Below are 461,373 nucleotides of genomic sequence, written 5' to 3' on the forward strand. Positions count from 1 at the left end.
CCATGACGGCACCATCGGCCTGGCGCGCGACGCGGCCCGTTTCCATGACGAGCGGGCGGCCGCCCCATTCGATTTCTTCGCGGTGGATCGTAAACATATTCGTCCTTTCGTGACGTTCGTCCCGGACGGATCGCCGCGCTGCCCCCTTTGGGCGTTTCGCCGGCAAACTTGCCATCCGGAATCAGGTTCGGTGCCCGCAACGCCCCACCGCCTTGCGACGGGGCCGGACACCGGGATCATTCGACGAACCACGGGCAAGACGGCGAGACTGTCTCAAACCGCGCCAGATGCGCTGCAAGACATGTCCGGCGATCCTGCCTCATGGCTCCCCATGCGGTCGTTCACGCAGCGGCGGCACTGACGGTGCGCGGCACCGAACCACCCCTTCTTACTTGCGGTGTCCGGCGGGGAACCGCGCCCCGCTGGAACCGCATGTGGCGCAACGGAAATGGTCCCGGTGCGCGCTGTCTTCAAGCCGCGGTAAAATTAGCGGCGCAGGCCAAGGCGCTTGATCAGGTCCTGATAGCGCGTGTTGTCGGTGGCCTTGAGGTAGTCGAGCAGCCGGCGGCGCTGGCTGACGAGCTTGAGCAAACCACGCCGGGAGTGGTTGTCCTTGGTGTGGGTCTTGAAGTGCTCGGTCAGGTTGGTGATACGCTCCGAAAGGATCGCGACCTGAACCTCGGGGGAACCGGTATCGCCTTCCTTGGTGGCGTATTCGGAAACAAGCGCCTGCTTGCGCTCGGCAGTAATCGACATCGTCAATCCTCTTCTTTTTCTGCGCCGTCGGCCAGTTCATGATTTTGACCGGTCGGCAGATTAAACACGCGCCTGGGAAGGAGTTCACCGCGTTCATAGTCGGCCAGAGCCACTATCTGGCCGGCCTCGGTGACATAAACTGTCCCATGAAACACGGGTGCATCCCGTCCAAGCACCAAAACGCCCTGCCCCTTTCGGAGCCTGGCGGCATCCGCTCGGTTTACGGCCAGCGCCGGGATGTCGGCCAGCGCGGTCTCTACCGGACGGAGAACGGAGGCGAGCCTTGGCTCGCCGGCGGCACTATGGCTCAAAGCCTGTAGCTTTTCCAGCGAAATCATATCGTCTTCGCCGAACGGTCCGACCGCGGTGCGGCGCAGATCGGTGACATGGCCGCGGGTGCCGAGCCGGCGGCCGATATCGCGGGCGAGCGCCCGCACATAGGTGCCCTTGCCGCACTCGGCCTCAAAGATCGCGTGATCGTCGTCCGGGCAGCGGACGAGGGTGAGGCGGTGCACGGCGATCGGGCGGGCGGCGAGTTCGAAGTCTTCGCCGTCGCGAGCGAGATCATAGGCGCGCTCGCCATCGACCTTGATGGCGGAAAAGGCCGGCGGCACCTGCATGATGGTTCCGGTGAACTCGCCGAGCACGGCGCCGATCGCATCCGGCGTCGGGCGCACATCGCTCGTCGCGACGACCTCGCCCTCGAGATCGTCGGTCGCGGTCTCGATGCCCCATCCGACGGTGAAGCGGTAGACCTTGTGGCCATCCATGACGAAGGGCACGGTCTTGGTCGCCTCGCCGAAGGCAAGCGGCAACAGGCCGGTCGCCAGCGGATCGAGGGTGCCCGCGTGGCCGGCCTTGGCCGGCCGGTACAGCCGCTTGACCCGGCCGAGCGCCTCGGTCGACGACAGGCCCTTCGGCTTGTCGAGGATCAGCCAGCCGTGAATGTCGTTACGGTTTTTCTTCGAACGCGCCATGGAGCCGGGAAATAATCGAGGGTGTGGGCGAAGGGATCTAAAGCGGGTTGCGTCTTATTTGAAGCAGCAACGCGTATCAGTCCTTTGTTTTTGCGCGTTTTCTTGTCCAAAAAGTCTGTCAACTTTTTGGGAAAGCGCGTCAGTCGTCGCGATCGAGATCGCGGGCGACGTCTGGCGAATGCAGCAGCGTGTCGATGCGACTGTCATCGTCGAAGCGGGTGTCGAGGAAGAAGCGCAGATCGGGCGTGAACTTCTGCGTCATGCGCTTGCCGACAAGACCGCGCAGGAAGCGCGCGTGCTTGTTGAGCGCGGCCGCCACCGCCTCCGCGTCCGTACCGCCGAGCGGCTCGACGTAGCAGCTCGCGTGCTTCAGGTCGGGAGACATGCGCACTTCGGTGACGGTGATCACGTGGCGCTCGATGACGGGATCGATGATCTCGCCGCGCATGAGGATTTCGGCCAGTGCGTGGCGAACCAGTTCACCGACGCGAAGCTGACGCTGGCTCGGACCGTTCGGTGCCTGAGCCCCATGATGGTTTTTCATGGTCGTTCCGTTTCAAATCTGGGGCAAAAATGCCCGCGCAACAGCGGCGCGGCGGGAAAGCCCCGCGCCTGCGCCCGTTCCGTCGCTACTCGTATTACGGCGCACATGCATGGAGCATTTTGGCATTATCGAGTCACCCAAAATGCTCCATGCGTTTATTTTCACGCGATTTCTTATCCGAAAAGTCTGTCAACTTTTCGGGAAAGCGCCCTACAGCGTGCGCTCGATTTCCTCGACGCGATAGCATTCGATCACGTCACCGGCACGCATGTCCTGATAGTTTTCGAAGGCCATACCGCATTCCTGGCCGGAAACGACGCTCTTCACCTCGTCCTTGAAGCGCTTCAGCGTCGACAGCTTGCCTTCGTGGACCACGACGTTGTCGCGGATCAGGCGGACATTGGCGCCACGCTCCACGCTGCCGTCGGTGACGCGGCAACCCGCGACCTTGCCGATCTTGGAGATGTTGAACACCTCGAGGATTTCGGCGTTGCCGAGCATGGTTTCGCGCAGTTCCGGCGACAGCATGCCGGACATCGCCGCCTTCACGTCGTCGACGAGATCATAGATGACGTTGTAGTAGCGGATTTCGACGCCATCGCGCTCGGCAGCCTCGCGCGCCTGCTTGTTGGCGCGGACGTTGAAGCCGATGATGGCCGCGTTCGAGGCCGAGGCCAGCGTGACGTCGGACTCGGTGATGCCGCCGACGGTGCCGAGCAGCACGCGGGCAGCGACTTCGTCGTTGCCGAGCTTTTCGAGCGCGCCGATGATGGCTTCGATCGAACCCTGCACGTCGCCCTTGATGACGAGCGGGAATTCCTTCAGGCCGGACGTCTGAAGCTGCGTCATCATATGCTGCAGCGAGCCGCGCGCGGTCTGCGCCTGGCTGCGCTCGCGGCGCTTGCGCTGGCGGTAGTCGGAAATCTCGCGGGCGCGGGCCTCGTTTTCGACGACGGCGAACTGATCGCCGGCTTCCGGCGTACCCTGCAGGCCGAGGATCTCGACCGGCATCGACGGGCCGGCATCCTTGAGCTGCTCGCCGCGGTCGTTGACGAGGGCGCGCACGCGGCCCCATTCGGCACCGATGACGATGATGTCGCCGACGCGGAGCGTGCCGCGCTGAACCAGCACGGTCGCAACCGGGCCACGGCCCTTGTCGAGCTGCGCCTCGACCACGACGCCATCGGCCTCGCGTTCCGGGTTGGCGGTCAGTTCGAGCACTTCCGACTGCAGCAGGATCGCTTCGAGCAGGCCGTCGAGATTGGTCTGAGCCTTGGCCGAGACCTCGACGTCGAGCACATCGCCGCCCATCGATTCCACGACCACCTCGTGCTGCAGCAGTTCGGTGCGCACGCGGTTCGGATCGGCGGCCGGTTTGTCGATCTTGTTGATCGCCACGATCATCGGCACACCGGCGGCCTTGGCGTGATGGATCGCCTCGATGGTCTGCGGCATGACGCCATCATCGGCGGCAACCACGAGAATGACGAGGTCGGTCACCTGGGCGCCGCGGGCGCGCATGGCGGTGAACGCGGCGTGGCCCGGCGTATCGATGAAGGTGATCTTCTGACCGCCCTGCTCGACCTGATAGGCGCCGATATGCTGGGTGATGCCGCCGGCTTCGCCGGACACCACATTGGCGTGGCGGATGGCATCGAGCAGCGAGGTCTTGCCGTGATCGACGTGACCCATGATGGTCACGACCGGCGGCCGGCCCTTCTTCGTCTCGGGCGCGTCGTCGTCGGTGAACAGGCCTTCCTCGACGTCCGAATCGGCGACGCGCTTGACCGTGTGGCCGAGCTCTTCGGTGATGAGCTGCGCGGTGTCGGCATCGATGATGTCGTTGATCTTCAGCATCTGGCCCTGCTTCATCAGCAGCTTGATGACGTCAACCGAGCGCTCCGCCATACGGTTCGCCAGTTCCTGAATGCTGATGGTTTCCGGGATGATCACCTCGCGCATGACCTTCTCGCGCGGTCCGCTCTGGCGGGCGCGGGCCTTCTCGCGCTCGCGGCGGCGGCGCATGGCGGCAAGGCTGCGGCCGCGCTCGCTGTCTTCCTCGAACGCGGTGGTGATGGTCAGCTTGGTGCGCCGGCGATCGTCGCCGCCACGCTTGGCCGGCTTGGGCTGCTCGGGTACGGCGCGCGGGCGCTTGACTTCCTTGAGCTCGCCAATCGAGGTGGCATCGCCATCGCGGCCCTTGTCCTTGACCTGCTTGCGGACATCGCCGCCCTTGGCCGGTACCGGCTCGCCGGCAACAGGCGGCTGTTCGGCAACAGGCGCGGTCTTGGCGGCTTCCTTGGCTTCGGCCTCTTCGCGGGCGGCGCGCTCGGCCTCTTCGGCGGCGTGGCGGGCGGCTTCCTCGGCTTCGGCCTTCAGACGTTCTTCTTCGCGCGCGGCACGCTCGGCGGCTTCGGCGGCGCGGCGCTTTTCTTCTTCCTCGCGGCGCTTGGCGTCCTCGACCTCGCGCTGGCGGGCCTCGGCGAGCGCGACAGCGCGGGCGCGCGACTCTTCGTCGGTCAGGCTGCGCAGCACGACGCCGGCGCGCGGCTTGGCGGCGGGCTTTTCACGCTGCGGTTCGCGCGGCTTGGGAGCCTCGGCCTTTGCCGGTGCGGGCGCTGCCGGACGTACTTCCGCCTGCTCGCCGGGGGGCGAGATGCGGCGCTTCTTCTTCTCCACGACCACAGCCTTGGATCGGCCGTGCGAGAAGCTCTGCCGAACAGTGCCCTGTTCGGTCCGCTTCAGGCTCAGCGTCTTCTTGCGGTCCACGCTGATCGTCTTGTCGCCGGAGTTGTTCGTGTCGTTCATACTGTTTTCATTTCCCGCGGAGCCGCCGTGCCCCGCCCGTTGTCGTCATTTCGGCCGACGCCTGCCCGGTAACGCCTCAAAAACCGGTCACGCGTCACAAATCCATCGCTCGCACCGCCCGCGAGCAGTGCAGCATGTATCACATTTGCCCGACCAATTGCCAAATCCAATTGCTCGGAACGGTAATTGCGGCTCACGGGAACCGCGTCCGGCTGTCCGAAACGGCGCATCAGCGCCGCCGTCAGCTTTCTCACGCCATCCTCGGACCCGTCCGAGGCATGAATGACGCCGGCAATCGCAGCCGATCCGATCGCCGCTTCGACCTTGCCGAAGCCGGTCAGCACGAGGCCAGCCTTGCGGGCCATCGAAAGGGCGGCGAGCGCATCCTGCTCAAGCAGGGCCTCGACCCTTTCGGCCAGTCCCGGCGCCACCGTCACCTGGGCCTTGAAGCCACGGGCAAACAGGCGCTTCAGCTCAGCCGTCTCGACCGCCTCGCGCGTTGCGGTCACCCACACACCGCGCCCCGGCAGCCGCCGCCTGATATCGGCGACGACGGTCTCGTCGGGCGCGATGACGAACCTGATGAGGTCGTCCACCGGTAGCGTCTCACGGGTGACGATACAGGTTCGCTCACTCGGCTCGGTCTTGCGCGCCATGGCCACTCCCGCCGGACGCAGTCTTAAACCTGCGCCGGCATTTCTTCAAACCGCCGCCTTCAGGCGCCGGCCGAGGTATCCGGCAGAACCGTGTGGATGACGGCGTTGGCGGTGGCATCTTCCTCCGCCGCGTCCTCCTCGGCCTCGACCTCTTCCGCGGGGGCGAGGTCTTCCTCGGTGATCCAGCCGGCGGCAAGACGCGCCGACATGATGATCGCCTCGGCATCGGCGCGCGACAGATCGAGCTCGCTCAGCGCGCCCGGATGACGGATCACGTCGCCGTCCTTCTTTTCGGTCCAGCCGACCAGATCGTCGGTGGCACAGCCGGCGAGATCGTCGACGGTCTTGATCTCGTCCTTGCCGAGCGCGACCATCATCGCGGTGGTCAGGCCCGGGATCTCGCGCAGCGCATCCTCGACACCGAGCGCCTTACGCTCCTCATCGAGCGCGCGTTCGACCTCTTCGAGGTGCTCGCGGGCGCGCTCCTGGATCTCTTCCGCCGTTTCCTCGTCGAAGCCTTCGATGACGGCGACTTCTTCCGGGTCCACATAGGCGACTTCCTCGACCGAGGTGAAGCCTTCGGAAGCGAGAAGCTGGCCGACGACTTCGTCGACATTGAGGGCATCCATGAACAGGTTGCTGCGCTCGGTGAATTCCTTCTGCCGGCGCTCGGATTCTTCCTGCTCGGTCAGGATGTCGATGTCCCAGCCGGTGAGCTGGGAAGCGAGGCGCACATTCTGGCCGCGGCGGCCGATGGCCAGCGACAGCTGCTCGTCGGGCACAACCACCTCGATGCGCTCGGCGTCCTCGTCGAGCACGACCTTGGCGACCTCGGCCGGCTGCAGCGCGTTGACGATGAAGGTCGCCGGATCTTCCGACCACGGAATGATGTCGATCTTCTCGCCCTGCAGCTCGTTGACGACGGCCTGGACGCGGCTGCCGCGCATGCCGACGCAGGCGCCGACCGGGTCGATCGAGGAATCGCGCGAGATCACCGCGATCTTGGCGCGCGAGCCCGGATCGCGGGCGACCGACTTCACCTCGATGATGTTGTCGTAGATTTCCGGCACTTCCTGGGCGAACAGCTTGGCCATGAACTGCGGATGGGTGCGCGACAGGAAGACCTGCGGGCCGCGCTGCTCACGGCGCACGTCGTAAACGTAGGCGCGCACGCGGTCGCCGTTGCGGAAGGCTTCGCGCGGGATCGTCTCGTCGCGGCGGATGATCGCCTCGCCACGACCGAGGTCGACGATGACGTTGCCGTATTCGGTGCGCTTGACGACGCCGTTGACGATCTCGCCGATGCGGTCCTTGAACTCGTCGAACTGGCGGTCGCGCTCGGCCTCGCGGACCTTCTGCACGATGACCTGCTTGGCCGACTGCGCGGCAATGCGGCCGAAATCGAGCGGCGGCAGCGGTTCGGCGATGAAGTCGCCGACCTGGGCGGCCGGGTTGCGCGCCACCGCTTCCTCGATCGCGATCTCGGTGGCCGTATTCTCGACCGTCTCGACGGCCTGCAACAGGCGCTGCAGACGCAGCTCGCCGGTGCGGGTGTTGATCTCGGCGCGGACCTCGGTTTCCGAACCGAAGCGCGAGCGCGCCGCCTTCTGGATGGCATCCTCCATGGCGCCGATCACGATGGAACGGTCGATCGCCTTTTCGCGGGCAACCGCATCCGCGATCTGCAACAGCTCGAGCCGATTTGCGCTGATGGCCATTTTCGCATCTCCCTCAGGGGCCAGGCCGGGCGGGCTTTGCGCCCGGCCGGTTGCGGAATGCCGGCCATTTCTTGCGGCCGCTTCCGTCGATTGTCGTGACGCGCCCGCAAGGGACGCGCGAAATTCCGTTGTCTATCGCCGGCCTACTTGCCGTCGGATTCCAGTTCCTCGGCGCCGCTCTCTTCGGCGAGCGCGGCCTTGCCGGCCTTCAGCGCGGCGCGAATGAGCGAATCGGTCAGCACCAGGCGGGCGTCGTCCAGCTCGTCGAGCGGCAGCCAGATGATGTCCGGCTCGCCTTTCGGCACGTCCTGTAGCTTCAGCCCGAAGCGTCCGTCCTCGACGCCGAGCAGGGTGCCGCGGAAGCGCTTGCGGCCGTCCTGCATCACCGCCATCTCGATCTTCGCCAGATGGCCGGACCAGCGCTCGAAGTCCGACGCGCGGACCAGTAGCCGGTCGATGCCGGGCGAGGAAATCTCGAGGTGATAGGCAGTCTTGATCGGGTCGTCGACGTCGAGCGCCGGCGACAGCTCGCGGCTGATCGCCTCGCAATCCTCGACCGTCATGGTGCCGTCCGGGCGCTCGGCCATCACCTGCAGGGTGCAGCCGTTCATCGCCGAGACCTTGATGCGCACCAGCCGGTAGCCGAGATCCTCGATGACGGGTTCGGCAATTGCCGCGACCCGCGCTTCGAGCCCGGATTCGGTGACCAGACGTGGTTCGTTCCGTGACACGGAATGGATCGTCCTTATCTCGCAGGCACCCGACAAACCGGCGCCGTTTCAAATCTTTGTTTGCGCGTTTTCTTGTCCAAAAAGTCTGTCAACTTTTTGGACAAGAAAACGCGCCTGGTAAAGGCCCACAATGCTTGCGCGGTGGCCCTTTGAACACATGGGGACTTCCCGCATGGGCGGAGAAATTCCCCTAGAGCATTTCCCGTGAATGCTGAGTCACCGAAAATGCTCTATCTCTTCTTTTGCCGCGCATTCTTCTCCGAAAAGTCTATCAACTTTTCGGGAATGCGCTCCAGATCATCGTGGCCAAAACGATGACCGCGATATGACGCGCGCCCTCAAAACGGTCGCGCAGGTAATAAAAAAGAGCGGGTCCCGGCGGGCCCACCCTCATCGTCTCCTTGTCAGGAGCAGACTGAGATTTGAGTTCAAGCGCAATATACGCCGATTTGCGCGGATTTCAAGGTGGGGGGAAACACAACAACATCGACCAGCTTCCTTCACCGGGAACGGGCCACACGATTGCTTGTTCTGGATTCGGCCCGGCCTTTTCTTCCGTGACCCGCGCTTCTACGTGGATCGGACGGGCCCGCAGGCCCACCACGACCACCTCCCCTCACGGGTGATACCACATGGCGAACTCGGCGAACCGCGATGCCGTCCACCAGCCGCTCGTGCCGGTGCCATAGTTGAAATTCTTCGAGCCCGCCTGGCTTTGCAGCGGTGACGAGACCTCGCCACCAGGCATTCGCTTTGCCGTCCAAGTCGCGGTTTCGGGAACCACCATGGCGACATGACCGGAGCGGCCCTCCTGTTTGCGCCGGGCGATGATCAGGCAGACCGCGCCGAGATTTGCCCGGTTCTGCAGCTCGGTTGACGAGGTTGCCCGCAGCCAGCCATGAGGCCCGCCATAATCGCGGAGCCACCGGAACAGGTCGTTCGCCCGCATTTCGCGGATCGTATCGCCATAGAGCGGTTTCGGCTGGTCGCCGGCGGCGATCTTCAAGAGCGCCTTGTCGGTCCACCACACGCGCGGCAGATAGACACCGGCCAACGCGCAGAAATCGTGCGCGTAGATGTTGCAGAAGGTAAGTCCCGAATGCGGCCGGTAGCGTTTATGGGCGCCTTTTGCCGGATCGAGATAGGTAATGATGGTGGCCAGTTCGGCGCGCAGTTCGTCGGGCGTGCCGGAGCTACGGCCCGGCATGTTCGCCTCGTTGAGAGAATGCGCGTTGGCGTTTTCCGTGCGTTTCGTGATCGTGCCCTGTTTGCGCGGCATCCAGACCGCTGGAATGGCCTTTTCCTTTGATGCGGCGAGCGACGCCGAGACGACGACTTCAGGCGCGGCATCGACCGGCACCAGATAGTCGAGCGAGCTGAAGCCGCGGAAGACGGTTCCATCGATCACGGTCTCGATCTCGATGAAACCGTTGACCGCTTCGCCGGTGAAAGCGCGCACGGGCCAGCCATCCGGCATTTCGGCGATAACGTTTCTGGTCAGCGGGCTGCTGATCTCGGGCTCGCTGCGCAATCGCAGCGAGGTCGTCAGCGTTTCGACCCGGAAGAACGGCCCGGTGGCGGACAGCACGAGTGGTTCGGCCGGCTGTGCCTCGACCTCACCCGGCGCGGGGATACCGCGCGCGATCGCGAGATAGTCGTTGATATGTTCGCCGTAATATTTCGAACCGTCGAAATGGCCCTGCTTGAGCCCCTTGTTCGGCTTGAAACCGCCGGTGTTGTAAGTGATCGCGACCGTGCAGAACTCGAAATCGGAAATCGACGGCTTGTGGTCGAGATCGCGTTTCTTCAGGGCTGAAGTCAGTTCGCGAAGCGCCCGCCCGAGCGTTTCTTCAAAGCGCTCGTAACGCCGTTCGAGAAAATAGTCGGGATCGCTTTTGAAGAACTGCAGATCGTACTGGAACACGCCGAAGCCGTGGCAGAACTTGTCCGGCCGGTTCTTGGCGAAGCCGTAGCCAGGCACGTGCTCGGCCATCGCCAACAGCGCGGCACGGGCGATGTCGAACATTTCCTGACCGCGCGGATGGGCGACGAGCATATCGGGATCGAAGACCGTTCCGTCGAGCGCGGCTTCGAGTTCGTTCCAGAATGTTTCCTTGAACCAGCGAATATCCTCTTTCTTCGGCATGACTCCCTCCCTTGTCGTGCCTGACGGGTGCGTTTACTCCAGCTATTTCTTCGGTGATGGCGCCAGCAGACCGGCCAGCGCGCCGACCGCCGCCGACCCGAGCGCGACGATGGAATCCGGCAGCGTTACACTCGGATCCCGGACGTAGATCGCGATGACGAGGCCCCGATGACAGTGATGATCGCGAGGATCCCGAGCACGGACACTACCCAGCGATAGATCCACAGGTCGTATTCGATCGGCGAACGAATTTCTTCGACGGAACTGGCAATCATTCCGCGGACATCTTCGGGAAGATCTCCCCTTGCGGTGAGTGCCGACAGATTCTTCGCTATTTCCTTCATATCGGCGGACATTTTGGCGCTCCTTTACATGAACTCGACCTGGACGACATACGTCGAGGTGTCTCCGATTGGCGAAATCACACTGCGAAACCCGTCAAGAATGCGAAATTGGATTTCGCGACATCGAAGCCGGTCCGTGGCGGCGCGGGTCCGCCAGGTGAAATAGCCGTCGCGCTGAAACTCGAAGCGCAGACCGTCACGCTGGGTCCACCACATGTTTGCGTTGATGCCGATCGAGATTTTCCGTTCCCGCAGAACGCCGTCGCAGGAGAGTTCCACATCGACGTCGAGCCGCTTCTTGCTTTCAAGGAAGGCGAGCGCTTTCGGGCCGCCCAGAACGGTGAAGGAGATCCACAATTCCCTCGGCCGGCGCATGCGCCAGACGGCGCCGGCTTCGCCGACGCGCTCGGCGAGGCGGGTCGGCGCATAGCCCGGGGCACCGGACGTTCCCGCCGAAACGACCGGCTCGGAAATGTTGAAGAGATCCGCCGATGCGGCGCCCGGCACAAGCGCGGCAAACAGCGCGATCGAAGTGAATGCGGCTTTGGTCAGCATGCGTCGGGTCCGTCGATGATGTGCTGAATTCGTGCGCGTTTAACGAGTTCTCATATTATTTACTAAATTACAGATTGTATTTCTGTTCGTGTCAACCATGGATACGTCGTCGCGTCCGCTTGATGCCGCTATCGACGCACCGAGCACTCCTGACGGGCTTCGAACCTGTCGAAGCAGAGGCCCGCTCGATCGCCGTGCTGAACGAAGCGATCGTCATCACACGATTCGGAATGCGGGATTTTGGTCTGGGGTGCTAAAGGCATGGGGGACGGCGCGTCGGCGCGTTAGCTCACATTCGATTTTGACGCGTATTCTCATCCAAAACCGGTGCTCCCTTTGTGGGAATACGCTTGAGGTGCCCGCATGTCCCGATCCCCTGAGCCCTCTCGCCAATCCCGGACTTCGCCGCGCGTGGCGAAAAAGCCCAACGTCACGATGACCGGCTTCGAGTGGTCGCTGCTGATCGGCCTGTCGCTTTTGTGGGGCGGGTCGTTCTTTTTCGTCGGCGTCGCGGTGTCGGGCCTGCCGCCGTTTTCCATCGTCTTTCTGCGCGTCGCGATCGCCGCGCTCATCCTGCATGTGGTGGTGCGCGCCTTCGGGCCGGGCATGCCGAAGGGCGGCGCGGTGTGGCTCGCCTTTTTCGGCATGGGCTTCCTCAACAACGCGATCCCGTTCTCGCTCCTGGTGTGGGGCCAGACGCAGATCGCCAGCGGGCTCGCCTCGATCCTCAATGCCACGACGCCGCTCTTTGGCGTGGTCGTCGCGCATTTTCTCACCGACGACGAGCCGATGCGGGCAAACCGGGTCGCCGGCGTTGTCATCGGCTTTGCCGGCGTCGCGGTGATGCTTGCGCCGGAACTGACAGGGGAAATGGCAGGCGAAGTGAGTGGCGCCCTGCTTGCCCAGCTCGCCTGCCTCGGCGCGGCGCTGTCCTATGCCTTCGCCAGCGTTTTCGGGCGGCGCTTCAAGCGCATGGGCGTCTCGCCGATTGCCACCGCAACCGGCCAGGTCACCGCCTCGTCGATCCTGCTCCTGCCGCTGGCGCTGTTGGTTGACCGGCCGTGGGAGCTGGGGATGCCGTCGATGTCCGTCTGGCTGTCTGTGCTGGCGCTTGCGTCGGTCTCGACGGCGCTCGCCTATATTGCCTATTTCCTGCTCTTGGAGACGGCGGGCGCTGTCAACCTGTTGCTGGTGACGCTGCTCGTTCCCGTCGGCGCGATCCTGCTCGGCTGGCTGCTCCTTGCCGAGCGCCTTTCGCCAGAGCACGGCATCGGCATGGCGCTGATCGCGCTCGGCCTTGCGGCGATCGACGGACGGCCGACGCGCTGGCTGAAAGGCCGGCTCTTTCGCAGCGAAAAAGCCGGCTAAAGCGCTTTAGCCGTTTGTTTTGACGCGTATTCTTGCCCGAAAACCGGTTCCCACTTTTCGGGAATACGCTCTAGACGCGCTTGAACGTGAGATAGGTCGGCGTGCGGCCTTCGCGGATCGCCTTTGCCTCATAGCGGGTGCCGGGCCAGCCGTCATAGGGCTCGCGCCAGTCGTCGGCCTTTCGTGCCGTCCATTCGAAGGCCGGATGGTCGCGCAGATGGGCGAGCGTCCAGGCGATGTAATGCGGGATGTCGCTGGCGACGCGGAACTCGGCGCCCGGTTTCAGCGCGCGGGCGACGCGGTCGAGCATTTCGGCGGAGATGAAGCGCCGCTTCCAGTGGCGCCGCTTCGGCCAGGGATCGGGATAGAGCAGATACATCCGCGAAAGCGAGGCCTCGGGCAGCCAGTCGAGCACGTCGGTGGCGTCGCCATTGTAGAGGCGGATATTTTCGAGGCCCGTCAGGTCGATGGCGGAAACCGCCTTCGCCATGCCGTTGATGAACGGTTCGCAGCCGATGATGCCGACATCGTCGTGCGTCTCGGCCTGATGGATCATGTGCTCGCCGCCGCCGAAGCCGGCCTCAAGCCAGATTTCGTCGACGGGGACGGGAAACAGGTCGGCGACGCGCGCGGGTGCCGGCGCCGTCGGGTCGACGGCAAGCTGCGGCAGCAGCGTGTCCATCAGACCCTGCTGCCGGGCTTTCAGCTTGTGGCCCTTGTTGCGGCCGTAAAGCGTCGGCGCGCGCTGCTTTTCGATCATGGCCGCAGGGTCGCCTGCTCACATCACCTGATGATTAGAACGCGCCCTTGAGAGCGTCGACCAGGTCGGTGCGCTCCCAGGAAAAGCCGCCGTCGGCATCCGGGTCGCGGCCGAAATGGCCATATGCGGCAGTGCGCTCGTAGATCGGCCGGCTGAGCGAGAGGTGCTCGCGGATACCGCGCGGGCTCAGGTCCATGACCTTCATCAGCACTTCCTCGAGCTTGCCCTCGTCGACATTCGAGGTGCCGTGCCCGTCGACATAGAGCGACAGCGGCTTCGACACGCCGATCGCATAGGCGAGCTGGATGGTGCAGCGCTCGGCGAGACCGGCGGCGACCACGTTCTTGGCCAGGTAGCGCGCGGCATAGGCGGCCGAGCGGTCAACCTTGGTCGGGTCCTTGCCGGAGAAGGCACCGCCGCCGTGCGGGGCTGCGCCGCCATAGGTGTCGACGATGATCTTGCGGCCGGTCAGGCCGGCATCGCCGTCGGGACCGCCGATGACGAACTTGCCGGTCGGATTGACCCACCATTCGGTGGCGTCCGAAATCCAGCCTTCGGGCAGGGTCTCGCGGATATAGGGCTCGACGATCGCCCGCACGTCGTCGGAGGTGAGATCCGGGTCGAGGTGCTGGGTCGACAGCACGATCGAGGTGGCGCCGACCGGCTGGCCGTTTACGTAGCGCACCGAGACCTGGCTCTTGGCGTCGGGGCCGAGCTTCGGCTCGGTGCCGTTGTGGCGGACCTCGGCGAGGCGCTCGAGAATCTTGTGCGAATAGTAGATCGGGGCAGGCATCAGCGCCGGGGTTTCGCGGCAGGCATAGCCGAACATGATGCCCTGGTCGCCAGCGCCCTCGTCCTTGTTGCCGCTGGCATCGACGCCCTGGGCAATGTCGGATGACTGACCGTGCACGAACGAGGTGACGTTGGCGTTCTTCCAGTGGAAGCCGTCCTGCTCGTAGCCGATGTCGCGGATTACCCGGCGGGCGACCTCTTCCATCGCAGCACCGTCGATTTCGGCGGGGCCGCGCACTTCACCGGCGAGCACGACCTGATTGGTCGTCACCAACGTCTCCACAGCGACGCGCGATCCGGCGTCTGCAGCAAGGAAGGTGTCGAGGATCGCATCGGAAATCCGATCGCAGACCTTGTCGGGATGCCCCTCGGAGACGGATTCGCTGGTGAAGAGGTAAGTGTTTCGTGACATCAATCCAACGCTTCGTTCTGGCGCGGCCGAAACGGCCGGTCGCCGCAGCAAGCCGGCTCCATGGGTGGCATGGGGGAGCGGGTTGGCGGCGGATAAATTTTCGGCGGGATCACGCGATCCCGCCGTTGCGTGTCTGTTTCTGACAACCTTTGGGAAGGGGGTCAAGTGACATTTGGTGGCAGGGCGGGTGCTTTTCGGGCGGTTTATGGCGGGTCGTACCATCGCCGGCGCCGAGCGGGACCGCAGTCAGGCGCGCGGTCGAATAAGATTTTTTCCCCAAAAAAGAACCGCCCCCGGGCATACAACCCGGGGGCGGCTTCATTGCTCGATGCCTGCCGCCGGTCGGCGGCAGTGCGGATGCGACTATTCGCTGTCGTCGGCCAGTGCCTTGACCAGCTCGACGATGCGCTTGCGCACCTTGGCGTCCTTGATCTGGACAAAGGCCTTGTTGAGCGAGAGGCCTTCCGAGCTCGACAGGAAATCGACCACATAACCGGCCGGCTTGCCTTCGGCGAAGCCCTTGGCGGCTTCGTCCGGCGTTCCCGGCGCATCTTCGAAGAAGAAGGAGATCGGCACCTTGAGAACCGTAGCGATGTGCTGCAGACGGCTGGCGCCGACGCGGTTGGTGCCCTTCTCGTATTTCTGAATCTGCTGGAACGTGATGCCGAGATGCTCGCCGAGCTTCTCCTGACTCATTCCAAGCATCATGCGTCGCAAGCGGACGCGACTGCCGACATGAATGTCGATTGGATTCGGTGATTTCTTACTGGGCATGGGCCTTCTACTCTTTATCGTTCGGACCTCGTTGGATCCGAAGGTTTGTGGCCGGCCCGTCCCTCTCGCCCTGCGGCGCAGAAACATCCCCACGGACGTCCGGAAGTTAAACAGCGGCAGCGCAACAGGATGTGCTGCGCCGCCAAAATGACTATGCAATCCCAATTGTTAATGGTCAATTATGATGGTTGACAAAAGCTTTTTTGTTGTTAACGCGAATTGTGATTGCCGCCAAGAACAATCCCAGGATGATAACCATTAACGGAAGGTTGCCATAGTTTTTGTATGGCGTCGCGGGGATCGCACGCGGCAGTTCCGAATCAATTACGCCCGATATTTCAAGCGCCAATCGCGCTTTCACCCGTCCAAGCGGATCGATAATAGCAGAAATGCCGGTATTGGCGGCACGCACGACGGGGACCCCCTGCTCGACGGCGCGCACGCGCGCCTGATGCAAGTGCTGGTAGGGCCCGGGCGTGTTGCCGTACCAGGCATCGTTGGTCACATTCAGCATCCATTGCGGGTCGCCATCACCGAGCGCGACTTCAGATGGGAAAATTATCTCGTAGCAGATCAACGGGTCGGCGGGCGGCGCGCCGGGGATCTTCAAGGCGCTGCGTTCGGTACCCGCCTCAAAGCCGCCGCGCCTGCGGGTGAGCTGCTGCAACCCGATCGACTCCAGGGTCTGCTGGAACGGCAGATACTCGCCGAAGGGCACAAGGTGGACCTTGTCGTAGGCGTCGAGGATGGTGCCGTCGTGCCCGACCACATAGATGCTGTTGTAGTAGCGGCGGCGTTTCTCGCCGGGCAGCGCGGGGTCGGCGCGGGTGGCGCCGGTGACCAGCGTCGTACCCGGCGGCAAAAGCGCGGCGATGGCGGCAAGCGCCTGCGGCGTCTCGCGCAGCAGGAACGGCAAGGCGGCTTCCGGCCAGATGATGTGGGTGACGCTGACGACGCCGAGCCGATCGGGCGAGGTCGCACGGTCGGACAGTTCCAGATAGGTCTGGAGAATGCGCTCGCGGTTCTCGGGGCGCCATTTCTCCTTTTGCGGAATCGACGGCTGAACGATGCGCAGGCGGACCGTGTCATTGACGCCGGGCTCGATGGTCGCAAGGCGAATGCCGCCATAGAGCAACAGGCCCGCATACAGCAGGACGACAGCGGCAAGCAGGATGCGGGCGAGGCGCTGACGGTTCCCGCCGACCAGCATGGCGGGGGCGGCGAAAACCAGCACGGCAATTACGGCGAGCCCCTCGACGCCGATCAGGCTCGCCGCCTGCATTTGCAGGGTGTTGGCGGCAAAGGCATAGCCGAGCCCGTTCCAGGGAAAGCCTGTGAGGATGTGTCCGCGCAGCCATTCGGCAGCACCGAACGCGGCGGCAAGCACCAGGATCCGGCTCGCGTCATCCGACCAGAACAGCCGCGCGAAGCCCGTCGCCAGCCCGTAGAACAACGCCAGGCCGGCCGGCAGCAGAACGATCGCGAAGGGCAGCATCCAGCCGAAATCCTCGGCTTCGACGAGGAAGGCGCCGCCGATCCACCACAGACCGGCAAGGAAATAGCCGAAGCCGAACCACCAGCCGATCGCGAAGCCGGGCCGCACACGGCGCAGCCGTCCGCTGGCGTTGGCGACGGTCGCCCCGTCGATCAGCCAGACGAGGAGGGGAAAGGTCAGCCAGAGCAGCGGGAAGGCATGGAACGGCGCCTGCGCCAGAGCCGAGACGGCACCGGCGAAAAACGCGGTGGCGAAGCGGCGCCAGCCCCACAAAAGAACAATGCGATCAGCGACGGCAGTCAGCATGGGGCCCGCAACTCATCCCGCGAATCGATGGATCGGACGACCCTGAATCGTTCCGCCTGCTTTGTCCAGAAATTGCACGCGCGGAGTGCGCCAGGTGTGTCGCGTCGGCGACACGGATGTACGGAACCGGAAAGCCTTCCGGCTTTCTCGGGTTCAGGACCGGATTTTCAGGAAAAGCGTTCAGCGCTTGCGGCGCAGGCGCACGACCACTTCGACACTGGTGATTTCCATGCCTTCGGGCGGCTCAGGCAGCGCCTCGATGTGCATGCAGTCGTCCGGCACGTCGAGCACCTCGTTCTCGCCTTCGACGAAGAAATGGTGATGCTCGGTGGTGTTGGTGTCGTAAAAGGCCCGGCTGTTGTCGACGGCAAGCTCGCGCAGCAGCCCGGCCTGGGTGAACTGGTTAAGAGTATTGTAGACGGTGGCGAGCGACACCGGAATGTCGGCGGCAACCGCATCGGCATGAAGTTGTTCGGCCGACAGATGGCGGTTGCCATTGCCGTAGAGCAGCAGCGTCAGCGCGATCCTCTGACGCGTCGGGCGCAGACCGGCGGCGCGCAAAAGCGTCGTCGCACCGACTTCGTCGGTCGATGATTTCAGCGGATGCATGTCCGTCGGCGCGCCGTAATATGCCATCGTATTCCAATACTTCCAGCGGTTTCGGCAGACCAATAATCTGTCCCAAAACCTCAACATTCCGCGCGGTCAAAGCCAAATTTCGCGGAAAACAGCCATGCCTCTATCATAAGAACTCCACGCCATCGATGCAATATCGGCGTTTTGCTGAGCCGGCTCGGGATTTTTATCACGCCGGCGGACACAACGAATTGTTGATTTCACGGGCGTCAATTCGCCCGCCAAGATGGCCGAACGGGCCTTCCTTCGTCGCGGGAACGTGTGATAGGAAGGCCGTGATTAATGAAGTTGGGCCCTGAGTGCGGCCACGCCGCGCAATAAAAACGATACGGAATTGACGATGCAAGAACGCCGCTCGAGCTATGGCTACGAGGAACTGCTCGCCTGCGGACGGGGAGAATTATTTGGTCCCGGCAATGCGCAGCTGCCGCTGCCGCCGATGCTGATGTTCGACCGGATCACCGCGATCTCGGAAGAAGGCGGCGAGTACGGCAAGGGCCATATCCGCGCCGAACTGGATATCAAGCCGGATCTCTGGTTCTTCCCCTGCCACTTCCAGGGCGATCCGGTGATGCCGGGCTGTCTCGGCCTTGACGCCATGTGGCAGATGCTCGGCTTCTTCCTTGGCTGGTCCGGCTCGCCGGGCCGCGGCCGCGCGCTGTCGTCGGGCGAAGTGAAGTTCTCCGGCATGGTGGTGCCGAGCGTGAAGAAGGTCGAATACGGCGTCGACCTGAAGCGCGTCATGCGCTCCAAGCTGGTGCTCGGCATCGGCGACGGGTGGCTAAAGGCGGACGGCGAGACCATATTCAAGGCCAAGGACCTCAGGGTCGGTCTTTTCACCACCTGAGCAAACCGGCTGCTGCAGGCCATATTTCGGATGGCGCCGCGCCAGCGGGGGGCGGCGAACGGGAATGCCTGACGGAGATCGGCCCGGCGGAAATCGACCCGGGCGGCGCGTCACGCTGCAACGAAAAACGAAACAGGGAAGTACAATGAGACGTGTGGTCGTGACAGGAATGGGCATTGTCTCGCCGATCGGCAACAACGCCCAGGAAGTGATGGCTTCGCTGCGCGAGGGCCGTTCCGGCATCGTCAAGGCGGACGACTACGCCGAGCTCGGCTTCCGCTGCCAGGTGCATGGCGCGCCCGACCTCGATCCGTTCGAGGTTCTCGACCGGCGCACCACCCGCTTCATGGGTGCCGGTGCTGCCTGGAACTACATCGCCATGCAGGAGGCGATCGCCGATGCGGGCCTCGAGGACAGCGACGTCAGCAACGAGCGCACCGGCCTGATCATGGGCTCGGGCGGCCCGTCGACGAAGGCGATCGTGGCCGCTGCCGACATCACCCGTGAAAAGGGCCCAAAGCGGATCGGCCCGACCGCGGTACCGAAAGCCATGTCGTCGACCAATTCGGCCACGCTGGCGACCCCGTTCAAGATTCACGGCGTCAACTATTCGATCTCGGCCGCCTGCGCGACCACCAATATCTGCATCGGCAACGCGGCCGAGCTGATCCAGTGGGGCAAGCAGGACATCATGCTCGCCGGCGGCGGCGAGGAACTCGACTGGACGCTGTCGAACCTGTTCGACGCCATGGGCGCCATGTCGTCCAACTTCAACGACACCCCGTCGACCGCCTCGCGGCCCTACGCCAAGAACCGCGACGGTTTCGTCATCGCCGGCGGTGCCGGCGTGCTGGTGCTCGAGGAGCTGGAACACGCCAAGGCGCGCGGCGCCAAGATCTACGGCGAGATTGTCGGCTATGGCGCGACCTCGGACGGCTACGACATGGTGCAGCCATCGGGCGAGGGTGCGGAACGCTGCATGAAGCTCGCGCTGTCGACGGTCAAAGACAAGATCGACTACATCAACCCGCACGCCACCTCGACGCCGATCGGCGACAGCCGTGAGGTTCAGGCGATCCGCGCCGTGTTCGGCGACAGCATTCCGCCGATCTCGGCGACCAAGGCGCTGTCGGGCCATTCGCTGGGCGCGGCCGGCGTGCACGAAGCCGTCTATTCGCTGTTGATGATGCAGGGCGACTTCATTGCCGCCTCTGCCCATATCGACGAGATCGACGAGGAATTCGCCGATCTGCCGATCGTGCGCGAACGGATCGACAATGCGGGCCTCAACTGCGTCCTGTCGAACGGCTTCGGCTTCGGTGGCACCAATGCCACCGTCGTGTTCAAGCGATACGGCGCGTGAGCGCCACACAAACGCAATTACTGAGGGGACCGGCTCATGGCTGAGCTGATGAAGGGGAAGCGTGGCCTCATCATGGGGGTCGCCAACAATCACTCGATCGCCTGGGGCATCGCCAAGAAGCTCGCCGACGAGGGTGCGGAGCTTGCCTTCACCTATCAGGGCGAAGCCTTCGGCAAGCGCGTCAAGCCGCTGGCGGAGTCGGTCGGGTCGAACCACCTGATCCCGTGCGAAGTCGAAGACATCGCCTCGATCGACACCGTCTTCGAGACGCTGAAGAAGGACTGGGGGAAGATCGACTTCCTCGTTCATGCCATCGCCTTTTCCGACAAGAACGAGCTGAAGGGCCGCTTCGCCGATACGACGCGGGAAAATTTCTCGCGCACCATGCTGATCTCGTGCTTCTCCTTCGTCGAGGTGGCCAAGCGTGCCGCCGCGCTGATGACCGACGGCGGCTCGATGGTGACGCTGACCTATGGCGGCTCGACCCGGGTGATGCCGAACTACAACGTGATGGGCGTCGCCAAGGCCGCGCTTGAATCCTCGGTGCGCTATCTCGCCATGGATTACGGCCTCGACAATATTCGCGTGAACGCGATTTCGGCGGGCCCGGTACGTACGCTGGCGGGTGCCGGCATCACCGATGCGCGGCTGATGTTCTCCTACCAGAACACCAATTCGCCGCTGGGGCGCACCGTTACCATCGACGAGATCGGCGGCACCGGCCTCTATCTGCTGTCGGACCTGTCGTCGGGCGTCACCGGCGAGGTGCATTTCGTCGATTCCGGCTACAACATCGTCTCGATGCCGCGCCTCGACGAGCTGAAGGCCGCCGACCGGCGCCATGCCGAGGAAGAACAGGGCCGCTCCGACGCCGCGCAGTAGGGGCGTTTGGTTCAGGCGCAGAGCCCGTTCTTGCGTCATCCTCCGGCTTGACCGGAGGATCGGCCAGCGACGAGCGTAGCGTCAGCTGATTCCGCCTCGGCAGATCAGGCTTGGCTCATCTCCCCAATTCCAATTCCTTTCACGTTGCGAACGATCCTCCGGTCAAGCCGGAGGATGACGTGCGTTGATGGGGCAGGCGTCCATCGCACTCGCTTCCGGCATACCGTTGCGAGAAGGGCAATAGACCCCGGATCAAGTCCGGGGTTACGGGGAGAGTGTGAGGCGAAAGTGGTGCTTGCTTCAGGCGCACCCGGCCCGCAGGGCCGCAAGGCCGACCGGCCGTCGCTCGGCGGCAAGTCGGGTGTTCCCGACTTGCGCATGTCACAGAGTCAACACGGGAGCAACCGTGTTGAGGGCGCGCCGTCGCAGGCCAGTGAGCGGTGAGCGGTGAGCGAACGCTCGGCCGTGAGACCGATCAACGTCCGGGGTGACGGGGAGTGTTTGGAACTCAAGCCAAGCTCCCGAACCTTTCCCTGTCAGCCATCCCCCGATCCATCGTCATGCCGGACTTGATCCGGCATCCAATGGCAGCTGCGCAAATTGCAGGCGGCTGCTCCTTTGCTCTCTGTCGTCATCCTCCGGCTTGACCGGAGGATCGGCCAACAAAGAGCGTAGCGCGGGCGGGTCCTGTCGATGATGCGGGTGGTCGGTGTGCGATGCTCCCCCTGAAATGCCGTTTTCCTGCGCTATCATTCCACTGTGATGGAAAGTGATTCTTCGCGGAGGCCCTGATGTCCGACCTCATTTCGCGCCTGCCGAAGGCCGAGCTTCATCTGCATATCGAAGGCACCTTCGAGCCGGATCTGATGTTCGCGATCGCGGCACGCAATGGCATCGCCCTGCCCTATGCAAGCGTCGACGAGCTGCGCGCCGCCTACGCCTTCTCTAATCTGCAGGAGTTCCTCGATCTCTATTATCAGGGCATGAACGTGCTGCGGAGCGAAGAGGACTATTACGACCTGACGAGCGCCTATCTCGACCGTATCGCCGCCGACAATGTGGTTCACACGGAGATCTTCTTCGACCCGCAGGGGCACACGGCGCGCGGCGTTCCGTTCAAGGTGGTGCTCGACGGCATCACCGCGGCGCTGAAGGACGGCGAGGAACGGCACGGGATTTCCAGCCGGCTCATTCTCTCCTTCCTGCGCCATCTGTCCGAAGAGGACGGCTTTACGACCCTGAAGGACGCCGAGCCCTATCTCGACCGCTTCGTCGCGGTCGGTCTCGACAGTTCAGAACTCGGCCATCCGCCGTCGAAATTCGCCCGGCTGTTCGCGCGCTGCCGCGAGATGGGGCTGAAGCTCGTCTGCCATGCCGGCGAGGAGGGTCCGCCGGCCTATGTGCGCGAGGCACTGTTCGACCTCGGCGTCGACCGCATCGACCACGGCAACCGCTCGATGGAGGATCCCGAGCTGGTCGCCGAGATCGTCGCCCGCCAAGTTCCGCTGACCAATTGCCCGCTGTCGAACCTTGCGCTCTGCGTCATCGACGACATGACCAAGAGCCCGGTAAAGGCGCAACTCGACGCCGGCATGCTGGTGACGGTGAATTCCGACGACCCGGCCTATTTCGGTGGCTACATCAACGACAATTTCCGCGCCGTTGCCGAGGCCTTCTCGCTTTCCGACGCCGAGCTGAAGACGCTGGCCCGGAACAGCTTCAGCGCCTCGTTCCTCTCCGACGCCGACAAGACCCGCCACTTCGCGGCGGTCGAGGCGGCTTAGGCGAGCATTTTTGAACTCACCTCATTGACTACCGAGCGTCATTCTATCCAGCATTGAATGCCACTATAAATCTATAAGTAAGATTGTATCGCTTTCGGTGATGAGATGGCATTTGGAATTGAACCCTACTTAGAGCGTGCTCGAAAACACATTGAAAGCAATGATGAATTTCAGTTGCGATATGCATGTTTGGAACTTCGGCTTGGCCTCGAGAGGATCGCCTACCAAAAACTGCAGCTGCGATTGGGCCTCATATCGCCTGAGCAACTTCGCGGCTGGCAACCGCGAAAAGTCATTGAGACGTTGATTGATCTAGTCGACGAGCACCTGGCAGAAGACGTCACGGCTCGCATCTCCTTGAATGATGGAAACGGCTCTTCTTCGGAGAAAGCCGCGCTTGTCTGTAAAATGAAAGGCTTCTCACCCAAAAAACTCGGAAAATACTGGCAAAAAATAAGCTCTCATCTGCACGTTCCCATGCCAGAAAAGAAAGGTGATCTGCCACCCAAAATCGACACACATGCTCTAGCTACATTCCTCACTAAAGTAATTCAATTCATCGAAGAAATTTCAATCGAAGCTTCCGATTTTTTCGTTGCTGAGCGTGTTGAATTTACCTGTGACGAATGCAAAGAACAAATTTTTAGAAATGCATTAAATCTGAATGACAATGATATAGTCGAATGCCGAAATCCCCAGTGCCATGCCTCCTATCTTATTAAATTGGAGCCAGGGAAATTCGGTTATCGAAGAAATTTTCAATACCTTCCATGCCAAAATGATGCCTGTTCTGGGCATATGAGTATTGATGAAAATATCATTAAGCATTTAGGATACAAAGAATCCCTTTTTCGTGAATGCTCTGAATGCAATACTCAATACAAAATAAGTTGGGGACTTTACTGGGAAACGGGTCCCGAGGACGAGCAATGCATTTAGTCCCACCCAACTCCGGCAACCGCGGCGATTGAGTCCTTCATGTGACGGTTCGTTGCAGCGCCCCCGCTCTGGACACGGGCGGCGCGGCGTGGCACTTCACGCCTCGGTTTTCCTGGACGGGTTTTCTTGCACGGGCGGGCGATGGGCTTTCTCATCAAAATCTGCGGGCTGAGCGACGAAGCCTCGATCGATACGGCGATCGGGGCCGGCGCCGATATGATCGGCCTCGTCATCTTTCCGCCGAGCCCGCGCAACGTGTCGCTGGAAGTTGCGAGGCGGCTTGCCGATCACGCGCGCGGGCGCACCGAGATCGTCGCGCTCACCGTCAACGCGGACGATGCTCTGATGGACGCGGTCGTTGAGGCGATCCGGCCCGATTGCCTGCAGCTGCACGGCAAGGAAAGCCCGCAACACACCGCGGAGCTCGGCCGCCGCTACGGCCTGCCGACCATGAAGGCACTCGGCATTTCGAACGCCGAAGACGTCGCCCGCGCCGGCCTCTATGCGGGCTCCTGCACGCGCCTGTTGTTCGATGCCAAGCCGCCGAAGGACGCGACGCGGCCGGGCGGGCTCGGTGCCACCTTCGACTGGCGGCTGCTCGACGCGCTTGACCCGGCGGTCGGCTTCATGCTTTCCGGTGGGCTGGATACTAACAATGTCGCCGACGCCATCGCCGCCACGCGGGCCGAAGGGGTCGACGTTTCCTCGGGCGTCGAAAGCGCGCCGGGGATCAAGGATCCGGACAAGATCCGGGAATTCGTTGCCGCGGCGCGCGCTGCCGCGGTGCAAAGGAGTGCACAGTGACCAGTCAGCCCAATACCCTTCGTTCGGGTCCCGACGATCGCGGGTTCTTCGGTATTTTCGGCGGCCGCTTCGTCGCCGAGACGCTGATGCCGCTGATCCTCGAACTGGAAAAGGCGTGGGAAGAGGCGAAAGTCGATCCGGCCTTCGGCGAGGAACTGGCCCAGCTTTCGACCCATTATGCCGGCCGGCCGAGCCCGCTCTATTTCGCCGAGCGGCTGACCGAGCATCTTCGTGAGGTTTCTGCGGCCTCCGGCCGCGGGGGCGGCGCCAAGGTGTACTTCAAGCGCGACGAGCTGAACCACACCGGATCGCACAAGATCAACAACACGATCGGCCAGATTCTGCTTGCCCGCCGGATGGGCAAGACGCGGATCATCGCCGAGACCGGCGCAGGCCAGCATGGCGTCGCGACGGCGACCGTGTGCGCCCGTTTCGGCCTGCCCTGCGTGGTCTATATGGGCGCGACCGACGTTGAGCGGCAGAAGCCGAACGTGTTCCGCATGAAGCTTCTCGGCGCCGAGATCGTGCCGGTGACCGCCGGCGCGGGTACGCTGAAGGACGCCATGAACGAGGCGTTGCGCGACTGGGTCACCAATGTGGAATCGACCTACTACCTGATCGGCACCGCCGCCGGTCCGCACCCCTATCCGGAGATGGTCCGCGACTTCCAGGCGGTGATCGGCACCGAAGCGCGCGAACAGATCCAGCAGGCAGAGGGCAAGCTGCCGGATGCGGTGGTTGCCTGCGTCGGCGGCGGCTCGAACGCCATCGGCCTGTTCCATCCCTTCCTCGACGACGGCGACGTGGCGATCTACGGCGTCGAAGCCGGTGGACGCGGCCTCGATGGCGAAGAACATTGCGCCTCGCTCAATGCCGGCCGCCCGGGCGTGTTGCACGGCAACCGCACCTATCTCTTGCAGGACGACGACGGCCAGATCCTCGAGGGTCATTCGATCTCGGCCGGCCTCGACTATCCCGGCATCGGGCCGGAGCATTCCTGGCTGAAGGAAACCGGCCGCGTGACCTACGTGCCGGCGACCGACGACGAGGCGCTCGAAGCCTTCCAGCTGTGCACCAAGCTCGAGGGCATCATCCCCGCGCTCGAACCCTCGCACGCGCTTGCCTATGTGATGAAGCTTGCGCCGACGATGTCGAAGGACCAGATCATCGTGATGAACATGTGCGGCCGCGGCGACAAGGACGTGTTTACCGTCGCCGGCCACCTCGGCGTGGAGATGTGACCATGAAAGAGACCCGCATCGACCGCCGCTTCAAGGCCCTGGCCGAAGAAGGCCGCCCCGCCCTCGTGACCTTCGTCATGTCGGGCGATCCCGACTACGACACCGGGCTTGAGATCGTGAAGGCGCTGCCCGGCGCCGGCGCCGACGTGATTGAACTCGGCATGCCGTTTTCCGACCCGATGGCCGACGGCCCGGCAATCCAGCTTGCCGGCCAGCGCGCGCTCGCCGGCGGCCAGACACTGAAGAAGACGCTGCAGATGGTTGCCGCCTTCCGCGAGGGCGACGACGCGACGCCGATCGTGCTGATGGGCTACTACAATCCGATCTATTCCTATGGCGGCGACAAGTTCCTCGCCGATGCGGCCAAGGCCGGCGTCGACGGGCTGATCATCGTCGACCTGCCGCCGGAAGCCGATGACGAACTCTGTGTGCCGGCGATCGATGCCGGCATCAACTTCATCCGGCTGGCGACGCCGACGACCGATGACGCGCGGCTGCCGGCCGTGCTCGCCAACACCTCCGGTTTCGTCTATTACGTATCCATTCTCGGCATCACCGGAACCGCCGCACCGGATACCGGCAAGGTCGCCGAGGCGGTCGTACGCATCAAGAAGCAGACGACGCTTCCCGTCGCGGTCGGCTTCGGCGTCAAGACGGCCGCGCAAGCCGAGGCGATCGGTGGTGCATCGGACGGCGTGGTGGTCGGTTCGGCGCTCGTTGAAGCGGTGCGCACCAGCCTCGACGACGACGGCAAGGCAACCGCCGGTACGGTCAAGGCGGTGGCCGATCTGGTCGCCGATCTGGCCGGCGGCGTGCGTGCGGCAGGCCAGCGCGCGGCCGAATAACAGGCCTTATGCCCGCCACGTTTTGATGGCGGAATTCCTGGCGGCAGGGACCGCCACAAACCGAACGGACGCAAGCTCGTGAACTGGATCAACACCGTTGTTCGCCCGAAAATCCGCAATCTTCTCGCCAAGCGGGAAGTGCCGGAGAATCTCTGGATCAAGTGCCCCGAAACCGGGGAGATGGTGTTCCACCGCGATCTCGAGGCCAACAACTGGGTGGTGCCGGCGTCGGGCCATCACATGCGAATGCCGGCGGCCAAGCGTCTCGACATGGTGTTCGGCGACGAGGCGTGGGAGACCATCCCGACCCCGGAAGTGCCGGTCGATCCGCTGAAGTTCCGTGACGAGCGGCGCTACACAGACCGGCTGAAGGACGCCAAGACCAAGACCGGCAAGGAAGATGCCGTGCTGATTGCGCGCGGCGCCATCGACGGCGTCGACGTGATCGCCTCGGTGCAGGACTTCTCCTTCATGGGCGGCTCGCTCGGCATGGCCGCCGGCGAAGCGCTGATCACCGGCATGACGCTGGCGCGCAAGGAGAAGAAGCCGTTCGTGCTGTTTGTCTCCTCGGGCGGCGCGCGCATGCAGGAAGGCATTCTCTCCCTGATGCAGATGCCGCGCACCACGGTTGCGGTCGACGCGCTGAAGGATGCGGGCCTGCCTTATATCGTCGTGCTGACCAACCCGACGACCGGCGGCGTGACCGCGTCCTACGCGATGCTCGGTGACGTGCATATCGCCGAACCCGGCGCGCTGATCGGCTTTGCCGGCCCGCGTGTCATCGAGCAGACGATCCGCGAGAAGCTGCCCGAAGGCTTCCAGCGCTCGGAATATCTGCTCGAGCACGGCATGGTCGACATGGTGGTGTCGCGCAACGACCTGAAAGACACGCTCGCCCGGCTGTGCCGGCTGTTGATGCGCGTGCCGGCCGCCGGCAAGACCGAAGCACCGACCAAGCCCGCACCGGTTGAAGCCGCCGCGCCTGCAGAGCCGAAAGCCGAGGCCGAAACCGAAGCGGCAAAGGCCGAGAGCGAAGACGCCACGCCCGCCGCCGCGCAATAGCCCCATCTCCACCCCCGCATCCGGGCGACTCACGGCCGGGTGCGTCTCTTCGCCGGGAGCCCGGTTTCTCGCATGACCGAAGCCAGCACGATCCTGGAGCGTCTCGCGGCGCTGCACCCGAAGAAGATCGACCTGTCGCTCGATCGCATGTATCGCGTGCTCGCGGCACTCGATCATCCAGAGCGCCGGCTGCCGCCGGTGATCCATCTGGCCGGCACCAACGGCAAGGGCTCGACGACGGCGAACCTGCGCGCGATCCTGGAAGCGGCGGGCCGCTCGGTGCACGTCTACACCTCGCCGCATCTGGTGCGTTTCAACGAGCGTATCCGGCTCGGCGCGCCCGATGGCGGGCGCTTCGTCAGCGACGAGGCGCTGAGCGCGGCCCTCGCCCATGTCGAAAAGGTCAATGCGGGCGTGCCCGTGACGATCTTCGAGATCACAACGGCGGCGGCGTTCCATCTGTTCGCGGAAAACCCCGCCGACGTACTGCTGCTGGAGACCGGGCTTGGCGGCCGGCTCGATGCGACCAATGTGGTCGACACGCCGCTTGCCAGCGTGATTACCTCGATCTCGCTCGACCACGAGATGTATCTCGGCACCACGCTTGCGGAAATCGCGGGCGAGAAGGCTGGCATCATCAAGAAGGGCGTGCCGGTCATCACGGCGCCGCAGCACGGCGTCGTCGCCGACGTTCTGGATGCGGCCGCGGCCCGGCTCGATGCGCCGATATTTGCCGGCGGCGAAGCCTGGAGCGTGCACGAGGAACACGGGCGGCTGGTCTACCAGGACGAAGACGGGTTGCTCGATCTGCCGGCGCCACGCCTGCTCGGCGGCCATCAATACATCAATACGGGCCTTGCGGTCGCGGTGCTCAGGGCAACCGGGCTCGCGCCTGATGCCACCATCATCGAAGAGGGCCTCAACGACGTCGACTGGCCGGCACGGCTGCAGCGACTGACCAGCGGCACGCTGTTCGAGCTGGCTCCGAAAGGGGCGGATCTCTGGCTCGACGGCGGCCACAACCCGGCGGCGGGACAGGCGGTCGCGACCGTGATGGCGGATCTGGAAGACCGCTCTCCGCGACCGCTGGTGCTGATCGCCGGCATGCTGACGACCAAGGACAATGCGGGCTTTCTGAAGCCCTTCGCCGGCCTCGCACGCCAGGTCATGACGGTGCCGATCAGCGGTGTCGAGGCAAGCCTTGGCGCCGAGGAACTGGCCGAGGCCGCCCGCTCGGCGGGCCTGCCGGCGGAAGCCTTCGCCAGCGTCGAGGACGCGCTGATGACGCTGTCGTCGGAGCCCTTCGACAAGCCGCCGCGCATTCTCATCTGCGGCTCGCTCTACCTGGCCGGCACGGTGCTCGCCGATAACGAGACCCCGCCGGAATAATCTCCCCCAAACAGGCCTATCGGGGATGGTCGGGCGTCAGGACTGCGTCTCGAGCGCGTCGACGATGTGAAGCCGCGTGGCATTGCCGCGATCGCTGCAGCCGGCATCGCTGTCAGGTGCGGGCCGCATCCCGCCATCGCGGCAGCGGGTTCGGCTTTCCGCCTCCCGGATGAGCAGGGCGGCCATTCCACCCGCCGGCAGCATGTAGATCTTCTGCATCGTTTTCCCCTTGTTACGCGGGACGCCCAGGGCGTGGCACGGCACCGGTTGCTTTGTCCCGGAAAACACCTTGGTGCGGCACCCTGACCGCTTGCGCCGGTCTCGCTATTCTGGTATTGCGAATGACTTGCAATAGCAATTACGGTCCTTTACGGACCCAAGATGAGGAGAGGCAACGATGTTCGACCATGATGCTCTTGCCATTGTTCGGCTGTTCGGCGCATGGAGCGATGCCTATTGGGCACTCGTCGATCCGGCATCTCAAATCGAAGCGGCGCAGACAGGCGGTGACCGCGCTTTCGCCCCGCCCGCCGATCGGGGTCGTCTTGACGGCGGCAGATAGGTTTGCCCCACTACCTGTTTGCGCTAACTCCCGAGCGCCGATTTCAGCGACCCCAACTCAAGGACCTGCCATGAAGCTTGACGCCAATATCGAAAAAGCCCTCAACGACCAGATCAACAGCGAACTGCACGCCTCCTACATGTACCTCGCCATGGCGGCCTATTTCGATGCCGAGAGCCTGCCGGGCTTTGCCGCCTGGTTCCGTGCCCAGTCGCAGGAAGAAAACGGTCACGCGATGAAGATCTACGACTTCGTCTACAAGCGTGACGGGCGCGTCGTGCTCGAAGGTCTGGAAAAGCCGCAAGCCTCGTTCGACTCGCCGGAAGCGGCCATCGCCTATGCGTTCGAAATGGAAGAAAAGGTCACGCAGCAGATCCATGCGCTGTTCGAGCAGTCGCAGCAGGCCAGGGAATTCGGTACGCAGGCGATGCTCAACTGGTTCCTCGACGAGCAGATCGCCGAAGAAGACCAGTTCCGCCGCATCCTCGATCAGGTCCACGCCGCCGGCGACAGCCGTTGGCACCTTCTGATCCTCGACGGCCAGCTTTCGGCGCGCGACCGTGGCGGCGAAGCCGAGCAATAACATCATTGACGGGCGGATGACCCGCCGTCATCCGTCCGCTCGCATTCACGGAGGCTTCGCGGAAGCCATGACTGCCCGCTTCGATACGTCCGACACGGAAAAAAGCCCCTTCAGGAAACTTGCTGTGGCCTCTGTCGCCGTCGCAGGACTGACGCTCTGTTCCGCCGGCGCGTTCGCCGCCGATGCCGACGGCGCAATTCCCGGCCTCCCCGCCGCGCCCTACACGACGGTGGAAACACTCGGCTCGGCGCTGTTCTTCGACCTCAACCTGTCGAAGAACCGCAGCCAGTCCTGCGCCACCTGCCACGACCCAGAAATCGCCTTCGTCGATCCCCGGGGCGATGCGGTTTCTCTCGGCGACGACGGCACCTCGCTCGGCGATCGCAACGCGCCGACCGCCGCCTATTCGTCGTTCAGCCCGGCCTTTCACAAGACCAAGGCCGGCATCTTTGCCGGCGGTCAGTTCCATGACGGCCGCGAGCCGGACCTCGCCGGTCAGGCGGGCGGGCCACCGCTCAACCCGATCGAGATGGGCATGCCGGACAAGGCGAGCGTGGTCGCGCGGCTCATGGAAAACGCCGACTACGTCACGGCATTCAAGGCGCTCTATGGCGACGACATCTTCACCGAAGCCGACACCGCCTACGCGGCGATGACAAAAAGCATCGCGGCGTTCGAGATGACGCCGGCCTTCGCGCCGTTCGATTCCAAATACGACCGCTATCTGCGCGGCGAGGTGAAACTGACGGCAGAGGAGGAGCTTGGGCAGGTTCTGTTCTTCTCGGCGCAGTTCACCAACTGCAATCTGTGCCACCAGCTGCGCAAGACGCCGGGTGCGGCGAAGGAGACCTTTTCCAACTACGAGTTCCACAATATCGGCGTGCCGGAGAACCGCGCGGTCCGCGCGATCAACGGCGTCGCAAAGGGCTTCAAGGATCGCGGACTGCTGGAGAACCCGGCGATCGACGATCAGTCGCAAGCCGGCAAGATCAAGGTGCCAACCCTGCGCAATGTCGCCGTCACCGGGCCGTACATGCACAATGGCGTGTTCGAGGATCTGCGCACGGTGATCCTGTTCTACGACAAGTACAACAGCAAGGACCCGAAGCGGGCGATCAACCCGGAGACCGGCCAGCCCTGGGCGCCGCCGGAAATCGACGGCACGCTGTCGATGAAGGAACTGGAGACCGGGCCGGCCCTCGACGACAAGCGTGTCGACGCGCTCGTCGCCTTCCTCAAGACGCTGACCGACAGGCGCTACGAGCGCCTGCTCGACCAGTGAGGGCGGAGAACGCCGCCGGTCGCGCTTTTATTCGCCGGTGATGACCAGATCGTGCTGGACGCACGGGTCGATGGCGGCAATCGCCAGGCTGACCGCGGTCTTGAAGGCTTCGCGGTCGCCGATCTTCGCGCCCATCAGCGCTTCGGCGAGCGGGCCCTCGCGGTGGAAGTTCCACTCGGTCGGGGCAAGGATACGATAGAAGGCGGTGCGCTCGTTCTCGAGGCGGACCGCGTGGAGCAGCCGGCCGCGCGCGGTCTCAACCGCCACCACGCCCTTGCCCTCGCCCCCGGCGAGTACGGTGACGGCAGCCGCTTCCGGCAGACCGGTTTCGTCCGGCGACGGCGTACCGCACAGGCGGATTTCATCGATCATCGCCTCGATGGCGACGAGCTTGGAGGCAAGCCGCGGCAACAGGCCCGGCCCGTGATCGACCAAGAGCGCTGAAATCAGCGGATGACCGCGGAAGCGGGCGAAGGTGCCGGTCTCGTAGACCGTGCCATCGAGATCGGGGCGGGCGACGAAGCTGCGGTCGTCATCGGACAGGAGACGCGCTGCAAGCGCGTCGCCGTCGGCATCGCGCAGCGCCGGCGAGAAGGCCTGACCGAAGCCCGATAGATGATGATCGGCGATATAGCGGAACACCTTGGCGACCGGCGTTTCGGCGCGGGCGATCCACTCGGCGAAGCGGTCGGCATCGCCGAGTACGCCTGCCGCCCGCAGGCCCTCGCCAAAGACGCCGAAGCCCATGATGTCTTCGAGGACGCCGGCCAGTTCGCTGATCTTGGGCGTACGCGGCGCAACGCCGGCGCCACCGAGTGTCAGCCAGTCGGAGCGCGGATAGACGAGTTTCGGCAGCCGCTTCAGCCGGGCGCGGGTGTCGCGCAGCGCCTGAAACGCCGTTTCCGCCTCGATCACCTGCGGCAGGTCGAGGAACAGGCGCCAGAGCAACTGGCCGAGCGCCTCGCCGGCGACGATGACGCGGCGCGCGGCGCGCACCTCATCGGACGGCGTGATGCCGAGCGCGGCCTCGCTGGCGGCGAGGCCGGCGGCGGCATGCGCCGTTCCGCAAATGCTGTAGAGCAGCGGCAGGGCGCGGATCGCATCCATCGCCGATTTGCCTTCGAGCACGGCACTGGCGCCGAGCGGGCGCGTCGATTCGATATCGACGGCGGTGACCTCGCCATCCTTCGCCGTCAGGCGGACGACCACCCGGCCTTCGATTGCGGTATCGCGATGTCCCAGATCATCCAGACGCGTCATGCTCTTCCCCGTCAGGCCGCAAGGCCCGTTCTGTTGTCGTTGCCGCCACGCGGATCAGCCGGCGCGGTGGTTTCTTTTTCCTGTTTACATCAAACGAGCGCAGTTGCTGTCACATCCGCTCGCTGTCTCCCGGCGTTTTTCGAATGCACCATGCTTGAACAGCACGAAATAGGGCGGGGCGGGCTCGACGGAAATCCCCCGGCATCAGCCGGTGCGTCGCAAAACACGGCTTTTTCGACCAATGGTCGAGCAAACGCCCCCTGTTCATCGCCTTTAAGATCGATTAAACGGTGTTGCACTACCATTTCCTGTCAGGGGGATTTACCGACATGACGACTGCTGCAAACGTTCCGACGCTCGCTTCCGCTCTGTGGCCCGCCACGCGCGGCCATTCCGCCCTGCGCGCCGTTGCGCTTGTCATCGCCGGTACCGCCCTGCTCACGCTGAGCGCCAAGATCCAGGTTCCGTTCTGGCCGGTGCCGATGACCATGCAGACCTTCGTGGTCCTCATGCTCGGTGCGGTCTACGGCCCGCGCCTCGGCGTCGCCACCGTGCTGGCCTATCTGGCCGAAGGCGCAATCGGCCTGCCGGTCTTTGCCGGCGGCGGCGGTCTTGCCTATATGGCCGGCCCGACGGGCGGTTACCTCGCCGGCTTCATTGCCTCGGCGGCTCTCGTCGGCATGCTGGCACAGCGCGGCTTCGACCGTCGTCCGCTGACCACACTGGTCGCCTTCTCGGCCGGCACCACCGTTCTCTACGGCCTCGGCCTCGCCTGGCTTTCGATGCTGTTCGGCATCGAGAACGCCTTCGCGCTCGGCGTCGTTCCGTTCGTTCCGGCGGAAGCCGCCAAGATCGCTCTTGCGGTCGCGACGCTGCCGCTCGCCTGGCGCCTGTTCGGCCGCCGCTAATTCGATCAGCCAACTGCGGGCAGGCTACTCGACAGCCGCCGAAAGTTGCTGCAGGGTCAACCGCCGGATGCGACACCGCGTCCGGCGGTTTTCTTTTGCGGGTACGGCACCGGCAGACCGGCCCGCGCGAGGAGGGTTTGCCGATGAAGCTGTTCTATTCCGTCACCTCACCCTATGTGCGCAAGGTCCTCGTGCTCGCCCACGAAGCCGGCATCGTCGACAGACTGGAGATCGTGGCCGCGACCGCGAGCCCGATCGAACGCAACGAGGCGATCTTCGCAAAAAACCCGCTCGGCAAGATCCCGGCGCTGGTGCTCGACGACGGCCGCGTGCTGTTCGACAGCCGCGTCATTGTCGCCTATCTCGACACGCTGCATGACGGCACGCCGTTCATCCCGGCGGACGGGCCGGCGCATTTCGACGCGCTGACCATGCAGGCGCTTGCAGACGGCATTCTCGATGCCGCCCTTCTGTGCCGCTACGAGATCACCCGCCCCGCCGAGAAGGTGTGGGAAGCGTGGTACGACGGGCAGATGGAGAAGATCGTCTCGGCGCTCGACATGCTGGAAGCCTCCGCCGTCGAATCGCTTTCCGGTGCCGTGACGATTTCGCCGATCGCGGTTGCCTCGGCGCTCGGCTATCTCGATCTCAGGTTCAAGGACAATATCGCCGGTGCCGACTGGCGGACGGGACGGCCGAAGCTCGCGGCGTGGTACGAGGGGTTTTCGGCACGGCCGTCGATGGTCGCGACGCAGCCGAATTGATCGGCCGAAACGAGGGCAACGCAATGGCAGGGACGGTTCATCCCTATGGCGCGGCGGCAATCGATCCGACAGCCTTGGTCGACAGCCACTGGGAGGCCGTCACCCCGCCGCTTGCCTTCGAGACGCCGCCGCTCGAGGAGGACGCCGCCTGCGACGTCGCAATCATCGGCGGCGGCTATACGGGGCTTTGGGCGGCAAAGCAGCTTGCCGACGCGCACGGACTTTCGGTGCGGGTTCTGGAAGCCGCCCGGCCGGGCTGGGGCGCGTCGGGGCGCAATGGCGGCTTTGCCTGTGTCGGCTCCTCGGCGCTGTCGCCGGATCAACTCATCGCCCGCTATAGCCTCGACGAGGCGCGCGCCTTCTACCGGCTGCAACGCGACGCCATCGAGCATGTCCGCGCGCTGCTTGCGACAAGCGACCGGGACGGCGGCCTCTCGCCCGACGGCGAGGTGGAGCTGGCGCACAAGGCGAACCGCGTCGCCGCCTTCCACGGCTTCGCCAAGACCTATCAGGAGCAGTTCGGCTACAAGCTCACCGTGCTGGAAAAGGGCGACCTTGCCGAGCGCGGCCTCGACGGGCCGGGCTTCTTTGGCGGTCTGGTCAATCCGCACGGCTTTGCGCTCAATCCGCTTTCCTACGTGCGCGCGCTCGCCGAAGCCGCGAACGAGGCCGGCGTGCTGATCCACGGCGACAGCCTCGTCACCGACTGGGCGAGCGACAACGGCCAGCACGTGCTGAAAACCGCGCGCGGTTCGCTGATCGCTCGGCGCGTGATCGTCGCGACCAACGGCTACAGCCGCGAGACGCTGGTGCCGTGGCTGTCCGGACGGCCGCTGCCGGCGATTTCCGCGGTGATGGTGACCCGGTCGATCAGCGAGGACGACTATCAGGCGCAGGGCTTCTTCAGCCGCACCATGAGCTTCGACAGCCGTACGCTGCTGCATTATTTCCGCCGCCTGCCCGACGACCGGCTGCTGTTCGGCGGGCGCGGCAGTCTGGACGCGTCGCCGGCCGGACTTGCATCCGCGCGGCAGCGGTTGCGGGCGGATTTTGAAGAGATGTTCCCGGCCTGGCGCTCCGTCGAGACCGAGCGGGTGTGGAGCGGCTTTGTCTGCCTGACGCGCGATCTGGTGCCCTATATAGGCCCGATCCCGGACCGGCCGGGCGCTTTCGCGGCGCTTGGCTATCACGGCAACGGCGTCGCCTTTTCGAGCGTCGCAGGGCGTCTCGTCGCCGATCTGGCGGTCGGTGCAAAGGGTGCGGACAACGCCCTACCGGCGGTGGTGCGCGGGCCGATGCGGCGTTTCATGCTGCCAGCGGCGCGCCGGCTTTTCCTGCGCGCCGCCTATGCCGGATTCGGAATGGTCGACCGCTGGGTCTAAATCACAGCGCCTCGACGGCCAGCGCGATGCCCTGACCGCCGCCGATGCACATGGTGATCAGGCCGTAGCGGCCACCGGTGCGTTTCAGCTCATAGAGCGTCTTGACGGTGATGATCGCGCCCGTGGCGCCGACCGGGTGGCCAAGTGCGATGGCGCCGCCGTTCGGATTGGTCTTTTCGGCCGGGAAGGCGAGGTCGCGGGCGACCGCGCAGGCCTGTGCGGCAAAGGCCTCGTTCGATTCGATGACATCGAAATCGGCGACCGAGAGCCCGGTGCGCTCGAGCAGATTGCGCACGGCGGGGATCGGCCCGAGCCCCATGACGCGCGGCTCGACGCCGGCATGGGCATAACCGACGATGCGCGCCATCGGCTTGGCATCCCGCTTTTCGGCCTCGGCCTCGCTCATCAGCACCATGGCGGCGGCGCCGTCATTGATGCCCGACGCGTTGCCCGCCGTCACCGTTCCGTCCTTCTTGAACACCGTGCGCAGTTTCTGCATGTCCTCGATGCTCGCATCCATACGGACGTGCTCATCGGCGGTGAATTCGACGGTCTCGCGGCGCAGCTTGATCTCGACCGGCACGATCTGCTCGGCAAAACGGCCGTCGCGGATGGCGGCGGCGGCACGGCGGTGGCTCTCAAGCGCAAAAGCGTCCTGCTCGTCACGGTCGAGGCCATATTCCTCGGCGACGTTTTCCGCCGTGATGCCCATATGGCCGTTGCCGAAGGGATCATTGAGCGCGCCGAGCATCATGTCGGTGAGGCCGGTGTCGCCCATCTTCACGCCCCAGCGGGCGCCAAGCGAGGCCATCGGCGCGCGGCTCATGGATTCCGCGCCGCCGGCCAGCGCCACATCGGCATCGCCGAGCATGATCGATTGGGCGGCGGAGACGATCGCCTGCACGCCGGAGCCGCACAGCCGGTTGAGCGTCATGGCCGGGGTGCCGACCGGGATGCCGGCGTCAATCGCCGCGACGCGGGAGAGATACATGTCGCGCGGCTCGGTGTGGATGACGTTACCGAACACCACGTGCTGGATGACGTCGGCCTCGATGCCTGCGCGCTTGATCGCTTCGCTCGCAACCGTCGCGCCGAGTTTCGTCGGCGGCACATCCTTCAGCGACCCGCCGAACGTGCCGATCGCGGTGCGCGCACCTGCAACGATAACCACTCCCTGGCCTTGGACACCCATTTCCGTCTCCCATTCTCCGTGCGGACCGGCATACAGCTTTCGCGGTCCACATCCTTCATTCTGCCGGCGCGATTGTGCAACGCATCACGCGCCTGGCGGACGGTAGCCGCCCGGGCGCGAAAACGCGACAGGAGAATTGCCAAAGATCGGCAAGAGACGGGATCAGTTGGCGAATTTGAAGAAGTGGTCGCCCGGGCGTTCCTTGACCATGCGCGAAAAGACGGCGGCCGCTTCCTGCTTGCTCAACGGCTTGGCCGGCCTTGCACCGATCAAGCCGGTAATCAGGCTGCCGTCACCCTTTACGCCGGGCACCCCACCACCCTTGGCGGGGGGAACGGCGGCCGAGCCCGGGGTCAGGTCCGAGCCCGGCCGCACCGACGGCACAGGTACGCCGCCGATCTGAGAATCATGTGTGGCAATCGATCCGGTCACCTCGCCTGTCGTGCCCGCATCGGCGACACGTTCGAGATCCGGCATGCTGGTGCCGAGGAATTTCGCGGCAACGCGCTTGCTGTTTTTGGTGGCGTCATAGACCGCCGTACCAAGACCGAGGGTTTCGGCGCGCAGCCGGCCGACGGAGGCAATCAGCGTGTATTCCGTAATGCGGCGTTCGTAGCGCGCATTCTCGAGCGACACGCGCGCCGAGACGATTTCCTGTTCCGCATTCAGCTCATCGAGCACCGAGCGATCGCCGATCTCGCGCTCCTTGCGCACGCCCTTGGCGGCGGCGCGGGCGGCGGCGACCTGCCGTTCGATCAGGGCAACGCGGCGCTTGGCGGATTCGTGCTGTTCCCAGGCGGTCTGCGCGGCCGCTGTAACGCCATATTGCGCATCGCGCGCCTCGTAGCGGCGCTGCATTTCGACCGCCTTGGCGGCGCGCACACGGGAATGCTCGATCCCCTTTGTGAAGATCGGCACGTTCAGTTTCAACATCACATTGGTCGTTTCCTGCTCCGAGGTGGAATAGGAGACGTCGTGCTCATGCAGATAGTCGACATGCAGGTCGAGCGTCGGCATGAATTCGCCGACTGCGGCCTTGCGGTCGAAGTGGGCGGCGTTTTCAAGGTGCAGGGCGGCCGCGAGCCGCGGATTGGCCTCACGCGCCAGCGCAACCGTATCGGTCAGCGACAACGGCAGCAGATGGGCGACGGGTGTGGGATCGCTCAGCTTGCCCGGCGCTTGTCCGACCAGCTGGGCGTAGCTTGCCTTGCTCACCTCGAAATCGGCGAGCGCCTTGTCGAGATCGGCGCGGGCGGCGTTGTAGCGCGCCTCGGCCTGGCTGACGTCAGTTCGGGTGTTGACGCCGCTCTTGAACTGCGCGCGCGAGGTGCGCAGGATTTTCGACACGATCTGCAGCGACCGGCGGCGGTGGGCGACGATGCGCTGGTCGCGCAGGACGCCGAGATAGGCGCCGGCGACATTGAGCATCACGTTCTGCTCGGTATCGACGAGCTGAGCGTGGCCGGCGGCGATGTTGGCTTTGGCGCTGCGCGTCTCGTTGACGGTCCTGAACCCGCGGAAGATCGGTTGCTGCAGCGACACGCCGTAGCTGTAGGGATTGACGTTGTAGGAATCGAAGCCCGGCCGGCGGACGAGCTGGTTCGGCACCGACTTGTCGACATTGTTGGAATAGCCGTACTGCGCGCTGGCGCTGACGCTCGGCAGCCAGTTGCTGCGCGCCTGCGGCAGCTTCTCATCGGTGGCAAGCTGGCGGGCGCGGTCGGCCTGCAGGGTCGGATTGGCGACATAGGCCCTGCCGAACGCCTCGTTGAGGTTTTCGGCGCGGGCATTGCCGGATAGCGCCGTCAGGACACACAGCAGAGCTGCCGTGCCTGTCAACATGGTCCGCCAATGACGATGGCGCGCTGGCCAATCGCAGCGCTGACAACGCAAACTTCCGTCCATCGTACCCTCACTCAAGGACCTGAACGCTGGTCCCGATACTGCCGTTACTCCGGCTAAATACGATCATGGTCTGTTAAGGTTAAATTCTCGTAACCGACGAGAAACGCAGTTCTTTTTTTCCGAGTTTGGGAGAAGGCAAGCAAATGCGAGGCGCCGGGCAGTAATCCGGTGACACCTCGGCGTCACCAGTCGTGGCGGCCGGACATGCTGGAAAGGACGCTCAGCGTTCCGAGAAAGCGACGTTGAGCGAGCGATAGATCGGCTTCAGCAGATACTGCATCACCGACTTCGATCCGGTGATGATATCGGCCTGTACGACCATGCCGGGCAGCAGCGGATAGTCGACCCCGCCGCGGCCAACCGACATGCGGTCGAGCGCAACGGTCGCCTTGTAATAGACCTCGCCTTGCTGGGTCTCGAAGGTGGTCGGCGAAATACCGCTCACCTTGCCGGAGACGGCGCCGTAGAGTTCGGAGTCGAAGGCGGTGACCTTGACCTCGACCGGGTGGCCGATCTGGACGTGGCCGATATGATCCGGGGTGAGCTTCACCTCGGCAACCATTTGCTGCTTCTGGGGAACGATCTTGGCGACGACGTCGCCGGAGCGGATCACCTCGCCGGGGGCGATCGGTACGATTTCCTGCACCAGACCGACGCTCGGCGAACGGATGAAAAGGCGGTCGACGCGGTCATCGAGCCGCGTCAGGGTCGCCTCGGTCTCCGCCAGTTCAGCGCTCACAGTGGCGACCTGCTCGCTCCATTCGCGGGTCTTCTTGGCGTTGTATTCCGACAGAAGGTTCCTCGCTTCGGCGAGCGCATCGGCGGCCGCGAGCGCACGCTGCGTGGCCTGCGCCAGCTTCGAGCGCGTCTGCACCACGGTCGACTTGGCGTTGAGATAATTGACCTTCGACGAATACCCCTGTTCGAACAGCGACGCCCTGAGCGCGAATTGTTCGTTTTCGATGGCGAGTTGCTCGGTGAGCGCACTCTTTTCCTCGCTCAGGCTCGCCAGTTCGGCGCTGCGCTGGGCGATACGGGACGCGAGTGTCGTACGTTCGCGTTCGACCAACTCCACTTCGGAGCGATAGAACGCGGCTTGCTGGCGGCCGTGCCTGAAGGGCGTGTCGAGATCGAATTCCGGCGCCGTATCGGAAAGCAGGGCGGCGAGACGACGGCGCTGCTGTTCAAGATTGATCCTGCGGCTGGTCAACTGCTCGCGCTCGCTCGACGCCTGCACCGGAGCAAGCCGGATGAGCGGCTGATCCTTGGCGACGAGATCGCCGGGATGGACCAGAACCTCGGCGACGATGCCGCCCTCCAGGTGCTGAACCTGTTGAACGAAGCCCTCGGGAATGATCTCGCCCTGCGCGATGGCGACCTCATGAACCGGCGCAAGCGCGGCAAGCGCGACGATGAAGATGACGAAGGCGCTGACCCATTTCAGGATGCCGCCGAAAAACGGCAAGGCACGCCCGCCCTCGAGGTCGAGGGGCGCAGCAAGGGGCCCGTGGGAAGAAGCTCCCGAAGCCGGGTTTTGCGTTCGTGGCGCCATAGCCGTTCTAAACTTTTACTCTCAGGCAAACGGGTTGCCGGTACACACGGCGGAAACGTTAGGAGATCATCGTTAAAAAAGTGAAAAGCCCGAAAAACGAAATGTCGTAAGGGAAGGCATGAATCACCTTGCCCGAACGCCTATCCAGCGGCCTTCTTCTGACCCTGATTGAGGATCGCGGGCACGATCTTTGCCGGCACGTCGTCAGCGACCACCATGCCCTCGCGCAGATAGATGACGCGGTCGCAGGCGTTCATGTGGCTCGGCCGGTTGGTGACGATGATGACGGTCGCCTTGCCGCGCAGATCGTTGAGCTTCTCGATCAGCGCCTTGTCGCCTTCCTGGTCGAGATAGGTGCCGGGCTCGTCGAACAGGTAGATTGCCGCCGATTTGGTCAGCGCGCGGGCGATCGACAGCCGCTGCTTGAAGCCTTCCGGCAGGGCCTCGCGGTTGCCGAGGCGAAGATGGGTGTCGAGCCCATCGGTCAGCGCGCCGTCATTTTCCGGAATGCCGGCCTCGCGCAGCGCACGCTCGATATCCTCGCGGGTCGCGGTCGGCTCGGCGAGCAGCATGTTCTGGGACACCGTGCCGTAGAAGAAGAAGTTCTGCTGCGGCACGTAGGCGATGGCGTTGCGCAGCTCGCCCGTGTCGATCTGCCGCACGTTGAGGTCGTCGATGCTGATCACGCCGGCCTGCGGCTGGTAGAGGTTGAGCAACAGCTTCAACAGCGTCGACTTGCCGGCACCGCTCGGCCCGGCGATGGCGACGAGCTGGCCGGCCGGAATCTTGAAGGTCGCACCCTTCACCACCGGCTCGGCGTTCGGCGCGTAGCGGAAGCCGACGCCGGCAAAGGTGATCTCGCCTTCGAAGCTGCGCAGCACGGAGGGGATCTGGCCCGGCTGACGTTCGGTGCGGATGCGCATCAACTGGTTGATCTGGCGGATCGTGTCGGCGAACTGGCTGATCCGGTTGATGCTGAGGAAGGCAATCTGGATCGGCGACAGGATGCGCCAGATGAACACCATCGAGGCGATCAGACCGCCGACCGACAGCGCTTCGTTGATGACGAGCAGCGCGCCGACGCCGAGCGTCGTGACACCGGCCAGGGTCACAAGGCTCTGCGAGATGGTGTGCAGCGACATGTTGAAGAACTGGGCGTCGAATTTCAGCGCCATCGCGTGCCGCGACAGTTCCTCATAGCGCTGGCGCCAGATCGCTTCGGCGCCGATCTCGCGGATATTGCGGCGCTTCTGCAGGATCTCGATCTGCAGCGTCTGCAGCTTGGTGCGGTTGCGGCCGGTTTCGGCGACGTGCCGCTTGACCTTCGGCAGCGAGGCGAAGGCCAGAACCGCGAACACGACGACCAGCGCCAACGGCACGAAAACCAGCGGGCCGGCGATCAGCGTAATGGCAACAAAGAAGATGATCGTGAACGGCAGGTCCATCACCGCGTTGACGATGTTGCCGCTGAAGAACTCGCGGAAGCTCTCGAACTGGCGGAAACGCGAGATCTGCGCGCCGATCGAAGCGCTTTCGGTCATGGCGATCGGCATGGTGACGATCTGCCGGAACGCCTGGATGACAAGTTCGGAATCGAAACGAGTGCCGACATAGGCGACCAGCTTGCTGCGCCGGCGGCGCAACAGCCACTCGGAGGCGATGACGGCGGCAACCGCGACGAAGAAATACGCCAGCGTCTCCAGCGACCGGGCGCCGATCACGCGGTTGTAGACGTTCATCACGTAGATCGGCGTCAACAGCGCCAGCAGATTGGCGAACAGGGTGAAGACGGCGATCGTCGCGATCGGGCGCTTCAGCTTGCCGAGCGATTCCCAGAACCAGTTCTGCCGGCGCAGCGCTGCCGGATCGAGCTCTTCGGAGCCGCGCTCGACGAAGAACAGGGTCTGACGGCAGGTCTGGGGCTTTTCGAGACGGAAGGTGCCAAGCGCGCCACGGAAGACCAGAAGCCGGTCGTCGTCCTGCCGCTCGACGATCACCAGAGGTTCGCCGTCCTCGTCGAGGCCGATGCAGGGAAACTGTTCCGATTTCAGCGCCGAGGTGCAGGTGTGGCGCTCCTTGGTGACATAGCCGACGCGGTGCAATACCGCGCGCAGGCCTTCGACACCGCGGATCGGATCGAAATGCGGCAGCGCTTCGAGAAGATGGCGTTCCTCACCGCCCCAGTTGAGCACGGTGAGCAACGGCCGCAGGCAGGCGGCGGCCGGCGTTTCCGCTTCCTCGCGGTCGATCCGCGGGCTGAACCTTGTGCTCCCCGATGCGGCCTGACCGGTGCCGGCCGTGCTGTCCGCATCGGCGGCCGCGGCACGGTCGTCTTCGGTCTCAGCCGCAGCGGACACATCGGCGTAGGTCGGGAATCCGGTGAACGCCTCGTTCACCCGCGACTGGCGCGCGCGCGCATCGTCGCCCGCCATGGCCTCGCGATCGGCGCGCAGGGCTTTCAGCGTTTCCATCCAGGACGGCTGCCAGTCGGCCGGCGGCGGTGTCTGCTGGACGACCCGCTTGCCCTCGCGCGGGGTGCCTCTGTCGGTCATGCCTGCGCCTCCCGCTTTTCGGGGGCTTCGAACTCGCGGCCACCGACCAGAGTCGGAATACCGTCATGGATCTCGAACAACCGGTCGGCCAGATTGAAATAGGACGGCCGGTTGGAGCTCATGACGATCGAGGTCTTGCCGCGCAAGGTCTCGAGATAGCGGATCACGTCCTGATCGGCCTCACGATCGAGGAACGCCTGCGGCTCGTCCATGACCAGGATCGCCGGCTTGCGGGCGATGGCGCGGGCGATCGCGATACGCTGCAGGAATCCGCCGGGCAGCGCTTCGACGAGGCTGTCGCCGAGCGGTGTGTCGTAGCCGGCCGGCAGCCGGTGGACGATCGCCTCAACGCCGGTCTCGCGGCAGGCTTCGCGCGCTTCGTCGACGAGCGGGCCGTAGCCGAACAGCGTCAGGTTGTCGAGAATCGTGCCCTTGAACATAACCGGCTTCTGACCGACGAAGCCGACCAGATGGCGAATGTCACGGTGCTGCAGATAGGGGTCCAGATCGCCGATGCGGATCGTGCCGGTATCCGGCTGACGCTCGCCCCAGACGAGATCGAGCAGGGCCGACTTGGCGCCGTTGCTGGCGCCCTTGAGGGCGATGAATTCGCCGGACTCCACAGTGAGATGAACGTCGTTCAGCAGAGGCTTGCCATGTTCGCTCAGGGCCACGCCCTGCAGCAGCACGACCGGCGGCGCGCCGTCGGCATCGAGCGCCAACGCGGGTGCAAGTGGCGACGGCCGCGGCAGTTCAAACAGGCTCTGCGCTTCCTTCAGGGCCAGATTGATGGTCTGCAGCTCACTCCACACGCTGATCGCGCGCAGCAGCGGCTGGATCATGCGGGTGGTCAGCATGGTGCAGGCGGCGAGCGTGCCGACCGTCATGTGGCCGTAGACGGCGAGAACGGCACCGATGGTCACCATGAGAACGGTGGTGACGTTGGCCAGCGACAGGCCGATGGTCTGCGCCATGCCGTTCAGATTGATCATCTGGTAGTGGATGCGCGCCGTGGTCTCCTGCAGCCGCTCGAAGCGGCGCAGCAGGAACGGCTCCATGCCCAGGCTCTTGGCGGTCTGGATGCCGGACAGGCACTCCATCAGGAAGTCATAGCGGCGGTCGTTGTGCTGATGCTGCTCTTCGAGCGTGCCGCGCAGGCGGCGAGCGCGCTGCGAGGTTTCATAGCCGACGGCAACGGCGACCGAGATCGGAATGACCGCAAGCGGGCCGCCGATCAGGATCAGCATGGCGAAGAAGATAAGCATGAATGGCAGGTCGAGCAGTGCGAGCCGCGACTGGCCGCCATAGAAATCGGCCAGCGTGCTGATCGCGGTCAGACGGTCGTTGAGCGCGCTCGGCGGTGTGTCCGCCAGGCGGTGGTCAGGGGCATTCAACACCCGGTCGATGGCATCGAGCGAGGCGACATGGGCAAACCCGGTCGCCTTCCAGCCGATCACATACGACCGGGACAGGCGCAGAAGCGCCTCGATGATGACAACAACGACCAGACCGAGGATCATCATCGCCAGCGTCATGTAGGCGGTGTTGGGAATGATCCGGTCGTAGACCTGGAGGATCACCAGCGGCAGGGCAAGGCCGAGCATGTTGATGATCACGGAAGCGACGATGACCGAACGGGACACTTCCGAATAGCTGGTCCATTCGGGCCCGAGCGCCGACAGGCTCGGCAAGCCGGCCTTCCACGGCGACCCGCACCCGGCACCGGCTTCATCACCATCCGGTATTCTGCCCGCGGCACGCGCATCATCGCCCGTCGCAGCTTGCCTGCTGCTACGGGAAAGGATGCGTTTCGCGAAACGTTTTGCGGTGTGGCCCGTCATGCCGCTCAAGGATCGTTACAAAAACTCGCAATGCCGCAGTTCGGCATTTGGGCATGACGGTAGGCCACGACTGCTTAGCGAGCGGTTAACCATACGGCGGGAATTGCCCAAAAACCGCGGAAAACAGTCCTATCCTGCAACTTTTATGCGAAACTCGTACTGACGGAACGACCGTAGGGCGATCAAAACGAAAAACCGCCCGCTGGAGATCCGGCGGGCGGCTGAAAGCAAACTCGGGCGTGCGGGGATGCGCTCAGAGCATCGCCGGCAGGACGCGATCCGGCGGCCGGTGGCCGTCCATGTAGGTCTTGATGTTGATAATGACCTTCTCGCCCATGTCGATACGGCCCTCGACGGTCGCCGAGCCCATATGCGGCAGAAGCACGACCTTCTCCGATTTGGCGAGCTTGGGATTGACCGCCGGCTCGTGCTCGAACACGTCGAGGCCGGCGCCGGCGATGTCGCCGGAATCGACCATGCGGGCGAGCGCGTTCTCGTCGATCACCTCGCCGCGCGCGGTGTTGACGATGTAGCTGCCCTTCTTCATCAGCTTCAGCCGGCGGGCCGACAGGAGATGGAAGGTCGCGGGCGTATGCGGGCAATGCACCGAGACCACGTCCATGCGGGCGAGCATCTGGTCGAGGCTTTCCCAATAGGTTGCCTCGAGCTCTTCCTCGATGCCGGCCGGAACACGGCGGCGGTTGTGATAATGGATCGACATGCCGAAGGCCTTGGCGCGGCGCGCAACCGCGGTGCCGATACGGCCCATGCCGATGATGCCGAGGCGGCGGCCCCAGATCCGGTGGCCGAGCATCCAGGTCGGCGACCAGCCGGACCATTCGTCGCGCTCCATCACCTTGATGCCCTCGGCCAGACGGCGCGGCACGGCAAGGATCAGCGCCATGGTCATGTCGGCGGTATCTTCGGTGAGAACCCCCGGCGTGTTGGTCACGGTGATGCCGCGCGTATTGGCGGTTTCCACGTCGATGTTGTCGACGCCGTTACCGAAATTGGCAACCAGGCGCAGATTCGGCCCCGCCTGCGACAATATCGCCGCATCGATGCGGTCGGTCACGGTCGGTACCAGGACGTCGGCGGTCTTCACCGCCTCGACCAGCTCGGCCTGGGTCATGGGCCTGTCCGAATCGTTCAGACGCGTATCGAACAGCTCGCGCATGCGCGTTTCGATAACGTCAGGCAGGCGGCGGGTTACGACAACCAGGGGCTTTTTCTTCGGCATGCTCCTCGCCTCAGCTCGTTGAGAGCTCCTTAACCGTGATCGTGCCACAGTTTCGACGACAAAAGAATGCGGACTGGCACTGCCCGTCCACGGCGTCTTCTGTAGCAGAAAGGTTTGCAATAACAAACCTGCTACCTCACTTATCCGGAAGACAGCCAAAAAGCGACGCGAGAACCGCGCCGCTGTCGCGTCAGGAGGACCGTTCGTTGTCGATGCCGGAATCCGGAGACACCGATACCATCACGCTTCGCGCAAAGGCGCCAGTGGGCCGGCTGGCAGTGCGCTGGCTTGCCGCGCTCATGCTCGCCTGCTTCGCGCTGGCCAGCACGGGCATCGCCGATACCGCAAGCGCACAAACGGTCAAGACCGGGCCGAGCGGCCTGCCGCTGCCCCGCTTCGTCAGCCTGAAATCCGACCGTATCAATGTGCGCCGCGGACCGGGCCGCGACCATGAGGTGGTGTGGATCTTCGTGCGCGCCGGGCTGCCGGTCGAGGTGGTTCAGGAATTCGAGAACTGGCGCCGGATCCGCGATGCGGACGGCGAGGAAGGCTGGGTTTTCCACAGCTTGTTGTCAGGCCGGCGCACCGCGCTCGTCGCACCCTGGGAAAAGGATGGTGAGCCCGAGAGCGTCCATGGCGAACCCGAATCGCAATCCCCAGTGAGCGCGTTCGTGAAGCCGGGCGTGCTCGCCAATGTGCACGAATGCACCGGCACCTGGTGCCGGATCGGCGGCGAGGGCTGGGCAGGCTGGATCGATCAGACCCGGCTGTGGGGCGTCTATCCGCAGGAAACCGTCGAGTAGCCGAGCGGTTCGCCCAGGTGCCGGAACAGGCCAGGCGCGACATGCCGGTGTCCGGTTTCTGCCCGCCAGAAAAGCAATATCTTCCGTTACGTCATCCGAATAGCCACTTAGGGCACAGCATCGAAGAATTGTCTTAGCGCAATGAATTTCTTCCGTTTTTAGCGTCCGGCTTTACCAAATCTAAGAACCCTGTGTCGTAGTGTGGGTATGACCAGGGGGGATTTGTCTGTGTCGCAGCCATTCGCGGCGCCGTTCCCCGAAACGACCAGGGGCGTCTGACGTGAGCGTGCAGACAAAGAAGAAATTTCCCGTCGAACTGGCGAGTATCGCCGGTCTGATGAGTGTCTTCGTTTTCATCGAAATCAAATTCGGCGTGTTCGCGGCGCTTGCCGCCAGCATGTCCGAGGCGCTGCCGGTAGCGCATGAGCACGGCCTGACCGTGACGGCGGCTCTGTGGATCGGCCTTGCGGTGTACAGTGCTCGGCGACGCTATGACCTGTCGCGGGAAATCCGTGCCCGCCAGTCGCTCGAGATCGACGTCGAGCTGGCACGCATCATCGACGAGCCGACCGGACTGCCGAACAAGCTCGGCTTCGACAGCGTCGTCACCGAGGCGGTTCACAAACACGGCCGCGACAATCTCTCCATCGCCGGCTTCGAGATCGCCAACTTCGAGGCGTTGAAAACCTCCTATGGCGGCAAGCTGTGCAGCGGCGTCGAGTTCTGCAACAAACTTTCCGCGCTCGTGGCCGACCGGCTGGTGGAAGTGGCGGGCATGCTCGATTTCATCGCGCGGGGGGAAGGCGCGACCTTCTACGTGGCGCTGCTCGGCGAAGATGTCGACCGCAGGCGGGCGCGTTTCGAAGCATTCCATGTGGCTTTCGAAGCGCTGTGCGCGGATACCACGACGATCGACAACATTCCGATCCGGATGATGCCGGCTTCCGCGCTCGTATCGCCCGATATGGTTCCCGAAGAGAACCCCTACATGGTCGACAATTGCCTGCGCCGGCTGCATTTCGCTTTGCGCCGCGCGCGCAATCTGCCGGGGCATCTGGCGCATTTCAGCGAAGAGATGGAGGAGCAGCTTCGCCATCGCGCCTTCGTCGAAGCCAATCTGGAGGCCGGCATCTGCAACGGCGAGATCGTGCCCTACTTCCAGCCCTTCATCGACCTGAAGCAGAACAAGATCGTCGGCTTCGAAGTGCTCGCCCGCTGGCGCCATCCGACGGCCGGCCTGCTGATGCCCGCCCTGTTCATCCCGATTGCCGAAGACATGGGCCTGCTTGGAACGGCAACCCTGTCGATCCTCGACAATGCCTGCCGCACGGCGCGCGACTGGATCGGCGACATGCGGCTCGCGATCAATATCTCGCCGACGGATCTGTGCGACACCACTCTGATGCGGCGCTTCGTCAATCTGCTCGACCAGAATTCCATCCCGCCGGGCAACATCGAGATCGAAATCACGGAAAACGCCTTCATCGAAGAGGCGACGGCGATCTCGGCCGCGCTGATGGAGCTCAAAAACGCCGGCATCAAGATCTCGATCGACGATTTCGGCACCGGCTATTCGAGCCTGCATCATCTGCGCATCCTGCCATTCGACAAGATCAAGATCGACCAGTCGTTCATCAAGGACATGCTGACCAACTCGGAAAGCCGCTCGATCGTCGAGGCGATCATCGCGCTGGCCGCCAGCCTCGGCCTGCCGACGACGGCGGAAGGGATCGAGTCCGACGAATATCGCGAGGCGCTCTACGATCTCGGCTGCACCATCGGCCAGGGTTACCTGTTCGCCAAGCCGATCCCGCCCGAGGACGTCGCGGAGTTCCTGGCGAACTTCGAGGCCGCCGCCGCAGAGGTTTCGGCCGCCGCCTAAACGGTCAGGCCAGCCCTGGCGATTTCAAACCCCGCGCGACACCGCTCGTGCGGGGTTTTGTTTGTTTGGGGTGAGCGGCGTGTAGTGGCGTTCGCGAACGCTGCGGGAGTTGGCCTGCGCTCACGGCTGAGCGCGGACTGTCGTCCGCTAGCCTCCGCGGGGGCGGGCTGCCGCCTCAAGTCGGGTGTTCCCGACTTGTCAGTCTATATAGAGCAGAACACGGGAACACCCGTGTTCTGCGGCGCAGTCGGCCTTGCGAACCCTGCCGAGTAAGTTTGCGCTCACGGCTGAGCGCGGACTATCGTCCGCTAGCCTCCGCGGGGGCGCCCTCTCGGGCGGCGGCCGGTCGGCCTTGCGAACCCTCCGGGTTCGGTGAGTGCAATACGGCCAACGTTTATGAGCACAACGCCAGCCGAACACACGCCCCGTCGCCCCAGACTTGATCCGGGGTCTATTGCCCCCCTCGGACCGGTATGCCGGCGGTGAGTTTGCCCTGTGCCCCCTACCCGGTCATCCTCCGGCTCGACCGGAGGATCGGCCAGCAACAGACACCCACTTTGCAGATTAGAGCGCATGGGGTGCTTCGTTCACTGCCATACCTCACCACTCCGCCGAGCGCCTGGAGAACGATCCTCCGGTCAAGCCGGAGGATGACGCCTGAGAGGGTGGAATGACGCGGTGGGGGAAGGAACGATAGCCCGCATGACGGCGACGGCGACCAACGGGTCACCAACAAACGCCTCCGCAAACAAAAAACCGGCCCGGGTTATCCCGAGCCGGTTTGTCTCATTTTCATATGGCTGCTTTGCCGCCGCACCTGGCGGCAGGCCGTGTGTCGAAGGGATCAATAGGCGATGCGCATCTTCTGAAGATCCTTGGCGATTTCCTCGAACTTCGCCTCGAGCTGGCTGGTGGTTTCCACCGTGTAGGCCATTTCCTTACTGCTCGCGCAGTGCTCGAGAAGCTGCAGAGCCTTCTTGTCCTCGATATTGAAGGCGATGGTGATCACCTTGATACCTGCGTTCTTGGCGTTGGTGCAGACCGACTTTGTGCGGGCGTTCATCTGGTTGATGATCACCTGCGTATTGCTGCTCGGCGCGCCGAGCCGGCCGTACTTGGTGTAGTTGTACGGGCTGTACATCGACATCTCGTCGACCGGCATGCCGTTATGATGGTTGGCACCGTCCGACATCAGCACAAGGATCTTGGCGTTGTCGTCGGTCTCGTATGACACCCCTTCGGTGAACGGTTCGCTCGGTGAAAGCACGCGCCAGCCCCAGGCGACGCCTTGGTGCATGTTGGTGCCGCCATAGGCACGCATCTTGGAAATCGACGCCGTCAGGGTCGATTTGACGTTGGTCAGCGGGGTGAGCGGCTGCGCATCGCACAGGAAGCCCGGGCCACTGGTGGTGCCGCCGGCATCGAAGAAACTGACGTAGGAATTCAGGTATTTCGAGAGTTCACTATCGATGCCGTCATCATCGTCGCGGCGCATCCACCAAGGGATGAATTTCGAATCCGAGACGTAGCTGTTCTGATAGTAGCGCGTGCTGTCGGGCTCATCGGGGGCAAAAGTCGGCACCCACAGCGCATCCGCATCCACGCCCGCTGCAAACGGATCCTTGTTCTTGACCGAATAGGGCGCCACGTCGTTGACGTCATAGGGATGTTTGCGGGCTTCAACGCAGCCGGTCCAGCTCGCGTTCTTCAGCATGTCATAGAGGTCCCAACGATTGGTCCCTTTCGGGAAGCCTTCGTCGTGCAGCGGGTTCTCGGCTTTCATGTCGAGCCAGCGCGCACCCTTGTTGTTGGGGCCGACATTGACCATCGAGGTGAACGGCACGATGCCGATCTTGATGTTGCTGCTGGTCGAGGCGCCGAGAAACAGCCGGTTGACGAAATCGTTGGCGGCTTCCTTCAGGGAATCGATACGGGCACCGGACATCGAACCGGAATTGTCGAGGACCAGCGCGATTTCCAGTGTCGAGGAGTCGATGACGGCCTCGGAAAAGACACCGACATCGATGGTGTCGATGTGGGCGAGCTGCAGGAAGCTGGTGGGGTGGTCGATCTGGGCCGTGATCTCGATCTTGGCGGGATCGCGCGTCACGTTGAACGCGGTAATCGTGTAGCCCTGCCCGGCGGGCAGGTTGGCAGTCATGATCTTCTTGGCGAGCGCAAGCAGGGCGTCGTCGTCGAGCGTGCCGATCTCCTTGACGACCGCGAGTGACGCGGTGTCGGCGGCGTCCTGAATATGGGTGCGCTTTCCATAGGCCATCGACAGGTCGACGGCGATGCCGATGAACAGCATGATCGGCAACAGCAACAACGCCGCAATGATGGCAATGCCGCCGCCGGTGTCCTTTCCAAAACGCAGAACCTGACGCCGGGCCGCCACCCGCCGTGTATTCTTTTGTGAGCGTTCGTTCGACTGAAATTTCATGTCGCGTATGCCCTAGCAAGACCTCTAATTGGCCAAGCCCTACCCCGACACCTGTAAACATCAATATAATTTCGCCGTAAAAGATCAAAACGGTAAAGAATTTCTCCCTGTTTTATTAGGTTTTTATTATGGTTTACAGAGAATTAACACGCAATCCGGCGGAAATACATCAAACCGGTCGGCAACCGGCAAAGACGATGACGACCCGGGGCGCCGCGATCGCCGTTGCAACGAGCCATGGCGACCGGCCGGCGGGAGACGATCCCGGGCTTTTCGAAAAATCGGCAGAGACGCTTGTCTTTCGCCGGCTTCGCCCGTATAAACCGCGGGTTCCGCATCGCCCGGCCAGATCCAAGGGCATGCCGTGGCGGTGCACCAGCTCACAAGATATCGTCCGAGAGACCAGGCCGACGGGTCGTCCGTCAACTTGTCTCATCGGCACAAAAGGAGACGAGCAAATGCCCAAGATGAAGACCAAATCGGGCGCGAAAAAGCGCTTCAAGCTGACCGCGAGCGGCAAGGTGAAGGTCGCTCAGGCCGGCAAACGCCATGGCATGATCAAGCGCACCACGAAGTTCATTCGCAAGGCGCGGGGCACGACGGTGCTGTCCGATCAGGACGCACGTATCGTCAAGAAGTTCCTCCCCTACGGTTGATCCGGTTTCTCTGAATTTCTGAAGGAGACAAGTCATGGCGCGCATCAAGCGGGGCGTTACGTCCCATGCCAAGCACAAGAAGATTCTGAAGCGTGCGAAGGGCTATTACGGCCGTCGCAAAAACACCATCCGGGTCGCCAAGCAGGCGGTGGACAAGGCCGGTCAGTACGCCTATCGCGACCGCAAGGTCCGCAAGCGGAACTTCCGCGCCCTGTGGATCCAGCGCATCAACGCGGCCGTGCGTGAGCACGGCATGACCTATGGACGCTTCATCGACGGCCTGAACAAGTCGGGTGTCGAAGTCGACCGCAAGGTTCTCTCCGATCTGGCGATCAGCCAGCCGGAAGCTTTCAAGGCACTGGTGGACAAGGCGCAGTCGGCGCTCGCCTGAGCCTCTTGAAGCTCGTATTCGGCGGCGAGGTCCCGACTGATTGGTTCGGGATCTCGCCGTTTTGCGTTCAGCGCCCCTTTGCGGCGCCGGACCATTCGAAAATGCAGGATGTCAGAACGGGAATGGTTCCGCGGTTCGGCGTCCTGTATTCGCATATTGTTTGACCCAAACCGGTTTCCCCTTTTGGGCGACATGCGTTAAAACCGCCTCGCCAAACCCCGAGCGAGAAGTCATGCAAGATCTCGAAACTCTCGAACAGACCATCCTTGCCGCCATCGACGCGGCGAACAGCGAAGCCGCCCTTGAGGACGCGCGCGTCGGCGCCCTCGGCAAGAAGGGCTCGCTGTCGGAACGGATGAAGACGCTGGGCGCGATGAGCCCGGACGAACGCAAGGTGATGGGACCGGCGCTGAACGGGCTGAAGGCCCGGGTCGGCGACGCGATCACCGCGCGGCGCGGCGTGTTGCGCGATGCGGCGCTTACCGAGCGGCTGGCCAGCGAGACCGTCGACGTCACCCTGCCGGTGCGGCCGGGTCCGGCGGAAAGCGGGCGCATCCACCCGATCACCCAGGTCATCGACGAGCTGACGGCGATCTATGCCGATATGGGCTTTTCGATCGCCGAGGGGCCGGACATCGAGACCGACTACTACAATTTCACGGCGCTGAACTTCCCCGAAGGCCATCCGGCGCGCGAGATGCACGACACCTTCTTTTTCAACGAGAAGGAGGACGGCGAACGGCTGTTGCTGCGCACGCATACCTCGCCGGTGCAGATCCATACGATGGAAAAGGTCCAGCCGCCGATCCGCATCGTCATTCCTGGTCGCACCTATCGCTGCGATTCCGACCAGACCCACACGCCGATGTTCCATCAGGTCGAGGGTCTCGTCATCGACAAGGCCAGCAATATCGGCCACATGAAGTGGGTGCATGAAGAGTTCTGTCGTGCCTTCTTCGAGGTCGAGAACGTCAACATGCGGTTCCGCCCGTCCTTCTTCCCGTTCACGGAACCCTCGATCGAGGTCGACATCCAATGCGACCGCTCGAACCCGGGCGAAGTGCGCTTCGGCGAGGGCAATGACTGGATGGAGATCCTCGGCTGCGGGATGGTGCATCCGAACGTGCTGCGCAATTGCGGCCTCGATCCGGACGAGTATCAGGGCTTTGCCTGGGGCATGGGGATCGACCGCATCGCGATGTTGAAATACGGCATGCCGGATCTGCGCGCCTTCTTCGACGCCGATGTGCGCTGGCTCGACCATTATGGTTTCCGCCCGCTCGACCTGCCGACCCTGTTCGGTGGCCTGACGGCTTAGGCGAGGAGACCGCGCGATGATGGCGCCAGACAGCAATCCGTTCGTTGGTCTCGACATGGCAAGCGAGGCCGACCGCATGGCCGCCACCAATCCGGCGGCATGGATGTACGAACGGCTGGCGCTGTCGATCCGCGACTTCGAGGCGCGACTCGACGCCGAGCATGAAATCGGCGCACGGCTTGCCGCCTCCGCGCCGGGCGAGACGGTTCATATCGAGGACATGGGCTATTGGGGCCCGGACCTCATCATCATTCACGGCCACACCGAAGACGGTCAGCCGTTCCGCATGATGCAGCACATTTCCCAGGTCAATGTTGTGCTCGTCGCGGTCAAGAAGTTGAAGGAAAAGCCGAACCGCATCGGCTTCGTCCTTTTGGAAAAGGTCAAGGAAGGCAAGGCCACGTCATGAAGTTCACCCTGTCCTGGCTGAAAGAACATCTGGAAACGACCGCCTCTCTGGACGAGATCGTCGAGACGCTGACGATGATCGGCCTCGAGGTCGAGGAGGTCGAGAACAAGGCCGATGCGCTGAAGCCGTTCGTGGTCGCCCATGTGATCTCCGCCGAACAACATCCGAACGCCGACCGGCTTCGCCTGTGCATGGTCGATACCGGCAGCGGCGACCCGGTTCAGGTCGTGTGCGGCGCGCCGAACGCGCGCACCGGCATGAAGGGCGTGTTCGCGCCGGCCGGCAGCTTCATTCCCGGCACCGGCATGGAACTGAAGCCGGGCGTCATCCGTGGCGTGGAATCGAACGGCATGCTGTGCTCCGCGCGCGAGCTCATGTTGTCGGACGCCCATGACGGCATCATCGATCTTGCCGAAGACGCCGCCGTGGGCACGGCTTACGCGGCCTATGCCGGGCTCGACGACCCGGTGATCGAGATCGCGATCACGCCAAACCGGCCCGACTGCCTTGGCGTTTCCGGCATCGCGCGCGATCTGGCGGCCGCCGGCATCGGCGAGGTCAAGCAGGGACGCCATCCGGCGATCAAAGGCGAGTTCCCCTGCCCGGTCGACGTCAAGCTGGAGCTCGGCGACGAACCGAACCTTTGCCCGGCATTTGCGCTGCGCCTCGTCAAGGGCGTCAAGAACGACCCATCGCCGGCCTGGATGCAGAAGCAGCTGCGCGCCATCGGCCTTCGCCCGATCAACGCGCTGGTCGATATCACCAACTTCATGACCTACGCCTATGGTCGGCCGCTGCACGTATTCGACATGGCCAAGGTCCATGGCGACATCGTCGTGCGGCGCGGCCGCAGCGGCGAGAAGCTGCTGGCGCTCGACGGCAAGGAATACGCCATCGACGAGGAGATGGTGGTGATCGCCGATGATCGCGCGGTCGAATCGATGGCCGGCATCATGGGCGGCGAGGAATCGGGCTGCGACGAAAACACCGTCGATGTGCTGATTGAATCAGCGCTGTGGGACGAACTCAACGTCGCCCAGACCGGCCGCCGGCTCGGCCTGCAGTCGGACGCGCGCTACCGCTTCGAGCGCGGCATCGATCCGGCCTTCACGGTGCCTGGCCTCGATATCGCCACCGAACTGGTGCTGGAACTTTGCGGCGGCAAGCCGAGCGAAATGCTGGTGGCCGGCGAGATCCCGACCACCGACCGGATCATCGAATTCCCGTTTGCCGAGGTCGAACGCCTGTCGGGCCTCAACGTCGAGATCCGTGAGATCAAGGCGATCCTGCACCGGCTCGGCTTCTGGGTCTCAGGCTCGGGCGATATCGTCAAGGTGGCGCCGCCGTCGTGGCGTCCGGACGTGTTCGGCAAGGCCGATCTCGTTGAAGAAGTGATCCGCATCGCCGGCCTCAACCGCATCGCCGCAACGCCGCTGCCGCGCGGCGGCCACGTCACCGGCCGCATCCTGACGCCATCGCAGAGCCGTACAAGGCGCGCCAAGCGCGCGCTTGCCATGCGCGGCATGGTCGAGGCGGTCACCTGGTCGTTCATCGCCAAGGGCGAAGCGGAAGCCTTCGGCGGCGGTCAGCCGGAACTGGCGCTCGCCAACCCGATTTCCGCCGACCTCTCCGACATGCGGCCGAGCCTCATTCCGGGCCTTGCCACCGCCTCGCAGCGCAATGCGGACCGCGGCTTCGCCGATGTCGCGCTGTTCGAGGTCGGCCATATCTATCTCGGCGACCAGCCGGACGACCAGAAGACGGCCGCTGCCGGCCTGCGCCGCGGGTCTGCCCATATCGTCGGCACCGGCCGGCACTGGACGTCGGCTGCTCTGCCGGTCGACGCATTCGACGCCAAGGCCGACGCGCTTGCCGTGCTTGAAGCCGCCGGCGCGCCGGTCGCCAAGCTGCAGGTCGCGCGCAATGCTCCCGAATGGTTTCATCCGGGCCGCTCGGGCACGCTGCAGCTCGGGCCGCAGAACGTGCTCGCCGTGTTCGGCGAACTGCATCCGAAGGTGCTTGAGACGCTCGACGTCGATGGCCCGATCGTCGCCTTCGAGGTGATGCTCGACAAGATCCCGCAGGCCAAGGCCAAGGCAACCAAGACGCGGCCGGTGCTCGATACCTCCGACCTGATGCCGGTGCGGCGCGACTTCGCTTTCGTCGTCGACGAGGCGGTCGAGGCGGCGGCGATTATCCGCGCCGCGCAGGGTGCCGAGAAGGCGCTCGTCACCGAGGTTTCGGTGTTCGACGTTTATCGCGGCAAGGGCATCGACGAGGGCAAGAAGTCGGTGGCGCTCGAAGTCACGCTGCAGCCGAAGGAAAAGACCATGACCGAAGCGGAGATCGAGGCGGTCGCCGCCAAGATCGTCGCCCAGGTCGGCAAGGCCACCGGCGGCACGCTGCGCGGTTAGAGCGTATTCCCGAAAATTGGGAACCGGTTTTTGGACAAGAATACGCGTCAAAACAAATGGATAGAGCGTTTTCAGTGATTCAATATTCACAGGAAACGTTCTAGTTTTCTGCCATTTAAAAAAGAACGGCCGTGCCCTGACCGGGCGCGGCCGTTTTTCTTTGGGGTATCGGTCGCTCTATAGACGCAGCTCGCTCGCTGCGTCGAACAGCGATATGCCGCTCAGATCCATCTGCACGTCGAGCGTTTCGCCGGGCACGGCGATCGTACGCGGTGACAGGCGTGCCTCGATATCCTTGCCGCAGAAATTGAAGGTTACGTGCTGATCGAAGCCGTTGGTTTCGACGAGCAACGGCGTCACCGTCAGCGGCCAGATGTGCTCGCCATCGGTGTCGACGCGGTCGGAAATATACTCCGGGCGAATACCGAACAGCACTTCCTGCCCGTCCTGCGGCGGCTGGATGAAGGCGTAGTCGGTGACCGGCAGGCGTACGGTGTCGTCTTTTTCCGCCGCGAACAGCCAACCGTCACCCGCCTTTTCCAGCGTGCCGGCGAGGAAATTCATCGCCGGCGAGCCGATGAAGGAGGCGACGAAGACCGAATTCGGCGTGTTGTAGAGCGTCTTCGGCGGGCCGATCTGGGCGATGCGGCCGGCATTGAGCACGGCGACATGGGTCGCGAGGCTCATCGCCTCGATCTGGTCGTGGGTGACGTAGACGATGGTCGCCTCAAGCCGCTTGTGCAGGCGCTTGATCTCGGCGCGCATCTCGACGCGCAGCTTGGCGTCGAGGTTGGAGAGCGGTTCGTCGAACAGGAAGATGTCCGGCTCGCGCACCAGCGCCCGGCCCATGGCGACGCGCTGGCGCTGGCCGCCGGAAAGCTGCGAGGGCTTGCGATCCAAAAGATGGTCGATCTGCAATTGCGTCGCGACCCGGTTCAGCGCCGCGTCGCGCTCGGCCTTGGGCACGCCGCGCACGCGCATGCCGTAGGTGATGTTCTTCGCCACCGTCATGGTCGGATAGAGCGCGTAGGACTGGAACACCATGGCGATGTTGCGGTCCTTCGGCGAGAGATCGTTGACGACGCGGCCATTGATCTCGATCTCGCCAGCGGTGACGGATTCGAGCCCCGCGATCATGTTCAACAGCGTGGACTTACCGCAGCCGGACGGGCCGACCAGCACCAGGAAGTCGCCCTTTTCCACCGTCAGGTCGATGTCGGTCAGCACCTCGGTGGTGCCGAAGACCTTGCGGAGATCGCGGATTTCGAGAACTGCCATAACCTGTTCCGTGACCAGTACGTCGAACACCAAATCGTCGGTGTTCTCATGTTCTTTTTGCGCATCGGATCTGCCCGAAAACCGGTTCCCACTTTTCGGTCCGATGCGTCAGCCCTTCACCGACCCGGCCGTGAGGCCGCGCACGAAGTATTTTCCCGCCACCACATAGACGATCAGCGTCGGCAGCGCGGCGATGATGGCCGCGGCCATGTCGACGTTGTAGGCCTTCACGCCCGTGGTCGCGTTAACGATGTTGTTGAGCGCCACCGTCACCGGCTGCGAATCGGCGGCGGAGAACGACACGCCGAACAGGAAGTCGTTCCAGATCTGGGTGAACTGCCAGATCACGGTGACGACGAAGACCGGTGGCGACAGCGGCAGGAAGATCGAGAAGAAGATGCGGAAGAAGCCGGCGCCGTCGACCTTCGCCGCCTTCACCAGCTCGTCCGGCACGGTGATGTAGTAGTTGCGGAAGAACAGCGTCGTGAAACCGATACCGTAGATGACGTGGACGAGCACGAGGCCCCAGATCGAGCCGGCGAGGCCGAGGATGCCGAGCGTGCGGGCCATCGGTAGCAACACCACCTGGAACGGGATGAAGCAGCCGAACAGCAACAGACCGAAGATGATGTTGGCGCCGGGGAAGCGCCATTTCGACAGCGTGTAGCCGTTGACCGCGCCAAGCAGCGTCGACAAGAGCACCGCCGGAATCACCATCATCACCGAGTTCATGAAATAGGGCTTCAGCCCGTAGCATTCGACGCCGGTGCAGGCGCTCGACCAGGCCTCCCGCCAGGGCGCGAAGGTGACCTCCTTCGGCAGGGCGACGAGCGAGCCGAGGCGGATTTCCTCCAGCGACTTCAGGCTCGTCACAACCATGACGAAGAGCGGCAGGAGGTAGTAGAGGACGAACAGGCCGAGGATCGCGAACAACAGCCCGCGCAGGAAGGCATCCCGCCAGTATCCCGGCCGCCGCGCGGCCCGCCGTGCCGTGCCCTCAGCCATGCTTCTGCCTCAGCTCGGAATAGAGATAGGGAACGATCACCGCACAGACGGTGGTCAGCATGACGACGGCGCTGGCGGCCGCCTGACCGAGCTGGCCGCGGTTGAACGCCATCGCATACATGAAGGTCGCCGGCATGTCGGTAGCATAGCCCGGTCCGCCGGCGGTCAGGGCGATCACCAGATCGAAGCTCTTGATGGCCAGATGCGAGAGCACGATGATCGCGGAAATAAACACCGGGCGCAGCGACGGGATGATGATGCCGGTGTAGATGCGCGTCGTCGGGATGCCGTCGACCATCGCCGCCTTGACGATCTCGGGATTGACCGAGCGCAGGCCGGCGAGGAACAACGCCATGACGAAGCCCGACGCCTGCCAGACGCCGGCGATCACCACCGTATAGATCGCCATATCGGCGTTGATCAGCCAGTCGAAGCGGAAGCTCTCCCAGCCGAGCGAGCGCATCATGTGCTCGAGCCCGAGACCGGGGTTGAGCATCCATTTCCACGCCGTGCCGGTGACGATGAAGGAGAGCGCCATCGGGTAGAGATAGGCGGTGCGGATGGCCCCCTCGATGCGGATGTGCTGGTCGAGCAGGATCGCCAGAACGAGCCCGATGACGATGCACAGCGCGACGAAGAGCGTCGTGTAGATGAACAGGTTTTCGAGCGCGACGTACCAACGCGGCGTCGCGAACAGCTTCTGATACTGGGTGATGCCGTCGAAGACGTAGCGCGGCAGGATGCGCGACTTTGTCAGCGAAATGACCGCGGTCCAGGCGATGAAGCCATAGACGAAGACCAGCACCGCCGCGAAGGACGGGGCGATGACCAGCTTCGGGATATGGCGGTCGAGAAATCGCATGGCGCGATCACCCCGCTGACCGGATGTCGGGCGAAAAGGCCGCGGCGCTAGAGCATTTTGCTTTCATCTGAAATCGCCAAAATGCTCTAGCCCTTTGTTTGGCCGCATCTTTGTCGACGCCAATTGTTCCAATTGGCTGCACGATGCTCATGACACGCCACGGCCACGAGATTATCTACTGGCTGAGCTTGACCGCTTCGACCAGCGCCTTGACCGCATCTTCCGACGACATGTCGGAATTGAAGTGCTTGGTCACGACGTCGGTGATGGCACCGGCCTGCGCACCGCGCAGCGCCATGCCATGCGCATAGGACGGCTGCAGCGTGCCGTTGCCGTCCGCCACCGCCAGGTCATAAGCCGAGCGCTGGGCGCAATAGTCGAACTTCTCCAGCGAGACATCGGTGCGGACCGGGATCGAGCCCTTGTTGAGGTTGAACACCTCCTGGAACTTCGGCCCCATGATCAGCTTGGCGAGCAGCTTTTCGCCGGCGATGTTGTCCTCGCCCTTGACGTCGAACATGGCGAAGCTGTCGACGTTGTAGAGGAAGCCGGAACCCGGCGTCGGGGCGCACATGAAGTCCTTGCCGGGCTTCTTGCCGGCGGCGATGAACTCGCCCTTGGCCCAGTCGCCCATGATCTGGAAGCCGGCTTCGCCTTTCATCACCATGGCGGTGGCGAGGTTCCAGTCGCGGCCCGAGAAATTGTCATCGACGTAGCCGCGCAGGATGCGCATCTGGTCGAAGGACGCCTTCATGGTGTCGCTCGAAAGCGCTGCCTCGTCGAGATCGACGAACGCCTTCTGGAAGAACTCCGCGCCGCCGATGCCGAGCACCACGGTCTCGAACACGGTGGCGTCCTGCCAGCTCTGGCCGCCATGGGCGAGCGGTGTGATACCGGCCGCTTTCAGCTTGTCGGCGACCGCGTTGAACTCGGCCCAGGTATGCGGCATGGCCGCGCCGACCTTGGCGAGCACCTGCGGGTTGGCCCAGACCCAGTTGACGCGGTGGATGTTGACCGGGGCGGCGCAGTACTTGCCGTCGCACTTCATGTGCGCGGCGATGCGGGCGGGAAGTGCTGCATCCCAGCCGTTTTCCTGCGCCACGTCATCGATATTGGCGAGCACGCCTTCCTCGAACCATTCCTGGATGCTCGGGCCCTTCATCTGGAACGCAGTCGGCGGGTTGCCGGCCAGCACGCGCGCCTTCAGCGCGGTGATCGCCGCGTCGCCACCGCCGCCGGCGACGGCCATGTCGGTCCAGGTGCCGCCATTGGCGGCGAATTCTTCCTTCAGCACCTTGGCCGCGGCCGCTTCGCCGCCGCTGGTCCACCAGTGCATCACCTCGGCCTTCGGTTCGGCGAAGGCGGGCTGGGCGGCAAGCGCGACAACGCCGGCTGCCGCCAAAGACATCAATACTTTGCGGATCATATCGGTTTCTCCCTAAACGTCGCCACCGGCCGGGCTTTTCGCCTCTTGAGAAGATGCCTGTGTCGAATGGCCCGGCTGAACAGCGGGCGGTGGTTGGGATACGTGCCGCCGAGGGTCGCGAAACCGGCCGATCCGGCCGCACAATCACCACGGGCGCAATTGTAGACCCTTCGCGGCTCCTCCGAAAGTCGTAACGGGTGAAATCCGGCGACGGCGTAAATGCCGGCGAATACGAAAACGCCCGGAATCCGAGACCGGACTCCGGGCGTTTCGTTGGTTTGTGGATCGCCGAGGAGAGTTAGATCCCGAGCGCGCGTTCCATGTATTTGATGCCGATGATGCCGCCGATCACGATGCCGGCGAAGGCCAACATGGAACCGAGCGACAGGGTCGAAAAGCCGGTGATCGCCTGACCGATGGTGCAGCCGAGCGCGACCACACCACCGACGCCCATCAGCACCGCACCGACCAGATTGCGCAGCGTGTCGGGCACGTCGGCGAAGGTGGTGACGCGGAAGCGGCGGAAGGCGATCGCGGCCAGGAACGAACCGAGGATCGTGCCGCCGACGGTGGCGATGCCGAAATTGATCGTCGAACCGGAGAAGGTCATCAGATATTGCAACGCGTTGCCGGTCGGGGCGACGAAGGTCAGCGAGGCGAGCGGGGTGGGGTCGAAATCATCGGCGCCGAGCACACCGGTCGCCCACCAGCCGGCGATGACGCACAGGCCGACGCCGAGGCCGGAGATAATATGCACCGGCGACGAACGGAAGGCCTTGTCCTTGAACGCGAAGGCGAGCAGCGCCAGCACGATGACGGCAAGCACGATCATGTGCGCGGTGGCGACCTCGAGCCCGATCAGACCGGCGATGATGGCGCCGAGACCCTGGCTTTCGATGCCGGCATTGGCGAGATCGGTGACAACCAGCGCCTCGACCTCGACACGGCCGATGGCGATCAGGCCGCGCAGCGTCATGTAGGCGACGACGCCGACGATGACGAGCACGAAGAAAGAGCGGATGTCACCGCTGCCGACGCGGGCGAGGTTACGGCCGGCGCAGCCGCCGGCTAGCACCATGCCGAAGCCGAACATCAGACCGCCGACGATGTTGCCGACCCAGTTGAAGCTCGAGGTCAGGTAAATCGACTCGGTGAAGTCGACCATGCCGGCATATTGCATGGCCTGGGCGCCGACGATCGCGGTGGCGGCAGCGAGCAGCCAGGCGCGGAAACGACGCCAGTCGCCAAAGGACATCATGTCCGAGATAGCGCCCATGGTGCAGAAATTGGTGCGGATGACGATGGCGCCGAATACCAGGCCGATGATGAAGCCGGCGATGGCAACCGTCGTTGTCACGGAAAGATCTTCCATGGTGATGAATTCCCCCTCATGGTCTTATTGGTTCGTTTTTTAGCTTTTTAGAATGTGGAGATATACGCGCGCAACTGCAAAGGCGGCCGGGGACCGGAAATCATCCGCGAGCGGCAAGAGAATCGCGGACAAGAAAGCCCCGCCCGAAAGCCGGACGGGGCGTTCAACATCGAAACCCGGTGTTCTATTCGACCGCTTGCCGTCAGATCAGGAAATCATCGGCGTCGAGTGCCGCCTTGCTGACACCACCGAGCGTAATTTCGTCGGTACCGAGGTCGATGACCGCGTTGCCGTTTCTTTCAACGATGGTCAGGTCGCTGAATTTCGTCAGGCCGGAATAGGGCCTGAGATCGATGACGTCCTGGCCCGGCTTGAAACCGACGATCTTGTCCTTGCCGAAGCCGTCGTCGAAAATGAAGCGATCATTTCCGGCCTGGCCAAAGAGGATGTCGTTGCCCGTGTCGCCGCGCAATACGTCGTTGGCCGCGCCGCCCTTGAGCGTATCGCTACCGGCACCGCCGAACAGCTTGTCGCGGCCATTGCCGCCCCAGATGATGTCGTTACCGTTGCCGCCCTTGACGACGTCGTTGCCATCGCCGGCGAAAAGCCGGTCATTACCGCCACGCAGATCGAAGATGTCGTTGCCGCGCGGGTTGAACTTGTAGCCGTCGCCGACCCTCGTGCTCGCCGTTGCAATGTCGTTCGCATTGGTGCCGATATAGTTCCAGTCCTTGTTGAGGAAGAACTTCTCGATCGCCGTTGCGTTGCCGTTGTTCTCAGCATCGACCGCGCTTTTCAGGGCGCCCGCCTTGATGTTGATATTGCTGATGGTACCGAGCGTGCTGCCGCCCGATTTCACGACGATGGACTGGAAGGTGCCGGATTTCACGCCGAGGCTGTCGGGATCGTTGGCGTAGGTGAAACCGCTGCCGGACACGACCGAAACAATCTTGCCGCTGGCGTCATTGTAGACCGTGGTGAATTTGGTCGCGCTCTTCGACGTGATGTTCGCATCGAAAATGAGCGAATCCAGATAGTCGACGAAATCGGAAAACGTGAAGGATGCGCCCGCCTTCGGCGTGACCTTGATCCGTCCCATGCCTGATACCCCCTCAGCTTGCTGGCGCCGGTGTTATAGCGAACCACCCGTCCGTGGTTTCGCGGTTCGGCTTCATCAGGGCGCATAGTTGCCCAGCCCGGCAATATGCTCAAGCGCGCCCCGGTTTTATTCAAAATTCCCGATGTATCGGCGTGGCTGTGTTTTTCGTCACTCGTCGCCCATCGCCAACAGGCTGGCATTACCGCCGGCCGAAGCGGTGTTGATCGAGATCGCCTGTTCGCTCGCGAAGCGCAGCAGGTAGACCGGCCCGCCGGCCTTCGGGCCGGTGCCGGACAGGCCGGTGCCACCGAAAGGCTGGGTGCCGGCCGCGTCGCGGACGATGTCGCGGTTGACGTAGATGTTGCCGGTCGGCATGCGCTCGATGATGTTCTCGATCTTGCTGTCGATGCGGCTCTGGATGCCGAGCGTGAGGCCGTAGCCGGTCGCCGCGATCTTCTCCAGCACCTGTTCGAGTTCCTCGGCGCGGAAGCGCACGACGTGCAGGATCGGGCCGAACACCTCGCTCTCGAGCCGTTCCGCACCGTCGAGGGCGATCACGTGCGGCGTGACGAAGGCACCGCCGTCCGGCGCACCGTCCGAGATCGACCCGGCAAACAGGATTTGCTGACCGGCAGCCTGCATCGCCTCGATATGGCCAAGAAGGGCATCGCGCGCAGCCGTGTCGATGACCGGACCGATGTCGGTCGCCAGTTTGCGCGGATCGCCAAGGCGCAGTTCCGCCGCAGCTCCGATGACCATTTCCAGAATGTGGTCGGCGACGTCGTCCTGCACGAAGAGAAGCCGCAGCGCCGACGAGCGCTGGCCGGCGGAGCGGAAGGCCGATGCGACGACATCGTCGGCGACCTGTTCGGGCAACGCGGTCGCATCGACGATCATGGCGTTGATGCCGCCGCTCTCGGCGATCAGCGGCACGATGGCACCGTTCCTGGCAGCCAGGGTCCGGTTGATGCTGTGCGCGACCTCGGTCGAGCCGGTGAAGGCAACGCCGGCGATCCGTTCATCGGCGACGATGGCTTCGCCAAGCGCGCCGTCGCCCGGCAGGAACTGAAGGATTTCGGCGGGAATGCCGGCCTGGTGCAGCAGTTTCACGGCTTCGAAAGCGGTCAGCGATGCCTGTTCGGCGGGCTTCGCCACAACCGCGTTGCCCGACACCAGCGCCGCCGCGACCTGACCGAGGAAAACCGACAGCGGCCGGTTCCACGGCGAAATGCAGGCAAAGACGCCACGTCCGCGATAACGGTAGCGGTTTTCCTCGCCGGTCGGTCCCGGCATCAGTCGGGTCTCGCCAAACAACCGCTCGGCCTCGACGGCATAGTAACGGCAGAAATCAACCGCCTCGCGCAGTTCGGCGAGGCCGTCCGCGAGAGTCTTGCCGGTCTCGAGCGCCATCAGCGCGATCAGCCGGTCGCGGTTCGCTTCGAGAAGATCGGCCATACGGGTGAGCGCGGCGGCTCGCTCGGCGACCGGCCGGGCCGACCAGGCACGGAACCCGGTGCGTGCGGCGGCAATGGCCTCGCCAGCCAGCTCCGCGCTCGCGTCGACGACGGAGCCGATGACTGTCGCGCGATCGACCGGGCTGACGATCTGACGTGCCGCGCCGCTTGCCGCCGCGCCGGAGACAAGCGGAGTCGCCGCGATCGTCGCTTTCGAGTGGCTGGCGATCGCGTCGGCGAAAGGTGCGCGCGACGAGGTGTGGCCAAACTCAAGGCCGGCGGAATTGCGCCGCTCGGGCCCGTAGAGGTCGAGCGGGCGGCGAATGCGGGAATGGCGCGCCTTGTCGTTGGCGAGCAGCGTTGCCGGGCGTTCGATAATGCGCTGGATCGGTACGTTGCCGTCGCCAACGGCAGCCACGAAGGACGAGTTGGCGCCGTTTTCGAGCAGGCGACGGACGAGATAGGCGAGCAGGTCACGATGACCGCCAACCGGCGCGTAGACGCGGCAGGCGAAGCCGCGGTCCTCGGCGAATTCCTTGAACAGGGAATCGCCCATGCCGAGCAGCTTCTGGAACTCGAAGCCGGACTTGTCGCCGGCCATGGCGGCGATCTGCGTCGCGGTCAGCGCGTTGTGGGTGGCGAATTGCGGGAACAGGCGGGGGCGCGCCAGCAACAGCCGGCGCGCGCAGGCGAGATAGGTCAGGTCGGTCGCGGCCTTGCGGGTGTAGACCGGGAAGTCAGCGAGACCGCGGCGCTGGGCGCGACTGATCTCTGTGTCCCAGTAGGCGCCCTTGACGAGGCGCACCATGAAGCGGCGGTCGAGCGCCTTGGCCAGCCGGCTGACCCAGTCGATCACTTCGGGCGCGCGCTTCTGGTAGGCCTGCACGGCAAGACCGAACCCGTCCCAGCCGGTGAGCGAGGGATCGGCGGCAACCACGCCGATGAGATCGAGCGAGATCTCGAGCCGGTCGGCTTCTTCGGCATCGACGGTCAGGTTGAGATTGTGCGCCCTGGCCTTTTGCGCGAGCTGCAGGAGGCGCGGAGCGAGCTCCTCGATAACGGCCAGTTCGTTGACCGCCTCGTAACGCGGATGCAGCGCCGACAGCTTGATCGAGATACCGCCACGATCGGGCAGCGGCTCGTCGCCGGCGACCTTGCCGATCGCCTCGATGGCGTGGATATAGGCCTGATAGTAGCGCTCGGCATCGGCCCGGGTGCGGGCCGCCTCGCCGAGCATGTCGAAGGAATGGCGATAACCGCGCTTCTCCGCCGCCTTTGCACGATCGAGCGCACTTTCAATCGTCTCGCCGAGCACGAAGTGATGGCCGAGCACGTGCATCGCCTTGCGGGTCGCGGTGCGGATCGCGGGCACGCCGAGCCGCTTGACCATGCCGGAGATGATGCCTTCGGGGGTGTCGGTCGGGCTGACGATGCGCGAGGTGACGCCGAGCGCCCAGGTCGAGGCATTGATCAGAAACGAATCGTGGCGGATCTCGTGCTCGTCGAAATGGGTGATCGAGAGCTTGTCCTCGATCAGCCGGTCAGTGGTCGCGGCATCCGGCACGCGAAGCAGTGCCTCCGCGAGCACCATCATGGTGAGACCTTCACGGGTGGAGAAGGAGTATTCCTTCAAAAACTCCTCGACCCCGCCGATGCCGCTCGAATTGTAGCGAATGTTGCGGATCGACTCGGTCGCATCCCTGTCGATCTGTTCCTCGACTTCCGGTTCGAGCCGGGTTTCACGCAGCAGATTGTGCACCAGAATGTCGTCGTCGGGCGCATAAGGCGTGCGGAACGGGGCGATCGGAAGGGCTGCGAGCAGAGGATGCGCGGCGGGGGCTTCGAAGGTCACGGGAAAGCTCCAGAAAGACGGATTGGCGCGAAAATACCGAAAGTTTCAAACCGTTTCTATCGCCGCAGGCGCCAAATTCGGGCGAAAACCCGCCTGATCCGTAGGCCTTTGGTCGAAGATGGGCCCGGTGCATGCTTCGTCCCGTGGTTGACGATGGGTCGGAGCGCTTTCGGCCAGCCCGCCAGGGAATGCCTTATAGTCGCCGGAGAAGCCGATTATCCGATCGAGCGATCCGCGAACTCCGCTCCTGTGATGTCAGCAATGAGGTCAAGACGCGCATGCCCGGCTTTTTCGAAAGAGCGACGGCTCGAGTCACCCACATGATCGCCGCCGCGCTGCTCGTTGCGGCAGCTGCACCAGCGCTTGCCGAGGCGCCGCGCTTCGATCTTCCGATTGCCTGTACGCTCGGGGTCGACTGCTTCGTGCAGAACCACGTCGATGCCGATCCGGGGCCGCGCGCGGCGGATTTCGGATGCCTGCAACGCACTTACGATGGCCACAAGGGGATCGACATCCGCATCCCCGACGATGCCGCGATGCGGCATGGCGTGGCCGTTCTCGCGGCGGCGGACGGCACGGTGCTGCGCCTGCGTGACGGGATGGACGATTCTTCGGTGCGCAATGGCGGGAAGCCGGACATCGAGGGCCGGGAATGCGGCAACGGCCTCGTCATCGACCATGGCGAGGGCTGGACGACGCAATATTGCCATCTGAAAAAGGACAGCATCGTCGTCGAGCCGGGCGACAAGGTCGCGCGCGGCGCGAAGCTCGGCGAGGTCGGTCTCTCCGGGCGCACCGCGTTTCCGCATGTGCATCTCGGGATTCGCAAGGACGATGCAATCATCGATCCGATGACCGGCGCGGCCACGGCGTCCGGCTCGCGCTGCGGCGTGGAGCGCCATCCGTTGTGGTCGCCTGCCGTCGACAGCGCGATCGCCCGGCAGGACGTGTCGCTGCTCAACGCCGGTTTTGCGGCGGGCGCGGTCAGCATGAAGGCGATCGACGAGGGCAGCGCCGCGATTTCGGCCGGCTCGACGGATATGCCGGCGCTGGTGTTCTACGCCCGCGTGACATGGCTGCGCGCCGGCGACGTGATGGCGCTGACCCTCGACGGCCCGGACGGGCGCGAGATCGTTGCCGACGTCGCCGAACGGGTTTCCCGACTGAAAGCGCAGATGATGCGCTTCGCCGGCAAGCGCCGTCCGGCGCAGGGCTGGGAACCCGGACGCTATACGGCTCGCCTGCGCGTTTTGCGCGGCGCCGACACGGTGCTCGAAACCGAACACGGCATCGAATTGCGCTAGGGAAACGGGTCAATGACGCGGAGTTATGTTTGCCGCCCTACTACCCCGTATGGCGTGAAATGATCACTTTGTGCATGCTAAGAAAACAACGGCATCGAGCATATCTGAAGGGCTCGACCGCATGTTTTCAATCAACAGGCGAGCGAACGCTTCACGATGGCGTTTTCGCGTTCCGACATTTTCTTGCGGAAAAAGGCCCCGGCGACATTTCGACCGGCGCGCTGACAGGAAAGGATCATCAAAATGAGGCTCCTTCTGACCCTTGCTCTTTGCACTTCGGCGCTTTGCGCTCCGGCATTTGCCGCGGAACCGGTTACGCTCGACAATCTCGTCCGCGCCGAAACCGACCACATGATCCGGCTCAATCTGGCCGGCTACAAGATCGACATCGGAGAACTGATCCACCTGCGCGAGCCGGTCTCCGCCGAAAAACCGCAGTCGATCATCCGTTCCAACCAGGACACGCTCTATTCCGGACTCATCCTCGACCTGTCCAAACCGGTCACGATCACCCTGCCGGAGCTCGGCGGGCGGTTTCAGTCGATGCTGGTGATCAACCAGGACCACTACAACTATGTCGAGGCGGAGCCCGGAAGCTATGAGCTGACCGAAGAGAAGGTCGGCACGCGCTTCGCCTACATCCTGTTCCGCACCTTCCTAGACGTCAACGATCCCGAGGACGTCAAGGCGGCGCACGCCGCGCAGGACGGCATCAAAGTCAGCGGCGGCGGCAAGGGGCCGTTCGAGGCGCCGGACTGGGATCAGGAAACCCTCACAAAGGCACGCAAGGCGCTGAACGATCTGGCGAGCGCGGTCGGCTTCAATGCGGCCCGCGGCTTCGGTTTGAAGGACGAGGTCGACCCGATCGACCACATGGTCGGTGCCATGGCCGGCTGGGCCGGTCAGCCGGCGACGACGGCAAGTGCGGTGCTCGGCAGCGTCGAGGGGAATGACGGCAAGACGCCTTACACTGTTACCGTCAAGGATGTGCCTGTCGACGCGTTCTGGTAGATCACCGTCTACAACGCCGACGGCTATCTCGAGCCGAACGAGCTGAAGCGCAACAGCTATAACGACGTCACCGCCAAGGCGAACGAGGATGGTTCCTACACGATCAATTTCGGCGGCTGCGACGACGGGCGAGTGAACTGCATTCCGATCACGCCGGAATGGAACTACACCGTGCGCCTCTACATGCCGCGCCAGGAGATCCTCGACGGAAGCTGGACCTTCCCGGTTCCCGAACCGGCGAAGTAAGGCCGAGATATAACGAGCAACCTGCCACGCATCTGCGGGTGCAGGCGGAGTGATTTTGCGGGCGGCGGATCAATCGATTTGCCGCCCGTTTCACGTCCTCACCGGGGCGTGTCTTGACCGTGATGCCGCGCGCGGTCCACGGTCCGTTCCCCGCTGTCCTTCATCCGCTGGCCAAGCGCCGGGTGGAACGGTAGAACAGTCCAAAATCGTTGGGGAACACCAAGGACCGTATCCGCATGTTGCACCGTCTCCTGTCGACGCTCACCCTTTGCCTTGCCACCTTCTCCTATGCGCTCGCGCCGCAGAGCGCGGCGGCCGCAGATCCCGATCCGGCGAACTGGGATGCCGTGCTCTCGGACGCGCGCGGCAAGATGATCTACTGGCACGCCTGGGGCGGCGAGCCGCGCATCAACGCCTATATCGCCTGGGTCAGCCGCTCGGTCGAAGTCCTGTACGGCGTGCGCATCACCCAGGTGAAGGTCGAGGATACGGCGAGCGTGGTGTCGCAGGTGCTGGCGGAAAAGACCGCCGGCAAGACCGAGGGCGGCAGTGTCGATCTGGTGTGGGTCAATGGCGAGAACTTCGCCGCGATGAAGCGGCAAGGCCTGTTGATGGACAAGGGCTGGGCCGACAAGCTGCCGAACTTCGCTTTCGTCGACGTTACCGGCAAGCCGACCGTGATCAGCGATTTCACCGTGCCGACCGACGGGCTCGAAGCGCCGTGGGGCATGGCGCAGCTCGTCTTTTACCACGACACGGCCCGCACGGCGGAGCCGCCGCGCTCGGTGGCCGCCCTGCTTGAATGGGCAAAGGCCAATCCGGGCCGCTTCAGCTATCCGCAGCCGCCCGATTTCACCGGCTCGACCTTCCTGAAGCAGGCGCTCGCCGAACTCGTCGCCGATCCGGCCGTTTTGCAGAAGCCGGTTGACGAGGCCGATTTCGACGCGGTCACCGCGCCGCTGTTTGCCTGGCTCGACGAGCTGCACCCGCATCTGTGGCGCGCCGGACGGGCGTTCCCGCAAAACGCCGCCGCGCTGCGCCGCCTGCTCGCCGACGGCGAAACGGAGATCGCCTTTTCCTTCACCCAGTCAGAAGCCAGCTCGGCGATCGCGCGCGGCGAGCTGCCTGATACGGTGCGCTCCTTCGTCTTCGACAAGGGCACCATCGGCAACAGCCATTTCGTCGCCATTCCCTTCAACGCCAACTCCAAGGCGGCGGCGATGGTGGTCGCCAACTTCCTGATGTCGCCGAAGGCGCAGATCGAAAAGCAGAAGCCGGATGTGTGGGGCGATTTCACCGTGCTCGATCCGTCGAAGCTGTCGGACGACGACCGCGCCGCGCTGGACGCCATCGATCTCGGGCCCGCAACGCTGTCGCCGGCCGAACTCGGAGCGGCGATTCCCGAGCCGCATCCCTCGTGGATGACGCGGCTCGAAGAGGCCTGGACCGCGCGCTACGGCGCCAAGTAAGGCGCGCGCAATGCTGTTGCGGCTGGTTCCGGTGGTGGCGGTCGGGATCCTTGTCGGTCCCGTCATTGCCGGGTTGGCGGGGATCGTTTTCCCCGCCTTTGGCTATCTGCCTGCCCTCGGCGCCAACGGTTTCTCGCTCGATCCCTGGCGGGCGGTCTTCGCGACCCCCGGTATCGGCACGTCGATCCTGCTCAGCCTGGCGACCGGGCTCATCACCACGGCAGTTTCGCTCGGCGCCGTGCTTTTGTTCGTTGCCGGCTGGCAGGGCACGCGGCTCTTTCGCGTGCTGACCCATCTTCTCTCGCCTCTTCTGTCGCTGCCCCATGCGGCGGCGGCTTTCGGCCTTGCCTTCCTGATCGCTCCGTCCGGCTGGATCGTGCGCGCATTGTCGCCCTGGGCTACCGGCTTCACCGCGCCGCCCGACTGGCTCATCCTCAACGATCCGCTCGGGCTTTCGATGATGGCCGGGCTCGTCATCAAGGAAATCCCGTTCCTCTTTCTCGTCACCCTCGCCGCCCTGCCGCAGACTGATGCGCGGCGGTTGACGCAGGTGACGACGAGTTTCGGGTATGGCCGTATCGCTGGCTGGACCATCGCGGTACTTCCCCGCCTCTACCGACAGATCCGCCTGCCGATCCTTGCCGTCATCGCCTATGCGTCGTCGGTCATCGACGTGGCGCTGATCCTCGGACCGACCCTGCCGCCGCCACTCAGCGTTCAGCTTGTGCGCTGGATGAACGATCCGGAGCTGACCATGCGGCTGACGGCCTCGGCGGGGGCGCTTCTGCAGCTTGGCGTGACACTCGCAGCCCTGGCGCTGTGGCGGTTCGGCGAGATCGGCGTGGTGCGGCTTGCCCGCGCTCGCCTCATCGACGGCTATCGCCGGCCGCATGACGGGCTGTTGCGCGGGCTCGGCGCCAGCGGCATGGCGATCGTCGTCGGCTCGGTCGCGCTCGGGCTCGCGGGACTGGCGCTATGGTCGGTCGCCAGCTTCTGGCGGTTTCCCGATGCGCTGCCGGTCTCCATCAGCTTCAGGATTTGGGCAAGCGAGGCGCCGATGCTCGCGGATGTGATCGGCCCGACGGTGCTGATCGGGCTTGCGGCAACGGGGGTTGCGCTCGCGCTCGTGCTCGGCGCGCTCGAAAACGAAAACCGGCAGCGGATCACGACCGGATCGCGCTCGCTGCTTCTCCTGTACATTCCGCTCATCGTGCCGCAAATCGCCTTCCTTTTCGGGCTCAAGATCCTGTTTCTATGGATCGGGCTCGATGCGACGCTCGGCGCCGTCGTGTTTGTGCATCTGATCTTCGTCATGCCCTATGTGTTCCTGTCGCTGGCCGACCCCTGGCGCGCCTTCGACCGCCGCTATGGCGTTGCGGCCGCCGGGCTCGGTGCCGGGGAAAACCGGGTGTTCTGGCGTATCCGCCTGCCGATGCTGGCCGCCGCGGTCGCGACGGCGGCAGCCGTCGGTTTTGCCGTCAGCATCGGCCAGTACCTGCCGACCCTGATCGTCGGCGCCGGGCGCTGGCCAACGGTGACAACGGAAGCGGTCGCGCTTGCCGCCGGCGGCGACCGGCGCGTCATTGGCGTCTATGCGCTCATTCAGGTGGTGCTGCCGTTCGTCGCCTTCGCGCTTGCCACCATCGGGCCGGCACTCGCCTTCCGTAACCGGCGCGGGCTAAGGATAGGCGCATGATTACACCCGTCGACACCTCCGCGGACCACGCCGGCCTCGTTCTTGACGACGTTGCCGTCGACCTGCGCGGGCGGGAACTGCTGCGGGTCAGCCTCAAGGTGCGCCCGGGTGAGATCGCCACGGTGATGGGGCCGTCGGGCTCGGGCAAATCGACCCTGCTTGCCGCCATCGGCGGATTTCTCGAGCCGACATTTTCGATGAGCGGTCGGGTCACGCTGCGTGGCGCCGATGTCACGGCGCTTGCCCCGCATGCGCGCCATATCGGCATCCTGTTTCAGGACGATCTGCTGTTTCCGCATCTCTCGGTCGGCGACAATGTGGCCTTTGCGCTGCCCGCCGACATTCGCGGGACGGCGGCGCGGCGCCAGCGCGCAGCGGCAGCACTTGCCGAAGTCGGGCTCGACGGCATGGGGTCCCGCGATCCGGCAACGCTTTCGGGGGGGCAGCGGGCACGGGTCGCGCTCGTCCGGGTGCTGGTTTCCGAACCGAACGCGCTGTTGCTCGACGAACCCTTTTCCAAGCTCGACACGGATTTGCGTGAACAGATCCGTTTGCTGGTTTTTGCCGAGGCGCAGCGGCTTGGACTGCCGACGCTGCTCGTCACCCACGATGCCGACGATGCGCGGGCGGCGGCGGGATCGATCGTCCGCCTGTAGACACCAGACCGGCGCGCGGTGCCGGGTCGCCACCGGGATTTGAAAAAGTGGTATCGATTGCGCTGGCATTCATGGCGGGATCACCCTACCTTAGACCATGCTGCAACGCGGAAGATAAGCCATGCCTGCAAAGAAGAGCGAACCTCGGAAAACGATCATCCTGACCGGCGCCAGCCGGGGGATCGGTCACGCGACGGTGAAGCGGTTTTCCGCCGCAGGCTGGCGGGTCATCACCTGTTCGCGCCATCCGTTTTCGGACAAATGCCCGTGGCCGATGGGGCCGGAGGATCACATTCAGCTCGACCTCTCGGATCCGGACAATCTCGGCGTTGCGGTCGCCGAGATGCGCAATCGGCTTGAAGAGAACGGCGGACGTCTCGACGCGCTCGTCAACAACGCGGCCATCAGCCCGAAAAACCAGGATGGCGGTCGCCTCGATTCGATCGCCACGCCGATGCATCTGTGGCGCACGGTGTTCCAGGTCAATTTCTTCGCACCGATCATGCTGGCGCGCGGGCTCTTCAAGGAGATGAAGACCGCCGGCGGCTCCATCGTCAACGTCACTTCGATCGTCGGCAGCCGGGTGCACCCGTTCGCCGGCACGGCTTACGCGACCTCGAAGGCCGCGCTCAATTCGCTCACCCGCGAGATGGCCGCCGACTTCGGGCCGCACGGCATCCGCGTCAACGCGATCGCGCCGGGCGAGATCGACACCGCGATCCTGTCGCCGGGCACGGAAAAGATGATCGAGGACATTCCGCTGCGCCGCCTTGGCCGGCCGGAAGAAGTCGCCGACACGATCTTCTTCCTGTGCACCCCGCCGAGTTCCTACGTGACCGGCGCCGAAATCCACATCAATGGCGGCCAGCACGTCTGAGTGCTTTCCTGTTCGCGGCCGTAAGACGGGTTCCCTGAGTTCTCAAGTCGCTGCGCTTTTGGCGCGCGCATAGCAACAGGCGACGACGAAACTCCAGCCTTTCACCGGCGGCCAAGAGCGGCCCCGCTCCTGACCCGGCTCCCGTTTGCCAGGGGTTCCTTTTCACCTGAGTCACCCTCTTTTTTCGGCTTCATCCTCCGGCTCGTCCGGAGGATCGGCCCCATGCGCGCACGCGATTTGGCTTGGCTTGCCGCGAGAGACCAACAAGGCCCGCGTCGTCTCCTTTTCAGACACCGCCCGCGGGGAGAACGATCCTCCGGTCGAGCCGGAGGATGACGGGAGAGGGGGTGGGGGATTCCCAAGGCGCGGAAGGGAGATCAGGGCTGGAGGATGGCAAGGCCCAATCGGCGGAGATGGCCGCGTGCCGGCATGGTTGTCTGGAGCGCCCGGGTGATGGCGGCATAAGACCATCGGACGGCGTTCCACTACGACCGCACAAGAGCGCCGCGTGTTGCCACTGCCGAGCGAGCCGTGGTCCAGAATGGGATTGGCACCTCGGGCTGGCTCACCCCTCGATGCCGAAGAAGCTCTTCAGCGACTCGTAGGTCGTGGGGTGCATGGCGTAGCGGCCCCAGCCGTCGTCATATTCCGTCCAGTCGTCCCAGCTCATCAGGAAGGCGGTCGGGTTGCCGGTTATGGTGCGCGTGCGGATGGTGATGCGCGACTGGAAGTGCGGCACGTTGTCGATGCCGACCTTGCGCAGTGCGCCGGCGCCGATGATCGGCCCCTGTTCGGCAAAGACCCGCAGGCCCTTCTGGTATTTCTCCGAGACGTTCTCCATCAGGAGCGCGAGTTCGTCGGCGCCGAGTGCGACGACATCGGCCATCTCGAAATCGGCGAACGCTTCGCCGAGGTCTTCCAAATTGGCATCGGGACCATCGCCCGCAGCGATCATCAGGAGCTCGATGATTTCAGCGCGGGCCGACGGGCTGAGCGCAGCAAGGTCTTCCGGGGAAAGTATCAGCTTCATCGCGAGGCCTTTCCATTGAATTGGCCATCTTGACTCCAAAACATTCTGTTTTGGATACGTGATTCAGATTACGCCTATCAAGTTAAATCGTCAACGATGAGGTTTTTCGCGATATTTTGCGATTCTAAATATCGATTTCAGATATTAAAAACTCCATGATGGATATTCATGGATGGAAAATGCATCCAAAATAAAATTTAATCTGCTCGCATTCGCAATCACGGTCAGGGTGACAAGGGTGAAATTTCAAGGCCACAAGGTATTTTTGGCTTACTTTTCCGCTCAGCGCCCACCTGATGCTGTTAAATAATACCTCGGCATAGCGAGAAATTGAACTGCAGTATTTCTCTAAGCTGCTGTTTTTCCACATTTTATTTGACTTCCCTCGGCGCATTGGACGACAGCCTCAAACGCCCGATTCCGACAGCAGAGCCGTGGTTCCCGCGGATGAGCGCGGGAGCGTTAGGAATGCGAGGCTCTTGCGCCGTCAAGCGGGCCCGGCTCGTCGCAATTCGGGTGAGAAGCCGGTCGCGGCCGCGAAAAAAGGCGGGCCCGAAGACCCGCCTTTTCCGATTTCTCTGGCAGCCGCGCGATCCGCGTCGCGGAGCGTTACGGCCGTTTGCGGTCACCGATCCGGCGAACGGCCAACGCACCGCTGGCGGGGTCGCCGGTTCGGCGAAACAGTTCAGCCGGCAGCGGCGACCGCGCGCTTGGCCATCACCGTCACCAGATTGGCGCGGTACTCGGCCGAGCCGTGCATGTCGCCGATCATGTCGTCGGCGGACACCGTCTGGTCCGCCACCGCGTCGACCGACCAGTTGGCGGCGAGCGCGGCTTCCATGCCTTCGTGACGGAAGACGCCGTTGTTGCCGGCGCCGGTGACGGCGACCCGAACCGAGCCATCGGCCATCTGGGCGACGAAGACACCGCACATCGCATAGCGCGAAGCCGGGTTCGGGAACTTGGCGTAGCCCGCCTTGGCCGGCACCGGGAACGAAACCCTGGTGATGATCTCGTCATCGTCGAGCGCGGTTTCGAACAGACCCTGGAAGTAGTCGTCCGCCGCGATCGTGCGCTTGGTCGTGGTGACGGTTGCGCCGAGCGCCAGCACGGCGGCCGGATAGTCCGCCGCCGGGTCGTTGTTGGCGATCGAGCCGCCGATCGTGCCCATGTGGCGGACATGCGGATCGCAGATCAGGCCGGCGAGGGTCGCAAGCGCCGGAATGGCGCCGTTGACCGCGTCGGAATTGGCGACGTCGGCATGTGCCGTTCCAGCCCCGATGGTGACCGTGCCGCCAGCGACCTCGATGCCCTTCAGCTCGTCGAGCCGGCGGATATCGATCAGGTCGGACGGTGCGGCGAGGCGCTGTTTCATGGTCGGGATCAGTGTCTGGCCGCCGGCCAGGATCTTCGCTTCTTCGGCGCCGGCGAGCTTGGCGGCTGCATCCGCAACGCTACCGGCGCGATGGTAAGTGGTCTCGTACATATCTCTTGCCCTCCTCGAACCGTGCCCGCCTTGCGGGCGCCCCGGCCGGCGGTGCCGACCGGGTCCAGTTCGTGCCGGTTCCTGTTTAAGCCGAACGAAGTGCCTTCCAGACCGCAAGCGGCGTGGCGGGCATGTTCAGGTTGTTGTTGCCGATGGCGTCCGTGATCGCGTTGATGACGGCGGGCGGCGACCCAATGGCGCCGGCCTCACCGCAGCCCTTCATGCCGAGCGGGTTGCCCGGGCAGATGGTCTCGGTGGTCATCACGCGGAACGACGGCAGATCGTCGGCACGCGGCATGGTGTAGTCCATGTAGGACGCGGTCAGGATCTGGCCGGACTCCGCATCATATGCGCAGCCTTCCAGCATGGCCTGGCCGATGCCTTGCGCGATACCGCCATGGACCTGACCCTCAACGATCATCGGATTGATGATGGTGCCGAAGTCGTCGGCCGCAACGAACTGAACGATCTCGGTCTTGCCCGTGTCGGGATCGACCTCGACCTCGCAGACATAGGAGCCGGCGGGGAAGGTAAAGTTGGACGGGTCGTAGAACGCGCCCTCCTTCAGACCCGGCTCCATGCCCTCGGGCAGGTTGTGCGCGGTGTAGGCGGCGAGGCAGACCTCGTGCCACAACAGCTTCTTGTCGGTGCCGGCAACCTTCACCTCTCCGCCCTCGATGACGATGTCGCCCTCGGAGGCTTCCATCAAATGGGCGGCGATCTTCTTCGCCTTGGCCTCGACCTTGTCGAGCGCCTTGACGATGGCCGACATGCCGACCGCGCCGGAACGCGAGCCGTAGGTGCCCATGCCGAACTGCACCTTGTCGGTGTCGCCATGGACGATCTGGACGTTTTCGACCGGCAGGCCGAAGCGTTCGTTGACCAGCTGGGCGAAGGTCGTCTCGTGACCCTGGCCGTGGCTGTGCGAGCCAGTGAGGACCTCGACCGTGCCGACCGGGTTGACCCGGACTTCAGCCGATTCCCACAGGCCGACGCCGGCGCCGAGAGAGCCGACCGCCTGGCTCGGCGCGATGCCGCAGGCCTCGATGTAGCAGGACAGGCCCATGCCACGCAGCTTGCCGCGCGCCTTGGCTTCCGCCCGCCGGGCTTCGAAACCGTCCGCGTCGGCTGCGGCAAGGGCCGCATCGAGCGAGGCGTCGTAGTCGCCGGCGTCATAGGCCATGATGACCGGCGTCTGGTAGGGGAAGGTGCGGATGAAGTTGGTGCGCCGCAGATCCGCCGGGGTGACGTCGAGTTCACGCGCGGCGGTCTCGACGATGCGCTCCAGAACGTAGGTCGCTTCCGGCCGGCCCGCGCCGCGATAGGCGTCGACCGGGACGGTGTTGGTGTAGATCGCCCGCACATTGCAGTGGATCGCCGGGATGGCGTACTGGCCCGACAAGAGCGTGGCGTAGAGATAGGTCGGCACGGCGCTTGAGAACAGCGACATGTAGGCGCCGAAATTGGCCACCGTGTCGACCTTCAGCGCCGTCATCTTGTTGTCGGCGTCGAAGGCCATTTCCACGTGGGTGACGTGGTCGCGGCCATGGGCGTCGGTCATGAAGCTTTCGGTGCGGTCGGCGACCCACTTGACCGGCACGCCGGTGCGCTTGGAGGCCCACAGGCAGACGATCTCTTCGGGGTAGATGTAGATCTTGGAGCCGAAACCGCCACCGACATCGGGCGCGATGACCCGCAGCTTGTGCTCGGGCGCGACCTGATAGAAGGCGCTCATGACGAGCCGCGCCACATGCGGGTTCTGGCTCGTGGTGTAGCAGGTGTAGTGCTCTTCGGCCGCGTCATAGACGCCAAGTGCGGCGCGCGGTTCCATCGCGTTCGGCACCAGGCGGTTGTTGACGATCTCCATTTTGGTGACGTGGGCGGCGCTCGAAATGGCCGCGTCGACGGCAGAGCTGTCGCCGATCTCCCAGTCGTAGATCATGTTGCCGGGGGCTTCGGGATGAAGCTGCGGCGCGCCATCGGCCATCGCGGCGACCGCGTCGACCACGGCGTCGAGCTCTTCATATTCGACGACGACGGCTTCGGCCGCATCGCGCGCTTCGGCGCGGGTCTCGGCGACGACGACGGCGATTGCCTGACCGACATGGCGGACCCGGTCGGTGGCGAGCGCCGGCCAGGCGCCCATGTTCATCGGCGAGCCGTCCTTGGAATGGATCATCCAGCCGCAGATCAGATTGCCGATGCCGTCGCCCTGAAGCTGCGTGCCGTTGAGGACGCCGATGACGCCCGGCATGGTTTCAGCAGCCGACGTGTCGATCGACAGGATTTTAGCGTGCGCGTGCGGGCTGCGCACGAAGGCGGCATGGCACATGCCCGGCACGACCATATCGTCGGTATACCGGCCGCGGCCGGTGATGAAGCGCTTGTCTTCCTTGCGGGTGACGCGCGCACCAATCCCTTCAACACCCATGGTGTTCCCTCCTAAAGGCTTTATTCGGCAGCGGCGGCGGGAGCCATGGCATCGGCCGCCGCTTTGATCGCCTTGACGATGTTGTGGTAGCCGGTGCAGCGACAGATGTTGCCGTCCAGCTCGTGGCGGATGGTCGCCTCGTCGAGGTTGCCTCCATGACGGTTGATCATGTCGATTGCCGAAATGATCATGCCCGGGGTGCAGAAGCCGCACTGCAGGCCGTGGTGTTCGCGGAACGCCGCCTGCACCGGGTGCAGTTCATCACCCGAGGCGACGCCTTCGACCGTGATCACCTCGGAACCGTCGGCAGACGCCGCCAGCATGGTGCACGACTTCACCGCCCGGCCGTCCACCAGAACGAGGCATGCACCGCATTGCGACGTGTCGCAGCCCACATGGGTGCCGGTCAGGCCGACATTGCCGCGGATGAAATCCACCAGCAGCGTGCGGTCCTCCACGTCGCGTTTAACCGTCCGTCCATTTACCGTCATGGTCACTGAAGCCATGGACATCTCCTCCCTTGCAAAGCGATACGGGGCGGTTTTCCGCCCTTTTGTTTTTCAGGTGCCGATGTCCGGCACCTTTGTCGTGCGCTCGCCAGCAGAGCTCTGCGGCCCCGCCGGTGAGCAACATCCGATTGTCCGCTACTGGCGGAGCTCGAGCAGCATCATGACGATGATGATGAAGCCGAGCAGCCACAGTGCCCAGGCGACAGGACCGCCGAGGAAGCCGCGGGCAGCGGCCTTTTCGAGCTTTTCTTCCGCCTCGTGTTCGACCCGCTTGGCCGCGTCGACCACCTTGCCGGCGACCTCTTCGGCCTCGTGCACGGCGTGTTCGAAGCCGACCTCGCGCAGTGTCGCGTCCGGTTCGGCCGAGGCTGCCGCCTCGCTTTCGCCGCCGACGATCTCGCTGAACTTGGAGAAGAACTCGTCGGCCATCTTCTTGGCGGTGGAATCGATCAGCCGCGAACCGAGCTGGGCGAGCTTGCCGCCGACCTGGGCCTTGGCGGTGTAGGTGAGGATCGTGCCCTCGCCATCCTCGGCGAGGTGCACATCGGCACCGCCCTTGGCGAAGCCGGCGACGCCGCCCTTGCCCTCGCCGGAGATCGTGTAGCTCTCCGGCGGCACGATATCGCCGAGCGTGACGTGGCCCTTGAAGGTCGCCTTCACCGGGCCGACCTTGGCGACCACCGTCGCCGTCATTTCATTGTCCGCAACCTGTTCCAGTTCCTTGCAGCCGGGTATCGACGCGGCCAGGATTTCGGGGTCGTTCAGTGCCTTCCAGACCGTCTCGCGGGGTGCGGCGATCCGATATTCGCCCGTCATTTCCATGAGGCTGCTGGCCTCCCATTCCTTGAAACGCCCGCCGAGGGGCCGCCAATTCGACCGGGGCGAACGCTCATTGTTACGCAGCTATTCCGGGTATTCTCGACGAAAATGGCCGAATTCCGGTTTCTTCGTTTTGCGTGTTCGGACAACAGATTGCCCTTTCCCGAGGCCTGCGGCAACAGGGCGCATCAGGATTTTTTCGCACGACTTTCGGCGAAGGTGCGAAAGGGCGCGATTGACCCGCTCGGCACCGCCGGACTACTCGTAGGTTCGAAATTTGCCGATCAGGAGATCCGTGGTGAAGAAAGCCACCACCAACAGCACGCAACCCCAGGAAAAGACTGCCGGCGACGCCACCCCGCGCACGGCTCCGGCGAAGGGGCCGGCCGAAGGCCACTGGCCGGTGATGCTGACCACCGAGGGCTGGGACGACTACCGCCTTCTCGACATGGGGCACGGCGAGAAGCTCGAGCGCTACGGTCACCTGACCATCGTGCGGCCGGAACCGCAGGCGCTTGGCGCGCGCCGCCTGCCGGACGCGGTGTGGGACCGTGCGGACGCGACCTTTACCGGCGATGTCGAGGAAGAGGGTCCGGGCCGCTGGCGCTACCGCGGCTCGCTCGACGAGACCTGGCCGATGCATTGCGGGCCGGTGCGGTTCCATGGCCGCTTCACCTCGTTCCGCCATGTCGGCCTGTTTCCCGAGCAGGTCGCGCACTGGATGTGGATGCGCGAGCGCATCAAGCAGGCAGACCGGCCGGTGCGGATCCTCAACCTGTTCGGCTATACCGGCGTCGCCTCGCTGATGGCGGCGGAAGCCGGCGCCCATGTCACCCATGTGGATGCTTCCAAGAAGGCGATCGGCTGGGCGCGCGAAAATCAGGAACTGTCCGGCCTCGAGGACAAGCCGATCCGCTGGATCTGCGACGACGCGGTGAAGTTCGTCGCGCGCGAGGGCCGGCGCGGCAATGTCTATGACGGCATCCTGCTCGACCCGCCGAAATACGGCCGCGGCCCGAAGGGCGAGATCTGGCAGCTGTTCGACAATCTGCCGGAAATGGTCGCGATGTGCCGCGACATCCTTTCGCCCGAAGCTCTGTTCCTGACGCTTACGGCCTATTCGATCCGCGCCTCGTTCCTGTCGATGCACGAGCTGATGGTCGAAACCATGAACGGCTATGGCGGGCGGGTCGATTCCGGCGAGCTGGTGCTGATGGAAAAAAGCACGGGCGACCAGACGGGCCGGGCGCTGTCGACCTCGCTTTTCGCACGCTGGAGCGACAAATGAGCGACGCAAAGACCTCCCCTGTTCGGCCGGGCGTGGTGAAAACGGTCACCAGCCTTGCCAATCCCACCGTCAAGGACATCCGCTCGCTGCAGCAGCGCAAATTTCGCCAGCAGACCGGCCGCTTCGTCGCCGAGGGGCTGAAGCTCGTCACCGATGCGGTCGAGGCCGGCTGGCCGATCGAGATCTTCGTGCACGCGGAAAAGATCGGCACGCAGGACGCGGTGGCGCAGACGGCGGCGAAGGTGAAGGCGCGCGGCGGGCTCATCCTGCAGGTGTCGGAAGCCGTGCTTTCCAAGATGACGCATCGCGACAATCCGCAGATGGTGATCGGCGTGTTCCGTCAGCGGCTCAAGAAGCTCGCCGATATCGACGCGTCGGGCGCGACCGTGTGGGTGGCGCTCGAAAACATCAAGGATCCGGGCAATCTCGGCACCGTCATCCGCACCGTCGATTCCGTCGGCGCGTCCGGCGTCATTTTGATCGGCGACACAGTCGATCCGTTCTCGATCGAAACGGTGCGCGCCACCATGGGCTCGATCTTTGCCGTGCCGGTGGTGAAGGCAAGCGTCGAGGAGTTCCTTGCCTGGAAGGACACGTTCCCCGGTCCGGTGATCGGCACGCATCTGGCCGGCGCCGTTGACTATCGCACCATCGACTATCCCGAGCCGATGATCCTGTTGATGGGCAACGAGCAGTCGGGCCTGCCGCAACGGATCGCGGATTCTTGCGACCGGCTGGTGAAGATCCCGATGGCGGGACGCGCCGATTCGCTCAATCTCGCGGTTTCGACCGGCATCATGCTCTATGAGGCGCGCCGCTCGCGGCTCGTTCTTTGACCATCTGCCGCGGTTTGCGGCAGGTTGCGGCCAATCGCTGTTGCGGTTCGGTAACGATTACGCTTTTTCAACGCATCGACGAGAAAGTGAATTGCGCGACCACGATTGTAATGCGTAACCATGTGACGCGCGTCACCGCTCGGCGCCGCTTTCCGGACTAGGGTCCGGGGAGCTCGGCAAGCCGTCGGGCGCTTTTTTGGTTTCAGCATCGCGGAGCATGGGCGTGCGCGGGATTTCTTCACTGTTTTCAACCAGCGGCAAGCGGACTTTCTCCGCGCCCTCCTTCGTGCGCGGCGTCGCCGCTGCTGTCGTGATCGGCGGTCTTGCCGCCGGTTGCCAGACCTCGGGCCTCAGCCCCTACTCGATCAGCCTGTCGAGCCATGGCGACATGTACGCCTCGGTGGAAGACGGCGATTACAAGCTGCCGCCGATCAATCTGAAGCGGGTCAACAAGCGCTTCCTGCGCCAGATGGTCGACTACAAGACCGAGGAAAAGCCGGGCACGCTCGTCGTCGACACCAAACAGCGCTACGTCTATCTGGTGCTGCGCAACGGCAAGGCGCTGCGCTACGGCGTCGCCATCGGCAAGGCGGGCTTCGCCTGGTCGGGCCGGGCCTATATCGGCTGGAAGCAGGAATGGCCGAAATGGTTCCCGCCGAAGGAGATGATCGCGCGGCGTCCGGACCTCAAGCCGTACAAGGACGGCATGGACCCGGGCCTGAAGAACCCGCTCGGCGCGCGCGCCCTCTACATCTATCAGGACGGTCGCGACACGCTGTACCGCCTGCACGGCACCAACCAGCCGTCGTCGATCGGTCGCGCCGCATCGTCGGGCTGCGTGCGGTTCTTCAATCAGGACATCATCGACCTGTACAGCCGCGTGCCGGAGAAGACCCCGATCGTGGTGCTCTAGGCCGGATCGAAAGTCCGCGTTCGCGTCACACACTCCCCGTCATCCCGGACAAGCCGCCGAGCGGCGCGATCCGGGATCCAATGGCGGGTGCGCCGAGTGAGGGCGTTCGAGAGTGGGCCTGGTATATGTCAAGACCGCACCGGCATACCGTTTCGACAAGGGCAATGGACCCCGCATCAAGCGCGGGGTGACGGGGAGCGTGTGGCGCGAAAGCCGTACTAACAAACGGTAGCTGTAGAATACTCATCGAACCCATCGGGTTCGCAAGGCCGACCGGCCGCCGCCCGATAAGGGCGCCCTCGCGGAGGCTAGCGGACGATGGTCCGCGCTCAGCCGTGAGCGGGAAATCAAATCCCATCGTGTTCGCAAGGCCGACCGTAAACAAAAACGCCCGCGAGATGCTCGCGGGCGTTTTCTTTTTGCGGCGGAAAGCCGGGATCAATTGGTCGGGTTTTCGACCATGCCGTAGAACAGCTGCTCGCCGTTGATCTTGTAGCCGTTGATCGCCGCCTGACCCTCGCGCGACAGCATCCAGTCGGCGAATTTCTGGCCGAGATCGGCCTTCACATGCGGGAACTTGTCCTTCGACACGACGATGGCGCCGTATTCGTTGCGAAGGCGGGTGTCGCCCGACACGAGCAGTTCCAGATCGCCGCGATTGGCGAAGCTCAGCCAGGTGCCGCGGTCGGTGAGCGCGTAGGCATCGGAGCCGGCGGCGACATTGAGCGTCGCGCCCATGCCAGAGCCGGTCTCACGGTACCATTTGCCCGACGAGGCGACCGGATCGATGCCGGCGGCCTTCCACAATTCGCGCTCGCGCTTGTGGGTGCCGCTGTCGTCGCCGCGCGAGGCAAACATCGACCCGCTGTCGGCAATCCTGTTGAGGGCGGCGGCGACGTCGGCCTCACCCTTGACGCCAGCCGGATCCGATTTCGGACCGACGATGACGAAGTCGTTGAACATTAGCGGGTAGCGCTTCACGCCGAAGCCATCGGCGACGAACTGCTCCTCCGACTTCTTGTGGTGCACCAGCAGCACGTCGGCATCGCCCGAGCGGGCAAGGCGGATGGCAGCCCCGGTGCCGACCGCAACGACGCGGACCTCGATACCGGTCTTTTTCTGGAAGACCGGCAGGATCGAATCGAACAGACCCGAATTCGCCGTCGACGTCGTCGATGCGACGGTGATGAAGCTGTCAGCCGCCAGTGCCGGAGCCGCCGCGGATGCGGCCAGACCCAGCGCGGCAATTGCCCCGACGATATGCCTAGCAAGTGTTTTCATGATTTCCGTCCTCTCCAGTGTAAATCGATTGGCGCCGCCACCACAGAAGGTCGCCTTTCAGGAAGGCGGCGGCGAGATCGTTCTGCGGCGCTTCGAAGAAGCTTGCCGCCGGCGCTCGTTCTTTGATCCTGCCGCGGTGTAGGAACAGGACCTCGTCGGCAAGGCGACGGGCCTGGTTGAGATCGTGACTGGTCATGATGATGCGCACCCCGATCTGAGCCGCTTCCTCGACCAGTTCCTCGACGAGCCCGGTCGTTGCCGGATCGAGGCTCGCGGTCGGTTCGTCGAGGAAGAGAACGCGCGGGCGCACGGCAAGCGCGCGGGCAATCGCCAGCCGCTGCTGCTCACCAAATGACAGCGCGCGCGCCGGCATCGTCGCCAGCCGCCCGAGGCCGGCGCGTTTCAACGCGGCGTGCGCGCGCTCGCAGCGCTCTGCCTTCGGCACCTTACGGACCTTCAGCGCGAACAGAAGATTGTCGAGCGCGGTGCGGCGCAGCAGCACCGGGCGCTGGAACACCATCGCCTGGCCGTCGCGCACGGCCTGTGGATCGGGTGCGTTCGGCCAGCGCACGGCGCCGGTTTCCGGCTTGAGAAGCCCGTGGGCGACGCGCAGAAGCAGGCTCTTGCCGGCGCCGTTCGGACCGATGATCAACGTCTTCTTGTGGCGGTTGTCGAAGACGCACTCGATCTCCTTCAGCACGGTCTTGCCGCCGCGCCTGAGCGAGACCTTGTCGATGACGATCGGCAGCATGTCGGTCACTTCCCTCATGCCGCCCCCTTGGCTTCGCCATAGAGGCGCACGCCGTAGACCGCGATATTGATGGCGAGCGACAGGGCAATCAGGATGATGCCAAGACCGAGCGCCAGCGCGAGGTTGCCCTTGCTCGATTCAAGCGCAATCGCCGTCGTCATCACCCGGGTGACGTGGTCGATATTGCCGCCAACGATCATCACCGCGCCGACCTCCGCCGTCGCCCGTCCGAAGCCGGCAAGAAGGGCGGTTACCAGCAGGAAACGGCCATCCCACAACAGCGCGCCAAGTGCCTGATGGCGGCGGGTGCCGAGCGAGGCAAAGGTCTCGCCATATTCCTGCGACAGCGGGCCGATGGTCTCGCGGGTCAGCGAAACGATGATCGGGGTGACCAGAATGACCTGTGCGATGATCATGGCGGTCGGGGAGAACAACAGGCCAAGCACACCGAGCGGGCCGCTGCGCGACAACATGAGATAGACGATGAGGCCAACGACGACCGGCGGCAGGCCCATCAGCACGTTGAAGAGGACGGCGATACCCTGTCGGCCGGGAAACCGCGTGAGCGCCAGGATGGCGCCAAGCGGCATGCCGATCAGCGCGGCGAGCGCGACGGCGGACAGGCTGACGCGCAGCGACAGGACGATGATCTCGGCGAGTCGCCGGTCCATCTGCCCGATCATGGTGACCGCGGTCGCGAATTCGTCGGCAAAGCCGGTCATGGTGCTCCGTCTCGTTGACCCGCCACCTTGGAGCGGGACCGCATTTCGCTACGGTCGGGCCTCAGCTCTTTTCCGCCTCGTCGTCGCGCTCGCGCAGATAGTCATCCGTGGTGCGCGGCGCGGGGCGCGGCCGGGAGGCGAAGGGATCGCTGACATTTTCCGCCATGTCGACCACGCGACAGTCGGAACACATCTGCAGCCGCTTCAGCGCATCCGGGTTGCTGAACATGGCGTGGCCCGACATGCGCGCGACGATGGTATCGATGGTCGAACGCGTTGCAAACGGCTTGCCACAGCGCACGCATTCGAACGGCTGATCTTCCTTGATGATGCGCAGATTGCGCGCTTCGCCGGTAAAGGTCAGGCGCGGCTCGAGCACGATCGCCTTTTCCGGACAGGTGCGGGCACAAAGACCGCACTGGACGCAGGCTTCTTCGAGAAAGCTGAGGCGCGGGAAGTCCGGATTGTCCTTCAGCGCATTGGCCGGGCAGGCGCCGACACAGGCGAGACACAGCGTGCAGGCGCCGGTATCGACCTGAAGCGTGCCGAAGGGCGACCCTTGCGGCATGGCGAGCACGTCGACCGGCACCGGAGCGACCTTGTGCAGGGCCGACAGCGCCAGATGCATGAGATCCCGCTTGCCGCCGGTCGGGGTGAAGGCGGCCGGCAATGCCGTCACGGTGGCGGCTTCGCCCGCATGCGCCCAAAGGGCGGCGGCGACCTTGTCGGGATCGATTTCAGCGATAATCGCGGTCGCGCCGTCGACATAGCCGAGGCCGTCGAGGATATGGCTACCAAGGCGGACGGCGTCGTCGATGCCGCCGGTTTCGTCAGCGGCCGAGGGCGGCACCAGCAGCAGCGTCTTCGCGGCACCGAAGGCGCGCGCGGCAAGCACCGCGTCGAGGCCCCATTGGGTGACCGCGTTGACGGCAAAGGGAATGACATTGGCCGGCAGGCCATCGCCATGGTCGGCAAGCGCGTCGATCATCGCCTCGCCGTGCTCACCGTCATGAACGAGCAGCACCGGCGCCGAACCACCGGCCTTGCGATAGGTGCCGAGCACGGTGCGCAGGCGGGTCAGCAGCGCGACGCCGCCCGGCATGGTGTAGCGGGCCGCACCGGTCGGACAGACACTGGCGCAATTGCCGCAACCGGCGCAGATGCCGGCGTCGATCGACACCACATTGCCGGACGGTGTGATGGCGGCGGTCGGGCAATTGTCGATGCAGCGCTGGCAGCCGACGATCTCGGAGCGCGCATGGGCGCAGAGCGACGGCTGATAGTCGACATAGCGCGGCTTTTCGAAGGTGCCGACCATGTCGGCGATCTCGAACAGCGCCCGCTCGACCGCGATCGGATCGCGCGGATCTGGATTGAAATAGCCGCTTCGCTTGTCGGGCGTAGTGAACAGCGGCGCTGCGCCGCGCAAATCGAGGATGATGTCGCAGTTCGATGTGCCGGGCTCCGCCGACGGCATGTCGAAGGCAAGCGCGCCGCGTGCGGAGGGTCTGGCGGCGGCGAAATCCTCGATCGAAACTGAAAAGCCGCCGAAGGAGCCCTTGGCCGAGACCGCGCCGCCATGGAAGACGGGCACATCGGCGATGCGCGGCGCGAAAGGCCTCTCGCTGCCGGTGAGGACGAGGGTGACGTCGAGGCGTTCGCCGAGCCGCATGGCGGCGTCCATGGCAACATCGCCCGGCCCGATCACAAGCACGATGCCGGCGCTGACGATACCCATCATCTGCGGGCCGTCGACATTGAGCGCGGCTTCGGCGATCAGCGCGGCCATCTTGGCGCCCGCCTTGGTGCCTTCCTTCGACCAGCCGGCCTTTTCGCGCAGATTGACGAAGCGAAGGTCGGCGGCAAAGGCGATATCCTCGGCGATTTCGAGGAACAGGGGCGCTTCCTGGGTGCAGCCGACAACAAGGGTCTCATTGCCGTCGGCGAGGTCGCGGAATCGCTCGATCTGACGGCGGCAGAGCTGCGTCGCGGGCGCTTCGAGCGCTTCGCCGAGGCCGGCCTCGATCGTTTCGCGGTCGAGGGTCATCGAGCCGTCGCAGGAACAGGTGATAATTGCCAAACCGTTGTTTCCCCTGGATTTCTTCGTTTGTTTTTGTTCTTGTTGGACCCGCTCGACAGGGTGTTCGAAAACTCTCGTCACGACCATATTGCGTTGAAGTGTCGCAGTTGTGCAAGATGGGTCGGGCAAGGAAACGCGACGAAGGAGCGGCCATGACGGCTGACGCGACAATGCCGGTCGGCATCGTCATCGAACGACGGGCGAGCGATCATCCCTGGCAGGATGCGACATGGGCGCCGGTTGCGGTGATCCCCCATGCGGGGCCGGTCGACGCGCCACGGCTGTTGGTTGAAGATGGCACACGAACACAGTTTCACGTCGCGACGCTGCCGCTCGAACTGTTCCGCGGCGAGACGGAAGGCTACTCGCTTAACCTGTCGCAGGCCGAGCCGGTCGTCTACGTGGTGCTGCGGCCCGACGACGAGGCCGACAGCGGGCTGAAGGCGTTCCTCGCCACCGTCTGCCCATTCGAGGCGTCGAGCTATGTGGAGAGCGGCGACGAGATCACCCAAGGGGTGGCGATGCCGGACGAGGTCAACGCCTGGCTGAGCCAATTCGTCGACACCCACCACAAGGAAGAGCCGTTCAAGAAGCGCAAAAACACCAAACAGCGCTCGGAACAGAGCTGGACGCGCCCGCGCGGCCGGTTCGGGCAAGTGGGTGGCGAATGATGGCGGGTGGCGCGTGATGGCGGACGATCGGGACGGCGGCATGGAAGGCGCGCTGTCGCGCTGGTCGCAGCGCAAGGCGGAGGCGCGCAAGATGCGCCGTGGCAGCGCGGCACCGCGGATCGCTGCGGCGGAGCCGACGTCACCAGAGCTCGCGGAAACGGCTGCGGAGATACCGGCAGCCGCGGAAGACGCCGCACAGGTTCTGAAAAGCGATCCAGACGCACCCGGTACGCTGCCGCCGCTTGGCTCCGACCCGGCCGAACCGCTCAGCGAAGAAGATGCGCGCGCGCTGACCGAGGAGCTCGGCCTGCCGGCACTCGACGAGCTCAACCGCGAATCCGATTACACCGGGTTTCTGGCAAAGGGCGTTCCGGCCGCGCTGAAAAACGCGGCGCTGCGCAAGCTGTGGGTCAGTGACCCGGTGCTTGCCAATATCGACAAGCTCAACGACTATGATGAAGACTATCGCGCGGCGCAGGCGCTCGGCGAGGCGGTGAAGACCGCATACCGCGTCGGCAAGGGTTTTCTCGATGACGACGAGATTGCGCCGCCATCGCCCGCCAACGCCGAGGCGGCGACCGACGGCGAACAGATCGCCGACACCGCAGCTAAGGAAAGCGTGGCCGAGTCAGGCGAAGCGGACGCATTCGAGGTGACTCACGAGGCAATCGACGCCGGCGGGAGCGATCCCGTGGAATGCGGTGAAGCAGCTACCAATAACGCCGCGCGGGACACCGCCGACGCTTCGGACAGTCGCGAAACAGACGAAATCCGGTCTCCGCAGAAACCCGGATGAGCAATATTAGCGTGCGCTAATTTAGTAGGTATTTGTTGAATACTTCGTATCGGATTAATTCCGCGAGTATTGCTGCGGTGCAGCAAGGCCGGAATCCCTTTATTTCTCCCATATTGCTTTCCTGAATTCTCCGAACTACGCAGAATCCACATGCGGAATGCGGCGAGTTGACGCAATATACTATTGTCAGGGTCCCATTCGCCGGGATATAAAACCGGTAGGAGGAAGACCGGATGGAAGAAGAGCGGCACATCGCCGAAGAAGATCGCCTTCGCGCCCATCTCTATGCCTTGATCGCGCGTGCGCTCGCCGCAGCGCCGGATCAGGATTTCCTCGATATTCTCAGCCGTTTGCATCGCGACGAAACCCCGCTTGGCCAGGCCTTCGGCGCCCTTGCCGCAGCGGCACGCGACCTCACCGCAGCGGATGCGGAAGAGGAATATACGCGGCTGTTTTACGGCATGGGTCAGGGCGGCGAAGTGCTGCCCTACGCCTCGTATTATCTGACCGGCAATCTCAACGACCGCCCGCTCGTGCGTCTGCGCGCCGACATGGAACGCCTCGGCGTCGTCCATTCGGGGCAGAACGGCGAGCCGGAGGACCATATCGCCTATCTCATGGAGATGATGCACGGGCTCATCCTCGGCACACTGACCGATGAGCCGCTCGATCTGGACACCCAGCTCGCGTTCTTCACCGCGCATATCGCTCCTTGGGCGGGCGAATTCTTCAACGACCTGAAAGCGGCGAATTCGGCCCGGCTCTATGCGGCCGTCGCCGAACTCGGCAAGGCGTTTCTGGCGATCGAGGGCGATGCCTTCACGATGGCGGCCTGAGCGGCACCCGCCGTACCGCAATCCTGGGCATTCTCTGCGACGCTGGACGACAACGAAGGAAAAGCCATGACGGAAAAGAATAAACCGCACGATATGAGCCGCCGGGACTTCTTCCGGCAATCGGGCATGGCGGTCGGCGCAGCCGGCGGCGCAGCGGTTGCGCTGGCGACGGGAGCCGAAGCGGCGGAGCCGGAGACGCGCGGCAAGAATTCGGTCGGCTATCGCGAGACCGATCACATCCGGACCTACTACGAACTGGCGAAGTTCTGATGATCTGACCGGCCGGAGATTTCCGGGCGGGGGAAACCGACGCGCGCCTGTGGCCGGCAATCTTTTGCGGGCGACAGCCTTAGAGGTTGCGAAGCGGCGTGTGAACGAGACGGCGAGAGGCAAGTCCGCCCGAATGGCGGCAACAAGCCGAAATGGGAGAAAAACCATGCTGACCAAGACATCCAGCGGCACGGCGCAGCGATCCCGGTTGAAACAGGTGCTCGGCGCAGTCAACGGAACCGGCATCGACCGGCGAACCTTTCTGGCGCGCTCGGGCCTGACGGCCGGCGGCGCAGCGCTCGCATCCGCACTGCCGCTCGGCATGGTCAAGAAGGCCGATGCGCAGGAAGCCGCCAAGGCCTATGGCGCCGAGGTGAAGCAGATCAAGTCGGTCTGCACCCACTGTTCCGTCGGCTGCACGGTGATGGCCGAAGTGGAACGCGGCGTGTGGACGGGCCAGGAGCCCGGCTTCGAGAGCCCGATCAATCTCGGCGCCCATTGCGCCAAAGGCGCGGCGGTGCGCGAACATGCCCATAACGAGCGTCGGCTGAAATATCCGATGAAGCTCGAAGGCGGCAAGTGGAAGCGCGTCTCCTGGGACGAGGCGATCAACGAGATCGGCGACAAGATGCTCGAGATCCGCCAGGCGTCCGGCCCGGACTCGGTGTACTGGCTCGGCTCGGCCAAGTTCAACAACGAGCAGGCCTATCTGTTCCGCAAGTTCTATGCCTTCTGGGGCAGCAACAACGGTGATCATCAGGCGCGCATCTGTCACTCGACGACGGTTGCCGGCGTGGCCAATACCTGGGGCTACGGCGCGATGACCAACTCGTACAACGACATGCACAATTCGCGTGCGATGTTCCTGATCGGCTCGAACCCGGCCGAGGCGCATCCGGTCGCGGTGCAGCACATCCTCAAGGCCAAGGAACAGAACAACGCGGCGCTGATCGTCTGCGATCCGCGCTTCACCCGCATCGCCGCGCACGCCGACGAGTTCGTGCGGCTGCGTCCGGGCACCGACGTCGCGCTGATCTGGGGCATTCTCTGGCACGTTTTCGAAAACGGCTGGGAAGACAAGGAATTCATCCGCCAGCGCGTCTGGGGCCTCGACCGCGTCAAGGCCGAGATCTCCAAGTGGACGCCGGAAGAAACCGAGCGCGTCACCGGCGTGCCGGGATCGCAGCTGCGCCGCGTGGCGCGCACGCTCGCCAGCAACAAGCCGGGCACCATCGTGTGGTGCATGGGCGGCACCCAGCATACCAACGGCAACAACAACACCCGTGCCTACTGCATCCTGCAGCTGGCGCTCGGCAATATGGGTGTTGCCGGCGGCGGCGCGAACATCTTCCGCGGCCATGACAACGTTCAAGGCGCAACCGACATGTGCGTGCTGTCGCACAGCCTGCCGGGCTATTACGGCCTGGCCACCGGCTCTTGGAAGCACTGGGCGCGCGTCTGGGACGTCGACTACGAATGGCTGAAGGGCCGCTTCGCCTCGCAGGAGCTGATGGAATCGAGCGGCATTCCGGTGTCGCGCTGGATCGACGGCGTGCTCGAGGACAAGGGCAACATGGACCAGCCGGACAATGTCCGCGCGATGGTGCTGTGGGGCCACGCAGTCAACTCGCAGACCCGCCTTCCGGAAATGAAGAAGGCGATGGAAAAACTCGACATCATGGTCGTGATCGACCCGGTGCCGACCTTCGCCTCGGTGATCCCGGACCGTGAGGACGGCGTCTATGTGCTGCCGGCCTGCACCCAGTTCGAGACCTACGGCTCGGTGACCGCGTCGAACCGTTCGCTGCAGTGGCGTGACAAGGTGGTCGAACCGCTGTTCGAATCGCTGCCCGACCACGTCATCATGTACAAGTTCGCCCGCAAGCTCGGTTTCGAGCAGGAGATGTTCAAGAAGATCACGGTCGAGAACGACGAACCGCTGATCGAGGACATCACCCGCGAGTTCAACGGCGGCCTGTGGACGATCGGCTATACCGGCCAGTCGCCGGAACGCCTCAAGCTGCACATGGCCAACCAGTCGACCTTCGACCGCACCACGCTCCTGGCGAATGGCGGTCCGGCGGACGGCGACTATTACGGTCTGCCGTGGCCGTGCTGGGGCACGGCGGAGATGAAACACCCGGGGACGCCGCTGCTTTACGACACGTCGAAGCCGGTGGCCGAAGGCGGCCTCACCTTCCGCGCCCGTTACGGCGTCGAATATGAGGGTGAGAACCTTCTCGCCGAAGGCTCCTACTCGGTCGGCTCGGAAATCGAGGACGGCTATCCCGAGTTCACCATGGCGATGCTGAAGAAGCTCGGCTGGGACGGCGATCTGACCGACGAGGAACGTACCGCGATCGAAGCGGTGGCCGGCGACAAGACGAACTGGAAGACCGACCTTTCCGGCGGCATCCAGCGCGTCGCGATCAAGCATGGCTGCGCCCCGTTCGGCAACGCCAAGGCGCGCACCTTCGTGTGGCCGTTCCCGGATCCGATCCCGCTGCATCGCGAGCCGCTCTACACCAACCGGCGCGACCTGTTGCCGGACTACGCGACCTACGCGGACAAGAAGGCCTATCGCCTGCCGACGCTGTACGCCTCGATCCAGGAGAAGGACTACTCGAAGGACTTCCCGATCATCCTGACCTCGGGCCGGCTGGTCGAATACGAGGGCGGCGGCGACGAGTCCCGCTCCAACAAGTGGCTGGCCGAGCTTCAGCAGGACATGTTCTGCGAGGTCAATCCGCGCGATGCCAACAACCACGGCATCAAGGAAGGCGGCATGCTGTGGGTGCACAGCCCGGAAGGCGGCAAAGTGCTCGTCAAGGCGCTGATCACCGAACGCGTGGCACCGGGCGTTGCCTTCATGCCGTTCCACTTCGGCGGCCACTGGCAAGGCAAGGATCTGCGCAGCAAGTATCCGCCCGACGCATCACCCTGGGTGCTCGGCGAAGCCTCGAACATGTGCGGCACCTATGGCTATGACTCGGTGACGCAGATGCAGGAAACCAAAGCGACGCTTTGCCGGATCGAAGCGGCTTAAGGCAGAAGGAGGACTGTGACATGGCACGGATGAAATTTCTCTGTGACGCCGAACGCTGCATCGAGTGCAACGCCTGCGTTACCGCCTGCAAGAACGAGAACGAGGTCGCCTGGGGCATCAACCGCCGCCGCGTGGTGACCATCAACGACGGCAAGCCGGGCGAGCGCTCGATTTCGGTGGCCTGCATGCACTGCTCCGACGCGCCGTGCATCGCGGTGTGCCCGGTCGACTGCATCTACCAGTCGGAAGAAGGCGTGGTGCTGCACTCCAAGGATCTGTGCATCGGCTGCGGCTACTGCTTCTTCGCCTGTCCGTTCGGCGCGCCGCAGTATCCGCAGGAAGGCACCTTCGGCAGCCGTGGCAAGATGGACAAGTGCACCTTCTGCGCCGGCGGTCCGGAAGAGGACAACAGCGCGGCCGAGTTCAGCAAATACGGCCGCAATCGCCTCGCCGAAGGCAAGCTGCCGCTGTGCGCGGAGATGTGCTCGACCAAGGCACTCCTGGCCGGTGACGGCAATGTGGTGTCGAACATCTTCCGCGAGCGCATCGTCTCGCGCGGCTTCGGCTCCGGCGCCTGGGGCTGGGGCACCGCCTACCAGCAGAAATCCGGTTCGTAGACCCGGGCACGGGTCCGGAGCGGCAAGCCCCGGGCCCGCATCGACCCCGCCACAAGCGGAGAGACCGGCGTTCCAGATAATCGGGCAGAACACAAAAACAGCCCGCGGAACAGCCTGAGCATCGTGCAGCCAATTGGCGTCGCCAAAGATGCGGCAAATGCTCAAGGGGGGAGACCGGAACCGGCGCGGCATGTCCGCGCCGGTTTTGTTTTGGCTGGTTCTGTTTATTCGGCCGGGACCGTCGTCTGCCCGAGCATCCCGGCCATGAAATCGACGAGCGCGGCGAGTGCTGCTTCATCGGGGATCGTCTGCACCGGCATCTTGGTGCCGGGGAAGACCGTATCGGGCCCGCGGCGAAAGAGATCTGCGATCGTCTCCGGCGTCCAGACGATCTTCGAGTTGGCAAGCGCCGGCGTATAGGCATAGCCGGCGACACTGCCGGCGCGGCGGCCGAACAGATCCGTGAAATGCGGGCCGGAGCGTTGACGTTCCTTCGCCGTCGTCGCGTGGCAGACGGCGCATTTGCGGTAAACGACGGCGCCGGGATGATCGCTCGTCAACCAGGGTGTCGGGCGTGGATCATCGGCAATCGTCTCACCGATGCGCGCACCGCTTTCGAGATGCCAGACCTTGATCCGCTCATCGCTGCTTGCCGACAGGAGAAACCGTCCGTCGGCGGAGAGCGCGACCGCCCAGACCGGGCCGGCTTCCTCACGGATATGGGCAAGCGTGCGGCCCCGCCCGGTGTCGAGCTGGCGGACATCGCCATTGAGGAAACCGACGACGACGCTGGTGTCGTCGGGCGAAAAGGCGAGCGACAGCGGCTTGGTCACAGGGTCGGCGAGAAAGGCGAAGCGCTCGGCAAACGGGTCGAGCGTCCAGACCCGCACCATGTTGTCGAGACCGATGGTGGCGAGCTGGCTTTTGTCGGGCGAGACCGCCATCGCCGTCAGCCCGAGATCGTGGGCGGGAATGGTGGCGGTCAGGATGCCATCCCTCCGGCGGTAGATTTTCAGTTCGCCATCGCGGGTACCGGAAATCACCTGCGCGTCGCCCACCCCGAAGGCAGCAGCGATAACCGGGGCGCCGACTGCGATACGGCGCCTTTCGGCACCGGTGTTGGCATCCCAGAGCGCGAGCGTGCCATCCCAACCGCCGGACAGCAGCGTAGCGCCATCGCCAGACACGGCAATCGCGGCTGCCTGGCCGCGATGGGCGTCGAGTATGCGCGCCGGCTTCGCCTCGCCGGTTCCAAGGCGCCAGACGATCAGCCTGCCGTCGCCGCCGGCCGAAACCGCACCGCTGCCGGACAGGAAGGCAACCGCGTTGACAGGTCCGGCATGGCCGGAGAGGACATCGAGTGCGGTCTGGTCGTCGAACCGCCAGCGGCGCAGCGTGTAGTCGAAGCTTGCGCTCAACACGGTCGTGCCGTCGGCGCTGACTGCGATGTCGCGCACGAGGCCGCCATGGCCGACCATGTCCGCCTCGGCAGCGCCACCGTGCAGGCCGAGAAGAAAAAAGCCGAAAAGGGCGCGTTTTACGGTCGACAACGGCGTCATTCCGGGAAACCATTGCACCTGCAATTAGTTTACAATCTCAACAAGGCGCTGTCATGCAGCGCTGCCGCACAAAATCCTTAGGGGACCAAGAAGAATGGCAACGACCGGCGGCGATTTCTGGAAGAACTCCGGCTATCACCTGCTCGAAAAGGGGGAGGACGGTTATCTGCGGCCGACCGATGCTTTCCTGCGCGCCTATCTGCTGCGGCCGGAGCTGGAACCGGTGCCCGAATCCTGCCCAGCCGAACTCGCGCTGCACGCCGCCCTCCTGGACGAGCCGACACGAGACGTCGACGCCGCCACGCTAGGCGAACTGGCCGACGCCGACGCGCGCGAGAATTACGAAGTGTTTCTCGGCTACCGCGACCGGCTTCTCTCTGAGGGCTCGCTGGAACGCTGTTACCTGTCGCTGGTGCGCAAAACGGCGCCGGTGCGAGTGCCGGCGCTGTTCATCGATCACCTGGTGCATGCGATCGCCCGCAATATCTTCGATGGCACGACGGATCCGTTCGTACTGCGCGCCGCCGAAATCCTGTTCCGCGAGCAGATGGTCAATCTGGTCGGCGGCTCGGTGCTGTTCATGGACAGCGAGATCTCCGGCATGATGCGCGAGCGTCAGGAGCGCGGCCATATCAGCCTGATCGAGATCGCCGCCAACCCGTTGCTGCTGCGCCAGACGACCGAACTCGACGTGTTGTCGCTGGAGAACGCCAGCCGCTATTTCGAGCGCTCCGACCGCTACGATTTCGCCCTCGACATGACCTATGGCCGGCCCGGCGGGCGGGCCTTTGCCACCATGCTGGAACGCTGGATCGCGCATTTTCTCAAGATCGCGGTAAAGATCGAGCCCGTCGAGGAAATCGATGACGACCATTGGAGCTGGCATGTCGGGCTCGATGTCGACGCGACCGCGCTCCTTAACGACCTCTATGACGGGCGCGAGGTGGACGACGAGCGCATGGCCCGCCTGATGGCGCTGTTCCAGCTCAATTTCGTCGACAGCGAAAGCCAGCGGGCCGATATTGCCGGACGGCCGGTTTATCTGGCGCTCTGCCGCAAGGCCGACGGGCGGCTGCACATGAAGCCGCAGAACCTGCTGGTCAATCTGCCGCTCGCGACGCCCGCCTGACCCGTTTCCATCCGCGCGCCGAAAGGACGCCCGCATGATCGATCTCTATCCTTTTGCCGGCTTTCCGGTTTTCGTTCTCGGGCTCGGGGCCCATGGCTGCAAGGCGGCCGAAGCGTTGCGGCTGTCCGGCGCGGAGGTGATGGGCTGGGACGACGACCCCGCCAACCGGCGGGCTGCAGCGGCGAACGACGTGGTGCTGCAGGACGGCGCGGAGTTCGACTGGCGCGAGCCGGTCAGCCTGATCGTCGAAGCCGGGATCGCGCATGGCGATACCGATCCGCACCCGATGGTGGCGGCGGCGCGCGAAGCCGGCTGCGAGGTGATCTCGGACGCCGAATTGCTCGCCCGAGCGGAGCGGGATTCGCGCTATGTCGGTCTCGTCTCGGAAGCGCAGGAGAGCGCCGCGCTCGACCTGCTTGCGCACGCGCTCAAGGTCAGCGGGCGGGAATGCGAAATCGGCGGCGATCAGGATCGTCCGCTGCTCGGCCTCCATCCGCTCGGCAATGGCGGCATTTACGGTCTCGCCATGCCACCGGTGCGGCTCGACATCACCCTGTCGATCACCTTTGACGTGGCGGTGCTGCTCGATATCGGCGCGGCGGCGAAATCGGTCCTCGGTGCGGATGCGGCGGGCGCCGCCCGCCTCGTCTTCCATCGCCAGACCGGCGGCAATGGCGCCATCGTCAATGTCGACGATCGCGAGACGCGGCAGATCGCCGAAGCGCTGCAGGCGGCAAAGGAGCAGGTGGTGATCCCGGTATCGGGCCGGGCGCGGGTGCCGGGCGGGGTCTATGTCGCCGGCGGCGTGCTCTATGACGACATCGCCGGCAACGCGGACGCCATCGTCGGCCTCGACCTGCCGGCCGGCAAGGACGGCGAGGATGCGGGCCGGCTGGCGGCCGCCGTCTATGCGAGCCTTCTGGTGCTCGACGTTCCGGCACACGCGGCGATGGCCAGCATCCGCGGCTATTTTGCCAGCGAATAATACCGTTCTATCCGGGTCTTGCCTGTCTTACTCGATTGCCTTCAGACGCGGATCGAAGAGCGTCATGCCGTAGGCGGCGATCGCGATGATGTCGTCGTAGTCGATTTCGATCGGCTGCACGCGCAGCGGCAGATCTGTCGGCGGCTTCTGGTCGGGCAGGAAGGTGATCGACTGATGCGGGTTGCGGGTGTGGAAGGTCTCGTAGCGCTCGCGGCCGTCCTTCATGCTTGCCAGCACGCGGAAGGACGGCGTGCTGCCGATGCCGCCGAACTTGTTGTAATCGCCGATAACGTGGCAGGCGGCGCAGTGCTTGATCGACAGTTCCTTGCCACGCTCGATGAGAACCGGATCGTCGTCGGCCAGCGCCGCCCCAAATCCGGTCAGGCCCGCCGCCAAAACGGCGAGCGCATAGAGGGCCGGTGTCTGACCGGCCCTTCCGTTGACTCGCTTACGCCGCGCCGGAGCCATCGCCTTTTGGCGTGTCTTCGAGATATTCGGCGAGATACTCCGCCAGGCCGATGACCTCGAGGTCGATCTCGCGCTCATCGAGCGCTTCTTCCAGCACCGTGCGACAGTTGGCGCAGGGCGAGACCAGGAGTTCGAGCCCCTCGATGGCATCGAGCTGCTGTTTCTTGCACTCGAAGGCGGTGTTCTGCAGCTCGGCGGCGCGCGGATTGGCGCTCACCCCGCCACCGCCACCGCAGCAGATATTGGTGACGCCGGCGTGCTCCATCTCGACGAAGCCGCCGGAAAAACTCTTCATGATACGGCGCGGTTGAGCGACGACGCCGCCGCGGCGGACAATCTGACAGGGGTCGTGCAGGGTGACGACCCGCTCGTCGCGGCCGGTGGTACGGATACGGCCCTCACGCTGCAACTGGTCGAGCAGTTCCAGGATATGGATGACCTCGAACTTGAACGGCCGGCCAACGAGGTTCGGACCCTCCCAGCGCAGCGCGCCATAGGCATGCCCGCATTCCGGACTGATGACATATTTGACGCCGAGTTCCTCGGCCGCGTCGACGACCCGGGTGACGAGCGTCTTGGCCGTCTCTCGGCTGCCGATCTGGACGCCGACATTGGTGCCCTCATAGGCCTTGGTGGAAATCGTCCAGGTGACGCCGGCCTGGGAAAAGATGCGGGCAAGCGCGCCGAAGATTTCCGGGAAGCCCATGATCTCCATCGACGACAGGATGACCATGTAGTCGACGCCGGGTTTGTCGAGCGGGATTTCGCAGCCGCAGATGCGTTCCTGGGCGGCGACCTGCGCCTTCAAGGTTTTCGGCGTGATGCCCATCGGGCTGCCGGTGGCGATCGCGCGCTGCTCGGCGGTGACCAGGCCTTCCGGCGCAAGGCCGGCCGCGGTGAAGCCCTCGCGCATCTTGCGGATCGAGCCGGCGATGTCGATGCCCATCGGACAGACCAGCGTGCAGCGGCCACACAGCGTGCAGCTGTCGTAGACGAGTTCGGTCCACTCGTTCAGCTCGTCCTCGGTGACCTCGTCGGGCACCAGGCCGAACATGCGCTTCAGGCCGGAGAACGGCGCCTTGTGCCGCTTGTAGGCCTTGACCATCGGGTTCAGCTTGTAGGTCGGCGTGTAGCGGGCGTCTTCCTGGGTCAGGTAGAAATGGCAGGCCTCGGCGCACTGACCGCAATGGACGCAGCCTTCCAGATAGGAGGCGATGGCGCTGTCGGTGACGGCGAGGAATTTCTCGACCGCCGTTCCGGCGATGTTGGCGTTGGCGTTCATGGCGTCACTCCCCGGCGGCCATAGATCGCGCCCGTGAAGCCGCGCGTCAGGACGAAGGTGAAGGCGTGCATCAACCGGCTGAACGGGAAGTAGATCAGCCACAGATCGACGAACAGCATATGGATGGCGCGCAGCATGACCTGGCTTTCCTGCAGGGCGAGGCAACCGGTCAGCATGACGAGGAAGGTCAGCCAGGTGCCGACATGATCGTCGCGGTCGGCGATCTGGCGCATGACGGGATCGCAGATGCGGCGGATCCACAACAGGATCAGCCCGGCAAAGGCGATTTCAGCGGCGACGATGAAGGCCCAGCGCGGCAGTGCCGGCCAGCCGAAGCCGAGGATGCGCTCCTCAATGAAGGCGACATGCGGCGCGGCGAACAACAGCAGCACGAAAAGGCCGAGATGGAAGGTGTAGCCGCCGACCAGATGGACCCAGGTGCGGAAGGCGAAATTGGTGCGCGGCACGAAGTGGCGCAGGTTGCCCTTGATGAAGCCGGCGGTGGCGGACCCGCGCGCGACGCTCAGATCCTTCTTGCGGCCGAAGCGCAGCAGGCCGATGATCCGCCAGGCCGCGCCGAGCACGAACACCGTTGCGGCGAGGTACCAGAGCGGCCCTTCGACAAATTCGACAAAACCCATTCCTGCCTCCTCGGGTTTCTATCCAGCCTGTCCGAACGCCTGCACCCTGCCGGTTGAATTCGGCCGGCGCCCTGCGTTGCGCTATTCGGCGGGAACCGGCACCCCGTCTGCGTCTTCATCCCGGGCGCGCTTCTTCGCGGCCTGCTCACCCATCACCTTTTGTGCCCACAGATCGTGGTGCTGGATGGCCCAGTTCTCGTCGACCTCGCCCTTGGTCATGCCCTCGAGCGCGCCTTCCATGCCGAGCGAGCCGATATAGATGTGGCCGATCGCGACCGTGATGACAGCGATCGCGGCAACGGCGTGGGCAACATGGGCGATGTTGAGATAGCCGGTCTTTTCAGCGAGCCAGGGGAAGTCGAGCAACAAGCCCGACAGGCACAGCACCGTGCCGCCGAGGGTCAGCAGCCAGTACCAGCCCTTCTCGCCGAAATTGTTCTTCTCCGAACTGGCGTGGCCGCCGAACAAGCCGCCGCCCTTGAGGATCCATTTCAGGTCGACAAGGTTGAAGCCGTTGCCTTTGAGGAACATCAGCACCATGGGGAAGAACACGACGACGAAGATCGGGCCGAACAGATTATGTCCCTGCAGGGATGCGCTGGCGAAGACGGCGAACGCCTCCTTGCCGATCAACGGGATGAGCCCGACGCGACCAAACAACAGGATCAGGCCACTGAGGCCGAGCAGAATGAACAGGCAGGCGACGAACCAGTGCATGGTCCGGTGCCAGAGCTGGAAGCGCGGCACGGTGCGCCCGCTGCGCCCACCTTCTATTCTGATGCGGCCGCGGATGACGTAGAACAGCAGGATCAGCAGCGTCATGCCGACGATGGGTATCGCGCCGTAGTAAGGCAGCCATTGCGAGCGGATCACCCGCCATTGTTCGCCGCTTTCGCGAACCATGATCGCGGCGTGGGGATCGGGAATCGACACCCGGCCGGGAGTACCCTTGCGGATCTGGCGCCAGAATTCCGAATCATTGGTCGTGCCGCTTGACCGGCCCGGCACCGCGCCACCGGTCAGCGCGCTTGGCGGCACCGGGTTGATGCCGGGAGCCTGCGCGCGGGCGCTGTCGCCAACGACGAACAGAGCCACGAAACAGAGGAAAACGACGGACAGGAAAGCCGGTAGGCGCCGGATCATGGTTCGGCAACTCCCTTTGGACTGCGCGCCTTGTGCTGCGCCTTCATCGTTTTCACCGCCCGGCACGGAAGCCGGAGGCGGCGTTGTTTTTGTTTGTTGGACTATTGTGTAATCCGAAAAGAAAAGTTGCAAGTCTTCCGTTTCTTTTGGCGATTTTTGCCGAAAGGCCAGCACCAAGCTGCTTTATAAGGAACTAATAATATACAACTTGCATATATCGATCCCGAACAATTTGAAACACTCGGAAAAACGCAGCGTTTTTCTCGTCGAAGGTGTAATTTTCCCCAAATACCGCCGGAATACTTGGGGCGACGGGCCTTTGTCTGAACCGGCGCGGAACCGAGAGGCAAAAAGAAACGGCCCCGCCGAATTGGCGGAGCCGTGTGAAGCAGCGTCGGGCGCCTGCCCCCGCTTCAGCGGCAAGCGCCTGCCGCGTCAACCGGATCGAACCGTTTAGAAATCAGAACTGATCGTCGTCGGAATCGCCGTCCATCGGCTGACCGCCCTGCGCGCCGGCTTTCTTCTTTTGATTCTTCTTTCCCTTGCGCAGGAACGCACCGAGTTCGGCCTCACCGGTCGCCTTGTTGTAGACGCAGATCGCCCGCTCCCGCTCGCCCGTATCGAAGGAAACGCCGCGCACGATCGCCATGGCATAGCTCGCCGATCCGGTCGGGTCGACCAGCGTTTTCGGATCCTCGAAGACCTCGGAGCCGAGGTTCTTGCAGGCCTCACGAACAGTGCGGCGCATTTCGCGGTCCGCATTCTGGGCAAAAGCCGGCGCCGCCGCGACGACCGCCGCCGCCACCGCGGCACCAAGCATGAGATATTTCATCGCTTCTTCGTCCTTTCGCTGGTTGCGCCGCGCCAACAGGCCTTGCCGGTCCTGCCATGCGTTGCCGCAACTCCACCGCCGGGCTATGGCACCTACCATCGCCGTGCGGCCGATATCGCCCTTCCACCAATCTATATGGACCGGCCCAATGATGAATTGAAGTCCGGCCCAGCCTCTTTCACCACGCCGTTCAGCCAAGCAGCCGGCCGATCACCTTGGCCGTGAAATCGACCATCGGGATGATGCGGCCATAGTTGAGCCGAGTCGGGCCGATAACGCCGAGCGCGCCGACGATGCGCTGTTCGCTGTCGCGATAGGGCGCGACGATCACGGAAGAGCCGGACAGGGAAAACAGCGTGTTTTCCGAGCCGATAAAGATGCGCACGCCATCGCCCTTTTCGGCAAGGCCGAGCAGGCGGATCAGTTCCTGCTTGGTTTCCAGATCGTCGAGCAGATGGCGCACCCGTTCCAGCTCGTCGAGCGCGGTCAGGTTTTCCAGCAGATTGGCGCGACCGCGCACGATCAGCCGGCCCGGCACATCGGCATCGGCGCCGGCCCAGCTCGCGAGGCCCTCCTCGACCACCTTCTGGCTCAGCAGATCCAGTTCGGCCTGCGCATCGGCCTTGCGCTGTTCAAGCGCGGTCTGCGCTTCCGACAGGGTGAGGCCACGGATATGGCTGTTGAGATAGTTGCCCGCCTCGGTCAGCGCCGATTGCGGCAAGCCGGCGGAAATCGCGATCAGGCGGTTTTCGACCGTGCCATCCTCGCCGACCAGCACCACCAGCGCCTTGGTCGGCTCGAGGCGGACGAACTCGATGTGTTTCAGCCGCATGTCGCTCTTGTGGCTGAGCACGACGCTGGCGCCGCGCGACAGGCCAGAGAGAAGCTGGCCGGCATCGGACAGCAGCGAGTCGAGCGAATTGTCGCGGCCGCTTGCCGCCACCTCGGCCTCGATGCGGGCGCGCTCCTCGCGGCCGAGATCGCCGACCTCGAGCAGGGCATCGATGAAAAAGCGCAAGCCCAGATCCGTCGGCAGCCGCCCGGCGCTGGTGTGCGGCGAGTAGATCAGCCCGAGATGCTCAAGATCCGCCATCACGTTGCGCACCGAGGCGGGCGACAGCGGCATGGGTAACAGACGGGAAAGATTGCGCGAACCGACCGGCTCGCCGGTTTCGAGATAGGACTCGATGATGCGTTTGAAGATCTCGCGCGAGCGCGCGTCAAGCTCGTCGAGACCAACGGCCGATCCGGTCGGGACGGTTATTCTCGATTTTCCGTCGGCAGCCACGCCTCGCACCCTTCTCGTTTCGACAAACGGCGAAAACGCCCGCGAACGGACGGTGAATTTGGAAAAACTTAAGGCCAAATCGGCCCGCCCATGCAAGCGGTACTTTACGGCGCTTTGCGGGCAGGGCTACAAGGCGGGCCATGAGGGCGCCGCGACGCGCCGGAAAACACGGAAACGGAGATTGCCATGCGTCCTTCCAAACGGGCCGCCGATGAAATGCGCCGGGTGACGCTGGAGCGTGCCTTTTCCCGACACGCCGAAGGCTCCTGCCTGATCAAGTTCGGCAACACCCATGTGCTGTGCACGGCGAGCCTGGAAGAGCGCGTGCCGCCCTGGCTGCGCGGTCAGGCCCAGGGCTGGGTCACGGCGGAATACGGCATGCTGCCGCGCGCCACGTCGGACCGCATGCGCCGCGAGGCGACCGCCGGCAAGCAGTCCGGCCGCACCCAGGAAATTCAGCGCCTGATCGGCCGCTCGCTGCGCGCCGTCGTCGATCTCAAGGCGCTCGGCGAACGCCAGATCACCGTCGACTGCGACGTTATCCAGGCCGATGGCGGCACCCGCACCGCGTCGATCACGGGCGCCTGGGTGGCCCTGCACGACTGCCTTGAATGGATGCGCGCCCGCGACATGATCACCGCCCCGGTGCTGACCGACCATATCGCGGCGATTTCCTGCGGCATCTATGAGGGCACGCCGGTGCTCGATCTCGACTATCCGGAAGACTCCGCCGCCGAGACCGACGCCAATTTCGTCATGACGGGCTCGGGCGCCATCGTCGAGGTGCAGGGCACCGCAGAGGGCGTGCCGTTCTCGCGCGACGAATTCAACGCGCTGATGGACCTCGCCGACGACGGCATCAAGAAGCTCGTCGATTTGCAGAAGATGGCGATCGCCTGACGGCGGCGCTTTCGGGAGGCTCCATGACCGCGCGCATCTTTTCGGAGAAGAAACTGATCGTTGCCAGCCACAATGCCGGCAAGGTGCGCGAGGTTGCCGATCTCGTCGCAGGCATCGGCGTCGAAACGGTCTCGGCCGGCGATCTCGGCCTTGCCGAGCCCGAAGAGACCGGCACGACGTTCGAGGCCAACGCCCGGCTCAAGGCGGAAGCGGCGGTTGCGACGGCCGGTCTGCCGGCGATTGCCGACGATTCCGGTCTTGCGGTCGAGGCGCTCGGCGGCGATCCGGGCATCTATTCGGCGCGCTGGGCGGGACCGACCAAGGACTTCGCGCAGGCGATGCGCAACATCGAGGAGAAACTGCAGGCGCTCGGCGCGACGACGCCGGACCAACGGCGGGCGAAATTCGTCTGCGCCCTCTGCCTTGCCTGGCCGGATGGCCACCTCGAGGAGGTGCGCGGTGAGGTGCACGGCACCCTCGTTTGGCCGCCGCGTGGGACGGCCGGCTTCGGCTACGATCCGATCTTCCTGCCGGACGGCTTTGAGCGCACCTTCGGCGAGATGACGGCGGAGGAAAAACACGGCTGGGTACGTGGCCAGGGCAATCCGCTGTCGCACCGGGCGCGCGCCTTTGCCGAGTTGGTCGCGCGGTGTTTCCCGCAATGAAGACCGCCGAGCCCGGTTTCGGCATCTACGTGCATTGGCCGTTCTGCGCCGCCAAATGCCCTTATTGCGATTTCAACAGCCATGTCCGCCATGGCGGCATCGACGAGGAACGCTTTCGCGCCGCCTATCTGCGTGAGCTGGAGACGATGGCCGCGCGGGTGTCGGGCCGTACGGTGTCCTCGATCTTCTTCGGCGGCGGCACGCCGTCGCTGATGGAGCCGGCAACGGTCGGTGCGATCCTCGACGCCATCGCCGGCTACTGGTCGCTCGACGAGAATGTCGAAGTCACCCTCGAAGCCAATCCGGGCAGCACGGAAGCAACACGTTTTGCCGGCTATAAATCTGCCGGGGTCAATCGCTTGTCACTCGGCGTGCAGGCGCTCGACGACGAATCTCTCGGTTTCCTCGGCCGCATCCACTCGGCGGATGAGGCACGCAAGGCGATCGGTATCGCCCGCGATATCTTCCCGCGCCTCTCCTTCGATCTGATCTACGCCCGGCCGGAGCAGGCGCCGGACGCCTGGCGTGCCGAGCTGACGGCAGCGATCGATCTCGCCGCCGACCACCTGTCGCTCTACCAGCTCACCATCGAGGCCGACACGCCGTTTCAGCGGCTGCGCGATGCCGGCAAATTGGTGGTACCCGCCGAGGCACCGGCGGCGGAGCTCTATCAGGTGACGCAGGAGATCTGCGAGGGCGCCGGCATGCCGGCCTACGAGATCTCCAACCACGCGGTGCCGGGCGCGGAATGCCGGCACAATCTGCTCTACTGGCGCTATGGCGAATATGTCGGCATCGGCGCCGGCGCGCATGGCCGTCTGGCGCAAGAGCACGGACGCCACGCCACCGCGACCGAGCGCAATCCGGAAGCCTGGCTCGGACTTGTCGAAAAACACGGCAGCGGGCTCGTCACCGACGATCTGCTGATCCCCGAAGAGATCGGCGACGAGTTCCTGGTCATGGGCCTGAGGCTCGTCGAAGGCGTCGATATCGCCCGCTATGAGGCGCTGTCGGGACGCGGGCTCGACGAGCGCCGGCTTGCCAATCTTGTCGAGCTCGGCCTCATCGAGGACCTCGGCGGCGACCGGCTGCGCACAACGCCGGCGGGTATGCTCGTGCTCGACGCGGTGGTCGCCGACCTCGCCAGCTGATGCGGTATCCCGAGCGTTTCGGCCACCGTCCGCGACCGGACGTCCCGTCATGCGACGAAAAGCCGAAGGCGTCCCCGGATTGCCATTCCGGCGCATCGCGGCAATAAAACCCTCATGAACAGGAGCCGATCCACACGTGGCGCCGTTGCCGCAGGCCATGTCGCCTGCGTCGATGCCGCCGCCGAAATCCTCGCCGATGGCGGCAATGCCTTCGATGCGGCCATCGCCGCGCTATGGACGTCCTGCGTGGTCGAGCCGGTTCTGGCGTCGCCGGGCGGCGGCGGCTTCCTGATGGCGCGGCCCGCAGCCGGCGCCGTCATGCTGCACGATTTCTTCGTCGACACGCCGGGCCGCAAGCGACACGAAGACGATATCGAATTCACCGAGATCCACGCTGATTTCGGCACCGCGACGCAGGCCTTCCATATCGGCGCGGGCGCGTCCGCGACGCCCGGCTTCGTGCCGGGTCTCTTCGCCGTGCATGAGGAACTCGGCAGCCTGCCGATGCGCCGGCTTGCCGAACCCGCCGTGCGCGTAGCGCGCGACGGCGTCGCGATGACGGCCTTTCAGGCCTTCCTTGCCGAAGTGGTGTCGCCGATCCTGACCTGGACGGCGGAAGCCCGCGCCCTTTTCGCGCCGGACGGTGAGCTGCTGAAGACCGGCGCGCTCTACCGCAATCCCGATCTCGCCGACACGCTCGACGTGCTGTCGCGCGAGGGGCTTCGTTTCGCGACCGAGGGCGAGCTTGCCGGTGCCATGGCGGCCTGCTGCAGCGAGGCCGGTCATCTGACACAAGCCGATATCGCCGGTTATCGGGTGGCGCGGCGCGATCCCTTGATGCGCAAACTCGGCAGCTGGCAGGTGGCGCTCAACCCGCCGCCCTCTCTCGGTGGCGCGCTGATCGCGACGATGCTGAGCGATCTGGAACAACGCGGCGAGCCGGGTCCCGCCGCACTTGCCGCTGCCGTCGACCGCACCGACCGGCACTGGCGCGTGGCGCCGACCGATCCCTACCGGCTGCTCGGCGCTTCGGGTGGCAAGAAATCGGCCGGCGTCGCCAGCCGTGGCACGACCCATGTCAGCGTCGTCGACGAGGACGGCAATGTCGCCTCGGCGACCGTCTCGAACGGCGAAGGAAATGGCCGCATTGTGCCCGGCTGCGGCTTCATGGTGAACAACATGCTCGGCGAGGAAGACGTCAATCCGGGCGGTTTCCACCGCTGGACGCCGGGCCACCGGCTCGCCTCAATGATGGCGCCGACAATCGCCGCCGACAAAGAAGGCGCGCTGCTGGCGGTCGGCAGCGGTGGCTCGAACCGCATTCGTACCGCCGTTCTGCAGGTGCTGTCGCGCAGGCTGCGCGAAGGTCAGCCGCTCGAAGAGGCGGTGACGGCGCCGCGCATCCACGTCGAAAAAGGCCATTGCGATTTCGAGGACTTCTTCTCGAGCGACGAGCGCCATGCGCTCGTCAGCGCGTTCCCGGATCATCGCGCCTGGGCCGAGCAGTCGCTGTTCTTCGGCGGCGCGCATAGCGCGGAACGCAGCCGACGCGGCGGGTTTTCGGCCGTCGGCGATCCGCGCCGCGAGGGTGCCGCGCGGGTCGGGTGACCGGGCAAGACTTTCTTCTCATTTGCGTTGCGATTGGGACGTTGCGATGGGGGCGGCGGGCTGCGAAGATGGCCGGTCGGCTTTTGGGAGAGGACGCGCGCAATGGCGAAGGGATATTGGATCGGCCGGGTCACCGTGACCGATCCTGACGGCTACAAGAAGTATATCGAGGCGAACGGCGCGGCTTTCGCCAAATACGGCGCGCGGTTTCTGGTGCGCGGCGGCCAGTTCGAGAGCTTCGAGGGCGAAGCCCGCGACCGCAACGTGGTGATCGAATTTCCCGACTACGAGACGGCCCTCGCCTGCTACCGCTCGCCGGAATATGCCCGCGCGCTGGCGTTTCGCGTCGACGCCGGTATCGCCGACATCATCGTCATCGAAGGCTATGACGGACCGCAGCCCGCCTGAGGCGGATGCATATTGCACGCGCGCCCTGTGCGGGAAACGCGTGCCGGAACTGAAGCCATGCTGAGCCCCGAAGGTGATATCCGCCCTGCCCGCGCACCCGAGACGACGGCGTTGCACGATCTCTGGCTCGCCGCGCCGGACCGGCGCGACTGGACGCCGGCGGAAGGTCCCGGGGCGCCGCTTCTTGCCGAACTCGACGTGCTGGTCGCGGAAAAGAGGGTCTGGGCGGCCTTCAAGGACGGCCAGCCGATCGCAGTGGCGGCGGCCGGTGAAATCGATTCCGCTCTGTTCCTGACCATGCTCGGGGTCGCAGAAGACTGGCGCGGCTGCGGCTACGGCCACGCGTTGCTGCAGACGGTGCGCAACTTCGGTTCGGTGGCCAATTATCCCGCGATCTATGCGCTTGCCAGCCGGCTTGGCCCGGGCTTCGGCTTTTTGCGCCGCAACAGCTTCGTCACGCTTGACGAAGACCGCCTGACGCCGGGCTTTGCCGCGCTCCTGAAAGATGCCGGCGGGCCGCATCGCTGTGCCGTTCTGGCGTTGCCTCTCTAGAGCACTTCTCGTGATCCATGGACCACTCGATATGCTCTAATCATCTGTTTTGACGCGTATTCTTATCCGAAAACCGGTGCCCACTTTTCGGGAATACGCTCCAGGCGAACACCTACGTCCATTTGCGGGTTTGCTCGGGCTTTGCCGTCACCCGGCAGCCTGCTATACCGCTGCAGTGCACAGCAAACGGAGCAGGTCATGAGCGATATGCGTCTTGTCGTCGTGGGCGCGGGCGGCCGCATGGGCCAGGCGCTCATTCAGGCTATCACCGCGATCGAGGGTGCTGTTCTGTCGGCCGCCGTTGAGCGCGAGGGCTCCGAGCTGATCGGCCGCGATGCGGGCGAGGTCGCCGGCGTCGGTCCTCTCGGCGTTGCGATCACCGACGATGCGTTGCCGGTCTTCGCCGCCGCCGAAGGTGTGCTCGACTTCACCCAGCCGGCCGGCACGCGCTGGTATTCCGAACTCGCTGCGCAGGCGCGTATCGCGCACGTCATCGGCACCACCGGCCTTGATGACGACGACACCGCGCGGATCGAAGCAGCCGCACGTCACTGTCCGGTGGTCAAATCCGGCAATATGAGCCTCGGCGTCAATCTGGTCGCCAACCTGGTGCGCCGCGCGGCGGCAGCGCTTGCGGAAGATTTCGATATCGAGGTCCTCGAGATGCATCATCGGCACAAGGTCGATGCCCCGTCCGGCACGGCGCTGCTTCTTGGTGAAGCGGCAGCCGAAGGACGCGCCATCGATCTGGCCAGCCGCTCGGTGCGGGTGCGCGACGGCTATACCGGACCGCGGGCGAGCGGCGACATCGGCTTCGCCACGCTGCGCGGCGGCTCCGTGATCGGCGAACACTCCGTCATCTTCGCCGGCGAAGGCGAGCGTATCGAACTGACGCACAAGGCGCAGGACCGCTCGATCTTCGCTCGCGGCGCGGTCAAGGCCGCCCTTTGGGCGCGCGGCCGCAAGCCCGGTCTTTATTCCATGGTCGACGTGCTCGGCCTCGCCGACTGAATTTCTTCAACAGGAGCATGAAGATGGAACGCCTTCTCGTCCTCGTCCGGCACGGACAGAGCGAATGGAACCTGAAAAACCTTTTCACCGGCTGGAAGGACGTCGACCTGACCGACAAGGGCGTCTCGGAAGCGAAAGCCGCGGGCGAACGCCTGAAAGCCGCCGGCTACGATTTCGACATGTGCTTCACCTCGGCGCTGAAGCGGGCGCAACGCACGCTCGATCTCATCCTCGGCGAACTCGGCCGTAGCGAGCTGCCGATCACCCGCGATCAGGCGCTCAACGAACGCGACTATGGCGACCTCGTCGGCATGAACAAGGACGAGGCGCGCCAGAAGTGGGGCGACGAGCAGGTCCATATCTGGCGCCGCTCCTATGACGTTCCGCCGCCGGGCGGCGAAAGCCTGAAGGACACCGAGGCGCGCTCGGTTCCCTATTACGAAGCCAACATTCTGCCGCAGGTGCTTGCCGGCAAGCGGGTGCTGGTCGCCGCGCACGGCAACTCGCTGCGCGCGCTGATCATGCATATCGAGGGCCTGACGCCGGAAGAAATCCTCAAGCAGGAACTCGGCACCGGCGTGCCGATCGTCTACCGCCTCAACGAGGACGGCTCGGTCGCCTCGCGCCTCGATCTGAAGCCGGAATGAGTTCAACGGGCGAAGATGCCGTAGGCATCCGCCCGTTGCGATACTCGCGATTTTCCCTTGTGCGCCAAACGCATGGGAAATTCGCGAAAGGAATACCGGGACGTCATCTGCGATGACCCCCGGTATCGTGTGCCCAAGCGAGACGCATCATGCTGAGCCCGGAAGAACTCGAACGCTACGCCCGGCACATCGTGCTGGCCGATGTCGGCGGGCCGGGCCAGCAGAAACTCAAGGCGGCGCGGGTGCTGGTCATCGGCGCCGGCGGGCTTGGCGCGCCGTGCCTGATGTATCTGGCCGCTGCCGGCGTCGGCACGCTCGGCATCGCCGACGATGACGAGGTCAGCCTGTCGAACCTGCAGCGCCAGGTGATCCACGACACCGCCCGCATCGGCGACAAGAAGGTCGACAGCGCGGGAGGCGCAATCGGCCGCATCAACCCGCATGTGACTGTCGAGCCGCATGCGGTGCGGCTGAGCGCGGAAAATGCGGCGGAGCTTGTCGGCGGCTACGACATCGTCGTCGACGGCAGCGACAATTTCACCACCCGCTACCTCGCCGCCGATACCTGCGCGGCGCTCGGAAAACCGCTGGTGACGGCCGCTGTCGGCACCTTCGACGGGTCGATCACGACGCTGATGCCGTTCACGCGCGATGCCGAGGGCAGGCGCAATCCCGGCTATCGCGATCTCTTTCCCGATGCGCCACCGGACGGGCTGTTGCCGACCTGTGCGGAAGCCGGTGTGCTCGGCGCGCTGACCGGTGTCGTCGGGGCATTGCAGGCGATGGAAGTGATCAAGCTTATCTGCGGCATCGGCGAGCCGCTGATCGGCCGGCTTTTGATGATCGACGCCCGCTCTATGCGGTTCGAGACCATCGCCTACGCGGCGGCAAATTCCTGATTTGAAGTCTTACATGCCCGTCCGCTGGCGGATCGCGGCGGACAGCGTGCCCTCGTCAAGATAGTCGAGCTCGCCGCCGACCGGCACGCCATGCGCCAGCCGCGAGACGGTGACCTCGAGATCGGCGAGCTGCTCCATCACATAGTGCGCCGTGGTCTGGCCCTCGACGGTGGCGTTGACCGCGAAGATGATTTCCTTCACCGCCGGGTCGCTGGCGCGCTCGATGAGGGCTGCGATGTTGAGATCGTCGGGCCCGACGCCGTCGAGCGCCGACAGCACGCCGCCGAGCACGTGATAGCGGGCGTTGATCGCCGCCGCGCGCTCCAGCGCCCACAGATCGGCGACGTCCTCCACGACGACGAGCACGCCCGGATCGCGGCGCGGATCGGCGCAGATGGTGCAGGGATCGCTGGTGTCGATGTTGCCGCAGCTCTGACAGACAACGATCTTTTCCAGCGCCGTCTGCATGGCGGCGGCCAGCGGGGTTAGAAGCTGTTCCTTCTTCTTCACCAGATGCAGCGCGGCGCGCCGGGCCGAGCGGGGGCCGAGCCCCGGCAGCTTGGCGAGGAGCTGGATCAACCGTTCGATTTCGGGTCCGGTGACGCGGCGCGCGCTCATGCGAGGTCGTTGGCCGGAACTAGAACGGCAGCTTCATGCCGGGAGGCAGGCCGAGGCCGCCCATCAGTTCCTGGGTCTTTTCCTGCAGCGCGGCTTCCGCCTTGCCCTTGGCGTCGGCGTGGGCGGCGATGATCAGGTCCTCGAGGATCTCCGCCTCGTCTTCCTTCAAAAGCGAGGGATCGATGGTCAGGCCCTTCATCTCGCCCTTGCCGGTGAGGCGCACGGTGACCATGCCGGCGCCGGCGGTGCCCTCGACCTCGAGATCGCCGACCTCTTCCTGCAGGCTCGCCATCTTCGACTGCAGGTCCTTGGCCTGCTTCATCATCTTCATGAAATCCATGGATCGCTCCCGATATCCGGTTGGTGCATCGGGCGGCTGCCGGGTGGCGCCGCGCCGGGTCAGTCTTCGTCGTCTTCGGGTAGGCCGAGTACCGCATCCGCGTCAAGCTCGGCGTCGTCATCGCTGAAGATGCGCACATCAACGATCTTGGCACCGGGAAAGGCGGCGAGCACGGCGGCAACATTGGGGTCGGCACGGGCGTCGTCGGTGCGCTTCTGCTTTGCAGCCGCAGCCAGTTCGCCGAGCGTTTCGCCGCCGCCATCGCGCGCGACGATGACGATCCAGCGCATGCCGGTCCATTCCGACAGCTTGCGGCCGAGATCGCCGGCGAGATCGCGCGGCGCGCCGGACGTCAGCGTGACCTCGATGCGGCCGGGCTCGAAGGCGACCGGGCGCAGCAGGTTCTCGACTGCGTCCTTCAGCCGGATATCGCGCTTTTCCGCCGCGAGCGCCGCGATGTCGGCGAGCGAGGAAAGCTGTACGGCCGGTACTTGTTCAGATTGCGGCGGCGCGGCCAGGCTGACCGGCTCGCTCTGCTCGGCAACCAGATGCGGCCGTCCGCCATAGGCGGCGCGGGCGCCACCCGAGGGCGCGGAAGATTGCACGGTGCTCGAGCCGACCGCGCGGGCGCCGCCACCATGGCCACCACCCGGGCTCCCGCCGGAATGCCCGCCGCCGGAATGACCCCCGCGCGGGTCGCCCTCACGCAGCATACGCAGCGCCTCGTCGGGCGTCGGCATATCGGCCGCGTGGCACAGGCGGACAAGCACCATTTCGGCAGCGGCGACGGGTTTCGGCGCCGTCGTCACCTCCTGGATGCCCTTCAACAGCATCTGCCAGGCGCGCGCCAGAACGCGCAGCGACAGGCCTTCGGCGAAGTCGCGGCCGCGCGTCAGCTCGCTTTCGGTGATCGCGGCCATGCCGCCGGCCTCCGGCGCGACCTTCAGCCGGGTGACGAGGTGGGTGTAGTCGGCGAGGTCGGCGAGAATGACGGCCGGGTCGGCGCCGACGTCATATTGCGCGGTCAGTTCGGTGAGCGCGGCGGCGATATCGCCCTTCATCACCGTTTCGAACAGGTCGATGACGCGGGCTCGGTCGGCGAGGCCGAGCATGTGGCGCACATCGTCGGCGGCGATCTTGCCGCCGGCGTGCGCGATCGCCTGATCGAGCAGCGAGAGCGCGTCGCGCACCGAACCCTCGGCGGCGCGCGCAATCAGCTTCAACGCGTCGTCGTCAATCTCGACGGATTCGGATTCGGAAATCGAACGCAGATGAACGACCAGCACGTCGGCATCGATGCGGCGCAGGTCAAAGCGCTGGCAGCGCGACAGCACCGTCACCGGCACCTTGCGGATTTCCGTCGTGGCGAAGACGAATTTGACATGCTCCGGCGGCTCCTCGAGCGTCTTCAACAGCCCGTTGAAGGCGGCCGTCGAGAGCATGTGCACTTCGTCGATGATGTAGACCTTGTAGCGCGCCGAGACCGGGCGGTAGCGCACTTGCTCGATGATCTCGCGGATGTCGCTGATGCCGGTATGCGAGGCGGCGTCCATCTCGATCACGTCGACATGGCGGCCTTCCATGATCGCGGTGCAGTGCTCGCCCGGTTCGGGCATGTGCACGGTCGGCGCGTCGGCGACGCCGGGCACGGAATAGTTCAGCGCGCGGGCGAGAATGCGGGCGGTCGTCGTCTTGCCGATGCCGCGCACGCCGGTCAGCATCCAGGCCTGCGCGATGCGGCCAGATTCGAACGCGTTCGACAGGGTGCGGACCATCGGCTCCTGACCGATCAGCTCCTCGAAGGTCTGCGGCCGGTATTTGCGCGCCAGAACGCGATAGGCTCCGCTTTTTTCTTCCTTGTCGGCCACGCTAACCTCTTCACCGGGCGGGACGAGCCATGCGCTGTCCCGCGTCGGGGGCACTCTAGAGCATTTGGCCGAGACGGGGGAACCGGTTTTGCCGGCGGATCGGACGCGGCGGGCACGTAATCCAGAACAAATGCGCCGTGCCGGCGCCGCGCTGCTTACAGCGGCGCAAACGAAACCAGCCGCCCGAAGGCGGTTGTCTCTACCGATCTTGCCAAGGAAAGGGTGGGAGGCTGGCACGATGACCCGTGCCGGGCTCGTTAGGGCTGCTTCCTTCCGGACCTGACCCGGTTGGCGAGTGGCGCGTCCACCACCAACCTCCCGGCCCCGATATGGCAGGTAACGGGGCTCGGCGCAAGGGGGCGCGCGCCGGAGAGCCTGCTGCCGTTTCTGCAATAAATAGTTGAGAGCATCATTGTATCTAATTTAAATTGCTTCAGACGCAAACTCAATGACGCCACTGTGGACGACTTGTTGCCCTGCCCAAAAAAAATAACTCTGATCCCAACTTCGCTTTGCATGTTACATTAGTCACAATAGTAATTATTTCTTTCTCTGTAATTTTATTGTTATTTATATTTGCTTATAACTTCAACAAGGACTCAGCTCGATACGGCGTTATCGGCGATTATTTAGGTGGCCATATTACTCCAATACTAACTTTTCTGTCAATTTGCGGCTTGTTGTATACAATACTACTTCAGACTAAACAATTATCTACAACGGTCGCCGAACTCGAACTGACGCGCAGCGAATTAAAACGCTCTGCGCAAGCTATGGAAGATCAGCGAGATAACTTGCGGCGTCAAATATTCGATTCTGTCTTTTTCTCGATGATTTCTAATCTCGAAACAATAAGAAACTCTATGGATATTATAGATCCGAATGAAGGTACGGTTCTAGCGACTGGTCGAGATTGCTTCAGATTTATTTTTGAAGAAGACTTCAAGAAAAAATACCCATTAACATCGCTAGGTGACAACTCACAGAGTAGTAAAAAAATTCTCAATGATCATTTCGATTCGATATATAAATTCTATCGAAACGATCTTGGTCATTATTTCCGATATGTTTATAACATATACAAATATATTGAAGAAAATGATTCTATGTATTCTTTTCATAACAAGTTACTTAGATCTCAATTTTCAGACTATGAGCTTTTGATACTATACTATAACTGTATTTGTACTCGTGGCGAAAAGCTTCAGAGATACGCTGAGAAGTATTCTCTTTTCGACAATATGCCCGATGATCTACTCGTGAATGAAGGCCACCTTGAAATCGGTCGGCAGCTAGGTGTTATTGGCAACAGTTCTGGAGACAAATTGGAAGACTGAAGCAAAGGTGAAATCGAGTATGCCCGGCTCGTTCGAACTCGACCCGCAGCTTGAAGCCGACAGCATCGCGCTTGCCGAGCTGACGCTTTGCACCGTGCGGCTGATGAACGACGCGAACTATCCCTGGCTGCTGATGGTGCCGAAACGGGCGGATCTTGCCGAGATCATCGACCTCGGGGTCGACGCTCGCGGCATCCTGATGGAAGAGATCGCCTTCGTCAGCGAGGCGCTGAAGGGTGCGACCGGCTGCCTGAAGCTGAACGTCGCCGCGCTCGGCAACATGGTGCGCCAGCTCCATGTCCACATCATCGCCCGCTTCGAGGACGATCCGGCCTGGCCGGGCCCGGTGTGGGGCAAGGTGGCGGCGAAGGAGTGGGATCCGGCGGCGCGCGAGCGTCTCGTCGGCGCGCTTTCCAAGGCGCTCGGTGCCTGACACTCACCCGTCCCGAAACCGATGGACAAGGAGCACGCGCGTGGCGCTGGACTTTCCCGCGACGGATCTTTCCCGCACGACCGGCTATGCCGGCAATGAGCTCGACCGGGCCGGCGCGCGGCGCGAGGATGCGGCCTGGATCGCGGCAAAGGCCGTCGATCCCGCCTGCCGCTATGTTCTGTTCTGCAACGACAAGCCGGTGCTCGCGGTCAACGCGGATGGCACGCACGACCCGCTGATCGCCCGCGACGCGGCGGAGGCTCTCGGCGCACGTTTCGAGGACGCGGTGTTTCTCGGTGTCGACGGTGAGGCGGCGCGGTTCGCCGTCACCATCGAGGCCGACGAGGAGGCCTTTGCCGAAGGCGGTGCCCATGCGGTGATCGATCTGCGCGCGCTGGCGATGCACGGGATCTTGCCGCCGGCCGATCTCGGGCTGCTCGCTGAGGGCAAGTCGCTCGCCTCGTGGCACCGGCGGCATCGTTTCTGCGCCAATTGCGGGTCGCCGACCGGGCTGTCACAAGGCGGCTGGCGGCGGAATTGCCTGTCCTGCGGCGCGCAGCATTTTCCGCGCACCGATCCGGTCGTCATCATGCTCGTCGTCGATGGTGAGAACTGTCTGCTCGGCCGGCAGCCGCAATTCACCACCGGCGTCTATTCCGCGCTTGCCGGCTTCGTCGAGCCGGGCGAGACCATCGAGGATGCGGTGCGCCGCGAGATCGCCGAGGAGGCCGGGATTTCGGTCGGCGCGGTGAGCTATATCGCCAGCCAGCCCTGGCCGTTCCCGTCAACGCTGATGATCGGCTGCTTTGCGCAAGCGCTGACAACCGAGATCGCGCCCGACGAGGACGAGCTGGAGGATTGCCGCTGGTTCGGCCCCGATGAAGCCCGGCAATTGCTCGACGAAACCCATCCGGACGGGCTGACCGCGCCGCGTCCGCTCGCCATCGCGCACAATCTGCTGAAGCATTTCCTCGAGCAGATCGCAGCGAAATAAAGAGTTTTAAAGCGGGAAGCCGTTCTGCGCCGCGAGTTCCTTCAGCGAGGATTCGGGCCGCGCGCCCATGTGGCTGATCACTTCCGAGGCCGCCAGGCTGCCGAGTTCGGAACAGCTTGCGAGATCGAAATCGCGCGCCAGACCGAACAGGAAGCCGCCGGCATAGAGATCGCCGGCGCCGGTAAGATCGACGATGCGGTTGACCGGAACGGCGGCGGTGTGGATCGATTCCTTCGCCGTGACGGCAAGTGAGCCTTTCGCGCCCAGTGTCACGACAGTCAGCGGGCATTCGGCCTTTACCGCTTCGACCGCCGTGGTGAGGTCGCCGGTCTGGTAGAGCGCGTGCATCTCGTGTTCGTTGGCGAACAGGATGTCGACCATGCCGCCGCGCACCAGCGAGAGGAATTCATCGCGGAAGCGGTCGACGCAGAAGGAATCCGACAGGGTCAGCGCCACCTTGCGGCCGGCGGCGTGAGCAATCTCGGCGGCGCGGCGGAAGGCGATCTTCGCCTCCGGGGGATCCCACAGATAGCCTTCGAGATAGGTAACGGCCGACGCCGCGACGACTTGCGGGTCGATATCGTCGGCGGTCAGATGCTGGCAGGCGCCGAGAAAGGTGTTCATGGTGCGCTCGCCATCGGGCGAGATCAGGATCATCGAGCGCGCTGTTGCCGGGCCGTCCTCCAGCGAGGCCGTATCGAAGGACACGCCGAAGCCGCGCATGTCGTGGCGATAAGCGGCGCCGAGTTCGTCGGCGGCGACCTTGCCGATGAAGGCGGCGCGGCCACCGAAGGAGGAGACACCGGAAACGGTGTTGCCGGCGCAGCCGCCGGAAGCACGCAAGGCCGGACCCATATTGCCGTACAGCCGCTCGGCCTCTTCCTGATCGATCAGGCGCATGGACCCGCGCACGAGTTTTTCCTGAACGAGGAAATCGTCCTCGACATGGGCCAGCACATCGAAGATCGCGTTGCCGATCCCCAGAACGTCGAAACGCGGCTCCGTCATGATGAACTCCAACAAACTGAGGGACGCTGAGCGGTGAGGCGGGATCGGACGATCGCGCCGAACCCCTGTGAGCAAGGAAGAAGGTCTGCAAATTATAAAGGATGCGTGGAGCGATACAACGCTACGCTTGTACCATGCCAACATGGCACCTATGTCTCAACGGCACCGGTGTCCGCAGGGTTCCGCGTGCCCCGAAATGACGGATACCCGGAGCCGATTCCCATGCTGAGCGATGCCTCAAAGGCCTTTTCGCAGGTTTTCACACCGCCGTTCCGCGCGGTTCTGTGGAAGTCGCTCGGACTGACGATCGCGCTGCTGATCGGGTTGTTCGTTGCCGCCGAAGCGCTGCTGACCACCTTCCTCGCGCTGCCCTTTCCCTGGCTCGACACGATCATCAGCGTCGTCGCCGGTCTTGGCCTGTTCGTCGGGCTCGGCTTCCTGATCGCGCCGGTCACCTCGATCTTCGCCGGCCTGTTCCTCGACGAAATCGCCGAGGTGGTCGAGAAGACCGACTTCCCGCAGGATCCGCCGGGCAAGGCGATGCCGCTCGGCAAGTCGCTGTTGCTGACGGTGAAGTTCGCCGGCGTCGTCATTCTGGTGAACATCGGCGTCCTGCTGTTGCTGCTGCTGCCGGGCGTCAATCTGATCGCCTTCTTCGTCGCCAACGGCTACCTGCTTGGACGGGAATACTTCGAGTTCGCGGCGATGCGCTTCATGTCGCCGCGCGACGCACGCCGCTTCCGGCGCGAGAACGGCACGACGGTGTTCCTCGCCGGCCTCGTCATCGCCGGCGTGCTGGCCGTGCCGATCCTCAACCTCATCACGCCCTTGTTCGCCACCGCCTTCATGGTGCGGCTCAACAAGCGACTCAGCGGCTCGCTGCCGGCCAATGGCGGCTTTTGAGGAACGCCCCCGACGCCAAAAGCCTCTGCAAGACTGTCCCGACGCGCAGATCCGGGGCCGGAAAACCGCCGGTTGCGGGCGCGTTCGGCATTCGTTGAGCTTTATTCGTTCGGCTACTTTGACTGCGGTGCACAATAGCGTTAGAACCGATCCAGCCGATGGATATCGGCCATCTTTTCTTATGCTTATGTAAGCGCTTGCTTGCGTAAGGTGGATTGGAACGAGGATCATGGCCGACCCCAAGATCGAGGCCGCCCGGCCGCTGTCACCCCACCTGCAGATCTACAAGCCCATGCTGACCATGATGATGTCGATTGTGCATCGCATGACCGGCGCGGTTCTGTATCTCGGCACTCTTCTTCTCGCCTGGTGGCTGATCGCCGCCGCCACGAACGAGGCCTATTTCGCCTTCGTCGACGGGCTGTTCGGCTCGTTCCTCGGGCGGCTGGTGCTGTTCGGCTACACCTGGGCGCTGATCCATCACGCGCTCGGCGGCATCCGCCATTTCATCTGGGACACCGGCCGCGGTTTCGGGCCGGAGTCGCGCGAATGGCTGGCGCGGCTGTCGATTGTCGGCTCTGTCGCCCTGACCGTTCTGGTCTGGGTGATCGGCTACGCGGTTCGCTAGAGGAGCAACGCCCATGTCCATGCGCACCCCCCTGAACCGCGTCCGCGGTCTCGGCTCCGCCCGCGAAGGCACCGGCCATTTTTGGCACCAGCGGCTGACCGCGCTGGCGCTTCTGCCGCTCACCGTCGTCTTTCTCATCGTGCTGATCGCCGCGCAGGGCCAGGGCTACGCGGGCACCATCGCGATCCTGTCGCATCCGCTGGTGGCGATCCTGATGCTGATCTACGTGCTCGCCGGCGTCTATCACATGAAGCTCGGCATGCAGGTGATTATCGAGGACTACGTTCATTCCGAGCTGCTGAAGGTGCTCTCGCTGATCGGCAATATCTTTTTCAGCGTGCTGATCGGGCTTGCCTGCGTCTTCGCGCTTCTCAAGATCGGCTTTGGAGGCTGATGCAATGACCGCTGCCAAAGGCAATGAAACCGGCGCACCGGGTCTCGGTGGTCGCGCCTACCCGATCACCGACCACAGCTTCGACGTCGTCGTCGTCGGCGCCGGCGGTGCGGGCCTGCGCGCCGTCGTGGGTGCAGCCGAAAACGGCCTGAAGACCGCCTGCATCACCAAGGTGTTCCCGACCCGCTCGCACACCGTTGCGGCCCAGGGCGGTATCGCCGCCTCGCTGTCGAACATGGGTCCGGACAACTGGCGCTGGCACATGTACGACACCGTCAAGGGGTCGGACTGGCTCGGCGACCAGGACGCGATCGAATATCTCTGTCGCGAAGCGCCGGCCGCCGTCTACGAGCTCGACCATTACGGCGTGCCGTTCAGCCGCACCGAAGAGGGCAAGATCTATCAGCGGCCGTTCGGCGGCCACATGCAGAATTTTGGCAAGGGTCCCCCGGTGCAGCGCACCTGCGCGGCGGCCGACCGGACCGGTCACGCCATCCTGCACACGCTCTACGGCGCGTCGCTGCGCTATTCGGCGCAGTTCTTCATCGAATATTTCGCCATCGACCTGATCATGGACGATGACGGTGTTTGCCGTGGCGTCATCGCACTGTCGATGGAAGACGGCACGCTGCACCGCTTCCGCGCCCATTCGACTATTCTGGCGACCGGCGGTTATGGCCGCGCCTACTTCTCGTGCACGTCGGCGCATACCTGCACCGGCGACGGCAACGCCATGGTGCTGCGCGCCGGCCTGCCGCTGCAGGACATGGAGTTCGTCCAGTTCCATCCGACCGGCATTTACGGTGCGGGCTGCCTGATCACCGAGGGCGCGCGCGGCGAGGGCGGTTATCTGGTCAACTCCGAGGGCGAGCGCTTCATGGAGCGTTACGCGCCGAGCGCCAAGGACCTCGCCTCGCGCGACGTCGTTTCGCGCTCGATGTCGATGGAAATCCGCGAAGGCCGCGGCGTCGGCAAGGACAACGACCACATCTACCTGCATCTCGACCATCTGGATCCGGCGATCCTGGCCGAGCGGCTGCCGGGCATTTCGGAATCGGCGAAGATCTTCGCCGGCGTCGACGTCACCCGCGAGCCGATCCCGGTGCTGCCGACGGTGCACTACAATATGGGCGGTATCCCGACCAACCATTTCGGCGAAGTCATCTGCCCGAAGGACGGCGATCCGAACGCGGTCGTACCGGGCCTGATGGCGGTCGGCGAAGCGGCTTCGGCCTCGGTGCACGGCGCCAACCGGCTCGGCTCCAACTCGCTGATCGACCTCGTGGTGTTCGGTCGTGCGGCAGGCATGCGTTGCGCGGAGCTGATCAAGCCGGGCACCAAGCATCCGACCGCTGCGACGGGCGAAATGGCGCTCGACCGCCTCGACCGGGTGCGTCATGCCGATGGCGGCACGCCGACGGCGGAGCTGCGGCTCAACATGCAGAAGACCATGCAGGGCAACTGCGCGGTGTTCCGTACCGGCGAGCTGCTCGACGAGGGCAAGGGCCTGATCGGCGAGGTGTGGAACGCCGCCGCCGACATGAAGGTCACCGATCGTTCGCTGATCTGGAACTCGGACCTGATCGAATCGCTCGAATTCGAGAATTTGATCGAACAGGCGGCGGTCACCATGCATTCGGCGGCCAACCGGACGGAATCGCGCGGCGCGCACGCCCGTGAGGATTTCGCCGACCGCAACGATGCGGACTGGATGAAGCACACCCTGTCCTGGGCGGATTCGGACGCCAAGACCGTCACCCTCGGGGACCGGCCGGTGCACTCGTTCACGATGACCGACGACATCGAATACATCAAACCGCAGAAGCGGGTTTACTGATCCAGGAGCCCTCGGGCGCAACGCCTGGCTACTCAGGAAACGGAAGCGAACGCCATGGTTCAACTGACCCTTCCCAAGAATTCCCGCATCACGGACGGCAAGGTATGGCCGAAGCCGGAAGGGGCGAAAAACATTCGCGAGTTCCGCATCTATCGCTGGAACCCGGATGACGGCCGCAATCCGCGCATCGACACCTTCTTTGTCGACACCGACGATTGCGGGCCGATGGTTCTCGACGGGCTGTTGTGGATCAAGAACGTCGTCGACCCGACGCTGACGCTGCGCCGCTCGTGCCGCGAAGGCATTTGCGGCTCGTGCTCGATGAACATCGACGGCACCAACACGCTCGCCTGTACCAAGGGCATGGACGAGATCAAGGGCGCCATCAAGATCTACCCGCTGCCGCATTTGCCGGTGGTCAAGGACCTGGTTCCCGACCTCACAACCTTCTACGCCCAGCACCGTTCCATCGAGCCGTGGTTGCAGACCAAAACGCCGACGCCGGAAAAGGAGTGGAAGCAGTCCTACGAAGACCGGCAGAAGCTCGACGGTCTGTATGAGTGCATTCTCTGCGCCTGCTGCTCGACCTCGTGCCCGAGCTACTGGTGGAACGGCGAACGCTATCTCGGCCCCGCCATCCTCTTGCAGGCCTATCGCTGGCTGATCGACAGCCGCGACGAGGCGACCGGCGACCGGCTCGACAATCTCGAGGATCCGTTCCGCCTCTATCGCTGCCACACCATCCTGAACTGCTCGAAGGCGTGTCCGAAGGGCCTCAATCCCGCCGCCGCTATCGCCGAGATCAAGAAGATGATGGTCGAGCGCCGGGTCTGACGCATCAAGGACGGCGCGCGATGCTGCGCAGAACATTGCTGATCTGGCTTGCGGCCGCGTTCCTATGGAGCGCGGCCGAAGCTTTTCTGTTCTTCGTCGTCGCCGATGTGCTGTTGACGCTGATCGCCCTCAGGTTTGGGCTGCGCACGGGGCTTGTCGCGGCTGTTGTCGGAACGCTGGGTGCGCTCGTGGGCGCCGCCGCGCTCTATGGCTCGGTCAACGCCGCGCCCGAAGCGATGTTCTACGCCCTGCTCGCCCTGCCCGCCATCGACGCGACCATGCTGGAAAACGCCCGAACGGCGATGCAGGCAGGACCGATGCTGGCGCTGCTCGAGGGCGCGGTCACCGGGGTGCCGTTCAAGGTGTTTGCCGCCCTTGCACCGCAGGTGCCGCTGTCGCTTGGGGCGTTTCTGATAATGGGGTTCGTGGCGCGGCTTTCCCGCTACGCCGGTGCCGTGTTCCTGGCAGCACTGGTCGCCGCGCTTTTTCCGAGCCTGCGCACCAGCCGCACAGGAATCGTCCTGTGGGCGATGTTCTGGATTGTCTTCTATGCGCTGTTCTGGGGACCGTTCGGGCCGGCGTAAACTGCCGCGCAGCTTTTAAATACCGGCAACCTGGCGGAAGATGCCGGGATATTCGATCACCAGCCCGTCGCTATCGACGGTCAGCTCCGTCTCGAAACCGCGATAGAGCCCTTCGTAGCGATAGCGCGCCATCGGCTCGATACAGGTATAGCGCTGCTGCGCCGGTTCCGGTTCAAGGCCGGGTAGCGGAACGTAAGCCGTGGTGATCTCGGCGGTTTCGCCGGCGGCAAGGCCGAGACGGCGGATCGGAAGCGTGTTGGTGAAGGGAGTCGCGGCGATATCGACGTCGATGCAGCCGGTGATCGCATCGAGCGGGATACCGCGGCCGTCATGCCAATTGCCGTTGCCGTCGGACTGCATGACGATGGTTGGTTCGGGACCTGTGCGGTGGATCTCGACGAGGCGGGCGCGCCAGCTGTCGCCGAGCACCATACGGTAGGAAAACCCGTAGGGGTTACCGCCGCGGGTGCCGATGACGACGCTTTCGACGTGAAGGGTTTCGCCGTCGGCCCAGATGCGAAGATGCTCCAGACCCTTGGCTTCCAGGGAATCCCATCGCACGGTTCGGTCAAGCATCGCGATCCTCCCGATTCCGGCGTTGCCGGCGATACCGCACTGGTTCAAGCGCGATATCGTTTCCGCAGCATTTCAGCAGACTGGAGTCCGAGGCGACGCGCGGCTTAGCGCACCTGCTGCACGGGCGCCAGAACCATGATCATCTGCCGGCCTTCGAGCTTGGGTTCAGCTTCGACCTTGGCGATCTCGGTGGTCTCTTCCTTGACCCGGTGCAGTAGCTGCATGCCGAGATCCTGATGCGCCATTTCACGGCCGCGGAAGCGCAGCGTCACCTTGACCTTGTCGCCTTCGTCGAAGAACCGACGCATCGCCTTCATCTTCACCTCATAGTCATGGGTGTCGATGTTCGGACGCATCTTGATTTCCTTGATCTCGACGGTCTTCTGCTTCTTGCGCGCTTCGGCGGCGCGCTTCTGCGCCTGGTATTTGTAGCGCCCATAGTCGAGGATCTTGCAGACCGGCGGGCTGGAATTCGGAGCGATCTCGACGAGATCCAAGCCCTGTTCCGCAGCCAGTGCGATGGCTTCCTCGATGGGTATCGTACCCCGGTTGGTTCCCTCGGTATCGATCAGCTGTACCTGCGGAACGCGGATTTCTTCATTGACGCGCGGCCCATCCTTTGTGGGCGGCGGTGCTCGAAACGGTCGGCGAATGGTCGTTATCTCCTGTTATTGTCGGGCGAGCGAGGCGTGCTAACGCGTTGCGATGCAAAGACTTTGCAGTGATTTCGACGGCCGGCGAGGCCCTGTTGGCCGACTTCGGTCAAATACTGGGCCAAATGCCGCAAAAATCATCATCGCAGCCCCGTCGGTGGGGAGAATCCTTTGATTTCCCTGAGAAGTCAACCGAAATACCGGGGATTACAGCGGTTTCGGCCGGATTTCGGAGTGTTCAAGCGAGGTCGGCCATCGTTACGCGTCTCGCGCGCCGAGAGGCCGCCGGTCACCGGGTCGCAACAATGCGGGCGACAGGTTTGCGGCGTTGTCGCCGGTTGCGCTCGCCGGCGGGCTCCTGTTGGTTAGGGGCGCGAAGTGATTCCCGAGCTGCGAGCGAGACAATGAGCGACGCGACACCGAAAATGATTACCGTCGGCAAGGGTAGCCACGCCCGCGCCATTGCCGTCCTGCATGTCGACGGAAAGGCACCCGGCCTGATGTGGCTCGGGGGCTTCATGTCCGACATGACCGGCGGCAAGGCCGTCGCGCTGGCCGAGTGGGCCGAGGCGACCGGCCATCGGGTGACCCGGTTCGATTATTCCGGCCACGGGGCATCGGGCGGAGAGTTCAAGGACGGCACGATTTCGCGCTGGCTGGAAGAGGCGAAGGCCGTGTTCGAGCAGCACTGCCCCGGGCCGACGATCCTGATCGGCTCCTCGATGGGCGGCTGGGTCACGCTGCTCCTGGTGCGGGCGCTGCGCGCCGCCGGTCTCGGCGACCGCGTTGCCGGCGTCGTTCTCATCGCGCCGGCGCCGGATTTCACCGAAGAGCTGATGTGGAAGACCTTTTCCGACGATATCCGCCGCGAGATCATGGAACAGGGCTTCTATCTGGAACCGTCGGACTATTCCGACGAGCCCTATCTCATCACCCGGGCGCTGATCGAAGACGGCCGCAAGAACCTCGTGCTTGGCGCGCCGGTCGAGACCGGCTGCCCGGTACGCATCCTGCAGGGCATTCAGGACACCAGCGTGCCGTGGCGCCACACGGTCGAGCTGGTCACCCAGATCGCCCACGACGACGTCGTGCTGACGCTCATCAAGGACGGCGATCACCGGCTGTCGCGCGACGAAGACATCGAACGACTGGTGGCGACGGTCGCGGGCATGGCGGAAGGGTAAGCCTGCCCGCCCGCTTCCTGCGGTGTACGCAAACAAAAAGGGCGTCCCGAGGGACGCCCTTTTCTCATTCGGCCACAAGGCTGAACGTTAGTGCGGGATCTTCGACCACAGCTTGCGCTTCACGAAGTAGAGCATGCCGGCGAAGACGACCAGGAACAGCATGACGCGGAAGCCCATCGCCTTGCGGGCTTCGAGCTTCGGCTCGGCCGCCCACATCATGAAGGTGACGACGTCCTCGGCATACTGCTTGACCGTCTGCGGGGTCCCGTCGGTGTATTCGACGAGATCCTCGGAGAGCGGCGGCGCCATGGCGATGTAGGTGCCTTCGATCGTCGTGTGACCGTGCTCGTCCTTACAGCCGTCCGGCACACCGCCAACCGCGAAGGTCGCGTTGTAGAAGCCGTCGGCATCCTCGCCGCAGGCCGGAGACTCTTCGTAGGTGGTCAGCAGCTGGTAGATATAATCCGGGCCGCCTTCCTGATACTGGGTGAAGATGTCGAACACGAACCACGGGAAGCCACGCTCGGTCGCACGGGCCTTGGCCAGCAGCGAGAAGTCCGGCGGATAGGCGCCGCTGTTGGCCGACTTGGCCGCCTGGACGTTCGGGAACGGCGACGGGAAGCGGTCGAACGGCTTGCCTTCGCGTTCGAACATTTCGCCTTCATCGTTCGGGCCGTCCTGAACGGTGTACTCGGCGGCCAGCGCCTTGACCTCTTCCTCGGAGAATTCCGGACCGCCCGGCTGGGACAGGTTGCGGAACGACACGAGGCGCATCGAGTGGCACGACGAGCAGACTTCCTTGTAGATCTGGAAGCCGCGCTGCAGGGCGCCGCGGTCGTAGCTGCCGAAGGGACCGGCGAAGGACCACTTCTGATGCTCGACATGACGGGCACCGCCGGCGGCGGAGGCTGCGGTCGTCACCGCGGCAATGGCCGCGGCGGCGATGGTTCCACGCACGAGCGTCGAAAGAATCGTCTTCATGGATTCACACTCCTCTTTCGCTCGTTACGCCTGACGGTCCGGCGCAGAGGCCGCACCTTCGGGATGAGCAGTACCGCCATGCTTGGCCAGAACCGCTTCGGCGATGCTTGCCGGCAGAGCCTTCGGCTTCTCGATGAAGCCAAGGATCGGCAGGATGACGATGAAATAGCCGAAGTAGTAGGCCGTCGCGATCCGCGCCGAGATGACGTAGACGCCTTCAGCCGGCTTGGCACCGAGCCAGCCGAGGATGACGGCGTTCACGACGAACAGCCAGAAGGCCATCTTGAACCAGACCGAGCGGTAGGCACCGGAACGGACCTTGGAGGTGTCGAGCCACGGCAGCACGAACAGCACCAGGATGGCCGAGAACATCGCCAGCACGCCGCCGAGCTTGTCGGGAATGGCGCGCAGGATCGCGTAGAACGGCAGGTAATACCATTCCGGCACGATGTGGGCCGGGGTCACCAGCGGGTTGGCTTCGGTGTAGTTGTCCGGATGGCCGAGATAGTTCGGCAGGTAGAACACGAACCAGCCGAAGAACAGGCAGAACAGCGCCAGCGCGAAGGCGTCCTTCATGGTCACCTGCGGATGGAACGGAACCGTATCCTGCTCGGACTTGACCGAGATACCGGCCGGGTTGCCGTTACCGACGACGTGCAGCGCCCAGATGTGCAGGAACACGACGGCGGCGATCATGAACGGCAGCAGGTAATGCAGCGAGAAGAACCGGTTCAGGGTCGGGTTGTCGACCGAGAAGCCGCCCCACAGCCACTGCACCAGCGGCTCGCCGACGATCGGGAAGGCCGAGAACAGGTTGGTGATGACGGTGGCGCCCCAGAAGGACATCTGACCCCAGGGCAGCACATAGCCCATGAAGCCGGTGGCCATCATCAGCAGGTAGATGACCACGCCGAGCATCCACAGCACTTCGCGCGGCGCCTTGTAGGAACCGTAGTACAGACCGCGGATCATGTGGATGTAGACGGCAATGAAGAACATCGACGCGCCGTTGGCGTGGATGTAGCGCAGCAGCCAGCCATAGTTCACGTCGCGCATGATGTGCTCGACGGAGTCGAAGGCGAGGCTGGTGTGCGGGGTGTAATGCATCACCAGGACGATGCCGGTGATGATCTGAACCATCAGCATGAACGTCAGAATGCCACCGAAGGTCCAGAAGTAATTGAGATTGCGCGGACAGGGAAACCCGACGGTTTCCTTGTGCGCAAGACTGATGATGGGCAGCCGCGCCTCGAGCCATTTCTCGATGCGGGTATTCGGCTGATAGGTCGAATGTCCGGCCATTTATAATGTTCCCTTATTTTTCCCCCTGAGAACGCCCGGAACGAACGTCCGGGCGTGGCGGGTCACCCGATCTTGATCATCGAGTCGCTGGTGTACTCGTAGGGCGGAATAACGAGGTTCAACGGCGCCGGACCCTTGCGGATGCGACCGGCGGTGTCGTAGTGCGAACCGTGACACGGACAGAACCAGCCGCCGAAGTCACCGGATTCGCCGAGCGGCACGCAGCCCAAATGGGTGCAGACGCCGATCATCACGAGCATATTCTCGTGGCCTTCCTTGGTGCGGTCGGCATCGGCTGCCGGATCCGGAAGGTCCTCGAGCGGAACGGCCTTGGCCTCTTCCACTTCCTTCTCGGTGCGGTTGCGGATGAAGATCGGCTTGCCGCGCCATTTCACGGTGATCGACTGACCTTCCTCGACGGCCGAGACGTCGACCTCGATCGAGGCCAGCGCCAGCGCCGAAGCGTCCGGATTCATCTGGTCGATCAACGGCCACGCAACACCGGCGACGCCGACTGCGCCGACTGCGCCTGTCGCGATGTAGAGAAAATCGCGGCGCGTCGGTTCATCTGATGCGATGCTAGTCAAGAGTTAGCTCCTTCTATACGACATCGGTCGCGGTCTCAGTCCGTCTGGCGGCGCGCATGCACCTTCCCCGAATTGGACGTCCCCTCAATCGGGCTTCATAGGCGGCAGAAACACGGCTGTCCAGTCCGACGAACGCGTAAACGACCCTTTGTCGCAAGAGGAAAACGATTTTTTCACGCCGTATCGTCGCAGTGACAAAACTGGCAAAAAGGCGCGACATATTGGCAAGATACGGATTCGACATGCGAATTGCGCTCTATCAGCCGGACATCCCGCAAAACACCGGCACTTTGCTGCGGCTGGCGGCCTGTTTGGGGGTCGCGCTGGACATTATCGAGCCGGCCGGTTTTCGCCTCGACGACCGGGCGCTGAAACGCGCCGGCATGGATTATCTCGATCTGGCCGCGCTGACGCGCCACCGCTCATGGGACGCGTTCGAACAGGACCGGACGGCACGTGGCGGGCGGCTCGTCCTGTTCACCACAAGGGCAACTGCGAGCCATATCGACTTTTCCTATCACCCCGACGACGTGCTGTTGTTCGGGCGGGAATCCGCCGGCGCGCCCGAACATGTGCATCAAGCGGCGGACGCGCGGCTGCGCATCCCGATGGTCGGCGAGGCACGCTCGCTCAACCTTGCCGTCTCCGCTGCCATCGCGCTTGGCGAGGCGCTGCGTCAGGTCGACGGATTTCCGGCGGGTTGAGAAATGGTACGGCGCGTAGAGTGCGGGGCAGCGGTTGCGGTTCGAATGGAACGCTGCGCCGCTTTTCCGCCCTCTCCGGCGTCATCCTCCGACTTGATCGGAGGATCGGGTGCAGCCAGCACGGCGACTGCTGGATAAACGCCGCGGGCGGATCGCGCTATCCCCACACAAACAACGCCACGTTTCCCGCATGGAGAACGATCCTCCGATCAAGTCGGAGGATGACGTGAGAGCGTGAAGTCGACCCAGCGCCTGCGCTCAGCCGTTGCCGCATTCCACCGCCGAACCCGAAGGGTTCGCAAGGCCGAATGGCCGCCACCCGGCGGCAAGTCGGCTGTTCCCGACTTGCCCACGTCAAAAACTCAACACTGGAACACCCGTGTTGAGGGTGCCCTCGCGGAGGCTAGCAGGCGAAGCCTGCGCTCAGCCGTGAGCGAAAACCATGAGGCGCGCCCTACCCCGAGACGTTGTAGGCGGCGATCGCGGCCATGTTGACGAGGTCGGAGTCCTTGGCGCCGAGCGAGACGATCTGCACCGACTTGTCGAAACCGGTCAGCAGCGGGCCGATCACCATCGAGCCGCCAAGCTCCTGCAGCATCTTGGTCGAGATCGAGGCGGCGTGGAACGCCGGCATGATCAGCACGTTGGCCGGGCCGGACAGGCGGCAGAACGGATAGGTCGCCATCAGCTCGGAATTGAGCGCGACGTCGGCGGCCATTTCGCCGTCATACTCGAAGTCGACACGGCGGCGATCGAGGATCCGCACCGCCTCGCGCAGCACGTCGGAACGCTCGCCGGACGGGTGGCCGAAGGTCGAGTAGGCGAGCAGAGCGACGCGCGGCTCGTAGCCGAGACGGCGGGCGACGCCGGCGGCTTCCTCGGCGATGTCGGCAAGTTCTTCCGAGGTCGGCATGTCGATGACCGCGGTGTCGGCGACAAGCACCGTACGGCCACGGCAGAGCGCCATCGAGACGCCGATGACGCGATGACCGGGCTTGGGGTCGATGACCTGGCGGATGGTGTCGAGCGCCACCGAATAGTTGCGCGTCAGGCCGGTGATCATGGCATCCGCCTCACCGAGGCTGACCATGCAGGCGCCGAAATAGTTGCGGTCATTGTTGGCGAGACGCAGGCAGTCGCGGAACAGGAAACCCTTGCGCTGCAGACGGGCGTAAAGGAATTCGGCGTAGTCGCGCGAACGCGGCGAGGTGCGCGCATTGTACAGCTCGATGCCGTCCGGCAGTTCGATGCCGGCTTCCTTGGCGGTGGCGACGATCTCCTCGTCGCGGCCGACCAGCACCGCATTGCCGAGGCCCTGCTGGACGAAGCTGACGGCGGCGCGGATGGCGCGCTCTTCCTCGCCTTCGGCAAAGACCACCTTCTTCGGGTTCTGCCGCACCTTGGAGAAGATGCGCTGCAGGGTGCCGGCGATCGGGTCGCGGCGGGCATTCAGTTCGTGCTCGTAGGCGACCATGTCGACGATCGGGCGGCGGGCGACGCCGCTGTCCATCGCCGCCTTGGCGACGGCTGGCGGAACCACCGAGATCAGGCGCGGGTCGAACGGCACGGGAATGATGTAGTTCGGGCCGAATTTCGGCCGGTTGCCGCGATAGGCGGTCGCCACCTCGTCGGGCACGTCCTCGCGTGCGAGACTGGCGAGCGCTTCGGCGGCGGCGATCTTCATCTCGTCATTGATGGTGGTCGCGCGCACGTCGAGAGCACCACGGAAGATGTAGGGGAAGCCGAGAACGTTGTTGACCTGGTTCGGGTAGTCGGAGCGGCCGGTCGCCATGATGGCGTCGTCACGCACGGCGGCGACCTCTTCCGGGGTGATCTCCGGATCCGGGTTGGCCATGGCGAAGATGATCGGGTTCGGCGCCATCGAGGCGACCATTTCCGGGGTCAGCGCACCCTTCACCGAAACGCCGAAGAAGATGTCGGCGCCGGCGACGGCCTCGGCCAGAGTACGGGCGTCGGTCGGCACAGCATGAGCCGACTTCCACTGGTTCATGCCGGCTTCGCGCCCGGTGTAGATCGGACCCTTGGTGTCGCACAGGATGACGTTCTCGTGCGGCATACCCATCGCCTTGACCAGTTCGATGCAGGCGATGCCGGCAGCGCCCGCGCCGTTGCAGACCAGCCTGGTGTCCTTGATGTCGCGGCCGGTCAGGTGCAGCGCGTTGATCAGGCCGGCGGCGGAAATGATCGCCGTGCCGTGCTGATCGTCATGGAACACGGGAATGTCCATAATCTCGCGCAGCCGGCTCTCGATGATGAAACACTCCGGCGCCTTGATGTCTTCCAGATTGATGCCGCCGAAGGACGGGCCGAGATAGCGCACGCAGTTGACGAAGGTGTCGGCATCCTGGGTGTCGACCTCAAGGTCGATCGAGTCGACGTCGGCGAAGCGCTTGAACAGCACTGCCTTGCCTTCCATCACAGGCTTCGAGGCCAGCGGGCCGAGATTGCCGAGGCCGAGGATGGCCGAGCCGTTGGAAATAACGGCCACCATGTTGCCGCGCGCGGTGTAGTCGAAGGCGCGGCTTTCGTCTTCGGCAATGGCCAGAACGGGAATCGCGACGCCCGGCGAATAGGCCAGCGACAGGTCGCGCTGGGTCGCCATCGGCTTGGTCGGCTGGATCTCGATCTTGCCGGGTTTGCCCTGGCTGTGGAAAAGCAGGGCTTCCTGCTCGGTAATCGAGACGCCGGTGCTGGCGGTCTTGTCGGTGGCTGGCATATCCTCGCCCTTGCTTTTTTGCCGTTTGCGGCGCGTCTTGTTTATGAGATCGCGGACCATATCCGGCGGCAAGGCCGGCCACAAGCCGATCATCCGTATGATCTGCTATGAATTTCCAGATAGCTCTGCGATGCCAGCGACGGTGCGATGACCGAGACCCAGACAAGCGAGACTGCAGCGTCCCACGCGGATGCCTCTTCCCCGGCGCCCGAGGTCCCAGCCGCGGTGGGCAGGGTCACGCCGATGATGGAACAATATATCGAGATCAAGGCGGCCAATCCGGACTGCCTTCTGTTCTATCGCATGGGCGACTTCTACGAGCTGTTCTTCGAGGACGCGGAGCAGGCGAGCCGGGCGCTCGGCATCACATTGACCAAGCGCGGCAAGCATCTGGGCGAAGACATCCCGATGTGCGGCGTGCCGGTGCACGCCGCCGACGACTATCTGCAGAAGCTGATCGCGCTCGGCTTCCGCGTCGCGGTCTGCGAACAAACCGAGGATCCGGCGGAGGCGAAGAAGCGCGGCAGCAAATCGGTGGTACGGCGCGACGTGGTGCGCCTCGTCACGCCGGGGACGCTGACGGAAGAAACCCTGCTCGACGCCGGCCGGGCGAATTTCCTTGCTGCCATCGTGCGGCTGCGCGGTGCCGGCGAGGATACGCGCGGGCGCTTCGGCATTGCCTGGATCGATATCTCGACCGGCGCGTTCCGGGTGCGCGAGGCCGGCTTCGACACGCTTGCCGCCGAACTTGCCCGCATCGAGCCGAGCGAGGTGATCCTCGCTGACGCGCTTTTCGAAGACGAGGAACTCGGTGCGTTCTGGCGGGCGCTACCAATGGCGGTGATGCCGCTGGCGCGCGCCTTTTTCGACGGCTCGACGGTGGCCGACCGGCTGACGCGCTATTTCGGTGTCGCGAGCCTCGACGCCTTCGGCACATTCTCACGCACCGAAACGGCGGCAGCAGCAGCGGCGCTTGCCTATGTCGAGAAGACCCAGCTCGGCGCCCGTCCGCCGCTCGATCCGCCAAGCCGCGAGGAAGCCGGCGGCGGCATGCTGATCGATGCCGCGACGCGGACCAATCTGGAACTGATGCGGACTCTGTCGGGCGAACGCTCGGGAAGCCTTCTTGCCGCCATCGACCGCACGGTGACCGGCGGCGGCGCGCGGCTTCTGGCCGAACGGCTCGCCGCGCCGCTGACGAATACAGAGGCCATCGCCGACCGGCTCGACTCTGTTTCCTGGTTCTTCGGCGACACGGGGCTGCGCGAGGAAACCCGTGCGGCGCTCAAGACCGCGCCGGACATGCCGCGCGCCCTGTCGCGTCTCTCGCTCGAACGCGGCGGGCCGCGCGATCTCGGCGCCATCGCCGACGGGCTCGATGCGGCGCGCGCGCTCGGCGAACGGCTTTCTGCCAGCAGCGTGCCGCCGGGGTCTGAACTGACGGCGGCGATTGCCGCACTGAACGCCGCGCCGGGGGAGCTCGCCGATCATCTGCACGCGGCGCTTGCCGAGGAACTGCCGCTGCTGAAACGCGACGGCGGCTTCGTGCGCGAGGGCTACCGCGCCGATCTCGACGAAATGCGGGCGCTGCGAAGCGAAAGCCGGCGGGTGATCGCCGAGCTGCAGGCGCGCTACGCCGAGGAGACCGGGGTCAAGTCGCTGAAGGTCAAGCACAACAACGTGCTCGGCTATTTCATCGAGGTGACGGCGGGCAATTCCGACCGGCTGACGACCCCGCCGGCAAACGAGCGCTTCATTCATCGCCAGACCATGGCAAACGCCATGCGCTTCACCACCACCGAGCTCGGCGAGCTGGAAGCGAAGATCGCGTCAGCCGCCGAGCGGGCGCTTGCCATCGAGGACGACGTGTTTTCGACGCTGGCCGGCGAGGTGATCGCAGCGGCCGAGGCGATCAAGGCGGCGGCCACCGCGCTCGGCGTGATCGACGTGTCGGCAGCGCATGCGGTGCTCGCCGAAAGCGAGGGATACACGCGCCCGCAGGTCGATGACGGCCTTGCCTTCGACATCGACGGAGGACGCCATCCGGTGGTCGAACAGGCGCTGCGCCAGCGCGGCGAGGAGCCGTTCGTCGCCAATGACTGCGACCTCGGTCCCGAGAATGGCGAGGGAAACGGTCATATCTGGCTTTTGACCGGGCCGAACATGGCCGGCAAGTCGACCTTCCTGCGGCAGAACGCTCTGATCGCGGTGATGGCACAGATCGGTGCCTTCGTGCCGGCGCGGCATGCCCATATCGGTGTCATCGACCGGCTGTTCAGCCGGGTCGGGGCCGCCGACGATTTGGCACGCGGGCGCTCGACCTTCATGGTGGAAATGATCGAGACCGCCTCGATCCTCAATCAGGCGGGGCCGCGCGCGCTCGTCATCCTCGACGAGATCGGCCGCGGCACGGCGACCTTCGACGGGCTGTCGATTGCCTGGGCGGCGATCGAGCATCTGCACGAGGTCAATTGTTCGCGCTCGCTGTTCGCCACCCACTACCACGAGCTGACCGCGCTGTCGGACAAGCTGGCGCGGCTGTCGAACGCCACCGTCAAGGTGAAGGAATGGAAGGGCGATGTCGTGTTCCTGCACGAGATTGTCGCCGGCGCCGCCGACCGCTCCTACGGCATCCAGGTGGCGCGGCTCGCCGGCCTGCCGGCCGTCGTTATCGAACGGGCGCGGCAGGTGCTTTCCCAGCTCGAGGAACAGCAGCGCAAATCGCCCGCCGATCTCATCATCGACGACCTGCCGCTGTTTTCGGCTGCAAAACGCGCCCCGGACGCCGCCAGGTCCGGTTCGGACGGGCCATCGCCGCTCGAAACGCTGATCGACACGGTGCAGCCCGACGACCTGACGCCGCGCGAGGCGCTCGACATGCTCTACAAGCTGAAGGCGGCGCGCCGGACCGAAACGACGTAAGGGCGGGACGAAATCGCGGCCGGAATTTGCATTCGACCCTCGGAGGTGGCCGTTTGCGGCGCGGAATCATTCGCGCCTTCAAAAAAACGCCCTATAACAACATCAATCCAATGCTCATGGCGCGCGGAGCCGAAAACGGGTTTTGAACGGTCCGCGGGCGATACACAATATGACCCGAACGCGATTCGCCGTCCCCACATTGTCGCGTTTGCCGAAGGTGCCCATGCAGAAATTCGCCAACCTGATCGATAGCGAAGCCTTGCGCGAGGAACTCGCCGCACTCACCGCCGACCATGGCGGCGACGGCTCGTCGACGCAGATCCGCGCCGCCGTGCTGGCGCGTCTGAAGACCGTGTTCACCGAAAGCCGCGCCAAGGTCGAGACGCTGCTGCAGGAAGAGCGCAAGGGCACGATCTGCGCCGAGCGGCTGTGCTTCATCCAGGATGAGCTGATCCGCGTCATCTACGATTTTGCCGTCCGCCACGTCTATCGCATGACCAACCCGTCCTCGGCGGAGCGCATGTCGGTGGTCGCGGTCGGCGGCTACGGGCGCGGCACGATGGCGCCGTTCTCCGACGTCGATCTGCTGTTCGTGCTGCCCTACAAGCAGACGCCGTGGGGCGAAAGCGTCGTCGAATACATCCTCTATCTGCTGTGGGATCTGGGGCTGAAGGTCGGCCACGCGACACGCACCGTCGACGAATGCATCCGCCTTGCCCGCTCCGACATGACGATCCGCACCGCCGTTCTGGAAGCGCGCTATCTTTGGGGCGACAAGGAGCTGTTCGAGGAACTCATCGCCCGCTTCGACAATGACGTGGCCAAGAACACCGGCGCGGAGTTCATTTCTGCCAAGCTCGCCGAGCGCGACGACCGGCACAAGCGCCAGGGCCAGTCGCGCTATCTGGTTGAGCCGAACGTCAAGGAAGGCAAGGGCGGCCTGCGCGATCTCAACACGCTGTTCTGGATCGCGAAATATTACTACCGGGTGCGCACGACCCGCGAACTGCCGAAGAAGGGCGTGTTCTCGCGCAGCGAATATCTGTTGTTCAAGAAGTGCGAGGAGTTCCTTTGGGCGGTGCGCTGCAATCTGCACTTCGTGACCGGGCGCGCCGAGGAGCGGCTGTCGTTCGGCGTGCAGCGCGATATCGCCGCCCGGCTCGGCTACACCTCGCATGCGGGCTTGCGCGACGTCGAACGTTTCATGAAGCACTACTTCCTGATGGCCAAGCATGTCGGCGACCTGACCCGCATCATCTGCGCCAGCCTGGAGGAGGAGCACGTCAAGACGACGCCGCGCCTCAACCGACTGCTCAACACCTTCACCCGGCGGCGGCGCAAGCTGAAGGACACCACCGATTTCGTCGTCGACAATGACCGGATCACCATCGCCGACGAAGAGGCATTCACCAGCGATCCCGTCAACATCATCCGCATCTTCAATATCGCGGTGCGCCAGAACCTCGCCTTCCATCCGGACGCGCTGAAACTGTTGACGCGATCGCTGAAGCTGATCGACGCCAGGCTGCGCGAGAACGCGGAAGCCAATCAGCTCTTTCTGGAGATCCTGACGGCGAGGGAAGGCGGCGAGATCGTGCTCCGCCTGATGCACGAGACCGGGGTGCTTGGCCGCTTCGTGCCCGATTTCGGCAAGATCGTCGCGATGATGCAGTTCAACATGTATCACCACTACACGGTCTGCGAGCACCTGCTGCATGCCATGGGAGCGCTCGCCGAAATCGATCGCGGCGACCGCGCCGACGAACATCCGCTGGCGACCGAGCTGTTCCCGACGATCCAGAACCGCCGTGTGCTCTATCTGGCGATGTTCCTGCACGACATCGCCAAGGGACGGCCGGAGGACCATTCCGTTGCCGGCAAGAAGATCGCCCGGCGGCTGGCGCCACGGCTCGGCTTTTCGCCGGCCGAAACCGAGACGGTCGCCTGGCTGGTCGAGCACCATCTGACCATGAGCATGTTCGCGCAGCAGCGCGACCTCGGCGACCGCAAGACGATTGAGGATTTCGCCGCGATCGTGCAAAGCCCGGAACGGCTGAAGCTGCTTCTGATCCTGACGGTGGCCGACATCCGCGCGGTTGGCCCCGGCGTGTGGAACGGTTGGAAGGGCCAGCTCCTGCGCACGCTCTACTATGAAACCGAAACGGTGCTCGGCGGCGGCCATTCGACGATCTCGCGCTCGCAGCGAGTGAGCGCGGCGAAGGATGAGCTGGCCGCTGAACTCGCCAACGCCCAGTGGAGCCAAACCGATATCGAGGCCTACAGGGAGCGGCATTACCCGCCCTACTGGCTCAGGGTCGACCTGCCGCGGCGGATCAAGCACGCCGCCTTCATCAATACGGCCGACAAGGCGGGCGAGAGCCTCGCCACCGCGATCACGCCGCATGCGTTCGAGGGCGTCACGGAAATCACCGTTCTGGCACCCGACCATCCGCGCGTGCTGTCGACCATCGCCGGTGCCTGCACCATAGCCGGAGCCAATATCGTCGACGCGCAGATCTTCACCACCTCGGACGGCCTTGCGCTCGACTCGATCTTCATACGGCGTGAGTTCGAGGCCGATACCGACGAGGAACGGCGGGGACGGCGCATCGCCGAGATCATCGAGGCCGCCCTTTCGGGCCGCGAGCCGCTGCCGGAGATCATGGCGCGCAAGCTGAAGGGAAAGAGCCGGACCAAGGCGTTCCAGCTGCCGACCGACATTCTGGTCAACAACACCCTGTCCGACCGCTTCACCGTCATCGAGGCAAGCGGGCTCGACCGGCCGGGTCTGCTCTACGATCTGACGCGGGCGATGTCCGACCTTAATCTCGACATCGGTACGGCGCATATCGCAACCTTCGGCGAGCGCGCGGTCGACGTCTTTTATGTCAGCGACCTCACCGGACAGAAGATCACCAATCCGGCGCGCAAGACGGCGATCCAGCGGCGGCTGGAAAAGGCGTTTTCGGGAAAAGGCGACGCGGCGGAGAAGAAGTCGTCACCCCGGCCCGCGCCGAGCGCGGCCTGATCGCAGAAAGCCGATGACGATGGCGATGCGGAGCGTTTAGAGCACTTCCATCGAATATTGAACCGTTCTGACGGAGCGATTTTGTGACAAGATCAAGCGGAAGCCCGAAGGGCATATCCGGTGATACGTTCGAGGGGTTTCGCGCAGATATTGGCGCAAAATAGCCCGCCCCCGGCAACCGCGACGTTTCGCGGTTGCATCTTTGCCAGTAAACAGATCGGATATATCCGATCTGCGGGGGTTTCCGATTGACGGGCGCCCGGCGGCAAACCAGTCTTGCCCGATGCATCTGCATCGCGCAGCGCCTGTTTTACAGCCGGATCGCACACGTCAATCGAGAAACAGAACTGATCCAATATTCAATGGAAATGCTCTAACGAATGAACCTGTTGCGGAACTTCGCCACCGTCGGCATCGCGACCATGACGAGCCGCGTGCTCGGTTTCGTCCGCGACATCCTGATCGCCGCCGTGTTCGGCACCGGGCCGATCGCGGACGCATTCTTCGTCGCGTTCAAACTGCCGAATCTGTTCCGCCGGCTGTTCGCGGAAGGCGCATTCAACTCCGCTTTTGTGCCGCTGTTCGCGCGCAGCCTCGAAGAAGAGGGTGAAGACGGCGCCAGACGGTTCGGCGAAGATATCCTTGCCGCCTTCCTTGCCGCGCTGATCGCGTTCACCGCGATTGCCGAGATCGTCATGCCGCTGCTCGTCTACGTGCTTGCGCCGGGCTTCGTGGAGGATGGCGACAAGTTCGCAACGACAGTCGACTTCTCCCGCGTCACCTTCCCCTATCTGATGCTGGTCTCGCTGGTCGCGTTCCTGTCGGGCATTCTCAACACGTTCGGACGCTTTGCCGCCGCAGGTTTCGCGCCGGTGCTGCTTAATATCGTGCTGATCGCCTGCCTGACGCTGATCGCGTTCATGGGCACCGGCCACAGCTACCAGTCGGGCATGATGCTCTCGATCGCGGTTGCCATCGGCGGTGTGGTGCAGCTCGTCGCGCTCGCCATCACGCTGAAGCGGACCGGGTTCTCGCTTCGCCTGAAGCGGCCGCGGCTGACCGCCAATGTGCGCCGGCTTGTGAGACTCGGCATTCCGGGCGTGATTTCGGGCGGAGTCACCCAGCTCAACATTATGATCGGCACCATCATCGCGTCGTTTTCGGCGAGCGCCGTGAGCTACCTCTATTACGCCGACCGCATCTACCAGCTGCCGCTCGGCGTCGTCGGCATCGCGATTGGCGTCGCGCTGCTGCCGGACCTGTCGCGCCAGCTTCGCTCGGGCAATCATGACGGCGTGCACCACACCCAGAACCGGGCGCTCGAATTCTCGCTGGTGCTGACATTGCCGGCGACCGCCGCACTCATTGTCATCGCCGGGCCGATCGTGCAGGTGTTGTTCGAGCGCGGAGCGTTTACCGCCGCCTCGACGACAGCCACCGCGCCGGCGCTTGCGGCCTTTGCCGCCGGCTTGCCGGCCTTCGTTCTCATAAAGGTGTTCTCGCCCGGCTTCTTCGCGCGCGAGGACACCGCGACGCCGATGTGGTTCGCCGGTGTCGGCATGGTGGTCAATGTGGCGGGCAGCCTGGCGCTGTTCCCGTTCTTCGAACATGTCGGAATCGCCATCGCGACGTCCGTCGCCGGCTGGATCAATGCCGGACTGCTTGGCTTCACGCTGTGGCGGCGTGGCGATTTCCGCGCCGACAAGCTGCTCATCAAGCGGTTGCCGTTGATCGCCGTCGCCAGTGTCATCATGGGCGCGGTGATCTGGGGCGCGGCGGAGCTGCTCGACAACCTGCTCGCCTCGCCGCTTCTTGCGGTGCGTGCGGCAGCACTCGGCGCCATCGTCGTGCTCGGTGCGGTGGTTTTCTTCGGCGCCTGCCAGGCGACCGGCGCGGTCGATCTGAAGCGCTATCTCGGCATGCTGAAACGGCGCTCGGCTTCGCGTTAAGTCCCGAACCGGCCCGCCGCATCACACTGCGCCCTTGCACTTCGCCGTCCCGTTGGCCATAACGCCCGCGACCGATTTCCGTAGCACGGTGCGTTTCATGGGAAACGGACAGCGTGCTTTCGATCAAGTTTTCACGTGTTTTCCGCCCGGAAAGCGCACTAGGCGAGACCGATCATGACCGCTTTCGAACCTCGGGTTTTCTCTGGCGTCCAGCCGACCGGCAATCTCCACCTCGGCAACTATCTCGGCGCCATCAAGCGCTTCGCCGAGCTGCAGAACGACTATCCGTGCATCTATTGCGTGGTCGATCTGCACGCCATCACCGTGTGGCAGGACCCGAAGGAGCTGGCGAGCAACATCCGCGAGGTGACCGCCGCGTTCCTCGCCGCCGGCATCGACCCGACCAAGCACATCGTGTTCAACCAGAGCCAGGTGCCGCAGCACGCCGAGCTTGCCTGGGTGTTCAACTGCGTGGCGCGCATGGGCTGGCTGAACCGCATGACGCAGTTCAAGGAAAAGGCCGGCAAGGACAAGGAAAACGCCTCGGTCGGTCTGTTCGCCTATCCGACGCTGATGGCGGCCGACATCCTCGTCTATCGCGGCACCCATGTGCCGGTCGGCGACGACCAGAAGCAGCATCTGGAGCTGACCCGCGACATCGCGCAGAAGTTCAACAATGATTTCGGCGGCCGTATCGCCGAGCTCGGCCTCGGCGCCGGGGATGACAATGGCTATTTCCCGCTGCCCGAGCCGCTGATCACGGGTCCGGCGACCCGCGTCATGAGCCTGCGCGACGGCACCAAGAAGATGTCGAAGTCGGATCCGTCCGACTACAGCCGCATCACCATGACCGACGACAGCGACATGATCGCCAAGAAGATCCGCAAGGCAAAGACCGATCCCGAGCCGCTGCCGAGCGAGGTCAAGGGTCTCGAGGGCCGGGCGGAAGCCGACAATCTGGTCGGTCTCTATGCTGCTCTTTCGGAAACCAGCAAGGAAGCCGTGCTCGGCGAATTCGGCGGTGCCGCGTTCTCGATCTTCAAGCCGGCGCTTGCCGAACTGGCGATCGAAAAGATCGCGCCGGTCGCTGGCGAGATGCGCCGCTATGCGGATGATCCGGGCTATGTCGACCGGGTGCTCGCAGTCGGTGCCGAACAGGCCGGGGAAATCGCGGAACAGGTGATGGCCGACGTCGGGTCGATCGTCGGCTTCCTGTCGGGCCGCAAGCGCGGCTAGAGCGGAAACCGGTTTCGGGACAGCGCTCTAGCCGCAGGCGACCTGGTTGCGGCCGGCGGCCTTGGCCTGATAGAGCGCCTTGTCGGCGCCGTTCAGCAGCTCTTCGAAGCTCTGGCCGGACTTCAGTTCGGCAATGCCGGCGCTGGTCGTCGTCATCACCGTCTGGCCCCCGTGGGTGAGCTTGATCGCCTCGACCTGCTCGCAGATGCGGCGACCAACGGCGATCGCCACCGACAGCGACGTTTCGGGCAGGATCAGCAGAAACTCCTCACCGCCCAGCCGGCCGATGAAATCGTGGGTCCGCAGGGCCGACATCATCACCCGGCTGGCAGCGACGAGGAATTCGTCCCCGGCGGCGTGACTGAAGCGGTCGTTGATTTCCTTGAAGTGATCGAGGTCGCAATAGATCACCGCAAGCGACTGCCCTTCGCGATTGGCGCGGTCCCATTGCTGCTTGCCGATTTCGAGAATGGCCCGGCGTGACAGGGTGCGTGTCAGCGCATCGCGATTGACCAGCTCGTTGAGCTGCTGCTCGCGCAGCTTCAGCTCGGTGATATCGACACGGAAACCGACTGTGGAGCCCGACCGGGTCTTGGTCTCATAGACACGCAGCCAGCGCCCGTCGGCGAGCTGCTGCTGGATCGGTTCGTTCGCTTCGCGGTGGCGATGCAGGCGGTCGGCGATCCACTCTTCCTCGCGGCCGGCGGCTTCCGGGTACTGGCCGCGTTCGACGCCGGCGCGGACAATCGATTCAAAGGTCGCGCCGGGAAGGATGGCATCGCCGGTCTTGCGATAGAAATCGCGGTATTTCCTGTTGCAGGTAAACAGCCGGTCGGTTTCATCGTAAATGACGAAGGCGTCCGGCAAGGCCTCGACGGCGTCGATGAACATCTGCCGGTTACGCTCGATTTCCCGCGTCTTGTTGGCGAGCCGGATTTCGTCGAGGACGAGGCTTGCGAGGTCCTTCAGGATCTCGAGCTTGACCGGCGACAGCCGGCGCGGCTTGCGGTCGAGAATGCACAGGGAACCGATCGGTCCGTCGTCGCCGAGGTCGAGGGTGATGCCGGTGTAAAACCGGATGTGCTCCTGGCCGGCAACGAGGCGGTTTTCCCTGAGAAGCGGATCGCGCGATGCGTCATTGATCTGGACGATGCCGGATTTCTGGAACACCTGCTTGCAGAGCGACAGGTCGAGCGGAATCTCGCGGATCTGCAGACCCTGGACGGATTTGAACCAGACGCGGTCGCGATCGAAGAAGCCGATCAGTGCAATCGGAACATCGAAAATCGCGCAGGCCAGCCGCGTAATGCGGTCGTAACCTTCTTCCGACGGCGTATCGAGCAAGCCGAGCGACCTGAGGCGCGCCAAACGGCGTTCTTCCTTCGCTTCGAGTGCATTGTCCGACGCCGTGTCGTCCTCGTTCCTCAAACCCACCATCCCCAAAAGTCCGTTCGCGCGAAGCCTGACGCCATGCCCCCGGCGTTCTTCGGGATCCGCTCATTGAACCGCCTGCGCACCCCTACGCGTCGGTCCAATTAGAAGTCTTGCATAAAAGGCCTGAATCTTCCCTTAAGTTATAGCCCGGTTTCGCGAGCGCGCATTTCGCAGTATTTCTTTTCCGTGGGGAATACACGCTACGAATTTCGCATGTCAACTTGTCAGCTACTTCCTGCTAACACAGCAACAATTCTGTTTTCGTATCAGGACGGCATCGGATGACCGACGGCTGTCGTCGGATACGCGGGTGTTCCGACCGACCAGTTACCGGCTGTCCCGGACGGCGGCGGCGGTTACTTCGTGGATCAGCCGGCGCAGCGAGTCCTCGTTCAGATCGCCGATTTTCCTGGCCAGAAGATTGGCCAGCTCGGTCGCCTGAGGCTGCATGCCTGCGGTGTCGACAACGACGCGCGGATCGGACATCTCGGCAAGCCGCTGCAGTTCTTCCGCCTCATCCCAGATGACATTGAAGAAGGCGATGATGCGCTGGACCATGAACCAGGTCGGACGTCCGCGCTTGCCGTGCTCGAGCGCGGAAAGGTAGGCGCTCGTCACATCAAGGGCCGCGGCCATGTCCTTCATCTTGATGCCGCGCTTGCGGCGCAGTTCCCGAACCTTCGCTCCGAACGGCGTCATGATTTGCCCCCTCGCCTGCGGCGCAGGCGGACATAATAGGCCCCCGTTCCGCCATGGGCGAAATGGGCTTCCTCGATTGCGGCCACGAGTTCGCGGAACTCGCCATGGGACAGCCAATAGGGAACCGAGCGTTTCAGCACGCCGCGTTCGTCGTCCCGCCCGAACCCGCCACCGCTGCGACCCTTGCCGGTGATGACGAGGACGTGGCGATGTCCCTGCGCCTGGGCTGTCAGCAGGAACCCACGCAAGCGCATATGGGCCTCGCGCTGGGTCATGCCGTGCAGGTCGATACGGGCATCGATGCCGATGGTACCGCGAGCGATCCGTCGCCGGCTCTGGCGGTCGATACTCGATACGCTCGGCAATCCGCTCGAACGCGGCCCGATGGGAGCGGCGGGCTTTGAAAGATTCCCCAGTCGAATGGTTTTCTTCGGTCCCGGTTTGGTCCCGTCCGCAACGCCGTCTTTCGTCGGCTTCTCTGCCTCAGCTTTGGCTTTTTCTTCGACCTTCGGCTTGAGGGGCTTCAGGCGGTTGTCGGTCAGCGGATCGAGCGTTCGGGTGACGCGGGTCCACAATTCCTTGTCTTCGCTCGAGAGCTGGCCGCGGCGCGGCTTGCGGTCATCGCGGCGCATGCTCGCCTCCCCGCTCCTTGCCCGAGGGCGGGCGCGGCACCAGCATGACCATGTCGACCGGATGGCGGATCGCGCCGGCGAGCCGACCGGCTTCGGAGCCCGAGCCGACGAACAGATCGCCGCGCGCCGCGCCGACAATCGCCGAGCCGGTATCACTGGCAATGGTGAGCCGGGCGAAGGGCCCTGTCGTTCCCGCCGCGCTTATCGGGATGGCACCGCTTAGCCAGATCGGCGCGCCGAAAGTGTGCAGCCGGCGATCGACGGCAAGGCTTCGGCCGGCGACGAGCTGGACGCCGGCAGCGCCAACCGGGCCGGCCTCCGGTTTGAGCCCATCGACTTTCCGGAAAAAGATATATGATCTGTTCCTGTTTATCAGATCCTTGGCTTTGTCAGGGTTTTCGACCAACCAGGCGCGTAGCGTTTCCATGGTCATCGCCTCGCGGGCGATGGTGCCGTTCTCGATCAGAAAGCGGCCGATGGCCGTATAGGGATGGCCGCTCTTACCGGCATAGGCGACGCGCATAACCGATCCGTCAGTGAGGCGGATGCGCGCGGATCCCTGGATATGGGTGAAAAAGGCGTCGAGCGGGTCGGCGAGATAGACGAGTTCAAGACCGCGCCCGGCCAGCGCGCCGGCTTCGATCTCGGCGCGGTCGGGATGCTCGACGAGTCCGGCGGGGGTCTTGCGGGCGAGTTCCAGCACGGGATCGAGGCCGTCGGGCCGGTTGGCGGCGGTCACCTTCACCAGATCGTCCGGACGACGGTAGAGCGGTACGGAGAAGCGGGGCGTTCGTTCGCGGGAGCCGTCCAGCTCCGGCTCGAAATAGCCGGTCAGGAAACCCGCGCCGGCACCAACCGTGAGCCGCTGCAAATCAAAGCGGGTTTCGAAAAAGGCCTTCGCGTCAGCGGACGAGATGGTTTCGGGCAGCGCACGCGCCTCGTCGCACAATGCGGCGAGGTCCCTGCCGTCGACGCCGAGCGCGCGTGTCTTCGGCGCCGTATCGCCGCGCGAACAGAGCGCGCGGAAAGCGGCGAGTGCGGCCGCATGATCTTCGGCTTCCCAGCCGGGGAGATTCTCGAACGTCGGCGCGGGGGTGGCGTCAGAGGCGGCGGTCACGCGCGCCTCCCCGGTCAGGACGAAAAACGCCAGCGCGGCGAGCGCGGAACCCGACAGAACGGGTGACCGGCGCCGGGCAGGCGATCCGGGTTTGGGCGGGACGGACATACATCTCTCCCGCCGGTCGGCTTATTCGGCCGTTTCGGTGGCGACCAGCTTCCAGTTCGGATCCCGGGAGGCGACCTCGCGGGCGAACGTCCAGATATCGGTGACATCTTCGAGCTTGTTGGGGTCGCCGTCGATGATGCGACCCTCGGAGTCGCGGGTCACCGAAATGAGCTGGCTCTTGAAACGCACGGTGACCTGGGCGGTGCCGTCGCGCAGCGCCGCTTCCACGATCTCAGCCTTGTCGAGGCCGACAAAGGTCGTTTCCAGCGTTTCCTTGCGCGATTCACGATCGGCGATCGCGCCGACGAAACCGTCATAGACGTCACGCGACAGCAGCTGCTTCAGGCTGCGGCGGTCGCCCTCGGCAAAAGCCGCGACGATCATCTCGTAGGCGCCGACGGCGCCCTTGACGAAGTCCTTGGGGTCGAACGCGCGATCGGCGGAGAGGATGGAACGCAGAGCCTCGTTGAGCGCGGTGCCTTCGGCGGCAACCGCATCGATATGCTCGCGCTTTTCCTCGATCCGGTTGTCGGCGGAGGCGGCAACCGGCGCATCGTCGCCGCGCGGCAGTGTGATGACATTGTCGCCGGCCGCGGGCTGATCCTGCGGCGCCTCGTCGCGCGTCGCCGAATAGGGATCGAACGGCGGACGCTCATTGCCGGTCCGGCGACCGAGCACGTTGCGCAACGCGATGAAGATGCCGACCGCAAGTATCAGCAGGAAGATGTTTATGACGTCAAAAATCTCGGACATTTCCGGTTACCGGATCGTTCCCTGTACTCTCGCTCCGCCATGCAAAATGGAAGGGCGCACCGTGAAGGCTGGTTCGTGGTCGCTTCTTATGTATGCTTTTTCACGCCGGTATCCACCGAAAAGCGCAAAACCAGCGCGATTCGTTTGCGAAAGGCGTCAACAAATCCTACCTGACAGGAAGCATAGCGGCAAAGAGCGCGGTCCGGTACCGGGCGCGGGAGGCCGCGATGCCGCCATTTGCACGCCAACACAGGTTGACCATGCCCGTCGGATTGATCCTCTTCGCCCTGTTTCTCGGCATCCCGCTCATGGAGATCGCCGCCTTCGTCGTGATCGGCGGCAAGATCGGCCTCGGCTGGACGCTGGCGATGGTCGTCGTCACCGCGGTGATCGGCAGCGCGCTGTTGCGCATGCAGAGCTTTTCGACCATTCGCCGGATCCAGGCGGAGATGGACGCAGGCCGGCTGCCGGGCGAGGCGATCGGCCACGGCGTGCTGATCCTTGTCGCCGGCCTTTTGCTGCTGACGCCGGGCTTTGTTACTGACGCGATCGGCTTTGCGCTGTTCGTACCGGCGGTGCGCAGCGCGATCTGGCATTTCGTGCGTTCGCGCATGCAGGTGCATGTGATCCGGCATGGCGGCCGCGCCGCCGGCTTTGAATCTGGTTTTGAACCTGGCGGGCGTCCGGGTCCCGGTTCCGGTCGCCATACCGGACATCCCAATGCAGATCGGGCGCCTGGTCCGGTTGGGGGCGGGCAAACCATCGACCTCGACGAAGACGACTACACGGCACAGGAGAATCCGTCTTCGCCCTGGCGGCAACCGGGCGACGACGACCGGCGGCAGGGCTGAATGGTAACCCTGCGCTGCGAAACGAGACGGGTTTCGGCGGTGATTTCCGCCATTTCCCTCCCATTCCACTTGTCTCCGCAGGTGGCCCATGCTAGCCACCGGCGAGACTTTTCAGGGTGCACGTGCGGATGCACGCCGCGCTTTAACGACGACACAGGATGGATTTGATGACCACGAACAACGGCGGCAACACCCAGCCGAATGCCGGTGCGGATGCACAGCATCAGGCCGGCCCGGGCATGAATATTCTGGCGCAGTACATCAAGGATTTCTCGTTCGAGAATCCGAACTCGCCGAAGTCGCTGCAGCAGCGCGAGAACACGCCGCCGCTCAACATTCATGTCAACGTCAATGCCAACCCGATGGGCAAGGACGAATTCGAGGTCATGCTGATCCTGCAGGCCAAGGCCGGCGAAGGCGAGGACATGCTGTTCAACGTCGAAGTGACCTATGCCGGCATGTTCCGCATCCAGAACGTTCCGGAAGAACACGTGCACCCGTTCGTCCTGATCGAGTGCCCGCGCATGCTGTTCCCGTTCGCGCGTCAGATCGTCGCGGACGCGACCCGCAATGGCGGCTTCCCGCCGCTGATGGTCGACCCGATCGACTTCGCCGCGCTGTACCGCCACAATCTGGCGCAGAGCAACGCGCAGGGCGGCGGCGAAGCCGGCAACGCCTGACGGCAGCGCCGACGGCGCCACGATAGACTTTGCGGAAGCGGCCGGGCATTGCCCGGCCGTTTTCTTTTTTGCGTTGGATTTTGAGGCAGACTGCGCGACGGCTCTCGTCAGCCGCGGCCGTAGCGCTTCCACATGGCGTCGTCACCGAGCGTCTCGACGAAGGCCGCGTGGGCCGCGCGTTCGGCTTCGCTGACGCGCGACGGCAATGGCGCAGGACGGGTCGCGGCGCGGCGCGGGGTCGAGGCGGCGGCGAATTCGGCCCGCGCTTCCTCGTTTGTCGCCTCACCGAAGCCGAGCGCTGCCTGCTTGCCGCCGATCAGCTCGATATAGACCTCGGCCAGCAATTCGGCGTCGAGTAAGGCGCCGTGGTGGGTGCGGCGCGAATTGTCGATGCCGTAGCGCGAGCACAGCGCGTCGAGGCTGTTCGGGCCGGCGGGATGGCGGCGGCGGGCGATCTGCAGGGTATCGACGACATAGTCGTTGGGGATCGCCGGGTGCTTCAGACGGCCGAGCTCGGCGTTGATGAAGCCCATGTCGAAGGCTGCGTTGTGGATGATCAACCGGGCGCCGGTGACGAAATCGAGGAATTCATCGGCGATTTCGGCGAATTTCGGCTTGTCGGAGAGGAACTCCTCGGACAGCCCGTGCACGTTGAACGCCTCGATCGGCATCGAGCGTTCCGGGTTGATGTAGATGTGGAAGTTCTGGCCGCTCGGAATGTGGTTGACCAGCTCGACGCAGCCGATTTCGACGATGCGGTCGCCGCGAATCGGATCGAGCCCGGTGGTTTCGGTGTCGAGAACGATTTCGCGCATGCCCGGCTGGCCTCGCTTTCCGGTAAATGACGGCGTTCGTTCCTTCCTGTCACGTCCGCGCGCGCGGGCGCAAGCGCTGCAGGGCGGTTTTCCCCGCCATTGCGGCGGCGGCGCGCAAGATTCCCCTCACCTGCCGCTCGGCCGGCTCGTAACCGAAGCCACTGTCGACGAGGAAATGCGCCCGGCGGCGTTTTTCGGCATCCGGCATCTGCTTGGCAATGAGCGCGGCAAGCATATCGGCGGTCATGCCGGGGCGGGCGAGCACGCGTTCGCGCTGCACGGCTTCATCGGCGGTGACGACGATTGCGGCATCGACCCGCGTGTCGCCGCCGGTCTCGAACAGAAGCGGGATATCGAGCGCGACGATCTGGCGATGCGCTTCGAAATTTTTCCGCAGGAAGGCGATTTCGGCCTCGCGCACAAGCGGGTGAACAATCGCCTCGAGCGCCTTCATTTCGTCGGGCTTGCCGATGACGGCGGCGCCAAGCTTCTTGCGGTCGATGGCGCCGTCAACCGTGGTGCCGGGGAAGCGCGCCTCGACGGGAGCGACGGCCGCGCCGCGATAAAGCGCATGAACGGTTGCATCGGCATCATGGACGGGCACGCCGGCGGCCGCGAACATCTTTGCCGTGGTGCTCTTGCCCATGCCGATGGAGCCGGTCAGCCCGAGAATGATCATGATGCGACCTCGAGATCGTCGACGACGAGCTGACGTAGCGCCGGCGTCACGTCCGGCCGCACGCCGAACCAGCGCTCGAAACCGGGCACCGCCTGGTGCAACAACATACCGAGACCATCCACGGTTCCGAGGCCGCGGGCCTTTGCCGCCGCAAGCAGCGGGGTTTCGAGCGGCACATAGACGATATCGGTGACAAGTGCGGTATCGGGCAAATGCGACAAGTCGATTTCAAGCGGCGGGTTGCCGGCCATACCGAGCGAAGTGGTGTTGACGACGAGCACCGCGTCGCCGAGCAGCGTGCCGAGCGCGTCCCAGCCATGGGCTTCGAGCGGTGAGCCGAAGGCGGCGACCAGTTCCGCAGCCCGGGAGACCGTGCGGTTGACGACATGGACCGGAGCGAAACCGCGCTCCTTCAGGGCCCAGACGATGGCACGCGCCGCGCCGCCGGCGCCAAGCACCACGGCCGGCCCGGGAACCTCGTCCCAGCCGGGCGCTTCGGCATCGAGATTGGCAAGGAAGCCATAGGCGTCTGTGTTGGCGCCGCAGAGCTTGCCGTCTTCGAGCCACAGCGTGTTGACCGCGCCGAGCGCCGCTGCCACCGGATCGACCTCGGCGGCGGCGCGAAACGCGGCTTCCTTGTGCGGGATGGTGACATTGGCGCCGACGAGACCGGCGCCTGCCAGATCGGCGAGAAATGCGTCGATCCTGTCGGCCTCGACCGGGTAGCGGTCATAGGAGCCGGCGATGCCGTACTGCTTCAGCCAGTAGCCATGGATCATCGGCGAACGAGAATGGGCGACGGGCCAGCCGATGACACCTGCGCGCTGGAAATCGGAGGTCGTTTCGGTCACGATATTATCCCCCTACTCGACCAGACCGCGGGCGCGCAGCTCGGCCAGCAACGGTAACATGGGCAGACCGAGGATGGTGAAGAAGTCGCCGTCGATCTTGTCGAAGAGCTGCACGCCGCGACCCTCGAGCTGATAGGCGCCAACGCTGTCGAGGGCATGCGGGCCGACGGCGGCAAGGTAATGACCGATGAATTCCGGCGTCAGGCTGCGCATCGTCATGTGGGCGGCGGACGCATGACGCCAGACGGTTTCGCCGTCGACGACACCGGCAACCGCGGCATGGAGCGTGTGGGTGCGGCCGGACAGATCGAGGAGCTGGCGGCGGGCGGCTTCCATGTCGTCCGGCTTCGTCCAGCGCTTGCCGTCCATCGCCAGGATCTGGTCGGCGCCGATGACGAAGGCGCCCGGATTGGCCTTGGAGATTTCGAGGGCTTTTGCTTCGGCGAGCACGGCGGCGATGTCTTCGGGCGCGAAACCGGCCTCGAGCAAGGGCGCCTCGACGGCGCGCTCGTCGATATCGGCCGGAATCGCCGCGAATTCGAGACCGGCATTGGTCATCAACGCTGTGCGGGCCGGGCTTTGCGAGGCAAGGATGATGCAGGGCGTTTCGTCGGACATGGCGGTTTCCGTTGTGGATGTCGTGCGGCCGTTTCGAAACGCTCTAGCGCATTTCTTGTTCCAATTGAAACGGCACGGCGCTCCATCGGTTTGTTCTGCCGCATCTTTGTCGACGCCAATTGATCCAATTGGCTGCACGATGCTCTAGCGCTTGAACCGGCGTTCGTTCAACAGAGCGATGATTTCGGCGGCGGTTTCCTCGATCGAGCGGCGCGTGACGTCGATCAGCGGCCAGCCCTGTTCGGCGCAAAGCCGGCGGGTGTAGATGACCTCGTCGGACACCAGCCTGCGGTCGACATAGGACGAGTTCTCGTCGGCGGCGTTGAGCGCGAGAAGGCGGTTCTGGCGGATCTGCACGATGCGCTCCGCGGTTGCCACCAGCCCGACGACGAGAGGTTTTTTGACGGCAAATAATCGTTTTGGAATAGGTATTTCTGGGACAATTGGATAGTTGATCGCCTTGATCCCGCGATTGGCGAGATAGATGCAGGTCGGCGTTTTCGAGGTCCGGCTGATCCCGACCAGGATGACGTTGGCCGCCTCCAGATCCTCCGGAAGCTGGCCGTCATCATGGGCCATGGTGAAGTTCAGCGCCTCGATGCGGTCGAAATATTCCGCGTCGAGTGTGTGCTGACCGCCGATACGGCGGGCGAACGGCACGTTGAGATAGCTCTGGAAGACCTGCAGAACGGGATCGAGTACGTTGACGCAGGGAATGCCGACTTCGAGGCAGCGCCGTTCGAGAGTCATCGACAGTTCGGGATCGACCAGGGTGTAAAGGACGATGCCCGGCGCATTTTCCAGCTCGATCAGCACACGCTCGAGCTGACGTGCAGCGCGGATCATCGGATAGACGTGTTCAACGGGCTGGCTGGTCTCGTATTGCGCGCCGACGGCGCGTGCGACCGTGCGCAGCGTTTCGCCGGTGGAGTCGGAGACGAGATGCAGGTGGAAGAAGTCGCGGCTGATTCCCACAGGTCTGTCCCCAGAGGTGTTAACGGAATCTTAATGACTCGCGTTTGGCGGGTCCCCCTGCCGATTTCATCCCGACCCCTCGCAGATCATCAACAGATCCGTCCGGCGGGAGGTGTTTGCAGAGGTGCCTTGGGAATAGCGGGGAGAACGGCGAATGTCCACAAGCAATGCGCTTTCACGGGCGAATACGATATCTCGTAAGCTGCTGAAATTATTTCGATAACGAGAAACCTCCCCAACCTTTTCCCGGCGCAAGAACATTCTGTCGCGCCACGAATCCCGGCCGATTTGGTGGGGGAACATTGTGAAGCGCGGATAATCCCTGTAATCCACGGCCTAATAAAAACAAAAAGAATCCTAGAATCTCTATTTATTGAGGACAGGTGTGGATCACATGGCACCATCGGCTGACACGAAAAAACGCGCGGTGATGAGGGTTCTCGACGGCGAAACCCTCGAACAACCGCCAATCTGGATGATGCGGCAAGCCGGCCGCTATTTGCCGGAATACAAGGCGACACGTGCTGAAGCGGGATCGTTTCTGGACCTCTGCTACAATCCGGAACTGGCTTGCGAGGTCACTCTGCAGCCGATCCGCCGCTATCGTTTTGATGCAGCTATCCTGTTCTCCGACATTCTCGTCATCCCCGATGCACTTGGACAGGCCGTACGCTTTGAAGAGGGTACGGGACCGATTCTCGATCCGATCGATCTGACGACCGTCGGGTCGCTGAAAACCGATCAGGTCGAAGACAAACTCGCTCCCGTGCTGAAAGCAGTCGAACTGATCCGCGCAGGTCTGCCGGATGAGACCACCCTTCTCGGCTTCTGCGGAGCTCCCTGGACGGTTGCGACCTATATGGTCGGCGGTCGGGGATCACCGGATCAGGCGGCAACGCGCAAGAAATTGTATGGCGAGCCGGGCGCCTTTGGTGCGCTGATCGATGTGCTCGTGGAAGCCTCGACCCGCTATCTGGTGGCGCATCTGAAGCACGGCGCGGATGCGGTGCAGATTTTCGACACCTGGGCCGGGGCTCTCGATGAAGAGGGCTTTGAGAAATACTCGATCGATCCGGCGCGTCGTATTATCGAAGGTGTGCGTAAGGAAGTGCCCGGTGCCAAGGTGATCGGCTTCCCGAAGGGTGTCGGCCTGATGCTGGAGCGCTATGTCAAGGAAACCGGCGTCGACGGCGTCGGGATCGACTGGTCGGTGCCGCTCGATGAGGCGAAGAAGTTGCAGAAGCTTTGCGCGGTGCAGGGTAATCTCGATCCGATGCGGGTGGTTGCCGGCGGCGCAGCGCTCGACGAGGGTGTCGATCGGGTCATGAGCGCTCTGCGCGATGGTCGGTTCATCTTTAATCTCGGCCATGGCGTGACGCCGGATACGCCGCCGGAAAATGTCGGGCGCATGGTCAAGCGGGTGCGCGGCGAAGTCTGACGCGACCGGACGAATTAAGCCGGAAAGGCTTGGGGGATCTCGAAATGGACAGTCTCTATCTGTGGCTCAAGGCGCTGCACATCATGGCGGTGATCGCCTGGATGGCGGGGCTGTTCTATCTGCCGCGGCTGATGGTCTATCACACCCAGGCCGAGGCAGGCTCCAAGCAGTCGGAAACCTTCAAGGTGATGGAACGCCGGCTGCTGAGGGCGATCACGACGCCGGCGATGATCGCGGCGTGGATTCTCGGCCTGTGGACCGCCTGGGAAGCAGGTTTCCTGATGGATGGCTGGTTCCATGCGAAACTCACGCTGGTGCTGCTCCTGACGGCCTATCACGGCATTCTGGCGCGCTGCGTGCGGGTCTTCAGCAGAGATCAGAACGAGCGGCCGGAACGCTTCTTCCGCATCATCAACGAAATCCCGACTGTGTTGATGATCGGTATCGTCATTCTGGTGATCTTCAAGCCGTTCTGAGCGGCTGCATCCGGGTTCACGTGATTCGGGCCTGATCGGGATTTATCGTTTCAACTCCGTTTTCCGTCGATCGTGCAGGAAGCCTTCGGAGTTCTGCCGGATGGCGGGTCGTTTTGCCGGCGAAACCGGCTTAACCAGCTGTCGCGCCGACAAAGACTTGTCGGACGCGTTGCGAAGCGCTATGTAGAGCTTACCCCACTCCATGCGGACGGGCGCCCAATCGCAATTGAAGAGGCGCCGAAACCGGAAGCCACAGGTTCCGGTTCCAGATCCGCAGATACTTCCACTCATTCTTTTCCGTCGTCCGTCTTTCACTGGGCGACCACTCCATCCAAGGACTCTCTCCCATGCGGGAAATGAAACTTCAGGATTTGAAGTCGAAAAAGCCCAACGAGCTCGCCGCTTTCGGTGAGGAACTGGGTATTGAAAATGTCTCGACCTTGCGGCGCCAGGAGCAAATGTTTGCCATCCTGAAGCAGCTCGCGGCCGAAGAAGTCGATATCATTGGCGAAGGCGTCGTCGAGGTGCTGCAGGACGGTTTCGGTTTCCTGCGCTCGCCGGACGCCAACTACCTGCCGGGACCGGACGACATCTACGTGTCGCCGTCCCAGATCCGCCGCTTCTCGCTGCGTACCGGCGACACCGTCGAAGGCCATATTCGCAGCCCGAAGGAAGGCGAACGCTATTTCGCGCTGCTCAAGGTCAACTCGATCAATTTCGAGGACCCGGAAAAGACCCGGCACAAGATCCATTTCGACAATCTGACGCCGCTCTATCCCGATGAGCGCTTCAACATGGAAGTCGACAATCCGACGCTGAAGGACCGTTCGGCGCGGGTGATCGATCTGGTTGCTCCGCTCGGCAAGGGCCAGCGCGGTCTGATCGTGGCGCCGCCGCGTACCGGTAAGACGGTGCTGCTGCAGAACATCGCCCATTCGATCACGACCAATCACCCGGAATGCTATCTGATCGTTCTTCTCATCGACGAACGGCCGGAAGAAGTGACCGACATGCAACGGTCGGTGAAGGGCGAGGTGATCTCCTCGACCTTCGACGAGCCGGCGACACGCCACGTGCAAGTCGCCGAGATGGTCATCGAAAAGGCCAAGCGCCTGGTCGAGCATGGTCGCGACGTGATCATCCTGCTCGATTCGATCACCCGTCTTGGCCGCGCCTACAACACGGTGGTGCCGTCCTCGGGCAAGGTTCTGACCGGTGGTGTCGACGCCAATGCCCTGCAGCGGCCGAAGCGCTTCTTCGGCGCGGCACGTAACATCGAGGAAGGCGGCTCGCTGACGATCATCGCCACCGCGCTGATCGATACCGGCAGCCGCATGGACGAAGTCATCTTCGAAGAGTTCAAGGGCACGGGTAACTCGGAAATCATCCTCGACCGCAAGGTCGCCGACAAACGTGTCTTCCCGGCGATGGATATCCAGCGCTCCGGCACCCGCAAGGAAGAGCTGCTGGTGCCGCCGGACAAGCTCAAGAAGATGTATGTGCTGCGGCGTATCCTCAACCCGATGGGTACGGTGGATGCGATCGAGTTCCTGCTCGACAAACTGCGGCAGACGAAGAACAACGAGGAGTTCTTCGACTCGATGAATACGTAACGCGTATTCCCGAACCGGAGGTCCGCGTCAGCAAAAAGTGGGATCCGGTTTTCGGGCAGGGATGCGCGGGAAAAAGTAAGCGAACCGGTCGTCGATTCGGACTCGAAACGACGTGATGTGTTCCACGTGAATCACCTTCGGGGCGTGCTCTTTTAGAAAAGAGTCGCGCCCCGTATGCGTTTAGCAGCCGGTTTTCTACTGGGTGTTGGAGAGCAGCTCGGCGACTGAAGCCGGGTCGGTCACCGGCGCTGAACAGGTCATGCCGCGGCAGACATAGAGGGTCGGCAGGTTGTCGATCATGACCTTGCCGCTTGCCGGATGCGACGGCGGCAGGCCGCCGGTCGATTCGGTGACGAAAGGAATGAGGCTCGGGTTGCCGGTCTGGCGCAGGGCGGCGAGCAGCGGTTCGGCATCGGTGTGGTCGTTGGCAACGACGATCGCCGAAATGGCGTTGAGGCGCAGGTCGAAGGCATTGAGCAGCGCCGACATCATGAACACGTTTTGCGGAATGTCAGCCGCGAAGGCCTGGAAGACACCGTCGGTGGCATCGCGATAGCGGTCTTCCCCAGTCAGTACCCACAGGCGGGTAAGCGCAGCCGCGGCGACTGCATTCGGGTTTGGCGTTGCTTCGTCCTTTGCCGAGCGCGGGCGGATTATCAGGTCTTCGGCGTCGGCGGCGGTCAGGTAGTAGCCGCCCCTCTCCTCGTCGCGGTAGTGCATGTGGAGGATGGCGATCCAGTTCTTCGCTTCGCCGAGATAGGCCTCCTCGCCAGTAGCTTCGTGGAGGGCAAGGGCTGCGGCCGCCATGCCGGCATGGTCGGAGGAAAGACCGGGATAGATCAGTTGACCGTTGCACCAGCTATGGCCAAGCCGTCCGTCGCGCAGCATCGATTCGGATATGAAACGATAGGCGGAGACCGCGCGGTCAAGCCAGGCGTCACGCTCAAACACCTTTGCGGCGCGGGCGAGCGCGACGATGGCAAGCGCATTCCAGTCGGCGAGCACCTTGTCGTCGCGGCCGGGGCGGACACGCTCGGCGCGGGCTTCAAGTAGCCTGGCGCGGATCGCGGCGAGACGGATTTCGGTTTCGTCATTGGCGCGCTCGGGGCGACGGCGGCGGGTGAGGACGGTATTGCCGGCCCAGTTGCCGTCTGCCGTGACGTCGTAGTGGGCGGCGAACAACGCCGCGTCATCGGGCGGCAGCAGGGCGTCGATCTGCTCCTTCGTCCAGATATAGAAACGGCCCTCCTCGCCTTCGGAGTCGGCGTCGAGACTTGCGGCGAAGGCACCGCCTTCGTCCAGCATCTCGCGTTCCAGCCAATCGACGGTTTCTTCGATTCGCTCCCGAAACAAAGGATCGCCGGTTTCGAGCCAGGCATTGGTCAGCAGCGATATGAGCTGGGCGTTGTCGTAGAGCATCTTTTCGAAGTGCGGCACGAGCCACACCTCATCCACGGAATAGCGGGAATAGCCGCCGCCGAGGTGGTCGTAGATGCCGCCTTGGGCCATGTGGCGCAGGGTGAGAAGGACGGCGTCGCGGTGCGCGGTGTTGCCGGTACGGGCATATGCCCGCCACAACAGCTCGAGAAGGGCGGGATTGGGAAACTTCGGTGCGCCCTGGGGACCGCCCTCGACTGCGTCCATGATCGACAGCAGGCCTTTGGCAGCACGGTCGAGGATGTTGGCCGGCAACTGGGTGGCGGCCTGCCGCGGCACCTCTTTGAGGTGGGCCATGATCGCCTGCTGGTTTGAGGCGATCTTTTCCGGCTCGTCGCGGAACAGGCGGGAGATCTCTTTGAGGATATCGGTGAAGCCGGGACGGCCATAACGGGGCGTCGGCGGGAAGTAGGTGCCGCCCCAGACCGGCTCCCCCTCAGGCGTCAGGAACATGGTCAGTGGCCAGCCGCCCTGCTCACCAAGCGCATGCAGCGCGCTCATGTAGATCTGGTCGACGTCGGGGCGCTCTTCGCGATCGACCTTGACGTTGACGAACAAGGCGTTCATCACCGCTGCGGTCGCCTCGTCCTCGAAGCTCTCATGGGCCATGACGTGGCACCAATGGCAGGCGGCATAGCCGACGGAGAGCAGGATCGGCTTTCCCGTGCGCTTAGCCTCCGCGAAGGCCTCCGGGCCCCAGGCATACCAGTGGACGGGGTTGTCCCGGTGCTGCAGCAAATAGGGGCTGGTCTCGTGGCGAAGGCGATTTTCGGTCATGGGCGCTCGGATCCGGTCGGTGGCCAAAGAGTCATCGCGGGGACAGCGAAAGGAAAACCGAAACCGGTTCGGCGAGTGCCCGTGATGGATGGTTCGGTGTAGGGGAAAGGTAGCGGGAAAGCGATGGAGGGAAAGGTGAGTGCGGGCAAAAAGAGCGCGGATACCATCTTCGCGCTGTCGAGCGGGGCGGTGCCGGCGGCGATCGCCATCGTGCGGCTTACAGGCCCGGCCGTTCGATTCGCTCTCGAAACGATAGCAGGCTCGCTGCCCTCTCCGCGCGTCGCGACACTGGCGAAGCTGAGGCATCCGCGTGATGGATCGGTTCTCGATGAAGCCGTGGTGTTGTTCTTTCCAGGTCCTGCGAGCGTCACCGGTGAAGACGTCGGTGAGCTGCATCTGCATGGCGGGCGGGCCGTCGTTGCCGGCGTGTTGGCGGCGCTGGAAGAACTGACGGGGCTGCGGGCTGCTGAAGCCGGCGAGTTTACCCGGCGCGGTTTCGAGAACGGGCGGCTCGATCTCACCGGCATCGAGGGCCTCGCGGATCTTCTGCAGGCTGAGACGGACGCCCAGCGGCGTCAGGCGCTGCGCCAGTATGGTGGCGAGGCGCGGGCGATCTATGACGAGTGGCGGCGGCGCATCATCGCTATGCGCGCCGAGATCGAGGCCAATCTGGATTTTGCTGACGAGGAAGATGTGCCCGACGATATTGGTGAGGATGTCGGCGCGAAGGCAGCCGCGCTCGCCGATGAAATCGACCGGCATCTGGCCGACGGGCGGCGCGGTGAGCGGTTGCGGCTCGGCGTCGAGGTGGCTGTGATGGGGCCGCCCAACGCGGGAAAATCGAGCCTGCTGAATGCGCTCGCCCACCGCGACGTCGCGATCGTGACGGAGGAGGCCGGCACGACGCGCGACGTGATCGAAGTCGCGATGGACCTTGGCGGCTTTCCAGTGACCATTGCCGATACGGCCGGTGTGCGGGATACGGAAGGGCGCGTTGAAAAGGAAGGCATCCGGCGGGCGCTGGCGCGTGGGCGGGAAGCGGATCTTGTACTTTGGGTGTGGGATGGATCGGGACCGATGCCGGAGGTTCCCGCCGATATTTCTGCGAGCGGAGCCACGATCTGGCTGGTTCGCAACAAGGTGGACCTGATCGATTCGGATGCGGAACAAACGACAAGCGACGTGTTCGATCTCTCGGTGAGCGAAGGTACCGGGCTTGGAGCGTTGACGGATGCGTTGGAAGGTTTCGCGTCAGACGCCTGCGGGCGAGGGGAATCGGTGCTGATCACCCGGGCACGGCATCGGGAAAACCTCGTCGCCTGCCGGGATGGATTGCGCCGGGTTTCGGTGGCGGAATCGGGGATGCTTGAGGTCACCGCGGAGGAATTGCGTTCGGCTGGCGATGCGATCGGGCGGATTGCCGGCAAGATCGGGGTCGAGGATCTGCTAGATGTGGTGTTCTCGGAGTTCTGCATCGGCAAATAGGTGTTTCACGTGAATCACCCTGGGTCCATTAGGTTGGGGATAACGGGGATAATGATTCACGTGAAACGGGGGTTTCAAAAAGCTCGTTGGCTGAAATCTGACTTTGATTCGGAACCGAAATGCAAAATCACCGGGAAATGAGGCCGCCGTCCACGGCGCTTTGTGATGGGAACCAATTGTGGAAATCCTGTTTAGCTATGGTGTGAAAAGTTCTGCTTGAACTGCGTTTCACAGGTGGAAGGACTTTCTTTGGATCGCCGGGCGCGCTATGTGCGCGAGAACAATGAATGGCGGTGCGATGCACGAGTGGGATGCACAGTTTGATGTGATTGTCGTCGGCGGCGGCCATGCGGGGGCCGAGGCCGCGGCCGCGGCTGCACGCGTCGGTGCGCGCACCGCTTTGGTCACGCACCGCTTCGGCACGATCGGCGCGATGTCCTGCAATCCGGCAATCGGCGGTCTCGGCAAGGGACACCTCGTTCGTGAAGTCGACGCACTCGACGGGCTGATGGGCCTTGTCGCGGATGCGGGTGGGATTCAGTTCCGGCTTCTCAATCGGCGCAAGGGGCCTGCGGTGCGCGGCCCGCGAGCGCAGGCGGATCGCAAGCTCTATGCTGCGGCGATGCAGAGCGTGCTCGCCGCTGTCGAAAACCTGTCGATTGTCGAGGGTGAAGCGGACGATATCGTTCTGGACAAGGAACGTGTTGCCGGGCTGACGCTTGGCAATGGGCGTCGATTCGGATGCGGAACGATCGTTCTGACTACGGGCACGTTCCTGCGCGGTCTCATTCATATCGGCGAGCGGACGTTTCCGGCCGGCCGCATGGGCGAAGGCCCGTCCGTCGGTCTGGCCGGAAGTCTTGAGCGTGCGGGTTTTGCGCTTGGCCGGCTGAAGACCGGGACGCCGCCGCGGCTGAACGGCAAGACCATCGACTGGTCGGGGCTTGACGTGCAGCCGGGTGATGATCCGCCGGTGCCGTTTTCCACGCTGACGACTGCGATCACGACGCCGCAGATCAATTGCCATATCACGCGCACCGGGCCTGCGACCCACGCGATCATCCGCGACAATATCGGTTTCTCGCCGATGTATTCGGGGCAGATCGACAGCCGCGGCCCGCGCTATTGCCCGTCGATTGAAGACAAGATCGTGCGCTTTGGGGATCGCGACGGGCACCAGATCTTCCTCGAGCCGGAAGGGCTTGAGACCGACACGGTCTATCCGAACGGGATTTCGACGGGTCTTCCTGAACATGTGCAGGAAGCCTTCGTGCGCTCGATCCCGGGTCTTGAACGGGTCGAAATCGAGCAGCCGGGTTATGCCATCGAATACGACCACATCGACCCGCGCGAGCTGCGGCCGACGCTGGAAACGAAGCGGATTGCGGGGCTTTTCCTCGCCGGGCAGATCAACGGCACGACGGGTTATGAAGAAGCGGCGGCGCAGGGTCTGCTCGCCGGTCTCAATGCGGCGCGGGCTGCCGGGGACGGTGAGGGGATCACGGTCGGTCGGGATCAGGGCTATCTCGGCGTGATGGTCGACGATCTGGTGACGAGGGGAACCAGCGAGCCCTATCGCATGTTCACCTCGCGTGCCGAATACCGGCTGTCGCTGCGCGCCGACAACGCGGATCAGAGGCTGACACCGCTTGGGCTCGAGATCGGCTGCGTCGGCGCTGAACGCCGTATAGCCTACGAGAACAAGATGGCGGCGCTGGCGCACGCGCGAGCGCAACTCGCGGATCTCACGCTGACGCCGGCAGAGGCGCGGCAGCATGGGCTCACCATCAATCAGGATGGCGTGCGGAGGTCCGGAATGGATCTGCTTGCTTATCCGGAGATCGATTTCGCGCGTCTGACCGAGATCTGGCCTCAGCTCGCGGGCGTTTCGGCCGGGATAGCCGAGCAGATTGAGATCGAGGCGGTCTACGCGGTCTATATGGACCGGCAGCGCGCCGACATCGAGGCATTTCGCCGGGACGAGAATATCGCGATCCCGGAACAGTTTGATTTTTCAGCCGTTTCGGGGCTCTCGAACGAGGTTCGCCAGAAGCTTGAACAGGTTCGGCCGGAAACATTGGGTCAGGCGGCGCGGATGGACGGGATTACGCCGGCTGCGCTCGGCGTTCTGCTTGCCCACGTAAAGCGCGGAAAGAAGGAGAGCGCGGCGTGAATGCGGCCAATGATGCCGAAGCCGGGCTCGCGCTGGTTGACTCCGTCCTCCCGGTTTCACGTGAAACGGCTGTAAGGTTAAGGATTTATGTCGATTTGTTGAAGCGTTGGCAGCCGCGGATCAATCTCGTGGCGCCGAAAACGCTTGAGGACGTGTGGCGTCGGCACGTTGCGGATGGCGCCCAGGCGCTTGCCGCCGTGCCAGACGCAAAGCACTGGCTGGACCTTGGCAGTGGCGCCGGTTTCCCGGGTCTGGTGACGGCCTGTTTTCTTGCCGATGATCCCGAAGCTTCGGTGACGCTGATCGAGAGTGATCAGCGTAAGTCCGCGTTTTTGCGGGCAGTTATCCGCGAGGCCGGCCTGCCGGCAGAGGTCATCACAGGGCGAATCGAGTCGGTTCTGGCGGACTGGGACGCGCCGATCGACGCCATTTCGGCGCGTGCGCTGGCGCCTCTGAGTGCGCTTTGCGAAATGATCGAGCCGGTCTTTTCCCCCGGAATGCTTGCCGTTTTCCACAAAGGGCGCGATTTTTCGCGCGAATTGGAAGAAGCAAATCGAACCTTCGTGCTCGATCTGGTAGAACAAAGCAGCAAGATCGATCCAGACGGCAAAATCGTGCTGATTAAAGACCTGATGCGGCGGTGAACCGGAGGCCCGGTTCCGCGAGCGCGCGGTCCGGACGACTGAGGTTTGCAAATGATTGAATTGCCTAACAATGTGCGGGTTCTGACGATCGCCAACCAGAAGGGCGGCGTTGGCAAAACGACGACCGCCATCAATCTGGGAACCGCGCTCGCGGCTATTGGCGAGCGTGTCCTGGTGGTCGACATGGATCCGCAGGGCAACGCATCCACGGGGCTCGGGATCGACCGGCGCAATCGTGAGCGTTCGACCTACGATGTGATGACCAAGGAAGCGCGGCTGACCGATGTGGTCATGGAAACCGCGGTGCCACGCCTGTCTGTCGCGCCCTCGACGCTCGACTTGCTCGGCGTGGAGCTGGAAATCGCCAATGAGCGCGATCGCGCCCATCGGTTGCGCGAGGCGGTCCTCGAATTGTCGCGCGACGACAGGCACGAGGGTCCGTCACCGCGCTTCACCTATGTGCTGATCGATTGCCCGCCTTCCCTTAACCTGTTGACAATCAACGCACTTGCGGCCTCGCACTCGATCCTGGTGCCGCTCCAGTGCGAGTTTTTCGCGCTCGAGGGTCTTAGCCAGCTGTTGAGCACGGTTGAGCAGGTGCGCGCGGCGATCAATCCGCGCCTGACTATTCACGGCATCGTCCTGACCATGCACGATTCCCGCAACAACCTGTCCAACCAGGTGATCGAGGATGTGCGCGCGACCATGGGCGAGAAGGTGTACGACACCATCATTCCGCGCAATGTGCGCATGTCGGAAGCGCCGTCCTACGGCAAGCCGGCGCTGCTGTACGATCTGCGCTGTTCGGGAAGCCAGGCCTATCTGCGACTGGCGTCCGAAATCATTCAGCGGGAGAAGCGGTTCCGCCAGGCGGCAGCCTGATTGCGGCGCGATCCCCTCGTATTCAGGGTGGAGCCAAGGACGACCTGGCACCCGGAGGCCGGGAAAGGGTCGGAGTCCGGCAAATGAAGACAAGAAGACTGTGATCGGAGAAGGGTGTGACAATGGCGGATGACGGCGCGCGCGGAAAGCGGCTCGGGCGCGGCCTTGCGGCATTGCTCGGCGATATGGAAACGGAAAGCGGCGCGGTCGAACGCGCGCGCAGCCAGCGGCGCTTGCCGATCGAGCATCTTCGGCGTAACCCGCACAATCCCCGGCGGCGTTTCGATGAGGACGAGCTGGCGGAGCTGACGGCTTCGGTGCGGGAAAAGGGTATCGTTCAGCCGATCGTGGTGCGCCCTGTCGGATCCGGGCATGAATATGAGATCATCGCCGGCGAACGGCGATGGCGCGCGGCGCAGGCGGCCGGTCTGCACGAAGTGCCGGTGGTCATTCACGAGGTTTCGGACAGCGAAGCGCTCGAACTCGCGATCATCGAGAATGTTCAGCGCACCGATCTCAATCCGCTCGAAGAAGCGCTTGGCTATGATCGTCTGATCACGGAATTTACCTATAGTCAGAATGACTTGGCCAAGGTGATCGGGAAGAGCCGCAGCCATGTCGCCAATACGCTGCGTCTCCTGAAGCTGCCGGAATCGGTCAAGGACTACTTGGCTGATGGCAGTCTGACGGCCGGTCATGCGCGTGCCTTGATCACCGCGGACGACGCGGAAGCGCTTGCCCGGCGCATCGTCGATGAAGGGCTCAATGTTCGCGAAGCCGAAGCGCTGAGCCAGGCCGCGCCGCGCGCCGATGGCGAGCGTGCCGCGAAACCGAAGGCGGAAAAGGACGCTGATACGCGGGCGCTGGAGAAGTCGCTTGCCGACGCGCTCGGGCTTAAGGTCGAGATCGCACACAAGGATAGCGGCGGGCAGGTCAAGATCAGTTACAAGACGCTCGAGCAGCTCGATGAAATCGTCTTGCGCCTGCGCGGGTCGTGATTCCTCAGTGACAACCGCGGTTTTTGGTAGCTGATTCGCGCTCTGCGGCGCCGGGAGATCGAGCGTCGGAAAGGATCGGGCCCTTGAAAAGGCTGCGGAATCCGGGTTTTCTCAGCTTGCCTGCGAGGCGCCGATATGTTGCCGGCACAGTGATTTCCATGGTCTTTTGAACGATCTAATGTGTCTGAATTCTTCTGAGAATACTTTCAATGCGCTTCGAATTGGCAAATCGTTCCTAACCAGTTTGTCGCTATATCCCTGTAGTGACTTGTTTTTCCGGCGAGCTTAACGCTCCGTTAACTGCGTTTTCTGTATGGTCTCTGCTTGAATTCCAAGACACCGCGCAAAGCACAGGAATTGGGGCCGTGTTCGAAAACCAGACGTTCGACATTCTCGACAAGATTGGTGCCGAGAGGACCCCGGACGGCGTCCTTGGATTGCTGAATCAGGTTACCGAGAGTGCCGGGTTTTCGGCATTCTGCCTGTCGGCAATTCCGGATCCGGGCATCCGGATGGATTCCTATGTCATGCTGTCTGGATGGTCGGAAGAGTGGTTTTCCCACTACATGGCCAAGGACTACGTGCAGGAAGACCCGGTCATTCAGAAGCTGCGCGCGACGGCACGTCCGTTCAGCTGGGGCTCGGTTTTCGAGGATCCGCAGCCGTTGTCGAAGACCGCCAAGCGGATCATGAACGAGGCCTGCGAATTCAAGATGTATGACGGACTGTGCGTGCCGATCTTTTCGGCGCGCGGCTTCCAGGCTGGCATGTCGTTCGGTGGCGAGCGCACAGATCTGACTGAGCGTGAGGCGGGTGCGCTGCATCTGATTTCGATCAGCGCTTACAATCGGATTCGCGATCTCGTGGGGACTGTCGACAAGACGGCTCCCGTGCCCAAGCTGACGGCGCGGGAAAGAGAGTGCCTCAAGTGGACCTCAGCCGGCAAAACAAGCTGGGAAATCAGCCAGATCCTGAGCATTTCCCAGCATACGGTCGATTGGTATCTGACATCCGCGGCGCGTAAGCTCGGGGCGGCCAACCGCACCCATGCCGTGGCTGAAGGCTTCCGCAAGGGCCTGTTGCACTAACCCCGTATTTTATTCCGACCCGTAAGGGCTTTGCTGCCTTTTGACTGTGCGTTCTGGCGCACGGCTCGGTATTCTGCCGCCCTTTTATGCAATCGTTCCCGGGAGCGATTTTTTTTGGATTTTTCTCCGTGTTAACGGGATTTTAACTATAGATTTTGCCGCCTAAACCCAACATAGTCACCACCTTGGATAAGGGGATGGTTACTATGGTGCACGTTATTAGTGCGTACAATGCGCACCTGTATTCGGACGTTCTGGAGGATGCATACCGCCTTCGGCACAAGGTTTTCGTCGATGAGCGCAAATGGATGGCGCTCGAAAAGCCCGATAAAAGGGAGGTAGATCAATTTGATACACCAAGCGCGCTTCATTTTGTCGTTTTGAGGAATAAACGTGTGGCCGGTTACTGCCGGTTGCTTCCCACTATACGTCCGCATCTGTTGGACAGTGTGTATCCCTGGTTGTGCGAGCGGGAAACGATTCCCACCGGACCCGATATCTTCGAATGGACCCGCTACTGCGTCGCGCGCGAGTGGCGTTACGGCTCGGCGGTTTCCGATGTCGGCAGCGAACTGATCGTCGGCGTTTTCGAGTATTGCCTCGAAAACGGTATCAACGTCTTGACCCTACAGGCCGATCCGATGTGGATGACGCGGTTCCACGAGCTCGGCTGCCCGGTTCGCCCGCTTGGGTTTCCGACTGAGATCGACAATGAGAACGTGGTGGCTTTCTCGCTTGCGGTGAGTGAGAACTCGCTGAAAAAAGCCTGCGAGTTCCGGGGATGCAGGCCGGGCGTTCTGGAAGATCGCATGCGCGAGCTGCCGGAAGAGTTCCGTCGTCCGACGCTGGAGATGTAGCGCCGGGCAAATCAAATCGTCGAGGCTGCGGCGCGGCAATCTGCGGCGGTCAGCTTGCGCTTGGCCGATATATTCAAAAGTATTAATATATGGACATGGTACGGCGGCGGCCCGCGAGGCCCCGCCGTTTCGCGCTTGGGACACGGTTTCGAGGCGGGGTGTTTCGGCGGCGGCCTTGTGTGCACCGCAGCAAATGCTACCCTTCTTGAATCCGGCGCCTGTTGGATGATCCCTGTGCCTACTGTCAGGAAAGGATTTGCCTTTGTCGATCAAGAAGATACTCGTCGCCAACCGGTCGGAGATCGCCATCCGCGTGTTTCGCGCCGCAAATGAGCTGGGCCTCAAGACAGTCGCGGTGTACGCGGAGGAAGACAAGCTTGCCCTGCATCGGTTCAAGTCCGACGAAGCCTATCTGATCGGTCGCGGGCTCGGGCCCATCGAGGCGTATCTGTCGATCGACGAAATGATCCGCGTGGCGCGGGAAGCCGAGGTCGACGCGATCCATCCGGGCTACGGTTTCTTGTCCGAGAGCCCGGAATTCGCCGAAGCCTGTGCGGCGGCGGGGATTATTTTCATTGGCCCGACGCCCGATACGATGCGGCGGCTCGGTGACAAGGTCGCGGCGCGCAATCTGGCGATTTCCGCCGGCGTGCCGGTGATGCCGGCGACCGATCCGCTGCCCGACGACATGGACGAGGTGAAGCGGCAGGCGCTTGAGGTCGGCTACCCGGTGATGCTGAAGGCGTCCTGGGGCGGCGGCGGCCGCGGCATGCGGGTGATCCGCGATGAGGCCCAGCTTCTCAAGGATATCGTCGCGGCCAAGCGCGAGGCAAAGGCCGCTTTCGGCAAGGACGAGGTTTATCTCGAAAAGCTGGTCGAGCGGGCGCGCCATGTCGAGGTGCAGCTGCTCGGCGATGCCCATGGCAATCTTGTGCATCTGTTCGAGCGTGACTGCACGGTGCAGCGGCGTCACCAGAAGGTGGTGGAGCGGGCGCCGGCGCCGTATCTCGATGACGAGCGGCGGGCGGAACTGGCCGGATATGCGCTGAAGATCGGGCAGGCCGCGGATTATTCCGGTGCCGGAACGGTCGAGTTCCTGATGGATTCCGATACCGGCGCGTTCTATTTCATCGAGGTCAATCCGCGCGTTCAGGTCGAGCACACGGTGACGGAAGAGGTCACCGGCATAGATATCGTCAAGGCGCAGATCCATATCGCGGACGGCGCCAAAATCGGCGACGCGGAGTCCGGTGTGCCGAGCCAGGCGGATATCGAACTGCACGGCCACGCGCTGCAGTGCCGGATCACGACCGAGGACCCGGAACAGAATTTCATTCCCGATTATGGCCGCATCACCGCCTATCGCGGCGCGACCGGTTTCGGTATCCGGCTCGATGGCGGCACGGCCTATTCGGGTGCGGTGATCACCCGCTTTTACGATCCGCTCTTGGAAAAGATCACCGCCTGGGCGCCGACTTCCGCCGAAGCGATCACGCGGATGGACCGCGCCTTGCGCGAGTTCCGCATCCGTGGCGTCGCGACCAACCTCGCCTTCCTCGAGAACGTCATCGCGCACGAGAAATTCCGCACGGCCACCTATACGACGCGCTTCATCGACGAGACGCCGGCGCTGTTTGAACAGGTGACGCGGCGCGACCGGGCGACCAAGCTGTTGACCTATATCGCCGATGTGAGCGTCAACGGGCATCCCGAGACCCGCGACCGGCCGCGCCCGCCGGCGGATGCGCGTGTTCCGATTGCGCCTGCGTTCCCAGGCGACATTGTCGACGGTACCCGGCAGCGGCTCGATGCCGAGGGTCCGGAAGCGTTCGCGCGCTGGATGCGCGAGCAGAAGCGAATCCTCGTTACCGATACCACCATGCGTGACGCGCATCAGTCGCTGCTGGCGACCCGTATGCGCAGCCACGATATCGTCGGTGCGGCGGATGCTTACGCGCGCGGCCTGCCGCAGCTTTTCTCGCTCGAATGCTGGGGCGGCGCGACCTTCGACGTCGCCATGCGCTTCCTGACCGAAGATCCGTGGGATCGGCTGGCCGCGATCCGCGAACGCGCGCCGAACATCTTGCTGCAGATGCTTTTGCGCGGCTCGAACGGCGTCGGCTACACCAATTATCCCGACAATGTCGTGCGCTTCTTTGTCGAACGTGCCGCGTCGGCGGGGGTCGACGTGTTCCGTGTGTTCGACTGCCTTAACTGGGTCGAGAACATGCGTGTCTCGATGGATGCGGTACGCGAGGCGGGCAAGCTGTGCGAAGGCGCGATTTGCTACACCGGCGACATCCTCAATCCGGAACGCTCCAAATACGACCTGAAATATTATGTCGGCCTGGCGCGTGAGCTTGAAAAGGCCGGCGCGCATATCATCGGCCTGAAGGACATGGCCGGGCTGCTGAAGCCGGCGGCGGCGCGGGTGCTGATCAAGGCGCTGCGCGAGGAAACCGACCTGCCGATCCATTTCCACACCCATGATACGTCGGGGATCGCGGCGGCGACCGTACTTGCCGCCATCGATGCCGGCGTTGACGCGGTCGATGCGGCGATGGACTCGCTCTCCGGTCTCACCTCGCAGCCGTGCCTCGGCTCGATCGTGGAAGCCGTGAAGGGTAGCGAGCGCGACAGCGGGCTCGATACGGCGGCGATCCGGCAGATGTCGTTCTATTGGGAGGCCGTGCGCACGCAATATACGGCGTTCGAGCCGGACCTGCGCTCGGGCGCCTCGGAAGTCTATCTGCACGAGATGCCGGGCGGCCAGTTCACCAATCTGAAGGAACAGGCCCGCTCGATCGGCCTCGACAGCCGCTGGCACGACGTCGCGCAGACCTATGCGGACGTCAATCTGATGTTCGTCGACATCGTCAAGGTGACGCCGACCTCGAAAGTGGTCGGTGACATGGCGCTGATGATGGTGTCGCAGGGGCTCGACGTGGCGCAGGTGCTCGATCCGCAGGTAGAGGTGGCGTTTCCGGAATCCGTGGTGCAGCTGATGCATGGCGATCTCGGTCAGCCGATCGGTGGTTGGCCGGAGAAGCTGCAGAAAAAGGTGCTGAAAAACACCGCGCCGATCGCGGTGCGGCCGGGCGCCCTGCTGGAGCCGACGGATCTCGAGGCGGTGCGTAAGGAGGCCGCCGACAAGACAGGTGACGAGGTCAGCGACAACGAGCTCGCCTCCTATCTGATGTACCCCAAGGTCTACACCGACTACGCGCGGGCGCGCGGGACCTATGGTCCGGTTCAGGTGTTGCCGACGCCGGTCTATTTCTACGGTCTGCCGGCGGGCGAGGAGATCATGGTCGACCTCGAACGGGGCAAGACGCTGGTGGTGCGCTGCCAGGCGATCGGCGAAACCGACGAGGAGGGCCAGGTGAAGGTCTTCTTCGAGCTGAACGGCCAGCCGCGTAGCGTCAAGGTGCCGGATCGGGCGCATGGTGCGGGGGCGGCCGCCAGCCGGCGCAAGGCCGATGCCGACAATGAAGCCCATGTCGGCGCGCCGATGCCCGGTGTCGTCTCCGCGGTCGCGGCCAAGGCCGGTCAGGCGGTCAAGGCCGGCGATGTGTTGCTGTCCATCGAGGCGATGAAAATGGAGACGGCGCTGCATGCCGAACGCGATGGCGTCATCGCCGAAGTTCTCGTTCAGCCGGGCATGCAGATCGATGCGAAAGATCTCCTGGTGGTGTTTGAAAGCGCATAGGCGGAAGAAAATCGGCCGTATACGTAAAATCCACTAGGAGTCGTCTTGACGTTTCGATGCACGAGACCAAGTTTTTTACAGGAAGGGCTGTAGTCGCCTCGTTGTAAGCCCCCGTCTCGCAGCGGAGCGGTGTCCTTCGACGTCGGAATTCCCTCCCGGCGTCGCGCGTTTTCGCGCTTCGGCGTCCAGTCTTCCCCGGGACTGGACGCCACAATTTCTCCCATCACTGTCGCGATGAAAAAACCCGGCCCCCAGGAAGGGGCCGGGCTTGTCGTCTGTCGTCCCTGGCGGGAGATCGCTTACTGAACGACCTCGCCGTGCAGGTTGATGTCGAGGCCTTCGATCTCGACTTCGCGGCTGACACGCAGGCCGATCGTCATGTCGATGACCTTCAGCAGCACGAAGCTGACGATTGCGGTCCAGATCATGGTGGCGAGGATGCCCCAGACCTGAATGCCGACCTGGGCGAAATTGCCCTCGATCAGGCCGGGCGTGCCGCCGATCGCTTCGGAGGCGAAGACGCCGGTGAGGATGGCGCCGATGATGCCGCCCATGCCGTGCACGCCGAAGGCGTCGAGCGAATCGTCATATTTCAGCACCCGCTTCAGCCAGGCGACCGACCACAGGCAGCCGAGACCGGCGATGATGCCAATGGCAAGCGCGCCCATCGGGGCGACGAAGCCGGCGGCCGGGGTGATCGCGACGAGGCCGGCAACCGCGCCGGAGACCGCGCCGAGCACGCTCGGACGACCATGGATCGCCCACTCGGCGAACAGCCAGGACAGGGCAGCGGCGGCAGCGGCGATCTGGGTGACGGCCATGGCCATGCCGGCGGCGTCGTTGGCAGCAACGGCCGAGCCGGCGTTGAAGCCGAACCAGCCGACCCACAGCAGCGAGGCGCCGATCAGGCTCAGCACGAGGTTGTGCGGGGCCATGTTCTCGGTGCCGTAGCCCTTGCGCTTGCCAAGTACGATGGCGGCGACGAGGCCGGCGACGCCGGAATTGATGTGAACGACGGTGCCGCCGGCGAAGTCGAGGACGCCGTCACCGCCGAGGAAGCCGCCGCCCCAGACCCAATGGCAGACCGGCGCGTAGACCAGCAGCATCCACAGGCCGAGGAACCACAGCAGGGCGGAGAATTTCATGCGGTCGGCAAAGGCGCCGGTGATGAGGGCGGGGGTGATGATGGCGAAGGTCATCTGGAAGGTCATGAAGACCGATTCCGGAATGGTGCCGGTCATCGAATCCTTGCCGAGGCCGGCGAGGAAGAGATTGGAGAAGCCGCCGATATAGGCGTTCAGCGCACCGCCATCGGAGAAGGCGAGGCTGTAACCGATGATCATCCACAGGACGGTCATCAGACAGGCCGCGGTGAAGCTCTGCATGGCGGTGGCCAGCACGTTCTTCTTGCGCACCATGCCGCCGTAGAACAGGGCGAGGCCCGGAATGGTCATCAGCAATACGAGCGCCGTGGAGGTCAGCATCCAGGCGGTATCGCCGCTGTTGAGTTCGTCGGCGGCGGCCGGAAATGCCGATGCCGCCAGAGCGATCGCGGCAAGAACTGCAAGCCGCAAGTTGGTCTTCATAACGCGCCTCTCCCGTTTTTTTCGGCTTGTTCTGCCTATTGAAGAGGCAGATTGCCGGTTCGCGTTGGTATCAGGGGAGAAGATTGTCAAGTTCCGTGCCAAATGGCACCGGGGTGGGAATCGTGCGTTGAATCAAAAGTTTCGTAAAAACAGCGGGTTTTTTGGACAGAAGTGGTTTTGCACCCGGCTTGAGCAAATGCCTAATCACACATCATTTTGGCGCGGTGCTTAGTCTAAAGGCGTAAAAAAGAGCCCGAAGCTTTCGCTCCGGGCTCAGCCTTTCCGTGGGGCCTGAAGGCGCGGCCCCACGGCTCTTCGGGAGGAGAATTACAGGCGCTGGCTGCCCTGCCCGAATTCCGTGTAGGCTTCGATGCCGATCTCGGCCTTGTCGAGACCCATGGCTTCTTCCTCTTCGGAGACGCGGATACCGACGACGCCCTTGAGGACAACCCAGATGACCAGGCTGACGATGAAGGTGAAGACAGCGTAGGCGGCGACACCGATGGCCTGGGTGACGAAGCTGGCGCCGCTGTTGGTGATCGGCACAGCCATCGTGCCCCAGATGCCGGCCATCAGGTGGACCGGGATGGCGCCGACGACGTCGTCGATCTTCAGCTTGTCGAGGAGCGGCACGGCGAAGACGACGATGACGCCGCCGATGCCACCGATGATGATCGACATCAGCGGGCTCGGGGTGAGCGGTTCCGCCGTGATGGCGACGAGACCGGCGAGGGCACCGTTGAGCGCCATGGTCAGGTCGACCTTCTTGTAGATCAGCTGGGTGAGAACCATCGCGACGACAACGCCACCGGCCGCGGCCAGGTTGGTGTTGGCGAAGATGCGCGACACGTCGGACGCGTCAGCGGCGGTGCCGAAGGCAAGCTGCGAACCGCCGTTGAAGCCGAACCAGCCGAGCCACAGGATGAAGGTACCAAGCGTGGCGAGCGGCATGTTCGAGCCCGGGAAAGGATGGACCTGGCCGTTCGGCAGGTACTTGCCCTTACGAGCGCCGAGGATGAGAGCACCGGCGAGAGCGGCCCAGCCGCCGACGGAGTGCACGAGGGTCGAACCGGCGAAGTCCTGGAAGCCCATCGAGTCGAGCCAGCCAGCACCCCATTTCCACGAACCGGCGAGCGGGTAGATGATGCCGGTCAGCAGAACGGTGAAGACCATGAAGGGCCACAGCTTGATGCGCTAGGCGAGGGTGCCGGAGACGATCGAGGCGGTGGTGGCGCAGAACACCATCTGGAAGAACCAGTCGGACGGGACCGAGTACGAGCCATCGCCGATGTTGCCGGCGCCGGCATCCGGCCAGCTGTAGGGGCCAGGGGTGCCGAACCAGCCGCCGTTGTCGCCGACGTTGGTGTACATCAGCGCGTAGCCGATCAGCCAGTACATGATACCGGCAACGGCATAGAGGCCGATGTTCTTGAGGAGCTGCATCGACACGTTCTTGGTGCGGACGAGGCCGGCTTCGAGCATGGCGAAGCCCGCGGCCATCCACATCACCAGGAAGCCGCCCACGAGGAACAGCATGGTGTTGAAGACGTACTGGCTTTCAGCGGAAAGCGTTCCGGTCTTTGCCGGCTCGGCGGCTTCGGTCGCGGCGGCGGTGGCATCCTGAGCGAGCGCAGGGTCCACGACGGCGAGGGCGAGCCCGGCCAGGGGCAGCGCCGCTGAGAGAAGGGAAAGTCTTTTCATGAGGATCTCCTCGACTGAATGGAACGCTTTACAGGGCGTCGGCGTCGGCTTCGCCGGTGCGGATACGCACGGCCTTGTCGATACCGAACACGAAGATCTTGCCGTCACCGATCTGGCCGGTCTTGGCGGCGCCTGCGATCACTTCGACGACCTGGTCGGCGCGATCGGCCGGCACGGCCACTTCGATTTTCAGCTTCGGCAGGAAGCTGACTGCGTATTCCGCACCGCGGTAGATCTCGGTATGGCCCTTTTGACGGCCGTAACCCTTGACCTCGGTGACGGTCAGCCCTTCGACACCGATGCCGGTAAGCGCGTTGCGCACCTCATCGAGTTTGAATGGCTTGATGATCGCCATTACGATTTTCATCACTCGGCTCCCGTTGGTTGGTGCCCGCCATCTGTTCCGGCCGGGCTTGGTCTTTGATGACATCGGCCGTGCGGACTTGCCGCGACGCCGATTGCGATCGCAGAAGTACTTTCAAGCGCCGTGCCAGACTCGGGAATGTGGGGAAAAACAAAGACTTATCTTTGCTGCGCCGCCGAACTGAAACAGTTAGCGGTCAATTAATGCATAAATAATATGCATTGATTTGCTGATGCATAAAAATTAATCACGATGAATCGGAACGAGGCAGGTGGCTGCCGGATGGGGAATATGCCGTTTCGATCAGGGTCGTTCGAAACGATAAAAACCCGGCTACGCGGGGCGCAGCCGGGCCTGTTTCGGATCATTGGATCGAGGCGCCATGCGGGCGCCGGTCTCAGGCCGCCTGCCGGGGGTTGTCGCCGGGCGCTGCCATCGGGTCGTCCTCGTCGTCGCGCCGGTCGGGCCCGGCATAGGTCGGGTCTTCGCCGAGCCTTCGGTCGAGCGGGCCGTGGCGCAGGGCGAGCAGGTAGCGTCTGACCTCGTCGGTCAAGAGATGTGCCTGTTCGGCGAGCTTCGAGGAGGTGTGCAGCACATCGCCGGCAATGGAGCGGGTTTCCTCGGAATGGGCCGTCACGCCATGGATGTTCTCGGTGACCTCGCTGGCGCCAGCGAAGGCCTGCTCCACATTGTTGGCGATTTCCTCGGTGGCGAGGCCCTGTTGCGAAATCGTGTCGACGACTTCCGCCGTCAGCGAACCGATGGCTTCGATCGTGTCGCCGATGGTTTCCATGGCTTCGACCGTCTGGCGGGTGGCCGACTGGACATTGCCGATATGGGTCGATATCTCGCCGGTGGCCTTGGCGGTCTGCCCGGCCAATGCCTTCACTTCCGATGCCACCACCGCGAAACCCTTGCCTGCCTCGCCGGCGCGGGCGGCCTCGATGGTTGCGTTGAGTGCGAGCAAATTGGTCTGTTCGGCGATCGCGTTGATGATCTCGAGCACCTCGCCGATGCGGCCGGTCGCCTCGTCGAGGCCGCGGATGATGCGGTCGGCGGAATGGACGTGGTCGACAGCGCGCCGGGCGATGTCAGCGGATTCGCCGACCTTGGACTGGATGGCGCCGGAGGAATTCGCCAGACCGGCAGCCGACTCCGCGACGATCTGAAGGTTCGTGGTCGCTTCCTCGGCAGCGGCTGCGACGGCGGTTGCCTTGCCGTTGGTCTCGCGGGCGACCGACTCGGCCGAAGCCGACAGGTCCTTCATGCGGTCGACCTGGATGCTCATCGAGTTCACCACCTCGTCGATGGCCTCTTCGAAGTGCGTGGTCGAGGCGTTGACGTCGCCGATCCGGCCACTCAGCACGGTCATCGCCTCATTGATGACCTCGGCGCCGGCGAGGAAGCCGCCGTCGAGTCCGTCGGGCAGGATGTGGCGGAAATATTTGTGATTGCGCACCGCGCTCATGGCGGCCGTCGTTTCGCGCACATAGGCGTCGATACGGTCGACCATCTCGTTGAGCACATGATGGAGAATGCCGAGTTTGCCGCCGGCGGTGACGACGACGATGCGGCTTTCGAAGTCGCCGCGGCTGATGTCGCGGCACAGCGCGATGGCTTCGTCGATGGAGCGGCGCGCGGCGCGCACGAACAGGATCGTTGCCGCGCCGGCCAAGGCGGCGGCAGCGGAGCAGCCGACGGCGACCAGCGGCCAGCCAAGCAAGGCGGCGGCGATGCTTACGAGCGACAGAACGAACGCGGCGGTGCCCGCGAATATGGCCTTAGAGAGAGAAGATGAATTCGTCATAGGTGCGAGCTTTTGAGCGAATGGTCTGATTGAGAATGTCGGTCGAGCGGGCGAGGCCGGCCTTGCGGTTCTTTTCGGCCTGCTCTTCGCGCAACAGTGTGGCGTAGAACGGTTCGATCACGTCGGCGATGAGATCGTGGCGCGGGACCCGACGGTTGGAGTGATAGCCGACCACATTGCGATTGCGGTCGAGCGAGGGGGTGACATGGGCGAAAACCCAGTAGAAATCGCCGTTCTTCGACATGTTCTTGACGTAGGCGAAGACCTCGTTGCGCTTCTCCAGCGCGTCCCACAAAAGCTTGAACACGGCGCGCGGCATATCCGGATGGCGGATGATGCTGTGCGGCTGGCCGAGGATTTCCTGTGCGGTAAAACCGGCAACGCGCAGGAACACGTCGTTGGCGTAGGTGATGCGCCCCTTCAGATCCGTTTTCGAGACGATCAGTTCGTTCTTCTCGAAAAAGACCTCGTTGCGGGTCGGGCTGATAGCTTTCAAAGCAACCCCCATAAGATTCATTTCCTTGGAAAATGACTATGATTTCTCATGGTTTAGGTAAGCTTAACGATGCGTAATCTGAGGTTGTCGCGATGGCCTGCCGCGCCTTTTGAATGGTGCCGCTGAGGAAGTTTGGGCGTACTTGCGGCAGAAATCCTGCGACTTTCGTGTCGTGTTGCGACGTTTTGTCGTTCTCACTCAGGCACTTGCCGTTCTGAAGCGGCCGCGCGGCCGTCTCCAAGGGCGGTCGATGCCAATTCGCTTCGCGATCAGCCGAGCACGGAGAAGCTGCTGTCGGCGTTGACCGGGCGGCGGCGCGAATAAAAGCCCGCATCGATGGTGCGGCCGATGATCGGCAGTTCGAACCGCATGGGTTCGGCGTCGTGGTCGTTGCCGGCTTCGCAATAGGCGATCAACTCAGCCATCATCCGGCCTGCGACCGGCGCATTCTTGAACTGATTGCCGCTGGTACCGACCGCCATATAGAAGCCGGGCAGGGAGGACTTGTCGTAGACCGGGATCCAGTCAGTCGACACGTCGTAGAGATCGACGACGCCCTGTGCCTGACCGGGGATGCCGAGCGAGGGGACGCGCTGGCCGTAGCGCCAGGCCTGGTGGGTCCATTGCTCGGTGAAGTCGCGTGTGAGCGCGTCTGGATCGTCGACCCATTCGAGCGGATCGCAATCGGGCTCTTCCGTGCCGACGAGGATGTGGTTGCCATTGTCCGGGCGGCAGTAGCAGGCGATATCGGCGTCCGAGATCACCGGCGCGTTTTCATAGAAATCGAAGTCCGCCGGGCCCGGCAGGTGGACCACCTCCTGGCGCAGCGGCCTTGTGGCGATGGTCATGTCGTCGAGCACGCCGGCCATGGTGTTGATGCGGAAGGAGTGGGGGCCGGCCGCGTTGACGACGATCGGGGCGGCGATGTCCTCGCCATTGTCGAGGCGAACGCCGGAAACGCGGCCATTTTCCTGCAGGATTTCCGCGACCGTGCGGCCGAACAGGAAGGTGGCGCCGTTCGCTTCCGCCGCGCGCTGGAAGTTGTGGGTGGCGAGCTGCGGGTCGACGACATAGCCGGCGGTCGGGAAATAGAGCCCGCTTTCGACCTCGCCGCTGCCCGGTTCGCCAAAACCTTCGTCGTTTATCCGCTTCGGCGGCCAGTAACTCGTCAGATCATAGATCGGCAGGCGCTGGCGGATCCGCGCGCCGTCCCAGACCTCGTGTGGAATGCCGAGTTCGCTGCAGATCGCGATGTTGCGCTCGAGAAAGCCGTTGTGCTCGGTGCGCATGACGAGGCAGCCGGTCTCGCGGTATTCGACCGGGCCACGCTCGTCGGCGTTGCCGATATAGGCCGGCCAGTCGCGCCAGTGGTGGTAGGCCTCATAGGCGAAGGCTGTGCCTTCGAGCGTCGAATAGTGCACACGGATGATGGCGCAGGAGCTGCTGGTCGAGCCGTAGCCGGCGGCCGGGTTCTTGTCGAGCGAGAGGGTGCGGTAGCCGGCCTTCGACAGTTCGAGCGCGATGGCAGCGCCGATCACGCCGGCCCCGATGATGATGGCGTCATAGCTTTGCGGCATCGCACTCTCTCCGCAGTGTTTGTTTCGTGCGGCGAGAGTGGGCGCGCGGGCCCGTGCGGGTCAAGGGAATGATCCGGGTGTTTTCAGCGATGGCCGGGCGGAGGCAGATCGAGGCTTTATGCAGCCGGTCCTTCGCCCGACGTATTTTCCGGGGATTTGCACAGATCGCGGATGATGCAATTGGCGCACATCGGCTTGCGCGCCTTGCAGACATAGCGGCCATGCAGGATCAGCCAGTGATGGGCGTGCAGCATGAACTCCGCCGGAATGACCTTTTCCAGCATCAGCTCGACGTCGAGCGGCGTCTTGCCCGGTGCCAGACCGGTGCGGTTGCCAATGCGAAAAATATGTGTGTCGACCGCCATGGTCGGTTCGCCGAAAGCGACGTTCAGCACGACATTTGCGGTCTTGCGGCCAACGCCGGGCAGCTTTTCGAGCGCCTCGCGGTCGCGCGGCACCTCGCCGCCATGGTCGGCGATGAGCTGCTTTGACAGGGCGATGACGTTCTTCGCCTTGTTGCGGAAGAGGCCGATCGTCTTGATGTGCTCGCGCACAGTGTCCTCTCCGAGCGCGACCATCTTTTCCGGCGTGTCGGCGATGGTGAACAGGTCCTTCGTCGCCTTGTTGACGCCGACATCGGTCGCCTGCGCCGACAGTGCCACCGCGACAAGCAGTGTGTAGGGGTTGGTGTGCTCCAGCTCGCTTTCCGGCTCGGGGTTCTGTGCCGCGAGCCGGGCGAAGATCGCCCGCACCTCGTCCGGCGTGTAGGCGCATTTTGGCGCGCGCTTGCGCTTCGCCGAGCGTTTGGCAGCCGGTTTCGCCGTCTTGCTGCCCTTGGCGGGGTTGGCAGACTTTTTGATGCGTTTCGTTTGCAGTTGCGTCTTTGCTTCGGTCATGGACCCTCTATACTCAGTCGCCATGAGCTCCCGCAATCCGGATTCCGGTTCGAACGACGTGATCTTTTCGGCGTTGCTGACGCCGCACCGTTCGCTTGGGCCGCGCGGTTTCCTCATTCTGATGATGGTAACCGGCGGGCTCTGCTTCTATGCGGGTGTGCTGTTCTGGGCGGTCGGCGCCTGGCCGGTGGTCGGATTTCTCGGCCTCGACGTGCTGCTCGTCTGGTTCGCCTTCCGCATGAGCTATCGCAGCGGTCGTGCCTATGAAGAGGTCGGCGTCTCGCAGCATATGGTGATTGTCCGCAAGGTCTCGCCGGGCGGCCGGGCGCATGAATTCCGCTTCAATCCGCACTGGGTCCGGCTTGCGGTGCACCGCATCGAGGACGAGGGCTGCGTGCATGTCGCGCTGACCGGTCAGGGCGAAAAGCTCGACATCGGCACTTTCCTCAATCCGAAGGACCGCGAGAGCTTTGCCCGCGCCTTCGCCGATGCGCTCATGCGCGCCCGTTCGCCGCTGCCTGTTCCCACCGCCTGAGCTCATCAGCGGATCGGGCTTCCCGCCGCAAGAAACGGGTGGCACTGTGCGCCTTCGTCCCGCTAGACCAGTGAAGATCAGGCGAGCGCTGATGCGTTCGCTTGACGGATGACCAACAGACGGAACGAAGACCATGCAGCCGGGCCAGAGCGACAAGCTGAACATTGCGAGCCTGCCGAGCGAGAGCCGCCTCATTCTCTCGGTCGATACCACGGACGGTGCCGAGGGCGATTACCGGATCGTGCGCGATGCGATCGAGTTCATCACCGAGCATCGCCGCGATCAGCCGGGGCTCGAGGCGATCGCCGGCCATGTCGGCCTGTCCCCGGCGCACTTCCAGAAGGTGTTCACCCGCTGGTGCGGTCTGTCGCCGAAGGCCTTCCTGCAGGCGATCACGCTCGACCATGCGCGCGAGCTTCTGCGGCAGTCGGCGAGCGTGCTCGACACCACCTATGAGGTTGGCCTGTCGGGTCCGGCGCGGCTGCACGATCTCTTCATCACTCACGAGGCGATGACGCCCGGCGCCTACAAGGCGCGCGGTGGCGGGCTGACCATCCGCTGGGGCTTCGAGCCCTCACCCTTTGGCACGGCGCTTGTCATGACCACAGACCACGGGCTGTGCGGTCTGGCCTTCTGCGATGCGGGCGAGGAACGGGCGGCGTTCGAGGATATGGCCTGGCGCTGGCCGGCGGCGGAGTTCGTCGAGGATCGGGCAGTCACCGGTCCGCTTGCCGCACGCATCTTCGATCCCGGCCGCTGGTCGGCACAAACGCCGTTGCGCGTCGTCATGATCGGCACCGATTTCGAGATCCGCGTCTGGGAGACGCTGCTGCGCATCCCACTCGGTGCCGCGACGACCTATTCCGACATCGCCGAACGGGTCTGCTCGGCCAAGGCCGCGCGTGCCGTCGGTACCGCGGTCGGCCGCAACCCGATCTCCTTCGTCGTCCCCTGTCATCGCGTTCTCGGCAAGTCCGGGGCCGTAACCGGCTATCACTGGGGCATGACGCGCAAGCGCGCGATTCTGGGCTGGGAAGCCGCGCTTTCCGGGCAGGGCGGAGAGTAGGGTTCAACAGACCGGCGGCGGCGGAACCCGGCTGCCGCTCGCTGCTACAATTTTCGCAGCGCAACCGTCTCGATGGCGTGGTTCGAGCCTTTGCGCAGGATCAGGTCGGCGCGCGGACGGGTCGGCAGGATGTTGCGCTGCAGGTTGACCAGGTTGATCTCGCTCCACAGCGACTTCGCCTTGGCGAGCGCCTCGTCGTCGGTCAACTGGGTGTATTTGTGGAAATAGGAGCCCGGGTCCTTGAACGCGGTTTCGCGCAGCCGGGTGAAGCGTTCCACATACCAGCGCTCGAGGATCTCCACCTCGGCGTCGATATAGATCGAGAAGTCGAGGAAATCCGACACGAAGGGGATCGCCTTGCCATCCTTCGGCAGATAGCGCGTCTGCAGGATGTTGAGACCTTCGAGGATCAGGATGTCGGGCTGGTCGATGGTGACATACTGGTCCGGCATGATGTCGTAGTGCAGGTGCGAGTAGATCGGCGCCTTCACCGCGCGCTTGCCGGCCTTCAAATCGGTGAGGAAGCGCAACAGCGTGCCGACGTCGTAGCTTTCGGGAAAGCCTTTGCGCCGCATCAGCCCTTCCCACTCGAGCCGCTTGTTGGGATAGAGAAAACCGTCGGTGGTGATCAGGTCGACCTTCGGGCTGGCCGGCCAGCGCGCCAGCAGCGCCTTCAGCAGCCGCGCCGTGGTCGACTTGCCGACCGCGACCGATCCGGCGACGCCGATGATGTAGGGCATCTTGCCGTCATTGGTGCCGAGGAAGCGTTTGGTCGCCTCGTGCAGCTTCAGCCGCGCCTCGACGTAGAAGGACAACAGTCGCGACAGCGGCAGGTAGATCATCTCCACCTCGTCCATCTCGACCGGATCGTTGATGCTTCGCAGCCGCTTGACCTCGTCGCGGGCGAGCGTCATCGGCGTGTCGGCGCGAAGCCGGGCCCATTCCTGCTTGGAGAACTCCCGATAGGGCGACAGCGCGTCCTCTACGCTTTCGCCGCCGGTGTCGTCGATGTCGTCGTCACTGCGCGTCGACGTCGCGGCGGCGTTATCCGTTCGGCTCGGCGTCTCGCGCTTCGTGCGGCGGGAGGTTTCGGTCATGATGCTGTCGTCACTCCGCCGGCCGCGAGGCCTTTTCCTCAAGCCCGGTCTGCCCGGTGCGCCCGGCCAGTTCCGCCATCACATCGTCGAGCGGGACATCCGCTGCTTCCAGCACGACGAGCAGATGGTAGAGCACGTCGGCGGCTTCCGCTGTCAGGCCCTTGCGGTCGCCCTCGACCGCGGCAATCGCCGCTTCGACGGCTTCCTCGCCGAGTTTCTTGGCGCATTTGCCGACGCCCTTTTGCACCAGCGAGCGGGTGTAGGACTTGGCATCGTCGGAGCGCGCCCGCGTGGCGATGATAGCGGCGAGATCGTCGAGCGTGAATTTGGTCATCAGGCGTAGTCCCCGGCGGGCGGTGCGGGTCGCCGGCATCAGCCGTCGAGGCGAACCGCGATGCCCTTTTCGGCCATGTGTTCCTTGGCCTCGTGGATCGAATAGGTGCCGAAGTGGAAGATCGAGGCGGCGAGCACCGCGGTGGCGTGGCCGTCGCGAACGCCTTCCACCAGATGGTCGAGATCGCCGACACCGCCAGATGCGATCACCGGCACGTCGACCGCATCGGCAATGGTGCGCGTCAGCGTCAGGTCGAAGCCGATCTTGGTGCCGTCGCGGTCCATCGAGGTCAGCAGGATCTCGCCGGCGCCGAGCGCCACCACCTCGCGCGCGTATTCCACCGCGTCGATGCCGGTCGGTTTGCGGCCGCCATGGGTGAAGATCTCCCAACGGTCCGGCTCGCCCTCTTCAGACACGCGCTTGGCGTCGATGGCGACGACGATGCACTTATTGCCGAATTTCTCCGCCGCACGGCGCACGAAGTCGCGGTCGAACACGGCGGCGGTGTTGATCGACACCTTGTCGGCGCCGGCCTTCAACAGCGCGCGGATGTCTTCGAGCGTACGCACGCCGCCGCCGACGGTGACCGGCATGAAGCATTGCTCCGCCGTACGTCGCACCACGTCGAGAATGGTGCCGCGGTTTTCGTGGCTTGCCGTGATGTCGAGGAAGCAGAGTTCGTCAGCGCCTGCCGCGTCATAGGCCTTAGCGGCCTCGACCGGGTCGCCGGCGTCGATCAGGTCGACGAAATTGACGCCCTTGACGACGCGGCCGTCCTTGACGTCGAGGCAGGGAATGACACGGGCTTTCAGCATGTCCCTTACTCCTTCGCGGCTGCGATGACCGAGAGCGCCTCCGCCGGGTCGAGCCGGCCGTCATAGAGCGCGCGGCCCGAAATGGCGCCTTCCAGAATAGCGCAATCGGGCTCGACAAGCCGCTTGATATCGTCGATCGAGGCAAGACCGCCCGAGGCGATCACCGGGATCGAGGTTGAACGGGCGAGCTCCAGGGTGGAGTCGATATTGAGCCCGGTCAACACGCCGTCGCGGTCGATGTCGGTGTAGATGATGGCGGCGACGCCGGCGTCCTCGAATTTCTTTGCGAGATCGATGGCGGTCAGCTCGCTGGTTTCGGCCCAGCCCTCGACCGCGACCTTGCCGCCCTTGGCGTCGATGCCAACCGCGATGCGGCCCGGATGCGCCTTGCAGGCTTCCTTGACGAGATCGGGATTGCGCACCGCGACCGTGCCGAGGATGACGCGGCTGATGCCCTTTTCCAGCCAGGTCTCGATGCCGGCCATGTCGCGGATGCCGCCGCCGAGCTGCACGGGCATGGAGACCGCGCCGAGCACGGCTTCAACGGCAGATGCGTTGACCGCGCGACCTTCGAAGGCGCCGTTCAGATCGACCATATGGAGATAGGAGAAGCCCTGTTCCTCAAAACTGCGCGCCTGGGCGGCCGGGTCGTCGTTGAACACGGTCGCTTCGGCCATGTCGCCGAGTTTCAGGCGAACGCACTGGCCGTCTTTCAGGTCGATGGCGGGGAACAGGATCATCGCGCTACTCATCTCGCTTGCGCTGCGTATGCCGGAATGGACTTCGGCAGACGATTGCGCCTCTTGGCAGGGCTCACCCTGCAAATTTGCCAAAGGTCCTATCCCACTCGCCGCAAAAAGGAAAGCGCCGGGCCGGCCGCGCGTTCTCGGCCTTTGGCATGAGGCTCTGGATATTGCCGCCTGCCGCGGGTAACCATGGGTGGGGTCGCAAGAATACGGGGATCGCACATGACCGGCACCAAGGGCATCATTCTGGCGGGCGGCAGCGGCACCCGGCTGCATCCGCTGACGCTGGCGGTCTCCAAGCAGCTCCTGCCGGTCTACGACAAGCCGATGATCTATTATCCGCTGAGCGTGCTGATGCTCGGCGGCATTCGCGAAATCCTGATCATCACCACGCCGGTCGATGCGCCGGCGTTCCAGCGCCTGCTCGGCGATGGCTCGCAATGGGGGCTGACGCTTTCCTACGCGGTTCAGGAAAAGCCGAACGGTCTTGCCGAAGCCTTCATTCTCGGCCGCGGCTTCATCGGCGACAGCCCGGTCTGTCTGATCCTCGGCGACAACATCTTCTATGGACACGGTCTCGGCGACCGGCTGGCGCGCGCTGCTGAGCACCCGTCCGGCGCCACCGTGTTCGGCTATCAGGTGAAGGATCCGGGCCGCTATGGCGTGGTTGCCTTCGACGAGGCCGGTAACGCGCTTGATATCGAGGAAAAGCCGGAAAAGCCGAAATCGAACTTCGCCGTTACCGGGCTCTATTTCTATGACAATTCGGTGGTCGATATCGCTGCCGGGCTAAAACCGTCGAAGCGCGGCGAGCTGGAGATCACTGACGTCAACCGCGCCTATCTGGCGCGCGGTGAGCTGCGGGTCGAACTGCTCGGGCGCGGCTTTGCCTGGCTCGACACGGGGTCGCACGAGGCGTTGATGCAGGCCGGCATGTTCGTGTCGACGCTGGAAGAGCGGCAGGGGCTCAAAATCGCCTGTCCGGACGAGATCGCCTGGCGCAAGGGCTGGATCGGCGATGAGGAATTGCGTTGCCAGGCCGAAGCGCTGGAGAAAACCGGCCTCGGCCAGTATCTGCTCGCGCTTCTTTCGTGATCGGGTGGGGGGAGGTGGAATCGCGCTCACGGCTGAGCGCAGGCTTCGCCTGCTAGCCTCCGCGAGGGCGCCCTGACCGGGCGACGCGCAGTCGCGCTTGCGGCCCTGCGGGCCGGGTGTGCCAGAGCTGGCAAGGCCTCTGCGAAACACACTCCCCGTCACCCCGGACTTGATCCGGGGTCTATTGCCCATTTCGGAACGGTATGCCGGTAGCGGTTCGGGTTGGCGCGGTGCTCTGACATCTCTCTCCCGTCATCCTCCGGCTTGACCGGAGGATCGGCCACCAACACGAATGGTGTTGCGGTCTGGCTGCGGTGACGCCAACGGTTGGAGGGTAAACCTCAATCTTCGTGCGCGCGGATAGCGATCCTCCGGTCAAGCCGGAGGATGACGCTGAGGGTTGGATCGCAAGACAACGATAGAGTGGGAGATGGCTTGGGCGATGCCGTGCCCATTGTTGAGCGCGGCATCCCCTTGAACGTCAGCCCTTGTTCGCCAGTTCCTTGCACCACAGTTCCATTTCCTTGGTGGCGATTTCCATCGGCGGTTCGAGGAACGACAGAAGGAAATGATCGCCGAGGTCGGCGATGCCGATCGAGCGCGGGCGCACCGAAAGCACCTGCGGGTTGGGCAGCGCGAAGCCGAAGCAGAACACCAGGTTCTTGGCGTCCTTGATCTCTTCGGCGATGGCGCCGCCGAGCGATTTTGTGTGGGCGTAGTGGTCGAAGACGCCGATGAAGGCAACCTTTTCATGGGCGTCGACGCGGGCTTTCAGCGCCGCGACCACGTCGTCGACGGTTTCGCAATCGGTTTCCGACTTCTTCAGGTCGAGCATGAAGACCGGGTATTTTTCCTGCAGCATGGTCTGTTTCACGGGTTGGCTCCTTGGTCGTGAAAAAAGAGAGGCATCCGGGATTTAGGGCCCTGCGGGGCGAAAAGCCGTCCGGCAAAATGTCGCATATCAAATACCGATTTTATGATGGCGGGCGGGCAAGCCGATGGGGCCCCGGCGCCCGATTCGTGTCGCAGGTCACATCGGACGTTCGGGGGATGCCCGATGGTGAAAAATACGAAACACTTGTCGAATGGCGGCTCGCGGCTTTCGGACGGAAGCGGGCCGCAGTTTCTCGAGGGGAGGAAATCGTGAAGCATCGTATCGTTCTGGCAGCCGGATCTTTGACCCTGTTGCTGACCGGTGGCGCGCAGGCGGACGAGCCCGGCGCCATCGCCCGTGACTTCTGCCAGGCGGTGGCGGCTCAGGCCAGCTGCAAGAAGGTCTTCGTCATGCCGAAAGACACCGAGCAGCGCCTCGCCGATCTGGCGGGCGGGCCGCTTCGCGGCAAGGATTCGGCGCTGAAGGACGACTGCAATGCCGGCTACAACGCTTACTACGCTTTGGAAGATGAAAAGGGACAGGATGCGGCCTGTGCGGCGGCGCTCGGCTTGTTCGGTGAGAACGGCACGCAGCGCGCCGGCCTTGTGGTCGCCCGTGCGGCGCCTTCCGGCCTGAAACTGCCGGAAGCCGCGATTGCCGCGATGGCCACCGACCTTTGCTACGCCGTGACCGTTGCCGACAACTGCCCCGACACGAAGCTGGTCGAGGGCATCGAAGCCCGGCTCGACGGCGAAGCAGGTGTTCGCCTGCGCGAACCGGGGGGCTATTTCTCCGGCGAATGCGGCAGCGGCGCGTTTCGTGCGAGCCTTGCCAAGGGCAAGGTGGCGCTGACCGAGTTCTGCGCCACAAGTCTTGGCGAATACGGACCGTCCGGCACGGTGCGCGCCGGCCTCCTGACTGGACCGCAGACGGCAGCGGCCGCGCCGGTGATTGTCCCGGCGCCGGGCATCGCTCCGCCGGAAAGCCAGACGCTGCGCGTCATCCAGCCGCCGAAGGACACGGCCGCAAAGAAGGTGGCGCCACCGAAGACTGGAGACAAGAAGGCCGAAGACAAGGAAGTCGCGCCGGGCATCCCGGCGAGCGCGCTCACCATCCTCACCGATCTGCCGCCGCTTCCCGAAGGCAAGACGGCGGAAGACGTGCTCGGCTTCACGCCGGGTGCCCGTTCGGCGGAGGCCTGTGCGGCGCTCACCGGCGAACTTGCCGCGGAGAGCGCGGCGCTCGAGGCCGGCAATCTGGCGGACAAGACCCGTACCGCGGTGCAGCTCGCCGCCCATATCAGGATCGCTGCCAGTGTCTGCCCGGGCGCGAGTGTTCCGGAAATGCCGCAGGCGGTTGTCGATGCGGTGGCCGCGACCGGGCTCGAGGCCTGTCACATCGTGCTCGAGGCCGACAAGACGCTTGAGGCCGCCGGCCGCGATCTGCAGAAGGCCAACGACTTCCTCAGCATGATCGCCAACACCGAGGGTCGCCTTTGGGCGCTGGAAGGCTTTGCGCCGACCTGCTCATCGGCAACCGAGCGCTCGATGTCCTCAAAGGTTCGCTTCGCCAAGAGCCAGCTCGACCGCGAGAAGGAATTCTATGGCTGCCGGCTGTGGCAGGATCTGCAGCGTCAGGAAATGGACGGGCTGCGCGTGCTGATGAAGGACAAGAAATGGGTCGAGGGCATCGCCCTCCTTGATGGCCGGATCGCGGCCGTGCTGCACGGCGCTCAGGCTGCCTGCGGCGACAAGGGCAGCGTCGACTCGATGAAGAAATACTGGCTCACCCAGCGCCAGTTCTTCCAGGGCCGGCTGATCCACTGATCGCGCTCACTCGACGGGCGGATGTGTGAGCACCCACGCCCGTTGGGCGATCAAGGCCACTTAACGATCGGCGGCATAGACGACAGGATCGATGCGACGTTGCCGCCGGTCTTCAGCCCGAAGATCGTGCCCCGGTCGTAGAGCAGATTGTATTCGACATAACGGCCGCGACGGACGAGCTGCTCCTCGCGGTCGTCGTCGTTCCAGGGCGTCGTCATGTTGGCGCGCACGAGCTTTGGATAGATGTCGAGGAAGGCGCGGCCGACATCCTGGGTGAAGGCGAAGTCGGCGTCCCAGTCGCCTGAGTGCAGATAGTCGTAGAAGATGCCGCCGATGCCGCGCGCCTCGTTGCGGTGCTTGAGGAAGAAATAGTCGTCACACCAGGCCTTGTATTTCGGGTAGTCGGCGACCGCGTGCGCCTCGCAGGCCGCCTGCATGGCGGCATGGAAGGCGACCGTATCGGGATCTTCCTGGGTGCGTCGTCGGTCGAGCACGGGGGTCAGGTCGGCGCCGCCGCCGAACCACTGCTTCGTCGTCACCACCATGCGGGTGTTCATGTGCACTGCCGGCACATGCGGGTTCTGCATGTGGGCGATCAGCGAGATGCCGGAGGCCCAGAAGCGCGGATCCTGATCGGCGCCGGGGATCTGCGAGCGGAACTCCGGCGAGAACTCGCCATGCACCGCCGAGACATGCACCCCGACCTTTTCGAACACGCGGCCGTTCATCATCGACATGACGCCGCCGCCGCCCTTGGCGCCGCTGTGGTCGGTGCGCTCCCAGGGCGTGCGTTCGAAGCGGCCCGCCGGCCGGTCGCCGAACGGCATGTCAGCCGGCAGTTCGTCCTCGATCTGTTCGAAGGCCGAGCAGATCGAATCGCGCAGTTCGGCAAACCACGCGGTGGCGCGGGCCTTCTTGTCTTCCAGCTCGGGCGGCATTTCGGTCATGGCGGTGTCCTCCTCGGATTTGCTCCGGTGATAGCCGCTGCGGCGCCATTGGGAAAGCCGCGATGGGACTTCGTGCCTGTTGTGCGGTGGCAACAGGATGTTCACGATCGCTTCAACGTGGCCCGTTTCCGTTTTCCTCGGCGGGCCGGCTCGGCTATAAGGTCCCTGCATCGGGCGCTCGGCCCGGATCATTTTTGGCGCCGCAACACAGGGGGAGCCGATGAAAATCCGTCTTGGATGTTTTTCTCCGCGTATCCCACGCATGCGAGCTGCCTGACCGCGAATTTTCTTCGCAAAATCGCATTCGGCATCCCCATTTCCGGCATTCGGCGCTGATTTAGCGCCCGCCGATCCGTATTCCGGCCCTGATACGGGCCTTTGTTCCGGTTCACACCTCCAACGCACGCTCCGGCCGGGGCGAGGAACGCGTTTTGCCTGTTTCACTGGCCTGGGTCGTGAACCGCCGTTCGCTTGGAGCATGTCATGTTTCGCTGGTTCGAAAACCTGATGGATCCCTTCCCGCCCGAGGAACCCGGGCAACCCGCCTCGACGCTGGTCGCCTTCCTCTGGCACTATGCGCGCCCGGTCCGGCGGATTCTCGCCGTGATGGCGATGACCGCAGCCAGTGTCGCGATTATCGAGGTCGTGCTGTTCAGTTTCCTCGGCCGGATGGTTGACTGGCTGGCGACCGCCGACCGCGCGACCTTCCTTGCCGACGAAGCCGGCACGCTGATCACCATGGCTGTCGTCGTGCTTGTGCTGCTGCCGCTGGCGATCGCCTGCAACGCGCTGCTGCTGCACCAGTCGCTCGCCGGCAATTTTCCGATGGTCGTGCGCTGGCGGGCGCACCGCTATCTGCTCGGCCAGAGCCTGTCCTTCTATCAGGACGACTTCGCCGGCCGTATCGCCACCAAGGTGATGCAGACGGCGCTTGCGGTGCGCGAATCCGTCGTCAAGCTGCTCGACGTGATGGTCTATGTCACCGTCTATTTCGGCGCGATGGTGGTGTTGGCCGGCGCGCTCGATCCGATCCTGGCGGTTCCGCTACTTGTCTGGCTTGCCGCCTATGTCGGCCTGCTGCGCTATTTCGTGCCGCGGCTGCGCGCCGTCGCGGAACTGCAGGCCGACGCGCGGTCGACCATGACCGGGCGTATCGTCGACTCCTACACCAATATCGGCACGGTGAAGCTGTTCTCGCATACCGACCGCGAGGTCGCCTATGCGCGCGATGGCATGTCCGACTTCATGACCACAGTCTATCGCCAGATGCGCTACGTCACCTGGTTCGACGTCGCCCTGCACACGCTCAACAGCCTGTTGATGTTCGCGATTGCCGCCACCGGAATCACGCTGTGGCTCAACGAGCAGATCGGGCCGGGCGCGATCGCGGTGGCGCTCGGCATGGCGATGCGGCTCGGCGGCATGTCGCAATGGATCATGTGGGAGGTCTCGGCGCTGTTCGAGAACATCGGCACCGTCGAGGACGGTATCTCGACGCTGGCGCGGCCGAAGAGCGTTGTCGATCATGCCGGTGCCAAACCGCTCGCGGTGCGTGATGGCGGTATCGATTTCGATCATATGCGCTTCCACTACGGCAAGGCGGGCGGCGTCATCGAGGACCTGTCGCTGTCGATCCGGCCGGGCGAGAAGATCGCTGTCGTCGGCCGTTCCGGGGCCGGCAAGTCGACACTGGTCAATTTGCTCCTACGCTTCCACGATCTGGAAGGCGGGGCGATCCGTATCGATGGGCAGGACATCTCGGCCGTCACGCAGGGCTCGCTGCGCCGGGCTATCGGCATGGTGACGCAGGATACCTCTCTGCTGCACCGCTCGGTACGTGACAACATCCTCTATGGCGCACCCGATGCCGGCGAGGAGGCGATGATCGCGGCGGCGAAGAAGGCCGAGGCGCACGACTTCATTCAGGATCTTGTCGATGCCAAGGGCCGACGCGGCTACGACGCGCAGGTCGGTGAGCGTGGCGTCAAGCTCTCCGGCGGCCAACGGCAGCGCATCGCCATCGCCCGTGTGTTGCTGAAGAACGCGCCGATCCTGGTGCTCGATGAAGCCACCTCGGCGCTCGATTCCGAAGTCGAAGCGGCGATCCAGCAGAGCCTGTACACGCTGATGGAAGGCAAGACGGTGATCGCGATTGCCCACCGCCTCTCGACCATCGCAGCGATGGATCGCCTTGTGGTGATGGACAAGGGCGCCATCGTCGAAGAGGGTACGCATGGCGAACTGATCGAACGCGGCGGGCTCTATGCCAGCCTCTGGGCGCGCCAGTCGGGCGGGTTCCTCGCCGATCAGGAAGACGACACGGAAGGAGCGGAGCCGGACAGTGTTGCGGTTCTTTGAACGGGCCATCGACCCGCTGAAACAGCCGGATCGCCTCGAGCCGCCGTCGCAGCTCGGGGCGTTCATCTGGCATTATGCGCGGCAGGCGAAGTGGTGGTTCGTCGCCTTCTTCGTCAATGGCGCGCTGATCGCTGCGGTCGAATTGCTGCTGTTTGCCTTCATGGGCGAGGTCGTCGACCTGCTTGGCACCGCCGATCCGGCAACGATCTGGCACGACAACGCCACCCGCTTCGGCTGGATGGTGTTCGTCGTGCTGGTCGTGCGGGTCTTTGCGCTGATCGCCGGCGGCGTTCTCGAACAGCAGATCCTGGCGCCGAGCTTCTACAATCTGGTGCGCTGGCAGGCGCACAAGCACGTCGCCGGCCAGTCCTACGCCTATTTCCAGAACGACTTCGCCGGCCGGCTCGCCACCAAGGTGATGCAGTCGGGGCAGGCGATCGGCGATTTCCTCGTCAATCTGATGCAGAGCCTGTGGTTCTTCGTCATCTTTGCCTTTTCGAGCCTGGCGATCTTCTTCGATCTCGATTGGCGGCTGGCGCTGGCGATTGGGCTGTGGATGGTCGGCTATGTCGTCATCGCGGCCTATCTGATCCCGCGTATCCGCCGTGCGGCGCGCAAGGCCGCCGATATGCGCTCGGTCTTCAATGGCCGCATCGTCGACGCCTACACCAACATTCTGACGGTGAAGCTGTTCGACACGGCCGGGCGTGAGGACGATTTCGCCCGCGCCGGGCTGATGTGGATGGTGGACGCGATGCGCGGGTTGACCCGCATCATCACCACGATCCGCAGCGCTCTTGCAGTGCTCAACGGCGTCTTCATCCTCTCCATCGGCTATCTCTGCATCACGTTGTGGCAGGCGGGTGACATCACCGCCGGCGCGGTCGCGCTCACCCTCGGCCTGGTGCTGCGTTTGAACAGCATGTCCGGCTGGATGATGTTTTCGATCTCCAACCTGTTCCGCGATCTCGGCACCATCCACGACGCGATGGAGACGATTGCCAGGCCGCACGCGATTGCCGATGAGCGCGGCGCCAAGGCACTGCTGCCGACCAAGGGCCGGATCGAGTTCGATCACATGCGCTTCCACTACGGGCGGGAGTCGGGCGTGATCGAGGATCTCACGCTCACCGTCCAACCGGGTGAAAAGGTCGCGCTGGTGGGCCGCTCGGGGGCGGGCAAGTCGACACTGGTCAATTTGCTCCTACGCTTCCACGATCTGGAAGGCGGGGCGATCCGTATCGATGGGCAGGATATCTCGGCGGTCACGCAGGGCTCGCTGCGCCGGTCGATCGGCATGGTGACGCAGGATACCTCGCTGCTGCACCGCTCGGTACGCGACAACATCCTCTACGGTGCGCCGGACGCCGGCGAGGACGCGATGATCGCCGCCGCGAAGAAAGCCGAGGCGCACGACTTTATCCAGGATCTGGTCGATGCCAAGGGCCGGCAGGGCTATGACGCGCAGGTCGGCGAGCGTGGCGTCAAGCTTTCCGGCGGGCAGCGGCAGCGCATCGCCATTGCCCGTGTGCTGTTGAAGAACGCACCGATTCTGGTGCTGGATGAAGCCACCTCGGCGCTCGATTCCGAGGTCGAGGCGGCGATCCAGCAGAGCCTCTACACGTTGATGGAAGGCAAGACGGTGATCGCGATTGCCCACCGTCTCTCGACCATCGCGGCGATGGATCGGCTGGTGGTAATGGACAAGGGCGCCATCGTCGAAGAGGGTACGCATGGCGAACTGATCGAGCGCGGCGGCCTCTATGCCAGCCTCTGGGCGCGCCAGTCGGGCGGGTTCCTCGCCAGCGACGCGGACGATACGGCTGCCGCGCAGTAAGGATCGATTCGGAGCCAAAACAAAAACGGCGGGGAATTCCCCGCCGTTTTTGGTCGTGCCGTTCGAACGCAGCACGAGTTCCAACCACTCTCCGTCACCCCGGGCGTTTTATTTGTCTCACGGCCGAGCGTTCGCTTGCCGCTCACTGGCCTGCGAAGGCGCGCCCTTATGGGCGACGGCCGGTCGGCCTTGTGGCCCTACGGGCCGGTTGTGCCTAAAGAAGGTGCTGCGCCTGCCCACACTCTCCCCGTCACCCCGGCCTTGAGCCGGGGTCCAATGCTCCTCTCGAAACGGTACGCCGGGCGTTGTGAACAGGTGTGCTGTGTGCGGCGCAGGTCCTGTCGCGCTGCGGCGGCGGCATACCGCGCTGAAGCGGGCAATGGATCCCGGGTCTCCGCTGCCGCGTCGCCCGGGATGACGGCGGCTACCGAATGGGTTCCACTCACTTCCGTCATCCTCCGGCTCGACCGGAGGATCGTTTTCAACTCGCGCGGTGGTGGGTGAAGGCAATGCAGCCCGGCTCATCGTGGTGCGTACCCCTCTCGACGGGCTCGACCTTGGCTGGCCGATCCTCCGGTCAAGCCGGAGGATGACGAGGGAGAGGCCGGAGGATGGCGGGGGGAACCAAAACAAAAACGGCGGGGAACTCCCCGCCGTTTTCATATCGAAAAACCTGTTCGCCGCTTATGCCGCGTCGTCGTCCTTGGCGCGTTCGGCGCGCTTGCGCTCGTGCGGGTCGAGATGGGCCTTCCTGAGGCGGATGTGGTTCGGCGTCACCTCGACGAGTTCGTCGTCGTTGATGTAGGCGAGCGCCTTTTCCAGCGTCAGCTTGATCGGCGTGGTCAGCGACACGGCCTCGTCCTTGCCGGAGGAGCGGATGTTGGTGAGCTGCTTGCCCTTCAGCACGTTGACGGCGAGGTCGTTGCCGCGCGTGTGCTCGCCGACGATCATGCCTTCATAGACCTTCACGCCCGGTTCGATCAGCATCGGGCCGCGGTCTTCCAGCTTCCACAGCGCGTAGGCGACCGCGTCGCCGTCACCATTGGAGATCAGCACGCCGGTGTGGCGGCTCGAGATCTCGCCCTTGTGCGGGGCGTATTCGTGGAACAGGCGGTTGAAGATCGCGGTGCCGCGGGTGTCCGACATCAGCTCCGACTGGTAGCCGATGAGGCCGCGGGTCGGGGCGTGGAAGACGAGGCGGGTGCGCTCGTGTCCGGACGGGCGCATCTCGATGAGGTCGGCCTTGCGCTCCTGCAGCTTCTGCACGACGGCGCCGGAGAATTCCTCATCGACGTCGATGATGACTTCCTCGATCGGTTCCAGCTTCTGGCCGTTCTCGCCGGTCTGGTAGACGACGTGCGGGCGGCCGACGGTGAGCTCGAAGCCCTCGCGGCGCATGGTCTCGATCAGGATGGCGAGCTGCAATTCGCCACGGCCCGACACCTCGAAGGAATCGGCGTCGGCGGTTTCCTTGATCTGCAGGGCGACGTTGCCCTCGGCTTCCTTCAAAAGGCGGGCGCGGATCACGCGGCTCTGCACCTTGTCGCCGTCCTGGCCGGCAAGCGGGCCGTCATTAACGCGGAAGGTCATGGAGAGAGTCGGCGGATCGATCGGCTGGGCGGCGATCGGTTCGGTCACCGACGGATCGGCCAGCGTGTCGGCGACGGTCGCCACCTGCAGGCCGGCGATGGAGACGATGTCGCCCGCTTCGCCCGCCTCGATCGGCTGGCGCTCGAGGCCGCGGAAGGCGAGCACCTTGGAGACACGGCCGCGCTCGATCACCTTGCCGTCGCGCGACAGGGCGTGGATGGCCATGTTCGGCGTCACGGTGCCGGCCGCGACGCGGCCGGTGAGGATGCGGCCGAGGAACGGGTTTGCCTCGATGGTGGTGGCGAGCAGCTTGAACTCGCCCGGGCGCACGGTCGGCGCGGAGACGTGTTCGACGACGAGGTCGAGCAGCGGGCCGACGTCTTCCTTCGGGCCGGCCGGTTCGACGGCCATCCAGCCCTGCTTCGCCGACCCGTAGAGGACGGGGAAGTCGAGCTGTTCGTGGTTGGCGTCGAGCGAGGCGAAGAGGTCGAAGATCTCGTTCAGAACGTCGTCATGGCGCTCGTCCGGCTTGTCGATCTTGTTGATGGCGACGATCGGCTTCAGGCCGACCTTAAGCGCCTTCGACAGCACGAATTTGGTCTGCGGCATCGGGCCTTCGGCGGCGTCGACCAGGATGATCACGCCGTCGACCATGTGCAGGATGCGCTCGACCTCGCCGCCGAAATCGGCGTGGCCCGGCGTGTCGACGATGTTGATGCGGGTGTCTTTCCAGACCAACGAGGTCACCTTGGCAAGAATGGTGATGCCGCGCTCGCGCTCCAGATCGTTGGAGTCCATCATGCGCTCTTCGGTGCGCTGGTTGTCGCGGAACGAGCCGGACTGCTTCAGCAGCACGTCGATGAGGGTGGTCTTGCCATGGTCGACGTGAGCGATGATGGCGATATTGCGCAGTTTCATATGTCTGTCTGCCTGTGCTTTGCGAACGGCCGGGGAACGCGGAACGACGTTGGGATCGTCGGTGCCGGGTTCGAGTGCGGCCAAGCGTTCCGGTTGCGTCCTGAGACGGAACCGCCCGCTCGAAATTCTGGTCCGTTTGGAATGCCAAAGGGCGCGCCGCGGCAAGCGATCGCGCCCGTTTGCGCGGCTTATACGCGCAAATGCCGTTTTCGGCAAGCAAACAGCCGGCAAGGGAGCGTATGGCTCCGGGCGGGCGCTGCGGAAATCCCCGTCTTCTGACTTCGATCAGGGTGCGGCGAGGTCTCCCGCGTATAGGCTTGGTGTGAAACCGTCTGCCGCTATGGAGCGCTTGCCATGATTTTTGCCCGATCGAAACGCCGGTTCGTCGCGGCGGTCCTGCCGGTTCTGGCAGCAGTCGCGCTCATGTGCGGCGGAGCCGGGGCAATGGCGGAGCCGACGCGCGGCTGCGGCGGGGTCAAGACGGCGCTCGGCGGGCTCTACCCGCTCGATACCACGCGCCAGGCGCCCGACATCAAGTTCACCGACCATCGTGGACGCGAGTTCCATCTGTCGGATTTCCGCGGCCGGCCGATGGTGATCACCTTCTGGAAGACGACCTGCGTGCCGTGCATCAAGGAGATGCCGCATCTCGACAGGCTGCAGGTCGACATGCGCGACGAAAAGGTGTTGGTGCTGGCGATTAACCGCGACCGGCGGGCGCCGAAGGTGCTCGACTTCTACAATACGTACGGCATCCGCAATCTGGCGCTCGTCACCGATCCGTTCGGACTTGCCGCGCGCGACATGGGTATTTCGGCGTTGCCGATGAGTGTGGTCGTCGACGGTGAGGGCGTCGAACAGGCGCGTGTTATCGGCGCGCTGGACTGGAGCCTTCCGGAGGTTCAGTCGGCGCTGCGCAGTTGCGTCGGCCTGCCGGAGAAGACCGCCGAGGTGGACGCAGAAGTAAAGCCGGAACAGCCGGTTACGAATTGATATCCTGACTATACATCTTTGACGACGCCTGTCGCGCCGACGCGATGGCGTTGACGGCTATCTCGTCGTGAGCACGATCAGGGCGGCGGCGAAGACGATGCCTGCCGCCAGCACAAGCGGGATCCACAACCGCTCGAAAACTCCGGTCTCGACGGTGATCATGACATCGTGGTCGGGGATGATTTCGACCCGGTAGATGGTGTCCCAGAAGCCCTTTGCGACCTCGTTGCGCGCTTCGAGGGGCTGGGTCCTTGCGGGTTTTGGAAAAATCCACGCCGATCCGCGCACCTCGACCGTCCCGGAAAGCGGGGCGTCGGGTTCGAGCGGCGTTGCCGTGAACCGGTAGCGGGCGACGAGACTGCTGCTGAATCGGGTGATGATCCGTTTGCGCTCGCCCGCTTCGATGAGGATCGTGCGCGACATGACGACAGGGTCGCCTACCAGTCTTCCCGTTTCAAGGGCCGCTGCATCAGCCGGTCGATGGCGCCGGCAATTGTGAGGCGACCGGCGACCACGTCGTCGACGGCCTCCGAGATCGGCAGGTCGATGCCGTGATCATGGGCGAGGCGCACGGCGATGGCGGCGGTGTGGACGCCTTCGGCGAGTTTCGCGCCGGGGCCGGTTAGCGTCTCGAGCGGCTTGCCCTCGCCGAGCGCCATGCCGAAGGCGAAGTTGCGCGACTGCGGCGTCGAACAGGTCAGCACCAGATCGCCAAGGCCGGACAGGCCGGTCAGGGTTTCCGGGCGGGCGCCAAGCACTCTGCCGAGCCGGGTCATTTCGGCGAAGCCGCGCGCGGTCAGCGCGGCCTGCGCGCTCGCGCCGAGCTTGCGGCCCGACACCGCGCCGCAGGCAATCGCGAGCACGTTCTTCAGCGCGCCGCCGATCTGCGCCCCGGTGACGTCGGCCGAGGCATAGGGTCGGAACGCGCCACCGGAAAGGGCCGCCGCCAGCCGGTCGGCGATCGATTCCATCGGGGCGGCGATAGTGACGGCGGTTGGCAGGCCGCGCGCGACATCGGCGGCAAAGCTCGGCCCCGACAGCACGCAGGGAATGGCCTGCGGCACCACTTCCTCGACGATTTCGGTCAAAAGCCGGCCGGTGCCGGCCTCGATTCCCTTGGCGCACAGCACCAGCGGGGTGCCGGGCGCCAGCGTTTCGGCAATTTCCTCAAGCACGGTGCGGGTCGTCTGCGCCGGCGTGACGAGCAGCACGATCGCCGCGCGCGCGGCGTCGTTGGCGTCGTTCGATGTTCGGAAGGTGGTATCGAGGCGGATACCGGGCAGATAGGCCGGGTTCTCGCCCTTTTCGATGGCGGCGAGCGTTTCGGCGTCCCGGCCGGCAAGCGTGACGTCTCGGCCGGCGCGGGCTGCCGTGAGCGCAAGGGCCGTGCCCCAGGCGCCGGCGCCGATGACGCCGACCGTGTTGTAGGGGTCGTCGTTGCTCATACCTTTGCCCCCCGGCGTCCATAGCCGACCACAGCGCCGGCATTCTGATCAAGCGGCCAGCGCGAGCGCGGTCCGACCGAGAGCGGATCGCTGTTTCCCTCTGCCAGCTGCTCGGCGCCGGCCCAGGCGATCATCGCGGCATTGTCGGTGCACAGGTCGATCGGCGGGGCGAGGAAGCGTGCGCCGGCCTCTTGCGCGACCTTTTCCAGCGTTGCGCGGATCGCCTTGTTGGCGGCGACACCACCGGCAGCGACGAAAGCCGGAACGGTTTCGGGACAGCTCGCGGCAAACTTCCCCAATGCATCCCTTAGCCGGCTCTCGATAACGTCGCAGACGGCCGCCTGGAACGACGCGCAGATGTCGGAAATGTCCTGTTCGGTGACCGGCGCGATCCGTTCCGCAGCCTGCCGAACGGCTGTCTTTAAGCCGGCAAAAGAAAAATTCAGATCGTCTCGATCCAACAAGGGCCTTGGAAATTTGAATTTTTTCGGATCACCGCCTTTTGCGGCGATCTCAACGGCCGGACCACCGGGGTAGGGAAGCCCAAGAAGCTTAGCCGTCTTATCGAATGCCTCACCGAGTGCATCGTCGATCGTCGTACCCCAGCGCTCGTATCGTCCGACACCGCTGATAAAAATGAGCTGGGTGTGGCCGCCTGAGACGAGAAACAGCAGATAGGGAAAGTCGAGATCATCGGTCAGGCGTGCGGTGAGGGCGTGGCCTTCGAGATGGTTGACGGCGACGAGGGGCTTGCCGGTAGCGGCGGCGATGCCCTTTGCCGTCATCAGGCCGACAATGAGACCGCCGATGAGCCCTGGTCCCGCGGTCGCGGCGATGCCGTCGAGATCGTCATAACTCTTGCCGGCGTCGCTCATCGCGGCGCGAATGATGCCGTCGAGGGCCTCGATATGGGCGCGGGCGGCGATTTCCGGCACGACGCCGCCGAAGGCCGCGTGTTCCTCGATCTGGCTCAGCACCACGTTCGAGAGGATTTCACCGCGCCCGTCGGCATGGCGACGTACCACCGCGGCGGCGGTTTCGTCGCAACTGGTTTCGATGCCGAGCACGATCATCGGCGGGGGCGGTCCTTCCTTTGGCGCTTTGGCCGTCGGCGCGTTCGGCCGGCGCGGCCGTCTTGCTGCCGGACAATGCGGTAAACCGGCGGGTTGGTATTCGTTGCCGGCTTGCGGTAAAAGCAGGCGGGCTCGCCTTCGGCGGCCGCGCTTTTCCTTGTTCTCGCCTAACACCCGGATAACGACCCTTGCAAACGAAACCTGTACGAATCGGCACGAGAGGCAGCCTGCTTGCACTTGCGCAGGCGCATGAAACCCGCGACCGGCTCGCCGCCGCGCACGGATTGCCCGAGGAGGCGTTCGAAATCGTCGTCATCAAGACGACGGGCGACGCCATTCTCGACCGGCCGTTGTCGGAGGCCGGCGGCAAGGGGCTGTTCACCAAGGAGATCGAGGAAGCGCTGCTCGACGGCCGCATTGATCTCGCGGTTCATTCGGCCAAGGACATGCCGACCGTGCTGCCGGACGGCCTGGTGCTGTCGACCTATCTGCCGCGCGAAGATGTTCGCGACGCGTTCATCAGCCCGAAGGCGAAGACGCTCGCCGATCTGCCGCAGGGCGCGGTGGTCGGTTCGGCCTCGCTGCGTCGCGGGGCGCTCGTGCTGCGCCTGCGCCCGGATCTGCAGGTGGTCAATTTCCGCGGCAATGTGCAGTCGCGCCTGCGCAAGCTCGAGGACGGCGTCGTCGATGCGACGCTTCTCGCCTGCGCCGGCCTAAATCGCCTTGGCCAGACCGATGTCATCACCTCGCGGCTCGACATCGATGCCTTTCCGCCGGCCGTCGGCCAGGGCGCGATCGTCATCGAGGCCCGCGCCGACAACGATGCGACCCGCACGATGCTCGACGCCATCCACGACCGGGCGACGGAAATCTGCCTGACGGCGGAACGCGCCTTCCTTGCTGAGCTCGACGGGTCGTGCCGCACGCCGATCGCCGGCCACGCCACCCTCGACGGCGACACCATGGTGTTCCGCGGCATGATCCTGAAGCCGGACGGCTCCGAGGTGCACGAGATCTCGCGCAGCTGCGCGGCGATCGACGCGTTCGATACGGGCGCCGAGGCCGGCCGGGTGCTGAAGGAAAAGGGCGGCCCGGATTTCTTCGTCGCGGTCTGACAGTCTTAATTCGGCCATTGCTGCCGCGTTATCATTTCGAACTCTTTCGTTGGCGGTTCCGTCCGAGGGAACTGCCCGCGAAGGTGGACTTGTGTGTAGAGCAGTGCGTTCACTTCCGGTCGGGGCATCGGCTGGTCCCTTTTTCGGGTCATAGCCGGCAGACCATTTCGGAAATGCGATTTCCTGGCCCCGTCCCGGTGGACGGGCAGGGTTCATTCGGCAAAAACCGTCCGCGTCCGGGGTTGCGGAAAACGGCAACCGTCGGCGGCGCTTCCTAGGACATCACTCATGCAGTTTCTCGTTACAAGGCCGAAACCGGGTGCCGGCAAGACGGCCGCCATGTTGAAAGCCAAGGGCCACCGCGCCATCGTCGACCCGATGCTGAAGATCGTATTCGACGATACGGCACCGATCGCACTCGACGGCGTTCAGGCGATCGCGGCGACCAGCGCCAATGCGGTGCGGGCGCTTGGCGCGCGCTCCGACAAGGCGGCGCTCACGGCCCTGCCGCTGTTCACCGTCGGCAAGGCGACGGCGCGGGCGGCGGAAAACGCCGGCTTCACCAAGGTGATCAGCGCCGATGGCGACGTCATGGCGCTGGCCGGTCTCGTCTCGAACACGCTCGAGGCCGGCGACGGCCCGGTGCTTTACGCCGGTGGGCGCGATCGCAAGGGCGACCTCGAAGGGTTGCTGCGCAATCTTGGCTTCGAGATGCGGCTGGCCGAAGTCTACGCCGCGGAACCGGCGAGCGACCTCGGCGAAAAGACCGTCGAGGCGCTGAAGGCCGGCAAGCTCGGCGGCGCGCTGATCTTTTCCGCCCGCACGGGAACGGCACTGATTGCGGCCGCGAACAAAGCCGGGCTCGATCAGGCGTTGAAGGGCGTGCGCGTTATCGCCATTTCCAAAGCCGCGGCAAAGCCTTTCGAAGATCTTGGCTGCGAGAAGATCCGCGTTGCCAAGAAGCCGAATGCGCGCGCGATGATGGCGCTGATCAAGGATGCCGGGCAGAAGGCTGTCGCGGCCGGCTAGTGCGGGCGGGACCGGGAGCGTTGACCGTCGCCGAATGGCGGATTGATCTGAATCCCTGTCGGTCCGACCATTACGGAGTATAAAGACTCTGCCGGCCATGAAACTTGTGGCTGGCGGAGTGCCTCTTTGTTGGAATGTAATGCCGATACGCTCAAGGCAGGGCGGGCGGATCGCGCAGCGGAACTGTTGAGGGAAGAATGGCAACGAAAAAGGAAGATGGTCAGGCAAAGACCTCGCGGCCGGCCCGCAAGCCGGTGACCATCGATCTCGAAGCCAAGGACGTCAAGGAAGTGACGGCGCCGGGCGCTGCGCCTGAGGCGAAAGCGACGGACGCCAAAGCGGACACGACGAAACCCACCGAATCAAAACCTGCCGAGAATACGCCTGGTGATGCAAAGCCGGGCGACGCAAAGCTAGCGGCGTCCGCGAAACCCGAGCCGGCGAAGTCGGAACCGGCGAAAACCGGGCCAGAGAGCAAAACCGGCGCGGATGCTGCAAAGGCAGGCCCTGCGACGGAGAGCAAATCCGGCGGTGACGCTGCGGTCGGTGTGAAGGATCCGGCGGCGCCGAAGTCAGCTGCGCAGACGGCTGAAAAGGCGGCGGAAAGCGCCAAGCCGGATACGAAGGCTCCCATTTCCCGCGATGAGACACCGAAGAAGGATGAACCGAAGCGTCCCGAGCCGACGCTCGGCGCTGCATCCGCGCCAAAGGGCGAAAAACGCGGCGGTCTGATCGGCTGGTTCGCGGCGGCTCTGGCCGGTGGCGTGGTTGCCTTCGGCGCGGGTTACGGCCTGCAGAGCGCCGGGGTGCTCCCGGCACCCGGTGCGCCGAGCGAGACCGTGGCACCGGCGGATCTCGCCGCGCTCACGACCCGTACCGCCGATCTCGAAGGCAAGCTCGCGGAGCTCGGCGCCCGTCCGGCGCCGGAGGCCAGCGTTCCCGCCGATCTGAGTGAAACGCTGACGGCACTCGCCGCCCGTGTCGAGGCGATGGAAAAGACCATCGCGGCGCTGCCCGATCCGGCAGCGGCCGTCGAGGCGCGTATCGCCGAGGTCGAAAAGAAGGCCGCCGGGCTCGATGAGCTGACCGGCCAGGTCGCCGATTTGCGCCGTCTCGTTTCGTCGGGCACGCAGGGTCCTGAAGTGGCGCTTGAAAGCCTGCAGGGCGAACTGACCGATTTGCGTGGAAAGATTGCCGCCGTCGCTGAGACAGCATCGGCGGTGCCTGCGGTCGATCCGGCGCTTGGCGACGCAATCAAGGGCGTTGAGACCACGATTGCCGGGCTGAATGAGACGGTGAGCGCGCAGGCCGCGCGGCTCGATGGTGTCGAAGCGAAACTTGCCGAAGCTGGTGCCGATGAGGCGACCAAGTCGGCGATTGGTGCTGTCGAAACCCGCGTCGGCGAACTGGCAACAGCGGCAGAGGCACGCGATGCGGTGCTGACGGCGGCCACGGCCAAGGCCGAGGAAACGGCGGCAGCACTCAGCGGTGTTGGCGAACAGATCACCGAGCTTGCCGGCAAGGTCGACGCGGCTGCCGGCCGGATCGACGGGCTTGAGAAGACCGTCGGCGGGCCGGGTGCGCGCGAAATCGCCGCCCGCGCGGTGGCGGTGTCGTCGCTCGGTCGTGCGGTCGAAGCCGGAAAGCCCTATCAGGCCGAACTTGCGGCCGTCTCGGCGACGCTCGGTGAGGGTGTCGATCTTTCGCCGCTTGCCGCGCACGCGGAAAAGGGCATTGCGACAACCAGCGCGCTCGTCGCCGGGTTCCCGGCGGCTGCCGACAAGGTTCGCGCGACGCTGGCGAAGCCGGCCGAGGATGCCGGGGTGCTAGACCGTCTGTGGTCGAATGCGCAGTCGGCGGTGCAGGTGCGCGCCACCGGCGAGGGGGCAGGCGCAGGTGTTGATGCCGCGCTCGGCGAGATGGGCCGCAAGGCTGCGGCCGGCGATCTCGCTGGTGCCGTGGCTGCCTGGGATGCGCTTGGTGAAGCGGATGTCTCCGCCGAGGCTAAAGCCGCCATCGAGCCCTGGCTGTCCGCCGTTCGTGCCCGTCTTGCCGCCGATCGACTTGTCGAAACGGTAACCGGCGACGTGCTGTCCTTGCTCGCTGAAAGCGGCAACTGAGTTTTTTGCGGGAGTCCTCCCCTATGATCCGTCTGATCGTCTTTTTCGCCATCCTGTTCGCGGTCGCGCTCGGTGCATCCTGGCTCGCCGACAGGCCCGGCACCCTGATGCTCGATTGGCAGGGCTACCAGCTCGAGACCAGCGTGATGGTCGCGCTGCTTTCGGTGGCGGTGCTGGTGGTTGCCGGCATCATCCTGTGGTCGGTGTTGCGTGGTGTCGTCGGCTCGCCGCGCGCGCTGCAGCACTTCTTCGGCCGCCGGCGGCGCGAAAAGGGTACCGCGGCGCTGAAGCATGGTTTCATCGCGGTGGGCTCCGGCAACGTACGCGACGCGCAGAAGGCCGCCAAGGAGGCCCGCAAGTTTCTCAAGCACGAACCGGCGACGCTGCTTCTTACCGCGCAGTCGGCGCAGCTTTCGGGCGATCGCGAGACCGCGCGCAAGACGTTTGAATCCATGCTCGATGACGACGAGACCCGGCTGCTCGGTCTGCACGGTCTGTTCGTCGAGGCAAAGCGCGAGGGCGAGAGCGAGGCCGCCCGGCACTATGTCGAGGAAGCCGCCGCGCTGGCGCCCTCGGTGCCGTGGGCGGGCAAGGCGCAGCTCGAATTCCGCTCCGCCGATGGCGACTGGGAAGGCGCGCTGAAGACGCTGGCCGAAAACGTTGCCAATAAGCTGGTCGACAAGAAGACGGCGCGGCGTCAGCGAGCAGTGCTTCTGACCGCGCGCGGGCTGGAGCTTGAAGACGGCAATCCGGACGAGGCGCGCAAGATGGCGGTCGAGGCGCACGGTCTGGCGCCGGAACTGGTGACGGCGGCGGCGCTTGCCGGGCGGCTTCTGTCGCGCGCTGGCGATTTCCGCAAGGCGGCGAAGATCCTCGAGGCCGCGTGGAAGAAGGAGCCGCACCCCGAGATCGCGGAGGCCTACCTCTATCTGCGACCGGGCGATTCGGCGCGCGACCGGCTGAAACGGGCGAAGACGCTCAACACACTACGCAGCCATCACGCGGAAGGCGCGCTGGCGCTCGCCCGCGTGGCGATCGAGCTGCACGATTTCGAGACCGCGCGCGAGGCGTTGACCCGTGTGCTGCGTTCCGATCCGACCGAACGCGCCTGTCTGATGATGGCCGAGGTGGAAGAGGGCGAACATGGCGACCAGGGCCGGATGCGCGAATGGCTTGCCCGCGCCGTCAAGATGCCGCGCGACCCGGCGTGGATCGCCGATGGCTATGTGGCCGAGGAATGGGCGCCGATCTCGCCGGTGACCGGCCGTCTCGACGCGTTCGAGTGGAAGGTGCCGGTGGCGATGCTGGCCGGCGCGCAAGGCCCAACGATCGAGGACGACCTGCTGAAGCCCCGCCCCGTCGCGCCCGTGGCCGGACCGGCTTTGGCGGCGGCGCCCGCCGCAGCCACTGCGGTTGGCGATGAAAAGCTCGATGCTGCGCCGGCCGAAAAGGCCGAGGAACCCGTGGTTATCGAGGCCGAACCGGCACCTGCGCCTGCGGCTGAAAAGGTCGTCGAAGCGGAAGACGCGGTCGTGATCGAGGCTGAAGCCGCTCCGACAGCCACCCCGGTGGAAAAGGAAACGTCGAAGGCCGAGGCAGCGGCAAAGCCGGCGGAAGCCAAGTCTGCGCCTGAGGCCCCGGTTGAGGCGAAGGAGCCTGCTGCTGCGGAACCCGCGAAGGCGGCGAAACCGGCCGATGTGGTCGAGGCGTCGGCGATCGAAGCAACGCCCGAAGGCGCGGCCAAGACGGATGATGAGGATTACTCCGGCCTGCCGTTTGGCGGTCACGCGCCGGACGATCCGGGTCCGCTGGCCGACGACGACGACGTCATGGGGCGCGGGCGGCCGCGCTACAATTGACGTCGCGCTACGCGGGGTGTTGCTGAGGGCGGTCGGCCCCGTGCGGTCCCGCCTTGCCGCGATTTCCCGCCGGCGGTGTTTTGCCGCCAGCTGTATTTTGGCTTCACTCCGTGCTTGAAAAGCCGGAGAACTCCCGTTATCAGGAGGCGTTCGGGCACAGCCCCGCACCTGGTGCGCCGCATTAGCTCAGTTGGTAGAGCACGTCATTCGTAATGATGGGGTCGGCGGTTCGAATCCGTCATGCGGCACCATTCCCCCCTTCCGGTTTTGCAGATCATATGTTTCGTCCATGGCGAATGCGCGGCTGCATGCAACGTGGAAAAACGCCGGCACAGACCACCGATATGAGATGCGGATGGTTTCCCGGCGGCGGCATTCATGGTTAGTCTCTGTGAAAATTCGTTTTCGCGAGACTGATCGATGCCGGCCAAACAGAAGCTCTCGTTCGTGACCCGAGTTCGCGGGGAACTGCACCGCATGCATCCGACCGAGCGCCGGTTGGCCGATTTCGTTCTCAACTTCCCCGGCGAACTCGCCAGCTACACAGCGACCGAACTCGCCCGGCTGGCGAATGTTTCCAATGCGACCGTATCGCGTTTCGTCCAGAAGCTCGGCTACGCCAGCTACGAGGAAGCGCGCAGGCATGTTCGTGCCGAGCGTCATACCGGCGCGGCGCTCTATCTTTCCGGCTCATCATCTAAGATTTCGGAAAGCGTGCTGCACGACCATGTCGAGCAGGGCAAGGCCAATCTCGAAAAGACGTTTCTGGGCATATCACTTACGGAAATCGACGAGGTTGCGAAAACCATGCTGGCGGCAAGACGGGTCTGGGTGATCGGCTTCCGTACCAGCCAATCCTTCGCGACGTATCTGCAGTGGCAGTCTCTCCAGGTCATTGAGAACATAACCACCCTTCCCGCTGCCGGGCAGACGCTCGGTGAAAACATCGCCAGCATGACCGACCGGGACTGTGTCGTGCTGTTCGGGTTGCGGCGCGGGCACACGCGTCTTGAGCAGATTCTCTATCAGACGATCGCGTCCGGAGCGGCGGTTCTCTACATCACGGATGCCGGTGTCGAGCGGATGCAGGGTCCGAAATGGCATTTCCAATGCCAAACGCAGGCTCCCGGCTCGCTGTTCAATCACGTGTCGGTTCTGGCGCTTTGCCATCTGATCGCGACCCGTGTGATCGAACTTGCCGGTCCTGCCGGCCGCAAGCGCCTCGCTGCGATCGAGTTGGCGCACGACTCCCTCGACGAGCTGTAGAGCGCGCCTGCCCAGTCTGCGGTCAATTGTCGGCATGGCGGATTCTTGGGCAATTGCGGCATCCGCATGCCCAAAATCCATTCAGTCTCAGGATACCTGTGGTGCTCACCTATTTTGGCAAAATCTGATCAATACACTGAATTAAAATAGGAAAAATCTTTTCATAGAATATTAGTATGAAAAATGCTTACCGTATGGCATGGTCGGAAGCGTGTCCGGCTGACATTTGAAGGAATAGCGATATGACAATGAGTTCCCTCTTGGCCAGCCGTCCTGATCCGGGTCGGAAGCCTGTACACAAGCGTGGCTGGTTCACCCTCCAGCGCGCAGGTCTCGTCGCCATGACGGCGGTTCTCTCGATCGGCCTCCTTGCCGCGATGGGTCCGGCCAAGGCCGACGGTACGCTCCGGGTCGCCATGACCGCATCCGACGTGCCGCTGCCGAATGGACAGACCGACCAGGGTGCGGAAGGCATGCGCTTCATGGGCTACACGGTGTTTGAAGCCCTGGTCGCCTACGATCTCTCGTCCGCCGACAAGCCGGTCACCCTGATGCCGGGGCTTGCCACGGAATGGAGCGTTGATCCCGCCGATAAGACCAAGTGGACTTTCAAGCTCCGCGAGGGCGTCAAGTTCCACGATGGCTCCGACTTCAACGCCGACGCCGTCGTGTTCAACCTCGACAAGATCCTGAACCCGCAGTCGCCGCAATATGACGAGAAGCAGGCTGCTCAGGGCCGCGGTCGTATCCCGACGATTGCCAGCTACTCCGTCGTCGACCCGATGACGGTGGAGATCGTGACGAAAACCCCCGATGCGCTCATTCCCTTCGAGATCGCGTGGATCGTCATGTCGAGTCCTGCGCAGTGGAAAGCCTCAGGCGGGTGGGACGGATTTCTGAAGGCGCCTTCGGGAACCGGGCCTTTCAAGGTCAAGAGCTATGTACCGCGTGAGCGCGCCGTCCTCGTTCCGAACGACGCCTACTGGAATCCTGACCGGATGCCCAAGGTGGATGAGCTGGTGATCCTTCCGGTACCCGATCCCTCGGCGCGTGTCGCCGCGCTGCGCTCGGGTCAGGTCGACTGGATCGAGGCCCCGCCGCCGGACGCGCTCGACAGCCTGAAGTCGGCCGGTTTCGAGATCACCTCGAACGTCTATCCGCATGTGTGGCCGTGGCATTTCTCGATGCTGGAAGGTTCGCCCTGGGCCGACATCCGTGTCCGTAAGGCAGCGAATCTGGCGATCGATCGTGAAGGCATGAAATCGCTGCTCGGCGGCATGATGCGGCCGGCGGAAGGCATGGTGCCGTCGACGAGCGACTGGTTCGGTTCGCCCGAGTTCAAGGTCACCTACGATCCCGAAGCGGCGAAGGTTCTGATGGCCGAGGCCGGCTATTCGAAGGAAAATCCGCTCAAGGTGAAGGCGATCATTTCCCCCGCCGGATCGGGCCAGATGCAACCGATGCTGATGAACGAGCTGATCCAGCAGAACCTCGCCGAGATCGGTATCGCCGTCGAGTTCGACGTGCGCGACTGGAACGCGCTTCTGGCCAATTGGCGTGCCGGCGCGAAGGACCCGACAACAAACGGCGCCCAGTCGACCAACAGCTCCTATTTCAGTCAGGACCCGTTTACCGCTCTCATGCGCCACATCGACAGCCGTCTTGTTGCGCCCAAGGGCACCAACTGGGGTTACTACTCCAACCCCGAGGCTGATGCGCTGATCGATACGATCCGCACGGAGTTCGACACCGCCAAGCAGCTGGAGGCGATCCAGGCCCTGCATGAGATCTATGTCAACGAGGCGCTGTTCCTGTTCGTCGCTCACGATGTCGGACCGCGGGCCATGTCGCCCAAGGTCAAAGGCTTCGTGCAGGCTCAGAACTGGTTCCAGGACCTGACCCCGGTGAGCGTCGAAAAGTAGTCGGCTCATCGGCCAATCGAAGAAGGATCGGCACCAGTGTTGGGATATGTCATCAAGAGAATCGCCTACACGGTGCCGATCACCTTCGCGGTGAGCATCGTCTGTTTCCTGCTCGTTCAGCTCGCCCCGGGTGACCCGCTGTCCCTGGTGCTGCCGACCGACGCGACGCAGGACATCATTGATGCCACCAAGGCGCGCTACGGTCTCGATCAGTCCGTCCCCGTGCAATATTTCTATTGGCTTGCAAATGCGCTGACGGGTGATCTCGGCACGTCGATCGCCTCGGGCCGCCCGGTGCTTTCCGAGATCGCAACGGCGATAACCTACTCGCTCAGTCTGGCATTGCTTGCCTCGACGATCGCCTTCGTGGTCGGCGTGATGCTGGGCGTCGTCGCCGGCTACACCATCGGCACGCCGATCGACAAGCTCGTCTCGGCATTCGCGATATCGGGAGTCTCCATCCCCCACTACTGGCTTGGTATCGTTCTGGTCGTGCTCTTTTCCGTGCATTTGAACCTGCTTCCAGCCATGGGCGCCGGACCCGGCGGCGACATGAACATTACCGACCGCCTGCAATTCATGGTCTTGCCGGCGCTGACGCTGGCGGCAATGCCGGCCGCTATCGTCACGCGCTCCGTCCGGGCGCTGGTCGCCGACACCCTTGCCAAAGAGTTTGTCACGGCGCTGGCGGCCAAGGGGCTGACCGGCAGGCAGATCTTCCTGCATGTCCTGAAGAACGCTGCGCCGACCGCGCTGGCCGTAATCGGCGTCCAGCTCGGCTATCTCATGGCCGGTTCGATCCTGGTCGAAACCGTCTTTTCTTGGCCGGGAACCGGGCTTCTCCTCAACAGCGCGATCCTGCAGCGCGATATCCCGCTGCTGCAGGGAACCATCCTGGTGCTGGCGCTGTTCTTCGTCGGCCTGAATCTTCTCGTCGATATTCTCCAGCCGCTTCTCGATCCGAGGATCAGCCGCAAATGAACGCTCTGACAGATGCAGCCGCGGCGCCAGCCGACGTTATCGTTTCGCGCGGTTACTGGGCCGGCGTGCTCGGCCGACTTGCGCGCGATCCGGTCGCGATGCTCTGCCTTTTCGTGCTGGCGATCATCGTGCTCGGCGCCGTTGCCGCTCCACTGATCGCACCGTGCGATCCGGCAGTTGGCCGCGTCGTGATGAGGCTGAAACCGGTCGGTACGCCGGGCCACATACTCGGCACCGATGAACTCGGTCGGGACATGCTGACCCGGCTGCTCTATGGCGGACGCCTGTCACTGTTGATGGGTATCGTCCCCGTCGCGCTGGCCGTCATCATCGGCGGGGCGCTGGGAACCGTCGCGGGCTTCGTCGGCGGCTTCACCAACACCGCGATCATGCGGACGACGGACGTGTTTTTCGCGTTTCCGTCGGTTCTGCTTGCGGTCGCCATTGCCGGCGCGCTCGGTCCCGGCCTCGCCAACACGCTGCTCGCCCTGACGATCGTTCTCGTCCCGCCGCTGGTGCGTGTCACCGAGGCTGCGACCACGCAGGTTCGATCGCACGACTATGTGGAAGCGGCGCGCGCCACCGGCGCCGGCAGCCTGACGATCATTCGCGTCCATATTCTCGGCAACATACTCGGGCCGATCCTCGTCTATGCGACGAGCCTGCTGTCGGTTTCGATCATCCTCGCCGCCGGGCTTTCCTTCATCGGCCTGGGCGCAAAGCCGCCGACCCCCGAATGGGGACTCATGCTCAACAATCTGCGAAACGCGATCTACAGCCAGCCGCTGATCGCTGCCCTGCCGGGCGTTCTGATCTTCGCCGTTTCACTCAGTTTCAATCTGCTTTCCGACGGCCTGCGCGCCGCGATGGGTGTCGAATGAACGCCGGATCCGAAAAACCCGTCCTTGAGGTCATCGGCCTCGACAAGCGCTTCCATGTCCGTCCGACGGCATTCGGCGAAAAGGCGAAGACCGTCCATGCGGTCTCGGATGTGTCGTTTCGTCTGCCCGTCGGTTCGACGCTCGGCATTGTCGGCGAGAGCGGCTGCGGCAAGTCGACCACGGCGCGATTGATCATGGGGCTGATCGAGCTCGATGCGGGGGACATCCTGCTCGATGATGAGAACGTGACGATGACCGGCGATGCGCTGAAGCGCCTCCGCCGCAATGTGCAGATGGTGTTCCAGGACAGTTCGGCGTCCCTCAACCCGCGCCTGACAATCGAGGCATCCATCATGTTCGGCCCGGTCGTGCATGGAACGCCGAAGGCGGAAGCACGCGCGCGCGCACGCCCTTCTGGCCAAGGTCGGACTTGAGCCGCGCCTCTACGCCGGCCGCTATCCGCATGAGCTGTCCGGCGGCCAGCGCCAGCGCGTAAACATTGCCCGCGCGCTCGCCATGCAGCCGCGCATCGTGATCTTCGACGAGGCCGTGTCCGCACTGGACAAGTCCGTCGAAGCTCAGGTGCTGAACCTGCTCGCCGACCTGAAAACCGAGCTCGGGCTGAGCTACATTTTCATTTCCCATGACCTCAATGTGGTTCGATACATCTCCGACACGGTGATGGTGATGTATCTCGGCAAGGTCGTGGAAGAGGGCCCTGTCGAGGAAATCTACGCGCGGCCGGCCCATCCCTATGCGAAAGCGCTGCTCGCTTCGATGCCAAGTCTCGATCCTGAGGCGCGAACGGTCAGCGCACCCATCACCGGCGACCCGCCAAGCCCCATCGATCCGCCTTCGGGATGCCGCTTCCATACCCGGTGCGATCACGCTGCTCCGGTCTGCATCACCCACGCGCCGGCGACGGTTCGTCTGCCTTCCCGCCGTGAAGTGAGTTGTCACATGGCGGATGCGGCGTCCGAACACAGCCTAGCCGGAAGCATTGCCCGATGAAGCCTGACACGACATCCCCACTCCTTTCAGTCGAGGACCTGACCGTCCGTTTCTCGACCGGGCGCGGTGCCGTCACCGCCGTGAACGGCATCAGCTTCACCCTGGAACGAGGCAAGGTCCTCGGTCTCATCGGCGAATCGGGCTCGGGAAAAAGCGTCACCATGCGGGCGCTGCTACGAATCCTGCCGGCACACCGGACAAGTGTTTCGGGACAGGTCACCATGGCGGGAACCGATGTCCTCGCCCTGAAGGGTCGGGCCCTGTCCAGCTATCGTGGCGGCGACGTCGCGATGATCTTCCAGGAGCCGGCGCTGTCGCTCGATCCGGTGTTTACTATCGGTCGGCAGATTGCCGAGACGGTGGTTCGCCACAAGGGCGTTTCGTATGCCGAGGGCCGGGCACGGGCGCTGGAAATGCTCGAGATGGTCCGCATTCCTTCGGCGGCATCCCGGCTCGACGCCTATCCGCACGAAATGTCCGGCGGCATGCGCCAGCGTGCGATGATCGCGCTCGCCCTGTCCTGCTCGCCAAAACTCCTGCTTGCCGACGAGCCGACGACGGCACTGGACGCCACGGTGCAAATCCAGGTCGTTCTGTTGCTTCGCGAACTGCAGCGCGAACTCGGAATGGCGGCTATCTTCGTCACCCATGACGTCGGCGTTGCCGCCGAGATCTCCGACGACGTCGCGGTGATGTATGGCGGTCGGATCGTCGAAACGGGAACGGCTGCGGATGTTCTGAAACGCGCGGCGCATCCCTACGCTCAGGGGCTGCTGGCCTCGACCATACATGGGGCGATGGAGGGCGAACGGATCGAGACGATACCGGGCATGCCACCCGATCTTGCAAACATGCCGCAGGGCTGCGCCTTCGCGCCTCGCTGCAGTCTTGCCGGCAGCGATTGCACCAACGGCGTCCCGCCGCTTGAAAACCTGCGCGCAACACATCGGGCTGCCTGCATCAAGGCAGAAGCGGGTGTCGCATGATGCCGGTCCCCCGCATTGCGCTGATCAATCCGAATACCAGCGTTGAAACGACGCGGATCATGACCGAAATCGCGCGCGGTGAGGTGGGCGATGCCGCCGACATCTTCGGGCACACTGCTTCGCGCGGTCCCGACGTCATCACCGATGAGATCAGTCTGGAGGAAGCCGCAAAACATGTCGCCGAACTTGGCCGGCAGTTTCTTGAGCAGAGCTACCGGGGGATCCTTATCTCCGGCTTTGGAGATCCGGGGCTACGGCGGCTGCGCGAAGAGATGCCGATCCCGGTAACGGGCATTGCCGAGGCCGGGATGGCGGAGGCATCGGCGGCGGGGCGGCGTTTTTCGATTGTCACGACAACGCCGCTGCTGGAGCGTTCGATCGAGGAGACCGCGTTCCGCTACGGCTACGCCGACTTGCTGGTCTCGGTTCGCATCACGCCCGGCGTTGCCGAGGAAACAATGGCAAATGAAGACGCGATGACCGACGCGCTCTGGAACGCGTGTATGGACGCTGTCACTGAAGACGGGGCGGAGGCGATCCTCATCGGTGGCGGTCCACTGGCAAAGGCCGGGGAGAACATTCGCTCGAAGATTGCGGTTCCTCTGGTCAATCCGGTTTGTGCGGGTGCAAGGCTCGCCCTTGCGCGACTTTGAGTCTGCCCGAGGGGTCCCCTCGGGGTGCGATTCTGCTTGTCCCGCGCGCGCCGCGCCGTGTCACAACCGCTCGCGTAGGCGGCGGGTGGCGCCGCGCCTATTCCAGTTCGGGAAAGAACGCCGAAGGGGAAAGGCCGATCCTGTCGATCGTGCGCGAGCCGGCTTCGACCGCGATGGTCCGCGGGCCGGAGAGCCCCGGAAAGCGCTCGCCTTCGATGCTGCGCAGGGCGAGTTTCAAACCCAGCCGCCCCTGCGCGATCGGATCGTCGAACGGGACCATCTCGACCTGGCCGCGTTTCAACCCGCGCAGGACCGAGTGGCTGATATAGGTCGCCAGCAATCTGGGTGCGCGCGTGTCGTTGCCATGGCGGCGGAGCAGTGCCATCGCACCCTCCACGGCCGGCGCGCTGCCGATCAGATAGTCGGCGTCGGGGTATTCGGCGAGCGCCCGCTCGACTTGTCGCAATTGTTCGCGCAGGCCCGTATCGGCGCGGTAGGTTTCGACGATGTTGAGGGATGAGTTCTTCAGCCCTTCGGCAAGTCCGGAATCGAGAATCGGCCCCCAGCCGCTCTCCGTGGGACCGGTGACGAGAACGGCGCGCACCGGTTCGCTGCCTTTGGGATGACGGGAGCTGAGGAACGCGCCGACGGCCAAGCCCATCTTGCGCCAGTCGACGCCGACCCAGCCGGCGAGTCCCGGCGCATCGAGCGCGTTGACGAGGGCAAGTACCGGAACATGCTTTTCGGTTTCCACGACCGCCTGGATGAGGCGCGCGTCGTCGGCCGATACGGCTCCGAGAAGGATTGCCTGTGCGCCCTCGGCGCGGCAGATGTCGAGGAGTTCGATCTGGCGCTCGAGCGAATGATAACCGCCGGATTCATAGGTCAGCAGTTCAGCGCCGGTTTCTTCAGCGGCGGTGTGCAGCCCGAACCCGACGCTCAGCCAGTACTCGTCCTTGAAATGGGGGACGATGACACAGATCCGCGCCGCCGCCGGCGCGCCCGTGTCCTGAGCGGCAACCGGCGACATGGGCATGAGAAACGCGGCGACCGCGCAGATCGCGAGGATGCGGGCGTAGGCGAAAAAGCCGGACGCGCGGCGTGCGCGTTTCGGCAAGCAGTTGCGCAGGGTTTTCGCCTTGATCACGGTCCTCACCGTCCTGGTGGACGCGGTGGCCATCGGCTCGATCCGCTGTCCGACAGAGAACCACAGAGGGTCGGTCCGAGACAACCGTCCGGCAGATGTAAAACGGCTGCGTTCGATGTCGCAACAGGCATGAGGCGGTGAGTGCGTCCGGCGTTTGCCGCGGTGCGACCGTCGGCGCAGGGCTGTGGTGGTGCACGCGATAGCGCGACTGCGCTATGAAGGGCCGGTGAATTCCAAACGAATGCGGGCACATGGGTTTGAGCACAGGCGTTCTGGTGATCGGCGGCGGCTTCGCCGGCCTTTGCGCTGCAATCGAGGCGCGGCTGGCTGGGGCTTCGGTCGTCCTGCTCGACGCCGCGCCGTTTCATATGCGGGGCGGCAATGCGCGCCATTCCCGCAACATCCGGCTTGCCCATGATGGCGAAACGCCGTGGCAGCGCACGCAGTATCCGGTCACCGAGTTTGCCGCCGATCTCATACGCGTCGGCGCGCCCGATCCGGTGCTTTCGAAGCTTGTCGCGGATGAATCGACGGTGCTCGGAAGCTGGCTTGCCGCGCAGGGCGTGGCTTTCGAGCCATGGAGCGACGGCAATCTCCCGTGGTCGCCACGCACCGCGTTTTTCCGTGGCGGCGGGCAGGCGCTCGTCAACGTGCTCTATCGGCGGGCGGAACGGCTTGGGGTCGATATCCGCCATGGCTGGCGGGTTGAAGCGCTCGACCCCGCACTCCTTGTTGCCGAAAACGCCGGCCCCCTGCGGATTGCGGCAGTGACGGCGGAGGGAGCCGAGACCATCGACACGGCAGCGCTGGTGCTCGCCTGCGGCGGCTACGGCGCCGACCGGTCGGCGCTGGCCGGCCATCTGGGGCCCGGCGCGCGCGGTTTCGCCAATCGCGGGACACCGTTCCAGCGCGGCGAACCGCTGTTGTGGTTGCTCGCCAATGGGGCGGCGCCGGCTGGGCGGGCGGGCGACGGGCACCTCGTTGCGGTCGACGCGCGTGCACCGATGGATGATGCGGGGATCGTCAGCCGGATCGACGGCATGCATCTGGGGATCGTGGTCGATGTCCACGGGCGGCGGTTCTGCGACGAGGGCGCTGTCGTCGGGCAGACGCGTCATTCTCATCTTGGCCACATACTTGGCGAGCGGGAGGACCCGCGCGCCTGGCTGGTGCTCGGTGCCGAAGTGGCCAATACTTTGCCGGCAATGCTCTACCCGCCAATCACGGGGGAAAGCCCTGAAATACTGGCGGAACGCTGCGGTATCGATCCGGCAGGGCTCGCCGAAACCCTGGCGGAACTCGAGACTTACCTTGCCGGCGGTCCGGCGCCGGCAGTTCCGCGCAGCCGGTCCGCCGATGCGCCGCTGTCGCTGCAGGCGCCCTATGCCGCGATCCCGTTGCAGCCCGGCCTTGGCTTCACCCGTTTTGGGGTTGCCGTCGATGGCATGGCCCGCGTTCGTCTGACGGGAGGGGGTGTCGCGCCGGGTCTTTTCGCGTCGGGAGCGGCAATGTTCGGCGCTGTGTTGGGCGAGGGCTATCTTTCCGGCGGGGCGCTGACGATCGGCGGTGTCTTTGGCCGCATTGCCGGGCGTAATGCCGCCGCGCTGGCCGGGGACGCATTCGTTGGCTCCGGCGGGACTTTATGCCAACCGAGGCTGGCGTCCGGCGCCGTGCCGGACAACCCGCCCGCCGATCCGGTCGCCGAAGCGCGGCGCGCGCTGAACATCTGCAACACGTGCGGGTTCTGCACTGGCCTTTGCGACGTGTTCCCGGCCGCCGAGCTGCGCACCGCGCTGCGCGACGGAGACCTGCACCATCTGGCGCATCTGTGTCACGACTGCCGGTCCTGCCACGACGATTGCCAGTACGCACCGCCGCATGCCTTCGCGGTCAATCTCCCCGCTGCGTTGGCCGGGATGCGGCTCGAACAGTATCGCGGCGGGGTGCTGGCGCGCGGATCGGGGACCACCTGGCTTGCCGCGCTCTATGCGCTCTGCCTGTTTGGTGTTCCGCTCGCGGTCCTGCTGATGGTGCCATTGCAGACGGTGTTGTCCGCCCACACCGGACCGGGCGGTTTCTTTGCCGTCATTCCGCACAGGGTGATGGCGGTCGGCGCCGGGCTCGCCTTTGGTCTTGCGGCTCTCGTTCTCGCCGTCCGCATCGGGCGGTTCTGGCGGAGCGGAGCCGGGCCTGATGCCCGCTATTCGTTGCGAAGCTGGGCGAAAGCGCTGGCGGATGTCCTGACGCTGCGCAATCTCGGTGGCGGCGGACCCGGCTGCGAAACCCGCGACGGTCCGACGGGACCTCTCCGTCGCATCGCTCATCACCTCACCGCCTACGGCTTCGGCCTGACCTTTCTCGCAACCCTTGCCGGTTCCGTGCAGCACTATCTGTTCGGCCAGATCGCGCCCTATCCGTTGCTCAGCCCGCCCGTCGTATTGGGTAATCTTGGCGGCGTTGCAATGCTCATCGGTCTCGCGGGACTCGAATGGTACCGGCTGCGTGCCGACCGGCGTCCGGCGGCGCGGCGCATGGAAGCCGCCGACCGGATTACGCGGGCAAGTCTCGCGGTGGTCGCGCTTAGCGGGCTCGTTCTTCTGGCATTCCGGGAGACGTCCGCGATGGGGCTTCTGCTGGCGCTCCACCTCGGCAGCGTGCTCGGGCTGGTCGTGACCCTTCCCTTCTCCAAACTCTCGCATGGGGCCTATCGTGCCGCCGCGCTTCTGCGCAATGCGGGCGAACGGGGGGCGATCGCACGAAGGATGCCGCTTCGGCCGGGGCCGGGGGCGGCTGGAAAAGACACGCGGTGACAGCGCAGATTGCGCGCCGCCGCGCGTGCGCGTAAGAACCGGATATGCGACGCGCGGGTTTCGACAAGCAGTTACGCAGGGTTTTCGCCTTTATCACGGTTCTCACCGTCCTCGTCGCTGCGGTGGCGATCGGCTCCATCTGGTATCTGACGGAAAACCACAGGGCGCTGGTCCAGGAGAACCTTCCCGCGGCTGCCCTGGCGCGCGAGATCCAGGCCGACAGCGCCTATGTCGCCAGCCTTGGAACGTCCTTTACGGAGGTCGGCGATCCGGCGGATCTCGCTCTCCTCAAGAATGCCCTCTTGAACCGCGTCGAGGCGCTGGGACGTTCGGTCAACGACCTCGTCGCGCGGGCGCCGAAGCTGCAGCGCTCGACGCCGCTGGCGCTTTCAAAGGTCGAGGCGACCGTCATGAGCCAGTATGAGGCGGCGCTTGCCCGTCTCGAGACGCGTGAGGTGATCCGCCGGCGCCTGCGCGAAACCGTCACGCGGCTCGGCGAGCTGGAAGACATCCTCACCCAGCAAACCGATACGGCGCGGGTTCAGATCACCGCCGCCATTGCCGATCTCTACGACCAGAATGGCGACGACATCGCGCCGCGCCTCGATGATCTCGCCGATCTGAACTTCTTTACCTACGACCGGCTTTATGAACTGGGCCGGGCGATCGAAAGGCTGCGCGCGACGCTGCTCACGGCCGACACCCTGCAGACGCTGGATGCGCTGGCCGCCGCCCGGCGAACCGTCGTCGAGGAAATCGCCAATGCGCGCGGCCGTATCGAGTATCTGCCCTCGACCCGCGCCCGCAACCGGGTCACGATCCTGCTCGAAGGCATTTCCTCCGAGACCGATCCCGACGGTATCCTGACTGCACAGGCGGGGTATCTCGCGACATCGAAGACGCTCGGGCAAGCGCTCAAGCGCATGCAGGGGCAGACGCGGACGCTCGTGGCGTTTTCGGACAGCCTGTTCGACCGGATGCACGCCGAAGCCCTTGCCAGCCAGGCCTGGACCGAGCGGCTGGCGCGCTGGATCACGCTTGGTATGGCCGGCTTCCTGCTGGTCGCGATTGCCGCCGCCGGCCTTGCCTGGGCCAGTGTCAGCCGGCGCACGCTCGACCGTCTGGCCAACGTCAAGACCCATATCACCGCGCTGGCTCTCGGCGACTATGAACGGGCCATCCCGGAAACCGGCAGCGACGAGATCGGGCGGATGGAGCGTGCGCTGCATGTTCTGCGCTTGCGGGCGGCCGAGGCCAAGCGTCTGCGCGACGAGCTTGAGACCGCGGTCACCCAGCGAACCCGTGAAGTGGTGACGGAAATGCACGCGCATGACCGGGCGCGCGAGGAAGCCGAGGCCGCCAACCGCGCGAAGTCGGAATTCCTCGCCATGATGGGGCATGAAATCCGCACGCCGCTGAACGGTGTCGTCGGCATGCTGCGCCTGCTTGAGGCCGAAGCCTAAACGGACGAGCGGAAAAACCGCGCCACGATCGCCCGTCAGAGCGCGGAAAACCTGCTCGTCCTGTCGAATGACATCCTCGACTACGCGGCGACGCAGAGCCGTCGGCCGGTGCTGAGCCCGACCCATTTCGACGTGCGCGAACTGATGGCACAGCTGGCCGGCTATCTGCGTGCCAATGCCGCCGAAAAAGGCCTCGAGACGGCGATCGACATGGCGCCGGGCGTGCCGCCGGTGTTGCTCGGCGATGTCCAGAAGATCCGCCAGATCGTCGTCAATCTGTTGTCGAACGCCGTGAAATACACGCAGGCGGGCAGCGTTGCGATCATTCTCGACCATGCGCCCGATCCCGCGAGCGGCGACCCGGTGATCAGTTTCACGATTGCCGATACCGGCATCGGCATTCCGCTGAACGACCACGCCCGCATCTTCGATGCCTATGCGCGCGGTACGGGGCGGCCGGAAAACGCGATCGAGGGGCTCGGTCTCGGGCTCAGCATCAGCCGCCGACTGACCGAGGCGCTCGGCGGGTCGCTTTCGCTGGAAAGCGCGCCGGGCGAAGGCTCCCGGTTCACGCTCACCGTGCCGCTCAAGATCGGCGATCCCGAGCGGGTGTCCCATCAACGCGAGACCGCTGCGGTGGCATCCCTCGACAAGCGGGTTCTGGTGGTCGAGGACCAGGCGGTCAACCGCATGGTCGCGCGCGGTTATCTGGAGCGGCTCGGTTGTACGGCGGTCGAGGCGGAGACCGGAGCGGACGCGATCCGGCTTGCCCTCGACGGTGCGTTCGACCTCGTCCTGATGGATATCGATCTTCCCGACATGTCCGGCGGAGAGGCGGCGGGCCGGATCCGTGCCGAGCTCACTCATCCGCCGCGTATCGTCGCGCTGACGGCGCATCACATGGAGGATACTGCCGCGCGCCGGGCCGAACTCAACGTCGACCGCATCCTGCACAAGCCGCTATCGCCGCGCTCGCTTGCCGCGTTGCTCGGGACCGAGCCGGGTACTGCCTCTGAAAGCGAGCCGGGTGCCGATGCGATCCATGAGACGCTCGCAGCCGATGTCGCCGATATCGGCCGCGAAGAAACGGCGGCCATCGTCGACGCCTTTATCGAGGAGACGGAACGTGCGCTGGCGGCGATGCAGGCCGCATTCGCGTCGTCGGATCTGGACGGCATCGCGCGGCAGGCGCATCGGCTGAAGGGAGCTGCGTCGAATTTCGCCTTGTCGGACTTCTGCGCGGCGCTCGGCGAGATCGAAGCCGCGGCGCGCAATGGCAGCGATGTGTCCGGTGCTCTCGCCGGCATCGATGACAAGGCGGCCGCGGTCGTTGCCCGGCTGAGGGATGCTGCCCGTGGCCTGGATCTTCAGCTGTCGGAGAGTTCGGCGAGCATGTAGCCCTCGCCGTGGATCGTGATGATCCATTCCGGGCGCGAGGGATCGGGTTCGATCTTCTTGCGCAACCGGCCGACCAGAACGTCGATGGTCCGGTTGTCGGGCGCCCAGCGCTGGTTCTGGATCATGTCGAGCAGCCGGTCGCGGCTCAGGATCACGCCGGGGTGGCCGGCGAATGCGTCGAGCAGCTCGAATTCGGCGCGGGTCAGGGCTTCGATGTCGCCGTCATCGTTGACGAGGCGGCGGCGTGCCCGGTCGAGCTTCCAGCGTCCGAGCTGCACGGCCGGCGGTGCCGCGCTTTCGGTTTCCATCGCGCGCAAAGCCGCGACCCGCGCGGCCAGGTTCTTGATGCGGGCGAAAAGCTCGCGCTTGTCGAACGGCTTCGTCACGTAGTCGTCGGCGCCGAGCTCGAGCCCGACAATGCGGTCGATCTGATCGGTCCGGCTGGTAAGAAGGATGATGCCGACATCGGAGCGGGCGCGCTGCTCGCGGGTGATGGTGAGCCCGTCCTTGCCTTCCAGATTGATGTCGACCAGCAGCACGTCGGCCGGATCGCGGGCGATGATCTCTTCCATCACCGTGGCGTCGGCGGCCTCGCTGACGCGGTACATCTGCTGCTTGAGCTGGGCGGCCAGGCGGCGGCGCGTGACGGGATCGTCTTCGATGATCACGATGTGATGGCTCATCCCCCGACTTCTCCCGGCGCCGTTCCGTTTACATTCTTTTACATCTTCCTACAGCGCGTACACATCCCCCGCAAGACCGGTTCACACGCCGGGCGTAGCGTCATGGCAATCGAATTTTCCGAAGGGGCAAGGAGAACTGCCATGACATTCGCTCATACGACACGTCGCGGCTTTCTGATCGGTACCGGGGCGCTTGGCCTGTCGAGCCTGTGGAACACCACGGCGCTCGCGTCCATCGACCCGAACTCGTTCCAGGACCGCATCTTTCACGCCACCCATTTCGGCCCGTTCGAGGCCGTCGTGCGCGATGGCAAGATCGTCAACATCTCGCCGATGATCGAGCTCGATTCGCGCCCGACCGAGATGCTGTCATTGGGTATCCTCGACCGCACCAACGACAAGACGCGGGTCGACTATCCGATGGTGCGCAAGTCCTACCTCGAGGGCTGGCAGAGCGGCGACACCAAGCGCGAGCTGCGCGGCAAGGAAGAGTGGGTCCGTGTCGATTGGGACACCGCCCTCAGCCTGACGGCGAAAGCCATCCTCGATACGATCGAGAAGCACGGAAACGAGGGCATCTTCAGCTCGTCCTATGGCGGCTGGGCGAATGCCGGCGTGTTCCGTCCGAACGTGATGCAGGGCCGGTTCTTCAACCTGATTGGCGGCTGCTCGGTCACTGCCGGCGACTGGTCGGCCGGTGCAAGCCAGGTCGCGCTGCCGCACATCATCGGCGACATGGAGGTCTACTCGGCCCAGACTGCATGGGAGGTCATCCGCGACCACACCGAGGTGTTCGTTCTCGTCGGCGCCGATCCGATCAAGAACAACCGCGTCGAATATCGCGTCGCCGACCACGGCATGTATGCCCATTGGGAAGAGATCCGCGATGCCGGCGTGAAGTTTGTCTCGATCAATCCGCAGCGTACAGCGACCGACGAGTTCCTCGATGCCGAGTGGGTGAAGATCGTTCCCAATACCGACGTCGCCCTGTTCCTGGCGATGGCCTATCACGTGCTCGATGCCGGTCTCGACGACAAGGACTACATCGCCAAATACACGACGGGCGCCGACAAGTGGATCGCCTATGTGAAGGGCGAGACGGACGGCACGCCGAAGACCCCGGCCTGGGCGGCGGCGATGACCGGCATGGACGAGGCCAAGATCAAGGAACTGGCCGAACTGTTCGCCAAGTCGAAGACCCAAATCGCCGGTGCCTGGTCGCTGCAGCGTGCCCATCACGGCGAGATGACCCACTGGGCCATCGTCAATTTCGCCGCGCTTACCGGTAAGATCGGTGTTCCGGGCGCAGGCGTCGGTTTCTCGTGGCATTACGGCAATGGCGGCATGCCGCAGGGCGGCAACGCGACGCCGGTCGGCCTCAGCCAGGGCAAGAACTTCGTCGACAAGATCGCGCCGGCAAGCCGCATCACCGAGATGCTGGAAAATCCGGGCGGCGAGTTCCGCTATAACGGCATCGCACGGGAGTATCCGGACGTCTACATGATCGTCAACGCCGGCAACAACTTCATGTCGCATCAGCAGGACACCAACCGGTTGATCAAGGCGCTCGCCAAGGTCGACGCGATCGTCAGCGTCGATGTGTGGTGGACGGCGGCGACGCGCTGGGCCGACATCGTCCTGCCGGCGTCCTCGACGCTCGAACGCAACGACATCACTTCAGGCGGTACGTATTCGAATGACCGCGTCTACGCGATGAAGCGGGTCGTCGAGCCGATGGGCGAGGCCAAGAGCGATTACGAGATCTTCGAGGCGCTGGCGGAAAAGATGGGGTTCTGGGCGAAGTTCACCGACTCGCTCGAATTCATGGACCACGTCAAGGCGGCCTATTCGAAGTCCGGCGCGGCGAAGGAGACGCCGTTCGAGGAGTTCTGGGAGAAGGGTTATGCCCGCATGCCGATGCCGGCCGCGGCCCGCAAATGGGTGCGCCACGGGGCGTTCTACGAGGACCCCGAAGCGAACCCGCTGCACACCGTCACCGGCAAGATCGAGATGTTCTGCAGTACCATCGCGGACATGAATATCGAGGATTGCCCGGGCATGCCGGTGTGGCAGGAACCGGCCGAATTCCTCGGCAACGCCAAGGACGGCCAGCTCCACATGGTCAGCCCGCACCCGTGGTACCGGCTGCACAGCCAGATGGACCAGTCGGCGAATCTGCGCGCCCTCTACAAGGTGCAGGGTCGCGAGCCGGTGCGGATCAACGCCGAAGATGCCGCTGCCCGCGGTATCGCCGACGGCGATCTGGTCGAGCTCTACAACGAACGCGGCACGGTGATTGCCGGTGCGGTCGTGTCCGACGAGATCATGCCGGGCGTGGTGTCGCTCTACGAGGGCTGCTGGCCGTCGCTCGACAGCAAGGGGCGGGACAATTCCGGCCTCGCCAACTTCCTGACCTCGGCGCGGCCGGCCTCCGGGCTGTCGAATGCCACGACGGCGAACACCGTGCTGGTCTCGATGCGCAAATGCGAGGATGCGGAAGGGCCGAACCTGGCCTACGACAAGCCCGCCATCGTCGAGATGGAGCTGGCCGCGATCGATGAAGAGGTGCTCGGGCTCGGCCGGGTCGAGGGGATCTTCGAGCACATCATGGCCGACATGACGCCGGAGGAAAAGCTCTTCTACGAACGCTGCACGGTGTGTCATGCGCCGCGCGAGCCGAGCCACTACACCCAGCTGCAGTGGAAAGCCGTGCTGCCATCGATGTTCGAACGAGCCGGGCTGGACGATGCCGAACGGGCAACGGTCGAAACGTTCCTGATGGCCCGCGCCGCCGACGCGAAGAAGTAAGCATCAAGGAAGGTGGCCGGTCCACGCCGGCCACCTTTTTCACGAAACGAGCCGGGCCTTTGTGCCCGGCTTTTTGCTGCAAAATCCGGCTGATTGGATGCGGTGAAAGGGCGTGGCGACAATCACGAAGAATCTCTCAGTCGAATTGTGTCGCCGGTGGGCGCGGAGATGCGCGCTCCCGTATGCGTTGACTCAATTGCGCTTCGAGCCGTTCGACCCTTGATGGCTCTGTCGCGGAGCTCATGCAACCAGTGCCTTTTTCAGATACAACGCAGACATGATGGTATTTCGAATGGAAACTCCGCTCGTTGGGGTATTTCCCCCATAATTTCAATGTCTTTATTGGTCGATCGAAATACGCTTGTCAGAATATCCGAAATTTTCAGAAAACTTCCGGCCTCCTTGTTGATAGAAATTTACAACCCGAATAGGGTCGATGGACACGTTTAGAATGTATTTTCTCCGGGGGATTTTCAGATGGCGACCAATGGCACTTCAGGCGCAGACACGCTGAACGGCACTTCAGGCGCAGACACGATTTCAGGCTTGTCGGGGAACGACACGATCAAAGGGTACGCGGGCGCAGACTCTCTGGAGGGGAACCAGGGCGACGATATCATTGCGGGCGGCGACGGCAATGACACCATTCGGGGCGGGGATGACAATGATTCAATCGCCGGCGGCAACGGCAACGATACAATTTTCGGTGGCGACGGCAACGACACCGTGGCGGGAAACGTCGGGGATGACGAAATTTCCGGAGGCGCCGGGCAAGATACCCTTCGAGGCTGGGACGGCAACGATTGGGTCGACGGTGATGGTGGCGCCGATCAAGTCTATGGCGACGCCGGTGACGACACCCTTATCGGCGGGGCTGGCAACGACACCTTATATGGTGGAAACGGGATCGACTGGGCCTACTACACTGATGCCTCGGGCGGCGTAACAGTGAACCTTGAGGACGGCACCGCTACCGGACAAGGCTCGGACTCTCTTTTCGGTATTGAAAACGTCAAGGGTGGTGCCGGCGACGACGAGATCACCGGCACGTCCGCTGCCAATCATCTGTTGGGAAATGATGGCGACGACTCGCTGAACGGCGGGGGCGGCAACGATTCCATCCGTGGTGGAACCGGCAATGATCTTGTCGTTGGTGGTGGTGGAAACGACAGCATCTATGGTGACGCTGATAACGACACTCTTATCGGCGGAGCTGGCGACGACTTCATCTATGGTGGCAACGGTACGGACTGGGCGTACTACACTGACGCCTCGGGTGGCGTATTGGTTGACCTTGAGGAGGGCACCGCCGCCGGACAAGGCTCGGACTCTCTTTTCGGTATTGAAAACGTCAAGGGCGGCGCCGGCGATGACGAAATCATCGGCTCTTCAGACGCCAATCGTCTGGTGGGAGATAACGGCGACGATAAACTTAGCGGCGGCGATGGCAATGACACGCTGAGTGGTGGTGCCGGTAACGACACGCTGTACGGCAATGTTCACCACGACACGCTGTATGGTGGCGGCGGCGGCGATTTGCTGAACGGTGGCGTCGGCAACGATAGCGTCAATGGTGACGGTGGCGACGATACTCTCATTGGCGGCACCGGAGACGACACCCTGGATGGCGGTGACGGCGTCGACTGGGCGTATTACAGCGCTGCATCAAGTGGTGTGACAGTGAACCTCGTCGAGGGTACCGCGGCTGGTATCGGCTCGGACAGTCTTGTCAGTATCGAAAACATCAAGGGCGGTGCGAGCGATGATGAAATCACAGGCTCTGCCGCCGCCAATTATCTGGTGGGCGACGACGGCAACGATACGCTGTCTGGCAATGGCGGCAACGACACGCTGAGCGGCGGCGCTGGTTCCGACTCGCTGAAAGGCGGCGGTGACGACGATTTTCTGAGTGGCCAGGGAGACGACGACTGGCTCTTCGGCGGAGATGGCGACGATACCGTGTCCGGTGATGCCGGCAACGACACCCTTCATGGTGGCAACGGCAATGACACGCTGGGCGGTGGCGCGGACGATGATTTCGTCAACGGGGGTGACGGAAATGATGTCATCTCAGGCGATTCGGGCGTCGATACACTTATGGGTGGCGACGGAAACGACACCATGGATGGTGGCGACGGTGTCGACTGGGCATCTTACACCAATGCTACGAGCGGGGTGACGGTCAATCTTGAATTGGGGACTGCCACCGGACATGGCTCGGACGTCCTTTCCAATATCGAGAACGTCAAGGGTAGTGACAGCAACGATGCCATCACCGGTTCTTCCGATGCCAACTATCTGGAGGGCAGAGGTGGCAGCGATACGCTTATCGGCGGCGGCGGCAACGACACGCTGAGCGGTGGTGATGGTGTCGACACGGCAGTCTTTACCGGAGACTGGGCGGATTACGACGTCACGGTCAACGGCGACAGCTCCTACACGCTGGTCGACACTCGCGGCGGCTCGCCGGACGGAACGACGACAGTGCTCGCCGATGTCGAGAACTTCCAGTTCAGCGATGGCACGGTGGCGCGGGCGGATGTCCCGAATGATGCGCCGAGCGATATCACACTGTCGAACGACACTATTCTGGAGAATGCGCAGCCGGGCGACGTTGTCGGCACGGTTGCCGTCAGCGATGCCGACAGTGGCATCGCATCCGAGGGGCACAGCTATCAGATTACCGGGGGAACCGGTGCTGGCCTCTTTGACATCGATGGCTCGACCGGTGCGATTACGGTCGCCGGCGCGCTCGACTACGAGACGACCAATACCTATGACCTGAGCGTTGACGTGACCGACGCCCATGGTGCGACCTATACCGAGACGGTGACGATCTCGGTGGGCGATGTCAACGAAGCGCCGGACAGCCTTGGCATCGCGTTTAATGCCGATGTCGTTACGAATAACGGTCTCGACGAGAACACAGCTCTCGGCACGGTGGTCGGCACGGCGACGGGCAGCGACCCGGATGCGGGGGATGTTCTGAGCTACAGTCTGACCGACGATGCCGGTGGCGCGTTTGCCATCGACGGCACGACGGGCGTGATTACGGTGGCCGGCGCGCTCAATCATGAGGCGACGGAAACCCTCGACCTGACGGTTCGCGTGACGGACACGGGCGGGCTGACGCGCGACGAGACGGTCACGCTCGAAATCCGGGACATCGACGAGGTGCCGGACAGCTTGGCTGTCTCGGTCAATGCGATCGATGAAAACTCGGAAGTCGGCACGGTTGTCGGCACGGCGACGGGCAGCGACCCGGATGCGGGCGATGTGCTGAGCTACAGCCTGACCGACGATGCGAATGGCGCGTTTGCCATCGACAGCGTGACGGGCGTGATTACGGTCGCCGATCCGCTGCAGCTTGACTACGAGACGGCGCAAACCCTCGACATCACGGTTCGCGTGACGGACGCCGAAGGTCTCTATATCGAGGCCAATCAGGCCGTGACCCTCAACAATGTCATACCCGAAACGATCACGGGATCCTCTGGCGACGACAGCATTACAGGCGCTGACGGCAACGACACGCTCATCGGCGGAGGTGGCAACGACACGCTGAGCGGTGGTGACGGAGTCGACACGGCGGTCTTCACCGGGACCTGGGCGGATTACGACGTCACGGTCAATGGCGACAGCTCGTATTTGCTGGTCGACACGCGCGGTGGTTCGCCGGATGGAACGACGACGGTTCTCGCCAATGTCGAAAACTTCCAGTTCAGCGACGGCACGGTGGCGCGGGTGGACGTCCCGAATGATGTGCCGAGCGATATCACACTGTCGAACAACACCATTCTGGAGAATGCGCAGCCGGGCGACGTCGTCGGCACGGTTGCCGTCAGCGACGCCGACAGTGCCATTGCGTCCGAGACGCATAGCTTCCAGTTCACCGAGAATACGGACTCCGGTCCCTTTGCCATCGATGGTGCGACCGGTGTGATCACGGTCGCCGGCGCACTCGACTACGAGACGACCAATACCTACGACCTGAGCGTTGACGTAACCGACGCCCACGGTGCGACCTATACCGAGACGGTGACAATCTCGGTGGGGGATGTCAACGAAGCGGGAGCCTATCCAGCTGAACTCAGTCTCTCCAGCCTTGATGGCACCAACGGCTTTCAAATCAACGGCGAGGCTGCAGAAGACTATAGCGGGTATTCCGTCTCCAGTGCCGGTGATATCAACGGCGATGGCTTCGATGATGTGATCATCGGTGCTTTCCGTGCGGATCCGAACGGAAGCGAGTCAGGCGCGTCGTATGTGGTATTCGGTAAGGCGACCGGTTATTCCGCCAGTATTGAACTCTCAAACCTTGACGGCACCGATGGTTTCCAGATCAACGGAGAGGCCGTGGGTGACCGCAGTGGCTGGTCCGTTTCCAACGCCTGCGATGTCAATGGCGACGGTTATGATGATCTGATCATCGGCGCTTATTTCGCAGATCCGAATGGGAACACCTCCGGCGCGTCGTATGTGGTATTCGGTAAGGCGACCGGTTATTCCGCCAGTATTGAACTCTCAAACCTTGACGGCACCGATGGTTTCCAGATCAACGGTGAGGCCGCGAGTGACCTGAATGGCGATTCAGTTTCCAGCGCTGGCGATATCAATGGTGACGGTTTCGATGATCTGATCGTTGGTGCCTTCGGTGCCGATCCGAATGGGGATGCCTCTGGTGCATCCTATGTGGTTTTCGGCAAAGCATCGGGTTTCGCAGCCAATCTGGAACTGTCCAGTCTTGACGGGGCCAACGGATTCCAGATCAACGGTGAGACAGTAGACGATAACAGCGGGCATTCCGTCTCTAGTGCTGGCGATATCAACGGTGACGGCTTCGATGATCTGATTGTCGGCGCGCCCTATGCCGATCCGAACGGAGTTGCTTCTGGTGCATCCTATGTGGTTTTCGGCAAAGCATCGGGTTTCGCAGCCAATCTGGAACTGTCCAGTCTTGACGGTACCAACGGATTCCAGATCAACGGTGGGGCTGCGGACGATCGAAGCGGATGGTCGGTCTCCAGCGCCGGAGATATCAACGGGGACGGCTTCGATGATCTTATTCTTGGTGCCGACTTCGCCGATCCAAATGGGGATCTCTCCGGTGCGTCCTATGTGGTGTTCGGTCAGGCTTCGGGTTTCGCAGCCAGTCTCGAACTGTCCAGCCTTGATGGCACCAACGGCTTCCAGATCAACGGAGAGGCAACGGGCGACCAGAGCGGTCATTCCGTCTCCAGTGCCGGTGATGTTGATGGCGATGGCTACGATGATCTGATCATCGGTTCTTTCGGTGCCGATCCGAATGGGGATCTCTCCGGTGCATCCTATGTGGTTTTCGGCAAAGCATCGGGTTTCACTGCCAATCTGGAACTCTCCAGCCTCGGCGGTATCAACGGGTTCCAGATCAACGGGGAGGCAGCAGGTGACCAAAGCGGTGTTTCTGTCTCCGGTGCCGGCGATGTCAACGGCGATGGCTTTGATGACTTGATCATTGGCGCTTCCCACGCCGATCCAAATGGCGACGGCTCCGGCGCGTCCTATGTGGTGTTCGGCGGGCCCGGTGCGGTTGATCCCATAATTGGCGGTGACACAGATGACTCACTCATCGGCGGTGAGGGCGACGACTATATCGATGGCGGCGATGGCAGAGACGAAATACTCGGCAATGGCGGTGATGACACGTTAATTGGCGGCTCCGGGAAGGATACGATTTACGGCGGAACGGGTGCTGATAGCATTGATGGCGAGGAGCACGGCGATGAAGTTTATGGGGAAGAAGGCGACGACACCATCACTGGTGGTCATGGATACGACACGCTTGACGGTGGCGCCGGCAACGACTTCATCGACGGAGGAGAATTCGACGATAGTGTTCTAGGTGGTGACGGCAACGATACCCTTTGGGGCGGCGATGGCAATGACACCGTCAACGGCGGTACTGGAAATGACGTTCTCTATGGCAACGCTGGTGATGATTGGCTGAATGCCGCTGGCGGCAACGATACCATCTATCACTTCGTCGGCGATGGCGATGATCAAGTGGACGGTCGCAATGACGACGACTTGCTCATCGTTGCTAACCACACGCTTTACGCCGATGGAAGCACCGCCGCAAACGCTTCATCGCAGACCTTTGCGGTAGAGGGTTTCATCAACGGCGAGATTTACATCGACTATGACGGCTTGGATGCCCCCGATGTTTCCGTGCTCAAAAACACGGAAGTTATCGAAATCGTCTTGGGCGATGGTGGTGACGCGGTCGAACTCTCTGGTGATTTCTCACTGACGGACTTAACGGGAGGGATCACGGTCAACGGTGGCAACGGTGACGATCTTCTGATCGTCAATCTTGACGCTGCGGGTCATGTTTTTGCTGGGGGCGCAGGCGAAGATACGCTCGATTATTCAAAACAAACAGCTGCCGTCACCGCCGATCTTGCGGCCGGGACGGGAACCGGCATGGCCTTGATCATCAATGTCGAGAACCTGACGGGCGGCGCCGGCGACGATACGCTGTCCGGTGACAATGGCGACAATCGGCTTGCCGGCGGGCTCGGCGACGACAGCCTCACCGGCGTGCTCGGGTCGGACAGCTTCGTCTATGCCGATGGCGCATTCGGCCACGATACCCTGACCGATTTCCAGACGGGCGCCGCCTCGGACGACGTGATCGAGTTCAGCACCGATGTCTTTGCGGACTACGCTGCCGTGCTTGCGGCCGCGACGGACGATGGCACGGATACGACCATCACGTTCGACGCCGACAACACGATCGTTCTTGAAGACGTTCTGGTTGCCGATCTCGATAGCGACGACTTCGTCTTCGTGTAACGGCTACGGTCTCTGGTTCGTTTTGTCACGGGGCGGTTGCCGTTGATGGGAAATCATCGGCAGCCGTGGTCGGGAGCGTTGCCGCGCTGACACGACGACCGGCTGAACATTTCACACAACAGGGCGCCGGCGCCGGTTCCCGCGCAGTGACGCCCGGTCGCCGCGCGGGTGCGGCCGCGCGTGCTTTTCGCGGGGAAACGGGCACTGAAAATCTCAGTTTGTCGCGGCCGTGAGCTCCCGCACTACGGCGGAAACCCTAACGCACGCCCATATGTCAGACATGGATTGCATGTATGTCTGAATTATGCGATCATATGTTCAAATAAGAATACATATGGGAGGGGCGTGCCATGGGTTCTCAAACCCAGCCCGCCGGATTTACCTCAGCGACCCGCGATCTCGCGAACCGGGTGGCGGAGAAGCTTGCCGAGGAAATCTTTTCCGGCGGCTACAATCCCGGCGACATGCTGCCGAAGGAAACCGACCTTGTGGAAAGCCTCGGCATCAGCCGGGCCTCTATTCGGAGCGGACTGCAGGTTCTGACCTCGCTCGGCATCATCCGGCGTCTGGTCGGCCAGGGCACGGTCGTTGAAGAATTCCGCGAATGGAGCCTGCTCGATCCCACCGTCACCCGCTGGATGGTCGACTACGCCAATCCCAATCCGGATTTTCTGCGTGAGGTGTTCGATTTCCGCTACGCCATCGAGCCGTATATCTCGGCGATCGCGGCGACCCGGGCGACGGCGCAGGACCTTGCCGCCATGGAAGCGGCTTATCTCGACATGGAAAAGGCACTCGGCGGCGATCCGACCGATTTCAGCCTTGCCGACATCGCCTTCCACACGGCGATCTACCGGGCGACCCACAACCTTATCTGGTCGCAGCTCGCCCACATCCTCAACCCCGCCATCATGCTGGTGATCCGCAAGTCGAATGCGACGGCGGATGAACTGAGCGACAGTCTCGGGCGCCACCGCATGGTGATGGAATATATTCGCCTGCGCAAACCGGAAGAAGCCTACGACGCGTCGATCAGCGTCATGGACCGCACCGCCTTCGACCTTGGTGTGCAACTCACGGAAAAAGCGGACGAACTCCTCGCCTTGGTGAAGGCGCGGTCGCTGCCGGCTCGATCCTGAGCCCGGCCTTGCCTAACGAGAACCGGGCTTGGGAACGAACATGGGCTCGGAAAGATAGGGAGAACTTCGATGAAATCCTCACGTTTCGCACTGGCTCTTGCCGCTACGGTGGGCCTTGCCGTGCTCGGCCAGCCCGCGCTGGCGGCCGACTACGAGTTCAAGTTCCAGTCGAGCGATCCGGCTGGCAACCCGAACTTCATCCTGCAGACCGGCTGGACCAAGGCGCTGGCGGAGAAAACCGGCGGCAAGGTAATGGTTGAACTGCTGCCGGTCGGCTCAATCGTCGAGCACAACGAGACCCAGGACGCGATCGCGGCCGGTATTCTCGACGGCCACATCACCGACACGTCCTACTTCTCCGGCAAGGATGCCGCGTTCAGCCTGATCGCCAATCCGGTCGGCGCCTGGTCGGATCCGCAGCAGATGTTCGACTTCATGGAGAAGGGCGGCGGCAAGGAGTTGATGAATGAACTCGTCGAGCCCTATGGCCTGCACTTCATCGGCGCTACGACGCCGGGCCTCGAAGCCTTCGTCTCGGCCGTGCCGATCGACACCGTCGACGGTCTGAAGGGCGTCAAGATGCGTGCGCCGGAAGGCCTCGTGCAGCAGGTGTTCGCCGCCGCCGGCGCAGCGCCGGTCAACCTGCCGGGCTCGGAAGTCTTCACCGCGCTCGACAAGGGCGTTATCGAGGCGGCCGATTACACCGTCTTCTCGACCAATCAGGCGCAGGGTCTCAACGACATCGCCACGCACCCGATCTATCCGGGCTTCCACTCGATGCCGCTCGTCGAGGTTTCGATGAACAAGGAGAAGTGGGACGCCCTGCCGGCCGACATCAAGGCGGCGTTCGAGGAAACCGTGAAGGACTTCTCGCGCAGCCAGGTCGCGGCTCTTGCAGCCAAGGACAAGGAAGCTGTCGCGGCGGCTGAAGCCGGCGGCAAGATCACCGTCCACAACTGGTCGGACGAAGAGCGTGCCAAGTTCCGCGCCATTGCCATCGGCGAATGGAAGAAGGTCGCGGAGCGCAGCGAGAACGCCAAGAAGGTGTACGACGTGCTGACCACGTATCTGAAAGAAAACGGTCTGGTGAAGTAACACCGTTCGGAAAAAGCCGGTGGCGGGTTGGCCTGCCGCCGGCCTTCCGTGTGGAGGATGCGCGCATGTCGGGCGACGAAACGGACCTGGCGATCGAGCGCCCGGTCATCGAAGACAGAACAAAACTCGGGGCAATCAAGGAGGCCGGCCGCCTTGGCTGGCTGATCGACAAGGGCGGAATCATTTTCGCCGTCGGCATCTTCCTGTCGATGATCATTCTGATCCAGGAAGTGTTCCTGCGTTACGTGCTCAACGCGCCGACCATCTGGGCGCATGAGACGACGATCTTTCTGTGCGCCATCGCCTTCATCTATGGCGGCCTCTATTGCGCGTCGCGCAACACCCATATCCGCGTCGTCATCATCTACGACCGGATCGGTCCGCGCGCGCGCCGCGCGCTCGACGTGGTGATCTCGCTGGTATGCGCGGTCTCGGCGGGCTTTTTCGCCTACGCGGCGTGGCTGATGGTGCAGCGCGCGGCCTTTGCGCCCGGCGGCCGGTTCCGGCTCGAAACCTCGGGCAGTGCCTGGAACCCGCCGACGCCGGCGCTTTTGAAGATCTTCATGCTGGTGATCCTCGTCGTTCTGGCGCTGCAGTTCCTGATCCTGGCGTTCAATTACGCACGCGGCGCGCTTGCGAAAGACCCCGCCAAGGCGGCTGATGACGCCGACGCGCAAGAGGGAGACGCGTGATGGAATCCCTCGATTTCCTGTTCAATCTCAAAGCGCTCGGTATCGAAGGCGGCACGCTGTTGATGTTCGCCATGCTGCTCGGCCTTCTCTTGACCGGCATGCCGCTTGCCTTCGTCACCCTGCTAGTCGCGCTGATTTTCGCGCTCGGCTGGTTCGGACCGATGGCCGTGCCGCTGATCACCAGCCGCGTCTATTCCTTCGTCTCCTCCTTCGTGTTCGTCTCGGTGCCGATGTTCGTGCTGATGGCGGCGCTGCTCGACCGATCGGGCATCGCGCGCGACCTGTTCGACGCGATGAAGCTGTTCGGCGGCCGGCTGCGCGGCGCGGTTGCCGTACAGACGATCTTCGTTGCCGTGATCCTGGCGGCGATGAGCGGCATCATCGGCGGCGAGATCGTGCTTCTTGGCCTGCTCGCCCTGCCGCAGATGCTGCGGCTCGGTTACGACAAGCACCTCGCCATCGGCGTAATCTGCGCCGGCGGCTCGCTCGGCACCATGGTGCCGCCGTCGATCGTGCTGATCATCTACGGCCTGACGGCCAACGTCTCGATCGGCGAATTGTTCACCTCCGCCTTCGTCCCCGGCTTCATGCTGGCGTCGTTCTACGTCGTGTTCATTTTGATCCGCTGTTACGTCAACCCGGAGCTGGCGCCGGATCCGGTGCCCGACACGACCCCGCTGAAGGACAAGCTGAAGCTCCTCAAGGGCATCATCCTGCCGATCATGGTCGTTGCCTTCGTGCTCGGTTCGATCTATGGCGGCATCGCCTCGGTGACGGAAGCCTCGGCGGTCGGCGTGCTCGGGGTGCTGATCTCGACCATCGTTCGGCGGGAGTTCACACTCGATATGCTGCGCGGGGCGGCACTTCAGACGCTCGCCACCTGCGGGATGATCGTGTGGATCGGCATCGGCGCCAGCGCGCTGGTCGGCGTTTTCAACCTAATGGGCGGCATCAAGTTCGTCTCGGCGCTGATCACCGGCATTTCCGACAACCCGACGATCATCATCCTGTTCATGATGCTGATCCTGTTCATCCTCGGCATGTTCCTCGACTGGGTTGGCATCGCGCTTCTGACCATGCCGATCTTCGTGCCGATCGTGAACGACCTTGGCTACGATCCGGTGTGGTTCGGCGTCGTGTTCGCCATGAACATGCAGATCAGCTTCCTGTCGCCGCCGTTCGGGCCGGCCGCATTCTATCTCAAGAGCGTGGCTCCACCCGATATATCGCTCGGGACGATCTTCCGCTCGCTGCTGCCGTTCATCGCGATCCAGATATTCGCCGTCGGCCTGCTGATCGTCTTCCCGGGGATCACCGGCCGCTGATACAAAATATCTAGGGTCGGCGCGGTATCCGTGCCGGCTCCTTCACCACCCGCGGGAGAGGCTCTCGTGAAGATCACCAAGCTGACCACCTATCTCGTGCCGCCGCGCTGGCTGTTCCTCAAGATCGATACGGATGAGGGCGTTTGCGGCTGGGGCGAGCCGGTTCTCGAGGGCCGTGCGGCGACCGTTGCCGCGGCGGTCGACGAATTCGCCGACATGCTCATTGGCCGCGACCCGCGCCGCATCGAGGACATCTGGCAGACGCTCTATCGCGGCTCGTTCTATCGCGGCGGGCCGATCCTGATGTCGGCCATTGCCGGCATCGACCAGGCGCTGTGGGACATCAAAGGCAAGGCGCTCGGCGTGCCGGTGCACGAGCTGCTCGGTGGCGCCGTGCGCGACCGCATGCGGATGTATTGCTGGATCGGAGGCGACCGGCCGCACGATATCGGCCGGCAGGCCCGCGAGGTGGTCGAAAAGGGATTCACGGCCTTCAAGATGAACGGCACGCCGGAACTTGCCATCATCGACAGCCATGCGCGTATCGACGAGGCGGTGGCGCGGGTTGCCGAAGCCCGCACGGCGGTCGGCCCGGAGGTCGGTATCGCCATCGATTTCCATGGCCGGGTGCACCGGCCGATGGCGAAGGCGCTGCTGAAGGAGCTGGAGCCGTTCCACCCGCTGTTCGTCGAGGAGCCGGTTCTGCCCGAGCATCTGCATGCCTTGCCGCAGATCGCCGGGGGGCTCGGCTATCCGATCGCTACCGGCGAGCGGCTGCACACCCGCTTCCAGTTCCGCGATCTCCTCGAAGCGCGCATGGTCGATATCATCCAGCCCGATATCAGCCATTGCGGCGGTCTGACCGAGGCCCGCAAGATCGCCGTCATGGCCGAGGCCTATGACGTGGCGCTGGCGCCGCATTGCCCGCTTGGACCGCTGACGCTCGCCGCCTCGCTGCATCTCGACTTCCTGTCGCACAATGCGTTCATCCAGGAGCAGTCGATGGGCATCCACTACAATGTCGACAATGACGTGCTGGACTATCTCGTCGACCCGGCGCCGCTGCAGATCCGCGATGGCTACCTGCCGCTGCTTGAGCGGCCCGGCCTCGGCGTCGAGATCAACGAGGCCTTCGTTATCGAGCAGGCGAAAAAGGGCCATCGCTGGCGCAATCCGCTGTGGCGGCACGAAGACGGGAGCGTTGCCGAATGGTAGGAGCGCAGGACGCCTTTGCACGGGCAATGTCGACATTGCCGCTGGTCGCGATCCTGCGCGGCGTGCGGCCTGACGAGGTTGTCGGCATCGCGGACGCGCTGATGGCCGCCGGTTTCACGCTCATCGAGGTGCCGCTCAATTCGCCCGATCCCTTCGACAGCATCGCCCGTCTCGTGGACCATTGCCCGGACGATGTGGTGGTCGGCGCGGGAACGGTACTGTCTGTCGCCGATGCCGAGCGGCTTGGCACGATCGGTGCGCGGCTGATGGTGACGCCGATAATCGATCCCGAGGTTGTCCGCGCTGCGACCGATGCGGGTATTGCGACCGCGATCGGCTGCATGACGCCAGGCGAGGTGTTCACGGCCATCAATGCCGGGGCGACCGCGGTGAAGATCTTTCCCGCCAATGCCTTGCCGATCCGCTATGCGGCGGATCTGAAGGCGGTGATGCCGCGCCGCTGTCCGGTTCTTGCCGTCGGCGGTGTCGGGGCCGGGGATTTCGCAGCCTATACGGCAGGCGGTTATGACGGCTTCGGGCTCGGCAGCTCACTCTATGCGCCGGGTCTCGCGGCAGACGAAGTCGGCGCCCGCGCGGCGGCCGTCGTCGCGGCGTGGCGGCAGGTGGAGGGTTCCTGACGATGGGCGGGCCGGTCATCCTTGTCGATTGGGGAACGACCAATTTCCGGGCCTGGCTCGCGACCGGTCCCGGGGTGCCGCCCGAACAGATCGTCAGCGATGGTCCGGGGATGGCATCGTTGGCGCCCGGTGAATTTCCAGAGGCATTTTCGCGCGCCCTCGACCCCTGGCGGAGCGGATCATCGCCGGTGCCCGTCTACATGGCCGGCATGGTCGGTGCGGCGACCGGCTGGCAGGCGGCGCCGCAATTGCCGCTGCCGGTCACCCTTGCAGACCTCGCTGGCGCAGTGGTTCCGGTCGACGGGTTCGAGGAGGTCTGGATCGTTCCCGGCGTGCGTGTCCCCGGCGAAGCGCCCGACGTGATGCGTGGCGAGGAGGTGCAGATCTTCGGCGCGTTCGGCCTCACCGGGCGGCGCGACGCGATGCTCTGTCTGCCGGGCACCCACAGCAAATGGGCGCGCGTTGAAGACGACACGCTGATTACCTTCACCACGTCGATGACGGGGGAAGTGCACGCCGTCATGATGGCGCACTCGCTTCTTGGCCGCGAAGCCTCCGGCGATAGCGGCCCGCTCGGTGCGGCCTTCGATGAAGGCCTTGCAGCGGGAGCAGGCAGCGGCGGTTTGCTGCATCAGCTTTTCGCGGCCCGTTCGCGGCGGCTCTTTGGCGATCTCGGCCCGGACGACGTGCGGCCGTTCCTCTCCGGCGTGCTCATCGCGTCGGAGATCGCCGCGATGGCGACGGACTATCCGCCCGGCGACGGCGAGGTGCTGCTGGTCGGCTCGCAAACCCTGCGCGGTCCTTATGAACGGGCGCTCGAGCATTTCGGCTACGTGTATCGCTGGATCGATGCCAGCGACGCGACGCTGCGGGGGCTTTTCGACATTCTGCAATGCCGCAGCGGGGGGCGTTGAGATGGCCCGATCCAGCACGTCTTCGAGCCGCCTGATCGTCGTGATGGGCGTTGCCGGCTGCGGAAAATCGACCGTTGGCGCGGCGCTCGCCGGAAGGCTCCACAAGCCGTTTCTCGACGCCGACGATTTTCATCCTCCGGCCAACATCGAGAAGATGTCGCATGGCGTACCGCTCAGCGACGAGGATCGCTGGCCGTGGCTCGACAGGCTCGGCCAGGAGCTGCACGCCGCGGCCGACAGGGACGGCATGGCGGTCTGTGCCTGCTCGGCGCTGCGACGTGCCTATCGCGAACGCATGATCGCGGCGGCCGGCGAACCGATCCTGTTCGTCTACCTGAAGGGCACGCGCGAAATCATTGCTGGCCGGATGTCGGCGCGTACCGATCATTTCATGCCCACCGCGCTGCTCGACAGCCAGTTCGCGACCCTGGAACCGCCGGGCGACGACGAACTGTCGCTCAGCGTCGACATCGGTCCCTCGGTCACGACGGTGGCCGAAACCATCCATTCTCATTTGACGAGCCGGGGAGATACGCCGTGATCGACACGCAGCCAGCCATGGGCATCGTCGGGCTCGGGGTGATGGGCCACAATCTCGCGCTCAACATGGTCGACAAGGGCGTGCGCGCGGTCGTCTACGATCCGTGGCCGCAGGTGCGCGCCCGCTTTGCCGAAAACCCTGGCCCGCTCGAAGTTGCCGACAGTCTTGCCGCGCTGGTCGAGGCCCTGCCTTCGCCGCGCTCCCTTCTCATCATGGTCAAGGCGGGCGAGCCGGTTGACGATGTCGCTGCGCAACTGGCGCCGCTGCTCTCTCCCGGAGACACGCTGATCGACGGCGGCAACTCGCACTATCGCGACACCATGCGGCGGGAAGCTTCTCTGCGCGAAAAGGGCCTCAATTTCATCGGTCTTGGCGTATCGGGCGGCGAGGAAGGCGCTCGGCACGGGCCCTCGCTGATGGCCGGGGGAGACGAGACCGCCTATGCACGCGTCAGCCCGGTGCTTGAAGCGATCGCCGCGCGCCACGAGGGCGCGCCCTGCTGCGCGCTGGTCGGCAGCGATGGCGCCGGCCATTTCGTCAAGATGGTCCATAACGGCATCGAATATGCCGTCATGCAGTTGATCTCGGAGATCTACGTGCTGCTGCGCGACGTTGCCGGGCTCGATTACCCGGCGATGGCGCGGGTGTTCCGCGACTGGAACGAAACGACGGTCGCCTCCTATCTGGTCGAGATCACCGCCGGCATTCTCGACCGTGCCGACGATCTCGGCAGCGGTCCGTTGGTCGAGAAGATCCTCGACAAGGCGGGCCAGAAGGGCACCGGGCAATGGAGCTCGGAGGCAGCGCTTTCGCTCGGTGTGCCGACACCGACCATCACCGAGGCGGTGTTCGCGCGCAATCTCGCCGCTCGCAAGGACGAGCGCGTGGCGGCCAGTGCGGCGCTCGCAGGTCCAGACGCGGCAAAGCGGCCTGACGATGTCGATGGGTTCGTGGAGGATGCGCGCCGCGCGCTTCTGTGCGGGACGGTGATTGCCTATGCGCAAGGCCTTGCGACGATCGCTGCGGCTGCCAATGAGCGCGGCTGGGCGGTCGATCTCGCGGCGGTCGCCGGTGTCTGGCGGGCCGGCTGTATCATCCGCGCGCGTTTGCTCGACGATGTCATGCACGCCTTCGAAGGTCCCGAACCCCCGGCGAACCTGTTGCTGGCGCCGTATTTCGGCGCTCTGGTGGCGGAACAGCAGGGCGGATGGCGGCGCATCGTTGCGGATGCGGTCCGGGCCGGCGTTCCCGTCCCGGGACTTTCCTCCGCGCTTGCCTATTACGATGGCTATCGCAGTGCCCGACTCGGCGCCAATCTCATCCAGGCGCAGCGGGACTGTTTCGGTGCCCATAGCTATGAGCGCACCGACCGGCCCGGCAGCTTCCACACCGAGTGGTAGGGCCGGGGAAGGGACCCGTGGCGGTCATGCGGCGGTCCTTGTCTGCATGCGGGTGAGCGGCCTCACCCCTGTCGGCGATGGCGGACAGCCTTCTCGATCTCGACCAGGATGAACACCGAGGAGGCGACCAGAACGCACAGGCCCCAGTCGGCAAGCCCGATCGGCGTCGAGCCGAACAGGGTGTTGAGAACCGGCGTGTGCGTGTAGGCGATTTGCGCCGCCATGACGATGGCAACCGCGATCCAGGCGGGGCGGGACGCCGCGCCGAAGTGGTCGGTGTAGTGGGTCAGCCGGTTTCGCCGGACGTTGAACAGGTAGAACACCTCGAACAGCACCAGCGTATTGACCGCCATCGTCCGGGCCGTTGCCACCGGCATTCCAATATCGATCTGGTGGATGAACAGCAGGAACACGCCGGTCACGATGATCAGCGAGACGAAGGCGATCCGCCAGTACAGGGAGCCGGACAGGATCGGCGCATCGGGGTCGCGCGGCGGCCGGTCCATGACGTTGCTCTCCGGCGCCTCGAATGCGAGCGCCAGCGCCAGCGTCACCGCGGTGATCATGTTGACCCAGAGGATCTGCACCGGGGTGATCGGCAGGGTGATGCCGAACAGCACGGCGGCGACGATGATCATGGCCTCGCCGCCATTGGTCGGCAGGATGAACTGGATCGACTTGATGAGGTTGTCGTAGACCGTGCGGCCTTCCTCGACGGCGGCGGCGATGGAGGCGAAATTGTCGTCGGCAAGGACCATCTCGCCGGCTTCCTTGGCCGCTTCGGTGCCGCGCAGACCCATGGAAACGCCGACATCGGCCTGTTTGAGCGCCGGCGCGTCGTTGACGCCGTCGCCGGTCATGGCAACGACGCGGTTGTTGGCCTGCAGGGCGCGCACGATGCGCAGTTTCCCTTCGGGACTGGTGCGGGCGTAGATATCGACGTCTTCGACCGTTTCGCGCAGCACGTCGTCGGAGACGTGGTCGAGCTGGCTGCCGCTCAGCGCCGCTGCGGGACGGTCGAGCCCGAGCTGTGCGCCGATCGCCTTGGCGGTCTCGACATGGTCGCCGGTTATCATCTTGACGTCGATCGACGCCTTCTGACAGCGCGCGACCGCCTCGATCGCCTCGGGGCGGGGCGGGTCGATGAAACCGAACAGGCCGAGCAGGCTAAGGTCGGTCTCGACGTCATCGAAACTGAGGCTGCGGAGTCCCGGCGCGTTGTCGCGCACCGCAAGCGCCAGCACCCGCTCGCCGCGGGCGGCCATCGCCGCCATGCGGTCTTCCCAATAGGCGAGGTCGAGCGGCTCTTCGCCGAGATAGCTGATCTGGCGGGCCGACATTTCGAGCAGGCGCTCCGGCGCGCCCTTGACGTAGACGATCGATTTCTCGTCTTCGTCGAGATTCAGTGTCGCCATGAAGCGATGTTCGGAATCGAAGGGAATTTCATCGAGACGGCGATGTTCGCAGCGCTGCTCGACATGGTCGAGGCCGGCCTTTTCGGCGGCGACCAGCATGGCGCCTTCCATCGGGTCGCCCTCGATGAACCGGGCACCGTCGCGCAGGGAGATTTCGGCGTCGTTGCACAGAGTGCCGGCGACCGCGAGCTGGTGCAGCAGCGGACGGTGGTCGGGCTCGACGGGCGCGCCATCGAGGAGCAGCGCGCCTTCGGGCGCATAGCCGCTGCCGGTGACGGTGAACAGATGGGCGCTCGTCGCGATGCTCTGCACCATCATTTCGTTGCGGGTGAAGGTGCCGGTCTTGTCGGAACAGATGCAGCTCACCGCGCCAAGCGTCTCGACGGCGGGCAGCCGTCGGATGATCGCGTTGCGCTTGGCCATGCGTTCGACGCCGATCGCCAGCGTGATCGTGACGATGGCCGGCAGGCCTTCGGGGATCGCCGCGACTGCCAGGCCGACGGCGGCCAGGAACATGTCGACCAGCGACGAGCCGTGGAATACGACGCCGAACAGGAGCGTTGCCGCGGCAAGGGCGAGGATGACCAGGGTGAGAGTGCGGCCGAACTGGGCGAGTTGCCGGGTCAGCGGGGTCTCGAGGCTTTGCACGCTTTGCAGCAGGCCCTTGACCCGGCCGATCTCGGTCATGGTGCCGACGGCGGAGACGGCGCCCTTGCCCTGTCCGCGGGCGACGATGGTGCTCGAATAGGCCATGCAGGTGCGGTCGCCGAGGGCGGCGTCGGTGGCGACTGCGTTGACGGATTTATCCGCGGGTACGCTTTCGCCGGTCAGCGCGGCTTCCTGGATCTGCAGCCCGCGGCAGGAAAGCAGGCGCAGATCGGCGGGCACCTTGTCGCCGGGCTGGAGCACGACGATATCGCCGACGACGAGTTCGGTGGCGGGAATGCTCGCCCGCTTGCCGTCGCGGATGACAACGGCGTCCTCCGACATCAAATTGCGGATGGATTCGAGCGACTTTTCCGCCTTGCCTTCCTGCAGGAAGCCAATGATCGCATTGATCACCACCACCCCGGCAATGACACCGGCATCGACGAAATGTCCGAGCCAGGTCGTCAGCGCGGCGGCCGCGACGAGGACATAGATCAGGACGTTGTGGAACTGCGCGGCAAGGCGTTCGATCCACGAGCGGCCTCTGGCCTGCGGCAGCGTGTTTTCGCCGAACAGCTCGCGCCGCCGTTCCAGATCCTCCGAAGACAGGCCGGCCAGATCGACCTTCAGATAGTCGACGATTTCGGAGACGTCGCGGCTGTGAAACCAGCCGGGATCGTAGCTGTTCTTTTCAAGGATCGGAGACTGTTCCACGCTCACGCCCGCTTTCCCGGAGCGCTTTCGCTCCGAAGAGGACCAATTTGGAAATCAGAGATGCTGGACCTGGGATGATAGGGTCCTGCCGCCGTTCACACGCGGCAATTGAACGCTGTATAGCAACCGATCCCTAATGTAGGTTTAATTCTTTTTAAAACAAGGTCTTAGCAAAAATGCGTAGGTCCCGCTCGCGGCGTGCGCCGTATGTCGTTGCGACGATGGGCGTGGTCAGTTAGCCGACCATGTTTCCGGCTTTATGAGGATCGAGCGCAGGATGCTGTCGACGGCGCGGCGGCGCAGGCTTGCCTGGCCTTCAGCTGAGAACAGGGCGTCACCGAAATTGAGCGCGAAGGTGGTGCGGTTGGCAACGTTGAAGAAGCTCATGGCGCTGATCTGCCAGTGAAGTTCGAGCGGTGAGACATCGTCGCGGAAGAGGCCCGCCTCGCGGCCGCGGGCGCAGATGTCCTCGAGCTGTTCGATGGCCGAGGTGTTGGTGTCACCGAGCGAGACGGCTTCCTTCAGGTGGCGGCCGTGGTGGATGTTCTCGATCATCACCAGACGGATGAACTCGGGATTGTTGGAGTGGTGGTCGAAAGTGAACTCGACCAGCCGGGCGAGCGCCCGGTCGGGTGGCAGCTCGGCCAGATCGAGCGCCTTTTCGCCTTCGCGCACCTGCCGGTAGGCGGCTTCAAGCACGGCCCGGTAGAGCGTCTCCTTGTCGGTGAAATAGTAGAAGATCATCCGCTTGGAGGTCTCGATGCGGTCGGCAATGTCCTGCACGCGAGCGCCGGAAAGCCCGTGTTCGGCGAACTCCGCGCGGGCGGCACGCAGGATATCGGCTTTCACCGCTTCGGGATCCTGCCGCCAGGTGCGGGTGTTTTCGCGAGTGTTTTTAAGCAGTTTTGCCATCACACCTTCCTTGTCGCCTATTCGGCGCATAGTAGCAAATTAACCGGGTGGTTCAATTTGATTGACAAATTAACCGCACGGTTCATTATGGAGCGCAACGGACGTATGAAGCCGGTTGGAGGAAAGCGTGGGCATGCCGCTTCGAGCGACATCTGAAGGCCGCGAAACGGTGCTTCTCGGCCTTGTCGGCTGCGGGATCGCGAAATCGCGCACGCCCGAGATGCACATGGCGGAGGCCGAGGCGCATGGCCTGCGCGCGGTCTATCGGCTGATCGATGTCGATGTCCGCCAGCCCAATGCCCCGTCGCTGGAAGCCATCCTGCAGGCCGCCGAGCTGACCGGTTTCGATGGCCTCAACATCACCTATCCCTTCAAGGTCGACATCCTGCCGCTGCTCGACGATGTGTCGCCGAATGCCGCGGCTGTTGGTGCCGTCAACACGGTGGTTCTCCGCAATGGCCGCCGGATCGGGCACAACACGGATCTGTGGGGGTTCTCGGAAAGCTTCCGGCGCGGTATGGCCGATACGGCGCGCGACCACGTTCTGCTTATCGGGGCGGGCGGTGCCGGTGGCGCGGTGGCGCATGCGCTTGCCGATTGCGGGGTGAAGCGCCTGTCGATCTTCGATGCCGACGAGCGCCGGTCTGCCGCGCTTGCCGAACAGCTCGGCCGCAACCGTCCCGATGTCATTGCCGAGGCCAGCCCGTCGATCGAGGAGACTTTCGCCGAAGGTCTCGACGGCATCGTCAATGCGACGCCCATCGGCATGGTGGCGACGCCCGGCTCGGTGGTGCCCGCCGCCTTGTTCGACCCGGCCGTCTGGTTCGCCGATATCGTCTATTTCCCGCTCGAAACCGAACTTCTGGCGACGGCCCGCGCGCGCGGCTGTCGTGTGCTGCCCGGCTCCGGCATGGCCGTGTTCCAGGCGGTGCGGGCGTTCGAGCTTTTCACCGGTCGGCGCGCCGATCCAAATCGCATGACGGCGACGTTCGATGCCTTCGAACAACAAACCCGCCAGCAACAAACCCGCCAGGTGGCGGAAACCTGATAAATCACTGTGGGAGGAAGACCATGAAATTCAAACTCGCAACCTTTGCCGCTGCCGCGGCGCTGACCTTCGGGCTTGCCACGGCGGCCTCGGCCCAGACGATCCGCGTCGCCCATGTCGACCCGGACGAGTGGACCGCCTCGAAGAAGGGCGCCGCGGCGCACGTCTTCAAGAACATCGTCGAAGGCGAAACCGATCTGACGGTGGAAATCTTCCCGGCCGGCGCGCTCGGCAACGAGACCGAGCTGGTCGGTCAGGCGCAGGAAGGCATCACCCAGGTGGTGCTGGTGTCGGGCGCCATGTCGAAGGTCTGCCCGGCGGCGTCCGTGCTCGACATTCCCTACACCTTCTCTTCGGCGACGGTTGCCTGGGACGTGCTCGACGGTGAGTTCGGCTCGGCGCTTGCCGCCCATTGCCTTGAAAAGACCGGGCTTCGGACGCTTGCTTTCGGCGAAACCGGGTTCCGCAACTTCACCAACAACACCCGCGAGATCCGTTCGCCGGCCGATATGGCGGGCCTGAAGTTCCGCGTGCAGCCGATCCCGCTCTATGTCGAGATGGTCAAGGGCCTCGGCGGCGAGCCGACCCCGATCGCCTGGACCGAACTGCCGAACGCGCTGTCGACCGGCGTGGTCGACGGCCAGGAAAATCCGGTCGGCGTGATCTACAATAACGGTCTGCACAAGCTGCAGAAGTTCATGACGCTCGACGGTCACGTCTATGCCGCCGACTTCATCCTGATCAGCGACGAGTTCTTCCAGTCGCTGAGCCCGGCCGAGCAGCAGGTGGTGCAGAAGGCCGCCCGCGTTGCCGGCACCATGGGCCGCGCGATCCAGCAGTGGGGCACGGCCGAGGGCGTCAACAAGGTGCAGGCGGAAGGCATGCAGGTCTATTCGCCGACCGCGGACGAGATCAAGGCGTTCGCCGACAAGGCGCAGCCGGCGGTGGTCGAATATCTGCGTGGCGAACTCGGTGACGACGCCGTGTGGATCGACCGTCTCGGCGAGGCGGTTGCCGCGGCGACGAAGTAACAACGACTGCCGGGCCGGAATCCCTTCCGGCCCGGTCTTTACGGGGAGCATCGCGAGATGCGCGCAATCACCCTTGCCGCCCGTCGTGTCTTTGCCTTTGGCGCGGGGCTGTCGATGGCGCTCGTCTTCGCCATCATCTTCGTCAATTCGGTGCGCCGCTACACGGTCGGCCAGTCGGTCGCCTGGGGCGAGGAGCTGCCGATCTATCTGACGATCTACGGCGTGATGTTCGGCGTCGCGCTCGCCTATCTGCAGGACCGGCATATCCGCTTCACCCTGTTCATCGATTTCCTCACGCCGCGGACCCGCAACCGGCTGTTTGCGCTGGTCGATCTGGTGACGCTCGCCGCCGGTGTGACGCTTGCCTATGCCGGCCACGCCTTTGCCATGCGGCGCGGCAATCTCGACGCGTCTGGGCTCAAATCCGCCGCCTCCTGGCTGGTCGATACGACGGGTATTCCGATGCTGTCGTGGATCGGCAAGGTCGGCACCTGGCAATACGCGGTCGCGATCGGCGGTGTGATGCTTGCCATTGCCGCGCTGCTGAAACTTCTCGAACGGCTGCAATCCGGCGGGGCCGAGTGACATGGTCTACGCCGTCCTCCTCGTTGCTCTTGCCATCGGCGTGCCGATCGCCTTTGCGATCATCGCCGCCCTGTTCGCCTTCATGGCCGCCAACGACGCGCCCTATGCGCTGCGCATCGTTGCGACGGAAATGTTCAAGGGGCTGAACTCCTTTCCGCTGCTCGCCATCCCGCTATTCGTGCTCGCCGGCGAGGTGATGAACGAGAGCGGCATCACCGGGCGCATCATCGCCTTCGCCAATGTGCTGGTCGGGCGGATGCGCGCCGGGTTGGCGCTCGTCAACATCTGGGCCTCGGTGATCTTTGCCGGGCTGTCCGGCTCGGCGGTGGCCGATACCTCGGCAATCGGCCGGGTGTTCATCCCCGAAATGCAGAAGCACGGCTACGACCGCGCCTTCGCTGCCGCCATCACCGCGGCGTCCTCGGTGATCGGGCCGATCATCCCGCCGTCCATCCCCGTCATCATCTACGCGCTGATCGTCACCGGCGTGTCGGTTCCGGCGCTGTTCATCGCCGGGGTTATTCCGGGTCTCTTGCTGGCGCTGTTCCTGTCGGCCTATGTCATGCTGGTGGTGCGCACCGATCACGGCGATCAGGCGAGCGAGCTTACCTCGCAGCCGGCGGCAAAGGCGCTGCTCGACGGTATCCTGCCGCTCTTGATGCCGGTGTTTGTCGTCGGCTCGATCCTCGCCGGTGTCGTCACGCCGACGGAAGCGGCGAGCTTCGCGGTTGCCTACGCGCTTTTCCTCGGCCTGTTCGTCTACCGCAAGATCCGGCTCTCGGCGTTGCCCCGGCTGTTTTCAGAGGCGATGCGCGACAGTGCGGTCATTCTCGTCATCATCGCTGCGGTGTCGGCGGCGAACTGGCTGTTGACCTACAACCGGGTGCCCAATCTCCTGACCGACTGGGTGCTGTCCAATGTCAGCGGCCAGACCACCTTCCTGCTGGCGACCATCGTGCTGTTTCTCTTCGTCGGGCTGTTCCTTGAAGGGATCGCGGCGATGCTGGTGCTGGTGCCGATCCTGCACCCGATTGCCGTCTCGCTCGGCGTCGACCCGGTGCATTTCGGCATTCTGGTGATCTTCAACCTGATGATCGGGCTCATTACGCCGCCGCTCGGGCTGTGCCTGTTCGTGGCCGAATCGATCGCCAATGTGGGGATGGCGAAGCTGGTGCGTGCGATCCTGCCGCTGTTCCTCGTCGAAGTTCTCGTCCTCGTCATCCTGACCTTCGTGCCCGAGACGGTCGTCTGGCTGCCGCGGGTACTCGGATACTGACATGAAGACATCTATCGCCACGGTTTCGATCTCCGGCAATTTGCGCGAAAAACTCGCCGCCATCGCCGCCGCCGGCTTCGACGGCATCGAGATCTTCGAGCAGGATTTCATCGCCTTCGACGGCGGACCGCGCGAGGTCGGCGCGATGGTGCGCGACCACGGGCTGGAGATCACGCTGTTCCAGCCGTTTCGCGATTTCGAGGGGTTGCCGGAGCCGCTGCGCGCCAAGGCGTTCGACCGCGCGGAGCGCAAGTTCGACCTGATGGAGGAACTCGGTACCGATCTCGTTCTGGTCTGTTCGAGCGTCCATGCGGCGGGGCTTGGCGGAATCGACCGGGCGGCGGCCGATTTCCACGAACTGGGCGAACGGGCGGCGAAGCGGGGCCTGCGGGTCGGTTTCGAGGCGCTCGCCTGGGGCCGCTATGTCAACGATCACCGTGACGCCTGGGAGATCGTGCGGCGCGCCGAGCACGATCATGTCGGCGTAATCCTCGACAGTTTCCATACGCTGGCGCGTAAGATCGATCCCGACAGCATCCGGCGCATTCCCGGCGACAAGATCTTCTTCATCCAGCTCGCCGACGCGCCGGCAATCGACATGGACCTGCTCTACTGGTCGCGCCATTTCCGCAACATGCCGGGCGAGGGCGATCTCCCGGTCACCGACTTCATGCGGGCGGTGATGGCGACCGGCTATGCCGGGCCGATCAGCCTTGAGATTTTCAACGACCAGTTCCGCGGCGGCTCGAACCAGCAGGTCGCCCGCGACGGTCATCGCTCGCTTGTCGCGCTGATGGACGATGTGCGCCGGGCCGAACCGGCGGTCAGCGTCGACCTGCCGGCGTTTCCGGCCCGCCAGCGGCCCGAGGGTGTGGCGTTTCTCGAATTCGCCAGCCGTGGCGCGGAGGCGCGTTCGCTGGAAGCGCTTCTCGGAACGCTCGGCTTCGAGCGCGCCGGTAGTCATCGCAACAAGCAGGTGACGCTGTTCCAGCAGGGTGACATCCGCATCGTGCTCAACGAGGAGACGGAAGGGCATGCGGCGCACGCGTGGAACGCGCGCGGCACCATCGTCTGCGATATCGGCATTGCGGTGGCGTCGGCTGCCGACACACTGCAGCGCGCCACCGAACTCGGCGCCGAACCCTTTTCGCAGCCGATCGGGCCCGGCGAACTCGACATTCCGGCGATCCGCGGGCTGTCGGGGTCGGTGCTGCATTTCCTCGATGAAACGAGCGGGCTTTCGCGCGTGTGGCAGCAGGAGTTCGATGCCGCCGCACCGGTCGGCGGGGCGGGGCTGACGCGGGTCGATCACATCGCGCAGACCATGAGCTACGACGAGATGCTGTCGTGGACGCTGTTCTACAACTCGCTGTTCGAGACCGAGAAGTCGGCGATGGTCGACGTCTTCGATCCCGACGGCCTGGTGCGCAGCCAGGTGGTCGCGACGGCGGACGGTTCGCTTCGGATCACGCTCAATGGCGCCGACAGTCACCGTACGCTCGCCGGCAGTTTTCTCGCCGAGACCTTCGGTGCCTCGGTTCAGCATCTGGCGCTGGCGAGCGACGATATCTTCGCCACCCTCGAAACCCTCGGCGAACGTGGCTTCGAGCCGCTCGCCATGCCGCAGAATTACTACGACGACCTGGCGGCACGGTTCGATTTCCCGCCCGGCCTGATCGAACGTATGCGGGCGGCGAATGTGCTCTACGACCGGGATGCCGGTGGCGAGTTCTTCCAGTGTTACAGCCGCGCCTTCGCCGGCGGTCTGTTCTTCGAGATCGTCCAGCGCGGCCCCGGCTATCGGGGCTTCGGGGCTCCCAACGCGCCGTTCCGTATCGCCGCGCAAAAGCGGCTGGTACGCTCCAAGGGCATGCCGCGCGTCTGAGCGCGGGCGGTGAGCCGGCTGGCGCCGGGCCTGACCGGCACGCCCCTGTGGACGGTTCCTGCCATTGTCATCGAAGTGTCATTGCGGGTCCTTAAGGGATGGCTCCTGCCGTTTCACAGAGCTCGCCGATGCCATGATTCTCGACAAGACGATTTCGCCCGCAGCAGATAGCGGGGCCCGCGCCGAGGCGCTGCGCTCGCTGGGTCTGGCATCCGCCGAAGACCTGGCCGAGGCCTGGCAGGCGTGGTCGGACAAGCCCGAGGTTGCCGATATCCGCCGCCCCGAAATCGGTCTTGTGATGCTTCAGGGCCGTATCGGCGGCGACGGTTCGCCGTTCAATTTCGGCGAGACGACGGTCACCCGCGCGGCGGTGCGCATCGGCGAGGCGGTCGGTCATGGTCACGTGCTCGGTCGCGACCGCGAAAAGGCCCGGCTGGTCGCCATTTTCGATGCGCTCTGGCAGGGTCCGCAGCGCGGCCGCGTTGAGGCCGACGTTCTCGCGGTGATGCGGGCCCGTCAGGCCGAGGCCGACAGCAAGCGCGCGGCGGAGACGGCGGCGACCAAGGTCGATTTCTTCACAATGGTGCGGGGTGACGACTGATGACCCTTGCCGCCGGTTTTGCCGATCCTGTTTTCCAGTCTCAGGCCGTGTTCCGGGCGGTCGCCGCGGCGATGGCCGAACCGGGCCGGCCGGTCGCTCTTGCCAGCGATCTGGCACCGCCAGCGCCGCTGTTGCCGACAACGGCGGCGGTGCTGCTCACCCTGATCGATTTCGAAACGCCGGTCTGGCTCGACGATGCTCTCGGCGGCGAACCGGTTAGCGACTGGCTGCGCTTCAACACCGCCTGCCCGCTGGTCGCGACGCCGGAAGGGGCGGCCTTTGCCGTGCTCGCCGATCCGGCGGCCTGCCCGGCGTTCGATGTCTTTGCACAAGGGACGGCGGAATATCCCGACCGTTCGACGACGCTGATCCTGCAGGTTCAGGCGATGACCGCGTCCACCGGACAGAGGCTTTCGGGGCCCGGCATCGACGGGGAAATCCGCTTCGACGCGATGCCGCTGCCGGACGGGTTCTGGACGTCGGTGGCGGACAACCGTTCGCTGTTTCCGCTCGGTGTCGACGTCATCCTGTGTGCGGCTGACGCGATTGCGGCGCTGCCGCGCTCGGTGCGCCCGCTCGGGGAGGTTCGCTAACATGTATGTTGCGGTCAAAGGCGGCGAAAAAGCCATCGCCAACGCTCACCGTCTGCTCGCCGACCGGCGCCGCGGCGACCGGTCTCTGCCCGGAATGACGCTGGAGCAGATCGTCGAACAGCTCGCGCTTGCCGTTGACCGGGTGATGTCCGAGGGCTCGCTCTATGACCGCGAGCTTGCAGCGCTGGCGATCAAGCAGGCGCGCGGCGATCTCATCGAGGCGATCTTCCTGGTCCGCGCCTACCGCACGACGCTGCCGCGCTTCGGCACGTCGGTGCCGGTCGAGACCTCCGAGATGTCTGTCGAACGGCGCATTTCCGCGACCTTCAAGGATCTGCCGGGCGGTCAGCTGCTTGGTCCCACCTTCGACTACACCCACCGGCTGCTCGATTTCGCGCTTGCCGCCGATGGCGAGACGGAGTTGCCGGAAATGGGTCCGGTCGATGACGGACCGATGCCGCCAGTGTCGTCGCTGCTCGCCGGTGAAGGTCTGCTCGAAGAGGCGCTTGTTGTCGACGATGCCGCACCGGTCGGCGATCTGACGCGCACGCCGCTCGAATTTCCCGCCGACCGCGATCTCCGCCTGCAGAACCTGGCGCGCGGCGACGAAGGGTTCCTTTTGGCGCTCGGCTATTCGACGCAGCGCGGCTATGCCCGCTCGCATCCCTTTGCCGGCGAGATCCGCTGCGGCGAGGTCGAGGTCGAGTTCTTCGTCGAGGAACTCGGCTTTGCCGTGCCGCTCGGCCGCATCCAGGTGACCGAGTGCCAGATGATCAACCAGTTCAAGGGATCGGCGAAGGCGCCGCCGCAATTCACCCGCGGCTACGGGCTGGTGTTCGGCCAGTCTGAGCGCAAGGCGATGGCGATGGCGCTGGTCGACCGCGCGCTGCGCGCCGGGGAACTCGGCGAGGAACGCACCGCGCCGGCACAGGACGAGGAATTCGTGCTGTCGCATTCCGACAACGTGCAGGCGACCGGCTTCGTCGAGCATTTGAAGCTGCCGCACTATGTCGACTTCCAGTCGGAGCTCGAACTGGTGCGACGGATGCGGCGCGAATTCGCCGAGCGCGAGGCCGACGAGGGTAGCGAGCGGGAGGCGGCGGAATGACCGAGAGCTTCGAACAGGCCTACAATTTCGCCTATCTCGACGAACAGACGAAGCGGATGATCCGTCGCGCGATCCTGAAAGCGATCGCGATCCCCGGCTATCAGGTGCCGTTCGCCAGCCGCGAGATGCCGATGCCCTATGGCTGGGGCACTGGCGGCGTGCAGGTGACGGCGGCGGTGATCGGGCCGGACGATGTGTTGAAGGTCATCGATCAGGGTTCCGACGACACCACCAACGCGGTTGCCATTCGCGGCTTCTTCGTCAAGACGACCGGGGTCGCGACGACGACGGACACCGACGAGGCGACCGTCATCCAGACCCGTCACCGGATCCCCGAAACGGCGCTGAAAGCCGGTCAGATCCTCGTCTATCAGGTGCCGATCCCGGAGCCGCTGCGGTTCCTCGAGCCGCGCGAGACCGAGACGCGGACCATGCATGCGCTCGAGGAATACGGGCTGATGCATGTGAAGCTCTATGAGGACATCGCCAAACACGGTCATATCGCGACGACCTACGCCTATCCGGTCAAGGTCGACGGGCGCTACGTGATGGATCCCTCGCCGACGCCGAAATTCGACAATCCGAAAATGCATCGTTCGGCGGCGCTGCAATTGTTCGGCGCCGGACGCGAGAAGCGCATCTACGCGATCCCGCCGCATACCGATGTGGTCAGTCTCGACTTCGAGGATCATCCCTTCGAGGTGCAGAAATTCGACGAGCCCTGCGCGCTGTGCGGCGCCGAGGGCGTGTTCCTCGACGAGGTGATCACCGACGATCACGGCGGACGGATGTTCGTGTGTTCGGACTCCGATTATTGCGAGGACCGCCGCGCCGTCGGCCATGCCGGGGCGATGCTGGCGCCGCCCGAATGGGCGGAAAAGACGGAGGCCGCATCGTGAGCAAGGTCGAGATCGCATCCGACGCGCCGCTGCTGGTTGCCTCAGGCGTGTCGAAGAATTACGGCGCGCGCGTCGGCTGTCGCGATGTCAGCTTTTCGCTGTGGCCGGGCGAAGTGCTCGCTATCGTCGGCGAGTCCGGCTCGGGCAAGACGACGCTGCTCAATTGTCTGGCGACACGTCTCGCGCCGAGCGGCGGCAGCGTCGAATACCGCATGCGCGACGGAAGGCTGCGCAATCTCTACAGCCTGTCCGAAGCCGAGCGGCGTTTGCTGATGCGCACCGACTGGGGCTTCGTGCACCAGAACCCGAGCGACGGGCTGCGCATGACCGTGTCGGCCGGCGGCAATGTCGGCGAACGGCTGATGGCGGTCGGTGATCGTCACTACGGCAAGATCCGCGACAAGGCGACCGACTGGCTCGGCCGGGTCGAGATCGCGGCGGAGCGCATCGACGACGATCCGCGCGCCTTTTCCGGCGGCATGCGCCAGCGGCTGCAGATTGCCCGTAATCTGGTGACCGGTCCGCGGCTCGTCTTCATGGACGAACCGACCGGCGGTCTCGATGTTTCGGTGCAGGCGCGCCTGCTCGATCTCCTGCGCGGGCTGGTCGCCGATCTCGGTCTGGCGGCGGTCGTCGTCACTCATGATCTCGCCGTCGCGCGCCTCCTGTCGCATCGCATGATGGTGATGAAGGCGGGCGAGGTGATCGAAGAGGGGCTGACCGATCAGGTGCTCGACGATCCGCAGGCGCCCTACACCCAGCTTCTCGTTTCCTCGATCCTTCAGGTTTGAATAGGCCGGCCATGCTTGCGCGACTCGATCTCACAGGGGTTGGAAAATCCTTCACGCTGCACCTACAGGGCGGCGCGCGTCTGCCGGTCATTTCCGGTGTCTCGCTCAGCGTCGCGACTGGGGAATGTGTCGTGCTCGGCGGTCCGTCCGGCGCCGGCAAGAGCTCGATCCTGAAGATGATCTACGGCAATTACCGCTGCGAAGAGGGCGAGATCCTGGTGCACAGCGATGGCGGCACGGTCGATATCGCGACCGCCGAGCCGCGCGACGTTCTCGAATTGCGGCGCACGACGCTCGGCTATGTCAGCCAGTTCCTGCGCGTCATTCCGCGCGTTTCGGCGCTCGATCTCGTTGCCGAGCCGCTGCTCGAAGCGGGCAACAGCGAGACGGCCGCGCTGGAGCGTGCCAAGGTCCTGCTCGCCGGCCTCAACGTGCCGGAGCGGCTGTGGACGCTTGCGCCGGCGACCTTTTCCGGCGGCGAGCAGCAACGCGTCAACATCGCCCGCGGTTTTGCCGCCGAACGCCCGGTGCTTTTGCTCGACGAACCGACCGCCTCGCTCGACGCCGTCAACCGCGAGGCCGTGGTGCGGTTGATCGACGAGAAGAAGGCAGCGGGCACAGCGATCCTCGGAATCTTCCACGACGAGGATGTTCGCGATCGGGTCGCCGACCGCGTCGTCGACGTCACCCGCTTCGCGGCGGCCGCCTGATGGATACGAAGGCGGACACGCGGCTCGGGATCGAGCCTGTTGTCGCCGACGGTGCCGTTCTGACGGAGGCTGAGCTCGGCCGTTACACCGAAGTGGGCGAGCGCACCCAAATCAGCCATTCGCGGCTTGGCGACTACAGCTACATCATGCGCGATGGCGATGTTCTCTTCGCCGATATCGGCAAGTTCTGCTCGATTGCGTCCGCGGTGCGCATCAACGCGTCGAATCATCCGACCTGGCGGGCGACGCAGCATCATTTCACCTATCGCTCCGCCGACTATTGGGGTGAGCACGAATTCGACGACACGATCTTTTCCTGGCGTCAGGAGAATGCGGTCGCAATCGGCAACGATGTGTGGATCGGGCATGGCGCCACGGTGATGCCCGGGGTCACCGTCGGCGATGGCGCGGTGATCGGATCGGGCGCCGTCGTTACCCGCTCGGTCGCGCCCTATACGATCGTTGCCGGGGTGCCAGCAAAGCCGATCCGCCAACGGTTCGAGCAAGGCATTGGCGACCGGCTGCAGGCGCTTGCCTGGTGGGACTGGGAGCATGAGCGGCTTGGTGCGGCGCTAACCGATTTCCGACAGCTTTCGGTCGAACAATTTCTCGAAAAGTACGCGTAACCAACACTGTTTCTGACGGACTCTGAGCGCACAGAATGCAGCTCATGGGTGGAATCCGGGGACTGTCACCAAACAGTCATCCGCGTTTTGCAGAAGTGTCACCGAAGATCGCTATCGGCTAGTTCCAGCAAATTTAGCGGGGACGCGGCATGACCGATATCGTCGTAAACGACTTGTCGAAGGCTTTCGGGCGCAAGCAGGCGCTGAAGAACGTCTCTCTGTCGGTCGAGTCCGGCGAAATGGTTGCGCTGATCGGCGCGTCGGGCTCGGGCAAATCGACGCTCATCCGCCACATGATCGGCCTTGAAAAGGGCGATACCGTGAGCGAAAGCACCGTTTCCGTCGGCGGAACGGTTGTCCAGAAGCGCGGTCAGATCCAGAGCGACGCCCGCATGGTGCGCCGCCGGGTCGGCGTCGTCTTCCAGCAGTTCAACCTGGTTTCGCGACTCAGCGTTCTCACCAATGTGCTGATCGGCCTGCTCGGTCATATCCCGGCCTGGCGCGGTACGCTCGGCTGGTTCAGCGGCGATCAGAAGCGCTCCGGCATGGCGGCGCTGCACCGGGTCGGCATCGCAGACACGGCTCTGCAGCGTGCCTCGACGCTGTCGGGCGGTCAGCAGCAGCGCGCCGCGATCGCCCGCGCGCTGGTCCAGAAGGCGGAAATCGTGCTCGCCGATGAGCCGATCGCCTCGCTCGATCCGGCCTCGGCCAAGCGGGTCATGGAGACCCTGACCGAAATCAACCAGAACGACGGCATCACCGTCGTCGTCTCGCTCCACCAGGTCGAATATGCCCGTCGCTTCTGCCCGCGCACGATCGCCATGCGCGATGGCGAGATCGCCTATGACGGCCCGTCGACCGCGTTGAGCGATGACTTCCTGCGCGAACTTTACGGCGAGGCCAGCGAGGAGCTGGTGCTGCCTGAAGGACCGATCGCCGACGCGTATCCGGTGGTCGCCAACCCGGTTCCGGCCTTTGCCGGAGCGTAGTCAATTCCGCATGACAACTCTTTCCTTCAACGGGAGCCAACTCTGATGAACTTCTTTGCCAAGGGCGCGATGGCCGTCGCCCTCTCCGCCGCGCTCGTCGCTCCGGCGATCGCCGAAACCACCGAACTGAACTTCGGCATCATCTCGACCGAATCGACCCAGAACCTGCGTACCCAGTGGGATCCGTTCCTCGCCGAAATGGAAAAGCAGACCGGCCTCAAGGTGAAGCCGTTCTTCGCCAGCGACTATGCCGGCGTCATCGAAGGCATGCGCTTCGGCAAGGTCGACGTTGCGTGGTTCGGTAACAAGTCGGCGATGGAAGCCGTCGACCGCTCGGGCGGTGAAGTATTCGCCCAGACCGTCGACGTCGAGGGTAACCCGGGTTACTGGTCGCTGCTCTTGACCCAGGCCGACAGCAAGCTGAACTCGCTCGAAGACGTCCTGAAGTGCGATGGCACGCTGAACTTCGGCATCGGCGACCCGAACTCGACCTCGGGCTTCCTCGTCCCGACCACCTTCGTGTTCGCCAAGAACAATGTCGACCCGAAGAAGTGCTTCAAGACCGTGCGTAACGCCAACCACGAGACCAATGCGCTCGCGGTTGCCAACAACCAGGTCGATGTTGCCACCAACAACACCGAGAACCTCGCCCGCATCGAGAAGAACCAGCCGGAAGCCTTCAAGAACATCAAGGTGATCTGGAAGTCGCCGCTGATCCCGTCCGACCCGCTGGTCTGGAAGAAGGATCTCGACTCCGCGAAGAAGGACAAGGTCTACACCTTCATCATGGGCTATGGCCGTCTCGGCGCGCCGGAAGAAGTCGCCAATGCCCGCAAGGTGCTGGCTGGTCTCGCCTGGGCGCCGTTCAAGCCGTCATCGGACGCGCAGCTCTATCCGATCCGCGTTCTCTCGATCTCCAAGAACATCTTCAAGATCCAGGGCGACGAGAAGATGTCCGACGCGGAGAAGAAGGAAGAGATCGCCAAGCTCGAGGCCGAAAAGGCCAAGTATGAAGAGCTGATGGCTTCCGTTCCGCAGATGTAAGTCTGACGCGAATAACGGGCGGTGCCGGCCAATATGCCGGCGCCGCTTTTTGTATCCGGCAGGCACTGCCGCACGAGAACCGGACCGGCCCATGACCCCGACGACGCTCAACACATCCGAAATCGCAAAGATCGCGATCCCGAAAGAAGACCTCGGGCGGCGTGCCTATCGCTGGCTGATGTGGGCGGCGCTGCTGGGACTTCTGGTGTGGGGCTACTATCCCGCGGAAGTGAACCGCTGGCCGTACCTGTTCACCGATGCGGGCAACATGGCGTCCTATGCCGAGGGATTCCTGTCGCCGAACTTCCGTGATCTCGACGTCTATATCGACGAAATGATCCTGACGGTTCAGATCGCCATCTGGGGCACCGTCCTGTCGGTCTTCGTTGGCATTCCCTTCGCGCTGCTGGCCTCCAACAATATCGCCCCGGTGTGGGTGGTGCAGCCGGTGCGCCGGCTGATGGACGCGGCGCGCGCCATCAACGAACTGGTCTTCGCCGTGCTGTTCGTCGTCGCTGTCGGCCTCGGGCCGTTCGCCGGCGTGATGGCGCTGTTCGTGCACAATCTCGGCATCGTCGCGAAGCTCTTCTCCGAGGCCGTCGAGGCAATCGATCCTCGCCCGGTCGAGGGCATCCGCGCGACCGGCGCGAGCAAGCTGCAGGAGATCATCTTCGGCGTGGTGCCGCAGGTGCTGCCCTTGTGGATCTCGTTCTCGCTCTATCGCTTCGAGACCAATGTGCGTTCAGCAACTGTACTCGGTCTGGTCGGCGCCGGCGGCATCGGCCAGATCCTGTTCGAATCGATCCGTGGCTTCTACTACGCCGAAACCGCTGCCATCCTGCTCGTCGTCGTCGTCACCGTGTCGATCGTCGACATCCTGTCACAGCAGCTGCGCAAACTCGTCATCTAGGTCGCCGGGTCCGGTGCGCTGTCCGCAAGGCGGTCCTCTCGGCCGCCTTGGCTTGAAGGAATGAACTGAATGAAAAAACCGCCCGCAGAACTGGTTCTGACCAATGCGCGCATCGTACTGCATGACGAGGTCGTCGAGGGCACGCTGGTCGCCCGCGATGGGGTGATCGTCGAGGTGTCGTCAGGCACTGTCGAGAACGGTCTCGACTGCGAGGGCGACCTGGTCGTACCGGGCCTCGTCGAGCTGCATACCGATCATCTCGAAAATCACTATGCACCGCGCCCGGGCGTGCGCTGGAACCCGATTGCCGCCTTGCAGGCGCATGACGCGCAGATCGTTTCCTCCGGCATCACCACGGTGTTCGATGCGTTGCGCGTCGGCTCGGATGCGGATTCCAAGAAGCTCGGCCAGGAAATGCGCACGCTCGCGACCGCAATCGAAGGCGCGCGCGGCGCCGGCCGGCTTCGCGCCGACCACCTCATCCACCTGCGCTGCGAGCTGTCGTCAAGCGATGTCGCGGAAGAAGCCGAGCCGTTCTTCGCCGATCCCAATGTGCGCCTCGTCTCGCTGATGGACCACACGCCGGGCCAGCGCCAGTTCGTGCGGCTCGACAAGTTCAAGGAATATTACCAGGGCAAGACCGGCATGTCGGATGCCGACCTGGAAGCCTTCATCGCCGAGCGGCTCGAGCAGCACGCGAAATATTCGGCGGTGAACCGGGCGGCGGTCATCGCCGGCTGCCATGAGACGGGAATCGTGCTGGCGAGCCATGACGACGCGACGGCGGCGCATGTCGAGGAAGCGATCAATGACGGCGTCGCGATCGCCGAGTTCCCGACGACGGTGGAAGCTGCCCGCGCCTCGCACGAGGCCGGCATGAAGGTGCTGATGGGCGCGCCGAACGTGGTCCGTGGCGGCTCGCATTCGGGCAATGTTTCCGCGCTCGACCTCGCACACCACGGCCTGCTCGACATCCTGTCGTCGGATTATGTGCCGTTCAGCCTGCTTCAGGCCTCGCTGTCGCTGCCGCGGCTGGCGCCGGAAATCTCGCTGCCCGAGGCGGTGCGCACCGTGACGTCGACACCGGCCGAAGCCGTTGGCCTCACCGACCGCGGCCGGATCGCGGCCGGCCTGCGTGCTGATCTGGTCCGGGTCAGCGACGACGAGTCGGGTGTGCCGATCGTGCGCGAAGTCTGGCGCGAAGGCCGGAGGGTGCAATGAGCGCGATCGAACGGATCATCGCGACGCTGTCGTCGGACGGGCACGAGATGTATGGCGGTGAGGCCGTGACGCAGCTTCAGCACGCGCTGCAATGTGCGGTGTTCGCCGAACAGGCGGGCGCGCCCGAGGCGCTGGTGATAGCCGCCCTTTTGCACGATTACGGGCATCTGGTTGCCGGCGACGAGGGCGCCGCCGAAAAGGGCATCGACCTGTGCCATGAAAAACTCGGTGCCGAATTCCTCGCCAACTGGTTCCCGCCGGCGGTGACCGAGCCGATCCGCCTGCATGTCGCCGCCAAACGCTATCTGTGCGCGGTCGATCCGGACTATTTCGAGACGCTGTCGCCGGCCTCGGTCACCTCGCTCAAGGTGCAGGGCGGGCCGTACAATGAGGACGGGGTCGAGCGCTTTCGCCGCAATCCGTTCTGGCAGGACGCGGTTAAACTGCGCGCCTGGGACGATCTCGGCAAGGATCCGGAGATGAAAACACCGCCGCTCGATGCCTATCGGGACATGCTGAACCGGGTTGCGGGGTCACAGGGGCCGGCATGACGGCTGATACGGCACTGATGGATGCGATGACGCAGGGCAGGCGCCCGGACGACGGCAAGGTCGGTCCCGGCCGGCTGGTGCTTGTCGTCGGTCCGTCGGGTGCCGGCAAGGACACCCTGATCGCCGGTGCGCGTGAGGCGTTGGCCGTCGATGCGGGCTTCGTCTTCGCGCGGCGGTTGGTGACGCGGCCCGCCGATCCGGCGCTCGAAGATCACGACAGTATCGACGAAACGAATTTCGATGCCATGCGCGATGCAGGTGCCTTCGCGCTTTCCTGGCGGGCCCACGGGCTGTGCTACGCGGTGCCCGGCACGGTCGATCAGGCCATCGGCAAGGGCGCGACGGCGATCGCCAACACATCGCGCACGGTGATCGGCGAAGCGCGCGCGAAGTATCGCGACCTGCTCGTTGTTCAGGTGACCGCGCGGTCCGAAGTGCTGCGTGATCGGCTGAGCCGGCGCGGGCGGGAGACAGCCGCCGATATTGAAGAACGGGTGGCGCGCGCCGCGGCCATGGCGGTTTCCGGCCCGGATGTCGTGACTATCGACAATTCTGGCGATATCGACGAGGCGGTCGCCGTCTTCCTTGCCGCGATCCGGGCCTAGCTGGTCCGGCAGGCGTGTCCGTTCAGGACTGTTCGCCGCTATTGGTCGGAAACAGAAGCGTTACCCGCAATCCCGGCTTGTTGTCCTCGAGCAGCAATTTCGCGCCGTGCCAGCGCGCGACGGCGGCGACGAAGCTGAGGCCAAGACCGAAGCCCTGTTTCTCGCGGTTGGCCACATAACGCACGAAGCGTTCGAGGATCGCGGCGCGCTTGTCGAGCGGGATGCCGGGGCCTTGATCGCTGACGGCAAGGCCGACACCCTCGGCGCGGTGGGCGGCGGTGATCGTGACCGTGCCGCCCTTCGGCGAGTATTTGATCGCGTTGTCCAGGAGATTCGCGGCGGCCTGTGAAATCAGGTGGGCGTCGCCGAAGACCACAAACTTGCCGGTGCCACTTTCCGGCGTGTCGCCAAGCCGGGCCTCCACGGTCACCTCGGCGTCTTCCGCGAGGGCATCGAACAGGTCGACCAGCTCCTCGACGATTTCGCTGAGGTCGACCGGCGTCTGCGCGACTTTCAGCGTGCCGCTTTCGATGCGCGCGATCTTGAGGATGCCGTTGAAGGTTTCGACGATGCCGTCGGTCTGGGCGATGGCGTCGTTCAGAACCGCGCGGTATTCCTCGCCGCTGCGGTCGGCCATCAGCGCCACTTCGAGGCGGCCGCGCAGGCGGTTGAGCGGGGTTCTGAGGTCGTGGGCGATGTTTTCGGTGACGCCGCGCACGGTGTCGACGAGCTGCTCGATGCGCGCGAGCATGGCGTTGATGTTGCGGGCGAGGTGGTCGTATTCGTCGCCGCCCTCGCCGATGACCTTGGTGCGGCCGGAGAGCTTGCCGCTCAAGACTTCCTCGGCGCGGACATTGATCGGCGACAGGCGGTTCTGGCCATAGCGGGCGAGAAAGACACCGACAGCGATGCCGAGCAACAGGTCGGCAATGACGATGCCGGCCGCTGAGCCGTTGAAGATGCGTATGAAGTTGTCCCGCTCGCTTAGCGAGCGGCCGACCATCAGCCGGCTGCCGTCATTGAAGGAAAGCACGCGAACCCGGGCGTTGGTCGCGGCGTGGTCGATGGCGATGTCGGCGACTTTTCCGGAAACCGGCGCGTCCGCAGGCCATTTGGTCAGATTGCCGGTGAGGGTCCCGTCAGGGCCCTGCAGCAGATAGAGGCGCAGGGCGTCGTCGTGTGGCGAGGCGCGGTCGGCAACGGTGCGGCTGAGCGCCTCGTAGCCCCCCTCGCCGAAGGCGACATTCATGTCGACGAACTCGCGGTCGAGCGCGCCGCTGATTTCGGTGTCGAACACGCGATGCATGCTCCAATAGAGCACGCGCAGTCCGCCGACACTGAGCAGCACGAAGACGAGGCTCGCCAGCACGGTCAGCCGGAAGGTTGTCGTATGGAACGGGTTAATCCGCACGGATGCAGTATCCTTCGCCGCGAATGGTGTGAATGAGCGGGGTGTCGAAGTCCTTGTCGATCTTGCGTCGGAGCCGGCTCATCTGAACGTCGAGAACCTTCGTTTCGGGATCGAAACGGTATTTCCAGACCCCTTCGAGGAGCATCGAGCGGGTCACCACCTGGTCGGCGCGGCGCATCAGGAATTCGAGCAGGCGGAACTCGCTTGGCTGCAACAGGATATCTTCGCCGGCACGGGTGACGGTGCGCGCCATGGCGTCGATTTCGAGATCGCCGACGCGCAGCACCGTCTCGGGCGCGGCTTCCTGGCGGCGGGTGATCGCTTCAAGGCGGGCGAGCAGCTCAAGGAAGGAAAACGGCTTGGCGAGATAGTCGTCGCCGCCGGCGCGCAGGCCCGCGATGCGGTTGTCGATGTCGTTGAGAGCGGTGAGAAAGATCGCCGGCGTCATGATGTTTTCCGCCCTCAGTCCGGCGACGATGTCGAGGCCGTCACCGTCGGGCAGCATGCGGTCGACGACGAGCGCGTCGAAGCCGCCATTCTGCGCCGCTTCGAGGCCGGCGGCGAAATCGGCGGCGCACACCGCCTCGTGGCCGCTTTGCTCCAGGCCGTCCGAAATGATGGTCCGACCCTCGGGATCGTCTTCGATGACCAGTATCCTCATAGTCTCGTTCCCAATCGTCCGCGCTTTCCAAGGTATCCGATAAGTAACTATTTTTACAGCGGAACCCGGCGTAGAGTTCGGCTCATCGATCAACTCAGTATCGGCCGACCGTCAAGGCCGCCGACCTTTGCCCGGAGCGGAGAGGCATCCGGGCGAAGCGGGAAGAGTGTGCCTCAATACCTGACGCCTCTCACCTTGGAGAAGACCCGTGAAAATGGCTTCCACGCCCCTTCGCGCCAGCGTGCCCCTCGATCAGTTGGCTGGCGATCTGAACCTGCAGGACGAAAACGGCGGATCGAACGGATGGCGTCTCGCCTTCGGGTCGCTCGCCGCGCTCGTCATTGCAGTGGCGTTGACCGATGAACTCCTTTCGCTGACGCCGCATGGCGATCGTCTCGCCATCGCCGTCGCATCGCTTGCAGCGCTCGTTGCCTTTGCCTGCAGCCGGCTCAACCGGCAACCGACCTTCACAGCCCAGGGCACTTCGTCGCGTCGTCCGCTCGGCTGGTCCGACTCCGTTTAGCCGGTCAGTCGGTCTCAGTCGGGTTGGGCGGCGTGTCCATCCACCCGCGAGTGCTCTGAACTCCCCGCCGGACGCTGGTGCGCCCGGCGGGTTTTTTTCGCCGAAAAACGGGGAAAAGACCGGATGGGGTGACTGCCTGGCCCAGGGGAACCGGTACGTACTCAGGCAGCCTGGTCGTCTTCCCGCATATCGGCGAAACCGGGTTCCAGTTTTCCCTTGCGCGCGCATTCGACGAACACGTTCAGCGGGCAGCTCTGACAGATGCCGTGGTTGAGCTTGTTGTAGACGGTGCGAAAGGCTGTGGTCTTGGAATCGAAGACATTGGCGTGGCCGATCGTGTCGAGATAGCCACCCTGTTCAAGCACGTTGAGTACGAAGCGGTTGGGGCCGATGAGATAGAGCGCGGCGCCGCGTTCGCGGTAGCGTTTCGCCATCTGCGCCAGCATTTCGGCGCCGGCGACATCGATGAAATTCACCCCCGCCATGACAATCGCCAGGTGGCGGCAGTCGGTGGCGCGCTTCTCGCACCTGACCAGTTCATCGCGGAAGGCGTTGACGGCGCCGAAGAACAGCGAGCCGTTGAAGCGGATCATGTGGAACTGCGGGCACTCGGGAAGATCGGAGCGGGTCTCCGTCATCTTGCGGCTGGTGCTCGCCGGATCCGGCACCAGATGGACGATGCGCGGGTTCGAGGTGCGATAGAGATAGACCACCAGCGACAGGCCGACGCCGGCGAGAATGGCGAACTGGACCTGAACGAACACCGCGACCAGCAGGGTCCACAGCAGGATGCCCGCTTCCGGCCGGCTGGTCTTGAGGATCTGGGCGATGTTCTTGCGGTCGATCAGGTCCCAGCCGATGAGGAACAGCGAGGCGGCCATTGCCGGATAGGGCAGGTAGTGGGCGAGCGGCGCGGCGACCATGATGATACCGGCGAGCGAAAGGCCGGCGATCATCGCCGACATCGGCGTGCGCGCGCCGGCGGAATAGTTCAGGGCGCTGCGGTTGAAGGACGAGGACACGACGTAGCCGGAGAAGAAGCTGCCGATGGTGTTGGCGAGCCCCTGGCCGATGAACTCCTGGTTCGGATCGACATGCTGGCCGCTGCGCACGGCGAGCGCGCGCGAGATCGAGACCGACTCGTTGAGCGCGGAAATGGCGAGCGCCAATGCGGTCGGCAGCAGCAGGGTCCAGGTTTCGAGGCTGAAGGTCGGCATCGACAGCGGCGGCAAATGCGACGGCAGGTGGCCGACTGTGGCGATGTCGGCGCCGGCGTAGGTGTTGAGCGCAAGACCGGCGAGGCTGCCAACCAGCAGAGCGACGATCATGAAGGGAACGCGCGGCACGAAGCGCTTGACGGCGACGCCGGTGGCAAGCGTGGCGAGACCCACGATCAGCGATGCGCTGTCGACCTCGGAGAAATGAGCGAGAACGTAGGGCACGATATCGTAGGTCGGCAGGCCCTTCGGCAGGGTCATGCCGGTGAAATTGCGGATCTGGGTCAGGATGATGACGATGCCGACGCCGGCGGTGAAGCCGACGATGACCGAATGGGAAATGAAATTGACGATGGCACCGAGGCGGAACACGCCGAGCATCAGTTCCATCAGCCCGACCATGAAGGCGAGCGTGATGGCGAGCTGGACATAGTCGTGGGTGCCGGCACCGGCAAAGGCGGTGAGAGAGGTCGCGAGCACCAGAGAGGCCGTGGTGCTCGGCCCGGCGACGAGGTGCCAGGACGATCCGAACAGGGCGGCGATGATGGTCGGCACGATCGCCGCGTAGAGACCGTATTCCGGCGGCATGCCGGCGATGGTGGCGAAGGCGACGCCCTGCGGCAGTACGATGATGGCACCCGTCAGGCCGGCGATGAGGTCGGCGGGCAGGGTCTTGCGATTGACCATGCCGAACCAGCCGATATGCGGCACGGGTATGTGGAAGCGCAGGGGAAGGCGGTGCGACTTTCCGGGAAGGTGGATGAACGACATGGCAGCGCCCCTTGCGGTCCCCGGCCTGCTGTCGCCCACTGACTGGTCACGACGACCGGTTCGACTTCACTTCAGACGAAAATCCGTCTCGGGCATCGCGCGCGCGATATCGGGCTCGGCAAAAACGACCGGAGGCCACGGCGGGGAGACCCGCAGCGGTTCAAAGGTGTTCAGCTGTCGATGATCGAGCCGCTTCGTCGCATTCCGATCCGCTGAGAGGGTCGGACCGGGGCGCTCAGCCATTGCGGGCAATGGCATTTGCCGAAGAATTTTCGATACTTGACGCGAAAAATAGCGGATCAGCGCGGGCTAAAATAGTAAATTATTGGATACCTTGGCAGCGACCGGGATCACCGGGTGGTGCGGGCGGGTTGTGGGATGCGCGCACGGCACTTGTCAAAAGGCAAGGCAGCCATTGTGACGCAGTTCTTTTATGGCGCCGTCGTCGGCAATATGGCGACAAAATGGGAAACGGGATTTCTTGGGGGAGCCCCGCTGCACAGAAAGGGCGGTGAGGGGCTGCAGGAATGGGGCGCGTGATACATAGGGAAACCTTTATCCGCCGAATTCGGCGCAGCGGGTTTGCGAGCTATGTGGCGGTGTTCGCCATGTTGCTGCAGGCTGTGTTCGCGGCCGAACACATTTCCGCAATGTCGGTTGCGTCCGCCCGCGGCGCGGCCGATGGGTTGCCTCTCGGTTTCCTCGAGCTGTGCACGGCGCGCGGGTTCACGCCGCTCACCCGGACCGGTCAGCCCGGTAGCGACCTGCCGGCACCGACATCGCCCGGCGGGTCCGGCAAGACCTGCGTCCTGTGCGGGTCCGCCAGTGTCGCTGGCGCGGTCGCCGCGCCTGAAGCCGGCATTGTTCCTCTTCCTCCGTCGACCTTCGCCTGTTCGCTCAGCCGTCCAGCCCACGAAGCGCCCTTCAGCCAGCCGCGCTTCGCGCTCGTACCGATACGTGCGCCGCCCGCGTTTTCTTCGATCTGACCAATCCTTTTCCGCCGGACTTGGGAAAGCCGACGCGCTCGCCGTGTTGTGCTGCTCTGATAGCCGGTTGGAAATGCGCCAAACTCATTCGAAGGAAACGAAAAAATGGAACGACGCGTTGTTCGCGCCGGCGCTGCCGCCAAGGGCGTAGCCACCAAAACCGCACTTGCCGCTTCCGTCAGCCTGGCGGCCCTGCTCTGTCTGCCGACTGTCGGCGCGCTTGCCGCCGATCTTGACATGGACTCCGGTCCGATGATGGAGGGCATGGTCAAGAAGCCGATGCCTGCGCCGCCGCCGATCGGGGTGCTCGGCACCCGCGTGATGAAGCAAGGTAAGGTGACGGCCGCCATCCGCTACAAGCGAATTGAGAAGGAAGGTCTGCTGCAGGGTAGCGACTCGATTTCGCCGGAAGCCGTTGCGCTCACCGTGCCGAATGCCTTCCTGCTTCCGCCGACCATCCGCGTCGTGCCGCTGAAGTCCTCGGTGGATGTGGCGGCGGCCAGCATCGCCTATGGCCTGACAGATGATCTGACCATTTCGGCGATGGTGCCGTATTTCAACAAGAAGGTCGACATGCTGACCTTTGCCGGCATCGCCGGCAGCACGCGGCTCGGCGTCAACACGCTGAATTCGGACGGCTTCGGCGACGCCAGGATCGGCAGTGCCTATCGCCTGTTCGACACCCCGGTGCACCATTTCGTGCTCAACATGGGCGTCAGCCTGCCGACCGGCAGCATCACCAAGGAAGACATGGTTCTGCAGCCGGATGGTACGACGCCGGTGCGTCGTCTCGGTTACGGCCTGCAGCTCGGTTCGGGCACGGTCGACGCGCTGCCGGGCCTCTCCTACTGGGGCAGCACGGGAGCCTGGCAGTGGGGCCTGATGTATCGCGGCAATCTGCGGCTTGAGTCGTCCAACAGGAATGGCTGGCGCCGTGGCCACATGCACATGGTGTCCGGCTGGGTCGGATACAGCCCGACCCCGTGGCTGGATACGTCCGCCCGCCTCACCGGCACCACCGAAGGCGCGGTCAAGGGGCACGATCCGCTGATTGACGGCGCCGGCGTTGGCCGTCAGCCCGGCAACTATGGTGGAGAGACCGCCGATCTGTTCCTCGGCCTCAACGTGCATGGCGAGAAGGGGGTCTGGAAAGGCCGCCGCCTCGGCGTGGAAGTCGGCATTCCGGTCTACCAGAACGTCAACGGCGTCCAGCTGGAAAAGGACTATTCCGTGTCCGCCGGCCTGACCTGGACGTTCTAGATCGCAGGATCAGCGAAAGCCGTGAATGGAGGCGTCGGCATCAGCCGGCGCCTTTTTCCTTTCGGGTGAGATGAGTTCCTGTCGGGGGCGGTCGGTCACGCCTAGCCGTTCGCGAGATCGCTCAACTGCGCGGCGTCGCATCTGAATGCGTTCGGCTTGTCTTCCGCGATCAGCCCCTGGCGCTTGAACTCGGCGATGGTGCGGCTGGCGGTTTCCGTCGTCACACCGAGCACGGCGCCGACATCCTCGCGGCTGAAGAGCTGAATGTGCTCGGGGCCGTTGTCCTTCGCCAATTGCAGGAACAGGCGGGCGACGCGCTGGCGCGCCGAACCGGTCGAGAACTCCGCGACCCACATGTCGGCGGTGGTGAGCGCCGATTGCCAGCGGCGCATGAGGTCGTCATAGAGCCGGCGGTTTTCCATCGAGAGCTGCTTCACCAGCCTGGCCGGGAAACGGCAGACTTCGGTCTCGACAAGCGCGATGGCGTCATGATGGTAGGGCTCGCCGAGCAGGGTCTCGAGGCCACAGACATCGGTTGCCTTCAGCAGCCGAACGATCCGCATGGTGCCGTCGGGCAGGTAGGTGACGAGCTTCACCAGGCCCTTGCGGATGGTGAACATATGCGCCTGCGTGCCGCCGGCCTGGAAAATCATCGCGCCGGGTTTGAAGCTGTTCTGCGTGATCGGCGTGTGGATGGTGCGGAAGTCAGGCTCGGTGAGCCCGGCAAAGAGCGCGCCGGCGCGCAGCGTGCAGCTTTGGCAATCGGCGGTGCCGGACCAGGCTTGCGAAACGGTGATCTTGTTCACGACGCGATTTCCGGCTGCAGAACGACATTCAGGGCGCGCCGCCTTCAGCCCAAGCGCCGCTGCCGTCGTCCATAGATAAGCCTTTAATCGCCGGGATCAAACTCGCCGAGTTGTTGGCGAAGCCGGTGATAGGCGCCGCGGGCTTGTGCAAGGGCTTGCGGCGTGCCGCGTTCGACGATGCGGCCGGCGTCGAGAACGACGATTTCGTCCATCGCATCAAGGGCGGTGAGCGAATGGGTGATGAGGAGGATGCCCCGCGCGGCCGCCTGCGACATCACGGCCTCAAGTAGGGCGGCTTCGCGCTCGGGGTCGAGGCCCTCGCCGGGTTCGTCGAGGACGAGGAACGGCGCGTCTCTCAGGAGTGCGCGGGCCACATTGAGACGGCGCCGCTCGCCGCCGGAGATCTTCAGCCCGCTCGCCCCGACCATGGTGTCGAGGCCGTCGGGCAGGGCGGCCAGCCAGTCGCCGAGCTGCGCGGTTTTACAAGCGGCGAGAAGGGCTGCGTCGTCGGCGTTCGGGTCGGCGCTCTGGAGGTTTTCGCGGATGGAGGCGTCGAACAGATGGGCGCGCTGGTCGGCAACGGCGAAAAGCGCGCGGATCGTCTCGCCGTCGAAGGCGGCGTAGGGGGTGCCGGAGATCGCGAGAGTGCCGGCGTTCGGGCGCCAGAAGCGGAGCAGCAGGTTGACGAGGCTCGACTTGCCCGACCCGGTCGGGCCGAGGAGCGCGAGTTTGCGGCCGGGGGCGAGGGTGAGGTCGATCCCGTCCAGCACGGCGGGCCGGGGCGCGCCGTACGTGAAGCTGACATCGCTCAGGGTCACGACCGGCTGGTCCGGGAGTGCTGCGGAGGCGGCGGGGTCCGGTGTTGGATTGTCGGCGTCGACCAGTTCGAACAGCCGGCGGGCGGCGGCCTTCACCGTTGGCAGCACCTGCACGGCGAGCGGCAGGGCGGTGACGGCCTCGAAGCTCGCGATGACGAAGAGGGCAAGCATCGCGAGGTTGGCGGGCGCGATGGCGTCTTGCCGGACCAGCGGTGTCGCGATGACGAGCGTCAGCCACAGGGCGGCGTTGGCGGCAAGGCCGGTGAAACCCTGCGTCAGCCCCTGCAGCAGGCTGAGGCGCTTCTGGTCTTCGATCAGGGCACGGCTCAGTTGGTTGGCGCGGGCCGCATGGCTGTCCGCCGCGCCGTAGACCAGCAGTTCGGCGAGGCCGTCGCGGGTCTCGATCAGATGGGTGCGCAGTTCTGCCGCCGTTTCGACCTGCCGTCGCGCCGCATCCCTGCCGAAGCGGTCGGCCAGAAGCGGTGCGCCGATGCCGGCCGCCGCCAGGAGGAGCACTTCGGCAATGCCGAGCGGGATGCTGGTGAGGCTGAGAAAGAGCGCAAAGGCGAGGCCGGCAAAGGCACCGACGGCGGCCGGTACGAGGACGCGCAGATAGAAATTCTCCAGCGTGTCGATATCGGCGCGGATGCGGCTGAACAGATCACCGGCGCGATGGGCCTGCAGGCCGGCGGGGGCGAGCGGTTCGAGGCGTTCGTAGAACCAGACGCGCAGGCGGGCGATAAGACGGAAGGTCACCTCATGTGTCACCAGCCGCTCGCCGTAACGCCCGACCGTGCGTAGGATCGCCATGGCGCGGATGATCGCCGCCGGCGTGAAATAGTTCATCGAGACGCCGGCGACGCCGGCCAATGCCATTGCGGCGATGAACCAGCCGGAGACCGCCATCAGAACCACGTTGGCGAGCAGCGTGACCAGCGACAGCGCGGCTCCGGCGAGCATCCAACCGCGATAGGGGCGCATCAGGACGAGAAGCCGGGTGAGGTCGCTCATGGTCGCGCCTCTTCGTCCGCTTTGGTTTCGCCGTGCCGGGCATAGGCGCTGGCGAGGCGGGAATAGAGTCCACCCTTCGCGACGAGATCGTCATGCCGGCCCTGTTCGATCAGCTGGCCACGGTCGACGACCAGAATGCGATCGGCGGCACGCACGCTCGAAAGGCGGTGGGCGATGGTCAGCGTGGTGCGGTCGCGCGGCAGGGCGGCAAGCGCATCCGCGATCAGTCTTTCGCTCGCCAGATCGAGATGGGCGGTCGGCTCGTCGAACAGCATCAGGGTTGCGGGCTTCAGCAGCGCGCGGGCGAGCGCGATGCGCTGCACCTGACCGCCGGACAGGTCCGCGCCCCGGTCGCCGACATCTGTGTCGAGACCGGCGGGAAGGCGGCCGGTGAATTCATCGACATTGGCTGCCCGCATGGCTTCCTGCAGTGCCGCTGTATCGGCATCGGGCATACCGAGGCGGATGTTGCCGGCGATGGTGCCGAAGAAGAGCGTCGGCGCCTGCGGCACGTAGGAGAGGTGCCTGCGCCAGTGGTCGGGGTCGATGGCGGCAAGCGGCGTGTCGTCGACGAAGATCATGCCGCTGTCGGGTTCGATGAAGCGCAGGACGAGTTGCAGAATGGTGCTCTTGCCGGCGCCCGAAGGTCCGACAAGCGCGATCCGCTCGCCGGGCGCCATCGTAAAGGAGAGGCCCGAGACACCGCTGTCGCGGCCGGCATGGGCGAAGGAGACGTTGTCGAAACGCAAGGTGAACCGGTCCGGCACCACGACGGTCGCGGCCGGGCGCTCGGGCATCTCCAGCGTGGCGATCTCGACGATACGGTCGGCGGCGGCGAGCGCGTCCATGCGGGCGTGATACTGGGTGCCGAGCTGGCGCAGCGGCAGATAGAATTCCGGCGCGAGCAGCAGCGCGAAGAAGCCGCTCAAGAAGGTCATCTCGCCGAACAGCAGGCGAAAGCCGATGAAGACGGCGACGATGGCGATGCTGATGGTGGCGAAGAATTCGAGCGCGAAGGCCGACAGAAACGCGACCCGGAGCACGCCCATCGTGGTCTGGCGGTAGTCCTCGGCGATGCGGCCGATGGTGGCGGCCTCGCGCCGGCTGGCGCCAAAGGCCTTCAGCGTGGCAAGCCCGGCAATGCGGTCGAGGAAGTGGTTGCCCATGCGGGTGAGGCGGTGCCACTGGCGCTGGTTGAGCCGTTCCGCGCCCTTGCCGATGAGGATCATGAACAGCGGGATGAGCGGCGCGGTGACGACGAGCACCAGGCCCGACAGCCAGTCGTTCGGGGCGACCACGACGACGATGACGAGCGGCGCGATCATCGCCGCCGAAACGGCCGGCAGGTAGCCGGAGAAATAGGCCTCGAGCTTTTCGATGCCGTCGGCGAGCGTGGTGACGAGATCGCCGGTGCCCTCGCCGGCGAGCCGTACCGGACCGAGCGCGGTGATGCGGGAAAGAAGGTGTTGGCGTAGCGCCTGCTTGACGGTGGCGGCGGCTGAAAAGGCGGTGCGGGTGGCGGTCGCCGTGACCGCGAAGCGCAGCAGGAACACGATAGGCAGTGCGGCAAGCGGTGCGGTGAGATCGGCAAGGCCCGCGTCCTTGAACACCACGGCGGTGACGATGGTGGCGAGCAGGAAGGCCTGCGCGATGATGAGCAGCGCGGCGGCAAAGGACAGCAGGGCGGCAAGGCGCAGGGGCGCCTTGACCGTTTTCGCGTCGTCCTTGAGAAACCGCGTGCTGTCCATCGATATCACTGTTGGTGAAAAGCGACCGGCCCCACAGGCGGGGCCGGTTTAATTTTCGCGTGCGGGGCGGCGGTCAGGCTGGCTTGTCGCCGCCGTCGCCGTTTTCGCCGAAGCTGTCGTAAGCCTCGTACCACATGACGTTGATGACGCCGATTGCGAGCGCTGCCGTCACGCCGAGGACCCAGGAAAAATACCACATGATTTCAGTGTCCTTTTGCGAGCATCATCCGACCGGAGTGGAACGAGGATCGATAAGATGATGCGGTAAAACAACAAGATTGAGCGCCGATCCGATTCACTCGGATCGGCTAGCGCATCAGTAGGCCGAGTGGCTGCGGTTCTGGATTTCGGCAACCGTGACCTTGCCCCACATGCGGGCGTAGCACCACACGGTGTAGGCCAGCACGATGGGCAGGAAGATCACCACCGCCCAGAACATCACCGTCAGGGTGAGGTGGCTCGACGGCGCGTCCCAGATCGTCAGGCTCGAGGAGGGATTGCTGCTCGAGGGCATGACGAAGGGGAACATCGACAGGCCGGCGGTGGAGATGATGCCGGTCATGCCGAGGGCGCTGAAGGTGTAGGCGAAGCCGGGCCGCGATGCGCGTGACAGGAGCACGGCGAGCGCGGTGGCGGCGAGGCCCGTGACGGGCGCCAGGATGGCGATCGGGAACTGGCTGTAGATCGCCAGAAGAGCGCCGCTGTCACGGACCACCTCCTTGGCCAACGGGTTCGGCAGGGCATCGAGCGGCGGTTGGCTGACGATGCGGTAGCCTTCGATGCCGCCAAAGAGGATCCACACCCCGCCGAGCGCGAACAGGACGACGGTCGCGAAGCCGGCATAGGTCGCGGCCTTTCTCGCCCGCTCGGCGAGCACGCCTTCGGTTCTGAGCTGCAGCCACAGCGCGCCGTGCAGGGTCAGCATGGCGACGCTGACGAGGCCGGCGAGAATGGCGAACGGGTTGAGCAGCGGCAACAGGGCGAAGATGAAGCTGCCCTCGTAGTGGGCCTTGAGGAACTGGTCGAGGTGGAACGGCACGCCCTGAAGGAGGTTGCCGAAGGCGACGCCGAAGATCAGCGAGGGGATCGCGCCGCCGACGAACAGGCCCCAGTCCCAGCGGTTGCGCCATTTCGGATTGTCGATCTTGGAGCGGTAGTCGAAGCCGACCGGGCGGAAGAAGAGCGCGAACAGCACCAAGAGCATGGCCATGTAGAAGCCGCTGAAGGCGGCCGCATAGACCGCTGGCCAGGCGGCGAAGATGGCGCCGCCGGCGGTGATCAGCCAGACCTGGTTGCCGTCCCAGTGCGGGCCGACCGTGTTGATGATGACGCGGCGTTCCTCGTCGGTCTTGCCGAGGAAGGGCAGCAGGTTTCCGACGCCCATATCCATGCCGTCGGTGATGGCGAATCCGATCAGCAGCGCACCGACCAGCATCCACCAGATGAGTTTCAGGGTCTCGTAATCGAGCAACATGATCCGTGTTCCTTTGCGGTCGGCGGCTATTCGGCCGGCTGAGCGGTCTGTTCGTGGTGGTAGCGGCCGGTGTGGAGCGAACTCGGACCGAGGCGCGCGAACTTGAACATCAGCCAGACTTCGATCACCAGGAGGAAGGTGTAGAAGCCGATGAAGCCTGCCAGCGAGAAGATGAGGTCGGTGGTGGTCAGCGCCGATGTGGCGAGGAAGGTCGGCAGGATTTCACCGATCGCCCAGGGCTGACGGCCATATTCGGCGACGAACCAGCCGGTCTCGATGGCGATCCAGGGCAGCGGGATCGCCCAAACCAGCGCCCACAGCAGCCAGCGCTTTTCCTCGATGACGCGGCGGGCGTTGTAGTAGAAGGCAGCCGCGAACAGGGCGAGCATGGTGAAGCCGGCGGCGACCATGATGCGGAAGGTCCAGAACAGCGGCGCGACCGCGGGGATCGCGTCTTCCGCCGCCTGGCGGATCTGGGCGTCCGTTGCCTCTGCCGGGTTCTCGGCATAGCGCTTCACGAGCAGGCCGTAGCCGAGATCGGCGCGGTGCTGTTCGAACAGCGCCTTGACCGGGTCCGATTTGTCGCCGGCGCGCAGTTTCTGCAATTCGCCATAGGCGATGATGCCCGAGCGGACCCGCTGTTCGGCATGGTCGACCAGATCGTTCAGCCCGGTGACCTGCTTGTCGAGGGAGCGGGTGGCGATGAGGCCGAGCGCGTAGGGGATCTTGATGGCAAAGTCGGTGGTCTTCGTCTCGTCGTTCGGCAGGCCGATGACGGTGAAGGCGGCCGGGGCTTCGACGGTGTGGTACTCGGCCTCGATGGCGGCGAGCTTGACCTTTTGCACATCGCCGAGCTCGTAGCCGGATTCGTCGCCGAGCACGATCACCGAAAGGGCGGCGGCCAGGCCGAAGCCGGCGGCGACCGAAAACGAGCGCTTGGCAAAGGCGAGATCACGGCCCTTCAGCAGGTACCAGCTCGAAATGCCGATGACGAACATGGAGGCGGCGACATAGCCGGCAGCCACGGTGTGGATGAACTTCACCTGGGCGACCGGATTTAACACGACCTCCCAGAAATTCGTCATCTCCATACGCATGGTCTCGTAGGAGAATTCCGAGCCGACCGGGTTCTGCATCCAGCCATTGGCGATCAGGATCCACAGTGCCGACAGGTTGGTGCCGACGGCGGTCAGGAACGTGACGGTGAGATGCTGGCGCTTGGTCAGCTTGTCCCAGCCGAGGAAGAACAGGCCGACGAAGGTCGATTCCAGGAAGAACGCCATCAGGCCCTCGATCGCCAGCGGCGCGCCGAACACGTCGCCGACATAATGCGAGTAGTAGGAACAGTTGGTGCCGAACTGGAACTCCATGGTCAGGCCGGTGGTGACGCCGAGGGCGAAGTTGATGCCGAACAGCTTGCCCCAGAACTTGGTCATGTCCTTGTAGATCTCTTTGCCGGTCATGACGTAGACCGACTCCATGATCACCAGGATCCAGGTCATGCCGAGGGTCAGCGGCACGAACAGGAAGTGGTAGAGCGCGGTCGCGGCGAACTGCCAGCGCGACAGGCTCACGAACAATTCGTCATAGATGGGTTCCACGGAACGCCTCCAATCTTTGTGGCGAAGAACGTCGATGATCGAGGCTCGGCGTTCGTCGAAACCAACTGCTTCCGGGTCCGGAGCCGAAATGGTCCGGGCGGGGTCGAGGAATGAGGTGGAAGGGCGAGACGGCGCCGGGGGGACGCGCCGCTCGCCGCTCCGGAAAGGCGGCTAGGCCCGATGGCTGCAGCCGCAGCCGCCTTCGTCGTGATGGTGGTCGTGGTCGTGATCGTCGGCCTCGGCGCCCGGCGGCGGCAGGGCCTCGCCGCGCACGAAGTAGGCGACTGCCTCGAGCGGGTCGGTCATGCCGGTGCGCACGACCTGAACGCCGCGGCGGGCCATCTTGCCGACGAAGCCGTCGCCGCAGCCGCCGGTGATCAGCACGTCGAGCGCGTCGAGCGGATGCGGCGCATAGGGGTTGGCCTCATGCATGGACTCGGTCTTCGGCAGATCGATGCGGTCGATCTCGGCGAAGTTGTTGTCGCCCTCGACCGCATAGACGAAAAACCGCCGGGCCTTGCCGGCATGGCCGGTGATGGTGCGAAAATTCTGGCTGCTGACGCCAATTTTCATTTCTCTTCTCCAGATTGCGTTGCCGCCGGGCTGCGTATTCCTGACCCGTTGTTGGAACGCGGGAACGAAGCCCCGTGTTCCCGCTCATGTGCGCCTTTGCAGGCGGAACAGGAGCGGTGTCAGGAAAGGCAGGCATCCGCACCCAAAGGTGCCGGGGCCGCTATTCGAACCCGTTTTTGCGCCTCGCGGGAAAAAACGCATTGAAAATTGTCAATGGTCCCGATCGGGACCGTTTCCGGCTTTCGTTTGCAAGTTGCGCTCGCCGCGTCCTTGCCCCTACGCTGGGCAAAATGGCGAACCGGGTTCGGCTTGCGGGGGAAACGATGTTCAGGTTCTTGGGTGTTCTGGTTGCGTTGGCGCTGGCGGCTTGCTCGGAGGAGCCGGCGCCGGTCGAAAAGCCCGTTCGGGCGCTCAAGACCTACACGGTTTCCGAGGCCGAACGGGCGACCGTGCGGCGCTTTCCCGCCGTGCTCGAACCGGCCGAGCTCAACATCCTTTCCTTCGAGGCGGCCGGCAAGCTCCAGCAACTCGGTCTGAGCGTCGGGCAGCGGCTTTCCGCCGGCGAGGAAATCGCCCGGCTCGATCCGGCCTCGCTGATCCTGCAGGTGGAGACGGCGCAAGCCGGCGTCGAGGAAGCGACGGCGGCGGCGGAAAACGCGGCCGACACGCTTGGCCGGCAGGAAGAGCTGATGCGGCGCGGCGCCACCACCCAGGCCAATGTGGACGACGCCAAGACCAAGGCGCGGACCTCGGCGGCGTCACTCGCGCAGGCGCGGAAATCGCTCGAAAGTGCCGAACAGAACCTCGACAAGTCGGTGCTGAAGATGCCGTTTGACGGCGTCATCAATTCCGTCGACGTGGTGTCGTTCTCGACGGTCAGCGCGGGGACGCCGATCGCCTCGGTCTATCCGGCCGACAGGTTCGAGGTCTCGTTCTCGGTCAATTTCGACACGGTGAACCGGCTGGTCGTCGGCAAGCCGGCGAAGATACGCCTCGCCGACCGGCCCGATATCACGCTGGACGCCGTGGTCAGCGAAATCGGTTCGCGGGCCGACTCGGTGTCGAGCTTTCCCGTCGTCATGGAGCTACGTGAGACCCATCCGCTGCTGAAGGCCGGCATGGCGGTCGAGGCGGCGCTGGAGTTCGAACTGCCGGCGGAACAGGGCTATCGCATCCCGCTCTCGGCCTTCATCAAGGATGGCCACAGCGGTGAGCGGGCGACGCCGGATTCGCCGGCCAGGATGGGCATCTTCGTCTATGACGCGGCGAGCGGCACGGTGAAACGGCGCGACGTCGCCGTCGGCGGCGTCATCGACAATTCGCTGATCGTGATTGACGGCCTCGCGCCGGGCGACAAGGTCGCCTCGGCCGGCGTTTCCTTCCTCGTCGAGGGCCAGAAGGTGAAGCTTCTCCAGGACGGGGAGTAGCGTCGATGGATCAGCTGACACGTTTCGGGATCGAGAAATCCCGCTTCACCCTTCTTGTCATGATCGGTCTCCTGCTGTTCGGGCTGATCAGCTATGTCGCCCTGCCGAAGCGGGAAAACCCGGCGATCACCATCCGCAGCGCGATTGTGACGGCGCAGTTTCCTGGTATGGCGCCGGAACGGATGGAAGATCTGATCGCCGTCCCGCTGGAACGGGCCGCGCGCGAGATCGGCGAGGTCGAGGATATCTCGACCCGGGTGATGAACGGATCGGCGACACTGACCATCGCGTTGTACAATGCGACGCCGGCGAACAAGCTCGACACCGTGTTCCAGGACATCCGCAACAAGATGGAGGAGGCGAAAGCCGACTTGCCGGACGGCACACGCGGGCCCTTCGTCAACACCAATTACGGCGATGTGGCGATCGCGACGATCGCGGTGACCGGCGAAGGGTTCTCGTATCGCGAGTTGTTCGACGCGGCCGACGATTTGCGCCAGGGCCTGTTCAAAATCCGCGGCATCACCAAGGTCTCGATCAGCGGCGAGCAGGAGGAGCGCGTCTGGCTGGAAATCGACAGCCGGCGGCTGGCGGCCATCGGCGTGCAGCTCGAAAAGGTGATCAACGATCTGCGCGACCAGAACGTCATTCTGCCGGCCGGCGAATTCGACGCCGACGGTGAGACCATCGTGCTCGAGGCGAACGGCAATCTGGAATCGCTCGACGAACTGGGCGGCGTGCTGACCCGGCTCGAGGGCTCGGGCGATATCGTGCGGCTGCGCGATCTGATGACGGTGCGGCGCGGCTATGTCGATCCGCCGGTCAAGCCGATCTATTTCAACTGTCAACCGGCCGTGCTCGTCAGCGTGGAGATGGCCAACGACCGTGATATCCAGAAGATCGGACGGTCCCTGTCCAAGGTGATCCCGGAGCTCGAACAGGCCCAGCCGATCGGCATCGGCTATCAGGTCTCGACCTTCCAGGCGACCAATGTGACGATCGCGATCAACGGCGCGCTGTCGAATGTGGCGCAGACCTTCCTCGTCGTCCTTGTGGTCATTCTCGTCTTCGTCGGCTTGCGGCCGGCGCTGATCATCGCCAGCATCGTGCCGTTCACCGTCACCTTCGCGCTGATCGGCATGTCCTACTACGGCATCGATCTGGAGCAGATCTCGATCGCGGCGGTGATCATTTCGCTTGGACTTCTCGTCGACAACGGGCTCGTGGTGGTCGAGGATATCGACACGGCGATCCGCAATGGCGTGCCGCCAAGAGAAGCGGCGATCCAGGCAGGCGGTCAGTTCTTCATACCGCTGGCGGTTGCCTCGGTCACCACGGTCGCGGCCTTCGTGCCGATGTTCCTGCTCGAAGGCACCAATGGCGAATTCGCCTTCTCGCTCGGCGCGGTGGTTGCCATCATGCTGGTCGGCTCGTGGCTGACGGCGCATTACGTGCTGCCGTACCTGGCGGCGAATTTCCTCAGCGGCGGGCCGGCCGGCGAGGAAAAGGAAAGCCGTGCGATCGCGCTCTATGGCGGGCTGGTGCGACGCAGCCTTCCCTGGGGGATCCCGGTGCTGATTGCCAGTTTCGCGCTGGTGTTCTTCGGCGTGTCGATGTTCGGCAAGCTGAAGTCGGAGATGTTTCCGCTCAGCGAGCGCTCGGAATACCTGATCTATCTCGACCTGCCGAAGGGCGCCTCGATCAAGAAGACGCGCGACGAGGCGCTCGCTGTCGATGCCTGGCTGCGCGACAGTGAGGCCAATCCGGATGTGCTCAACACGACGATCTTCGTCGGCGATGGCGGGCCGCGCTTTTATCTGGCGCTGCCGCCGGCTGACACGGATCCGGCGAGCGCGTTCATTCTGGTCAACACGAAATCGGTCGAAGGCGCGGTTTCGGGGGCTGAGCGCGCGCGCGGCTATCTGTTCGAAAACCAGCCGGCGGTACGTGCCCGCGTCACCCGCCTGTCGATGGGCGGAGGCGAGTCCGGCATCGTCGAGGTCGCCATCACCGGGCCCGACGCCAATGTGATGCTCGATGCGGCGCGGGCGGTGGAAGCCGGATTCGCCGAGCTCCCCGGCATCGTCCTCAACGAGAACGACTGGGGCAACAAGACGCTCACGCTCGGTATCGATATCCTGCAGGAAAAGGCGCGGGAACTCGGAACCACGTCCCGGAAGATTTCCGACGCCCTCAATACCTTCTTCTCCGGCACGGCCTATTCGTCGTTCCTTGAGGGATCGGATTCGATCCCGATCGTGGTGCGCGCGGAAGAATCCTTCCGTGACAGTCTCGGAGATCTGGCCAATCTCTCGGTTTCGACGAGCAAGGGCCTGGTTTCGCTCAACCAGGTGGCGGTCATCGTACCGAAGCTCGAATTCTCGCAGATCCGACGGGAAAACCAGGTCCGGCAGATCACCATTTCGGGCAAGAGCGAAACCCTCTCGGCCGCCGAGGTCGAGGACCGGATCCAGCCGGTTCTCGATGGTCTCGGGCTCGGCCCTGCCTATACGGTCAGCATCGGCGGCGAGAGCGAGAACGCGGCCGAGGCCAATGCCGACCTTCTGGCCGGGATGCCGATCGCGATCATGATCATGATCGCGGCGCTCAGCTTCCAGTTCAATTCGTTCCGCCGGGTGCTGCTGACCTTCCTGACGATCCCGCTGATCATCGTCGGCGCGCCGCTGGCGCTGCTGGCGACCGGCCAGCCGCTCTCCTTCTTCGCCATTCTCGGGCTCATCTCGCTGATGGGCATCATCATCAACAACGCCATCGTGCTGATCGACCAGATCGACATCGAGCGTCAGGAGATGAGCGTCGACGACGCCATCGTTGCGGCGGCGGGCAAGCGGGTCCGGCCGGTGTTGCTGACCTCGCTGACGACGGTGCTCGGGCTGATGCCGATGGCGCTGATGGGTGGCGCGCTGTTCGAGCCGATGGCGACCTTGATGATCGGCGGCTTGCTGCTTGCTTCGCCGCTGACGCTGATCTTCGTGCCGGTCGTCTATCGGCTGCTGCTGTCGGGCAAAGGTGGGGCTGCGCGGGGCGCGGTTGCGGAAGGTGAGGCGGCGGAAGGTGAAGTCGTCAGGACTGGGGCCTGACGGGTCCATTTGCCGGAGATCAAGGACGGCTCGCGTGTGCGGGCGTCCAATAGTTGCCATCTCGACGGGTACGGGACGTGTCATGGCGAGATTTTGCGGACAATGCGGCGAAGCGCTCGGACCAGGCGACAGGTTCTGCGGGACCTGTGGCGCACCGGTCGAGGCGACCGCCGATCCGCCGGTTCCGGAACCTGCGCCGCGCGCGGAGCCATTTGCCGAGTCGGCCTCGCAAGCGGCCATGCCTGCTTCGCCCGCCGCGCCTCCTCGTCCTGTCACGCCCGAACTTGCCGGCCCGGCGCCGATCCTGCTCGCGCTCATTCTCGGCGCAAGCTGGGGCATCGGCTGGGCGGCGGGCGTCGTCGCCAGCAATGTGATTTTCCACTTGCTCGGGGCCTACTATCTCTACTCGCCGTTGACGGTGGATCCGTTCTTCGTGCGCGGTCTTTTCGGTTTTGCCGGCGGGTTCGGGGCGGCGATCGGTTCGGCGATGCTTGCCGGGCGCGCCGACATCTTGCCGCGCGTCCTCGCCGCGGTGCTGCTTGCTTTCGCCTGGGTCGGGGCCTTCGTCGTGGCCGCCGTGGTCTCGGTGGTGTTCGCCGAACCGCTCGGCCCGTCCGGGCTCGACCTTCTCACCATCGTTTTCCTCGCCGGATCGGCAGCGATTTTCGCGGCTCTGTTCACGCGCCCGCGTGCCGATGGTGGACGTAGCGCTCCGGCCAGCAAGATCTCGCTTGTCTGGGCCGCGAGCGCGCTCATCGTCGCATTGGTCGAGAGCCTCGTTCAGTAGCTTGGTATCTGTTCACGCTTCGGGGGCGAGCGGCGCGCCGCATTGGGTGCAGAATTTCGCGCCCGGCCTGACGGTGGCGCCACAGGCGCCGCAGACCGGTGCCGGCGGTTTTTCCGCAACGGGCGGCAGCGGGTGGCCGCATGAGGTGCAGAATTTCTGTGTCGGCGAACGAGCCGCGCCGCAGTTCGGGCAGGTCGGTTCGTTGGTTGGGGGAGCCTCGGCTTCGACAATCATCCTCGGTTCCGGGATCAACTCTGGTTCCGGGATCAGGCTCGCGCCGCACAACAGGCAGTGGCTCTGGTAGCCGACATTTGGCTTGCCGCAGCGGGTGCAGCGGCTGCGGGTCCATTTCGGGTCGTCGCCGTTTTCATGGCCGCGCGGCATCGCTCAGTTCCCCCTCGTCCACGGGTTCCGGCGGTAGGAATCGGCAAGATAGCGTCGCTGTTCGCGCTCGCCTTCGGTTTTGGCTTCATCGATGAACTGATCAAGGGTGCCGGCTTCGCCGTTCATGCGCGCCTCGTTTTCGAGATAGGTCCGCGTCACCGGGCCACCGACCTTGTCGCGCCAGTCCTTGATCCATTTGTCCTCGGGCACGATCACGTTGCGCTTTTCCTGCATGCCCTGCCAGAAGTCGATCACGTAGCGCTCGCCGTTCGGCAGGATCACCTTGTTGGCGACATGGTTGGAGAGGCCATTCTCGTTCATGGTGATCTTTTCGATGAAGACCTGGTCGCCGAAGCGCTTCTTGATCAGGTCGGCGCTCCACTTCTCGCCCCAGTCGACGAACTCGCCGCACTGGCCGCCCTTGTAGTCGGACCACGCGCCGACGAAGGGCCATTTGAGGACGTCGAGTGTGCGGCGCTGGAACCAGCCGGCCCAGTTCTTGATCTTGCTGGGCAGCGAGCCGTTCATGACGAAATAGCCCTCGCGGATCTTGTCGGCGATGAGTTTGTCGATGTCCTTTCGCAGATCGAAGAGGTTCTGCCGGATTTCGGTGTCGCGTTCTTCCTCAGGCGTGATCGGCGGCTCGCGCGGTGGCGGCTGTTGCGCAGGCGGCTGCTGGGTCGGGGGTTGCTGCGTAGGGGGCTGCTGGTCAGGCGGTTGCTGATCCGGTGGCGGCTGTTGATCCGGGGGTCGGATGGGCGGCTGTCGGTCGGGCGGTTTGCTGTCGGGAGGCTTGCTGTCTGGCACCTTGCTGTCTGGCGGCGTGCGGTCGTCGGGTTTCTCAGGCGGTTTCTCAGGCTTGTCGGGCGGCCGGGTCGTGTCGTCGGTGCGCTGCGGCACGGTGTCGGACGGCACGGCGATCGCGTAGTGGCCGGTCGGCTTGGTGCCGTCGAGGTCGCCGGCATAGCCCTGCAGGCCGGGGCCGCTCGAACTGTGCATGGCGGCGAGGAAGTCCTCGAATTTCTTCGTGCCCTCGTGCGTCTTGTCCTTGATGTATTCGTGTTTGATCAGCCAGCGTTCGGCATCGGGACCGCTCAGGATGGTGAGGTCGCCCGTGCCGGAATCCGGGGGCGGCGCTGTCGATGAGGTTGATGAGGCTGCGCTGGTCGCGGAGGCGGCAGTGGAACCTGCGGCTTGCGTCGCGGCTGTCGACGGTGTTCCGGCGGCAGAACTTGCGGCGGCAGAACTTGCGGCGGACGTGGCGGCTGCTGCGGCGGCGGACTGGGTCGCGGCGGCGGCAGCGGCCATGCCGAAACCGGCGAGAAGCTGCATCAGCGCGTTGGCGATCGCGGCCGCCGTTGCCGGATCGTCGGTCAGGGCTGATGGGACACTGCCCTGATAGTCAAGCTGGGCGAGCCGTCCATCGACAAGGGCAAGGATGCGGCGGCCGGACTCGGGTACGCCATAGCGCCGGCAGGTGTTGATGTCAGGGTCCTCGTCGCTGGCGCCAAAGGCCTGCGAGCGACGCGTCAGGGTGTGGCCGACGATATAGGTCCAGTTGCCGCGGGTCTTCATGACCAGATAGCCGCATTCATAGACCACGCCGAAACAGGCTTCGCCGCACTCGACGCTGCTCATGGTGAACTCGCCGCCCGGCAAGCGGGTGCCGCTGCCGGGTTGCCCAAGCGAGATGCCGGCCTGGCTCAGCAAGTTGAAGAAGGTGAATTTGACGGTACGCAGCACGCCGCCCATCACCAGCGAGCTTGCCGGCGAATAGGACAGCGCGACGAAGGTTTCCGAGCGCAGGGTGCTGCTCATTTGCGCGGTGTAGCGGTTGGCGCCGACATCGACACCGCTGCCGAAGCTGAGCGCGCCGAGATCGATGTTGCCGGGCAAGCGCATGTCAGGCCGGATGCCGCGCCGCCAGTCGAGATGGTCGACGCGAACATTGACCGGGCGGAAATCGTTTGCCTGAAGCACAACGTCCGCGGCCTGCTGGGCGCTGGTGACGACGAAAGCGGCAAGCGCGGTGGTCAACGCCAGCGATGTGGCGAGCAGCGCGCCCGCGACCGGCATCAGCCAACTCGAGGCAATGCGGCTTGCGCGCGCCGGGCGAGGCGCGCCACGGCGAAGCAGCAACACCATATGCAGTGCGACGACGACGGCGGTGGTGAAGCCGCCGGAGATCAGCCCGAAATCGGCGATCTGGCGCAGCCCGATCATGCCCGAGAGGTGGGTGACGCCGTTGGTCAGTACCCAGAACAGCAGATAGGGCCAGGTCTGTCTGGCGAAGGTCAGCCCGTTCTCGGCAAAGACCCTGTGGGTTCGCCCGAGCAGCAGGCCGATGACGGCACCGGCTGCGGCGGCACCGAGCGGGAGTTCCGGCGTGGCGGGCGGGAAGATGGCGAGCTGCATGGCGTAGCAAATCGCTGCCATCAGCGCCGGCAGCAGGCAGGTCAGCAGCGTCAGCGGGAAGGCACGGCGATAGGCGCGGACCACATTGCGGCCGGCATAGAGCAGCATCAACGCCGTGCCGATCACCGCATTGAAAAGGGTAATCAGCATCAGCACGGCCATGATGATGACCGCGATGATGATCTGGCGGACGATGCTGCCGAAACCGGTTGCCGTGGTCGATCGGGCCATGGGCCTCGTCCCTCCGCAGCGGTTCAACCGAATGCTCCATAGGACGCCGTTTTCACGCGTTTCGCATTGTTGCAAATCAAAGCCGGCCGGGGCCTCGTAGGCGGCGCTTCCGCTGAACTCGGTGACAATCGGACATATTGAACGACGGGGTGCGCCCGTGGCACCATTCGCTCAGGCGTTTCGGCAGGGTTTGCCGCATGTGCGGGGCCTGATAAGCCGGCGGTTCGAGTTTGCTCCCGCCGCGTGCGCCGCAACGGTCGGAGTTCCGACGATGAAAAGATTTCTTTCCCTGTTTCCGATTGTCCTCGCCGTCGTGTTCGGCTTCGCCGCGCCGGCCGCCGCTGTGGCGAAGAGCGACGGGGCGTTGCTGGCCGAGCTCCGCGCCGCGACCAGCGATGAGGTCGCCGCAGATATCCTTGAAGCGCTAGCCGAACGCCATTCGGAGCCGGTGCGTGTGGCGCTCGAAGCGTTGATCACCGATGAGATGCGCACGGATACGGTGCGCATGCAGGCGATCTGTGCGCTGGGCGGTTCGGCGACAAGCGAAAGTGTGCCGCTGCTGCTCGCGGTGCTGGAAGAGGATCTCGAAAAACGGCGCGGCTTCTGGGCCTGCGCCATCCCCGTTCTCGGCCAGATTGGCGACCGCCGCGCGGTGCCACTATTGAAGACAATCGGCGATCTGAACGAAGAGCATCTTGCCGGGATGGATCACATGGCGATCGCGGCGCTGGCATCCTTTGCCGGTGCCGAAGACGTCGACTACCTCGAGCGAAAGGCGCAGGTCTGGGGCGTGCGGCGGGCGGTGTTCTCCGCGTTGGCGCGGATCGCGTCGCCGTCGTCCGCCGATATCCTCGTTGCCGGGCTTTCTTCGCAGGAAGAGGCGGAAATCATCGACGCGGCGATGGCCGGTCTGCTCGCCATCGGCCCGGCGGCCCGGCCGGCGCTCAAGGCCGCTCTCAACTCCGAAGGCGGCGATGATGCCTTTCGCGCGCGGGTCGAGGAGCTTCTGAAGCTGATCAACTGACAGGCCGGGGCAATCTCATGCGCATTGTCCGGTTCATTCTGCTCATGATTGCGGTGTTGATGCTTGCCGGCGGCGCCTATGCGCTGTGGCCGGAACCGGCATTGCCCGAAGGGGTTCGCGCCGACCGCATCGTGGTGGAGAAATCCGCGCGGCGGCTGACCTTGATGCATGGCGGCACGTCGCTGAAAAACTACCGTGTTTCACTTGGGGGCGCGCCGGCCGGTCCCAAGGAGCGACAGGGCGACGAACGCACGCCCGAAGGAAGCTACCGGATCGACTGGCGCAATGCGGCGAGCAAGTTCCACCGCGCCCTGCACGTCTCCTATCCCGATGCAAAAGACCGGCAAAACGCCCGCCGGCTCGGTGCGTCGCCGGGCGGCCATATCATGATCCACGGCATCGCCAACGGGTACGGCTGGATCGGCCGCTTTCACCGCTTCTACGACTGGACGAATGGCTGCATCGCCGTCACCGACGCCGAAATCGAGGAGATATGGCGGGCGGTGCCGGACGGCACGCCGATCGAAATTGTTCCCTAGAGCGCTTTCCCAAAAAGTTGATAGACTTTTTGGATAAGAAAACGCGAGAAAACAGAGAGCTAGAGCGCTTCAGTAGCCCGCCGCCAGCGAACTGTCGCGGCGCGGGTCCGAGGCGCCGGCAAGGCCCTCCGGCGTCACCATGATCGACTGGGTCGAGCCCATGGTGCGCTTCTCGGCGACCGTGTGGCCCTTCCCTTCAAGCAGGCGGATCGTGTCGGGGCTGAACCCTTCTTCGAGGCGGATCTCGTCGGGCAGCCACTGGTGGTGCATGCGCGGGGCGAGCGTCGCCTCGGCGATGTTCATGCCGTGGTCGACGACGTTGACGACGATCTGCAGCACGGTGGTGATGATGCGGCTGCCGCCTGGCGACCCGGTGACGAGCAGCGGCTTGCCGTCCTTGAAGACGATGGTCGGGCTCATCGAGGACAGCGGCCGCTTGCGGGCCTCGACCGCGTTCGCCGCGCCGCCGATCAGGCCGTAGGCGTTCGGCACGCCGGGCTTGGCGGAGAAATCGTCGAGCTCGTTGTTGAGCAGCACGCCGGTACCCGGCGCCATGATGCCGACGCCATAGGAAAAGTTCAGCGTGTAGGTGTTGGAGACGGCGTTGCCGGCGGCATCGACCACCGAGAAATGGGTGGTCTGGTCGCTTTCGTAGGCGAGCGGATCGCCGGGGCCGAGGCTTGAGGCCGGCGTCGCCTTTTCCGCGTCGATGGCGTTGCGCAGCGTCGCGGCATAGGCCTTCGAGGTCAGGCCGGCGACCGGCACGGCGACGAAATCCGGATCGCCGAGATAGCGGCTGCGGTCGGCATAGGCGCGCTTCATCGCCTCGGCCATCAGATGGAGCGTGTCGGCGGCGCCGAAGCCGCTTTTGGCGAGATCGAAGCCTTCGAGGATGTTGAGGATCTGGACTATGTGCACACCGCCGGAGCCCGGCGGCGGCATCGAGGCGATGGCGTAGCCGCGATAGCTGCCTGTGACCGGTTGGCGGGTTTTGACCTCGTAGCCTGCGAGGTCATCGGGCGTCATGGTACCGCCGGCGGCGGTGACGGCGGCGGCGATCGCGTTTGCCGTTGCGCCCGTGTAGAAGCCGTCAGCGCCGTCGTCGGCGATGCGCTGCAATGTGTCGGCGAGGTCCGGCTGGCGCAGGATCGTGCCGGGCGCGGGGGCGTTACCGTCCGCATCGTAGAACACCGCGCGGGTCGCGGGGTCCTTCTGCAGGCGCTTAGCGGCCGAGGCGAGCGAGCGGGCGAGGTCGTTGGAGACGGGAAAGCCGTCGCGGGCGAGCGCAATCGCCGGCGCGACCAGCTCGGCAAGCGTGAGTGTCCCGCTGCCATGGTCGCGATGGGCGGCAACGAGGCCGGCGACCGTGCCCGGCACGCCGACAGCGAGCCCGGAGAAGCGGGACTTCTGCGGGTCGGCCTCGCCGTTGTCGTCGAGAAACATATCGCGGGTCGCGGCGGCGGGCGCCGTTTCGCGATAGTCGAGTGCGAGGGTCTTTCCGTCTGTGCCGTCCTTTGCGGCCAGATGGATCAGCATGAAACCGCCGCCGCCGAGATTGCCGGCGCGCGGCAGGGTGACAGCAAGCGCGAAGCCGACGGCGACCGCGGCGTCGACCGCATTGCCGCCCTTTTTTAGGATCTCGACGCCGACGCGGGTGGCGAGGGCCTCCTGGCTGGCGACCATGCCGTTTTGCGCGCTCACCGGGTGGATGCGGTCCATGCCGGAGATGATCGGCAGGGTCTCGGCGCGGGCGGCGGCGGGCAGGGCCGCGAGCAGGGCGATGGTGCTTGCAAGGGCCAGACGGGCGAAATTTCTCGCAAATGCCATGTTGATCCTCCCCAATGGCTGCGCCCATAGTAGCAGCGGTGTCATCACCCGCCCAACGTGGCGATTCGGTGGTGTCGATCATATGGGCCGAAGCGGAGAACAACGAACATGACAGCACGAATGAGCGGTCGGTCCAAAGTTGCGGGTTTGCTTGCGGCGGGTTTCTTTGTCCTTGGCGCGGGTCCCGTGCTTGCCGGCGGGAGCGTCGAATCCGGTGCGGCCATCGCGCAGACCTGGTGCATCAACTGCCACGTCGTCGCCGACGACCAGAGCGTCGCGCGCTCCGAGGCGCCGTCCTTTCAGTCGCTCGGCAGCGATCCGGACCGCACGGCGGAAGGGCTGAAGGCGTTCCTGTTCGACCCGCATCCGCCGATGCCGGACATGAACCTGTCGCGCGACGAGGTCGATGACGTGGTCGCCTATATCCTCAGCTTTTCGAAGAACTGACGTCCGACGTTCTCGTTGTTTCAATCGCGGAATATTGCCATCAGCGGCGCGTGGTAGGACGCGGTCGGCCCGTTGGCGCGCAGCGGCGCGATCGCCTCGTCGAGCAGGGTCTCGTTGTGCACCTCGACGCGGTCGAGATGGGCAAGGAGTGAGCGGCTGACCAGAACGTGGTCGAGCATCAGCGGGCGGCCGAGATGCAGCACGGTGTGGCGCCGGTCGGCGGCGAGCATGCGCTCGACCGGTACCAGCGTGCGGTTGGCAAGTGCCCCGTTGCCGGTGTCGTCGCTTTCCGCAATGGCGATGCGCAGCGCGCTTTCAAACGCATCGGCGTTGAAGTCGCCGACGGCGGCGAGCCGTGTTTCCGGGTCCGCGTCGAACAGGGCGTCGATGGCGCGGCGTAGTTCGGCGGCCTGACCGATGCGCTTCATTGCTGCGATCGCATAGCCTTCGGCCCAGGCGTCGCAGCGTTTCCAGACGGTTGCCGCCTCCTTGCCGCCGGGAATGGGGGCCGCGAGCGGGGCGCGCAGATGGACGTTGAAGACGTGCAGCGGCTTGCCACCCGGCATATCGATCTCGGCGGTCAGGATCGGCCGGTCCCACTCGATCGGCACCGGAACTTCGTCGGGCGGGTCTGCGGTCGAGCGTTGCCACAGCGGCGGGGCGATCAGGTCGTGGCGCAAGAGGCGCGCGTCGCGGATCGGATAGCGGCTCAGGATCGCCAGTGTGTGGATGTCAGGGGCGGGCGACAGGTCACCGCTCCAGGCGCGATGATACAGCTCGACGGGCAGATCGGCGAGCAGCCGGTCGAGCGCAATGGGGCGCCGTCCGCCGCCGCCGGGGATTTTTTGTGCATTGATTTCCTGCAGGCAGAGAATATCGGCATCGAGCCGCTCGATCTGGGGCCGGAGAACGGCAAGCCGCGCATCGAGGGCGGGATCGTCGGCCTTGTCGGTGCCGAAGGATTCCAGATTGAAGGTCGCAAGACGCATGACTGACTCCGCGGTGCCAGTTTGCGCCCGCGGTCGGTCGACGTCCAGCGCATAATCCCGAAAAGTGGGGGCGGTTTTCGGATTGGAATATGCGCTAAAACAAGGGGCTTCGATCGCGTATTGACCGGCGATGGTGCACAGTGCGGCGAAGATTCATTCATCTGAGGTTTGAGGGAGATTGCGATGTCGCGACCCTGTCCCTGCGGGTCCGGAATGCCACTGGAATCCTGTTGCGGCCGCTTCTTGAGCGGCGCGACGGGTGCGGCCACCGCTGAAGAGCTGATGCGTTCGCGCTATACAGCGCATGTGCTCGGCAATGTCGGCTATCTGAAGAACACGCTGTGGCCGGCCTATCAGAAGGCGTTCGATGCCATCGCCGTCGGCGCCTTTGCCTCTGGAAATCGCTGGATCGGGCTCAGCGTGCTTGAGACCGAAGACGGTGGCGCGGATGACGCGACCGGAACGGTGCTGTTCGAGGCGCGGTTTCTTGCCGGCACCGATATGGGCGTGCATCGGGAGTTGAGCCTGTTTCGCAAGAAGGGCGGGCGCTGGTACTATGTCGAAGGGCTGCCGGAGGGCGGAAAGATGCGCCGGATTTAATGTTCGGTATTTGTTCCCAACACATCGAAACCAGATGATCTGAGTCAAGAGTTGGGAACAAAAGTGGAAAATCTGGGATCGGAACGGCGCGTGGCGCGCTGTTTTCGGTTTCGTGGACGGTGTCAGAGCATTTCGCACTCAGGTTGACTCGGCGAGCTGCTCTATCAGCCTGTTTTGCCGCATCTTCGTCGTCGCCCGTTGTTCCAATTGGCTGCACGATACTCTGGAGGAGGGGAAAGCATGACATTTGCAGGCTACAACGTCCTTGCCATCGCGCTGGCCGCATTGGCGGGTTTTATCACCGGTGCCGTCTGGTACGGGTTGCTCGCCAAGCCGTGGATCCGGGCCGCGGGCATCAAGGATGTCAGCAACAAGCCGCCGCTCGGCGCGATGGTGCTTGCCGCGGTGGCCAATCTGGTGATGGCGGTGATGCTGGCCGGTGTGATCGGACATCTCGGCCCCGGCGCGGAACAGGTGACGCTGCGCAACGGCATCGTCTCGGCGCTGTTCATTTGGGTCGGCTTCATCGTCACGACGCAGACGGTCAATTACACCTTCCAGCGGCGGCGGCGAATGCTGTCCGTGATCGATGGGGGGCACTGGCTTTTGGTGCTCGTTGTGCAGGGTGCGCTGATCGGCGTGATGGGTGTCTGATGGGCTTCAGCCGATGTATCGGCGTTTTTCCGCGACGTTTCGCGGCACCTGCCATGCAGTTGAAAACCTGTTTTTTCTGAACGACTTGACGTATAATTCCCACAGCCATGGAGGATGCCATCATGTTGAAGAAGACGGCAATCGCTACCCTTGGACTTGCGGCCGGACTGGTGATGCTGGGCGCGACCGCCGTTCAGGCAGAGAGCTGCTACGATCTCTGGTATGAGCGCAACGCGATCTACGATTCCTACGGTTATTGCTTCAAGACGCGGCTTGGCCGGCAGACCTTCGACAATTCCGATTGCTGGACCAGCAACCCGAGGCTCAGCACGGGTGATCAGCGGCGCGTCGACAGCATCCGCCGCGAGGAGCGCCGGCGCGGCTGCAAGGTCAACTGAGCGTACAGCCCCGAAGGGATGGGGCGCTGCCCGCCGCGCCGTGTCGCTCGGCAGGATGCGGCGATGTGAGATTGTGAACGGACAACGGAGCGGCCGGCGCGATGCGTCGGCCGTTCGTTTTTCAGGCAGCTATTTGCGGATGAAATGCAGGTCGCGATAGCCGGCACGCAGGCGGGCGACTTCCTCGGCGATCGATTCCGGGTTCGAACTGGAAAGCGCGCGGGCGACCAGCATGGCGATCAGCCCGACATCATCGGTGCCGACGCCGAAGCGGACGAGTTCCGGCGTGCCGATGCGGATGCCGTTGAGATCGCCTTCGATGGCGTCCATCGGCAGGCCGATGCCGGAGGTCAGGAATCCGGCCTTGCGCAGGATCTTGGAGGCCGCCTGGCCACCGCCGAACGGGGCGGCTTCGAGCGCGAACTGGTGCGAGCGGGTGAAGCCCTGCTGTTTGGCAAAGACCGCCAGACCGGCGGCGTCGAGCGCTTCGGCGAAGGCCCGCGCAACCTTGATCATGGTCTCGGCATAGGCTTTGCCGTGCTCGCGCCAGTCAAGCAGGGTGAGGGCAAGGGCGGCGGATTTGGCCGCGTCGAAATTCGCCGTCATGCCGGGGAAGGCGATGAAGTCGAGCCTTTCGGCGATTTCAGCGTCATTGGTGACAATCAACCCGCCGGCGGGTCCGCCGAGGCTCTTGTAGGTGCTCATCGTCATGAAATGGGCGCCTTCGTCGAGCGGGTTCGGCCATGCACCACCGGCGATGATGCCGCATTGATGGGCCGCGTCGAACATGACCTTGGCGCCGACCTCATCGGCGATTTCGCGGATCGCGGCGACCGGGTGAGGGAACAGATTGAGACTGCCGCCGATGGTGATCAGCTTCGGGCGGACGGCGCGGGCCTGTTCGCGCAGCGCGCCGAGATCGACCGAATAGCCGTCGGCATCGACCGGCGCCTGGACGATGTTGAGCCCGTAGAGACCGGCGCAGCCGGCCTTCAGGTGGGTGACATGGCCGCCGATTGCGGGCGGCGGCGCGATGATCGTGTTGCCTGGCTCGCAGGTCGCCATGAAGCCGTAGAGATTGGCGATCGAGCCGGAGGGAACGCGGATCTCGGCGAAACGGGCGTTGAATATCTCGGCGGAAAGCTCCGCGGCGATGACCTCGATTTGCTCGATGGCCTCGAGCCCGGTCTCGTATTTGTCGCCGGGATAGCCGAGCGAGGGTCGTGAGCCGAGGCCGGAGGCGAGCAGGGCTTCCGCGCGCGGGTTCATTACGTTGGCCGCGGGATTGAGGTTGAAGCAGTCGCGCTCGTGGATCTCGCGGTTGCGCTTTGCGAGCGCGCCAATGCGGCTGTCGAGTTCATTGGAGCTCACTTCTGACGCGGCGGCGGCGATCGATTGAATCCGTTCTTCGCAATGGTCGGGAACCCAGTCCCGTTTCTGCAATCTGGTCATGCGGCGACTTCCCGTTTTTCCCGGCCCATAGATGAATTGCAGCAGAGAGGCTTGCGGGTTTCAAATCAGAAATATTATTTATCGACGTAGAAAAACTAGGCCTAAGCGATGAGCATCTCTCCGAAACGGCCGAAAGGCCCACCGCTGAACGCCCTGCGCGCCTTCGAGGCGGCGGCGCGACTGAACGGTTTTGCTGCGGCAGCCGAGGAATTGAGCGTGACGCCGGGTGCCGTCGCTCAACACATCAAGGCGCTGGAGGCCTGGGTCGGCGCGCCGCTGTTCGAACGCCGTTCGCAAGGCGTGGCGCTGACGCCGCTCGGTGCGCGCTCGGCGGAACGTTTCAGCGCCGCGTTCGACGCGCTTGGCGATGCGGTCGACGCGCTGCGCGGTCATGCCAGCGGCCAGGAAATCCGTATCGCGGCCATGCCGAGCGTCGCGCAGCTCTGGCTGATGCCGCGGCTGCCGGCGCTTCGTCGAGCGTTGCCGCAGGTCGCCGTCTCGGTGACGGCGAGCGAGGTGCCGCCCAATTTGCGCCGCGAACCCTTCGACCTGTGTCTGTTTTTTCAGGATGGCAGCCGGGTGACGGCTGAGGCGATCCTCGGGCAGGACGTGATCGTGCCGGTCTGCGCGCCGCATATCGCGGCGGCCTTGCGCAACCCGGACGATCTTTCCGGCGCGACGTTCCTGCACGATGCCAACTGGGCAGGCGACTGGCCGTTGTGGCTCGATACCGTTCTTCCCGGTCATCGGATCGACACCACCGGTCCGCTCTACTCGCTCTATGCGATGGCGGTCGAAGAGGCGGTTGCTGGCGCCGGCGTGTTGATGGGGCATACGCTGTTGCTGCAGCGTCAGATCGAAGCCGGGCAACTGGTTCCGCTGTTCGACCGGCCGATGGCGCTCGACCGCTATCTGACGATCACCACCGCGCGGCCGGTCCGCGACGGCTCGCTTCTTGCCGATGTGATTGCCATGCTGGCGGCGTGAGGAATAGCGCCGGCTCGGGTGCGAACCGGCTCGGGCGTCAATGACGCGAGACGGAGCGGTCCCGACTGGCGAAGGGGCAATGGCGGGCGAGCCCGCGATTGCTGTCCTTTGCGGCGGCAGGCCGTTGCGCGAAAATGGTCTCCAGGATGATTTCGTCGTGGCGCACATTCTGCGGCCGCGGCGGGACCGTAATGTCGCCGTGGTGCCGGATGCCCAGTCTGGCCAGCAGATCGAGAACCTCCATCCCGAGACCTCCCGTCGCGAAAGGAATGCCGGACTTTACCGTGTATGAGGAAACTTTCCTTGATCTCACGCAACGTCGTGGAGGCCGCGTTAACCATTCGGTAACCATACGCCCGGCAAATTCTGCCTAGTGCCCAAAGCGGTGTCTGCAGCGCCGCGAATCCGACCAGGGATGGATCCTCAGCATGAGCGACGCGACGGCAGGCGGTGTGCCTACGACGCAATCGAACGGCCCGGTCGCGGGCGGTTCGGCTGGCGGCGGTGCGCCCGCGGGTGGCGGCGGGCCCGCATTGCCGAGCTTCGGGTCGCTGGTCGATCTCCTAAAGCGCGGCGATATCGCGCTCGCGCTCGGCGTCATCATGATCCTGGTCGTGCTGATCCTGCCGATGCCGGCGATGATGCTCGACCTCTTCCTCGCCATCTCGATCATCTTTTCGGTGCTGATCCTGATGACGTCGCTGTTCATCCAGGGACCGCTCGAGTTTTCCGCCTTTCCGACGGTGCTTCTTATCGCGACGATGCTGCGGCTGGCCCTCAACCTCGCCTCGACCCGCCTCATTCTCGCCTATGGCCATGAGGGCACGGATGCGGCCGGCAGCGTCATCCAGGCCTTCGGCCATTTCGTGATGCGCGGCAATTTCGTCATCGGCATCATCGTCTTCGCCATCCTGGTGATCGTCAATTTCGTGGTCATCACAAAGGGTTCGGGCCGCATCGCCGAAGTCGCCGCCCGCTTCACCCTCGACGCCATGCCGGGCAAGCAGATGGCGATCGATGCCGATCTTTCCGCCGGGCTGATCGATGAGGGCGAAGCGCGCAAGCGGCGCAGCAATCTGGAAAACGAATCGTCCTTCTTCGGCGCCATGGACGGTGCCTCGAAATTCGTGCGCGGCGACGCGATCGCCGGCCTGCTGATTACCTTCATCAACATCATCGGCGGCATCGTCATCGGCGTCGCGCAAATGGACCTGTCGTTCGCCGAGGCCGGCCATGCGTATACGCTGCTGACCGTCGGTGACGGTCTGGTCAGTCAGATCCCGGCGCTGATCGTGTCGACCGCGGCCGGTCTTCTCGTCTCCAAGGCCGGCGTGCAGGGTGCTGCCGACAAGGCGCTGTTCCAGCAGCTCTCGGGCTATCCGAAGGCGCTCGGCATGTCGTCTTTCGTGATGGTGGTGATGTCGGTACTGCCGGGCATGCCGATGCTGCCGTTCCTGGCGCTCGCGGGCGGCGCGGGCGCACTCGCCTATTACGCCGACAAGAGGCACAAGCGCGAAGCGGTTGCCGAAAAGATCGCCGAGGCGAAGGCCGAGCTGCCGGCGGAACCGGTCGAGCCGCCGATCACCGATTCGCTGAAGATGGACAATCTGCGGCTCGAACTCGGCTACGGGCTGCTGCCGCTGATCAATGGCGGTCACGGTGCCGACCGCCTTACCGACCAGATCAAGGCGCTGCGCCGCCAGCTCGCCAGCGATCTCGGTGTGATCATGCCGCCGGTGCGCATCCTCGACAACGTCCAACTCGAGCCGAACAACTATCTGATCAAGGTGAAGGAGATCGAGGCGGGCAAGGGTCTGGTCTATCCCAACCAGTATATGGTGATGGATCCGATGGGAGCGCAGATCGACCTGCCGGGCGTGCACACGACCGAGCCGACCTTCGGTCTGCCGGCAACGTGGGTCGACGCCAATCTGCGCGAGGAAGCCTCGATCAAGGGCTACACGGTGGTCGATCCGGCCACCGTCATCTCGACGCATCTGACCGAGCTGTTGAAGGCGAATATCGCCGAACTCTTGTCCTATGCCGATGTGCAGAAGCTGCTCAACGACCTGCCGAACGAACAGTCGAAGCTGGTGGAGGACATCGTGCCGACGCAGATCACGGTTTCGGGGATCCAGCGGGTGCTGCAGACGCTTCTGACCGAGCGGGTGTCGATCCGCGATCTGCCGACCATTCTCGAAGGCATCGCGGAAGCAGTCAGCTATACGCGCTCGTCGCAGCAGATCACCGAGCATGTGCGCGGCCGGCTGGCGCGGCAGATCTGCGCCCAGCATATGGCGCCGGGCGGCTACCTGCCGTTGATCAGCCTCAGCCCGCAATGGGAACAGGCGTTCGGCGAAGCGCTTATCGGCGACGGCGAGGACCGCCATCTGGCGATGGCGCCGTCGAAGCTGCAGGAATTCGTCGCCAAGGTGCGGGATTCGTTCGAGGCGGCGGCGCGCGCCGGCGAGGTGCCGGTGCTTTTGACCTCACCGATGGCGCGGCCCTTCGTGCGCTCCATCGTCGAGCGCTTCCGCTCGCACACCACCGTGCTCAGCCAGAACGAGATCCACGCGCGGGCGCGGCTGAAGACGATCGGTAGCGTGTAGGCGCTACGCACTTCGCGCAGGCGCTACGCTTTCCGGCCCGCTGAATTAGCCGGCGATTTCCGAAAATTCGATATCGACCATGATGTCGTGGGCGATGTGTTCGAGCGCATCGCGCACGGTGTCGAGTTCGAGGCCATCGGGAACGATGATTTCGGCCTCGGCCGAGAACAGCGCTTCGCCCGACATTGAGCCGGCGAAGACCCTGGTGCGCAGTTCCTCGACGCTGACGCCGTGCTGGGCGAGCGCGGCGGCGACGTCGCGGACGATGCCGGCCTGGTCCTGGCCGGTTACCTCGAGATGCACCTTGCTGCCGGTCAACACCTGGGACGGTGCGTTGTGGCGGATGCTGACGGAGATACCGTGTTCGGAAAGCGCCTCGAGTGCGGTTTCGAGCCCGGTTGCCTTGTCATCGGGCACGGCGACGCGGACGATGCCGGCGAACTCGCCGCCGAGACGCGCCATGGCGCTGTCGATCCAGTTGCCGCCATTGTTGGCAACCGTATCGGCGACGGAGCGGACCAGACCCGGCCGGTCGGGGGCAATCACGGTCAGGATGATTTCGATGGTCATGGCGGCGCTTCTCCCGGTTTCCGTCGTTCGTTGCGCGCCTTTTAACGGGCCGGCTGCACCGGCGCGAGCGCGTTCGCGACGTTTGCCGCGATTGTTGCGTCATCACACGGCGGAAACAAGACGCAATCGGCCGCGCGTCCGGTGCAGGGCATCATTGCTTTGCCGAAGGCTTCTTCATGCCGTGGATACGGGTTAGAACGCGACCTGACGAAACCCGACAAGCGAGGCCGCAGACGTGAGCGACGGCGAAGAACTGACCGATGTCCCCGCCGGCAAGATGGCGACGGTGATCACCCATCTGGAGATGACGGCGCTGCCGGATCTGCCCGACGCGCCGCTGCCCGATGGCATCACGCTGCAGCATTTCGTCAAGCCGGATCTCACCTGGTACCGCGATCTGCAGCGCCGGGTCGGCGAACCGTGGCTGTGGTATCTGCGTCCGGCGATGGACGATGCCGCGCTGTCGGCGATCATTCATGACGACCGGGTCGAGGTGCATGCGCTGATGGCCGATGGTCGGGCCGAAGGTATCGTCGAACTCGACAAGCGCGTTCCCGGCGAAGTGGAGCTTGCCTATTTCGGCGTCACGCCGGCGATGATCGGCCGCGGCACGGGACGGGCGATGATGACGGCGACGCTCAGGCTGGCATTTGCAGACGACCCGAAGCGGGTGTGGGTGCATACGTGCACGGCCGACCATCCGGCGGCGCTCGGCTTCTATCTCCGCTCGGGCTTTCGGGCCACCAAGCGGCAATTCGGGCTCGACGACGACCCGCGCGCCATCGGCGTGCTGCCGGTCGATGCCGCGCCGCATATCCCCTTCATCTGAGGCAGATACCCGCCCCCGCGGGGGCGGGGCTCCATGTCACTGCCCGAGGTTCGGCAATCAGTGCTATAATGGCGCTCTTCGCGGGAGGGGAAACCCTTCCTCGCGAAAGGCGGCGCGGGCCCGCGAAGCTGTTGCACCTGCCGCCGAAGGGAGCCACATGAGATGCGTTCCCGCCTGTTTCTTTCCCATCTGTTCGCTGCCGGCGGTCTTTCGCTGTTGATCGTCGGAGCCTTTCTCGCCGGGCCGGTGTTCGCCGAGCCCGTCGGCGTCACCCGCGAGGCGGTGGTGGAGGTTCTCAATGTCCTCAAACTGCCGGTGACCCTGCGCACGAGCGAGGCCGGTACGCCGGCCATCGACACGACGATCGGCGATGTCGCGACGACGCTGCAGCTCGGCGACTGCTCCGGCGAGCCCGCGGTCTGCAAGGACGTTGCCTTCATCGCCACTTTCGACGAGACCGAGGTGCCCGACATTGCCGGCGCGGTGGCGCGCAACGGCACATGGTCGTTCGCCAAGACCTTCATCGATCCCGATGCCGGGGTGCCCGGCGCGGAGATGGCGTTGACGCTTGTCTCCGGCGATCTGCAACTTCGCCTGTCGGCGGCGGTTGATCTGTGGCGCTCACTGACCACAGGTCTGGTTGAGGGCTTCCCGGCCGAGCCGCAGGAGAGCGTTCTTTCCGATACGGTGCTGACCAGCGCCATGATGACATCGCCGGCGATGGTCGGCGCCCTGTTTGCGCCGAAGGAGGATGTGCCGGAGCGGCAGAAACTGTGGTCGGTGCGGTCCGAGACGCTGGTCGAGATGCTAAAAAAACTCGGCTATGAGGTCAGCCCGGCCAATGATGACGGCAGCATGCTGTGGGTCGAGGTCGCCGGGTTGCGAGGTTTGCTCAGCCCGCGTTTCTGCAACGAAAAATTCAAGCATTGCGGGCTGCTGTCGATCGTCCATGTGCGCGAGGCACGCGGCGACGAAACCAACGAGGCGCTGAACGAGTTCAACGTCACGGAATGGTTCGTGCGGGCGTTCTTCGCCGAGGACGGACGGCTGATCTTTTCCTTCGACGCGCCGGTCTTTGAAGGTATGAGCCTCGCCGACCTCGACCGCTATCTGTCGGTCTGGCAGGGCACGGTGGTCGGCTTCGAGGACTTCATGGACGAGCGGGAATAGAGCGTATTCCCGAAAAGTGGGCACCGGTTTTCGGACAAGAATACGCGGAGAAAAAGCAGCGTATTCCCGGACCGAAGGTCGGTGTCGGCGAACGTGGGTATCCGCTCAGACGACGCGTTCCGGGAACAGCGCGGCAATCGCCTCGCGGTTTGCCGCGCACACGCCGCGCTCGGTGATGAGCCCGGTGACGAGGCGCGCCGGCGTGACGTCGAAGGCCGGGTTCGCCGCACCCGACCCTTCGGCCAGAATGGCGATGGTCTCGACGTCGCCCTGTTCCGTCAGACCGGTCAGGTGGGTGACCTCGGTCGCGTCGCGTTCCTCGATGGGGATTTCGGCAAGGCCATCCGACAGCCGGAAATCGATCGTCGGCGAGGGCAGGGCGACATAGAACGGGATGCCGTTGTCGTGGGCCGCAAGCGCTTTCAGATAGGTGCCGATCTTGTTGCAGACGTCGCCCGACGCGGTGGTGCGGTCGGTGCCGGTGATCACCAGATCGACCTTGCCGTGCTGCATCAGATGGCCGCCGGCATTATCGACGATGAGGGTGTGCGGCACGCCGTGATGGGCGAGTTCCCAGGCGGTCAGCGAGGCGCCCTGATTGCGCGGGCGGGTCTCGTCGACCCAGACATGGACGGGGATGCCCTCGTCATGCGCCATGTAGACGGGTGCCGTCGCCGTGCCCCAGTCGACCGTGGCAAGCCAGCCGGCATTGCAGTGGGTGAGGATATTGACCGGTTCGCCGGCCGGCTTCTTCGCGGCGATCTCGCGGATGATTGCGAGCCCGTTGCGGCCGATGCCGGCGTTGATCTCGACGTCCTCGTCGCAGATCTCTGCAGCGCGCTTGTAGGCGGCGGCCGCGCGGTCATCCGGCGCGAGGGGGGCGAGCACCTGGCGCATCTCGCCGAGCGCCCACAAAAGGTTGATCGCGGTCGGCCGGGTCGCGGCGAGCACCTTTTCGGCCGTATCCAGGCCGGCATCGCTCGGATCGGCGCGCATGGCGAGCGCGACGCCATAGGCTGCCGTTGCTCCGATCAGCGGCGCGCCGCGCACTTGCATCACCTTGATGGCGTGCGCCGCGTCTTCCAGCGTCTTCAGCGGCACGGTGGTGAAGACATGCGGGAAGCGGGTCTGGTCGATGATCGTGACCGTCCAGCCGTCGTCGTCGAGCCAGATCGTGCGATAGGGCGTTCCGTCGATCTTCATGGAAAAGTCCTTTTTCTCAATCGAAGTGGCCGAAGACCAGATAGGTGCGCTCGTGCCAGACAAGCTTGGCGAAACCGGCGGTGCTTGCGGGCGCGCAGGCCGAGGGCGTGAAGCCCTGCGGGATCATCGCCTGAACCTCGGCCCGCAATTCATGCGACGCCATGATATCGAGCCCGCTGGTACGCCGGAAGGAGGCGTATTTCACGCCCGCCTTGCTGGCCAGCACGATCGTCCACTCCATCTCGTCGCCGCGATAGCCGGCGTCGGCGAGCGCGGTGTTGATGCGCGTGCTGTCGGGTTCATTCGGCTCAACGGTGGTGTGATAGGGGTAGAGCACGCAGGCGGTATCGGGCTTTTCGTCGGTCAGTGCGGCGAGGCGCGCGGTCGCGCCGACAGCGATTGCTTCCAGCGCGTCTTTCTTGACGACGGGCTCCTCGCTGCCGCAGCCGGCAAGCGCTATGGCAACGCCTGCTGCCCATAAGGCAGTGCGAAGGGTGCGCGGGATGGCGGCGGGGCGATGTTTCATCTGACTATCCTGCGTCACGCCGGTTTCTTCACGCCGAGTACATGGGCGCCGGTCGCCTGTTCGAGCGCTTTCGGATCGACCGAGAAAACGCAGCGCGGGGTGCCGGCTGCCGCCCACACCACGTCGAAGGCAATCAAATCCTCGTCCATGTAGGTGGCGAGCGGCGCGTCGTGGCCGATCGGCGGGATGCCGCCGATGGCGTAGCCGGTCAGCGCGCGCACATCGTTGGCGTCGGGGCGCTTCAGCTTTTCGCCGAGGTGGGCGGCGACGCCCTTTTCATCGACCCGGTTCGCCCCGGAAACGAGGAACAGATACGGCGTGTCGGTGTCGCGGCCGCGAAAGATCAGTGATTTGACGATCTGTCCGACGGTGCACTGGCAGGCGGCGGCGGCTTCATCCGCCGTGCGGGTCGAATCCGGCATCTCGAGCACGGTCACGGCAAGGCCTGCGGCACCGGCGGCATCGGCTACCTTTTGCGCGCTTTTCGGCAATTCGGACATTGGTGGAACCTCGGGTCGCTTGCGGGCGGTAACCTTAAAGGCATGGCCGGCAGGGCCGGGAGTGTCAAGCGCGGTAACGATCTGTTAAGAAAAGGAGCGAGGGGCGTGGGTCATGGGTGCGTGACCTGGAGGTCGAGAGGACCGGAATGAGCGAGATGGACGATAATGTCGTGCCGCACGCGCGCGTGCGCAGTTTGCGCGATGCGGTTCGCAAGGCACGTCTGGCCGAAGTCGAGCGCGACGATGCGATCGAGGAGCGGCGCGAAACCGAGGTGACCCGGCTCGATCTTCTGCTCGAGGATCTGAAAGCCGTCATCGACGAGATTCCGACCGGCGACGAACGCTTCGTTTTCGAGATCACGCGCGGGACCGCGCCGCGCCTGTGGGTCGACGCGACCGCGCATGTGGCGGTTGCCCGCGATGCCCGTACCTATCGTTTCCTGTCCGACACCCGGCTCGGCCGGGTCGTGCTCGCCGAGAGCGACGACATGGAACTCGTTTCCGAACGGGTCACCACCTATGTCGCCGACCGCATGGTCGAGCGCGAACGTGCCATCGAGGCCGACTGGCAGGTGCAGCGGCTGAACGAAAAGGCGGCCGCCGAGGCCGAGGAAGCGGCGAAGGCTCTGGCTGCCGCCAAGGAAGCCGGCGACGAGCCGGTTGCCGAGAAGCAGCCGACGGGCGGAGGCGGCACCGTGCTCGGGCTGGTGCTCGGTGCGCTGATCGGCGCAGCGGCGTTGGCGGGATATCTGCACTATGCCGGCATCGTCGACATGGTGAAGCTGCTCAATCTGCCGACGACCTTCCCGGCAGAAAGCGCTTCGACGGAGACCCCGGCACCGGCTGTTGGCGAACCGGCAACCGGTTCGGAAACCGCTGCCCCGCAGGGCTCGTTCCCGGCAATTCCGCATGAGGCGACCAAGGATGCCGCCGAAAGCGCCACGGGCGGCCCGGCTGCGGAAACCGCGCCGGCGCAGTAGGGTTCTGTTGCCGGTGGCTTTTTCTTGTCATCCTCCGGCTTGACCGGAGGAACGCCCTCGACTCGGGTCGACGTGCATTTGCGCGCCTGATGTCGCATGTTCCTCCTTGCCAAGATTCTTGACCACCATTCCCGTTGCCGACCGATCCTCCGGTCAAGCCGGAGGATGACGTGAGCGGGTGATGGGCGCACCGCGCCTGAAAGCGGGCATCCCCTTGACTCCAATCACTCCACGTCATCCCGGACAAGCCGCGAAGCGGCGCGATCCGGGATCCAATGGCGGATGAACAGAGTGGAGCGGTCGCGCGTGGCGCGCGATGCTTGCCGCAGTTCGCACCGGCAAAGCGTTTCGACAGGGGCAATGGGCCCCGGCTCAAGGCCGGGGTGACGCGGAGCATATGGGGCTGCTGCTGTGTTCGCCCACACTTGCCGTATCACGCTCAACGAACCCGAGGACCGCAAGCGCGGAACTCACGTGCTAGCGGGTGCCGTCGTTCAGGAGAGGGCGCCTTCCGGCGCAAGGCTGCGGACGCGGATTTCCTCGACCGGGCGGTTCGCCTCGGTGAGGCCACGTTCGCGCTGGGTCAGCCGCCAGTCCCCCGGGCTTCCCTCGATCTCGATCAGATTGTAGCGCGCTGCCGGGCGGCGTCCGCCGGGCGCGTTCGACGCGGACGGGACGCCGACGATCGGGACGGGACCGTCACGGCCCTCGGTCCATTCGAGGTGGTCGCGGTGGGTGTGGCCGTGCAGCACGAGTTCGGCACCGTGGTCGCGAATGACGTTGCGCAGCCGGCTGGCGCCGACCAGACGGCGATACCAGTCGGCCTTTTCGCGGAACGGCGGATGGTGGATCAGCACGATGCGGCACAGGCCTTCCCTGCGGCATTGCTCGAGCCGGACGGCGAGGTCGCGCGCCTGGGCGGCATCGAAATGGCCGGTGGCCATGAAGGGCGCGGTGGCGCGGGCGCTGGACAGCCCGATGATCGCGGCCGGACCACGGTGGCGCACATAGGGGAAATGCACGCCGGTTGAGACGGCGTTGTCGTCGCACATGAACGGAGCCCAGGCCTGCAGCGCGCGGCTGCCTGCGCCCGGCACATAGGCGTCGTGATTGCCGGGAACGACGGAGACGTCGGTGGCGGGGCCGAGGCTGTCGAGCCAGGCGCGCGCCGGACCGAGTTCGGCATCGAGCGCCAGATTGACGAGATCGCCGGTGACGGCGATGTGGTCGGGATGCTCGGCTTTGAGATCGGCGACGAGGCGGTCGAGATGGGCGCTGGTGTGGCTGGTGGCGCGGTTGCGGCGCCAGTTCAGATATCCGATCACCCGTTTGGAGGCGAGCTCCATGCGGGTCGGTTCGGGCAGCGGCCCGAGATGAGGATCGGAGAGGTGCGCCAGACGGAACATGCCTCTGACTTAGAGCATTTTGCGTTCAGTTTGAATCGCCAAAATGCTCTGTCGGTTTGTTTGGCCGCATCTTTGTCGACGCCGATTGTTCCAATTGGCTGCACGATGCAGTTTGCCTAGCCGCATCTTAGTCGACGCCAATTGTTCCAATTGGCTGCACGATGCTCCGGAGCATTTTGCGTTCAGTTTGAATCGCCAAAATGCTCTGTCGGTTTGTGCCGCCGTGGTTATGCCACCCGCTCAAACGAAAACCGGCGCGCCCGTCAGGGATCGCGCCGGTCGAATTGGTGGCGGCCGCTGCCGGCCGTGATCCCGACTCAGTTGGTCGGGAAGGTCATCAGCGTGGCGACAACGCGGCTGTCGCTGTAGTTGACGTCCGGGCGCCAGGCAAACTTCTTCGCGGAGCGCTTGCGGTTGAACCAGGTAAACATCGTTCCTCACTTCGCCCGGCGGGCGGTGTTCGTGACAAGAAAAACTGTGTCGGAGTTGTTGTTGACGCCCATATAGGCGTATCCGTTACTGGCGGTAAGGGGGGTTTGCGCAAGTCAGACCCCCGGGCAACGCATGGCCGCTTAATAGTGGGTAAATCGAACGGCCCGGGCGGCCATGTAATTAAGGATTGTGGCGAAATGTCGGGGCTTTTGTATCGATTGAAGCCGCTGGTCAAACGCTCGATCCATGTGGCGGCGCTGGTGGCGCGGCCGATGACGCTCGGGGTCCGTGCGCTGGTGGTCGACGAGCGCGAGCGGGTGCTTCTGGTACGGCATACCTATGTGCCGGGCTGGTATCTGCCGGGCGGCGGCGTCGACCCGGGCGAGGCGATGCCGGCGGCGGTCGCGCGCGAACTTGCCGAAGAGGCGGCGATCGTGGTCGAGGGCGTGCCGCGGCTGTTCTCGATCTACCACAACGCGCGTGCCTCGCGGCGCGATCATGTGGGGCTCTACATCTGCGAGACGTGGAGCCAGCCGACCCCGCCGGCCGTCCCCAACCGGGAAATCGCCGAACTCGGCTTCTTTGCATTGGGTGATCTGCCGGAAGAAACCACTGCGGCGACCCATCGCCGGCTGGCGGAAGTGTTCGACGGCGCGGTGCCCGATTCGGTCTGGTGAAACGCGGGCAAATCCGGCCAGACTTGCGCGATTGCCTGCCTGCCCCCATCTTTTACTGAGGTTTTCCGCAGCCCTGACGGGTGCGCGCCGTGTCGTCTCGGCGCCAAGATGCACCAAGGAGGACGCCGCAGATGCGCACGAATCCCGGTTCAGCTTCGATCGATCCCGAAATCCTCGGCCCCGAATTCGAGGAGGAGGCGACCGCCTCTGCCCGCGATAGCGAGAAGGTTCGCACGCGCTTCTGGCCGACGCTGAAGAAGGCGGCGCGGCAGATTCCGTTCATGGACGAGCTGGTCGCGGCCTATTTCTGCGCCATGGATCCGGCGACGCCGCGCCGGGTTCGGCTGACGCTGATGGGCGCGCTCGCCTATTTCGTGCTGCCCGTTGATGCGATCCCCGACTTTCTGCTCGGCGTTGGCTATACAGACGATGCGGGCGTGCTGATGGCCGCGATTGCAGCGGTCAGTGCGCATATCCGTCCGGCGCATCGCAATGCGGCGCGCGAGGCGCTTGCCGACAAGGGGCTGGATGACGGTGGAATCGACGACGGCGGCAAGTGACGTCTTGACCGGGGTTACGGCTTCACCAGAACCTTGCCCTTGACCCGGCGGCCGGCGATTTCCTCCAGCGCCTTCCCCGTTTCCTCTAGCGAATAGACGGCATGGATATGCGGCTTCAGCTCGCCGCTTGCGACCCAGCCGAGCAGGCGGCGGATATTGGCCTGATGGTCCTCGGGCGCGCGCACGATCGATTCGCCCCAGAACACGCCGCGGATGTCGCCGCCCTTCAAGAGCACCAGATTGAGCGGTATGCGCGGGATATCGCCGGCGGCGAAGCCGACGACGAGGAAACGGCCGCCATAGGCCATGGCGCGCAGCGCGGCTTCCGAATAATCGCCGCCGACCGGATCGTAGATGACGTCGACGCCTTCGCCGGTGAGGTCGCGCAGCGCCTGTTTCAGGTCCTCACTGGCGTAGTTGATGGTGTCGTCGGCGCCGAACTTGCGGCAGAAGGCGAGCTTGTCGTCGGATGAGGCGCAGGCAATTACGCGGGCGCCGAGCAGCTTGCCGATCTCGATCGCGGCCTGACCAACGCCGCCGGAGGCGCCGAGCACGGCAAGGGTTTCATCGGGCTGAAGCTCGGCACGGTCTTCCAGCGCGTGCAGCGTGGTTCCGTAGGTGACGATGATGCCGGCGGCCTCCTCGAAGGAGACGTTGTCGGGCAGCACGACGAGGTCTTCCTCGTTGGCGACGACCTTTTCGCGGCAGCAATTCCAGCGCAGATAGCCGACGACCCGGTCTCCGGGTTTCAGCTCTTCGACGCCTTCTGCCACGCTTTCGACGACGCCGGCCATTTCCGCGCCCGGCGAGAACGGCCGTTCCGGACGGAACTGGTAGCGGTCGACGATCAACAGGGTGTCGAAGAAGTTCAGCGCGGCAGCTTCGACGCGCACGATAACCTGACCGGGTTCGGCTACGGGATCGGCGATGTCCTCGACGACGAGCGAAGACGGCGGTCCGCTTTCGCGGCACAGAACGGCTTTCATCGGATAGGCCCCAATTCCTAAATGAATACCCCGGAGATTTCCCTAGCATGGCGATTGGCGGGCCAAAAGCCAAAGGGCCGAAAAGCCGCAGGTTTTGGCGGCGAATTGGACAAAAAGGCTCGTGGCCGCTATGCAAGCCGCCGAATTGCGTGAGGTGGCCGGCATCGATCCCTCGCGAATCACTGATGAGGAACTGCATGCGCGGCTATTTCGCCATCGGCGTCGAGGGCCTGTCGAAACCGATGAATCTCGGCAATCTGATCCGCACGGCGCACGCCTTCGGGGCGTCCTTCGTGTTCACGGTCGATGCCTACAGGAAGCTCGGTCGGCCCGGATCGGATACGGCGCGCAGTCCCTCGCACGTCCCCTACTACCCGTGGGCGTCGATCGACGACATGGTTCTGCCGAAGGGCTGCCAGCTCGTCGGCATCGAGTTACTCGACGACGCGGTCGAACTGCCGAGCTTCGCCCATCCTCTGCAGGCGGCCTATGTGCTGGGCTCGGAACGCGGCTCGCTGTCGCCGGAAATGCTGTCGCGCTGCGACCATGTGGTGAAGATCCCGACCGCGTTCTGCGTCAACGTCGCGACGGCCGGTGCCATCGTCATGTATGACCGCATCCGCGTGAAGGGGAAATTCGGCGAACGGCCGCTCGCCACCGGCGGTGTCGCCGAGGCGCCGGCGGAGCATGTTCACGGCGGACCGCGCTTCCGCACCGATGCGCCGTTGCCCAAGACCATCGAACGCTGATCACCGCCTTGTCCGGGCGGTGGAGGTCGGGCGGCGCGGCGCCAACTGCAGGAATGTCAAACTCTCGCCCCATTCCTAATGCCAGCCTCCGCTCGAGCATGGTTACGGGTCTCGAACGGAAAAACCTCGAAATTCCGGGCCTTTTTCAACGGTTTGGTAACCCTTTTTTGGGGTAAACTAGGCGAAATACACAGGACATATTGTCCGCATCCCACGTCACCCAAGCGAAGTGGTAATTCAATCATGCACGCACGCACGCTAGCCACGGCCGTCCTCGTCCTTGCCTGGACCGCAAGCGGCGCGTTGGCGCAGTCGCCGACCCTGATTTCGCAGCAGAAAGACTGGGCGGCCTATTCCTACGCCGGCAGCAAGGGCAAGGTCTGCTATGCCCTGTCGAAGCCGAAGAAGCTGGAACCGGGCGACCGTAACCACGGCGACGTTTTCTTCTTCATCAGCAATCGCCCGGGCGAGGGCGTCAACAACGAGCCGAGCCTGATCGTCGGCTATCCGTTCCGCGACGGCTCGAAGGTTGACGTCAATATCGACGGGAAAGCCTATTCCATGTTCACCAAGGGCGATGGCGCCTGGGTGGAAAACGCGGCGCAGGAAGCAAGCCTCGTGGCGGCCATGAAGGCCGGTTCCTCGATGACCGTCTCCGGCGTTTCGAGCCGCGGCACCAACACCAGCTACACCTTCTCGCTGTCGGGCATCACCGCGTCGGTGAACATCGTCGACAAGGAATGCAAATAGCGTTTCGGGCGTTTTTCGCGCGCTGAGCCGGCGGGGCTCGCAACAGCCTCCGCGTCGCGCTATATAGGCCCAACGTCATTGAGACGAGCGCATGGCGGTCCGCCGGCGCTCGTTTCGTATTTTCGGCAGGGCGCGCCGCCGTTTTGCGGGCGACGCCGGGGCCGGCAGAACAAGCGCAGCGAAACATGGTCGAGAGCACGTCCCTTTCTTCCCCGGCGGATGACGCCGGCACGCCCGACACTCCGGCCCCCGAAGTGGCGGCCGACGACACCGCCGTTGTCGTTCCCGGTCGCGGCGATTCCCTCGTCGGTCTCGACCGCGACGGGCTTGGCGAGGCGCTCCGCGCGATCGGCGTGCCCGACCGGCAGATCCGCATGCGCACGGCGCAGCTCTGGCACTGGCTCTATGTGCGCGGCGTCGACGATTTCGATGCGATGACGAACGTCTCCAAGGAGCTGCGCGGCAAGCTGGCCGAGGCCTATTCTATCGCCCGGCCGGAAATCGCGGCGGAACAGGTTTCCTCCGACGGCACGCGCAAATGGCTGTTGCGGCTGCCCTCGCTCGGCGCCGGGCGGCCGGTCGAGGTCGAGACGGTCTATATTCCCGAAGAGGGTCGCGGCACGCTGTGCGTTTCCAGCCAGGTCGGCTGCACGCTGACCTGCGCCTTCTGCCATACCGGCACGCAGAAGATGGTCCGCAATCTGACGGCGGGCGAGATCATCGCCCAGATCATGGTGGCGCGCGACCGGCTCGGCGACTTTCCCGAGCGAGAGACGCCGATGGGCGCTGTGGTGCCGAATGAAGGCCGCCTCGTCACCAATGTGGTGATGATGGGCATGGGCGAGCCGCTGTATAATTTCACCAACGTCAAGAAGGCGCTGCAGATCGCCGCCGATGGTGAGGGGCTTGGCCTGTCGCGGCGGCGGATCACGCTGTCGACCTCGGGCGTGGTGCCGATGATGGCGCGGGCCGGCGAGGAAATCGGCGTCATGCTGGCGGTGTCGCTGCACGCGGTGCGCGACGAGTTGCGCGACGTGCTGGTGCCGATCAACAAGAAGTATCCGATCAAGGAGCTGCTCGACGCCTGCCGCGCCTATCCGGGCCTGTCGAACGCTCGGCGAATCACGTTTGAATATGTGATGCTGAAGGGGATCAACGACTCGCCCGCCGATGCGCTCGAACTGGTGCGGCTGCTGAAGGGTATCCCGGCCAAGATCAACCTCATCCCGTTCAATCCCTGGCCGGGCTCGGCCTATGAGTGTTCGGACTGGGAGACGATCGAGACCTTCGCCGATATCGTCAACCGGGCCGGCTACGCCTCGCCGATCCGGACCCCGCGCGGGCGCGATATCCTGGCGGCCTGCGGCCAGCTCAAATCGGCGTCGGAACGGCTCAAGATCAGCGAGCGTATTGCGCTCGAAGCGATGGTCGCCGGCACCGGCGACTGAGATATTACGAAGAACCGCGGCGCGCGGTGTGTCCGCGCCGCCCGGGTGAGAAGGAACGATGGAGCGGATCTTCGCCCTTATCGGCCGGTTTTTCTGGGTCGCCATCGGCTTCATCGTCGCCAGCTACGCGGCCGGCGGCTTTCTTGCCATCACATCCGGCATCTGGCGCAATTTCATCGGTATCGATCCGTCGGTCTCGGGCTTCGAGGGTGCGCCGATCACCCAGTTCGAGATATTCCTCGTCATCGGCGTCACGGGCAGTCTGCTCGGGCGGGCGTTCTTCCTGCCGGCCATGGTGGCGATTGCGGTTTCCGAAGTGTTCCGGCTGCGCAGCGCGCTTGCCAGTCTGCTTGGTGGTGTGGCGGTTGCCTTCGTTGCCGGCTATCTCGGCGATGCCTTGCCCGAGCACGGCAATTTCCGACGCGGCTGGGAAATCCTGCTGGCGACGGGGGTCGTTGCCGGCGGGGTCTACTGGCTGATCGCGGGCCATCGTGCGGGCCGTTGGCAAGACGCCGGAAGGCGGAAAGAATTGCCGGCTAAAGAAGATTCTAAAGCGCCGGATGCGGCAAGCGAATAATACATTTTTTATTGATTTTATTATACTATTTTGCCGGCGTTCCTTTTTGCGTTAATGCCAGAGAAAAATCCAGCACCGCTTTGTGGTCCGGCCTGAACGCTGACTCGATCCACCAGTCCTCCGCCTCTTTCATAAGCCGGCTAATCTCTGGGCCGGGTGCAACGCCGGCGGCGATCAGATCGCGTCCGGCAAGCGGCAAGGCGGGGGCTGTCCAACGGTCGGGAAGCGAAAGCGCCGCACGCCACAACGCGTCATTGTCGCTGTCGGTCTCGCGGCTCCAGCCGATCAGGATCGCGCCACGATAGGTGCCCGGGTCGGTGCGGTACAACAGGACGCGGGCGGCGTGGTCGTCGGGTGCCGCGTCGCAAGGATGGACGGCGGCGGCGATGGCGGTCATGCGGTCGCGATCCTTGTTGGCAAGGCGCAGATGGGTGCTGATGGTTTTCGCGTCGTCGGCGCTCTCGACCCCGAGCGCGACGAAGGCGAGCGCGGGATCGATTGTCGTGCCGGCCTGCCTTGCGCAGGCCCGCAGGGCGACCAGACCCTCGGCTGAGACCGGTTTGCCGAACGCCAGTTCGGCGATGCCGCCCTCGACCATGATGCGGATCGTCTCGGCCGAGCCCGGCGCGACGACGAGGCGGCGCAGCTCATGGCCGATGCGTTCTGCGGACAGATGGGCGAGCCCGGCTTTTTCCTCGATGACCGCTGTCAGCCCGGCCTGATCGATCGAGCCGGTGCCATAGGTCGCGTGGAAACGGAAGAAGCGCAGAATGCGCAGGAAATCCTCGCGAATGCGCTGGTGCGGGTCGCCGATGAAGCGCACGCGGCGGGCGAGACAGTCGGCATAGCCGTCGACGGGATCGTAGAGTTTGCCGTGGCGGTCGACATAGAGCGCGTTCATGGTGAAGTCGCGGCGCCGGGCATCCGCCGTCCAGTCGCGGCCGAAGCGCACGGTCGCCTTGCGGCCGAAAGTGGCGACGTCCTCGCGCAGCGTCGTCACCTCGACCGGATGGTGCTCGGAGACCACCGTGATGGTGCCGTGGTCGATACCGGTCGGGACGGCCTTGAGGCCGGCGGCCTCGGCGCGCGCCATGACCACTTCGGGCAGCGCCGTGGTGGCGATGTCGATATCGGTGACGGGAACCTGCATGAGCGTGTTGCGGACCGCACCGCCGACGGCGCGGGCGTCGTCATCCTCGACGACCAGCGCTTCGAAGACGCGCTGCAGCGCCGGATCGTCGAGCCAATCCGGTGCGATGCGCGATCTGGGGTCCCCGTCGTCCATCACTGTTGTCACTGTTGCTTTCCGCCGAAGGGGCCGACCCGCCTCACAGATAGAGGCGCTCGTAGACCTGCCGCAGGATACCCGCGGTCACGCCCCAGATATAGCGATCCCCATAGGGCATTTCATAGAACATGCGCTCGGACCCCTTGAAAAAGCGTGTCGCCCGGCGGTGGTTGTCTGGCGACATCAGGAAGTGGAGCGGCACTTCGAAGACGTCGGCGACCTCGCCCTCATTGACGGTGAGCGAAAAGCCGGGTCGCACGATGGCGAGCACCGGGCTGATGCGGTAGCCGGAGTTGCTGAGATAGGTGTCGAGGGTGCCGATCGTGTCGATGAAATCGGCGGTCAGGCCGATTTCCTCGTCGGCCTCGCGCAGGGCGGCGGCTTCGGCGGATACATCGTCGGGGTCGATCTTGCCGCCGGGAAAGGCGACCTGGCCGGCATGCGAGGGAAGGTGGTCGGTGCGCTGGGTCAGCAGCACGGTGGCGCTGTCGCCGTGCGCAATGACGGGCACCAGCACCGCGGCGTCGATGAGTGCGCGGGCGCGGACCGCCGATGTCAGGTCCGGGTTGAGGATGTGGTCGCCGGCATCCGCGTCGCCGCGATGGGCGGCGAGCCAGCGTTGGGCACGGCTGCGAAAGGCGTCGGCGGAAAAATCGCTCATGTGGATAGCCGTTCCAGTTCGGCGGCCGGCAGGATCGGGAAGAACTCCCCGTTGCTCCATACGCCGAACCAGTTGGCGCCGTCGACATCGTGCTCGCTGCCATGCTCGACCAGTTCGTAGAGCAGCGGACGGGCAAAGAGGGCTTCGAGCCGTCCGCGCACCAGCACATAGGGTTTGACTCCGCCGGAGCCGTCCTCGACTGCGAAGCGCAGCGGATGGTCCGGTCCCGCCTCGACCACGTCGCCGACATTGGTGCGCAACGTCAGCACCTGATCGTGTCCCGCCCCGCTTGCGTTCAGTTCGACGGCGAGAAACGGTGCGTCGTCGACGGTGATGGCGATCTTCTCGACCGGCGTCACCAGATAGGTGATGCCGTCTGCATCCTTGCGCAAGACCGAGCCGAACAGCTCGACCAGCGGTTTGCGGCCAATCGGCGTGCCGAGATAGAACCATGTGCCGTCAGCAGCGATGCGCATGTCGATGGCGCCGCAATCGGGCGGGTTCCAGCGCTCGACCGGCGGCTTGCCGCGCCCCAGCCCACCGGCACGACGCACCAGCGCCTCGAGCGGGTTCTCGTCCGCCGTGTTCGTCGCTGTCGGCTTGTCGGCCAATATATACTCTCCTGACGATATCGCGGTTGGTCCGCGCGCCATCTTGTTGCCCCGGTTCGCCGCTGAAATCCAGCGCCCATAATCCCGCGCTTGGCGGGCGCGTTAAGGTGACCACGGGAATGTGAGCCCTATAGTGTTTTAGAGCGGGTGCACGCCGACCGCAAAATTGTCTAGTTTTGTTTCGACCGGCGGCTGAGGCCGCAGCATCGCGGCGGGCGAGCCATTACTCCCGCCGCCAACGAAAGGCCGCCGACATGACCACCCCGTCCTCGACCCTCGACAGCGCCGCGCGCGAGTCGGCCGATTCGGCGATCGTTGCCGAGGCCGAAGCCGCGGTGGCGCGGATCGGCGAAGCGCGCGATGCCATCGAAAGGGTGATCTTCGGCCAGCAGCGGATCGTCGAACAGGCGCTGATCACGGTGCTGTCGGGCGGCCACGGACTGCTGGTCGGTGTGCCGGGGCTTGCGAAGACCAAGCTGGTCGAGACCATGGCCACAGTGCTCGGGCTCGACGAGCGGCGGGTGCAGTTCACGCCGGATCTGATGCCGGCCGATATTCTCGGCTCCGAAGTGCTAGATCAGGCGGCCGATGGCAGCCGCTCGTTCCGCTTCCTCAAGGGTCCGGTCTTCACCCAGCTTCTGATGGCCGATGAAATCAACCGCGCCAGCCCGCGCACGCAGTCCGCGCTGTTGCAGGCGATGCAGGAATATCACGTTACGGTCGCCGGTCAGCGCCACGACCTGCCGCAGCCTTTCCATGTGCTGGCGACGCAGAACCCGCTCGAGCAGGAAGGCACCTATCCGCTGCCGGAAGCCCAGCTCGACCGCTTCCTGATGCAGATCGACGTCGACTATCCGGATCGCGAGGCAGAGCGGCGCATCCTCATCGACACGACCGGTGTCGAGGCGGCGCGCGCGAAGAAGGTGCTCGATGCGGCCGAGCTGATGCGCTTCCAGACGTTGGTGCGGCGTTTGCCGGTCGGCGACAGTGTGGTCGAGGCGATCCTCGATCTGGTGCGTTCGGCGCGGCCGGACGAGAGTTCCGCGCCCGAAGCCGATACCCATCTGATCGCCTGGGGACCGGGGCCGCGCGCCAGCCAGGCGCTGATGCTGACGGTGCGTGCACGGGCGCTGATCTCGGGTCGGCTCGCGCCTTCCGTCGACGACGTCCTCGCGCTTGCCGAGCCGGTGCTGAAACACCGCATGGCGCTGACCTTTGCCGCGCGGGCCGACGGCCATGCCATCGGCGATGTGATCGGTCGGCTCGTTGGCCGGCTCGGTTGACAGGGAGAGGCACGCTGAAACCGCCCTTTGTGCGTTCATTGACCGATGCCGAAGAGCCGGGGTCGTCGCTGTCGCCGCAACTGATGCGCGACGGGCGGGAGCTTGCCGCGACGTTGCCCGATCTTCTGATCGAGGCGCGGCGGGTGGCGCTGACGGTGGCTGCCGGCTGGCACGGGCGGCGGCAGAGCGGGCCGGGCGAGACCTTCTGGCAGTACCGGCCTTTCATCACCGGCGAATCGATTGCCGGGATCGACTGGCGGCGCTCGGCGCGCGACGATCATCTCTATATCCGCGAGCAGGAATGGGAATCGGCGCACACCGTGTGGCTGTGGCCGGATCTCAGCCCGTCGATGGCGTTCCGCTCCTCGCTGTCGAATGTGACCAAGCGAGACCGTGCTCTGGTGCTGACGCTGGCGCTTGCCGATTTGCTTTCACGCGGCGGCGAGCGCGTCGGCATGCCGGGAGTTCTGCGCCCGGCGGCCAATCGCGACGCGGCCGAGCGGCTCGGTGCCGCGTTGATGCATGTGCGCCCCGACGGGGCGCTGCCGGGCGATACTCCGCTCGGGCGGTTTTCCGACATCGTCGTCTTTGCCGATCTGCTCGATCCGCTCGACGAGATCGAGGCCTTCGTGCGCCACGCGGCGGATGCCGGAACGCGCGGGCATCTGATCCAGATTCTCGATCCGGTCGAGGAGACCTTCCCGTTCACCGGCCGTAGCGAGTTCCGCGATCCAGAGAGCGGTCTGCGCGTTCTCGCCGGTCGTGCCGAGGAATGGCGCGCCGCCTATGGCGAGCGCCTCAAGGCCCGGCGCGAGGCGCTGCAGCGGCTCGTTGGGCGGATCGGCTGGAGCATGATCCTGCATCACACCGACCGACCGGCGGCGGAGCCGCTGTTGTCGCTGCACCGGCGGCTGACCGATGGCGGCAACGATGCGGCGGCACGGGCGTCCGGCAACGGCGGGGGACGGCGATGAGCGGACTGCTGCCGATCGGTTTCCTAACCCCCTGGATGCTCGGGGCGCTCATCCTGCTGCCGGTGATCTGGTGGCTGCTGCGGCTGACCCCGCCACGGCCGCGCGAGGTTCCATTCCCGCCGACGCGACTGTTGGCCGAGATCGCCCGTCATGAGGAAACCCCGGCGCACAGCCCGTGGTGGCTGACGGCGCTGCGTCTGGCAGCGGCGGCCGCCATTATTCTGGCGCTTGCCGGGCCGTTGTGGCGGCCCGTCGCGGGCGGCGGCACGGCGGGTCCGGGTCCGCTCGTCCTCATTCTCGACAACAGCTGGGCGGCGGCGCGCGACTGGGCCGTCCGGATCATGACCGGAGAACGTCTGCTCGATGCCGCCGAACGCGACGGGCGGCCGGTGGTTCTTGTCGCCAGTGCCGACGGCATCGATCAGCCGCTTGCCGCCACTTCGGCGGAGGAAGCGCGCGAGCGGCTTGCCGCCTTGCTGCCGCGGCCGCGCCCGGCGCTCCGGGCGCCGCTCATGTCCGCCCTCGCCGACCAGCAGGTGGACAGTTCACCCGGCATGATCGTGTGGGCCGGGGACGGCATCGATCACGGCGATGGCGCACAGGCGGCAGAGACGCTGAAAACCCTGGCCGGCGAGGCGCCGCTGACGCTCATTCAGCCGGACGGCGCGTTGCCGCGGGCGCTTGGGCGTGCCGACAACGCGTCCGACGCACTGACCGTGACGGTGCTGCGGGCCGACGCGGCGCGCGGCGGGTCCGGCGTCGTCGAGGCGCGCGACCTGAAGGGCTTCGTGCTCGGCACCGCATTGTTCTCCTTTGCCGCCGGCAAGACCGAGGCGCAGGCGCGCTTTTCCATGCCGATCGAGCTGCGCAATGACATCGTGCGGCTTGATATCGTCGACGAGAATACGGCGGGCGCGGTGCGGCTGATCGATGATCGCTGGCGCCGGCGCACCGTCGGGCTTGTTGGGGGAACCGCGCGGCAGGAGGCACAGCCGCTGCTGTCGCCGCTGCATTATCTGAGCGAGTCGCTCGGACCCTTCGCCGATCTGCGACAGGCGAAGGCGGCAGTCTCGGCGGATGCGATCGGCGAACTGATCGATCAGCGGGTGTCGGTGCTGGTGCTGTCCGATATCGGTGCGCTGGGTGATCCGATTGCCGGCCGGCTCGCGTCCTTTGTCGATGGCGGCGGTGTGCTCATCCGTTTCGCCGGGCCACATCTTGCCGCCGGCAGTGATGATCTCATTCCGGTGCGACTTCGCTCCGGCGGTCGGGTGCTTGGCGGCAGTCTGACATGGGAAGAGCCGCAGCCGCTCGCGGCCTTTTCGCGCGGGGGCCCCTTCGCCGACCTCGCCGTGCCGACGGATGTAGCCGTGACGCGCCAGGTGCTGGCCGAGCCGGGGCCGGATCTCGACGAGATGACCTGGGCAAGCCTTGCCGATGGCACGCCCCTGGTGACGGCGGCGCGGCGTGGGCGCGGCTGGCTGGTGCTGTGCCATGTCACCGCCGATACGACCTGGTCGAACCTGCCGCTGTCGGGGGTGTTCGTCGAGATGCTGCGCCGGACGGTTGCCTTGTCGGCGGGCAGTGTCGCGGAAGCACCTGCGTCCGATGTGGCGAGTGAGGCGGCAGCCAGCGGCGCGGCCGGTCCGTCGCCGAAGACCGCGGCCGTGCTTGCGCCTTTGCGCGCGCTCGACGGCTACGGGCGGCTCGGGACGCCGCCGGCGGACGCAGAGCCTATCGCGGCGGGAGATTTCGGCCGCATCACCGTCGATGCCCGTCATCCGCCGGGATTCTATGGCGTTGCCGACGGGTTTCGCGCGCTCAATCTGATGCCCGACGACGCGGTGATCACACGTCTCGATCCGGCGTTGCTCGGTGAGGCCGTTGTTGTCGAGGCGTATAGCCGCGAGGGACCGTTTTCCCTTGCGCCCTACCTGTTCGCGGCCGCGCTCACACTCGTGTTCCTCGATGTGCTGGCGGTTCTGGCGCTCGGCGGCGGGCTCTCGACGCTGTTCCGGCGTACGGCGGCGGGTGTGCTTGTCTCGCTCGTCGCGCTCGGGGTGGTGGCGGGCGATGCGCGCGCGCAAAGCGCCGACACCGCGGCGGCGATCGACTTCTCCGCCACGCTGACGCCGCGTCTCGCCTATGTGTTGACCGGCAATCCCGATCTCGACCGGATCAGCGAACGTGGCCTTGCCGGGCTCAGCCGGGAAATCGCGCAACGCACCGCGTTGGAGCCGGGCGCGCCGATCGGCATCGACATCGCGAGCGATGAGCTGGCCTTCTATTCGCTGATCTACTGGCCGATCGATGCCGCGGTCGATGCGCCGTCATCGCGCTCCATGGGGCGGATCGAGGCCTTCATGAAGGGCGGCGGGACGGTGCTGTTCGACACACGGGATCAGCTTGCGGGGCCGGTCGGCGGCGGAATGGGCGGCGTTTCCGGCGGTGTCAGCCCGGAGACGCTGAAGCTGCGCGCGATCCTCGCCGATCTCGACGTGCCGTCGCTGGAGCCCGTGCCGCTCGATCACGTCCTGACCAAGGCGTTCTATTTGCTGCAGGAGTTTCCAGGCCGCTACAGCGGCAGTCCGCTCTGGGTCGAGGCAATGCCGGCCATCGATGATGCGGCAACCGCCGGACGGCCGGTGCGGGCGGGTGACGGGGTGTCGCCGATCCTGATCACCGGTAATGACTTCGCCGCCGCCTGGGCGGTTGGCGAGGACGGGCGCTACCTCTATCCGACGGTGCCGCCGGAAGACTATCAGCGCGAACGGGCGCTCCGCGTCGGCATCAACATCGTGATGTACGCCATGACCGGCAACTACAAGGCCGATCAGGTGCATATCCCGGTGCTGCTGCATCGGCTGGGGCAATAAGATGGATTGGACACTCATCTTTTCGCCGATGTTGCCAGTGCCGGTGCTGATCGGCTTCGGCGTGATCGCCTTTCTGCTGTTCGCGGGGCTTTTGATCACGCGTACGCGCGGCGTCGCCGTTCGGGCTCTGGCGCTGGCGCTTCTTGTGCTGGCGCTGTTCAATCCCTCGCTCGAGCGGGAAAAGCGCGAACCGCTGACCAGCGTCCTGCCGGTTATCGTCGATCGTAGCGAAAGCCAGCGGCTCGATATCCGTGCCGGCCAGAGCGATGCGTTGCGCGACGCGGTGAGCGCGGCGGTTGCCGGGCTGAAGGATGTCGAGCTGCGCCTCGTCGAGACACGCCGCGAGGGCGATGCCGGTTTTGATGGCACCGCGCTGTTCGGCCCGCTTGCCGAAGCGCTTGCCGACGTGCCGCCGAACCGGGTCGCCGGCGCGATCCTGATCACCGACGGGCAGGTCGACGACGTGCCACCGACGCTCGACCGGCTCGGCTTCGACGCGCCGCTGCACGCGCTCGTCACCGGGCGCCCGGGCGAGGCGGACCGGCGGGTGGTGATCGAAAAGGCGCCGCGCTTCGGCCTCGTCGGCTCGCAGCAGACGATCCGGCTGCGCTTTGCCGAAGAGGGCGCGGGCGGCACGGATGCGGCCGCGACGGCGCGGGTGACGGTGCGCCAGGACGGCAACGAGGTCGGCAGCGCGGCGCTGCATCGCGGCGAGAGCGCCGATGTCAGCCTGACCATCCCGCATGCCGGCAAGAACATTCTCGAATTCGAGATCGAGACGCTCGACGGCGAGTTGACGACGCTCAACAACCGCGCCGTCGTCGCGATCGAGGGAATCCGGGAGAATCTGCGCGTGCTGCTCGTCTCGGGCGAACCGCATGCGGGCGAACGCACCTGGCGCAACCTTTTGAAGTCCGACGCCTCCGTCGACCTGGTGCATTTCACCATTTTGCGGCCGCCGGAAAAGCAGGACAGCACGCCGATCAGCGAGCTGTCGCTGATTGCCTTTCCCACGCGCGAGCTGTTTTCGGAAAAGATCGACGAGTTCGATCTCATCATCTTCGACCGCTATCAGCGGCGCGGGGTTCTGCCGACGCCCTATTTCGATAACATGGCGCGCTTTGTGCGCGACGGTGGTGCGATCCTGATGGCGGCGGGTCCGGAATTCGCGGGACCCGGCACGCTCGACCGCACCGCGCTCGGGCTCGTCATGCCGGCCTCGCCGACCGGGCGAATCATCGAGGAGCCGTACAAGCCGGCAATCAGCGAAAACGGTGCGCGCCATCCGGTGACGCGGGAGCTGGCAAGCGCGTCGGGTACGGACCCGGAGTGGAGCCGCTGGTTCCGTCTCATCGAGGCCGAGGACGCGCGCGAGAAGCCGGTGATGACGGGAGCTGATGGCAAGCCGCTGCTGTTTCTCCATCGCGTCGGCGAGGGGCGGGTCGCGCTCCTGCTGTCCGATCACGTCTGGCTGTGGGCGCGCGGCTTCGAGGGCGGCGGACCGCACGGGCCTCTGCTGCGCCGTCTCGCCCATTGGCTGATGAAGGAGCCGGATCTCGAGGAAGAAGCGTTGCGGCTGACCGCGAAGGGCCGGCACCTCACGGTCGAACGCCAGACGCTGGCGGAGGAGACCCGTCCGGTGACGCTGACCGGGCCGCTTGGAGACGAGCGGACCATCACGCTTGCAGAAGGCGCACCTGGCCTGTGGCGTGCCGAGGTAGCGGCGGCCGATATCGGTCTCTACACGGCGCGCGACGGGGCGTTGACGGCCCTTGCTTCGGTCGGCCCGACGGATCCGCAGGAATTTGCCAATGTGGTCTCGACGCCGGAGCGGTTGCGGGCGCTTACGGAGGCAAGCGGCGGCAGCGCGCGCCGGGTTGCCGGTGCCGACGGGGTCGCGGTGGCCCCGCGCATTCTGGCGATGAAGGGTAACGGCCCCTATGCGGGCCGGGGCTGGATCGGCATCCGCACCGGTGCGGCGAGCACCGTTACCGGCATCGACCGGTTGCCGTTGCTTGCCGGGCTGATCGGGCTGGCGTTGCTGCTCGGCGCGCTCAGCCTTGCCTGGTACCGCGAGGGGCGCTGACGCGTTCTCCCAAAAGGCTTTTTGTCAGCGCACCGACCGGGCCATGCCGCGCGCGGCGATCGATGCGCCGCCTTTCAGCTCGGCGAGCAGCAACCGCTTCGGGTCGACCGGGCCGGGCAGCATGACGGTGCCGGGCGCGACCGGCTTGAAGCCGAAGACGCCATAATAGGGTTCGTCGCCAACCAGCAGGACGAGGCCGTGGCCGGCCTCGGCGGCGGCCGACATGACGGTACGCATCAGCGCCCGGCCGATGCCGATATGCTTGACCGTTGGACTGACGGTGAGCGGCCCGAGCAGCAACGCGGGCGCCTCTCCGATCAGGATCGGCGTCAGCCAGACCGAGCCGACGATGTCGTCATCGATTGTGGCGGAAAAGCTTAAGGCGCGGTCGTGCGGCACGCCCTCGCGCAGGCGGAACGCGGTCCGCGCGAAGCGGCCGGGCCCGAAGGCTTCGTCATGAAGGGCGTCGACGGCGGCATCATCCGAGGGCAGCTCGGGCCGGATGGTGAAAACAATATCGGACATGAAGAGAATCCCGCGAAGGAATTTAGGGTCCCGTCATCCGGACCCGGCGGGATGGCGCACTTGCGGCGGCAGTCAACGACCGGTGGGGCGACGGCATACGAAGAGGCGCGACGAAAATTCGTCACGGATCTCAATTCGTCGTCGCTGACGGCTGACCTGCCACATGGGGCGGATGTCCTCGTGCCATTGCCGGTGGGGCGCTCCCGAGATGCGGAAACGTCCGATGGAAGCTGGCGCAATACCACGCGAAAAAGCGGACGTCCAGCGTTTCCGCCCTGCGGTGAATTGCCGTTCTTTTCGCGAAAAGGGTCAGGCGGGACGGCGGCCGGCGCGGGCAATGGTGATCATGGCGTCGGCAAGCACGGCTTCTTCGAGGTCGCGATAGAGCCGGGTCTTGTGGATCGCCTCGCTCAGCACGGTCATGGCGCGTTCCAGCCGCATGGTATTCCAGCGCTGCAGGGCGCGGCTGATCAGCGGCTTGCGGCGGAAGTAGATCGGTGGGCGGGCGCGGTTCATGACGGCGTCGGCGGCAGCACCCGCTTCGATCTCGGCGCGCATGCGATGCAGCATGTGGAGGTGGCGGAGCGCGTTGGTGCCGATGCCGGAAACCGACTGGCCAGCTGCGGTCAGCCGGTCGAGGCCACGCACGACAGTGTCGATCTCGCCGAGGAACATGGCGTCGATCACCTCGCTGGCGGCAAGCGCGGAGGCGTCGCCGACCGAGACCTCGACGTCGGCCAGTGTGATACGGCCGCTGTCGCGGGCATAGAGGCAGAGCTTGGCGACTTCGCTGCGCGAGGCGAGCCGGTCGCCGCCGATGAGCGCGTGCAGGGCCTGGCTGGCATCGGAATCGATGGCGAGGCCGACCGCGGCGGTTTCGTCATCGATCAGCCGGTTGAGGTCGCCCGCCTCGTCGGGATAACAGGCGATCGCCACCGCGCCGCGGTTTTCCTCGAAGCGGCGACGCAGCGCGACGCCCTTTTTCAGGTCGCCCGCCTCGACCAGAATGAGGGTGTTTTCCGGCGGTTCGTGCATCAGTGGGGTGATCATGCCGGCGAGATCGCCACGCCCGCCGGCGCGCACCCAGACGGTGCGGCGGTCGCCGAACAGCGCGATCTGCAGCGCCTCGTCGGCGAGCCGGTTCGAGTCGGCATCGATTTCGGAACTGTCGAGGCGGATCAGGGCGAAGGGGTCGCTGGAGCCCTTGGTCGCCGCGTTGGCGATGGCCTTGCAGCGTTCCGAGACGAGACCGACATCGGGGCCGTAGACCAGAACGAAGCCGACGCTCGGGTCGGGCTCCTTCAGGAATCGGTCGAGAGCGGGTCCCTTCAGAACGGCCATCGAAACTCACATATTGTGCGTCGTCCGTCGCCTCGCGGGATCCGTTTCGCAGCCGAATCGGAGGCGAAACGATCCTTGTCCGCCAGTCGCTTACTGCTCGGCGAAGTAGGACGCGATGCGGGTGCGGATATCGTCGGCGATGACACGGGCGGCGCGGTCCTCGGCGTCGCGCTCGGCGCGCACATTGGCGAAGCGCTGGGTCGAGAAGTCGTAGGACGCGTTGGCGAAACTCTTGCCGGTCAACAGCGTCTTGCCGCTGGCGGCATCGAGCAGCACGAAATTGGCCGACAGGCGCATCAGATAGGCAGCCGGTACGTCGGAGAACTTTTCGACGCCGAGATCGGCTTCGAGCTTGGTCAGGAAGAGTCGCAGGCGATAGCGCGGCGCGGCCGCCTCACCACCGCCGGTAAAGGCGAAGATCAGCTCGTTGCGGACCACCTGCTCGACGCGGTCGTCGGCGGCCTCGATGTCGATGGCGCGCAACTCGTCCATCGCCGTGCCGCCGCCCGGCAGCGTGCCGTACATCGGCCGCACATTGCAGCCGCCGAGCGTAAGCCCGGCAATCAGCAGGCTGCCAAGCAGCGCCGAGCTGATCACGGATCGTCTTGTAGGCGGTCGGCGGTCAGCCATCGGTTCAAGCCACAATGTTCACGATACGGTTCGGAACGACAATGATGCGCTTCGGCGCGGCGCCCTGCAAGACCCTCTGCACGCCTTCGAGCGCGAGAACGGCTTCCTTGACCGCGTCTTCGTCGGCGCCCTTTGCAATGACGAGGTCGTCGCGCTTCTTGCCATTGATCTGCACCGGCAGGGTGATCGTGTCCTCGACGAGAAGCGTTGCCTCGACTTCAGGCCAGGCGCGGGTTGCGATGAGGCCGTCGCCGCCGAGCGCGGTCCAGCACTCCTCGGCAAGGTGCGGCGTCATCGGCGCCATCATCTGCACCGTCGTTTCGAAAGCTTCGCGCAATGCCCAGAAGAGGCCAGCATCGCCAGCCTTGGCAGCATCGCCGACGGCCTTCGACAGGGTATTCGAGAGTTCGTAGATGCGGGCGACAGCCCGGTTGAAGGCGAGCTGCTCGATGTCGCTTTCGACGGCGGCGAGCGCCTTGTGGGTCGCCTTGCGCAGTGCTGTTGCCGCCTCCGACAGGGCGTCGGGGACGGCCGCACCATGCGCCGGCAGCGACGGCACGGTCTCGGCGATCATGCGCCAGACGCGCTGGATAAAGCGGTGTGCGCCTTCCGCGCCGGCGTCGGTCCACTGGATGTCGCGGTCCGGCGGCGTGTCGGACAGCATGAACCAGCGCGCGGTGTCGGCGCCGAAGGTGTCGATGATGTCGGTCGGGTCGACGGTGTTCTTCTTCGACTTCGACATCTTTTCGATCGGGCCGATCTCGACCGGCTCGCCGGTTTCCTCAAGCACCGCCTTGCGGCCCTCGGCACTGTCGACGAAGCGGATCTCGGCCGGGGTGATCCAGTCGCCACCCGCCGACTTGTAGGTCTCGTGGGTGACCATGCACTGCGTGAACAGGCCGGCGAACGGCTCCTTCAGGTCGAGATGCCCGGTCGCCTGCATGGCGCGGGTGAAGAAGCGCGAATAGAGCAGGTGCAGGATCGCGTGCTCGATGCCGCCGATATACTGGTCGACCGGTAGCCAGGCGTCGGCCGCCTTCGGATCGGTCGGATCGGTGTTCTTCGGGTCGGTGAAGCGGACGTAGTACCACGAGGAATCGACGAAGGTGTCCATCGTGTCGGTTTCGCGCCGCGCCTTGCCGCCGCATTTCGGGCAGGTGACGTCTTTCCAGGTCGGGTGCCGCTCAAGCGGGTTGCCCGGCTTGTCGAAAGTGATGTCGTCGGGCAGCTTAACCGGCAAATCTTCCTTCGGAACCGGGACGATGTCGCATTTCTCGCAGTGAATGACCGGGATCGGACAACCCCAGTAGCGCTGGCGGGAAATACCCCAGTCGCGGAGGCGGAAATTGACCTGGCGCTCGCCCTGCGGGGCGCCGTGCACGGTGGTGCCTTCAAGCCGCGTGGCGACCGCATCCTTGGCGGCGGCGACATTGAGGCCGTCGAGGAAATCGGAGTTGAACAGCGCGCCGTCTTCCAGCACCGCCTCGTCGCCGATCGTAAAGGTTGCCGCGTCGGCGCCGGTCGGCAGCACCACGGGGGTGACGTCGAGGCCGTATTTGCGGGCGAAGTCGAGGTCGCGCTGGTCATGCGCCGGGCAGCCGAAGATGGCGCCGGTGCCGTAATCCATCAGGATGAAGTTGGCGATGTAGACCGGCAGGGTCTTGCCTTCGACGAACGGGTGCTTGACGCGCACGCCGGTGTCGAAGCCCTTCTTCTCCGCCGTTTCGATGGCCACCACGCTGGTGCCGAGGCGACGGCATTCGTCGCAGAAGGCGGCGAGATCGGCGTTGTTTTCGGCCAGCGCCTTGGAGACCGGGTGGTCGGCGGCAAGTGCCATGAAGCTGGCGCCGAACAGCGTGTCCGGGCGGGTGGTGAAGATCTCCAGCGTTGGATCGTCTGTGGGAGCGGCGCCGTCATATTCGAAGCGCACGCGCAGGCCTTCCGAGCGGCCGATCCAGTTCGCCTGCATCAGGCGCACCTTGTCGGGCCAGCGGGTGAGGCCCTCGAGCGAATTCAGCAGGTCTTCGGAGAAAGCGGTGATCTTGAAGAACCACTGGGTCAGCTCGCGCTGTTCCACGGTGGCGCCGGAGCGCCAGCCCTTGCCGTCGATGACCTGCTCGTTGGCGAGCACGGTCTGGTCGACGGGGTCCCAGTTCACCTTCGATTTCTTGCGGTAGGCGAGGCCGGCCTTCAGCATGTCGGTGAAGAGCATCTGCTGACGGTGATAATAGTCGACGTCGCAGGTGGCGAATTCGCGGTCCCAGTCGAGCGACAGGCCCATGGATTTGAGCTGGGCGCGCATCGCGGCGATGTTGGCGTAGGTCCATTCCTTGGGGTGGACCTTATTCTGCATGGCGGCGTTTTCGGCCGGCATGCCGAAGGCGTCCCAGCCCATCGGATGCAGCACGTTGAAGCCCTTGGCGCGCTTGAAGCGGGCGACCACATCGCCCATCGCGTAGTTGCGCACATGGCCCATATGGATGCGCCCGGACGGATAGGGGAACATCTCGAGGACGTAGTATTTCGGGCGCGGATCGCCGTTGTCGGTGTGGAAGACCCTGGCTTCGTTCCAGGTCTTCTGCCACTTCGGTTCCGCCTCGCGGGCGTTGTATCGCTCGGCTGCCATTCGCCTCGACCGTCTCTCTTGATGTGATCGGAGCCTTTTCCCGTGATTGTCAAATCACTCGAAAGGCTCCGATTGTTCGTTTTGGCGCGTATTCTTATCCGAAAACCGGTGTCGACTATTCGCTGACGCGGACCTTCGGTTCGGGAATACGCGTTGGGTTCGGAATCGGGGAGGACCTTCACCAGAAATGCCCTTCGGGGTCAATGGGGAAGGCGGATTTCTCGCCGTTTCCGGGCAGTTTCGGGAGCAACTGAGGCGTTTGGGTGCCGGGTCGCGGCGAGGCGGCACCGGAAACGGAACGACCGGACGGCGAGAGGTCCCGCTGCCCGGTCGATGGATACGCGGTGAAGATCGCGCCGTCAGGCGGTCGCGGCGACGATGATGATCTCGACGCGGTAGTCCGGCGTTGCGAGCTTCGACTCGCCTGCGGCCCGGGTCGGGGCGTTGCCGGGCGACACCCAGGCATCCCACACCGCGTTCATTTCGGCGAAGTCGGCCATGTCGGCGAGCCAGATGGTGGCCTGCAGGATGCGGCTCTTGTCGGAGCCGGCTTCGGCAAGCAGCCGGTCGACGCCGGCGAGAATGGCGGTCGTCTGCGCGGTGACGCTTTCGCCCGGTGCGCCGACCTGGCCGGCGAGGAAGACGAGGCCGTTGTGGATGACGGCCTGGCTCATGCGCGGGCCGGTCTCAATGCGTGTGATGTCGCTCATGTGGGGTCCTTTTTCGAAATGATTGGGCCGGCGCCCTAAAGCGTGTGGGCGTCCTGGAAGCCGGTGAGGAAGCTTTGTAGATTATCGCCGAGTTCGGGGCAGAGATAGCCGCCTTCCTGCACGATGATGGTCGGCAGGCCAAGGGCTGCGCAGGCAGCCGCTATGCGGGCAAAGCCCGGCGTCGTCACTGCAAGGCCGCCGAACGGGTCGCCCTCGAAAGGATCGAGACCGAGCGCTATGACCAGTGTGTCGGCGCCGAAGGCACGCACCCGGTCGAGGCCGGTGGCGAGTGCTTTCAGGAACACGTCGTCGCCGGAGCCGCGCGGGATCGGCAAATTGACGTTGGCGCCGTGGCCCGGGCCTTCGCCGCGTTCCTGGGCGTTGCCCCAGAAGAACGGGTAGTAGCGTTCCGGGTCGGCATGGACGGAGACCGTCAGCACGTCGCCGCGTTCGTAGAAGATGCCTTGCGTGCCGTTGCCGTGGTGCAGATCGACATCGACGATGGCCGGGCGCATGCCGGCGGCGCGGCAGCGTTCGGCCGCGATCGCGGTGTTGTTCAAGAAGCAGAAGCCGCCGGCGAGATCGGTGAAGGCGTGGTGTCCGGGCGGGCGGCAGAGCGCGTAGGCGGCCTTTTCGCCGGCCAGCACGCTGTCGGCGGCGGCAATCGCGCTCTGGGCGCTCCAGTACATCGCTTCCCACGAACCTTCCGAGATCGGGCAGGCGGTGTCGGCCATGTGGTAGCCGGCCTGGCCGACGGCGGATTTCGGGTAGTTCACCGAGCGGCGGTCGGGGTGGATGTTGGGGATCACCTCTTCCGAGGCTCCGGGGATCCGTTGCCAGCGGGTGACGATGTTTTCCAGGAAAACGAGATATTCGCTGGTGTGGATGGCGGCGATCGGCGCCATGCCCTGATCGGACGGGGCGATGGTGGCGAGGCCGGCGCGCTCGGCGCCGCCAAGCAGCGCGTCGATGCGCTCCGGCTGCTCGGGGTTCGGCTGCGGCGCGCCGCTTGAGAGGAACAGTTTCGGCTGGTGCCGGCGCTGGGTGTCGTGAAAGACGGTTTTCATCGCCGCCTCCTTGCTCTGCTGCCGGGTCTTGGGTCCCGGACATTTCGAAATAACGCTATTTAGCCGGATCAGAAGGCCGTGCGGTCGCCGCCCTTGAGGCCGAGAATCGCGCGGGCCTCGCTCGGCGTGGCGACCGTGCGGCCCATTTTCTCGACGATGTCGCGCACCTTGGCAACCTGATCGGCATTGGAGCGGGCGAGTTCGCCCTTGCCGATATAGATGCTGTCTTCGAGCCCGACGCGGACGTGGCCGCCCATGGCAGCCGCCATGGAGGCGAACGGGATCTGATGGCGTCTGGCGGCGAGCGCCGACCATTGATAGGTGTCGCCGAACAGCTTGTCGGCGATGCGCTTCATGTGCACCAGATTGTCGGGGTCGGCCGCCATGCCGCCGAGTACGCCGAACACGAACTGGATGAACAGCGGCCCCTCGATCAGACCACGCTCGACGAAGTGTTGCAGCATGTAGAGGTGGCTCATGTCGTAGCACTCGAACTCGAAGCGCGCGCCGCGCTTCTGGCCGAGTTCGGTCAGCACATGGGCGATGTCGCGCGGCGTGTTCTTGAAGACGAGGTCGTCGGACTCCTCCAGGAACGGCTTTTCCCAGTCGTATCGCCAGTCGGAAATGCGGGACGCCGCCGGATAGAGCGCGAAATTCATCGTGCCCATGTTGAGCGAGCACATCTCCGGCTCGGCGGCGATCGGGGCGGCAAGCCGCTGATCGAGCGTCATCGTCGCGCTGCCGCCGGTCGAGATGTTGGCGACCGCATCGGTTGCCTGCTTGATGCGCGGCAGGAACCCCATGAAGTGCTCGACCGCGGCGGACGGCCGGCCGTTTTGCGGATCACGGGCGTGCAGGTGCAGGATCGTGGCACCGGCCTCGGCGGCGGCGACCGCTTCGCTGGCGATCTGATCGGCGGTAATCGGCAGGTATGGCGTCATCGACGGGGTGTGGATCGAGCCGGTGATGGCGCAGGTGATCAGGATCTTGCTCATGCAGCGGTTCCGGTGGCCGTATCGATCGCAAGGCCGGTTTCGTTGGCGAACTGGTCGAGCGAACGGGTCAGGCCGTCCATGATTTCGTCGATGTGGACCTCAGAGACGATCATCGGCGGGCAGATCAGGAAGTGATCGCCGTCGACGCCGCCGCGCGAACGGCGCGAATAGATGATGAGGCCGTTGTCGTAGGCAATATCGACAAGGCGGTTATAGGCGTTGAGCGTCTTGTCGAGCGGCGCTCGGGTAGCCCGGTCGCTGACCGTCTCGAAGGCGAGCATCAGCCCCATGCCACGCACGTCGCCGACAAAGGGGTAGGGGTTCATCAGGCCGGTGAGGCGGGCCTTCAACAGGTCGCCCATCCTGGCTGCATTTTCGATCATGCCCTGGCGCTCGATCTCGGCGATGACGGCGAGGCCGGCGGCCGAGGCGAGCGGATTGCCTGCATAGGTGAAGCCATGGGCAAAGCCGCCGGCATCGAGCACGGTGTCGACGATGTCCTCATGGGCGATCATGGCGCCCAGTGGCGCGTAGCCGGCCGCAAAGCCCTTGGAAAAGGCGATGATATCGGGATAGGCACCCCAATGTTCGCTGGCAAAGAAACGTCCGGTGCGGCCACCGCCGGTCATCACCTCGTCGTGGATCAGAAGGATGCCGTATTGCGTGCAGATCTCGCGCACCCGCTCCATGTAGCCGGGCGGTGAGACGAGCGCGCCGGTGGAGGCGCCGCCGACCGGCTCGACGAGGAAGGCGAGTACGGTTTCCGGGCCTTCGGCAATGATGCGCTCTTCGAGCATGTTTGCGTAATGCAGGCCGGTCGCCGGGTCGTCTGGGTCGAGGCCGTCGAGCCAGGCGCGCGGCGCCGGGATCTTCGGCATGTCGCGCATCATCGGCATGAAGGCGTCGGTGAGCGGCGTATAGCCGGTCAGAGCCAGCGCGCCGAGGGTGCAGCCGTGATAGCTCGGAAAGCGCGAGATGACCTTCCAGCGGCTGGTCTCGCCGCGCGCGACGGCGTATTGCCGGGCGAGCTTGGTGGCGCTCTCGGTCGCTTCCGAACCGCCGGAAACGAAAAAGACTCGGGTGAGGCCCGGCGGCGAGAGTTCCGCCATCTTCTCGGCGAGCTGCTCGGACACCTCGTTTTCAAAGTGCAGGCGGTAGCCGAAGGTGGCCTTTTCCATCTGCCGCCACATGGCGTCGAGTACATTGCGGTTGGAATGGCCGATATTGCAGACCATCGCGCCGGACGAGCCGTCGAGATAGCGCTTGCCGTCGGTATCCCACATATAGACGCCCTCGGCACGATCGAGCGTCGGCCGACGGCGCCGCGACTGATAGAACAGGCGGCTCGGTTTTCGTGTTGTCATTACCCATTCTCCGGGAGCGCCGCGCAATCGCTCGGCCGCACCTGAACCGAGACCGTGGAGCCTTCCGCAAACGGATGGTCCTCGATCATGTTGATGGCTTGTAGTTGCAGGTCGCCGACGCGGACGAAATAGCGTGCGGCCTGACCCTGATAATCCACCGTTTCGACGATTCCGGGAACAGAAATCCTTCCGTCGGCGGGGGCGTCGGCGGCCATCAGTTTCACCTTTTCGGCGCGGATCACGAGCTTGCCGTTGGTGCCGTCGCGATTGCCTTCAAGGGCGGGCGCGCGGTCCCGCGACACCGTGGCGCGGCCGAAATGGGGCACGTCGAGGGCGACGGCGTCGGCGTCGCTGCCGGCAATGGTGCCATCGAGAATGTTGGAGGCGCCGAGGAAGCTGGCGACGAACTCCGAGACAGGTGCGTTGTAGACGTCCTCGGGCGCGCCGGTCTGCTCGACGCGGCCGGCGCTCATCACGACGATGCGGTCGGACATCGCGAGTGCTTCGGACTGGTCGTGGGTGACGAAGATGGTGGTGACGCCGATGCGATGCTGAATGCGCTTCAGCTCGACACGCATGTCCTCGCGCAGATTGGCGTCGAGCGCGGACAGCGGTTCGTCGAGCAACAACACGTCGGGTTCGATGACGATGGCGCGGGCGAGCGCGATGCGCTGCTGCTGGCCGCCGGAAAGCTGTTTCGGGAAGCGGTCGCCGACGTCGGGAAGCTGCACCAGTTCGAGCGCGTCCTTGACCCTGCGGGAAATCTCGTCGCGGGAGACGTTGCGGTATTTCAGGCCGAAGGCGACGTTGTCGAAGACGGATTTGTGCGGAAACAGCGCGTAGTTCTGGAACACGATGCCGAGATTGCGCTTGTGGATCGGCGTGTCGTTGATCCGCTTGCCCTTGATGGCGATGTCGCCCTCGGTCGGGTCGAGCAGGCCGGCGACCATACGCAAGGTCGTCGTCTTGCCGCAGCCCGACGGTCCGAGCAGCGTGACGAAGCTGCCCTCTGGGATGTCCATCGACATGCGGTGGACGGCGGTAAAGGAGGCAAAGCGCTTGACGATGTCGCGCAATTCAACAGCGGGCGTGGTCACGGGCGCATCTCCGGTCAGTGTCGGCGGTCGGTCTCAAGGGAAGACGGGGTGGGACCGCCGCCGGTGGCGACGGTCCCGGATCGGTTCGGGCTCAGTAGCCCTTCTGGATGCGGCCGAACATCTTCGACCAGTCCTTCTCGTTGCCGTTCCAGTAGTTCGGATCGGCAAAGGTCAGGCCTTCCAGCGTTCCGGTCGGATCGAAGGCCGGCAGGGTCGGGATCTTCTTGCCGAGGTCGACCTTGGTCGGGTCGAGCGCCGGCGGATAGTTCTGACCCTCGGCGACGGCGATCGAGGTTGCCGGCTCGAGCATGAAGTTCAGCAGCTCTTCGCAGGCGGCCATCGGCGAGCCCTTGATGACGAACAGGCATTCCTGCCAGCCGAAGCCGTTCGGCGGGTCCATGTAGCCGATGTCGTGGCCCTGCTCGCGTAGCGCGTAGATGCGGCCCGACCAGCCTTCGGTGACGTAGAGCTCTTCTTCGGCGAGAAGGCTCATCAGCTCGGCGCCCGAGGTCCAGTATTTCAGTGCCAGGTCGCGGTGCTTGCGGATCGCATCCCACACGGCATCCATGTCGGTGGCGCCGTTCGGGTCCTGATCGGTCTGCAGCGAGGCGTACCAGATACGGGTGCGCCAGTCGGCCCAGCCGCCGATCTTGCCCTTCAGCTTCTCGTCGATGAGGATCTTGGCGCCCTTTTCCTTCATCTCCTCATCGGAGATGTGCTTGCGGTTATAGGCCAGACCCGTGGTGCCGTAGTCGTAGGGCACGCAGGACAGCTTGCCGTCGGTGATGCCACGGAATACGTCGGCGAGTTTCGGGATGACGTATTTCAGGTTCGGGATGTTGGCCTCGTTGAGTTCCGAGGTCAGGCCGAGACCGTGATAGCGGGCATAGTCGAAGACGCCGGACAGGTGGGCGATGTTGTACTCGCCGGGCTGGCTGGCCTTGATGCGCGACAAATATTCGTCGCCGCTGCCGAAGGTACCGTCGACGACCTTGATGCCGGTCTTGGCGGTGTAGGGATCGAAGGCGTGCTTGCGGAAGGCTTCCGAGACGACGCCGCCCCAGCCATCGAAGCGCACCTGTTCGGTGGCGGCCATGGCGTGGCGGGCGAACGGGGTGTGGACGCCGTAGGCGAGGCCGGCGGCGCCGATCAGGCCGAGGAACTTGCGGCGGTCGAGGTCGCCATTCAGGTAGCGTTCGCGAAGTCGTTCGTAGCGTTTCGTATCATCCATGTCGGTCTCTCCTTATCGGCTGGATGAGGGTATCGTCGTGCGGTTCTAACTGCCGCTTTTCAGAGCGAGCCGGCGGGCGATCGCCGCGCCGAGCAAAGGCAGGCCAACGGTGAGGAAGATCATCACCGCGCCGAGTGCGTTGATTTCCGGGCTGATCGAATTGCGCAGCATGGCAAAGATCTGGGTCGGGACGGTTTCCACGCCGCCGGGCTTCCAGAACAGGGTGCCGGTGATGTCGTCGAAGCTGATCGTGAAGGCGAACAGCATGCCGGCCAGGACGGCCGGCGCGAGCAGCGGCAGGGTGATCTGGAAAAAGGTCTGGACGGGGCTGGCGCCGAGCGACATCGCGGCCTCCTCGACGTCGCGGCGGATGCCGACGAGGCGCGCCTGCACGACGAGGATGACGAAGGGCAGGGTGAAGATGACGTGGCCAAGCAGCAGGAGCGTGAAGCTCTTGGGCACGTTGAGCGCCTTCATGAACAGCAGGATCGCCACGGCAAGCACCACTTCGGGCACCAGGATCGGCGCGATCAGCACGGTCGAGATGAGGTTCTGGCCGGGCACCCGGTAGCGGACCAGGGCGAGGCTGGCGAGCACACCAAGCGTGGTCGAGATCAGCGCGGTCATGGCACCGAGCGCAAACGAGGTGCGGAAGGCCCGCATGATGGCGTCGTTCTCGATCAGCGCGATGAACCAGCGGAACGAGAAGCCGGTCATCGGGAAGGAGCCGAACTGGCTGGCGTTGAAGGCGAGCAGCACGACCACGGCAACCGGCAGGAACATGAAGCCGTAGACGAGGATCGCCCAGGCGCGCACGAGGCCCCAGCCGGTGGGTTTGAAAAAGCCCATCATGACAGCCCCTTCGCCAGTTGGCTCATGCCGAGGAAATGGTTGTAGACGGCGACGACGGCGCCGAGCACGGCCAGCAACATCAGCGACAGGGCCGACCCGAGCGGCCAGTCGAGCTGGGTGATGATCGCCTCGAAGACGAGGTTGGCGAACATGGCGTCGCGCGGGCCGCCGAGCACCAGCGGGGTGATGTAGGTGCCGGCGCCAAGCACGAAGCACAGCAGACCGCCGGCGGCGAGGCCGGGCAGCGACAGCGGCAGGGTGACTTCGAGGAACGCTTTCCAGCGAGTGGCGCCGAGCGAGCAGGCGGCGTCTTCCAGCGTCGCGTCGATGCCTTCCAGGCTGACATAGACGTTGAGCACCATGAACGGCAGCAGGAAGTGGACGAGGCCGAGAATGACGGTGGTCTCGTTGTAGAGCATCTGGATCGGCTCGGAGACGATGCCGAGCGACAACAGCGCGGAGTTGAACGCGCCCGAGACGCCGAGAATGTTGATCCACGACATGGTGCGGATGATGTAGCTGATCCAGAACGGCAGCATCAGCAGGATAAGAAGCAGCGTCCGGTTGCCTTTCGAGCGGGCAATGAAATAGGCCGACGGATAGCCGGCGAGCGCGCAGACGATGGTCGACAGTCCGGCGATCTTCAGCGTGTTGAGCAGAATGTCGCGATAGAACGAGTCGGTGAGCGCTTCTTTCCAGTTGTCGAGATAGAAACCGGCGACGTCGGCGCCGGTTGCCGTGCGCAGCCAGAACGAATAGACGACGATGAAGGCAAGCGGGACGAAGAGGAGCAGCGTCACGGCGGTGAGCGCCGGTGACAGCAATATCCAGGGTTGGCGTCGTTCGCGGGCTTCTATGCTCATGGGGACCCTCACGAAGGATCCGCGGCACCGACGAAATGCCCGTGGCCACGGCTATGGTCGCGCACTCTCCAAAGGGACAATTTCCGTAAAGTCACCTCGCCCCGCCGGACGTGACTTTTGAAGTGTGGCAAGCGATTGAGAATTCCTCAAATAGATAGTTGAAATTGTGACTATAGATTTTCAGAATGTCGGCATGCGGAAATCCAATGATCGGGCCGAACAGCTCGCCCGCCGTCTCGACTGGAACCTGTTGCGCACCTTTGTCGTGCTTGCCGAGTCGCGCAGCGTGACGGATGCGGCCGAGCGGCTGCGGCTGAAGCAGCCAACGGTCTCCAATGCCTTGCGCCGATTGGAGGAACAGCTCGGGCGCAAGTTGATCGACCGCGGGCCCGGGCGGTTCATCCTGACCGATGCCGGGCGTATGCTGCTGCGCGAGGCGGTCGATATTCACGGCACCATTCTCGGCCTCGACACCTTGATGCGCGAGGTGCGCGAAGAGGTGCGCGGGCATGTGAACATTTCCGTGGCGAGCCATGTTTCCTCGCCGTTGTTCGATGCCGCGCTGGCCGCCTTTCATACCGCACACCCCAGGGCGACGCTGTCGATCGACGTGATGGCGAGCCGGCTGGCGATCGAGAACGTACGGGCGCGACGGTCGTCCTTTGCCGTTTGCCTGGTGCACGACCAAAGCCCGCAGCTCGAATATCGACCGGTGTTTCGCGAGTTCTTCGGCCTGTTCTGCGGGCCGACCCATCCGCTGTTCGGGCGCACCGGGCTGACCCGGCACGATCTCGCCGGGCACGCCTCGGTGTCGTTCATCACCGACCAGATGTCCGATGCGCTGCGCCCGGTCGCGCTGATGCGTGCCGAAGCCGATCTCGACGACCATGTGGTGGCGACCTCGTCGCATCTGGAAGAGGTGCGGCGGCTGATCGTTGCCGGGCTCGGGGTCGGGCCGCTGCCGCTTCACGTGGTCGAGCGCGATGTGCGCGACGGGTTGTTGTGGCGGCTGCCGCCCTATGACGACCCGCCGGCAATCGACGTGTTCATGGTGTTCAATCCGAATGCGCGCATGAACCGGGCCGAGGAAGCGATGATCGGCGAGTTGATCGCGCGTATCAACGCGGTCCCGTTCAGCGAGAGAACCTATGACTAGCCAGGTATCGCGGGAGGCGGGCTGCGCCTACGGTTCGAGCTCGGTGTCCCAGTAGAGGAAGTCGACCCAGCTGTCGTGCAGGTAGTTGGGCGGGAAGCGGCGACCGTTGATGTGCAGATCGTGCAGCGTCGGGCGGAACGGCGCCTGACGCGGCCACATGTCGGCGTGGCGGCAGGACTTGTTGCCTTTCTTCAGATTGCACGGCGCGCAGGCGGCGACGACGTTGTCCCAGGTGGTCTGGCCGCCGCGCGAACGCGGAACGACGTGGTCGAAGGTGAGGTCGTCCTGGCTGCCGCAATACTGGCACTCGAACCTGTCGCGCAGGAACACGTTGAAGCGGGTGAAGGCGGGATTTCGGGCCGGGCGGATGAAGGTTTTCAGCGACACCACGCTCGGCAGGCGCATCTCGAATTTCGGGCTGCGCACGGCGACGTCATATTCGGAGACGATGTTCACGCGGTCGAGGAAAACCGCCTTGATCGTGTCCTGCCAGGACCACAGAGACAAAGGGTAGTAGCTCAGCGGACGGTAGTCCGCGTTCAGCACTAGCGCGGGGTGCGCGCCCGATGTCGATGCGATCGTCAAATCGAACTCCTCGTTCCGTCGATTCGTTCCAGATCGTTTGGCGGCGCCATATTGTTAGGCCGGTATGTCACCTTTGTGAAGGCCGGCTTTCATAGCGGCATCGCGTCGCGTCCCTGTCGGCAAACCCGGTAATAGGCCCAGAACAGACGTGCGGCGACGCCGCGCCAGGGCGACCAAAGTTCGGCGATTTCGACGAGGGCCTTCGGCTTCGGCCGCTCGTCCATCCCGAAGGCTTCGGCAACGGCGATCTGCAGGGCGAGGTCGCCGGCGGGGAAGATGTCGCGATGGCCGAGACAGAACAGCAGGAACACTTCGGCCGTCCACGGGCCGATGCCTTTCACCGCGGTCAGCAACTCGGTCGCTTCATCGGCGGGACGGGCGCCCAGTTCGTCGACCGGCAGCGACCCGTCGCCGGCACTTTCGGCGATGGCCCGCAGGGTGCGGATCTTCGGTGCCGACAGGCCGCAGCCTCGCAGCGTGTCGTCGCAGGCGTCCATGATGCCGTTTGGGCAGACCGTGCCGAGCGTGTCGGTCAGGCGGCGAAAGATCGAATCGGCGCTGGCCTTGGAAAGCTGCTGGGCGACGACGATCTCGCACAGGCCGGAAAAGCCTGGTGGGCGGCGACGAAGCGGAACCGGACCGGCAAGCTCGATGACCTCATGCAGGCGGGGGTCGACCCGGCGCAGGTGGTCGATCCCCTCAGCGATGTCGTCCTCTGTCTCGATCAGGCGCATCGGCGTCGATTCCTTTTCCAACTGCATGAGCCTTGGCAAATCGCCGTCCGGCGTCAAGAGTGGAGGCAATCGTGATGGCGGCTCGCCCGTCGCGCGACCCGAAACCTGCCCGAACCTGCTCGTCCACAGACGCGCCGCACCCGGATCCACTGTTCTGACCGCCATGCCGACCCGTCCCGTCTTCCGCTTCGCACCGAGCCCGAATGGCGATCTGCATCTCGGCCATGCCTATTCCGCGCTGCTCAATTTCCACATGGCGAGGAAGGGCGGTGGGCGTTTCCTCGTGCGTATCGAGGATATCGACATCGGCCGTTGCCGGCCGGAATTCGAAGCGGGCATCTTGGAAGACCTCGCCTGGCTCGGCCTCTCCTGGGAAGAGCCGGTCCACCGCCAGTCGGAGTATTTCGACGGCTACCGATCCGCCCTTGGCAAGCTGAGCGGGATGGGGCTGACGTTCCTGTCGCGGGCGACCCGCAAGGAAATTGCCGAGGGTGTCGCTGCTCGGGAAGCGGCGCTTGGCGAAACCTGGCCGCGCGACCCAGACGGCGCGCCGCTCTATCCGTTCGGTGTGGAAGACCGGGCGGCAGGAAATGAGGTGACGGACGAGCCGGCGGCGGTGCGGCTGCGCATGGAAGAGGCTGTGGCGCGGGCCGGCGATCTTGTCTGGAGCGAGACCGGCGCCGGGCCGAATGGCGAGACGGGATCGGTCGCTGCGCGGCCGCTCGACTGGGGCGACGTGCTGGTTGCGCGCAAAGATGTGCCGACCAGCTATCATTTATCGGTGGTCGTCGACGATGCGCTGCAAGGCGTGACGCATATCGTGCGCGGGCAGGATCTGTTCTGGTCGACCAGCGTCCACCGGCTGTTGCAGACCCTGCTCGGCTTTCCGGCGCCGGCCTATCACCATCACCGGCTGATCCTTGGCGAGGATGGCCGCAAATTGTCGAAATCGGCGCGGGATACGAGTCTCAGATCATTGCGCGACGCCGGCGCGACGCCGGGCGACATCCGCCGGATGATCGGGTTTGTGGACTGATCATTTTGTGTCGTCGTCCTATAGCCAGCGCGGTTTCATGGACTTAAAGAAAAGGCAGGGGCCGAACGGAATTGGCCGGCTTCGCGCCGGACAAGGATTTCAGGAGAGATCGATGGGTTTTTTTGATTTCGTCACGGACGCCGGCAAGAAGCTGTGGGGCGGAGACGACGACGAAGCGGCGGCAGCCGAGGCTCTGGAAAAAGAGGTCAAGGATCTTGGGCTTGGCGGCGACGTCGAGATCAAGGTCGAGGGCGATACGGTCAAGATTGCCGGTATGGCACCGAGCCAGGAGGTGAAGGAGAAGATCATCCTCGCCGCCGGCAATATCGCCGGCATCGGCAAGGTCGAGGAAGAGATCAAGGCCGATGTCGAGGAAGAGCCGGCGACCTTCCATACGGTGGAAAAGGGCGACACGCTGTGGGCCGTGGCCAAGAAGGCCTATGGCGACGGCTCGAAGTACAACGCCATTTTCGAGGCCAACCGGCCGATGTTGTCCGATCCCGACAAGATCTATCCGGGCCAGGTGCTTCGCATTCCGAAACTCGGCTGATCGTACTGACCGACTAGGACGGGAAAAGGCGGCCTCACAGGGTCGCCTTTTTTTCTTGCCGCGCTGCGGTGCGGTTCCCGCGGGGCCTCGCCCGCTACTGCATTGGCAAGATCTGCATCCACGCCGCCATGGCCACCACCGAGATCGCATTGGTGACGGTGATGGTGTTCGATGCGAGTCCGTGGCCGGTGCGGAAGCGGTTGGCGATCAGATAGGCGTTGACGCCGGTCGGGCAGGCGGCCGCGATGGTCGCGACAGATACCCAGAGCGGCGGCAGGTCGGTCAGATAGGTGGTGAAGGTCCATACCAGCGCCGGCAGTGCACCGACCTTGAGCACCGACAGCACCAGCGAGGGCGCGAGATTGCCGCCGATGCCATAGCGCTTCAGCGCCATGCCGAGCGCGAAAAGGGCGCAGGGCGCGGCGGTGGCCGCGAGCTTGTCGATCAGCACTTTCGGCAGGCCCTCGACCGGCAGGCCGGCAAGCCGCCACAGCCCGCCGGCGATGATGCCGATGACGATCGGATTGCTGACGAGGCTGAGGCCGATCGAGCGCATCAGGTGAAGCGGCGAGATCGCCGTCTGGTTCTCGCGCCGTTCGACCCGCTCGATGAGCAGCGTGCTCGCCACCATCATCACCGGCAGATGCACCGAGATCAGGATGAACAGCGGCACCGAGCCGGCCTCGCCGAAGGCGGTGAGGATCAGCGGGATGCCGATCAGCACGAGATTGGAAAAGCCGGCAGAGACGCCACCAACGACGCCGGCGCGGGCATCGCGCCCGAAGCCGAGGCGGACGACCCGGTCGGCGAGGGTCCAGACCACGACGACGGCGGCGAAATAGGGGATCCACAGCGCCCAGGGCGACACCGCCGGCAAATGCGCGGTGGCCAGCGTGCGGAAGATCAGCAGTGGCACGGCGACGGTGAAGACGAAATCGCCGAGGGCCTCGCCGACTTCCTTCCTGAGGATGCCGAAGGCGGCGATCGCATAGCCGAGACCGATCAGTCCGAAGACCGGCAGGATGATCTCGACGAGCTGTTCCATGAACGGGCTTTCCAGCGATTGCGACCGGGCGGATGCGGCAAGAGGGCCGACTTTGTGCGCGGGGATTGCCGCGGTCAATGGGTGCCGATGGCCTGCAAGGCTGCCATGCAGACGCCTGCCGGCCCGCGTGACGGCAGAAAATCGCGGTTTTCGGAGCGAATCGGCCCCGTTCCGCTTGTCCTTCACTGGCTCAGCCTGTAAGCCATCGGTGGGTGGAAAGTGATGGAAGAACCGGGCGAAAACGAAAGTCAGACGCGGCGCGCGGCTGACAGCGGCAGTGACGCTGCAACCCTCCTGGCGGTTGCGGGCCATGAACTGCGCACACCGATCGGTGCCATCCTCACCCTGGTGGAACTGCTGCAGACCACCGATCTCGACGATCAGCAGCGATATTTCCTCAAATCGATCCAGGAAGCCGCCAGCATGGGTCTGGCGCTGGCCGAGGACATCCTGCATGCCGGGCGTGCCGCCAAGGGCCGGGCGCCGGATGTTGCGATCCCCTATTCCCCGGCGCGATTGATTGACGAAGTGATGTCGATGATGACGCCGGGCGCGGAGCAGAAGGGTCTTTCCTTCGGCGCGGATACCGAAGGCGTTGCCGGGCGCTGGGTGGTCGGCAACAGCGATGCGGTGCGCCGCATCCTCGTCAGCCTTTGCGAAAACGCGCTCAAATATACCGAACACGGATCGGTCGAGATCGCAGCGACGCTTGAAGCAGGTGCCGGCGCGGACGGGATGCAGACGCTGGTGCTCGCCGTTTGCGATACCGGCCCCGGGCTTTTGCCGCGCGATCAGGAACGACTCTACCGGGCCTTTGAGCGTGGCAGCGGGGTCGCCGGGATCGCCGGAACCGGGCTCGGGCTGTGGATCGTGCACAGCCTTGTCGCCGCGCTTGGCGGCACCATCGCCGTCGACAGCGAGCGCGGCAAGGGTACGACCTTCACCGTGCGCATTCCGGCAGCCGACGCCGATCCGGAAACGCTGCCCGCCGGCGATGATGGGTCGGCTGCCGTTCAGGAGCGGCGGGATACGGGCGCGCCGCTGTTGCAGCGTTCGATCCGGGTGCTCGTCGTCGACGATAACCGCTTCTCACGTGAGATCGCGCTTGCCTGCCTTGGCGGGTTCGGCATGGAGGGGATCGCGGTCGACAGCGGCGAGAAGGCGCTTGCCGCGCTCGGCGACGCACCGTTCGATCTGGTGCTGCTCGACCTCACCATGCCCGGGTTCGACGGGTTCGAAACGCTCGCGGCCATTCAGGGCATGGAATCGGTGCGCGCGATCCCGGTCATTGCGATGTCGGCATGGTCCGACAAGGCTGCGCCGGACAAGCTTGCCGCCGCAGGATTCAACGGACGCATCGACAAGCCGTTCAAGCCCGGCGCGCTTTACCGGACCATCCTCGAGGCGGTCGGCGACGATAGCTGAGCCGGCGTGCCTGTTGGGGAAAAGCGCATTCCGTTCGGGCTGCCCGTTGCCTTTGCCATCTCATTGTCGTCAAATTCCGTTAGGGAATGACCTCGAATCCGAGCGAAGATTTGCCGGCAAATCGTTGTTCCGGACAGTCAACAAGGACGGGAAAAGGCAGGATGACCAACTCCGCGATCGCGAAAACCGGATTGCGCCAGAAGACCGATGCCATCGCGCGCGGGCTTTTCGATACGCTCTACAATCGGCTCGCGGCGCTCTATGAGCCGCTGTTGGTCAAGCTGCTTGGCTATTCCGGCCACGAGGTCGTTGCCGAAGCTCTGTGCCCATTCCTCGAGGATCTCGATGGCGTTGTTCTCGATGCCGGTTGCGGGACCGGGCTGACGGCGCTGGCGCTGCAGACGTGCCGGCCGGAACTGACCATCGACGGGTTCGACATCGCGCCAGACATGGTGGCGATCGCGGAAAAGTCGGGTGCCTATCGCGAACTCATGGTCGCGGATGCGACCAAGCCGCTGCCGGTCGAGAGGGGCACCTATGCGGCCGCCATCTCGTCGGGGCTTTACACGCAGGGCCATGTCGGCGCCGAAGCTATTGCCCCGGTGCTCGATGCCCTGCGGCCGGGCGGGCTGTTCGGCTTTTACGTCTATGAGCCGATCTTCGAGAAGCTCGGCTTTGCCGGCGAGCTCAAGCGGCTCGTCGATGACGGCGCGATCACCGTTCTCGAAGAAGAAGAGGCGAGCCATTTCCGCCGTCTCGCCAACCAGTCCTGCCGGGTGTTTGTCGTCCGCAAGAGCTGATCATTTGCCGGCTATGTAGCTTTTCAGGCCCAGATCGCGACGCGCAGGCCGCGGGCGTCGCGCGCCGGTTCGGGCGGGAACGGCTCGGCCTTTTGGCTGAGGATGCGCTCGGCGATGACGGCGTTGACGCAGGCGTCGATGAGGTCGTCGGGCCCGGCGCCGCACGGTGGCTTCTGCCCGAGAAAACCCATTTCGTAGCCGAAACGCACCAACAATTCCCGGCGCTGATCGAGGCCGGCCGGATTCGGCCGGCTCTTCACCTTCTTCGGCAGGCTCATCGGCTGTTCGCCATTCAGCCGCCAGAAGGCGAGTTCCGGGTGGACCTCGAAAACACGGGCTTCGAGGTCAGGCGTCATCAACGCATCGATTTCACGGATCTTCGGGAAGAGCGCGAAGCCCTGGCGCGACACCTTGCGTGGCGGGTCCGAGGTTTCGAGCGCCAGCCGGCACGCCTCGCCGAAGTTGTCGGCCATGACGGCGGCGCGGGCGGGGATCGAAAACACCGAGGATTGGCGCTCGCCAAGGAGAGGGCGGACGGCTTTTTCCGGTCCGCGCCCGTTCGGCCCGATGTGGTCAGGCAGGCCGATCGGCATGTCGACGGCGACAACGCGCGGGTTTTCCGGCGCGGCGAGGATCTCGGCAAAGCTTTCGTGCAGGCGCAGGCGGGGCGGCTCGTCGTCGAGCGAGCGATAGGCCGCGATCCAGCCCGCCGGGCAGCCGTCGACACCGGCGACCCAGCCGCTGTCTTCTCTGTCCTCAGCCGGCATCGCCGCTGTCCGGGGCGTTCGCCTTGCGCCGGATCGTCGGGGTTTGCAGCCGCCGCATGGTGACCATAGCCGTCGGGCGGACGATGCTCCCCTGTTCCGTCGTCAGCCACAACTCGTCGGCGCCGGCTTTCACCGAGCGGGCGACCAGTTCGAACGCGGTGGCGGTAGCGCGGCCAAGCGCGGTTTCCTCGTTCGCCCCGTCGAGGAGATGGGCGAGGAACAGCGAGGACAGCAGGTCGCCGGGGCCGTTCGGCGCGTTGGCGATCGCCGGATGCTCGGCGACGATGGCTGAGGACGCGGCTTTTGCCACCAGCATGGTCGCCATGGCGTTGCCGAAGAGCGCCGGCGCGGAGGAGACGACCATGCGCGGCGGCGAAAGGGTGCGGGCGGCCGCTTCGGCCTCGGCGGGCGTCGTTACCGGCATGCCGCTCAGCCAGGCGAGTTCGAAAGCGTTGGGGGTGGCGATATCGGCGAGCGGCAGGAGCCTGTCGCGGATCGCTTCGGCCGTCGGTTCGGGCACGTAGAGCCTGCCTGCGTCGCCGGAAATCGGGTCGCAGAGATAGAGCAGGTCCGGGTTCTTTTCGCGTGCCTTGCCGATCAGCCCGGCGATCGCCTCGGCCTGTTCGGGACTACCCAGATAGCCGGTCAGGATGCCGCCGACCTGATCGATCCAGGGGCTGTTCGCGAGATCGGCCAACATGGCGGCGAAGCCATCCATGTCGGGCACCAACCGGGTCGAGGGGCCATGGCCCGGATGCCAGGAGAGCGTGATCGTCGGGACGAACCAGACCGGGAAGCCGAGCCGCTCGAGCGCGAAGACAACGCCGCGGCCGCCGACGGAGCCGCGAGCGACGAGCGAGGTGATGACGATGATCGCCGGTTTTCTGACGGGGGCGGGCATGGCGGGTACAGTTTTTTTGCTGCCGTGCGTGGAAAGTGGCCGCGCGGCCGTTTTCGGTTCGGGCGCCGTCAGATGACGGCCAGTTCGTGCACCGGATGGTTGGCGGCGATGCGGTCATAGGAAAACACGGATAGGTCGAGAGTGCGATAGGCGCCGTCGACGATCAGTTCGGAAATGGCGCGCCCGACCGCCTGCGCTTGCTGCAGACCGTGGCCCGAGAAGCCGTTGGCGAAGAGGAAATTGCCGATCTCGCTGTGCGGTCCGAGGATCGCGTTCTGGTCGAACGGGTTGTAGTCGTAGTGGCCGGCCCAGGCATTGGTCAGCTTGATCGCCTCGAATGCCGGCACGCGGTGGGCGAGCGCCGGCCAGATGATTTCCTCGAACAGGGCCCAGTCGGGATCGAAATCGTCATCGTTGGCGCGGCCGTCATCTTCTTCTTTCGGCGACATGCCGCAGATGAAGTGGGCGCCTTCGGGGCGGACATAGATGCCGCTCGGGTCGACCATCAGCGGCATGCCCTCGACCTTTTCGCGGCAATCGAAGACGAAGACGGTGCGCTTGCGCGGCTCGACCGGCAGCGAAATCCCGGCGAGTTCCGCCAGATCGCCGGCCTGCGGGCCTGCCGCGTTGACCAGGGTGCCGCAGGCGATCCTGTGTCCGTCGGCGAGGCGCACCGCTTCGATGCGGTCGCCGACGCGCTCGATGCCGGAAATGGTGCCGGTGATCGCCGTGACACCCCGCTTCCTGATGTCGCCGCGCAGCAGCGCCAGCACGCCATGGGCGTCGAACCAGCCCTCGCCGCTCTGACCATAGGCGCCGGCTGCGAGGTCCTCGACATTCAGCCAGGGGAAGCGGTGCGTGAGGTCGACCGGTTCGAGATAGGCGATGTCGGCGCCCTCGGCGATCTGGATCGCGTGGTTGGCGCGCAGCCGCTCGACGCCGGCCTCGCTCGACAGGATGAGATAACCCTGTTCGCGGAAGCCGACATCGGCATCGGGCCCGAAATGGGTTTTCAGATCACGCAGGAAGCCAAGGCCGAATTGCGACAGGCGGATGTTCTCGGGGGTAGAGAATTGCTGGCGAATCGACGCCGCCGACAGTGTCGTCGCGGCACGGGCAAACGCGGGATCGCGCTCGATGACCGCAATGGAGCCGGAGAAGCCGGGTTCGCGAGCGAGGAACCAGGCAACACTCGCGCCGACGGCGGCGCCTCCGGCAATGACGACATCATAAAAATCGGCAGGCATGTGCGCACCTTTTTTTCAACGCCAGACGGCTTCGGCGAATGGGCTCCGATTTGCCGCGATTTCCCGAGCAAAACACACTTCAAATCAGAAGGATAGAGCCTATCCGTCGAGACTGTTGCGGGACCGGATGAGCTTGTTCGTGGCAATGGTTCCGCCAGTATTTGACGGCATCGGATCATTGTTCGGTCCGGTGATCGTAATGTTTGCCGAAAGCACTATTTGCAACCCTGCCCTTAGGTGAGTAGGAATAAGTGATTACAAAAGGAACTATTCCCATGAGCGAGCAACTGCGCCCCCGTCGCAGCGTCCTTTACATGCCGGGCTCGAACACCCGTGCATTGGAAAAGGCCAAGACCCTTGATGCGGATTGTTTGATCCTCGATCTGGAAGATGCCGTTGCGCCGGAAGAAAAGGCGCAGGCGCGCAAGAACGTGTTCGACGCGGTGCGCGGCGGCGGCTACGGCAATCGTGAGTTGATCATTCGCATCAACGCGATCACCTCGGCATGGGGCGAGGCGGATCTGGAAATCGCGGTTTCGGCAAACCCGGACGCCATTCTGGCGCCGAAAGTGAGCACGGCGGCGGATGTCTTCGAGATCGGCCAGCGGCTCGATAGCGCGGGCGCCGAGGCTTCTCTGAAGCTCTGGGTGATGATGGAAACGCCGCGGGCGATGCTGCACGCCGAAGAGATCGCGGCGGCCGTCAACGGGCCCGACGGGCGGCGGTTGAAGGCCTTCGTCATGGGCACCAACGATCTCGCCAAGGATACGCGGGCGCGCATCCTGCCCGGTCGCCAGCCGATGGTCTCCTGGCTGTCGACCTGCGTTGCCGCGGCACGGGCCTATGGCCTCGACATCATCGATGGCGTCTACAACGACTTCGGCAATGAGGAAGGCTTCGCGGAAGAATGTGCGCAGGGCCGGGATTTCGGCATGGACGGCAAGACGCTGATCCACCCGAAGCAGGTCGCGCCGTGCAACGAGATCTTCGCGCCGAGCGCCGACGAGGTCGCCTGGGCGAAAACCATCATCGCCGCCTTCGACGAGCCGGAAAACGCCGGCAAGGGCGCGATCCGCATCGAGGGCAAGATGGTCGAGCTGCTGCACGCCGACATGGCGCGGCGCACGGTCGCCGTCGCCGAAGCGATGGCCGCGCGTGCGGGCGCCTGACGGGGTTCTATTATGCAGCTCTATCGATTTCTCACCGGCCCCGACGATGCGGCGTTCTGCAAGCGGGTTTCGGCCGCGCTCAACAAGGGCTGGGTGCTGCATGGCTCACCGAGCCTGACGTTCGATGCGACCACGGGGCGTGTCATGTGCGGTCAGGCAGTGACGAAAGAGGTCCCCGGCGTCGAGTACACCGACGACGTCAAGCTGGGTGAGTGGTAAGCGCCACAGTATTCGGAGCGCTCGCTTTCTCCGTGGTCATGCCGGGCTTGGCTCGGCATCCAATGGCATTGGCGTTAAGCCTATACAGTCGAGAGTGAAGCGTTTCCTTTGTGGGGAAGCGTTCTGCCGATTTGTCCCTGATGCGTCATCCTCCGGCTCGACCGGACGATCGGCCGGCGAAAAGCGTGGCGGCCGTGCTTTCTGCATGAGCGGATCAGGCTTGGAACGTCTTGCGAACCTCGAGGTCTTTCGTGTTGAGAGCGATCCTCCGGTCGAGCCGGAGGATGACGAGGGAGGGGTGGGAAAGATGCCGTATTCGCCAATGGGCAGGGCGTTGCCGCTTGCTCCCTCCCAGCCGTCGTCATGCCGGACTTGATCCGGCATCCAATGGCCTTTGCCGATATTGATGGCGGATGTGAGCAGAACGACGCGCCGAAAACAAACCGCCACCGGGCTACCGTTCCGAGAGGGGCAATGGGCCCCGGCTCAAGGCCGGGGTGACGGGGGAGTGGGTAGGCAAGCGCAGTGCCCATCCGCTTTGCCGTATTGCACGCCCGAACCCGCAGGGGTCGCAAGGCCGACTGGCCGCCGCCGGGCGGCAAGTCGGGTGTTCCCGACTTGCGCATGTCGCAGAGTCAACACGGGAGCACCCGTGTTGAGGGCGCCCTCGCGGAGGCTGGCGGGCGGTAGTCCGCGCTCAGTCGTCAGCGAAAACCAGTTCTCCCTCTCCTTGACAACCCGTCACGATAGACATAAAGATATCTTTATATCAATTTTGTGCGTGTCGTGATGCTCAACAAGTCGGCCCTTCCCGTTCCCGTGCTCATCAATGGTCTGAAGGCCATGGGTGAGGTCACGCGTATCCGCATCGTCGCGCTGCTGGCGCAGGGCGAGCTGACGGTGAAGGATCTGACCGCTATTCTCGGCCAGAGCCAGCCACGCATTTCGCGCCATCTCAAACTGCTTCTTGAAGCCGGACTGATCGAGCGGCTGCCGGAAGGGGCGTGGGCCTATTTCCGGCTGGCCGAAGGGGCGGGTGCGGTCGAGCTTTTGACCAGCCTGATCGGCCATCTCGACCTCGGCGACCCGGTGCTTGCCGGCGACCGCGCGCGGTTCGAGGGGCTAAAGGAGGCGCAGCGCGCCGAGGCCGATCGCTATTTCGCCGCGAGTGCCGCCGAGTGGGATCGCATCCGCTCGCTGCATGCGCCGGAAACGTCGGTCGAAGCGGCGATGGCCTCGGTGGTCGGCGACCGGCCGTTCGAAATGATGGCCGATCTCGGCACCGGTACCGGCCGGTTGCTCGAACTGTTCCGTCCGCTCTATGGCCGCGCGGTGGGCATCGATGCCAGCCATTCGATGCTGGCGGTGGCGCGCGCCAATCTCGACCGGCTCGATCCGAGCGCGACGGGCGGCGAAGCGCAGGTCCGGCAGGGCGATCTCTACGCGCTGCCGCTGGCGAGCGGGTCGTATGATCTCGTCACCATTCACCAGGTGCTGCATTTTCTCGCCGATCCGGCGCGGGCGTTGCGCGAAGCCGCACGCATCGTGCGGCCCGGCGGGCGTATTCTCGTTGTCGATTTCGCGCCGCACGACCTCGAATTCCTGCGCAGCGAGCAGGCGCATCGCCGCCTCGGTTTCTCGCATGCGCAGGTCGAGCAATGGGCGGCGGACGCCGGGCTGGTGACGGAGGAGATCCGAGACCTGGCGCCGGAGCAATCCGAGACCGGCAAACTTACCGTAACGCTGTGGCTGTTCAAGGATCCGCGCATTCTGATGGCGGACACCCCGGCCCTTTCCTCTCAGGAGACATTCGCATGACCTCGAACGGCAACGGAAAGAGCCCGCGCGAAGCGGCCGCCACGCCGGAACAGCCGCGCATCCGCGTCTCGTTCGAATTCTTCCCGCCTAAGACGGAGAAGATGGAAGAGACGCTGTGGCGCTCGATCGAAAAGTTGGCGCCGCTCGAGCCGGAATTCGTTTCGGTGACCTATGGCGCCGGCGGCTCGACACGTGAGCGCACCCACGCGACGGTAACGCGCATCCTGCGCGAGACGAAGATGGTGCCGGCGGCGCATCTGACCTGCGTCGACGCGACCCGCGAGGATGTCGACGAGGTGGCGCGCGCCTATCGCGACACCGGTGTGCGCCACATCGTGGCGCTGCGCGGCGATCCGGTCGATGGCGTCGGCAATGCTTATCAACCGCACCCGGAAGGCTACGCCAGCACGGTCGATCTGATTTCCGGCCTGAAGCGGATCGCCGATTTCGAGATTTCCGTTTCGGCCTATCCGGAGAAGCACCCGGAGAGCCCCGACTGGCAGACCGAGATCGACCTGTTGAAGCGCAAGGTCGATGCCGGCGCGACGCGGGCGATTACCCAGTTCTTCTTCTCCAACGATCTCTACGAGGCCTATCTGGAGCGGGTGCGGGCTGCCGGCATCTTCATTCCGATCGTGCCGGGCATCATCCCGATCCACAATTTCACCCAGGTGGCGAAGTTCGGCGCGGCGACCGGCACGACGATCCCGCCGCGGCTCGCCGAGCGCTTCGAGGGCCTCGAGGACGACGCCGAGACGCGCAAGCTGGTGGCGGCCGCGGTTGCCGCCGAACAGGTCGACGATCTGGTGGCGCGCGGCGTGTCTGAGTTCCATTTCTACACGCTGAACCGCGCCGACCTCGTTTTCGCGATCTGCCATCTGCTCGGCATCAAGCCGGGCCACGATGCGGTGGCCGCCTGACGACGGCCGCACCGCCTCGCCGAGTTGAAAGAGCCGTTCCGACGATCCTGTCGGGCGGCTTTCGCTATAACATGCAGGAATGAATAATCTTATGTCGAAGCCGAACGGAGTTTCCGCCGATCATCCGCTTTATGCCGCTGCCCGCGAGCGCATTCTTGTGCTCGACGGCGCGATGGGCACGATGATCCAGCAGCTCAAGCTCGACGAGGCGGGGTATCGCGGCGCGCGCTTCGCCGACTGGGAAAAGGACGTGAAGGGCAACAACGACCTTCTGAACCTCACTCAGCCGGATGCGATCCGCGCCATCCACAAAGAGTATATCGACGCCGGCGCCGACATCGTCGAGACGAACACCTTTTCCTCGACCTCGATTGCCCAGGCCGATTACGGCATGGAGGCGCTGGCCTATGAGCTGAACCGGGAAGCCGCGCGGCTCGCCAGGGAAGCCTGCGAAGCGGCAATGGCCGAGAACCCGGACCGGCCGCGCTTCGTTGCCGGCGCGCTCGGGCCGACCAACCGCACCGCGTCGCTGTCGCCGGACGTCAACGATCCGGGCTACCGCGCCGTCACCTTCGACGATCTGCGCATCGCCTACGGCGAAGCCGTGCGCGGGCTCATCGATGGCGGTGCCGACATCATCCTGATCGAGACGATTTTCGACACGCTGAACGCCAAGGCGGCGATCTTTGCAGCGGAGGAAGTGTTTGTCGAGAAAAACATGACTCTTCCGGTCATGATTTCGGGCACGATCACGGATCTGTCCGGCCGCACCCTGTCGGGCCAGACACCGTCGGCGTTCTGGTACTCGATGCGGCACGCGGAACCGTTCTCCATCGGTCTCAACTGCGCGCTCGGCGCAAAGGAAATGCGCGCCCACATCGCCGAGCTTTCCCGCGTTGCCGACACCTTCGTCTGCGCCTATCCGAATGCCGGCCTGCCGAACGAATTCGGCGAGTATGACGAGAGCCCGGGGGCGATGGCGAAGCTCGTCGGCGAGTTCGCCGAGGCCGGGCTGGTCAATGTGGTCGGCGGCTGCTGCGGCACGACGCCGGACCATATCGGCGCCATCGCGGACGCCGTCGCGGGAAAGACGCCGCGCGCGCTGCCGAAACTCGATCCGCTGATGCGTCTTTCCGGGCTGGAGCCGTTCACGCTGACGGCGGAGACCAATTTCGTCAATGTCGGCGAACGCACCAACGTCACCGGCTCGGCACGCTTCCGCAAGCTGATCAAGGAAGGCGACTACACGACCGCGCTCGATGTGGCGCGCAATCAGGTCGAGAACGGCGCCCAGGTGATCGACGTCAATATGGACGAGGGGCTGCTCGATTCCGAAGCGGCCATGGTCACCTTCCTCAACCTGATGGCGGCGGAGCCGGATATCGCCAAGGTGCCGGTGATGATCGACTCCTCGAAGTGGGAGGTGATCGAGGCCGGACTGAAATGCGTGCAGGGCAAGCCGATCGTCAATTCGATCTCGCTGAAGGAAGGCGAGGAAAGATTTATCGAACAGGCATCTTTGGCCCGGCGCTATGGCGCGGCAGTGGTCGTGATGGCGTTCGACGAGGACGGACAGGCCGATACGCTGGAGCGCAAGAAGGCGATCACCGAGCGCAGCTACCGGGTTCTGGTCGACAAGGTCGGCTTCCCGCCGGAAGACATCATCTTCGATCCGAACGTGTTCGCGGTGGCGACCGGCATCGAGGAGCACAATGGCTACGGCGTTGCCTTCATCGAGGCGACCCGTTGGATCCGCGAGAACCTGGCCCACGCCCATGTCTCGGGCGGCGTGTCGAACCTTTCCTTCTCGTTCCGCGGCAACGAACCGGTGCGCGAGGCGATGCACACGGTGTTCCTTTACCACGCGATCGCGGCGGGTATGGACATGGGCATCGTCAATGCCGGCCAGCTCGGCGTCTATGATGATCTCGACGCCGGACTGCGCACGCTTTGCGAGGACGTCGTGCTGAACCGCGACGCGGGCGCGACCGAGCGCCTCGTCGATGCCGCGCCGACCTTCAAGGGCGAGCCGGGCAAGCCGAAGGTGGTCAATCTGGAATGGCGCGGCTGGCCGGTCGAGAAGCGGCTTTCGCATGCGCTCGTCGCCGGCATCACCGATTTCATCGAGGAAGACGTGGAAGAGGCGCGCCAGGCGCTCGGCCGTCCGCTCCATGTCATCGAGGGCCCGCTGATGGCCGGCATGAACGTGGTCGGCGACCTGTTCGGCTCGGGCAAGATGTTCCTGCCGCAGGTGGTCAAGTCGGCGCGCGTGATGAAGCAGGCGGTCGCCTATCTGATGCCGTTCCTCGAAGCCGAGCAGGAAGCAGGCGGCGGCGGCACGTCGAGCGCCGGTCGTATTCTGCTCGCGACCGTGAAGGGTGACGTGCATGACATCGGCAAGAACATCGTCGGCGTCGTTCTCCAGTGCAACAATTTCGAGGTGGTCGATCTTGGCGTCATGGTGCCGATGCAGACGATCCTCGAGAAGGCGCGGGAAGCGAAGGCGGACATCATCGGCCTGTCGGGACTGATCACGCCGTCGCTCGACGAGATGTGCCACATCGCCGCCGAGATGGAACGCGAGGGCATGGATCTGCCGCTGATGATCGGCGGGGCGACAACGAGCCGGGTGCATACCGCGGTCAAGATCCATCCGAACTACAAGCGCGGTCAGGCGATCTATGTCACCGACGCGAGCCGGGCGGTCGGCGTTGCCGCGCGCCTTGTCGGGTCCGAGCGCGCTGCCTATTACGACGAGATCCGCGCCGACTATGCGGAAATTCAGGCGGGCCATGCGCGCGGCCGTTCGGGCCGTCAGCGGCTGAACCTTGCGGACGCGCAAGCCAATGCGCCGAAATATGATTTTGCCGGCAACGCACCTCAGAAGCCGAGCTTCCTCGGGACCCGTGCGATCGAGGTGCCGCTCGAGACGCTGGTGCCGTACATCGACTGGACGCCGTTCTTCGCGACCTGGGAGATGGTCGGGCGTTATCCGGCGATCCTGGCAGATGCGCAGCGGGGACCCGCGGCGCGCGCCCTGTTTGCCGATGCCGAAGCCATGCTCCATCGCATGGTCGAGGAGAAGTGGCTGACGGCGAAGGGCGTGGTCGGCTTCTGGCCGGCGGCGCGCGACGGCGACGACATCGTTCTGTTCGAAGACGACAGCAGGGGCGACCGGCGTGCGGTGCTGCATACGCTGCGCCAGCAGATCGCCCGCGAAGGCGAACGCGGCAATGTGGCGCTTGCCGATTTCATCGCGCCGCTCGACGAGAGCGTTGCGGACTATGTCGGCGGCTTTGCGGTAACCGCAGGCATCGGCGAACAGGCGATGGCGGAGCGCTTCGCCAAGGCCAATGACGACTACAGCAAGATCCTTGCCCAGTCGCTCGCCGACCGGTTGGCGGAGGCCTTTGCCGAATACATGCACCGGCTTGTGCGCACCGAGCTGTGGGGCTATGCGGCGGACGAGGCCTTCACGCCGGCCGAGCTGATCGCCGAACGCTATCGCGGCATCCGCCCGGCGCCGGGCTATCCCGCGCAGCCGGACCACACGGAAAAGCGTACGCTGTTCGCGCTGCTCGACGCGGAAGCCGCGACCGGGATTTCGCTCACCGAAAGCTGCGCCATGTGGCCGGCGGCGTCGGTCTCCGGACTTTATTTCGCCCATCCCGACAGCCACTATTTCGGTGTTGGCAAGATCGAGGCCGACCAGGTGGCGGACTATGCGCGGCGTAAGGGCTGGCCGATTGAGGAAGCCGAGCGCTGGCTGGCGCCGATCCTCAACTACGATCCGGCCTCGCGCGACGCGGCGGAGTAAGGCGCGCTTGATCCTATTCCGCTTACGACCGTGCGCGGTCTTCGACCGCTGGTCTCCGCGAGGGCGCGCCCTCAACACGGGTGTTCCCGTGTTGGGTCTTTGATTGGGTAAGTCGGGAACACCCGACTTGCCGCCGGGCGGCGGCCGTTCGGCCTTGCGGCCCTGCGGGCCGGGCGTGCCCGATGAGGGCACTGCGCCTGCCTCCCCACTCCCGGTCACCCCGGGCTTGACCCGGGGTCTATTGCCCGTCTCGAAACGGTATGTCGGCGCGACTCGTGGCAAGTGCTTTGCGCTAATCGCGACCGCTTCCAATTTGGTCATGCGCCATTGGATGCCGGATCAAGTCCGGCATGACGACGGCTGAGAGGGAGCAAGCGGCAACGCCCTGCCAATTGGCAATGCGGCATCGGTCTCACCTTCTCACGTCATCCTCCGGCTTGACCGGAGGATCGTGTTCCACACGGGATGCGTTGCGTTGATGTGCGGAGGGTTTGCCGTGTCCCGCCCTGCGCAAAATGCGGATGCCGTATCCGTTGCCGCCTGATCCTCCGGTCAAGCCGGGGGATGACGCAGGAGAGTAACGCGGCGAAGGGTATCGAAGTGCCACGGACTCGTTTCGGAGTCCTGCGCCGCTCTCACCACATGGTCTTCTTCGCGCGCTCGGGCCATTCGCGGTCGTAGTCGGCACCGCCGACGAGGTTCTTGCTGAGATCGGCGAGGATATCCCCCGGCGTCGGCAGGCTTGCCGGGTCGACGTGTTTTTCCGGGTTCCACAAATCGGCGCGGACGATTGCCCGCGCGCACTGGAAGAACACCGTCTCGACGGCGATTACCATGACCGAGCGCGGTTCCTTGCCGTCGACGGCGAAGGAGGCGAGCAGATCCGGCTCGACGGAGAGCGTTGCCGTGCCGTTGATGCGCAGCGTGGTGCCGCTGCCGGGAATGAGGAACATGAGACCGACGCGCGGGTCGTGGACGATGTTGATCAGCGTATCGATACGGTTGTTGCCGCGCCGGTCGGGCAGCATCAGCGTCTTTTCGTCGTGGATATGAACGACGGAGCCGGCATCGCCGCGCGGCGAACAGTCGAGCCCGTCCGGGCCGGCAGTGGCGACAGCCACAAAGGGGGATGCTTCGATCAGCGCCCGGTAGTGCGGGGTGATGCGGTCGATTTCCTTCGCCGTCGAGGCGAGTTGCGGCAGGTCGTAGATGCGTCGCAGCTCTTCAACCGTCGAAATCATTGTCATGGATCGCTCCCCCGATGCGCTACGCGAAGCACGGAGCATAACGGAGCGATGACCGTCGCGGTATGACGGTTCCAGATCGAATAGCGATGTTCGGGAAAAGACCGAGACGGAGGATGGCCCGTGAGGGTCGCGGTTACGAGCCTTCCTCCGCCCGGAACGCTGACTACGCACAACCAGATGTCAGCACGACTATGAAAGAGCAAAGGCCTTGCCAAATCGTGGCCGCGCGCCGGCCTACGAGATGTTGTGGTCGGGCGTGTTCTGATCCACACGAGCCGGGCGTTTGGTGAGAAAGCCTTTACGAACAGCGCATTGCAATTTGCAACGATGCTTGCAGATTGCACGGATCGCGGCCGGTGGCATTGCCCTTGATGGGGACCCGTGCCACCTTCGAAATTAACCGGGGGGAAACGGAGGGAAGCCATGAAACGACTGTTTGCGGGCCTTGTTGCGCTCGCCGTGTTCGCCGCGCCGGCTGCTGCGGCGGACTTTCTGTCGAGCGCGTTCGGCAATGCGGGCGATTCCTGCTTCGCGCGGCGCTACGATGCGGCACATCTGGCGAAGAACCCGGCGCAGAATGTGGAATCGATCTTCATCGTGTCGACCGGCCACAGCGATCCCGACACCAAGGCGATCCTGCATATCGGTCTCAAGCTGCGCGGCAGCGACGCGCTCTATGACGGCTTTGCCTATTGCAATGCGAGCGGCGAGGGCGCGGCCTGCAATATGGAAGGCGACGGCGGGTCGATGACGATCACGCCGCGCAAGAACGGCATTCGCATCGCGGTCGGCAACTTCTTCATGCTGGAAGGGGCGGCGGGATTCACGCCGGATCTCGCGACGGAAGGCGACGACCGGGTGCTCCTGCTCTATCCGGCCCCGGCGGGCGCCTGCAAATAACTCGATTGGGGCCGGTCAGGTCAGCGCCAGCGGGTCCTTGACCGTGACCGGCTTGCCGGGTTGGCGGAGATCGCCGATCCACATATCGAGGAAGTTCGACAGCCAGGTTTTCACCGGCGGGTCGTAAAGCGCGCGGCCGGCGAAATGGTCGCGGCGTCCCTGCGCGCAGGGCATCTTCATGCGTTCCGCGCCCTTCACCGTCCAGCGGTGCATCATGGCGAGCGTCAGCTCGGGGTGGAACTGGATGCCGTAGGCGGCGGGGCCGACACGGTAGGCCTGGTTGGGAAACAGATCGCCGGTGGCGAGCAGGGTCGCGTCCTTCGGCAGCTCGAATCCCTCGCGGTGCCACTGGTAGAACTTGGCCGGCCAGCGACCAACCATCTCCTTGCCGGCCGCGGTCGGATGAACGGGATAGTAGCCGACCTCGACGCAGCATTCCGGGTGCGTGTAGACGGTGCCGCCAAGATGGCGAACCATCATCTGTGCGCCGAGACAGATGCCGAGGAACGGCTTTTCCTCTTTCAGCGGCACGCCGAGCCAGTCGGTCTCGCGGTGCATGTAGGCTTCGGTGTCGTTGGCGCTCATCGGGCCGCCGAACACCACCGCTCCGGCGTGATCGGCCATGGTCTTGGGCAACGGATCGCCGAAGCGCGGCCGGCGGATATCGAGCGCAAATCCGCGCGCCGCGAGCGCCTGGCCGACGCGGCCGGGCGTCGAGTGCTCCTGATGCAGGACGATGAGAACGCTTTTGGGACGGTCCGGGTCGTGGCTGATGCGAGGCAAGGCGGTCATCGGGTTTGTGCGGGGTCTGTCGGGCCGAAAAAGGTGAGGGTCAAGAGTCCGGTTTCTCCGCGGCGCTGCGGGCTTCCACCTTCTGACGTAGGGCGATGCGGTCGCGCGACGAGATGCCGAGCAGTTCGGCGACACGCCAGATGGTGTTGTCCTCGAATTCGTGCAGCTGGCCGTCGGCGTAGGCGATGTCCCACATCATTTCGACTACCTTGCGGCGGTCGTCTTCCTCGAGATCGCGTTTCAGCACGCTGGTGAAGCCGTACAGATCGACCGCCTCGCGGTCGCGTTCGCGGGCGGCCTCGATCAGCGTTTTCGTTTCAGCTTCGCTCAAACCGTAGCGGGCACGCAGGATCGTCGCCAGATGATCCTTTTCGTCACCGGTCACAGATCCGTCGACGGCGATCATGTGGACGAGCAGGGCGGCGACGGCGAGACGATGATCATCGGCCGCAAAGGCCGCATCGGCGTCGCGGTCCTGGGTCAGTTCGGTGAAAAAGCTCTTCAGCCGATCGAACATGGATGTTTCGAATGCCCGGTTGTGGTTGTTTTCCCGCAGTGTAGCGAGCCGGGTGGCCGAAAACAAAGGCAAAGGCGCGGGGCCGCACCATCGGGAGCGAGCTGTTGCCGTTACCGCACAGTCGAAGCGATACGGCGGTTTTCTTCAAGCAAGGCAAGGTTCCCGTCGATAGTGACGGTCGCCGGAGAGAGCGCCTTGGCGGCGGCCAGTTTCGCTCGCGCTCGCGTGACATCGCCGCGCAGGAAGTAGGAATAGCCCTGATTGTTGAGAACGACGGCGTTCTGGCCGGTCAGCGCGGTGGCGCGGGCGTAGGCGCGGTCGGCGAGGGCGAAGCGGCCGAGCTGATCGTAGGAGGCGGCGAGGCCGATCCAGGCCTCGGCGTTGTCGGGATCGCCCTCGACGGCCTTGCGATAGTGTTTTTCGGCGAGGCCGAAATTGCCGGCGCGGAACTGATCCTTGCCCTGTTGCAGGTCGTGGCCGCCGGTGAAATTGGCAAAGGGCGAGCCGCCAGTGCCGCGCGGCATGACCCGGGCGCCGGGGTCCTGATAGGCATTCCCGGCAAAGCTATTGCCCGACGGCGCGAAGCTGCTGATCGAGCTCGACGAGCCGAAATCGCCCTCGGGCGTCGGCAGTGTGTTGCAGCCGGCAAGCGCGGCGGCGGCGAGGATGGCGAGGGCGGAGGTCAGCGGGCGGAGCATGGTCGGGCGTCCTGTCGTTTTCTACGGTGCCGGCCGGGCGATCCGGGATCTGCCGGGCAGGCGCGCGGGGTCTTTGTGACAGCTTAGGGAGAAGCCTCTAAACGACCCTCAAGAAACTCTGGACGATTTTATTTATTGCTGTTTTTTCCGCCGTTTAGATGATTTTTCCGATCCGGAACAGGATGTGCGGCGCGCATCGCGGGCGTGCGGACGATCTCCGCGTCGACGACCTTCGCGCGGCGCCTCAATAGACACCGGACTTGATGCGGACGATGACCGGCAACAGCGCGACGATCATGACGACCGGGAAGATGCACAAAGTGAGCGGGATGGAGAGCTTCGCCGGCAGGCTGTAGGCCTTTTCCTCGGCCCGCGACAGCCGTTTGTGGCGCATGTCGTCGCTGTAGACGCGCAGCGCTTCGGTCAGGCTCGAGCCGAGTTCCTCGGATTGCTGCAACAGGGTGGCGAAGGAATGGGCTTCGTCGAGGTTGAGCCGGTCGGCGAGATTGTCGAGGGCGTTGCCGAGCGTGTGGCCGGCGCGGATCTCGAGCGAGGCAAGCGTCAGGTTGGTCGACAGCGAGGGGTAGGACACCGCCAGTTCGTGCGACACGCGCTCAAGGGCTGCTTCCATCGACAGGCCGGAATCGGCGCACACCACCATCAGATCGAGGAAATCGGGGAAGCCGTCTTCGGCCTCGAAGCGGTTCTGCTTGGCGCGGCGGTCGATATACATCGACGGGAGCTGATAGCCGACCAGACCGAGAAGACCGACGACGCCCCAGGACAGCGCGCCCGGCAGGTCGGGCAGCAGGCGCGGCAGGGTGAGGGCGGCGAACGGCGCGAGCGCGAGGGCGACACCGATGCGGGCAAGGAAGAAGATGCCGACCGCTTTTGGGTCGAGATAGCCGGCGCGGATGAGGCGCTGGCGCAGCGTCTTGATGCGCTCGCCTTCGGTCGCGGACTCGAAATGCTTGGTCGCTTTTTCGGCGATTGCCTGGGCGGTGCGCCGACCGTCGCGGTCGCGGGTCGGGGCGGTGGCCCCTTCATAATTGGTCACCCGATGACGGATATGGCTGCGGCGCGAGAGATAGCGGCCGGCGAAAACGGCAACGGTTCCGGCGACGAGGCTCGCGATCAGCGCGAAACCGAGTACCAGCGGGCTGAACGGCAGGGCGGCAAGGAGGGTTGAAGCCGACATCATCAGATCCTGAACTTGACCATCTTGTGCATGATGATATTGCCGAACAGCATCCAGCCGGCGGTGGCGCCGAGGCCGATCTGGGTCAACGGCAGGTGCCAGACCTCACCGTAGAAGTCGGGTGAGATCAGCATGATGACGCCGAACAGGATGAGTGGCAGCGCGGACAGGGCAAGGGCGGAAAAGCGGCCTTCGGCGCTGATCGCCTTGACCTTGCGGCGCATCTTGAAGCGCTGGCGGATCACCGAGGAAATGTTGTCGAGGATCTCGCGCAGATTGCCGCCGGTGGCGCTCTGGATGGCGACGGCGGTGACGAACAGCGGCAGGTCTTCCTGGCCGACGCGGCTCTGCATGTCGCGCAGCGCGCTTTCGAGTTCCGCGCCATAGGTTACCTCGTCGGCGACGAGGCCGAACTCGGAGCCTACGGGATCGGGCATCTCGCGGGCGACGAGGGCGATCGCGACCGGAATCGGATGGCCGGCCTTGAGGCTGCGGGTGATCATGTCGATGGCGTCGGGGAACTGGGAGCCGAACTTCAGATGCCGGCGATTGCGCAGGGTGCGCAGGATGAAGAGCGGCAAGAGGATGACGCCGAAGAAACCCGCGGCAGCCGCCTTGATCGGGTCGCCCTGCCAGACAAGCATGCCGATGAACGGGACAACGCCCATGCCGGCGGCGATTGCCGCGAGGCGGCCGAGGCCGATGGTCAGGCCGGATTGCAGTACCAGCCGGCTGAGGGCTTCGATCGGAAGGCGGAAATCGCCGTCCGAGGTCAGACCGCGTTCGCGCCGCAGACGGAGCAGGATTTCCTGCCGGTCCGTCTCGGTCTTCATGACCTTGAGACGGCGGTTCAGCCGGGTGCGGTTGTCGGCAGCGGCAAAGAAGACGAGATAGAGCGCTTCAACGACGAGGATCGCGGCCACGGCGGTGAAAAAGTAGACGATATAGGCGTCACGGAACTCGAATTCGAAAGGCATGGCGCTGTCTCCCCGTTTAGAGCGGCTTCGAGGGATCGAAGTAGCTGCCGGGGATGGTGATGCCCTTGGCGACCAGATCGGTGAGGAAGCGCGGGCGCACGCCGGTTGCCTGGAAATGGCCGTTCACGGTGCCGTCCTCGTCGGTGCTGTCGCGGACGAAGCGGTAGATTTCCTGCATCTGCACGATGTCGCCCTCGAGGCCGGTGATCTCGGCGATCGAGGTGACCTTGCGCTTGCCGTCGGACAGCCGCGAGAGCTGGACGATGACGCGGATGGCGCCGACGACCTGGCCGCGGATGCTCGACACCGTCATCGGCAGGCCGGCAATGCCGATCATCTGTTCGAGACGGGCGATGGCGTCGCGCGGGGTGTTGGCGTGGATGGTCGCCATCGAGCCTTCGTGGCCGGTGTTCATGGCCTGCAGCATGTCGAATGCCTCTTCGCCACGACATTCACCGAGGATGATGCGGTCGGGGCGCATGCGCAGCGCGTTCTTGACCAGTTCGCGCTGGCGAATCTCGCCCTTGCCTTCGGTGTTCGGCGGGCGGGTCTCCATGCGCCCGACATGGGGCTGCTGCAGCTGCAGTTCGGCGGCGTCCTCGATGGTGACGAGGCGCTCGCGTTCGGAAATGAAGGCCGACAATGCGTTCAGCATCGTGGTCTTGCCCGAGCCGGTGCCGCCGGAGACGATCATGGTGACGCGTGCCTTGACGGCGGCGGCGAGAAGTTCGGCCATCTGCGACTTCAGCGCGCCGACCTCGACCAGCTTGTCGAGACCGAGCGGCTTCTTGGAGAATTTGCGGATCGAGACGAGCGGGCCGTCGACGGCAACGGGGCGGATGGCGACGTTGACGCGCGAGCCGTCGGCGAGGCGGGCGTCGCACATGGGATGGGATTCATCGACCCGGCGGCCGACGCCGACGACGATCTTGTTGACGATGCGCAGCAGGTGGGCCTCGTCCTTGAAGCGCACCGGGCTCGGTTCGAGCATACCGCGGCGTTCGATGAAGACGTTGTTGTGGCCGTTGATCAGAATGTCGCTGATCGAGGGATCCTTCAGCAGCGGTTCGATCGGCCCAAGCCCGGTCATTTCGTCGAGAAGATCGTCGACGAAGGCTTCCATCTCGTCGGTGTTCAGTGCCAGGCGCTCGGCCATCACGTAGCGCGAGACGAAGCCGTGGATTTCCTTGCGCAGCGCTTCGCCGGGCAGCTTTTCGAGCGCGGCGAGGTTCAACTCCTCGATCAGCTTGCGGTGCAGGTTGACCTTGGCGTTGAGGAAGCGGTCGCTGGCGAGCGGCGACCCGGCGGGGGTCGGCTCGGCGGTGCGGTTGGCCGCGCTCAAAGAGATGCCGGCGAGACGTTCGCCCGGGTCCGCAGGTTCCACCGGGGTCGGCGCAGCCGGCGCTTCGGCGATGGCCTGTGGGACCACCGAAAGCGGCGGCTCGCTCCCTGCCGGCTCGCTCGGGAGGTCGTCGGCGAATTGGCGGCGGCTGAAACGTCCAAGCATGTTCAGTCTCCTCGATTCCGTCGCGGTAGTGCGGTCTGAGGCGGCGGCCTCAGGCAGGGCGTGCGCGGGCAAACAGGTTGCGCCCGAAAGACAAGAGCGGCTTGCGGCTCGTGGCGCCGGCCGTAGCGGCCTTGTCCTCGGGCAGGATGATGCGGCCGAGATCGCTTGCGACGTTGCTTTCGGGGGCGACTTCGTTGAGCGGCACGCCGCGATCGATCGCTTCGCGCACCAGCCGGTAGTTGTTGCTGATGGTGCCGGCGAAGGTGGCGCCGAGCGTCTCTTCCAGATCGCTGCGGCGCAGGCCGTTTTCGAACATGCGCTGCTCGAAGCGGTTGACGACCACTTCCGGACGCGCCCGTTCGCCGAGCCGCTCGCGGATGACGCGGATCAGCCGCTGGGTGTGGCGCAGGCCCGGCACGGTCGTCTCGCAGACGATGAACAGCCGGTTGGAGCCAACCAGCACGCTGTCGGTCCAGGAAAACCAGGTGCGCGGCGTGTCGATGACCACGATATCGAAATAGGCAGACGCCAGATCGAGCAGGCGGGTGACGACCTCAGGGTCGAAGGAGCGCATCTCGGCCGGCCGGTTCGGCGCGGCGATCACGGCGACGCCGGACTCGTGACGCGACAGCATGACTTCGAGCAACTGACGGTCGAGGCGTTCCGGGCGCGGCTCCACCTCGGTCAGATCGAGACGCGGTTCGAGGTCGAGGTAGTCGGCGATGGCGCCATGCTGGAAGTCGAGGTCGACGATGCAGGTTTCCGGCCGGCGGCCGGAGGGGGTCGGCCGGGCGTGCAGCATGAAGGCGGTCTGGATCGCCAGCGTTGAGACGCCGACGCCGCCCGCCGAGGGCAGGAAGGTGTAGATTTCCGCCTCGCCCGTGTCGGCGTTTGTATGATCGACGAAGGCGCGCTTGCAGGTGCGCAGCAGGTCGGAGGCCTTCACCGGTTTGACCAGGAAGTCGCGGATGCGGAGCTGGAGCAGGGTGCGCGCGGCTTCCTGGTCGAACTGCTGGGTGACGGCGATGATCGGCACATGGTCGGCGGCGCGCTGAGCGAGCCGGCGCAAGGCGTCGAGGCTTTCGGTATTCGCCGCATCGATATCGACGATGATGGCGGAAAACAGGTTCGCCTCGAGCTGGGCCTCGACCCGTTCGAGCGGCGCTTCGATGGTCGCCAGCCGGATCTCCGGGTCGGCGGAGAAGGTGGCGTTGGCCGAGCGCAGGAAGGCGGTGTCCATCGAGGTCAGGAACACCGTGTGATGAGCAGTGGATTTGGCAGCGGTAATGGGCATGGGCGTCTTATTTCGTTGTTGAGCTGGCGGACGGGTTGCCGGTCGTGCCGCTGGAGCCGACGCCGCCGGAACCGGCGCCCCGCCCGTCGGCGGGCGGATTGCGGTAGGTTTCGAGCGCCTTCATCGCGCGCTGGCCATCGGCGTCGATCTGTCGGTCGGCGGCTGCCGCCGGCCAGGGATCGTTCATCTGGATGGCGGCATTGGCGGCCTGCGCGTCTCCGCCATGCATGCTGATGGTGGTGCTGCGGGTCAGGTATTCGGCGCAGCCGGAAAGGGCGGCGCAGACAAGGCCGAGGGCCGCGGCGCGAAGGAGCGGTGAACGAAGCGGCTGCATGGTCAGTTCCTCGCCAGATCGATGATGTGGCCGACCGGAAGACGTTTGCCGTCGACGGTGATCGAGGTGCGGGCGGTGGAGGCCTTTACCTCATCCTTGCCGAACAGGAAGAGGTCGACGTCGTTGGCCGGATGGGTGGCGTCGTGCGGCGTGCGCAGCCGGTCGCCGGGGCTGGTCGGTTCGACCAGATGCGGGGTGATGATGATCGCAAGGTCGGTCTCGGACTTGCGGTAGGCGCTGCTCTTGAACAGCGTGCCGAGTACCGGCACGTCGCCGAGCCAGGGAAGCTGGTCGCGCGAGGTGGTGGCGCTCGCCTGCAGCAGGCCGGCGATGACGAAGCTCTGGCCGTCGCGCAGTTCCACGGTCGTGCTGGCGCGGCGCATGATCAGGCTCGGGATCTCGACGTCGCCGATCTTGACCGAGGTGGTCGGGTCGAGCTGGCTGACTTCGGGTTCGATCTTCAGGTTGATCAGGCTGTCCGACAGCACGGTCGGGGTGAAGTCGAGGCCGATGCCGAAGCGTTTGAACTCGATCGAGATCTGATTGTCGTTGGCCTGGACCGGGAACGGAAACTCGCCGCCGGCGAGAAAGCTCGCCTTTTCGCCGGACATGGCGACCAGATTCGGTTCGGCGAGGCGGCGGGCGACGCCCTTGCGCTCAAGCGCCTGGATCAGCGAGTCGACGGTCACACCGCGGTCGATGACGCGGCCAAGCACCGCGCCGAACGGGGTCGCGCCGCTGGCAAGGCCGGTGATGCCGGTGACGCCGGCGATATTGTTGCCGGCCACTTCCCAACCGATGCCGAGCTCCTTGTTGGCCGAGCGTGAGGCTTCAAGGAAGCGGACTTCCAGCATGACCTGCTGCGAGCGGTTGATGGAGACCTGATTGAGGACCTCCTTGCCGTACTGGTTGGCGATGGTCATAGCCTTGTCGAGGGTCGGCGTGTCGGGGGCCGTTCCCGACAGCACGATGCGGCCATTGATCGAGCTGACTTGGATGTCGGCGCCGGGAACGCGCTTGCGCAGCATGCGTGCCAGGGTCTGGGTGTCGTAGGCCACCTCGACCTCGATGATGCCGACGAGAGCCTTCTTGGCGTCATAGACGGTGACGCTGGTGGTGCCGATGCCCTTGCCGAGCACATAGAGCGAGCGGTCGGTCAAAGGGGCGACCTCGGCGATCGCCGGATCGCCGACGACGATATCGACGAAGCTCAGATCGGTTCGGATGGTGCGCGACTTGCCCTTGGCGAGCCGCAGCGACAGCGGATCTCCGGATGCGGTCAGGAGCGGCGTGTCGGCCCGTGCGGGCACCGGGCCGAGCGGCAGGGCGGCGGTGAGGATCGCGGCGGCAAGCGCAAGGCACAGCCATTTCAGGGCCGAGGCAGGGTGGAGCGCCTGTGTCGGGTGGGACTTTGCGGGAGCGAGGGGCATGGCGGCTGTCTTCTTTATTGGAGCGCGGGGGACGGCCGGGGTCGGCGTTATTCGACCGGAACCTGGAATTCCTTGCGGCCTTCGGCGCCGGTGACAAACACCGTGGCGAGGCGGGATCCGGTCCCGACCGGGGCGTCTTCGGCGCCTTCGTCGGAAACCTGGATCGGGGCGGCCGCGGACGACAGGTCGGCAAGGGTTGCGGTGCGAACGGGGGCCTGCTTGCCTTCGCCTTCGGGGCGCAGCAGCAGCGACAGCGAACCGATCGTGCCGGCAAGCGCGGTCTTCTGGGCTTCGAACGGGTCGACCTCAAGCGTCACGGCCTTGACCAGCGCGGTGCCGGTGGAGCGTTCGTCGGCCAACTGGTCGACGGCCAGCACGCGCTTGCTTTGCAGGATGACGTCGGCGGCGGCGGCGCCGGTGCGGTCCTGGCGGGTCAGCAGCACGTCGACCCGGTCGCCGGGCAGCACGAAGCCGGCAACGCCGATGACGTCGTCGACGCGGATGGTGATGGCGCGCTTGAGCTGGTCGATGAGGGCGGACAACGTGGCGCGTTCGCCGGAATTGGTCAGCTTGGGCGCCAGCACCGGCTCGTTCGGCTCGATTGCCGCGAGCACGACACGTTTGCCGCCGGTCATCAGCTCTTCGATGGTGGCGAAGGAGCCCGCCGGCAGGGCGGAGGTCGGCCAGGGGATCTCGCGCAGCGCGTGGGCGGAGAGTTCATTGCCGAAGCGCAGGGGCGTCTTGGCGACAACGATTGTCCGGGTTGTCAGCGGCGCGGTGTCGATCACCATCGATGCGCGTTGGTATTCGGCACGGCTCGACAGCCAGCTGTCGGCGCCGAGCACGGCAAGGGCGCCGGAAACGACGGCAAGGCCGAGCATTATGATTGTGTTCTTTCGCACGAGGCACCTTCGGCGTTAACGGATGGTCTTGGATGCAGCGGCGAGACTGAGCTTGGTTTATTATGAATTCCTTACGAAATTTCAGTGAGATAAGTTTGGGTTAACGGCAATTAACGACGCTTGTTCAAGTTGAGAATGTTAAAATTTTAAACGAATGGACGGGCATCGTGAAAAAGCTTCACGGGAACATCGTTTACGAGCCGTTAGGCAGCAAAACGAAACCGCGCCGCAGGGGTGCGGCGCGGCTGAAAAGGCGCGGTGATTGCCGTTCGATTTCGTTCAGGCCCGAGCCCCGACCGGAACGCCCGCCTGGGCTTCCGCCGGTTCGGTTTCAGCGACCGGCGGCTGCCATTCGCCGGATTTGACCGCCTGGATCTGGTCGTCGATCTCGCGGGTGACATAGCTGGCGAAGGGGCCGAGATGGACGTAGAGCGCCATCAGATTGATGGTCGGGACCAGCGCGCGGGGATTGGTGAACAGGATGTAGAGGAGGGTCTGCCAGAAATATGGCGCGAAGCGGGTCTTGCGCAGCGTGATGTTGAAGGCGAGCCTGGCGAAGTGCGACAGGTCCTTCGCTGCCATCGACATGTGCATGTCGCCGTTGCGGCCGCCCATCTTCATCATCCGGCTGGCGCGGCGTACCCGGCGGAAGAAGTTCTCCGGCCGATACACGGTGCTGACCACCTCGCGGTAGTCCGACAGCACATCCTGACGCGGCCGCTTGGTGTGGAAGTTGAGGCCGGCGACGCACTGGTCGGCGGGATCCTCTTCCTCGACGATGTACTGGTCGGGGAACATGCGGCCCTCGCGCTCCAGCCGGCGCGTCAACTGGGTGTTGGGCAGGGCATAGAGCAGGCCGACCATGGCGACGGGAATGGCGGAGTCCTCGATCAGCTCGATGATCGCTTCCGCGGTCCCCTCACCCTCTTCATCGAAGCCGACAATGAAGCCGGCGAGCACACCGATGCCGGCGGCGTAGAACTTGTGCACGCTGTCGGCGATCGAGCGGCGGGTGTTCTGCTTCTTGCGGGTCGACTTAAGCACTTCCTCGTTCGGGCTCTCGATGCCGATGAACATGAGGAAGAAGTTGGCCTCGGAGAGCTGCGCCAGCAGCGCCTCGTCGTCGGACAGGTTGAGCGAGGCCTCGGTCGAGAACACGAACGGGTACTTGTTGCGGTTCTGCCAGTCGATGAGATGCGGCATGAAGGCTTTGACCGCCTTCTTGTTGCCGATCAGATTGTCGTCGACGAAGTCGACATGGCCGCGATAGCCGATGTCGCGAAGCGCGTCGAGTTCGTTGAGCATCTGGTCGATGGTCTTGGTGCGCGGAACGCGACCGTAGAGTTCAATGATGTCGCAGAACTCGCAGGTGAACGGGCAGCCGCGCGAGAACTGGACATTGACGTGGACGTATTTGTCGAGTTCGAGCAGGTCGAAGCGCGGCACCGGCGTCTGCGTCACGTCGATGGTGTATTTCGGCGCGGTGAAGGTGCCGGAGCGTTCACCGCGCTCCCAGGCGGCGATGAATTCGTCGAGGATGCCCTCGGCCTCGCCGAGCACCTTGAAATCGGCTTCCTCGTAATGCCCCGGGATCGAGGTCGGATCCGGGCCGCCGACAGCGACCGGCTTGCCGAGCCGATGGGCCCAGCGAATCACGTTCAGCGCGTCCATCTGTTGCGGCAGCATGCCGCCGGTCATGATGAGGTCGGCCCAGGCGATGTCGTCGTCGGTCAGTTCGCCGACATTGCGATCGACGAGGCGGGATTCCCAGGTTTTCGGCAGCATCGCGGCGACCGTGATGAGGCCGAGCGGCGGGGCCGGATATTTGGCGCCGACGAACTCGCAGACCTCACGGTAGTTCCAGAAGGATCCGGCATGGAACTGGGGATGAACGAACAGGACCTTGCAGGGCCCGGCAGAAATGGCCTCGGGTGTCGCGGGGCGGGCGGTGACAGGACCGGGGGCAGAAATATCGGTGTCGGGCATGGTGCGTCCTTCTATCGGGTCAGGCCGATCCGTTTAACGAACAGGTTCCAAACGGTGCAGTTGTCGCAATCCGTGCCGGCACGTTGCCTTTGCGTCCCCCGAGACGGCGGCTTCAGGACCGAACGGTAGGCCTGACTATAGGGACTCGACCGTGCGTTCGCCAGTCCCGCCCGGGGTGGCGGCAGGGTCTGTCGCGGCGCGGGCAGGCCGCGGGTCTTTGCGGAAGATTTGGTGCAAAGCACAATAAGCAAGGTTTGTCCGGCCCAGTCAGGAGTTTATCGCCATCTGCGAAAAAGAACCAAAACCGCTTGGACTACTGGGCAAAAGAGACATTTGCCGGCTGTAAGTATTTCGATTTTTTTTGCAGTGCATCATGATCTGGCGCGGGCATTCGTCGCAGGTTTTTTTTGAACGATGTCCGAAAGTTCAATTGATCTTAGGGGAATGTCTTCCTTAGCATTCCGGCACCATGCCCGCATCGGCAAAAGAGGGCGATGCCGGGCGTTTGGTATTCAATCGACCGTGAAACACGGCTTTGGGAGGAAACATGAGCAAGTTTCTCAAGACACCGACGTCCCGTCGGAGCATTCTTCGCACCGGTGCGGGCGCTGGCGCGCTGGCCATGATCGGCACGCCGACGGTGTTTGTCCGCGGTGCGTGGGCACAGGACTTCCGCAACAATCCGGGCGATGCCGCCTCGGTGAAGCTCGGCTTCAACGTGCCGCAGACCGGCGCCTACGCCGACGAAGGCGCGGACGAACTGCGCGCGTTCCAGCTCGCCGTCAAGCACCTTAATGGTGAAGGCGACGGCGGCATGCTGAACACCATGAAGCCGCTGTCCCTGAAGGGTAACGGCATTCTGGGCAAGAAGGTCGAGTACGTCACCGGCGACACGCAGACCAAGTCCGACGCGGCGCGTGCTTCGGCCAAGCGCATGATCGAAAAGGACGGCGTCATCATGTTCTCCGGCGGTTCGTCGTCGGGCGTGGCGGTTGCCGTGCAGTCGCTTGCGCAGGAAATGGGCGTCGTCTTCATGTGCGGCCTGACGCACTCGAACGACACCACCCGCAAGGACAAGAAGCGTTACGGCTTCCGTCACTTCTTCAACGCCTACATGTCGGGTGCCGCTCTCGGCCCGGTGCTGGCCGAGGAATACGGCAAGGATCGTCGCGCCTATCACCTGACCGCCGACTACACCTGGGGCTGGACCCAGGAAGAGTCGATCAAGAACGCCACCGAAGCGCTCGGCTGGGAGACCGTCCAGGCGGTCCGCACGCCGCTCGGCGCCGGCGACTTCTCGCAGTACATCACCCCGGTTCTGAACTCGGGCGCCGACGTGCTGATCCTGAACCACTACGGCAAGGACATGATCAACTCCTTGACCCAGGCGGTTCAGTTCGGCCTGCGTGAGAAGCAGGCCAACGGCAAGAACTTCGAGATCGTCGTTCCGCTGTTCTCGCGCCTGATGGCGCAGGGCGCCGGCGACGCGATCAAGGGCATTCTGGGCACCACCAACTGGAACTGGTCGATGCAGGACGATGGCTCGCAGGCTTTCGTCAAGTCGTTCGGTCAGGAATACGGCTTCCCGCCGTCGCAGGCCGCTCACACCTGCTACGTCCAGACGCTGCTCTATGCCAACGCCTGCGAGCAGGCCGGCACGTTCTATCCGCCGGAAGTCATCAAGGCGCTCGAAGGCTTCGAGTTCGACGGCATGGGCAACGGCCCGACGCTGTATCGTGCCGAAGACCACCAGTGCTTCAAGGACGTTCTGGTCGTGCGTGGTAACGAGAACCCGACCTCGCAGTTCGACCTTCTCAAGGTCCAGCAGATCGTCCCGCGCTCGCAGGTCGAGTACGACTGGAAGATCTTCGGTGGCGAGCTCGGCCCCTACGAAGTCTAATCGACGAAACGCAGAAGCCGGCGGGTATCAAATCCCGCCGGCTTTTGTCTGCTCAATTTCCCTGGCTCCAACCCGGTTTCCGTAAAGATGGACGCTATTCTTCTGCAGATCCTCAACGGGCTCGACAAAGGCGGTGCCTATGCGCTGATCGCGCTCGGTCTCACGCTTGTGTTCGGTACGCTCGGTGTCGTCAATTTCGCGCATGGCGCCCTGTTCATGCTCGGCGCGTTCTGCGCGGTCTCGATGCGTGAAATCCTCACCTTCTCGAAGCAGGTGAAGGACGAGAGCATCACCTTTTTCGATGCCTTCAAGGAGCAGCCCTACCTGGAAATCTGGTTCGGCGACTTCGGCAAGACGCTCATCGACCTGTCGGTGCCGTTGTCGATCTTGCTCACCATCCCGGTCATGCTGCTGGTCGGCATCGTCTTCGAGCGCGGCCTGATCAAGCATTTCTACAAGCGTCCGCACGCGGAACAGATCCTGGTCACCTTCGGCCTGGCGATCGTTCTGCAGGAAATCGTCAAGCATTTCTTCGGCGCCAACCCGATCCCGCAGGCAGCCCCCGAGGCGGTCGCCGGCAGCGCCGACATCGGTGCCTGGCTCGGCCTTGCCGGCAACGTGGTCTATCCGTGGTGGCGTCTGGTCTATCTCGGTTTTTCGGCGGCGATCATCGCCGGCGTGTTTGCCTTCCTGCAGCTGACCACCTTCGGCATGGTGGTGCGCGCGGGCATGCGCGATCGTGAGACCGTCGGCCTTCTGGGCATCGACATCGACCGCCGCTTCACCATCGTCTTCGGCCTTGCCGCGGTGGCGGCGGGTCTTGCGGGTGCGATGTACACGCCGATCCTGCCACCCGACTATCACATGGGCATGGACTTCCTGGTGCTGTCCTTCGTCGTGGTGGTCGTCGGCGGCATGGGCTCGCTCGGCGGCGCGGTTGCCGCGGGCTTCCTGCTCGGCATCCTGCAATCTTTCGCATCCATGAATGAAATCAAAAACATCCTGCCCGGCATCGACCAGATCATCATCTACCTGGTCGCCGTCGTCATCCTTCTGACCCGTCCGCGGGGCTTGATGGGCCGCAAGGGCGTGATGGAGGACTGATCCGATGATCGAGAAATACTCTTCGACCAAGGACTGGATCAGCGTCGCGATTTTTGCGGCCGCCGTCCTGACGATGCCGATCTGGCTGGCGCCGATCGGTGCCGGCTATCCCGACCTTTTGCAGAAGTTCGCCATCTTCGGCATCTTCGCGATCGGCTTCAACATCCTGTTCGGCCTGACCGGCTACCTGTCGTTCGGTCACGCGGCGTTCCTCGGCGTCGGCTCCTATACCGCGGTGTGGGCGTTCAAGCTTTTGACCATGAACGTCATCCCGGCGATCCTGTTCGCCGTCATCGTGTCGGGCATCTTCGCGCTGATCATCGGCTATGTCAGCCTGCGCCGGACGGGTATCTACTTCTCGATCCTGACGCTCGCCTTCGCGCAGATGTCGTACAACATGGCCTATTCGGTGCTGACCCCGATCACCAACGGTGAAACCGGTCTGCAGCTCGCGCTCGACGATCCGCGGATCCTCGATGCCAAGCCGGATATCGCCTCGATCCCGGCGGCGGACTTCTTCGGTATCGAGATGATCGGCTATTCCGGCTTCTATTTCTGCGCCGTGCTGATGATCATCGGCTTCTTCATCTCGCTGCGGATCTACCATTCGCCGTTCGGGCTGATGCTCAAGGCGGTGAAGTCGAACCAGAACCGGCTGATCTATACCGGTGTCAACGCGCGGCCCTACACGCTGTCGGCCTTCGTCATCTCCGGCATGTATGCGGGTCTCGCCGGCGCTCTGCTGGCCGTCACCGACCCGCTTGCCGGTGCGGAGCGCATGCAGTGGACGGCGTCGGGCGAGGTGGTGCTGATGACCATTCTCGGCGGTGCCGGCACGCTGCTCGGTCCGGTGCTCGGCGCGGGGCTCATCAAGTACTTCGAAAACATCTTCTCGTCGTTCAACGAAGGCACGCTGCACGGCTTCTTCGCCTTCCTGCCGGACTGGATCGAGGGACCGGTGGTAAAGGTCCTCAGCCTGTTCGTCGGCGAGGGCTGGCACCTGACGCTCGGCGCGCTGTTCATGCTGATCGTCATCTTCCTGCCGGGCGGTCTGATGGAAGGGTTCCGGCGCATTGCCGGCATCTTCCGCCGCTCCAAGACGTCATCGAGCGACGGCGGCGCTTCGCCGTCGGCGCAGGCTGCAGAATAGGGGAACCCGTCCATGGCACTTCTTGAAGTCAAGGGCGTCAACAAGTCCTTCGCCGGCCTGAAAGCGCTCACCGATGTCAATCTGAACGTCGAGGAAGGCACCGTTCACGCCATCATCGGGCCGAACGGCGCTGGCAAGTCGACGCTGCTGAACTGCTTTGTCGGGCGTTTGCATCCCGACACCGGCAGCGTCATGTTCGCCGGCTCGTCGCTGCTCGGCATCCAGCCGCACGAGATCAACCAGCTCGGCGTGGTGCGGGTGTTCCAGACGCCGGAGATCTTCGGCGATCTGACCTTGTTCGAGAACATGATGATCCCGACCTTCGCCAAGCGTGACGGTGCGTTCCGGGTCAATGCCTGGCCGCGTATCACCAGCGAGGCCGAGGTTCGCGACAAGGCGATGCACATGCTGGAAGATGTCGGCCTGGCCGACAAGCGCAACGACCACGCCGGTTCCATGTCGCGCGGCGACAAGCGCCGTCTCGAACTGGCGATGTGTCTGGTGCAGCATCCGAAACTGCTGCTGCTCGACGAGCCGACGGCGGGTATGTCGCGGGCCGACACCAACAACACCATCGATCTTCTCAAGAAGATCGGCGAGCGCGGCATCACCAAGATCGTCATCGAACACGACATGCATGTGGTGTTCTCGCTGGCCGACCGGATCAGCGTGCTCGCACAGGGCACGGTGATCGTCGAGGACAAGCCGGAAAACATCAAAGGCGACCCGCGGGTCCAGGAAGCCTATCTCGGAGGAGCGCATCTATGACCGAGAAAGTGACTCTGCTGGGCGAAGACCAGCTCAAGGATCGTCCGGCAGCGCCGGGCATGCAGCCGGTTCGCGGCGTCGGCGGCCAGCCGGCGTTCTTCTCGGCCTGGAGCCTGCACGCCTATTACGGCGAAAGCTACATCGTGCAGGACGTCAGCTTCGACATCCGCGAGGGCGAGATCGTCGCGCTGCTCGGCCGCAACGGCGCGGGCAAGACCTCGACGCTGCGCTCGATTGCGCGGCTCGACGACCCGCATCTGACGCACGGCGAAATCTGGCTCGACCACAAGCCGCTGCACGAAATGAAGTCGCACGAAGCGGCGCGCAACGGCGTGGCGCTGGTGCCGGAGGACCGCCGTATCATCGCCGGCCTGACGGTTGAGGAAAACCTCAAGCTGGCACAGATCGCCGAGCCGCATGGCTGGACGTTCGACCGCATCTACGAATCCTTCCCGCGTCTCGGCGAACGCCGCAAGCAGGAAGCGATCACCATGTCGGGCGGCGAACAGCAAATGCTGGCGGTGGCCCGCGCGCTTGCCCGCGACGTCAAGCTGCTGTTGCTCGACGAGCCCTATGAAGGCCTTGCGCCGGTGATCGTGAAGGAGATCGAGCGCATCCTGGAAAGCGTCAAGGAACTCGGCATGACGACGGTGCTGGTCGAGCAGAACGCGATCGCGGCGCTGCACCTTGCCGACCGCGCGGTGATCCTCGACATGGGTCAGGTGGTGTTCGACGGCACGGCGCAGGAAGTGCTCGACAACGCCGACCTGCGTCAGCAGTACCTCGCTATCTGAGTTTTCGGGACGGGAGTTCTCCGTCCCCCACAGGACCAACGAAACCCCGGCGTGGATTGTCCGCGCCGGGGTTTTGTTTTGTGCGCGGTAATATTTATCCGGCTCGGGCGAGTGCCAGTTTCAACGCGAAGCCGCCCATGACGCCGGCGAACAGATAATCGAGCAGGCGCATGGCGCGCGGGTTCTTGGCCAGATGCAGCGCGATCCGGTCGACGAACAGCACCAGCGCCGTGACGATCGGCAACGCGGTGACGATGAACCAGACGCCGAGGAAGGCGAGCTTGGCATCGGCGTTCGGATCGCCCGGCGAGACGAATTGCGGCAGGAAGGTCACGAAGAACAGGATGATCTTCGGGTTGAGGATGTTGATGCCGAGGCCGGCAAGATAGATGCGCTTCAGCGATTCCGGCTTGCGGTTTTCCTCGTCGAGTTTCAGCCCCGAGCCGGAGCGCAGTACCGAGATGGCGAGCCACAGCAGGTAGAGCGAACCGATCACCTTCAGCACGTTGAAGGCGCCGGGCGAGGCGGCGAGCAGTGCCGACAGGCCGACGGCGGCAGCGGCCGTGTGCAGGAACAGCCCGGTCAGTGCTCCGCCCATGGCGGCAAGGCCGGCGCGGCGGCCGCCCGAAACGGCCTTGGCGAGAAAGAACGTCATGTCCGGCCCCGGCGTGACGGCGAGCACCACGACGGCGAGCGTGAAGGTCAGAAGGGCGGGCAGTTCGGGCACGAAGGTCATGTTCGGGCATCCAGGAGACAACGGATTGCAGCGCGCGGAACGAAGTCGGCGCCGCGCTGCCCAACTCCTATAGCAGAACGCGGTTGCGCGGGCGAAAAGGCCAAGCGCCGCAGCGAAGTGCGAGCGGCCATGCCGTCCATGTGCGGCAGCGACGTCGGGTCGCATGCATCAATGAAGGCGAAGGCGAGGGGTAACGCTTGCTTGCGCCGCGCCCTATTTCCCACTGAACTGATCGTCGCGCAGGAACTCCCGAGACTGGCCGCCGCGCCGGCTTCCGCGCCTAGCAAACCCGAGGTAACCGCATGTTCGCCGACACGGCTCTTTTGACCATCGTAAGCGCCGATATCGCGCTCGTTCTCGCCGCCTTCACGCTCGGCATCATGCTGTTCTTCGGCGCGGTGGTGGCGCCGACCGCGTTCCGCGTCTTCGAGCGAACCGAAGCCGGGCGGATGATGCGGGCGCTGTTTCCGCAATACTACCTGACGGCGGGGGCGTCTGCCGTGCTCGGCGCGCTCGCGGCGGTTCCCGCGTCGCGCTTTGCGACCGTGCTTTTGTTTCTTTCCGCCGTCGGCTTCCTGTGGCTGCGTCAGGGCCTTTTGCCGCGCATCGACCGGCTGCGGCAGAAGGCGGATGCGGGCGACGAGGAGGCGCAGGCCGGCTTCACGCGGCTGCACAAGCTCAGCGTCCGCGCCAATCTGCTGCAGCTGGTCATGATCATCGGTGCTGTCGTGGTGCTGATCGGGTAAAGCAAGTTGCGTTTCTTAAAGAACGCGCGACATACTTTAGCTGGTTGTTTTTACGCATATTCTTATCCGAAAACCGGTTCCCACTTTTCGCAGATGCGGACCTTCGGTTCGGGAATATGCGCTATCCGTAGGTCGTTGCCCAGTGCAACGCGATCTCGAGCCGGTCGTTGCCCCAGAACAGTTCGCCATCGGCGGTGACGAAGGTCGGCGCGCCGAAGATGCCACGCTCCTGCGCCTCTTCGGTGGCGGTGCGCAGCGCCAGCTTGTTCTCGGCGCTGCCGGCGCGCTCGATGGTCTCGGCGGCATCGAGGCCAAGGTTCAGCCCCTCGATCAGGGCGCCGAGCACATGGGCGTCGGAAATATCGCGGCCGGCGCCGAACTCGCTCGCATAGACACTTTTCGAAAACGCCACGCCCCAGCCGTCGGCAAGGCCGATCTGGGCGATGCGGGCGGCGAGCAAGCCGTTTTGTGGGAACGGATCGGGGCGGGTCAGCGGCAGGTCGAGCGCCGTGCACTGGCGCTCCATGTCGCGCCACATGTAGCGGCCCTTTTCCGGGTAGATGTTGAACGGCGAGGAGTCCCACCCTTGCGCATGGAAGATCGGGCCGAGCAGGAAGGGCCGCCAGACCACCTCGACGCCGGCTTCCTCGGCGGCGGCCTCGATGCGCATCGCGGTCAGGTAGGAATAGGTCGAGGCGAACTCGTACCAGAATTCGATCTGCGCCATGTCCGTTCGCTCCCTGTCACCGCGTTTTTGCCAGCGTATCGGAACGCAAGCGCCGTGGCGAGACGGCTTTGCGGCCGCGAAGCGGGGTGTTTTGCCGGTTTCGGCAAGCCCCGGGCTTGCGCCCGCCGAGACTCTGGATAAAGTGCCGAAAATCCCTTCCGGACTTCAAGCAATCGGACAAAGACAATGGCCTCTGGCGACATCAAGAAAGTGGTTCTGGCCTATTCGGGCGGCCTCGACACCTCGATCATCCTGAAATGGCTGAAAGTGACCTATGGCTGCGAGGTGGTGACGTTCACCGCCGATCTCGGTCAGGGCGAGGAACTCGATCCGGCGCGCGAAAAGGCCGAGATGATGGGGATCAAGGAGATCTACATCGAGGATCTGCGCGAGGAATTCGTCGCCGACTACGTCTATCCGATGATGCGCGCCAACGCGCTCTATGAGGGCGTCTACCTGCTCGGCACCTCGATCGCGCGGCCGCTGATCGCCAAGCGCCTGATCGAGATCGCCGCCGAGACCGGCGCCGACGCGATCTCGCATGGCGCGACGGGCAAGGGCAACGACCAGGTGCGCTTCGAGCTCGGCGCCTATGCGCTGAACCCGGACATCAAGATCATCGCGCCGTGGCGCGAATGGGAATTCACCAGCCGCACCGATCTGATCGAGTTCGCCGAACAGCATCAGATCCCGGTGCCGAAGGACAAGCGCGGCGAGGCGCCGTTCTCCATCGACGCCAACCTTCTGCACTCCTCGTCGGAAGGCAAGGTGCTTGAGGATCCGTGGGAGGAGCCGCCGCACTACGTCTTCACCCGCTCGGTCGATCCGACGGAAGCCCCCGACAAGCCGACCTATATCGAGATCGAGTTCGAGAAGGGCGACGCGATTGCCCTCAATGGTGTCGCCATGTCGCCGGCGACCCTGCTCGCCCAGCTCAACGATCTCGGCCGCGACAACGGCATCGGCCGCGTCGACCTCGTGGAGAACCGCTTCGTCGGCATGAAGAGCCGCGGCATTTACGAGACGCCGGGCGGCACGATTCTCCTGGCCGCGCACCGGGCGATGGAATCGCTCACCCTCGACCGCGAGGCGATGCACCTGAAAGACCAACTCATGCCGCGCTACGCCGAGCTCGTCTATTACGGCTTCTGGTTCGCGCCGGAACGCGAGATGCTGCAGGCGCTGGTCGACAAGAGCCAGGAACACGTCGAAGGCAAGGTCCGCCTCAAGCTCTACAAGGGCAACGTCATCGTCGTTGGTCGCGAGAGCCCGAAATCGCTCTATTCCGACGACCTCGTCACCTTCGAGGACGACAAGGGCGCCTACGACCAGAAGGACGCGGAAGGCTTCATACGCCTCAACGCGCTGCGTCTGCGCACGCTGGCCAAGCGCCGCAACGGCTGAGCTTTCTAGGCAATTCGCCTGCACGAATTCGCGCCGCGTTCGAACATTCTGTTCGGGCGCGGCGTTTTGTTTGGGCGGTTCAATTTTTCGGGGAGGGCGTATACAAATACATTCACTGGTCGTATTTCAGGGAGGGTGACCCGATGAACCTGCATCAGAGTGTTCGCGAATGGGTTCTGGCAAATCTACCTGTTGAATCTTCGGACCACGAGTTACTTTCTTTCCTTCGCGGAAAAGATGCGCATAGCCTGTTGGTAACTTATATCAATTGGGCAAGCCGTCATATCAGCCCGACGCTTCGCGAAGTACATTTGTCCAACGCCCTTCAATCAAATCCGCTCTTCCGCCAATTCGATGAACAAGTGGAACAGATTGTAAATGATATTAAGACTGGTTCTTCTCTAACGAAGTATCTTAGTCGTGGCGTTCGTATTGCAGCTCAATTTCCACAATCAAATATCAATTTTGGTAGACGACGTGACCTCGATTTGATGCTCAATGATTGGGGTATGCACCACCTTCATCTTTCAACCGAAATTGAAGATGATGGTTTTGTGAGCCGAACGGGTCCGCTTCTTTTTGGTATATTCCAGAGAAATGATGCCTATCTTGTTGATATTGTTGAGCATAACAATTGGACTTCTAAGCACCTCTTGGAGGTGTTGGTGCGGGAGTTTCCCGATTCTGGGTGCTTTCATGAGCTCCGTGGCGTTGTTGGCTTGAGTCACGATGTTGATGAGGAGGAGCATCGACAATTGAGAAACGCAGGGATTAACACCGCGCATATGGTCGATGGAAAAGCAATTATGCCCGCGGGTGGTATGGTGGCATCTGGCACGACTGCCTTGGCGACGCGCGAGGCTGATCGTGTTCTGATCGCCCTTGAAGAATTTGAAACTCGGTGGAAAGCTGATCCCGCTGCCATTAGGCAAACGCTGAGCTCGGCGGGGTTTTCTTTGCCGGAAGAACCCGAGTTTTCTTTCGATGTCCACCCTTCATATGGGCCAGGGCTTCTCGAAGCCAAATCCGGGAATTTTATTAAATTGCAGTGAGTTGGTGCGGTTGCCAAAGCAGTTTGTTTTTCCTTTTGATTGATCAACTCTGATGGAGATGGGCTCAGGAATTTCGATGAAAAATAGACCGTGAAGGATTCTTGACGGCTCTCGACCTCTCCCTTCACCCAACCGTCACCCAACGGCCATCGGTCCGTCAGAAAAGCGCAAACCGCGTGACATGAAGCGCGGGCAGAGTGCCGCCATCGTTTTTCCTCGATAAAGGACATCCCGATGGCCACTAAGCTTACCGGCATCAATCGCCGTCATTTCCTCGCCTCCACCGCCGCGACCGGCCTCGTCGCCACCGGCGGTTCGCTGTTCATGCCGAACCTGTCGCGCGCTGCCGACCGTCCGATGATCACGCACGGGCTGCAGTCCGGCGACGTCTCGGGCAACCGGGCGATCATCTGGGCCCGCGCCGACCGCGAAGCCCGCATGCTGACCGAGATTGCCACCAACCCGGACTTCACCGACGCCCGGATGCTGCCGCATCTCGACGTCAGTGAGGCGACCGATCTTGCCGGCAAGCTGGAACTCACCGATCTGCCGATGGGTTCCGACGTTTACTACCGCGTCCGCTTCGAAGACCTGTCGATGCCGGGCAGCGAGGGCGAGGCGATGGTCGGCCATCTGCGCACCCCGTCGACCGAGAAGAAGACCGTGACCTTCGGCTGGTCGGGCGATACCGCCGGTCAGGGCTGGGGCATCGACCTCGACCGCGGCGGCATGCAGACCTACAAGACCATGCAGGCGCATGACTTCGACTTCTTCATCCATTCCGGCGACACCGTCTATTGCGACGGCCCGATCTCGTCGGAAAAGAAGATGCCGAACGGCGAGATCTGGAAGAACGTCACGACCGAGGAGAAGTCCAAGGTCGCCGAGACGCTCACCGAATTCCGCGGCAACTGGAAGTACAACATGCTCGACGAGCATGTGAAGGCGTTCAACGCCGCCGTGCCGGTGTTCTATCAGTGGGACGACCACGAGGTGCTCAACAACTGGTATCCGGGCGAGATGCTCGACGGCGACGATCGCTACAAGGTCAAGTCGGCCTCGCTGCTGGCGGCCCGTTCCAACCGCGCCTTCCTCGAGATGACGCCGATCCGTCCGAACATCGCCGAGCCGGGCCGCGTCTATCGCAAGGTCTCCTACGGCCCGATGATCGACATCTTCTTCCTCGACATGCGGACCTATCGCAACGCCAACTCGAAGAACCAGGACGCCAGCCCGGTGTCGTTCCTCGGCAACGAGCAGGTGGCTTGGCTGAAAAAGGCGCTGAAGGAATCGAAGGCGACCTGGAAGATCATGGCCTCCGATATGCCGATCGGCCTCGTCGTCGGCGATGGCGACAATTTCGAGAACATGGCGAATGGCGACGGCAAGGCCGCCGGCCGCGAACTCGAATTCGCCGATCTGCTGAAGTTCATCAAGGACGCGGATATCAAGAACACCGTGTGGTTCACGGCCGACGTGCACTACACCGCCGCGCATTACTACGACCCGGCGAAGGCGCAGTTCCAGGACTTCGCGCCGTTCTGGGAGTTCGTCTCCGGCCCGCTGCACGCCGGCACCTTCGGCCCGAACGGCAAGGACAACACCTTCGGCATTCAGGTCATGTACGAGAAGGCGCCGACCAAGGAGCAGGGCGTCAACCTGCCGCCGTCGGACGGTCTGCAGTTCTTTGGCAAGGTGATCATCGACGGCGAGAGCGAAGCGATGACGGTCGAGCTGCGCGACATGGCCGACGCGGTGCTCTATTCGACCACGCTGCAGCCCGAAAAGGCCTGACGGTCGGGAATCGGCAAAGCGGGCGGGGTCATTCCCGCTGCCGCAAACGAACGGGAGGGGCGCCACTGGCGCCCCTTTTTCTTGGCCGTATCAGGCGATTGCCTTTTTGGCAGGCGTTCTTCACAACGCCAATATTGACGAATGCCTTTGCCTTGCTATCGTGTTTTCGCCAATGGCTTTGCCTGTGCGGCGATTAGGCGCGAAATATTCGTTCCTTTAACCTTCGTTCGCAGGCATTTCGGCGGCATATTCGAGGGAACAACAAGAGGGGGACTTTGCCGTTTCGGCGGAGGAAACCCAAGACCGGACATAAATATTCAATGAGGGAACGACTCATGGCCCGTTTTGTCTTTGCAGCCGCGGTGACGGGGGCGATCTTCGGCCTGTCCGCAGGGGGCGCGGTTGCGGCTGAGACCTGCAACGGACCGGACATCGCCGCAACGGCGTTTTCGGTCGCAGAGGTGACCGCCGGTGCCAATGGCACGTGGAATTTCGACATCGTCTGCAGCTTCGAGAATTCCGGCTCGGCCGATTTCGTCTCCGACCGCCACAAACAGGCGCTGCACATCTATCAGAAGCCGGCGGGCGAGGATCCGATGCGGCTGCGTTATCGTCCCTTTGCCGACATGGAAAAGGGCGAGACGCTGAAGCTGACCGGCAAGGTCGAGAACTGGGATGTCGCGAACGCGGCGACGACAACGTTCGAATGCAGCGTCATCTACGGTCCTGAAGTGGGCGCCGACGGCGATCCCGCCAACAATGACTGCAATCGCGACAACGACCGGCTGGTGATGCCGGGCGAAGAGATCGCGCGCCTCATTACAGCCATCCGCGTGCAATAGACTTCAGCCTTCCCCGCATGACGGCGATTGCCCGGTGCCGATGCGCGCCGGGGGTTGCCGCGTGTCTGGTGGGGGCATCTAATGCATGTTGCGTTTCACAAGAAACGCGCAACATGCATTATCTGGTTGGTTTCACGCGTTTTCTTGTCCGAAAAGTCTGTCAACTTTTCGGGAAAGCGCGTTATTCGACGCCACCGATTGCTGCCGGGAGGGCTGGTCATGATGCTTGGCAATTTCCGTTTCCATGGGCTTTCACTGGCGGTTGCCGCGGTCGCCGGAATCGTTGCCGGCACCGGTGGGGCCGTCGCCAACGATTCCACCGCACGGCTTGAACTCGGCGGCCTCGTCTACGCCAACACCACCGCGATCCGCATTGCGGAAGAAGATCTCTATCTCAGCCGCGACGAGGTTCGGGTCCGCTACCGCTTCGAGAACGTCACCGACAAGGACGTCTCGACGCTGGTCGCCTTTCCGATGCCGGAACTCGTCATCGGCGACGATGTCTCCTACAGCGTGGAACCGACCGACCCGATCAACTTCATCGGCTTCACGGTCGCGGTGAACGGCGAGCCGGTGCCGGTCTCGGTGGAGGCGCGGGCAACGCGGTTCGGCGTCGACGTCACCGACATTCTCGCTCGCCACGATATTCCGGTCACGCTGTTCACCGGCGATCCCGATCTCACCGATGCACTGTTCCAGCGGCTCAACAATCTGCCGGCAGCGGCGCGGGCCGAGCTCGACGAAAACGGGCTGATCGACTGGTCGACGACGTTCGGCGCCGGCGAGAAGCCGCTCGCCAATCCGCATTGGCGCGCCCGTGTCAGCTTCTACTGGCATCAGACCTTCCCGGCCGGTGCGACGATCGAGGTCGAGCATCGCTATCGGCCGGTGCCGTCGGTGTTCTTCCTCGGGCCGGATCAGGCGCGCACGCCGTCCTACGGCAAGGAATTCTGCATCGACAAGGGGTTTGTGCGCGGGGTCGAGCGCCGGGCCGGCTCCAGCGAGCACGGCTATCTGATGGGCTACGAGCTGCGCTACGTTCTGGTCACGGCGAACAACTGGCTCGGCCCGATCGGCAAGTTCCGGCTGACCATCGACAAGGGGAATCCGGACGATCTGGTGTCGCTGTGCATAGACGGCATCCGCAAGACCGGGCCGACAACCTTCGTGCACGAGGCCGAGAATTTCTCGCCGGGCGGGGATCTGAACATCCTGTTCGCCAGCATGGTGCGGCGATAACCTATCGGCCTGCGGGCGCAAACACAGTTCCAATAGCCGGTGACGCGTTTTGAATGACGTCGCCCTTGCGCCGCCCGCTACGGCTTGTATTGCTGGCGGCGCCTTTCGCTTCTTTTCGAGGATCAGACCATGAGTACACGGACCCAGGTGGGGATTATCGGCGCCGGGCCGTCCGGCCTGTTGCTGGCGCAGCTTCTGCACAAGGCCGGCATCGACACCGTCGTTCTGGAACGCCGCAGTCGCGACTACGTGCTCGGGCGCATCCGGGCCGGCGTGCTGGAGACCGGGTTCGTCAATCTGATGCGCGAGGGCGGCGTTGCCGAGCGCATGGATGCCGAGGGCGAAATCCATGAGGGCGTGACGATCGCCTTCAATGGCGGCATCCACCGCATCGATCTGAAAGAGCTGACGGGCGGCGACACGGTGATGGTCTATGGCCAGACCGAGGTGACGCGCGATCTGTTCGATGCGCGCGACGCGATGGGCGGTGTGGTGATCACCGGGGCGGAAAACGTCACGCCGCACGATATCGCCAGTGACAGCCCCTACCTCACCTACCGCAAGGACGGTGTCGAGCATCGCCTCGACTGCGATTACATCGCCGGTTGCGACGGGTTCCACGGTGTCAGCCGCAACTCGATCCCGCAGGACGTTCTGAAGACCTATGAGAAGATCTATCCGTTCGGCTGGCTCGGCATTTTGTCGGAGACGCCGCCGGTCGCCGAGGAACTGATCTATGGGTACCACAAGCGCGGCTTTTCGCTGTGCTCGCTCAGGTCGCGGATGCTGAGCCGCTATTACGTGCAGGTGCCGCAGACCGATACGGTCGAGGAGTGGTCGGACGACCGGTTCTGGGATGAGTTGAAGCGGCGGTTGCCGGAAGAGACGGCGGACACCCTTGTCACCGGGCCGTCGATCGAGAAGTCGATCGCGCCGTTGCGCTCCTTCGTTGCCGAGCCGATGCGCTATGGCCGTCTGTTCCTCGCCGGCGATGCGGCGCATATCGTGCCGCCGACGGGCGCCAAGGGGCTGAACTCCGCGGCCTCCGATATCTACTATCTGTCGCGCGGGCTGATCGCGCATTACCGCGATGGCGACGACAAGGGGCTCGACACCTATTCGCAGAAGGCGCTGGCGCGGGTCTGGAAGGCGGAGCGGTTCTCCTGGTCGATGACCATGCTGTTGCACAGCTTCCCCGACGATGGCGCGTTTGCCGCCCGGGTCCAGCAGGCCGAACTCGAATATCTGTTCTCGTCGCGCGCGGCGATGACGGCGCTGGCCGAGAATTATGTCGGTCTGCCTTATTGAGCTGACGGGTCCGTTCGATTGCGAAACGAAAAAGGGGGCCTCGCGGCCCCCTTTGCATGTGCTGTGTCTGATTTCAGCGGCGCTGTTACTGCACCACGACCCTGGTTCCGATCTTCACCCGGTCGAACAGATCGGTGACGTCTTCGTTCAGCATGCGGATGCAACCCGACGAGACGGCCTGACCGATCGACCAGGCTTCGTTGGTGCCGTGGATGCGATACAGCGTCGAGCCGAGATAAAGCGCGCGGGCCCCGAGCGGGTTCTTCGGACCGCCGGGCATGTAGCGCGGCAGGTCCGGCTGGCGCTGCAGCATCTCCGGCGGCGGGGTCCAGCCCGGCCACTTCTTCTTGCGGCTGATCTTTTCCACTCCCGACCACGAGAAGCCCTCGCGGCCGACGCCGATGCCATAGCGGATGGCGCGGTTGCGCGAGACGACATAGTAGAGGTAGCGGTCGTCGGTATCGATAATCACCGTGCCCGGGGCTTCCGAGCTGCGGTACCAGACCTCGGAGCGCTTGAACTTGCGGCGCACGATGTTGCCGGCCTGCTGCGGCGAGATCCGGTAGGTGGTCCACTGGCGGGTGACCGGGTCGAAGACCCGTTCGGTCGGTGCCTGGGCGCTGGCGGGCGCTGCCGCGGCCAAAAGCGTGGCCATCAACACGCCGAGAAGCGGGACGTATTTGAAGAAACGACCCATTGCGAAAATCTCCCTGATCGTCATGCGATATGAGGTGCAAGTCGGTGCGATTGTGTGTGATCGACCGGTCAGGTCAACGATTGCCACAATCACGATCCCGTGTGAATGCTGATCGCACGGGGCGGCTGCGAAAACTGTGACGGCGATCACCGGGAAGGCGTTGCGGCGCGGCAGGCGGCGTGCTTTGGTGCGGCTCAACCGGTCGCGCGGACGACCGGATTTCATTTTCCGGCTGCAGCATCTGCCGTGCAGCCGGACGCAGGGAGGAAAATTTCATGGCTTCTGCCAGCGACGCCGCTGTGGCGCCCCGTCTTTTTGCATCTGTCAGCGAGGCCACGGGCGAGGGGCGCGACAAGGCGCCGGTCGTGTTTCTGCACGGCTTTGCCGGCAAGCACAGCACCTACGATACGGTGCGTGGGGTGATTGGCGGTCAACGCACAACGATCGCGTTCGATCTTCCCGGCCATGGCGGTTCGCGCCCGTGGCCGCAGACCGGCAATGCGGGCGTTGCCGCGAAGGCAGTTCTGAATGAGCTTTCCGAGCGCGGGCTCGAGCGGGTGCATCTTGTCGGTCATTCGATGGGTGGTGCGACGGCTGCGCTGGTTGCCATGCGCGCGCCCGAGCGGATGGCGAGCCTGACGCTGCTCGCCCCCGGTGGTTTCGGGGCGGAGATCAACCAGCGCCTGCTGCGCCGCTATGCGGTGGCGCGTGAGGCTGGCGAGCTGAAGCTGCTGATGGAGCAATTTTTTGGCTGGCGGCGGCCGCTGCCCGACGGGCTGATCGAGGACATGGTCGCAGAGCGCGCCGATCCGGAGGCGACCGAAAGCTTCGGCATGATCGTCGAGGAGATCCTCGACGGCGAGGTGCAGAAGGTGCTGCCGCGGCGCGACATCGCCAAGCTCGGCTGTCCGGTCAAGGTTGTCTGGGGAACGCAGGACCGCGTGCTGCCGACCCGCCAGGCGCACCATCTGCCGGGCGAAGTCGCGGTGCACATCTTCGACGAGGTCGGCCACATGCCGCATCTCGAGGTGCCGGAAGCGGTCGCCGGGCTGATCCTGCAGAACGCTGCGGGGGAATAACCGGCGCGGCTCTTCGGCTTCGATTTGCTGTGGATCGGCGTTAACGATTCTTTAAGAAACTCGCGAAGGGCCCTTTTCGCCCGTCGGTTCCCGGCTTAGGCTTTTGTTAACCGGCGGGATCGCCTGCCCGCACGGTCGCAATTGTCACCAGATCGCCGCGGAACGCCGATGACCCAAACGACGCTCGCAATCCGACTTGCCGCTCCGGCTGACGCCGTTGAGATCGCGCGCACCCATGATGCGTCGTGGCGCTACGCCTATCGCGGCGTCATCGAGGGTGCGCATCTGGAAAAGATGATCGCGCGGCGGGGGCCTGCCTGGTGGAAGACGGTGCTGACCAAGGGTCGCTGCACCATGGTGCTCGAAATGTCGGGCAAGATCGCCGGCTATGTCACCTTCGGGCCGAACCGGCTGCGCGAGGCGGAGCAGGAAGGCGAGATCTACGAGCTTTATCTGCGGCCGGAATATCAGGGGCTCGGGTTCGGACGGGCGCTGTTCAACGCGGCGCGCGGTGAGCTGAAGCGGCTGCGCTATGCCGGGCTCGCGGTGCGCGCGCTCGAAGCCAACGAGCCGGCGAACGCATTCTACAAGGCGCTCGGCGGGTCGATCGTCGGCCAGCGGCACGAACTGATCGGCCGCGTGGTGATGCGCCTCAACGTGTTCAGCTGGGACTGACGCGCTTCCCCAAAAAGTCGACAGACTTTTTGGATAAGAGAACGCGCAAAAAAAGACGGCGCTTTCCTCAGAAATCGCCCGGAACCGACGTCGGAAAACGAAAACGGCCCGGAGACGATCTCCGGGCCGTTTTTGTTCGTTGTTGCTGCCGCGCCAGACAGGCGCCGCGCCAAATGCGACTTACAGAATTCTGCGCGCAATTCGCATCGTCAGAATGCTCTACTCTTTTTTGGCCGCATCTTTGTCGACGCCAATTGGAACAATTGGCTGCACGATGCTCAGTAACCGCCCTTGCGCCGGCTTTCCGGCAGGCCCGCGATGCGGCCGCCCTGCTTCGACGGATCGAGCGGGAACAGCTCGTAGACGTCCTTCTGGCCGAGCTTCTCGCCCCACTTGTCGCTCATTGCCTTGACGATGGCGCGGGTGTTCGGATGGGTCTGGCCGTTGTTGAAATACTCGTCGCGGAGATATTCGATCAGGTCCCAGTGACGCTCGCCGAGCGTGATGTTCTCGGCGGCGGCCATGGTCTCGGCCAGTTCCTTGCTCCAGTCGTCCTGGTTCTCCAGGTAGCCGGAGGCGGTGGTTGCGATCTCGGTGCCGTTGAAGTCAATTGCCATCTTGGTTTCCCCCTGTTCGGTCGGCGGTTCCACCGTCCGGTGGTTTGCGTTGCTTGCCGTCGGATCGAACGCCGGCTGTCATGCAGAGTTTCAATTTTCCATATATTAGTAACACTCTAATGTGCGGCAAGTCCCAAAACGCGGTCAGCCGTCATTTCAGGGGAACGAACCGGCATGAAAGACGACGTTATCGCGTGGAACAGTCTCGATGAAGCGGCGCAGACCCGGCTGAGGATGGAGCATCAGGCCTGGCTCGACACGCAGCCGCCGACCTGTTCGCTCGATGCCAAGACAGCGCGGTTCACGAGCTGGCTCGCCGAGCGCGGGGTCGATTTCGACCTGGAGCGGGATCTGCCGGGCGCGGCGAAGCGAACGCCGGCCTTCGGCGCTGTGAACGGTCGGGATTAGCGCGGGAGCCAGCTAAGCTTCCCAGCGGGCGGCGGCGCTGTCGTCGGCGTCCTTGGCCTCGACCCAGTCGCCCTCGGTGCCGTCGAGGTGATGCTCCTTCTTCCAGAAGGGTGCGCGGGTCTTCAGGTAATCCATAAGGAATTCAGCGGCTTCGAAGGCCGCCGCGCGGTGCGCGGAAGCCGTTACCACGAGTACGATCGGGTCGCCGGGCGCGAGTTTGCCGTGGCGGTGGATGACGGTGATGCCCTGCAGCGGCCAGCGTTCGTTCGCCTTTTCCGCGACGCGGCCGATCTCTTCTTCCGCCATGCCGGGATAGTGCTCCAGCTCGAGCGCGGAGAGCTTGCCGTCCTCGTCGCGGGTCAGCCCGGTGAAGGTGACGACGGCGCCGACATCGGCCCGGCCGCCGGCGATGCGGGCGATCTCGGCCTCGCTGTCGAAGGGCTCGGCCTGAATGGCGATCTTCGTCGGAACGCAGGTGGTCATCTGGATCAGCCGCCGGTCATCGGCGGGAAGAAGGCGATTTCGCGCGCCTTGGCGATCGGCGTGTCGCGGCCGACATGAACCCGGTCCATGGCGACGCGAATCACATCGTCGCGGGCAAAGGCGAGTTCGAATTGCGGCCCGCGGGTCTTCAGCCAGGCGATCAGCTCGCCGACGGTCGATACGCTGGCTGGCGGATCGATGTCCTCGTCCGGGGTGCCGATCCGTTCCCGCACCCAGGCGAAATACATGAGTTTCACGCGTCTTCCTCGATCAGATGGCCGATGCCATGGCGGACATAATCGTAGCCAGTATAGAGGGTGAGGAGCGCGGAAATCCACAACAGGGTCAGGCCGATCAGCGTCGTGCCGGGCAGCACCTGTTCGCCGGCGGGGCCGACCAGCAGGAAGCCGAGCGCGAACATCTGCACGGTGGTCTTCCACTTGGCGAGCCAGGTGACGGGCACCGAAACCTTCAGCTCGGCGAGATATTCGCGCAGGCCCGAGACGAGGATCTCGCGGCACAGGATGACGATGGCGGCCCACAGCGACCAGCCGGCGATGATGCCGTCGGCGGCCAAGAGCAGCAGGCAGGCGGCGACCAGCAGCTTGTCGGCGATCGGGTCGAGCATGCGCCCGAGCGAGGATTGCTGGCCCCAGGCGCGGGCCAGATAGCCGTCGAAGAAATCGGTGATCGAGGCGGCGGCGAAGATCGAGAACGCGAGCCAGCGCGCGGCGTTGCTGCCGGAAAACCCACCTTCGCCGAAGAAACACACGACGACCAGCGGGACCGCGAGAATGCGCCCGTAGGTCAGGATGTTCGGCAGGCTGAGGATTATTTTCCGCGACATGCGGCCAATCGTTTCGTCTCGGGTTGCCCTGGTGCGGCGCCTGCAGGGCCGGCGCCTCTGCCGTGACATTGAACACGCCTGATGCGACGCGTCAATGAAGGAGGGCTGGTTCCTTCGTCGCGGGGGGTGGGGGAGGCGGTAGGGTTTGCCGGAACGGTCGTTTCAGGATGCCTTTTTTTTGGGGGGGGGTGGCTTGGCGGATTTTTCAACGGTTGTTGTGTGGATGGCGCTACAATTCAAAAATGAAAAAGGCGCGGGTATACTGCTCTGCAGGCTCGCGTGTGAACGGCTGAAATAGGATCCCGCGCGTTATGTAGGCAAAGCAAATGCATGCACCACCAACTGAAGAGGCCAAAATTGTCGATGATTCAGATCGATATGTTCGAAGTGCAATTGGGCGCTGCTTTATTGCTCAGTTTCGAAACCAGTGGGGGTACGGTGCGAGTGCTGGCAGATGCTGGAGTCAAGGCGTCCGGTTACAAACCCGAGCATGTGCTCAACAAACTTAGACCTTTGCTCGCGGGCGGATCAGGCCGCCTCGATCTGGTTATAGGTACTCACTACGACGCAGATCATCTTAACGGTCTCGTGCCAATCATTGCCGACCAGAATATAGAGATCGGTGAGGCGTGGATGCCCCCGGTTGCGGATGACAGTGAGCAGTTTGCAGTGAACACCAACGTTGGGAAAGGCGAATTGCTCGCGCAACGCTTTTCCGGCGAGGGTGGCGACGATGTGTTGAGGCGGTATCTTGACTTCAAAAAGCAGGAAATCGATACACTTCTCAAGTTCGAGAGCTTTGTAGAACCGTTAGAATCGACCAAACGGTACTTGGATCAGATTGTCGCAGAGAATCTCGAAAAAGACGAACTACTCATATTTTTTCATCAGCAACTTACTGATACTCCAAACGACGGCTGGGATCACGGCATTGAGCCAGACGTGGAGCTGGATCAGCTGTTAGAGAGATTTCGCGATCGACTAAGACACGACTACTATCCGTATTGGCTAAGGATCCGCGATGAGACCAAGTACTTGGAGTCGCTCGCGGATACATACCGGAGTGAGGTGCCTGTGATAACAAAGGCGCAGGCGCGTTCACTTGCCAGCCTCCGGCGGAACAGCGCCAAAGACGCCATCAATGCGAACGCACTGCACGCGGTAGTGAGAGAGCTTGATAAAAGGAATATCCCAATCCGATGCGAAGTCATTGGGAATGGTAGTCCGCGCAACTATCGTTGGGATGCAAACAAGCGACGTTTCATCCTTGCCAAGTCAGTTGGCGCTGACCTCACCTTCACGTTGCTCGGTCCGTCGGAGTCGCTGGTGCGCAAGCACCGAGACCGGCTCCCGGTCATTGAGAGCAGCAAGCTCGCATTGGCATTTCGGGGTGAGTTACGCTCGATCACCCCAAGCAATCAGCTAAGTTATATCGGTTGTTTCCACTTCGCTGAGCAGTCAATCTTAGTTTCAGGCGATGCCGGTTGTGTCGACTTCGCGCTCAATCGAAAGAAATACTATCCAGAGTTGCTGGCAGCGATGAAGTCGCTTAATGTGGTTCAAGTCGCCCATCACGGTGGTAACAACGGACACTTCTATCGAGTTCTGAAACAAGCGGGCTACCCTAACGAGACTGAGCAATCGTTTCTGTTGTTGAGCCACTCCTACCACGACAAGACTCGGCCTTCGGAGGTTTTTCGCGAATTCATACTGACCACGATTGACAATGGCGACGACGTGGCGTTGCTTTTCACAAGCGAACCGAGACGTGAAAGGGTGGAGGATTTCCTCCAAATGATTAATCCTTGCGTCGGAGAAAAAGCCGATGTTGGTGATGTGAGATTGCTATTCGAAAATGGACGCTGGATCGTAGCCCAGCATGCCGTTGCGGTGGCTTGACCGAAAGAAAAGTGCTCGGGAAACAAATCCGAATTGCCGGAACAGGTTAGGAGTGTCGGGTATTTTTCTTGTTTTACGATCGAGCGGATGGTTGCAGAAAAATGGGAACAGTTTGACCCTGGATGTTCGGAACGGACGGGCAGTGGCATTGCTCTCCTGCATCGAGCCGGTGTTCATGCAATCATGGCTACATGGGGTTATAGCCGTCGTCGGCATCGTCACATGGCAGGACGATCCCGCCGCCGAGCCTGCGGTCGGTTCCAGCTGTTGTTCTCGCTAGGCTCCCTACTCCTTACCTCGTGAATGTGCCCGTAGGATCCTTCGGCGATAGTCGTCGACATCCCTCGCCGATCACCGTAGCTCCCAGACCCCCACTACTTCGCCCACCCCATGACCCACATCAACGCGCCGGCGGTGCCGCAGGCGTAGGCCGGTCGTGCGATGCGGAGGGACTGCCATGCCGTTCACCGAGGAGCAGTTGTTCGAGGTTTTCACCGCTTGGAATAATGCGGTGTGGCCGTTGCCGATCCTGGCCTACGGGCTCGGGCTTTTGGCAGTGGCTTTGCTGTTGCGCCCGTCGCGCGGGTCGACGACGGCCATTATCGCGATCCTTGCCGCCATGTGGCTGGTCAATGGCGTCGGCTTCCACTGGGCGTTTTATACGGCGGTGACGCCGGCGGCGTGGGTGTTCGGCGCGGCCTTCGTGCTTGAGGGCCTGCTGCTCGCAGCCGTGCCGTTCGTCGCGCCGGGGTTCCGGATCGCGCCGGCGCGGGATGCGCGAACAATCATCGGCCTTGCGCTCGTCGCCTATGCCCTCGTGATCTACCCGCTGCTGGGCCGTGTCTTCGGGCAGGCTTTCCCCGCCATCCCGACCTTCGGCATCGTTCCCTGTCCGACGACGATTTTTTCGATCGGGCTGCTTCTGATGGGGTCGTGGCGCGTCGCGCGCCGGCTGCTGATCATCCCGGCGCTCTGGGGCGTGGTCGGCGGCAGTGCGGCGGTGCTTTTCGGCGTGCCGCAGGATTACGGGTTGATCCTTGCGATGCTGCTCGCGGTCGGCTTCGCCATCGGCCATGCGCGGGGCGCCGGGTTCGCCCGGCACGCGGCCGATGCCTGACTCCTACTCGTGTCCCTCGTGGAAATGGTCATAGAGCACTTCGGCCATGGCGGCTGAAATGCCCGGGACGGCCTGCAGGTCCTCGATGGCCGCCCGGCTGACGGCCTTTGCCGTGCCGAAATGTTTCAGCAGCGCGCGCTTGCGGGTCGGGCCAACGCCCGGCACATCGTCGAGCGGGTTCTTCGCCATCTCCTTCTTGCGCCGGGCGCGGTGCGAGCCGATGGCGAAGCGGTGCGCCTCGTCGCGCAGGCGCTGGATGAAATAGAGCACGGGATCGCGCATCGGCAGCATGAACATGTCGCGGCCATCCATGTGGAAGGTCTCGCGGCCGGCATTGCGGTCCGGGCCCTTGGCGACGCCGACGAGCGGCAGATCGTCGATGCCGAGATCCGCGAGCGTCTCGGCAACGGCGCGGAGCTGGCCGCGGCCGCCGTCGATCAGCAAGAGGTCGGGCCAGGGGCCGATTTCTGCGTGTGACGCCTCGTCCGCGCCGGCCTCGCTGTCGGTCTCGGTCTCATCGCCGCCGCGCGGGCCGGCTTCCTTCAACAGGCGCGAGAAGCGGCGCTGCATGACCTCGCGCATCATGCCGTAGTCGTCGCCCGGGGTCAGGTCTTCCGACTTGATGTTGAACTTGCGGTACTGGCCCTTCACGAAGCCTTCCGGCCCGGCGACCACCATGGCGCCGATGGCGCTGGTGCCCATGATGTGGGAGTTGTCGTAGATCTCGATGCGGCGCGGGGCGGCGTCGAGATCGAACACTTCGGCGAGGCCTTCGAGCAGGCGCGCCTGGCTCGAGGATTCCGCAAGCCGGCGGCCGAGCGCCTCGCGGGCATTGGCGAGCGCGTGGCCGACGAGGTCCTTCTTTTCACCGCGCTGGGGGATGCTGATCTCTATCCTGCGGCCGCTTTTTTCCGACAGCGCTGCGGCGAGCAGCTCGCGTTCGGAAAAATCCTCCGACAGCAGGATCAGCTTCGGGCAGGGCTTGTCGTCGTAGAACTGGGCGAGGAAGCTTTCGAGCACTTCGTCGGCGGCCATTCCCTTGTCGGCCTTCGGGAAATACGCCTTGTTGCCCCAGTTCTGGCCGGTGCGGAAGAAGAACACCTCGATGACCGTCTGGCCGCCGGCCTGATGCACGGCGAAGACGTCGGCCTCCTCGAAGGTGTGCGGGTTGATGCCCTGATGCGACTGGACGTGCGACAGCGCGGCGAGACGGTCGCGGTAGACGGCGGCCTGCTCGAAGTCGAGGCGTTCCGACGCCGCTTCCATCGCCGCGCCGAGTTCCGCCGTCACCTTGCGGCTCTTGCCGGAGAGAAACGCCTTCGCCTCGCGCACCAGCTCGGCATAGTCCTGAAGCGATATCTCGCCGGTGCAGGGCGCTGCGCAGCGCTTGATCTGGTGCAGCAGGCAGGGCCGCGTGCGGCTCTCATAGACCGAGTCCGAGCAGGTGCGGATGAGGAACGCCTTCTGCAGCGCGTTGATGGTGCGGTTGACCGCGCCGGCGGACGCAAAGGGGCCGAAATAGGCACCCTTTCGCTTGTGGGCGCCGCGATGCTTGACGATCTGCGGCGCGGCGTGGTCCTCGGCGATCAGGATGTAGGGGAACGACTTGTCGTCGCGCAGCAGCACGTTGAAGCGCGGGCGCAGCCGCTTGATGAGGTTCGCCTCGAGCAGCAGCGCCTCGGTCTCGGTGCGCGTGGTGACAAACTCCATCGCGCTGGTCGCCTGGATCATGCGCACGATGCGGTTCGACAGGCCGGTCGGGCGGGTGTAGCTCGACACCCGCTTCTTCAGGCTGCGCGCCTTGCCGACATAGAGCACGTCGCCGCCGTCGTTCAGCATGCGGTAGACGCCGGGCTTGTTCGGCAGGCGCTTGACGTGCTCGGCGATGACCTCGACGCCACGGCGCACGGAGGGTGTTTCCGCGCCCTCGTCCTGTGGTGGCGCGGCCGGCTCCTCTGGCGGCTTGGTCGGCGAGTCGTCTTTGCTCATTCTTGTCTTTGTTGGCCGGCTATTGTTTCAGGCCGCGCCATGGCTTCGGCATGAAGACCCAGCGGCCGTTGACGTGGATCAGCCCGTCGAAGGCCATGCCTTTGGTCTCGCCCGGCTTGACGAATTTGAAGCGGCCGACGATCGGGTCGGCGCCGTCGGTCACGTTCATATAGGCGCGGACGCGGTCATAGCCACCGGGGAATTTGTTCAGCGCCGGGCCGCCGGCCTTCAGTGCCGAGAGCGGCGCGAAGATCGCGATATATTCGCTCTGGCCGGCCTTCGGTCCGATCGCGGCGCCCGGCTGATAGAGCGCCTCGTAGCCCTCGATCAGCGCGGTGGCGAGCGGTTCGGCGTAGATGGCGCGCACGTCGTCCGGCGTTGGCTTGAGGGACGCGGTGAGTTCGGCGCGGTCGGTCGCCGGATCGAGGAAGCGGGCGACGAGCGCCTGGCCGTCCGCGGCGATCGTTTGTGCGGCGGAGGGTGCGGCGGGTGCCTCGGCGGCGGTCGTCTTGCCGGCGCCGGAGTAGGCAATCAGCGCATCGCGGAAGGTCAGGCCGGGATCCTCGATACACAGGTCGCGGATGGCGTGCAGCACACCCGGGACCTCGGCGCGGTCGATCGGCTGCGAGGCGCCGGTCGCGGCATCCTTGAAGCCAAGCGCATAGGCGGCGGCGAAGATCAGCGTGTCGGATTCGCTCGACAGCACCGTGATGCAGGACTTGCCGGCGTCGAAGGAGACCGCATTGGCGGCCAGTGTGGGCGTTGTGCCGAATGCGGTGAAAAGGGCGGTCGCGAGAAAAGCGGCGCGGATCGTCATCTCCGATCCTCCTCGTTCGTTCGAATGTCGCCCGCGCGAGTCTAGCTTGACCGGGGTCGCTGGGAAACCGGTTTCCCGCCCGTCTGCTTTATTCGACGATGCCGGCAACGTCGGGGGTTTCCCAGGCGAGGTGCTGGCCGCCGTCGAGCGCGATCATCTGGCCGGTCATCGAGCGGGTCTCGACGATGTAGCGCACGGTGCGGCCGAAATCGGCGAGATCCGGGCCGCGCTGCAGCAGCACAGCGTCGGTCTGCTTCTTGAAGTCGTCCGCCGACTGGCGCTCGTTGGCAAGCGTCGGGCCGGGGCCGATACCGTTGACGCGCACACGCGGCGCCAATGCCTGCGCCATCGTCTTCGTCGCCGACCACAGCGCCGATTTCGACAGCGTGTAAGAGAAGAATTGCGGCGTCAGCTTCCAGACGCGCTGGTCGATGAGATTGATGACGTTGCCCTCTGCGCCGTCCGGCAATTGCGCGGCAAGCGCTTCGGCGAGGAGGCAGGGGGCGGTCAGGTTGACCGCCATGTGGGCCTGCCAGAGATCAATGTCGAGGCCGCCGATCTCGTCGTTCTCGAACAGCGAGGCGTTGTTGATCAGCAGCGTGACCGGGCCAAGCGCTGCGTTCGCGTCCGCCATGACGCCGGCAACACTCGACAGATCGGCAAGGTCGGCCTGAACGGTTGCCGCCGTGTAGCCGGCGGCGCGGATCTCGTCGGCGAGTTCCTCGGCCGGCGCGCGCGACGAGCGGTAGTGGATCGCGACCGCGTAGCCGTTGGCGGCGAGGTCCTTGGCGATGGCGCGGCCGATGCGCTGGGCGGCGCCGGTGACGAGAGCGACGGGGTGTGAGGTGTCGGAACGGGTCATGGGGATCTCCGGGGGGCTTCCGGGAATGGACGGCTGGTCTCAGACCATCCGGTTCAACGCGAAGACAAGTGCGATGTAGCCGGCGTAGGCCAACACGAGCGCGATGCCTGACGAGCGGCGCAGCGTTATCGACATGGCGGCGAAGACGAGCAGCAGCAACGAGGCGCCGAGCATCGCCCATATGTCGAAGCTCATGATTTCGTCCGGCACCGACACCGGGGCGACGATCGCGGTCGTGCCCATGATGGCGAGGATGTTGAAGATGTTCGAGCCGATGATATTGCCGACGCCGACGGCGGTCTGGCCGCGCACCGTCGACATGACGGTGGTGGCGAGTTCCGGCAGCGACGTGCCGAGCGCGATGATGGTCAGCGCGATGGCGGCATCCGACACATGCCAGGAGCGGGCAATGGCGACCGCGCCGTCGATGGTGAAATTGGCGCCGGCGGGAAGCGCGATGAGGCCGGCGAAAATGAACAGGGTGGCGACCCAGATTTCCTTCGGCACGCCTTCGACCTCGCCGAGGAACTCCTCTTCGAGGTCCGCCTGGCTGCGGCCGGCGCGACGCGCGCGGCGGGCGGTGCGCACGGACTCGCCGAGAAAGATGACGAGCAGGAAGAGAAGGGCGATGCCGGCGGCGCGGCCGAGCGGCTCGAAATAGCACAGCAGGATGAAGACCAGCGTGACTGCGATCATGAAGACGGCACTCTTTCTGGTGCCTTCCTCGCCGCAATGGGTGGCGGCGATCAGCGAGGGGACGCCGAGCACCAAGAGCACGTTGGCGACATTGGAGCCGACCACATTGCCGATCGCGATGCCGCCGGAACCTTCGAGCGCGGCGCGCAACGAGATCACCAGTTCCGGTGCCGAGGTGCCGAAGGCGACGATGGTCAGGCCGATGATCAGGGTCGGGATGCCGAAGGCCTGCGCCATGCTGACCGAGCCGCGCACAAGAATGTCGCCGGCGACCAGAAGGATCGCCAAACCGCCGAACAGACTTGCGTAATCGAGTATCACGGGGTGGTGCGCCGCTGGTTTGAGAACGGGTCGGGGCGATGGTCGGCAGCCGCCCGCAGCGACGGCTCTCCGCTATATAGGGGGTCGGGGCGCGCGGGGGAACGGGTTTGCGAAAATCGGCTAATCGCAACCGCGTGAAGGCGGCGGCGCGCGATCATGGTTAACGCCCGGTTAGCACCCTGTTGAAGGGCTTAACGCCGCTTCGAAAACACCTTCGAATTGCCTTTGTTCGGTCACGATCCGGGAAAACGGCCGCCACATTGCGGGATCACCCTCACTCCAATCGGACGCCGGCAGCTATGCGGGCGCCGGGTGAACGGGCGGCGGGCCGACGATACCGCTGTCGTTCGATCCAGACATTTCCGCAGGCTTTGGGGTGCGCTCGTTCGACGTTCGCGCGGGCCTGCATTCGTACCGCGTTCAGGAGGACATCATGCGGCAGTTTTTGAAACACAGCGTGACGACGGGTATCGCGATTGTCGCTCTTGGCGGCACGGCTCTTGCCGCCGACCTCGGCGAATACCAGGCGCCGGAACCGGCCGATCAGGGCTTTTCGGAAGCACAACCGGCAGGCCCGAACTGGACCGGCTTCCAGGCCGGTGTCGACCTCGGCTACGGCTGGGGCAAGGCAAAGGGCTCGCTGCCGGGCGGCGCCTACAAGGACACTGACGGCGGAGCCGTCGGCGGCGGCCATGTCGGCTACAACGTGCAGGTGGCGCCGAATGTGGTCGTCGGTGCGGAAGCCGATCTGATGGCGACCGACATCAAGCCGAAGAGCACGGTTGGCGGCGCCACCGTCGAGAACGAGATCGACTGGATGTCGACGGTGCGCGGCAAGGCCGGCGTCACGATCGACCAGTTCCTCGTCTATGGCACGGGCGGTGCCGCGCTTGCCGGCGTGAAGACCACGGTGCCGACCGGGTCGGATCGCGAGACCAAGCTCGGCTGGACGCTGGGTGCCGGCACCGAGGCCATGCTGACGGAGAACGTCTCGACCCGGGTCGAGTATCTCTACTCGGATTTTGGCAAGGACACGGCTGTCATCGGCAACACGCCGGTGAGCACCGATCTCAACACGCACATCCTGCGCGGCGGTCTCAGCTACAAGTTCTGACCGGCGGCGTAGATACGGTCGGGCCGGGCTTCACAGGTGCCCGGCTCGTTCGCTGCGGATGTCTCTTTTTCCCTGTTCCCGGAGCAATCCGCAGCGACATACCGGGGTCTTCATTGGAAGGCCCCGGTAAATGCGTTTCGCGCGGGACATTTCGATACAGGGGCCGGCGACGGCCGGAAACGGGACGTTCGACGCGGCAAGCGTCTCGCGTCCCGTTTCTTTTTCGGGCGGCTTCGAGGCAGTGCGTCGGGATCAGCCGTTGTCGCCGTCGAGCATGCGGCCGATGCCGCCAAGCACCGAGCCTTCGCCGGCGTCGCGGCCGCCGCCCTGCGGCATGGCGGCGAACATGCGTCCGGCAAGCCGCGAGAAGGGCAGGCTCTGCAGCCAGACCCGGCCGGGGCCGGTGAGGCGGGCGAAGAAGACGCCCTCGCCACCGAAGATCATCGACTTGATGGAGCCGGCGCGCTCGAGATCGAAATCGACATCGGCGGTAAAGGCGGCGACGCAGCCGGTATCGACATGCAGCTCCTCGCCCGGCGCCAGATCGCGGGCGACCAGCGTGCCGCCCATGTGGACGAAAACCCAGCCGTCGCCCTCCAGGCTCTGCATGATGAAACCCTCGCCGCCGAACAGGCCGGTGAGAATACGCTTCTGGAAGTGAATGCCGAGCTGGACGCCACGCGCCGCGCACAGGAAGGAATCCTTCTGGCAGATCAGCTTGCGTCCGACCGTGTCGAGCTTGATCGGCAGGATGTGGCCGGGATAGGGGGCGGCGAAGGCGACGCGGGCCTTGCCGCTGCCTTCATGGGTGAAGACGGTGGTGAACAGGCTCTCACCGGTAACGAGCCGCTTGCCGGCACCGACCAGCTTGTCGAGGAAGCCGCCGGCGCCGGACGAGGTTGAGCCGTCGCCGAACACCGTGTTCATGGTGATCGACGGCGCCTTGAACATCATCGCGCCGGCCTCGGCGACGGCGGATTCGCCCGGATCGAGTTCGATCTCGACGAACTGCATCTCCGCGCCCTGGATTTCGAAGTCGATGTCGTCGGCAAGATCCCTCGAACGCGCGTTGCGCATCGACGGCATCGATGGAACGGATCCGAACACCATGTCTGATCTCCCCTTTGGAGCTTGCGTGTTTACCTTGTGCACAACCTTCAGTGTACATCGGGTAAGGATTCGGTATGCTTATCAAAGCGTAAATGCGCGGCACCGAAAAGCCCGCGATGTGCGCGGCACTGCTCTGGTGCCCAAGAAACGAAAAAATGCCCGATACCTGGCGGATGAAGCCATGATCGTTCGAACTGCAATCCTGTCACTGGCGCTGATGATCTGCGCCCAGCCCTATATCGATACGCCGGAAATGCGCCGCTTCAGCAAGCTCCTGGAGCGCTCGCCGGTCCTCATCGAACACACGATGCAGACGCTTGATGTGTCCTATCGCTTCCTGCGCTGGGAGCATCTGCGGCCGATCACCGAGGCGTTCGACGGGATCAACCGGACATCGCACCGATACCGGCTGTAAACGCCCTCACGGGCGCGCGGGAAAGACGCGCGGCCAGTCGCCGGGTCCGTGGCTGCCGTCGCAGCGGCTCCAGGCGCGATACTCCTTGAGTGCGAAGGCGTGGCCCTTCCACTGCCAGGTACCCGACGTGCCGCAATCGCCGAGCCCGCGCCCCTTGTAGAAGGCGGTCAGCGTCTTGGTCGCGCCGTCGAACGACACATTGAACAGAAGATCGGTGCCGATCCAGCCGTGCGTGTCGCTGTAGTCGGCGAAATAGAGCGTTTCCGTGCCGCCGATCTCGCCCGATTCCACCACATAGAGCCGATAGGTGATGTTGTAGGCATGCGCCGTGCAGGGGATCGCGTAGAGGATCGCGGTGCCCGACAACGGCGCGATCAGCGGTTCGATCTGGCCGAGCGTCGTGCTGTGCGGGTCCTCGCAGTCGCTGCGGGTGCGATGGAGATCGAGCACCTGCGGCGGCATTCCGCCGGCGGCGGCGATGTCTGTGGCGGCGACGTGCGGCGCCGGCCCGAGATGCGCGGGGGCGGCGACGCGGCGCTTGTCGCCGACCCGGTCCTGACGCTCGTCGATCCACAACAGGGATGCCGACAGACCGCTTAGCGAGAAATCGAGATCGACCGGGCTACCGGTGACGTCGATATAGGAAATCCGCATGGCCATGCCGGCGGTCATCTGGTCGGCGATCACCGAGGCCATGCGCGGGTCGGTCAGGTAGAAATCGTTGACCGCGCCATAGGGGCCGTAGCCGGTGCCTGCGCGCAGCGTGATCGGTGCGTTGTCGTCGATGCGGATCTCGATCGGGCGGGCGCGGTCCATCAGATGGACGGACATGGCGACGCCGAGCGTCCACGGCGCGTTGATGCCGGCTGCGCGGTCGAAATGCAGCACGTAGTCGGCGGATGCCGAGCCCGGCGTGGCGATCACGGTAACCGCGTTGCAGCGGGTCTCGTCGGGGCAGGAGGCGGACCAGTCCTTGAAGGTCTTTTGCGACTCCGCAGAGGCGGCGCCGGCGAGGCCGGACGCAAGGAGCGCCGCAAGCGCGAGACGCTGAAAGAGCCGCTGCATCATCCTATGCTCCTTGCGCGTTTACTGGCCGCCTCGCTCATTGCCCGCCGCGTATGGGCGGCAGCACCACTTTCGTATTGCGACAGGCCTTGCGGTCGATCTCCGGGCAGGCGCGGAATTCCAGATCGCGGGTGAAGCAGATGCGCACCTCGCGCAGCCGACGGCGGTCGCAGGTGACCGCGATCTCGTCGCCATCGAGACCCGGGTTGGCCTTGCGAAAGGCGCTTTCCACGGCGCCGGGGCTGACCATGACGTATTTCTCGATGCGGTCGAAGGCCGGCGGGATGCGGACTTTGTCGCGCGCATTGCGCAGCAGGGTGAAATAGGCGTCCGGCGCCAGCCCGGTGCAGGTGCCGTGCTTGCGCCATTCGTGAAAGATCAGGTTCTGGCTCGGCATGATGTCGAGCAGGTGGCTGACTTCGTCGCGGCTCAGCCTGGTGCGATAGCGGGTCTGGCAGTCCTGCGGCCAGCCGCGCTCGTATTGCGGCCACAGCCCGTGCACGACGAAGGCGAAAGGTCGGCCGGAAGCGCATTGCGCGCGGTTGGCGTCGCGGCCTTCTGCCTCGCAATAGCTCGGCGACCAGGACAGCGACAGCACGTAGAAATCGAAACTGCCGGCGCGGTCGGCATGAGCCGCCGGCGCGGCAATGAGCGCCAGCGCGAAGGCGAGGCTTGCGGCCAGCGGGCGCAGCATGGCGGTCATCGTGTGTCGGCGCATGCGCTACGGGCGCACCGTGCGGCAGGTCGGATCGTAGATGTGCCAGCGGTCGAGGCCGCGGATACAGAACTCGACGTTCCAGCACTTGCCGACGAAGCCGGCGTCTTCCTCGATCATGTAATACATGGTGCGGGTGCGGCCGTCGCTCATGGCAACGCGGGCGTGGCAATAGCGCCGGGCGAGCGGGCTCGGATTGTCGACCTTGTAGCCAGACTGGCGAATGGCATCGATCGCCTCGATAGCGTCGATCTCGCGCCAATACTCGCGGTCGGCCTTGGCGAAGCGGCTGGCGATCGTGCTCTGCACCTTGGCGTCGTCGCAGGCCGGAATGCGCTCGGAATAGTCGCCGCCGTAGTAGTCGGCCGCGCTGGCCGGTGCGGCGAGCGCTGCAGCCGCCAGGAACACGGCACCCGCCAGACGGATTGCAGAGCGGACGAGCGGGCGAAGGACGCGGTGCATGACGATCTCCAAGGGGATGGTGCGCAATGTGTTGCGACGATGCGGCAGCGCCCGGTCAAGGTCAAGAGTGCGGCGGGGATGGCGGGACGGCAAGCCGCACCTCTGTGTCATTCCGGCACCAGCTGATCGACGCTCGCATAGGCGCCGGGGCCGCGCTTCATGCGCTCAAGGAGCCAGGGAAGCATCGCGTGCAGCTCGTCGGCGAGCGTCCAGGGCGGATTGATGACGAGAAGGCCGGACGCGGCGAGCGGGCCGTCGGCATCGGGCCGGGCGACGGCGAAATCGACCTTAAGGATATTGCGAATGCCGGCCTTGGCGAGCTTTGCGGTGAAGCGCGCGACGGCCTTCTCGTTCTTCAGCGGATACCAGGCGCAATAGATCCCGGTCGGCCAGCGCTTGTGGCCGGCGATCAACCCATTTGCCAGATTGTCGAATTCGGCGCTGTCCTCGAAGGCGGGATCGATGAGCACGAGGCCGCGCTTTTCCTTCGGCGGCAGGAAGGCACCAAGCGCCAGCCAGCCGTCGAGCTCGATGCATTTGACCCGCCGGTTGCCGGCATAGAGTGCGGCCAGCGTCTCGAAGTCGCGCGGGTGCTTTTCAACCAGCGTCAGCCGGTCGGATTTGCGGGTCAGGTGGCGGGCGAGTTCCGGCGAGCCGGGATAGGCGAGCAGGTCGCCGTCGGCGTTTACCGCCGACAGGACCGCGAAATAGGGTTTCAGCAGTTCGGCGATCTCGGCAGGCGCAGGGTCTGCGAGCACGCGGCCGATGCCGTCGCGCCACTCGCCGGTGCGCTCGGCCTCGTCGGCGGCGAGATCATAGAGCCCGATGCCGGCATGGGTGTCGATGACGCGGAACGGCGCCGGCTTGTTCGTCAGATAGACGATGATGCGCGCGAGCGTCGCGTGCTTGACGACATCGGCGAAATTGCCGGCGTGATAGATGTGGCGGTAGTTCATGGCGTCGCCTTTGCCACGTTTGGCTGCGCCCGACAACGAAAAAGCCCCGACACACCGGGCCGCGTTGCCGGCTGCGCGTGGTGCGGCGCATCGTTTTTTGTGCATGACAAAAAAATGACGACGACCCCCTTCAAATCGCCACCGGCATTTGCTACATGAGGCGTGCGTTGCCGACGCGAAGCCAATCGCGAGGTCCGGCGGCGCAGCCGTTCTCTCAAAATCGGCACGGAATTGACGCGGGGTGGAGCAGCCCGGTAGCTCGTCAGGCTCATAACCTGAAGGTCGTAGGTTCAAATCCTACCCCCGCAACCAATCTCAAAAAGACCCGGCCTTCGTGCCGGGTTTTTTGTGTTTTGGGGTGCGCTCCGCAGTGTCCCGGCGCTGGAATGGCGATAGGCGCCTCAAATGCGTAGGCCCCAGAATTCTTGAATTCCGCGCGATGAATGTGTCAGGGTCGATGGTGCTGCTCGCCGTCCGGGCAGACCACGAAGAATTCGGAGCACATCCCATGAAACTTTGTCGCGCGTCCGTGCTGATGCCCGTGCTGGCTCTGGCCGTATCGCTCGTCGCCGGCCCGGCGCTCGCCCATACGGGTGGGGGATATGGCGGCGGTTTCGTCAGCGGCTTCACGCACCCGATCCTCGGTTGGGATCATGTCGCGGCGATGGTGGCGGTCGGCCTGTGGGGCGCCTTTCTCGGCGCGCCGGCGATCTGGCTGCTCCCGGTGGTTTTTCCGCTCGTGATGGCGCTTGGCGCGGTGGTCGGCATTCTCGGCATTCCCGTCCCCGGTGTTGAAACCGGAATCGCGCTGTCGGCGGTGGTGCTTGGCCTGATGATCGTGTTCGCGGTGCGCCCGCCGATCTGGATCGCCGCGCTCATCGTCGGTGGCTTCGCCGTGTTCCACGGCTACGCCCACGGCACCGAACTGCCGGCAACGGCGAACGCCTTTGCCTTTGCGGTGGGTTTCGTGATCGCGACCGGGCTGCTGCATCTCACCGGCATCGCATTCGGTCTGCTGGTCAGCTGGCCGATCGGCCGCAAGGCGGTGCGGGTTGCCGGCGGCGTGATTTCGCTGGCCGGCGTCGCCTTCCTGACTGGCATGGCCTGACCTTGACGCGGCGGCTGTTCGCTTCGCTGGCACTCTTCGTAGCGTGGTCGAATTCCGCGCTGGCGCATGAACCGGCCTCGGGTCTCGAAGGGTTCTTTATCGGGCTGCAGCATCCGCTTTCGGAGCCGGCGCAGATCCTTCTGCTGCTCGGCCTCGGCGTACTGGCCGGAGGCTATCTGCGCCGCCAGCTGGGCTGGCTGACCGGTGCGTTTCTTCTCACCATGCTCGGCGCGATGGTCGCGGACGGTGTGCCGTTCGAGCCCTACGAGGCGATGTATGCGACGGCGGTCGCGGCCTGCGTGCTGGCGGCGCTTCTGCCCGGCCGCCTGCTGCCTTTGGCGCTTGCCGTCCTGGCGTTTGGGGGACTGTGGATCGGGACGGCGTCGGTGCCCGATCCGGGGCCGCCTGGCGATCGGGCGATCACCTTTTTCGGCTCCTTCGTCGGCGCGGGTCTGAGCGTTGCCTATCTGGCGGTGGTGTTCGCCGTCATCCGCAACAGCTACCCGTGGGTTTGGGTGCCGATCGCGTTGCGCATCGTCGCGGCCTGGATCGGCGCGATCTCGCTTCTCATGCTTGCGTTGATGTTCGCGCCGATGACGATGCCGGCCTGATCCGGCTTACCTGCCCGTCTTATCTGCCGGTAGGCAGCGCGGTCTCGGCAAGAGTGACCCAGTAGGAGCAGCCGAAGGGGATCGCTTCGTCGTTGAAGTCGTACTCCGGGTGGTGCAGGTCGCGGCTTTCGCCATTGCCCATGAAGATGAAGGCGCCGGGGCGGGCTTCCAGCATGAACGAGAAATCCTCGCCGCCCATCACGGGGGTGACGTTGGCGTCGACCTTGTCGGGGCCAACGATCTTTTCCGCGATCGAGGCGGCAAAGCGGGCCTTTTCGGCGTCGTTGACGGTGACCGGGTAGTCGCGCTCGTAGGTCAGTTTTGCCTTGGCGCCGAAGGTCGCTGCGGTCGATTCGACCACATGGGCGAGCTGCTTTTCGACCTGATCGCGGATCTCGGGTTTCAGCGTGCGCACGGTGCCGTGCAGATAGGCGGTGTGCGGGATCACGTTGTCGGTCGAGCCGGCCTGGAACATGGTGATCGAGACGACGGCGGATTCGAGCGGATCGACGCTGCGCGACGCGATCGACTGCACGGCGGTGACGATATGCGCACCGACGAGGATCGGATCGACGCATTTGTGCGGCTTGGCGGCATGGCCGCCGACGCCCTGGATATCGATGGTGATGCGGTCGGCGGAGGCCATCAGCGCGCCGGGGCGGATCGCGAAGGTGCCGATCGGCATGCCGGGATAATTGTGCATGCCGTAGACTTCCTCGATGGCGAAACGCTCCATCATGCCGTCCTTGACCATCTCGTTGCCGCCGCCGCCACCTTCTTCCGCCGGCTGGAAGATGAGCGCGACCGTGCCGGCGAAATTGCGCGTCTCGGCGAGATATTTCGCGGCGCCGAGCAGCATCGCCGTGTGGCCGTCATGGCCACAGGCGTGCATCTTGCCTTCGACGTTGGAGGCGTAGTGCTTGCAGGTCTTCTCGTGGATCGGCAGGGCGTCCATGTCGGCGCGCAGGCCGATGACCTTGCCGCCGCCGCCATTCGAGCCCTTGATGATGCCGACGACGCCGGTGCGGCCGATGCCGGTGACCACTTCGTCGACGCCGAATTCGGCGAGCTTTTTGGCGACCGTATCCGCCGTGCGGTGAACGTCGAACAGCAGCTCCGGGTTCTGGTGGATGTCCTGACGCCAGTCGGCGATTTCATCGTGGAGCGCGGCGAAACGATTGACGATCGGCATGGCGGGATCCTGGTCTGACGGCGGGAAGCGCCGGGGATGGTTGTGGCATGGAAAGTAACGCACGCCGCACCCGCCGCAAGGGGGATTTCTCCTGCGGCATTGTTGGAAACGGGTTCGGTGTGCGGTGCTGTTGTTAGGCGGCCGCTTTGCGCGCCTTGCGGTCGGCGGCGATGTTGAAGCCGAAGATGGTGAGGACGACGATGGCGCCTCCGATCTCGAGAAGCGGCGTGTTCGGCCAGACGAGCGCGATGCCGGCTGCGCCGAGCAGAATGCGCAGCGGCCAGTTGAGTGGCGCTTCCATGTGGCCCTCGATCGCGGCGCCGAGTGCGTAGACGCCGAGCGTGGCGATCAGGAAGATCATCCCCATCTCGAACGGCGTACCGGTCAGGAACGGCGTGTAGGCGAACAGGATCGGCACCAGATAAAGCCCCTTGGCGAGCTTCCAGGCGGTGATGCCGGTGCGCATTGGTGGGGTCTTCGCAATCGCGGCGGCCGCAAAGGCGGTCAGGCAGACCGGTGGTGTGACGTTGGAGTCCTGGGAGAGCCAGAAGACGATCATGTGCGCCGACAGGAGTGCACCGGTCAGCACCGAAGCCGGCAGCTCGTTGCGCGCGCCGGCGTGGATCTGGTCGAGGATTTCCGGCGGCAGCAGCGCGAACAGCGCTTGCGCGTCGGCGAGCGCCATCGGCTGGGCGAGTTTTCCAAAGGCTTCCGGGTCGACCAGCAGGAAGAACGGTTTGACGGTCTCGGCCAGCGTGCCATTGGCGATCGCCTGGATCATCTCCGCGTCCATCACGGCGGGATCGTACATGTTGTTGAGGATGAGGGTTTGCAGGGCCGGCGCCGACAGAGTGGCGAGCACGATATAGGCGGCGGTCACCGGCAGGCCCATGCCGAGCACCAGCGAGGCAAGCGCGATCAGCACGATGGCGACCAGCAGGTTGCCGCTCGCCCACTCGGTGATCATCAGCGAGAAGGTGTTGCCGATGGAGGCCATGGCGATGACGTTGACGATCAGGCCGACGGCGATCAGCAGCACGCCGGTGGTGATCATGTTGCGGGCGCCGAGCGCGAGCGCTTCGGCGATGGCCTTCGGGCCCATGCGGTTCGGAGTCAGCCACGAGGCGACGACGACCGACAGGATCGCCCAGCCGGCGGCATAGGTCGGTGTGAAGCCGTAGACGAGGAGGCCGATGAGGACGGCAATCGGGATCAAAAAGGCCGGGCCACCGCGGCGCAGCACGTCCATCAGCTTCGGCGCGTCGTCGGCGGAGACGACGATGTTGGAGCGCTTTGCCTCGATGCGCACGAAGAAGGCGACCGAGAGGAAATAGACGAAGGCAGGCAGGAAGCTGACGGCGACGATGTCGAGATAGGGGATCTGGGTGTAGGTCGCCATGACGAAGGCGCCGGCGCCCATGATCGGCGGCATCAGCTGGCCGCCGGTCGAGGCGGCGGCCTCGACGCCGGCGGAAAAGCGCGGCGGGAAGCCGGAGCGCTTCATCAGCGGAATGGTGATGACGCCGGTCGAGGTGGTATTGGCGACGGCCGAGCCGGAGATGGTGCCGGTCAGTCCGGAGGCGATGACGGCGACGAAGCCGGGGCCGCCGGTCATGCGGCCAGAAATCGCGCGGGCGATGTCGATGATGAAATCACCGGCGCCGGAGCGCACAAGGAAGGCGCCGAACAGGATGAACAGGAAGACGAAGCTTGCCGAAATGCGGCCGATGATACCGAACATGCCCTCGTCGGCGAAGATCGAGCGGAACACGACGGTCTCGATGGAGAGGCCGGAGAACTTGAAGACGCCGCTGATCTCCGAGCCCCACCAGGTGACGTAGGTCAGCGCGATGAGGATCAGCACCGGGATGATCCAGCCGGTGGTGCGGCGGGTCAGTTCGATAGCGCCGAAGATGGTCAGGAAGGCGAGCACCCATTCCAGCGTCGACAGGTGTACGCCGCGGGCATAGATGGCGTTTTCCGAGCCGACCAGGACGACGGTGCCGAGCGCCAGCGCGAGACCGAAGACGATATCGACGGCAAGTGCGAGGCGGCTGTCGGATTTGGCGTGCCAGAGCGGGAAGCGCAGGGCGCACAGGAAGGCGAGCCCGGCGAAGTGGATGCCGGCCAGCCACAGGGTCGACAACGTGCCGAAGATGTTCGCCCAGATGTGGAACAGGGAAATGGCGACCGCGCCCCAGAAGAACAGATGGCCGAAGATCGTGTCTCTCAGCCGGGGATCGTCGTGGAAGACGTCCATGCCGCCGGCGTCGCTCGCCTCCGCCGCCGGGTTGCCGCCGGCCGGATCGATCTTGGTGTCGCTGCCCATTCCTGTCCCCGTCAATTCTTGCGGCGTTCAGACCCGCCGGTGGCCATGAAAAAGGCCGGACCCGTTGTCGAAGCAGCGTGTCCGGCCCTCTTTGTCTTGCTGGTCGAAGCCGACGAGACTTACGGCTTCAGACGGTCGGGAACGGCGACGCCCGCTTCTTCGTAGTAGCGGATCGCGCCCGGATGCAGCGGCAGCGGCAGACCGGCGATAGCACGCTCGATGCTCATCGCCTTGGTGGCCGGATGGATCGACTGCAGGAAGGCGAGGTTCTCGTAGATCGTCTTGGTGATCAGGTAGATGGTCTCTTCCGGCACATCATCACGCACGGCGAGGAAGTTCGGCTGGGCGATGGTGTTGATGTCGGCTTCCTGGCCCGGATAGGTGCCGGCGGGAACGACGAAGCGGGTCCACAGTTCGTCGAAGTCGCCATTGGCGGCCTTCATTTGCTCGTCGGTGAAGTTGAGCACGGCGATGTCGCCGCCCATCGCCGCGAAGGCGCGGGTGACGGCGGAAACCGGCGCGCCGGCCGGGGTCGACATGGCTTCGATCTGGCCGTTCTGCATGGCGTCGGCCGACGGGCCGTAGCCCATATAGGCGAGATCGTAGGTCTCATCCATGTTGATGCCGAGATTGCCGAGAATGGTGCGATTGGAGCCGATGGTGCCCGAGTTCTGCTTGCCCATCGAGACCTTCTTGCCGGCGAGGTTCTTCATGTCCTCGATGGTGCCGGTCTTGGCGTCGGCCTTCTTGACCACGAAGTGCTCGACATTCGACCACAGCATGGAGATCGAGCGCAGGTTCTTCTGCGGGCCGTCGTTCTTCAGCGGGCCGGAGCCGTTCTTGGCGTAGGCGCCATAGAGGCCCTGGACGATGGCGAACTGCACTTCGTTCTCGCGCAGCAGCTTGATGTTCTCGCCCGAACCGGCCGAGTTGATCGCCGACATGTTGATCTTCTGCTTGGGCTGCAGCTTGACCTTGACGAGGGTGGCAAGCGCGACGCCGACCGGATAGTAGGTGCCGCCGGTCGAGGCGGTGGCGAGCAGGAAGTTCTGCTCCTCGGCGGCACGGGTCGCGGTCGGAGCGAGCGATACCAGAAGCGCGGTGCCAACCGCGGCGGCGGTCAGCGACTTCAGAATTGTCCGTCCTTTGAGCATGTGACGTTCTCCCTTTGTCAGACTTTCGATGTATGTCTGGAGCGGACTATGGCCCGAAGTCGACGACAAGCTCAACCTTTCATCCGGAAAAAAACATATGCCGGTGCGGGATAGGTTGTCTGGACGAAAAAATGCCGTGTTTCAGTGCCATGGCGGATTCGCCGGCATTTGTCAGAGGTGGGCCAAGTGCGTTAGGGTTGCGCCGCTCGGGCCAATCGGGGGCGCGCCGGGCTGGAACCCAATCATTTTTCGACCGAGGAACGGGCCATCGTGCTTAAGACCCAGCTTTCCCGCGCCTTCCCGGCGTTCGTGCGCGCGTCTCAGATAATCCGCCTCACCGCGCTGATCGCGACCATCGGCCTCACGGTCGGTATGGCGCCGGCCGCGCGTGCCGAGGTTGCCGCCTATGTGGTGTTCGATGCCTCGAACGGGACGGTGGTCGAGGAGAAGGCCGCGACCCGGCTGTGGCATCCGGCTTCGGTGACGAAGCTGATGACGGCCTATGTGGCGTTCCACGCGCTGCGCGACGGCACGCTCAAGCTGACCTCGCCGGTGGTCTATTCCGACAATGCGCGCAAGGAGCCGCCGTCGAAGATGGGCTTCAAGGCCGGCACCATACTCACCCTCGACAACGCTTTGAAGATGATGATCGTCAAATCGGCGAACGATGTCGCGGTGGCGATCGCCGAGGCGGTCGGCGGGTCCGAGCCGGCTTTCGTCACGGCGATGAATGCGCACGCGGCCCGGCTCGGCATGCGCGATACGCGGTTCACCAATCCGAACGGCTTGCCCGACAAGCGGCAGGTCACGACGGCGCGCGACATGGGCCTGCTGGCGCAGGCGTTGATCCGCGAATTCCCTGAATATTATCACTATTTCCGCATCGCTGCGATCCAGCACGGCAAGCGCACCCTGCAGTCTCACAATGTGCTGTTGCGCCACTATCAGGGCGCCGACGGCATGAAGACCGGCTATATCTGCGATGCCGGGCTGAACCTCGTCGCGACGGCGAAGCGCGGCGGCCGGCGCTACGTGGTCGTGGTGTTCGGCGCGCGCAATGGCTATGAGCGCGCCGCGGTTGCCGCCGAACTGCTCGACAAGGGCTTCGGCCGGTCGCGGCTGTTCGGCGCCAGCAAGACGCTTGCCGCACTGCCGAGCGGGCGCGGTTATGGATCGCCGCCGAGCGGTTATTGCCGCCAGGGTGAAAAGCCGAAGATCGAGGAGCTGCTGGCGCAGTACGGGCGCGGCGCCTCGGGCGGCACGAGCGGACCGGCGCTCGGCTATGCGAGCGCCAACCGTATCCGTCCTGTGCTGCCCGGTGTCGCGATAACAACCGCGAAGGCGAAGAAAAAGAAGAAGGGCAAGAACGACAAGGAAGCGACGATCAGCGCCGAAGAGGTGCTGACCCGTCTTGTCGGGCCGCCGCGGGGCTATGTCACGGTGCGTGTCTTCACCGGCGGGGCCGACGATGTTTCGCCGCGCCGTCATCTCTCGCCGATCGATGGTGTCAACATGGCCGGCAGCGGTCGCGGGGTGCCGCTTCCCGAGCCGCATCCGGTTCGCATGGTTTCCGCGCCGGCCGCGTCGGCGAGCCCGGGCGGTAGCCTGTTTGCCAAGGCCGCGGGTCAATCCAACGTCGCCCGACCGGCTGCGCTGTTGCCGGGCGCGGCGATGATCGCTACCTATCCCAAGATGGTTGGCGGAGTCCCCGTGCCGCAGCCCCGGCCGCGATAGCGGGAGCTGGCGCGGAACCTGCCGGGGCTGGCGGAGACGCGTCCGCGGGCAAGGCGGCGGGTCGCTCTCTTGCGGCCGATAGCGGCGAATTAGGAACAGGCGACATGAACGAGCCGGCACGGCGTCCGCAGCGCGATCCGATCCCGATCACTATCCTCACCGGCTTTCTCGGCGCCGGCAAGACGACGATCCTGAACCAGCTCCTGAAAGATCCGGCGCTGTCGGATGCGGCCGTCATCATCAACGAGTTCGGCGAGATCGGCCTCGACCATCTGCTGGTCGAGGAGGCCGACGACGGTATCGTCGAGCTGTCGTCGGGGTGCCTGTGCTGCACCATCCGGGGCGATCTGGTGACGACGCTGGAGAACTTTCTGCGCCGGCTCGACAATGGCCGTCTCGACCATCTGTCGCGCATCGTCATCGAAACGACCGGCCTTGCCGACCCGGCGCCGATCCTGCACGCGGTGATGGGGCATCCCTATCTGGTGCTGCGCTACCGGCTCGACGGGGTGGTGACGGTGGTCGACGCGGTCAACGGCATGGCCACTCTCGACACGCAGGATGAGGCGGTGAAGCAGGTGGCCGTTGCCGATCGGCTGGTGCTCACCAAAACCGACCTGGTGGAGGCCGCGGACACGCTGCCGGCGTTGCTGGCGCGTCTCAAGCGGCTCAATCCGGGCGCGCCGGTGCTCGATGCGCCGGCGGGAGAAGCGACGACGGAGGCGCTGCTTTCCTGCGGCCTCTATGATCCACAACGCAAGATCCCCGACGTCGCGCGCTGGCTCAACGACGAGGCGTTCCGCGATCAGGCCAGCCATGATCACGGGAACCATGATCATCCTCTTGATGGACATGAGAATGGTCATAAATCTCATAATGACGGTCACGCCCACCATCATTACGATGTAAACCGTCATGATGATCGCATCCGCGCCTTCACGCTGGCGACGGATCGGGCGGTGCCGGCGACCGCGCTCGAGATGTTTCTCGATCTGCTGCGCTCCGCGCACGGGCCGAAGCTGTTGCGCGTGAAGGGCGTGATCAAGATTGCCGAGGACCCGGATCATCCGGTCGTGGTGCACGGGGTGCAGCAGGTGTTCCATCCGCCGGCGACTCTGGCGGCCTGGCCCGATGACGACCATCGCACGCGGCTCGTCTTCATCACGCGCGACATGCCGGAAGGGTTTATCCGGCGCATGTTCGACGCGTTCACCGGTGCGCTGGCACCGGATACGCCGGACCCTCAAGCCATGACCGACAATCCGCTGGCGATTTCCGGCTTTACCGGCCCGCGCGGATAATCACAGTTTTTCGAAGGAGCACGCCATGACTGCCAGCAACGCCGATCCGTTTGCCGTTCTCGATTTCTGGTGGCGCGCGGGCCCGGCGAAGTGGTTCGCCAAGGACGAGGCCTTCGACGCGGCGATCCGCGATCAATTCGGCGACGCGGTCGAGGCGGCGCTTGTCGGCGAGCTCGATCACTGGGCGAAGCGGCCGCATGGCTCGATGGCGCTGCTGATCCTGATCGACCAGTTCCCGCGCAACCTGTTCCGCGACAGCGCCAAGGCCTTTGCCGGCGACGAGAAGGCGCGCGACGTTGCCGATCAGGCACTGGCGAAGGGCTTCGACAAGGTGTTCCCGGTCAATGTGCGGCGCTTCTTTTTCCTGCCGTTCGAGCATTCCGAGGACATCGCCGACCAGGAGCGGGCGGTCGATCTTTTCATGGCATCGGGCGATGACGAGGGTCTGTTCTGGGCCTACAAGCATCTCGATGCGATCCGCCGCTTCGGTCGGTTTCCGCATCGCAACGCCGTGCTCGGGCGCGAGAGCAGCGCGGCGGAACAGGCATTTCTCGACAAGGGCGGGTTTTCTGGATGACGGCAGATATTCATGCGGATGCCGCGGCGCGGCTCGAGGAAATCCGCGAGCGCATCGCGGTTGCTGAAAAGGACGCCGGGCGTCCCGCCGGTTCGGTGACGCTGGTCGCCGTATCGAAGACCTTCGACGCCGATGCGATCCGTCCGGTGATCGGCGCCGGACAGCGTATCTTCGGCGAAAACCGCGTGCAGGAAGCGCAGGGCAAATGGCCGGCGATGATCGCCGACCATCCCGATATCGAGCTGCATCTGATCGGACCGCTGCAGTCGAACAAGGCGCGTGAAGCGGTCGAGCTGTTCGACGTCATTCACACCGTCGACCGCGACAAGATCGCCCGGGTGCTGGCCGAGGAAATGGCGCGGCAGAACCGCCATCCGCGCCTCTTCGTGCAGGTCAATACCGGCGCGGAGCCGCAAAAGGCGGGTGTGCTGCCGGACGAAGCGGAGGCCTTCGTGCAGCGCTGCCGCGACGAGCACGGGCTGACCATCGAGGGGCTGATGTGCATTCCGCCGTTCGAGGACGTACCGGGACCGCATTTCGCGCTGCTGCAAAAGCTTGCCGACAAGATCGGGGTCTCCGCGCTGTCGATGGGCATGTCGGCGGATTTCGAGACGGCGGTGCAGTTCGGCGCCACCCATGTGCGGGTCGGCAGCGCGCTGTTCGGTCATCGCGACTACGGCGCGGCCTGAGCGCAAACCTGCGCGCAGCGGGCCTCGCCGGGCGGGCGAATCGGGCTATATGATCGGTTCCGTTTCCCGTCACGAAAGCACTGCACTCCCCATGTCCGACCGTCTGACCCTTGCCACCTGGAACATCAACTCGGTGCGGCTTCGCGCGCCGCTCGTCGAGAAGCTGATCGCCGACGAGGCGCCGGACGTCATCTGCCTGCAGGAGACCAAGTGTCCGAACGACGCGTTCCCGACCAAGGCGTTCCGCAAGCTCGGCTATGAGCACATCGAGGTGAACGGCCAGAAGGGCTATCACGGCGTTGCCGTTCTCTCGCGGCGGCCGCTGACCGTCATCGACCGGCGCGATCTGTGCGACAAGGGCGATGCGCGGCATCTGTCGGTGTCGGTGCCGTTCGGCGGCACCGATCTGGTGGTGCATAATTTCTACGTGCCGGCGGGCGGCGACGAGCCGGACCCGGAGGTGAACGACAAGTTCGCCCACAAGCTCGCCTATCTCGACGAGATGCGCGACTGGCTGCAAGGCGCGGAGACTGAGGGGCCGGCGGTGCTCCTCGGCGATCTCAACGTCGCGCCGCTCGAGCATGATGTGTGGTCGCACAAGCAGCTTTTGAAAGTGGTCAGCCATACGCCGCCGGAGACCGAGCGGCTGAATTCGATCATCGCCGCCGGCGGCTGGATCGACGTCATGCGCCGCTTCGTGCCCGAAGACGAGAAGCTGTTTACCTGGTGGAGCTACCGGGCGAAGGACTGGCGCAAGGCCAATCGCGGCCGCCGGCTCGATCATGTCTGGGCGACGCCGCCGCTTGAGGTCGCGCTTGCCGGTATGCGCGTTCTGACCGACGCGCGCGACTGGGAGCGGCCATCCGACCACGTGCCGGTCATCGCCCGCTTCGAAGCGCCGTAAGGGATTGCCGATGGGCATCGAGTTCTCTCTGCTTCCCGCCGACCTGCCGCCGCTCATCGCGGTGCTGCTCGTCGTCGTCAGCTTCTTCACTTCGGCGCTGTCGGCGACCTTCGGGCTCGGCGGCGGCGTGGCATTGCTTGCGGTGATGGCGAGCGTGATGCCGGCGCTGGCGATCATCCCGGTGCATGGTGTGGTGCAGCTCGGCTCCAATGTGGGGCGCGCGGCGGTGCAGGCGCGCCATGTGCATCGCCCGCTGCTGTTGTGGTTCGCGGTCGGCGCCGTGTTCGGCGCGATTGCCGGCGGTCAGGTCGTCTTTGCCCTGCCGGCTCAGGTGCTGAAGCTCGTCGTCGGGTTGTTCATTCTTTGGACGGTTTGGGGCAGCAAGCCGAAACTTGCGACCGCCGGACCGGGCGTGATGGCGGCCGGCGGGTTTGCCTCGACGGTGCTGACCATGTTCGTCGGCGCGACGGGACCGTTTATCGCCGCGCTGCTTGCCCCGCAGCCGCTTGAGAAGAAGGCGCTGATCGGCACCCATGCCACCTTGATGAGCCTGCAGCACGCGCTGAAGGTGCTTGCCTTCGGTTTCCTCGGTTTTGCGTTTGGTCCGTGGATCGTGCTCATTGCCGCAATGATCGGCGCCGGCTTTCTTGGTACGCTGTTCGGCTCGAAGCTGCTCGACCGCATGCCCGAGGCGGCGTTCCGCAAGGGCTTCAGAATTGTGCTGGCGCTGATCGCGCTGCAGCTCGTCGTACGGGCTGCGGCGGCGCTCCTGTTGCCCTGAAGCGGACACAGAACGCCGATAATCTTCTGCACACTATGGTTGTATTTGTGATGATTCGCGTTTATGCGCGGGTCGGCGTTTCGATGGGCGAGAAGGAACAGCAATGAACGACAGCATCAACCGTGACACCATTCGTGCGGCCTATAGCCGGATCCGCAGCCGCGTGCGCCGCACGCCGGTGCTGCATACGGCGGCCGGCGATTTTGGTCTGTCACGGCCGCTGACGCTGAAGCTCGAATGCCTGCAGCATGCGGGCTCGTTCAAGCCGCGCGGCGTGTTCAACAATCTGCTGTCGCGCGATATCCCGCCCGCTGGCCTTGCGGCGGCTTCGGGCGGCAATCATGGCGCGGCGGTGGCCTATGGTGCCTCGCGGCTCGCCCGGCAAGCTAAGGTTTTCGTGCCCGAAACGGCGAGCGCGGCTAAGGTCGAGCGGATCCGTGAGCTGGGCGCCGACCTGCATGTCGAGGGCAGCGAATATGCCGATGCCGCCGCGCTGTGCGCCGCCTATGTGGCGGAAACCGGCGCGATGGAGCTGCATCCCTACGACTCCCCTCAAACGATTGCCGGCCAGGGCACGCTGGCGCTCGAATGGGACGAGCAGACCTTCGGCCTCGACACCGTGCTGATCGCGGTCGGCGGTGGCGGGCTGATCGCGGGTGCGGCCAGCTGGTTCGGCGACAAGGTGAAGGTGGTTGGGGTCGAGCCGGAAGGGGCGGCGACGCTTCATGCGGCGCGCGCCGCCGGTGAGCCGGTCGACATCGAGGTCAATTCGATCGCGGCGGATTCGCTCGGCGCCCGCCGTGCCGGCGATCTCGTGTTCGATATCTGTCGCGAGGGTGTTGCCGAGGTCGTTCTCGTTTCCGACAAGGCGATCCGCACTGCCCAGCAGGCGCTGTGGCGGGACCTGCGGCTGGCGATCGAGCCGGGGGCTGCGGCGGCGCTTTCGGCGCTGATGTCAGGCGCCTATCGGCCGGAACCGGCCGAGCGCATCGGCGTCCTGGTGTGCGGCGGCAACGTGGACCTTGCCACGCTTGAGAATCACTCGTGATTTTGCGTCGCGCGACATCCCCTGGCGGGTTGTGTCAGCGCGTCCTGGTTTCCGGAAAACCGGTCTCACCTTGTTTGACGCAAAAAAGTTCGGCGCCCGAAGCGGAAACCGCTGCGGACGCCGATTGTTTGTGTGGCGATGTGCCGGCCCTGATCAGGCGAGCAGCAGGTCGCTTTCGGCCAGGCTGTTGAGGCCTTCGAACTTGACCATCATGTCGGTCGCGCCGTCACCGTCGGCATCGATCGACAGGTACTTGTCCTCGAAACGGACCTCCGCGCCGGTGCCGCTGAACGCGGCGTCGCCGATGAAGGAGAGTGTGCCGAACGAGGTCAGGTCGATCAGATCCTCGCCGCTTTCGAACTGGTACACCCGGTCGGCGCTGCCTTCGGTCGCGCCGCTGTCGCCCAGGTCGAAGACGAAGGTGTCGGTGTCGCTGTCGTGGCCGGCATACAGACGGTCCTGACCGGTGCCGCCATCGATGACATCTGCGCCGCCATTGGCGTAGATGAGATCGTTGCCGTCACCGGCGTTGATCGCATCATTGCCGTTGCGGCCGACGATCTTGTCGTTGCCGGCGCCGCCGATGATGGTGCCGCCGTTGGACGAGCCGTAGATCTGATCGTTGCCGTCGCCGCCATCGATGGTGTCGGTGCCGCCATTGCCGTAGATCCGGTCGTTGCCTTCACCGCCAACGATGTTGTCGTCGCCGTTGCGGCCGATGATCTTGTCGTGGCCGGTGCCGCCGTCGATCGTGCTGCCTTCCGACGAACCATAGATCCGGTCATTGCCGTCACCGCCAGTGATCTCGTCGGTGCCGCCATTGCCGTAGATCTTGTCGTTGCCGGTGCCGCCGTCGATGGTGTCATTACCATTGCGGCCGATGATCTTGTCGTGACCATCGCCGCCGGTGATGGTGCCGCCGTCGGACGAACCATAGATCCGGTCGTTGCCAGCGCCGCCGTCGATGGTGTCGGTGCCGCCATTGCCGTAGATCTTGTCGTTGCCTTCACCGCCATCGATGCTGTCGTTGCCGTTGCGGCCGACGATCTTGTCGTGGCCGTCACCGCCGGTGATGGTGCTGCCACCGGTGGAGCCGTAGATCTGGTCGTTGCCGGCACCGCCGTCGATGGTGTCGTTACCACCATTGCCGTAGATGCGGTCATTGCCGGTGCCGCCGTCGATGGAGTCGTTGCCGTCGCGGCCGATGATCCTGTCATGGCCGTCGCCGCCGGTGATGGTGCCGCCGTCGGACGAGCCGTAGATCTTGTCGTTGCCGGCGCCGCCAATGATGGTGTCATTGCCGCCATTGCCGTAGATGCGGTCATTGCCGGTGCCGCCGTCGATGGAGTCGTTGCCGGCGCCACCGACGATCTTGTCGTGGCCGTCACCGCCGGTGATGGTGCCGCCTTCGGACGAGCCATAGATCTGGTCGTTGCCGGCGCCGCCGTCGATGGTGTCGGTACCGCCATTGCCGTAGATCCGGTCGTTGCCGTCACCGCCGTCGATGGAGTCGTCGCCGTCGCCGCCGATGATCTTGTCGTGGCCGCCATTGCCGATCATCAGCGCGTTGTCGTCGCCGTAAACGCGAAGCTGGTCGTTGCCATTGCCGCCGGTGTAGGTCTCGACATTGAAAAAATAGTGGTTCAGCCAGTCGGACACGTCGAAGATGGTGGCGTTGGCGTTGCCGTCCTCGTTGTCGAGCGTATCGCCGTTCAGAGCGAAGCCGAGATGGTAGATGCCGTCGATGACGGTGTTGATGGCATTGTCGCCGCGGAATTTGACCTGCGCGCCGTCGTTCTGGACGAGGTGGAAACCGGTTTCTTCGCCGTCCTCGTCGTCGCCATGCAGTTCGGCCCATTCGGCCGCGTGGTTGGCAACGAGATAGGCGTTGAGGGCGCGAACGTCCTCGGCGCTGAACAGGCCGTCCTCGCCGACGCCGGTGGCGTCGATCGCTTCCAGAATGAGGGCGTTGAGGCCGTTTGCGGCAATGGCGCCGCCCTGGATATCGGCGGCGGAGGTGTTGCGCGCGAGGTCGTCCTCGTTCTTGATCAGGTCGACCATCTGGTCGAGACCGGTGCCGGTGGTCGACACGTCGGTGTAGTAGTAATTCAGCCAGTCGGCGACGTCCTGAATGTTGGCATTGGCATTGCCGTCTTCATTGAGCAGCGTGTCGCCCTGGATCTCGAAGCCGAGGTGGTAGATGCCGTCGGCGACGGTGTCGACGAGGTTCTTGCCGAAAATGCGGCTGTTCGCGCCGTCGTTCTGGACCAGATGGAACCCCGTTTCCTCACCGTCCTCGTCGTCGCCATGAAGGACGACCCATTCGTCGGCATGATTGGTGCGAAGATAATCATTGATGGCGCGCACATCGTCGGCCGAAATATCGTTGTCGGTGGCAATCCCCGTCGCCTCGATGGCTTCGACGATGAGCGCATTCATGGCGTCGGCTGCGGCCGCGCCGCCGGCAATGTCTTCGTCCGGTATCGTATTGTTCAGCCCGCAATCCTGAAGGATCCGGGTGACAATGCGATCCAGTCCGCTGCCGGTGGTCGGGGTGTAGAGCGTGTCCATTATGCTTTCCCTCGTATTCGTTTTTGTCTGTCGCTTCCCTGTGTCCGGTGCGGCGTTGCGGCTGCGGGTGTGGTCCGCGACCGCCCGACTCCAACGCTCGTGAGCACCGCCGGACGGCTTCTACTTATTTCGGAGGTTTTCGGTCGGTCCACACGAAAGCTTGTGTATGATTGTATTTGGGTATCGGAAAGGCCGGCTTTTCATGTAAAAATACGGTGAAATTAAGATATAATATCGCTAAATTCGTATTGATATGGCGTGATCTGATCATTAATTAAGTCTAAACTGTGGCCGCTGCTTGCGCCAAATCACGCTGCGAGCACCCGCGTTCGTCGGCGCAATTCGCGGCGCAGCTTGCGGAAACCGGGCATTCCGGGTAACCACCGTCTCGACATTTTCATCGAACAGCGAGGCGTGCGGAATCCATGTCGACTTTCAATCTTCTGCTCCTGCCGGGCGACGGCATCGGCCCGGAAATCATGGCCGAGGTCAAAAAGATCATCGACTGGATGAACGGCCGTGGCGGCGACACCTTCACTTATGAAGAGGATCTCGTCGGCGGGTCGGCCTATGACGCGCATGGCCAGGCCGTCTCCGACGCGACCATGGACAAGGCGTTGGCCGCCGATGCGGTCATTTTCGGCGCCGTTGGCGGGCCGAAGTGGGACGGCGTCCCGTACGAGGTGCGCCCGGAAGCGGGTCTGCTGCGGCTGCGCAAGGATCTGCAGCTGTTCGCCAATCTGCGTCCGGCGATCTGCTATCCCGCGCTTGCCGATTCCTCGTCGCTGAAGCGTGAGGTGGTCGAGGGGCTCGACATCCTGATCGTGCGCGAGCTGACCGGCGGCGTCTATTTCGGTGAGCCCAAGGAGATCACCGATCTCGGCAACGGCCAGAAGCGCGGCGTCGACACGCAGGTGTATGACACCTACGAAATCGAGCGTATCGCCCGGGTTGCCTTCGATCTCGCCAAGACGCGCGGCAACAAGGTGACGTCGATGGAAAAGCACAACGTGATGAAATCCGGTGTGCTCTGGAGGGACGTCGTCACCCAGGTGCATGCGGCGGAATACAAGGACGTCGAGTTCGGGAACATGCTGGCGGATGCCGGCGGCATGCAGCTCGTGCGCTGGCCGAAGCAGTTCGACGTCATCGTCACCGACAATCTGTTCGGCGACATGCTGTCGGACGTGGCGGCCATGCTGACCGGCTCGCTCGGCATGCTGCCGTCCGCCTCGCTCGGCGCGCCGGACGCCAAGACCGGCAAGCGCAAGGCGCTCTATGAGCCGGTGCACGGTTCGGCGCCGGACATCGCGGGAACGGGCGCGGCCAACCCGATCGCCATGATCGCGTCGTTTGCGATGGCGCTGCGCTACTCGCTCGGCCTCGTCGAGGACGCCGACAAGCTGGAAGCCGCGATCGCCGCGACGCTCGACCGCGGCCTGCGCACCGGCGATATCGCCCGCGACGGCGACACGGTGGTGTCGACCGCGGAAATGGGCACGGCGGTTCTCGAAGAGTTCCAGAAACTCTCGGCGTAACGCATCAATCGGCCGCACGCGATCATGCGCGGCGGCCATTTCGAACGAGTGGAAAAGGCGGGTCCGAAAGGGTCCGCCTTTTTACTTATGATCTTCTTCATGCCGACTTGGCCATAGGTATAATTTCCGTTATACTTTGTTTACGTAAAGTAAAATTGAGGAGGGTCATGCTGCTTCGCGCACTGCTCATCGCCGTTGCCGGCTGGTTGTGTTTTCTGCAGCCGGTTCAGGCGGAAACGCTCGTTCTGATCCAAGGCTATCTTGGCAGCGCGGGGAGCTGGCGGCATAGCGGCGTCGCCCCGGTGCTTGTCGCGAGCGGCTGGGCGGATGGCGGCCATCTGACGCTCGGTCCGCGCGGCGTTGCGGCTCTGACGGCGGCGCCAGACGCGGCGCAGCGCTTCTACACGCTCGATCTGCCGACCGAGGCGCCCGTCGGCGTGCAGGCGCGGCTGTTGAACGCCTATGTCGACTGGGTCGCGGCGCGTCACAAGGATGATCCGATCGTGCTGGTAGGCCATTCCGCCGGCGGTGTGGTCGCTCGCTTCGTCATGGTGACGCGGCGCGACAGGGCGGTGCGCGGCCTCATCACCATCGCCAGCCCGCATCTCGGCTCTGGCCTCGCCGACACCGCCTCGGCGATCGGCAACAGCCCGCTCGCCATGGTCGCGCCGTTGTTCGGCGGCGGCACGCTCAACCGCTCGCGCGGGCTCTATCAGGACCTCGGCACCGCCGGGCCGCAAAATCTGGTCGGCTGGCTCAACATGCAGACCCACCCGGACGCGCATTACGTTTCGGTGATCCGCACCGAGAACCCGCATCATCCCGGCGCCGGCGACGATGTCGCCGAGGGCTGGCGGCAGGATCTGCGCAATGTGCCGGCGTTGAAGGGCCGGGCGAAATCCTATGCGAGCCCCGGCGGCTACGAACTGCGCGCCGACGATGGCTACGTCATCGCCAATGTGGTGGAGGGGTTCGGGTTGGCTGGGGAGAGCACGAAGGCGAAGTGAGGGGGGAGAGCGCGCTCTACGCTCTCCCGTCATCCTCCGGCTTGACCGGAGGATCGCTTTCCACTCGGGCGATGGGTGTTGGTCGATCGAGGCCTGACCCGCTTTTTTCGTCCCCGGCCGCACCTCGCGTGCGCGTCGCCGGCCGATCCTCCGGTCAAGCCGGAGGATGACGTGCGGTGTGTTGGTCCTCCGCCCCGGCCCACACGCTCTGCCCAACCCCGCGCACTCCCCGTCACCCCGGACTTGATCCGGGGTCCAATGGCATTGGCCGGCGCGGAGGCGCTGGCGGATAGGGCAAAGCGTTTGCGCGGTGCCGATGCGGCTAGGGGCGGGGCTGTGAAACGCAGCACCGGCATACCGTTCCGAAAGGGGCAATGGATCCCGGGTCGCTGCTTCGCTGCACCCGGGATGACGGGGAGCGGGTGGTGAAGCCTCGGTGATAACGCACTCGCGGAGCGCCCGTTCGCGTTGCTCACTGACCTGCGCGAGCGCGCCCTTTCGGGCGACGGGCAGTCGGCCTTGCGAACCTGCGGCTCGGGTGTGCGATACGGCAACGGTTGGGGAGCAGGGATATGCCACCCTCTCTCCCGTCATCCTCCGGCTTGACCGGAGGATCGCTCTCCACTCGGGCGAGGGGTGTTGGTTGATCGCTCTCGGTTCGACTTCTTTGGTTCCCGGCCGTAACTTCCGTGCGTGTCGCCGGCCGATCCTCCGGTCAAGCCGGAGGATGACGTGCGGTATGTTGGTCCTCCGCCCCGGCCCACACGCTCTGCCCAACCCCGCGCACTCGGCGTCACCCCGGACTTGATCCGGGGTCCAATGGTGTTGGCCGGTGCAGAGGCGCTGGCGGGTGGGCAGAGCGGTTGCGATGTGAAGAGTACGGTTGGGGCTGAGCTAGCGAAAAAACCGCTCCGACATACCGTTCCGAAAGGGGCAATGGCTCCCGGCTCAAGGCCGGGATGACGGGGAGCGGGTGTTGAGAGCTGAGTGGCCGCGGGTATGAATTGACTGTTTGCGCGTTCGGCCCGGTCGGCGGCTTGGAAACCACTCCAAGCCTTGCCCCCTATCCCCATCTCCCGCTTGCCCCACCCCCTGCGACGCATCGCCCGGCTTTCGACTCGGCGTTGCCGCTCTCCGCCCAATTGACTTTTTCCGCCGTTTCCGCCAAGACTTCGCGCGGTTTTTGGCAAAGAGATCCGCGCGATGCACGTTCGCTTCTCCTTTGAGCGCTTCATTGCCGACGTGACCCCGGTCGCGGCGGGCGCTCGCGCTGTCTCGAAAACCTCCACCACGAAAACCACGACCACCGCCTGAAGGCTCCTCTCGTCCGCCGATGTTCTCCCCCGGCGCGGCGCGGGGGAAGCAAAAGCCTTGGGCCGGTGTCGCCGGTTTAGGGGCGGGGGAGAGGAACACGAAGGAACGGACTGATGGGTTACAAAGTCGCCGTCGTCGGTGCCACGGGCAATGTGGGCCGTGAGATGCTCGACATCCTCCACGAACGCGGATTTCCGGCCGACGAGGTCGTGCCGGTCGCCTCGCGGCGCAGCCAGGGCAAGGAAGTCTCCTACGGCGATACGACGCTGAAGGTGCAGGCCCTCGAACACGTCGATTTCTCCGACTTCGACCTCTGCCTGATGTCGGCGGGCGGTTCGCTGTCGAAGGAATGGTCGCCGAAGATCGGCGCGCAGGGCTGCGTCGTGATCGACAATTCGTCGGCCTGGCGGATGGATCCGGACGTGCCGCTGATCGTGCCGGAAGTGAATGCCGACGCGATCGTCGGCTACACCAGGAAAAACATCATCGCCAATCCGAACTGCTCGACGGCGCAGCTCGTCGTGGCGCTGAAGCCGCTGCACGACAAGGCCAAGATCACCCGCTGCGTGGTCGCGACCTATCAGTCGGTTTCGGGCGCCGGCAAGGACGCGATGGACGAGCTGTTCGAGCAGACGCGGGCGATCTTCGTCGGCGATCCGCTGGAGCCGAAGAAGTTCACCAAGCGCATCGCCTTCAACTGCATTCCTCATATCGACGTCTTCATGGAAGACGGCTTTACCAAGGAGGAATGGAAGATGACGGCCGAGACCAAGAAGATCCTCGATCCGAAGATCAAGCTGGTCGCGACCTGCGTGCGCGTACCGGTGTTCGTGTCGCATTCGGAATCGGTCAATATCGAGTTCGAGAACCCGATCTCGGCCGACGAAGCCCGCGACATCCTGCGCGAGGCGCCGGGTTGCCTCGTCGTCGACAAGCACGAGGACGCCGGCTACGTCACGCCCTACGAGGCGACCGGCGAGGACGCAACTTATATCAGCCGCATCCGCGAGGATCCGACCGTCGACAATGGTCTGGCGATGTGGGTGGTGTCGGACAATCTGCGCAAGGGCGCCGCGCTCAACACGATCCAGATCGCCGAGACGCTGGTCAATCGCGGCCTGATCAAGCCGAAGAAGGACGCCGCCTGAGCGGGCCTCGATTGGTCCGATTGAGCTTCGTTGACGACGAAACGGAACTGCCGAGCATATGAAAGGAGCGATCGCGAACCGGTCGCTCCTTTCTTCCTTTATTCGTTGTTACAACAACGGTTATTTGCAGCTCATATCGAGGGGCTGGGCTGCGCATGCACTGTCGCTGAAATCGACTTCGAGCGAATTGGTATTCGCGTGGACGCGTGCGCCCTGCATCCAATTCGCCATCTCCATCTGTCCTTCACCGCAGAACGGAAGCAGGACCTGTGCGACATTCCCGCTGGGCGGTGTGCCGACGAAATCGAAGTCTTGAATGCCATCCGCGGGTGGTTGGACATAGACGTGCGGAACCAGCGAGCCAGCGCTCCAGCCGGCGCTGGAGACGAGGCCCGTCGCATTGAGGACCAGGATCGATGGGTTGCTCTTCTGGATATAGAAGCAAACAGAATTCACTGAGTAGACATTCGAAGACATGACGTTTCCCCTCTTTTGGTTTCGGACCTGAGCGCTCTCAGGCAATCGCACTACGGATGGATGTCCGCGGCGATCACCTACAATTAAAAATAGAATAATTGAGCAATGCAATATTTGATTGCATTTCTGCGCTAGCACGATCTCGGGAAACGAACGCTGTGGACGTCAGAACACCATAGGCATTCGGCGTGAATCCTGCCCCGCATGAGGTTCAGGTAACCCGTCTAATCTTACGCGGCCCTGGCCATAATGCCGAGGGCGGAGAGGTCGGCGCGCAGTTTTTCGGGGCTTGAGAAATGCAGCGCCTCGAGGCCGGCAACGCGCGCGGCCTCCACATTGGCGAACCTGTCGTCGATGAACAGGGTGCGCGCCGGATCGACTCCGAAGCGCTTGATCGCGATGTCGAAGATGTAGGGATCCGGCTTCACGACGCCCTCGTGGGCGGAGACCACGATGTCGCGGAAATGCGAAAAGAACGGGAAGCGTTCCAGCGTTTCGGCAAACTTCTCGCGGCTGTAGTTGGTCAGCGCGAAAAGCGGCATGCCGGCCGCGGCCAGCTCTTCGAGCAGGGCGACGCTGCCCTCGATCGGACCGCGCACCATTTCCTGCCAGCGTTCGTCATAGGCGCGGATCAGCTTCTCATGCTGCGGGAAGAGTGCGAGGCGCTCGCCTATCCCTTGCGCGAAACTACGGCCGAGGTCCTGTTTTTCGTTCCAGTTGGGTGTGCAGACTTCGGCAAGAAACCGGTTTCGGTCCTCGGGGTTGGCGATCAGCTTGTCGTAGAGATAGTGCGGATCGTAATCGATCAGCACGTTGCCGACATCGAAGATCACGGCGTCGAACGCTAGGCCGGTGTTGAGGGTTGTCGCCATTTGTTGTCCTTTCTTGCGCGCCGATGGTCGGGGACGCGGCTGCTCCTACACGATTTCTGTCGCGCCCGTATGACACTTGGAAAACGGGCCATGCGCGGCAAACCGCGGCGCGCGTGCGCCGGGGAATGCAAGGTGCCGGAGCGGTTGGTGGTGGCAGCATCGATGCCAACAAGCGCAGATGCCAAGGCATCCACGCGTTGAAAAATTCGCAGATTTCCCAGCTATATCAGCGGCTTGAAAAATCGTTGAACGACAGACCGGGAGTCGTTTTCAAAGACACGCGGTCTCAGCCGAGCACTTTCGCCAGACGGGCAAGCGCTTCGTCGAGCACTTCGTCGCGCTTGGAGAAACAGAAGCGGACGAAATGGCGCGGCGGGTCGCTTTCGTAGAACGCGCTGACGGGAACCGCGGTGACGCCGGCCTCCAACGTCAAACGTCGGCAGACTTCGACATCGTCATCGCCCAGTTCCAGGGGCCGGATATCGGCTGTAATAAAATACGTACCCTCACAAGGTACGACGTCGAAGCCCAGATCCGCAAGGCCCCTGGCGAGCCGGTCGCGTTTCTTCTCAAGGTCGCCGGACAGGGCGTCGTAGTAGTCGTCGCCTTTTTTGAGTCCGAAGGCGACGGCCTTCTGCAGGTTCGGCGGCGTCGTAAAGGTGACGAACTGGTGCGCCTTGGCGATCGGCTGCAACAGGGCGGCGGGGGCCGTCACGTAGCCGACCTTCCAGCCGGTCAGCGAGAAGGTCTTGCCGGCGGAGCCGATGCGGATCGAACGCTCGCGCATGCCCGGCAGCGTCATCAGCGGGATGTGGCGGCGATCGTCGAACAGGATGTGCTCGTAGACCTCGTCGCAGACCGCATAGGCGTCGTGTTTCTCGACGAACTCGGCGATCAGCGCCAGTTCGTCGGCCGAAAACACCTTGCCGGCCGGGTTCTGCGGATTGTTGAGGAGCACGAACTTGGTCTTGTCGGAGAAGGCGGCTTCGAGCGCTTCTCGATCGAGCGACCAGGAGGGCGGCATCAACCGCACGAGCTTCGGCACGCCGCCGGCGCGGCGGATCATCGGCAGGTAGCAGTCGTAGAGCGGCTCGAAGACGACGACCTCGTCGCCCGGCTCGATCAGCGCCAGAAAGCAGTCGGCAAGCGCTTCAGTGGCGCCGGAGGTGACCATCACCTCGCTCTGCCAGTCGATGTCGAGACCGTAGAAGCGTTTGTTCGCTTCGGCGACGGCCTGGCGCAGCTCCGGCAGGCCGAGCATCGGCGGATATTGGTTGGGGCCGGTGACGGCGGTGTCGGCGGCAAGCTGGCGAACGTCCTCGGGCCCGTCGACATCGGGGAAGCCCTGGCCGAGATTGATCGCGCCATGCTCGATGGCGAGCCGCGACATGACCTCGAAGATCGTGGTGCCGAGGCCGGTATAGACGGAATTTGTGGGTTTCATGGCCGGCGGATCCTCGGGCTTTTGTTTATATCGGGCGGCGCCAGTCGACGAAAACCGCCGGAGCCGGCCTGAGCCATTATTCGACGGGGACGTATTCGCCCTTCTCGATATCGAGCCAGTGGAGCTTCGCCTCGGCGATATCGAAGCAGGCGCCGTGCACGCTGAGACGCCCGGCGGCGACGGCCTTGCGGACGCATTCGAAGGTCAGCAGGTTGTTGACCGAAATGCGCACGGCCTCGAACTCGGCCTCGGTCGAGCGATGGTCGTGATCGCAGCCCTCGCTGAGGCGATCCACCAGCGGCGGATCGGCGCGGTCGAGCATGCCGATCCACTTGCCGATGAAGTGGCCCGGACCCGGTTCGCGGTACTTGCCCTCGACATAGGCGCGGATGCCGCCGCAGCGGGTGTGGCCAAGGACAATGATCGAGGGGACGAGCAGGCCGTCGACGGCGAATTCGATGGCCGCCGAGGTGCCGTGATAGTCGCCGGTCTGTTCACCGGTCGGTTCTTCCGGCGGAACCAGGTTGGCGACGTTGCGGACGATGAACAGGTCGCCCGGGCCGGTGTCGAACACGCGCTGGGGTTCGACGCGGGCATCGGAACAGGCGACCACCATGGCGACCGGTGCCTGCCCGAGGCGGGCGAGCTGTTCGTAGCGACCGCGCTCGGCTTCGAAGCTGATGTCGCGAAAACGGCGGTAGCCGTTGAGGAGTGAGGTGGGGATCGTCGATATGGTCATGCGAATGCCTTAGGACGAGGTTCGGAAAAGGTCAATTGGCCGAGCGTATGTGGGGCCGCAAAACGTCTCCGGCAATGCGCGAAGCGTGCGGTTTTGTCGGGTTCTGGCCGGTTTGCCGTATTGTGATCATGCCGGCCGCGTTGCCTGTCACGGTGAAGCGCCGTCCGATCCCTCTCTCGTTAAACTCTTTTCGGGAACTTTCTGTAAGGTGCGTGCGTTCGGCTGAAATGGGCTGAAGAGGAGTGAAATCGTGGTCCGTATCCTGGTGATGTCCCTTGGCTGGCTGATGCTGAACATGCTTCCGGTGGCGGCGGCGCCGATTGCGTGCGGGGGTGTCGATATGCTCGCGACGCTGCGCGAGGAGGATGCTGCCAAATATCGGGAGCTGGTGGAAAAAGCGGGCGCCGTGCCGAACGGTCGTGGCCGGCTGTGGCGGATCGAGGTGCCGGGTGCCCGACCGTCCTACCTGTTCGGAACCATCCATTTCACCGACGAGCGGGTGCATGCGTTCCCGCAGAGCGTCATCGCCGCGCTCGACGAGGCAAAGGTCGGCGCGGTGGAATCGCTCGCCGTTCTCGATGACCCGATGGATCCTGCGGTGCTTGAGCGGGCCGGAGCGAACCCGATGCTGCCCGACGGTCAGACGCTCGACGATGTTCTCGACGAGAGCGATCGCAGCTTGCTGAAGTCCGCGATGGCGCGCCGCCTTCTGTCCTACGAGGTGCACAAGATCCAGAAGCCCTGGGTGGTGTCGCAGCTCCTCTCCTATCCGCCCTGCGAACTCGGCTCGCTGGTGCTCGGCAATCCGATCGTCGACAAGCGCGTCGCTGAAACCATCCGTCTCGAGGGCAAGACGCTGCTCGGGCTGGAAACCGCGGAAGAGCAGTTCGCCTCGCTCGACGGCATGCCGATAAAAACGCAGATTGCCCTGTTGCGCATGTCGGCACAGCTTTCGCCGCGCATCGACGACATTCATGAGACCTTCCTCAACCTCTACCGCGCGAGCGACATCGGCATGATCGACGCGCTGTCGGTCCATCTCGCCGGGCCGGATCTGGATCCTGCCGTCTATCGCGATTTCATGGACCACCTTCTGGTGCGTCGGAATGTGCGCATGCACGAACGCGCCCTGCCGCAGGTGAAGAAGGGCGGCATCTTCATCGCGGTCGGCGCGCTGCATCTGCCGGGCAAGGAGGGGCTCGTCGCGATGTTCCGCCGCGACGGTTACACGGTGACGCTGGTCGAGTAGCGGACCGGCGCGTTTTGACGCAAGCGCGCCACCTCGACATTGGAAGGATTGCCGGGGCGTTGCCGAACGGGCGATAACACACGCAACGATCCCGGTATTCGGGGACCAATGAAGAGCCGTTCGGGCAGGCAGCTTGCGCGCCCGGGCCGGCGGGGCAATCGAGGGTGGCGTCATGACCAAGACCAATTCCGGCAATTTCTTCGAGGATTTCACAGTCGGCCAGGTGATCCGCCATGCGACGCCGCGCACGGTGCACGCCGGCGACCAGGCGCTCTACACCGCGCTTTACGGGTCGCGCTTTGCCGTGCAGTCGTCGGACGCTTTCGCCCGCGCGCTCAACTACAAACACGCGCCGATCGATGATTTCCTCGTCTTCCACATTGTGTTCGGCAAGACGGTGCCGGACATCTCGCTCAATGCCGTTGCCAATCTCGGCTATGCGGGCTGCCGCTTCCTCGCCCCGGTTTATCCGGGCGACACGCTGTCGGCGGTGTCGGAAGTGATCGGGGTCAAGGAAAACTCCAACGGCAAGACCGGCGTCGTCTATGTGCGCTCGACCGGCTACAAGGCCGACGGCACCGAGGTGCTCGACTATGTCCGCTGGGTGATGGTCAGGAAGCGCGATCCGGGCGTCGCCGCGCCGCCGGCGCAGGTGCCGGAGCTGCCCTCGGTGCTCGGCCCGGAAGTGCTGGGCGATGCGGTGCCGCTGCTCGATATCGACGGCTGGGACGCGGATCTCGCCGGTACGCCGTTCCGCTGGGAAGACTATACGATCGGCGAGAAGATCGATCATGTCGACGGCATGACGGTCGAGGAAGCCGAGCATCAGATGGCGACCCGGCTGTACCAGAACACCGCCAAGGTGCATTTCAACCAGTTCACCGAGGGCCAGGGACGTTTCGGCCGCCGGCTGATCTATGGCGGTCACGTCATTTCGCTTGCCCGCGCGCTGTCGTTCAACGGGCTTGGTGCGGCGTTCCACGTCGCGGCGATCAATGGCGGCCGGCACGTCGCGCCGCTGTTTGCCGGCGAGACGGTGTTCGCCTGGTCGGAAGTGCTCGACAAGCACCTGCTGCGCGGGCGCGAGGACGTCGGCGCGGTGCGGCTGCGCACGGTGGCGACGAAGGACCGGCCGTGTGCCGACTTCCCGGCGAAGGACGGCGAGGGCAACTATCTCGACGGCGTCATCCTCGACCTCGACTACTGGGCGCTGATGCCGCTGTAGACGTCGCGGCGGGTTGGGCATCGTCGGTAGGTTCCAAGACGGCGTTTGTCCAAACCTCCCACGTCATCCTCCGACTTGATCGGAGGATCGCTCTCCTTTTGCGAAACCCGAGCGGTCAGGCGAAGGCGTTTGCCTGGCGCTCCGTCGCGAATGTCTGCGTCGTGGTCGTTGTTGACCGATCCTCCGGTCAAGCCGGAGGATGACGCAGGAGGGGCGGGAACCCGGAGGCGGACGAACGGAGAGGTGCCAGCGAGTAACGGCGGAAGAGGGTTGGGTTGCGTGTTTCCTCAATCGTGCGGGCATTCCGTGTCGACAGGGGGAATGGACCCCGGGTCAAGCCCGGGGTGACGCTGTGCAGTGGGATGCCGGTGGGAAGAAAAGCAAGCTGCTCGGCTCTCCCGCGCGACCCGAGTGCCGTCCAGGTCGCCTTCTTTGGCCGCATCTTTGTCGACGCCAATTGTTCCAATTGGCTGCACGATGCTCTAGAGCAGAGCGGCCGGCGGTTGCTCGACGACGACCGCGCGGCAGGTTTCTCGCGCCCGACGGACGGTTCATGGCTCCACCGCTTCTCACCCTGCAAAACGTTCATCTCACTTTCGGCGGCGACGCGCTGTTCGAGGGCGTCGATCTGACGGTGATGGAGCGCGACCGGCTTTGCCTTGTCGGCCGCAACGGCTCTGGAAAGTCGACGCTTTTGAAGATCGCAGCCGGACTGGTCGAGGCGGACAAGGGCGAGCGCTTCGTCAAGCCGGGCGTCACCGTGCGCTATCTGGAACAGGAGCCGGACCTTTCCGGCTTCGCGAGCGTCGGCGCCTATGTGGAGGCCGGGCTCGATGCTGGCTCCGATCCCTATCGCGGCGCCTATCTGCTCGACCATCTCGGCCTGTCGGCGGATCGCGAGCCAACCAATCTGTCGGGCGGCGAGGCGCGGCGGGCGGCGATCGCGCGGGTGCTCGCGCCCGAGCCCGATATCCTGTTCATGGACGAGCCGACCAACCATCTCGACCTGCCGGCGATCGAGTGGCTCGAAGAGGAGCTCGGCTCGTCGCGCTCGGCGGTGGTGCTGATCAGCCATGACCGCCGGTTTCTGGAAAATCTCTCGCGGCGCACGGTGTGGATCGATCGCGGGGCGGCGCGTACGCTGGAAAAGGGGTTCGCCCATTTCGAGACCTGGCGCGACGAGTTGCTCGATCAGGAAAGCCGCGAGCGGCACAAGCTCGAGCGCAAGATCGAGCGCGAGAATGACTGGATCACCTATGGTGTCTCGGCGCGGCGCAAGCGCAATGTGCGTCGGCTTGGCGAGTTGCAGACCCTGCGCGAGGAAAAGCAACGGCTGACGACGCGCGAGCGTGATGCGCGCGCCACCGTGACGATGAGTGCAGCCGAGGCACAGACCTCGGGCAAGCAGGTGATCGAGGCCGAGGGCATCTCGAAAAGCTATGACGGCAAGGCGATCGTCAAAAACCTGTCGGTGAAGATCAATCGCGGTGACCAGCTCGGCATCATCGGGCCGAACGGCGCCGGCAAGACGACGCTCTTGAAGCTGATCACCGGCGAGCTTGAACCGGACGAGGGGACCGTCAAGCTCGGTACTAAGCTCGATATCGTCACGCTCGACCAGCGCCGCGAACATCTGGCGCCGACGACCACGCTGTCGGATGCGCTGACCGAAGGGCGCGGCGACATGGTGATGGTCGGCGACACCCAGCGCCACGTCATCGGCTACATGAAGGACTTTCTGTTCAAGCCGGAACAGGCGCGGACCGCGATCGGTGCGCTGTCGGGCGGTGAACGCGGCCGGCTGATGCTGGCGCGGGCCTTTGCCCGGCCGTCGAACCTGATGGTACTCGACGAGCCGACCAACGATCTCGATCTGGAAACCCTCGACCTGCTGCAGGAGCTCTTGTCGGACTATTCCGGCACGGTGCTTTTGGTCAGCCACGATCGCGACTTCCTCGACCGGGTGGTGACGGGCGTGCTCGTCAGCGAGGGTGACGGTCGCTGGACGCCCTATGCCGGCGGCTATTCCGACATGGTGGCGCAGCGCAAGGCCGATGCACTAGCAGCAAAGCCGGCAAAAGACACAAAGCCGAAGGCGAAAGCAAAGGACGCGGGCGAGAGCGCAGTGGCGGCGAAAAAGCCGTCCGGTAGCGGGCTGTCGTTTACCGAGGAACACCAGCTCAAGAAGCTGCCGGGCGAGATCGAAAAGATCGAGAAGGCGCTCGGGCCGCTGCATGAAAAGCTCGCCGATCCGGCGCTGTTCCAGAAGAACCCGCAGGAATTCGATCGGCTCACGCGGGAAATCGGCAAGCTCGAGGAAGAGCGCGCGGCCAAGGAAGAGCTGTGGCTGGAACTCGAAATGCGGCGTGAGGAAGGCGCCTGAGATTTGCCAGTGCGGTGCGGCGATGCGCGCGGCGTCCGTTTGATCGTTGAGGCGTGGCGCCTGCCGCAAGTCTGTATACTCACAGCCGTCATGATTGATTCTTATCCTAGCGCATGGCCGGTGTGGCACGGTTTGCCGGCAAAGCGTCGAATAAGTGCGTCAGCGTGAAAAGGCAGGCGGAACGGACATTTATGCGAAAGATCGTCATCTTCAGCGATCTGGACGGAACCCTCCTCGATCACCGTAGCTATTCGCACGCCGCGGCGCGTGAGGCGCTTGCCGCGCTGAAGGACCAGGGCGTCCCGCTGGTGCTTGCGAGCAGCAAGACGGCATCGGAAATCGCACCGCTGCGGGCCGAGCTTGGTTTCGCGCACTGTCCAGCCATCGTCGAGAATGGCGCGGGTATTCTGCAGCCGGCGCGCGGGATCGACGCGCATATCGACGAACGTGACTACAACAGGCTTGTCGCCGCGGTGATGGCCCTGCCGGGAGCGGTTCGCCGGGGCTTTCGCGGCTTCTCCGACATGAGCGCCGGTGAGGTCGCGGAGATCACCGGCCTGTCGCTTGGCGACGCCGCAAACGCCAAGATGAGGCAGTTCTCAGAGCCGGGTTTGTGGAGCGGCGATGACGAGGGCCGCGCGCGGTTTCTTGCAGCGCTTGCGCCGGCCGGCATCGTCGCGAAACAGGGCGGGCGGTTTCTGACGCTTTCCTTTGGCGGCACCAAGGCCGACCGGATGGCGGACCTGGCTGCTTCGCTCGCTGACGGCGGCACGCCCTTTGTCGTTGCGCTCGGCGACGCGCCGAATGATGCGGAAATGCTCGGTCAGGCCGATATCGGCGTCATCGTCGCCAACCCGTCGGCGCCGCCGATGCCGGATATCGCGGTTCGCCCGGGGGCTGCGATCCTGCGCACCCGCGACGAAGGACCGGCTGGATGGAACGCTGCTATCCTCGCCATTCTTGCCGATTCTGAGGGCGCATCCTCTGCGCCCGCCTTCCAGTAACCCCAAGTCGAGGTCTCAAGAGAACGCCATGGCCGACTTTCATCAGAATCCCCATCTGGCGACCCTGCACAATTTCAAGACGCTCGACCCGCAATTGCTCGAGCGCGAGCTTGAAGCGATGGCGTCGCGGCGCAAGGTGACGCTGATCCTGCCCTCGCTGTTTTCCGAGCTGGAAGGTGAGGCGCTCGCGCATATCGTCGACGAGCTGTGCGAGGCGAAGTTCCTCAATCACATCATCATCGGTCTCGACCGGGCCGATGCCGAGCAATACCGCTACGCGCGGCAATACTTTGCCCGCCTGCCGATCCGGCACGACGTGGTCTGGAACGACGGGCCGCGCATGATGGCGATCGACAAGGAGATTGAGGCGGTCGGCCTGTCGTCGGGCGAACTCGGCAAGGGCCGCAACGTCTGGTATTCGATGGGTCTGGCGCTGGCCAACGGCAATGCGGACGTCATCGCGCTGCACGATTGTGACATCGTCACCTATACCCGCGAGATGCTGGTGCGGCTGGTCTATCCGGTGATCAATCCGACGACGCCCTATATGTTCTGCAAGGGGTTCTACCCGCGTATTGCGGACGGCAAGCTCAACGGTCGCGTTAGCCGACTGCTCGTCGGGCCGCTTCTGGCGGCGCTTGAACGTACCATCGGCGCGCAGCCTTACCTCGACTATCTGGCGGCCTTCCGCTACCCGCTGGCCGGCGAATTCGCCATGCGCTCGGCGATCGTGCCGCAGATCCGCATCCCCTCCGACTGGGGTCTGGAGATTGGCGTTCTGTCGGAAGTCTGGCGGAACCTTGGCGGCCACAGCGTCTGCCAGGTCGACATTTCCGACGCCTATGACCACAAGCATCAGCCCCTGTCCGAGGAAGATCCCACGGCAGGCCTGTCGCGGATGTCGACGGATATTTCCAAGGCGCTGTTCCGCAAGATGGCGAGCGACGGCATCATCTTCAATCAGGAGACCTTCCGCACGCTGAAGGGCACCTATCTGCGCGCCGCGCTCGATCTGATCGAGGCGTATTATCACGATGCGCGTATGAACGGCCTGCATGTCGACCGTCATGCCGAGGAGCAGGCGGTCGAGCTGTTCGCCGCCAATATCGTCGAGGGTGGCCAGAGCTTCCTCGACAATCCGCTGGAGACCCCGTTCATTCCGAACTGGAACCGGGTGCAGGCGGCCAACCCCGACATCATGCGGATGATGATCGAGGCGGTGAAGGCGGACGCCGAGGAATTCAGTTAAACGATACGCGCGGCGGTGAGGACGGCGAAGCCAGCGGCGAGCGCCAGACAGAGCGGTGCGTAGTATTTGCGGTCGAGAGACGCAAAGGGCTGCTCGGGCGTGCGGGCGCGCCACCACGGCGTATAGGCGATGAGGCCGCGCAGCAGGAAAACACCGGCAAGTGCCGCTCCGCCAAGGGTCAGCAGCGCGGATGCGGATATGCCCGTCATCGCAAGCGCCCACAGCGCGGCGGCAAAGAGGACTGCTGCAACGGCGGCCGACGCCGTGCGCGGTGGCATCCGGGTTGCGCCCGGGAAACCGGTGACCATGCGCGCCAGGGCCTTTTCGTTGCCGGCCGGCCATGTGCTGCCGAATGCCCAGATGAGATGAACGAGAGAAATCGCGGCCAGAAGGAGGGCAACGGCAATGGCGACGATGAGCGTCATGGTCTGTTGTCTTTCAGGCTTGCGATCACGCTCGCTCAATCGCGATTGGAAATCCAGCGGCTCTGATAGGGTGCGAAGGTGATCGTGCCCTGCGGGTCGTCGAAGCAGCTGCCGTCGAGCAGATCGCGCCAGCTGTCGCCGTCGATGAGATTGAGCTGCAGTGCCGGCATTTCGACGGTCTTGTCCGAGACATTGGTGATGGCGAACAGGCTCTGGCTGCGGTCGAGGCTTTGGCGCCAGACGCCGAACAGCGCGTCGTCGAGCTGCAGGGTGAACTGGGTGGCGTTGGGGTGGAAGGCCGGCTCGCGGGTGCGCAGACGGATGCGCCGTTTCATCTCGCGCAACACCTTGTGTTGCCGGCTTTCCGGGTCGGCGAGCCTTTCGGCCAGTGCATCATAGTCCCAGCGGTGGCGGTTGATGGCACGGTTGTGGCCGCTCTTCTCGACGCCCTCCTGATCGTTCGGGGTGGCGAGCAGCGAGTGGATGTAGAAGGCCGGAATGCCTTCGAGCGACATCATCGCGGTCTGGCTGGCGAGAAAGCGCTCGTACTGGAATTGGTCGGGGCCAGCGACGGTGCCGGCCAGCGCATCATACAGCGAGATGTTGAGCTCATACGGCTTTTCGCCGCCGCCGGGCATGGCGCGCATGGAAACGCGGCCGCCGAAGGTGCGCACCGTGTCGACCAGTTCGGCGAGTTCCTCCTCGCTCAGGATCCCTTCGGCACCGCGCACACCGATGCCGTCGTGCGAGGCGATGAAATTTAGATAGGTGCAGCCGAGCTGGGCCGGTGGCATCGACATCAGCCAGAAGCGCAGATGGCGGGCCGATCCGGTCAGCAGTGCCTGCAGCATCAGCGGCGGCAGCGAGAAATTGTAGATCGCGTGCGCTTCGTTCCGGTTGCCGAAATAGCTCAGATTTTCGCGCTTGGGCACGTTGGTCTCGGTCAGGAGGACCACGCGTTCCTCGGCGAAGTCGCACAGCACCCGGATCAGTTGAATGATGCGGTGGGTGTTGGGGTGATGGATGCAGGGGGTGCCGATCTCCTTCCAGATGAAGGCGACGGCGTCGAGCCGGACAATGCGCACGCCGTTGGCGATGTGCAGGCGCATGATGCGCAGGAACTCGGCCAGCACCTCCGGGTTGGAAAAATCGAGATCGACCTGATCGTGGCTGAAGGTGCACCAGACATGGCGCGGGCCATTGGCAGTCTCGACCTCGCGCAGCAGCGGGTGGGCGCGCGGGCGCACGACCTCGGAGACGTCGTCGTCGGGCGAGGCTTCGAAAAAATAGCGGTCGTAGGGCGGCTGGCCCTGGCGATAGGCGTTGAACCAGGTGCTCTGGCTGGAGACGTGGTTGAGCACCAGGTCGGACATGACCTTGAAGTCCTGCGAAATGCGGCGGATGTCCTCCCACGAACCGAGCTGGCTGTCGACCACGGTGTAGTCGGTGACGGAGAAGCCGTCGTCAGAGGTGTAGGGGAAGAAGGGCAGGATGTGGACGCCGGTCAGCACGCCCTCAAGGTGATTGACGAGGAAGTCGCGCAACAGGTCGAGCGGCTTGTGCATGCCGTCGACAATCGAATTGCCATAGGTGATGACGAGCGCGTCGCGCTCCGACCACAGCGAGTTGCCGTTGACGCGGCCGCGCTTGCGCGGTCTCGCCTCCTCGCCAAAGAAGGCGCCGATGAAGTGCCGGGCCAGCGCTTCGCCGTCGCGATCGGGGTAGATCGCCCGCGCGAGTGCGAGGGTCTTCTGGAACAGGACGGATTGGCTCATCGGCAGATCACGCGAAAGGCACCGGGGGAGGATTGCTTTTCCATACGCTAGCGCAATCACTTTGCCGGGGTTAAGCCCAAATCTTGGGCATGGCGCGGAAAATGCCCGGAAATATCACCGGTCACGCTCGGCACATGCCGGTTTTCAGACATCGATTCCTGAAGCGGGCGGGCGCAAGGGAATTTTTGCCGCGGCGTCATCGGGGCCGATGCCGCAAGATTGCATACAATCGACACTTCTTTGGGCGCCGGTTGGCAACAAATGCACAAAAATCAGGCGACTAACATATAGGGTAAGAAATAGGCATATCAAGATAAGTCTTTGAAATTACGTATTTTGATGGTCGAATTTCGGCTGGCACGCTCCTTGCTGAACCGTTAACGCCAATCCTTCCAACCTGCGGTTCAGACAGGAGTACCAGCATGTCATCGAAACGTTTTACCACCCGGCTTTCCGCCGCCCTTCTTGCCGGCTCGGTCCTTATGGCGCCGGTCGCGGCCTTTGCCGAGGACACCATCAAGGTCGGCATCCTGCATTCGCTTTCGGGCACGATGGCGATTTCCGAGACGACTCTGAAAGACGCCATGCTGATGCTCATCGATGAGCAGAACAAGAAGGGCGGCATTCTCGGCAAGAAGCTTGAGGCGGTTGTCGTCGACCCGGCGTCGGACTGGCCGCTGTTTGCCGAAAAGGCGCGTGAGCTGATCGCGCAGGAAAAGGTCGCCGCGGTGTTCGGTTGCTGGACGTCCGTTTCGCGCAAGTCCGTGCTGCCGGTGTTCGAGGAGCTGAACTCGCTGCTGTTCTACCCCGTCCAGTACGAGGGCGAGGAAAGCCAGCGCAACGTGTTCTACACCGGTGCGGCGCCGAACCAGCAGGCGATCCCGGCGGTCGACTATCTGATGAACGACAGCGGCGTGGAGCGCTGGGTTCTGGCCGGCACCGACTATGTCTACCCGCGCACGACCAACAAGATCCTCGAAGCCTACCTGAAGCAGAAGGGCGTGGCTGCCGAGGACATCATGATCAACTACACGCCGTTCGGTCATTCCGACTGGCAGACCATCGTGTCCGACATCAAGAAGTTCGGCTCGGCCGGCAAGAAGACCGCCGTCGTGTCGACCATCAACGGCGACGCCAACGTGCCGTTCTACAAGGAACTCGCCAACCAGGGCATCAAGGCCGAGGACATCCCGGTCGTCGCCTTCTCGGTGGGTGAGGAAGAGCTCGCCGGCATCGACACCGAGCCGCTGGTCGGCCACCTCGCCGCCTGGAACTACTTCCAGTCGGCCGACACGGACGCCAATGCCGAGTTCATCGAGACCTGGCACGCCTTCATCAAGGACGACAAGCGCGTCACCAACGACCCGATGGAAGCCCACTACATCGGCTTCAACATGTGGGTGAAGGCGGTCGAGAAGGCCGGCACCACCGATCCCGATGCGGTCATCGACTCGATCATCGGCGTCACCGTGCCGAACCTGACCGGCGGCTATTCGGCGATGATGCCGAACCACCACATCACCAAGCCGGTGCTGATCGGCGAAGTGCAGGCCGACGGCCAGTTCGAGACCGTGTGGGAAACCCCGGGTCTCGTGGTCGGCGACGAATGGTCGGACTACCTGGAAGGTTCCAAGGACCTGATCTCGGATTGGCGCGCGCCGATGTCGTGCGGCAACTTCAACGTCGCCACCGGCAAGTGCGGCGGCGCCGGCCAGTAAGTCCTCGATGCGCCGTCACTCCGCCGCGTGCGGGGTGACGGCACTGCCATTTCCGTCCGGGTCCTGCGCCCGGGCGGAACCGGCGGGCCCTCGCGGCCTCGGTCCGCGCCAGGCCCGTAAACCCGCCCTTTCCCCTGGACGGATGTGCCAATGCGTTCCTTCCTTCATCTTCTCGCTGCCGGCCTGATCCTGCTGAGCGCAAGCGTTGCGGCATTGGCCGATGACGGCGCTCTGCGGCCGCTGGTCGATGCGCTCGCCAAGGGCGGGTTCAACGACACCGCAAACCAAGTTGAGGCGCTGGCGGCGACCGGCGATCCGGCCGTCGCACCTGTTCTCGAGGCGCTCGGCGGCGGCGATCTCTATTTCCGCAAGGGAGACGGGCGCGTCTTCAAGGCGGAAAAGGCCGGCAAGGGTTACAGGCTGAGTGACCCGCTGAGCGGTGAGGATGCCGGCGAAGCGGGGCGGCGGGACGTCAAGAAGATCAAGGTCAACAACCGCCTGCGCGGGCAGATCAAGGCAGCGCTCGGCGGCCTGACGCTGCGCAGCCCGGATGTGGACGTGCGCCTGCAAGCGGCCGAAACCCTGTTCAAGAATGCCGATCCGGATGCGGTCGAAACGCTCGATGCGGCGATCGCGGTGGAAAGCGATGACGCGGTGAAGACCGCGCTCGTCGAGGCGCGGGCCGCCTGCGTGCTGGCGTCGGACGCCGATGCGCCGCTCAAGGTTGCCGCCATCGAGACCCTCAAGTCGCGCGGCGATCAGGCCGCTCTCAGTGTGCTGTTGCCGATTACCAAGGGCGATGGCGACGAGACCGTCAAGACAGCGGCAGCCGATGCCGTTGCCCATATCGAGCAGATCCTGTCGATCTGGGCGGCCGGGCAGAACATCTGGTACGGGCTGTCGCTCGGCTCGGTTCTGTTGCTCGCCGCCATCGGCCTTGCCATCACGTTTGGCGTGATGGGTGTCATCAACATGGCGCATGGCGAGATGGTCATGCTCGGCGCCTACACCACCTTCGTGGTCCAGGAAACGATCCGCACATACGCACCCGGCCTGTTTGACTATTCGCTGTTCATTGCCCTGCCGCTCGCCTTCGTCGTCGCCGGCGCGGTCGGCATTGCGATCGAGCGCGGCATTATCCGCTTCCTTTATGGCCGGCCGCTCGAAACCCTGCTTGCCACCTGGGGCCTGTCGCTGATCCTGCAGCAGGCCGTGCGCACGATTTTCGGCCCGAGCAACCGCGAGGTCGGCAATCCGTCATGGATGTCGGGCGCGTTCGAACTCGGTGAATTGTCGATCACCTGGAACCGGCTGTGGATCATCGTTTTCGCGATGCTCGTCTTCGCCGGCCTGTTCGCTGTGATGCGGCGGACGATGTTCGGCCTGCAGATGCGCGCCGTCACCCAGAACCGGGCGATGGCCGGCTCGATGGGCATCCGCACGCCCTGGGTCGACGCCTTCACCTTCGCGCTCGGCTCCGGCATCGCCGGTATTGCCGGCGTGGCGCTCTCCCAGATCGACAATGTCAGCCCCAATCTCGGTCAGGGTTACATCATCGACAGCTTCATGGTCGTGGTGTTCGGCGGCGTCGGCAATCTGTGGGGCACGCTGGTGGGCGCCATGACGCTCGGCATCGTCAACAAGTTCCTCGAGCCTTATGCGGGCGCCGTGCTCGGCAAGATCCTGGTGCTCGTCTTCATCATCCTGTTCATCCAGAAACGCCCGCGCGGTCTGTTCGCGCTCAAGGGCAGGGCGGTGGAATAATGTTCACCCGGTTCCTCATCGAACGCCTCGACGGGCGCGCCATCGTCGTCATCGGCCTGTTGCTCGTGGTCGCGGCCGCCGTGCCGGCGCTCAATCTGGCATTGCCGGCGGATCACCCCGCGCACGTCTCGGACTACGCGCTGTCGCTTGGCGGCAAGTATCTCTCCTTCGCCCTGCTCGCTCTTTCGGTCGATCTGGTGTGGGGCTTTGCCGGCATTCTGACCCTTGGCCACGGCGCGTTCTTCGCCCTCGGCGGCTACGCCATGGGCATGTATCTAATGCGTCAGATCGGCAGTCGCGGCGTCTACGGCAACGCCGAACTGCCCGACTTCATGGTGTTCCTCAACTGGCAGGAGCTGCCCTGGTACTGGTATGGCTTCGACCAGTTCTGGTTCGCCGCGCTGATGGTGATGCTGGTGCCGGGCCTCCTTGCGTTCGCCTTCGGCTGGTTCGCCTTCCGCAGCCGTGTCACCGGCGTCTACCTGTCGATCATCACGCAGGCGATGACGTTCGCGCTGATGCTCGCCTTCTTCCGCAATGACATGGGGTTCGGCGGCAATAACGGCCTGACCGACTTCAAGGACATTCTCGGCTTCGACATTCAGGCGCCGAGCACGCGCGCCGCGCTGTTCGCGGCGACTGCGCTGGTGCTGGCCCTCGCCTTTCTCATTATCACGCTGGTGGTCAATTCCAAGCTCGGCAAGGTGCTGATCGCGGTGCGCGATGCGGAAGCCCGCACTCGCTTCATCGGCTATCGGGTGGAGATCTACAAGCTGTTCGTGTGGACGCTTTCAGCCGTTCTCGCCGGCATCGCCGGGGCGCTTTACGTGCCGCAGGTCGGCATCATCAACCCGGGCGAATTTGCGCCAGCCAATTCGATCGAAACCGTGATCTGGGTCGCGGTCGGCGGTCGCGGCACGCTGGTCGGCGCCATCGTCGGCGCGGTGCTGGTCAATTTCGGCAAGACCTGGTTCACCGGCGTGCTGCCCGATTTCTGGCTGTTCGCGCTCGGCGGATTGTTCATCGTCGTCACGCTGTTCCTGCCGAAGGGCATCGTCGGCACGCTCGCCGAAAAATGGCCAAAGCGTAAGCCCAAGGCCGGGCCGAATGGCGGGTCCGGCAGCGGGTCAGAGACCGACATCGCAACCGCGCCCACGGCGCAGCAGGAGGGCTGAGGCGATGGACGGACACGCGGTAGGCTCGCTTCTCTATCTCGACGGCGTCAGCGTCTCGTTCGATGGCTTCAAGGCGCTGAACGAACTCTCGCTCGTCATCCAGCCAGGCGAAATGCGCGCGATCATCGGCCCGAACGGCGCCGGCAAGACGACGATGATGGACGTCATCACCGGCAAGACCCGGCCCGATCAGGGCACGGTGCTGTTTGCCGAAGACACCGATCTGACGGCGATGGACGAGGCGGCGATCGCCAATCTCGGCATCGGCCGCAAGTTCCAGAAGCCGACGGTGTTCGAAAGCCATACGGTGATTGACAATCTGGCGCTCGCCTTCAAGGCGCCGCGCGGGCCGTTCGCCGCCCTGATGCATCGCCAGAGCAAGGCGGAAAAGGAACGAATCGACGAGATCCTTCAGACCATCCGGCTCAGCGATCATCGCGACCGCAAGGCCGCCGACCTGTCGCACGGCCAGAAGCAGTGGCTCGAAATCGGCATGCTGCTCGCCCAAGAGCCGCAGCTTCTCCTTGTCGACGAACCCGCCGCCGGCATGACGGATGCGGAGACCGCGACGACGGCGGAGCTTTTGCGCGACATTGCGCAGACGAAATCGGTCGTCGTCGTCGAGCACGACATGACCTTCGTGCGCGACCTCGGCGTCAAGGTGACGGTGCTGCATGAAGGGTCGGTGCTCGCCGAAGGTTCGCTCGACCATGTTTCCGATGACCCGCGGGTCATCGAAGTCTATCTGGGGAGGTGAGGATGCTCAGCGTCGAATCCGTCGACCTGCATTATGGCGCCTCGCAGGCGCTGAAAGGGGTTTCGCTGACCGCCGAACCGGGCAAGGTCACCTGTCTTCTCGGCCGCAACGGCGTCGGAAAGACCTCGCTGCTGCGCGCGGTCACAGGCCAGCATCCGGTGTCGGGCGGAGCAGTGATCTGGGAAGGCGAGCACATCGAGAAGCGTTCGCCGTTCGACCGGGCGCGGCGCGGCATCGCCTATGTTCCGCAGGGTCGCGAGATCTTCCCGCTTTTGACCGTGAAGGAAAATCTGCAGACCGGCTTTGCACCGCTCAAACGCGGCGAACGCGAGATCCCCGACACGGTGTTCGAGCTCTTTCCCGTACTCGCCGACATGCTCGGGCGGCGGGGCGGCGACCTTTCCGGCGGTCAGCAACAGCAGCTTGCGATCGGGCGGGCGCTGGTTACACGGCCGCGCCTGCTGGTGCTCGACGAGCCGACCGAGGGCATCCAGCCGTCGATCATCAAGGATATCGGCCGGGCGATTTCCTGGCTGCGCGATCAGGGCACGATGGCGATCCTGCTGGTCGAGCAATATTTCGAGTTCGCGCGCGATCTCGCTGACACTTTCGCTATCATGGACCGGGGAGAAATCGTACTGTCGGGAACCCGGGACTCAATGGTCGAGGACGATGTTCGAGGTCATCTCACCGTCTGACGAAGCGCCGGCCGCGCCGACAACCGACGCCGCACCGCTGCAGCGGGCGCGTGGTCGTGCGCGTCTTGCGGTCAAGCATGACGGGCGGGTGAGTCGCATCGACACGCTGTTCCAAGAAGGCTCGGCCAAGCTGCGCCTGCCGAAGCCGGTGTCGGATGCCTGCGAGGCGGTGGTGCTGAACACGTCGGGCGGGCTGACCGGCGGTGACCGGTTCTCGGTTTCGGTCAAGGTCGGCGACAACGCGTCCGCCGACGTCGCCGGTCAGGCGTTTGAAAAAATCTACAAGTCGAGCGGCGGTGTCGCCGAGATGGAGACCGAGCTTGAGGTCGGCGCGGGCGCGCGGCTCGACTGGCTGCCGCAGCCGGCGATCCTGTTCGACCGCGCGGCGATGCGCCGGCGCACCTCGGTTCATCTGGCGTCGGATTCGACGTTGATCGCGGTCGAGGGTCTCGTCTTCGGGCGCGCCGCGATGGGGGAATCCGTCGAGACCGGCACGGTGCACGACGGCTGGCGGGTCTATCGCGATGGCCGGTTGATCTTCGCCGATGCTTTTTCGGTCGAAGGCCCGGTTGCGGACATTCTCGGCGGCAAGGCGGTGCTCGGCGACGCGCGGGCAACCGCGACCGTGCTCTGTCACGGGCCGATGGCCGCCGCCATGCTCGATCCGGTGCGCGAGCTGCTTGCCGAGGCCGGTCTGCCGGCGGGCGCAAGCCTCGTCGCCGACATGCTCGTTGTGCGTCTTGCCGCTTCGTCGGCGCAGGCGCTTGTCGCCGGCCTCGTGCCGGTGCTTACATTGCTGCGCGGCCGTGATCTGCCGCGCGTCTGGTTCTGCTGAACGAACAGGAAAGACCATGCAACTTACCCCGCGCGAAAAGGACAAATTGCTGATTTCGGTGGCCGCGATGGTGGCGCGCCGGCGGCTCGAACGCGGCGTGAAGCTGAACTACCCCGAGGCAATCGCGCTGATTTCCGATTTCGTCGTCGAGGGCGCGCGCGATGGCCGCAGCGTCGCCGACCTGATGGAGGCGGGCGCGCATGTGATTACCCGCGATCAGGTGATGGACGGCATCGCCGAGATGATCCACGACGTACAGGTCGAGGCGACATTTCCCGATGGCACAAAGCTTGTCACCGTGCACGATCCGATCCGCTGATTTGACTGCAAAGAAGGAGACCAAACCGATGAAACGTCTCGCATCCACACTCGCATTCCTCGCCGCTGGCGCGGCGCCGGCTTTCGCCCATTTCGATCCGGTGGCGCATGGCTCGCTTTCGGTCGGCCTGGGTGACAGCCTGTTCGGCAGCGCTCACGTTCTCGGTGCCGTTGGCCTCGCGCTCGGCGTCGTGGCGCTTGGTGGTGTCGCGCTGAAGTCCGCGCGCGGCCACAAGGTCACCGAGGCGACCGCGCGGTCGAAGGACCGCGACGCCTCGTGATTCCGGGCGAGGTCATCACGGCTGCCGGCGACATCGAGCTCAATGCCGGTGCCGAGACCATTACGCTGACGGTCGCCAATACGGGCGACCGGCCGGTGCAGGTCGGCAGCCACTATCACTTCTACGAGGTCAACGAGGCGCTCGACTTCGACCGCGAGGCGGCGAAGGGCATGCGGCTCGACATTGCGTCTGGCACGGCGGTGCGTTTCGAGCCGGGCCAGAGCCGTGACGTCACGCTGGTGCCCTATACCGGCAACCGCACGATCTACGGCTTCAACCAGAAAGTCATGGGGAAGCTGTGATGCGTCTGACACTGGGTGCTGCCGTTGTCGTGGCGTTGTCCGCTGGCGCCGCGCTGGCGGAAGACGAGATCAATTGCGCCGAGCCCTACACGCAATATGAGATGACGTATTGCGCGGAGAAGGCCTGGAAGGCGGTCGATCGCGACCTGAACTACACCTACAAGATGGCGCTCTACGCGATGGAGGTCATCGACAACGATCTGCCGCCGAAGCAGCGCGGCGCGGCGAAGGCGCTGCGCGATGCCCAGCGGCTGTGGATCAAGTTCCGCGACAAGGTCTGCGAGGCCGAAGGCTTTCAGGCGCGCGGCGGAACGATGGAGCCGATGCTCGTCTACCAATGCTACGAGCGCCTGACCAAGCAGCAATATCAGGCGCTTGACGCCATCGCCGCCGCCAACTGACCCGAACGCCTCCCGAACCTGAGGAACCCGAACCGATGCCCGCAAAAATCACCCGCGCCGCCTATGCCGACATGTTCGGCCCGACCGTTGGCGACAAGGTCCGGCTCGCCGATACCGAATTGTTCGTCGAGGTGGAGAAGGATTTCACCACCTATGGCGAAGAGGTGAAGTTCGGCGGCGGCAAGGTGATCCGCGACGGCATGGGCCAGGCGCAGACGACGCGGGCCGGCGGCGCGGTCGACACGGTCATCACCAACGTGCTCGTGATCGACCATGAGGGCATCTACAAGGCCGATATCGGGCTAAAGAACGGGCGCATCGCCGGCATCGGCAAGGCCGGCAATCCGGACGTACAGCCGGACGTGACCATCGTCGTCGGGCCGTCGACGGAAGCAATTGCCGGCGAGGGCAAGATCCTGACGGCGGGCGGCTTCGACAGCCACATCCACTTCATCTGCCCGCAGCAGATCGACGACGCGCTGATGTCGGGCGTCACCACCATGCTCGGCGGCGGCACGGGGCCTGCGACCGGCACCAACGCGACGACCTGCACGCCGGGTGCCTGGCACCTTGCGCGGATGATCGAGGCGGCGGAATCCTTCCCGATGAACCTCGCCTTCGCCGGCAAGGGTAACGCCTCGCTGCCGGACGCGCTGCGAGAGCAGGTGCTCGGCGGGGCGTGCGCGCTGAAGCTGCACGAGGATTGGGGCACGACGCCCGGCGCCATCGATTGCTGCCTCTCGGTCGCCGACGAGATGGACGTGCAGGTGATGATCCACACCGACACGCTGAACGAATCCGGCTTCGTCGAGAACACCGTCAACGCGTTCAAGAACCGCACCATCCACGCCTTCCACACCGAGGGTGCGGGCGGCGGCCACGCGCCGGACATCATCAAGGTTTGCGGGCAGGCGAATGTGCTGCCGTCGTCGACCAATCCGACGCGGCCCTACACCGTCAACACGCTCGAGGAACATCTCGACATGCTGATGGTCTGCCATCACCTCGACGCCAATATCCCGGAAGACGTCGCCTTTGCCGAAAGCCGCATCCGGCGCGAGACCATCGCGGCGGAAGACATCCTGCACGACATGGGCGCGTTCTCGATCATCGCCTCGGACAGCCAGGCGATGGGCCGCGTCGGCGAGGTGCTGATCCGCACCTGGCAGACGGCGGACAAGATGAAGCGTCAGCGTGGGCGCCTTTCCGAGGAAAGCGGTGACAACGACAATCTGCGGGTGCGTCGCTACATCGCCAAATACACAATCAACCCGGCGATTGCGCATGGCATGTCGAAAGACATCGGTTCGATCGCGCTCGGCAAGCGCGCCGACCTCGTTCTGTGGTCGCCGGCATTCTTCGGCGTCAAGCCGGACCTCGTTCTCCTTGGCGGCACCATTGCGGCGGCGCCGATGGGCGATCCGAACGCCTCGATCCCGACGCCGCAGCCGGTGCATTACCGGCCGATGTTCGGCGCCTTCGGCCGTTCGGTCTCCTCGTCCTCGGTGACCTTCGTCTCGCAGGCAGCGCTCGATGACGGTCTGAAGGGACGGCTCGGCCTGTCGAAGGATCTGGTCGCGGTGCAGAACACGCGCAGCGGCATCTCGAAGGCCTCGATGGTGCTCAATGACGCGACGCCGGAGATCGAGGTCGACCCGGAAACCTACGAGGTCCGGGCGAACGGCGAACTGCTCACCTGCGAGCCGGCCGAAGTCTTGCCGATGGCCCAGCGTTACTTCCTGTTCTGAGTTCACACGATGACATCATCCGCACATTCGGTGCTGCGCGCCGGGTCCTGGTCCGGCGAGCCGGCCGACATTGTTGTCCTCACCCGCGATGACCGCCACCGGCGGCGCATGAAGCTGACGGGTGAGGTGGGGCTCTCGTTCCTGCTCGATCTTGCCGAGGCGACCGTCCTGCATGACGGCGACGCGCTGGAGCTTGGCGACGGGCGGCTCGTCGTGGTGCGGGCCGCGCCGGAAAAGCTGATCGAAGTGCGCGGCACCGACCCGCATCACCTCTTGCGGCTCGCCTGGCATCTCGGCAATCGGCATGTGCCCACCGCGATCGAGGGCGACCGGCTGTTGATCGGCGAGGATCATGTGCTCGCCGATATGGTGCGCGGGCTTGGCGGCACGGCGACGGCGATCGAAGCGCCGTTCGATCCGGAAGCTGGCGCCTATGCACATGGCAGTCATGATCACGGCGATGGCCATCACCATGATCATCACGGCTCACATGATCACGATTACGGCCGCCACCATCGCGATCACAGCCATGCACATTCCCATGGCCATTCGCACGAACATGATCACGGCCACGGCGGCTCGCATGGTTGACCGTTCGGCCCTGTTCCGGCTGATGACGTGGATGTCGCCGGCCTATCCGGTCGGCGCCTACACCTATAGCCAGGGGCTCGAGTGGGCGGTCGAGGATGGCACCGTCACCGACACCGAGAGCCTCGACGACTGGCTGACGCAGGTGCTGCGGCACGGCACGGGCCACACGGACGCGATCCTGTTTCGCCATGCGCATGAAGCCGCTGCGGCGGGCGATCTCGATGGCCTTCTCGACGTTGCCGATCTGGCCGCTGCCTTCCAGCCGTCGTCCGAGCGCCGGCTCGAGGCGCTGGCGCAGGGGCGAGCGTTTGCGCTCGCGACGCTGCCGGCGTTTTCCTCGCCGATGCTCGCAAAGCTTGAGGCGGCGCGGCCCGATGCGCTCGCCTATACGGTCACCGTTGCGGTTGCTGCTGCGGATCAGAAAATCGCGGTCGAGGATGCGCTCGCGGCATTTCTGCACGGCGTCGCGGCCAATCTCGTTTCCGCCGGCGTGCGGCTCATCCCGCTTGGCCAGAGCGCCGGGCTGAAGGTCTTGACCGCGCTCGAGCCGGTGATGACCGAGGTCGCGGACGCGACCCGTTCCCTTTCGCTCGACGAACTCGGTGGCGCGACCGTCATCGCCGATATCGCTTCGATGCGCCACGAAACCCAGTATACGAGGCTCTTCCGCTCATGACGAAATCCCCCAACGGTCCCCTTCGCGTCGGTATCGGCGGCCCGGTCGGCTCGGGCAAGACGGCGCTGATGGAAGCGCTCTGCAAGGGCTTCAAGGACCGCTTCGATCTCTGCGCCATCACCAACGACATCTACACCAAGGAAGACGCGCTGATCCTCAACCGCGCCGGCGCGCTGCCGGAAGAGCGCATCATGGGGGTGGAAACCGGCGGCTGCCCGCACACGGCGATCCGCGAGGACGCCTCGATCAATCTCGCGGCGATCGCCGACATGCGGGCGAAATTTCCCGACCTCGACCTGATCCTCGTCGAATCCGGCGGCGACAATCTCGCCGCGACCTTCTCGCCGGAACTGGTCGATCTGACGATCTACGTCATCGACGTCGCCGGCGGCGAGAAAATCCCGCGCAAGGGCGGTCCGGGCATCACCCGCTCCGACATCCTCGTCGTCAACAAGACCGATCTCGCCGACATGGTCGGCGCCTCGCTCGAGGTGATGCAGTCCGACACCGAGCGCATGCGCGCCGGGCGGCCCTACGTCTTTGCCTCGATCAAGAACGGCGAAGGCGTTCAGGCGGTGATGGACTTCATTGTCGAGCAGGGCGGACTGGCGTAGGCGCGTCGTTTGTCGCAACGGCGGGCGGGGTTCGCGACCAGCTTGCCTTCAGATCGCGGGCGAGGTCCGCCCGTGAGGCCTGCCGCCAGCCATTCGGCGATCCCTTGAGATAGCCGGCGACGGCGAGGCTTGTGTCACCGTCGAGACTTGCGGCGATCATCTCGTCGGGCAGGATCGCCTTGCGGCCGTAGACCTGGCGGATCGGCAGGGCGAGTTCCGGCATTAGATGATTGACCAGTTCGGCGCAGTAGACGGTCCGGTTTTCGCCGGCGTCGAAATAGAAGTCGAAATCCGTGCCGATGTGATCGAAGAAGCTGCGCGACGCCTCGCGGCGGCGCGTGGCGCTGATCCCGCGCGGGCGCAGGATGACGACGCGGTCGGTGTTGAAGACGCCGGCGGGGGTCGAGAGATGGACGCCGCGGTAATCCGCTTCGATGAAGCGGCTACCGGCACGCACCGTATCGCGATGGCCGCGCAACTCCGGGTCGCGCCACAGGCCGAGACCGGCGAGCTGGCTGTCGGTTCCTGTGTGGATCGCCACGTGAGTGAACAGGCCGGGCAGCAGATTGCCCGAGGCGCGGCCCTTGGAGGAAAAGACGACCAGGTCGAGCGGCTGTAGTTTCGACAGAAGCAGGCGCTGGGCGTCCTCCTGCTCTGCCAGATACCCGCGGCGCAGCGAGATATGGGCGACCGCGCGGCCCCAGACCGGCGCGCCCGGCTCGACGGCGGCGACCATCCAGCGCGGATATTGCTCCGGGTCCTGACAACAGGCGGCCTGCACGCTGCCTTTGTCCGGCGCGGGCGAGAGTTCGGCGGATGGTGCGCTCGCATGCTGACAGCCGGCTGCGGCAAGCGCGGCGACGCACGCCAACGCCAGCGGGAACAGGCGAACCCTCAATCCCACTTGCCGGTTCATGATCGTCCTTTGCGGGTTGCAACGTGATGCCCGGCGCGCTTTGGCAGGCGCGCCGGGCACGGTCATTTTAGCGCGGAACCGGTCCGGTATCGAGCGGTTCGATTGCGATCATTTGCCCGCTTCGAAAAACACCGTCGGCGGTGTGGAGGGCACCGGCGAGAAGGCATAGACCGTGTAGCGGGCGTCCGGGTCATAATCCATGCCGAGCGATCCGTCGGGCATGCCCGGCACGGCGAGACCGGCGATATCGGGGGTTTCCGCGCGCAGCTTGTCGATTGCCTCAAGCGGGACATGGCCCTCGAGCACATAGGTCTTCGGGCCGTTCAGAATGGCCGTGTGGCAGCCTTCCATCTCGCTCGGGACGCCGGCTTGTTTCTTGATCGTCTCAAGGTCATCCATGTTGCGGACGATGACGTTGTAGCCGGCCTTTTCGACCGCTTTCGTCCACACTTCGCAACATCCGCAATAGGGCGACTTGAAGACGGTGATGGTGCCGGTCTCGGCGGCGATGCCGGATGCGGAATAGCCGAGTGTGGCCATGGCCAGCGCGGCGGCGAGAAGATGCTTTTTCATTGTCGGAGTTCTTTCCTGATGACTGGTTTCCTTCGACCGCTGCCGGTTTCGTTCGGAAAGCGGTCGGCCGGGATGGTCAATCAGGCGGAAATCGGCGGGCGCAAAAGTGGTGGGCGTTGCGACCCATGTCGGCTGCCGGAGTCCCGTGTCGCGAAGACAGCGGGTGCAAATGCGGGTGCCGGGGCCGGACCGGGCAGAATGCTGAGGCAGCCGGCCGGGCATTGGCAGGTGACCGGGGCGTTGCCGGCATGCGGGCAACAGGGCGTGTCGTGCGGGTGCGACGCCGGCAGTGCGTCGCTGGGCTGCATATCGGCGCTCATCGCTGTCATTTCGGCCGTCGTATGGGCCGTCATATGGACTTTTCCATGCCGGTCGGGCTGCGTTGGCAGGGCGTGAACCCCGGCGATCAGAACAACCAGCAAGGCGACGAAAAAGCTGCGCATGGCGGCGACCCTACGCCGTTTTATGCGCGCCGTCCAAGCACCGCGAATTGCCAATGCGGATGGCCTATACAACCTCGAACCAGGTGCTCATTCCGGCGGCGGCGTGTTCCAGCATGTGGCAGTGAAACAGCCATTTGCCGGGGTTGTCCGCTACGAAGGCGATGCGCGCCTTTTCCGATTGTTCAAGGATGAGCGTGTCGCGCCACTCTGCGCCCGGCTTGCCGTCGGCCCCGAGGATGCGGAAATGGTGGCCGTGGGTGTGCATGGCATGCGCGAACGCGGTGTCATTGCTCATTTCCACGATCACGGTCTTGCCGCGCCGGACCCGGAACAACGGCTCGTCGGCGAGGTTGGCGATGCCGTTGAAGGCCCAGACCTGACCGGTTTCCCGAATGTCGGTGACCGTCAGCGGTTTGCCCTTGTAGGTGATGTCGGTCAGATCGCCCATGGCGCCGCCCGTCATGTCGAGGATGACGTAGTGCGCCGCCGCCGGATCGGGGTCGGCAAGCAAATTTGCGGGCAGGGCCGCGGCGCGGGCGCCGGAGCCTGCGTCGGAGCCCGTCACCGCAAATGTCGCGAAGGTGAAAGGTTGCCTGGCGGAGATCTCGACGAGCGACAGGTTGCGGCCGGCTTTCGGCGTGACGGCAAGGTCAATCCGCTGTGCCGGCGCGAGGCGAAGCCGTTTGTCGGAGAGGGGTTCGGGTTCGGCAAGCGGCTGGCCGTCGACGGCGAGCACGGTCGCCCGCAGCGGCCTTGGATCGATTTCGAGGATGCGGGCGTTGCAGACATTGATGAGCCGCAGGCGATACGGCTCGCCGGCGTTGAGCATGAAATTCGGTATGCTGGTGCCGTTGACGGTCAGCCAGTTGCCGAGCCGGCCGGCATGGCTCCATTCCATCAGCGACCCGAGACCGGAGGGATCGAAACGCCCCTGCTCATCGAGCTGCCAGTCGTCGATGACGATCGTCAGATCGTGAGTGTTGTCGAAAGAGGGCTCGTGTTCCTCGACGATGAGCGCCCCGTACAGTCCGCGCGCGACCTGATTCCAGCTCTTGGTGTGGGCGTGATACCAGTAGGTGCCGGCATCGGGCGCGACGAAGTCGTATTCGAAACGCTCGCCGGGCGGGACGGGCTGCTGGGTGAGGCCGGCAACGCCGTCCATGGCGTTGTCGATACGGACGCCATGCCAGTGGATCGAGGTCGGCTCATCCAGCTCGTTGATGAGGCGCACGCGTACCCGCTCGCCCTTCGTGACGCGCAATTCGGGGCCGGGTGAGCGACCGTTGTAGGTCCACAGATCCGACGGCGGATTGTCGTTGGAAAAGAGCTTCTGGCTGGCCGGCCGGGCGGTTATTTCGAGAAACCCGTCATCCGCCCACGCGACGCGGATGGCTCCAGGTGTGGCGGCGAGCGTGGCGGCGGAAGCCACGAGAAATCCGCGGCGGGACAGGGCCATGGGCTACTCCGTCTTGCGCGTGCCGGACGTGTTTCGTGAACCGTCAGACCGCTTTCGGCTCGATTTCCGCCCGTCGAGGAGCGGCCGTGCGAATTCGGCTATTGTTCCGATTGTAAAGTCGGGACGGGAATATAGGAAGAGTTGTCCTGCATCCGGGATCTCGATCAGCTTGAGGGCCGGAAATCGCGCGATGATGTCGTGCACCTGGTCGATGGTGGTCACCGGGTCGAGCCGGCCATGGAGCAGCAATGTCGGCTGCTTGATGCCGTCGTAATAGTCGGACCAGTCGCGCGCCGTGTGGCGGACATCGGTTTCGTAGGCCTTGCTGCCGCCGCCAAACGATTTGAACGTTCCGTCGGTGAGGATCGCGCGCACTTCCGGGTCGCGGCTCGTTTCGACGTCTTCCTCGGGCTTCTGGTAGAGGCTGTCGAAGAATTGGCCCGGTGGCCCCTTCATGATCATGTGCAGCAGGCCGCGCGTCAGGATCGGCAGGGCGGTCGGAAAATAGCGCGCCGAGTAGGCGTAGAGGCGCTGCATTGGCGCCATGACGTCAAGCTGGGCGCGCGAACGGATCGGCGGGGTGCCGGCGACGACGACGACACCGGCGATCGCGGGGCCGAGAACGCGGGCAGCCGCCGCCGCATAGAGGGCGCCGGTGAAACGTCCCATGAGTACGGCGCGTTTGATGCCATAGCGGTCCATCACTGTCTTGATGTCGTCGGCAAAGGCGTAGGGCGTCTTTTGAAAGGTCCAGTCGGCGGCGTCGGATTCGGCAAAGCGCGGGCGCCAGGGCGCGATGATCCGCAGTCCGTGGCGGTGCAGGGCGGCGTGGCCGTCGGCGGTCAGTCCGGTGCCGCTGAACAGGCCGTGCAGCATGATGACCGGCAGGCCGTCGTCCGGGCCCATGAGATCGACCTGCAATCGCCGTCCGGGTTCGACTTCGATCAAGTCGTGCCGGCGGCTGTCGGGTGCCGGCGGTGCGGCATTCGTCTGTCGCGTGGGCATGGCGATCGACAGGGCGCCGAACATGCGGATCAGCTCGAGTTGCGAGCGGGCGCCGGTCTTGCGGAACAGCGAGCGGGCCTGGGTGCGCACGGTTTCCACCGAGCGCTGGCGGGCATTTGCGAGGTCGGCGAAGCTGCGTCCCTCGACGATTGCGCGCAGGATCTCCTGCTCCGCCGCGGTCAGGCCGAAGCTCTCGCAAATGGTCGTGCCGACCTCGCCGTTCCAGCCGAACTCGAGCTGCTGGAGCCGCGCCAGCGGCTCGTTGCCGTTGCCGGGCTCAGGTGACAGGGTGAACAGGCTGCGGGTCTCGGTTTCGGGATGGTAGACCGGCAGCACGACGAAGCTGTCGTCGCGCGGCGAGCCGTCGATCCTGCGCAGGCTCGCCTCGATGCTGCGCGCCATGCCGGCATCTACCGGCAGGGCGGAGATGCTGTCGCCGCGGTCGAGGCCATAACCGGTGCGGGCGTTGCGGTTTGCATAGGTGATGATGCCGCGAGCGTTGATGAGCATCACCGGGTAGGGCGCGTTTTCGTCGTCGGAACTGCCGCCGGCGTTGTCGTAGATCTCGTGGTTGATGCGATCGAACAGCCGGGCGGCGCGGTCGAAATGGTGTTCGATGTCTTCCAGATTGCCGGAGATGTTTTGCTGCAGCAGGGCGAGATTGTCGCTCTGCTCCTGTTCGAGCAAAGTCGAATAGCTCTCCGAGAGGCGCTGCACGAGCTGCTCGAAGCCGTCGGGTTCGGTCAGCAGACCATAGAGACTGTCGACAAGCGGGGCGGATTGCGGGCTGTTGCCGGAGGACGAGTCCATGAATTCCTCAATTGCCGCGCAAAAGCCGGCCGTCGAAAAGAAATGCTCCGTCGTTTCCGGTTTTTTGTTTCTTGAAGATTGTCACGGATCGGGATCGAACGCGTCAGATGGTGCCGAATTGGCGTGATCAGATCAAGTGACTGAAATAACTTTACGGAACTTCTTTTTTCGAGCCTGGGAAATTGTACGGCATTCGTATTTTTGTCGAACGATGATCAATCCAATAGTTGTGATCCCGCGCGAAGTTCACGAAAAGCGGGTGCCGGACTGGACAATGACCTGTTTGTGAATAGCGTGGTCCTAAATTAATGTTAGGAATCAAAGCGTATTTTCAACACTCGTTTCGGGGTGCGACAGAACGGGGTTTTGACATGATTTCACGGCTGCGCGGCGTCGGGCTTGGTTCGCTTGCCGCGGGATGGGGCATTTTCTTTCTGGCAACCGCCGGCCTGGCACAGACCAATGGAGTCGGAGGCGGCGCGGCTGCAAATCTGGCGGAGCTGCCGCCGGATCCGTTGCGCCTCATCATTGCCCGCGATGAGCAGCGGATCGACATCTATCGCGGTACGACGCTGCTGAAATCGTCGCGGATCTCGACGGGAAAGCGCGGCCACGAGACGCCGCTCGGCGTCTACAGCATTCTCGGCAAAAGCCGCCATCATCGTTCGAACATCTACAGCAACGCGCCGATGCCCTACATGCAGCGCATCACCTGGTCGGGGATGGCGCTGCATCAGGGGCATGTGCCGAATTATCCGGCGTCGCATGGCTGCATCCGGCTGCCCAAAGCGTTTGCCGCCGAGCTGTTCAAGATGACCCAGGTGGGGCTCGACGTCATTGTCACCGCGGGCGACACGACGCCGAAGCCGATCGAGCACAACGTCCTGTTCCGCCCGTCGCCGCCGGGTGCGGCGATTGGCTCGCATGACGAAGGCGATGCCGGTCCGGCGAGCGATCCGGCGACGGCGGCGATCGGCCTTGCCGATATGGAATATATGGTCGACCGGATAGAGGCCTATCGCAACCGCTCGACCAAGCCGATCCGCATTCTGATCACCCGGCGCACCGGCCAGCAGCGGATGAAGGATATCCAGCGCATGCTGTTCGAGCTCGGGCACGATCCGGGCGATATCGACGGCTATCTCGGCCGCAATACCGGCGGCGCGATCCAGGCCTTCCAGCGTTCGATCGGCGAACCGGCGACCGGTATGGTCACCGACGAGCTGGTGTCGGCGCTCTACAAGGCGGTCGGGCGCGAGGAAGCGACCGGGCATCTCTATGTGCGCCAGAACCGCAAGGCGCTGTTCGATGCGCCGGTGGCGATCGCCGGGGCCGAGGACGAGCCGCTCGGCACGCACATGTTCTCGCTCGGCCATTTCGACGAAGGCGACACCGGCGCGTGGACCGCGTTGACGGTTGGCGACGATGTAATGCCGACGCCGCGCGCGACGCTCGACCGGCTGTCAATTCCCGCACCGATGCGCGAACGCATTGCCGCGTTGCTGGTGCCGGGATCTTCGCTGATCGTGTCGGATACCGGTCTCGGCCGTGAAACCGGCAAGGGCACCGACTTCATCGTTCAGCCGCGCTGACCGCCGACCGATCTGCCGACCAACATAGCGCTCACAGAAAACCCCGCGGATCGCTCCGCGGGGTTTTGTTTTGGGGCGTTTTTCTGTCGGCTTGATGCGCCTAGCCCTTTGGCTCGATCCCGTTCAGCCGTTCCAGTTCGACGATGAGGGCGGAGTGATCGAGGTCGCCGGCGTTGTCGAGCAGACCCTGGAACAGGTCGCGGGTGACGGCTGACAGCGGCAGCGCATCGAGGTCAAGACGATCGGCGGCGTCGAGTGCGTTGGTCATGTCCTTGAGATGGACGGCGGCGCGACCGCGGGCCTCGAAATCGCGCTCGACCATGCGCTGGCCGTGCAGTTCGAGGACGCGGCTTTCTGCGAAGCCGCCGCGCAGCGCTTCGCGCACCTTCACCGGGTCGGCGCCGCCCTTTTCGGCGAGCATCAGGGCTTCGCCGACGGCGCCGATGGTGACGCCGACGATAATCTGATTGGCGAGCTTGGCGAGCTGGCCGGCGCCATGCGGGCCGACATGAGTGGCCCGGCCCATGACGGCAAAGAGCGGTTCGGCGCGGGCGAATTCCGCCGCCTCGCCGCCGGCCATGATCGCCAGCGTACCGGCCTCTGCGCCGACCGTGCCGCCGGAGACCGGCGCGTCGAGGTGACCGATACCGCGTTCGGCGAGCCGCGTGGCGTGATCCTGCGCCTCAGCTGGGCGGATCGAACTCATGTCGACGACGAGGCTGCCGGGTTTCATGGCGTTTGCCGCACCCTGGTCGAACAGCACTTCGGCAACCGTCGCGCCCTTTTCCAGCATGGTTATGACGATATCGGCCTCGGCAACGGCTTCGGCGGCGGTGTCGGCGATCGTCGCTCCGCGCGCGGCGAGCGGTTCGGCCTTTGCCCGGGTGCGGTTCCAGGCGGTCAGCGGATAGCCGGCGTCGAGGAGACGGGCGGCCTGGCGCGATCCCATCAGGCCGATGCCGAGAAAGGCGAGTGTCGGTTTGCTCGTCATGTTTTCCGTCCCCGTCGTGCCGGCCAGCGGGTTCGCCAGCGGTATTTTTTTCACGTTGCATGTCGCGAGAGGCCCATTTGACCGGTGTGAAAGGGGCCGCGCAAGCGGTTTGGGCGACAAAAATGCTGCTTTTTCGACTGCGGGCGGGATGGTTTTCGACTTTTGACCCGCCGATGATGTGGCGGATTTTACTTGGAGATTTTATCTAAAAAGCCCGAATGGCCGCAAGAAAAAGCGAGAAATCAAGCAAACTATAAATATAAATTGCTTTTGAACTACCTGAAAATTGTAATTTGAATAAAATTTTCGGCAAATTTTTGCGCAGAGTGGGAATAAATTGCCTATGAATACAAGGCTTTAACAGATTATTAGCGAATATTATCAGGATCCCATTAAGATTTGGAGCCCATAATCGGGAGGTTGAAAATCAAACCGGTACACTCCGATGACAGACACCCATGTTGTACGCAGGCATGACACCGACCGCCGCCATTCGCCGTTCGTGCGCGATCAACGGGGCAGTGTCGCCATCATCTTCACGTTCCTCTTGATTCCGGCGATGGCGCTGATCGGTGCCATGCTCGATTTCTCGATGAGTATTCGTGCCCGCTCGCATCTGCAGGCGGCCACCGACGCCGCGGCGCTGGCAACGGCGAAATATATCGCAAGCGGCGAAAGCGAGCCGGAACTGCTCGGGCGCAAATCCTTCGACGCGAACTTTATCGCAGGCGATGGTGTCGGTTCCCCGTCGGTGCAAATCTCGACCAATTCGGCAGAGAAGACGGTGACGGTGACGGCTTCGGCAAGCCTGAGCACACTGGTGCTCGGCATTGTCGGCGTCGAGGAGATCGAAATCGCGGCGCAGTCGGATGCGGCTGTCGGCGGCCGTGCGCTCGAAGTCGCGCTGGTGCTCGACAATACCGGCTCGATGCGCAACGACATGAGCGCCTTGCGTTCCGCGGCCGGCGACCTTGCCGACGATCTGTTCGCGCTGGCGCCGCAGGGCAATCCGGAAATGGTCAAGGTCGCGGTCGTGCCTTATGTCGGCACCGTCAATGTCGGCGACAATTTCCCGACCTCCAATCTGGACACCAATGGCGATTCCAGCGTCCACGGCATCTTCTTCGAGGACTATCCGGTCGCCAAGAAGAGCGACTACAGCTGCCGCTATGCGCACTATTCGCGCATGTTCGAGCCGGAAACGCGCCAGACGCTGCGCACGCTCGCCTATGTGTTCGAGGAGCTCGTCGGCATCCCGTCAGCAGCGGCTGTTGCCGGTGCGCTGCCGGACGACCATACGCTCGACGGCTGCTTCGTGATTACGCCCGCCAAGGTCAACCACATGAATCTGTTCTCGACCTTCAGCCAGACCGACTGGAAGGGCTGTGTCGAGGCGCGGCCGGAACCCTATGACGTCAACGATACGACGCCGATCTTCGGCAATGCGGACACGCTGTTCGTGCCGTTCTTCTGGCCCGACGAGACCGATCGCTTCACCTACTCGATCCGGGCCCGCAATTCCTATATGTCGGATGACGTCTATATCGACGATACCAGCGGCGGCACCTATACCGGCCACAAGTCGAGCATCGAATACCTCTGGCGCAGCGTGCTGAAGTACACCAGCGGCAAGACCTCGACGATCAAGGAACACAACAATGACGGTTCCTCGACGAGCGGCCCGAACAAGGGGTGCCCGGATCCGGTGCAGCCGCTGACCACCAGCAAGACCGCTGTGCAGTCGACGATCTCGAACATGACCTACTGGCCGTCCTCGGGCACGATCATCTCCGAAGGCCTGATGTGGGGCTGGCGGGTACTGTCGCCGGGTGCGCCCTTCACCGAAGGCCGGCCGTATGAGGACAAGGTCTCCAAGGTGCTGGTGCTGATGACGGACGGCAACAACGAGCTGATCAGCAACGACTCCGACGGTCCGACGGTCAGCGACTACAGCGCCTATGGCTACATCAAGGGCGGTCACTTCCCGTCGAATGTGGACACCATCTACGAAGGCAAGAACTACCTCGACGGTCGTCTGAGCCAGGCCTGCAGCAACGCCAAGGCGGCCGGCATCACGATCTACACGGTTGCCTTCGATGTCAGCAGTTCGTCCACCCGCAATCTGCTCAAGGGCTGCGCGACCGCCGACTCGCACTACTTCGACGCCCAGTCGACGTCGGATCTGGCCGCCGCTTTCCAGCAGATCGGGCGGGACATCACCGAGTTGCGGCTGACGAAGTAAGTTTCAGGAGGCCATGCAAGGGGAACGGCCGGTGCGGCGACGCATCCGGCCGTTCTTCTTTATTGGATGTCCTTGCTTCAGCGATTAGCGCTCGGCGAAAGCCAGTTTGGCGCCGAGCGCGACGAAGGCGGCGGCGACCGAGCGGCCGAACCAGCGCATCACGCGGGGCCGCGTAATCACATGATCGCGGACGGCGGCGGCGGCAAAGCCGTAGCCGACGAAGACGACGAAGGTCATCGCCATGAAGACGGCGCCGAGATAGAGCATGTCAGCGATTGGCGAGGCGGCATCGGCGGCGATGAACTGCGGCAGGAAGGCGAGGAAGAACATCGACAGCTTCGGATTGAGGATGTTGATGAGGAAACCGGTGACGGCAATCCGCACGGCCGAGCGGGCCTCGACCTTGTCGTCGATGGCGAGCGGGCCGCCGCCCTTCAATGCGCTCCAGGCCATGTAGAGAAGATAGGCGACGCCGGCAAACTTGACCGCCTGGAAGGCGAGCGCGCTGGCGTGAAGCAGCGCGGCAAGGCCGAAGACGGCGGCGGCGATGTGCGGCAGGATGCCGAGGGTGCAGCCGAAGGCGGCGGCGACGCTGGCCATCGAGCCGCGCGCCAGACCGCAGGCGAGCGTGTAGAGAACGCCGGTGCCGGGTACCAGCACCACAATCATCGCGGTGATCAGAAAATCGTAGCCCATGGGCGCTTCTCCCCTTGCCGGCTGCCGGTCGACTGGCCGCGCGCATCTCGCATTCATGGTAATATGTGTAGTCGACGCAGGGTCGGTTTTCCAAGGTGCCGACGACGAAACGTATCGCCGCACGCGAAGGGGGCGATCATGATGAACTCCGCCACCGTTTTTCTCAGGGCTGTCTTTTTCGGTGTTGCCGTCGGCCTTTCGGCTGTTCCCGCTGTCACTTCATTGGCGTCGGCGCCGGTGCAGCGGACGATTACGGGCTGTGTGATCGATGGCGCGTTTATCAGCCATGACGGTTATCGCATCCGGGTCTATTGGCCGGATCGCACGCCGGTTGATCTCGGCCCCTATGAAGGCAAGACGATCCGCTATGACGGGTCGTTGCTGCCGGGCGATCATTATTTCGTTCGGTCCGAACCGGTAGTGCTCGGGGTCTGCCGAAACCCTCCAACGCCGCTGTATTGAGGTTGCGCGGCTTGGCATGCGCGGCGCCGGTCTGACGGGAGGGCCGTAGTCGTTGATTGGCCGGACCACCGTCTGCTCCTCGTCGCTTCAACCCGGGAGGATGGAGCAGGGCCTGCCGCCCGGTCGCCGTCGCCTCCGTCCCCAGAACCAGGTTGGATCCGTTCGCCCCGCCGTTTGGCCCCGCCCAATCGCGGGTCGCCAATCCGGTCCGGATCAGAAAACACTTCTCTCGCAAACATAACATATGTTATGGTATGTTCGCTGAAGGCGCCTATCGCACGTGATGAGTTGGGTAGCGTGCCGGGAGTGGCGTGCCGGGAGTGCCGGGCGTGGAGCGTGGAGCGTGGAGCGTGGAGCGTGGAGCGTGGAGTTCTGAGTTCTGAGTGCTGAGGCGCGGCGAGGTCGCCGACCTGCTCCGAAGTGACTTTCCCTTGTCCGGGATCGGGAGGTGTCGATGAATAACTGGTTCCTCGCAGCGGCGGCGACGTCGCTCTTCACCTGTCTGACGCACGTCATTCTCGGCGGGCGCGAGGTGGCGGCGCCGTTGCTGCGCTCCGAGCTGCGCGCCATTCCGAAATTCACCTCCTATTACTGCTGGCACATGGTCACGATCACGATTGCCGCGCTCGCGCTCGCCTTCGTGCTTGCCGGGTTGCCGGGTGGCAGCGTGGAGCTTGCCCATTTCGCAACCGCCCTGTCGGTGCTGTTCATGCTGTGGAACCTTGCCATGATCGCGACGCAGCGGTTGCGGTTGTTCCATTTTCCGCAATGGCTGCTGTTCCTGCCGGGATCGGTGCTGGGGACGGTGGGGCTTCTGACATGACCCGCCGTTTCGGTCGCACGGACTGGCTGTCGCTTGGGCTTGCGGCGCTTGCGAAAGAAGGCCCCGAGGCGTTGACCATCGATGCGCTGTGCGCGCGGGCGACAAAGACGCGCGGCTCGTTCTACCACCACTTCGACAGCATGGAGGCCTACCTCGCCGCGCTCGGCGCGTACTGGCGCCGTGAGCACACCGAGGCGATCATTGAAAAAGCGGAAGCCGCGCCGTCGCCGACCGATCAGCGGGAGCATCTGAACACGCTCGCCATGGCGCTCGATCCGGCAACCGAGCAGGGCATCCGGCGGCTTGCCGGGGTGAATGCGCAGGTGGCCGAAATCTGCCGCGCGGTGGACGCCATGCGCACGGGCTACATGGCCGAACTCTACAAGCGTTCCGGCGGGTTCGACGGCGAGACCGCAGAGGCGCTTTCGTGGATCGAGTACGCCGCGTTTGTCGGCTTTCAGGTGATCGGATCGGACGCCGACCGCGGCCGGTTCGAGCGGGCGTATCTGCTCTTTTCAGAACTCGTCGACATCGCCGCCGAGCGCGGCAAGCGGGGCTGAGCGTACAGTGTTCAGCCGCGTTTCGGCAGGGTCCGGCGCAGGGCGATCGGCCGGTTTTCGAGGATCCCCTCCATGGCGAAGAGGCCGGTGACGGTCTCCAGTTCGACGCCGGCGACGAGCCGCTGATAGACCGCATCGTAACCGGCCATGCTGGTCGTCACCACCCGGATCAGATAGTCCCAGTCGCCGCCGATACGATAGAAATCGGTGATCTCGGGGATCGACTCGACGTGCCGGCGGAACTCCTCGAGCCATGTCGTCGAGTGATTGCGGGTGCGCACCAGCACGAAGACGACGAGATCGAGACCGAGCGCCGTGCGATTGATGCGCGCCGACTGGCCTTCGATGATGCCGTCGGCAGCGAGGCGGTTCATGCGCCGCCAGCAGACGTTTTGCGACAAACCCACCCGTTCGGCGACCTGGCGCTGTGACAGCGAGGCGTCCTGTTGCAGCAGGTCGAGGATCTGAAGGTCAATTTGATCCATGATTCCCTAAAATCTCGATCATTTGATAGTTGTATTACTCCAGAATCCTATGAAAAAGACGATGAAATTGCAAAAAATTGGGTGAATGATCATGTGTGAACAGCATTGCGGGAACGCACACCATGTCGAGCGCCATCAACTTTCCGCCCCTGCCGCCCCTCTCGCCTGTACTGGCGAATGCCGGCCGCGTTGCGCTCGGCCATGATCGGGAGGGGTGCTGATGTGCCGGTTCCTCGCCTGGGCGGGAGCGCCCCGTTACCTCGACGATCTGGTGCTGAATCAGGAGCAGTCGCTCGTCGAACAGAGCCGGCATGCGCTTGTCGGTAAGACGCCGATCAAAGCTGACGGGTTCGGTTTGGCCTGGTACAGCGGCCGCACCGATCCCTGCATCTACAAGGACACCCATCCGGCCTGGGCCGATGCCAATCTGAAGCAGCTTGCGCACCACATCAAAGCGGGGGTGTTCCTTGCCCATGTCCGCGCGTCGACCGGAATGGCGATCTCACGCAACAATTGTCATCCGTTCGGGGTTGGTCGCTGGAGCTTCATGCACAACGGACAGGCGGGCGGTCATGAGAGGTTCCGTCAGGCGCTGGACGGCATGATCCCGGCGGACCTGTACGATTGCCGCTACGGCGCCACCGAAAGCGAGGCGATCTTCCTGATAGCGCTCGGCGAGGGGCTGGAGGCCGATCCGATCGGCGCCATGGAGCGGGCCGTGAACCGGGTCGAGGCTCTTGCCCGCGCCAAGGGTGCCGAACCGTTCATGCGTTTTGCCGCGTGCTGGTCCGATGGCCGCCGCCTGTTTGCCGCCCGTCATGCGTCGGATGCCTTTGCGCCGAGCCTGCACTATCAGCGCGGTGACGATGGGGTCGTCATCGCCTCGGAGCCGCTCAACAGCAATGGCGAGTGGGTCGCGGTCGATTGCGGGTGCGCGATCGAAATCACCGACAACACGCTGAGCTGCCACCCCTTCGAGCCGCACAGGGCCGGCCAGCGGGAAATGGCGTTTTCCTGAACGTTCAGTTTCAGCCAATCGGGCTCGCTCGGTGAGCATCTGCCCCAAGAGGAGTTTTGTCATGTCGAGCACCGTTGCCGCCCATTCCGCCCTGCCTGTGACAGCAGAGGAGCGCACGCCTTTCGACGCGTTTTTTGATGGCCTCGTCGAGGGCGACGTTGTCGAGGCGCTCAATCGCGGCCTGATCGGCAAGGGGCTGACCATCGACGGTCCGTTCGGGCCGAAGACAATGGTTTATGCCGACTATGTCGCGTCAGGCCGGGCGCTGCGCCAGATCGAAACCTTCATGCTTGAGGAGGTGCTGCCGTTCTACGCCAACAGCCACACGGAGGCCTCGTTCTGCGGGGCGACGACGACGCGGCTGCGCGAGGCGGCGCGCAAGGTGGTCGGCGATGCCTGCGGCGCGGGGGACGAGCACGCGGTGATCTTCACCGGCTCGGGCGCGACCGCCGGCCTCAACCGGCTGGTGCATCTGTTCGGCATCGACGCGGCGGTGAAGGCGGGCGAGATGCCGGTGGTTCTGGTCGGGCCCTACGAGCACCATTCGAACATCCTGCCGTGGCGCGAAAGCGGTGCGCTCGTCATCGAGATCGGCGAGGCGGCTGAGGGCGGGCCGGACATGGCGGAACTGCGCGAGGCCCTTGAAGCGCATCGCGCCGCGCCGGTGCTGGTCGGCGCCTTTTCCGCCGCTTCCAACGTGACCGGTATCCTCTCCGACATCGATGCGGTGACCGCGCTGTTGAAGGCGTTCGGCGCGCGCGTCGTCTGGGACTATGCCTGCGCGGCGCCCTATGTGCCGATTGCCATGACGGCCGGTGGCGCGGAGATCGACGCGATTGCGCTTTCGGCGCACAAGTTCATCGGTGGGCCCGGCGCCTCGGGCATCCTGATCGTGCGGCGCGATGCGGTATCGGCGATGACGCCGTCCTGGCCGGGCGGCGGCACCGTGCTGTTCGTCTCCTCCGTGTTCCATGACTATCTGGAGAGGATTGAGGATCGCGAGGAGGCCGGCACGCCCAACATCGTCGGCGATATCCGTGCGGCGCTCGTCTTTCTCGTCAAGGCGGCCGTCGGCGAAGCCTTCATCGCCGAGCGCAATCGCCAGCTCGTTGCGCATGCCTTCGACCGCTGGCGCGGCCATCCGCGGATCGAGGTTCTCGGCGGCGAGGAACACGCGCGGTTGCCGGTGTTCTCGTTCCGCGTCCGCGATGGCGAGGGCTATGTCCCGCAGCAGCTTTTCACCCGCATGCTGAGCGATGCCTTCGGCATCCAGACGCGTGGCGGCTGTGTCTGCGCCGGGCCGTATGCGCACCGGTTGCTCGGCATCGATCCCGAGACCTCGCAGCATCTGCGCGAGGAGATTCTGGGTGGCGACGAGACCCACAAGCCGGGCTTCACGCGGCTCAACCTGTCCTATCTGATGGACGACGAAACGGTCGACTTCATCCTCGATAGCGTTGTTGAGCTTGCCGAAAATCTGGACGCGTTCGCCGCGCGCTATGCCGATCGTCCCGAGGTGGCCATCTGCCGGCCGATGTAACCCCAGCCGTTACTGCTGCTCGGGTACGGCGCGCGGCTTGCCGTTGTCGTCGACGGCGACGAAGGTGAAGTTGCCCTCCGTCACCTGTTCGGCGATACCGGTGATGAAGCGTTCCGCCCAGGCCTCGATGCGCAGCGTCATCGAGGTGCGGCCGACCTTCAGAACCTCGGTGTAGATGCACATGACGTCGCCGACCTTGACCGGCGCGATGAAGGTCATGGCCTCGACAGCGATCGTGACGACGCGGCCGCGCGCGCGCTCGACGCCGGCGATGCCGCCCGCCTGGTCCATCTGGCTCAACACCCAGCCGCCGAAAATGTCGCCATTGGCGTTGGTGTCGGCCGGCATGGCGAGCGTGCGGACGGTGAGACGGCCGCGCGGTCCGGCCTTTTCGGGTGTCTTGTCGGTCATGGGCAAATCCTCGACATGCAGGGGCGGTTAAACGGGAATCGGATGGTCGGTTGGGTGGCGGATCTGGCGGATCACGTGATCCCGGCCGGGAATCCCGTTTCCCATGCGCAGGCGCGCTGCGTCAATCGGAAGAGGGCAGGAGGAAATGGTTTGGGGAGGCAAGTCGCGGGCGCAAAGGCATGAAAAAGGGCGGCTTGTGCCGCCCTGAATTCATGTTCATCCCAGATGGGAAAGCCCTGCAGCTCTTTGTCTTTTCGCGTTTTCTTATCCAAAAAGTCTGTCAACTTTTTGGGAAAGCGCTTTAGCTATCCAGGAAGCTGCGGAGCTTGCGCGAGCGTGACGGGTGCTTCAGCTTGCGCAGCGCCTTTGCCTCGATCTGGCGGATGCGTTCGCGGGTCACCGAGAACTGCTGGCCGACTTCTTCCAGCGTGTGGTCGGTGTTCATGCCGATGCCGAAGCGCATGCGCAGTACGCGTTCCTCACGCGGGGTGAGCGAGGCGAGCACGCGGGTCGTCGTTTCGCGCAGGTTCGACTGGATCGCGGCGTCGATCGGCAGGATCGCGTTCTTGTCCTCGATGAAATCGCCGAGATGCGAATCTTCCTCGTCGCCGATCGGCGTTTCGAGCGAGATCGGCTCCTTGGCGATCTTCAGGACCTTGCGGACCTTCTCGAGCGGCATCGCGAGCTTTTCGGCCAGTTCTTCCGGCGTCGGCTCGCGGCCGATCTCGTGCAGCATCTGGCGCGAGGTACGGACGATCTTGTTGATCGTCTCGATCATGTGCACCGGGATGCGGATGGTGCGCGCCTGGTCGGCGATCGAGCGGGTGATCGCCTGACGGATCCACCACGTCGCATAGGTCGAGAACTTGTAGCCGCGGCGGTATTCGAACTTGTCGACGGCCTTCATCAGGCCGATGTTGCCTTCCTGAATGAGGTCGAGGAACTGCAGGCCGCGGTTGGTGTATTTCTTGGCGATCGAAATTACGAGGCGCAGGTTCGCCTCGACCATTTCCTTCTTCGCCTGACGCGCTTCGCGCTCGCCCTTCTGCACCGCGTGGACGATGCGGCGGAACTCGATGATCTCGAGGCCGGTCTCGGAGGCCAGCGTCTGGATCAGCTGGCGCAGATCCTTGATCGTCTCGCGCTCGTGCTGGACGAATTCCTTCCAGCCGCGCGAGCCGAGATTGGCGACCCGGCGCACCCAGTTGGGATCGAGCTCGGAGCCCTGATACTGCTTGAGGAAGTCCTCGCGACCGACGCCGTAGGATTCGGCGAGGCGCAAGAGGCGGCCCTCGAAGCCGATCAGCTTGCGGTTGATGTCGTAGAGCTGGGCGACGAGCGAGTCGATACGGTTCTGGTTGAGCGACAGGCTCTTCACCTCAAGGATGATGTCTTCCTTGAGCTTCTTGTAGCGGCGCTCCTGCGACGGGCTCAGGGTCTTGTTCTGCAGCCGGTTCTCGACCAGCTGGTCCTGCAGCCGGCGCAGCTTCTTGTTGTCTTCGGCGATGGTGTCGAAGATTTCGAGCACTTTCGGCTTCAGCTCGGCTTCCATGGCCGCGAGCGACATGTTCGCTTCGAACTCGTCGTCGTTGTCCTCGCCGTCTTCGCTGTCGCTGTCGCTGCTGCCTTCTTCGTCTTCCTTTGCGGTCTCTTCCTCGTCGATGTCGTCATCGTCGGACGACGAGGTGGCGTCGACCGGGCCCTTGCCGTCGGGATCGGCATAGGTCGCTTCCAGGTCGATGATGTCGCGCAGGAGGATCTTGCCCTCGTTCAGTTCGTCGCGCCAGATGATGATGGCCTGGAAGGTCAGCGGGCTTTCGCACAGGCCGGCGATCATCGCCTCGCGGCCGGCCTCGATGCGCTTGGCGATGGCGATTTCGCCCTCGCGCGACAATAGCTCGACCGAGCCCATCTCGCGCAGATACATGCGCACGGGGTCGTCGGTGCGGTCGGCCGGTTCGCGCGTCGTCGTCTTGGCGACGGCGGTCGTGGTCGTGGATGCTTCGACGAGGTCGCCGCCCTCGGAGCTTTCCTCGTTGTCGTCGTTGTTGGCCTCGGCCTCCTCTTCCTCGATGACGTTGATGCCCATGTCGCTCAACATGGCCATCGTGTCCTCGATCTGCTCGGAGGTCACTTCTTCGGAAGGAAGCACTTCGTTCAGTTCGTCATGGGTGACGTAACCGCGCTTCTTGGCCACCTTGATCATCCGCTTGACAGCGGCATCCGACAGGTCGAGCAGCGGCCCGTCCTGGTTCTCGTTGGTGGTTTCCTGATTTTCTTCGGTTTCCGCCGTCTTGGTCGCCATGGATTTTCCCCGCGCCCGGTCGCTTCGCGCCTTCGCCGGCGCTGCCGTTTCACTCATACCGCCCGATCTCTCCGTCCGCCGTTCAGGCCAATCGGAGTATCAATAGGCCCTGTTCACTTATGTCTCGTTAACCGAAAATACGCGCACCGTCCTGCCGGCGGCCCGCTTGGATTTAAACGCACAGCCGCATCGACGCCGACATCGCCGGCGTTTTCCTCCGGGAGAACAAGTTTTTGCGGCCGGAGATGTTTCGCTGAACCTGCACGGTAGCGCTGAGAGGCCGCTCAAGGCTTTTTATGTAGCTTGTTGATTCGATTCCGCAAGAGCGATTCGCGCGAGTCCTTGGGTGCAAAGGCGATTTCGGACGTGATTCGCATCGAATCATGGCGAATCACGTGGCGACGACGGGATTTGGTCCCTATCCGGCGGCCGGAATCCCGCTCTCGGCGAGGTCGCCGGCGCCGAAGGCTGCGCGAATCGCCCGCGCTTCCTCGGCCAGATCCTGCTCGCGGCGCAGGATTTCCTCGTCGCGGCGGGTGATTTCGCGGCTCAGTTCGAGAATGCGCCGCTCGGTGGTTTCGTCGATCTCGGTTTCGGCAGCCGCGATTTCCTCTTCCAGATCGCGGCGCATGGCGCGGATCTCGAGCCGGTCGAGCAGCAGTTCGAGATAGGCATCGACGAAGGCTTCGGGCGGATGGAAGCGCAGGATCGGTTGCAGCGCCCACATGCCGGCGCGCACGGTTGCCGCGCGCTCACCATCGCCGCCGCCCAGACCGTGCACCGAGCGCAGCATGGCGAAGAAGCCGGGATCGATTTCGTCATAAACGCTGGCGACGTCGCGGTCGCCTGAGCCGACCATGATCCAGTGCAGCTGTTCCTTGAACTGGTCGCAGCGGGTGCTTTCGAAGGGGATTGCGTGCAGCCGCTCGTAATAGCGTTCGAAAAGTTCCGGGTATTCGACGCACAGGCCGAGCACGAGCCGCTCGAAGGTGGTCGCCTCTTCGAAGGAAAAGGCCGGAACCTGTGTCGCGCCCGCCGGTTCGTCGGCCTTGCCGGGCGCGCCTTTTCCGGGGCGATCGGGGCGGCGGGTCTGCTGCCAGAACAGTTCGGACAGGCGCACGCGGATGGCCTGCGCGTAGCGGCGGGAGACGAGGCCGTCGCGGATCGTGCCGATGAGGTCTTCAAAGCGCTTTTCGAGCGCGGCTTTGCGTTCCGGTGTGTCGATCTGGGCGGATGCGGTTTCGCGGTCCCACAGCACTTCCGACAGCGGCCGGGCACCGCGCACTTCGGCGAGAAACGCCTCGCGGCCGCCCGACTGGATCAGATCGTCGGGGTCCTGGCCCTGCGGCAGGAAGGTGAAGTTGAAGGACTGGCCGCTTTTCAGCATCGGCAGGATGCGGTCGACCGCGCGGTGGGCGGCGGCGGTGCCGGCGGTGTCGCCGTCGAAGCAGATCACAGGCTCGGGGGCGAGGCGCCACAGCGCCGTCATCTGGTCTTCGGTGAAGGCGGTGCCGAGTGTCGCGACGACGGCTTCTATGCCGGCCTGATGCACGGCGATGGCATCGAGATATCCCTCGACGACGATGACCGCGCCGGAATCGTAGGCGGCTTTTCGCGCCCGGTGGGCGTTGAACAGCATCGAACCCTTGTGGAACAGGGCGGTCTCCGGCGAGTTCAGGTACTTCGGCTCGCGGTCGGGATCGATGGTGCGCCCGCCGAATGCGACGACGCGGCCGCGCATGTCCTGGATCGGCACGATCAGTCGGTTGCGGAAGCGGTCGTAGCTTGGCCGCCCGTCCTCCGGCTTGATCACGAGGCCGGCCTCGACCAGCGCCTGCTCGTCGACGCCTTGCTGCAACAGATGACGTTTCAGCGTGTCGCGGCCGTCGGGTGCGAAGCCGAAGCGGAATTCGGCCAGCGTCTCGCGGGTCAGCTTGCGGCGGGCTGCGTAGTCGCGCGCCGTTGCTCCCTGCGGTCCGCGCAGGCTTTCCTCGAAGAAGCGGCAGGCCATCTCGACGACGTCGACGAGGCTGTTGCGCTTCTTTTCGCGGCGCTCGGTCTCGGGGTCGCGGGCGGGCAGTTGCAGGCCCGCATCGTGGGCGAGCCGCTCGACGGCTTCGGGAAAGGCCAGCCCCTCGGTTTCGACCAGAAAGCGGAAATGGTCGCCGGATGCGCCGCAGCCGAAGCAGTGGTAGTGGCCGCGGCGGTCGTCGCAGTGGAAGCTCGGCGTCTTTTCCTGGTGGAACGGGCAGCAGGCCCAGTAATCCCCCTTGGCCGGCTGCGACTTGCGCCGGTCCCATGAGACGCGGCGCCCGACGATCTCCGACAGAGGCAGGCGCGCGCGAATGGCGTCGAGGAATTGAGAGGTGAACCGCATGGCGTCGTTATTCCATGGGGCGAGGCAAAAGGCGATACGAAATCCCGCAGGACGGGCTCAGGCCTGTGTGCTGGTGCGGTACTGGCGCGGCGTCTGGCCGGCGGCGGCGCGGAAGGCGCGGCCAAAGGCGCTCTGGTCGGAATAGCCGAGGCCGAGCGCGATGTCGGATAGCGGTTTCGAGCTGTGTGAAAGCTCGTGGCAGGCAACCCGCGTGCGGCAACGCTCGAGGAGTTCGGAGAAGGTGGTGCTTTCGTCGACGAGGCGGCGATGCAGGGTGCGGCGCGACAGGCCGAGCGTGCGGGCAATCGACACCTGATCGGTTGCCTCACCGCCAAGCCGGGAAAAGATCATCGCCGTTACGCGGCGTGAAACCGGCTGCAAGCGGCGCTGGTGATGAAGCCGGTCGGTAAGTGCGGTGGTGCATCTGCGGTGCAGGCCAAGATTGGCCGCCTGCATCGGCCGGTCGAGCAGGCCGGCGGGAAAGGTCAGCGCATTGGTGAGCTGGCCGAACCGGCACTCGACGCGCGACGTCTCGCAATAGCTTTGTTCCGCCCGGTTCGGATCGTGCTCGAAACTGAGCACCTCGGGTACCCAGTCGGCGCCGACCGCGCGGCGGATCAGGCCATAGAAGATCGACAGGGTGAATTCGGCGTCCTGGCGGCGCGGCCAGATGTCGGGATTGAAGATGCGATAGCTGAGCGTGGCGCGGTCATCCTCGACCGTGAGGTTGACCTCGGAATCGCTCTGGATCAGTTCGGTGAAGCCGGCGAAGGTGCGTAGCGCGGCGCCAAGCGTCGATGCGGTCAGGATCGAGCGGCCGATATCGCCGAGATAGAGCAGGTCGAAGGTGCCGCCGGTGGTCCAGCCGACGTCGGACATGCCGACCGCGGCGCCGGCTTCATAAAGCGAGACGAAGGAAACCAGCGGAATTTCGAGGTGCGGCGTGTGCCATGCCGAGCCGGGAACCCGG

At 64.3% G+C, this 461,373-nt stretch carries 396 protein-coding genes, 2 tRNA genes, 1 other RNA gene and 6 pseudogenes (2 of these 405 cut by a window edge); 223 read left to right on the forward strand and 182 right to left on the reverse strand.

All coding sequences use genetic code 11. The annotated features are described in order from the left end of the window. The 11 genes from pnp to C0606_07570 all read right to left on the reverse strand — a co-directional run. Positions 1–97: the 5' portion of a polyribonucleotide nucleotidyltransferase gene (gene pnp / locus C0606_07520; GenBank protein ID PLX38075.1), read on the reverse strand. It extends 2,027 nt beyond the left edge of the window; the window shows 97 of its 2,124 coding nt (coding positions 1–97); its start codon is at positions 95–97; its stop codon lies off the left edge, out of view. Positions 98–486: 389 nt separating this feature from the next. After that, positions 487–756 carry a 30S ribosomal protein S15 gene (locus C0606_07525; GenBank protein ID PLX38076.1) on the reverse strand — a complete coding sequence of 90 codons (270 nt, stop codon included), beginning with the start codon at positions 754–756 and terminating at the stop codon, positions 487–489. 2 nt (positions 757–758) lie between these two features. Then, positions 759–1,733 carry a tRNA pseudouridine(55) synthase TruB gene (locus C0606_07530; GenBank protein ID PLX38077.1) on the reverse strand — a complete coding sequence of 325 codons (975 nt, stop codon included), beginning with the start codon at positions 1,731–1,733 and terminating at the stop codon, positions 759–761. Positions 1,734–1,872: 139 nt separating this feature from the next. Next, the gene (locus tag C0606_07535; GenBank protein PLX38078.1) at positions 1,873–2,277 is read right to left on the reverse strand and encodes a 30S ribosome-binding factor RbfA; all 405 of its coding nucleotides are present in this window, start codon (positions 2,275–2,277) and stop codon (positions 1,873–1,875) included. A 210-nt stretch (positions 2,278–2,487) separates the two neighbouring features. Then, positions 2,488–5,085, reverse strand: a complete 2,598-nt coding sequence (locus tag C0606_07540) for a translation initiation factor IF-2 (protein ID PLX38079.1) — start codon at positions 5,083–5,085, stop codon at positions 2,488–2,490. Next, positions 5,082–5,741 (reverse strand): DNA-binding protein, encoded by a 660-nt coding sequence (locus C0606_07545; protein PLX38080.1) that lies wholly within the window; start codon positions 5,739–5,741, stop codon positions 5,082–5,084. Before C0606_07545 ends, C0606_07540 begins: the two co-directional genes overlap by 4 nt. 59 nt (positions 5,742–5,800) lie before the next feature. Continuing rightward, positions 5,801–7,459 carry a transcription termination/antitermination protein NusA gene (locus C0606_07550; protein ID PLX38081.1) on the reverse strand — a complete coding sequence of 553 codons (1,659 nt, stop codon included), beginning with the start codon at positions 7,457–7,459 and terminating at the stop codon, positions 5,801–5,803. A 143-nt stretch (positions 7,460–7,602) separates the two neighbouring features. Then, a complete protein-coding gene (locus tag C0606_07555; protein ID PLX38082.1) occupies positions 7,603–8,190 on the reverse strand; it encodes a ribosome maturation factor RimP in 588 nt (195 codons plus the stop codon). 616 nt (positions 8,191–8,806) lie between these two features. Continuing rightward, complete coding sequence (locus C0606_07560; protein ID PLX38083.1) at positions 8,807–10,336, reverse strand: hypothetical protein; 1,530 nt, start codon at positions 10,334–10,336, stop codon at positions 8,807–8,809. A gap of 125 nt (positions 10,337–10,461) precedes the next feature. Further along, positions 10,462–10,692 (reverse strand): hypothetical protein, encoded by a 231-nt coding sequence (locus tag C0606_07565; GenBank protein ID PLX38084.1) that lies wholly within the window; start codon positions 10,690–10,692, stop codon positions 10,462–10,464. Positions 10,693–10,704: 12 nt separating this feature from the next. Next, positions 10,705–11,235, reverse strand: a complete 531-nt coding sequence (locus C0606_07570) for a hypothetical protein (GenBank protein PLX38085.1) — start codon at positions 11,233–11,235, stop codon at positions 10,705–10,707. Positions 11,236–11,670: 435 nt separating this feature from the next. On the opposite strand from C0606_07570, the gene C0606_07575 reads away from it, so the two are divergent. Beyond that, positions 11,671–12,603, forward strand: coding sequence for an EamA family transporter (locus tag C0606_07575; GenBank protein PLX38086.1), 933 nt, complete (start codon positions 11,671–11,673; stop codon positions 12,601–12,603). A 70-nt stretch (positions 12,604–12,673) separates the two neighbouring features. Here the strand turns inward: C0606_07575 and C0606_07580 are convergent, their stop codons facing one another. The 5 genes from C0606_07580 to C0606_07600 form a co-directional block, all read right to left on the reverse strand. Further along, positions 12,674–13,363 carry a tRNA (guanosine(46)-N7)-methyltransferase TrmB gene (locus C0606_07580; protein ID PLX38087.1) on the reverse strand — a complete coding sequence of 230 codons (690 nt, stop codon included), beginning with the start codon at positions 13,361–13,363 and terminating at the stop codon, positions 12,674–12,676. Positions 13,364–13,397: 34 nt separating this feature from the next. After that, positions 13,398–14,567 carry a methionine adenosyltransferase gene (locus C0606_07585; protein ID PLX38088.1) on the reverse strand — a complete coding sequence of 390 codons (1,170 nt, stop codon included), beginning with the start codon at positions 14,565–14,567 and terminating at the stop codon, positions 13,398–13,400. A 363-nt stretch (positions 14,568–14,930) separates the two neighbouring features. Beyond that, complete coding sequence (locus tag C0606_07590) at positions 14,931–15,341, reverse strand: transcriptional regulator (GenBank protein PLX38089.1); 411 nt, start codon at positions 15,339–15,341, stop codon at positions 14,931–14,933. A gap of 175 nt (positions 15,342–15,516) precedes the next feature. Beyond that, positions 15,517–17,142, reverse strand: a complete 1,626-nt coding sequence (locus tag C0606_07595; GenBank protein ID PLX38090.1) for an apolipoprotein N-acyltransferase — start codon at positions 17,140–17,142, stop codon at positions 15,517–15,519. A gap of 180 nt (positions 17,143–17,322) precedes the next feature. Continuing rightward, positions 17,323–17,778, reverse strand: a complete 456-nt coding sequence (locus C0606_07600; GenBank protein PLX38091.1) for a transcriptional repressor — start codon at positions 17,776–17,778, stop codon at positions 17,323–17,325. A 340-nt stretch (positions 17,779–18,118) separates the two neighbouring features. On the opposite strand from C0606_07600, the gene C0606_07605 reads away from it, so the two are divergent. The 9 genes from C0606_07605 (at position 18,119) to C0606_07645 (ending at position 28,934) form a co-directional block, all read left to right on the forward strand. After that, entirely contained in the window at positions 18,119–18,625 is a 507-nt protein-coding gene (locus C0606_07605) for a beta-hydroxydecanoyl-ACP dehydratase (protein ID PLX38092.1), read from the forward strand. Positions 18,626–18,770: 145 nt separating this feature from the next. Then, positions 18,771–19,988: a beta-ketoacyl-[acyl-carrier-protein] synthase I gene (locus C0606_07610; GenBank protein PLX38093.1), complete on the forward strand. Its 1,218-nt coding sequence runs from the start codon at positions 18,771–18,773 to the stop codon at positions 19,986–19,988. A gap of 36 nt (positions 19,989–20,024) precedes the next feature. Continuing rightward, positions 20,025–20,870: an enoyl-[acyl-carrier-protein] reductase FabI gene (locus C0606_07615; protein ID PLX38094.1), complete on the forward strand. Its 846-nt coding sequence runs from the start codon at positions 20,025–20,027 to the stop codon at positions 20,868–20,870. A 791-nt stretch (positions 20,871–21,661) separates the two neighbouring features. Next, positions 21,662–22,654: an adenosine deaminase gene (locus tag C0606_07620; protein PLX38095.1), complete on the forward strand. Its 993-nt coding sequence runs from the start codon at positions 21,662–21,664 to the stop codon at positions 22,652–22,654. Between the two features lie 1,080 nt (positions 22,655–23,734). Beyond that, positions 23,735–24,397: a phosphoribosylanthranilate isomerase gene (locus C0606_07625; protein ID PLX38096.1), complete on the forward strand. Its 663-nt coding sequence runs from the start codon at positions 23,735–23,737 to the stop codon at positions 24,395–24,397. After that, positions 24,394–25,638 (forward strand): tryptophan synthase subunit beta, encoded by a 1,245-nt coding sequence (trpB, locus tag C0606_07630; GenBank protein PLX38097.1) that lies wholly within the window; start codon positions 24,394–24,396, stop codon positions 25,636–25,638. The genes C0606_07625 and trpB overlap by 4 nt, the downstream gene beginning before the upstream one ends. A gap of 2 nt (positions 25,639–25,640) precedes the next feature. Then, positions 25,641–26,483, forward strand: a complete 843-nt coding sequence (locus C0606_07635; protein ID PLX38098.1) for a tryptophan synthase subunit alpha — start codon at positions 25,641–25,643, stop codon at positions 26,481–26,483. A gap of 78 nt (positions 26,484–26,561) precedes the next feature. Beyond that, positions 26,562–27,545, forward strand: a complete 984-nt coding sequence (locus C0606_07640) for an acetyl-CoA carboxylase carboxyl transferase subunit beta (GenBank protein PLX38099.1) — start codon at positions 26,562–26,564, stop codon at positions 27,543–27,545. Positions 27,546–27,617: 72 nt separating this feature from the next. After that, positions 27,618–28,934 carry a bifunctional folylpolyglutamate synthase/dihydrofolate synthase gene (locus tag C0606_07645; protein PLX38100.1) on the forward strand — a complete coding sequence of 439 codons (1,317 nt, stop codon included), beginning with the start codon at positions 27,618–27,620 and terminating at the stop codon, positions 28,932–28,934. Positions 28,935–28,970: 36 nt separating this feature from the next. Here C0606_07645 and C0606_07650 read toward each other — a convergent pair whose 3' ends face one another. Then, positions 28,971–29,153 carry a hypothetical protein gene (locus tag C0606_07650; protein PLX38101.1) on the reverse strand — a complete coding sequence of 61 codons (183 nt, stop codon included), beginning with the start codon at positions 29,151–29,153 and terminating at the stop codon, positions 28,971–28,973. Positions 29,154–29,566: 413 nt separating this feature from the next. Here C0606_07650 and C0606_07655 point away from each other — a divergent pair, with 413 nt between their 5' ends. Both C0606_07655 and C0606_07660 read left to right on the forward strand, forming a co-directional pair. Next, positions 29,567–30,079, forward strand: a complete 513-nt coding sequence (locus C0606_07655; GenBank protein PLX38102.1) for a ferritin — start codon at positions 29,567–29,569, stop codon at positions 30,077–30,079. A gap of 67 nt (positions 30,080–30,146) precedes the next feature. Further along, entirely contained in the window at positions 30,147–31,361 is a 1,215-nt protein-coding gene (locus C0606_07660) for a methylamine utilization protein MauG (GenBank protein ID PLX38743.1), read from the forward strand. 27 nt (positions 31,362–31,388) lie between these two features. On the opposite strand, the gene C0606_07665 is transcribed toward C0606_07660, so the two are convergent. Beyond that, a complete protein-coding gene (locus C0606_07665; protein PLX38103.1) occupies positions 31,389–32,621 on the reverse strand; it encodes a hypothetical protein in 1,233 nt (410 codons plus the stop codon). A gap of 329 nt (positions 32,622–32,950) precedes the next feature. Here C0606_07665 and C0606_07670 point away from each other — a divergent pair, with 329 nt between their 5' ends. The 3 genes from C0606_07670 to C0606_07680 all read left to right on the forward strand — a co-directional run bounded on the left by C0606_07670 (position 32,951) and on the right by C0606_07680 (position 35,675). Beyond that, a complete protein-coding gene (locus tag C0606_07670; GenBank protein ID PLX38104.1) occupies positions 32,951–33,529 on the forward strand; it encodes a biotin transporter BioY in 579 nt (192 codons plus the stop codon). Between the two features lie 143 nt (positions 33,530–33,672). Continuing rightward, a complete protein-coding gene (locus C0606_07675; GenBank protein ID PLX38105.1) occupies positions 33,673–34,293 on the forward strand; it encodes a glutathione S-transferase in 621 nt (206 codons plus the stop codon). Positions 34,294–34,316: 23 nt separating this feature from the next. Further along, positions 34,317–35,675, forward strand: coding sequence for an FAD-dependent oxidoreductase (locus tag C0606_07680; GenBank protein PLX38106.1), 1,359 nt, complete (start codon positions 34,317–34,319; stop codon positions 35,673–35,675). Between the two features lies 1 nt (position 35,676). Here the strand turns inward: C0606_07680 and C0606_07685 are convergent, their stop codons facing one another. The 6 genes from C0606_07685 to C0606_07710 all read right to left on the reverse strand — a co-directional run bounded on the left by C0606_07685 (position 35,677) and on the right by C0606_07710 (position 45,957). Continuing rightward, entirely contained in the window at positions 35,677–36,867 is a 1,191-nt protein-coding gene (locus tag C0606_07685) for an acetyl-CoA C-acyltransferase (protein PLX38107.1), read from the reverse strand. 162 nt (positions 36,868–37,029) lie between these two features. Beyond that, positions 37,030–38,772 carry a hypothetical protein gene (locus C0606_07690; GenBank protein ID PLX38108.1) on the reverse strand — a complete coding sequence of 581 codons (1,743 nt, stop codon included), beginning with the start codon at positions 38,770–38,772 and terminating at the stop codon, positions 37,030–37,032. Between the two features lie 220 nt (positions 38,773–38,992). Further along, positions 38,993–40,324 (reverse strand): hypothetical protein, encoded by a 1,332-nt coding sequence (locus C0606_07695; GenBank protein PLX38109.1) that lies wholly within the window; start codon positions 40,322–40,324, stop codon positions 38,993–38,995. Between the two features lie 140 nt (positions 40,325–40,464). Further along, entirely contained in the window at positions 40,465–42,876 is a 2,412-nt protein-coding gene (locus C0606_07700) for a hypothetical protein (GenBank protein PLX38110.1), read from the reverse strand. Beyond that, complete coding sequence (locus tag C0606_07705) at positions 42,873–44,726, reverse strand: hypothetical protein (protein PLX38111.1); 1,854 nt, start codon at positions 44,724–44,726, stop codon at positions 42,873–42,875. The genes C0606_07700 and C0606_07705 overlap by 4 nt, the downstream gene beginning before the upstream one ends. Before the next feature lie 244 nt (positions 44,727–44,970). Next, positions 44,971–45,957, reverse strand: a complete 987-nt coding sequence (locus C0606_07710; GenBank protein ID PLX38112.1) for a D-glycerate dehydrogenase — start codon at positions 45,955–45,957, stop codon at positions 44,971–44,973. Between the two features lie 299 nt (positions 45,958–46,256). On the opposite strand from C0606_07710, the gene C0606_07715 reads away from it, so the two are divergent. Together C0606_07715 and C0606_07720 are read left to right on the forward strand one after the other, a co-directional pair. Beyond that, positions 46,257–46,760: an aspartyl-trna synthetase gene (locus tag C0606_07715; protein ID PLX38744.1), complete on the forward strand. Its 504-nt coding sequence runs from the start codon at positions 46,257–46,259 to the stop codon at positions 46,758–46,760. A gap of 280 nt (positions 46,761–47,040) precedes the next feature. Beyond that, the gene (locus C0606_07720) at positions 47,041–48,642 is read left to right on the forward strand and encodes a hypothetical protein (GenBank protein ID PLX38113.1); all 1,602 of its coding nucleotides are present in this window, start codon (positions 47,041–47,043) and stop codon (positions 48,640–48,642) included. An 844-nt stretch (positions 48,643–49,486) separates the two neighbouring features. Here C0606_07720 and C0606_07725 read toward each other — a convergent pair. Next, the gene (locus C0606_07725; protein ID PLX38114.1) at positions 49,487–51,085 is read right to left on the reverse strand and encodes a hypothetical protein; all 1,599 of its coding nucleotides are present in this window, start codon (positions 51,083–51,085) and stop codon (positions 49,487–49,489) included. Positions 51,086–51,543: 458 nt separating this feature from the next. Between C0606_07725 and C0606_07730 the strand changes: the two genes are divergently transcribed. From C0606_07730 to C0606_07750, 5 genes are all read left to right on the forward strand, one after another. Continuing rightward, the gene (locus C0606_07730; GenBank protein ID PLX38115.1) at positions 51,544–51,741 is read left to right on the forward strand and encodes a 50S ribosomal protein L35; all 198 of its coding nucleotides are present in this window, start codon (positions 51,544–51,546) and stop codon (positions 51,739–51,741) included. A 34-nt stretch (positions 51,742–51,775) separates the two neighbouring features. After that, the gene (locus C0606_07735; GenBank protein PLX38116.1) at positions 51,776–52,132 is read left to right on the forward strand and encodes a 50S ribosomal protein L20; all 357 of its coding nucleotides are present in this window, start codon (positions 51,776–51,778) and stop codon (positions 52,130–52,132) included. Between the two features lie 232 nt (positions 52,133–52,364). Then, complete coding sequence (locus C0606_07740) at positions 52,365–53,450, forward strand: phenylalanine--tRNA ligase subunit alpha (protein PLX38117.1); 1,086 nt, start codon at positions 52,365–52,367, stop codon at positions 53,448–53,450. A 16-nt stretch (positions 53,451–53,466) separates the two neighbouring features. Further along, positions 53,467–53,859: a hypothetical protein gene (locus tag C0606_07745; GenBank protein ID PLX38118.1), complete on the forward strand. Its 393-nt coding sequence runs from the start codon at positions 53,467–53,469 to the stop codon at positions 53,857–53,859. Further along, positions 53,856–56,273: a phenylalanine--tRNA ligase subunit beta gene (locus C0606_07750; GenBank protein ID PLX38119.1), complete on the forward strand. Its 2,418-nt coding sequence runs from the start codon at positions 53,856–53,858 to the stop codon at positions 56,271–56,273. Before C0606_07745 ends, C0606_07750 begins: the two co-directional genes overlap by 4 nt. A 177-nt stretch (positions 56,274–56,450) precedes the next feature. Here C0606_07750 and C0606_07755 read toward each other — a convergent pair whose 3' ends face one another. The 7 genes from C0606_07755 to C0606_07785 form a co-directional block, all read right to left on the reverse strand. Further along, positions 56,451–57,551: a hypothetical protein gene (locus tag C0606_07755; protein ID PLX38745.1), complete on the reverse strand. Its 1,101-nt coding sequence runs from the start codon at positions 57,549–57,551 to the stop codon at positions 56,451–56,453. 108 nt (positions 57,552–57,659) lie between these two features. Further along, positions 57,660–58,556 (reverse strand): sugar ABC transporter permease, encoded by an 897-nt coding sequence (locus tag C0606_07760; GenBank protein ID PLX38120.1) that lies wholly within the window; start codon positions 58,554–58,556, stop codon positions 57,660–57,662. Beyond that, positions 58,549–59,418, reverse strand: a complete 870-nt coding sequence (locus tag C0606_07765; protein ID PLX38121.1) for an ABC transporter permease — start codon at positions 59,416–59,418, stop codon at positions 58,549–58,551. Before C0606_07765 ends, C0606_07760 begins: the two co-directional genes overlap by 8 nt. A gap of 175 nt (positions 59,419–59,593) precedes the next feature. After that, complete coding sequence (locus C0606_07770; protein PLX38746.1) at positions 59,594–60,826, reverse strand: sugar ABC transporter substrate-binding protein; 1,233 nt, start codon at positions 60,824–60,826, stop codon at positions 59,594–59,596. A gap of 316 nt (positions 60,827–61,142) precedes the next feature. Then, on the reverse strand, positions 61,143–62,216 hold the full coding sequence (locus C0606_07775; protein ID PLX38122.1) for a YeeE/YedE family protein: 1,074 nt from the start codon (positions 62,214–62,216) through the stop codon (positions 61,143–61,145). A 202-nt stretch (positions 62,217–62,418) separates the two neighbouring features. Beyond that, positions 62,419–63,315, reverse strand: coding sequence for a hypothetical protein (locus tag C0606_07780; protein PLX38123.1), 897 nt, complete (start codon positions 63,313–63,315; stop codon positions 62,419–62,421). Between the two features lie 168 nt (positions 63,316–63,483). Continuing rightward, complete coding sequence (locus tag C0606_07785) at positions 63,484–66,621, reverse strand: bifunctional proline dehydrogenase/L-glutamate gamma-semialdehyde dehydrogenase (protein PLX38124.1); 3,138 nt, start codon at positions 66,619–66,621, stop codon at positions 63,484–63,486. Between the two features lie 131 nt (positions 66,622–66,752). Between C0606_07785 and C0606_07790 the strand changes: the two genes are divergently transcribed. From C0606_07790 to C0606_07815, 6 genes and pseudogenes are all read left to right on the forward strand, one after another. After that, complete coding sequence (locus C0606_07790; protein ID PLX38125.1) at positions 66,753–67,925, forward strand: M23 family peptidase; 1,173 nt, start codon at positions 66,753–66,755, stop codon at positions 67,923–67,925. 243 nt (positions 67,926–68,168) lie between these two features. After that, positions 68,169–69,182, forward strand: a pseudogene (locus C0606_07795) (hypothetical protein). A 236-nt stretch (positions 69,183–69,418) separates the two neighbouring features. Further along, entirely contained in the window at positions 69,419–70,651 is a 1,233-nt protein-coding gene (locus tag C0606_07800) for an ABC transporter substrate-binding protein (GenBank protein ID PLX38126.1), read from the forward strand. 10 nt (positions 70,652–70,661) lie between these two features. Then, complete coding sequence (locus tag C0606_07805; protein PLX38127.1) at positions 70,662–72,347, forward strand: ABC transporter permease; 1,686 nt, start codon at positions 70,662–70,664, stop codon at positions 72,345–72,347. Next, positions 72,344–73,003 carry an ABC transporter ATP-binding protein gene (locus tag C0606_07810; GenBank protein PLX38128.1) on the forward strand — a complete coding sequence of 220 codons (660 nt, stop codon included), beginning with the start codon at positions 72,344–72,346 and terminating at the stop codon, positions 73,001–73,003. The genes C0606_07805 and C0606_07810 overlap by 4 nt, the downstream gene beginning before the upstream one ends. Positions 73,004–73,124: 121 nt before the next feature. Further along, positions 73,125–73,880 (forward strand): oxidoreductase, encoded by a 756-nt coding sequence (locus C0606_07815; protein PLX38129.1) that lies wholly within the window; start codon positions 73,125–73,127, stop codon positions 73,878–73,880. Positions 73,881–74,445: 565 nt separating this feature from the next. Here C0606_07815 and C0606_07820 read toward each other — a convergent pair. The 5 genes from C0606_07820 to C0606_07840 all read right to left on the reverse strand — a co-directional run bounded on the left by C0606_07820 (position 74,446) and on the right by C0606_07840 (position 80,158). After that, positions 74,446–74,910 (reverse strand): hypothetical protein, encoded by a 465-nt coding sequence (locus C0606_07820; protein PLX38130.1) that lies wholly within the window; start codon positions 74,908–74,910, stop codon positions 74,446–74,448. A gap of 685 nt (positions 74,911–75,595) precedes the next feature. Then, on the reverse strand, positions 75,596–76,396 hold the full coding sequence (locus tag C0606_07825; protein PLX38131.1) for a carbon monoxide dehydrogenase: 801 nt from the start codon (positions 76,394–76,396) through the stop codon (positions 75,596–75,598). An 85-nt stretch (positions 76,397–76,481) separates the two neighbouring features. Beyond that, a complete protein-coding gene (locus C0606_07830) occupies positions 76,482–78,827 on the reverse strand; it encodes a carbon monoxide dehydrogenase (protein PLX38132.1) in 2,346 nt (781 codons plus the stop codon). A 20-nt stretch (positions 78,828–78,847) separates the two neighbouring features. After that, entirely contained in the window at positions 78,848–79,333 is a 486-nt protein-coding gene (locus tag C0606_07835) for a carbon monoxide dehydrogenase (protein PLX38133.1), read from the reverse strand. A 138-nt stretch (positions 79,334–79,471) separates the two neighbouring features. After that, complete coding sequence (locus tag C0606_07840) at positions 79,472–80,158, reverse strand: carbon monoxide dehydrogenase (protein ID PLX38134.1); 687 nt, start codon at positions 80,156–80,158, stop codon at positions 79,472–79,474. Between the two features lie 403 nt (positions 80,159–80,561). Here C0606_07840 and C0606_07845 point away from each other — a divergent pair, with 403 nt between their 5' ends. From C0606_07845 to C0606_07855, 3 genes are all read left to right on the forward strand, one after another. Continuing rightward, positions 80,562–81,443, forward strand: coding sequence for an SAM-dependent methyltransferase (locus tag C0606_07845; protein ID PLX38747.1), 882 nt, complete (start codon positions 80,562–80,564; stop codon positions 81,441–81,443). Next, complete coding sequence (locus tag C0606_07850; GenBank protein ID PLX38135.1) at positions 81,440–82,279, forward strand: RNA methyltransferase; 840 nt, start codon at positions 81,440–81,442, stop codon at positions 82,277–82,279. The genes C0606_07845 and C0606_07850 overlap by 4 nt, the downstream gene beginning before the upstream one ends. A 217-nt stretch (positions 82,280–82,496) precedes the next feature. After that, entirely contained in the window at positions 82,497–83,192 is a 696-nt protein-coding gene (locus C0606_07855) for a hypothetical protein (protein ID PLX38136.1), read from the forward strand. Positions 83,193–83,630: 438 nt separating this feature from the next. Here C0606_07855 and C0606_07860 read toward each other — a convergent pair whose 3' ends face one another. The 4 genes from C0606_07860 to C0606_07875 all read right to left on the reverse strand — a co-directional run bounded on the left by C0606_07860 (position 83,631) and on the right by C0606_07875 (position 88,113). Beyond that, the gene (locus C0606_07860) at positions 83,631–84,473 is read right to left on the reverse strand and encodes a sulfate transporter (GenBank protein PLX38137.1); all 843 of its coding nucleotides are present in this window, start codon (positions 84,471–84,473) and stop codon (positions 83,631–83,633) included. Further along, the gene (locus tag C0606_07865) at positions 84,457–85,242 is read right to left on the reverse strand and encodes an ABC transporter ATP-binding protein (GenBank protein ID PLX38138.1); all 786 of its coding nucleotides are present in this window, start codon (positions 85,240–85,242) and stop codon (positions 84,457–84,459) included. Before C0606_07865 ends, C0606_07860 begins: the two co-directional genes overlap by 17 nt. Further along, positions 85,239–85,946, reverse strand: coding sequence for an ABC transporter permease (locus C0606_07870; GenBank protein PLX38139.1), 708 nt, complete (start codon positions 85,944–85,946; stop codon positions 85,239–85,241). Before C0606_07870 ends, C0606_07865 begins: the two co-directional genes overlap by 4 nt. Positions 85,947–86,007: 61 nt before the next feature. Further along, a complete protein-coding gene (locus C0606_07875) occupies positions 86,008–88,113 on the reverse strand; it encodes a 4Fe-4S ferredoxin (GenBank protein ID PLX38140.1) in 2,106 nt (701 codons plus the stop codon). A gap of 11 nt (positions 88,114–88,124) precedes the next feature. On the opposite strand from C0606_07875, the gene C0606_07880 reads away from it, so the two are divergent. The 6 genes from C0606_07880 to C0606_07905 all read left to right on the forward strand — a co-directional run bounded on the left by C0606_07880 (position 88,125) and on the right by C0606_07905 (position 94,262). Continuing rightward, the gene (locus C0606_07880) at positions 88,125–88,697 is read left to right on the forward strand and encodes a DUF3305 domain-containing protein (protein ID PLX38141.1); all 573 of its coding nucleotides are present in this window, start codon (positions 88,125–88,127) and stop codon (positions 88,695–88,697) included. Between the two features lie 16 nt (positions 88,698–88,713). Then, positions 88,714–89,493, forward strand: coding sequence for a hypothetical protein (locus tag C0606_07885; protein ID PLX38142.1), 780 nt, complete (start codon positions 88,714–88,716; stop codon positions 89,491–89,493). Between the two features lie 233 nt (positions 89,494–89,726). Then, the gene (locus C0606_07890; protein ID PLX38143.1) at positions 89,727–90,329 is read left to right on the forward strand and encodes a molecular chaperone TorD; all 603 of its coding nucleotides are present in this window, start codon (positions 89,727–89,729) and stop codon (positions 90,327–90,329) included. 66 nt (positions 90,330–90,395) lie between these two features. Continuing rightward, positions 90,396–90,599, forward strand: a complete 204-nt coding sequence (locus C0606_07895) for a formate dehydrogenase (protein ID PLX38144.1) — start codon at positions 90,396–90,398, stop codon at positions 90,597–90,599. A 166-nt stretch (positions 90,600–90,765) separates the two neighbouring features. Beyond that, positions 90,766–93,645: a formate dehydrogenase gene (locus C0606_07900; GenBank protein ID PLX38145.1), complete on the forward strand. Its 2,880-nt coding sequence runs from the start codon at positions 90,766–90,768 to the stop codon at positions 93,643–93,645. 20 nt (positions 93,646–93,665) lie between these two features. Beyond that, positions 93,666–94,262 carry a formate dehydrogenase gene (locus tag C0606_07905; protein PLX38146.1) on the forward strand — a complete coding sequence of 199 codons (597 nt, stop codon included), beginning with the start codon at positions 93,666–93,668 and terminating at the stop codon, positions 94,260–94,262. 224 nt (positions 94,263–94,486) lie between these two features. On the opposite strand, the gene C0606_07910 is transcribed toward C0606_07905, so the two are convergent. After that, entirely contained in the window at positions 94,487–95,821 is a 1,335-nt protein-coding gene (locus C0606_07910) for a hypothetical protein (GenBank protein ID PLX38147.1), read from the reverse strand. Positions 95,822–95,915: 94 nt separating this feature from the next. On the opposite strand from C0606_07910, the gene C0606_07915 reads away from it, so the two are divergent. Both C0606_07915 and C0606_07920 read left to right on the forward strand, forming a co-directional pair. Beyond that, entirely contained in the window at positions 95,916–96,950 is a 1,035-nt protein-coding gene (locus C0606_07915) for a hypothetical protein (protein ID PLX38148.1), read from the forward strand. Between the two features lie 34 nt (positions 96,951–96,984). Continuing rightward, entirely contained in the window at positions 96,985–97,935 is a 951-nt protein-coding gene (locus tag C0606_07920; GenBank protein PLX38149.1) for a hypothetical protein, read from the forward strand. A 27-nt stretch (positions 97,936–97,962) separates the two neighbouring features. On the opposite strand, the gene C0606_07925 is transcribed toward C0606_07920, so the two are convergent. From C0606_07925 to hrcA, 6 genes are all read right to left on the reverse strand, one after another. Next, positions 97,963–98,403 (reverse strand): hypothetical protein, encoded by a 441-nt coding sequence (locus C0606_07925; protein PLX38150.1) that lies wholly within the window; start codon positions 98,401–98,403, stop codon positions 97,963–97,965. Continuing rightward, complete coding sequence (locus C0606_07930; protein ID PLX38151.1) at positions 98,384–99,685, reverse strand: heterodisulfide reductase; 1,302 nt, start codon at positions 99,683–99,685, stop codon at positions 98,384–98,386. Before C0606_07930 ends, C0606_07925 begins: the two co-directional genes overlap by 20 nt. Then, entirely contained in the window at positions 99,682–100,326 is a 645-nt protein-coding gene (locus tag C0606_07935; GenBank protein ID PLX38152.1) for a hypothetical protein, read from the reverse strand. Before C0606_07935 ends, C0606_07930 begins: the two co-directional genes overlap by 4 nt. A gap of 81 nt (positions 100,327–100,407) precedes the next feature. Continuing rightward, positions 100,408–101,469, reverse strand: coding sequence for a formate dehydrogenase subunit gamma (locus tag C0606_07940; GenBank protein ID PLX38153.1), 1,062 nt, complete (start codon positions 101,467–101,469; stop codon positions 100,408–100,410). A gap of 460 nt (positions 101,470–101,929) precedes the next feature. Continuing rightward, complete coding sequence (locus tag C0606_07945) at positions 101,930–102,337, reverse strand: hypothetical protein (protein ID PLX38154.1); 408 nt, start codon at positions 102,335–102,337, stop codon at positions 101,930–101,932. A gap of 154 nt (positions 102,338–102,491) precedes the next feature. Then, positions 102,492–103,598: a heat-inducible transcriptional repressor HrcA gene (gene hrcA, locus C0606_07950; GenBank protein PLX38155.1), complete on the reverse strand. Its 1,107-nt coding sequence runs from the start codon at positions 103,596–103,598 to the stop codon at positions 102,492–102,494. A 177-nt stretch (positions 103,599–103,775) separates the two neighbouring features. Here hrcA and C0606_07955 point away from each other — a divergent pair, with 177 nt between their 5' ends. From C0606_07955 to C0606_07995, 9 genes are all read left to right on the forward strand, one after another. Continuing rightward, complete coding sequence (locus tag C0606_07955) at positions 103,776–104,489, forward strand: ribonuclease PH (protein ID PLX38156.1); 714 nt, start codon at positions 103,776–103,778, stop codon at positions 104,487–104,489. Between the two features lie 23 nt (positions 104,490–104,512). Further along, positions 104,513–105,154 (forward strand): non-canonical purine NTP pyrophosphatase, RdgB/HAM1 family, encoded by a 642-nt coding sequence (gene rdgB, locus C0606_07960; GenBank protein PLX38157.1) that lies wholly within the window; start codon positions 104,513–104,515, stop codon positions 105,152–105,154. Further along, positions 105,151–106,305, forward strand: coding sequence for a coproporphyrinogen III oxidase (locus C0606_07965; protein PLX38158.1), 1,155 nt, complete (start codon positions 105,151–105,153; stop codon positions 106,303–106,305). Before rdgB ends, C0606_07965 begins: the two co-directional genes overlap by 4 nt. Positions 106,306–106,419: 114 nt before the next feature. After that, positions 106,420–107,913, forward strand: coding sequence for a gamma-glutamyltransferase (locus C0606_07970; GenBank protein PLX38159.1), 1,494 nt, complete (start codon positions 106,420–106,422; stop codon positions 107,911–107,913). A 102-nt stretch (positions 107,914–108,015) separates the two neighbouring features. After that, positions 108,016–108,321, forward strand: coding sequence for a DUF1330 domain-containing protein (locus C0606_07975; GenBank protein ID PLX38160.1), 306 nt, complete (start codon positions 108,016–108,018; stop codon positions 108,319–108,321). Positions 108,322–108,378: 57 nt separating this feature from the next. Beyond that, on the forward strand, positions 108,379–108,873 hold the full coding sequence (locus C0606_07980; protein PLX38161.1) for a hypothetical protein: 495 nt from the start codon (positions 108,379–108,381) through the stop codon (positions 108,871–108,873). A 207-nt stretch (positions 108,874–109,080) separates the two neighbouring features. After that, positions 109,081–109,884 (forward strand): 4-hydroxy-tetrahydrodipicolinate reductase, encoded by an 804-nt coding sequence (locus C0606_07985; GenBank protein PLX38748.1) that lies wholly within the window; start codon positions 109,081–109,083, stop codon positions 109,882–109,884. A 23-nt stretch (positions 109,885–109,907) separates the two neighbouring features. Then, a complete protein-coding gene (locus tag C0606_07990; GenBank protein PLX38749.1) occupies positions 109,908–110,531 on the forward strand; it encodes a 2,3-bisphosphoglycerate-dependent phosphoglycerate mutase in 624 nt (207 codons plus the stop codon). Between the two features lie 149 nt (positions 110,532–110,680). Further along, positions 110,681–111,430: a thiamine biosynthesis protein ThiF gene (locus tag C0606_07995; protein ID PLX38162.1), complete on the forward strand. Its 750-nt coding sequence runs from the start codon at positions 110,681–110,683 to the stop codon at positions 111,428–111,430. A gap of 9 nt (positions 111,431–111,439) precedes the next feature. On the opposite strand, the gene C0606_08000 is transcribed toward C0606_07995, so the two are convergent. The 4 genes from C0606_08000 to ffs all read right to left on the reverse strand — a co-directional run bounded on the left by C0606_08000 (position 111,440) and on the right by ffs (position 114,575). Beyond that, a complete protein-coding gene (locus C0606_08000) occupies positions 111,440–112,048 on the reverse strand; it encodes a recombination protein RecR (GenBank protein ID PLX38163.1) in 609 nt (202 codons plus the stop codon). A 19-nt stretch (positions 112,049–112,067) separates the two neighbouring features. After that, positions 112,068–112,388, reverse strand: a complete 321-nt coding sequence (locus C0606_08005) for a YbaB/EbfC family nucleoid-associated protein (GenBank protein ID PLX38164.1) — start codon at positions 112,386–112,388, stop codon at positions 112,068–112,070. Positions 112,389–112,447: 59 nt separating this feature from the next. Beyond that, positions 112,448–114,310, reverse strand: a complete 1,863-nt coding sequence (locus C0606_08010) for a DNA polymerase III subunit gamma/tau (protein PLX38165.1) — start codon at positions 114,308–114,310, stop codon at positions 112,448–112,450. Positions 114,311–114,478: 168 nt separating this feature from the next. Beyond that, an RNA gene (gene ffs / locus C0606_08015) (signal recognition particle sRNA small type) lies at positions 114,479–114,575 on the reverse strand. Positions 114,576–115,029: 454 nt separating this feature from the next. Here ffs and C0606_08020 point away from each other — a divergent pair. The 3 genes from C0606_08020 to C0606_08030 are packed head-to-tail and all read left to right on the forward strand — an operon-like array spanning position 115,030 to position 117,020. Continuing rightward, positions 115,030–115,593, forward strand: a complete 564-nt coding sequence (locus C0606_08020; GenBank protein PLX38166.1) for a hypothetical protein — start codon at positions 115,030–115,032, stop codon at positions 115,591–115,593. Between the two features lie 19 nt (positions 115,594–115,612). Further along, positions 115,613–116,026 carry a diadenosine tetraphosphate hydrolase gene (locus tag C0606_08025; GenBank protein ID PLX38167.1) on the forward strand — a complete coding sequence of 138 codons (414 nt, stop codon included), beginning with the start codon at positions 115,613–115,615 and terminating at the stop codon, positions 116,024–116,026. A 46-nt stretch (positions 116,027–116,072) separates the two neighbouring features. Beyond that, the gene (locus C0606_08030) at positions 116,073–117,020 is read left to right on the forward strand and encodes an NAD(+) diphosphatase (protein PLX38750.1); all 948 of its coding nucleotides are present in this window, start codon (positions 116,073–116,075) and stop codon (positions 117,018–117,020) included. Positions 117,021–117,026: 6 nt separating this feature from the next. Here C0606_08030 and C0606_08035 read toward each other — a convergent pair whose 3' ends face one another. After that, the gene (locus C0606_08035; protein ID PLX38751.1) at positions 117,027–118,028 is read right to left on the reverse strand and encodes an adenosine kinase; all 1,002 of its coding nucleotides are present in this window, start codon (positions 118,026–118,028) and stop codon (positions 117,027–117,029) included. 222 nt (positions 118,029–118,250) lie between these two features. Here C0606_08035 and C0606_08040 point away from each other — a divergent pair, with 222 nt between their 5' ends. The 6 genes from C0606_08040 to C0606_08065 all read left to right on the forward strand — a co-directional run bounded on the left by C0606_08040 (position 118,251) and on the right by C0606_08065 (position 123,208). After that, on the forward strand, positions 118,251–118,931 hold the full coding sequence (locus tag C0606_08040) for a cysteine biosynthesis protein CysZ (protein PLX38168.1): 681 nt from the start codon (positions 118,251–118,253) through the stop codon (positions 118,929–118,931). A gap of 229 nt (positions 118,932–119,160) precedes the next feature. Then, positions 119,161–119,559: a succinate dehydrogenase, cytochrome b556 subunit gene (gene sdhC / locus C0606_08045; protein ID PLX38169.1), complete on the forward strand. Its 399-nt coding sequence runs from the start codon at positions 119,161–119,163 to the stop codon at positions 119,557–119,559. Positions 119,560–119,578: 19 nt separating this feature from the next. Continuing rightward, positions 119,579–119,953, forward strand: a complete 375-nt coding sequence (sdhD, locus tag C0606_08050) for a succinate dehydrogenase, hydrophobic membrane anchor protein (GenBank protein ID PLX38752.1) — start codon at positions 119,579–119,581, stop codon at positions 119,951–119,953. 4 nt (positions 119,954–119,957) lie between these two features. Continuing rightward, positions 119,958–121,790, forward strand: a complete 1,833-nt coding sequence (locus tag C0606_08055; protein ID PLX38170.1) for a succinate dehydrogenase flavoprotein subunit — start codon at positions 119,958–119,960, stop codon at positions 121,788–121,790. A 54-nt stretch (positions 121,791–121,844) separates the two neighbouring features. After that, positions 121,845–122,624 carry a succinate dehydrogenase iron-sulfur subunit gene (locus tag C0606_08060; GenBank protein ID PLX38171.1) on the forward strand — a complete coding sequence of 260 codons (780 nt, stop codon included), beginning with the start codon at positions 121,845–121,847 and terminating at the stop codon, positions 122,622–122,624. 20 nt (positions 122,625–122,644) lie between these two features. Beyond that, entirely contained in the window at positions 122,645–123,208 is a 564-nt protein-coding gene (locus C0606_08065) for a hypothetical protein (GenBank protein PLX38172.1), read from the forward strand. A 15-nt stretch (positions 123,209–123,223) separates the two neighbouring features. Here C0606_08065 and C0606_08070 read toward each other — a convergent pair whose 3' ends face one another. Together C0606_08070 and C0606_08075 are read right to left on the reverse strand one after the other, a co-directional pair. Then, entirely contained in the window at positions 123,224–123,784 is a 561-nt protein-coding gene (locus C0606_08070) for a transcriptional regulator (protein PLX38753.1), read from the reverse strand. Between the two features lie 104 nt (positions 123,785–123,888). After that, positions 123,889–124,437, reverse strand: a complete 549-nt coding sequence (locus C0606_08075; protein PLX38173.1) for a translation initiation factor IF-3 — start codon at positions 124,435–124,437, stop codon at positions 123,889–123,891. A 404-nt stretch (positions 124,438–124,841) separates the two neighbouring features. Between C0606_08075 and C0606_08080 the strand changes: the two genes are divergently transcribed. Beyond that, positions 124,842–125,621: an alpha/beta hydrolase gene (locus C0606_08080; protein PLX38174.1), complete on the forward strand. Its 780-nt coding sequence runs from the start codon at positions 124,842–124,844 to the stop codon at positions 125,619–125,621. Between the two features lie 87 nt (positions 125,622–125,708). Here C0606_08080 and C0606_08085 read toward each other — a convergent pair whose 3' ends face one another. The 3 genes from C0606_08085 to petA form a co-directional block, all read right to left on the reverse strand. Then, positions 125,709–126,602, reverse strand: coding sequence for a cytochrome c1 (locus C0606_08085; protein PLX38175.1), 894 nt, complete (start codon positions 126,600–126,602; stop codon positions 125,709–125,711). 24 nt (positions 126,603–126,626) lie between these two features. Then, on the reverse strand, positions 126,627–127,904 hold the full coding sequence (locus C0606_08090) for a cytochrome b (protein PLX38176.1): 1,278 nt from the start codon (positions 127,902–127,904) through the stop codon (positions 126,627–126,629). Between the two features lie 62 nt (positions 127,905–127,966). Beyond that, positions 127,967–128,491, reverse strand: coding sequence for a ubiquinol-cytochrome c reductase iron-sulfur subunit (petA, locus tag C0606_08095; GenBank protein PLX38177.1), 525 nt, complete (start codon positions 128,489–128,491; stop codon positions 127,967–127,969). Between the two features lie 242 nt (positions 128,492–128,733). Between petA and C0606_08100 the strand changes: the two genes are divergently transcribed. Continuing rightward, positions 128,734–129,195 carry a tRNA methyltransferase gene (locus C0606_08100; protein PLX38178.1) on the forward strand — a complete coding sequence of 154 codons (462 nt, stop codon included), beginning with the start codon at positions 128,734–128,736 and terminating at the stop codon, positions 129,193–129,195. A gap of 454 nt (positions 129,196–129,649) precedes the next feature. Here C0606_08100 and C0606_08105 read toward each other — a convergent pair whose 3' ends face one another. Then, complete coding sequence (locus C0606_08105) at positions 129,650–131,932, reverse strand: NADP-dependent malic enzyme (protein PLX38754.1); 2,283 nt, start codon at positions 131,930–131,932, stop codon at positions 129,650–129,652. 147 nt (positions 131,933–132,079) lie between these two features. Here C0606_08105 and C0606_08110 point away from each other — a divergent pair, with 147 nt between their 5' ends. From C0606_08110 to trpS, 4 genes are all read left to right on the forward strand, one after another. Continuing rightward, positions 132,080–134,854, forward strand: a complete 2,775-nt coding sequence (locus tag C0606_08110; protein PLX38179.1) for a DNA mismatch repair protein MutS — start codon at positions 132,080–132,082, stop codon at positions 134,852–134,854. Positions 134,855–135,077: 223 nt separating this feature from the next. Next, positions 135,078–137,882 (forward strand): [protein-PII] uridylyltransferase, encoded by a 2,805-nt coding sequence (locus tag C0606_08115; protein ID PLX38180.1) that lies wholly within the window; start codon positions 135,078–135,080, stop codon positions 137,880–137,882. Positions 137,883–138,262: 380 nt separating this feature from the next. Further along, positions 138,263–139,831, forward strand: a complete 1,569-nt coding sequence (gene mviN / locus C0606_08120) for a murein biosynthesis integral membrane protein MurJ (protein PLX38181.1) — start codon at positions 138,263–138,265, stop codon at positions 139,829–139,831. 174 nt (positions 139,832–140,005) lie between these two features. Continuing rightward, complete coding sequence (gene trpS, locus C0606_08125) at positions 140,006–141,067, forward strand: tryptophan--tRNA ligase (GenBank protein ID PLX38182.1); 1,062 nt, start codon at positions 140,006–140,008, stop codon at positions 141,065–141,067. 27 nt (positions 141,068–141,094) lie between these two features. On the opposite strand, the gene C0606_08130 is transcribed toward trpS, so the two are convergent. From C0606_08130 to C0606_08150, 5 genes are all read right to left on the reverse strand, one after another. After that, positions 141,095–142,504 (reverse strand): hypothetical protein, encoded by a 1,410-nt coding sequence (locus tag C0606_08130; GenBank protein PLX38183.1) that lies wholly within the window; start codon positions 142,502–142,504, stop codon positions 141,095–141,097. Positions 142,505–142,828: 324 nt separating this feature from the next. Next, positions 142,829–143,200 (reverse strand): transcriptional regulator, encoded by a 372-nt coding sequence (locus tag C0606_08135; protein ID PLX38184.1) that lies wholly within the window; start codon positions 143,198–143,200, stop codon positions 142,829–142,831. Further along, entirely contained in the window at positions 143,197–143,832 is a 636-nt protein-coding gene (locus tag C0606_08140; protein PLX38185.1) for a DNA mismatch repair protein MutS, read from the reverse strand. The genes C0606_08135 and C0606_08140 overlap by 4 nt, the downstream gene beginning before the upstream one ends. Further along, on the reverse strand, positions 143,819–145,057 hold the full coding sequence (locus C0606_08145; protein PLX38186.1) for a transglycosylase: 1,239 nt from the start codon (positions 145,055–145,057) through the stop codon (positions 143,819–143,821). The genes C0606_08140 and C0606_08145 overlap by 14 nt, the downstream gene beginning before the upstream one ends. A gap of 21 nt (positions 145,058–145,078) precedes the next feature. Beyond that, positions 145,079–145,810: a calcium-binding protein gene (locus tag C0606_08150; protein ID PLX38187.1), complete on the reverse strand. Its 732-nt coding sequence runs from the start codon at positions 145,808–145,810 to the stop codon at positions 145,079–145,081. A gap of 260 nt (positions 145,811–146,070) precedes the next feature. On the opposite strand from C0606_08150, the gene C0606_08155 reads away from it, so the two are divergent. Both C0606_08155 and C0606_08160 read left to right on the forward strand, forming a co-directional pair. Beyond that, positions 146,071–146,661 carry a membrane protein FxsA gene (locus C0606_08155; GenBank protein PLX38188.1) on the forward strand — a complete coding sequence of 197 codons (591 nt, stop codon included), beginning with the start codon at positions 146,071–146,073 and terminating at the stop codon, positions 146,659–146,661. Between the two features lie 167 nt (positions 146,662–146,828). Beyond that, positions 146,829–147,341 (forward strand): protein-export chaperone SecB, encoded by a 513-nt coding sequence (locus C0606_08160; protein ID PLX38755.1) that lies wholly within the window; start codon positions 146,829–146,831, stop codon positions 147,339–147,341. A 107-nt stretch (positions 147,342–147,448) separates the two neighbouring features. On the opposite strand, the gene C0606_08165 is transcribed toward C0606_08160, so the two are convergent. From C0606_08165 to C0606_08185, 5 genes are all read right to left on the reverse strand, one after another. Further along, positions 147,449–148,156: a DNA polymerase III subunit epsilon gene (locus C0606_08165; GenBank protein ID PLX38189.1), complete on the reverse strand. Its 708-nt coding sequence runs from the start codon at positions 148,154–148,156 to the stop codon at positions 147,449–147,451. Positions 148,157–148,205: 49 nt separating this feature from the next. Further along, positions 148,206–148,835 (reverse strand): dephospho-CoA kinase, encoded by a 630-nt coding sequence (locus tag C0606_08170; GenBank protein PLX38190.1) that lies wholly within the window; start codon positions 148,833–148,835, stop codon positions 148,206–148,208. After that, a complete protein-coding gene (locus C0606_08175; GenBank protein ID PLX38191.1) occupies positions 148,832–149,686 on the reverse strand; it encodes a shikimate dehydrogenase in 855 nt (284 codons plus the stop codon). Before C0606_08175 ends, C0606_08170 begins: the two co-directional genes overlap by 4 nt. Positions 149,687–149,698: 12 nt before the next feature. Further along, on the reverse strand, positions 149,699–150,304 hold the full coding sequence (locus C0606_08180) for a Maf-like protein (GenBank protein ID PLX38192.1): 606 nt from the start codon (positions 150,302–150,304) through the stop codon (positions 149,699–149,701). Positions 150,305–150,448: 144 nt separating this feature from the next. Then, complete coding sequence (locus C0606_08185; protein ID PLX38193.1) at positions 150,449–151,279, reverse strand: phosphoenolpyruvate synthase regulatory protein; 831 nt, start codon at positions 151,277–151,279, stop codon at positions 150,449–150,451. A gap of 394 nt (positions 151,280–151,673) precedes the next feature. On the opposite strand from C0606_08185, the gene C0606_08190 reads away from it, so the two are divergent. The 3 genes from C0606_08190 to rho all read left to right on the forward strand — a co-directional run bounded on the left by C0606_08190 (position 151,674) and on the right by rho (position 154,806). Next, positions 151,674–152,717 carry a uroporphyrinogen decarboxylase gene (locus tag C0606_08190; GenBank protein PLX38756.1) on the forward strand — a complete coding sequence of 348 codons (1,044 nt, stop codon included), beginning with the start codon at positions 151,674–151,676 and terminating at the stop codon, positions 152,715–152,717. Positions 152,718–152,761: 44 nt separating this feature from the next. Beyond that, positions 152,762–153,193, forward strand: a complete 432-nt coding sequence (locus tag C0606_08195) for a protoporphyrinogen oxidase HemJ (GenBank protein PLX38194.1) — start codon at positions 152,762–152,764, stop codon at positions 153,191–153,193. Between the two features lie 347 nt (positions 153,194–153,540). Beyond that, positions 153,541–154,806 carry a transcription termination factor Rho gene (gene rho, locus C0606_08200; protein PLX38195.1) on the forward strand — a complete coding sequence of 422 codons (1,266 nt, stop codon included), beginning with the start codon at positions 153,541–153,543 and terminating at the stop codon, positions 154,804–154,806. 195 nt (positions 154,807–155,001) lie between these two features. Here rho and C0606_08205 read toward each other — a convergent pair whose 3' ends face one another. Beyond that, the gene (locus C0606_08205) at positions 155,002–157,020 is read right to left on the reverse strand and encodes a thioredoxin domain-containing protein (GenBank protein ID PLX38196.1); all 2,019 of its coding nucleotides are present in this window, start codon (positions 157,018–157,020) and stop codon (positions 155,002–155,004) included. Between the two features lie 123 nt (positions 157,021–157,143). On the opposite strand from C0606_08205, the gene C0606_08210 reads away from it, so the two are divergent. The 8 genes from C0606_08210 to pyc all read left to right on the forward strand — a co-directional run bounded on the left by C0606_08210 (position 157,144) and on the right by pyc (position 168,856). Continuing rightward, the gene (locus C0606_08210; protein ID PLX38197.1) at positions 157,144–158,505 is read left to right on the forward strand and encodes a tRNA uridine-5-carboxymethylaminomethyl(34) synthesis GTPase MnmE; all 1,362 of its coding nucleotides are present in this window, start codon (positions 157,144–157,146) and stop codon (positions 158,503–158,505) included. A gap of 298 nt (positions 158,506–158,803) precedes the next feature. After that, entirely contained in the window at positions 158,804–160,678 is a 1,875-nt protein-coding gene (locus C0606_08215; protein PLX38757.1) for a tRNA uridine-5-carboxymethylaminomethyl(34) synthesis enzyme MnmG, read from the forward strand. Positions 160,679–160,710: 32 nt separating this feature from the next. Next, positions 160,711–161,322 (forward strand): 16S rRNA (guanine(527)-N(7))-methyltransferase RsmG, encoded by a 612-nt coding sequence (locus C0606_08220; protein PLX38758.1) that lies wholly within the window; start codon positions 160,711–160,713, stop codon positions 161,320–161,322. 51 nt (positions 161,323–161,373) lie between these two features. Further along, the gene (locus tag C0606_08225) at positions 161,374–162,204 is read left to right on the forward strand and encodes a chromosome partitioning protein ParA (GenBank protein PLX38198.1); all 831 of its coding nucleotides are present in this window, start codon (positions 161,374–161,376) and stop codon (positions 162,202–162,204) included. Between the two features lie 122 nt (positions 162,205–162,326). Then, positions 162,327–163,202 (forward strand): chromosome partitioning protein ParB, encoded by an 876-nt coding sequence (locus C0606_08230; GenBank protein ID PLX38199.1) that lies wholly within the window; start codon positions 162,327–162,329, stop codon positions 163,200–163,202. Positions 163,203–163,567: 365 nt separating this feature from the next. Continuing rightward, positions 163,568–164,290 (forward strand): LuxR family transcriptional regulator, encoded by a 723-nt coding sequence (locus C0606_08235; protein PLX38200.1) that lies wholly within the window; start codon positions 163,568–163,570, stop codon positions 164,288–164,290. Positions 164,291–164,445: 155 nt separating this feature from the next. Next, the gene (locus tag C0606_08240) at positions 164,446–165,147 is read left to right on the forward strand and encodes an autoinducer synthase (protein ID PLX38201.1); all 702 of its coding nucleotides are present in this window, start codon (positions 164,446–164,448) and stop codon (positions 165,145–165,147) included. A 262-nt stretch (positions 165,148–165,409) separates the two neighbouring features. Next, a complete protein-coding gene (gene pyc, locus C0606_08245; GenBank protein PLX38202.1) occupies positions 165,410–168,856 on the forward strand; it encodes a pyruvate carboxylase in 3,447 nt (1,148 codons plus the stop codon). Between the two features lie 299 nt (positions 168,857–169,155). On the opposite strand, the gene C0606_08250 is transcribed toward pyc, so the two are convergent. The 7 genes and pseudogenes from C0606_08250 to nth all read right to left on the reverse strand — a co-directional run bounded on the left by C0606_08250 (position 169,156) and on the right by nth (position 177,400). Next, positions 169,156–170,442 (reverse strand): ammonia channel protein, encoded by a 1,287-nt coding sequence (locus tag C0606_08250; protein ID PLX38203.1) that lies wholly within the window; start codon positions 170,440–170,442, stop codon positions 169,156–169,158. 327 nt (positions 170,443–170,769) lie between these two features. Then, a pseudogene (locus tag C0606_08255) lies at positions 170,770–172,143 on the reverse strand (ammonium transporter). A gap of 28 nt (positions 172,144–172,171) precedes the next feature. Next, a complete protein-coding gene (locus C0606_08260) occupies positions 172,172–172,510 on the reverse strand; it encodes a transcriptional regulator (GenBank protein ID PLX38204.1) in 339 nt (112 codons plus the stop codon). 394 nt (positions 172,511–172,904) lie between these two features. After that, positions 172,905–174,314, reverse strand: a complete 1,410-nt coding sequence (locus C0606_08265; protein ID PLX38205.1) for a methyl-accepting chemotaxis protein — start codon at positions 174,312–174,314, stop codon at positions 172,905–172,907. Then, positions 174,289–174,822 (reverse strand): chemotaxis protein, encoded by a 534-nt coding sequence (locus C0606_08270; GenBank protein ID PLX38206.1) that lies wholly within the window; start codon positions 174,820–174,822, stop codon positions 174,289–174,291. The genes C0606_08265 and C0606_08270 overlap by 26 nt, the downstream gene beginning before the upstream one ends. A gap of 257 nt (positions 174,823–175,079) precedes the next feature. Next, a complete protein-coding gene (locus C0606_08275) occupies positions 175,080–176,387 on the reverse strand; it encodes an FAD-dependent oxidoreductase (GenBank protein PLX38207.1) in 1,308 nt (435 codons plus the stop codon). Between the two features lie 116 nt (positions 176,388–176,503). Then, positions 176,504–177,400: an endonuclease III gene (gene nth, locus C0606_08280; protein ID PLX38208.1), complete on the reverse strand. Its 897-nt coding sequence runs from the start codon at positions 177,398–177,400 to the stop codon at positions 176,504–176,506. Between nth and C0606_08285 the strand changes: the two genes are divergently transcribed. Both C0606_08285 and C0606_08290 read left to right on the forward strand, forming a co-directional pair. Beyond that, positions 177,306–177,818, forward strand: a complete 513-nt coding sequence (locus C0606_08285) for a DUF2244 domain-containing protein (GenBank protein ID PLX38759.1) — start codon at positions 177,306–177,308, stop codon at positions 177,816–177,818. The two genes, nth and C0606_08285, sit on opposite strands and share 95 nt — an antisense overlap. Positions 177,819–177,951: 133 nt before the next feature. After that, the gene (locus C0606_08290; GenBank protein ID PLX38209.1) at positions 177,952–178,884 is read left to right on the forward strand and encodes a 6-O-methylguanine DNA methyltransferase; all 933 of its coding nucleotides are present in this window, start codon (positions 177,952–177,954) and stop codon (positions 178,882–178,884) included. Positions 178,885–178,928: 44 nt separating this feature from the next. Here the strand turns inward: C0606_08290 and C0606_08295 are convergent, their stop codons facing one another. Genes C0606_08295 through C0606_08310 form a run of 4 tightly spaced genes read right to left on the reverse strand, consistent with a single transcriptional unit; the run spans position 178,929 to position 181,870 of the window. After that, entirely contained in the window at positions 178,929–179,981 is a 1,053-nt protein-coding gene (locus tag C0606_08295) for a type I pantothenate kinase (GenBank protein ID PLX38210.1), read from the reverse strand. A 10-nt stretch (positions 179,982–179,991) separates the two neighbouring features. Further along, positions 179,992–180,315, reverse strand: a complete 324-nt coding sequence (locus C0606_08300; GenBank protein ID PLX38760.1) for a phosphoribosyl-ATP diphosphatase — start codon at positions 180,313–180,315, stop codon at positions 179,992–179,994. Between the two features lie 38 nt (positions 180,316–180,353). Beyond that, positions 180,354–181,130: an imidazole glycerol phosphate synthase subunit HisF gene (locus C0606_08305; GenBank protein ID PLX38211.1), complete on the reverse strand. Its 777-nt coding sequence runs from the start codon at positions 181,128–181,130 to the stop codon at positions 180,354–180,356. A gap of 5 nt (positions 181,131–181,135) precedes the next feature. Beyond that, a complete protein-coding gene (locus tag C0606_08310; protein ID PLX38761.1) occupies positions 181,136–181,870 on the reverse strand; it encodes a 1-(5-phosphoribosyl)-5-((5-phosphoribosylamino)methylideneamino)imidazole-4-carboxamide isomerase in 735 nt (244 codons plus the stop codon). Positions 181,871–182,098: 228 nt separating this feature from the next. Between C0606_08310 and rfbA the strand changes: the two genes are divergently transcribed. Continuing rightward, positions 182,099–182,971 (forward strand): glucose-1-phosphate thymidylyltransferase, encoded by an 873-nt coding sequence (gene rfbA / locus C0606_08315; protein ID PLX38212.1) that lies wholly within the window; start codon positions 182,099–182,101, stop codon positions 182,969–182,971. A gap of 481 nt (positions 182,972–183,452) precedes the next feature. Here the strand turns inward: rfbA and C0606_08320 are convergent, their stop codons facing one another. Continuing rightward, positions 183,453–183,845 (reverse strand): hypothetical protein, encoded by a 393-nt coding sequence (locus tag C0606_08320; protein PLX38213.1) that lies wholly within the window; start codon positions 183,843–183,845, stop codon positions 183,453–183,455. 269 nt (positions 183,846–184,114) lie between these two features. Between C0606_08320 and C0606_08325 the strand changes: the two genes are divergently transcribed. Further along, the gene (locus C0606_08325; GenBank protein ID PLX38214.1) at positions 184,115–185,671 is read left to right on the forward strand and encodes a hypothetical protein; all 1,557 of its coding nucleotides are present in this window, start codon (positions 184,115–184,117) and stop codon (positions 185,669–185,671) included. Between the two features lie 50 nt (positions 185,672–185,721). On the opposite strand, the gene C0606_08330 is transcribed toward C0606_08325, so the two are convergent. Continuing rightward, entirely contained in the window at positions 185,722–186,618 is an 897-nt protein-coding gene (locus C0606_08330; GenBank protein PLX38215.1) for an oxygen-dependent coproporphyrinogen oxidase, read from the reverse strand. 483 nt (positions 186,619–187,101) lie between these two features. On the opposite strand from C0606_08330, the gene C0606_08335 reads away from it, so the two are divergent. Then, a complete protein-coding gene (locus tag C0606_08335) occupies positions 187,102–188,976 on the forward strand; it encodes a multidrug ABC transporter ATP-binding protein (protein ID PLX38216.1) in 1,875 nt (624 codons plus the stop codon). Continuing rightward, on the forward strand, positions 188,882–190,813 hold the full coding sequence (locus C0606_08340) for a multidrug ABC transporter ATP-binding protein (GenBank protein PLX38217.1): 1,932 nt from the start codon (positions 188,882–188,884) through the stop codon (positions 190,811–190,813). Before C0606_08335 ends, C0606_08340 begins: the two co-directional genes overlap by 95 nt. A 684-nt stretch (positions 190,814–191,497) precedes the next feature. Here C0606_08340 and typA read toward each other — a convergent pair. Further along, positions 191,498–193,321 (reverse strand): translational GTPase TypA, encoded by a 1,824-nt coding sequence (gene typA / locus C0606_08345; GenBank protein PLX38218.1) that lies wholly within the window; start codon positions 193,319–193,321, stop codon positions 191,498–191,500. 354 nt (positions 193,322–193,675) lie between these two features. Here typA and C0606_08350 point away from each other — a divergent pair, with 354 nt between their 5' ends. Beyond that, complete coding sequence (locus C0606_08350) at positions 193,676–194,314, forward strand: hypothetical protein (GenBank protein ID PLX38219.1); 639 nt, start codon at positions 193,676–193,678, stop codon at positions 194,312–194,314. A 57-nt stretch (positions 194,315–194,371) separates the two neighbouring features. On the opposite strand, the gene C0606_08355 is transcribed toward C0606_08350, so the two are convergent. Genes C0606_08355 through tsaD form a run of 3 tightly spaced genes read right to left on the reverse strand, consistent with a single transcriptional unit; the run spans position 194,372 to position 196,832 of the window. After that, positions 194,372–194,737 (reverse strand): hypothetical protein, encoded by a 366-nt coding sequence (locus C0606_08355; GenBank protein PLX38220.1) that lies wholly within the window; start codon positions 194,735–194,737, stop codon positions 194,372–194,374. Between the two features lie 14 nt (positions 194,738–194,751). Beyond that, positions 194,752–195,759 (reverse strand): glycerol-3-phosphate dehydrogenase, encoded by a 1,008-nt coding sequence (locus C0606_08360; protein PLX38221.1) that lies wholly within the window; start codon positions 195,757–195,759, stop codon positions 194,752–194,754. Beyond that, positions 195,756–196,832, reverse strand: coding sequence for a tRNA (adenosine(37)-N6)-threonylcarbamoyltransferase complex transferase subunit TsaD (gene tsaD, locus C0606_08365; GenBank protein PLX38222.1), 1,077 nt, complete (start codon positions 196,830–196,832; stop codon positions 195,756–195,758). The genes C0606_08360 and tsaD overlap by 4 nt, the downstream gene beginning before the upstream one ends. A 188-nt stretch (positions 196,833–197,020) precedes the next feature. Here tsaD and C0606_08370 point away from each other — a divergent pair, with 188 nt between their 5' ends. The 12 genes and pseudogenes from C0606_08370 (at position 197,021) to C0606_08425 (ending at position 210,655) form a co-directional block, all read left to right on the forward strand. Beyond that, the gene (locus C0606_08370) at positions 197,021–197,947 is read left to right on the forward strand and encodes a hydroxymethylbilane synthase (protein ID PLX38223.1); all 927 of its coding nucleotides are present in this window, start codon (positions 197,021–197,023) and stop codon (positions 197,945–197,947) included. A 288-nt stretch (positions 197,948–198,235) separates the two neighbouring features. Then, positions 198,236–198,976 (forward strand): hypothetical protein, encoded by a 741-nt coding sequence (locus tag C0606_08375; GenBank protein PLX38224.1) that lies wholly within the window; start codon positions 198,236–198,238, stop codon positions 198,974–198,976. A 197-nt stretch (positions 198,977–199,173) separates the two neighbouring features. After that, the gene (locus C0606_08380) at positions 199,174–201,096 is read left to right on the forward strand and encodes a hypothetical protein (protein PLX38225.1); all 1,923 of its coding nucleotides are present in this window, start codon (positions 199,174–199,176) and stop codon (positions 201,094–201,096) included. A gap of 23 nt (positions 201,097–201,119) precedes the next feature. Continuing rightward, a complete protein-coding gene (locus tag C0606_08385) occupies positions 201,120–202,955 on the forward strand; it encodes a heme biosynthesis protein HemY (GenBank protein PLX38226.1) in 1,836 nt (611 codons plus the stop codon). A 175-nt stretch (positions 202,956–203,130) separates the two neighbouring features. Continuing rightward, positions 203,131–203,206: transfer RNA gene (locus C0606_08390), tRNA-Thr, on the forward strand. Positions 203,207–203,375: 169 nt separating this feature from the next. Next, a complete protein-coding gene (locus C0606_08395; protein PLX38227.1) occupies positions 203,376–204,221 on the forward strand; it encodes a MurR/RpiR family transcriptional regulator in 846 nt (281 codons plus the stop codon). Between the two features lie 341 nt (positions 204,222–204,562). After that, a complete protein-coding gene (locus C0606_08400) occupies positions 204,563–206,143 on the forward strand; it encodes an ABC transporter substrate-binding protein (GenBank protein PLX38228.1) in 1,581 nt (526 codons plus the stop codon). Between the two features lie 36 nt (positions 206,144–206,179). After that, positions 206,180–207,124, forward strand: a complete 945-nt coding sequence (locus C0606_08405; protein ID PLX38229.1) for an ABC transporter permease — start codon at positions 206,180–206,182, stop codon at positions 207,122–207,124. Then, positions 207,121–208,005 (forward strand): ABC transporter permease, encoded by an 885-nt coding sequence (locus tag C0606_08410; protein PLX38230.1) that lies wholly within the window; start codon positions 207,121–207,123, stop codon positions 208,003–208,005. The genes C0606_08405 and C0606_08410 overlap by 4 nt, the downstream gene beginning before the upstream one ends. Beyond that, positions 208,002–209,016: pseudogene (locus C0606_08415) on the forward strand (dipeptide/oligopeptide/nickel ABC transporter ATP-binding protein). Before C0606_08410 ends, C0606_08415 begins: the two are co-directional and overlap by 4 nt. Further along, complete coding sequence (gene dppD, locus C0606_08420; GenBank protein PLX38231.1) at positions 209,013–210,002, forward strand: dipeptide ABC transporter ATP-binding protein DppD; 990 nt, start codon at positions 209,013–209,015, stop codon at positions 210,000–210,002. Before C0606_08415 ends, dppD begins: the two are co-directional and overlap by 4 nt. Then, positions 209,999–210,655 carry a hydantoin racemase gene (locus C0606_08425; protein ID PLX38232.1) on the forward strand — a complete coding sequence of 219 codons (657 nt, stop codon included), beginning with the start codon at positions 209,999–210,001 and terminating at the stop codon, positions 210,653–210,655. The genes dppD and C0606_08425 overlap by 4 nt, the downstream gene beginning before the upstream one ends. A gap of 97 nt (positions 210,656–210,752) precedes the next feature. Here C0606_08425 and C0606_08430 read toward each other — a convergent pair whose 3' ends face one another. Next, positions 210,753–211,835 carry a TMAO reductase system periplasmic protein TorT gene (locus C0606_08430; GenBank protein ID PLX38233.1) on the reverse strand — a complete coding sequence of 361 codons (1,083 nt, stop codon included), beginning with the start codon at positions 211,833–211,835 and terminating at the stop codon, positions 210,753–210,755. Between the two features lie 218 nt (positions 211,836–212,053). On the opposite strand from C0606_08430, the pseudogene cobZ reads away from it, so the two are divergent. The 3 genes and pseudogenes from cobZ to C0606_08445 all read left to right on the forward strand — a co-directional run bounded on the left by cobZ (position 212,054) and on the right by C0606_08445 (position 217,473). Next, positions 212,054–213,403 (forward strand): annotated as a pseudogene (gene cobZ / locus C0606_08435) (tricarballylate dehydrogenase). Between the two features lie 1,253 nt (positions 213,404–214,656). Next, the gene (locus C0606_08440) at positions 214,657–216,075 is read left to right on the forward strand and encodes a hypothetical protein (protein PLX38234.1); all 1,419 of its coding nucleotides are present in this window, start codon (positions 214,657–214,659) and stop codon (positions 216,073–216,075) included. Between the two features lie 108 nt (positions 216,076–216,183). Next, positions 216,184–217,473 carry a hypothetical protein gene (locus tag C0606_08445; GenBank protein PLX38235.1) on the forward strand — a complete coding sequence of 430 codons (1,290 nt, stop codon included), beginning with the start codon at positions 216,184–216,186 and terminating at the stop codon, positions 217,471–217,473. Here the strand turns inward: C0606_08445 and C0606_08450 are convergent. After that, positions 217,443–218,156, reverse strand: coding sequence for a two-component system response regulator TorR (locus tag C0606_08450; GenBank protein PLX38236.1), 714 nt, complete (start codon positions 218,154–218,156; stop codon positions 217,443–217,445). The two genes, C0606_08445 and C0606_08450, sit on opposite strands and share 31 nt — an antisense overlap. 141 nt (positions 218,157–218,297) lie before the next feature. Here C0606_08450 and C0606_08455 point away from each other — a divergent pair, with 141 nt between their 5' ends. The 11 genes from C0606_08455 to C0606_08505 all read left to right on the forward strand — a co-directional run bounded on the left by C0606_08455 (position 218,298) and on the right by C0606_08505 (position 236,757). Further along, positions 218,298–220,964: a trimethylamine-N-oxide reductase gene (locus C0606_08455; protein ID PLX38237.1), complete on the forward strand. Its 2,667-nt coding sequence runs from the start codon at positions 218,298–218,300 to the stop codon at positions 220,962–220,964. A gap of 477 nt (positions 220,965–221,441) precedes the next feature. Next, positions 221,442–227,798: a hypothetical protein gene (locus C0606_08460; GenBank protein PLX38238.1), complete on the forward strand. Its 6,357-nt coding sequence runs from the start codon at positions 221,442–221,444 to the stop codon at positions 227,796–227,798. 410 nt (positions 227,799–228,208) lie between these two features. Then, complete coding sequence (locus C0606_08465; GenBank protein PLX38239.1) at positions 228,209–228,937, forward strand: FadR family transcriptional regulator; 729 nt, start codon at positions 228,209–228,211, stop codon at positions 228,935–228,937. A gap of 69 nt (positions 228,938–229,006) precedes the next feature. Continuing rightward, positions 229,007–230,032, forward strand: coding sequence for a C4-dicarboxylate ABC transporter substrate-binding protein (locus tag C0606_08470; protein PLX38240.1), 1,026 nt, complete (start codon positions 229,007–229,009; stop codon positions 230,030–230,032). Between the two features lie 65 nt (positions 230,033–230,097). Next, on the forward strand, positions 230,098–230,724 hold the full coding sequence (locus C0606_08475) for a C4-dicarboxylate ABC transporter permease (GenBank protein ID PLX38241.1): 627 nt from the start codon (positions 230,098–230,100) through the stop codon (positions 230,722–230,724). Further along, positions 230,724–232,049 (forward strand): C4-dicarboxylate ABC transporter permease, encoded by a 1,326-nt coding sequence (locus C0606_08480; protein ID PLX38242.1) that lies wholly within the window; start codon positions 230,724–230,726, stop codon positions 232,047–232,049. The genes C0606_08475 and C0606_08480 overlap by 1 nt, the downstream gene beginning before the upstream one ends. 66 nt (positions 232,050–232,115) lie before the next feature. Then, positions 232,116–233,264, forward strand: coding sequence for a galactonate dehydratase (locus tag C0606_08485; protein PLX38243.1), 1,149 nt, complete (start codon positions 232,116–232,118; stop codon positions 233,262–233,264). A 26-nt stretch (positions 233,265–233,290) separates the two neighbouring features. Beyond that, positions 233,291–233,902 (forward strand): 2-dehydro-3-deoxy-6-phosphogalactonate aldolase, encoded by a 612-nt coding sequence (locus tag C0606_08490; protein PLX38244.1) that lies wholly within the window; start codon positions 233,291–233,293, stop codon positions 233,900–233,902. 2 nt (positions 233,903–233,904) lie between these two features. After that, on the forward strand, positions 233,905–234,816 hold the full coding sequence (locus C0606_08495; GenBank protein ID PLX38245.1) for a 2-dehydro-3-deoxygalactonokinase: 912 nt from the start codon (positions 233,905–233,907) through the stop codon (positions 234,814–234,816). A gap of 34 nt (positions 234,817–234,850) precedes the next feature. After that, a complete protein-coding gene (locus C0606_08500; protein PLX38762.1) occupies positions 234,851–235,357 on the forward strand; it encodes a hypothetical protein in 507 nt (168 codons plus the stop codon). Between the two features lie 17 nt (positions 235,358–235,374). After that, entirely contained in the window at positions 235,375–236,757 is a 1,383-nt protein-coding gene (locus C0606_08505; protein ID PLX38246.1) for a phosphogluconate dehydrogenase (NADP(+)-dependent, decarboxylating), read from the forward strand. A gap of 62 nt (positions 236,758–236,819) precedes the next feature. On the opposite strand, the gene C0606_08510 is transcribed toward C0606_08505, so the two are convergent. Together C0606_08510 and C0606_08515 are read right to left on the reverse strand one after the other, a co-directional pair. Further along, positions 236,820–239,519, reverse strand: a complete 2,700-nt coding sequence (locus tag C0606_08510; GenBank protein PLX38763.1) for a carbonate dehydratase — start codon at positions 239,517–239,519, stop codon at positions 236,820–236,822. Positions 239,520–239,765: 246 nt separating this feature from the next. After that, entirely contained in the window at positions 239,766–240,446 is a 681-nt protein-coding gene (locus tag C0606_08515; protein PLX38247.1) for a TetR family transcriptional regulator, read from the reverse strand. A 133-nt stretch (positions 240,447–240,579) separates the two neighbouring features. Here C0606_08515 and C0606_08520 point away from each other — a divergent pair, with 133 nt between their 5' ends. The 18 genes from C0606_08520 (at position 240,580) to phnN (ending at position 256,919) form a co-directional block, all read left to right on the forward strand. Continuing rightward, positions 240,580–241,494 (forward strand): shikimate dehydrogenase, encoded by a 915-nt coding sequence (locus C0606_08520; GenBank protein ID PLX38248.1) that lies wholly within the window; start codon positions 240,580–240,582, stop codon positions 241,492–241,494. A 23-nt stretch (positions 241,495–241,517) separates the two neighbouring features. Then, a complete protein-coding gene (locus C0606_08525; GenBank protein ID PLX38249.1) occupies positions 241,518–242,525 on the forward strand; it encodes a C4-dicarboxylate ABC transporter substrate-binding protein in 1,008 nt (335 codons plus the stop codon). 57 nt (positions 242,526–242,582) lie between these two features. Next, positions 242,583–243,110, forward strand: a complete 528-nt coding sequence (locus C0606_08530; GenBank protein ID PLX38250.1) for a C4-dicarboxylate ABC transporter substrate-binding protein — start codon at positions 242,583–242,585, stop codon at positions 243,108–243,110. A gap of 1 nt (position 243,111) precedes the next feature. After that, positions 243,112–244,386 carry a C4-dicarboxylate ABC transporter permease gene (locus C0606_08535; protein ID PLX38251.1) on the forward strand — a complete coding sequence of 425 codons (1,275 nt, stop codon included), beginning with the start codon at positions 243,112–243,114 and terminating at the stop codon, positions 244,384–244,386. 1 nt (position 244,387) lies between these two features. Beyond that, entirely contained in the window at positions 244,388–246,271 is a 1,884-nt protein-coding gene (locus C0606_08540; GenBank protein PLX38252.1) for a 3-keto-5-aminohexanoate cleavage protein, read from the forward strand. A 133-nt stretch (positions 246,272–246,404) separates the two neighbouring features. Continuing rightward, entirely contained in the window at positions 246,405–246,872 is a 468-nt protein-coding gene (gene phnG, locus C0606_08545; protein ID PLX38253.1) for a phosphonate C-P lyase system protein PhnG, read from the forward strand. Further along, positions 246,872–247,465, forward strand: coding sequence for a phosphonate C-P lyase system protein PhnH (locus tag C0606_08550; GenBank protein PLX38254.1), 594 nt, complete (start codon positions 246,872–246,874; stop codon positions 247,463–247,465). The genes phnG and C0606_08550 overlap by 1 nt, the downstream gene beginning before the upstream one ends. A 1-nt stretch (position 247,466) precedes the next feature. Continuing rightward, a complete protein-coding gene (locus C0606_08555) occupies positions 247,467–248,573 on the forward strand; it encodes a carbon-phosphorus lyase complex subunit PhnI (protein PLX38255.1) in 1,107 nt (368 codons plus the stop codon). Beyond that, entirely contained in the window at positions 248,570–249,472 is a 903-nt protein-coding gene (locus C0606_08560) for a carbon-phosphorus lyase (protein ID PLX38256.1), read from the forward strand. The genes C0606_08555 and C0606_08560 overlap by 4 nt, the downstream gene beginning before the upstream one ends. Beyond that, positions 249,442–250,263, forward strand: a complete 822-nt coding sequence (gene phnK, locus C0606_08565; GenBank protein ID PLX38257.1) for a phosphonate C-P lyase system protein PhnK — start codon at positions 249,442–249,444, stop codon at positions 250,261–250,263. The genes C0606_08560 and phnK overlap by 31 nt, the downstream gene beginning before the upstream one ends. A gap of 11 nt (positions 250,264–250,274) precedes the next feature. Further along, positions 250,275–250,973, forward strand: coding sequence for a phosphonate C-P lyase system protein PhnL (gene phnL, locus C0606_08570; GenBank protein ID PLX38258.1), 699 nt, complete (start codon positions 250,275–250,277; stop codon positions 250,971–250,973). Then, positions 250,973–251,599, forward strand: coding sequence for an acetyltransferase (locus C0606_08575; GenBank protein PLX38259.1), 627 nt, complete (start codon positions 250,973–250,975; stop codon positions 251,597–251,599). The genes phnL and C0606_08575 overlap by 1 nt, the downstream gene beginning before the upstream one ends. Before the next feature lie 149 nt (positions 251,600–251,748). Beyond that, a complete protein-coding gene (gene phnC / locus C0606_08580) occupies positions 251,749–252,588 on the forward strand; it encodes a phosphonate ABC transporter ATP-binding protein (protein PLX38260.1) in 840 nt (279 codons plus the stop codon). Between the two features lie 45 nt (positions 252,589–252,633). After that, the gene (gene phnD, locus C0606_08585) at positions 252,634–253,632 is read left to right on the forward strand and encodes a phosphonate ABC transporter substrate-binding protein (protein PLX38261.1); all 999 of its coding nucleotides are present in this window, start codon (positions 252,634–252,636) and stop codon (positions 253,630–253,632) included. 91 nt (positions 253,633–253,723) lie between these two features. After that, entirely contained in the window at positions 253,724–254,542 is an 819-nt protein-coding gene (gene phnE / locus C0606_08590) for a phosphonate ABC transporter, permease protein PhnE (protein PLX38262.1), read from the forward strand. A gap of 69 nt (positions 254,543–254,611) precedes the next feature. Beyond that, the gene (locus tag C0606_08595; protein ID PLX38263.1) at positions 254,612–255,763 is read left to right on the forward strand and encodes a phosphonate metabolism protein PhnM; all 1,152 of its coding nucleotides are present in this window, start codon (positions 254,612–254,614) and stop codon (positions 255,761–255,763) included. Continuing rightward, positions 255,760–256,314, forward strand: a complete 555-nt coding sequence (locus C0606_08600) for a phosphohydrolase (protein ID PLX38264.1) — start codon at positions 255,760–255,762, stop codon at positions 256,312–256,314. Before C0606_08595 ends, C0606_08600 begins: the two co-directional genes overlap by 4 nt. Before the next feature lie 17 nt (positions 256,315–256,331). Continuing rightward, positions 256,332–256,919 carry a phosphonate metabolism protein/1,5-bisphosphokinase (PRPP-forming) PhnN gene (phnN, locus tag C0606_08605; GenBank protein PLX38265.1) on the forward strand — a complete coding sequence of 196 codons (588 nt, stop codon included), beginning with the start codon at positions 256,332–256,334 and terminating at the stop codon, positions 256,917–256,919. A 22-nt stretch (positions 256,920–256,941) separates the two neighbouring features. On the opposite strand, the gene C0606_08610 is transcribed toward phnN, so the two are convergent. Both C0606_08610 and C0606_08615 read right to left on the reverse strand, forming a co-directional pair. Next, positions 256,942–258,330, reverse strand: coding sequence for a two-component sensor histidine kinase (locus C0606_08610; GenBank protein ID PLX38266.1), 1,389 nt, complete (start codon positions 258,328–258,330; stop codon positions 256,942–256,944). Beyond that, a complete protein-coding gene (locus C0606_08615) occupies positions 258,320–258,991 on the reverse strand; it encodes a DNA-binding response regulator (protein PLX38267.1) in 672 nt (223 codons plus the stop codon). The genes C0606_08610 and C0606_08615 overlap by 11 nt, the downstream gene beginning before the upstream one ends. Positions 258,992–259,205: 214 nt before the next feature. Between C0606_08615 and C0606_08620 the strand changes: the two genes are divergently transcribed. Further along, positions 259,206–259,514 carry a hypothetical protein gene (locus tag C0606_08620; protein PLX38268.1) on the forward strand — a complete coding sequence of 103 codons (309 nt, stop codon included), beginning with the start codon at positions 259,206–259,208 and terminating at the stop codon, positions 259,512–259,514. Between the two features lie 161 nt (positions 259,515–259,675). Here C0606_08620 and C0606_08625 read toward each other — a convergent pair whose 3' ends face one another. Then, the gene (locus C0606_08625; GenBank protein PLX38269.1) at positions 259,676–261,502 is read right to left on the reverse strand and encodes a sodium-independent anion transporter; all 1,827 of its coding nucleotides are present in this window, start codon (positions 261,500–261,502) and stop codon (positions 259,676–259,678) included. Between the two features lie 593 nt (positions 261,503–262,095). Here C0606_08625 and C0606_08630 point away from each other — a divergent pair. After that, positions 262,096–262,488: a hypothetical protein gene (locus C0606_08630; GenBank protein PLX38270.1), complete on the forward strand. Its 393-nt coding sequence runs from the start codon at positions 262,096–262,098 to the stop codon at positions 262,486–262,488. Positions 262,489–262,593: 105 nt separating this feature from the next. Further along, positions 262,594–263,748 (forward strand): hypothetical protein, encoded by a 1,155-nt coding sequence (locus C0606_08635; protein ID PLX38271.1) that lies wholly within the window; start codon positions 262,594–262,596, stop codon positions 263,746–263,748. Between the two features lie 101 nt (positions 263,749–263,849). On the opposite strand, the gene C0606_08640 is transcribed toward C0606_08635, so the two are convergent. The 7 genes from C0606_08640 to C0606_08670 form a co-directional block, all read right to left on the reverse strand. After that, complete coding sequence (locus C0606_08640; GenBank protein ID PLX38272.1) at positions 263,850–264,554, reverse strand: Crp/Fnr family transcriptional regulator; 705 nt, start codon at positions 264,552–264,554, stop codon at positions 263,850–263,852. 83 nt (positions 264,555–264,637) lie between these two features. Next, entirely contained in the window at positions 264,638–266,383 is a 1,746-nt protein-coding gene (cydC, locus tag C0606_08645; protein ID PLX38273.1) for a thiol reductant ABC exporter subunit CydC, read from the reverse strand. Beyond that, a complete protein-coding gene (gene cydD / locus C0606_08650) occupies positions 266,380–268,131 on the reverse strand; it encodes a thiol reductant ABC exporter subunit CydD (protein PLX38274.1) in 1,752 nt (583 codons plus the stop codon). Before cydD ends, cydC begins: the two co-directional genes overlap by 4 nt. A gap of 73 nt (positions 268,132–268,204) precedes the next feature. Beyond that, positions 268,205–268,330: a cytochrome bd-I oxidase subunit CydX gene (locus C0606_08655; protein ID PLX38275.1), complete on the reverse strand. Its 126-nt coding sequence runs from the start codon at positions 268,328–268,330 to the stop codon at positions 268,205–268,207. Positions 268,331–268,447: 117 nt separating this feature from the next. Next, positions 268,448–269,605 (reverse strand): cytochrome d ubiquinol oxidase subunit II, encoded by a 1,158-nt coding sequence (gene cydB, locus C0606_08660; protein PLX38276.1) that lies wholly within the window; start codon positions 269,603–269,605, stop codon positions 268,448–268,450. A gap of 26 nt (positions 269,606–269,631) precedes the next feature. Further along, positions 269,632–271,197: a cytochrome d terminal oxidase subunit 1 gene (locus C0606_08665; GenBank protein ID PLX38764.1), complete on the reverse strand. Its 1,566-nt coding sequence runs from the start codon at positions 271,195–271,197 to the stop codon at positions 269,632–269,634. 180 nt (positions 271,198–271,377) lie between these two features. Then, positions 271,378–271,779, reverse strand: coding sequence for a nitrogen fixation protein (locus C0606_08670; GenBank protein PLX38277.1), 402 nt, complete (start codon positions 271,777–271,779; stop codon positions 271,378–271,380). Between the two features lie 86 nt (positions 271,780–271,865). On the opposite strand from C0606_08670, the gene C0606_08675 reads away from it, so the two are divergent. The 3 genes from C0606_08675 to C0606_08685 all read left to right on the forward strand — a co-directional run bounded on the left by C0606_08675 (position 271,866) and on the right by C0606_08685 (position 277,094). Beyond that, positions 271,866–273,206: a hypothetical protein gene (locus C0606_08675; GenBank protein ID PLX38278.1), complete on the forward strand. Its 1,341-nt coding sequence runs from the start codon at positions 271,866–271,868 to the stop codon at positions 273,204–273,206. Positions 273,207–273,211: 5 nt separating this feature from the next. Further along, positions 273,212–276,307 (forward strand): AcrB/AcrD/AcrF family protein, encoded by a 3,096-nt coding sequence (locus C0606_08680; GenBank protein PLX38279.1) that lies wholly within the window; start codon positions 273,212–273,214, stop codon positions 276,305–276,307. Positions 276,308–276,389: 82 nt separating this feature from the next. Continuing rightward, on the forward strand, positions 276,390–277,094 hold the full coding sequence (locus tag C0606_08685; protein PLX38280.1) for a hypothetical protein: 705 nt from the start codon (positions 276,390–276,392) through the stop codon (positions 277,092–277,094). Positions 277,095–277,106: 12 nt separating this feature from the next. Here C0606_08685 and C0606_08690 read toward each other — a convergent pair whose 3' ends face one another. Further along, positions 277,107–277,478 carry a hypothetical protein gene (locus tag C0606_08690; GenBank protein ID PLX38281.1) on the reverse strand — a complete coding sequence of 124 codons (372 nt, stop codon included), beginning with the start codon at positions 277,476–277,478 and terminating at the stop codon, positions 277,107–277,109. A 640-nt stretch (positions 277,479–278,118) separates the two neighbouring features. Between C0606_08690 and C0606_08695 the strand changes: the two are divergent. The 3 genes and pseudogenes from C0606_08695 to C0606_08705 all read left to right on the forward strand — a co-directional run bounded on the left by C0606_08695 (position 278,119) and on the right by C0606_08705 (position 281,687). Then, positions 278,119–278,202 (forward strand): annotated as a pseudogene (locus tag C0606_08695) (YlbF family regulator). Between the two features lie 2,193 nt (positions 278,203–280,395). Continuing rightward, on the forward strand, positions 280,396–281,148 hold the full coding sequence (locus C0606_08700) for a hypothetical protein (GenBank protein PLX38282.1): 753 nt from the start codon (positions 280,396–280,398) through the stop codon (positions 281,146–281,148). 17 nt (positions 281,149–281,165) lie between these two features. Next, positions 281,166–281,687, forward strand: a complete 522-nt coding sequence (locus C0606_08705) for a hypothetical protein (protein PLX38283.1) — start codon at positions 281,166–281,168, stop codon at positions 281,685–281,687. A gap of 69 nt (positions 281,688–281,756) precedes the next feature. Here C0606_08705 and ggt read toward each other — a convergent pair whose 3' ends face one another. Beyond that, positions 281,757–283,559 (reverse strand): gamma-glutamyltransferase, encoded by a 1,803-nt coding sequence (gene ggt, locus C0606_08710; protein PLX38284.1) that lies wholly within the window; start codon positions 283,557–283,559, stop codon positions 281,757–281,759. 75 nt (positions 283,560–283,634) lie between these two features. Here ggt and C0606_08715 point away from each other — a divergent pair, with 75 nt between their 5' ends. Next, entirely contained in the window at positions 283,635–283,961 is a 327-nt protein-coding gene (locus tag C0606_08715) for a cytochrome C552 (GenBank protein PLX38285.1), read from the forward strand. Positions 283,962–283,981: 20 nt separating this feature from the next. Here C0606_08715 and C0606_08720 read toward each other — a convergent pair whose 3' ends face one another. Beyond that, on the reverse strand, positions 283,982–284,950 hold the full coding sequence (locus C0606_08720; GenBank protein PLX38286.1) for an endonuclease: 969 nt from the start codon (positions 284,948–284,950) through the stop codon (positions 283,982–283,984). Between the two features lie 183 nt (positions 284,951–285,133). Here C0606_08720 and C0606_08725 point away from each other — a divergent pair, with 183 nt between their 5' ends. The 3 genes from C0606_08725 to C0606_08735 all read left to right on the forward strand — a co-directional run bounded on the left by C0606_08725 (position 285,134) and on the right by C0606_08735 (position 286,602). Further along, a complete protein-coding gene (locus C0606_08725; GenBank protein PLX38287.1) occupies positions 285,134–285,550 on the forward strand; it encodes a zinc chelation protein SecC in 417 nt (138 codons plus the stop codon). A gap of 240 nt (positions 285,551–285,790) precedes the next feature. Next, positions 285,791–286,204 carry a DUF1761 domain-containing protein gene (locus C0606_08730; protein ID PLX38288.1) on the forward strand — a complete coding sequence of 138 codons (414 nt, stop codon included), beginning with the start codon at positions 285,791–285,793 and terminating at the stop codon, positions 286,202–286,204. A 107-nt stretch (positions 286,205–286,311) separates the two neighbouring features. Further along, on the forward strand, positions 286,312–286,602 hold the full coding sequence (locus C0606_08735) for a YARHG domain-containing protein (GenBank protein PLX38289.1): 291 nt from the start codon (positions 286,312–286,314) through the stop codon (positions 286,600–286,602). A 129-nt stretch (positions 286,603–286,731) separates the two neighbouring features. Here C0606_08735 and C0606_08740 read toward each other — a convergent pair whose 3' ends face one another. Further along, entirely contained in the window at positions 286,732–288,054 is a 1,323-nt protein-coding gene (locus C0606_08740) for a serine hydroxymethyltransferase (GenBank protein PLX38290.1), read from the reverse strand. 108 nt (positions 288,055–288,162) lie between these two features. Here C0606_08740 and C0606_08745 point away from each other — a divergent pair, with 108 nt between their 5' ends. After that, a complete protein-coding gene (locus tag C0606_08745) occupies positions 288,163–289,041 on the forward strand; it encodes a LysR family transcriptional regulator (protein PLX38291.1) in 879 nt (292 codons plus the stop codon). 37 nt (positions 289,042–289,078) lie between these two features. Here C0606_08745 and C0606_08750 read toward each other — a convergent pair whose 3' ends face one another. Beyond that, on the reverse strand, positions 289,079–289,285 hold the full coding sequence (locus tag C0606_08750) for a hypothetical protein (GenBank protein PLX38292.1): 207 nt from the start codon (positions 289,283–289,285) through the stop codon (positions 289,079–289,081). Between the two features lie 184 nt (positions 289,286–289,469). Here C0606_08750 and flhA point away from each other — a divergent pair, with 184 nt between their 5' ends. Next, the gene (gene flhA, locus C0606_08755) at positions 289,470–291,650 is read left to right on the forward strand and encodes a flagellar biosynthesis protein FlhA (GenBank protein PLX38293.1); all 2,181 of its coding nucleotides are present in this window, start codon (positions 289,470–289,472) and stop codon (positions 291,648–291,650) included. A gap of 45 nt (positions 291,651–291,695) precedes the next feature. Here flhA and C0606_08760 read toward each other — a convergent pair whose 3' ends face one another. After that, the gene (locus C0606_08760; GenBank protein PLX38294.1) at positions 291,696–292,220 is read right to left on the reverse strand and encodes an amino acid-binding protein; all 525 of its coding nucleotides are present in this window, start codon (positions 292,218–292,220) and stop codon (positions 291,696–291,698) included. A gap of 277 nt (positions 292,221–292,497) precedes the next feature. Here C0606_08760 and C0606_08765 point away from each other — a divergent pair, with 277 nt between their 5' ends. Together C0606_08765 and C0606_08770 are read left to right on the forward strand one after the other, a co-directional pair. After that, positions 292,498–293,049 carry a GNAT family N-acetyltransferase gene (locus tag C0606_08765; GenBank protein ID PLX38765.1) on the forward strand — a complete coding sequence of 184 codons (552 nt, stop codon included), beginning with the start codon at positions 292,498–292,500 and terminating at the stop codon, positions 293,047–293,049. Between the two features lie 162 nt (positions 293,050–293,211). Further along, the gene (locus C0606_08770; protein PLX38295.1) at positions 293,212–294,219 is read left to right on the forward strand and encodes a hypothetical protein; all 1,008 of its coding nucleotides are present in this window, start codon (positions 293,212–293,214) and stop codon (positions 294,217–294,219) included. Positions 294,220–294,324: 105 nt separating this feature from the next. On the opposite strand, the gene mtnA is transcribed toward C0606_08770, so the two are convergent. Genes mtnA through C0606_08785 form a run of 3 tightly spaced genes read right to left on the reverse strand, consistent with a single transcriptional unit; the run spans position 294,325 to position 296,448 of the window. Further along, entirely contained in the window at positions 294,325–295,422 is a 1,098-nt protein-coding gene (gene mtnA, locus C0606_08775) for an S-methyl-5-thioribose-1-phosphate isomerase (protein ID PLX38296.1), read from the reverse strand. 16 nt (positions 295,423–295,438) lie between these two features. Further along, complete coding sequence (locus C0606_08780; GenBank protein PLX38297.1) at positions 295,439–295,948, reverse strand: hypothetical protein; 510 nt, start codon at positions 295,946–295,948, stop codon at positions 295,439–295,441. A gap of 14 nt (positions 295,949–295,962) precedes the next feature. Further along, positions 295,963–296,448: a hypothetical protein gene (locus C0606_08785; protein PLX38298.1), complete on the reverse strand. Its 486-nt coding sequence runs from the start codon at positions 296,446–296,448 to the stop codon at positions 295,963–295,965. A gap of 155 nt (positions 296,449–296,603) precedes the next feature. On the opposite strand from C0606_08785, the pseudogene C0606_08790 reads away from it, so the two are divergent. Next, positions 296,604–297,188: pseudogene (locus tag C0606_08790) on the forward strand (hypothetical protein). Between the two features lie 734 nt (positions 297,189–297,922). Here C0606_08790 and C0606_08795 read toward each other — a convergent pair. Next, positions 297,923–298,834 carry a metallophosphatase gene (locus C0606_08795; protein PLX38299.1) on the reverse strand — a complete coding sequence of 304 codons (912 nt, stop codon included), beginning with the start codon at positions 298,832–298,834 and terminating at the stop codon, positions 297,923–297,925. A 629-nt stretch (positions 298,835–299,463) separates the two neighbouring features. On the opposite strand from C0606_08795, the gene C0606_08800 reads away from it, so the two are divergent. Next, positions 299,464–299,943 (forward strand): DNA mismatch repair protein MutT, encoded by a 480-nt coding sequence (locus C0606_08800; GenBank protein PLX38300.1) that lies wholly within the window; start codon positions 299,464–299,466, stop codon positions 299,941–299,943. Positions 299,944–300,074: 131 nt separating this feature from the next. After that, a complete protein-coding gene (locus C0606_08805; GenBank protein ID PLX38301.1) occupies positions 300,075–300,503 on the forward strand; it encodes a hypothetical protein in 429 nt (142 codons plus the stop codon). Positions 300,504–300,517: 14 nt separating this feature from the next. Here C0606_08805 and C0606_08810 read toward each other — a convergent pair whose 3' ends face one another. Further along, positions 300,518–301,489, reverse strand: coding sequence for an NADPH:quinone oxidoreductase (locus C0606_08810; protein PLX38302.1), 972 nt, complete (start codon positions 301,487–301,489; stop codon positions 300,518–300,520). Between the two features lie 197 nt (positions 301,490–301,686). Between C0606_08810 and C0606_08815 the strand changes: the two genes are divergently transcribed. The 4 genes from C0606_08815 (at position 301,687) to C0606_08830 (ending at position 305,013) form a co-directional block, all read left to right on the forward strand. Next, positions 301,687–302,238: an RNA methyltransferase gene (locus C0606_08815; GenBank protein PLX38303.1), complete on the forward strand. Its 552-nt coding sequence runs from the start codon at positions 301,687–301,689 to the stop codon at positions 302,236–302,238. Between the two features lie 243 nt (positions 302,239–302,481). Continuing rightward, the gene (locus tag C0606_08820) at positions 302,482–302,988 is read left to right on the forward strand and encodes a hypothetical protein (protein PLX38304.1); all 507 of its coding nucleotides are present in this window, start codon (positions 302,482–302,484) and stop codon (positions 302,986–302,988) included. 185 nt (positions 302,989–303,173) lie between these two features. Next, positions 303,174–304,436 (forward strand): 23S rRNA (adenine(2503)-C(2))-methyltransferase RlmN, encoded by a 1,263-nt coding sequence (rlmN, locus tag C0606_08825; protein PLX38305.1) that lies wholly within the window; start codon positions 303,174–303,176, stop codon positions 304,434–304,436. 58 nt (positions 304,437–304,494) lie between these two features. Further along, positions 304,495–305,013, forward strand: coding sequence for a hypothetical protein (locus tag C0606_08830; protein ID PLX38306.1), 519 nt, complete (start codon positions 304,495–304,497; stop codon positions 305,011–305,013). Positions 305,014–305,038: 25 nt separating this feature from the next. Here C0606_08830 and C0606_08835 read toward each other — a convergent pair whose 3' ends face one another. Genes C0606_08835 through C0606_08845 form a run of 3 tightly spaced genes read right to left on the reverse strand, consistent with a single transcriptional unit; the run spans position 305,039 to position 307,615 of the window. Further along, the gene (locus tag C0606_08835) at positions 305,039–306,298 is read right to left on the reverse strand and encodes a CCA tRNA nucleotidyltransferase (protein ID PLX38307.1); all 1,260 of its coding nucleotides are present in this window, start codon (positions 306,296–306,298) and stop codon (positions 305,039–305,041) included. 43 nt (positions 306,299–306,341) lie between these two features. Beyond that, a complete protein-coding gene (locus C0606_08840) occupies positions 306,342–306,962 on the reverse strand; it encodes a CoA pyrophosphatase (GenBank protein PLX38308.1) in 621 nt (206 codons plus the stop codon). Next, a complete protein-coding gene (locus C0606_08845; GenBank protein PLX38309.1) occupies positions 306,959–307,615 on the reverse strand; it encodes a DUF1285 domain-containing protein in 657 nt (218 codons plus the stop codon). The genes C0606_08840 and C0606_08845 overlap by 4 nt, the downstream gene beginning before the upstream one ends. Before the next feature lie 212 nt (positions 307,616–307,827). Between C0606_08845 and C0606_08850 the strand changes: the two genes are divergently transcribed. The 4 genes from C0606_08850 (at position 307,828) to C0606_08865 (ending at position 314,792) form a co-directional block, all read left to right on the forward strand. After that, entirely contained in the window at positions 307,828–308,856 is a 1,029-nt protein-coding gene (locus C0606_08850; protein ID PLX38310.1) for an AAA family ATPase, read from the forward strand. A gap of 83 nt (positions 308,857–308,939) precedes the next feature. Beyond that, positions 308,940–309,830 carry a DUF58 domain-containing protein gene (locus tag C0606_08855; protein ID PLX38766.1) on the forward strand — a complete coding sequence of 297 codons (891 nt, stop codon included), beginning with the start codon at positions 308,940–308,942 and terminating at the stop codon, positions 309,828–309,830. Then, the gene (locus C0606_08860; protein PLX38311.1) at positions 309,827–312,706 is read left to right on the forward strand and encodes an RNA-binding protein; all 2,880 of its coding nucleotides are present in this window, start codon (positions 309,827–309,829) and stop codon (positions 312,704–312,706) included. The genes C0606_08855 and C0606_08860 overlap by 4 nt, the downstream gene beginning before the upstream one ends. 1 nt (position 312,707) lies before the next feature. Beyond that, entirely contained in the window at positions 312,708–314,792 is a 2,085-nt protein-coding gene (locus C0606_08865) for a hypothetical protein (protein ID PLX38312.1), read from the forward strand. Positions 314,793–314,816: 24 nt separating this feature from the next. Here C0606_08865 and C0606_08870 read toward each other — a convergent pair whose 3' ends face one another. The 12 genes from C0606_08870 to C0606_08925 form a co-directional block, all read right to left on the reverse strand. Then, positions 314,817–315,317, reverse strand: a complete 501-nt coding sequence (locus tag C0606_08870) for a GNAT family N-acetyltransferase (GenBank protein ID PLX38313.1) — start codon at positions 315,315–315,317, stop codon at positions 314,817–314,819. 309 nt (positions 315,318–315,626) lie between these two features. Next, positions 315,627–316,658 carry a DNA polymerase III subunit delta gene (locus C0606_08875; protein PLX38314.1) on the reverse strand — a complete coding sequence of 344 codons (1,032 nt, stop codon included), beginning with the start codon at positions 316,656–316,658 and terminating at the stop codon, positions 315,627–315,629. Between the two features lie 90 nt (positions 316,659–316,748). Next, a complete protein-coding gene (locus tag C0606_08880) occupies positions 316,749–317,288 on the reverse strand; it encodes a hypothetical protein (protein PLX38315.1) in 540 nt (179 codons plus the stop codon). Between the two features lie 4 nt (positions 317,289–317,292). Further along, on the reverse strand, positions 317,293–319,914 hold the full coding sequence (locus C0606_08885; protein ID PLX38316.1) for a leucine--tRNA ligase: 2,622 nt from the start codon (positions 319,912–319,914) through the stop codon (positions 317,293–317,295). Positions 319,915–320,273: 359 nt separating this feature from the next. Beyond that, positions 320,274–320,624: a hypothetical protein gene (locus C0606_08890; protein ID PLX38317.1), complete on the reverse strand. Its 351-nt coding sequence runs from the start codon at positions 320,622–320,624 to the stop codon at positions 320,274–320,276. Between the two features lie 35 nt (positions 320,625–320,659). Then, the gene (locus C0606_08895) at positions 320,660–321,691 is read right to left on the reverse strand and encodes an acetylpolyamine amidohydrolase (protein ID PLX38318.1); all 1,032 of its coding nucleotides are present in this window, start codon (positions 321,689–321,691) and stop codon (positions 320,660–320,662) included. A 68-nt stretch (positions 321,692–321,759) separates the two neighbouring features. After that, complete coding sequence (locus C0606_08900) at positions 321,760–322,686, reverse strand: 3-keto-5-aminohexanoate cleavage protein (protein PLX38319.1); 927 nt, start codon at positions 322,684–322,686, stop codon at positions 321,760–321,762. Continuing rightward, entirely contained in the window at positions 322,683–324,050 is a 1,368-nt protein-coding gene (locus C0606_08905; protein ID PLX38320.1) for an aspartate aminotransferase family protein, read from the reverse strand. The genes C0606_08900 and C0606_08905 overlap by 4 nt, the downstream gene beginning before the upstream one ends. Beyond that, positions 324,050–325,078 (reverse strand): polyamine ABC transporter ATP-binding protein, encoded by a 1,029-nt coding sequence (locus tag C0606_08910; GenBank protein ID PLX38767.1) that lies wholly within the window; start codon positions 325,076–325,078, stop codon positions 324,050–324,052. Before C0606_08910 ends, C0606_08905 begins: the two co-directional genes overlap by 1 nt. A 160-nt stretch (positions 325,079–325,238) precedes the next feature. Beyond that, the gene (locus C0606_08915) at positions 325,239–326,378 is read right to left on the reverse strand and encodes a spermidine/putrescine ABC transporter substrate-binding protein (GenBank protein PLX38321.1); all 1,140 of its coding nucleotides are present in this window, start codon (positions 326,376–326,378) and stop codon (positions 325,239–325,241) included. A 45-nt stretch (positions 326,379–326,423) separates the two neighbouring features. Continuing rightward, positions 326,424–327,227 (reverse strand): spermidine/putrescine ABC transporter permease, encoded by an 804-nt coding sequence (locus tag C0606_08920; protein ID PLX38322.1) that lies wholly within the window; start codon positions 327,225–327,227, stop codon positions 326,424–326,426. After that, complete coding sequence (locus tag C0606_08925) at positions 327,227–328,093, reverse strand: ABC transporter permease (GenBank protein PLX38323.1); 867 nt, start codon at positions 328,091–328,093, stop codon at positions 327,227–327,229. The genes C0606_08920 and C0606_08925 overlap by 1 nt, the downstream gene beginning before the upstream one ends. Positions 328,094–328,286: 193 nt before the next feature. On the opposite strand from C0606_08925, the gene C0606_08930 reads away from it, so the two are divergent. Beyond that, entirely contained in the window at positions 328,287–329,249 is a 963-nt protein-coding gene (locus tag C0606_08930) for a LysR family transcriptional regulator (protein PLX38324.1), read from the forward strand. 27 nt (positions 329,250–329,276) lie between these two features. On the opposite strand, the gene C0606_08935 is transcribed toward C0606_08930, so the two are convergent. Beyond that, on the reverse strand, positions 329,277–329,834 hold the full coding sequence (locus tag C0606_08935) for an HNH endonuclease (protein PLX38325.1): 558 nt from the start codon (positions 329,832–329,834) through the stop codon (positions 329,277–329,279). Positions 329,835–329,923: 89 nt separating this feature from the next. Further along, positions 329,924–330,568 (reverse strand): DNA-3-methyladenine glycosidase, encoded by a 645-nt coding sequence (locus tag C0606_08940; protein ID PLX38768.1) that lies wholly within the window; start codon positions 330,566–330,568, stop codon positions 329,924–329,926. Positions 330,569–330,731: 163 nt separating this feature from the next. Between C0606_08940 and C0606_08945 the strand changes: the two genes are divergently transcribed. Both C0606_08945 and C0606_08950 read left to right on the forward strand, forming a co-directional pair. Further along, a complete protein-coding gene (locus C0606_08945) occupies positions 330,732–331,604 on the forward strand; it encodes a tRNA glutamyl-Q(34) synthetase GluQRS (protein PLX38326.1) in 873 nt (290 codons plus the stop codon). Between the two features lie 112 nt (positions 331,605–331,716). Next, positions 331,717–332,154, forward strand: coding sequence for a peptidoglycan-binding protein LysM (locus tag C0606_08950; GenBank protein ID PLX38327.1), 438 nt, complete (start codon positions 331,717–331,719; stop codon positions 332,152–332,154). Between the two features lie 94 nt (positions 332,155–332,248). Here the strand turns inward: C0606_08950 and C0606_08955 are convergent, their stop codons facing one another. Then, positions 332,249–333,199 carry an AEC family transporter gene (locus tag C0606_08955; GenBank protein ID PLX38328.1) on the reverse strand — a complete coding sequence of 317 codons (951 nt, stop codon included), beginning with the start codon at positions 333,197–333,199 and terminating at the stop codon, positions 332,249–332,251. Between the two features lie 222 nt (positions 333,200–333,421). Between C0606_08955 and C0606_08960 the strand changes: the two genes are divergently transcribed. Continuing rightward, complete coding sequence (locus C0606_08960) at positions 333,422–334,624, forward strand: hypothetical protein (protein ID PLX38329.1); 1,203 nt, start codon at positions 333,422–333,424, stop codon at positions 334,622–334,624. A gap of 86 nt (positions 334,625–334,710) precedes the next feature. Then, positions 334,711–335,424 (forward strand): hypothetical protein, encoded by a 714-nt coding sequence (locus tag C0606_08965; GenBank protein PLX38330.1) that lies wholly within the window; start codon positions 334,711–334,713, stop codon positions 335,422–335,424. Between the two features lie 23 nt (positions 335,425–335,447). Here the strand turns inward: C0606_08965 and C0606_08970 are convergent, their stop codons facing one another. The 3 genes from C0606_08970 to C0606_08980 form a co-directional block, all read right to left on the reverse strand. Further along, the gene (locus tag C0606_08970; protein PLX38331.1) at positions 335,448–336,191 is read right to left on the reverse strand and encodes a DUF429 domain-containing protein; all 744 of its coding nucleotides are present in this window, start codon (positions 336,189–336,191) and stop codon (positions 335,448–335,450) included. Then, positions 336,181–337,092 carry a pyridoxal kinase gene (locus C0606_08975; protein PLX38332.1) on the reverse strand — a complete coding sequence of 304 codons (912 nt, stop codon included), beginning with the start codon at positions 337,090–337,092 and terminating at the stop codon, positions 336,181–336,183. Before C0606_08975 ends, C0606_08970 begins: the two co-directional genes overlap by 11 nt. A 68-nt stretch (positions 337,093–337,160) precedes the next feature. Continuing rightward, a complete protein-coding gene (locus C0606_08980; protein ID PLX38333.1) occupies positions 337,161–338,339 on the reverse strand; it encodes an FAD-dependent oxidoreductase in 1,179 nt (392 codons plus the stop codon). Positions 338,340–338,614: 275 nt separating this feature from the next. Here C0606_08980 and C0606_08985 point away from each other — a divergent pair, with 275 nt between their 5' ends. From C0606_08985 to C0606_09005, 5 genes are all read left to right on the forward strand, one after another. Then, entirely contained in the window at positions 338,615–339,508 is an 894-nt protein-coding gene (locus C0606_08985) for a CoA ester lyase (GenBank protein ID PLX38334.1), read from the forward strand. Positions 339,509–339,520: 12 nt separating this feature from the next. Then, positions 339,521–339,727, forward strand: coding sequence for a hypothetical protein (locus tag C0606_08990; GenBank protein ID PLX38335.1), 207 nt, complete (start codon positions 339,521–339,523; stop codon positions 339,725–339,727). Positions 339,728–340,516: 789 nt separating this feature from the next. After that, positions 340,517–341,545 (forward strand): ArsR family transcriptional regulator, encoded by a 1,029-nt coding sequence (locus tag C0606_08995; protein PLX38336.1) that lies wholly within the window; start codon positions 340,517–340,519, stop codon positions 341,543–341,545. Continuing rightward, positions 341,542–342,465 carry a methylenetetrahydrofolate reductase [NAD(P)H] gene (gene metF, locus C0606_09000; GenBank protein PLX38337.1) on the forward strand — a complete coding sequence of 308 codons (924 nt, stop codon included), beginning with the start codon at positions 341,542–341,544 and terminating at the stop codon, positions 342,463–342,465. The genes C0606_08995 and metF overlap by 4 nt, the downstream gene beginning before the upstream one ends. Before the next feature lie 91 nt (positions 342,466–342,556). Further along, positions 342,557–346,282 (forward strand): methionine synthase, encoded by a 3,726-nt coding sequence (locus C0606_09005; protein PLX38338.1) that lies wholly within the window; start codon positions 342,557–342,559, stop codon positions 346,280–346,282. Between the two features lie 635 nt (positions 346,283–346,917). On the opposite strand, the gene C0606_09010 is transcribed toward C0606_09005, so the two are convergent. Continuing rightward, on the reverse strand, positions 346,918–347,529 hold the full coding sequence (locus C0606_09010) for a flavin-nucleotide-binding protein (GenBank protein ID PLX38339.1): 612 nt from the start codon (positions 347,527–347,529) through the stop codon (positions 346,918–346,920). Between the two features lie 423 nt (positions 347,530–347,952). On the opposite strand from C0606_09010, the gene C0606_09015 reads away from it, so the two are divergent. Beyond that, a complete protein-coding gene (locus tag C0606_09015; protein ID PLX38340.1) occupies positions 347,953–348,429 on the forward strand; it encodes a hypothetical protein in 477 nt (158 codons plus the stop codon). Positions 348,430–348,444: 15 nt separating this feature from the next. Here C0606_09015 and C0606_09020 read toward each other — a convergent pair whose 3' ends face one another. The 11 genes from C0606_09020 to C0606_09070 all read right to left on the reverse strand — a co-directional run bounded on the left by C0606_09020 (position 348,445) and on the right by C0606_09070 (position 360,064). Beyond that, complete coding sequence (locus tag C0606_09020; protein PLX38341.1) at positions 348,445–349,221, reverse strand: glutamine amidotransferase; 777 nt, start codon at positions 349,219–349,221, stop codon at positions 348,445–348,447. Between the two features lie 40 nt (positions 349,222–349,261). Beyond that, positions 349,262–349,738, reverse strand: a complete 477-nt coding sequence (locus C0606_09025) for a hypothetical protein (GenBank protein ID PLX38342.1) — start codon at positions 349,736–349,738, stop codon at positions 349,262–349,264. Positions 349,739–349,848: 110 nt separating this feature from the next. Further along, entirely contained in the window at positions 349,849–350,262 is a 414-nt protein-coding gene (locus C0606_09030) for a hypothetical protein (protein PLX38769.1), read from the reverse strand. 418 nt (positions 350,263–350,680) lie between these two features. After that, positions 350,681–351,637 carry a type II secretion protein F gene (locus C0606_09035; protein ID PLX38343.1) on the reverse strand — a complete coding sequence of 319 codons (957 nt, stop codon included), beginning with the start codon at positions 351,635–351,637 and terminating at the stop codon, positions 350,681–350,683. After that, positions 351,637–352,611: a type II secretion system protein F gene (locus C0606_09040; GenBank protein ID PLX38344.1), complete on the reverse strand. Its 975-nt coding sequence runs from the start codon at positions 352,609–352,611 to the stop codon at positions 351,637–351,639. The genes C0606_09035 and C0606_09040 overlap by 1 nt, the downstream gene beginning before the upstream one ends. Before the next feature lie 16 nt (positions 352,612–352,627). After that, positions 352,628–354,040, reverse strand: coding sequence for a type II secretion system protein E (locus tag C0606_09045; protein ID PLX38770.1), 1,413 nt, complete (start codon positions 354,038–354,040; stop codon positions 352,628–352,630). A gap of 127 nt (positions 354,041–354,167) precedes the next feature. Further along, complete coding sequence (locus tag C0606_09050; protein ID PLX38345.1) at positions 354,168–355,412, reverse strand: response regulator receiver protein; 1,245 nt, start codon at positions 355,410–355,412, stop codon at positions 354,168–354,170. A gap of 7 nt (positions 355,413–355,419) precedes the next feature. Further along, positions 355,420–355,746, reverse strand: a complete 327-nt coding sequence (locus tag C0606_09055; protein ID PLX38346.1) for a hypothetical protein — start codon at positions 355,744–355,746, stop codon at positions 355,420–355,422. 2 nt (positions 355,747–355,748) lie between these two features. Beyond that, entirely contained in the window at positions 355,749–357,176 is a 1,428-nt protein-coding gene (locus C0606_09060) for a secretin (protein ID PLX38347.1), read from the reverse strand. Positions 357,177–357,223: 47 nt separating this feature from the next. Further along, positions 357,224–358,057, reverse strand: a complete 834-nt coding sequence (gene cpaB, locus C0606_09065; protein PLX38348.1) for a Flp pilus assembly protein CpaB — start codon at positions 358,055–358,057, stop codon at positions 357,224–357,226. A gap of 300 nt (positions 358,058–358,357) precedes the next feature. Beyond that, positions 358,358–360,064, reverse strand: a complete 1,707-nt coding sequence (locus C0606_09070) for a B12-binding domain-containing radical SAM protein (protein PLX38349.1) — start codon at positions 360,062–360,064, stop codon at positions 358,358–358,360. A gap of 547 nt (positions 360,065–360,611) precedes the next feature. On the opposite strand from C0606_09070, the gene C0606_09075 reads away from it, so the two are divergent. The 5 genes from C0606_09075 (at position 360,612) to C0606_09095 (ending at position 365,780) form a co-directional block, all read left to right on the forward strand. Next, positions 360,612–361,964, forward strand: a complete 1,353-nt coding sequence (locus tag C0606_09075) for a branched-chain amino acid ABC transporter substrate-binding protein (GenBank protein PLX38350.1) — start codon at positions 360,612–360,614, stop codon at positions 361,962–361,964. 87 nt (positions 361,965–362,051) lie between these two features. Then, a complete protein-coding gene (locus tag C0606_09080; protein ID PLX38351.1) occupies positions 362,052–363,068 on the forward strand; it encodes a branched-chain amino acid ABC transporter permease in 1,017 nt (338 codons plus the stop codon). A gap of 4 nt (positions 363,069–363,072) precedes the next feature. Beyond that, positions 363,073–364,218, forward strand: a complete 1,146-nt coding sequence (locus C0606_09085) for a branched-chain amino acid ABC transporter permease (protein ID PLX38352.1) — start codon at positions 363,073–363,075, stop codon at positions 364,216–364,218. A 12-nt stretch (positions 364,219–364,230) separates the two neighbouring features. Next, positions 364,231–364,986 carry an ABC transporter ATP-binding protein gene (locus C0606_09090; GenBank protein ID PLX38353.1) on the forward strand — a complete coding sequence of 252 codons (756 nt, stop codon included), beginning with the start codon at positions 364,231–364,233 and terminating at the stop codon, positions 364,984–364,986. An 8-nt stretch (positions 364,987–364,994) separates the two neighbouring features. Further along, entirely contained in the window at positions 364,995–365,780 is a 786-nt protein-coding gene (locus C0606_09095; protein PLX38771.1) for an ABC transporter ATP-binding protein, read from the forward strand. Positions 365,781–365,874: 94 nt separating this feature from the next. On the opposite strand, the gene C0606_09100 is transcribed toward C0606_09095, so the two are convergent. After that, positions 365,875–366,516 carry a LysE family translocator gene (locus C0606_09100; protein PLX38354.1) on the reverse strand — a complete coding sequence of 214 codons (642 nt, stop codon included), beginning with the start codon at positions 366,514–366,516 and terminating at the stop codon, positions 365,875–365,877. 302 nt (positions 366,517–366,818) lie between these two features. Here C0606_09100 and C0606_09105 point away from each other — a divergent pair, with 302 nt between their 5' ends. Then, a complete protein-coding gene (locus C0606_09105; protein ID PLX38355.1) occupies positions 366,819–367,262 on the forward strand; it encodes a DUF4149 domain-containing protein in 444 nt (147 codons plus the stop codon). 121 nt (positions 367,263–367,383) lie between these two features. Here the strand turns inward: C0606_09105 and C0606_09110 are convergent, their stop codons facing one another. After that, positions 367,384–367,989: a disulfide bond formation protein DsbA gene (locus C0606_09110; GenBank protein PLX38356.1), complete on the reverse strand. Its 606-nt coding sequence runs from the start codon at positions 367,987–367,989 to the stop codon at positions 367,384–367,386. 186 nt (positions 367,990–368,175) lie between these two features. On the opposite strand from C0606_09110, the gene C0606_09115 reads away from it, so the two are divergent. The 5 genes from C0606_09115 (at position 368,176) to pobA (ending at position 375,628) form a co-directional block, all read left to right on the forward strand. Next, complete coding sequence (locus C0606_09115; protein ID PLX38357.1) at positions 368,176–369,393, forward strand: argininosuccinate synthase; 1,218 nt, start codon at positions 368,176–368,178, stop codon at positions 369,391–369,393. 1,286 nt (positions 369,394–370,679) lie between these two features. Then, entirely contained in the window at positions 370,680–372,239 is a 1,560-nt protein-coding gene (locus C0606_09120; protein PLX38358.1) for an alkaline phosphatase, read from the forward strand. A 335-nt stretch (positions 372,240–372,574) separates the two neighbouring features. Then, positions 372,575–373,081, forward strand: coding sequence for a hypothetical protein (locus C0606_09125; GenBank protein ID PLX38359.1), 507 nt, complete (start codon positions 372,575–372,577; stop codon positions 373,079–373,081). An 81-nt stretch (positions 373,082–373,162) separates the two neighbouring features. Then, entirely contained in the window at positions 373,163–374,320 is a 1,158-nt protein-coding gene (locus tag C0606_09130; GenBank protein PLX38360.1) for a hypothetical protein, read from the forward strand. 129 nt (positions 374,321–374,449) lie between these two features. After that, a complete protein-coding gene (pobA, locus tag C0606_09135; protein PLX38361.1) occupies positions 374,450–375,628 on the forward strand; it encodes a 4-hydroxybenzoate 3-monooxygenase in 1,179 nt (392 codons plus the stop codon). Positions 375,629–375,713: 85 nt separating this feature from the next. Here the strand turns inward: pobA and C0606_09140 are convergent, their stop codons facing one another. Continuing rightward, positions 375,714–376,325, reverse strand: coding sequence for a L,D-transpeptidase (locus C0606_09140; protein ID PLX38772.1), 612 nt, complete (start codon positions 376,323–376,325; stop codon positions 375,714–375,716). A gap of 275 nt (positions 376,326–376,600) precedes the next feature. On the opposite strand from C0606_09140, the gene C0606_09145 reads away from it, so the two are divergent. Together C0606_09145 and C0606_09150 are read left to right on the forward strand one after the other, a co-directional pair. Then, positions 376,601–377,404 carry an alpha/beta hydrolase gene (locus C0606_09145; GenBank protein PLX38362.1) on the forward strand — a complete coding sequence of 268 codons (804 nt, stop codon included), beginning with the start codon at positions 376,601–376,603 and terminating at the stop codon, positions 377,402–377,404. A 168-nt stretch (positions 377,405–377,572) separates the two neighbouring features. After that, positions 377,573–378,079, forward strand: a complete 507-nt coding sequence (locus tag C0606_09150; protein ID PLX38363.1) for a GNAT family N-acetyltransferase — start codon at positions 377,573–377,575, stop codon at positions 378,077–378,079. 278 nt (positions 378,080–378,357) lie between these two features. On the opposite strand, the gene C0606_09155 is transcribed toward C0606_09150, so the two are convergent. Beyond that, complete coding sequence (locus C0606_09155; protein ID PLX38773.1) at positions 378,358–378,696, reverse strand: sulfur relay protein DsrC; 339 nt, start codon at positions 378,694–378,696, stop codon at positions 378,358–378,360. A 174-nt stretch (positions 378,697–378,870) separates the two neighbouring features. On the opposite strand from C0606_09155, the gene C0606_09160 reads away from it, so the two are divergent. After that, positions 378,871–379,104 (forward strand): hypothetical protein, encoded by a 234-nt coding sequence (locus C0606_09160; GenBank protein PLX38364.1) that lies wholly within the window; start codon positions 378,871–378,873, stop codon positions 379,102–379,104. A gap of 12 nt (positions 379,105–379,116) precedes the next feature. On the opposite strand, the gene C0606_09165 is transcribed toward C0606_09160, so the two are convergent. Genes C0606_09165 through pgsA form a run of 3 tightly spaced genes read right to left on the reverse strand, consistent with a single transcriptional unit; the run spans position 379,117 to position 380,434 of the window. Beyond that, a complete protein-coding gene (locus C0606_09165; protein PLX38365.1) occupies positions 379,117–379,587 on the reverse strand; it encodes a molybdopterin synthase catalytic subunit in 471 nt (156 codons plus the stop codon). A gap of 5 nt (positions 379,588–379,592) precedes the next feature. Further along, complete coding sequence (moaD, locus tag C0606_09170) at positions 379,593–379,844, reverse strand: molybdopterin converting factor subunit 1 (protein PLX38366.1); 252 nt, start codon at positions 379,842–379,844, stop codon at positions 379,593–379,595. Next, entirely contained in the window at positions 379,841–380,434 is a 594-nt protein-coding gene (pgsA, locus tag C0606_09175; protein PLX38367.1) for a CDP-diacylglycerol--glycerol-3-phosphate 3-phosphatidyltransferase, read from the reverse strand. The genes moaD and pgsA overlap by 4 nt, the downstream gene beginning before the upstream one ends. Before the next feature lie 330 nt (positions 380,435–380,764). On the opposite strand from pgsA, the gene C0606_09180 reads away from it, so the two are divergent. Both C0606_09180 and C0606_09185 read left to right on the forward strand, forming a co-directional pair. Next, entirely contained in the window at positions 380,765–382,333 is a 1,569-nt protein-coding gene (locus C0606_09180; protein PLX38368.1) for a hypothetical protein, read from the forward strand. 457 nt (positions 382,334–382,790) lie between these two features. Further along, positions 382,791–383,450 (forward strand): hypothetical protein, encoded by a 660-nt coding sequence (locus tag C0606_09185; GenBank protein PLX38369.1) that lies wholly within the window; start codon positions 382,791–382,793, stop codon positions 383,448–383,450. A gap of 3 nt (positions 383,451–383,453) precedes the next feature. Here the strand turns inward: C0606_09185 and C0606_09190 are convergent, their stop codons facing one another. From C0606_09190 to C0606_09205, 4 genes are all read right to left on the reverse strand, one after another. Next, a complete protein-coding gene (locus C0606_09190) occupies positions 383,454–385,439 on the reverse strand; it encodes an excinuclease ABC subunit C (GenBank protein ID PLX38370.1) in 1,986 nt (661 codons plus the stop codon). 19 nt (positions 385,440–385,458) lie between these two features. Continuing rightward, entirely contained in the window at positions 385,459–386,256 is a 798-nt protein-coding gene (locus tag C0606_09195) for a hypothetical protein (GenBank protein PLX38371.1), read from the reverse strand. 88 nt (positions 386,257–386,344) lie between these two features. Further along, on the reverse strand, positions 386,345–387,118 hold the full coding sequence (locus C0606_09200) for a short chain dehydrogenase (protein PLX38372.1): 774 nt from the start codon (positions 387,116–387,118) through the stop codon (positions 386,345–386,347). Between the two features lie 39 nt (positions 387,119–387,157). Next, positions 387,158–388,135 carry a sodium:proton exchanger gene (locus tag C0606_09205; GenBank protein PLX38373.1) on the reverse strand — a complete coding sequence of 326 codons (978 nt, stop codon included), beginning with the start codon at positions 388,133–388,135 and terminating at the stop codon, positions 387,158–387,160. 376 nt (positions 388,136–388,511) lie between these two features. On the opposite strand from C0606_09205, the gene C0606_09210 reads away from it, so the two are divergent. Then, on the forward strand, positions 388,512–389,249 hold the full coding sequence (locus C0606_09210; GenBank protein ID PLX38374.1) for a porin family protein: 738 nt from the start codon (positions 388,512–388,514) through the stop codon (positions 389,247–389,249). Between the two features lie 252 nt (positions 389,250–389,501). Here the strand turns inward: C0606_09210 and C0606_09215 are convergent, their stop codons facing one another. Next, positions 389,502–390,359, reverse strand: a complete 858-nt coding sequence (locus C0606_09215; protein PLX38375.1) for a TIGR00266 family protein — start codon at positions 390,357–390,359, stop codon at positions 389,502–389,504. Between the two features lie 181 nt (positions 390,360–390,540). Here C0606_09215 and C0606_09220 point away from each other — a divergent pair, with 181 nt between their 5' ends. After that, on the forward strand, positions 390,541–390,774 hold the full coding sequence (locus tag C0606_09220) for a hypothetical protein (protein PLX38376.1): 234 nt from the start codon (positions 390,541–390,543) through the stop codon (positions 390,772–390,774). Positions 390,775–390,780: 6 nt separating this feature from the next. Here the strand turns inward: C0606_09220 and C0606_09225 are convergent, their stop codons facing one another. The 4 genes from C0606_09225 to C0606_09240 form a co-directional block, all read right to left on the reverse strand. Further along, entirely contained in the window at positions 390,781–391,842 is a 1,062-nt protein-coding gene (locus C0606_09225) for a hypothetical protein (GenBank protein ID PLX38377.1), read from the reverse strand. 34 nt (positions 391,843–391,876) lie between these two features. Next, a complete protein-coding gene (locus C0606_09230; protein ID PLX38774.1) occupies positions 391,877–392,533 on the reverse strand; it encodes a ribonuclease T in 657 nt (218 codons plus the stop codon). A 27-nt stretch (positions 392,534–392,560) separates the two neighbouring features. After that, positions 392,561–393,016, reverse strand: coding sequence for a cytoplasmic protein (locus tag C0606_09235; protein ID PLX38378.1), 456 nt, complete (start codon positions 393,014–393,016; stop codon positions 392,561–392,563). A gap of 107 nt (positions 393,017–393,123) precedes the next feature. Beyond that, on the reverse strand, positions 393,124–393,972 hold the full coding sequence (locus tag C0606_09240; protein ID PLX38379.1) for a 23S rRNA (adenine(2030)-N(6))-methyltransferase RlmJ: 849 nt from the start codon (positions 393,970–393,972) through the stop codon (positions 393,124–393,126). 235 nt (positions 393,973–394,207) lie between these two features. Here C0606_09240 and C0606_09245 point away from each other — a divergent pair. The 3 genes from C0606_09245 (at position 394,208) to C0606_09255 (ending at position 395,691) form a co-directional block, all read left to right on the forward strand. Further along, positions 394,208–394,284 (forward strand) — tRNA-Met (locus C0606_09245). 196 nt (positions 394,285–394,480) lie between these two features. After that, the gene (locus tag C0606_09250; GenBank protein PLX38775.1) at positions 394,481–395,080 is read left to right on the forward strand and encodes a Ni/Fe hydrogenase; all 600 of its coding nucleotides are present in this window, start codon (positions 394,481–394,483) and stop codon (positions 395,078–395,080) included. Then, complete coding sequence (locus C0606_09255; GenBank protein ID PLX38380.1) at positions 394,978–395,691, forward strand: hypothetical protein; 714 nt, start codon at positions 394,978–394,980, stop codon at positions 395,689–395,691. Before C0606_09250 ends, C0606_09255 begins: the two co-directional genes overlap by 103 nt. A 19-nt stretch (positions 395,692–395,710) precedes the next feature. Here C0606_09255 and C0606_09260 read toward each other — a convergent pair whose 3' ends face one another. The 3 genes from C0606_09260 to C0606_09270 all read right to left on the reverse strand — a co-directional run bounded on the left by C0606_09260 (position 395,711) and on the right by C0606_09270 (position 400,366). Next, positions 395,711–396,883 (reverse strand): amidohydrolase, encoded by a 1,173-nt coding sequence (locus C0606_09260; GenBank protein PLX38381.1) that lies wholly within the window; start codon positions 396,881–396,883, stop codon positions 395,711–395,713. A gap of 133 nt (positions 396,884–397,016) precedes the next feature. Then, positions 397,017–399,143, reverse strand: coding sequence for a C4-dicarboxylate ABC transporter permease (locus C0606_09265; GenBank protein ID PLX38776.1), 2,127 nt, complete (start codon positions 399,141–399,143; stop codon positions 397,017–397,019). Between the two features lie 188 nt (positions 399,144–399,331). Beyond that, on the reverse strand, positions 399,332–400,366 hold the full coding sequence (locus C0606_09270; protein ID PLX38382.1) for a C4-dicarboxylate ABC transporter substrate-binding protein: 1,035 nt from the start codon (positions 400,364–400,366) through the stop codon (positions 399,332–399,334). Between the two features lie 270 nt (positions 400,367–400,636). On the opposite strand from C0606_09270, the gene C0606_09275 reads away from it, so the two are divergent. The 7 genes from C0606_09275 (at position 400,637) to C0606_09305 (ending at position 407,400) form a co-directional block, all read left to right on the forward strand. Next, a complete protein-coding gene (locus C0606_09275; GenBank protein PLX38383.1) occupies positions 400,637–402,100 on the forward strand; it encodes a D-alanyl-D-alanine carboxypeptidase in 1,464 nt (487 codons plus the stop codon). 104 nt (positions 402,101–402,204) lie between these two features. After that, positions 402,205–403,401, forward strand: coding sequence for a GTP-binding protein (locus C0606_09280; GenBank protein PLX38384.1), 1,197 nt, complete (start codon positions 402,205–402,207; stop codon positions 403,399–403,401). A 25-nt stretch (positions 403,402–403,426) separates the two neighbouring features. Beyond that, positions 403,427–403,978 (forward strand): DUF924 domain-containing protein, encoded by a 552-nt coding sequence (locus C0606_09285; GenBank protein ID PLX38385.1) that lies wholly within the window; start codon positions 403,427–403,429, stop codon positions 403,976–403,978. Beyond that, positions 403,975–404,667, forward strand: coding sequence for a YggS family pyridoxal phosphate-dependent enzyme (locus C0606_09290; GenBank protein PLX38386.1), 693 nt, complete (start codon positions 403,975–403,977; stop codon positions 404,665–404,667). The genes C0606_09285 and C0606_09290 overlap by 4 nt, the downstream gene beginning before the upstream one ends. A gap of 91 nt (positions 404,668–404,758) precedes the next feature. Next, positions 404,759–405,571, forward strand: a complete 813-nt coding sequence (xth, locus tag C0606_09295) for an exodeoxyribonuclease III (GenBank protein ID PLX38387.1) — start codon at positions 404,759–404,761, stop codon at positions 405,569–405,571. A 10-nt stretch (positions 405,572–405,581) separates the two neighbouring features. After that, entirely contained in the window at positions 405,582–406,352 is a 771-nt protein-coding gene (locus C0606_09300; GenBank protein ID PLX38388.1) for a sulfite exporter TauE/SafE family protein, read from the forward strand. 103 nt (positions 406,353–406,455) lie between these two features. Continuing rightward, positions 406,456–407,400, forward strand: coding sequence for a threonine dehydratase (locus C0606_09305; protein PLX38389.1), 945 nt, complete (start codon positions 406,456–406,458; stop codon positions 407,398–407,400). 153 nt (positions 407,401–407,553) lie between these two features. On the opposite strand, the gene C0606_09310 is transcribed toward C0606_09305, so the two are convergent. Next, positions 407,554–409,971, reverse strand: a complete 2,418-nt coding sequence (locus tag C0606_09310; protein ID PLX38390.1) for a hypothetical protein — start codon at positions 409,969–409,971, stop codon at positions 407,554–407,556. A gap of 425 nt (positions 409,972–410,396) precedes the next feature. Here C0606_09310 and leuB point away from each other — a divergent pair, with 425 nt between their 5' ends. The 3 genes from leuB to C0606_09325 all read left to right on the forward strand — a co-directional run bounded on the left by leuB (position 410,397) and on the right by C0606_09325 (position 414,978). Beyond that, a complete protein-coding gene (gene leuB / locus C0606_09315) occupies positions 410,397–411,509 on the forward strand; it encodes a 3-isopropylmalate dehydrogenase (protein ID PLX38391.1) in 1,113 nt (370 codons plus the stop codon). 167 nt (positions 411,510–411,676) lie between these two features. Next, entirely contained in the window at positions 411,677–412,516 is an 840-nt protein-coding gene (locus C0606_09320) for a hypothetical protein (GenBank protein ID PLX38392.1), read from the forward strand. 1,427 nt (positions 412,517–413,943) lie between these two features. Beyond that, positions 413,944–414,978: an aspartate-semialdehyde dehydrogenase gene (locus tag C0606_09325; protein PLX38393.1), complete on the forward strand. Its 1,035-nt coding sequence runs from the start codon at positions 413,944–413,946 to the stop codon at positions 414,976–414,978. 120 nt (positions 414,979–415,098) lie between these two features. On the opposite strand, the gene C0606_09330 is transcribed toward C0606_09325, so the two are convergent. From C0606_09330 to C0606_09345, 4 genes are all read right to left on the reverse strand, one after another. After that, positions 415,099–415,455: a hypothetical protein gene (locus C0606_09330; GenBank protein PLX38394.1), complete on the reverse strand. Its 357-nt coding sequence runs from the start codon at positions 415,453–415,455 to the stop codon at positions 415,099–415,101. Between the two features lie 230 nt (positions 415,456–415,685). After that, the gene (locus C0606_09335; protein ID PLX38395.1) at positions 415,686–416,327 is read right to left on the reverse strand and encodes a 2-haloalkanoic acid dehalogenase; all 642 of its coding nucleotides are present in this window, start codon (positions 416,325–416,327) and stop codon (positions 415,686–415,688) included. Between the two features lie 286 nt (positions 416,328–416,613). Then, positions 416,614–417,771, reverse strand: a complete 1,158-nt coding sequence (locus tag C0606_09340) for an aminotransferase (GenBank protein ID PLX38396.1) — start codon at positions 417,769–417,771, stop codon at positions 416,614–416,616. 76 nt (positions 417,772–417,847) lie between these two features. Next, positions 417,848–418,510 (reverse strand): carbonate dehydratase, encoded by a 663-nt coding sequence (locus tag C0606_09345; protein PLX38397.1) that lies wholly within the window; start codon positions 418,508–418,510, stop codon positions 417,848–417,850. 250 nt (positions 418,511–418,760) lie between these two features. Between C0606_09345 and C0606_09350 the strand changes: the two genes are divergently transcribed. The 5 genes from C0606_09350 (at position 418,761) to C0606_09370 (ending at position 425,620) form a co-directional block, all read left to right on the forward strand. Then, positions 418,761–419,759 (forward strand): hypothetical protein, encoded by a 999-nt coding sequence (locus C0606_09350; protein ID PLX38398.1) that lies wholly within the window; start codon positions 418,761–418,763, stop codon positions 419,757–419,759. A 172-nt stretch (positions 419,760–419,931) separates the two neighbouring features. Beyond that, the gene (locus tag C0606_09355) at positions 419,932–420,984 is read left to right on the forward strand and encodes a hypothetical protein (protein ID PLX38399.1); all 1,053 of its coding nucleotides are present in this window, start codon (positions 419,932–419,934) and stop codon (positions 420,982–420,984) included. Between the two features lie 553 nt (positions 420,985–421,537). Further along, entirely contained in the window at positions 421,538–423,367 is a 1,830-nt protein-coding gene (locus C0606_09360) for an elongation factor 3 (protein ID PLX38400.1), read from the forward strand. A gap of 191 nt (positions 423,368–423,558) precedes the next feature. Next, on the forward strand, positions 423,559–424,371 hold the full coding sequence (locus tag C0606_09365) for a mannosyl-3-phosphoglycerate phosphatase (GenBank protein PLX38401.1): 813 nt from the start codon (positions 423,559–423,561) through the stop codon (positions 424,369–424,371). 28 nt (positions 424,372–424,399) lie between these two features. Further along, positions 424,400–425,620, forward strand: coding sequence for a glycosyl transferase (locus tag C0606_09370; GenBank protein ID PLX38402.1), 1,221 nt, complete (start codon positions 424,400–424,402; stop codon positions 425,618–425,620). On the opposite strand, the gene C0606_09375 is transcribed toward C0606_09370, so the two are convergent. Both C0606_09375 and C0606_09380 read right to left on the reverse strand, forming a co-directional pair. Beyond that, complete coding sequence (locus tag C0606_09375; protein ID PLX38403.1) at positions 425,617–426,045, reverse strand: DUF3995 domain-containing protein; 429 nt, start codon at positions 426,043–426,045, stop codon at positions 425,617–425,619. The two genes, C0606_09370 and C0606_09375, sit on opposite strands and share 4 nt — an antisense overlap. Before the next feature lie 35 nt (positions 426,046–426,080). Continuing rightward, positions 426,081–427,820, reverse strand: a complete 1,740-nt coding sequence (locus C0606_09380; protein ID PLX38404.1) for an alpha-amylase — start codon at positions 427,818–427,820, stop codon at positions 426,081–426,083. Positions 427,821–428,242: 422 nt separating this feature from the next. Here C0606_09380 and urtA point away from each other — a divergent pair, with 422 nt between their 5' ends. From urtA to ureG, 14 genes are all read left to right on the forward strand, one after another. Further along, positions 428,243–429,538, forward strand: coding sequence for an urea ABC transporter substrate-binding protein (gene urtA, locus C0606_09385; protein ID PLX38405.1), 1,296 nt, complete (start codon positions 428,243–428,245; stop codon positions 429,536–429,538). A 150-nt stretch (positions 429,539–429,688) separates the two neighbouring features. Continuing rightward, on the forward strand, positions 429,689–431,302 hold the full coding sequence (urtB, locus tag C0606_09390) for an urea ABC transporter permease subunit UrtB (GenBank protein ID PLX38406.1): 1,614 nt from the start codon (positions 429,689–429,691) through the stop codon (positions 431,300–431,302). After that, complete coding sequence (urtC, locus tag C0606_09395; protein PLX38407.1) at positions 431,302–432,477, forward strand: urea ABC transporter permease subunit UrtC; 1,176 nt, start codon at positions 431,302–431,304, stop codon at positions 432,475–432,477. The genes urtB and urtC overlap by 1 nt, the downstream gene beginning before the upstream one ends. A 4-nt stretch (positions 432,478–432,481) precedes the next feature. Beyond that, a complete protein-coding gene (urtD, locus tag C0606_09400; GenBank protein PLX38408.1) occupies positions 432,482–433,234 on the forward strand; it encodes an urea ABC transporter ATP-binding protein UrtD in 753 nt (250 codons plus the stop codon). A gap of 2 nt (positions 433,235–433,236) precedes the next feature. Then, on the forward strand, positions 433,237–433,932 hold the full coding sequence (gene urtE, locus C0606_09405; protein ID PLX38409.1) for an urea ABC transporter ATP-binding subunit UrtE: 696 nt from the start codon (positions 433,237–433,239) through the stop codon (positions 433,930–433,932). Further along, positions 433,907–434,767 (forward strand): urease accessory protein, encoded by an 861-nt coding sequence (locus C0606_09410; protein ID PLX38410.1) that lies wholly within the window; start codon positions 433,907–433,909, stop codon positions 434,765–434,767. The genes urtE and C0606_09410 overlap by 26 nt, the downstream gene beginning before the upstream one ends. 16 nt (positions 434,768–434,783) lie before the next feature. Next, complete coding sequence (locus C0606_09415) at positions 434,784–435,086, forward strand: urease subunit gamma (GenBank protein PLX38411.1); 303 nt, start codon at positions 434,784–434,786, stop codon at positions 435,084–435,086. Positions 435,087–435,114: 28 nt separating this feature from the next. Next, positions 435,115–435,366 carry a hypothetical protein gene (locus C0606_09420; GenBank protein PLX38412.1) on the forward strand — a complete coding sequence of 84 codons (252 nt, stop codon included), beginning with the start codon at positions 435,115–435,117 and terminating at the stop codon, positions 435,364–435,366. After that, positions 435,363–435,668: an urease subunit beta gene (locus tag C0606_09425; GenBank protein PLX38413.1), complete on the forward strand. Its 306-nt coding sequence runs from the start codon at positions 435,363–435,365 to the stop codon at positions 435,666–435,668. The genes C0606_09420 and C0606_09425 overlap by 4 nt, the downstream gene beginning before the upstream one ends. Continuing rightward, positions 435,668–436,069 carry a hypothetical protein gene (locus C0606_09430; protein ID PLX38414.1) on the forward strand — a complete coding sequence of 134 codons (402 nt, stop codon included), beginning with the start codon at positions 435,668–435,670 and terminating at the stop codon, positions 436,067–436,069. Before C0606_09425 ends, C0606_09430 begins: the two co-directional genes overlap by 1 nt. A 35-nt stretch (positions 436,070–436,104) precedes the next feature. Beyond that, complete coding sequence (gene ureC / locus C0606_09435) at positions 436,105–437,817, forward strand: urease subunit alpha (GenBank protein ID PLX38415.1); 1,713 nt, start codon at positions 436,105–436,107, stop codon at positions 437,815–437,817. Positions 437,818–437,826: 9 nt separating this feature from the next. Further along, positions 437,827–438,408, forward strand: coding sequence for an urease accessory protein UreE (locus tag C0606_09440; protein ID PLX38416.1), 582 nt, complete (start codon positions 437,827–437,829; stop codon positions 438,406–438,408). Beyond that, complete coding sequence (locus C0606_09445; GenBank protein PLX38417.1) at positions 438,377–439,084, forward strand: urease accessory protein UreF; 708 nt, start codon at positions 438,377–438,379, stop codon at positions 439,082–439,084. The genes C0606_09440 and C0606_09445 overlap by 32 nt, the downstream gene beginning before the upstream one ends. Then, positions 439,081–439,698 carry an urease accessory protein UreG gene (gene ureG / locus C0606_09450; GenBank protein PLX38418.1) on the forward strand — a complete coding sequence of 206 codons (618 nt, stop codon included), beginning with the start codon at positions 439,081–439,083 and terminating at the stop codon, positions 439,696–439,698. Before C0606_09445 ends, ureG begins: the two co-directional genes overlap by 4 nt. Here ureG and C0606_09455 read toward each other — a convergent pair. From C0606_09455 to C0606_09470, 4 genes are all read right to left on the reverse strand, one after another. Continuing rightward, positions 439,670–440,434, reverse strand: coding sequence for a hypothetical protein (locus C0606_09455; GenBank protein PLX38419.1), 765 nt, complete (start codon positions 440,432–440,434; stop codon positions 439,670–439,672). The genes ureG and C0606_09455 overlap by 29 nt on opposite strands. A 288-nt stretch (positions 440,435–440,722) precedes the next feature. Beyond that, positions 440,723–441,187 (reverse strand): CopG family transcriptional regulator, encoded by a 465-nt coding sequence (locus C0606_09460; protein PLX38420.1) that lies wholly within the window; start codon positions 441,185–441,187, stop codon positions 440,723–440,725. A 507-nt stretch (positions 441,188–441,694) separates the two neighbouring features. Continuing rightward, on the reverse strand, positions 441,695–443,086 hold the full coding sequence (locus C0606_09465) for a copper oxidase (protein ID PLX38421.1): 1,392 nt from the start codon (positions 443,084–443,086) through the stop codon (positions 441,695–441,697). A gap of 3 nt (positions 443,087–443,089) precedes the next feature. Continuing rightward, the gene (locus C0606_09470; GenBank protein PLX38422.1) at positions 443,090–444,901 is read right to left on the reverse strand and encodes a hypothetical protein; all 1,812 of its coding nucleotides are present in this window, start codon (positions 444,899–444,901) and stop codon (positions 443,090–443,092) included. A gap of 308 nt (positions 444,902–445,209) precedes the next feature. Here C0606_09470 and C0606_09475 point away from each other — a divergent pair, with 308 nt between their 5' ends. Continuing rightward, on the forward strand, positions 445,210–446,493 hold the full coding sequence (locus C0606_09475) for a hypothetical protein (GenBank protein ID PLX38423.1): 1,284 nt from the start codon (positions 445,210–445,212) through the stop codon (positions 446,491–446,493). Positions 446,494–446,593: 100 nt separating this feature from the next. Here C0606_09475 and C0606_09480 read toward each other — a convergent pair whose 3' ends face one another. Continuing rightward, positions 446,594–447,484 carry a 2-hydroxy-3-oxopropionate reductase gene (locus C0606_09480; protein ID PLX38424.1) on the reverse strand — a complete coding sequence of 297 codons (891 nt, stop codon included), beginning with the start codon at positions 447,482–447,484 and terminating at the stop codon, positions 446,594–446,596. Positions 447,485–447,929: 445 nt separating this feature from the next. Between C0606_09480 and C0606_09485 the strand changes: the two genes are divergently transcribed. Continuing rightward, entirely contained in the window at positions 447,930–449,726 is a 1,797-nt protein-coding gene (locus C0606_09485; protein ID PLX38425.1) for a hypothetical protein, read from the forward strand. 84 nt (positions 449,727–449,810) lie between these two features. Here C0606_09485 and C0606_09490 read toward each other — a convergent pair whose 3' ends face one another. Continuing rightward, entirely contained in the window at positions 449,811–450,422 is a 612-nt protein-coding gene (locus tag C0606_09490; protein ID PLX38426.1) for a lysine transporter LysE, read from the reverse strand. Between the two features lie 138 nt (positions 450,423–450,560). Between C0606_09490 and C0606_09495 the strand changes: the two genes are divergently transcribed. From C0606_09495 to C0606_09505, 3 genes are all read left to right on the forward strand, one after another. Continuing rightward, entirely contained in the window at positions 450,561–450,884 is a 324-nt protein-coding gene (locus C0606_09495) for a hypothetical protein (GenBank protein PLX38427.1), read from the forward strand. A gap of 454 nt (positions 450,885–451,338) precedes the next feature. After that, on the forward strand, positions 451,339–451,707 hold the full coding sequence (locus C0606_09500) for a hypothetical protein (protein PLX38428.1): 369 nt from the start codon (positions 451,339–451,341) through the stop codon (positions 451,705–451,707). Then, positions 451,653–452,267 carry a TetR family transcriptional regulator gene (locus C0606_09505; GenBank protein ID PLX38429.1) on the forward strand — a complete coding sequence of 205 codons (615 nt, stop codon included), beginning with the start codon at positions 451,653–451,655 and terminating at the stop codon, positions 452,265–452,267. Before C0606_09500 ends, C0606_09505 begins: the two co-directional genes overlap by 55 nt. A gap of 11 nt (positions 452,268–452,278) precedes the next feature. Here the strand turns inward: C0606_09505 and C0606_09510 are convergent, their stop codons facing one another. After that, positions 452,279–452,752 carry an ArsR family transcriptional regulator gene (locus C0606_09510; protein PLX38430.1) on the reverse strand — a complete coding sequence of 158 codons (474 nt, stop codon included), beginning with the start codon at positions 452,750–452,752 and terminating at the stop codon, positions 452,279–452,281. Between the two features lie 220 nt (positions 452,753–452,972). Between C0606_09510 and C0606_09515 the strand changes: the two genes are divergently transcribed. Then, on the forward strand, positions 452,973–453,770 hold the full coding sequence (locus C0606_09515; GenBank protein ID PLX38431.1) for a class II glutamine amidotransferase: 798 nt from the start codon (positions 452,973–452,975) through the stop codon (positions 453,768–453,770). Between the two features lie 61 nt (positions 453,771–453,831). Continuing rightward, positions 453,832–455,310 (forward strand): aminotransferase, encoded by a 1,479-nt coding sequence (locus C0606_09520; GenBank protein PLX38432.1) that lies wholly within the window; start codon positions 453,832–453,834, stop codon positions 455,308–455,310. Between the two features lie 9 nt (positions 455,311–455,319). On the opposite strand, the gene C0606_09525 is transcribed toward C0606_09520, so the two are convergent. The 4 genes from C0606_09525 to C0606_09540 all read right to left on the reverse strand — a co-directional run. After that, a complete protein-coding gene (locus C0606_09525; protein ID PLX38433.1) occupies positions 455,320–455,721 on the reverse strand; it encodes an acyl-CoA thioesterase in 402 nt (133 codons plus the stop codon). Between the two features lie 301 nt (positions 455,722–456,022). After that, complete coding sequence (locus tag C0606_09530) at positions 456,023–458,026, reverse strand: RNA polymerase sigma factor RpoD (GenBank protein ID PLX38434.1); 2,004 nt, start codon at positions 458,024–458,026, stop codon at positions 456,023–456,025. Positions 458,027–458,444: 418 nt separating this feature from the next. Then, a complete protein-coding gene (locus C0606_09535) occupies positions 458,445–460,403 on the reverse strand; it encodes a DNA primase (GenBank protein ID PLX38435.1) in 1,959 nt (652 codons plus the stop codon). A 57-nt stretch (positions 460,404–460,460) separates the two neighbouring features. After that, positions 460,461–461,373, reverse strand: the 3' portion of a protein-coding gene (locus C0606_09540) for an AraC family transcriptional regulator (GenBank protein PLX38436.1). 98 nt of this gene lie beyond the right edge of the window; the window shows 913 of its 1,011 coding nt (coding positions 99–1,011); its start codon lies beyond the right edge, outside the window; it ends in the stop codon at positions 460,461–460,463.

This window comes from Hyphomicrobiales bacterium, assembly GCA_002869065.1.
In the GTDB taxonomy this organism is placed as follows: Bacteria; Pseudomonadota; Alphaproteobacteria; order Rhizobiales; family Rhodobiaceae; genus Rhodobium.

Coding starts and splice junctions, on each gene's coding strand:
- C0606_07525 (PLX38076.1), bottom strand. CDS start 756: ATGTCGATTACTGCCGAGCGCAAGCAGGCGCTTGTTTCCGAATACGCC.
- C0606_07530 (PLX38077.1), bottom strand. CDS start 1,733: ATGGCGCGTTCGAAGAAAAACCGTAACGACATTCACGGCTGGCTGATC.
- C0606_07535 (PLX38078.1), bottom strand. CDS start 2,277: ATGAAAAACCATCATGGGGCTCAGGCACCGAACGGTCCGAGCCAGCGT.
- C0606_07540 (PLX38079.1), bottom strand. CDS start 5,085: ATGAACGACACGAACAACTCCGGCGACAAGACGATCAGCGTGGACCGC.
- C0606_07545 (PLX38080.1), bottom strand. CDS start 5,741: ATGGCGCGCAAGACCGAGCCGAGTGAGCGAACCTGTATCGTCACCCGT.
- C0606_07550 (PLX38081.1), bottom strand. CDS start 7,459: ATGGCCATCAGCGCAAATCGGCTCGAGCTGTTGCAGATCGCGGATGCG.
- C0606_07560 (PLX38083.1), bottom strand. CDS start 10,336: ATGCCGAAGAAAGAGGATATTCGCTGGTTCAAGGAAACATTCTGGAAC.
- C0606_07565 (PLX38084.1), bottom strand. CDS start 10,692: ATGTCCGCCGATATGAAGGAAATAGCGAAGAATCTGTCGGCACTCACC.
- C0606_07570 (PLX38085.1), bottom strand. CDS start 11,235: ATGCTGACCAAAGCCGCATTCACTTCGATCGCGCTGTTTGCCGCGCTT.
- C0606_07575 (PLX38086.1), top strand. CDS start 11,671: ATGACCGGCTTCGAGTGGTCGCTGCTGATCGGCCTGTCGCTTTTGTGG.
- C0606_07580 (PLX38087.1), bottom strand. CDS start 13,363: ATGATCGAAAAGCAGCGCGCGCCGACGCTTTACGGCCGCAACAAGGGC.
- C0606_07585 (PLX38088.1), bottom strand. CDS start 14,567: ATGTCACGAAACACTTACCTCTTCACCAGCGAATCCGTCTCCGAGGGG.
- C0606_07590 (PLX38089.1), bottom strand. CDS start 15,341: ATGCCCAGTAAGAAATCACCGAATCCAATCGACATTCATGTCGGCAGT.
- C0606_07595 (PLX38090.1), bottom strand. CDS start 17,142: ATGCTGACTGCCGTCGCTGATCGCATTGTTCTTTTGTGGGGCTGGCGC.
- C0606_07600 (PLX38091.1), bottom strand. CDS start 17,778: ATGGCATATTACGGCGCGCCGACGGACATGCATCCGCTGAAATCATCG.
- C0606_07605 (PLX38092.1), top strand. CDS start 18,119: ATGCAAGAACGCCGCTCGAGCTATGGCTACGAGGAACTGCTCGCCTGC.
- C0606_07610 (PLX38093.1), top strand. CDS start 18,771: ATGAGACGTGTGGTCGTGACAGGAATGGGCATTGTCTCGCCGATCGGC.
- C0606_07615 (PLX38094.1), top strand. CDS start 20,025: ATGGCTGAGCTGATGAAGGGGAAGCGTGGCCTCATCATGGGGGTCGCC.
- C0606_07620 (PLX38095.1), top strand. CDS start 21,662: ATGTCCGACCTCATTTCGCGCCTGCCGAAGGCCGAGCTTCATCTGCAT.
- C0606_07625 (PLX38096.1), top strand. CDS start 23,735: ATGGGCTTTCTCATCAAAATCTGCGGGCTGAGCGACGAAGCCTCGATC.
- C0606_07635 (PLX38098.1), top strand. CDS start 25,641: ATGAAAGAGACCCGCATCGACCGCCGCTTCAAGGCCCTGGCCGAAGAA.
- C0606_07645 (PLX38100.1), top strand. CDS start 27,618: ATGACCGAAGCCAGCACGATCCTGGAGCGTCTCGCGGCGCTGCACCCG.
- C0606_07650 (PLX38101.1), bottom strand. CDS start 29,153: ATGCAGAAGATCTACATGCTGCCGGCGGGTGGAATGGCCGCCCTGCTC.
- C0606_07655 (PLX38102.1), top strand. CDS start 29,567: ATGAAGCTTGACGCCAATATCGAAAAAGCCCTCAACGACCAGATCAAC.
- C0606_07660 (PLX38743.1), top strand. CDS start 30,147: ATGACTGCCCGCTTCGATACGTCCGACACGGAAAAAAGCCCCTTCAGG.
- C0606_07665 (PLX38103.1), bottom strand. CDS start 32,621: ATGACGCGTCTGGATGATCTGGGACATCGCGATACCGCAATCGAAGGC.
- C0606_07670 (PLX38104.1), top strand. CDS start 32,951: ATGACGACTGCTGCAAACGTTCCGACGCTCGCTTCCGCTCTGTGGCCC.
- C0606_07675 (PLX38105.1), top strand. CDS start 33,673: ATGAAGCTGTTCTATTCCGTCACCTCACCCTATGTGCGCAAGGTCCTC.
- C0606_07680 (PLX38106.1), top strand. CDS start 34,317: ATGGCAGGGACGGTTCATCCCTATGGCGCGGCGGCAATCGATCCGACA.
- C0606_07685 (PLX38107.1), bottom strand. CDS start 36,867: ATGGGTGTCCAAGGCCAGGGAGTGGTTATCGTTGCAGGTGCGCGCACC.
- C0606_07690 (PLX38108.1), bottom strand. CDS start 38,772: ATGGACGGAAGTTTGCGTTGTCAGCGCTGCGATTGGCCAGCGCGCCAT.
- C0606_07695 (PLX38109.1), bottom strand. CDS start 40,324: ATGGCGCCACGAACGCAAAACCCGGCTTCGGGAGCTTCTTCCCACGGG.
- C0606_07700 (PLX38110.1), bottom strand. CDS start 42,876: ATGACCGACAGAGGCACCCCGCGCGAGGGCAAGCGGGTCGTCCAGCAG.
- C0606_07710 (PLX38112.1), bottom strand. CDS start 45,957: ATGCCGAAGAAAAAGCCCCTGGTTGTCGTAACCCGCCGCCTGCCTGAC.
- C0606_07715 (PLX38744.1), top strand. CDS start 46,257: ATGCTCGCCTGCTTCGCGCTGGCCAGCACGGGCATCGCCGATACCGCA.
- C0606_07725 (PLX38114.1), bottom strand. CDS start 51,085: ATGAAATTTCAGTCGAACGAACGCTCACAAAAGAATACACGGCGGGTG.
- C0606_07730 (PLX38115.1), top strand. CDS start 51,544: ATGCCCAAGATGAAGACCAAATCGGGCGCGAAAAAGCGCTTCAAGCTG.
- C0606_07735 (PLX38116.1), top strand. CDS start 51,776: ATGGCGCGCATCAAGCGGGGCGTTACGTCCCATGCCAAGCACAAGAAG.
- C0606_07740 (PLX38117.1), top strand. CDS start 52,365: ATGCAAGATCTCGAAACTCTCGAACAGACCATCCTTGCCGCCATCGAC.
- C0606_07745 (PLX38118.1), top strand. CDS start 53,467: ATGATGGCGCCAGACAGCAATCCGTTCGTTGGTCTCGACATGGCAAGC.
- C0606_07750 (PLX38119.1), top strand. CDS start 53,856: ATGAAGTTCACCCTGTCCTGGCTGAAAGAACATCTGGAAACGACCGCC.
- C0606_07755 (PLX38745.1), bottom strand. CDS start 57,551: ATGGCAGTTCTCGAAATCCGCGATCTCCGCAAGGTCTTCGGCACCACC.
- C0606_07760 (PLX38120.1), bottom strand. CDS start 58,556: ATGGCTGAGGGCACGGCACGGCGGGCCGCGCGGCGGCCGGGATACTGG.
- C0606_07765 (PLX38121.1), bottom strand. CDS start 59,418: ATGCGATTTCTCGACCGCCATATCCCGAAGCTGGTCATCGCCCCGTCC.
- C0606_07770 (PLX38746.1), bottom strand. CDS start 60,826: ATGTCTTTGGCGGCAGCCGGCGTTGTCGCGCTTGCCGCCCAGCCCGCC.
- C0606_07775 (PLX38122.1), bottom strand. CDS start 62,216: ATGGAAGATCTTTCCGTGACAACGACGGTTGCCATCGCCGGCTTCATC.
- C0606_07780 (PLX38123.1), bottom strand. CDS start 63,315: ATGGGACGGATCAAGGTCACGCCGAAGGCGGGCGCATCCTTCACGTTT.
- C0606_07790 (PLX38125.1), top strand. CDS start 66,753: ATGCTTCGTCCCGTGGTTGACGATGGGTCGGAGCGCTTTCGGCCAGCC.
- C0606_07800 (PLX38126.1), top strand. CDS start 69,419: ATGTTGCACCGTCTCCTGTCGACGCTCACCCTTTGCCTTGCCACCTTC.
- C0606_07805 (PLX38127.1), top strand. CDS start 70,662: ATGCTGTTGCGGCTGGTTCCGGTGGTGGCGGTCGGGATCCTTGTCGGT.
- C0606_07810 (PLX38128.1), top strand. CDS start 72,344: ATGATTACACCCGTCGACACCTCCGCGGACCACGCCGGCCTCGTTCTT.
- C0606_07815 (PLX38129.1), top strand. CDS start 73,125: ATGCCTGCAAAGAAGAGCGAACCTCGGAAAACGATCATCCTGACCGGC.
- C0606_07820 (PLX38130.1), bottom strand. CDS start 74,910: ATGAAGCTGATACTTTCCCCGGAAGACCTTGCTGCGCTCAGCCCGTCG.
- C0606_07825 (PLX38131.1), bottom strand. CDS start 76,396: ATGTACGAGACCACTTACCATCGCGCCGGTAGCGTTGCGGATGCAGCC.
- C0606_07830 (PLX38132.1), bottom strand. CDS start 78,827: ATGGGTGTTGAAGGGATTGGTGCGCGCGTCACCCGCAAGGAAGACAAG.
- C0606_07835 (PLX38133.1), bottom strand. CDS start 79,333: ATGGCTTCAGTGACCATGACGGTAAATGGACGGACGGTTAAACGCGAC.
- C0606_07840 (PLX38134.1), bottom strand. CDS start 80,158: ATGGAAATGACGGGCGAATATCGGATCGCCGCACCCCGCGAGACGGTC.
- C0606_07845 (PLX38747.1), top strand. CDS start 80,562: ATGCTGACCACCGAGGGCTGGGACGACTACCGCCTTCTCGACATGGGG.
- C0606_07850 (PLX38135.1), top strand. CDS start 81,440: ATGAGCGACGCAAAGACCTCCCCTGTTCGGCCGGGCGTGGTGAAAACG.
- C0606_07855 (PLX38136.1), top strand. CDS start 82,497: ATGGGCGTGCGCGGGATTTCTTCACTGTTTTCAACCAGCGGCAAGCGG.
- C0606_07860 (PLX38137.1), bottom strand. CDS start 84,473: ATGAAAACACTTGCTAGGCATATCGTCGGGGCAATTGCCGCGCTGGGT.
- C0606_07865 (PLX38138.1), bottom strand. CDS start 85,242: ATGAGGGAAGTGACCGACATGCTGCCGATCGTCATCGACAAGGTCTCG.
- C0606_07870 (PLX38139.1), bottom strand. CDS start 85,946: ATGACCGGCTTTGCCGACGAATTCGCGACCGCGGTCACCATGATCGGG.
- C0606_07875 (PLX38140.1), bottom strand. CDS start 88,113: ATGGTCGTGACGAGAGTTTTCGAACACCCTGTCGAGCGGGTCCAACAA.
- C0606_07885 (PLX38142.1), top strand. CDS start 88,714: ATGGCGGACGATCGGGACGGCGGCATGGAAGGCGCGCTGTCGCGCTGG.
- C0606_07890 (PLX38143.1), top strand. CDS start 89,727: ATGGAAGAAGAGCGGCACATCGCCGAAGAAGATCGCCTTCGCGCCCAT.
- C0606_07895 (PLX38144.1), top strand. CDS start 90,396: ATGACGGAAAAGAATAAACCGCACGATATGAGCCGCCGGGACTTCTTC.
- C0606_07900 (PLX38145.1), top strand. CDS start 90,766: ATGCTGACCAAGACATCCAGCGGCACGGCGCAGCGATCCCGGTTGAAA.
- C0606_07905 (PLX38146.1), top strand. CDS start 93,666: ATGGCACGGATGAAATTTCTCTGTGACGCCGAACGCTGCATCGAGTGC.
- C0606_07910 (PLX38147.1), bottom strand. CDS start 95,821: ATGACGCCGTTGTCGACCGTAAAACGCGCCCTTTTCGGCTTTTTTCTT.
- C0606_07915 (PLX38148.1), top strand. CDS start 95,916: ATGGCAACGACCGGCGGCGATTTCTGGAAGAACTCCGGCTATCACCTG.
- C0606_07920 (PLX38149.1), top strand. CDS start 96,985: ATGATCGATCTCTATCCTTTTGCCGGCTTTCCGGTTTTCGTTCTCGGG.
- C0606_07925 (PLX38150.1), bottom strand. CDS start 98,403: ATGGCTCCGGCGCGGCGTAAGCGAGTCAACGGAAGGGCCGGTCAGACA.
- C0606_07930 (PLX38151.1), bottom strand. CDS start 99,685: ATGAACGCCAACGCCAACATCGCCGGAACGGCGGTCGAGAAATTCCTC.
- C0606_07935 (PLX38152.1), bottom strand. CDS start 100,326: ATGGGTTTTGTCGAATTTGTCGAAGGGCCGCTCTGGTACCTCGCCGCA.
- C0606_07940 (PLX38153.1), bottom strand. CDS start 101,469: ATGATCCGGCGCCTACCGGCTTTCCTGTCCGTCGTTTTCCTCTGTTTC.
- C0606_07955 (PLX38156.1), top strand. CDS start 103,776: ATGCGTCCTTCCAAACGGGCCGCCGATGAAATGCGCCGGGTGACGCTG.
- rdgB (PLX38157.1), top strand. CDS start 104,513: ATGACCGCGCGCATCTTTTCGGAGAAGAAACTGATCGTTGCCAGCCAC.
- C0606_07965 (PLX38158.1), top strand. CDS start 105,151: ATGAAGACCGCCGAGCCCGGTTTCGGCATCTACGTGCATTGGCCGTTC.
- C0606_07970 (PLX38159.1), top strand. CDS start 106,420: ATGAACAGGAGCCGATCCACACGTGGCGCCGTTGCCGCAGGCCATGTC.
- C0606_07975 (PLX38160.1), top strand. CDS start 108,016: ATGGCGAAGGGATATTGGATCGGCCGGGTCACCGTGACCGATCCTGAC.
- C0606_07980 (PLX38161.1), top strand. CDS start 108,379: ATGCTGAGCCCCGAAGGTGATATCCGCCCTGCCCGCGCACCCGAGACG.
- C0606_07985 (PLX38748.1), top strand. CDS start 109,081: ATGCGTCTTGTCGTCGTGGGCGCGGGCGGCCGCATGGGCCAGGCGCTC.
- C0606_07990 (PLX38749.1), top strand. CDS start 109,908: ATGGAACGCCTTCTCGTCCTCGTCCGGCACGGACAGAGCGAATGGAAC.
- C0606_07995 (PLX38162.1), top strand. CDS start 110,681: ATGCTGAGCCCGGAAGAACTCGAACGCTACGCCCGGCACATCGTGCTG.
- C0606_08000 (PLX38163.1), bottom strand. CDS start 112,048: ATGAGCGCGCGCCGCGTCACCGGACCCGAAATCGAACGGTTGATCCAG.
- C0606_08005 (PLX38164.1), bottom strand. CDS start 112,388: ATGGATTTCATGAAGATGATGAAGCAGGCCAAGGACCTGCAGTCGAAG.
- C0606_08020 (PLX38166.1), top strand. CDS start 115,030: ATGGAAGATCAGCGAGATAACTTGCGGCGTCAAATATTCGATTCTGTC.
- C0606_08025 (PLX38167.1), top strand. CDS start 115,613: ATGCCCGGCTCGTTCGAACTCGACCCGCAGCTTGAAGCCGACAGCATC.
- C0606_08035 (PLX38751.1), bottom strand. CDS start 118,028: ATGACGGAGCCGCGTTTCGACGTTCTGGGGATCGGCAACGCGATCTTC.
- C0606_08040 (PLX38168.1), top strand. CDS start 118,251: ATGCTGAGCGATGCCTCAAAGGCCTTTTCGCAGGTTTTCACACCGCCG.
- sdhC (PLX38169.1), top strand. CDS start 119,161: ATGGCCGACCCCAAGATCGAGGCCGCCCGGCCGCTGTCACCCCACCTG.
- sdhD (PLX38752.1), top strand. CDS start 119,579: ATGCGCACCCCCCTGAACCGCGTCCGCGGTCTCGGCTCCGCCCGCGAA.
- C0606_08055 (PLX38170.1), top strand. CDS start 119,958: ATGACCGCTGCCAAAGGCAATGAAACCGGCGCACCGGGTCTCGGTGGT.
- C0606_08060 (PLX38171.1), top strand. CDS start 121,845: ATGGTTCAACTGACCCTTCCCAAGAATTCCCGCATCACGGACGGCAAG.
- C0606_08065 (PLX38172.1), top strand. CDS start 122,645: ATGCTGCGCAGAACATTGCTGATCTGGCTTGCGGCCGCGTTCCTATGG.
- C0606_08070 (PLX38753.1), bottom strand. CDS start 123,784: ATGCTTGACCGAACCGTGCGATGGGATTCCCTGGAAGCCAAGGGTCTG.
- C0606_08080 (PLX38174.1), top strand. CDS start 124,842: ATGAGCGACGCGACACCGAAAATGATTACCGTCGGCAAGGGTAGCCAC.
- C0606_08085 (PLX38175.1), bottom strand. CDS start 126,602: ATGAAGACGATTCTTTCGACGCTCGTGCGTGGAACCATCGCCGCCGCG.
- C0606_08090 (PLX38176.1), bottom strand. CDS start 127,904: ATGGCCGGACATTCGACCTATCAGCCGAATACCCGCATCGAGAAATGG.
- C0606_08100 (PLX38178.1), top strand. CDS start 128,734: ATGCGAATTGCGCTCTATCAGCCGGACATCCCGCAAAACACCGGCACT.
- C0606_08105 (PLX38754.1), bottom strand. CDS start 131,932: ATGCCAGCCACCGACAAGACCGCCAGCACCGGCGTCTCGATTACCGAG.
- C0606_08110 (PLX38179.1), top strand. CDS start 132,080: ATGACCGAGACCCAGACAAGCGAGACTGCAGCGTCCCACGCGGATGCC.
- C0606_08115 (PLX38180.1), top strand. CDS start 135,078: ATGCAGAAATTCGCCAACCTGATCGATAGCGAAGCCTTGCGCGAGGAA.
- mviN (PLX38181.1), top strand. CDS start 138,263: ATGAACCTGTTGCGGAACTTCGCCACCGTCGGCATCGCGACCATGACG.
- trpS (PLX38182.1), top strand. CDS start 140,006: ATGACCGCTTTCGAACCTCGGGTTTTCTCTGGCGTCCAGCCGACCGGC.
- C0606_08130 (PLX38183.1), bottom strand. CDS start 142,504: ATGGTGGGTTTGAGGAACGAGGACGACACGGCGTCGGACAATGCACTC.
- C0606_08135 (PLX38184.1), bottom strand. CDS start 143,200: ATGACGCCGTTCGGAGCGAAGGTTCGGGAACTGCGCCGCAAGCGCGGC.
- C0606_08140 (PLX38185.1), bottom strand. CDS start 143,832: ATGCGCCGCGATGACCGCAAGCCGCGCCGCGGCCAGCTCTCGAGCGAA.
- C0606_08145 (PLX38186.1), bottom strand. CDS start 145,057: ATGTCCGTCCCGCCCAAACCCGGATCGCCTGCCCGGCGCCGGTCACCC.
- C0606_08150 (PLX38187.1), bottom strand. CDS start 145,810: ATGTCCGAGATTTTTGACGTCATAAACATCTTCCTGCTGATACTTGCG.
- C0606_08155 (PLX38188.1), top strand. CDS start 146,071: ATGCCCGTCGGATTGATCCTCTTCGCCCTGTTTCTCGGCATCCCGCTC.
- C0606_08160 (PLX38755.1), top strand. CDS start 146,829: ATGACCACGAACAACGGCGGCAACACCCAGCCGAATGCCGGTGCGGAT.
- C0606_08165 (PLX38189.1), bottom strand. CDS start 148,156: ATGCGCGAAATCGTTCTCGACACCGAAACCACCGGGCTCGATCCGATT.
- C0606_08170 (PLX38190.1), bottom strand. CDS start 148,835: ATGATCATTCTCGGGCTGACCGGCTCCATCGGCATGGGCAAGAGCACC.
- C0606_08180 (PLX38192.1), bottom strand. CDS start 150,304: ATGTCCGACGAAACGCCCTGCATCATCCTTGCCTCGCAAAGCCCGGCC.
- C0606_08190 (PLX38756.1), top strand. CDS start 151,674: ATGGCACCATCGGCTGACACGAAAAAACGCGCGGTGATGAGGGTTCTC.
- C0606_08195 (PLX38194.1), top strand. CDS start 152,762: ATGGACAGTCTCTATCTGTGGCTCAAGGCGCTGCACATCATGGCGGTG.
- rho (PLX38195.1), top strand. CDS start 153,541: ATGCGGGAAATGAAACTTCAGGATTTGAAGTCGAAAAAGCCCAACGAG.
- C0606_08205 (PLX38196.1), bottom strand. CDS start 157,020: ATGACCGAAAATCGCCTTCGCCACGAGACCAGCCCCTATTTGCTGCAG.
- C0606_08210 (PLX38197.1), top strand. CDS start 157,144: ATGGAGGGAAAGGTGAGTGCGGGCAAAAAGAGCGCGGATACCATCTTC.
- C0606_08215 (PLX38757.1), top strand. CDS start 158,804: ATGCACGAGTGGGATGCACAGTTTGATGTGATTGTCGTCGGCGGCGGC.
- C0606_08225 (PLX38198.1), top strand. CDS start 161,374: ATGATTGAATTGCCTAACAATGTGCGGGTTCTGACGATCGCCAACCAG.
- C0606_08230 (PLX38199.1), top strand. CDS start 162,327: ATGGCGGATGACGGCGCGCGCGGAAAGCGGCTCGGGCGCGGCCTTGCG.
- C0606_08250 (PLX38203.1), bottom strand. CDS start 170,442: ATGAAGACCAACTTGCGGCTTGCAGTTCTTGCCGCGATCGCTCTGGCG.
- C0606_08260 (PLX38204.1), bottom strand. CDS start 172,510: ATGAAAATCGTAATGGCGATCATCAAGCCATTCAAACTCGATGAGGTG.
- C0606_08265 (PLX38205.1), bottom strand. CDS start 174,314: ATGACGAATTCATCTTCTCTCTCTAAGGCCATATTCGCGGGCACCGCC.
- C0606_08270 (PLX38206.1), bottom strand. CDS start 174,822: ATGGGGGTTGCTTTGAAAGCTATCAGCCCGACCCGCAACGAGGTCTTT.
- C0606_08275 (PLX38207.1), bottom strand. CDS start 176,387: ATGCCGCAAAGCTATGACGCCATCATCATCGGGGCCGGCGTGATCGGC.
- C0606_08285 (PLX38759.1), top strand. CDS start 177,306: ATGAGCTCCCGCAATCCGGATTCCGGTTCGAACGACGTGATCTTTTCG.
- nth (PLX38208.1), bottom strand. CDS start 177,400: ATGAGGAAACCGCGCGGCCCAAGCGAACGGTGCGGCGTCAGCAACGCC.
- C0606_08290 (PLX38209.1), top strand. CDS start 177,952: ATGCAGCCGGGCCAGAGCGACAAGCTGAACATTGCGAGCCTGCCGAGC.
- C0606_08295 (PLX38210.1), bottom strand. CDS start 179,981: ATGACCGAAACCTCCCGCCGCACGAAGCGCGAGACGCCGAGCCGAACG.
- C0606_08300 (PLX38760.1), bottom strand. CDS start 180,315: ATGACCAAATTCACGCTCGACGATCTCGCCGCTATCATCGCCACGCGG.
- C0606_08305 (PLX38211.1), bottom strand. CDS start 181,130: ATGCTGAAAGCCCGTGTCATTCCCTGCCTCGACGTCAAGGACGGCCGC.
- C0606_08310 (PLX38761.1), bottom strand. CDS start 181,870: ATGATCCTGTTCCCCGCCATCGACCTGAAAGACGGCCAGTGCGTTCGC.
- rfbA (PLX38212.1), top strand. CDS start 182,099: ATGACCGGCACCAAGGGCATCATTCTGGCGGGCGGCAGCGGCACCCGG.
- C0606_08330 (PLX38215.1), bottom strand. CDS start 186,618: ATGACCGAAATGCCGCCCGAGCTGGAAGACAAGAAGGCCCGCGCCACC.
- C0606_08335 (PLX38216.1), top strand. CDS start 187,102: ATGTTTCGCTGGTTCGAAAACCTGATGGATCCCTTCCCGCCCGAGGAA.
- C0606_08340 (PLX38217.1), top strand. CDS start 188,882: ATGCCAGCCTCTGGGCGCGCCAGTCGGGCGGGTTCCTCGCCGATCAGG.
- typA (PLX38218.1), bottom strand. CDS start 193,321: ATGAAACTGCGCAATATCGCCATCATCGCTCACGTCGACCATGGCAAG.
- C0606_08350 (PLX38219.1), top strand. CDS start 193,676: ATGATTTTTGCCCGATCGAAACGCCGGTTCGTCGCGGCGGTCCTGCCG.
- C0606_08355 (PLX38220.1), bottom strand. CDS start 194,737: ATGTCGCGCACGATCCTCATCGAAGCGGGCGAGCGCAAACGGATCATC.
- C0606_08360 (PLX38221.1), bottom strand. CDS start 195,759: ATGAGCAACGACGACCCCTACAACACGGTCGGCGTCATCGGCGCCGGC.
- tsaD (PLX38222.1), bottom strand. CDS start 196,832: ATGATCGTGCTCGGCATCGAAACCAGTTGCGACGAAACCGCCGCCGCG.
- C0606_08375 (PLX38224.1), top strand. CDS start 198,236: ATGCAGTTTCTCGTTACAAGGCCGAAACCGGGTGCCGGCAAGACGGCC.
- C0606_08380 (PLX38225.1), top strand. CDS start 199,174: ATGGCAACGAAAAAGGAAGATGGTCAGGCAAAGACCTCGCGGCCGGCC.
- C0606_08385 (PLX38226.1), top strand. CDS start 201,120: ATGATCCGTCTGATCGTCTTTTTCGCCATCCTGTTCGCGGTCGCGCTC.
- C0606_08395 (PLX38227.1), top strand. CDS start 203,376: ATGCCGGCCAAACAGAAGCTCTCGTTCGTGACCCGAGTTCGCGGGGAA.
- C0606_08400 (PLX38228.1), top strand. CDS start 204,563: ATGACGGCGGTTCTCTCGATCGGCCTCCTTGCCGCGATGGGTCCGGCC.
- C0606_08410 (PLX38230.1), top strand. CDS start 207,121: ATGAACGCTCTGACAGATGCAGCCGCGGCGCCAGCCGACGTTATCGTT.
- dppD (PLX38231.1), top strand. CDS start 209,013: ATGAAGCCTGACACGACATCCCCACTCCTTTCAGTCGAGGACCTGACC.
- C0606_08425 (PLX38232.1), top strand. CDS start 209,999: ATGATGCCGGTCCCCCGCATTGCGCTGATCAATCCGAATACCAGCGTT.
- C0606_08430 (PLX38233.1), bottom strand. CDS start 211,835: ATGGCCACCGCGTCCACCAGGACGGTGAGGACCGTGATCAAGGCGAAA.
- C0606_08440 (PLX38234.1), top strand. CDS start 214,657: ATGCGACGCGCGGGTTTCGACAAGCAGTTACGCAGGGTTTTCGCCTTT.
- C0606_08450 (PLX38236.1), bottom strand. CDS start 218,156: ATGAGCCATCACATCGTGATCATCGAAGACGATCCCGTCACGCGCCGC.
- C0606_08455 (PLX38237.1), top strand. CDS start 218,298: ATGACATTCGCTCATACGACACGTCGCGGCTTTCTGATCGGTACCGGG.
- C0606_08460 (PLX38238.1), top strand. CDS start 221,442: ATGGCGACCAATGGCACTTCAGGCGCAGACACGCTGAACGGCACTTCA.
- C0606_08470 (PLX38240.1), top strand. CDS start 229,007: ATGAAATCCTCACGTTTCGCACTGGCTCTTGCCGCTACGGTGGGCCTT.
- C0606_08475 (PLX38241.1), top strand. CDS start 230,098: ATGTCGGGCGACGAAACGGACCTGGCGATCGAGCGCCCGGTCATCGAA.
- C0606_08480 (PLX38242.1), top strand. CDS start 230,724: ATGGAATCCCTCGATTTCCTGTTCAATCTCAAAGCGCTCGGTATCGAA.
- C0606_08490 (PLX38244.1), top strand. CDS start 233,291: ATGTCGACATTGCCGCTGGTCGCGATCCTGCGCGGCGTGCGGCCTGAC.
- C0606_08495 (PLX38245.1), top strand. CDS start 233,905: ATGGGCGGGCCGGTCATCCTTGTCGATTGGGGAACGACCAATTTCCGG.
- C0606_08505 (PLX38246.1), top strand. CDS start 235,375: ATGGGCATCGTCGGGCTCGGGGTGATGGGCCACAATCTCGCGCTCAAC.
- C0606_08515 (PLX38247.1), bottom strand. CDS start 240,446: ATGGCAAAACTGCTTAAAAACACTCGCGAAAACACCCGCACCTGGCGG.
- C0606_08520 (PLX38248.1), top strand. CDS start 240,580: ATGCCGCTTCGAGCGACATCTGAAGGCCGCGAAACGGTGCTTCTCGGC.
- C0606_08525 (PLX38249.1), top strand. CDS start 241,518: ATGAAATTCAAACTCGCAACCTTTGCCGCTGCCGCGGCGCTGACCTTC.
- C0606_08530 (PLX38250.1), top strand. CDS start 242,583: ATGCGCGCAATCACCCTTGCCGCCCGTCGTGTCTTTGCCTTTGGCGCG.
- C0606_08535 (PLX38251.1), top strand. CDS start 243,112: ATGGTCTACGCCGTCCTCCTCGTTGCTCTTGCCATCGGCGTGCCGATC.
- C0606_08540 (PLX38252.1), top strand. CDS start 244,388: ATGAAGACATCTATCGCCACGGTTTCGATCTCCGGCAATTTGCGCGAA.
- phnG (PLX38253.1), top strand. CDS start 246,405: ATGATTCTCGACAAGACGATTTCGCCCGCAGCAGATAGCGGGGCCCGC.
- C0606_08550 (PLX38254.1), top strand. CDS start 246,872: ATGACCCTTGCCGCCGGTTTTGCCGATCCTGTTTTCCAGTCTCAGGCC.
- C0606_08555 (PLX38255.1), top strand. CDS start 247,467: ATGTATGTTGCGGTCAAAGGCGGCGAAAAAGCCATCGCCAACGCTCAC.
- C0606_08560 (PLX38256.1), top strand. CDS start 248,570: ATGACCGAGAGCTTCGAACAGGCCTACAATTTCGCCTATCTCGACGAA.
- phnK (PLX38257.1), top strand. CDS start 249,442: ATGGGCGGAAAAGACGGAGGCCGCATCGTGAGCAAGGTCGAGATCGCA.
- phnL (PLX38258.1), top strand. CDS start 250,275: ATGCTTGCGCGACTCGATCTCACAGGGGTTGGAAAATCCTTCACGCTG.
- C0606_08575 (PLX38259.1), top strand. CDS start 250,973: ATGGATACGAAGGCGGACACGCGGCTCGGGATCGAGCCTGTTGTCGCC.
- phnC (PLX38260.1), top strand. CDS start 251,749: ATGACCGATATCGTCGTAAACGACTTGTCGAAGGCTTTCGGGCGCAAG.
- phnD (PLX38261.1), top strand. CDS start 252,634: ATGAACTTCTTTGCCAAGGGCGCGATGGCCGTCGCCCTCTCCGCCGCG.
- phnE (PLX38262.1), top strand. CDS start 253,724: ATGACCCCGACGACGCTCAACACATCCGAAATCGCAAAGATCGCGATC.
- C0606_08595 (PLX38263.1), top strand. CDS start 254,612: ATGAAAAAACCGCCCGCAGAACTGGTTCTGACCAATGCGCGCATCGTA.
- C0606_08600 (PLX38264.1), top strand. CDS start 255,760: ATGAGCGCGATCGAACGGATCATCGCGACGCTGTCGTCGGACGGGCAC.
- phnN (PLX38265.1), top strand. CDS start 256,332: ATGGATGCGATGACGCAGGGCAGGCGCCCGGACGACGGCAAGGTCGGT.
- C0606_08615 (PLX38267.1), bottom strand. CDS start 258,991: ATGAGGATACTGGTCATCGAAGACGATCCCGAGGGTCGGACCATCATT.
- C0606_08620 (PLX38268.1), top strand. CDS start 259,206: ATGGCTTCCACGCCCCTTCGCGCCAGCGTGCCCCTCGATCAGTTGGCT.
- C0606_08625 (PLX38269.1), bottom strand. CDS start 261,502: ATGTCGTTCATCCACCTTCCCGGAAAGTCGCACCGCCTTCCCCTGCGC.
- C0606_08635 (PLX38271.1), top strand. CDS start 262,594: ATGGAACGACGCGTTGTTCGCGCCGGCGCTGCCGCCAAGGGCGTAGCC.
- cydC (PLX38273.1), bottom strand. CDS start 266,383: ATGAGCGACCTCACCCGGCTTCTCGTCCTGATGCGCCCCTATCGCGGT.
- cydD (PLX38274.1), bottom strand. CDS start 268,131: ATGGACAGCACGCGGTTTCTCAAGGACGACGCGAAAACGGTCAAGGCG.
- C0606_08655 (PLX38275.1), bottom strand. CDS start 268,330: ATGTGGTATTTTTCCTGGGTCCTCGGCGTGACGGCAGCGCTCGCAATC.
- cydB (PLX38276.1), bottom strand. CDS start 269,605: ATGTTGCTCGATTACGAGACCCTGAAACTCATCTGGTGGATGCTGGTC.
- C0606_08670 (PLX38277.1), bottom strand. CDS start 271,779: ATGAAAATTGGCGTCAGCAGCCAGAATTTTCGCACCATCACCGGCCAT.
- C0606_08675 (PLX38278.1), top strand. CDS start 271,866: ATGTGCGCCTTTGCAGGCGGAACAGGAGCGGTGTCAGGAAAGGCAGGC.
- C0606_08680 (PLX38279.1), top strand. CDS start 273,212: ATGGATCAGCTGACACGTTTCGGGATCGAGAAATCCCGCTTCACCCTT.
- C0606_08685 (PLX38280.1), top strand. CDS start 276,390: ATGGCGAGATTTTGCGGACAATGCGGCGAAGCGCTCGGACCAGGCGAC.
- C0606_08690 (PLX38281.1), bottom strand. CDS start 277,478: ATGCCGCGCGGCCATGAAAACGGCGACGACCCGAAATGGACCCGCAGC.
- C0606_08700 (PLX38282.1), top strand. CDS start 280,396: ATGAAAAGATTTCTTTCCCTGTTTCCGATTGTCCTCGCCGTCGTGTTC.
- C0606_08705 (PLX38283.1), top strand. CDS start 281,166: ATGCGCATTGTCCGGTTCATTCTGCTCATGATTGCGGTGTTGATGCTT.
- ggt (PLX38284.1), bottom strand. CDS start 283,559: ATGACACCGCTGCTACTATGGGCGCAGCCATTGGGGAGGATCAACATG.
- C0606_08715 (PLX38285.1), top strand. CDS start 283,635: ATGAGCGGTCGGTCCAAAGTTGCGGGTTTGCTTGCGGCGGGTTTCTTT.
- C0606_08720 (PLX38286.1), bottom strand. CDS start 284,950: ATGCGTCTTGCGACCTTCAATCTGGAATCCTTCGGCACCGACAAGGCC.
- C0606_08725 (PLX38287.1), top strand. CDS start 285,134: ATGTCGCGACCCTGTCCCTGCGGGTCCGGAATGCCACTGGAATCCTGT.
- C0606_08730 (PLX38288.1), top strand. CDS start 285,791: ATGACATTTGCAGGCTACAACGTCCTTGCCATCGCGCTGGCCGCATTG.
- C0606_08735 (PLX38289.1), top strand. CDS start 286,312: ATGGAGGATGCCATCATGTTGAAGAAGACGGCAATCGCTACCCTTGGA.
- C0606_08740 (PLX38290.1), bottom strand. CDS start 288,054: ATGACCAGATTGCAGAAACGGGACTGGGTTCCCGACCATTGCGAAGAA.
- C0606_08745 (PLX38291.1), top strand. CDS start 288,163: ATGAGCATCTCTCCGAAACGGCCGAAAGGCCCACCGCTGAACGCCCTG.
- C0606_08750 (PLX38292.1), bottom strand. CDS start 289,285: ATGGAGGTTCTCGATCTGCTGGCCAGACTGGGCATCCGGCACCACGGC.
- flhA (PLX38293.1), top strand. CDS start 289,470: ATGAGCGACGCGACGGCAGGCGGTGTGCCTACGACGCAATCGAACGGC.
- C0606_08760 (PLX38294.1), bottom strand. CDS start 292,220: ATGACCATCGAAATCATCCTGACCGTGATTGCCCCCGACCGGCCGGGT.
- C0606_08765 (PLX38765.1), top strand. CDS start 292,498: ATGGCGACGGTGATCACCCATCTGGAGATGACGGCGCTGCCGGATCTG.
- C0606_08770 (PLX38295.1), top strand. CDS start 293,212: ATGCGTTCCCGCCTGTTTCTTTCCCATCTGTTCGCTGCCGGCGGTCTT.
- mtnA (PLX38296.1), bottom strand. CDS start 295,422: ATGAAGATCGACGGAACGCCCTATCGCACGATCTGGCTCGACGACGAC.
- C0606_08780 (PLX38297.1), bottom strand. CDS start 295,948: ATGAAACATCGCCCCGCCGCCATCCCGCGCACCCTTCGCACTGCCTTA.
- C0606_08785 (PLX38298.1), bottom strand. CDS start 296,448: ATGTCCGAATTGCCGAAAAGCGCGCAAAAGGTAGCCGATGCCGCCGGT.
- C0606_08795 (PLX38299.1), bottom strand. CDS start 298,834: ATGTTCCGTCTGGCGCACCTCTCCGATCCTCATCTCGGGCCGCTGCCC.
- C0606_08800 (PLX38300.1), top strand. CDS start 299,464: ATGTCGGGGCTTTTGTATCGATTGAAGCCGCTGGTCAAACGCTCGATC.
- C0606_08805 (PLX38301.1), top strand. CDS start 300,075: ATGCGCACGAATCCCGGTTCAGCTTCGATCGATCCCGAAATCCTCGGC.
- C0606_08810 (PLX38302.1), bottom strand. CDS start 301,489: ATGAAAGCCGTTCTGTGCCGCGAAAGCGGACCGCCGTCTTCGCTCGTC.
- C0606_08815 (PLX38303.1), top strand. CDS start 301,687: ATGCGCGGCTATTTCGCCATCGGCGTCGAGGGCCTGTCGAAACCGATG.
- C0606_08820 (PLX38304.1), top strand. CDS start 302,482: ATGCACGCACGCACGCTAGCCACGGCCGTCCTCGTCCTTGCCTGGACC.
- rlmN (PLX38305.1), top strand. CDS start 303,174: ATGGTCGAGAGCACGTCCCTTTCTTCCCCGGCGGATGACGCCGGCACG.
- C0606_08830 (PLX38306.1), top strand. CDS start 304,495: ATGGAGCGGATCTTCGCCCTTATCGGCCGGTTTTTCTGGGTCGCCATC.
- C0606_08835 (PLX38307.1), bottom strand. CDS start 306,298: ATGGACGACGGGGACCCCAGATCGCGCATCGCACCGGATTGGCTCGAC.
- C0606_08840 (PLX38308.1), bottom strand. CDS start 306,962: ATGAGCGATTTTTCCGCCGACGCCTTTCGCAGCCGTGCCCAACGCTGG.
- C0606_08845 (PLX38309.1), bottom strand. CDS start 307,615: ATGGCGCGCGGACCAACCGCGATATCGTCAGGAGAGTATATATTGGCC.
- C0606_08850 (PLX38310.1), top strand. CDS start 307,828: ATGACCACCCCGTCCTCGACCCTCGACAGCGCCGCGCGCGAGTCGGCC.
- C0606_08855 (PLX38766.1), top strand. CDS start 308,940: ATGCGCGACGGGCGGGAGCTTGCCGCGACGTTGCCCGATCTTCTGATC.
- C0606_08860 (PLX38311.1), top strand. CDS start 309,827: ATGAGCGGACTGCTGCCGATCGGTTTCCTAACCCCCTGGATGCTCGGG.
- C0606_08865 (PLX38312.1), top strand. CDS start 312,708: ATGGATTGGACACTCATCTTTTCGCCGATGTTGCCAGTGCCGGTGCTG.
- C0606_08870 (PLX38313.1), bottom strand. CDS start 315,317: ATGTCCGATATTGTTTTCACCATCCGGCCCGAGCTGCCCTCGGATGAT.
- C0606_08875 (PLX38314.1), bottom strand. CDS start 316,658: ATGGCCGTTCTGAAGGGACCCGCTCTCGACCGATTCCTGAAGGAGCCC.
- C0606_08880 (PLX38315.1), bottom strand. CDS start 317,288: ATGGCTGACCGCCGACCGCCTACAAGACGATCCGTGATCAGCTCGGCG.
- C0606_08885 (PLX38316.1), bottom strand. CDS start 319,914: ATGGCAGCCGAGCGATACAACGCCCGCGAGGCGGAACCGAAGTGGCAG.
- C0606_08890 (PLX38317.1), bottom strand. CDS start 320,624: ATGAGCGACATCACACGCATTGAGACCGGCCCGCGCATGAGCCAGGCC.
- C0606_08895 (PLX38318.1), bottom strand. CDS start 321,691: ATGAAAACCGTCTTTCACGACACCCAGCGCCGGCACCAGCCGAAACTG.
- C0606_08900 (PLX38319.1), bottom strand. CDS start 322,686: ATGAGCAAGATCCTGATCACCTGCGCCATCACCGGCTCGATCCACACC.
- C0606_08905 (PLX38320.1), bottom strand. CDS start 324,050: ATGACAACACGAAAACCGAGCCGCCTGTTCTATCAGTCGCGGCGCCGT.
- C0606_08910 (PLX38767.1), bottom strand. CDS start 325,078: ATGTCGATGGACATCCCAGAGGGCAGCTTCGTCACGCTGCTCGGACCG.
- C0606_08915 (PLX38321.1), bottom strand. CDS start 326,378: ATGGATGATACGAAACGCTACGAACGACTTCGCGAACGCTACCTGAAT.
- C0606_08920 (PLX38322.1), bottom strand. CDS start 327,227: ATGGGCTTTTTCAAACCCACCGGCTGGGGCCTCGTGCGCGCCTGGGCG.
- C0606_08925 (PLX38323.1), bottom strand. CDS start 328,093: ATGAGCATAGAAGCCCGCGAACGACGCCAACCCTGGATATTGCTGTCA.
- C0606_08930 (PLX38324.1), top strand. CDS start 328,287: ATGCGGAAATCCAATGATCGGGCCGAACAGCTCGCCCGCCGTCTCGAC.
- C0606_08940 (PLX38768.1), bottom strand. CDS start 330,568: ATGCGCCTGATCGAGACAGAGGACGACATCGCTGAGGGGATCGACCAC.
- C0606_08945 (PLX38326.1), top strand. CDS start 330,732: ATGCCGACCCGTCCCGTCTTCCGCTTCGCACCGAGCCCGAATGGCGAT.
- C0606_08950 (PLX38327.1), top strand. CDS start 331,717: ATGGGTTTTTTTGATTTCGTCACGGACGCCGGCAAGAAGCTGTGGGGC.
- C0606_08955 (PLX38328.1), bottom strand. CDS start 333,199: ATGGAACAGCTCGTCGAGATCATCCTGCCGGTCTTCGGACTGATCGGT.
- C0606_08960 (PLX38329.1), top strand. CDS start 333,422: ATGGAAGAACCGGGCGAAAACGAAAGTCAGACGCGGCGCGCGGCTGAC.
- C0606_08965 (PLX38330.1), top strand. CDS start 334,711: ATGACCTCGAATCCGAGCGAAGATTTGCCGGCAAATCGTTGTTCCGGA.
- C0606_08970 (PLX38331.1), bottom strand. CDS start 336,191: ATGCCGGCTGAGGACAGAGAAGACAGCGGCTGGGTCGCCGGTGTCGAC.
- C0606_08975 (PLX38332.1), bottom strand. CDS start 337,092: ATGCCCGCCCCCGTCAGAAAACCGGCGATCATCGTCATCACCTCGCTC.
- C0606_08980 (PLX38333.1), bottom strand. CDS start 338,339: ATGCCTGCCGATTTTTATGATGTCGTCATTGCCGGAGGCGCCGCCGTC.
- C0606_08985 (PLX38334.1), top strand. CDS start 338,615: ATGAGCGAGCAACTGCGCCCCCGTCGCAGCGTCCTTTACATGCCGGGC.
- C0606_08990 (PLX38335.1), top strand. CDS start 339,521: ATGCAGCTCTATCGATTTCTCACCGGCCCCGACGATGCGGCGTTCTGC.
- C0606_08995 (PLX38336.1), top strand. CDS start 340,517: ATGCTCAACAAGTCGGCCCTTCCCGTTCCCGTGCTCATCAATGGTCTG.
- metF (PLX38337.1), top strand. CDS start 341,542: ATGACCTCGAACGGCAACGGAAAGAGCCCGCGCGAAGCGGCCGCCACG.
- C0606_09005 (PLX38338.1), top strand. CDS start 342,557: ATGTCGAAGCCGAACGGAGTTTCCGCCGATCATCCGCTTTATGCCGCT.
- C0606_09010 (PLX38339.1), bottom strand. CDS start 347,529: ATGACAATGATTTCGACGGTTGAAGAGCTGCGACGCATCTACGACCTG.
- C0606_09015 (PLX38340.1), top strand. CDS start 347,953: ATGAAACGACTGTTTGCGGGCCTTGTTGCGCTCGCCGTGTTCGCCGCG.
- C0606_09020 (PLX38341.1), bottom strand. CDS start 349,221: ATGACCGCCTTGCCTCGCATCAGCCACGACCCGGACCGTCCCAAAAGC.
- C0606_09025 (PLX38342.1), bottom strand. CDS start 349,738: ATGTTCGATCGGCTGAAGAGCTTTTTCACCGAACTGACCCAGGACCGC.
- C0606_09030 (PLX38769.1), bottom strand. CDS start 350,262: ATGCCGCGCGGCACTGGCGGCTCGCCCTTTGCCAATTTCACCGGCGGC.
- C0606_09035 (PLX38343.1), bottom strand. CDS start 351,637: ATGATGTCGGCTTCAACCCTCCTTGCCGCCCTGCCGTTCAGCCCGCTG.
- C0606_09040 (PLX38344.1), bottom strand. CDS start 352,611: ATGCCTTTCGAATTCGAGTTCCGTGACGCCTATATCGTCTACTTTTTC.
- C0606_09050 (PLX38345.1), bottom strand. CDS start 355,412: ATGCCCATTACCGCTGCCAAATCCACTGCTCATCACACGGTGTTCCTG.
- C0606_09055 (PLX38346.1), bottom strand. CDS start 355,746: ATGCAGCCGCTTCGTTCACCGCTCCTTCGCGCCGCGGCCCTCGGCCTT.
- C0606_09060 (PLX38347.1), bottom strand. CDS start 357,176: ATGCCCCTCGCTCCCGCAAAGTCCCACCCGACACAGGCGCTCCACCCT.
- cpaB (PLX38348.1), bottom strand. CDS start 358,057: ATGCTCGGCCTTGCCGTCGTTTCCGGCGCCCTTGCCGTGCTCGGCGCC.
- C0606_09070 (PLX38349.1), bottom strand. CDS start 360,064: ATGCCCGACACCGATATTTCTGCCCCCGGTCCTGTCACCGCCCGCCCC.
- C0606_09075 (PLX38350.1), top strand. CDS start 360,612: ATGAGCAAGTTTCTCAAGACACCGACGTCCCGTCGGAGCATTCTTCGC.
- C0606_09080 (PLX38351.1), top strand. CDS start 362,052: ATGGACGCTATTCTTCTGCAGATCCTCAACGGGCTCGACAAAGGCGGT.
- C0606_09085 (PLX38352.1), top strand. CDS start 363,073: ATGATCGAGAAATACTCTTCGACCAAGGACTGGATCAGCGTCGCGATT.
- C0606_09090 (PLX38353.1), top strand. CDS start 364,231: ATGGCACTTCTTGAAGTCAAGGGCGTCAACAAGTCCTTCGCCGGCCTG.
- C0606_09100 (PLX38354.1), bottom strand. CDS start 366,516: ATGACCTTCGTGCCCGAACTGCCCGCCCTTCTGACCTTCACGCTCGCC.
- C0606_09105 (PLX38355.1), top strand. CDS start 366,819: ATGTTCGCCGACACGGCTCTTTTGACCATCGTAAGCGCCGATATCGCG.
- C0606_09110 (PLX38356.1), bottom strand. CDS start 367,989: ATGGCGCAGATCGAATTCTGGTACGAGTTCGCCTCGACCTATTCCTAC.
- C0606_09115 (PLX38357.1), top strand. CDS start 368,176: ATGGCCTCTGGCGACATCAAGAAAGTGGTTCTGGCCTATTCGGGCGGC.
- C0606_09120 (PLX38358.1), top strand. CDS start 370,680: ATGGCCACTAAGCTTACCGGCATCAATCGCCGTCATTTCCTCGCCTCC.
- C0606_09125 (PLX38359.1), top strand. CDS start 372,575: ATGGCCCGTTTTGTCTTTGCAGCCGCGGTGACGGGGGCGATCTTCGGC.
- C0606_09130 (PLX38360.1), top strand. CDS start 373,163: ATGCATGTTGCGTTTCACAAGAAACGCGCAACATGCATTATCTGGTTG.
- pobA (PLX38361.1), top strand. CDS start 374,450: ATGAGTACACGGACCCAGGTGGGGATTATCGGCGCCGGGCCGTCCGGC.
- C0606_09140 (PLX38772.1), bottom strand. CDS start 376,325: ATGGGTCGTTTCTTCAAATACGTCCCGCTTCTCGGCGTGTTGATGGCC.
- C0606_09145 (PLX38362.1), top strand. CDS start 376,601: ATGGCTTCTGCCAGCGACGCCGCTGTGGCGCCCCGTCTTTTTGCATCT.
- C0606_09150 (PLX38363.1), top strand. CDS start 377,573: ATGACCCAAACGACGCTCGCAATCCGACTTGCCGCTCCGGCTGACGCC.
- C0606_09155 (PLX38773.1), bottom strand. CDS start 378,696: ATGGCAATTGACTTCAACGGCACCGAGATCGCAACCACCGCCTCCGGC.
- C0606_09160 (PLX38364.1), top strand. CDS start 378,871: ATGAAAGACGACGTTATCGCGTGGAACAGTCTCGATGAAGCGGCGCAG.
- C0606_09165 (PLX38365.1), bottom strand. CDS start 379,587: ATGACCACCTGCGTTCCGACGAAGATCGCCATTCAGGCCGAGCCCTTC.
- pgsA (PLX38367.1), bottom strand. CDS start 380,434: ATGTCGCGGAAAATAATCCTCAGCCTGCCGAACATCCTGACCTACGGG.
- C0606_09180 (PLX38368.1), top strand. CDS start 380,765: ATGCACCACCAACTGAAGAGGCCAAAATTGTCGATGATTCAGATCGAT.
- C0606_09185 (PLX38369.1), top strand. CDS start 382,791: ATGCCGTTCACCGAGGAGCAGTTGTTCGAGGTTTTCACCGCTTGGAAT.
- C0606_09190 (PLX38370.1), bottom strand. CDS start 385,439: ATGAGCAAAGACGACTCGCCGACCAAGCCGCCAGAGGAGCCGGCCGCG.
- C0606_09195 (PLX38371.1), bottom strand. CDS start 386,256: ATGACGATCCGCGCCGCTTTTCTCGCGACCGCCCTTTTCACCGCATTC.
- C0606_09200 (PLX38372.1), bottom strand. CDS start 387,118: ATGACCCGTTCCGACACCTCACACCCCGTCGCTCTCGTCACCGGCGCC.
- C0606_09215 (PLX38375.1), bottom strand. CDS start 390,359: ATGGTGTTCGGATCCGTTCCATCGATGCCGTCGATGCGCAACGCGCGT.
- C0606_09220 (PLX38376.1), top strand. CDS start 390,541: ATGATCGTTCGAACTGCAATCCTGTCACTGGCGCTGATGATCTGCGCC.
- C0606_09225 (PLX38377.1), bottom strand. CDS start 391,842: ATGATGCAGCGGCTCTTTCAGCGTCTCGCGCTTGCGGCGCTCCTTGCG.
- C0606_09230 (PLX38774.1), bottom strand. CDS start 392,533: ATGCTGCGCCCGCTGGCCGCAAGCCTCGCCTTCGCGCTGGCGCTCATT.
- C0606_09235 (PLX38378.1), bottom strand. CDS start 393,016: ATGCACCGCGTCCTTCGCCCGCTCGTCCGCTCTGCAATCCGTCTGGCG.
- C0606_09240 (PLX38379.1), bottom strand. CDS start 393,972: ATGAACTACCGCCACATCTATCACGCCGGCAATTTCGCCGATGTCGTC.
- C0606_09250 (PLX38775.1), top strand. CDS start 394,481: ATGAAACTTTGTCGCGCGTCCGTGCTGATGCCCGTGCTGGCTCTGGCC.
- C0606_09260 (PLX38381.1), bottom strand. CDS start 396,883: ATGCCGATCGTCAATCGTTTCGCCGCGCTCCACGATGAAATCGCCGAC.
- C0606_09265 (PLX38776.1), bottom strand. CDS start 399,143: ATGGACGTCTTCCACGACGATCCCCGGCTGAGAGACACGATCTTCGGC.
- C0606_09270 (PLX38382.1), bottom strand. CDS start 400,366: ATGCTCAAAGGACGGACAATTCTGAAGTCGCTGACCGCCGCCGCGGTT.
- C0606_09280 (PLX38384.1), top strand. CDS start 402,205: ATGAACGAGCCGGCACGGCGTCCGCAGCGCGATCCGATCCCGATCACT.
- C0606_09285 (PLX38385.1), top strand. CDS start 403,427: ATGACTGCCAGCAACGCCGATCCGTTTGCCGTTCTCGATTTCTGGTGG.
- C0606_09290 (PLX38386.1), top strand. CDS start 403,975: ATGACGGCAGATATTCATGCGGATGCCGCGGCGCGGCTCGAGGAAATC.
- xth (PLX38387.1), top strand. CDS start 404,759: ATGTCCGACCGTCTGACCCTTGCCACCTGGAACATCAACTCGGTGCGG.
- C0606_09300 (PLX38388.1), top strand. CDS start 405,582: ATGGGCATCGAGTTCTCTCTGCTTCCCGCCGACCTGCCGCCGCTCATC.
- C0606_09305 (PLX38389.1), top strand. CDS start 406,456: ATGAACGACAGCATCAACCGTGACACCATTCGTGCGGCCTATAGCCGG.
- C0606_09310 (PLX38390.1), bottom strand. CDS start 409,971: ATGGACACGCTCTACACCCCGACCACCGGCAGCGGACTGGATCGCATT.
- leuB (PLX38391.1), top strand. CDS start 410,397: ATGTCGACTTTCAATCTTCTGCTCCTGCCGGGCGACGGCATCGGCCCG.
- C0606_09320 (PLX38392.1), top strand. CDS start 411,677: ATGCTGCTTCGCGCACTGCTCATCGCCGTTGCCGGCTGGTTGTGTTTT.
- C0606_09325 (PLX38393.1), top strand. CDS start 413,944: ATGGGTTACAAAGTCGCCGTCGTCGGTGCCACGGGCAATGTGGGCCGT.
- C0606_09330 (PLX38394.1), bottom strand. CDS start 415,455: ATGTCTTCGAATGTCTACTCAGTGAATTCTGTTTGCTTCTATATCCAG.
- C0606_09335 (PLX38395.1), bottom strand. CDS start 416,327: ATGGCGACAACCCTCAACACCGGCCTAGCGTTCGACGCCGTGATCTTC.
- C0606_09340 (PLX38396.1), bottom strand. CDS start 417,771: ATGAAACCCACAAATTCCGTCTATACCGGCCTCGGCACCACGATCTTC.
- C0606_09345 (PLX38397.1), bottom strand. CDS start 418,510: ATGACCATATCGACGATCCCCACCTCACTCCTCAACGGCTACCGCCGT.
- C0606_09355 (PLX38399.1), top strand. CDS start 419,932: ATGACCAAGACCAATTCCGGCAATTTCTTCGAGGATTTCACAGTCGGC.
- C0606_09360 (PLX38400.1), top strand. CDS start 421,538: ATGGCTCCACCGCTTCTCACCCTGCAAAACGTTCATCTCACTTTCGGC.
- C0606_09365 (PLX38401.1), top strand. CDS start 423,559: ATGCGAAAGATCGTCATCTTCAGCGATCTGGACGGAACCCTCCTCGAT.
- C0606_09370 (PLX38402.1), top strand. CDS start 424,400: ATGGCCGACTTTCATCAGAATCCCCATCTGGCGACCCTGCACAATTTC.
- C0606_09375 (PLX38403.1), bottom strand. CDS start 426,045: ATGACGCTCATCGTCGCCATTGCCGTTGCCCTCCTTCTGGCCGCGATT.
- C0606_09380 (PLX38404.1), bottom strand. CDS start 427,820: ATGAGCCAATCCGTCCTGTTCCAGAAGACCCTCGCACTCGCGCGGGCG.
- urtA (PLX38405.1), top strand. CDS start 428,243: ATGTCATCGAAACGTTTTACCACCCGGCTTTCCGCCGCCCTTCTTGCC.
- urtB (PLX38406.1), top strand. CDS start 429,689: ATGCGTTCCTTCCTTCATCTTCTCGCTGCCGGCCTGATCCTGCTGAGC.
- urtC (PLX38407.1), top strand. CDS start 431,302: ATGTTCACCCGGTTCCTCATCGAACGCCTCGACGGGCGCGCCATCGTC.
- urtD (PLX38408.1), top strand. CDS start 432,482: ATGGACGGACACGCGGTAGGCTCGCTTCTCTATCTCGACGGCGTCAGC.
- urtE (PLX38409.1), top strand. CDS start 433,237: ATGCTCAGCGTCGAATCCGTCGACCTGCATTATGGCGCCTCGCAGGCG.
- C0606_09410 (PLX38410.1), top strand. CDS start 433,907: ATGTTCGAGGTCATCTCACCGTCTGACGAAGCGCCGGCCGCGCCGACA.
- C0606_09415 (PLX38411.1), top strand. CDS start 434,784: ATGCAACTTACCCCGCGCGAAAAGGACAAATTGCTGATTTCGGTGGCC.
- C0606_09420 (PLX38412.1), top strand. CDS start 435,115: ATGAAACGTCTCGCATCCACACTCGCATTCCTCGCCGCTGGCGCGGCG.
- C0606_09430 (PLX38414.1), top strand. CDS start 435,668: ATGCGTCTGACACTGGGTGCTGCCGTTGTCGTGGCGTTGTCCGCTGGC.
- ureC (PLX38415.1), top strand. CDS start 436,105: ATGCCCGCAAAAATCACCCGCGCCGCCTATGCCGACATGTTCGGCCCG.
- C0606_09440 (PLX38416.1), top strand. CDS start 437,827: ATGACATCATCCGCACATTCGGTGCTGCGCGCCGGGTCCTGGTCCGGC.
- C0606_09445 (PLX38417.1), top strand. CDS start 438,377: ATGATCACGGCCACGGCGGCTCGCATGGTTGACCGTTCGGCCCTGTTC.
- ureG (PLX38418.1), top strand. CDS start 439,081: ATGACGAAATCCCCCAACGGTCCCCTTCGCGTCGGTATCGGCGGCCCG.
- C0606_09455 (PLX38419.1), bottom strand. CDS start 440,434: ATGGTCGCCGCCGTCGAGCCGGGCGCGCCGGTCTGGGGCCGCGCGGTC.
- C0606_09460 (PLX38420.1), bottom strand. CDS start 441,187: ATGAAAAAGCATCTTCTCGCCGCCGCGCTGGCCATGGCCACACTCGGC.
- C0606_09465 (PLX38421.1), bottom strand. CDS start 443,086: ATGGCCCTGTCCCGCCGCGGATTTCTCGTGGCTTCCGCCGCCACGCTC.
- C0606_09470 (PLX38422.1), bottom strand. CDS start 444,901: ATGGACTCGTCCTCCGGCAACAGCCCGCAATCCGCCCCGCTTGTCGAC.
- C0606_09475 (PLX38423.1), top strand. CDS start 445,210: ATGTTAGGAATCAAAGCGTATTTTCAACACTCGTTTCGGGGTGCGACA.
- C0606_09480 (PLX38424.1), bottom strand. CDS start 447,484: ATGACGAGCAAACCGACACTCGCCTTTCTCGGCATCGGCCTGATGGGA.
- C0606_09485 (PLX38425.1), top strand. CDS start 447,930: ATGACAGACACCCATGTTGTACGCAGGCATGACACCGACCGCCGCCAT.
- C0606_09490 (PLX38426.1), bottom strand. CDS start 450,422: ATGGGCTACGATTTTCTGATCACCGCGATGATTGTGGTGCTGGTACCC.
- C0606_09495 (PLX38427.1), top strand. CDS start 450,561: ATGATGAACTCCGCCACCGTTTTTCTCAGGGCTGTCTTTTTCGGTGTT.
- C0606_09500 (PLX38428.1), top strand. CDS start 451,339: ATGAATAACTGGTTCCTCGCAGCGGCGGCGACGTCGCTCTTCACCTGT.
- C0606_09505 (PLX38429.1), top strand. CDS start 451,653: ATGGCTGCTGTTCCTGCCGGGATCGGTGCTGGGGACGGTGGGGCTTCT.
- C0606_09510 (PLX38430.1), bottom strand. CDS start 452,752: ATGGATCAAATTGACCTTCAGATCCTCGACCTGCTGCAACAGGACGCC.
- C0606_09515 (PLX38431.1), top strand. CDS start 452,973: ATGTGCCGGTTCCTCGCCTGGGCGGGAGCGCCCCGTTACCTCGACGAT.
- C0606_09520 (PLX38432.1), top strand. CDS start 453,832: ATGTCGAGCACCGTTGCCGCCCATTCCGCCCTGCCTGTGACAGCAGAG.
- C0606_09525 (PLX38433.1), bottom strand. CDS start 455,721: ATGACCGACAAGACACCCGAAAAGGCCGGACCGCGCGGCCGTCTCACC.
- C0606_09530 (PLX38434.1), bottom strand. CDS start 458,026: ATGGCGACCAAGACGGCGGAAACCGAAGAAAATCAGGAAACCACCAAC.
- C0606_09535 (PLX38435.1), bottom strand. CDS start 460,403: ATGCGGTTCACCTCTCAATTCCTCGACGCCATTCGCGCGCGCCTGCCT.